413 protein-coding genes, 8 tRNA genes, 1 other RNA gene, 3 pseudogenes, 1 riboswitch and 1 other annotated feature (2 of these 427 running past the window's edge) are annotated in these 461,373 nt (G+C 54.6%); of the genes and pseudogenes, 254 read left to right on the top strand and 171 right to left on the bottom strand.

The annotated features are described in order from the left end of the window. Both uraA and AAEY27_RS06430 read left to right on the top strand, forming a co-directional pair. Positions 1-997, top strand: partial view of a uracil permease gene (gene uraA, locus AAEY27_RS06425; RefSeq protein WP_342324058.1) — the 3' portion only. Its footprint begins 293 nt before the window's first position; only the last 997 of its 1,290 coding nucleotides appear in the window; its start codon lies beyond the left edge, outside the window; its stop codon occupies positions 995-997. 99 nt (positions 998-1,096) lie between these two features. Continuing rightward, positions 1,097-1,798 carry a DnaA inactivator Hda gene (locus tag AAEY27_RS06430; protein ID WP_342325485.1) on the top strand — a complete coding sequence of 234 codons (702 nt, stop codon included), beginning with the start codon at positions 1,097-1,099 and terminating at the stop codon, positions 1,796-1,798. Between the two features lie 136 nt (positions 1,799-1,934). On the opposite strand, the gene arsC is transcribed toward AAEY27_RS06430, so the two are convergent. Continuing rightward, the gene (arsC, locus tag AAEY27_RS06435; protein ID WP_342324059.1) at positions 1,935-2,294 is read right to left on the bottom strand and encodes an arsenate reductase (glutaredoxin); all 360 of its coding nucleotides are present in this window, start codon (positions 2,292-2,294) and stop codon (positions 1,935-1,937) included. A 13-nt stretch (positions 2,295-2,307) separates the two neighbouring features. After that, complete coding sequence (gene bepA / locus AAEY27_RS06440) at positions 2,308-3,771, bottom strand: beta-barrel assembly-enhancing protease (RefSeq protein ID WP_342324060.1); 1,464 nt, start codon at positions 3,769-3,771, stop codon at positions 2,308-2,310. Positions 3,772-3,994: 223 nt separating this feature from the next. Between bepA and AAEY27_RS06445 the strand changes: the two genes are divergently transcribed. Further along, the gene (locus AAEY27_RS06445; RefSeq protein ID WP_342324061.1) at positions 3,995-5,059 is read left to right on the top strand and encodes an AI-2E family transporter; all 1,065 of its coding nucleotides are present in this window, start codon (positions 3,995-3,997) and stop codon (positions 5,057-5,059) included. A gap of 34 nt (positions 5,060-5,093) precedes the next feature. Here AAEY27_RS06445 and focA read toward each other — a convergent pair whose 3' ends face one another. The 14 genes from focA to AAEY27_RS06515 form a co-directional block, all read right to left on the bottom strand. Continuing rightward, on the bottom strand, positions 5,094-5,951 hold the full coding sequence (focA, locus tag AAEY27_RS06450) for a formate transporter FocA (RefSeq protein WP_342324062.1): 858 nt from the start codon (positions 5,949-5,951) through the stop codon (positions 5,094-5,096). A 124-nt stretch (positions 5,952-6,075) separates the two neighbouring features. Then, on the bottom strand, positions 6,076-8,016 hold the full coding sequence (locus AAEY27_RS06455) for a sigma 54-interacting transcriptional regulator (protein WP_342324063.1): 1,941 nt from the start codon (positions 8,014-8,016) through the stop codon (positions 6,076-6,078). A gap of 130 nt (positions 8,017-8,146) precedes the next feature. After that, on the bottom strand, positions 8,147-8,560 hold the full coding sequence (locus tag AAEY27_RS06460; RefSeq protein ID WP_342324064.1) for a formate hydrogenlyase maturation HycH family protein: 414 nt from the start codon (positions 8,558-8,560) through the stop codon (positions 8,147-8,149). Further along, positions 8,553-9,323 carry an NADH-quinone oxidoreductase subunit B family protein gene (locus AAEY27_RS06465; protein ID WP_342324065.1) on the bottom strand — a complete coding sequence of 257 codons (771 nt, stop codon included), beginning with the start codon at positions 9,321-9,323 and terminating at the stop codon, positions 8,553-8,555. The genes AAEY27_RS06460 and AAEY27_RS06465 overlap by 8 nt, the downstream gene beginning before the upstream one ends. Before the next feature lie 2 nt (positions 9,324-9,325). Then, positions 9,326-9,874 carry a hydrogenase 4 subunit H gene (gene hyfH / locus AAEY27_RS06470; protein WP_342324066.1) on the bottom strand — a complete coding sequence of 183 codons (549 nt, stop codon included), beginning with the start codon at positions 9,872-9,874 and terminating at the stop codon, positions 9,326-9,328. An 11-nt stretch (positions 9,875-9,885) separates the two neighbouring features. Continuing rightward, a complete protein-coding gene (locus AAEY27_RS06475; protein WP_342325486.1) occupies positions 9,886-11,595 on the bottom strand; it encodes a hydrogenase large subunit in 1,710 nt (569 codons plus the stop codon). A gap of 20 nt (positions 11,596-11,615) precedes the next feature. Continuing rightward, entirely contained in the window at positions 11,616-13,184 is a 1,569-nt protein-coding gene (hyfF, locus tag AAEY27_RS06480; RefSeq protein WP_342324067.1) for a hydrogenase 4 subunit F, read from the bottom strand. 4 nt (positions 13,185-13,188) lie between these two features. Next, positions 13,189-13,839 (bottom strand): hydrogenase 4 membrane subunit, encoded by a 651-nt coding sequence (gene hyfE / locus AAEY27_RS06485; protein ID WP_342325488.1) that lies wholly within the window; start codon positions 13,837-13,839, stop codon positions 13,189-13,191. Between the two features lie 10 nt (positions 13,840-13,849). Further along, the gene (locus AAEY27_RS06490; protein WP_342324068.1) at positions 13,850-15,289 is read right to left on the bottom strand and encodes a hydrogenase 4 subunit D; all 1,440 of its coding nucleotides are present in this window, start codon (positions 15,287-15,289) and stop codon (positions 13,850-13,852) included. Between the two features lie 16 nt (positions 15,290-15,305). Beyond that, positions 15,306-16,253, bottom strand: a complete 948-nt coding sequence (locus AAEY27_RS06495; protein WP_342324069.1) for a respiratory chain complex I subunit 1 family protein — start codon at positions 16,251-16,253, stop codon at positions 15,306-15,308. A gap of 13 nt (positions 16,254-16,266) precedes the next feature. After that, positions 16,267-18,288 carry a hydrogenase 4 subunit B gene (gene hyfB, locus AAEY27_RS06500; protein ID WP_342324070.1) on the bottom strand — a complete coding sequence of 674 codons (2,022 nt, stop codon included), beginning with the start codon at positions 18,286-18,288 and terminating at the stop codon, positions 16,267-16,269. Next, positions 18,288-18,908 (bottom strand): 4Fe-4S dicluster domain-containing protein, encoded by a 621-nt coding sequence (locus AAEY27_RS06505; protein ID WP_342324071.1) that lies wholly within the window; start codon positions 18,906-18,908, stop codon positions 18,288-18,290. Before AAEY27_RS06505 ends, hyfB begins: the two co-directional genes overlap by 1 nt. A 259-nt stretch (positions 18,909-19,167) precedes the next feature. Further along, complete coding sequence (gene bcp / locus AAEY27_RS06510) at positions 19,168-19,638, bottom strand: thioredoxin-dependent thiol peroxidase (protein WP_342324072.1); 471 nt, start codon at positions 19,636-19,638, stop codon at positions 19,168-19,170. Further along, complete coding sequence (locus AAEY27_RS06515) at positions 19,638-20,210, bottom strand: glycine cleavage system transcriptional repressor (RefSeq protein ID WP_342324073.1); 573 nt, start codon at positions 20,208-20,210, stop codon at positions 19,638-19,640. Before AAEY27_RS06515 ends, bcp begins: the two co-directional genes overlap by 1 nt. 145 nt (positions 20,211-20,355) lie before the next feature. Here AAEY27_RS06515 and dapA point away from each other — a divergent pair, with 145 nt between their 5' ends. From dapA to ypfH, 6 genes are all read left to right on the top strand, one after another. Next, positions 20,356-21,234, top strand: a complete 879-nt coding sequence (gene dapA, locus AAEY27_RS06520) for a 4-hydroxy-tetrahydrodipicolinate synthase (protein ID WP_342324074.1) — start codon at positions 20,356-20,358, stop codon at positions 21,232-21,234. 16 nt (positions 21,235-21,250) lie between these two features. Next, positions 21,251-22,285 (top strand): outer membrane protein assembly factor BamC, encoded by a 1,035-nt coding sequence (bamC, locus tag AAEY27_RS06525; protein WP_342324075.1) that lies wholly within the window; start codon positions 21,251-21,253, stop codon positions 22,283-22,285. 107 nt (positions 22,286-22,392) lie between these two features. Further along, positions 22,393-23,106, top strand: coding sequence for a phosphoribosylaminoimidazolesuccinocarboxamide synthase (purC, locus tag AAEY27_RS06530; protein WP_342324076.1), 714 nt, complete (start codon positions 22,393-22,395; stop codon positions 23,104-23,106). Positions 23,107-23,241: 135 nt separating this feature from the next. Beyond that, the gene (ypfJ, locus tag AAEY27_RS06535; protein ID WP_342324077.1) at positions 23,242-24,108 is read left to right on the top strand and encodes a KPN_02809 family neutral zinc metallopeptidase; all 867 of its coding nucleotides are present in this window, start codon (positions 23,242-23,244) and stop codon (positions 24,106-24,108) included. A gap of 9 nt (positions 24,109-24,117) precedes the next feature. Continuing rightward, complete coding sequence (locus AAEY27_RS06540; RefSeq protein WP_342324078.1) at positions 24,118-26,127, top strand: tRNA(Met) cytidine acetyltransferase TmcA; 2,010 nt, start codon at positions 24,118-24,120, stop codon at positions 26,125-26,127. A gap of 77 nt (positions 26,128-26,204) precedes the next feature. Next, the gene (ypfH, locus tag AAEY27_RS06545) at positions 26,205-26,903 is read left to right on the top strand and encodes an esterase (RefSeq protein ID WP_342324079.1); all 699 of its coding nucleotides are present in this window, start codon (positions 26,205-26,207) and stop codon (positions 26,901-26,903) included. Between the two features lie 42 nt (positions 26,904-26,945). Here the strand turns inward: ypfH and AAEY27_RS06550 are convergent, their stop codons facing one another. The 3 genes from AAEY27_RS06550 to AAEY27_RS06560 are packed head-to-tail and all read right to left on the bottom strand — an operon-like array spanning position 26,946 to position 28,651. Beyond that, positions 26,946-27,146 (bottom strand): YpfN family protein, encoded by a 201-nt coding sequence (locus tag AAEY27_RS06550; protein ID WP_342324080.1) that lies wholly within the window; start codon positions 27,144-27,146, stop codon positions 26,946-26,948. Positions 27,147-27,163: 17 nt separating this feature from the next. Next, positions 27,164-28,291, bottom strand: coding sequence for a succinyl-diaminopimelate desuccinylase (dapE, locus tag AAEY27_RS06555; RefSeq protein ID WP_342324081.1), 1,128 nt, complete (start codon positions 28,289-28,291; stop codon positions 27,164-27,166). A gap of 3 nt (positions 28,292-28,294) precedes the next feature. Beyond that, positions 28,295-28,651, bottom strand: a complete 357-nt coding sequence (locus AAEY27_RS06560; RefSeq protein ID WP_342324082.1) for an ArsC family reductase — start codon at positions 28,649-28,651, stop codon at positions 28,295-28,297. Between the two features lie 384 nt (positions 28,652-29,035). On the opposite strand from AAEY27_RS06560, the gene ypfM reads away from it, so the two are divergent. Continuing rightward, a complete protein-coding gene (ypfM, locus tag AAEY27_RS06565) occupies positions 29,036-29,095 on the top strand; it encodes a protein YpfM (protein ID WP_100181659.1) in 60 nt (19 codons plus the stop codon). 102 nt (positions 29,096-29,197) lie between these two features. On the opposite strand, the gene acrD is transcribed toward ypfM, so the two are convergent. Further along, a complete protein-coding gene (gene acrD, locus AAEY27_RS06570) occupies positions 29,198-32,311 on the bottom strand; it encodes a multidrug efflux RND transporter permease AcrD (RefSeq protein ID WP_342324083.1) in 3,114 nt (1,037 codons plus the stop codon). Positions 32,312-32,510: 199 nt separating this feature from the next. After that, complete coding sequence (gene narQ, locus AAEY27_RS06575; protein WP_342324084.1) at positions 32,511-34,205, bottom strand: nitrate/nitrite two-component system sensor histidine kinase NarQ; 1,695 nt, start codon at positions 34,203-34,205, stop codon at positions 32,511-32,513. 224 nt (positions 34,206-34,429) lie between these two features. Here narQ and aegA point away from each other — a divergent pair, with 224 nt between their 5' ends. The 4 genes from aegA to AAEY27_RS06595 all read left to right on the top strand — a co-directional run bounded on the left by aegA (position 34,430) and on the right by AAEY27_RS06595 (position 39,234). After that, the gene (gene aegA / locus AAEY27_RS06580) at positions 34,430-36,409 is read left to right on the top strand and encodes a formate-dependent uric acid utilization protein AegA (protein WP_342324085.1); all 1,980 of its coding nucleotides are present in this window, start codon (positions 34,430-34,432) and stop codon (positions 36,407-36,409) included. A 67-nt stretch (positions 36,410-36,476) separates the two neighbouring features. After that, a complete protein-coding gene (nudK, locus tag AAEY27_RS06585; protein WP_342324086.1) occupies positions 36,477-37,052 on the top strand; it encodes a GDP-mannose pyrophosphatase NudK in 576 nt (191 codons plus the stop codon). 124 nt (positions 37,053-37,176) lie between these two features. Continuing rightward, the gene (locus AAEY27_RS06590) at positions 37,177-38,220 is read left to right on the top strand and encodes a DUF1176 domain-containing protein (RefSeq protein WP_342324087.1); all 1,044 of its coding nucleotides are present in this window, start codon (positions 37,177-37,179) and stop codon (positions 38,218-38,220) included. Between the two features lie 81 nt (positions 38,221-38,301). Next, positions 38,302-39,234, top strand: coding sequence for a hypothetical protein (locus tag AAEY27_RS06595; protein ID WP_342324088.1), 933 nt, complete (start codon positions 38,302-38,304; stop codon positions 39,232-39,234). 39 nt (positions 39,235-39,273) lie between these two features. On the opposite strand, the gene tkt is transcribed toward AAEY27_RS06595, so the two are convergent. Beyond that, positions 39,274-41,268: a transketolase gene (gene tkt, locus AAEY27_RS06600; RefSeq protein ID WP_342324089.1), complete on the bottom strand. Its 1,995-nt coding sequence runs from the start codon at positions 41,266-41,268 to the stop codon at positions 39,274-39,276. Positions 41,269-41,289: 21 nt separating this feature from the next. Beyond that, complete coding sequence (gene tal / locus AAEY27_RS06605; RefSeq protein WP_342324090.1) at positions 41,290-42,240, bottom strand: transaldolase; 951 nt, start codon at positions 42,238-42,240, stop codon at positions 41,290-41,292. Between the two features lie 287 nt (positions 42,241-42,527). On the opposite strand from tal, the gene maeB reads away from it, so the two are divergent. Next, entirely contained in the window at positions 42,528-44,807 is a 2,280-nt protein-coding gene (maeB, locus tag AAEY27_RS06610) for an NADP-dependent oxaloacetate-decarboxylating malate dehydrogenase (RefSeq protein WP_342324091.1), read from the top strand. A gap of 56 nt (positions 44,808-44,863) precedes the next feature. Here the strand turns inward: maeB and hemF are convergent, their stop codons facing one another. Both hemF and amiA read right to left on the bottom strand, forming a co-directional pair. Beyond that, the gene (gene hemF, locus AAEY27_RS06615; protein ID WP_342324092.1) at positions 44,864-45,766 is read right to left on the bottom strand and encodes an oxygen-dependent coproporphyrinogen oxidase; all 903 of its coding nucleotides are present in this window, start codon (positions 45,764-45,766) and stop codon (positions 44,864-44,866) included. Next, on the bottom strand, positions 45,763-46,638 hold the full coding sequence (amiA, locus tag AAEY27_RS06620) for an N-acetylmuramoyl-L-alanine amidase AmiA (RefSeq protein ID WP_342324093.1): 876 nt from the start codon (positions 46,636-46,638) through the stop codon (positions 45,763-45,765). The genes hemF and amiA overlap by 4 nt, the downstream gene beginning before the upstream one ends. A 212-nt stretch (positions 46,639-46,850) precedes the next feature. On the opposite strand from amiA, the gene AAEY27_RS06625 reads away from it, so the two are divergent. From AAEY27_RS06625 to pdxK, 9 genes are all read left to right on the top strand, one after another. Further along, positions 46,851-47,276 carry a GNAT family acetyltransferase gene (locus AAEY27_RS06625; RefSeq protein ID WP_342324094.1) on the top strand — a complete coding sequence of 142 codons (426 nt, stop codon included), beginning with the start codon at positions 46,851-46,853 and terminating at the stop codon, positions 47,274-47,276. Between the two features lie 87 nt (positions 47,277-47,363). Further along, entirely contained in the window at positions 47,364-47,939 is a 576-nt protein-coding gene (locus AAEY27_RS06630) for an RpoE-regulated lipoprotein (protein ID WP_342324095.1), read from the top strand. 81 nt (positions 47,940-48,020) lie between these two features. Further along, a complete protein-coding gene (locus tag AAEY27_RS06635) occupies positions 48,021-48,920 on the top strand; it encodes a Dyp-type peroxidase (protein ID WP_342324097.1) in 900 nt (299 codons plus the stop codon). Positions 48,921-49,084: 164 nt separating this feature from the next. Next, positions 49,085-50,101 carry a sulfate ABC transporter substrate-binding protein gene (locus AAEY27_RS06640; protein ID WP_342324099.1) on the top strand — a complete coding sequence of 339 codons (1,017 nt, stop codon included), beginning with the start codon at positions 49,085-49,087 and terminating at the stop codon, positions 50,099-50,101. Continuing rightward, positions 50,101-50,931 carry a sulfate/thiosulfate ABC transporter permease CysT gene (gene cysT, locus AAEY27_RS06645; RefSeq protein ID WP_342324100.1) on the top strand — a complete coding sequence of 277 codons (831 nt, stop codon included), beginning with the start codon at positions 50,101-50,103 and terminating at the stop codon, positions 50,929-50,931. The genes AAEY27_RS06640 and cysT overlap by 1 nt, the downstream gene beginning before the upstream one ends. Further along, positions 50,931-51,806: a sulfate/thiosulfate ABC transporter permease CysW gene (gene cysW, locus AAEY27_RS06650; protein ID WP_342324102.1), complete on the top strand. Its 876-nt coding sequence runs from the start codon at positions 50,931-50,933 to the stop codon at positions 51,804-51,806. Before cysT ends, cysW begins: the two co-directional genes overlap by 1 nt. After that, the gene (cysA, locus tag AAEY27_RS06655) at positions 51,796-52,890 is read left to right on the top strand and encodes a sulfate/thiosulfate ABC transporter ATP-binding protein CysA (RefSeq protein WP_342324103.1); all 1,095 of its coding nucleotides are present in this window, start codon (positions 51,796-51,798) and stop codon (positions 52,888-52,890) included. The genes cysW and cysA overlap by 11 nt, the downstream gene beginning before the upstream one ends. A gap of 101 nt (positions 52,891-52,991) precedes the next feature. Then, positions 52,992-53,903, top strand: a complete 912-nt coding sequence (gene cysM, locus AAEY27_RS06660) for a cysteine synthase CysM (protein WP_342324104.1) — start codon at positions 52,992-52,994, stop codon at positions 53,901-53,903. Positions 53,904-53,920: 17 nt separating this feature from the next. Continuing rightward, positions 53,921-54,760 carry a pyridoxine/pyridoxal/pyridoxamine kinase gene (gene pdxK / locus AAEY27_RS06665; RefSeq protein ID WP_342324105.1) on the top strand — a complete coding sequence of 280 codons (840 nt, stop codon included), beginning with the start codon at positions 53,921-53,923 and terminating at the stop codon, positions 54,758-54,760. A gap of 45 nt (positions 54,761-54,805) precedes the next feature. Here the strand turns inward: pdxK and crr are convergent, their stop codons facing one another. The 5 genes from crr to cysZ all read right to left on the bottom strand — a co-directional run bounded on the left by crr (position 54,806) and on the right by cysZ (position 59,642). Further along, positions 54,806-55,315, bottom strand: a complete 510-nt coding sequence (gene crr, locus AAEY27_RS06670; RefSeq protein WP_000522253.1) for a PTS glucose transporter subunit IIA — start codon at positions 55,313-55,315, stop codon at positions 54,806-54,808. A gap of 40 nt (positions 55,316-55,355) precedes the next feature. After that, entirely contained in the window at positions 55,356-57,083 is a 1,728-nt protein-coding gene (gene ptsI, locus AAEY27_RS06675; protein WP_342324106.1) for a phosphoenolpyruvate-protein phosphotransferase PtsI, read from the bottom strand. A gap of 48 nt (positions 57,084-57,131) precedes the next feature. Next, complete coding sequence (gene ptsH, locus AAEY27_RS06680; protein ID WP_007370907.1) at positions 57,132-57,389, bottom strand: phosphocarrier protein Hpr; 258 nt, start codon at positions 57,387-57,389, stop codon at positions 57,132-57,134. A 379-nt stretch (positions 57,390-57,768) separates the two neighbouring features. Beyond that, on the bottom strand, positions 57,769-58,740 hold the full coding sequence (gene cysK, locus AAEY27_RS06685) for a cysteine synthase A (protein WP_342324107.1): 972 nt from the start codon (positions 58,738-58,740) through the stop codon (positions 57,769-57,771). Between the two features lie 140 nt (positions 58,741-58,880). Beyond that, a complete protein-coding gene (gene cysZ, locus AAEY27_RS06690; protein ID WP_342324108.1) occupies positions 58,881-59,642 on the bottom strand; it encodes a sulfate transporter CysZ in 762 nt (253 codons plus the stop codon). A 229-nt stretch (positions 59,643-59,871) separates the two neighbouring features. On the opposite strand from cysZ, the gene zipA reads away from it, so the two are divergent. The 3 genes from zipA (at position 59,872) to AAEY27_RS06705 (ending at position 63,132) form a co-directional block, all read left to right on the top strand. Then, positions 59,872-60,828 (top strand): cell division protein ZipA, encoded by a 957-nt coding sequence (zipA, locus tag AAEY27_RS06695; RefSeq protein WP_342324109.1) that lies wholly within the window; start codon positions 59,872-59,874, stop codon positions 60,826-60,828. Positions 60,829-60,897: 69 nt separating this feature from the next. Further along, a complete protein-coding gene (ligA, locus tag AAEY27_RS06700; protein ID WP_342324110.1) occupies positions 60,898-62,916 on the top strand; it encodes an NAD-dependent DNA ligase LigA in 2,019 nt (672 codons plus the stop codon). Then, positions 62,917-63,132, top strand: a complete 216-nt coding sequence (locus AAEY27_RS06705; RefSeq protein WP_342324111.1) for a DUF3820 family protein — start codon at positions 62,917-62,919, stop codon at positions 63,130-63,132. It abuts the gene before it with no gap. Here AAEY27_RS06705 and AAEY27_RS06710 read toward each other — a convergent pair. Then, positions 63,129-64,118, bottom strand: a complete 990-nt coding sequence (locus AAEY27_RS06710) for a bile acid:sodium symporter family protein (RefSeq protein ID WP_342324112.1) — start codon at positions 64,116-64,118, stop codon at positions 63,129-63,131. The two genes, AAEY27_RS06705 and AAEY27_RS06710, sit on opposite strands and share 4 nt — an antisense overlap. 89 nt (positions 64,119-64,207) lie before the next feature. Between AAEY27_RS06710 and AAEY27_RS06715 the strand changes: the two genes are divergently transcribed. Further along, positions 64,208-65,137, top strand: coding sequence for a LysR family transcriptional regulator (locus tag AAEY27_RS06715; RefSeq protein ID WP_342324114.1), 930 nt, complete (start codon positions 64,208-64,210; stop codon positions 65,135-65,137). On the opposite strand, the gene AAEY27_RS06720 is transcribed toward AAEY27_RS06715, so the two are convergent. The 6 genes from AAEY27_RS06720 to AAEY27_RS06745 all read right to left on the bottom strand — a co-directional run bounded on the left by AAEY27_RS06720 (position 65,128) and on the right by AAEY27_RS06745 (position 66,413). Then, positions 65,128-65,478 (bottom strand): FlxA-like family protein, encoded by a 351-nt coding sequence (locus AAEY27_RS06720; protein ID WP_342324115.1) that lies wholly within the window; start codon positions 65,476-65,478, stop codon positions 65,128-65,130. The genes AAEY27_RS06715 and AAEY27_RS06720 overlap by 10 nt on opposite strands. Positions 65,479-65,868: 390 nt before the next feature. Continuing rightward, positions 65,869-65,994, bottom strand: a non-coding RNA gene (locus AAEY27_RS06725) — RtT sRNA. Positions 65,995-66,024: 30 nt separating this feature from the next. After that, positions 66,025-66,100 (bottom strand) — tRNA-Lys (locus AAEY27_RS06730). Positions 66,101-66,104: 4 nt separating this feature from the next. Continuing rightward, positions 66,105-66,180, bottom strand: a tRNA-Val gene (locus tag AAEY27_RS06735). A 40-nt stretch (positions 66,181-66,220) separates the two neighbouring features. Then, positions 66,221-66,296, bottom strand: a tRNA-Val gene (locus AAEY27_RS06740). A gap of 41 nt (positions 66,297-66,337) precedes the next feature. Next, positions 66,338-66,413 (bottom strand) — tRNA-Val (locus AAEY27_RS06745). A gap of 255 nt (positions 66,414-66,668) precedes the next feature. Between AAEY27_RS06745 and gltX the strand changes: the two genes are divergently transcribed. Beyond that, on the top strand, positions 66,669-68,084 hold the full coding sequence (gene gltX, locus AAEY27_RS06750) for a glutamate--tRNA ligase (protein WP_342324117.1): 1,416 nt from the start codon (positions 66,669-66,671) through the stop codon (positions 68,082-68,084). A 63-nt stretch (positions 68,085-68,147) separates the two neighbouring features. Here gltX and AAEY27_RS06755 read toward each other — a convergent pair whose 3' ends face one another. After that, complete coding sequence (locus AAEY27_RS06755; RefSeq protein ID WP_342325490.1) at positions 68,148-70,304, bottom strand: TonB-dependent siderophore receptor; 2,157 nt, start codon at positions 70,302-70,304, stop codon at positions 68,148-68,150. A gap of 154 nt (positions 70,305-70,458) precedes the next feature. On the opposite strand from AAEY27_RS06755, the gene AAEY27_RS06760 reads away from it, so the two are divergent. Beyond that, positions 70,459-72,030, top strand: a complete 1,572-nt coding sequence (locus AAEY27_RS06760; protein WP_342324118.1) for an alpha/beta hydrolase-fold protein — start codon at positions 70,459-70,461, stop codon at positions 72,028-72,030. 84 nt (positions 72,031-72,114) lie between these two features. On the opposite strand, the gene AAEY27_RS06765 is transcribed toward AAEY27_RS06760, so the two are convergent. From AAEY27_RS06765 to AAEY27_RS06780, 4 genes are all read right to left on the bottom strand, one after another. Next, entirely contained in the window at positions 72,115-72,714 is a 600-nt protein-coding gene (locus AAEY27_RS06765; protein WP_342324119.1) for a nitroreductase family protein, read from the bottom strand. Between the two features lie 213 nt (positions 72,715-72,927). After that, complete coding sequence (locus AAEY27_RS06770) at positions 72,928-73,170, bottom strand: DUF1158 family protein (RefSeq protein ID WP_342324120.1); 243 nt, start codon at positions 73,168-73,170, stop codon at positions 72,928-72,930. 73 nt (positions 73,171-73,243) lie between these two features. Continuing rightward, positions 73,244-75,151 (bottom strand): methyl-accepting chemotaxis protein, encoded by a 1,908-nt coding sequence (locus AAEY27_RS06775; RefSeq protein ID WP_342324122.1) that lies wholly within the window; start codon positions 75,149-75,151, stop codon positions 73,244-73,246. A gap of 225 nt (positions 75,152-75,376) precedes the next feature. After that, complete coding sequence (locus AAEY27_RS06780) at positions 75,377-76,495, bottom strand: YbdK family carboxylate-amine ligase (protein WP_342324124.1); 1,119 nt, start codon at positions 76,493-76,495, stop codon at positions 75,377-75,379. Positions 76,496-76,884: 389 nt separating this feature from the next. Between AAEY27_RS06780 and AAEY27_RS06785 the strand changes: the two genes are divergently transcribed. The 7 genes from AAEY27_RS06785 to AAEY27_RS06815 are packed head-to-tail and all read left to right on the top strand — an operon-like array spanning position 76,885 to position 84,916. Continuing rightward, complete coding sequence (locus AAEY27_RS06785; RefSeq protein ID WP_342324126.1) at positions 76,885-78,543, top strand: ABC transporter substrate-binding protein; 1,659 nt, start codon at positions 76,885-76,887, stop codon at positions 78,541-78,543. A gap of 18 nt (positions 78,544-78,561) precedes the next feature. Continuing rightward, positions 78,562-79,515 carry an ABC transporter permease gene (locus AAEY27_RS06790; RefSeq protein ID WP_342324128.1) on the top strand — a complete coding sequence of 318 codons (954 nt, stop codon included), beginning with the start codon at positions 78,562-78,564 and terminating at the stop codon, positions 79,513-79,515. A gap of 2 nt (positions 79,516-79,517) precedes the next feature. Continuing rightward, positions 79,518-80,411, top strand: a complete 894-nt coding sequence (locus AAEY27_RS06795; RefSeq protein ID WP_342324130.1) for an ABC transporter permease — start codon at positions 79,518-79,520, stop codon at positions 80,409-80,411. 4 nt (positions 80,412-80,415) lie between these two features. Continuing rightward, on the top strand, positions 80,416-81,459 hold the full coding sequence (locus AAEY27_RS06800; protein ID WP_342324132.1) for an ABC transporter ATP-binding protein: 1,044 nt from the start codon (positions 80,416-80,418) through the stop codon (positions 81,457-81,459). Continuing rightward, entirely contained in the window at positions 81,449-82,459 is a 1,011-nt protein-coding gene (locus AAEY27_RS06805; protein ID WP_342324133.1) for an ABC transporter ATP-binding protein, read from the top strand. Before AAEY27_RS06800 ends, AAEY27_RS06805 begins: the two co-directional genes overlap by 11 nt. A 14-nt stretch (positions 82,460-82,473) precedes the next feature. Next, positions 82,474-83,646: an amidase gene (locus AAEY27_RS06810; RefSeq protein WP_342324134.1), complete on the top strand. Its 1,173-nt coding sequence runs from the start codon at positions 82,474-82,476 to the stop codon at positions 83,644-83,646. Position 83,647: 1 nt separating this feature from the next. Further along, entirely contained in the window at positions 83,648-84,916 is a 1,269-nt protein-coding gene (locus tag AAEY27_RS06815) for a Zn-dependent hydrolase (RefSeq protein WP_342324135.1), read from the top strand. Between the two features lie 28 nt (positions 84,917-84,944). Here AAEY27_RS06815 and AAEY27_RS06820 read toward each other — a convergent pair whose 3' ends face one another. Further along, complete coding sequence (locus tag AAEY27_RS06820) at positions 84,945-86,417, bottom strand: PLP-dependent aminotransferase family protein (RefSeq protein ID WP_342324137.1); 1,473 nt, start codon at positions 86,415-86,417, stop codon at positions 84,945-84,947. A 234-nt stretch (positions 86,418-86,651) separates the two neighbouring features. On the opposite strand from AAEY27_RS06820, the gene AAEY27_RS06825 reads away from it, so the two are divergent. The 6 genes and pseudogenes from AAEY27_RS06825 (at position 86,652) to AAEY27_RS06850 (ending at position 90,227) form a co-directional block, all read left to right on the top strand. Further along, entirely contained in the window at positions 86,652-87,500 is an 849-nt protein-coding gene (locus AAEY27_RS06825) for a transporter substrate-binding domain-containing protein (RefSeq protein WP_342324139.1), read from the top strand. 56 nt (positions 87,501-87,556) lie between these two features. Continuing rightward, positions 87,557-88,198: an amino acid ABC transporter permease gene (locus tag AAEY27_RS06830; protein ID WP_342324140.1), complete on the top strand. Its 642-nt coding sequence runs from the start codon at positions 87,557-87,559 to the stop codon at positions 88,196-88,198. 15 nt (positions 88,199-88,213) lie between these two features. Further along, the gene (locus AAEY27_RS06835) at positions 88,214-88,879 is read left to right on the top strand and encodes an amino acid ABC transporter permease (RefSeq protein WP_342324141.1); all 666 of its coding nucleotides are present in this window, start codon (positions 88,214-88,216) and stop codon (positions 88,877-88,879) included. Beyond that, positions 88,872-89,633 carry an amino acid ABC transporter ATP-binding protein gene (locus tag AAEY27_RS06840; RefSeq protein ID WP_342324142.1) on the top strand — a complete coding sequence of 254 codons (762 nt, stop codon included), beginning with the start codon at positions 88,872-88,874 and terminating at the stop codon, positions 89,631-89,633. The genes AAEY27_RS06835 and AAEY27_RS06840 overlap by 8 nt, the downstream gene beginning before the upstream one ends. A gap of 143 nt (positions 89,634-89,776) precedes the next feature. Beyond that, a pseudogene (locus AAEY27_RS06845) lies at positions 89,777-89,989 on the top strand (type II toxin-antitoxin system RelE/ParE family toxin); the annotation flags it as partial. Then, a pseudogene (locus AAEY27_RS06850) lies at positions 89,989-90,227 on the top strand (helix-turn-helix domain-containing protein). The pseudogenes AAEY27_RS06845 and AAEY27_RS06850, both read left to right, overlap by 1 nt. A gap of 166 nt (positions 90,228-90,393) precedes the next feature. Here the strand turns inward: AAEY27_RS06850 and AAEY27_RS06855 are convergent. Beyond that, positions 90,394-91,416, bottom strand: coding sequence for a malate/lactate/ureidoglycolate dehydrogenase (locus tag AAEY27_RS06855; protein WP_342324144.1), 1,023 nt, complete (start codon positions 91,414-91,416; stop codon positions 90,394-90,396). Between the two features lie 223 nt (positions 91,417-91,639). Here AAEY27_RS06855 and AAEY27_RS06860 point away from each other — a divergent pair, with 223 nt between their 5' ends. The 3 genes from AAEY27_RS06860 to AAEY27_RS06870 are packed head-to-tail and all read left to right on the top strand — an operon-like array spanning position 91,640 to position 94,342. After that, complete coding sequence (locus AAEY27_RS06860) at positions 91,640-92,647, top strand: ABC transporter substrate-binding protein (protein ID WP_342324146.1); 1,008 nt, start codon at positions 91,640-91,642, stop codon at positions 92,645-92,647. 14 nt (positions 92,648-92,661) lie between these two features. Next, positions 92,662-93,504: an ABC transporter ATP-binding protein gene (locus AAEY27_RS06865; RefSeq protein WP_342324148.1), complete on the top strand. Its 843-nt coding sequence runs from the start codon at positions 92,662-92,664 to the stop codon at positions 93,502-93,504. Beyond that, complete coding sequence (locus AAEY27_RS06870) at positions 93,476-94,342, top strand: ABC transporter permease (RefSeq protein WP_342324149.1); 867 nt, start codon at positions 93,476-93,478, stop codon at positions 94,340-94,342. The genes AAEY27_RS06865 and AAEY27_RS06870 overlap by 29 nt, the downstream gene beginning before the upstream one ends. Before the next feature lie 76 nt (positions 94,343-94,418). Here the strand turns inward: AAEY27_RS06870 and AAEY27_RS06875 are convergent, their stop codons facing one another. The 3 genes from AAEY27_RS06875 to AAEY27_RS06885 all read right to left on the bottom strand — a co-directional run bounded on the left by AAEY27_RS06875 (position 94,419) and on the right by AAEY27_RS06885 (position 97,130). Then, complete coding sequence (locus AAEY27_RS06875; protein WP_342324151.1) at positions 94,419-95,252, bottom strand: ABC transporter permease; 834 nt, start codon at positions 95,250-95,252, stop codon at positions 94,419-94,421. 8 nt (positions 95,253-95,260) lie between these two features. Then, positions 95,261-96,097 carry an ATP-binding cassette domain-containing protein gene (locus tag AAEY27_RS06880; protein WP_342324153.1) on the bottom strand — a complete coding sequence of 279 codons (837 nt, stop codon included), beginning with the start codon at positions 96,095-96,097 and terminating at the stop codon, positions 95,261-95,263. A 103-nt stretch (positions 96,098-96,200) separates the two neighbouring features. Continuing rightward, positions 96,201-97,130 (bottom strand): LysR substrate-binding domain-containing protein, encoded by a 930-nt coding sequence (locus AAEY27_RS06885; RefSeq protein WP_342324154.1) that lies wholly within the window; start codon positions 97,128-97,130, stop codon positions 96,201-96,203. 138 nt (positions 97,131-97,268) lie between these two features. On the opposite strand from AAEY27_RS06885, the gene betC reads away from it, so the two are divergent. From betC to AAEY27_RS06920, 7 genes are all read left to right on the top strand, one after another. Further along, positions 97,269-98,777, top strand: coding sequence for a choline-sulfatase (gene betC, locus AAEY27_RS06890; RefSeq protein ID WP_342325491.1), 1,509 nt, complete (start codon positions 97,269-97,271; stop codon positions 98,775-98,777). Positions 98,778-98,791: 14 nt separating this feature from the next. Continuing rightward, complete coding sequence (gene choX / locus AAEY27_RS06895) at positions 98,792-99,724, top strand: choline ABC transporter substrate-binding protein (RefSeq protein WP_342324156.1); 933 nt, start codon at positions 98,792-98,794, stop codon at positions 99,722-99,724. A 327-nt stretch (positions 99,725-100,051) separates the two neighbouring features. Beyond that, complete coding sequence (locus AAEY27_RS06900; RefSeq protein ID WP_342324158.1) at positions 100,052-101,140, top strand: YncE family protein; 1,089 nt, start codon at positions 100,052-100,054, stop codon at positions 101,138-101,140. Between the two features lie 53 nt (positions 101,141-101,193). After that, positions 101,194-103,401 carry a TonB-dependent receptor gene (locus AAEY27_RS06905; RefSeq protein ID WP_425294659.1) on the top strand — a complete coding sequence of 736 codons (2,208 nt, stop codon included), beginning with the start codon at positions 101,194-101,196 and terminating at the stop codon, positions 103,399-103,401. A 165-nt stretch (positions 103,402-103,566) separates the two neighbouring features. Further along, positions 103,567-103,827: a DUF2534 family protein gene (locus AAEY27_RS06910; protein ID WP_342324161.1), complete on the top strand. Its 261-nt coding sequence runs from the start codon at positions 103,567-103,569 to the stop codon at positions 103,825-103,827. 98 nt (positions 103,828-103,925) lie between these two features. Continuing rightward, positions 103,926-105,323, top strand: a complete 1,398-nt coding sequence (pheP, locus tag AAEY27_RS06915) for a phenylalanine transporter (RefSeq protein WP_342324162.1) — start codon at positions 103,926-103,928, stop codon at positions 105,321-105,323. 105 nt (positions 105,324-105,428) lie between these two features. Beyond that, on the top strand, positions 105,429-106,298 hold the full coding sequence (locus AAEY27_RS06920; protein ID WP_342324164.1) for a DMT family transporter: 870 nt from the start codon (positions 105,429-105,431) through the stop codon (positions 106,296-106,298). 2 nt (positions 106,299-106,300) lie between these two features. Here AAEY27_RS06920 and AAEY27_RS06925 read toward each other — a convergent pair whose 3' ends face one another. Beyond that, positions 106,301-107,725, bottom strand: coding sequence for an MFS transporter (locus tag AAEY27_RS06925; protein ID WP_342324166.1), 1,425 nt, complete (start codon positions 107,723-107,725; stop codon positions 106,301-106,303). Positions 107,726-107,832: 107 nt separating this feature from the next. Between AAEY27_RS06925 and AAEY27_RS06930 the strand changes: the two genes are divergently transcribed. Beyond that, a complete protein-coding gene (locus AAEY27_RS06930) occupies positions 107,833-108,705 on the top strand; it encodes a helix-turn-helix transcriptional regulator (protein ID WP_342324168.1) in 873 nt (290 codons plus the stop codon). Here AAEY27_RS06930 and AAEY27_RS06935 read toward each other — a convergent pair. Together AAEY27_RS06935 and AAEY27_RS06940 are read right to left on the bottom strand one after the other, a co-directional pair. After that, a complete protein-coding gene (locus AAEY27_RS06935) occupies positions 108,702-109,067 on the bottom strand; it encodes an MmcQ/YjbR family DNA-binding protein (protein WP_342324169.1) in 366 nt (121 codons plus the stop codon). The genes AAEY27_RS06930 and AAEY27_RS06935 overlap by 4 nt on opposite strands. Beyond that, on the bottom strand, positions 109,057-109,647 hold the full coding sequence (locus AAEY27_RS06940) for a TetR/AcrR family transcriptional regulator (RefSeq protein ID WP_342324171.1): 591 nt from the start codon (positions 109,645-109,647) through the stop codon (positions 109,057-109,059). The genes AAEY27_RS06935 and AAEY27_RS06940 overlap by 11 nt, the downstream gene beginning before the upstream one ends. A gap of 193 nt (positions 109,648-109,840) precedes the next feature. Between AAEY27_RS06940 and AAEY27_RS06945 the strand changes: the two genes are divergently transcribed. After that, positions 109,841-110,941, top strand: a complete 1,101-nt coding sequence (locus AAEY27_RS06945; protein WP_342324172.1) for an MBL fold metallo-hydrolase — start codon at positions 109,841-109,843, stop codon at positions 110,939-110,941. Between the two features lie 38 nt (positions 110,942-110,979). After that, on the top strand, positions 110,980-111,321 hold the full coding sequence (locus AAEY27_RS06950; RefSeq protein WP_342324173.1) for a RamA family antibiotic efflux transcriptional regulator: 342 nt from the start codon (positions 110,980-110,982) through the stop codon (positions 111,319-111,321). A gap of 29 nt (positions 111,322-111,350) precedes the next feature. On the opposite strand, the gene AAEY27_RS06955 is transcribed toward AAEY27_RS06950, so the two are convergent. Together AAEY27_RS06955 and AAEY27_RS06960 are read right to left on the bottom strand one after the other, a co-directional pair. Continuing rightward, a complete protein-coding gene (locus tag AAEY27_RS06955; protein ID WP_342324174.1) occupies positions 111,351-111,740 on the bottom strand; it encodes a YfeC-like transcriptional regulator in 390 nt (129 codons plus the stop codon). A 22-nt stretch (positions 111,741-111,762) separates the two neighbouring features. Then, positions 111,763-112,122 (bottom strand): YfeC-like transcriptional regulator, encoded by a 360-nt coding sequence (locus AAEY27_RS06960; protein ID WP_342324176.1) that lies wholly within the window; start codon positions 112,120-112,122, stop codon positions 111,763-111,765. A gap of 220 nt (positions 112,123-112,342) precedes the next feature. Here AAEY27_RS06960 and AAEY27_RS06965 point away from each other — a divergent pair. From AAEY27_RS06965 to AAEY27_RS06975, 3 genes are all read left to right on the top strand, one after another. Next, positions 112,343-112,418 (top strand) — tRNA-Ala (locus AAEY27_RS06965). Between the two features lie 41 nt (positions 112,419-112,459). Then, positions 112,460-112,535: transfer RNA gene (locus AAEY27_RS06970), tRNA-Ala, on the top strand. A gap of 213 nt (positions 112,536-112,748) precedes the next feature. Next, positions 112,749-114,935, top strand: coding sequence for an EAL domain-containing protein (locus AAEY27_RS06975; RefSeq protein ID WP_342324178.1), 2,187 nt, complete (start codon positions 112,749-112,751; stop codon positions 114,933-114,935). Positions 114,936-114,986: 51 nt separating this feature from the next. Here the strand turns inward: AAEY27_RS06975 and AAEY27_RS06980 are convergent, their stop codons facing one another. Beyond that, the gene (locus AAEY27_RS06980; RefSeq protein WP_342324179.1) at positions 114,987-116,174 is read right to left on the bottom strand and encodes a NupC/NupG family nucleoside CNT transporter; all 1,188 of its coding nucleotides are present in this window, start codon (positions 116,172-116,174) and stop codon (positions 114,987-114,989) included. A 353-nt stretch (positions 116,175-116,527) separates the two neighbouring features. On the opposite strand from AAEY27_RS06980, the gene AAEY27_RS06985 reads away from it, so the two are divergent. Further along, positions 116,528-117,766: an Nramp family divalent metal transporter gene (locus AAEY27_RS06985; RefSeq protein WP_342324180.1), complete on the top strand. Its 1,239-nt coding sequence runs from the start codon at positions 116,528-116,530 to the stop codon at positions 117,764-117,766. Between the two features lie 52 nt (positions 117,767-117,818). On the opposite strand, the gene ypeC is transcribed toward AAEY27_RS06985, so the two are convergent. Beyond that, the gene (ypeC, locus tag AAEY27_RS06990) at positions 117,819-118,151 is read right to left on the bottom strand and encodes a DUF2502 domain-containing protein YpeC (protein ID WP_342324181.1); all 333 of its coding nucleotides are present in this window, start codon (positions 118,149-118,151) and stop codon (positions 117,819-117,821) included. A 125-nt stretch (positions 118,152-118,276) separates the two neighbouring features. Further along, positions 118,277-119,275, bottom strand: a complete 999-nt coding sequence (gene mgrA / locus AAEY27_RS06995) for an L-glyceraldehyde 3-phosphate reductase (RefSeq protein WP_342324183.1) — start codon at positions 119,273-119,275, stop codon at positions 118,277-118,279. A 181-nt stretch (positions 119,276-119,456) separates the two neighbouring features. Between mgrA and glk the strand changes: the two genes are divergently transcribed. After that, positions 119,457-120,422, top strand: a complete 966-nt coding sequence (glk, locus tag AAEY27_RS07000) for a glucokinase (protein WP_342324184.1) — start codon at positions 119,457-119,459, stop codon at positions 120,420-120,422. Here glk and AAEY27_RS07005 read toward each other — a convergent pair. Both AAEY27_RS07005 and AAEY27_RS07010 read right to left on the bottom strand, forming a co-directional pair. Beyond that, on the bottom strand, positions 120,419-121,147 hold the full coding sequence (locus tag AAEY27_RS07005) for a LytR/AlgR family response regulator transcription factor (RefSeq protein WP_342324186.1): 729 nt from the start codon (positions 121,145-121,147) through the stop codon (positions 120,419-120,421). The two genes, glk and AAEY27_RS07005, sit on opposite strands and share 4 nt — an antisense overlap. A gap of 12 nt (positions 121,148-121,159) precedes the next feature. After that, positions 121,160-122,845: a sensor histidine kinase gene (locus AAEY27_RS07010; RefSeq protein WP_342324188.1), complete on the bottom strand. Its 1,686-nt coding sequence runs from the start codon at positions 122,843-122,845 to the stop codon at positions 121,160-121,162. A 389-nt stretch (positions 122,846-123,234) separates the two neighbouring features. Here AAEY27_RS07010 and alaC point away from each other — a divergent pair, with 389 nt between their 5' ends. Further along, complete coding sequence (gene alaC / locus AAEY27_RS07015; protein WP_342324189.1) at positions 123,235-124,476, top strand: alanine transaminase; 1,242 nt, start codon at positions 123,235-123,237, stop codon at positions 124,474-124,476. A 50-nt stretch (positions 124,477-124,526) separates the two neighbouring features. Here the strand turns inward: alaC and ypdK are convergent, their stop codons facing one another. Next, positions 124,527-124,598, bottom strand: coding sequence for a membrane protein YpdK (gene ypdK, locus AAEY27_RS07020; protein WP_099458783.1), 72 nt, complete (start codon positions 124,596-124,598; stop codon positions 124,527-124,529). Positions 124,599-125,059: 461 nt separating this feature from the next. Between ypdK and hutI the strand changes: the two are divergent. The 6 genes and pseudogenes from hutI (at position 125,060) to AAEY27_RS07050 (ending at position 132,168) form a co-directional block, all read left to right on the top strand. Further along, positions 125,060-126,327 (top strand): annotated as a pseudogene (gene hutI / locus AAEY27_RS07025) (imidazolonepropionase). Further along, positions 126,324-127,283 (top strand): formimidoylglutamase, encoded by a 960-nt coding sequence (gene hutG, locus AAEY27_RS07030; protein WP_342324191.1) that lies wholly within the window; start codon positions 126,324-126,326, stop codon positions 127,281-127,283. The pseudogene hutI and the gene hutG overlap by 4 nt, the downstream one beginning before the upstream one ends. Before the next feature lie 40 nt (positions 127,284-127,323). Continuing rightward, complete coding sequence (locus AAEY27_RS07035) at positions 127,324-128,061, top strand: histidine utilization repressor (RefSeq protein WP_342324193.1); 738 nt, start codon at positions 127,324-127,326, stop codon at positions 128,059-128,061. 142 nt (positions 128,062-128,203) lie between these two features. Continuing rightward, positions 128,204-129,886 (top strand): urocanate hydratase, encoded by a 1,683-nt coding sequence (hutU, locus tag AAEY27_RS07040; RefSeq protein WP_342324195.1) that lies wholly within the window; start codon positions 128,204-128,206, stop codon positions 129,884-129,886. Between the two features lie 2 nt (positions 129,887-129,888). Continuing rightward, entirely contained in the window at positions 129,889-131,427 is a 1,539-nt protein-coding gene (gene hutH, locus AAEY27_RS07045) for a histidine ammonia-lyase (protein WP_342324196.1), read from the top strand. A gap of 108 nt (positions 131,428-131,535) precedes the next feature. Beyond that, the gene (locus AAEY27_RS07050; protein WP_342324197.1) at positions 131,536-132,168 is read left to right on the top strand and encodes a DNA-binding protein; all 633 of its coding nucleotides are present in this window, start codon (positions 131,536-131,538) and stop codon (positions 132,166-132,168) included. 12 nt (positions 132,169-132,180) lie between these two features. Here the strand turns inward: AAEY27_RS07050 and AAEY27_RS07055 are convergent. From AAEY27_RS07055 to AAEY27_RS07075, 5 genes are all read right to left on the bottom strand, one after another. Then, a tRNA-Arg gene (locus tag AAEY27_RS07055) sits at positions 132,181-132,255 on the bottom strand. A gap of 189 nt (positions 132,256-132,444) precedes the next feature. After that, positions 132,445-133,983 (bottom strand): DUF6056 family protein, encoded by a 1,539-nt coding sequence (locus tag AAEY27_RS07060; protein WP_342324199.1) that lies wholly within the window; start codon positions 133,981-133,983, stop codon positions 132,445-132,447. Positions 133,984-133,988: 5 nt separating this feature from the next. Then, complete coding sequence (locus AAEY27_RS07065; RefSeq protein WP_342324200.1) at positions 133,989-134,921, bottom strand: glycosyltransferase family 2 protein; 933 nt, start codon at positions 134,919-134,921, stop codon at positions 133,989-133,991. Further along, complete coding sequence (locus AAEY27_RS07070; protein ID WP_342324202.1) at positions 134,918-135,280, bottom strand: GtrA family protein; 363 nt, start codon at positions 135,278-135,280, stop codon at positions 134,918-134,920. The genes AAEY27_RS07065 and AAEY27_RS07070 overlap by 4 nt, the downstream gene beginning before the upstream one ends. A gap of 107 nt (positions 135,281-135,387) precedes the next feature. Further along, positions 135,388-136,332, bottom strand: a complete 945-nt coding sequence (locus tag AAEY27_RS07075; protein ID WP_342324204.1) for a formate/nitrite transporter family protein — start codon at positions 136,330-136,332, stop codon at positions 135,388-135,390. 312 nt (positions 136,333-136,644) lie between these two features. Here AAEY27_RS07075 and mlaA point away from each other — a divergent pair, with 312 nt between their 5' ends. After that, positions 136,645-137,397 carry a phospholipid-binding lipoprotein MlaA gene (mlaA, locus tag AAEY27_RS07080; RefSeq protein WP_342324206.1) on the top strand — a complete coding sequence of 251 codons (753 nt, stop codon included), beginning with the start codon at positions 136,645-136,647 and terminating at the stop codon, positions 137,395-137,397. Between the two features lie 61 nt (positions 137,398-137,458). On the opposite strand, the gene fadL is transcribed toward mlaA, so the two are convergent. Further along, positions 137,459-138,820 carry a long-chain fatty acid transporter FadL gene (gene fadL / locus AAEY27_RS07085; RefSeq protein ID WP_342324207.1) on the bottom strand — a complete coding sequence of 454 codons (1,362 nt, stop codon included), beginning with the start codon at positions 138,818-138,820 and terminating at the stop codon, positions 137,459-137,461. Between the two features lie 378 nt (positions 138,821-139,198). On the opposite strand from fadL, the gene AAEY27_RS07090 reads away from it, so the two are divergent. The 4 genes from AAEY27_RS07090 (at position 139,199) to sixA (ending at position 143,793) form a co-directional block, all read left to right on the top strand. Then, positions 139,199-139,483, top strand: a complete 285-nt coding sequence (locus AAEY27_RS07090) for a YfcZ/YiiS family protein (RefSeq protein ID WP_342324209.1) — start codon at positions 139,199-139,201, stop codon at positions 139,481-139,483. 163 nt (positions 139,484-139,646) lie between these two features. Continuing rightward, a complete protein-coding gene (gene fadI, locus AAEY27_RS07095; RefSeq protein ID WP_342324211.1) occupies positions 139,647-140,957 on the top strand; it encodes an acetyl-CoA C-acyltransferase FadI in 1,311 nt (436 codons plus the stop codon). Beyond that, a complete protein-coding gene (gene fadJ, locus AAEY27_RS07100) occupies positions 140,957-143,098 on the top strand; it encodes a fatty acid oxidation complex subunit alpha FadJ (RefSeq protein WP_342324213.1) in 2,142 nt (713 codons plus the stop codon). Before fadI ends, fadJ begins: the two co-directional genes overlap by 1 nt. A 209-nt stretch (positions 143,099-143,307) precedes the next feature. After that, positions 143,308-143,793, top strand: coding sequence for a phosphohistidine phosphatase SixA (gene sixA / locus AAEY27_RS07105; RefSeq protein WP_342324215.1), 486 nt, complete (start codon positions 143,308-143,310; stop codon positions 143,791-143,793). Positions 143,794-143,849: 56 nt separating this feature from the next. On the opposite strand, the gene smrB is transcribed toward sixA, so the two are convergent. Beyond that, the gene (gene smrB, locus AAEY27_RS07110) at positions 143,850-144,401 is read right to left on the bottom strand and encodes an endonuclease SmrB (protein ID WP_342324217.1); all 552 of its coding nucleotides are present in this window, start codon (positions 144,399-144,401) and stop codon (positions 143,850-143,852) included. A gap of 164 nt (positions 144,402-144,565) precedes the next feature. On the opposite strand from smrB, the gene prmB reads away from it, so the two are divergent. From prmB to AAEY27_RS07140, 6 genes are read left to right on the top strand one after another with little or no spacing between them, the layout of a single operon-like run. Further along, positions 144,566-145,498, top strand: a complete 933-nt coding sequence (gene prmB / locus AAEY27_RS07115) for a 50S ribosomal protein L3 N(5)-glutamine methyltransferase (RefSeq protein WP_342324218.1) — start codon at positions 144,566-144,568, stop codon at positions 145,496-145,498. 38 nt (positions 145,499-145,536) lie between these two features. Next, entirely contained in the window at positions 145,537-146,622 is a 1,086-nt protein-coding gene (aroC, locus tag AAEY27_RS07120) for a chorismate synthase (protein ID WP_342324219.1), read from the top strand. 3 nt (positions 146,623-146,625) lie between these two features. After that, positions 146,626-147,450, top strand: a complete 825-nt coding sequence (gene mepA, locus AAEY27_RS07125) for a penicillin-insensitive murein endopeptidase (protein ID WP_342324221.1) — start codon at positions 146,626-146,628, stop codon at positions 147,448-147,450. Beyond that, positions 147,450-148,262: a sulfite exporter TauE/SafE family protein gene (locus AAEY27_RS07130; protein WP_342324223.1), complete on the top strand. Its 813-nt coding sequence runs from the start codon at positions 147,450-147,452 to the stop codon at positions 148,260-148,262. The genes mepA and AAEY27_RS07130 overlap by 1 nt, the downstream gene beginning before the upstream one ends. Next, a complete protein-coding gene (locus tag AAEY27_RS07135; protein ID WP_342324224.1) occupies positions 148,259-148,798 on the top strand; it encodes an elongation factor P hydroxylase in 540 nt (179 codons plus the stop codon). The genes AAEY27_RS07130 and AAEY27_RS07135 overlap by 4 nt, the downstream gene beginning before the upstream one ends. A 27-nt stretch (positions 148,799-148,825) precedes the next feature. Continuing rightward, positions 148,826-149,104 carry a YfcL family protein gene (locus AAEY27_RS07140; RefSeq protein WP_342324226.1) on the top strand — a complete coding sequence of 93 codons (279 nt, stop codon included), beginning with the start codon at positions 148,826-148,828 and terminating at the stop codon, positions 149,102-149,104. Between the two features lie 130 nt (positions 149,105-149,234). On the opposite strand, the gene mnmC is transcribed toward AAEY27_RS07140, so the two are convergent. After that, positions 149,235-151,235 carry a bifunctional tRNA (5-methylaminomethyl-2-thiouridine)(34)-methyltransferase MnmD/FAD-dependent 5-carboxymethylaminomethyl-2-thiouridine(34) oxidoreductase MnmC gene (gene mnmC, locus AAEY27_RS07145; RefSeq protein ID WP_342324228.1) on the bottom strand — a complete coding sequence of 667 codons (2,001 nt, stop codon included), beginning with the start codon at positions 151,233-151,235 and terminating at the stop codon, positions 149,235-149,237. Between the two features lie 155 nt (positions 151,236-151,390). Here mnmC and fabB point away from each other — a divergent pair, with 155 nt between their 5' ends. The 3 genes from fabB to AAEY27_RS07160 all read left to right on the top strand — a co-directional run bounded on the left by fabB (position 151,391) and on the right by AAEY27_RS07160 (position 155,662). Next, the gene (fabB, locus tag AAEY27_RS07150) at positions 151,391-152,605 is read left to right on the top strand and encodes a beta-ketoacyl-ACP synthase I (RefSeq protein ID WP_342324229.1); all 1,215 of its coding nucleotides are present in this window, start codon (positions 151,391-151,393) and stop codon (positions 152,603-152,605) included. A 334-nt stretch (positions 152,606-152,939) separates the two neighbouring features. Beyond that, positions 152,940-154,121 carry an MFS transporter gene (locus AAEY27_RS07155; RefSeq protein WP_342324231.1) on the top strand — a complete coding sequence of 394 codons (1,182 nt, stop codon included), beginning with the start codon at positions 152,940-152,942 and terminating at the stop codon, positions 154,119-154,121. 110 nt (positions 154,122-154,231) lie between these two features. Continuing rightward, positions 154,232-155,662, top strand: a complete 1,431-nt coding sequence (locus AAEY27_RS07160) for a 6-phospho-beta-glucosidase (protein ID WP_342324232.1) — start codon at positions 154,232-154,234, stop codon at positions 155,660-155,662. 78 nt (positions 155,663-155,740) lie between these two features. On the opposite strand, the gene flk is transcribed toward AAEY27_RS07160, so the two are convergent. Then, positions 155,741-156,748, bottom strand: coding sequence for a flagella biosynthesis regulator Flk (gene flk / locus AAEY27_RS07165; protein ID WP_342325494.1), 1,008 nt, complete (start codon positions 156,746-156,748; stop codon positions 155,741-155,743). Between the two features lie 113 nt (positions 156,749-156,861). On the opposite strand from flk, the gene pdxB reads away from it, so the two are divergent. The 15 genes from pdxB to hisP all read left to right on the top strand — a co-directional run bounded on the left by pdxB (position 156,862) and on the right by hisP (position 171,063). Next, positions 156,862-157,998, top strand: coding sequence for a 4-phosphoerythronate dehydrogenase PdxB (pdxB, locus tag AAEY27_RS07170; RefSeq protein WP_342324233.1), 1,137 nt, complete (start codon positions 156,862-156,864; stop codon positions 157,996-157,998). 64 nt (positions 157,999-158,062) lie between these two features. Beyond that, complete coding sequence (locus tag AAEY27_RS07175) at positions 158,063-159,076, top strand: aspartate-semialdehyde dehydrogenase (protein ID WP_342324235.1); 1,014 nt, start codon at positions 158,063-158,065, stop codon at positions 159,074-159,076. Then, entirely contained in the window at positions 159,076-159,888 is an 813-nt protein-coding gene (truA, locus tag AAEY27_RS07180) for a tRNA pseudouridine(38-40) synthase TruA (RefSeq protein ID WP_342324237.1), read from the top strand. The genes AAEY27_RS07175 and truA overlap by 1 nt, the downstream gene beginning before the upstream one ends. A gap of 25 nt (positions 159,889-159,913) precedes the next feature. Then, the gene (locus tag AAEY27_RS07185) at positions 159,914-160,573 is read left to right on the top strand and encodes a DedA family protein (RefSeq protein WP_342324238.1); all 660 of its coding nucleotides are present in this window, start codon (positions 159,914-159,916) and stop codon (positions 160,571-160,573) included. A gap of 103 nt (positions 160,574-160,676) precedes the next feature. After that, positions 160,677-161,591 (top strand): acetyl-CoA carboxylase, carboxyltransferase subunit beta, encoded by a 915-nt coding sequence (accD, locus tag AAEY27_RS07190; RefSeq protein ID WP_342324240.1) that lies wholly within the window; start codon positions 160,677-160,679, stop codon positions 161,589-161,591. 69 nt (positions 161,592-161,660) lie between these two features. Beyond that, the gene (gene folC, locus AAEY27_RS07195; RefSeq protein ID WP_342324241.1) at positions 161,661-162,929 is read left to right on the top strand and encodes a bifunctional tetrahydrofolate synthase/dihydrofolate synthase; all 1,269 of its coding nucleotides are present in this window, start codon (positions 161,661-161,663) and stop codon (positions 162,927-162,929) included. Beyond that, positions 162,919-163,608: a cell division protein DedD gene (gene dedD, locus AAEY27_RS07200; RefSeq protein ID WP_342324243.1), complete on the top strand. Its 690-nt coding sequence runs from the start codon at positions 162,919-162,921 to the stop codon at positions 163,606-163,608. Before folC ends, dedD begins: the two co-directional genes overlap by 11 nt. 221 nt (positions 163,609-163,829) lie before the next feature. Beyond that, the gene (gene cvpA, locus AAEY27_RS07205; protein WP_342324245.1) at positions 163,830-164,318 is read left to right on the top strand and encodes a colicin V production protein; all 489 of its coding nucleotides are present in this window, start codon (positions 163,830-163,832) and stop codon (positions 164,316-164,318) included. A gap of 180 nt (positions 164,319-164,498) precedes the next feature. Then, positions 164,499-166,016, top strand: coding sequence for an amidophosphoribosyltransferase (purF, locus tag AAEY27_RS07210; protein ID WP_342324246.1), 1,518 nt, complete (start codon positions 164,499-164,501; stop codon positions 166,014-166,016). 95 nt (positions 166,017-166,111) lie between these two features. After that, on the top strand, positions 166,112-166,693 hold the full coding sequence (locus tag AAEY27_RS07215) for a UbiX family flavin prenyltransferase (protein ID WP_342324248.1): 582 nt from the start codon (positions 166,112-166,114) through the stop codon (positions 166,691-166,693). Positions 166,694-166,966: 273 nt separating this feature from the next. After that, positions 166,967-167,749: a lysine/arginine/ornithine ABC transporter substrate-binding protein ArgT gene (argT, locus tag AAEY27_RS07220; RefSeq protein WP_342324249.1), complete on the top strand. Its 783-nt coding sequence runs from the start codon at positions 166,967-166,969 to the stop codon at positions 167,747-167,749. 266 nt (positions 167,750-168,015) lie between these two features. Beyond that, complete coding sequence (hisJ, locus tag AAEY27_RS07225) at positions 168,016-168,798, top strand: histidine ABC transporter substrate-binding protein HisJ (RefSeq protein WP_342325495.1); 783 nt, start codon at positions 168,016-168,018, stop codon at positions 168,796-168,798. Between the two features lie 84 nt (positions 168,799-168,882). Next, positions 168,883-169,569, top strand: coding sequence for a histidine ABC transporter permease HisQ (locus tag AAEY27_RS07230; RefSeq protein ID WP_342324251.1), 687 nt, complete (start codon positions 168,883-168,885; stop codon positions 169,567-169,569). Continuing rightward, entirely contained in the window at positions 169,566-170,282 is a 717-nt protein-coding gene (locus AAEY27_RS07235; RefSeq protein ID WP_342324252.1) for an ABC transporter permease, read from the top strand. Before AAEY27_RS07230 ends, AAEY27_RS07235 begins: the two co-directional genes overlap by 4 nt. 7 nt (positions 170,283-170,289) lie before the next feature. Next, positions 170,290-171,063, top strand: coding sequence for a histidine ABC transporter ATP-binding protein HisP (gene hisP, locus AAEY27_RS07240; protein WP_342324253.1), 774 nt, complete (start codon positions 170,290-170,292; stop codon positions 171,061-171,063). A gap of 42 nt (positions 171,064-171,105) precedes the next feature. On the opposite strand, the gene AAEY27_RS07245 is transcribed toward hisP, so the two are convergent. The 7 genes from AAEY27_RS07245 to yfcG all read right to left on the bottom strand — a co-directional run bounded on the left by AAEY27_RS07245 (position 171,106) and on the right by yfcG (position 176,212). Further along, positions 171,106-172,215: a hypothetical protein gene (locus AAEY27_RS07245; protein WP_342324254.1), complete on the bottom strand. Its 1,110-nt coding sequence runs from the start codon at positions 172,213-172,215 to the stop codon at positions 171,106-171,108. A 9-nt stretch (positions 172,216-172,224) separates the two neighbouring features. Beyond that, on the bottom strand, positions 172,225-173,175 hold the full coding sequence (locus AAEY27_RS07250) for a sugar-binding transcriptional regulator (RefSeq protein ID WP_342324255.1): 951 nt from the start codon (positions 173,173-173,175) through the stop codon (positions 172,225-172,227). A gap of 116 nt (positions 173,176-173,291) precedes the next feature. Next, a complete protein-coding gene (locus AAEY27_RS07255) occupies positions 173,292-173,849 on the bottom strand; it encodes a hypothetical protein (RefSeq protein ID WP_342324256.1) in 558 nt (185 codons plus the stop codon). Between the two features lie 34 nt (positions 173,850-173,883). Next, positions 173,884-174,378 (bottom strand): GNAT family N-acetyltransferase, encoded by a 495-nt coding sequence (locus tag AAEY27_RS07260; RefSeq protein ID WP_342324258.1) that lies wholly within the window; start codon positions 174,376-174,378, stop codon positions 173,884-173,886. 88 nt (positions 174,379-174,466) lie between these two features. After that, entirely contained in the window at positions 174,467-174,604 is a 138-nt protein-coding gene (locus AAEY27_RS07265) for a hypothetical protein (RefSeq protein WP_342324260.1), read from the bottom strand. Positions 174,605-174,653: 49 nt separating this feature from the next. Then, positions 174,654-175,550 (bottom strand): TIGR01777 family oxidoreductase, encoded by an 897-nt coding sequence (locus AAEY27_RS07270; protein WP_342324261.1) that lies wholly within the window; start codon positions 175,548-175,550, stop codon positions 174,654-174,656. Between the two features lie 32 nt (positions 175,551-175,582). Then, the gene (gene yfcG, locus AAEY27_RS07275; protein WP_342324263.1) at positions 175,583-176,212 is read right to left on the bottom strand and encodes a GSH-dependent disulfide bond oxidoreductase; all 630 of its coding nucleotides are present in this window, start codon (positions 176,210-176,212) and stop codon (positions 175,583-175,585) included. Between the two features lie 133 nt (positions 176,213-176,345). Here yfcG and yfcF point away from each other — a divergent pair, with 133 nt between their 5' ends. From yfcF to yfcD, 3 genes are read left to right on the top strand one after another with little or no spacing between them, the layout of a single operon-like run. Next, positions 176,346-176,990 carry a glutathione transferase gene (yfcF, locus tag AAEY27_RS07280; protein ID WP_342324264.1) on the top strand — a complete coding sequence of 215 codons (645 nt, stop codon included), beginning with the start codon at positions 176,346-176,348 and terminating at the stop codon, positions 176,988-176,990. Between the two features lie 55 nt (positions 176,991-177,045). Next, entirely contained in the window at positions 177,046-177,597 is a 552-nt protein-coding gene (yfcE, locus tag AAEY27_RS07285; RefSeq protein WP_342324265.1) for a phosphodiesterase, read from the top strand. A 54-nt stretch (positions 177,598-177,651) separates the two neighbouring features. Further along, positions 177,652-178,197: an NUDIX hydrolase YfcD gene (gene yfcD / locus AAEY27_RS07290; protein WP_342324266.1), complete on the top strand. Its 546-nt coding sequence runs from the start codon at positions 177,652-177,654 to the stop codon at positions 178,195-178,197. Here the strand turns inward: yfcD and AAEY27_RS07295 are convergent, their stop codons facing one another. Next, positions 178,198-179,217 carry a LacI family DNA-binding transcriptional regulator gene (locus tag AAEY27_RS07295; protein ID WP_342324268.1) on the bottom strand — a complete coding sequence of 340 codons (1,020 nt, stop codon included), beginning with the start codon at positions 179,215-179,217 and terminating at the stop codon, positions 178,198-178,200. It lies immediately after the preceding gene. A gap of 234 nt (positions 179,218-179,451) precedes the next feature. Here AAEY27_RS07295 and AAEY27_RS07300 point away from each other — a divergent pair, with 234 nt between their 5' ends. From AAEY27_RS07300 to AAEY27_RS07320, 5 genes are all read left to right on the top strand, one after another. After that, positions 179,452-179,895, top strand: coding sequence for a PTS sugar transporter subunit IIA (locus AAEY27_RS07300; protein ID WP_342324270.1), 444 nt, complete (start codon positions 179,452-179,454; stop codon positions 179,893-179,895). 82 nt (positions 179,896-179,977) lie between these two features. Further along, entirely contained in the window at positions 179,978-180,250 is a 273-nt protein-coding gene (locus AAEY27_RS07305) for a PTS sugar transporter subunit IIB (protein WP_342324271.1), read from the top strand. A 48-nt stretch (positions 180,251-180,298) separates the two neighbouring features. Continuing rightward, complete coding sequence (locus AAEY27_RS07310; RefSeq protein WP_342324273.1) at positions 180,299-181,690, top strand: PTS ascorbate transporter subunit IIC; 1,392 nt, start codon at positions 180,299-180,301, stop codon at positions 181,688-181,690. Continuing rightward, a complete protein-coding gene (locus tag AAEY27_RS07315; protein ID WP_342324274.1) occupies positions 181,687-182,520 on the top strand; it encodes a transketolase in 834 nt (277 codons plus the stop codon). The genes AAEY27_RS07310 and AAEY27_RS07315 overlap by 4 nt, the downstream gene beginning before the upstream one ends. Next, positions 182,513-183,466, top strand: a complete 954-nt coding sequence (locus AAEY27_RS07320) for a transketolase family protein (RefSeq protein WP_342324275.1) — start codon at positions 182,513-182,515, stop codon at positions 183,464-183,466. The genes AAEY27_RS07315 and AAEY27_RS07320 overlap by 8 nt, the downstream gene beginning before the upstream one ends. Before the next feature lie 144 nt (positions 183,467-183,610). Here the strand turns inward: AAEY27_RS07320 and pta are convergent, their stop codons facing one another. Together pta and ackA are read right to left on the bottom strand one after the other, a co-directional pair. Then, positions 183,611-185,752 carry a phosphate acetyltransferase gene (pta, locus tag AAEY27_RS07325; protein WP_342324276.1) on the bottom strand — a complete coding sequence of 714 codons (2,142 nt, stop codon included), beginning with the start codon at positions 185,750-185,752 and terminating at the stop codon, positions 183,611-183,613. A gap of 78 nt (positions 185,753-185,830) precedes the next feature. Then, positions 185,831-187,033: an acetate kinase gene (ackA, locus tag AAEY27_RS07330; RefSeq protein WP_342324278.1), complete on the bottom strand. Its 1,203-nt coding sequence runs from the start codon at positions 187,031-187,033 to the stop codon at positions 185,831-185,833. 337 nt (positions 187,034-187,370) lie between these two features. On the opposite strand from ackA, the gene yfbV reads away from it, so the two are divergent. The 4 genes from yfbV to AAEY27_RS07350 all read left to right on the top strand — a co-directional run bounded on the left by yfbV (position 187,371) and on the right by AAEY27_RS07350 (position 191,059). Then, on the top strand, positions 187,371-187,826 hold the full coding sequence (gene yfbV, locus AAEY27_RS07335; RefSeq protein WP_342324279.1) for a terminus macrodomain insulation protein YfbV: 456 nt from the start codon (positions 187,371-187,373) through the stop codon (positions 187,824-187,826). A 160-nt stretch (positions 187,827-187,986) separates the two neighbouring features. After that, positions 187,987-188,481 carry a YfbU family protein gene (locus AAEY27_RS07340; RefSeq protein WP_342324280.1) on the top strand — a complete coding sequence of 165 codons (495 nt, stop codon included), beginning with the start codon at positions 187,987-187,989 and terminating at the stop codon, positions 188,479-188,481. Next, positions 188,462-189,151, top strand: a complete 690-nt coding sequence (locus AAEY27_RS07345; RefSeq protein WP_342325497.1) for a sugar phosphatase — start codon at positions 188,462-188,464, stop codon at positions 189,149-189,151. The genes AAEY27_RS07340 and AAEY27_RS07345 overlap by 20 nt, the downstream gene beginning before the upstream one ends. A gap of 75 nt (positions 189,152-189,226) precedes the next feature. Next, the gene (locus tag AAEY27_RS07350; RefSeq protein WP_342324281.1) at positions 189,227-191,059 is read left to right on the top strand and encodes an SLC13 family permease; all 1,833 of its coding nucleotides are present in this window, start codon (positions 189,227-189,229) and stop codon (positions 191,057-191,059) included. Between the two features lie 44 nt (positions 191,060-191,103). On the opposite strand, the gene yfbR is transcribed toward AAEY27_RS07350, so the two are convergent. Together yfbR and AAEY27_RS07360 are read right to left on the bottom strand one after the other, a co-directional pair. Beyond that, positions 191,104-191,703, bottom strand: coding sequence for a 5'-deoxynucleotidase (gene yfbR, locus AAEY27_RS07355; protein WP_342324282.1), 600 nt, complete (start codon positions 191,701-191,703; stop codon positions 191,104-191,106). An 80-nt stretch (positions 191,704-191,783) separates the two neighbouring features. Then, complete coding sequence (locus AAEY27_RS07360; protein WP_342324284.1) at positions 191,784-192,998, bottom strand: pyridoxal phosphate-dependent aminotransferase; 1,215 nt, start codon at positions 192,996-192,998, stop codon at positions 191,784-191,786. Positions 192,999-193,952: 954 nt separating this feature from the next. On the opposite strand from AAEY27_RS07360, the gene lrhA reads away from it, so the two are divergent. From lrhA to nuoN, 14 genes are all read left to right on the top strand, one after another. Beyond that, positions 193,953-194,891 (top strand): transcriptional regulator LrhA, encoded by a 939-nt coding sequence (gene lrhA / locus AAEY27_RS07365; protein ID WP_342324286.1) that lies wholly within the window; start codon positions 193,953-193,955, stop codon positions 194,889-194,891. A gap of 626 nt (positions 194,892-195,517) precedes the next feature. After that, positions 195,518-195,961: an NADH-quinone oxidoreductase subunit NuoA gene (gene nuoA, locus AAEY27_RS07370; RefSeq protein WP_342324287.1), complete on the top strand. Its 444-nt coding sequence runs from the start codon at positions 195,518-195,520 to the stop codon at positions 195,959-195,961. Positions 195,962-195,976: 15 nt separating this feature from the next. Further along, complete coding sequence (nuoB, locus tag AAEY27_RS07375; protein ID WP_342324289.1) at positions 195,977-196,651, top strand: NADH-quinone oxidoreductase subunit NuoB; 675 nt, start codon at positions 195,977-195,979, stop codon at positions 196,649-196,651. A gap of 90 nt (positions 196,652-196,741) precedes the next feature. Beyond that, complete coding sequence (nuoC, locus tag AAEY27_RS07380; protein ID WP_342324291.1) at positions 196,742-198,544, top strand: NADH-quinone oxidoreductase subunit C/D; 1,803 nt, start codon at positions 196,742-196,744, stop codon at positions 198,542-198,544. A gap of 2 nt (positions 198,545-198,546) precedes the next feature. Further along, complete coding sequence (gene nuoE, locus AAEY27_RS07385) at positions 198,547-199,047, top strand: NADH-quinone oxidoreductase subunit NuoE (RefSeq protein ID WP_342324293.1); 501 nt, start codon at positions 198,547-198,549, stop codon at positions 199,045-199,047. Then, positions 199,044-200,381, top strand: coding sequence for an NADH-quinone oxidoreductase subunit NuoF (gene nuoF, locus AAEY27_RS07390; protein WP_342324294.1), 1,338 nt, complete (start codon positions 199,044-199,046; stop codon positions 200,379-200,381). Before nuoE ends, nuoF begins: the two co-directional genes overlap by 4 nt. A 31-nt stretch (positions 200,382-200,412) precedes the next feature. Next, a complete protein-coding gene (gene nuoG / locus AAEY27_RS07395) occupies positions 200,413-203,139 on the top strand; it encodes an NADH-quinone oxidoreductase subunit NuoG (protein WP_342324296.1) in 2,727 nt (908 codons plus the stop codon). Next, positions 203,136-204,113 carry an NADH-quinone oxidoreductase subunit NuoH gene (gene nuoH / locus AAEY27_RS07400; RefSeq protein ID WP_342324298.1) on the top strand — a complete coding sequence of 326 codons (978 nt, stop codon included), beginning with the start codon at positions 203,136-203,138 and terminating at the stop codon, positions 204,111-204,113. Before nuoG ends, nuoH begins: the two co-directional genes overlap by 4 nt. Positions 204,114-204,127: 14 nt before the next feature. Then, positions 204,128-204,670 (top strand): NADH-quinone oxidoreductase subunit NuoI, encoded by a 543-nt coding sequence (nuoI, locus tag AAEY27_RS07405; protein WP_342324299.1) that lies wholly within the window; start codon positions 204,128-204,130, stop codon positions 204,668-204,670. Positions 204,671-204,681: 11 nt separating this feature from the next. Continuing rightward, a complete protein-coding gene (gene nuoJ / locus AAEY27_RS07410; RefSeq protein ID WP_342324301.1) occupies positions 204,682-205,236 on the top strand; it encodes an NADH-quinone oxidoreductase subunit J in 555 nt (184 codons plus the stop codon). Further along, positions 205,233-205,535 (top strand): NADH-quinone oxidoreductase subunit NuoK, encoded by a 303-nt coding sequence (gene nuoK, locus AAEY27_RS07415; RefSeq protein ID WP_002463445.1) that lies wholly within the window; start codon positions 205,233-205,235, stop codon positions 205,533-205,535. Before nuoJ ends, nuoK begins: the two co-directional genes overlap by 4 nt. Next, entirely contained in the window at positions 205,532-207,373 is a 1,842-nt protein-coding gene (gene nuoL, locus AAEY27_RS07420; protein ID WP_342324303.1) for an NADH-quinone oxidoreductase subunit L, read from the top strand. Before nuoK ends, nuoL begins: the two co-directional genes overlap by 4 nt. Before the next feature lie 261 nt (positions 207,374-207,634). Further along, positions 207,635-209,164, top strand: coding sequence for an NADH-quinone oxidoreductase subunit M (nuoM, locus tag AAEY27_RS07425; RefSeq protein WP_342324305.1), 1,530 nt, complete (start codon positions 207,635-207,637; stop codon positions 209,162-209,164). Between the two features lie 6 nt (positions 209,165-209,170). Then, the gene (gene nuoN, locus AAEY27_RS07430) at positions 209,171-210,628 is read left to right on the top strand and encodes an NADH-quinone oxidoreductase subunit NuoN (protein WP_342324307.1); all 1,458 of its coding nucleotides are present in this window, start codon (positions 209,171-209,173) and stop codon (positions 210,626-210,628) included. Between the two features lie 170 nt (positions 210,629-210,798). On the opposite strand, the gene AAEY27_RS07435 is transcribed toward nuoN, so the two are convergent. Then, positions 210,799-211,824, bottom strand: coding sequence for a chemotaxis protein (locus AAEY27_RS07435; RefSeq protein ID WP_342325499.1), 1,026 nt, complete (start codon positions 211,822-211,824; stop codon positions 210,799-210,801). 78 nt (positions 211,825-211,902) lie between these two features. Further along, on the bottom strand, positions 211,903-212,820 hold the full coding sequence (gene rbn / locus AAEY27_RS07440) for a ribonuclease BN (protein ID WP_342324309.1): 918 nt from the start codon (positions 212,818-212,820) through the stop codon (positions 211,903-211,905). A 63-nt stretch (positions 212,821-212,883) separates the two neighbouring features. On the opposite strand from rbn, the gene AAEY27_RS07445 reads away from it, so the two are divergent. The 9 genes from AAEY27_RS07445 (at position 212,884) to AAEY27_RS07485 (ending at position 221,832) form a co-directional block, all read left to right on the top strand. Further along, positions 212,884-213,345, top strand: a complete 462-nt coding sequence (locus AAEY27_RS07445; protein WP_342324310.1) for a GNAT family N-acetyltransferase — start codon at positions 212,884-212,886, stop codon at positions 213,343-213,345. 53 nt (positions 213,346-213,398) lie between these two features. Then, on the top strand, positions 213,399-213,701 hold the full coding sequence (gene elaB, locus AAEY27_RS07450; RefSeq protein WP_342324312.1) for a stress response protein ElaB: 303 nt from the start codon (positions 213,399-213,401) through the stop codon (positions 213,699-213,701). Between the two features lie 102 nt (positions 213,702-213,803). Beyond that, a complete protein-coding gene (gene menF / locus AAEY27_RS07455; RefSeq protein ID WP_342324313.1) occupies positions 213,804-215,087 on the top strand; it encodes an isochorismate synthase MenF in 1,284 nt (427 codons plus the stop codon). An 83-nt stretch (positions 215,088-215,170) separates the two neighbouring features. Then, positions 215,171-216,841 carry a 2-succinyl-5-enolpyruvyl-6-hydroxy-3-cyclohexene-1-carboxylic-acid synthase gene (menD, locus tag AAEY27_RS07460; RefSeq protein ID WP_342324315.1) on the top strand — a complete coding sequence of 557 codons (1,671 nt, stop codon included), beginning with the start codon at positions 215,171-215,173 and terminating at the stop codon, positions 216,839-216,841. Continuing rightward, positions 216,838-217,614 (top strand): 2-succinyl-6-hydroxy-2,4-cyclohexadiene-1-carboxylate synthase, encoded by a 777-nt coding sequence (menH, locus tag AAEY27_RS07465; RefSeq protein WP_342324316.1) that lies wholly within the window; start codon positions 216,838-216,840, stop codon positions 217,612-217,614. The genes menD and menH overlap by 4 nt, the downstream gene beginning before the upstream one ends. Next, positions 217,611-218,468, top strand: a complete 858-nt coding sequence (gene menB / locus AAEY27_RS07470; protein WP_342324317.1) for a 1,4-dihydroxy-2-naphthoyl-CoA synthase — start codon at positions 217,611-217,613, stop codon at positions 218,466-218,468. Before menH ends, menB begins: the two co-directional genes overlap by 4 nt. Further along, a complete protein-coding gene (gene menC, locus AAEY27_RS07475) occupies positions 218,468-219,433 on the top strand; it encodes an o-succinylbenzoate synthase (RefSeq protein WP_342324319.1) in 966 nt (321 codons plus the stop codon). Before menB ends, menC begins: the two co-directional genes overlap by 1 nt. Continuing rightward, positions 219,430-220,809 (top strand): o-succinylbenzoate--CoA ligase, encoded by a 1,380-nt coding sequence (gene menE / locus AAEY27_RS07480; protein ID WP_342324320.1) that lies wholly within the window; start codon positions 219,430-219,432, stop codon positions 220,807-220,809. The genes menC and menE overlap by 4 nt, the downstream gene beginning before the upstream one ends. 102 nt (positions 220,810-220,911) lie before the next feature. Further along, positions 220,912-221,832, top strand: coding sequence for an Rpn family recombination-promoting nuclease/putative transposase (locus AAEY27_RS07485; protein WP_342324322.1), 921 nt, complete (start codon positions 220,912-220,914; stop codon positions 221,830-221,832). A gap of 4 nt (positions 221,833-221,836) precedes the next feature. Here AAEY27_RS07485 and nudI read toward each other — a convergent pair whose 3' ends face one another. Further along, complete coding sequence (gene nudI / locus AAEY27_RS07490; protein ID WP_342324323.1) at positions 221,837-222,262, bottom strand: nucleoside triphosphatase NudI; 426 nt, start codon at positions 222,260-222,262, stop codon at positions 221,837-221,839. Positions 222,263-222,433: 171 nt separating this feature from the next. On the opposite strand from nudI, the gene AAEY27_RS07495 reads away from it, so the two are divergent. Together AAEY27_RS07495 and AAEY27_RS07500 are read left to right on the top strand one after the other, a co-directional pair. Beyond that, complete coding sequence (locus tag AAEY27_RS07495; protein ID WP_342324325.1) at positions 222,434-222,976, top strand: YfaZ family outer membrane protein; 543 nt, start codon at positions 222,434-222,436, stop codon at positions 222,974-222,976. Positions 222,977-223,068: 92 nt separating this feature from the next. Beyond that, positions 223,069-224,283: a nicotinamide mononucleotide deamidase-related protein YfaY gene (locus tag AAEY27_RS07500; protein WP_342324326.1), complete on the top strand. Its 1,215-nt coding sequence runs from the start codon at positions 223,069-223,071 to the stop codon at positions 224,281-224,283. On the opposite strand, the gene glpC is transcribed toward AAEY27_RS07500, so the two are convergent. The 3 genes from glpC to glpA are packed head-to-tail and all read right to left on the bottom strand — an operon-like array spanning position 224,275 to position 228,330. Then, the gene (glpC, locus tag AAEY27_RS07505; RefSeq protein WP_342324327.1) at positions 224,275-225,465 is read right to left on the bottom strand and encodes an anaerobic glycerol-3-phosphate dehydrogenase subunit GlpC; all 1,191 of its coding nucleotides are present in this window, start codon (positions 225,463-225,465) and stop codon (positions 224,275-224,277) included. The genes AAEY27_RS07500 and glpC overlap by 9 nt on opposite strands. Next, entirely contained in the window at positions 225,465-226,718 is a 1,254-nt protein-coding gene (gene glpB / locus AAEY27_RS07510; protein ID WP_342324329.1) for a glycerol-3-phosphate dehydrogenase subunit GlpB, read from the bottom strand. Before glpB ends, glpC begins: the two co-directional genes overlap by 1 nt. After that, complete coding sequence (glpA, locus tag AAEY27_RS07515) at positions 226,708-228,330, bottom strand: anaerobic glycerol-3-phosphate dehydrogenase subunit A (RefSeq protein ID WP_342324331.1); 1,623 nt, start codon at positions 228,328-228,330, stop codon at positions 226,708-226,710. The genes glpB and glpA overlap by 11 nt, the downstream gene beginning before the upstream one ends. Before the next feature lie 277 nt (positions 228,331-228,607). Here glpA and glpT point away from each other — a divergent pair, with 277 nt between their 5' ends. Together glpT and glpQ are read left to right on the top strand one after the other, a co-directional pair. Next, entirely contained in the window at positions 228,608-229,960 is a 1,353-nt protein-coding gene (gene glpT, locus AAEY27_RS07520; RefSeq protein ID WP_342324333.1) for a glycerol-3-phosphate transporter, read from the top strand. Positions 229,961-229,971: 11 nt separating this feature from the next. Continuing rightward, a complete protein-coding gene (glpQ, locus tag AAEY27_RS07525) occupies positions 229,972-231,042 on the top strand; it encodes a glycerophosphodiester phosphodiesterase (RefSeq protein WP_342324334.1) in 1,071 nt (356 codons plus the stop codon). Positions 231,043-231,105: 63 nt separating this feature from the next. Here glpQ and yfaE read toward each other — a convergent pair whose 3' ends face one another. From yfaE to ubiG, 4 genes are all read right to left on the bottom strand, one after another. Then, a complete protein-coding gene (gene yfaE / locus AAEY27_RS07530; RefSeq protein ID WP_342324335.1) occupies positions 231,106-231,360 on the bottom strand; it encodes a class I ribonucleotide reductase maintenance protein YfaE in 255 nt (84 codons plus the stop codon). Continuing rightward, entirely contained in the window at positions 231,360-232,490 is a 1,131-nt protein-coding gene (gene nrdB, locus AAEY27_RS07535) for a class Ia ribonucleoside-diphosphate reductase subunit beta (protein ID WP_342324336.1), read from the bottom strand. The genes yfaE and nrdB overlap by 1 nt, the downstream gene beginning before the upstream one ends. A gap of 137 nt (positions 232,491-232,627) precedes the next feature. Beyond that, the gene (gene nrdA / locus AAEY27_RS07540) at positions 232,628-234,913 is read right to left on the bottom strand and encodes a class 1a ribonucleoside-diphosphate reductase subunit alpha (RefSeq protein ID WP_342324338.1); all 2,286 of its coding nucleotides are present in this window, start codon (positions 234,911-234,913) and stop codon (positions 232,628-232,630) included. 346 nt (positions 234,914-235,259) lie between these two features. Continuing rightward, positions 235,260-235,985 (bottom strand): bifunctional 2-polyprenyl-6-hydroxyphenol methylase/3-demethylubiquinol 3-O-methyltransferase UbiG, encoded by a 726-nt coding sequence (gene ubiG / locus AAEY27_RS07545; RefSeq protein WP_342324340.1) that lies wholly within the window; start codon positions 235,983-235,985, stop codon positions 235,260-235,262. A 158-nt stretch (positions 235,986-236,143) separates the two neighbouring features. Here ubiG and gyrA point away from each other — a divergent pair, with 158 nt between their 5' ends. Both gyrA and rcsC read left to right on the top strand, forming a co-directional pair. Further along, complete coding sequence (gene gyrA, locus AAEY27_RS07550; RefSeq protein WP_342324341.1) at positions 236,144-238,780, top strand: DNA topoisomerase (ATP-hydrolyzing) subunit A; 2,637 nt, start codon at positions 236,144-236,146, stop codon at positions 238,778-238,780. 114 nt (positions 238,781-238,894) lie between these two features. Further along, entirely contained in the window at positions 238,895-241,741 is a 2,847-nt protein-coding gene (gene rcsC, locus AAEY27_RS07555; protein ID WP_342324342.1) for a two-component system sensor histidine kinase RcsC, read from the top strand. Positions 241,742-241,785: 44 nt separating this feature from the next. Here the strand turns inward: rcsC and rcsB are convergent, their stop codons facing one another. Then, the gene (rcsB, locus tag AAEY27_RS07560; protein WP_342324343.1) at positions 241,786-242,436 is read right to left on the bottom strand and encodes a response regulator transcription factor RcsB; all 651 of its coding nucleotides are present in this window, start codon (positions 242,434-242,436) and stop codon (positions 241,786-241,788) included. A 16-nt stretch (positions 242,437-242,452) separates the two neighbouring features. Beyond that, entirely contained in the window at positions 242,453-245,122 is a 2,670-nt protein-coding gene (gene rcsD, locus AAEY27_RS07565) for a phosphotransferase RcsD (protein WP_342324344.1), read from the bottom strand. A gap of 839 nt (positions 245,123-245,961) precedes the next feature. Between rcsD and AAEY27_RS07570 the strand changes: the two genes are divergently transcribed. The 6 genes from AAEY27_RS07570 to mgtE all read left to right on the top strand — a co-directional run bounded on the left by AAEY27_RS07570 (position 245,962) and on the right by mgtE (position 253,312). Then, a complete protein-coding gene (locus AAEY27_RS07570; protein WP_342324345.1) occupies positions 245,962-247,098 on the top strand; it encodes a porin OmpC in 1,137 nt (378 codons plus the stop codon). A gap of 92 nt (positions 247,099-247,190) precedes the next feature. Further along, complete coding sequence (gene apbE / locus AAEY27_RS07575) at positions 247,191-248,228, top strand: FAD:protein FMN transferase ApbE (protein WP_342324346.1); 1,038 nt, start codon at positions 247,191-247,193, stop codon at positions 248,226-248,228. A 72-nt stretch (positions 248,229-248,300) separates the two neighbouring features. Further along, the gene (gene ada / locus AAEY27_RS07580) at positions 248,301-249,362 is read left to right on the top strand and encodes a bifunctional DNA-binding transcriptional regulator/O6-methylguanine-DNA methyltransferase Ada (RefSeq protein ID WP_342324348.1); all 1,062 of its coding nucleotides are present in this window, start codon (positions 248,301-248,303) and stop codon (positions 249,360-249,362) included. Next, positions 249,362-250,012 (top strand): DNA oxidative demethylase AlkB, encoded by a 651-nt coding sequence (gene alkB, locus AAEY27_RS07585; RefSeq protein ID WP_342324349.1) that lies wholly within the window; start codon positions 249,362-249,364, stop codon positions 250,010-250,012. Before ada ends, alkB begins: the two co-directional genes overlap by 1 nt. Before the next feature lie 74 nt (positions 250,013-250,086). After that, complete coding sequence (locus tag AAEY27_RS07590) at positions 250,087-251,730, top strand: multidrug ABC transporter permease/ATP-binding protein (RefSeq protein ID WP_342324350.1); 1,644 nt, start codon at positions 250,087-250,089, stop codon at positions 251,728-251,730. Between the two features lie 145 nt (positions 251,731-251,875). Continuing rightward, complete coding sequence (gene mgtE, locus AAEY27_RS07595; protein ID WP_342324351.1) at positions 251,876-253,312, top strand: magnesium transporter; 1,437 nt, start codon at positions 251,876-251,878, stop codon at positions 253,310-253,312. On the opposite strand, the gene AAEY27_RS07600 is transcribed toward mgtE, so the two are convergent. Beyond that, positions 253,275-254,510 carry a SulP family inorganic anion transporter gene (locus tag AAEY27_RS07600; RefSeq protein WP_342324353.1) on the bottom strand — a complete coding sequence of 412 codons (1,236 nt, stop codon included), beginning with the start codon at positions 254,508-254,510 and terminating at the stop codon, positions 253,275-253,277. The two genes, mgtE and AAEY27_RS07600, sit on opposite strands and share 38 nt — an antisense overlap. A gap of 276 nt (positions 254,511-254,786) precedes the next feature. On the opposite strand from AAEY27_RS07600, the gene mqo reads away from it, so the two are divergent. Then, complete coding sequence (gene mqo / locus AAEY27_RS07605; RefSeq protein ID WP_342324355.1) at positions 254,787-256,442, top strand: malate dehydrogenase (quinone); 1,656 nt, start codon at positions 254,787-254,789, stop codon at positions 256,440-256,442. A 121-nt stretch (positions 256,443-256,563) separates the two neighbouring features. Here mqo and AAEY27_RS07610 read toward each other — a convergent pair. The 3 genes from AAEY27_RS07610 to AAEY27_RS07620 form a co-directional block, all read right to left on the bottom strand. Continuing rightward, positions 256,564-256,640 (bottom strand) — tRNA-Pro (locus AAEY27_RS07610). A 76-nt stretch (positions 256,641-256,716) separates the two neighbouring features. Next, the gene (gene yejM / locus AAEY27_RS07615; RefSeq protein ID WP_342324357.1) at positions 256,717-258,477 is read right to left on the bottom strand and encodes an LPS biosynthesis-modulating metalloenzyme YejM; all 1,761 of its coding nucleotides are present in this window, start codon (positions 258,475-258,477) and stop codon (positions 256,717-256,719) included. A gap of 18 nt (positions 258,478-258,495) precedes the next feature. Next, entirely contained in the window at positions 258,496-258,723 is a 228-nt protein-coding gene (locus tag AAEY27_RS07620; RefSeq protein WP_342324359.1) for a YejL family protein, read from the bottom strand. A gap of 133 nt (positions 258,724-258,856) precedes the next feature. Between AAEY27_RS07620 and yejK the strand changes: the two genes are divergently transcribed. Next, entirely contained in the window at positions 258,857-259,864 is a 1,008-nt protein-coding gene (gene yejK, locus AAEY27_RS07625) for a nucleoid-associated protein YejK (RefSeq protein WP_342324361.1), read from the top strand. Between the two features lie 249 nt (positions 259,865-260,113). Here the strand turns inward: yejK and rplY are convergent, their stop codons facing one another. Further along, positions 260,114-260,398 (bottom strand): 50S ribosomal protein L25, encoded by a 285-nt coding sequence (gene rplY / locus AAEY27_RS07630; RefSeq protein ID WP_342324363.1) that lies wholly within the window; start codon positions 260,396-260,398, stop codon positions 260,114-260,116. A gap of 123 nt (positions 260,399-260,521) precedes the next feature. Further along, positions 260,522-262,282: a DEAD/DEAH box helicase gene (locus AAEY27_RS07635; RefSeq protein WP_342324364.1), complete on the bottom strand. Its 1,761-nt coding sequence runs from the start codon at positions 262,280-262,282 to the stop codon at positions 260,522-260,524. Positions 262,283-262,430: 148 nt separating this feature from the next. Between AAEY27_RS07635 and rsuA the strand changes: the two genes are divergently transcribed. The 3 genes from rsuA to AAEY27_RS07650 all read left to right on the top strand — a co-directional run bounded on the left by rsuA (position 262,431) and on the right by AAEY27_RS07650 (position 265,027). Then, a complete protein-coding gene (gene rsuA / locus AAEY27_RS07640) occupies positions 262,431-263,138 on the top strand; it encodes a 16S rRNA pseudouridine(516) synthase RsuA (protein WP_342324365.1) in 708 nt (235 codons plus the stop codon). Positions 263,139-263,153: 15 nt separating this feature from the next. Continuing rightward, on the top strand, positions 263,154-264,347 hold the full coding sequence (locus AAEY27_RS07645) for a Bcr/CflA family multidrug efflux MFS transporter (RefSeq protein ID WP_342324366.1): 1,194 nt from the start codon (positions 263,154-263,156) through the stop codon (positions 264,345-264,347). Positions 264,348-264,682: 335 nt separating this feature from the next. Next, the gene (locus AAEY27_RS07650) at positions 264,683-265,027 is read left to right on the top strand and encodes a YejG family protein (protein ID WP_342324367.1); all 345 of its coding nucleotides are present in this window, start codon (positions 264,683-264,685) and stop codon (positions 265,025-265,027) included. Positions 265,028-265,030: 3 nt separating this feature from the next. Here the strand turns inward: AAEY27_RS07650 and yejF are convergent, their stop codons facing one another. The 9 genes from yejF to AAEY27_RS07695 form a co-directional block, all read right to left on the bottom strand. After that, positions 265,031-266,620, bottom strand: coding sequence for a microcin C ABC transporter ATP-binding protein YejF (gene yejF, locus AAEY27_RS07655; protein ID WP_342324368.1), 1,590 nt, complete (start codon positions 266,618-266,620; stop codon positions 265,031-265,033). 1 nt (position 266,621) lies between these two features. Further along, the gene (locus AAEY27_RS07660; protein WP_342324369.1) at positions 266,622-267,647 is read right to left on the bottom strand and encodes a microcin C ABC transporter permease; all 1,026 of its coding nucleotides are present in this window, start codon (positions 267,645-267,647) and stop codon (positions 266,622-266,624) included. Then, a complete protein-coding gene (locus AAEY27_RS07665) occupies positions 267,647-268,747 on the bottom strand; it encodes a microcin C ABC transporter permease YejB (protein WP_342324370.1) in 1,101 nt (366 codons plus the stop codon). The genes AAEY27_RS07660 and AAEY27_RS07665 overlap by 1 nt, the downstream gene beginning before the upstream one ends. Before the next feature lie 9 nt (positions 268,748-268,756). Next, positions 268,757-270,568, bottom strand: a complete 1,812-nt coding sequence (locus AAEY27_RS07670) for an extracellular solute-binding protein (RefSeq protein WP_342324371.1) — start codon at positions 270,566-270,568, stop codon at positions 268,757-268,759. A 94-nt stretch (positions 270,569-270,662) separates the two neighbouring features. Next, positions 270,663-272,219, bottom strand: a complete 1,557-nt coding sequence (locus AAEY27_RS07675) for a cyclic di-GMP phosphodiesterase (protein ID WP_342324372.1) — start codon at positions 272,217-272,219, stop codon at positions 270,663-270,665. 168 nt (positions 272,220-272,387) lie between these two features. Beyond that, positions 272,388-272,951 carry a bifunctional murein DD-endopeptidase/murein LD-carboxypeptidase gene (gene mepS, locus AAEY27_RS07680; RefSeq protein ID WP_342324374.1) on the bottom strand — a complete coding sequence of 188 codons (564 nt, stop codon included), beginning with the start codon at positions 272,949-272,951 and terminating at the stop codon, positions 272,388-272,390. A 434-nt stretch (positions 272,952-273,385) separates the two neighbouring features. After that, positions 273,386-274,087 carry a phosphatase PAP2 family protein gene (locus tag AAEY27_RS07685; RefSeq protein WP_342324376.1) on the bottom strand — a complete coding sequence of 234 codons (702 nt, stop codon included), beginning with the start codon at positions 274,085-274,087 and terminating at the stop codon, positions 273,386-273,388. Between the two features lie 40 nt (positions 274,088-274,127). Then, complete coding sequence (locus AAEY27_RS07690; protein WP_342324378.1) at positions 274,128-275,108, bottom strand: CobW family GTP-binding protein; 981 nt, start codon at positions 275,106-275,108, stop codon at positions 274,128-274,130. Positions 275,109-275,225: 117 nt separating this feature from the next. Beyond that, positions 275,226-276,692 (bottom strand): mannitol dehydrogenase family protein, encoded by a 1,467-nt coding sequence (locus AAEY27_RS07695; protein WP_342324380.1) that lies wholly within the window; start codon positions 276,690-276,692, stop codon positions 275,226-275,228. A 207-nt stretch (positions 276,693-276,899) separates the two neighbouring features. Here AAEY27_RS07695 and uxuA point away from each other — a divergent pair, with 207 nt between their 5' ends. After that, positions 276,900-278,090: a mannonate dehydratase gene (gene uxuA / locus AAEY27_RS07700; protein ID WP_342324382.1), complete on the top strand. Its 1,191-nt coding sequence runs from the start codon at positions 276,900-276,902 to the stop codon at positions 278,088-278,090. 89 nt (positions 278,091-278,179) lie between these two features. On the opposite strand, the gene yeiP is transcribed toward uxuA, so the two are convergent. Continuing rightward, complete coding sequence (yeiP, locus tag AAEY27_RS07705) at positions 278,180-278,752, bottom strand: elongation factor P-like protein YeiP (protein WP_342324384.1); 573 nt, start codon at positions 278,750-278,752, stop codon at positions 278,180-278,182. A gap of 166 nt (positions 278,753-278,918) precedes the next feature. Between yeiP and AAEY27_RS07710 the strand changes: the two genes are divergently transcribed. The 4 genes from AAEY27_RS07710 (at position 278,919) to fruA (ending at position 283,231) form a co-directional block, all read left to right on the top strand. Beyond that, the gene (locus AAEY27_RS07710; protein WP_342324385.1) at positions 278,919-279,173 is read left to right on the top strand and encodes a YkgJ family cysteine cluster protein; all 255 of its coding nucleotides are present in this window, start codon (positions 278,919-278,921) and stop codon (positions 279,171-279,173) included. 280 nt (positions 279,174-279,453) lie between these two features. Further along, complete coding sequence (gene fruB, locus AAEY27_RS07715) at positions 279,454-280,584, top strand: fused PTS fructose transporter subunit IIA/HPr protein (RefSeq protein WP_342324387.1); 1,131 nt, start codon at positions 279,454-279,456, stop codon at positions 280,582-280,584. Beyond that, positions 280,585-281,523 carry a 1-phosphofructokinase gene (gene fruK / locus AAEY27_RS07720; protein ID WP_342324388.1) on the top strand — a complete coding sequence of 313 codons (939 nt, stop codon included), beginning with the start codon at positions 280,585-280,587 and terminating at the stop codon, positions 281,521-281,523. A 16-nt stretch (positions 281,524-281,539) separates the two neighbouring features. Further along, on the top strand, positions 281,540-283,231 hold the full coding sequence (gene fruA, locus AAEY27_RS07725) for a PTS fructose transporter subunit IIBC (protein ID WP_342324390.1): 1,692 nt from the start codon (positions 281,540-281,542) through the stop codon (positions 283,229-283,231). A 173-nt stretch (positions 283,232-283,404) separates the two neighbouring features. Here fruA and nfo read toward each other — a convergent pair whose 3' ends face one another. After that, positions 283,405-284,262 (bottom strand): deoxyribonuclease IV, encoded by an 858-nt coding sequence (nfo, locus tag AAEY27_RS07730; RefSeq protein ID WP_342324391.1) that lies wholly within the window; start codon positions 284,260-284,262, stop codon positions 283,405-283,407. A 72-nt stretch (positions 284,263-284,334) separates the two neighbouring features. After that, a complete protein-coding gene (locus tag AAEY27_RS07735; RefSeq protein WP_342324393.1) occupies positions 284,335-285,384 on the bottom strand; it encodes a YeiH family putative sulfate export transporter in 1,050 nt (349 codons plus the stop codon). A gap of 102 nt (positions 285,385-285,486) precedes the next feature. Here AAEY27_RS07735 and yieE point away from each other — a divergent pair, with 102 nt between their 5' ends. From yieE to cirA, 3 genes are all read left to right on the top strand, one after another. Further along, a complete protein-coding gene (gene yieE / locus AAEY27_RS07740) occupies positions 285,487-286,353 on the top strand; it encodes a DNA-binding transcriptional regulator YeiE (RefSeq protein WP_342324395.1) in 867 nt (288 codons plus the stop codon). A gap of 165 nt (positions 286,354-286,518) precedes the next feature. After that, positions 286,519-287,988 carry an amino acid permease gene (locus tag AAEY27_RS07745; RefSeq protein WP_342324397.1) on the top strand — a complete coding sequence of 490 codons (1,470 nt, stop codon included), beginning with the start codon at positions 286,519-286,521 and terminating at the stop codon, positions 287,986-287,988. 275 nt (positions 287,989-288,263) lie between these two features. Next, on the top strand, positions 288,264-290,246 hold the full coding sequence (cirA, locus tag AAEY27_RS07750; protein ID WP_342324398.1) for a catecholate siderophore receptor CirA: 1,983 nt from the start codon (positions 288,264-288,266) through the stop codon (positions 290,244-290,246). Between the two features lie 38 nt (positions 290,247-290,284). On the opposite strand, the gene fghA is transcribed toward cirA, so the two are convergent. Beyond that, on the bottom strand, positions 290,285-291,121 hold the full coding sequence (gene fghA / locus AAEY27_RS07755; protein ID WP_342324399.1) for an S-formylglutathione hydrolase: 837 nt from the start codon (positions 291,119-291,121) through the stop codon (positions 290,285-290,287). A 139-nt stretch (positions 291,122-291,260) separates the two neighbouring features. Between fghA and AAEY27_RS07760 the strand changes: the two genes are divergently transcribed. The 8 genes from AAEY27_RS07760 to AAEY27_RS07795 all read left to right on the top strand — a co-directional run bounded on the left by AAEY27_RS07760 (position 291,261) and on the right by AAEY27_RS07795 (position 300,326). Next, positions 291,261-292,388 (top strand): YbfB/YjiJ family MFS transporter, encoded by a 1,128-nt coding sequence (locus tag AAEY27_RS07760; protein WP_342324400.1) that lies wholly within the window; start codon positions 291,261-291,263, stop codon positions 292,386-292,388. Between the two features lie 125 nt (positions 292,389-292,513). Further along, positions 292,514-293,179 (top strand): GTP cyclohydrolase I FolE, encoded by a 666-nt coding sequence (gene folE / locus AAEY27_RS07765; protein ID WP_342324401.1) that lies wholly within the window; start codon positions 292,514-292,516, stop codon positions 293,177-293,179. A gap of 19 nt (positions 293,180-293,198) precedes the next feature. Next, a complete protein-coding gene (yeiB, locus tag AAEY27_RS07770) occupies positions 293,199-294,359 on the top strand; it encodes a DUF418 domain-containing protein YeiB (protein WP_342324403.1) in 1,161 nt (386 codons plus the stop codon). A gap of 155 nt (positions 294,360-294,514) precedes the next feature. Next, entirely contained in the window at positions 294,515-295,540 is a 1,026-nt protein-coding gene (galS, locus tag AAEY27_RS07775; protein WP_342324405.1) for an HTH-type transcriptional regulator GalS, read from the top strand. Positions 295,541-295,834: 294 nt separating this feature from the next. Further along, positions 295,835-296,833: a galactose/glucose ABC transporter substrate-binding protein MglB gene (gene mglB / locus AAEY27_RS07780; protein WP_342324407.1), complete on the top strand. Its 999-nt coding sequence runs from the start codon at positions 295,835-295,837 to the stop codon at positions 296,831-296,833. 84 nt (positions 296,834-296,917) lie between these two features. Continuing rightward, positions 296,918-298,438 (top strand): galactose/methyl galactoside ABC transporter ATP-binding protein MglA, encoded by a 1,521-nt coding sequence (gene mglA, locus AAEY27_RS07785; RefSeq protein WP_342324409.1) that lies wholly within the window; start codon positions 296,918-296,920, stop codon positions 298,436-298,438. A gap of 15 nt (positions 298,439-298,453) precedes the next feature. Next, the gene (gene mglC / locus AAEY27_RS07790; protein ID WP_342324410.1) at positions 298,454-299,464 is read left to right on the top strand and encodes a galactose/methyl galactoside ABC transporter permease MglC; all 1,011 of its coding nucleotides are present in this window, start codon (positions 298,454-298,456) and stop codon (positions 299,462-299,464) included. A 436-nt stretch (positions 299,465-299,900) separates the two neighbouring features. Next, positions 299,901-300,326 carry a hypothetical protein gene (locus tag AAEY27_RS07795; protein ID WP_342324412.1) on the top strand — a complete coding sequence of 142 codons (426 nt, stop codon included), beginning with the start codon at positions 299,901-299,903 and terminating at the stop codon, positions 300,324-300,326. A 10-nt stretch (positions 300,327-300,336) separates the two neighbouring features. Here AAEY27_RS07795 and sanA read toward each other — a convergent pair whose 3' ends face one another. The 5 genes from sanA to AAEY27_RS07820 all read right to left on the bottom strand — a co-directional run bounded on the left by sanA (position 300,337) and on the right by AAEY27_RS07820 (position 305,308). Beyond that, entirely contained in the window at positions 300,337-301,059 is a 723-nt protein-coding gene (gene sanA / locus AAEY27_RS07800; protein ID WP_342324413.1) for an outer membrane permeability protein SanA, read from the bottom strand. A gap of 124 nt (positions 301,060-301,183) precedes the next feature. Next, positions 301,184-302,065: a cytidine deaminase gene (gene cdd, locus AAEY27_RS07805; RefSeq protein WP_342324415.1), complete on the bottom strand. Its 882-nt coding sequence runs from the start codon at positions 302,063-302,065 to the stop codon at positions 301,184-301,186. 129 nt (positions 302,066-302,194) lie between these two features. Then, positions 302,195-302,890 carry a CidB/LrgB family autolysis modulator gene (locus AAEY27_RS07810; protein ID WP_342324416.1) on the bottom strand — a complete coding sequence of 232 codons (696 nt, stop codon included), beginning with the start codon at positions 302,888-302,890 and terminating at the stop codon, positions 302,195-302,197. Continuing rightward, entirely contained in the window at positions 302,887-303,285 is a 399-nt protein-coding gene (locus tag AAEY27_RS07815) for a CidA/LrgA family protein (protein WP_342324417.1), read from the bottom strand. Before AAEY27_RS07815 ends, AAEY27_RS07810 begins: the two co-directional genes overlap by 4 nt. A 145-nt stretch (positions 303,286-303,430) precedes the next feature. Then, entirely contained in the window at positions 303,431-305,308 is a 1,878-nt protein-coding gene (locus AAEY27_RS07820; protein ID WP_342325501.1) for a TonB-dependent copper receptor, read from the bottom strand. A 278-nt stretch (positions 305,309-305,586) separates the two neighbouring features. Between AAEY27_RS07820 and dusC the strand changes: the two genes are divergently transcribed. The 6 genes from dusC (at position 305,587) to ascB (ending at position 313,352) form a co-directional block, all read left to right on the top strand. Next, positions 305,587-306,525 carry a tRNA dihydrouridine(16) synthase DusC gene (gene dusC, locus AAEY27_RS07825; RefSeq protein ID WP_342324418.1) on the top strand — a complete coding sequence of 313 codons (939 nt, stop codon included), beginning with the start codon at positions 305,587-305,589 and terminating at the stop codon, positions 306,523-306,525. A gap of 333 nt (positions 306,526-306,858) precedes the next feature. After that, positions 306,859-308,184, top strand: coding sequence for an OprD family outer membrane porin (locus AAEY27_RS07830; RefSeq protein WP_342324419.1), 1,326 nt, complete (start codon positions 306,859-306,861; stop codon positions 308,182-308,184). Positions 308,185-308,198: 14 nt separating this feature from the next. Then, positions 308,199-309,071 (top strand): 5'/3'-nucleotidase SurE, encoded by an 873-nt coding sequence (gene surE / locus AAEY27_RS07835; protein ID WP_342324420.1) that lies wholly within the window; start codon positions 308,199-308,201, stop codon positions 309,069-309,071. A 56-nt stretch (positions 309,072-309,127) separates the two neighbouring features. Continuing rightward, complete coding sequence (gene bglG, locus AAEY27_RS07840) at positions 309,128-309,961, top strand: transcriptional antiterminator BglG (RefSeq protein WP_342325503.1); 834 nt, start codon at positions 309,128-309,130, stop codon at positions 309,959-309,961. Positions 309,962-310,088: 127 nt separating this feature from the next. Next, entirely contained in the window at positions 310,089-311,930 is a 1,842-nt protein-coding gene (gene bglF / locus AAEY27_RS07845; protein ID WP_342324422.1) for a PTS beta-glucoside transporter subunit IIABC, read from the top strand. A gap of 15 nt (positions 311,931-311,945) precedes the next feature. After that, positions 311,946-313,352: a 6-phospho-beta-glucosidase gene (gene ascB, locus AAEY27_RS07850; protein ID WP_342324424.1), complete on the top strand. Its 1,407-nt coding sequence runs from the start codon at positions 311,946-311,948 to the stop codon at positions 313,350-313,352. Positions 313,353-313,392: 40 nt separating this feature from the next. Here ascB and AAEY27_RS07855 read toward each other — a convergent pair whose 3' ends face one another. Beyond that, positions 313,393-314,301 (bottom strand): LysR family transcriptional regulator, encoded by a 909-nt coding sequence (locus AAEY27_RS07855; protein WP_342324426.1) that lies wholly within the window; start codon positions 314,299-314,301, stop codon positions 313,393-313,395. A gap of 73 nt (positions 314,302-314,374) precedes the next feature. Here AAEY27_RS07855 and AAEY27_RS07860 point away from each other — a divergent pair, with 73 nt between their 5' ends. Then, positions 314,375-315,331, top strand: a complete 957-nt coding sequence (locus tag AAEY27_RS07860) for an MBL fold metallo-hydrolase (RefSeq protein WP_342324427.1) — start codon at positions 314,375-314,377, stop codon at positions 315,329-315,331. Between the two features lie 99 nt (positions 315,332-315,430). On the opposite strand, the gene yohP is transcribed toward AAEY27_RS07860, so the two are convergent. Then, complete coding sequence (gene yohP / locus AAEY27_RS07865; protein ID WP_342324429.1) at positions 315,431-315,526, bottom strand: small membrane protein YohP; 96 nt, start codon at positions 315,524-315,526, stop codon at positions 315,431-315,433. A 97-nt stretch (positions 315,527-315,623) separates the two neighbouring features. Here yohP and AAEY27_RS07870 point away from each other — a divergent pair, with 97 nt between their 5' ends. Next, positions 315,624-316,397, top strand: coding sequence for an SDR family oxidoreductase (locus AAEY27_RS07870; protein WP_342324430.1), 774 nt, complete (start codon positions 315,624-315,626; stop codon positions 316,395-316,397). Here the strand turns inward: AAEY27_RS07870 and AAEY27_RS07875 are convergent. Further along, positions 316,394-316,978, bottom strand: coding sequence for a DedA family protein (locus tag AAEY27_RS07875; RefSeq protein ID WP_342325505.1), 585 nt, complete (start codon positions 316,976-316,978; stop codon positions 316,394-316,396). The two genes, AAEY27_RS07870 and AAEY27_RS07875, sit on opposite strands and share 4 nt — an antisense overlap. A 160-nt stretch (positions 316,979-317,138) precedes the next feature. Between AAEY27_RS07875 and AAEY27_RS07880 the strand changes: the two genes are divergently transcribed. Further along, positions 317,139-317,726 (top strand): Yip1 family protein, encoded by a 588-nt coding sequence (locus AAEY27_RS07880; RefSeq protein ID WP_342324432.1) that lies wholly within the window; start codon positions 317,139-317,141, stop codon positions 317,724-317,726. A gap of 170 nt (positions 317,727-317,896) precedes the next feature. Next, positions 317,897-318,847 carry a D-alanyl-D-alanine endopeptidase gene (pbpG, locus tag AAEY27_RS07885; protein WP_342324433.1) on the top strand — a complete coding sequence of 317 codons (951 nt, stop codon included), beginning with the start codon at positions 317,897-317,899 and terminating at the stop codon, positions 318,845-318,847. On the opposite strand, the gene AAEY27_RS07890 is transcribed toward pbpG, so the two are convergent. Together AAEY27_RS07890 and dld are read right to left on the bottom strand one after the other, a co-directional pair. Next, on the bottom strand, positions 318,848-319,402 hold the full coding sequence (locus AAEY27_RS07890) for a GNAT family N-acetyltransferase (RefSeq protein ID WP_342324434.1): 555 nt from the start codon (positions 319,400-319,402) through the stop codon (positions 318,848-318,850). A 101-nt stretch (positions 319,403-319,503) separates the two neighbouring features. Then, positions 319,504-321,240, bottom strand: a complete 1,737-nt coding sequence (gene dld / locus AAEY27_RS07895; RefSeq protein WP_342324435.1) for a D-lactate dehydrogenase — start codon at positions 321,238-321,240, stop codon at positions 319,504-319,506. Between the two features lie 190 nt (positions 321,241-321,430). On the opposite strand from dld, the gene bglX reads away from it, so the two are divergent. The 5 genes from bglX to AAEY27_RS07920 all read left to right on the top strand — a co-directional run bounded on the left by bglX (position 321,431) and on the right by AAEY27_RS07920 (position 327,611). Continuing rightward, entirely contained in the window at positions 321,431-323,728 is a 2,298-nt protein-coding gene (gene bglX / locus AAEY27_RS07900; protein ID WP_342324437.1) for a beta-glucosidase BglX, read from the top strand. Positions 323,729-323,868: 140 nt separating this feature from the next. After that, positions 323,869-324,786 carry a glycine betaine ABC transporter substrate-binding protein OsmF gene (gene osmF, locus AAEY27_RS07905; protein ID WP_342324439.1) on the top strand — a complete coding sequence of 306 codons (918 nt, stop codon included), beginning with the start codon at positions 323,869-323,871 and terminating at the stop codon, positions 324,784-324,786. An 8-nt stretch (positions 324,787-324,794) separates the two neighbouring features. Further along, the gene (locus AAEY27_RS07910; protein WP_342324441.1) at positions 324,795-325,946 is read left to right on the top strand and encodes an ABC transporter permease; all 1,152 of its coding nucleotides are present in this window, start codon (positions 324,795-324,797) and stop codon (positions 325,944-325,946) included. Continuing rightward, positions 325,943-326,890 (top strand): ABC transporter ATP-binding protein, encoded by a 948-nt coding sequence (locus tag AAEY27_RS07915; protein WP_342324443.1) that lies wholly within the window; start codon positions 325,943-325,945, stop codon positions 326,888-326,890. Before AAEY27_RS07910 ends, AAEY27_RS07915 begins: the two co-directional genes overlap by 4 nt. Then, positions 326,874-327,611, top strand: a complete 738-nt coding sequence (locus AAEY27_RS07920) for an ABC transporter permease (RefSeq protein WP_342324445.1) — start codon at positions 326,874-326,876, stop codon at positions 327,609-327,611. The genes AAEY27_RS07915 and AAEY27_RS07920 overlap by 17 nt, the downstream gene beginning before the upstream one ends. Here AAEY27_RS07920 and AAEY27_RS07925 read toward each other — a convergent pair. Continuing rightward, entirely contained in the window at positions 327,586-327,699 is a 114-nt protein-coding gene (locus AAEY27_RS07925) for a protein YohO (RefSeq protein ID WP_342324447.1), read from the bottom strand. The two genes, AAEY27_RS07920 and AAEY27_RS07925, sit on opposite strands and share 26 nt — an antisense overlap. 60 nt (positions 327,700-327,759) lie before the next feature. Then, positions 327,760-328,491, bottom strand: a complete 732-nt coding sequence (mlrA, locus tag AAEY27_RS07930) for an HTH-type transcriptional regulator MlrA (protein ID WP_342324448.1) — start codon at positions 328,489-328,491, stop codon at positions 327,760-327,762. A 207-nt stretch (positions 328,492-328,698) separates the two neighbouring features. Between mlrA and AAEY27_RS07935 the strand changes: the two genes are divergently transcribed. Genes AAEY27_RS07935 through AAEY27_RS07945 form a run of 3 tightly spaced genes read left to right on the top strand, consistent with a single transcriptional unit; the run spans position 328,699 to position 331,639 of the window. Beyond that, the gene (locus AAEY27_RS07935) at positions 328,699-330,387 is read left to right on the top strand and encodes a sensor histidine kinase (protein ID WP_342324450.1); all 1,689 of its coding nucleotides are present in this window, start codon (positions 328,699-328,701) and stop codon (positions 330,385-330,387) included. Further along, the gene (gene btsR, locus AAEY27_RS07940) at positions 330,381-331,100 is read left to right on the top strand and encodes a two-component system response regulator BtsR (protein WP_342324452.1); all 720 of its coding nucleotides are present in this window, start codon (positions 330,381-330,383) and stop codon (positions 331,098-331,100) included. The genes AAEY27_RS07935 and btsR overlap by 7 nt, the downstream gene beginning before the upstream one ends. Before the next feature lie 53 nt (positions 331,101-331,153). Continuing rightward, the gene (locus AAEY27_RS07945) at positions 331,154-331,639 is read left to right on the top strand and encodes a DUF1456 family protein (protein ID WP_342324454.1); all 486 of its coding nucleotides are present in this window, start codon (positions 331,154-331,156) and stop codon (positions 331,637-331,639) included. A 57-nt stretch (positions 331,640-331,696) separates the two neighbouring features. Here the strand turns inward: AAEY27_RS07945 and AAEY27_RS07950 are convergent, their stop codons facing one another. Then, positions 331,697-332,152 (bottom strand): YehR family lipoprotein, encoded by a 456-nt coding sequence (locus AAEY27_RS07950; RefSeq protein WP_342324455.1) that lies wholly within the window; start codon positions 332,150-332,152, stop codon positions 331,697-331,699. 89 nt (positions 332,153-332,241) lie between these two features. Then, entirely contained in the window at positions 332,242-334,275 is a 2,034-nt protein-coding gene (gene metG / locus AAEY27_RS07955) for a methionine--tRNA ligase (protein WP_342325506.1), read from the bottom strand. A gap of 164 nt (positions 334,276-334,439) precedes the next feature. On the opposite strand from metG, the gene apbC reads away from it, so the two are divergent. Further along, positions 334,440-335,549, top strand: a complete 1,110-nt coding sequence (apbC, locus tag AAEY27_RS07960; RefSeq protein WP_342324456.1) for an iron-sulfur cluster carrier protein ApbC — start codon at positions 334,440-334,442, stop codon at positions 335,547-335,549. 111 nt (positions 335,550-335,660) lie between these two features. Here the strand turns inward: apbC and AAEY27_RS07965 are convergent, their stop codons facing one another. From AAEY27_RS07965 to AAEY27_RS07975, 3 genes are all read right to left on the bottom strand, one after another. Further along, entirely contained in the window at positions 335,661-336,086 is a 426-nt protein-coding gene (locus tag AAEY27_RS07965; protein WP_342324457.1) for a GNAT family N-acetyltransferase, read from the bottom strand. A gap of 11 nt (positions 336,087-336,097) precedes the next feature. After that, positions 336,098-336,433, bottom strand: a complete 336-nt coding sequence (locus AAEY27_RS07970; protein ID WP_342324459.1) for an RcnB family protein — start codon at positions 336,431-336,433, stop codon at positions 336,098-336,100. A 198-nt stretch (positions 336,434-336,631) separates the two neighbouring features. Then, on the bottom strand, positions 336,632-337,645 hold the full coding sequence (locus tag AAEY27_RS07975; protein ID WP_342324460.1) for a zinc-binding alcohol dehydrogenase family protein: 1,014 nt from the start codon (positions 337,643-337,645) through the stop codon (positions 336,632-336,634). 248 nt (positions 337,646-337,893) lie between these two features. Between AAEY27_RS07975 and AAEY27_RS07980 the strand changes: the two genes are divergently transcribed. The 10 genes from AAEY27_RS07980 (at position 337,894) to AAEY27_RS08025 (ending at position 348,560) form a co-directional block, all read left to right on the top strand. Further along, positions 337,894-338,880: an Rpn family recombination-promoting nuclease/putative transposase gene (locus AAEY27_RS07980; RefSeq protein WP_342324461.1), complete on the top strand. Its 987-nt coding sequence runs from the start codon at positions 337,894-337,896 to the stop codon at positions 338,878-338,880. A gap of 120 nt (positions 338,881-339,000) precedes the next feature. Then, a riboswitch (TPP riboswitch) is annotated at positions 339,001-339,097 on the top strand. A 34-nt stretch (positions 339,098-339,131) separates the two neighbouring features. Further along, on the top strand, positions 339,132-339,920 hold the full coding sequence (gene thiM, locus AAEY27_RS07985; protein WP_342324463.1) for a hydroxyethylthiazole kinase: 789 nt from the start codon (positions 339,132-339,134) through the stop codon (positions 339,918-339,920). Continuing rightward, complete coding sequence (gene thiD / locus AAEY27_RS07990; RefSeq protein WP_342324465.1) at positions 339,917-340,717, top strand: bifunctional hydroxymethylpyrimidine kinase/phosphomethylpyrimidine kinase; 801 nt, start codon at positions 339,917-339,919, stop codon at positions 340,715-340,717. Before thiM ends, thiD begins: the two co-directional genes overlap by 4 nt. Positions 340,718-340,868: 151 nt before the next feature. Next, positions 340,869-341,921 (top strand): class I fructose-bisphosphate aldolase, encoded by a 1,053-nt coding sequence (gene fbaB, locus AAEY27_RS07995; protein WP_342324466.1) that lies wholly within the window; start codon positions 340,869-340,871, stop codon positions 341,919-341,921. Between the two features lie 239 nt (positions 341,922-342,160). Further along, the gene (locus tag AAEY27_RS08000; RefSeq protein ID WP_342324467.1) at positions 342,161-343,315 is read left to right on the top strand and encodes a mandelate racemase family protein; all 1,155 of its coding nucleotides are present in this window, start codon (positions 342,161-342,163) and stop codon (positions 343,313-343,315) included. A gap of 61 nt (positions 343,316-343,376) precedes the next feature. Further along, positions 343,377-345,005: an ABC transporter substrate-binding protein gene (locus tag AAEY27_RS08005; protein ID WP_342324468.1), complete on the top strand. Its 1,629-nt coding sequence runs from the start codon at positions 343,377-343,379 to the stop codon at positions 345,003-345,005. After that, positions 345,002-346,039, top strand: coding sequence for an ABC transporter permease (locus AAEY27_RS08010; RefSeq protein ID WP_342324469.1), 1,038 nt, complete (start codon positions 345,002-345,004; stop codon positions 346,037-346,039). Before AAEY27_RS08005 ends, AAEY27_RS08010 begins: the two co-directional genes overlap by 4 nt. Next, a complete protein-coding gene (locus AAEY27_RS08015; RefSeq protein WP_342324470.1) occupies positions 346,036-346,941 on the top strand; it encodes an ABC transporter permease in 906 nt (301 codons plus the stop codon). Before AAEY27_RS08010 ends, AAEY27_RS08015 begins: the two co-directional genes overlap by 4 nt. Then, on the top strand, positions 346,913-347,776 hold the full coding sequence (locus AAEY27_RS08020; RefSeq protein WP_342324471.1) for an ABC transporter ATP-binding protein: 864 nt from the start codon (positions 346,913-346,915) through the stop codon (positions 347,774-347,776). The genes AAEY27_RS08015 and AAEY27_RS08020 overlap by 29 nt, the downstream gene beginning before the upstream one ends. 10 nt (positions 347,777-347,786) lie before the next feature. Then, positions 347,787-348,560, top strand: coding sequence for an ABC transporter ATP-binding protein (locus AAEY27_RS08025; RefSeq protein ID WP_342324472.1), 774 nt, complete (start codon positions 347,787-347,789; stop codon positions 348,558-348,560). A 523-nt stretch (positions 348,561-349,083) separates the two neighbouring features. Here the strand turns inward: AAEY27_RS08025 and yegS are convergent. The 10 genes from yegS to yegD all read right to left on the bottom strand — a co-directional run bounded on the left by yegS (position 349,084) and on the right by yegD (position 365,034). After that, entirely contained in the window at positions 349,084-349,983 is a 900-nt protein-coding gene (gene yegS / locus AAEY27_RS08030) for a lipid kinase YegS (protein ID WP_342324473.1), read from the bottom strand. Positions 349,984-350,233: 250 nt separating this feature from the next. Further along, positions 350,234-351,595: a tRNA 5-hydroxyuridine modification protein YegQ gene (gene yegQ, locus AAEY27_RS08035; protein WP_342324474.1), complete on the bottom strand. Its 1,362-nt coding sequence runs from the start codon at positions 351,593-351,595 to the stop codon at positions 350,234-350,236. Between the two features lie 117 nt (positions 351,596-351,712). Then, entirely contained in the window at positions 351,713-352,441 is a 729-nt protein-coding gene (locus AAEY27_RS08040; RefSeq protein ID WP_342324475.1) for a tetratricopeptide repeat protein, read from the bottom strand. A 22-nt stretch (positions 352,442-352,463) separates the two neighbouring features. Continuing rightward, positions 352,464-353,186, bottom strand: a complete 723-nt coding sequence (baeR, locus tag AAEY27_RS08045; RefSeq protein ID WP_342324476.1) for a two-component system response regulator BaeR — start codon at positions 353,184-353,186, stop codon at positions 352,464-352,466. Continuing rightward, a complete protein-coding gene (baeS, locus tag AAEY27_RS08050) occupies positions 353,183-354,661 on the bottom strand; it encodes a two-component system sensor histidine kinase BaeS (RefSeq protein WP_342324478.1) in 1,479 nt (492 codons plus the stop codon). The genes baeR and baeS overlap by 4 nt, the downstream gene beginning before the upstream one ends. Then, on the bottom strand, positions 354,658-356,073 hold the full coding sequence (locus AAEY27_RS08055) for an MFS transporter (protein ID WP_342324480.1): 1,416 nt from the start codon (positions 356,071-356,073) through the stop codon (positions 354,658-354,660). The genes baeS and AAEY27_RS08055 overlap by 4 nt, the downstream gene beginning before the upstream one ends. Further along, positions 356,070-359,147, bottom strand: a complete 3,078-nt coding sequence (gene mdtC / locus AAEY27_RS08060; protein ID WP_342324482.1) for a multidrug efflux RND transporter permease subunit MdtC — start codon at positions 359,145-359,147, stop codon at positions 356,070-356,072. Before mdtC ends, AAEY27_RS08055 begins: the two co-directional genes overlap by 4 nt. Continuing rightward, a complete protein-coding gene (locus AAEY27_RS08065) occupies positions 359,148-362,270 on the bottom strand; it encodes an MdtB/MuxB family multidrug efflux RND transporter permease subunit (protein ID WP_342324483.1) in 3,123 nt (1,040 codons plus the stop codon). It lies immediately after the preceding gene. Further along, positions 362,270-363,505, bottom strand: coding sequence for an MdtA/MuxA family multidrug efflux RND transporter periplasmic adaptor subunit (locus AAEY27_RS08070; RefSeq protein ID WP_342324484.1), 1,236 nt, complete (start codon positions 363,503-363,505; stop codon positions 362,270-362,272). The genes AAEY27_RS08065 and AAEY27_RS08070 overlap by 1 nt, the downstream gene beginning before the upstream one ends. 176 nt (positions 363,506-363,681) lie before the next feature. After that, positions 363,682-365,034, bottom strand: coding sequence for a molecular chaperone (yegD, locus tag AAEY27_RS08075; RefSeq protein ID WP_342324486.1), 1,353 nt, complete (start codon positions 365,032-365,034; stop codon positions 363,682-363,684). 131 nt (positions 365,035-365,165) lie between these two features. On the opposite strand from yegD, the gene alkA reads away from it, so the two are divergent. Continuing rightward, positions 365,166-366,017, top strand: coding sequence for a DNA-3-methyladenine glycosylase 2 (gene alkA, locus AAEY27_RS08080; protein WP_342324488.1), 852 nt, complete (start codon positions 365,166-365,168; stop codon positions 366,015-366,017). 189 nt (positions 366,018-366,206) lie between these two features. On the opposite strand, the gene AAEY27_RS08085 is transcribed toward alkA, so the two are convergent. Next, the gene (locus AAEY27_RS08085; protein ID WP_342324489.1) at positions 366,207-369,542 is read right to left on the bottom strand and encodes a diguanylate cyclase; all 3,336 of its coding nucleotides are present in this window, start codon (positions 369,540-369,542) and stop codon (positions 366,207-366,209) included. Between the two features lie 353 nt (positions 369,543-369,895). Here AAEY27_RS08085 and udk point away from each other — a divergent pair, with 353 nt between their 5' ends. From udk to asmA, 3 genes are all read left to right on the top strand, one after another. Next, the gene (gene udk / locus AAEY27_RS08090; RefSeq protein ID WP_342324491.1) at positions 369,896-370,537 is read left to right on the top strand and encodes a uridine kinase; all 642 of its coding nucleotides are present in this window, start codon (positions 369,896-369,898) and stop codon (positions 370,535-370,537) included. A gap of 86 nt (positions 370,538-370,623) precedes the next feature. After that, a complete protein-coding gene (dcd, locus tag AAEY27_RS08095) occupies positions 370,624-371,205 on the top strand; it encodes a dCTP deaminase (protein WP_342324492.1) in 582 nt (193 codons plus the stop codon). A 25-nt stretch (positions 371,206-371,230) separates the two neighbouring features. Further along, positions 371,231-373,081: an outer membrane assembly protein AsmA gene (gene asmA, locus AAEY27_RS08100; protein ID WP_342324494.1), complete on the top strand. Its 1,851-nt coding sequence runs from the start codon at positions 371,231-371,233 to the stop codon at positions 373,079-373,081. A gap of 309 nt (positions 373,082-373,390) precedes the next feature. Here asmA and AAEY27_RS08105 read toward each other — a convergent pair whose 3' ends face one another. Beyond that, positions 373,391-374,974, bottom strand: coding sequence for a TerC family protein (locus AAEY27_RS08105; protein ID WP_342324495.1), 1,584 nt, complete (start codon positions 374,972-374,974; stop codon positions 373,391-373,393). Between the two features lie 693 nt (positions 374,975-375,667). Between AAEY27_RS08105 and AAEY27_RS08110 the strand changes: the two genes are divergently transcribed. The 45 genes from AAEY27_RS08110 (at position 375,668) to wzzB (ending at position 425,100) form a co-directional block, all read left to right on the top strand. After that, positions 375,668-376,810, top strand: a complete 1,143-nt coding sequence (locus AAEY27_RS08110) for a polysaccharide export protein (protein WP_342324497.1) — start codon at positions 375,668-375,670, stop codon at positions 376,808-376,810. 5 nt (positions 376,811-376,815) lie between these two features. After that, positions 376,816-377,259: a low molecular weight protein-tyrosine-phosphatase Wzb gene (wzb, locus tag AAEY27_RS08115; RefSeq protein ID WP_342324499.1), complete on the top strand. Its 444-nt coding sequence runs from the start codon at positions 376,816-376,818 to the stop codon at positions 377,257-377,259. Between the two features lie 2 nt (positions 377,260-377,261). After that, positions 377,262-379,430, top strand: a complete 2,169-nt coding sequence (gene wzc, locus AAEY27_RS08120; protein WP_342324500.1) for a tyrosine-protein kinase Wzc — start codon at positions 377,262-377,264, stop codon at positions 379,428-379,430. A gap of 106 nt (positions 379,431-379,536) precedes the next feature. Beyond that, complete coding sequence (gene wcaA, locus AAEY27_RS08125) at positions 379,537-380,382, top strand: colanic acid biosynthesis glycosyltransferase WcaA (protein WP_342324502.1); 846 nt, start codon at positions 379,537-379,539, stop codon at positions 380,380-380,382. Then, a complete protein-coding gene (gene wcaB / locus AAEY27_RS08130) occupies positions 380,382-380,873 on the top strand; it encodes a colanic acid biosynthesis acetyltransferase WcaB (RefSeq protein ID WP_342324504.1) in 492 nt (163 codons plus the stop codon). Before wcaA ends, wcaB begins: the two co-directional genes overlap by 1 nt. After that, the gene (gene wcaC / locus AAEY27_RS08135; RefSeq protein WP_342324506.1) at positions 380,870-382,087 is read left to right on the top strand and encodes a colanic acid biosynthesis glycosyltransferase WcaC; all 1,218 of its coding nucleotides are present in this window, start codon (positions 380,870-380,872) and stop codon (positions 382,085-382,087) included. The genes wcaB and wcaC overlap by 4 nt, the downstream gene beginning before the upstream one ends. Continuing rightward, positions 382,062-383,282 carry a colanic acid polymerase WcaD gene (gene wcaD, locus AAEY27_RS08140; protein WP_342324508.1) on the top strand — a complete coding sequence of 407 codons (1,221 nt, stop codon included), beginning with the start codon at positions 382,062-382,064 and terminating at the stop codon, positions 383,280-383,282. Before wcaC ends, wcaD begins: the two co-directional genes overlap by 26 nt. A gap of 14 nt (positions 383,283-383,296) precedes the next feature. Beyond that, positions 383,297-384,043, top strand: coding sequence for a colanic acid biosynthesis glycosyltransferase WcaE (gene wcaE / locus AAEY27_RS08145; protein WP_342325508.1), 747 nt, complete (start codon positions 383,297-383,299; stop codon positions 384,041-384,043). A 22-nt stretch (positions 384,044-384,065) separates the two neighbouring features. Further along, on the top strand, positions 384,066-384,620 hold the full coding sequence (wcaF, locus tag AAEY27_RS08150) for a colanic acid biosynthesis acetyltransferase WcaF (protein ID WP_342324510.1): 555 nt from the start codon (positions 384,066-384,068) through the stop codon (positions 384,618-384,620). Positions 384,621-384,645: 25 nt separating this feature from the next. Continuing rightward, the gene (gmd, locus tag AAEY27_RS08155) at positions 384,646-385,767 is read left to right on the top strand and encodes a GDP-mannose 4,6-dehydratase (protein WP_342324512.1); all 1,122 of its coding nucleotides are present in this window, start codon (positions 384,646-384,648) and stop codon (positions 385,765-385,767) included. A gap of 2 nt (positions 385,768-385,769) precedes the next feature. Continuing rightward, positions 385,770-386,735: a GDP-L-fucose synthase gene (fcl, locus tag AAEY27_RS08160; protein ID WP_342324514.1), complete on the top strand. Its 966-nt coding sequence runs from the start codon at positions 385,770-385,772 to the stop codon at positions 386,733-386,735. A gap of 2 nt (positions 386,736-386,737) precedes the next feature. Then, complete coding sequence (locus AAEY27_RS08165; protein ID WP_342324516.1) at positions 386,738-387,211, top strand: GDP-mannose mannosyl hydrolase; 474 nt, start codon at positions 386,738-386,740, stop codon at positions 387,209-387,211. After that, positions 387,208-388,515 (top strand): colanic acid biosynthesis fucosyltransferase WcaI, encoded by a 1,308-nt coding sequence (wcaI, locus tag AAEY27_RS08170; protein ID WP_342324518.1) that lies wholly within the window; start codon positions 387,208-387,210, stop codon positions 388,513-388,515. The genes AAEY27_RS08165 and wcaI overlap by 4 nt, the downstream gene beginning before the upstream one ends. Continuing rightward, positions 388,512-389,948, top strand: a complete 1,437-nt coding sequence (cpsB, locus tag AAEY27_RS08175; protein ID WP_342324519.1) for a mannose-1-phosphate guanyltransferase — start codon at positions 388,512-388,514, stop codon at positions 389,946-389,948. The genes wcaI and cpsB overlap by 4 nt, the downstream gene beginning before the upstream one ends. Before the next feature lie 109 nt (positions 389,949-390,057). Further along, the gene (gene cpsG, locus AAEY27_RS08180; RefSeq protein WP_342325510.1) at positions 390,058-391,428 is read left to right on the top strand and encodes a colanic acid biosynthesis phosphomannomutase CpsG; all 1,371 of its coding nucleotides are present in this window, start codon (positions 390,058-390,060) and stop codon (positions 391,426-391,428) included. A gap of 57 nt (positions 391,429-391,485) precedes the next feature. Next, positions 391,486-392,880: an undecaprenyl-phosphate glucose phosphotransferase gene (gene wcaJ, locus AAEY27_RS08185; protein ID WP_342324521.1), complete on the top strand. Its 1,395-nt coding sequence runs from the start codon at positions 391,486-391,488 to the stop codon at positions 392,878-392,880. A 9-nt stretch (positions 392,881-392,889) separates the two neighbouring features. After that, the gene (locus tag AAEY27_RS08190; RefSeq protein WP_342324523.1) at positions 392,890-394,368 is read left to right on the top strand and encodes an MOP flippase family protein; all 1,479 of its coding nucleotides are present in this window, start codon (positions 392,890-392,892) and stop codon (positions 394,366-394,368) included. 30 nt (positions 394,369-394,398) lie between these two features. Further along, positions 394,399-395,679 (top strand): colanic acid biosynthesis pyruvyl transferase WcaK, encoded by a 1,281-nt coding sequence (gene wcaK / locus AAEY27_RS08195; protein WP_342324524.1) that lies wholly within the window; start codon positions 394,399-394,401, stop codon positions 395,677-395,679. After that, positions 395,676-396,896, top strand: coding sequence for a colanic acid biosynthesis glycosyltransferase WcaL (gene wcaL, locus AAEY27_RS08200; RefSeq protein ID WP_342324526.1), 1,221 nt, complete (start codon positions 395,676-395,678; stop codon positions 396,894-396,896). The genes wcaK and wcaL overlap by 4 nt, the downstream gene beginning before the upstream one ends. Positions 396,897-396,907: 11 nt before the next feature. After that, entirely contained in the window at positions 396,908-398,323 is a 1,416-nt protein-coding gene (gene wcaM / locus AAEY27_RS08205) for a colanic acid biosynthesis protein WcaM (RefSeq protein ID WP_342324528.1), read from the top strand. Between the two features lie 169 nt (positions 398,324-398,492). After that, positions 398,493-399,386 carry a GalU regulator GalF gene (galF, locus tag AAEY27_RS08210; protein WP_342324530.1) on the top strand — a complete coding sequence of 298 codons (894 nt, stop codon included), beginning with the start codon at positions 398,493-398,495 and terminating at the stop codon, positions 399,384-399,386. Positions 399,387-399,833: 447 nt separating this feature from the next. After that, a complete protein-coding gene (locus AAEY27_RS08215; RefSeq protein ID WP_342324531.1) occupies positions 399,834-401,024 on the top strand; it encodes a UDP-N-acetylglucosamine 4,6-dehydratase in 1,191 nt (396 codons plus the stop codon). A gap of 15 nt (positions 401,025-401,039) precedes the next feature. After that, on the top strand, positions 401,040-402,191 hold the full coding sequence (locus tag AAEY27_RS08220; protein ID WP_342324533.1) for a LegC family aminotransferase: 1,152 nt from the start codon (positions 401,040-401,042) through the stop codon (positions 402,189-402,191). Positions 402,192-402,196: 5 nt separating this feature from the next. Next, positions 402,197-403,351 (top strand): UDP-N-acetylglucosamine 2-epimerase, encoded by a 1,155-nt coding sequence (gene neuC / locus AAEY27_RS08225; protein ID WP_342324535.1) that lies wholly within the window; start codon positions 402,197-402,199, stop codon positions 403,349-403,351. Positions 403,352-403,357: 6 nt separating this feature from the next. Continuing rightward, the gene (gene neuB / locus AAEY27_RS08230) at positions 403,358-404,431 is read left to right on the top strand and encodes an N-acetylneuraminate synthase (protein WP_342324536.1); all 1,074 of its coding nucleotides are present in this window, start codon (positions 403,358-403,360) and stop codon (positions 404,429-404,431) included. Then, complete coding sequence (locus AAEY27_RS08235) at positions 404,424-405,059, top strand: acetyltransferase (protein ID WP_342324538.1); 636 nt, start codon at positions 404,424-404,426, stop codon at positions 405,057-405,059. The genes neuB and AAEY27_RS08235 overlap by 8 nt, the downstream gene beginning before the upstream one ends. Before the next feature lie 23 nt (positions 405,060-405,082). Beyond that, positions 405,083-406,138, top strand: coding sequence for a nucleotidyltransferase family protein (locus AAEY27_RS08240; RefSeq protein WP_342324540.1), 1,056 nt, complete (start codon positions 405,083-405,085; stop codon positions 406,136-406,138). Then, positions 406,138-407,097, top strand: coding sequence for a Gfo/Idh/MocA family protein (locus AAEY27_RS08245; protein ID WP_342324542.1), 960 nt, complete (start codon positions 406,138-406,140; stop codon positions 407,095-407,097). The genes AAEY27_RS08240 and AAEY27_RS08245 overlap by 1 nt, the downstream gene beginning before the upstream one ends. A gap of 1 nt (position 407,098) precedes the next feature. After that, complete coding sequence (locus AAEY27_RS08250; RefSeq protein WP_342324544.1) at positions 407,099-407,812, top strand: acylneuraminate cytidylyltransferase family protein; 714 nt, start codon at positions 407,099-407,101, stop codon at positions 407,810-407,812. Beyond that, positions 407,799-408,560 carry an oxidoreductase gene (locus AAEY27_RS08255; protein WP_342324546.1) on the top strand — a complete coding sequence of 254 codons (762 nt, stop codon included), beginning with the start codon at positions 407,799-407,801 and terminating at the stop codon, positions 408,558-408,560. The genes AAEY27_RS08250 and AAEY27_RS08255 overlap by 14 nt, the downstream gene beginning before the upstream one ends. 202 nt (positions 408,561-408,762) lie before the next feature. Then, positions 408,763-409,896: a hypothetical protein gene (locus AAEY27_RS08260; protein WP_342324548.1), complete on the top strand. Its 1,134-nt coding sequence runs from the start codon at positions 408,763-408,765 to the stop codon at positions 409,894-409,896. Next, positions 409,865-410,953, top strand: coding sequence for a hypothetical protein (locus AAEY27_RS08265; RefSeq protein ID WP_342324550.1), 1,089 nt, complete (start codon positions 409,865-409,867; stop codon positions 410,951-410,953). Before AAEY27_RS08260 ends, AAEY27_RS08265 begins: the two co-directional genes overlap by 32 nt. Continuing rightward, positions 410,950-412,218 (top strand): lipopolysaccharide biosynthesis protein, encoded by a 1,269-nt coding sequence (locus AAEY27_RS08270; RefSeq protein WP_342324551.1) that lies wholly within the window; start codon positions 410,950-410,952, stop codon positions 412,216-412,218. The genes AAEY27_RS08265 and AAEY27_RS08270 overlap by 4 nt, the downstream gene beginning before the upstream one ends. A 12-nt stretch (positions 412,219-412,230) precedes the next feature. Beyond that, positions 412,231-413,265 (top strand): UDP-N-acetylglucosamine 4,6-dehydratase/5-epimerase, encoded by a 1,035-nt coding sequence (fnlA, locus tag AAEY27_RS08275; RefSeq protein WP_342324552.1) that lies wholly within the window; start codon positions 412,231-412,233, stop codon positions 413,263-413,265. A gap of 1 nt (position 413,266) precedes the next feature. After that, positions 413,267-414,373 (top strand): UDP-2-acetamido-2,6-beta-L-arabino-hexul-4-ose reductase, encoded by a 1,107-nt coding sequence (gene wbjC, locus AAEY27_RS08280; RefSeq protein WP_342324553.1) that lies wholly within the window; start codon positions 413,267-413,269, stop codon positions 414,371-414,373. Further along, positions 414,370-415,500: a non-hydrolyzing UDP-N-acetylglucosamine 2-epimerase gene (gene wecB / locus AAEY27_RS08285; RefSeq protein ID WP_342324555.1), complete on the top strand. Its 1,131-nt coding sequence runs from the start codon at positions 414,370-414,372 to the stop codon at positions 415,498-415,500. The genes wbjC and wecB overlap by 4 nt, the downstream gene beginning before the upstream one ends. Beyond that, positions 415,500-416,714, top strand: coding sequence for a glycosyltransferase family 4 protein (locus tag AAEY27_RS08290; RefSeq protein WP_342324557.1), 1,215 nt, complete (start codon positions 415,500-415,502; stop codon positions 416,712-416,714). The genes wecB and AAEY27_RS08290 overlap by 1 nt, the downstream gene beginning before the upstream one ends. Next, positions 416,701-417,108, top strand: a complete 408-nt coding sequence (locus tag AAEY27_RS08295; RefSeq protein WP_342324559.1) for a WbuC family cupin fold metalloprotein — start codon at positions 416,701-416,703, stop codon at positions 417,106-417,108. Before AAEY27_RS08290 ends, AAEY27_RS08295 begins: the two co-directional genes overlap by 14 nt. A gap of 255 nt (positions 417,109-417,363) precedes the next feature. Beyond that, positions 417,364-418,440: a dTDP-glucose 4,6-dehydratase gene (gene rfbB, locus AAEY27_RS08300; protein ID WP_342324561.1), complete on the top strand. Its 1,077-nt coding sequence runs from the start codon at positions 417,364-417,366 to the stop codon at positions 418,438-418,440. After that, positions 418,440-419,342 carry a dTDP-4-dehydrorhamnose reductase gene (rfbD, locus tag AAEY27_RS08305; protein WP_342324563.1) on the top strand — a complete coding sequence of 301 codons (903 nt, stop codon included), beginning with the start codon at positions 418,440-418,442 and terminating at the stop codon, positions 419,340-419,342. The genes rfbB and rfbD overlap by 1 nt, the downstream gene beginning before the upstream one ends. 47 nt (positions 419,343-419,389) lie before the next feature. Further along, the gene (rfbA, locus tag AAEY27_RS08310; RefSeq protein ID WP_342324565.1) at positions 419,390-420,271 is read left to right on the top strand and encodes a glucose-1-phosphate thymidylyltransferase RfbA; all 882 of its coding nucleotides are present in this window, start codon (positions 419,390-419,392) and stop codon (positions 420,269-420,271) included. Next, a complete protein-coding gene (rfbC, locus tag AAEY27_RS08315; RefSeq protein WP_342324567.1) occupies positions 420,271-420,834 on the top strand; it encodes a dTDP-4-dehydrorhamnose 3,5-epimerase in 564 nt (187 codons plus the stop codon). Before rfbA ends, rfbC begins: the two co-directional genes overlap by 1 nt. Before the next feature lie 225 nt (positions 420,835-421,059). Then, complete coding sequence (gene gndA, locus AAEY27_RS08320; protein ID WP_342324569.1) at positions 421,060-422,466, top strand: NADP-dependent phosphogluconate dehydrogenase; 1,407 nt, start codon at positions 421,060-421,062, stop codon at positions 422,464-422,466. A 266-nt stretch (positions 422,467-422,732) separates the two neighbouring features. Then, entirely contained in the window at positions 422,733-423,899 is a 1,167-nt protein-coding gene (ugd, locus tag AAEY27_RS08325; protein ID WP_342324571.1) for a UDP-glucose 6-dehydrogenase, read from the top strand. Positions 423,900-424,116: 217 nt separating this feature from the next. After that, positions 424,117-425,100 (top strand): LPS O-antigen chain length determinant protein WzzB, encoded by a 984-nt coding sequence (gene wzzB, locus AAEY27_RS08330; protein ID WP_342324572.1) that lies wholly within the window; start codon positions 424,117-424,119, stop codon positions 425,098-425,100. Positions 425,101-425,148: 48 nt separating this feature from the next. Here wzzB and hisIE read toward each other — a convergent pair whose 3' ends face one another. From hisIE to hisL, 9 genes are all read right to left on the bottom strand, one after another. Further along, positions 425,149-425,760, bottom strand: a complete 612-nt coding sequence (gene hisIE / locus AAEY27_RS08335) for a bifunctional phosphoribosyl-AMP cyclohydrolase/phosphoribosyl-ATP diphosphatase HisIE (protein WP_342324573.1) — start codon at positions 425,758-425,760, stop codon at positions 425,149-425,151. Beyond that, entirely contained in the window at positions 425,754-426,530 is a 777-nt protein-coding gene (gene hisF, locus AAEY27_RS08340) for an imidazole glycerol phosphate synthase subunit HisF (RefSeq protein ID WP_342324574.1), read from the bottom strand. Before hisF ends, hisIE begins: the two co-directional genes overlap by 7 nt. Beyond that, complete coding sequence (gene hisA / locus AAEY27_RS08345; RefSeq protein WP_342324576.1) at positions 426,512-427,249, bottom strand: 1-(5-phosphoribosyl)-5-[(5-phosphoribosylamino)methylideneamino]imidazole-4-carboxamide isomerase; 738 nt, start codon at positions 427,247-427,249, stop codon at positions 426,512-426,514. Before hisA ends, hisF begins: the two co-directional genes overlap by 19 nt. Further along, a complete protein-coding gene (hisH, locus tag AAEY27_RS08350) occupies positions 427,249-427,839 on the bottom strand; it encodes an imidazole glycerol phosphate synthase subunit HisH (RefSeq protein ID WP_342324578.1) in 591 nt (196 codons plus the stop codon). Before hisH ends, hisA begins: the two co-directional genes overlap by 1 nt. Beyond that, positions 427,839-428,906 (bottom strand): bifunctional histidinol-phosphatase/imidazoleglycerol-phosphate dehydratase HisB, encoded by a 1,068-nt coding sequence (gene hisB / locus AAEY27_RS08355; protein WP_342324580.1) that lies wholly within the window; start codon positions 428,904-428,906, stop codon positions 427,839-427,841. Before hisB ends, hisH begins: the two co-directional genes overlap by 1 nt. Next, complete coding sequence (gene hisC / locus AAEY27_RS08360; protein ID WP_342324582.1) at positions 428,903-429,964, bottom strand: histidinol-phosphate transaminase; 1,062 nt, start codon at positions 429,962-429,964, stop codon at positions 428,903-428,905. Before hisC ends, hisB begins: the two co-directional genes overlap by 4 nt. Further along, on the bottom strand, positions 429,961-431,265 hold the full coding sequence (gene hisD / locus AAEY27_RS08365; RefSeq protein WP_342324583.1) for a histidinol dehydrogenase: 1,305 nt from the start codon (positions 431,263-431,265) through the stop codon (positions 429,961-429,963). The genes hisC and hisD overlap by 4 nt, the downstream gene beginning before the upstream one ends. Before the next feature lie 84 nt (positions 431,266-431,349). Then, positions 431,350-432,249 (bottom strand): ATP phosphoribosyltransferase, encoded by a 900-nt coding sequence (gene hisG, locus AAEY27_RS08370; RefSeq protein ID WP_342324584.1) that lies wholly within the window; start codon positions 432,247-432,249, stop codon positions 431,350-431,352. A gap of 35 nt (positions 432,250-432,284) precedes the next feature. Further along, positions 432,285-432,407, bottom strand: a sequence feature (His leader region). Continuing rightward, positions 432,383-432,433, bottom strand: a complete 51-nt coding sequence (gene hisL, locus AAEY27_RS08375; protein WP_001364200.1) for a his operon leader peptide — start codon at positions 432,431-432,433, stop codon at positions 432,383-432,385. It overlaps the preceding feature by 25 nt. 174 nt (positions 432,434-432,607) lie before the next feature. Between hisL and AAEY27_RS08380 the strand changes: the two genes are divergently transcribed. The 5 genes from AAEY27_RS08380 to tsuB all read left to right on the top strand — a co-directional run bounded on the left by AAEY27_RS08380 (position 432,608) and on the right by tsuB (position 436,613). Next, complete coding sequence (locus AAEY27_RS08380; protein ID WP_342324586.1) at positions 432,608-433,432, top strand: SDR family oxidoreductase; 825 nt, start codon at positions 432,608-432,610, stop codon at positions 433,430-433,432. Between the two features lie 288 nt (positions 433,433-433,720). Next, on the top strand, positions 433,721-433,783 hold the full coding sequence (yoeI, locus tag AAEY27_RS22410) for a membrane protein YoeI (RefSeq protein ID WP_425294673.1): 63 nt from the start codon (positions 433,721-433,723) through the stop codon (positions 433,781-433,783). Beyond that, the gene (locus AAEY27_RS08385; protein ID WP_342324587.1) at positions 433,773-435,134 is read left to right on the top strand and encodes an APC family permease; all 1,362 of its coding nucleotides are present in this window, start codon (positions 433,773-433,775) and stop codon (positions 435,132-435,134) included. Before yoeI ends, AAEY27_RS08385 begins: the two co-directional genes overlap by 11 nt. A gap of 178 nt (positions 435,135-435,312) precedes the next feature. Then, positions 435,313-436,368 carry a thiosulfate utilization transporter TsuA/YeeE gene (gene tsuA / locus AAEY27_RS08390; protein ID WP_342324588.1) on the top strand — a complete coding sequence of 352 codons (1,056 nt, stop codon included), beginning with the start codon at positions 435,313-435,315 and terminating at the stop codon, positions 436,366-436,368. A 17-nt stretch (positions 436,369-436,385) separates the two neighbouring features. Continuing rightward, positions 436,386-436,613 carry a thiosulfate utilization sulfurtransferase TsuB/YeeD gene (gene tsuB / locus AAEY27_RS08395; RefSeq protein ID WP_342324589.1) on the top strand — a complete coding sequence of 76 codons (228 nt, stop codon included), beginning with the start codon at positions 436,386-436,388 and terminating at the stop codon, positions 436,611-436,613. A 33-nt stretch (positions 436,614-436,646) separates the two neighbouring features. Here the strand turns inward: tsuB and sbcB are convergent, their stop codons facing one another. Beyond that, the gene (sbcB, locus tag AAEY27_RS08400; protein ID WP_342324591.1) at positions 436,647-438,071 is read right to left on the bottom strand and encodes an exodeoxyribonuclease I; all 1,425 of its coding nucleotides are present in this window, start codon (positions 438,069-438,071) and stop codon (positions 436,647-436,649) included. A gap of 210 nt (positions 438,072-438,281) precedes the next feature. Here sbcB and dacD point away from each other — a divergent pair, with 210 nt between their 5' ends. From dacD to AAEY27_RS08420, 4 genes are all read left to right on the top strand, one after another. Further along, positions 438,282-439,442 carry a serine-type D-Ala-D-Ala carboxypeptidase DacD gene (gene dacD / locus AAEY27_RS08405; RefSeq protein WP_342324592.1) on the top strand — a complete coding sequence of 387 codons (1,161 nt, stop codon included), beginning with the start codon at positions 438,282-438,284 and terminating at the stop codon, positions 439,440-439,442. 121 nt (positions 439,443-439,563) lie between these two features. Beyond that, on the top strand, positions 439,564-440,037 hold the full coding sequence (gene sbmC, locus AAEY27_RS08410) for a DNA gyrase inhibitor SbmC (RefSeq protein WP_342324593.1): 474 nt from the start codon (positions 439,564-439,566) through the stop codon (positions 440,035-440,037). A gap of 125 nt (positions 440,038-440,162) precedes the next feature. Next, positions 440,163-441,221 carry an FUSC family protein gene (locus AAEY27_RS08415; protein WP_342324595.1) on the top strand — a complete coding sequence of 353 codons (1,059 nt, stop codon included), beginning with the start codon at positions 440,163-440,165 and terminating at the stop codon, positions 441,219-441,221. A 166-nt stretch (positions 441,222-441,387) separates the two neighbouring features. After that, positions 441,388-441,723, top strand: a complete 336-nt coding sequence (locus AAEY27_RS08420; RefSeq protein WP_342324597.1) for a DUF496 family protein — start codon at positions 441,388-441,390, stop codon at positions 441,721-441,723. Positions 441,724-441,750: 27 nt separating this feature from the next. Here the strand turns inward: AAEY27_RS08420 and AAEY27_RS08425 are convergent, their stop codons facing one another. Genes AAEY27_RS08425 through pduA form a run of 22 tightly spaced genes read right to left on the bottom strand, consistent with a single transcriptional unit; the run spans position 441,751 to position 459,225 of the window. After that, positions 441,751-442,617, bottom strand: a complete 867-nt coding sequence (locus tag AAEY27_RS08425; protein ID WP_342324598.1) for an L-threonine kinase — start codon at positions 442,615-442,617, stop codon at positions 441,751-441,753. Positions 442,618-442,669: 52 nt separating this feature from the next. Then, a complete protein-coding gene (cobA, locus tag AAEY27_RS08430) occupies positions 442,670-443,413 on the bottom strand; it encodes a uroporphyrinogen-III C-methyltransferase (protein WP_342324599.1) in 744 nt (247 codons plus the stop codon). Further along, on the bottom strand, positions 443,410-444,618 hold the full coding sequence (locus AAEY27_RS08435) for an acetate/propionate family kinase (RefSeq protein ID WP_342324601.1): 1,209 nt from the start codon (positions 444,616-444,618) through the stop codon (positions 443,410-443,412). The genes cobA and AAEY27_RS08435 overlap by 4 nt, the downstream gene beginning before the upstream one ends. Continuing rightward, positions 444,603-445,055 (bottom strand): EutP/PduV family microcompartment system protein, encoded by a 453-nt coding sequence (locus AAEY27_RS08440; protein ID WP_342324602.1) that lies wholly within the window; start codon positions 445,053-445,055, stop codon positions 444,603-444,605. The genes AAEY27_RS08435 and AAEY27_RS08440 overlap by 16 nt, the downstream gene beginning before the upstream one ends. Positions 445,056-445,059: 4 nt before the next feature. After that, complete coding sequence (pduU, locus tag AAEY27_RS08445) at positions 445,060-445,404, bottom strand: propanediol utilization microcompartment protein PduU (RefSeq protein WP_342324603.1); 345 nt, start codon at positions 445,402-445,404, stop codon at positions 445,060-445,062. Further along, on the bottom strand, positions 445,404-445,958 hold the full coding sequence (pduT, locus tag AAEY27_RS08450; protein ID WP_342324605.1) for a propanediol utilization microcompartment protein PduT: 555 nt from the start codon (positions 445,956-445,958) through the stop codon (positions 445,404-445,406). The genes pduU and pduT overlap by 1 nt, the downstream gene beginning before the upstream one ends. A gap of 2 nt (positions 445,959-445,960) precedes the next feature. Further along, positions 445,961-447,289, bottom strand: coding sequence for a 4Fe-4S dicluster domain-containing protein (locus tag AAEY27_RS08455; protein ID WP_342325512.1), 1,329 nt, complete (start codon positions 447,287-447,289; stop codon positions 445,961-445,963). Between the two features lie 38 nt (positions 447,290-447,327). Next, complete coding sequence (locus AAEY27_RS08460) at positions 447,328-448,440, bottom strand: 1-propanol dehydrogenase PduQ (RefSeq protein WP_342324606.1); 1,113 nt, start codon at positions 448,438-448,440, stop codon at positions 447,328-447,330. 11 nt (positions 448,441-448,451) lie between these two features. Further along, complete coding sequence (gene pduP / locus AAEY27_RS08465; RefSeq protein ID WP_342324607.1) at positions 448,452-449,840, bottom strand: CoA-acylating propionaldehyde dehydrogenase PduP; 1,389 nt, start codon at positions 449,838-449,840, stop codon at positions 448,452-448,454. After that, positions 449,837-450,841: a two-domain cob(I)yrinic acid a,c-diamide adenosyltransferase PduO gene (pduO, locus tag AAEY27_RS08470; RefSeq protein WP_342324609.1), complete on the bottom strand. Its 1,005-nt coding sequence runs from the start codon at positions 450,839-450,841 to the stop codon at positions 449,837-449,839. The genes pduP and pduO overlap by 4 nt, the downstream gene beginning before the upstream one ends. 9 nt (positions 450,842-450,850) lie before the next feature. Continuing rightward, entirely contained in the window at positions 450,851-451,126 is a 276-nt protein-coding gene (locus AAEY27_RS08475; RefSeq protein WP_342324610.1) for a EutN/CcmL family microcompartment protein, read from the bottom strand. Positions 451,127-451,129: 3 nt separating this feature from the next. Further along, on the bottom strand, positions 451,130-451,630 hold the full coding sequence (gene pduM, locus AAEY27_RS08480; protein ID WP_342324612.1) for a PduM family microcompartment protein: 501 nt from the start codon (positions 451,628-451,630) through the stop codon (positions 451,130-451,132). Continuing rightward, positions 451,627-452,259, bottom strand: a complete 633-nt coding sequence (locus AAEY27_RS08485) for a phosphate propanoyltransferase (RefSeq protein ID WP_342324614.1) — start codon at positions 452,257-452,259, stop codon at positions 451,627-451,629. Before AAEY27_RS08485 ends, pduM begins: the two co-directional genes overlap by 4 nt. A gap of 19 nt (positions 452,260-452,278) precedes the next feature. Beyond that, positions 452,279-452,734 (bottom strand): BMC domain-containing protein, encoded by a 456-nt coding sequence (locus tag AAEY27_RS08490; RefSeq protein WP_342324615.1) that lies wholly within the window; start codon positions 452,732-452,734, stop codon positions 452,279-452,281. A gap of 18 nt (positions 452,735-452,752) precedes the next feature. Continuing rightward, a complete protein-coding gene (gene pduJ / locus AAEY27_RS08495; RefSeq protein ID WP_058911289.1) occupies positions 452,753-453,028 on the bottom strand; it encodes a propanediol utilization microcompartment protein PduJ in 276 nt (91 codons plus the stop codon). Between the two features lie 31 nt (positions 453,029-453,059). Beyond that, positions 453,060-453,398 (bottom strand): glycerol dehydratase reactivase beta/small subunit family protein, encoded by a 339-nt coding sequence (locus AAEY27_RS08500; protein WP_342324617.1) that lies wholly within the window; start codon positions 453,396-453,398, stop codon positions 453,060-453,062. Then, positions 453,388-455,220 carry a diol dehydratase reactivase subunit alpha gene (locus AAEY27_RS08505; protein WP_342324618.1) on the bottom strand — a complete coding sequence of 611 codons (1,833 nt, stop codon included), beginning with the start codon at positions 455,218-455,220 and terminating at the stop codon, positions 453,388-453,390. The genes AAEY27_RS08500 and AAEY27_RS08505 overlap by 11 nt, the downstream gene beginning before the upstream one ends. A gap of 15 nt (positions 455,221-455,235) precedes the next feature. Then, a complete protein-coding gene (pduE, locus tag AAEY27_RS08510; RefSeq protein ID WP_342324620.1) occupies positions 455,236-455,760 on the bottom strand; it encodes a propanediol dehydratase small subunit PduE in 525 nt (174 codons plus the stop codon). A 12-nt stretch (positions 455,761-455,772) separates the two neighbouring features. Further along, positions 455,773-456,444 (bottom strand): propanediol dehydratase medium subunit PduD, encoded by a 672-nt coding sequence (pduD, locus tag AAEY27_RS08515; protein WP_342324621.1) that lies wholly within the window; start codon positions 456,442-456,444, stop codon positions 455,773-455,775. 10 nt (positions 456,445-456,454) lie between these two features. Then, the gene (gene pduC, locus AAEY27_RS08520) at positions 456,455-458,119 is read right to left on the bottom strand and encodes a propanediol dehydratase large subunit PduC (RefSeq protein WP_342324623.1); all 1,665 of its coding nucleotides are present in this window, start codon (positions 458,117-458,119) and stop codon (positions 456,455-456,457) included. Between the two features lie 18 nt (positions 458,120-458,137). Beyond that, positions 458,138-458,944 carry a propanediol utilization microcompartment protein PduB gene (pduB, locus tag AAEY27_RS08525; RefSeq protein WP_342324624.1) on the bottom strand — a complete coding sequence of 269 codons (807 nt, stop codon included), beginning with the start codon at positions 458,942-458,944 and terminating at the stop codon, positions 458,138-458,140. Then, positions 458,941-459,225 carry a propanediol utilization microcompartment protein PduA gene (gene pduA, locus AAEY27_RS08530; protein WP_342324626.1) on the bottom strand — a complete coding sequence of 95 codons (285 nt, stop codon included), beginning with the start codon at positions 459,223-459,225 and terminating at the stop codon, positions 458,941-458,943. The genes pduB and pduA overlap by 4 nt, the downstream gene beginning before the upstream one ends. Positions 459,226-459,750: 525 nt before the next feature. Between pduA and pduF the strand changes: the two genes are divergently transcribed. Together pduF and pocR are read left to right on the top strand one after the other, a co-directional pair. Next, positions 459,751-460,560 (top strand): propanediol diffusion facilitator PduF, encoded by an 810-nt coding sequence (gene pduF, locus AAEY27_RS08535; protein WP_342324628.1) that lies wholly within the window; start codon positions 459,751-459,753, stop codon positions 460,558-460,560. A 222-nt stretch (positions 460,561-460,782) separates the two neighbouring features. Then, positions 460,783-461,373, top strand: the 5' portion of a protein-coding gene (gene pocR, locus AAEY27_RS08540; RefSeq protein WP_342324630.1) for a transcriptional regulator PocR. 321 nt of this gene lie beyond the right edge of the window; only the first 591 of its 912 coding nucleotides appear in the window; its start codon is at positions 460,783-460,785; the stop codon falls past the right edge of the window.

The following is a 461,373-nucleotide window of genomic DNA, read 5'->3' on the forward strand; positions in this document are numbered from 1 at the left end:
CGTGCTGTTCTGTCTCGTCTCTTTTATCGTGAAAAAAGCCGGTACCGGCTGGCTGGATGTGATGTTCCCGCCTGCGGCAATGGGCGCAATCGTTGCCGTTATCGGCCTGGAACTGGCGGGCGTGGCGGCGAATATGGCCGGATTGCTGCCAGCCGACGGGCAGAGCGCGGATTCGCGAACCGTCATTATTTCGCTGGTGACGCTCGGCGTGACGGTGTTTGGCTCGGTGTTGTTTCGCGGTTTTTTGGCGATTATCCCGATCCTCATCGGCGTGCTGGCGGGCTACGCGCTCTCCTTCGCAATGGGCGTTGTTGATACCACGCCGATTGCCCAGGCGCACTGGTTCGCTCTGCCAACCTTCTACACGCCGCGTTTTGAGTGGTTTGCGATTTTCACCATTCTGCCGGCGGCACTGGTGGTGATTGCCGAGCACGTGGGTCATCTGGTGGTGACAGCGAATATCGTCAAAAAAGATCTGATCCGCGATCCAGGCCTGCATCGCTCAATGTTTGCTAACGGTTTGTCGACGATGATCTCCGGTTTCTTTGGTTCTACGCCGAACACCACTTACGGCGAGAATATCGGCGTGATGGCGATCACTCGCGTATACAGTACCTGGGTGATTGGCGGCGCGGCGATCATCGCCATCCTGCTCTCTTGCGTGGGTAAACTGGCGGCGGCTATCCAAATCATTCCGGTACCGGTAATGGGCGGCGTTTCGCTGCTGCTGTACGGGGTCATCGGCGCGTCCGGTATTCGCGTACTGATCGAATCGAAAGTCGATTACAGCAAAGCACAAAACTTGATCCTGACCTCCGTGATCCTGATTATCGGTGTGAGTGGCGCGAAAGTGCACATTGGCGCGGCAGAGCTGAAAGGCATGGCGCTGGCGACCATCGTGGGCGTTTGTTTGAGCTTGATCTTCAAGCTGATTAGCGTCTTGCGCCCGGAAGAAGTGGTGCTGGATGCGCCCGATAACGACAACGCAAAATCGTAAGCATCGCGCATAATTGAACCGGGCGTTGCGCCCGGTTCAACCCTCGCAAGTTTTTATGATAGACTCACTGCGTTTTTTGTAAGCCTTGTTGAGGTACCTCTGAACACGCCGGCACAGCTCTCCCTGCCATTATATTTACCCGATGATGAAACCTTCGCGAGTTTCTGGCCGGGTGATAACCCCTCTTTACTGGCGGCGTTGCAAAACGTTTTGCGCCAGGCCCATAGCGGATACATCTATTTTTGGTCGCGCGAAGGCGCAGGCCGCAGCCATTTGCTGCATGCCGCTTGTGCGGAACTTTCCCAGCGCGGCGACGCAGTGGGTTACGTGCCGCTGGATAAGCGCACCTGGTTTGTGCCGGAGGTGCTGGAAGGGATGGAGCAACTTTCGCTGGTTTGTATCGATAATATCGAATGTGTCGCGGGCGATGAGCCGTGGGAGATGGCGATTTTCAATCTCTACAACCGCATTCTGGAGCAGGGTAAAACCCGCTTATTGATCACCGGAGACCGGCCGCCGCGCCAGTTGAATCTGGGCTTACCGGATCTCGCCTCGCGCCTCGACTGGGGGCAAATCTACAAGCTGCAACCCTTGTCCGATGAGGACAAACTCCAGGCGTTGCAGTTGCGCGCGCGTATTCGGGGTTTTGAGTTACCGGAAGATGTCGGGCGTTTTCTGCTTAAGCGTCTCGATCGCGAAATGCGCACCCTGTTTGATACGCTTGATCAGCTGGATCGCGCCTCGATCACCGCGCAGCGCAAGCTCACCATTCCGTTTGTGAAAGATATTCTGAAGCTTTAAATATTCGTTGGGCGGATAACGCGAACGTTTGCTCCCGCGATGATTGCCCGGTGGCGCTGCGCTTACCGGGCCTACGACGACCTGTAGGCCGGATAAGGCGGAACGCCGCCATCCGGCGATGATCTCCGAATCGCGATTACCCCATAATTTCCAAAACTTGCTCCGGCGGGCGGCCAATTCGCGCCTGGCCGTTGGCAACCACAATCGGGCGTTCGAGCAACTTCGGGTTGTCCACCAACGCCTGCACTAACTCGGCTTCGGATAATTTGCTGTCGCCGAGGTTGAGGGATTTATATAGATCCTCTTTGGTGCGCATCAATTCCCGCGCGCTGGACATGCCAAGCATCGACAGCAATTCGCGCACCGTTGCCGCATTTGGCGGCGTTTCAAGATAGAGCACAATTTCCGGCTCAATGCCGTTCGCTTTCAGCAGGCTTAACGTATCGCGGCTCTTGGAGCAACGAGGGTTATGGTAGATTTTTACCGCGTCTGACATCTTCTCTCCTTAGTTACATCTTTTCGTACGGGCGGAAACGCTGCTGCATTTGGCGCAACTGATCAATACGCGCATCGTAACGCGCCTGTTGTAGGCTGCCGAGTTTCACCTGCGAACTGGCGCTGCTCAAAAGCGTAATCGCCTGATCCAGCCTGCCGACCAGTGCCTGGCTTTCAGCCCGCGCAGCAAGCTCCTGATCGCGGTTGCCAAGCGCGCCTTCGGCCTGCGCCAGCAAATCCCAGCCGTTGACATCATCTTTATTGGTAAATGTGTAGCGGTTGAGGATCTGTACCGCTTGCGCAGGCTGGCCGCCTTCTAAGTAAGCATTCGCCAGGTTGAGTTGCAGCACCGGGTTGGTTTTTATCTCGCTCGCCGCATTCAGGCGTTTAATGGCGTCGGCGCTTTTGTTCTGCCCTAAATCGATATCCGTCGACAGGTCGAGATACCAGGCGTTATTCGGCTCGGCGTTCAGCAATGGCTGCAACGTTTTCGCCGCGTCGCCGAACTTTTTCGCTTCCATTGCCAGTAACGCGCGGCCATATTGCGCGGCGCGTTGCTGGCGAACATTGCCCTTCGACCAGGCATCAAGCTGGTCATCGGTTAACTGATTGCGTCCGGAATTGTACATGCCCAGCGTTCTGGCCTTCGCCATGTAAAACTCTTCAGAGGATTGCACCACCACAGGACGCATCTGGTTCGCGCGGTTGCGGGCATCCGACAGGCGGCTTTCCGGCAATGGGTGGGTGAGCAAAATTTCCGGCGGACGGCTGGAGTAGCGCGACTGATCGAGCAATTTCTCAAGGAATGTCGGCATCGCCTGCGGATCAAACCCGGCGCGTTGCAGCACCTGAATGCCAATGCGATCCGCTTCCTGTTCGTTCTGCTGGGTAAAACTGATCATCCCTTGTCGCGTGCCCGCCAGCGTACCGGTCAGCGCCGCCATACCGGCTTGCGGGTTAGCCATCGCCAGCAAAATCGACCCCAGCGCTCCGGCCCAGGTCAGCGGCGCGCTGCTTTTTTGATCTTCCATCGCCCGCGCCAGATGGCGCTGAGTCACGTGGGAAATTTCGTGCGCCATCACCGAGGCGAGCTGGCTCTCGTTATCCGTATAACGGAAAAGCGCCGAGTGCAGCACCACATTGCCGCCAAAAAAGGCGAAGGCGTTGATTTCGTCATTATTGACAAGATAGAAGTGGAAAGGGGTTTTCACGGAATAGGCATGAGCAACCAATCGCATGCCCAGCGAATTGACATACTGCACTAACAGCGGATCGTTAATCAGCGGGGCGCTGCCGCGCAATTGGCGAACATAAAAATCGCCCATTTGCATCTCCTGACCGATGGAGAGCGTGCTTCCTGCCGAGGTGCCCATATCCGGCAGATTGTCTGCCGAATCCGCAAAGGCCGGAACAACCGCACCCGCAAAAAGCGTGGCAATAAGGGTTGCGACCAGCGTTCGTTTCAACTGCCTGAACATAACCTCTTTCCTGTATTGGAAGTGACAAAACTATGACCGGCTTTCGGTTGCTTCGTTCCGGTTTTCCAGCCCTGCGAGTGTAGCCGCGTTAGCGGTGGTTGAACATCCCATTCATTGGAATGTTATGTTTCCCGGAAAGATTACGAAAAGCGAAGTCTTTTTTGTGACATTTCGATACACTTCCCACTCTTAACCCAGCCTGTGAGGCTCATGAAGGAACGTTATGCTCGAAATGTTGATGCAGTGGTATCGCCGTCGCTTCAGCGACCCGGAGGCGATTGCGCTGCTGGTCATTCTGCTTGCGGGTTTCTGTATTCTCTTCTTTTTCAGCGGCCTTCTCGCGCCGCTACTGGTTGCGCTGGTTATCGCTTATCTCCTTGAGTGGCCGACGGCACGTTTGCAACGCGTTGGCTGTTCACGCACCTGGGCGGCCATCATTGTGATGGTGCTGTTCGTCGGCATCCTGATGGTGATGGCCTTCGTGGTGATGCCGGTTGCCTGGCAGCAGGGGATCTACCTGATTCGCGATATGCCCGGCATGCTCAGTAAACTCTCTGATTTCGCCGCCACGCTGCCGCGCCGTTACCCGGCATTAATGGACGCCGGGATCATCGATGCGATGGCGGAAAATATGCGCTCGCGCATGCTGACGATGGGCGATTCAGTGGTGAAATACTCCCTGGCTTCGCTGGTCGGTCTGTTAACGCTGGCGGTCTATCTGGTGCTGGTTCCGTTAATGGTCTTCTTCCTCGTTAAAGATAAAGAGCAGATGCTCAACGCCGTGCGCCGTGTGTTACCGCGCAATCGCGGTCTTGCCGGGCAAGTGTGGAAGGAGATGAACCAGCAAATCACCAACTATATTCGTGGCAAAGTGCTGGAGATGATTGTCGTCGGCGTCGCCACGTGGATTGGTTTTATCCTGTTTGGCCTCAACTATTCGCTGCTGCTGGCGGTGCTGGTGGGCTTCTCGGTGTTGATTCCTTACATCGGCGCGTTTGTGGTGACCATTCCAGTGGTCGGCGTGGCGCTGTTCCAGTTCGGCCTTGGCACCGAGTTCTGGAGCTGCTTCGCGGTGTATTTGATTATTCAGGGGCTGGACGGCAACTTGCTGGTGCCGGTGCTGTTCTCCGAAGCGGTCAATTTGCACCCGCTGGTGATTATTCTGTCGGTGATCATCTTTGGCGGGCTGTGGGGCTTCTGGGGTGTGTTCTTCGCCATCCCGCTCGCCACGCTGATTCAGGCGGTGATCCACGCCTGGCCGGATTCGCCGCCGGTGATTGAAGAGTGACGCAACCGGGCGGCAACACCGCCCGGCTTTCCCGCTAATGCCCGTTCGGGGTATTGCGCAAGTAGATAATCCAGTAAGTCACGCCGACCAATAAGCCACCGCCGATAATATTGCCAATCGTCACCGGGATCAGGTTGGCGGTAATCATGTTGCTGAACGTCAGCGCCGGGAAGTTATCTGGCGATGTGTGCACCGCCGCCCAAAAACTTTCCGGTGCGAAATAGCGAATAATGACGGCCAGCGGCAGCAGAAACATATTGGCGATACTGTGCTCAAACCCGCTGGCGACAAACATGCCGATCGGTAACAGCATCGCCATAATTTTGTCGGTTAAGGTGTGGCCGGAATAACTTATCCACACCGCCAGGCAAACCATCAAATTGCACAACGTGCCGAGGCAAACCGCCTCAATAAAGGTGTGGTGCATTTTATGATCGGCGGTTTGCAACACATTCAGCCCCCACAAACCATTGCTGCTCATCGCTTGACCGGCAAACCAAATCAGCGCGACAAAGAACAGCGCGCCGACCAAATTGCCGAGATAGACCACCAACCAGTTGACCAGCAATTGCCGCCAGCTAATCAACCCACTGGCTTTTGCCATTACCGTTAGCACGGTGGAGGTAAACAGATCCGCGCCGCACACCACCACCAGAATCAGGCCGAGAGAAAAACAGACGCCGCCCGCAAGTTTCGCCAGCTCGCTCGCCGGGGCAGGGCCAGCGGTAACGGTGATATAAAAAACAAAGGCAATAGAAATAAAGACGCCCGCCGTGACCGCGAGAAAGAACGACAACTCCTTCTTTTTTGTCACTTTGTATAAGCCTGACTGCTCGGCGACTTTTGCCATTTCCGCAGGAAGTCGCAGGTCAAACGCGTTGCCGGTATCCATTTGATTCTCCTGATGCATGCCAAAAAGCGAGTCGGCGATTGCCGCAGCAATAGCCTTACCCGCCCTTATATGCATAGGGCATACCAGCCGCAACGCGCGGAGCGTTAAGGGGTTCACATAACGATTAGAGTACTTCGCGCACCGCAATGCCGAGGCGCTGCATACGTGATAACAGCGTAGTGCGTTTCATCCCGAGTTTGGCGGCTGCACCGCGGGTTCCGGCCACGATGCCGTTGGTTTCGCGCAACACCTGAATAATGCGCTGGCGCTCCTCTTCATCGTTTTCGGGTGGTTCGGGGTGCATCATCTCTGCCACTTTCGGCAGGGGGAAAGGAAACGGATCGCGCGTTACCGGCTGAACCATGCTGCTGGCCGGTTGCGCGTGCAAGTGCAGAGTGAGGACATTATCTCTGGAGAGCAGCACCGCGCGTTCAATGACATTTTCCAGCTCGCGCACGTTGCCGGGCCACTCATAGCGCATCAGTTGATGAATAGTGTCAGCGGGAATGGTATCGATAGTGCGATTCAGGCGGCGCGCCAGTTTTTGCGTGAAGTAACGCGCCAGCAGCGGAATGTCTTCCGGGCGCTCACGCAACGGCGGCAGCACCAACGGGAAAACATTCAGGCGGTAGAAAAGATCATTGCGAAACTCGCGGTCGATCACCATTTGGCGCAGATCGCGGTTGGTGGCGGCGATCACGCGCACATTTACTGGAATGGTTTTCGTGCCGCCGATGCGCTCGATTTCGCGCTCTTGCAACACACGCAGCAGTTTCGGTTGCAGTTCGATGGGCATATCGCCAATTTCATCAAGAAACAGCGTGCCTTCATCGGCCATTTCAAAGCGCCCACGGTGGGTATTGATCGCACCCGTAAACGCGCCTTTATCATGACCAAACAGTTCGCTTTCCAGCAGGCTCGACGGAATCGCCGCGCAGTTAATTTTCACCAACGGTTTGTCTTTGCGCGGGCTCATCTGGTGCAGGGCGCGGGCGATGATCTCTTTGCCGGTGCCGGTTTCGCCGAGGATCAGCACCGTGCTGTCACTCAAGGCGACAATATTGACCTGCTGGAGCACGTCGCGCATCGCATCGCTCTGGTAAATAATGTCGCCGAAGGTCTGGCTCGACGAAATCTGCTCGTTCAGCTTGCGGTTTTCGCTGTGCAGATTCTCTTTCAAATGCGTCACCGTGCGGTACGCATCGGCATTATCGACGGCGATGCCAATTCTGTCGGCGATTTGGCGCAGCAGTCGACAGTTTTGCTCGCTGAATATGGCGTTGTTGCGGTGCGCCAGCAACAGCACGCCGGTAGACTGGCGGCTAAAGGCCAGCGGCAACACCAGCAGCGTGTTCAGCCCTTGCAGGGTGAGTTGCTGCAACAGCGGATCGCTGTACCACAAGGTTTCATCCTGCGCCTGTTGTAGCATCGCGCTTTGGTTGTCATTCAGCGCCGCCAACAGAAACGCGCTTTCACTGCGTAATGGGAAGCGCTCAGTTTCCGGCGGGCAGTGGGGGAAATGGGTGGCATGGCACACTAATTGGCGTGAATGCAGGGTATCGCGCAGCACAATGCGAATATTATCGATGCCAAAAAAACGGTGGATCTCGCGGGAAACATCGGCCACCAGATCATCAAGATCCAAATGCGACAACACCGAATTGGTGATATCCACCAGCACCCGATGGTGATCGCGCTCTTCGCGCAGCAACGCGACGGACTGGCTTAACTGCGCGCGCGTGACATTTTCTTCCAGCGCTTGCGCAGCGAGCCGCGCCAGCCAGGCAAACAGCGCGTTGTCTTTGTCGGTGAAGGTGCCATTATCGGTGCGCACAAAACGCAGCTCCGCCATCTCGCCGCCATTGAGCAATACCATATGCAGCGAACTGTCGCTGATCGTGCCGCTGTATTCGCGATCGCTTTGCGCGACGCTGCCATCATCAAAGCAGCGCCAGAAGTGCGTGTTATCAAAACGTAATTCAATGAACTGGACGGGGCTGAAAGGGGGTGGCAGGGGGATAAATGCCCGAAGCAGTGAAGCCTGAAAGTCATCTTGTAAGATCATGGATACGCCACCCTTCCAGATTTACCCGCCATCTTTCGATATGAAGGGGAAGAGTACAATATCCATGCTTTTCGTAGTGTTAAGCGCTTCACGTATAAGAACATGCCCCAGTATTTGTCTGATAAATAGCTCAAGCGACTAACCGCACCATCAGATACAGCGCAGGTTCGTGCGCCATATCCTGCAAATGTTGTAATAGCTGGCGGCTCCAGCTTCGGTACGGTTCCGCCGCCGTTTTGGACAACGCGACAAACGAAGGCGCTAGCGTATTGACGTGGCTGGCATCGATCACGATTTCCCCAAAGGTTAATAACCCCTGCATTTTGCGCCGTGCGTCGGCATCTTCAATCAGCGTGAGCCAGTGTTGATACTCGCTGAGCGGGCACTCCAGCGCCACATTGAGACAATCGATCACCCCCACGTGGTGACCAATGGCCAGCGAGTAGTACATCACCTGGCGGCTTTTCTCTTCCAGCTCGACGCTGTCATCGACAAACTTTTGCCGCAGGGTCCAGAACATCACTTTCGTCATGTACTCAGACATGGCTGCGCTCCAGTTCCGCCATTAATTGCTGCACGATCACCGTCAAGCGCGGATCGGCCGCTTGTTGCAGCCAGCCATTGACGCGCTGCGTACTCTGGCTGGCGTCGCCTTCGGTCAACAGGGCGAACAGCCGATCGGTGATTTCGCGCCCCTGACGGTAACCCGCCAGTTGCCGCGCCAGCCGCTCAATCGTGACGCGCAGCGCCAGCGGCAGCGTCGGCCAGCGCACGCTGGCGGTTTCATTCACCGCTTGCTGGTGGTCAACGGCGTGCAGTTTTTGCTCCAGCAAACCCAGCGCCACCGCAAAACCGTGAATGGTTGCCGCAGGCGTCGGCGGGCAACCGGGGATCCAGACATCAATCGGCACAATGGTGTCGCTGCCGCCCCATACGCAGTAGAGATCGTGGAAAATGCCGCCGCCGACGCCGCACGCGCCGTAAGAGATAGCGATTTTATGATCCGGCGCTGACTCCCAGGCGCGCAGGGCGGGCATGCGCATCGCGCGGGTTACCGCGCCGGTGAACAGCAAAATGTCGGCGTGGCGCGGTGAGGCCACCACTTTGATGCCAAAACGCTCGGCATCAAACAGCGGCGTAATGGCGGCGAAAATTTCGATTTCACAGCCGTTGCAGCCGCCGCAATCCACGCGGTAAACGTAGGCGGAACGCTGGATATCGCGCAGCAGAAGCTGCTTCATTTTTTGCGCCGCGTCGTCAAGCTGCACCGGCTGGCTGACATGCTGCGTGAGCACTTTCGATTCCATACTTATGCGCGCTCCTCAAAATAGTAATGAACGTTGTCGCTGCCGCGATGTTCCAGCGCCGCGCGTCGGCGGCAGGCCGGGCAGAGGTCGGCTTGCGCCCGCAAGGTGTCAGCCTGTTGCGGGGCGTTTTGGTTCAGCGTTAGCAGTTCAACCGCCAGCGCGACAGATTTTTCGGCGGCAAACGCCAGGCCACACTCGCGGCAGTGCTGCAAACGGAAAGTCGCCCGCACGTACAAATCTGCTTTGTTTGTCACTGCCAGTTCAAACTCTTCCGTTAAGTGGATCGCCCGCGTCGGGCAAACCTCTTCACAGCGCCCGCAGTAGATGCAGCGGCCAATAAACAGTTGCCAAACGCGGCTGTTGTTCGCCGTATCGGTTTCCATGGTCAACGCGTTTGCCGGGCAGGCATTGGTACAGGCGCCGCAGGCAATGCATTGCAACGGATCGAGTTCCGGCTTACCACGAAACCCCGGGCACACCTCCAGCGGCGCGAACGGATATTTCACGGTCGGCTCGCCCGCTCTGAGAATGGTTTTCAACAATTTCAGCATCGTTTCTTTCCTTACTTCAGCGGCGAATGGCGACGTTCAATGCCGTAACGTTCGATCTCTTTGTAGGGCACGGTGGTCGATTTGCGTTTACGGATATCCACCAGCGTCACGCGGTCGGTGCACGAATAACAGGGATCGAGGCTGCCGATAATCAGCGGCGCGTCGGAAACGGTATTGCCGCGCAGCATATAACGCAGCACCGGCCAGTTGGCATAAGTCGCCGCGCGACAGCGCCAGCGATAGAGCTTCTGGTTATCGCCGAGCATGCTCCAGTGCACATCTTCTCCGCGCGGCGCTTCGACATAGCCGAGGGCGAATTTGTGCGGCTGATAGCGAAAGCCTTCGGTCAGCAGCGGCGTGTCTGGCAGGTTATCGAGGGCGAATTCAATCATCGCCAGTGAATCGAACACCTCTTTCACCCGCACCATGACACGCGAAAAGACATCGCCATCGGGCCAGGTAAACAGCGTTTTCGGCAGACTGCCGTAATCGGCATACGGGTGATCGAAACGCAAATCGCGGGCAAAACCGCTGCCGCGGATCAGCGGCCCCACCGGGCTGTAATCCCGCGCGACTTGCCGGTCGAGGATGCCAACACCTTGAGTACGCTGCGCCATATTCGGCGTCGAGAGCAGCATATCCACCAGTTGCGACACCTCGGCGCGCATCTCTTTCACCAGCTGAATCGTTTTGACGCGCTGCTCTTTTAAAATGTCGCGGCGAATACCGCCAATCAGATTCAGACCGTAGGTTTTGCGCGAACCGGTCAGCAACTCCGCCATGGTCATCGACTTTTCGCGGATGCGGAAAAACTGCATAAACCCGGTGTCGAAACCGACAAAGTGGCTGGAAAGGCCAATATTCAGCAAATGGCTGTGCAGCCGTTCAACTTCCAGCAACACCGAGCGGATAGAATGCGCACGCTGCGGCACCACAATGCCGAGGGCGTTTTCCACCGAGGTGGTGTAAGCCACGCTGTGGGCGAAACCGCAAATGCCGCACACGCGATCCGACAGGAAGGTCACTTCGTTATAACCCATGCGGGTTTCCGCCAGTTTTTCCATGCCGCGATGGACATAAAACAGGCGGTAATCAGCATCGACAATCCGTTCTCCATCAACAAACAGGCGGAAATGGCCCGGTTCGTCCGAGGTGATATGCAGCGGGCCGATGGGCACAATGCGCGCCGAATTGCCGCCATCGTTGATAAACGAATAGTTCTCCGTATCGCTGGTTGGCTCCGGGCGCAGGCGGTAATCCATGGTGTCTTTGCGCAGCGGATGCAGATCGTCCGGCCAGTCGTCCGGCAGCACCAGGCGGCGTTGATCCGGCAAACCGACCGGGATCAGCCCGTACATATCGCGGATCTCACGCTCGCCCCATACCGCCGCCGGCACGCGCGGCGTGACGGACGGAAACTCGCGCGTCTCGGCATCGACCAGCGCTTTCACCACGATCCAGCACTTTTCCGCACCTTCCATCGACAGGGCGTAATAGACCGCGTAATGGCCGTTCAGAGTTCGTTCGTCATTGCCAAACAGCACCGGCAGCCAGCCGTCATGCTGGTAATAGAGGTAGTGCACAATTTCCGGCAGTTGATTGAGTTTTACCGTAATGGTGACTTGTTCGAAGGTTTGCCGCTCCTCATCCAGCACCGCGCCGGGAAACTGTTGTTTAAGCGCAGCAAGACAGGCGTTGCCGCGAGGTTGCTGAAGATTCACGCTGGCTAAATAACTCACTTTCACTCTCCCTGGAGATGCGATGCGGTGGTGTCAAAAGAGGCCCACAGCCAGCTCAGCTGCGTGGGATGTTCATCGTTGCCGGACAACACAATGCTCGACGCGCCCGCCAGCAGGCGGCTGACCGGCTGCGGAATATGCGTGCCCATCACCAGCATCATCACCAGTAACACCACCATCGGCGCGGTGGTGAGCCAGCCCAGTTCGCCGGTTGCGACTTGCTGCGGCGGCGCGGCGAACAGCACTTTCGCCACCATGCGCACCAGCCCGCCGAGCACCAGCGTCAGCAAGAGCAGCAACAGCAGCGTGACGGCCAGGTGTTCTGCCGCCAGCCCGGCGGTGACGGTCATAAATTCACTGAGGAAGATATTGAATGGCGGCATCCCGCCGAGCGCCAACGCGCCGCCGCCGAGCAACACGGCGGTGAACGGCATTACTTTCAACATGCCGCACACCACATCGATATTGCGGGTGCCGTACTTGAGCAGCACATTGCCGGAGCCGCAAAACAGCAGGGTTTTCGCGAGGCTGTGATTGAGCGTGTGCAACAGCGCCGCCAGAATCCCCAGCGGGCCGCCAATGCCGAGCGCAACGGCGACCAGCCCCATGTTTTCCACGCTGGAGTAGGCCAGCAGGCGTTTCATATCCTGCTGCACCAGAATGAAAAACGCGGCGACGCCGACCGACAGCAGGCCAAAAATCAGCAGCAGTCGGTTCGGGAAGGTGTCGCCAATGGCGTGGCAAATGATGATGTAGTAACGAATCAACACCAGCAGTGCGCAGTTAAGCAGTACCGCAGAGAGCAGGGCGCTGACCGGGCTGGGCGCTTCGCTGTGCGCATCCGGCAACCAGGCGTGCATTGGAAACAGCCCGGTTTTGGTGCCAAAGCCAATCAGCACAAACACAAACGCCAGCACCATCAGCGTCGGGTCAAGCTGGCTGCTCTCTTTCAACACTTCTGTCCAGAAGATGGCGTTTTCCGGTTGCGCCATAAAACTGGCGGCGTTGGCATACACCAGCACCGTGCCGAACAGGCCAAAGGCGACGCCAACGGTACAAATGATGATGTATTTCCACGCCGCTTCCAGCGATGAACGCTGGCCGTAAATGCCGACCAGAAACGCCGAACTCAGCGTGGTGGCTTCAATCGCCGCCCACATCACAATCAGGTTATTGCTGGTGACCACTAACAGCATGGTGAACAGGAACAGATGGAAAAAGCCGTAGTAGTAACAAAGCGTCGGGACGCTGATTTCGCCGTGATCCACTTCATGGCGCATATAGCCAATCGAATAAAGCCCGGTGAGAAAGCCGATAACGCCCAGTAACGACAGGAACAAACCGCTCAGGCTGTCGATGTGCAGCCAGCGATGCGCGGCGAAGATTTCCCCTTCGCCCACCGCTTCGGTCACTGTCCACAGGGCGATGACCAACAGCAGCGTAATTCCCAGCGTATGTATAGCCGTCACAAGCGTGCGCGCCGCGTTGCCGCGCAGGCGGCAGGCGAAACACAACGCGGAGATGACTAACGGCGTCAGCAGTAACAACGTGAACATCAATGCGTGACTCATGGTGTTATCCCTTCAGCGCCGTAAGGTTGTTAACGTCCAGCGTGCCGTGGGTGCGCCAGATTTTCCGTGCCAGCAGCACCATCACGATCACCGCGAAAATGGCGTCAGTTGCAATGCCGATTTCCACCAGCTCCGGCGCGCGCCAGGCGAGCAGCGCCAGCACCAGATGCGAGCCGTTTTCCATCAGGCAGTAGCCGAACACCTGCCGCAAAATATTGCGCTGGCTGATAATGCACAGCAGCCCGAGCAGGAAGTGGCCGAGCGCGACGGCGAGCGCGGGTTTGAGTTGCGCGATCATCGGCAACTGCACTGGGCGCACCACAAACCAGCACAGCAGCACAATGCCCGCCGCCATCAGCACTAACGTTGCCGGGCCAAACAGCCTTTCATCCGCGCCGTCTGGCGCCATTTTGCGAAACGCATAGCCCATGATCAGCGGCACCAGCAGCACCTTGGTGAAGAAGGCGCTGAACGACCACATCAGCAGTTGCTCAGCGTCCAGCAACTGCGACAGGGTGAAGAAAATAGACACCAGCACCAGCGATTGCAGGGCATACAACCAGCAAGAGACGGCGTAGCGTCTGGCGCAGGTGACCAGCAGCGAGGTGAACATCATCAGCCCCGCCAGGTTGTTAACGATCAAGGTTCCCGTCATCATCGATTCCTTATCCAAGCCACGCCGCAGCAATCACGCTTGAGCACAGCGACATCACAACAAGAATGACCAGCACCAATTTCATGGCGTAAGGCAGCGGCGCGGCCTGTGCCACCTCTTCGCTCGGTTCACCCGGCACCACGCGCCCGAACCAGTAGATAAACCAGCCGAAGCTGGCGACGGATTCCACCAGCGCCAGAATCATCACCGGCAGCAAAATCGGGTAGTGGTTAGTGAGGGCAAACCCGGCGGCGAACAGCGGGAATTTGCTGAAAAAGCCGTTAAACGGCGGCACGCCGGTAATCGCCAGCGCGGCGACGCAAAAGCCGATTCCCGCCAGCGGCAATGTCCGCATGACCCCGCGTAGACGCGGTAACATGCGCGTGCCGCAACTGAAACTGAGCGCGCCCGCCACCAGGAAGAACAGGCTTTTGGCAAACGCGTGGTTGAAGATGTAAACAATCCCGGCTTTGAAGGCTAACGGCGAGCCGAAGGTGGAGAGCGACAGCGCGAGGAAAATCCACGCCAGTTGTGAAATGGTCGACCACGCCAGCAGCCGTTTCATATCTTTTTGCGGCAGGTACATCAAAAAGCCGTACACCAGTGTCAGCGTCGCCATTGTCACGCCAACCCAGCCAATGACATGCGGGACTTCGCCGCCCGCGGCAATCGCGCGGGCAAAAATATACACCCCGACTTTCACCATCGACGCGGCATGTAAGTACGCACTCACTGGCGTTGGCGCTTCCATCGCATCCGGCAGCCAGGCCTGTAATGGCAGTTGCGCGGATTTGCCCCACGCGGCAAACAGAATGCCGCCGTAGACCAAATACGTCGCTGTTCCCTGCAACTGGCTGATGGCGCTGAGCGCAAACGTGCCGGTATTAAGAAACAAGGTTGCCGCCGCCAGGTATAAACCCAGCGAACCGACGTGGGTGATCAGCAGCGCTTTCATCGCCGAGCGCTGGGATTTTTCACTCTGGTAATAGCTGATCAGCGCCCACGAACAGCCGCCAGTGATTTCGAAAAACAGCAACTGCCCGAGCAGCGTCGAAGAGAGCACCAGCCCGGACATCGCGCCGATAAAAATCAGCAAAAACGCGTAGTAGCGGTTGCTGCCATCATGCGGATGTTCGCGGTTGGCGCGGGTCAGGTAACCGGTGGAGTAAACCACCACCAGCAGGCCGAGAAACACCACCACAAACAGAATTAACGTGCTGATGCGATCGACCAGCATGCCAAACAACGCTACCTGGCCCGCTGCCAGCAGCGGCAGATCCACCGATTCGCTGCCCGCGCGGTAAAAATGGTACGCCAGCAGCACGGTGGCAACCGTCGCCAGCAACGCGAAAACGCTGGCCAGTTGCGGGGCGGTTTGCCGGGGAGCCAACGAGACGACCAGCGCGCCGACAAAGGGCAGCAGCAACGTCGTCAGAGCAAGAGTTTCCATAATATGCCAGTGCTCCTTACAAACCGGTGAGCCAGAGAACATAAGAGAGCGCAGCCAGACTAAAGCCGAGCCAGGTAAGGTGGTGCGTCAGCAAAAAGCGCCCGCGCGCCAGCGAATTTTCCACCAGCGATGCCAGCGCAAACACCACCAGCAGCTTGAGCAGCGTGACGACCAGCGACAGCGCCATCGCGCCGGGGCTGAGTGTCGCGGCATTGCCGAAGGGGAAAAACAGCGCGAGGAACAGCGAGGCCATCACCACTTGTTTCAGGCCAATCCCCCATTTCACCAGCGCCAGACCCGCGCCGGAGTATTCGGTCAGCGGCCCTTCCTGCAACTCCTGTTCTGCTTCCGCCACATCGAAGGGGATTTTGCCCATTTCGATAAAGCAGGCGAAACCGCAGGCCAGCAGCGCCAGCAACGTGGCTACCGGCGAAATCCAGCCCGCTGCCAGCGTGTTGCTGATGGCGCTGATATTGGTGGAACCCGCCAGCAGCGCCAGCACCAGTAACGAGAGGATCAGCATTGGCTCGACCAGAATCCCCAACGTCAACTCACGGCTGGCGCCGAGGCCGGAAAAGGGGCTGCCGGTATCAAGGCCGGAAAGGGCAAAGAAAAAGCGAAACAGAGCGAAGAGATAAATCAAGGTAATCAGATCGCCCGCCCCGGCAAACGGCGAGGTGCGGATCAACAGCGGCAGCGTCATCGCCACCAGCAGCATGCTGCTCAGTAACACCCACGGCATCACGCGGAACATCAGGCCGGACGACGCCGGTGCGACCGCCTGGCGTTTCAGCAGCTTTTGCAGATCGCGGTAATCCTGCCAAATCCCCGGCCCGCGCCGGGAGTGCATGCGGGCGCGAATTTGCCGCGACACGCCGGTAAACAGCGGCGTCAGCGCCAGCAAAACAGCCGCCTGGCAGAGCGCAAACAGCCCAAGTGACCACGCCGAAATCTGTTCTGTCATTGTTGTTCCCTCCTCATAGCGCAATCGTCAGCAGCAGGACCACTAGCGCGGCAATCACATACAGGCAGTAGAGCCGGAAATCCCCGCTTTGCAGGGTCTGCACCACGCGGGCAACGCGCTGGGTAGCGCTCACCAGCGGGCGAATAATGCGCTCATCCCAAAACGGCTCTGTGCGCGTTGCCGCCTGCGTAATCCCGCCGAGGCTGCGTTGCAAACCAACCGATGGATCAAGCTGTTGGCGCAGGCGATAGAGCGGGCCAAACATCACGCGCAATGGCTGGGTAAAGCTGCCCGCCGACGGCGCCATGCCTTTTTCCCACGCGTAGCCGCATGCCCAGGCCTCACCACTGCGGCGAAAAGCCCCCCGGCTCTGGCGGTTGAGATACCAGAGCAAACCGGGCAGCAGCGGCAATGCCAGCAACAGCAGGAAAACGGTGGAAGGGGCGAGCATCGCTTGTTGCGCGTCGCCGGGGATCAGCGTTGCGCCCTGTGCGACAGCCAGTGACGTCGGCGGTATTAAGGAGAGGGCGACCTGCATCAGATGCGGTGCGATAACGCTGGCACCGACACCCGCCAACACACAAAGCAGCGCCAGCGCCGCCATGGCGATGACCATCGGCCACGGCACTTCCCGCGCCTGGTCGGCTTTTTCGCTGCGGGCATTGCCGCAAAAACTGACGCCGTAAACTTTGACAAAACACATTGCCGCCAGCGCCCCGGTGATCGCCAGCATCACAATGGCAATCGGGCCAGCAAGACGGGGAATGATCGCGTCGATGCGCGTCAGTGAAAACAGTGATTGATAGGTGTACCACTCGCTGATAAAGCCATTGAGCGGTGGCATGGCGGAAATTGCCAGGCATCCCACCAGAAACGCGCCCGCTGTCCACGGCATACGTTTGGCGAGAGCGCCCATCTTTTCCATATCCCGCGTGTGCAGGCGGTAGATAATTGCCCCGGCGCCGAGAAACAGCAGGCCTTTAAACAGCGCGTGGTTGAGCAGGTGAAACAGCGCGCCGAGCAGGCCGACGGCGGCAATCACCGGCTGATGCAACGCAATGCCCGCCATCCCAACGCCCACGCCCATCAAAATGATGCCGATGTTTTCCACCGTGTGCCACGCCAGCAGGCGTTTGATGTCGTGCTCCGCCAGTGCGTAGAGCACGCCGAGCACCGAGGAGACCGCGCCAAACGCCAGTACCACCACGCCCCACCACAGCGGAATGCCGCTATGCGCGAGCAAGTCGATGCCGACTTTGATAATGCCGAAAATGCCGATTTTCACCATCACGCCGGACATCAACGCCGACGCGTGGGACGGCGCAGCCGGGTGTGCGCGCGGCAACCAACTGTGCAGCGGCAGCATCCCCGCTTTCGCGCCAAAACCGAAAAAAGCCAGCAGGAACACCGCTGAAGCTGTGCCGGGAGAAAGCGACAGGGCGCGGAAGCTGGCGAAATCCAGGCTACCGCTTTGCCGCCACATCAGGAAGAAGGCCACCATGATCAGCACTGAACCGGCGTGGGCGATAAAAAAGTAGAGCATCCCGGCGCGGATCGACTCGTCATCCTGGTCCGTTATCACCAGGAACCACGACGCGAGGGACATCATTTCAAACAGCACGATGAACCAGAAGGCGTTATCCATCACCACCAGGCCGACCATGGAAGCGATAAACAGGTTCATAAAAAAGCCCATCGCCCCCGGCCCTTTGCCGAGATATTCGCGCACGTAAGAGAGTGAATAAAGCCCGCACAGCGTCACCAGTAGCGAAATCACCAGCAGCATAAAGGCGCTCAGGCTGTCCATGCGCACCACGAAATGGGCGAAATCAAACGGGCCAATGGCCTGCCAGCTCAGCACCTCGCCGCCGTTGAGCGCCATAATGGCACTGGCAACGCCCAGTACGCCGCCGAGCATCGCCGAGATGCCCGCGACCTGTATTGCCAACGTCTGCTGGCGGGCGAGTAACAGTGACGCCACGCCACCGGCAACGTACAGCGCGATTGACCACATCAATAATTGCAGGGCATCCATTAGCGTTGCTCCGGCGAAGGTGAAACGGGGGGGAAGGTCATGTCCGTGGAACTGAGCGCGGCCAACTCGCGGCGGGCTTTGAGCTGTTTTTGCATTGCCGCGTCCGTGACCAGGTGCAGGGCGTTGGTCGGGCAGGCTCGCACGCAGGAGGGGCCTTCCGGCAGGAAATGACAGAGATCGCATTTCACGGCTATCGCCTGCACTCCGGCATTCCAGCGCAAAAAGGGGTGATCGCCGGGCGAACTGCCGGGCACATCGCGTAGCTCTTCTTCCGCCACAAAATGGTCATAGCGAGCGGGAATATTCAGCGGACGACTGCCGGACGGGGTGATGGCGCCAAAGGGGCACACCAGGCCGCACAGCTTGCAGCCAATGCACAGGGTTTCATTGAGATAAACACTGTCACCCTGAAAGGAAATCGCATTCACCGGGCACACCTGTTTGCACGGCGCGTCGTCGCAATGGCGGCACAGGATCGGCGCGGTTTTGGTCTGCGTGCGCACCAGCGTTAGCCGGGGGTGATGCTGTAGCCCCTGCGTTTTATGCACATCCGAACACGCGGCCAGGCAGGTATTGCATCCTATACACCACTCGGGATCGGCAATCACAAAGCGGTTCATCACGGCTCCTTGAAAATGAAGGCAAAACGTTGAGCCTGCCTAAGCACAAGGTGTGCCAGAATGTGATGTATTTTAATTTCAATGGGTTAGCGAGAATGAGGAAAAAGAGGCGAACAAAAGTGATGGTCAGCGGCGTATGAAATTTAGCCAGTCGGCACAAGTGTCGAGGGGGAAGAAAGAAGTGTGATGGCGTTCAAAGAATGCAGGGCAAAGCAGAGGGCGAACCCGGACGGGCCGCCCTCAGGAGAGGGGAGTGCGATCAGGCGTTCTCTTTCAGCCAGTTCACGACGATGTCGTGGTGGTTGCTGGTTTTAAAATCATCAAACACATGTTCGACTGTGCCATCTGCATCAACCAGGAAGCTGATGCGATGGATGCCGTCGTAGGTTTTGCCCATAAAGGACTTTTCACCCCAGACGCCAAACTGCTCGCAAACCTGGTGGTCTTCATCGGACAGCAGGGTAAAGTTGAGCAGCTCTTTTTCGGCGAAACGGGAAAGTTTTTCGGGTTTGTCAGTGCTGATGCCGAGCACTTCCACGCCAACTTTTTTTAACTCATCCATGTTATCGCGCAGGCCGCAGGCCTGGACGGTACAACCCGGTGTCATGGCTTTCGGGTAGAAATAAACCAGAACACGCTGTCCCTGGAAGTCGGCCAAATTTACTTGTTCACCGTCTTGATCGGGCAAGCTAAATTTCGGTGCGGTATCACCGGCTTTCAGTGGATTCATTACTTAACTCCATCCTGTTCATCATGCTGAGAATAGTTGACGACGTTTATACTGCCTTGCGCATTCAATTCTGTACAGAGTGCCCGAAACGCCTGCTCAATATTTGACGCGTCTTGCGAGGCAGGGCTGTGTGCCGTTATCTGAATAAATAATTGCGGTGCGCCAGAGGCGTTGGCAGGCTGCGTGCGGGAAACCAATTCTGCGATATTCATCTCGTGGGCGTCAAAAAGCGCCGTAAAGCGTTCAATGAGATGGGGTGAATCAGGGACATCAACCTGCACCCAAACGGTGGCGGGCATATCAGGACGTGGGCGGGCGTCGGTGCGCTTCATCACGATCAATAAATCCAGTTCGGCGCCTTTCAGCGGCAAAGTGGATTCAATCAGCGTAATGGCGTTCCAGGACCCGGAAAGCAGCATAATAAACGTGAACTCTTCTCCCAGCATTGCCAGGCGACTGTCTTCGATATTACAGCCGCAGCTACTGACGTGGCGTGTGATCGTGTTCACAATGCCAGGCCGGTCGGCCCCCAGCGCAGTGATAACCAAAAAGTGTTGTGATGAGGTTGTCAAACCTGTGCTTCCTGTCAAACGTGAGGTAATCATAAGGAAAGCATAAAAAAAACCGGCATACAACCGCCACAGAGCCTCAGGTCTCTTGCTTTTCTTACAGCACCGCACGTACCATTGAGAATCTTGTTTGCACAGAGGATGGCCCATGTTCACGGGAAGTATTGTCGCGCTTGTCACGCCGATGGATTCGCAAGGTAAAGTCTGCCGGTCAAGCCTGAAGAAACTGATTGATTATCATGTTGCCAATGGAACGTCGGCGATTGTTTCGGTAGGGACTACCGGTGAATCCGCAACCCTTAGCCACGACGAGCATGCTGCCGTGGTGGAGCTGACGGTTGAACTGGCCGATGGGCGTATTCCTGTTATCGCCGGAACGGGCGCCAACGCGACCGCAGAAGCCATTAGCCTGACCCAGCGTTTCAACAATTCCGGCATTGTTGGCTGCCTGACCGTCGTCCCTTATTACAACCGTCCGACTCAGGAAGGGTTGTTCCAACATTTCAAAGCCATCGCCGAACATACTGACCTGCCGCAAATTCTGTATAATGTGCCGTCGCGTACCGGCTGCGATATGCTGCCGGAAACCGTGGGTCGTCTGGCGAAAATCAAAAATATTATCGGTATTAAAGAAGCGACCGGGAACTTAAGTCGTGTTCACCAGATCAAAGAGCTGGTTTCAGACGACTTTATCCTGCTGAGCGGCGACGATGCCACTGCGATGGACTTTATGCAGCTCGGCGGTCACGGTGTGATTTCCGTTACCACTAACGTGGCGGCGCGCGATATGGCCGATATGTGCAAACTGGCGGCTGAAGGGCATTTTGCGGAAGCACGCCTGATCAACCAGCGTCTGATGCCGTTACACAACAAACTATTTGTCGAACCCAATCCGATCCCGGTCAAATGGGCATGTAAGGAGTTGGGACTTGTAGCGACCGATACGCTACGTTTGCCGATGACGCCCATCACTGACCACGGTCGTGAGGTGGTTCGCGCGGCGCTCAAGCATGCCGGTCTGCTGTAAAGTTTAGGGAGATTTGATGGCTTACTCAGTACAGAAGTCGCGCCTGGCGAAGGTAGCGGGTGTTTCACTTGTGATGTTACTCGCCGCCTGTAGTTCCGATTCACGTTACAAGCGTCAGGTTAGCGGTGACGAATCCTATCTGGATGCCGCACCGCTTGCTGAACTTCACGCACCAGCCGGACTTATCCTGCCGGTACAAAACGGTGATTACAACATCCCTGTCGCGAATGGCAGCGGTGCCGTAGGTAAAGCGCTGGATATTCGCCCACCGGCACAGCCGCTGGCTCTGGTAACCGGTGCGCGCACTCAGTTTACCGGCGATACCGCGACGCTGATGGTGGAAAACGGTCGTAACAGCACGCTGTGGCCGCAAGTTGTGAGCATCATTCAGGGGAAAAATTACAGCATCGACAAACGTGACGATGCGTCGCAAACCCTGACCACCGGCTGGGTTGACTGGAACCGTCTGGATGAAGACGAACAGTACCGTGGTCGTTATCAAATCTCGGTGAAACCGCAGGGTTACCAGCAGGCGGTTGTCGTCAAGCTGGTAAATCTGGAACAAGCGGGTAAACCGGTTGCTGACGCCGCTTCATTGCAGCGTTACAGCACCGAGATGCTGAACGTGATCTCCGCCGGTCTGGATAAAACCGCGACCGACGCGCAAAATGCCGCGGAAAACCGCAGCGTGAGTTCGCTGGACGTACAGAGCGGCGCGGATGATACCGGTTTGCCAATGCTGGTGGTTCGCGGTCCGTTTAACGTCGTGTGGCAGCGTCTGCCAGGCGTGCTGGAAAAAGTGGGCATGAAAGTGACCGACAGCACGCGCTCTACCGGCAGCATTGCGGTGACCTACAAGCCGTTGTCCGACAGCAGCTGGCAGGAACTGGGCGCGCGCGATCCGGGTCTTGCTTCCGGCGACTATAAACTGCAGGTCGGTGATTTGGATAACCGCAGTAGCCTCCAGTTTATTGATCCGAAAGGGCATACGCTGACGCAATCACAGAACGACGCGTTAGTCGCTGCATTCCAGGCAGCGTTTAACCGATAATCCCCAGGGCCGGAACGCTTCCGGCCTTTTTTTATTATGGTGACGCAAACGTGTGCGTCGGCATAAAATAGTGAAATTAGCCTTGTAATCACACCTGGAGTAAGAAAATGCAAAAGCAAGCTGAGTTGTATCGCGGCAAAGCGAAGACCGTCTACAGTACGGAAAACCCGGACCTGTTGGTGCTCGAATTCCGTAACGATACGTCAGCAGGGGATGGCGCGCGCATTGAACAGTTCGATCGTAAAGGCATGGTGAACAACAAATTCAACCATTTCATTATGAGCAAACTGGAAGAAGCGGGCATCCCAACCCAGATGGAAGCGCTGCTTTCCGACACCGAATGCCTGGTGAAAAAACTGGATATGGTTCCGGTCGAGTGTGTGATCCGCAACCGCGCCGCGGGCTCGCTGGTAAAACGTCTGGGCGTCGAAGAAGGCATTGAACTGAATCCGCCGTTGTTCGATCTGTTCCTGAAAAACGATGCGATGCACGATCCGATGGTCAACGAATCCTACTGCGAGACCTTCGGCTGGGTGAACAAAGAGAACCTGGCGCGCATGAAAGAACTGAGCTACAAAGCCAACGACGTGCTGAGCAAGATGTTTGATGACGCGGGTCTGATCCTCGTTGATTTCAAACTGGAATTCGGTTTGTTCAACGGCGAAGTGGTGCTGGGCGATGAGTTCTCTCCAGACGGCAGCCGCCTGTGGGACAAAGAGACGCTGGATAAAATGGATAAAGACCGTTTCCGCCAGAGTCTCGGTGGCCTGATCGAAGCGTATGAAGCTGTCGCGCACCGTCTGGGCGTCAAATTAGACTAACTTTCCAACACCGCATTATTGCCAGAGGATGCCTGCATCCTCTGGATTTCCTCATCTTTTTTCCTGTGCTAATCCTTCCCTAAGCGCCTACGATCATATATACACAGTGTCCATCATTGGGATAGTGAGGTGGTTATGCGCTGGCAAGGGCGTCGAGAAAGTAACAACGTAGAAGACCGACGCGATGAGTCGGGCGGTCCGTCAATGCGCGGGCCAGGGTTTCGTTTGCCGGGTGGCAAAGGCGGGTTGGTGCTGTTGGCGATTGTCATGTTGGCGAGTTATTACGGCGTTGATTTGACCGGCCTTTTGACCGGGCAACCCGTCAGTCAACCCACATCGCAGCAATCCACCATCAACCCGCGCGAAGATGAAGCCGCGCGCTTTAGCAGCGTGATCTTCGCGTCGACAGAAGACACCTGGGGGGAGCTTTTCCAACACATGGGCCGCCAGTATCAGCAACCCAAACTGGTGCTGTACCGTAACCATTTCAACACCGGCTGCGGCCTGGGGCAGTCGATCATGGGGCCGTTTTACTGCCCAGCGGACAGCAAAGTCTATATCGATCTCTCTTTTTACGACGACATGAAAAACAAACTCGGGGCGGAGGGTGATTTTGCCCAGGGTTACGTTATCGCCCACGAAGTGGGACACCACGTTCAAAAACTGCTTGGCACCGAGGCGAAAGTCCGTGGCTTGCAGCAGAACGCCACGCAAAAACAGGCCAATGAACTGTCGGTGCGCCTCGAATTGCAGGCGGATTGTTACGCGGGCGTTTGGGGCCACAGCATGGAGCAGCAAGGCGTGCTGGAAGCGGGCGATCTGGAAGAAGCGCTGAATGCGGCGCAGGCGATTGGCGACGACCGCTTGCAACAGCGCAGCCAGGGCCGGGTGATTCCGGACAGCTTTACCCACGGCACATCGGCGCAGCGTTACAGCTGGTTTAAACGCGGCATGGACAGCGGTGACCCGGCGCAGTGCGATACGTTCAGCGGGCGTCTGTAAACCGCGAACATGCAACAGCTTCTTGAACTCAGTGCCCAGATGGCGCGCGAAGGTATCCGCCGCTTGCTGGTGGTGAGCGGCGCGCCAGCCTGGTGCGAGCAACAAGCCACCGCGCTTCGCGACGCCTTGCCTGGTGACTGGTTATGGGTGGGCGAGCAGCGCGGCTGGTCGCAACAGTGCTCGCCCCGTGCGGTGACCACGCTGCTCGGGCGCGAATTCAGCCATGCGGTTTTTGATGCCCGCAGTGGTTTTGACGTGGCGGCGTTTGCTGCGCTCGGCGGTACGTTGAAAGCCGGAAGCTGGCTGGTGTTGCTGACGCCGCCGCTCTGCACATGGGCGCAACAGCCGGATGCCGATAGCTGCCGCTGGAGCGACACCGCAGAGCCCATTCCAACCCCCGTTTTTGTTGACCATTTTTGCCGCACAGTGCTGGACGATGCGCAGACCCTTGTCTGGCGCGAAGATCAGCCGTTAACCGTTCCCACTTTTACTGCGCGACCCGCATGGCACCCTGCCACCGGTGCGCCGCAACAGGAGCAAGCGGACATCCTCGCGCAGCTGCGCGCCATGCCGCCCGGTGTGATGGTGGTAACGGCACCGCGCGGGCGCGGTAAATCGGCGCTGGCCGGTATGCATATCGCGAATCTTGCTGTGCCCGCCGTGGTCACGGCGCCGACGCGTGTCGCGACCGATGTGCTGAGTGAATACGCAGGCGAACGCTTTAGCTTTATCGCGCCGGACGCGCTCGCTGCGCAGATTAGCCAGCAAGGCGCGCAGCCCGGCTGGTTGATTGTCGATGAAGCCGCCGCCATTCCCGGCCCGCTGTTGCATACGCTTACTGCGGCTTTCAGCCACGTACTATTAACCACCACCGTTCAGGGCTACGAAGGCACAGGGCAGGGATTTTTACTGAAGTTCTGCGCGGGCTTCCCCGATCTGCACCATTGCTCACTCAGCACACCGCTGCGCTGGGCAAAAGGGTGCCCGCTGGAAAAAGCTATTTCGGAGCTTCTGTTGCTCGACGATGCCGCAACCCGCGATTTTCCAACGGGCGAGTTGGCAATGCAGCCGCTGTTAGCCAATATTTGGCAGGAAAAGCCTGCGCTACCGGCGGCACTTTATCGCCTGCTGGCGAGCGCCCACTATCGCACTTCGCCGCTCGATTTACGGCGCATGATGGATGCGCCAGGCCAGCATTTCTGGCTGGCGAGCAAAGGGCAAACGGTAGTCGCCGCGCTTTGGCTAGTGGAGGAGGGCGGGTTAACCCCGGCGTTGAGCCAGGCCGTCTGGGCCGGTTTTCGTCGCCCGCGCGGTAATTTGGTGGCGCAATCGCTGGCCGCACACGGGGGCAGCCCGCTTGCGGCAACCCTGCGCGGGCGGCGCGTCAGCCGTATTGCCGTGCATCCGTATTGCCAGCGCGAAGGCATTGGCAGCGCGCTTATCGCTCACGCGCAACAGGCGGACTGCGATTATTTGTCGGTCAGCTTTGGCTATACGCGCGAGTTATGGCGCTTCTGGCAACGCTGCGGCTTTAAGTTGGTGCGGCTTGGCAGCTATCGCGAGGCCAGCAGCGGCTGTTTTACCGCGATGGCGTTGCTGCCTCTGAGCGATGCCGGGCGAGCGCTGGTGGCGCGGGAGCAGCAGCGTCTGGCGCGTGACTTGCCCTGGCTTGAGGCCTGGCGGGAGGAAAAGTTGCCGCTGCCGGACGTGCAGGCGACTACCCTTAATGAAGAGGACTGGCTGGAACTGGTGGGTTTCGCTTTTGCCCATCGGCCACTTTCTGCCGCGATTGGCGCGTTATCGCGCTTGCTGAAAACCAGTCGCTTGCCGCTGGCGGCACTGCGCGGGCAGCTTTCGACGGGGGAAAGCGAACAGCAGCTGTGCCAGCGTTTATCGCTCACCGGCCGTAAAGCCTTGTTGGCGCAGCAACGTGCGGAAGCCGGGCAAGCACTGCACAATCTTGATACGAAGCGTGCGAAAACCTTGAAAGAACAGGTGCAGAAACTGCAATTTTTTTAACTAACTCATTCAGTTAAATGGCATGGTCATTATTGTTCCCCGGCGTAAACTGCACCTCATTCGTTAAGGAGACAACCATGAAACATGACCATTTTGTTGTACAAAGCCCACAAACCCCGGCGAAACAATTACTGCTGCTGTTTCATGGTGTTGGCGATAACCCCGTCTCCATGGGGCAGATTGGGCGTTGGTTCGCGCCGCAATTTCCCGATGCGCTGATCATCAGCATTGGCGGCATTGAAGCGAGCGGCGTTGCGCCGGGGCGCCAGTGGTTTTCCGTGGGGAATATCAGCGAAGAGAACCGCCAGCAGCGCGTCGATGCAGTGATGCCGCAGTTTGTTGAGGTGGTGCGTTACTGGCAGCAGCAAAGTGGTGTTAGCCCGCTCGCCACGGCGCTGATTGGTTTTTCGCAGGGGGCGATTATGGCGCTCGAAGGCATAAAAGCGCAGCCGGATCTGGCGTCGCGCGTTATCGCTTTTGCTGGTCGTTACGCCAGCCTGCCGCAACATATTTCCACCTCGAATACCATTCATCTGATCCACGGCGGCGAAGACAGGGTTATCGATCTGGCCTGGGCGGTGCAGGCGCAGGAAGCCGTTTTACGGCTCGGCGGTGATATCACGCTGGATATTGTGGACGATTTGGGGCACGCCATTGACGATCGCAGCATGACGCTGGCGCTAAACCACCTGCGTTATACCGTGCCGAAGCATTACTTTGATGAAGCATTGAGCGGCGGGAAGCCGAGTGATGACGACATTATCGAACTGCTCTGAGAAAGCGATTCACCCCCGAATGGGGGTGAATGCGTTGTGGCGTTACTTTTTCGGTTGATCCTTGTTCGGCCAGTCGTCATCGTCATCCCACTTGTCGTTGAAATCACGATGCGGCGGAAGATCGGGTTTGTTGGCGAGGAACTTTTTATGATCGACGCGTTTCAGATCTTTGATCACATTCAGTATGACGCCGAGTAAAAACACCAGCACCAACACCCACCAATATTTAGCCAGCCAATCCATGCAATCCTCCAGGCCCGTCAGGCGATGAGTTGTTCCATAATGCGTTGATACATCCGCGCCAGCATTTGCAAATCAGCCGCGTTCACGCATTCGTTGATTTTGTGAATGGTCGCATTCACCGGTCCCAGTTCAACCACTTGTGCACCCATCCGCGCGATAAAACGGCCATCGGACGTGCCGCCTGTCGTTAACAGCTGCGGTTTAATCTCATTATAGTGCTCAATCGCATTGACCACCGCATCCACCAGTTTGCCGCGCCCGGTCAGGAAAGGCTGCCCGGACACCCACCAGTCCACGGAATAACGCAACTGATGTTTATCAAGCAGTGCCTGCACCTGCGCTTTGATCATCTCGTCGGTTAGCTCGGTGCTAAAGCGGAAGTTGAACTGCACGAACAGTTCGCCAGGAATGACGTTATTGCTGCCGGTTCCGGCTTTGATATTGGCAATCTGCATGCTGGTCGGCGGGAAATATTCGTTGCCGCGATCCCACTCGATGCCCACGAGTTCGTTTAACATCGGCGCGGCGCGATGCACCGGGTTGTCCGCCAGGTGCGGATAGGCGACATGGCCCTGCACGCCGTGAATGGTCAGGTTACAGGTCATCGAACCGCGACGACCGTTTTTCACCACATCACCGACCACTTCGGTGCTTGACGGCTCACCCACCAGGCAGTAATCCAGGCGTTCATGACGTGCCATCAGGGTTTCGACGACTTTAACCGTACCGTTCGCGGCGCTGGCTTCTTCATCGGAGGTGATAAGAAATGCCAGACGACCCTGGTGCTGGGGGTGCTGGGCGACAAAGCGCTCTGCGGCGACAACCATCGCGGCCAGCGAACCTTTCATATCCGCCGCGCCGCGACCAAACAGCATACCGTCGCGAATGGTCGGTTCGAAAGGGGGATTGATCCAGCGTTCGGCATCGCCCGCCGGAACCACATCGGTATGACCGGCGAACGCCAGGGTTTCACCCTGACCGCGCCATGCCCAGAAGTTTTGCGTGTCGCCAAAATCCATCGGCTCAATGGTAAAACCGATGGCGCGCAAGCGTTCAATCATTAACGCCTGGCATCCCGCATCATTGGGGCTTAAAGAAGGGCGACGAATAAGCTGCTGTGTCAGCTCAATAACCGGGCACGACATAAACTACACCTCGTTGATAAACGTCCCATAACTGGATTCATTAAAACCCAGCAGCATAGGCTTACCGGGCGCGCAGAGCAATGGTCGTTTGATAATTGCGGGCATCTCGACCATCAACGCAATAGCGGCATCGGCATGGGTGACGGCGGCGCGCTGGGCTTCATCAAGCTTGCGCCAGGTGGTGCCGCGCGTATTGAGCAGCGCTTCCCAGCCGAGTTCATCGACAAAGGGACGCAATAATGCGGCATCAACGCCGTCTGCGCGGTAATCATGAAAGCGATACTCAACCTGCTGCGCCTCCAGCCAGCGACGGGCTTTTTTGATGGTGTCGCAATTTTTGATGCCGTACATTGTGAGCATGGTGAATCCTTTTGTCTCTATTTTGGTTATTTGCACAAGAAATTAGAATAACGGAATCTTATTTGAATATCATTCGCCGGGTAATAATAATTCAGCGAATATCGCTGGTTTACTTTAGTTAAATAAATAACATTTTTCCCACATCAACATCTTACTGATTACTTTTTTGAGATTTAGCTTACAGTGTGATCGCCATTTCATTTAGGCCTAAAGTTTTTGCGGAATATTGCCGTTAATCACATTAAGACAGCCGCTGACGGTGCATAGTTATTCCGAGCCTTATTAAATTCATCCGGTAACCAACGATTAATCCGATTGGTTATAGTATCTTCACAGCCGCCGGGTGGCTTTAGTAGAATGGCCGCGATAATAAGAGAGGTAGTTATGATTGAACATGAACTGGGGAACTGGAAAGATTTTATCGAAGGCATGCTTCGTAAATAATTTCCTGACGAATGATTAAGCAGTGACGGCTTAATAATAAAATGTGAACAATCACATAAAAAAAGGCGACCCGCAACGGTCGCCTTTTTTGTTGCCTTGCGATTACTGCGGGCGTTCTTTTAGCGGGAAGCGGCGGCGTACCAGTACAAAGAACAGCGGAACGAAGAAGATGGCTAATACGGTTGCGGAAATCATCCCGCCCATTACCCCGGTTCCCACCGCGTGTTGGCTGCTGGAGCCTGCGCCAGTGCTGGTCGCCATCGGCAGGACGCCGAAGACAAACGCCAGCGATGTCATCAGGATTGGGCGCAAACGCTGGCGACAAGCATGCAGCGTTGAAACCAGCAGATCCTCGCCTTTGGCGTTCATATCGTTGGCGAACTCGACAATCAAGATGGCGTTCTTCGCCGATAACCCGATGACGGTTAATAACCCGACCTGGAAGTACACATCGTTTTCCAGCCCGCGCATCCAGGTTGCCAGCAGCGCGCCAATCACGCCAAGTGGCACCACCAGCATCACCGAGAACGGCACCGACCAGCTTTCATACAGCGCGGCAAGGCACAGGAACACCACCAGCAGTGACACGGCATACAGCGCCGGAGCTTGCGCGCCGGAGAGCCGCTCTTGATAAGACATGGCGGTCCATTCCAGGCCAAAGCCGGTTGGTAACTGGCTGACCAGTTTTTCCATCACATCCATCGCGGTACCGGTACTGACGCCGGGCGCGGCTTCACCGACAATTTCCACCGCCGCATAGCCGTTGTAGCGCTCCAGGCGAGGCGAGCCGGTTTCCCAGCGCGAGGTGGCAAACGCGGAGAAGGGCACCATTCCACCGCTGCTGTTGCGCACGTACCACAGATTGATATCGTCCGGCAGCATGCGGAATTTCGCCGCCGCCTGTACGTAAACTTTCTTCACGCGGCCGCGATCCATAAAGTCATTGACGTAACTGGAGCCCCAGGCCGTTTGCAGCGTGTCGTTGATATCGTCAATCGACACCCCCAGCGCCTGCGCTTTGCGCTGATCGATATCGATTTGCAACTGCGCGCTGTCGTCCAGGCCGTTATGGCGAACGCGGGTCAGGGCGGGATCGCTGGCGGCCAGTTCGATCAGGCGATTACGTGCCGCCATCAGCGCATCGTGTCCGGCACCGGCGTGATCTTGCAATTCCATGTCGAAACCGGCGGAACTGCCCATGCCGCTGATCGCCGGTGGGCTGCTGGCAAACACACGTGCTTCTTTAATGTGGTTAAAGTTTTTGGTGGCGCGCTCGATAATGGCAAACGCGCTGCCTTCCGTCGGGTCGCGAGCGTCCCAGTCTTTCAGGCGGATAAACAATCGCGCGACGTTTTGCCCGTTCCCGCCAGGGCCGGAGCCAACGGTCGCGAACACCGAATCGACGTTCTCTTTTTCATGGGTGAAGAAGTAGTCTTCAACCTTTTGCACCACTTTCAGCGTTTGTTGCTGTGTGGAACCGCTAGGCAACTGCACCGAAGTGGTAAACATGCCGCGATCTTCCAGCGGCAGGAACGAAGTCGGCAGACGCATGAACATCAGCACCATGCCGCCAATCAGTAGTACATAGAGCAGGATCCAGCGCAGACTGCGGTGCAAAATCTTACCGACCGCGGTTTCGTAGCGGTCCGCATTGCGATTGAAGATGCGGTTAAACGCACCGAAGAAACCTTTCTGCCCGTGCTGCTCGCCCTTATGCAGCGGTTTAAGCAGCGTGGCGCACAGCGCCGGGGTCAAAATCATCGCCACCAGCACCGACAGCACCATCGCCGACACAATAGTGATGGAGAACTGGCGGTAAATGGCGCCGGTGGTGCCGCCGAAAAACGCCATCGGTACGAACACCGCCGACAGCACCATCGCAATCCCCACCAGCGCGCCCTGGATCTGCCCCATCGATTTTCGCGTCGCTTCCCGTGGCGAAAGGCCTTCCTCGGTCATGATGCGCTCGACGTTTTCCACCACCACAATTGCATCATCCACCAGCAGACCGATGGCCAGCACCATCGCGAACATGGTCAAAGTGTTAATGCTATAGCCAAACGCGTAGAGCACCGCGAAGGTGCCGAGCAGCACCACCGGCACCGCAATGGTGGGAATCAGCGTTGCGCGGAAGTTTTGCAGGAACAGGTACATCACCAGGAACACCAGCGCGATTGCTTCGAGCAGGGTTTTCACCACGTCAATGATGGAAGCTTTAACGAACGAGGTGGTCTCGTAAGCAACTTTGTACTCCAAACCATGCGGGAAGAACTGCGACAGCTCATCCAACCGCTGGATCACCAGCTCGGCGGTTTCCATTTCATTCGCGCCGGAAGCCAGTTTCACCCCCAGCCCGGACGCCGCTTTGCTGTTATAGCGGCTCAGGTAATCATATTTCTCTGCACCCAGTTCAACGGTGGCGACATCGCCAAGCCGCACTTCGGAACCATCCTGATTCACGCGCAGGGTGATATCGCGAAACTGCTCCGGGGTTTGTAACAGCGATTGCGCATTGATGGTGGCGTTCAGCGCCTGCCGATCGACAGAAGGCGTTCCACCGAGTTGGCCGACGGCAATTTGCGCATTTTGCGACGAAATCGCATCGGTCACATCCGAGGTGGTGAGTTGGTAGCTGGTGAGTTTGGCCGGGTCTAGCCAGATGCGCATTGAATATTGCGAACCGTACGCGTCGATATCGCCGACGCCATTCACGCGGCTCAGCGGGTCCTGAATATTACTCGCCACATAGTCCGAGATATCTTGTTTATCCATCGAACCGTCTGTCGACACGAAGGCGATGGTCAAAATATTGGTATCACCGGTTTTACGCACGGTAACGCCCTGGTTTTGCACCGTTTGCGGCAGTTTACGCATCGCGGATTGCAACTGGTTTTGCACCTGTTGCACGGCTTCATCCGGGTCGGTTCCGGCGCTAAAGTTCAGCGTGATCGTCGCCTGGCCGGTCGCGCTGCTTTGCGATGACATATACATTAAATTATCGAGCCCGGTCATATTCTGCTCGATAACTTGCGTCACAGTATTTTCCAGCGTTTGCGCCGATGCGCCAGGATAATTCGCGGTAATACGAACGTTGGGTGGTGCTAAATCCGGATATTGCTCAACGGGTAAAGAAATAATGGCAAGCGTCCCCGTAAGACAGATCAGGATCGCCAGCACCCACGCAAAAATGGGGCGATCAATAAAAAAATTCGCCATCAGAAACAAGACCTCATATCGCTGCGCATCGTTATTGTGACATTGCTTGCATCAATGTAGCGGCAATGCAGAAACCAATCGTGGATAAAAAAAGGAGAAAATGTAAATTATCATGCCCGATTGAGGCATAACTATGCATTCGGTGTTTTAAGCTAAATTTCCTCCTGCCAAAATGTATTTTACTTGAGATTCTTTACACTTATTGACGCTTGTCGCTTATTAATACCGGAAAACGAAAGCGTACTTGTGTGCCGCCCGCCGGTAATAATTCAATTTCCAGCTTACCTCCCAGACGTTCGGCGCGCTCGCGCATAATCGTTAACCCGTAATGGCCTTCCGGTTCCACCGTCGAACTAATTCCTTTGCCGTTATCGCGAATATAAACCGAATGTAGACCATCCGGGTCGGTCACGCAGCTTACGGTAATTTCCGTCGCCTCCGCATGCTTAATCGCGTTGATCACCGCTTCGCGCACGATTTGCAATACGTTCATTTGCTGCTGAGCGTCCAGCGCCTGCGTCGGCAGGCGGCAATCAAGGATCAAACGCGCCCCGGTTTGCCCTTGCAGAACGTCCATCGCTTCGCGTAAGGCGGCGGGCAGCGAGCTTTGCTGCAACGAAAGACGAAATGTAGTGAGCAGTTCGCGCAACTGCTGCCAGGCATTATTCAGCCCGCGGGAAAAGTCGTCGATGATGGTGTGCGCGGGCGCGTTATCGTCAGGCACGGCGCGTTTAAGCAGCGCCAGTTGGATGCGTAAATAAGAGAGCATTTGCGCCAGAGAATCGTGTAACTCGCGCGCAATGGTTGTGCGCTCTTCCATCAACATCAACTGTTGATAGTGCTTCTGCGCCTGGTTGATATAAAGACCGCGCCCGAGGATGGTGGCGATATTGCGCATGAGCGGCTCAGACACCTGCTGCTGCGGGCTTTGCCAGCGTAATTCACCTAACACGTTTTCCTGCATATTCACTGGCAAACGGCAAATCGGCAGCGCCGGATTTGCTTCGCCTTGCTGAAGTCGCCAGTTGTCATCCACCACCAGTTCCAGAAAACAGGCCGCTTCATGTTCATGGACAATTTGCAAAACGTGGCGCAGGCACAGCGCATCGATCTGGCTGGTGTTCAGCGCCTGTGAACATTGGTACATCACTTCTAAGCGGCGGTGGGCTTCGTGCAGATCGCGGGTTTTCTCTTCTACCGATGTTTCCAGCGAGCGGTAAAGCTTAAACAACTGGCTCGACATGCGATCGAAAGTCGACGCCAGCAAACCGAGTTCGTTATCCAGCTTGCTATTGAGCGGCAATAACGAGAACTGCCCCTGCTGGATGCGCTGGCAGGCGTTGGCCAGTTGATCGAGCGGTTTTACTACCCGCTGGCGAAAGCGTCGCAAGGTAAAGAACACCAGCGTGAAAATCCCCGCCGTGCCCAGCAGTGAGATAATAACCACCAGCATCACTTTACGTTCGGCGTAGTGTTGCAGCGCCAGCACGAATAAATCGATATTCCCGACGTAGCGCTGAATATTTTGCTGATACCACTGCTCATCGCCCTGGCTAAGACGGTTATCCATTTCCCGCCAGCTTTCGTGCAATTGCCCATAACGCTGCTGCACTTCCTGCGGGACGTACCAGCGATTGAGCGTTTGCAGTACCGGAGAATTGAGCGCTTGTTGGTATAACTGGCGGTGGGATTGCAGATCGCCAGAGGTGCGTTGCAGATCGTAACCAATGCGATAACTCTGCATGCGCAGCGATCCAGCAATATTAATGGCTTCGGCGTCGCGCAGGCTGCTGGCCAGGGTGATGATCGCCACGCCGGTTGAAAGCAGCGATAACAACACAATCGAGAAAAAAGCTCTGGCGAGACTGGCTGAAACAGGTCTTTTAACTATCACTGCAGCGGTTCCTCATCCCTGACGGTACGTAAGGTAAACATCGGCCCGGACGCCCATCGAATGAAATTATTTTTTAGAAAAGCTGAAATAAATTGATCTGCTACATGTTCGTGACAAATAGATAACCTTTCTGGGCAAATGGACATTGCCTGTGAGTTTACGCCCCGGTAAATAGATTGGTCATATAAAAAATAGGGTTTATTAAACCAGAAAAGAAGGGTGCCATGAATCGTTTTATTATGGCGAATAGCCAGCAATGTATAGGGTGTCACGCCTGCGAAGTCGCTTGCGTAATGGCGCACAACAATGAGCAACATGTGTTGAGCCAGGCGCACTTTCATCCGCGTATTACCGTGATTAAACATCAGCAGCAGCGCAGCGCGGTGACATGCCATCACTGCGAAGCTGCGCCCTGTGCCCGCAGTTGCCCGAATGGCGCGATCAGCCGTGTCGATGATGCCGTGCAGGTCAATCAGCATAAATGCATTGGCTGCAAATCCTGCGTGGTGGCGTGTCCGTTTGGCACCATGCAAGTGCTGGTCACGCCCGTTGGCGAAGGGCGGGTTGCCGCCACCGCGCACAAATGCGACCTTTGCCATGAACGACCGGAAGGCCCGGCCTGCGCGCAAAATTGCCCGGCCGATGCGCTGCAACTGGTGAACAACGACACTTTAGCGGAGCTTGCCAAAGCACGCCGTTTGCGAACCGCCAGCCAGGAAGCCCAGCCGTGGCGCAGCGTCGCGGCGCTGTCTCCGGCATTTGACGATCGCAAAGTGCGGCAGATGCATAAAACGCCGCCGCGCGGTGAGCCGGACAAACTGCCGATCGCGGCGCGCAAAACCGGGTTCGACGAAATCTACCTGCCATTTCGTGCCGATCAGGCCCAGCGCGAAGCGCAGCGCTGCCTGAAGTGCGGCGAACACAGTATCTGTGAATGGACCTGCCCGCTGCACAACCACATTCCCCAATGGGTTGAGCGGGTGAAAGAGGGCGATATTGCCGCAGCGGTTGAGCTTTCGCACCAGACCAACTGCCTGCCGGAAATCACCGGGCGCGTTTGCCCGCAGGATCGTTTATGCGAAGGCGCGTGTACCGTGCGCGATGACTATGGCGCGGTCACCATCGGTAATATTGAGCGCTATATTTCCGATCAGGCGCTGGCGCAAGGCTGGCGGCCTGACTTGCAACATGTGGCGGCGGTGAACAAACGCGTGGCGATTATCGGTGCAGGGCCAGCGGGCTTGGCCTGTGCCGATGTGCTTGCTCGCCACGGCGTCAGCGCGACGGTTTTTGACCGCCATCCGGAAATTGGCGGGTTACTGACCTTTGGCATTCCTTCCTTCAAATTGGACAAATCCCTGCTGGCGCGCCGTCGAGAAATCTTCAGCGCAATGGGTATTGGTTTCGAACTGAATTGTGAAATCGGCAAAGATATCGCCCTGGAAACGCTGCTCGATGAGTATGACGCCGTGTTTGTTGGCGTCGGCACATACCGCTCAATGAAAGCTGGCTTACCGAATGAAGATGCGCCTGGCGTATACGACGCATTGCCGTTCCTGATTGCCAACACCAAGCAGTTGATGGGGTTGCCGGACAGCGCCGATGAACCTTTCATTAACACCGAAGGGCTGAATGTAGTGGTGCTCGGCGGCGGCGACACGGCGATGGATTGTGTACGCACCGCGTTGCGTCATGGCGCGGGGAAAGTCACCTGCGCGTATCGCCGAGATGAAGCCAATATGCCCGGTTCGAAGAAAGAGGTGAAAAACGCGCGGGACGAAGGCGCGGTGTTTGAGTTCAACGTCCAGCCGGTCAACCTGGAACTGGATAATAGCGGCAAGGTATGCGGCATTCGCTTGCTGCGCACGCAACTGGGTGAACCGGACGCGAAAGGCCGCCGTCGCCCGGTGCCGATTGACGGCAGCGAGTTTGTGATGCCCGCCGACGCGGTGATCATGGCGTTTGGTTTTAATCCGCATTCGATGCCGTGGCTTGAGCGTCACGGCGTGCAGGTTGATGACTGGGGGCGTATCGCGGCGAGCGTGGATTCGTTGTATCGCTATCAGACCAGTAATCCGAAAATTTTCGCTGGCGGCGATGCGGTGCGCGGCGCGGATTTAGTGGTAACCGCCATGGCGGAAGGGCGGCACGCCGCACAAGGTATGATGGCGTGGCTGGGGGTAAAAGCGCCGGGGAAACATTAACGGTACGGCGACAAACCAGGCTCTGAAGGGTAGTATTAAGGCAATTTGTTAGCGCTTTGGAGCCTGTATGTCGCTGAAAATCGAAATTATCAAAGATAAAATCCTCTCTGAAAATTACTTTGTCCTGCGCAATATCACCTACGATCTGACCCGTCAGGACGGCGAAGTGATTCGCCATAAACGCGAAGTCTATGACCGGGGAAACGGCGCGACGATTCTGCTTTATAACCGTGAGAAAAAATCGGTGTTGCTGATCCGCCAGTTCCGCGTGGCGGCGTGGATCAACTGCAATGAGCATGGTTATCAAATTGAAACGTGCGCGGGTCTGCTGGACGATGACGAGCCGGAAGTGTGCATTCGCAAAGAAGCCATTGAAGAGACCGGTTATCAAGTTGGGGATGTGCGCAAAATCTTTGAGCTTTATATGTCGCCTGGTGGCGTAACCGAGCAGGTACACTTCTTTATCGCTGAATACAGCGATGCGCAAAAGGTCAACAATGGCGGCGGCGTGGAAGATGAAGATATTGAGGTATTGGAGTTTTCCTTTGAACAAGCTTTGTCTATGGTTGCCAGCGGGGAAATCCGCGACGGTAAGACGGTCATTTTACTGCAATATCTTCAGTTATCCGGCCTAATGAACTGAATTTAATACAAATCACACCTACCAAGTTTCGGATGAAGCTATCCGATAAATCCGATTGAGCAAGCCAACCGGGAGATAGACTATACGCACGTTCTGCGTCTATTCTTCCGGGGTTTCACCATTCATGCGCTTTCGCAACGTTTTTACTTTGCTGGTCGGGCTTTGCGCCGCGCCGCTGCTGTGGGCCGCGCCCGCGCAGCAAACTTTTTCCGACTGGCAAGTCACCTGCAATAACCAGAACTTCTGCGTTGCGCGCAATATTGGCGATCATAACGGCCTGGTGATGAGCCTGAGTCGCAGCGCGGGCGCCCGCACCGATGCGTCACTGCGTATCGATTTTGGCGGTATCGGCACGCCTTCCGCAAAAGAACCCCCGATTGCTGGCCGCTTGTTACTCGACGGCCAGCCGCTGAAAATGTCCAACGCGCAGTGGAAAATCACGCCGTGGCATTTAATGACCGACAACCCGCAAACCATCGCTGACTTGTTAGTAACCATTCAGGAAAGTCAGGCGTTGACGCTACAAGGCGGCAAAGGCGTGATTTCGTTGGTAGGGTTGAAAGCCGCGCTGCTGTTTATCGACGCGCAACAAAAACGTGTGGGCAGTGAAACGGCGTGGATCAAAAAAGGCGACAGCCCGCCGTTGAGCGTTCCGCCTGCACCCGCCTTAAAAGAGGTGGCTCAGCCCGGCGTTGCACCAACTCCGCTCACCCATCAACAACTCAACGATCTGTTGGATTACGGTAATGTGCGCATGAATAACAGCCAGTGCTCGCTGGATCCAATGCGCCGCCAGGTGCGCGTTGCCGCATTGACTGATGATACCGCCCTATTGATGATCGACTGCGAAGCCGGAGCCTACAACGTGGTTGACCTGGCCTGGCTGGTCTCGCGACAAAAACCTTTCTCGACCCGCCCGGTGCGCCTGCGTCTGCCGTTCACCCCGGATAACGGCAACGATGAGATGGAACTGATGAACGCAATGTTTGAGGATAAAAGCCGCGAGCTGACGACGCTGGCGAAAGGGCGCGGCCTGGGAGATTGCGGCGTCGCGAGCCGCTGGCGTTTCGATGGGCAACGTTTTCGCCTGGTGCGTTACGCCCAGGAGCCAACGTGCGATAGCTGGCATGGCCCCGATGCGTGGCCAACGCTGTGGGTCACAAGATAAGTGGGTTACAAGATAAGCTGATGACGAGATAACCGTTCGCTCATTATAATCCGCCCGGACATTTTTATCGGGAAGGGAATAATGAAGCACCTTTATGCTCAATGGCTTGCGCTAAGCCTGGCGCTTTTCGCCGTCCTGCCTGCACAGGCAGAATTGACCGCAGCAGACAAACAAAATATCGCCCAACAAATAGAACGCTGGAACAACCACCTCAATGGCAAGCAGGATGCGAACACGCTTTATGCCGCACAGGTGAATTGGTTTGGTCAGAACCTCGCCCGTGACGAGGTTCTGCGTAAACAGCAGGATTTCAACCGCCGCGCCCCGCAATTTTCCCAACGCATTATCACCACCCTCGATATCACCGACGATGAAACCGGCAGCGTGCAGGTGGATTTTGTGAAACAGGTCGGCATCACTACGCAACAAACGAAAAACTACCCGGCACAATTAACGTTTAGCCATCAGCCGGAGGGTTGGCTCATCAGCGGTGAAACGGATCTGCTCACGCGTTTAAATCTGAAAGATGCCGAGGTACAGGGGCGGTTGACCAAAGGCAAGTTTGATGGCGTCAACAAAGATGTCGTTTGGGTGAGCGCCCGGGATCCGCAAAACGGCGGCACCTGCAACGAAGAGGGCGATTGCCAGTGTTCGTTGTGGAGCAGCAACCCGGCGGTGCAACCGGCGATTTTGCCGCAGTGTATTGGCGGCATAGTTGAAACGCTCTCGCAACTCGACGACAGCGGTCGCGACCGGGTGGTTATTTTTCCGCAGTGGTGGACCAGCGCCTGGCAAGTGGTTTATGTCTACGATATTCAGCAGGGACAATGGGCCAAAGCGCTACCGTCATTCCCGATTAACACCAATGTGCAGGAAGGGGACAACGCCGCCACGCTGGTGCAGCGCGACCCTCAACACAGCGGGTTTGTGCTGGTGAAAAAGGCGCTGTGGGATGAGAAACAGGAAGATATTGTCACGCCCCAGGAAAGCGAAGCGTTGCAGGTGGTGAAATAAAAAAAGGGCGCGCCAGCCCGATGCCGGCGCGCCGTGTACTTATTTCTTGAGCACGGATTTCGCTTTAGCGACCACGTTTTCAACCGTGAAGCCGAAGAACGGGAACAGTTTTTCCGCCGGTGCGGATTCCCCGTAGCTGGTCATGCCGATAATCGCCCCTTTCAGGCCGACATATTTGTACCAGTAATCGGCGATGCCGGCTTCAACCGCTACACGCGCCGCCACCTCCGATGGCAGCACTGATTCGCGATACGCGTCATCCTGTGCATCGAAGATATCCGTCGACGGCAGTGAAACCACACGCACATTGACCCCTTCGCCCGCCAGTTGCTCGGCCGCTTTCACGGTGATTTCCATTTCGGAACCGGTGGCAATCAGGATCAGATCCGGTGTGCCTTTACTGTCTTTCAGAATGTAGCCGCCACGGCTGATGGCTTGTACCTGCTCGGGCGTACGTTCCATCTGCGCAAGGTTCTGGCGCGACAGAATCAGCGCCGTCGGGCCATCATGGCGCTCGACCGCCAGTTTCCAGCCGACGGCGGCTTCTACCTGATCGCACGGTCGCCAGGTGGTGAAGTTTGGCGTCAGGCGCAGGCTGGCAAGCTGTTCAACGGCCTGGTGCGTCGGGCCATCTTCCCCTAAGCCAATCGAGTCATGGGTATAGACCATGATTTGCCGTGCTTTCATCAACGCCGCCATGCGCGCCGCGTTACGGGCATACTCGACGAACATCAGGAAGGTAGCGGTGTAAGGCACAAAACCGCCGTGATGGGCGATCCCGTTGGCGATCGCCGTCATACCAAATTCGCGCACGCCGTAGTGAATATAGTTACCCGCGTGATCCTCTTTCAACGAGGTGGAACCCGACCAGATTGTCAGGTTACTGGGCGCCAAATCGGCAGAGCCGCCAAGCAGTTCCGGCAGCACGGGGCCAATGGTGTTCAGGGTGTTTTGCGACGCTTTACGGGTGGCGATTTTCGCCGGATTGGCCTGCAAATTGTTGATCCACTCAGTGGTGGTTTTCTCCCAGCTTTCCGGCAGCTCGCCGCTCATCCGGCGTTTGAACTCGGCGGCCAGATCCGGGAAGGCTTTCTCCCAGGCGGCGAGTTTTTCATTCCACGCCTGCTGTGCTTTCGCACCGCGCTCGCGCGCATCCCAGGCCTGATAAATCTCTTTCGGCACTTCGAAAGGCGGATACTTCCAGCCCAGTTTCTGGCGGGTCAGCGCCACTTCTTCTTCGCCGAGCGCCGCGCCATGCGACTCCTCTTTCCCGGCTTTATTCGGCGAACCGAAGCCAATCACCGTGCGACAGATAATCAGCGACGGTTTATCTTTCACGCTCTGCGCTTCGATAATGGCGTTTTTCACCGCTTCCGGTGAGTGCCCGTCGATATCGCCAATCACATGCCAGTTATACGCTTCGAAGCGCTTAGCGGTGTCATCGGTAAACCAGCCTTCGGTTTCCCCATCAATGGAGATACCGTTGTGATCGTAAAAACCGATTAGTTTGCCGAGCCCCAGCGTGCCCGCCAGCGAACTAACTTCATGAGAGATGCCTTCCATCAGGCAGCCATCACCCATAAACACGTAGGTATAGTGGTCAACAATGTCATGCCCCGGACGGTTAAACTGCGCCGCCAGCGTGCGTTCCGCAATCGCCAGACCGACCGCGTTCGCCAGCCCCTGGCCGAGCGGGCCGGTGGTGGTTTCCACGCCAGGCGTATAACCAATTTCCGGGTGACCCGGGGTTTTGGAGTGCAGCTGGCGGAAGTTTTTCAGCTCTTCCAGCGGCAGGTCATAGCCGCTTAAATGCAGCAGGCTGTACAGCAACATTGAGGCGTGGCCGTTAGAGAGGATAAAACGGTCGCGGTTGTACCAGGTCGGGTCCGCCGGGTTGTGGTGCAGAAAATCATTCCATAGCACTTCTGCGATATCTGCCATTCCCATTGGCGCGCCAGGGTGGCCGGAATTGGCTTTTTGCACCGCATCCATACTCAGGGCGCGAATGGCGTTAGCAAGCTCTTTACGGGACATAATTCACTCCGTGGCAAAAGGTTAAAGTTTGGCGGCGAGCAGATCTTCAAGTTTGCGTTGGTCGACGGCGAACTGGCGAATACCATCGGAAAGTTTATCGACAGCCATCGGATCCTGATTGTGCTCCCAACGGAACTCCGCTTCAGTCAGCGGCGCAGGGCGATGGAAGGTTTGTGTGGACGGCACCAGCTTGCGCTCAACCGTTCCTTCCTGCGCCTGCAACTCTTTGAGCAGCGCCGGGGAGATGGTCAAACGGTCGCAGCCTGCCAGCGCGAGGATCTGCTCGGTACGGCGGAAACTGGCTCCCATCACAATGGTTTGGTAGCGATGTTGTTTGAAGTAATCGTAGATATTGCGCACTGATTTCACGCCCGGATCTTCATCCACAACGTACGGATCAAGCGGCTTACGGTCGTTATACCAGTCGTAAATACGCCCAACGAAAGGTGAAATCAGGAACACACCGGCTTCGGCGCAGGCGCGTGCCTGGGCGAAGGAGAACAGCAGCGTCAGGTTGCATTTGATTCCCTCTTTTTCCAGCTCTTCCGCCGCGCGGATCCCTTCCCACGTTGACGCCAGTTTGATCAAAATGCGGGATTTGTCGATGCCCTGATCCTGATACAGCTCGACCAGACGGCGCGCTTTGGCGATGCTTTTTTCTTTGTCGTAGGAAAGGCGCGCATCAACCTCAGTTGAAACGCGTCCTGGAATGCTTTTCAGAATTTCCGCACCGAAATTGACTGCCAGTTTGTCACTGGCTTCAGCCACTTGTTGCTCCTGGGTTTTACCGCGCGTTTTGCCGTAGGCGATGGCGTCATCGATCAAATGCGCGAAATGCTCCAGCCCAGCGGCTTTGAGCAGCAGGGACGGGTTGGTGGTGGCATCTTCGGGCTGATAGTGTCGAATAGACTCAATATCGCCGCTGTCAGCCACCACCGTGGTGAACTGTTTGAGGCCGTCTAAATGGTTCATTGAAATAACTCCTTTAAAAGCAATGTGCTAGTGAAACGCTTCGGTTCGCGCTTTTGTGAAGATGAGAGATGCATAACAAAAAAGCATAGCAGACGAACCCCTTTAGGGTGTTTTTGAGACGAATAACAAAGATGCGATAAATTAGTAACAATCTGGTTTATGTCGTGCAGAGATTTTGGCTATGTTCAAAGTTTGCGCGCACAACAGGGACCATACTGGGCGGCGCATTGGGATAGTCATCACGCATTATCACTCTTACAGCTAAAAGCAACGTGAAGGAACCTCAAATGGACGACCAACTAAAACAAAGTGCCCTCGATTTTCATGAGTTTCCCCGTCCAGGGAAAATTCAGGTCTCGCCGACGAAACCGCTGGCAACGCAGCGCGATTTAGCGCTGGCCTACTCACCTGGCGTCGCTGCACCCTGCCTTGAAATTGAAAAAGATCCGCTGGCTGCCTACAAATACACCGCCCGCGGTAACCTGGTCGCCGTTATCTCTAACGGAACTGCCGTACTGGGTCTTGGCAATATCGGCGCGCTGGCCGGTAAACCGGTAATGGAAGGCAAAGGGGTACTGTTTAAAAAATTCGCCGGTATCGATGTGTTTGATATTGAAGTCGACGAGCAAGATCCCGACAAACTGATCGACGTTGTTGCCGCGCTGGAGCCGACGTTCGGCGGCATCAACCTGGAAGACATCAAAGCGCCGGAGTGCTTTTATATTGAAGCCAAACTGCGCGAGCGCATGAACATTCCGGTGTTTCATGACGATCAGCATGGCACGGCCATTATCAGCACCGCCGCCATTCTCAACGGCCTGCGCGTGGTGGAAAAAAATCTATCCGATGTGCGCATGGTGGTGTCCGGCGCGGGCGCGGCGGCGATTGCCTGTATGAACCTGCTGGTGGCGCTGGGCATGCAGAAACACAATATTGTGGTCTGCGACTCGAAAGGCGTTATCTATAAAGGCCGCGAGCCAAATATGGCGGAAACCAAAGCCGCGTATGCAGTCGATGACGACGGTAAACGCAGCCTGGCTGAAGTGGTGGCCGGGGCGGATATCTTCCTCGGCTGCTCCGGGCCGAAAGTGCTCACGCCGGAAATGGTTAAAGAGATGGCGCGTCAGCCGTTGATCCTCGCGCTGGCGAACCCGGAGCCGGAGATTTTGCCGGATCTGGCGAAATCAGTGCGCCCGGACGCCATAATTTGTACCGGCCGTTCTGACTATCCAAACCAGGTCAACAACGTGCTCTGTTTCCCGTTTATCTTCCGTGGCGCATTGGATGTGGGCGCCACGGCGATTAACGAAGAGATGAAACTGGCGGCGGTGCATGCGATTGCTGAACTGGCGCACGCCGAGCAGAGCGAAGTGGTCGCTTCGGCATATGGCGATCAGGATTTAAGCTTTGGCCCGGATTACCTGATCCCGAAACCGTTTGACCCGCGCCTGATCGTCAAAATCGCGCCTGCCGTGGCGAAAGCGGCGATGGATTCCGGTGTCGCGACGCGCCCGATTAACGATTTCGACGCCTATGTCGATAAGCTCACCGAGTTCGTTTATAAAACCAACCTGTTTATGAAGCCGATCTTTTCGCAGGCCCGCAATGCGCCGAAACGCGTGGTGCTGACCGAAGGGGAAGAGCCGCGCGTGCTGCATGCAACGCAGGAACTGGTAACGCTGGGGCTGGCAAAACCGATCCTCGTTGGGCGACCGAGCGTGATTGAGATGCGCATTCAGAAGCTGGGTTTGCAAATCCGCCCGGATGCCGATTTTGAAATCGTCAATAACGAGTCCGATCCGCGTTTTAAAGAGTACTGGACGGAATACTTCAACATCATGAAACGTCGGGGCGTGACGCAGGAGCAGGCTCAGCGGGCGGTGATCGCCAACAGCACGGTGATTGGCGCGATCATGGTCCATCGTGGTGAAGCGGATGCGATGATTTGCGGCACCATCGGTGAGTACCATGAGCACTTCAGCGTGGTGCGCGACATCTTCGGCTATCGCGATAATGTGCATGCGGCGGGGGCGATGAATGCGCTGCTGCTGCCAAGCGGTAACACCTTTATCGCCGACACCTATGTCAATGAAGATCCGAGCGCGGAGCAACTGGCGGAAATCACCCTGCTGGCGGCGGAAACGGTGCGGCGTTTCGGTATCGAACCGCGCGTGGCGCTGCTTTCTCACTCGCAGTACGGCTCGTCTAACGCGCCGGCGGCGGTGAAAATGCGCGACACGCTGGCGTTGGTGCGTGAGCAAGCGCCGGATTTGATGATCGATGGCGAGATGCACGGCGATGCCGCGCTGGATGAAAGTATTCGCCACGATCGGATGCCGGACAGCCCGCTTAAAGGCACGGCCAATATTCTGATTATGCCGAACGTGGAAGCTGCGCGAATCAGCTATAACTTGCTGCGCGTTTCCAGTGCGGAAGGGGTGACCGTTGGGCCGGTGCTGATGGGGGTGGCGAAACCGGTACATGTGTTGACGCCGATTGCTTCCGTGCGCCGCATCGTCAATATGGTGGCGTTGGCGGTGGTTGAGGCGCAAACAGAACCGTTGTGATATAGGCGCCGATTGTTCGCCGGATGGCGCGCAAGCGCTTATCCGGCCTACAAAAACTACACCCAATCGCGGACTTTAATAAACTCGCTGAGGGCGGCCTCCGGGCTGCCTTCGGTGGGTTGATAATTGTATTCCCATCGCACTAACGGCGGCATCGACATCAAAATGGATTCGGTGCGCCCGCCGGTTTGCAAACCAAACAGCGTTCCGCGATCCCAGACCAGATTGAACTCGACATAGCGCCCACGGCGATAGAGCTGGAAATCCCGCTCGCGCTCGCCATACGGCGTCGCTTTGCGGCGTTCGACAATCGGCAAATAGGCCTCGGTAAAGCCCTGGCCCACTGCCTGCATAAAATCAAAACAGTGCGCGAAATCCGGGGTGTTCAGATCGTCAAAAAACAGCCCGCCGATACCGCGTTGCTCATCACGATGTTTGAGGTAGAAATAGTCGTCGCACCACTTTTTATAGCGCGGGTAAACCTCTTCCCCGAAAGGCAAACAGAGATCGCGCGCGGTGCGGTGCCAGTGAATGGCATCCTCTTCAAAACCGTAGTAGGGCGTTAAATCAAAGCCGCCGCCAAACCACCACACCGGTTCCGCACCCGGTTTTTGCGCAATAAAGAACCGCACATTGGCGTGGCTGGTGGGCACATACGGGTTGCGCGGATGAACAACCAGCGAGACGCCCATCGCTTCGAAACTGCGCCCAGCCAGTTCCGGACGGTGCGCAGTGGCGGAAGCGGGCATCGCATCGCCATGCACATGGGAAAAGTTAACGCCCGCCTGTTCAAAGACATTGCCCTCGCGCAGTACGCGGCTGCGACCGCCGCCGCCCGCATCGCGCTGCCAGTTGTCTTCCATAAACCCGGCGTCGTCGATGGCGCTGAGCTTGCGGCAAATCTCATCCTGGAGGGTGAGTAAGGCGTTTTTTACCGGCTGTACTTCTGGAGTGGTCATCCGCGTCTCTTCGTATGGGCTTTATGATTATCGAACCAACTAAAATAGCTCATCACGCCGTCGGTGATTGCGTTGGCGATTTTTTGGCGAAACGCCGCCGTGCCGAGCAACTTCTCTTCCGCCGGGTTGGTGATAAATGACGTTTCCACCAACACCGAAGGGATAGACGGCGATTTTAGCACCACAAACGCGGCCTGTTCCGTATTACGGCTGTGCAGGCGATGCACCGGTTTTATCTGTTTTAAAATATGTGAACCCAGCGTCAGGCTGTTTTTGATGGTGTCGGTCTGGACCAAATCGAACAATACCTGCTGAAGCAGATGATCTTTGTCGCGGGCTTTTTTCCCGGCGAGATCGTCGGCGGCGTTCTCTTTATCGGAGAGGTATTTCGCCATCGCGCTACTGGCGCCGCGATTCGACAGCGCAAATACCGATGCGCCCGCCGCGCTCGGGTTGGTAAAGCCGTCGGCGTGGATCGACATAAACAGATCTGCGCCGTGCTGGTGGGCGATCTCCACGCGATCATAGAGCGGAATAAATGTATCGCCAGTGCGCGTCAGGCGTGCATCGATGCCTTTGGCACGCAGCTGCGCACGGACATTTTTGGCGATCGCCAGCACGACATGTTTCTCTTTCGAACCGTTATGGCCGATAGCGCCGGTATCAATCCCGCCGTGACCGGGGTCGAGCATCACAATGCGCTTCGCGCCCGCTTTTTTGGTTTTTGGCTTGCTGTGGCCGGTGGTGGTTTTTAACGGTGTCTCGTCCTTAGCGATAGCACGAGACATGCCCGACAGTGTCAGGGCGGCCAGACCTGCTTTCAGGATCTGGCGACGCGAGGTGAGTGTTTTTAAGGGTTTAAAGGTGCTCATAGCCTGAAATGGGTTATCCGTGGTGGCTGGTGTTATAGCGTATCGTGTTTGCTGTGACGACAGTCCATGAGAACTATTGTTTTACTTTTCATTTCAATACGTGACAGAGTTGCATTATGCCATTTTTCAGCGTTGCGGTTGCTGGATATTGGCTAAGGCGGTGCCAGACGCCATAATCACCGTTTACACAGCTGAAAAAGATGGGGGATACCATGGAGATACGCGTTTTTCGCCAGGAAGATTTCGAAGAAGTGATCACCTTGTGGGAGCGTTGTGAGCTATTGCGACCATGGAATGATCCTGAAATGGATATCGAACGGAAAGTGAACCACGACGTCAGCCTGTTTCTGGTGGCGGAAGTCGGGGGGGAAGTGGTCGGCACGGTCATGGGCGGCTATGACGGCCATCGCGGTTCTGCGTATTACCTGGGCGTGCATCCGGAATTTCGCGGGCGCGGCATCGCCAACGCGCTGCTCAGCCGCCTGGAGAAAAAACTGATCGCCCGCGGCTGCCCGAAAATCAATCTGATGGTGCGCGAAGACAATGAGATGGTGATTGGTATGTACGAACGTCTTGGTTATGAGCACACGGATACGGCCAATCTGGGTAAGCGTTTGATTGAAGATGAAGAGTATTAATCGCTTGCCGAACCATTCGATAGCCTTGATGGCACTTTTTTCGCTTCCGGCACTCCAACAGGCGTTGAATGAAATAAGGAATGGTGCATGAAAACCCTGCGTACGTTTATTTGCGTTCTGCCGCTGGCTTTAGGCGGCTGCTCAACGCTCTCTTCCGTTAACTGGTCTTCCGCCTATCCGTGGAACTGGTTCGGTTCATCGCTTGAAGTCAGTGAAAACGGCGTGGGCGATATTACCGCCAGTACGCCGCTGGATGAGCAGGCCATCAACGACGCGCTCGGCGGCGATTATCACCTGCGTAGCGGGATGAAAACCGACAAAGGCAATATCGTGCGCTATTTCGAAGCGCTGAAAGACAAACAACTGGCACTAGTGGTTAACGGTGAAAATGGCACGGTCAGCCGAATTGACGTGCTGGACAGCGACATCGCCACCGACAAAGGCGTCAAAATTGGTACGCCATTCAGCGAGCTGTACGACAAAGCGTTCGGCAACTGCGTGAAAGGTTCGGATGACGATATTTCCGGCGTTGAGTGTAAAGCGCCCGGCAGCCAACATATTAGTTTCCTGTTTAACGGCGAATGGAGCGGCCCGGAAGGGTTGATGCCGGCCGACGACACGCTGAAAAAGTGGAAAGTCAGCAAGGTTATTTGGCGCCGTTAATTTGATCGGAACATTCTGATGTCGCCTGAAAAACGGGTACAATGCCGCGATGATTTTGTGGTCTGTTTTTCAGGAGGAGTGATGTCCCAGGTTCAAAGCGGCATTTTGCCGGAGCATTGCCGTGCGGCGATTTGGATTGAGGCCAGCGTAAAAGGGGACATCGATGCCCTGCGTGCGGGCAGCCGTGTATTCACCGATAAGCTGGCAACGTTTCAAATGCAGTTCCCGGATGCCGCGCTTGGCGCGGTGGTCGCTTTCGGCAACCGCGTCTGGCGCGAATTAAGCGGTGACGAAGGCGCAGAAGAGCTAAAAGATTACCCGTCTTACGGCAAAGGCCTCGCACCTGCAACCCAACACGATGTGCTGATCCACATTCTTTCCCTGCGTCATGATGTGAATTTCTCCGTTGCTCAGGCGGCGCTGGCGGCGTTTGGCGATGCGCTGGACGTGAAAGAAGAGACCCATGGTTTCCGCTGGGTGGAAGATCGCGATCTCAGCGGTTTTGTCGATGGCACCGAAAATCCTGCCGGAGAAGAAAAGCGCCGTGAAGTGGCGATTATCCAGGATGGCGTGGATGCTGGCGGCAGCTATGTGATGGTGCAGCGTTGGGAGCACAACCTTAAGCAGCTAAACCGCATGAGCGTTGGCGAACAAGAGATGATGATCGGCCGCACCAAAGCCGCCAATGAAGAGATTGATGGCGATGTCCGCCCGGTAACATCGCACCTGACGCGCGTTGATCTGAAAGAAGATGGCAAAGGGCTGAAAATCGTTCGCCAAAGCCTGCCGTACGGGACTGCCAGCGGCACGCACGGCCTCTATTTTTGCAGCTACTGCGCGCGCCTTTATAACATCGAACAGCAACTGCTGAGCATGTTCGGCGACGCCGATGGTAAACGTGATGCGATGCTGCGTTTTACCCGTCCCGTCACCGGCGGTTACTACTTCGCGCCGTCGCTTGACAGGCTGCTCGCACTGTAAGAAAAGCGCGTCACCTCTGGGCCGGGGCGACCCGGCTATACTCACTTCCGCTTATATTCTTTTCTGATTCCAAATCACCAATTGGTATATAAAACCGTTACAGGTTTCACACTCGTTATAAATAAACTGAGGGTTGTCGAGTCATCAGCTTATAAGGGTGCGCAATGGCCGTTAACTTACTGAAAAAAGGATATCTGACGCTGGCAGCAATGACGCTGTGGGCCGCTCAGGCACAGGCGACGGAACTGCTCAACAGCTCTTATGATGTTTCCCGCGAGCTCTTTGCGGCGCTTAACACGCCTTTCGAACAGCAATGGGCGAAAGATAACGGCGGCGATAAGCTGACAATCAAACAATCTCACGCCGGTTCGTCAAAGCAGGCGCTGGCGATCTTGCAAGGCCTGAAGGCGGATGTGGTGACCTACAACCAGGTGACCGATGTGCAGATCCTGCACGATAAAGGCAACCTGATCCCGGCCAACTGGCAGAGCCGTTTGCCGAATAATAGTTCGCCGTTCTACTCGACAATGGCGTTCCTCGTTCGCAAAGGCAACCCGAAGAATATCCACGACTGGAACGACCTTGTGCGTTCTGATGTGAAGCTGATTTTCCCGAACCCGAAAACCTCCGGCAACGCGCGCTATACCTACCTGGCGGCCTGGGGCGCGGCGGATCAAGCGGATGGCGGCGACAAAGCCAAAACCACGCAGTTTATGACGCAGTTTTTGAAAAACGTGGAAGTGTTCGACACCGGCGGTCGCGGGGCGACCACCACGTTTGTTGAGCGCGGCCTCGGCGATGTGCTGATCTCGTTTGAATCGGAAGTGAACAACATCCGCAAACAGTACGAAGCGCAGGGCTTTGAAGTGGTGGTGCCGAAGGTGAATATCCTCGCGGAATTCCCGGTCGCCTGGGTAGATAAAAACGTCAAAGCCAACGGCACAGAGAAGGCGGCGAAAGCTTACCTCAATTGGCTTTATGGCCCGCAGGCGCAAACCATCATCACCGATTACTACTACCGCGTGAACAACCCGGAAGTGATGGCGAAGCTGAGCGATAAATTCCCGCAGACTGCGCTGTTTCGCGTGGAAGATAAATTTGGTTCCTGGCCCGACGTAATGAAAACCCATTTCGCCAGCGGCGGTGAACTGGACAAGCTGTTGGCGGCGGGGCGTAAGTAATGTTTGCAGGTTCTAAACGTGTGCTGCCAGGTTTTGGCTTAAGTCTTGGCAGTAGTCTGTTTTTTGTTTGCCTGATATTGCTGTTGCCGCTCAGCGCGTTGGTGATGCAACTGGCGCAGATGAGCTGGGTGCAATATTGGGACGTGGTCACCAACCCGCAGGTGGTGGCCGCTTATAAAGTGACGCTGCTTTCCGCGTTTGTCGCGTCCGTTTTTAACGGTGTTTTCGGCCTGTTAATGGCATGGATCCTCACCCGTTACCGTTTTCCGGGGCGCACATTACTCGATGCGCTGATGGATTTGCCTTTTGCGTTGCCAACGGCGGTGGCGGGCTTAACGCTGGCTTCGCTGTTTTCGGTCAACGGCTTTTACGGCGAGTGGCTGGCGAAATTCGATATCAAAGTGACGTACACCTGGCTTGGGATTGCGGTGGCGATGGCGTTTACCAGCATTCCGTTTGTGGTGCGAACCATTCAGCCGGTGCTCGAAGAGTTGGGACCGGAATATGAAGAAGCGGCGGAAACCCTCGGCGCAACCCGCTGGCAGAGTTTCCGCAAAGTGGTGTTGCCGGAGCTTTCCCCGGCGCTGATGGCCGGTGTCGCGCTGTCGTTCACCCGCAGCCTCGGCGAGTTTGGTGCGGTGATTTTTATCGCTGGCAACATTGCCTGGAAAACGGAAGTCACGTCGCTGATGATTTTTGTGCGCTTGCAGGAGTTTGATTACCCGGCGGCGAGCGCGATTGCGTCCGTTATCCTCGCGGCGTCGCTGTTGCTGCTCTTTTCCATCAATACTCTGCAAAGTCGCTTTGGCCAGCGAGTGGTAGGTCACTAATGGCAGAAATTACTGAAGTAAAACGCTATGCCAAATCCCAGGTGAACTGGGGTAAATGGTTTTTGATTGGCACTGGCATTGTGGTGTCGGCGTTTATCCTCGTCGTGCCGATGATTTACATCTTTGTGCAGGCGTTCAGCAAAGGGCTGGCGCCGGTGCTGCAAAACCTGGCCGATGCCGACATGCTGCATGCCATTTGGCTGACGGTGTTGATTGCGCTGATCTCCGTGCCGCTGAACCTGGTCTTCGGTACGCTGCTCGCCTGGCTGGTGACGCGCTTTAACTTTCCGGGCCGCCAATTGCTGCTGACGCTGCTCGATATTCCGTTTGCCGTATCCCCCGTGGTTGCCGGTCTGGTTTATCTGCTGTTTTACGGTTCCAACGGCCCGCTTGGCGGCTGGCTGGACGCACATAACCTGCAAATCATGTTCGCCTGGCCGGGCATGGTGCTGGTGACGGTATTCGTGACCTGCCCGTTTGTGGTGCGTGAACTGGTGCCGGTGATGTTAAGTCAGGGCAGCCAGGAAGATGAAGCGGCGATTTTGCTTGGCGCGTCCGGCTGGCAGATGTTCCGGCGCGTCACGCTGCCAAACATTCGCTGGGCGCTGCTGTATGGCGTAGTGCTGACCAACGCGCGTGCGATTGGTGAGTTTGGCGCGGTGTCGGTGGTGTCTGGTTCGATTCGCGGCGAAACCCTGTCGCTGCCGCTGCAAATTGAATTACTCGAGCAGGATTACAACACGGTCGGTTCCTTTACCGCCGCCGCCCTGCTGACATTGATGGCTATTTTGACGTTGTTTTTGAAGAGTGCGTTGCAATGGCGTCTGGAAAATCAGGCACAACGCCAGCAACAGGAGGGAAATCATGAGCATTGAGATTGCCAATATTAAGAAGTCTTTTGGTCGCACCCAGGTGCTGAATGATATCTCGCTGGATATCCCTTCCGGGCAAATGGTGGCGCTGTTGGGGCCGTCCGGTTCCGGTAAAACAACGTTGTTGCGTATTATCGCCGGCCTTGAACACCAGACCAGCGGGCGCATTCGTTTTCATGGCACCGAGGTAAGCCGCCTGCATGCGCGCGAGCGCCGCGTCGGCTTCGTATTTCAACATTACGCGCTGTTTCGCCATATGACGGTGTTCGACAACATTGCCTTTGGCCTGACGGTGCTGCCGCGTCGTGAGCGGCCAAACGCGGCGGCGATCAAAGCGAAAGTGACGCAATTGCTGGAGATGGTGCAACTGGCGCATTTGGCGGATCGTTTTCCGGCACAGCTTTCCGGCGGGCAGAAACAGCGTGTCGCCCTGGCGCGTGCGCTGGCAGTGGAACCGCAAATCCTGCTGCTGGATGAACCGTTTGGCGCCCTGGATGCGCAAGTGCGTAAAGAGCTGCGCCGTTGGCTGCGTCAACTGCATGAAGAATTGAAATTCACCAGCGTGTTCGTCACCCACGACCAGGAAGAGGCAACAGAAGTGGCCGACCGCGTGGTGGTAATGAGCCAGGGGAACATTGAACAGGCGGATGCACCGGATCAGGTATGGCGCGAACCGGCTACCCGTTTTGTGCTGGAGTTTATGGGCGAAGTTAACCGCCTGAAGGGCACGATTCGCGGCGGGCAGTTCCATGTTGGCGCGCACCGTTGGCCGCTCGGTTACACGCCTGCTTATCAGGGTGATGTTGATCTGTTCTTGCGCCCGTGGGAAGTGGATGTTAGCCGTCGTACCAGCCTCGATTCCCCGCTGCCTGTACAGGTGCTGGAAGCTAGCCCGAAAGGCCATTACACCCAACTGGTGGTGCAGCCGCTTGGCTGGAATCAGGAGCCGTTAACCGTGGTGATGCGCGATGAGCAACCTCCGCAGCGCGGTGAGCGCCTGTTTGTGGGTTTGCAGCATGCGCGCTTATATAACGGCAATGAGCGTATTGATGCCGGTACAGAACTTGCTCTGGCGGAAACGGCCTGATAGGTTAATCAGACGTGGTTTTTGCCGGGCAGCGCGTTGCTTCTCCGGCCTACAAGCCCGGTATGCGTAATGCGGACCGGGTTTTTTATTGGACAACGCTCGTGAACACACTTGAACACACCATCGGCAATACGCCGCTGGTCAAACTGCAACGCCTGACGCCGGATAACGGCAGCGAAATTTGGGTCAAGCTGGAAGGCAATAACCCTGCGGGATCGGTAAAAGATCGTGCTGCGCTCTCCATGATTGTGCAGGCAGAAAAACGCGGCGAAATTACCCCCGGCGACGTGCTGATCGAAGCGACCAGCGGTAACACGGGGATCGCACTGGCAATGATTGCCGCGCTGAAAGGCTATCGCATGAAATTGCTGATGCCGGACAACATGAGCCAGGAACGACGCGCTGCGATGCGCGCCTACGGCGCAGAGCTGATCCTGGTCAGCAAAGAGCAGGGCATGGAAGGTGCGCGCGATTTAGCGCTCGCGATGGCCGCGCGCGGTGAAGGCAAACTGCTCGACCAATTCAACAACCCGGACAATCCCTACGCGCATTACACCACCACTGGCCCGGAAATCTGGCAACAAACGAACGGGCGCATCAGCCATTTTGTCTCCAGCATGGGCACCACCGGCACCATCACCGGTGTGTCGCGTTTTCTGCGTGAGCAAGCGAAAAAAATCACCATTGTCGGCCTGCAACCGGAAGAGGGCAGCAGCATTCCCGGCATTCGCCGCTGGCCAGCGGAATACATGCCGGGCATTTATGATGCTGCGCTGGTGGATGAGGCGCTGGATATCCATCAGCGTGAGGCGGAAAATACCATGCGCGCGCTGGCCGTGCAGGAAGGTATTTTCTGCGGTGTCAGCTCTGGCGGCGCGGTAGCGGGAGCCTTACGTGTGGCGAAAGCAAACCCGGGGGCGGTGATCGTCGCCATTATCTGCGATCGCGGCGATCGCTATCTTTCTACCGGCGTGTTTGGTGAAGAGAGTTATTCGCAGGGGGCGGGGATTTAACCCGTTAAGGAGACACAGTGGAGATGATCCTGTTCAGGGATAAAACCCGGGCGCAGCAGACCGATATCGTCGCCGTGCAATCCCTGGTTGTGTATGGCAGCGTTGGTAACAGTATTGCGGTGCCAAATATCCGTCAGCACCAGTTGAACGTGCTGGCCGTGCCAACGGTGCTGTTCAGTAATACGCCGCACTATGACACTTTTTACGGTGGCGTGATCCCGGATGAATGGTTTAGCGGTTACCTGCAAGCGCTGGAAGAGCGTGATGTGCTGCGCGAACTGAAAGCGGTTACCACGGGTTATATGGGCAGCGCCAGCCAGATAAAATTGTTGGCACAGTGGCTTAATGCGCTGCGAGAAAAGCATCCGCAATTGCTGATCCTGGTGGATCCGGTGATTGGCGATATCGACAGCGGCATCTACGTAAAACCAGAAATTCCGCAGGCTTATCGTGAGCATTTATTGCCGCTGGCGCAGGGCATCACGCCGAACGTTTTCGAACTGGAAGTACTGAGCGGTAAGCCGTGCCGGGATCTGCACAGCGCGATTGATGCGGCGAAAGGGCTGTTATCCGACACGCTGCATTGGGTGGCGATTACCAGTGCGCCTGTTGAGCAAGATGACGGGCAAATTCATGTCGTGGTTGTTACCGCCGATTCGGTGATAGTGAGTCATTACCGACGTGTGGCGACGGATTTGAAAGGAACCGGTGATCTGTTTTGCTCTGAATTAGTGAGCGGCATCATTCAGGGGAAAGCACTGGACAGGGCAGTTCAGGCGGCAGGTGAGCGGGTGGTTGAGGTCATGGGGTACACGCTTGATAAAGGCTACGACGAGCTGATTTTACCGCCATGTTGAAAACAAAAATGGCACCTTTCGGTGCCATTTTCATATGCGGTGAGCTTACTTCTTGATGCGGATCACCGGGGTTTCACCCACGGTTACGCTACCAGACAGTTTGATCAGCTCTTTGATTTCGTCCATGTTGGAGATAACTACCGGAGTCAGCGTCGATTTGGCTTTCTCTTCCAGCAGCGGCAGATCGAATTCGATTACCGGATCGCCAACTTTTACACGCTGGCCTTCTTCCGCGATGCGTTTGAAACCTTCGCCTTTCAGTTCAACGGTGTCGATACCGAAGTGAACGAACAGCTCAATGCCGCTATCGGATTCGATAGAGAAGGCATGGTTGGTTTCAAAGATTTTGCCGATAGTACCATCAACTGGCGCTACCATTTTGTTGCCAGTTGGTTTGATTGCAATGCCATCACCAACGATTTTCTCTGCGAACACAACATCTGGTACATCTTCAATGTTGACGATTTCGCCGGAAAGCGGGGCAACAATCTCAATGGTTCCGGTGTCTTTTTTATCATCAGAAACCAGAGATTTCAGTTTATCGAACAAACCCATGATCTTCTCCTAAGCAGTAATTTGGGCCGCATCTCGTGGATTAGCAGATTGTTTTTTCTTCAATGAACTTGTTAACCAGCGTCATTAACTCGTCCGTTGTCGGTTGAGCAAGAGCCTGCTCTGCTAAAACCTTCGCATCTTCGAAGTTCGTATTACGAATGATCTTCTTAATGCGCGGGATAGAAATGGCACTCATACTGAATTCATCCAGACCCATCCCCAGCAACAGAAGTGTAGCACGTTCGTCGCCAGCAAGCTCACCACACATACCAGTCCATTTGCCTTCCGCATGAGAAGCATCAATAACTTGCTTGATCAGGGTGAGTACAGACGGTGACATCGGCTGGTAAAGATGTGAAATCATATCATTACCGCGGTCAACTGCCAGGGTGTACTGCGTTAAATCATTGGTACCGATACTGAAGAAGTCGACTTCTTTGGCCAGATGACGAGCAATTGTCGCGGCGGCTGGGGTTTCCACCATCACGCCAATTTCAATGGTTTCGTCAAAGGCTTTACCTTCGTCACGCAGTTCCTGTTTGTAGATCTCAATCTCTTTCTTCAGTGCACGCACTTCTTCAACAGAGATGATCATCGGGAACATAATGCGCAGTTTGCCGAAAGCGGAAGCACGCAGGATAGCGCGAACCTGATCGCGGAGGATCTCTTTGCGATCCATAGCGATACGCACTGCGCGCCAGCCCAGGAACGGGTTCTCTTCTTTCGGGAAATTCATGTACGGCAGCTCTTTGTCGCCGCCAATGTCCATAGTACGGACAATCACGGCCTGAGATCCACAGGCTTCAGCTACCGCTTTGTAGGCTTCGAACTGCTCTTCTTCGGTCGGCAGCGCGTCGCGGTCCATAAACAGGAATTCGGTACGATACAGACCAACACCTTCAGCGCCATTGCGCTCTGCGCCCGCGACATCGCGAACGGTACCGATGTTGGCACACACTTCAACCTGGTGGCCATCAAGGGTGATTGCCGGCAGGTCTTTCAATTTCGCCAGTTCAGCTTTTTCTTCAGCAACCTGAGCCTGTGCAGCGCGCAGAGTTTCGATCTCTTCGTCGCTCGGGTTAACGTACACCTTGTTGTTAACCGCATCGAGGATCAGATAGTCGCCGTTTTTCACCTGCGTGGTTACGCTGCCGGTGCCTACAATCGCTGGCAGCTCAAGAGAACGCGCCATGATGGAGGTGTGGGAGGTGCGGCCACCGATATCAGTGATAAAGCCGAGCACTTTTTTCAAGTTCAGTTGCGCGGTTTCTGAAGGAGTCAGATCCGTAGCAACCAGGATAACTTCGTCTTGAATGGCGCTCAGATCGATAATCGGCATACCCAGAATGTTGCGAAGCAGGCGTTTACCGATATCACGCACGTCAGCCGCGCGCTCTTTCAGGTATTCGTCGTCCAGCTCTTCAAGGGCTGTTGCCTGGCCTTCGATAACTTCATGCGCTGCCGCGTCGGCAGTCATGCTTTTATCTTTGATCAGGGCTATGATTTCCTGCTCCAGCTCCTCATCTTCCAGCAACATAATGTGGCCTTCGAAGATAGCTTCTTTTTCTTCACCGAAGGTTTCACCCGCTTTCGTTTTGATCGCTTCGAGCTGCGCCGATGCCTTGGCACGACCGCTCAGGAAACGTTCAACTTCCTGGTCAACCTTGTCGGCAGAAACTTTTTTCCGGTCGATGACGATCTCGTCTTCTTTCAGCAGTAGTGCTTTGCCGAAAGCGATACCCGGGGATGCTAAAATGCCTGAAATCATAACCCTACCTTTACTTGTGACTGATCTTTAAACGAACTCGTAAAAAACTTACTCGAGTTCAGCCATCAGTTTAACCAGATGTTCTACCGCTTTTTGCTCGTCTTCGCCTTCAGCGGTCAGAGTCACAACAGTACCTTGAGTCAGGCCCAGAGTTTGCAGTTTGAACAGGCTTTTCGCGCTGGCGCTTTTGCCATTGGAAGTCACAGTGATTTCAGAAGAGAAGCCTTTCGCTTCTTTGACAAATTGAGCAGCAGGGCGAGTGTGCAGACCGTTCGGAGCTGTAATGGTAACTTCTTGCTGGAACATTGTATTTCCCCAACTTATAGGTTTAGTGTTGTGGAACTAAAGTTTAGCCTGGCGGCATGACTTTAGCCTGTATAGTTAGCGTCGGCGTAACGAGCCAGGGTACAGATGGCTGCATGACAATTCAGGCAGACTTTTCTGGTCGCTGACCTTTCGCACGTCATTAAACATTATGCCGCGAAAGCCAGAATTGAACCAAATCATAAAATCGATTCAGCTTCGGTAAATCTGACTTCGATTAATTTCGCGCTTCAAAATAAATGTGATGGTTAAATACCAGACCAGACGATTTCAGGCAATGCCAGGCGGGACAAAAATTTGACGTATGCCACAAAAAAGCACCTCGACGGGTGCTTTTTTGCGCTGATTTAACAATCTGGCATCACTGTTGCAATTCTTTCTCAGTGAACAGATCGGCAAACAAAGCGGTGCTCAAATAACGCTCGCCGGAAGACGGTAGGATAACCACGATATTCTTATTGGTAAAGGTTTCGTCTTCCTGAAGTTTCAACGCTGCCGCAACGGCCGCGCCGGAAGAAATACCTGCCAGAATGCCTTCTTCGTCCATCAGGCGACGTGCGGTGCTAATGGCTTCTTCGTTGGTGATTTTGACGACTTTATCGATCAGTTTTAAATCCAGGTTGCCAGGGATAAAACCGGCGCCGATACCCTGGATTTTATGCGGGCCTGGCTTCAGTTCTTCACCCGCCAGCGCTTGAGAGATAACCGGAGAATCCGTCGGCTCAACCGCAACGGTAATCAGATCGGATTTTCCTTTGGTGTTCTTGATATAACGCGTTACACCGGTCAGCGTACCGCCCGTGCCCACGCCTGAAATAAACACATCAACCTGACCGTCGGTATCTTCCCAGATTTCTGGGCCGGTGGTTTTTTCGTGAATTTCCGGGTTTGCCGGGTTGCTGAACTGCTGGAGCAAGAGATATTTTGCTGGATCGCTGGCAACGATTTCTTCTGCTTTCTGGATGGCGCCTTTCATGCCTTTCGCGCCTTCCGTCAGCACCAGGTTCGCGCCCAGCGCTTTTAACAGTTTACGGCGTTCGATACTCATGGTTTCCGGCATGGTCAGCGTTAGCTTGTAGCCGCGTGCCGCAGCAACATAAGCCAATGCGATACCGGTGTTACCACTGGTCGGCTCGACCAGTTCCACGCCCGGCTTCAGTACTCCGCGTTTCTCGGCATCCCAAATCATATTGGCACCGATACGACATTTTACGCTGAAGCTTGGGTTGCGGGATTCGACCTTCGCCAGGATACGTCCGTTACCGATGCGGTTCAGTCGAACCAGCGGCGTATGACCAATAGTCAACGAGTTGTCTTCAAAAATCTTACTCATAGCCCGTCCTTAACTGTATGAAATTTGGGAACCACCTCAGCATACGCACTTACTGTTTATGCGGAAGTAAAGATTTCGCATATCTATATGTCGAGGTGAAATAATGGCTAGCAGTACGGAATAAGAAACGGAATAATTCCTTAACGCCATACTGCGTGCTTTTCGCGATAACAATCGACCCACATTGCCGTCGCGCCGCAAACCGCTACTGGCATCACCACCAGGTTTAGTACAGGAACCAGGGTAAACAGGCTGGTGAGCGCGCCAAATTGCATATTTATGACCTTTCGCGAGCGTAATGACACGCGCATCTCTTTAAAGGGAACTTTATGGTTGTCGAACGGATAGTCGCAGTATTGAATAGCAAGCATCCATGCGCTGAATAGAAACCACAACACCGGTGCGACGGTTTGCCCGATTCCGGGGATGAAATAGAGGATAAGCAGAATAGCTGCGCGGGGCAGGTACCACGCCAGTTTTTGCCATTCGCGCTTCATGATGCGCGGCACATCTTTGAGCACACCTAAGACGCCCACATCCGGCGGCGTAGCGCCGGTCAGGCGCGCTTCAAGTTGTTCCGCCAGCAGGCCGTTAAAAGGTGCGGCAATCCAGTTGGCAATGGTTGAAAAGAAATAGCCGAACACCAGCAGGATCGAGATGACAATAATCGGCCATAATAAATAGCTGAGCCATTGAAGCCAGCCTGGGATATGGCTCATTAATGAAGGGATCCAGCTATCGAGGCGGGTAAACAGCCACCAGAATGCGCCGCCCATCAGGACAATGTTCACCAGCAACGGCAAGATCACAAAGCGGCGAATGCCCGGCAGCGTGACCAGTTTCCAGCCCTGGGAAAAGTAAAAAAGGCCGCTGCGAGCAGCGCCTGGCGACGATGAAACCATAATCTGGCTGGACCCCTTTTTAAGACATACGAAAAAACTGAAGCTTATAATATTCGCCGGACTGGGGAAACCCGTTCGGAAATGTTCGAAAAATCAGCAAAAAGCACAATTTAATTCATCTTTATGCGGTGAATGCTTCCCATACACTTGCACTTGGCGTAATGCGCAAATACTCTTAGTGAGTAAATGTTTGCCGTGGTGGCAAGGTGTTAGAACAACAGAGAATATAATGATGCAGGATTTGCGTCTGATATTAATCATTGTTGGCGCGATCGCCATAATCGCTTTACTGGTCCACGGTTTCTGGACCAGCCGCAAAGAACGTTCGTCAATGTTCCGCGATCGCCCACTGAAACGTATGAAGTCGAGACGTGACGACGACGAGTTGGATGACGAAGATGTCGAAGACGACGAAGGCGTGGGTGAAGTTCGTGTTCACAAAGTGAACAATGCACCGAAAGCCGGTGGCGAACAAGACGCGTCACGTCAGCATCCGCAGCATCAATACCAGCCGCCTTATGCGTCGGCACAACCGCGTCCGTCTGCTCCGCCGGTTCAGCCTGCAGAGCCACCGCACCACGCGCCGCAACCCCATTCTCAGCCGCAGCAACCGGAACGCCCGCCAGTGCAAGCGCCAGCGTTTGAACAACAGCCGGTGCGGCCTGTTCATCAGCCACAACCTCAGCATCAACCGCAGGTTCATGAACCCGCACCGCAGCCGGAGCCAGAACCGGTTGTCGAAGCCCCGGTTGAAAAACCGCAGCGCAAAGAAACGGTCATTATCATGAACGTCGCGGCGCATCATGGCAGTGCGTTGAATGGCGAAGTGCTGCTCAATAGCATTTTGCAGGCCGGGTTTAAATTCGGCGATATGAACATTTTCCATCGCCACCTCAGCCCGGACGGTAGTGGTCCGGCGCTTTTCAGCCTCGCGAACATGGTCAATCCGGGAACATTCGATGTTGACACGATGGGCGAGATGGCAACGCCGGGCGTCACCATCTTTATGCAGGTTCCGTCCTATGGCGACGAGTTGCAGAACTTCAAATTGATGTTGCAGTCGGCGCAGCATATCGCTGATGAAGTTGGTGGTGTGGTGCTTGATGATCAACGCCGCATGATGACGCCGCAAAAATTACGCGAATACCAGGATCGTATACGCGAAGTCAAAGACGCCAACGCGTAACGGTTCGACAAACGCATTCCCTTCCAGAACCCCCGCCAGTCGGGGGTTTTTTATCATTGATGGTGCGATATGGAATCAATTGAACAACAACTAACTGAACTGCGAACCACACTTCGCCATCATGAACATCTGTACCATGTTTTGGACGCCCCGGAGATTCCGGACGCGGAGTACGATCGGTTAATGCGCGAGTTGCGCGAGCTGGAAACGCAGCATCCTGATCTCATCACGCCAGATTCCCCGACCCAGCGCGTCGGCGCAGCCCCGTTAACCGCCTTTAGTCAGGTACGCCATGAAGTGCCGATGCTGTCGCTGGACAACGTCTTTGATGAAGAGAGCTTCCTGGCATTTAACAAGCGCGTGCAGGACCGGCTGAAAAGCCCCGAGGCGCTGGTTTACTGCTGCGAACTGAAACTCGATGGCCTGGCGGTAAGTATCCTGTACGAAAACGGCGTGTTGATGCGCGCAGCGACGCGCGGCGATGGCACGACCGGGGAAGACATCACCACCAACGTGCGTACCATCCGCGCAATCCCTTTGAAGCTGCATGGCGACAATATTCCGGCTCGCCTTGAAGTGCGCGGCGAAGTGTTTTTGCCACAGTCCGGCTTTGAAAAAATCAATGAAGATGCCCGCCGTACTGGCGCGAAAGTGTTTGCTAATCCGCGCAACGCGGCGGCGGGTTCTTTGCGTCAGCTTGATCCACGGATTACCGCGAAGCGTCCGCTCACTTTCTTTTGCTATGGCGTTGGTATCCTTGAAGGCGGCGAGCTGCCGCGCAGCCATTTGGAACGCTTACAACAGTTCAAAGCTTGGGGTTTGCCGGTGAGTGAGCGCATACGTCTGTGCAGCACGCCGGAAGCGGTGCTGGATTTTTATCATCAGGTTGAAAACGATCGCTCGACACTGGGCTTCGATATCGACGGGGTGGTGATTAAGGTTGACTCGCTGGATCTGCAAGAGCAGCTTGGTTTTGTGGCGCGCGCGCCGCGGTGGGCGGTGGCGTTTAAATTCCCGGCGCAGGAGCAAGTGACCTTCGTGCGCGATGTGGAGTTCCAGGTGGGGCGAACCGGGGCGATTACACCGGTGGCAAGGCTCGAACCGGTGCAGGTTGCCGGTGTGCTGGTCAGCAACGCAACATTGCATAACGCCGATGAAATCGACCGTCTTGGCCTGCGCATTGGCGATAAAGTGGTGATTCGCCGCGCCGGAGATGTTATTCCGCAGGTGGTGAACGTGGTGCTTTCGGATCGCCCGGAAGAGACGCGCGAAGTGGTTTTCCCAGCGCATTGCCCGGTTTGCGGTTCTGATGTGGAACGTGTCGAAGGAGAAGCCGTTGCTCGCTGCACAGGCGGATTGATTTGTGGCGCACAGCGCAAAGAAGCGCTGAAACATTTTGTCTCTCGTCGCGCCATGGATGTCGATGGCATGGGCGATAAGATAATCGACCAACTGGTTGAAAAAGAGTATGTACACACGCCAGCAGACCTGTTTCGCCTGACCGCCGGAAAGCTAACCGGGCTGGACCGTATGGGGCCGAAATCGGCGCAAAACGTAGTGAATGCACTGGAAAACGCCAAAGAGACAACCTTTGCTCGCTTCCTCTATGCGCTCGGTATTCGCGAAGTGGGAGAAGCCACGGCGGCGGGATTGGCGGCGTATTTTGGCACGCTGGACGCCTTGATTGCGGCATCGGTTGACGATCTCCAGAAAGTGCCGGATGTCGGCGTGGTAGTGGCGAAACATGTGAGTAATTTCTTCCATGAAGAGAGCAACCGCGAGGTTATTCGCCAGCTGGTGGAAGAAGTGGGCATTCACTGGCCTGCGCCGGTCATCGTTAAAGCCGAAGAGATAGATAGTCCATTCGCCGGTAAAACGGTGGTGCTGACCGGCAGTCTTAGTCAGCTCTCACGCGATGACGCCAAAGCGCGTCTGACCGCGCTGGGCGCGAAAGTCGCTGGCAGCGTCTCAAAGAAAACCGACCTGGTGATCGCCGGAGAAGCCGCCGGTTCGAAACTCGCGAAGGCGCAAGAACTGGGGATTGAGGTGATTGATGAGGCCGAAATGATCCGTTTGCTGGGGGATTAAATGGAAAAGGAACAGCTCGTCGAGATTGCTAACACCGTTATGCCCTTTGGTAAATACCAGGGGCGTCGGCTTATTGATCTGCCGGAAGAGTATTTGCTGTGGTTTGCCCGCAAAAATGAGTTTCCCGCCGGGCGGCTGGGCGAGTTAATGCAGATTACATTACTGATCAAAACCGAGGGGCTGAGCCATCTGGTTCAGCCCCTGAAACGCGGTTAGGCTTTCGCCGCTTCCTGCGCTTGCTGCTGTTCCGCCTGGCGTTTGTAACGGCGGGCCAGCACGGCGCATACCATTAGCTGGATCTGGTGGAAGATCATCAATGGCAGCACCATCATGCCAATCACCGAGGTTGGGAACAGGATGTTGGCCATCGGAATGCCGTTGGCGAGGCTCTTTTTCGAGCCGCAGAAGACAATAGTAATCTCGTCCGCTTTGTTAAAGCCGCATTTGCGCGCCACGGTAATATTCACCGCAATCACAATTGCCAGCAGCACCAGGCTCGCCACCACGATAAACAGCAGTGAACCGATGCCGACTTTGTGCCAGATACCATTCACCACGGCTTCGCTGAAAGCAGAGTAAACCACCAGTAAAATCGAGGTTTGGTCGGTTTTCGAAATCCATTTCTTATGTTTCGCGACAAAGGCGCCGGTCCACGGGCGGGACAGATGGCCGAGCACAAACGGCAGCAACAGTTGCAGCATAATTTTGCCGACCTGCTCCAGGCTGCCTTCTGCACCGTGCAGATTCATCAGCAAGCCGACCAACAGCGGCGACAGGAAAATCCCCAACAAGCTGGATGCAGAAGCAGAGCAAACCGCCGCCGCGACATTACCGCCCGCCAGCGACGTAAAGGCAATCGCCGACTGAACCGTGGCGGGCAGAATGCACAAGTAGAGAAAACCGGTGTACAGCTCCTGGCTAATATTGACCGGCGACCACCAGACAAACAGCACGCCGAGCGCCGGGAAGAGCACAAAAGTGCTGCACATGACCCACAAATGTAAACGCCAGTGGCTGCCGCCAGCGATAATCGCTTCGCGCGACAGTTTTGCGCCATGCATAAAAAACAGTAGCGCAATTGCGGCGGTGGTCAGCCATTCGAAAAACGGCACAAAGCCGCCGCGTGCAGGTAAGAAAGATGCCAGCAAAACGGTACACACCAGCGTGAGCGTAAAAGGATCAAGGATACGAAAAATTTTCATGAGCACTCCTGAAAGTCGACGCCGCTATTGTGCTTTTTCTGCTTTGAGAAATAAAATTGATTTATTGCATCCATTCATGAATTTATCAGATGAATTATTCCTTACGTCAGTTGCGCGTTTTTGTCACGGTGGCGCAGGCCAAAAGTTTCAGCCGGGCAGGGGACATTATTGGCCTTAGCCAGTCTGCGGTCAGCCACAGTGTGAAAGAGCTGGAGTTGCAAACCGGCGTACGTTTGCTTGACCGCACGACGCGCGAAGTGGTGCTGACCGAAGCCGGGCAACAACTGGCTTTGCGTCTTGAGCGGTTGTTAGATGAGCTTAGCAGCACGTTGCGCGAAGCCGGACGAGTAGGGCAACAATTAACCGGTACGGTGCGCGTGGCTGCCAGCCAGACCATCTCCGCCCATTTGATTCCGCAGTGCATTGCCAGCAGCAACCAACGTTATCCGGAAATTGATTTTGTGCTGCATGACAGACCGCAGCAGTGGGTGCTGGAGAGTATTCGCCAGGGCGAGGTTGATTTTGGCATTGTTATCGATCCCGGCCCGGTGAGTGATTTTCAAAGCGAGGAGATCCTTGAAGAGCCGTTCTTTCTGTTGTGTCGCAATGATCATCCGTGGGCGCAACTGGCTGGCGTGCCGTGGTCGGCGTTAGACGGCGCGCGGTTGGTGGTGCAGGATTACGCATCCGGTAGCCGTCCGTTAATCGATGCGGCGCTGCAACATTTTGCCGTGCGGGCGACCATCGTGCAGGAGATTGGCCATCCGGCAACCCTGTTTCCGATGGTTGAAGCGGGGATTGGCATCAGTATTTTGCCTGCGCTGGCGCTACCTTTGCCGCAGGGAAGCCAATTGGCGGTGAAACGGTTAGTGCCGGATATGCAGCGAAAAATTATGCTGGTGCGACGCAAAAATCGCTCGCTGTCGGGCGCTGCGCAGGCGTTGTGGGAAGTGGTAAAAGAACAGGCCCGGTGTTTAAACCAGGCCCGTGAAGACGATCCGTTATTTACTCAAACGTAAATATCAATTTGGTGATCGTCGGAAGGATTATTTACACCTTCCACTTTGCCCTGCGGCTGTTGCTGCTGAGTTTGTTTCTGCTCAGCCTCTTCAGCTTGCTTGCGTTGTAACTGCTGAAGTTGAGATTGCAGGAGCTGGATCTGAGACTGGATCTGCTGTTGCTCTTTCTGCTTCTCTTCCGTGGTGCCATCGCCGTTAGCTACATCTTTCAGCTGCTGTGTCAGCTTGGTGATCTGCTGCGTGATGCGGCTGATCTGTGAAGCGACGTCGCTACTGGCTGACGATGAACTACCGGAGCTGCTGGTTTGTATTGATGCTGTGGATGTTGAAATTGTTGTCATTGAACTCTCCTTCTTGCCATAAAACATCATTATCGGCGTAATCAAGTACGACTTGAGTTGCGTTCATAGAACGACCGCAAGTTCCGCATCATAGCCAGACATTAAGGATAAATTATGGATAAAAGTAACCAGCTTACTCGTTGAAAAGCAGACAGTTTTGTTGGTTTTGTGATTGCGGATAGGTTGGATTTTCATGCTGATTTAATTGAAATTTTATTGGTGAATGCGAAAGCACCTGTTGGCACTGCGCTTAGCAGGCCTTGCGATTTTGTGTTTGTAGGCCGGATAAGGCGCAGCCGCCATCCGGCGAGAGAACTCAGGCAGGAATCGATTGCGCTCGGGCAGGAATCGCAGATAGCAAAAAAGCGCCTTTAGGGCGCTTTTTTACATTGGTGGGTCGTGCAGGATGACTCGCTTCGCTCGCCCTTTGGGCCGTCGCCGCAAGCGGCTCCGTTGTCTCACTACGTTCGACTCGAACCTGCCGCAGGTTCGAATCTTTTAGAATCGCAGATAGCAAAAAAGCGCCTTTAGGGCGCTTTTTTACATTGGTGGGTCGTGCAGGATTCGAACCTGCGACCAATTGATTAAAAGTCAACTGCTCTACCAACTGAGCTAACGACCCGAAGTGGTGGGTGATGACGGGATCGAACCGCCGACCCCCTCCTTGTAAGGGAGGTGCTCTCCCAGCTGAGCTAATCACCCACTTCGGTACTTCACAGATAAGAATTTGCTGGTGAGAAAGTGGTGGGTGATGACGGGATCGAACCGCCGACCCCCTCCTTGTAAGGGAGGTGCTCTCCCAGCTGAGCTAATCACCCACTTCTCATTCTTATCTACACTGCGGGAACCACTAAAATCGTGGTGGGTGATGACGGGATCGAACCGCCGACCCCCTCCTTGTAAGGGAGGTGCTCTCCCAGCTGAGCTAATCACCCCCGCTGTGTGGAGTCGCATTATAGGGAGAGTTGAAAATGAGTCAACGCATTTTAAAAAGAAATTGTTCGTTCGTCGTAAAATTAGACAAACCGTTGTGTAAACCATCGCGAGAGCATGATTTATAAACAAAATAACCCGATAAACCCGTCATTGCGGCAACAACATTGAGGAATCAGCCCACAGTGATAGAATATCGCCCACTTCTTTTCAGGTACTGCCGACGGTCGGCATCTTTATCAACGTAAGGCCATTTCATGAAAATCAAAACTCGCTTCGCGCCAAGCCCCACCGGCTATCTGCACGTTGGCGGCGCGCGTACTGCTCTTTACTCCTGGCTGTTTGCCCGTAATCACGGCGGTGAGTTTGTGCTGCGTATCGAAGACACCGATCTCGAACGCTCCACACCGGAAGCAATTGAAGCCATCATGGATGGCATGAACTGGCTGAGCCTGGAATGGGACGAAGGTCCGTACTTCCAGACCAAACGCTTTGATCGCTACAACGCAGTAATCGACGAGATGCTGGAAGCCGGCACTGCCTATAAATGTTACTGCTCGAAAGAGCGCCTCGAACAACTGCGCGAAACGCAGATGGCGAACAACGAAAAACCGCGTTACGACGGCCGTTGCCGCCACGATCATTCACATCACGCTGCTGATGAACCTTGCGTGGTGCGTTTCGCCAACCCGCAGGACGGTTCCGTTATTTTCGACGACCAGATCCGTGGTCCGATCGAGTTCAGCAATCTTGAGCTTGATGACCTGATCATTCGCCGTACCGACGGTTCTCCGACCTATAACTTCTGCGTTGTTGTTGATGACTGGGACATGGAAATTACACACGTGATCCGTGGCGAAGACCACATCAACAACACGCCGCGCCAGATCAACATCCTGAAAGCGCTGAATGCGCCGGTTCCGGTGTATGCCCACGTTTCTATGATCAACGGCGACGATGGCAAAAAACTCTCCAAACGCCATGGCGCGGTCAGCGTGATGCAATACCGCGACGACGGCTATCTGCCGGAAGCGCTGCTGAATTACCTGGTGCGCCTGGGCTGGTCCAGCGGCGATCAGGAAATATTCACCCGTGAAGAGATGATCAAGCTGTTCTCCCTGGGTGCGGTAAGCAAATCTGCAAGCGCCTTCAACACCGATAAGTTGCTGTGGCTGAACCACCACTACATCAACACGCTGCCGCCGGAATATGTTGCGACGCACCTGCAATGGCATATCGAGCAGGAAAAAATCGACACCCGAACCGGTCCGCAACTGTTTGAACTGGTGAAACTGCTGGGCGAGCGCTGCAAAACGCTGAAAGAGATGGCGGCAAGCTGCCGTTATTTCTACGAAGAGTTTGACGAGTTCGACGCCGATGCCGCGAAAAAACACCTGCGCCCGGTTGCGCGTCAGCCGTTGGAAGTGGTGCGTGACAAACTCGCTGCTATCACCGACTGGACCGCTGAAAACGTTCACCACGCCATTCAGGCGACCGCCGATGAGCTGGAAGTGGGCATGGGCAAAGTGGGTATGCCGCTGCGCGTTGCCGTTACCGGCGCGGGTCAGTCTCCGGCGCTTGACGTCACCGTCCACGCAATTGGCAAGTCCCGCAGCATTGAACGCATCAACAAAGCGCTGGGCTTTATTGCTGAACGCGAAAGCCAGCAGTAATTGCCTTCGGTTTTCATAATGAATAAGCCGCCTTCACTGAGGCGGCTTTTTTATGCGCTGAAATTACCAGGCGTAGCTGACTGTCGCCGTCATCGTGCGGCCAATGCCGTAGAAACAGGCCGTGCTGCCACCGCATGCCGCGACATATTTGGTATTGGCAATATTGTTGACGTTAAACTGCACGTTTGCCCCTTTCAGGCGGCTGTTCAGTTCGCCCAAGTCGTAGCCGATCATCGCGTCATACAGATCAACAGACGGCACTTTGAAGGTATTCTGTGTGTCGCCATAGCTGGTACCGATATAGCGCATCCCGACGCCCGCCGTCAGGCTTTTCAGCGGGCCAGAAGGCAGTGTGTAGCTGGTAAAGATCGACGCCATATGTTTGGGAACACGCGTCGGCGCTTTGCCTTTGGTTCCGGCAACCGTTGTGCTGACATTCTCCGCGTCGGTGTAGGTGTACGAGGCAATCAGGTTCAGGCTGTCATACAGCGTGGAATGCAGCTCCGTTTCCAACCCTCGGGAGCGGATTTCGCCCGCGTTTTCATACCAACCTTCGCTGCTGTTGTAGGTTGGCACGTTGTTTTGATGCAAATCGTACACCGCCAGCGACATCAGCGTATTTTCAACCGGCTGATACTTCACGCCCACTTCCGTTTGTTTGCCCGTCGTTGGCGCAAACGGCGCAATGCCTGGCGCGCGGTTGGTTTGTAGATTCGGCTCGAACGAGGTGCTGTAACTGATATAGGGCGATAAACCGAAATCAAACGCGTACAGCAACCCGGTGCGCCAGGTGAATTTCCTGTCGTTCTGCTGCGTGTTTCCATCCGCTGTCGTGTAATCCAGGGTGCGGACTTCCGACCAATCGTAACGCCCGGAAAGCAGCAGTTCCCAGTTGTTCCAGCTCAACTGATCTTGCAAATAAATCCCCATTTGATCGAGGTTTTGCTGCTCATCGGTCATCGTGCTGAAGGTACTTTCATCCACTTGCACGCCGTAAACCGGGTTCGTCCAGTCCAGATCGTATTGCGTACCGGACCCGCGCTTTAACGTCTGGCGATCGCGGTCCGATTTATAATCCAGGCCTGTAAGCAGCGTATGATCAATGTCGGCGGTGGCGAATCGCGCTTCAAGCTGGTTATCCAGACCGAACTCATCGGTATCGCGTGTTTCATGTTGTGCGCGGCGCGTTAACACACTGCTGTTGGCTGGGCTTGTGGCATAAACCAGATAGCGATATTTCTGCTTGATGCTGGCGTAACGAGCGTTCTGGCGCAGGGTGAACACATCGTTTAACTGATGCTCAAACTCATAACCGATCATGGCTTGTTCGCGCCAGGACTGATCATAGCTCGGGTCGCTGACGTTAAAATCGCGCGGCACATAACGGCCATTCACGCTGACCACCGTGCCGTAGTAGGGCAGGAAGTTGCGATAGCCCGCGTCCGGGTCTTTCTGGTAGCTGGTCAGCAACGTAAAGCGTGTTTGATCGTTGGGAAACCAGGTGATGGACGGCGCAATTGCCATGCGCGTCTCTTTATAATCGTCCACCTGGTTACGCTGCGTGCGGCCAATACCGTTAACGCGGTATAACACGCGCCCGTCATCGCTCAGCTTGCCGCCAAAATCAAATGCACCTTCCGCCAGATGATTATTGCCGGTGCGAAACTGCACGCTGTGGATTGGCTCGCTGGTCGGGCGTTTGCTGGTCATGCTGACGAGTCCGCCGGGGTTAACCTGGCCGAACAGCACTGACGCCGGGCCTCGCACCACTTCCACGCGCTCCAGCAGCCACGTATCAAGCGAACCGGTTTGCGACGAAGCCGTTGCGCCATAGCTCAGGCCATCAAGGAATTTCGGCACATAGCTGAAGCCGCGTACATACAATTCGTCGTTGCGGTTGGAGGATCCCCGGTATTCAGTAAACACGCCCGCACTGTAGCGCAGCGCCTGGGAAACGGATGTCACATCCAGCGCTTTCATTTGATCGCGGGTGACCACTGAAACCGATTGCGGCGTTTTCACCAAATCCGCCGAGGTTTTGGTTGCCGACAAGGTTTTGGTCGCGACAATTCCCTTCAGCGGCCCGGTAGGATCTTCTGCCGCGCCGGGCGTGACAACCAGCGTTTCTTCATTGGTGCTTTCCGCCAACACCGACGTGCTGACGCTGCTTGCCGCCAGGCTAAGCAGCCAGAGTTGCATTATCTTGTTGTTGTTAAAAATCATTCAAAACGTCCCGTTTTTGTCAGTGCCATTTAAAGCCCGCCATTCAGCATGTGAATGTGAGGGCAAAGATCATCACCGAAACAGATGGTATTGCAAATGGTAACCATTTGCATTAGCGTTGTTTCCAATTGTATAGGGGGATGTTTTTGCAATGAAAATGGCGTTAAGCGGCTTACTGATTGGATTGAGCGCGGTTCCGGCGATGGCTGAAAATTGTCAACCCACCACAGTTCAGGGGGAGCAACAAGGAAAGTTTGACGCCAGTGGCGAAGTCTGTTTTCAACTTCCTGCGCTGAGCGAAAATTATGTGTCGGCGAGCGTTTCTGGTGTGACCGATGCGTATTTGCTTGATGGACAAAACCGCCGTTTGCGCGAACTGCTGGCAGGCGGCCCGGCGGATGGCGAGCAATCCCTGCTGTTTTCATTACCCGTTAGACAACCCTCATCGCTGGTGCTGCACGGCAATGAAGGTGTGCGCTGGCGTTTTTCCTGGCATATGAAAGAAACCACGCCGCTGTCGCGCCCGCAAACCCTGACGCCGGTTAGCCCGCGCTTGCAGCAACTGGCAAGCGAAATTGCCGCTGGCGGCACGACGGACGCTTTCTGGCAAGAGATAAAGCAGACAGGGACGCCACTTGTTGAACCGGTTGATAGCAGCCATAAGCGCGTCACCTTTTTGTGGCGTGGCGCACGCGGCAATGTCTTTATCCTCGGTTCGCCGGCTGGCGATCACGATCCGCTATTTCGCCTTGCCCATTCAGATGTCTGGTTTCGCAGTTACGTCGTGCCTGCCGACACGCGCATGCAGTACAAACTGGCGCCGGATGTGCCCAACGTCGACGGTAGCCCGCGCGATCAACGTCGTGCGATCCTCGTCACCGCGCAGGCCGATCCGCTCAATCCGCACACCCTGGCCCAGGGCATGAACGATCGCTGGAACCGCGCTTCGCTGCTGGATTTAAAACCGTCGCGTTATTTTTCCACTCAGGCGATGGCAGAACCGGTGCGCCATGGCGTGTTATCACGCCAGCCGTTTTACAGCGAACGTCTGGGCAACAGCCGGGAAATCATCATTTACCGTCCCCGCGCTTCTCAGCCTGCGCGCTGGACGCTGATCCTGTTTGACGGGCAAACCTGGCAGGACGAATACCACGCCGCCAATGTGCTGGATGGCCTGATTGCCCGCCATGCATTGCCGCCCATCAACATTGTGTTTATCGACAGCCTCGACCACCGGCGGCGCGGCAAAGAACTGCCGCCGAATGCCAACTTTGCTGACTTTATGGGGCAAGAACTAATCCCCTGGCTACGCAAGCGAGGCATGGCGTTAACGCGCAATAAAACGGTGCTGGCGGGAGCGAGTTACGGCGGGCTGGCCTCTTCGTGGGTGGCTCTACGCTACCCGCGCTTATTTGGCAATGTGCTCAGCTTGTCAGGTTCTTACTGGTGGGCGCCAAAAGGCGAAGCGCCAGGCTGGCTGACGCGTCAGTATCAACAATCACCGCGCTATCCGCTGCGTTTTTGGCTGCAGGCCGGGCGTTTTGAAGCGCAAGGGCAGGACGGCGGTATCTTTAAAAACAGCATTGAGTTTGAACAGGTGCTACGAGAAAAAGGTTATGCGGCCAGTTTCCACCCGTGGTCTAGCGGCCATGATTACGCGGCCTGGGTCGAAGCACTGGTGGCCGGAATGCGGGATTTTACCGGCCAGAGATCGTCGTTATAGGCCTGATGAGCGAAGCGCCATCAGGCATTAAGCGTGATGGCGCTTTAATTGCCTGGTGGCACCAACGCTCACCGGGCCTACGAATTACCTTGCAACCACAAAGCGTTTTTCGTCTTCCATAAAGGCTTTGTCGCCTGCCGGCGCGGCAATCGAACCGAAGTTCATATGCGCGCGAAGTTTCCAGCTCGCCGGAATATTCCAGGTACGCTGAACATCTTCATCCACCAGCGGGTTGTAGTGCTGCAAGTTTGCACCAATGCCTTTCTCTGCCAACGCCAGCCATACGGCGTATTGCGCGATACCAGAACTGTGTTCTGACCACACCGGGAAGTTGTCGGCGTAAGCGGCAAACTGCTCCTGCAAGCGGGTGACCACATCCTGATCTTCAAAGAACAGCACCGAACCCGCGGCAGCCGCGAAACCGTCTAATTTCTGCGACGTGGCGTGGAAATTCTCTTCCGGCACGATTTTCTTCAGCTGTGCGCGGGTCAATTCCCAGAACTGCTCATGCTCTTTACCCAGCAGGATCAGGGCGCGGGAGCTTTGCGAGTTAAACGCCGACGGTGCCTGGCGAATCGCTTCTTTGATGGTCTCAATGACAACATCGTCAGCCAACGGCAAATCTTTCCCGAGGGCATAAATGGTGCGGCGTTGTGTTGCTAAAGCGAGAAAATTGTCTGACATGATTCCTCCTGAAGTTAACTGCACTTCCGCTGTGCTGTTGCCAGCGGTTTGCGGAAAGAGAGCGCGAAAAAGTTTCTGCAATGCGTTCATGATTCGTCGTATCTAATGTCTTGTTGCTAAAAAGCATAGGCCGACGAAGCGATAAGGAAAAGCTGAACTATTTGCCGTTAACGTTCAAAAAATTAGAATGAACCTGGAATCATCTGTGCTTTGTCAGACCGCGAGCCAGCGCTTCCATACAAACCGCAAAACGAAAAATTCAATGGTGCCCAGCAGCAAAAACCACAGGCAGTAGAGCAGGGTATAAAGTTGATTCAAATCCAGTAGATGGAAACGCTGCATCAGCGTTTGCGCCAGTTGCAGGCCAAGAGACGGCGCGGGAAGCAGCAGTACGGAGATAAAGGCCATCAGTAGAATACCGGCCAGGGTGACCAGCGTTTCGAGGGGGTGTTTCATAAGTGTTAATCGCTAATGAAAAACCGCATTGTCGGGGAAAGCGCGCCAGAGCGCAACGTTCCCCGACCGTCAATCAGGCAACAACAAATTGGTCGACCAGTTTGCTCATGGTTTCGGATTGTTGATCCAGTAATTGACTGGCAGTGGCGGCGCTCGCCACCAGCCCGGCGTTTTGCTGGGTTACCTGCTCCAGTTGATTCAGCGCTTCATGCACTTGCGCCACCCCTAACGACTGCTCGCTGGCGGCTTGCGCAATGTCGCTAACAAATGCCAGCATTTGCCCGGTGTTGGCTTTTGCCGATTGCAACGTCCGGTCAGAGTCTTGTACCAACGTTACACCCTGCTCGATTTGCTCCATATTTTTATTCACCAGCGCACGGATTTGCTGCGCTTCGTTGGCACAGCGCTGCGAGAGTTTACGTACTTCCGTAGCGACAACGGCAAAGCCTCTACCGAGTTCACCGGCACGAGCGGCCTCTACCGCGGCGTTGAGCGCCAGCAAATTGGTCTGGAACGAGATCTCATCAATAGAACCCACAATGCTGGAGATATGCTCGCTGGAACCACGAATGGCCGTCATGCTGAGGCTCGCTTCACCCGCCACGCGGCTGGCTTCCTGCACCTGTTTCTCCATCTCTTCAGTCAGGCGTTTCGCTTCAATGGCGTTATCGGCGGTCTGGTTCACAGCGGCCGAAATCTGCCTCATGCTTGCTGCCGTTTCAACCAGCGAAGCGGCTTGCTCATCGGTTCGCGACGCCAGATCCTGGTTACCGTCGGCAATTTCGGCACTTGCTTTACGTAGTACTCCAGCACCGTGTTTGATCTCGCTCACGATATGCTCAATGCTTTCGATCGCCTGGTTATAGGCGCGGTTAAGCAGTGAGAGTTCGTCGCTGCCGGGTACATCCAGACGCTGTGTCAGGTCGCCCTCCATCTCTTCAATGGTCGCCAGCGAGTGGTGCAACTGGCGGTGAATGCTTCTCGCCACCAGCACGGCGGAAACGAGCGCCACAATCAGCGCGGCAAGGCTTATCACCGCAAAAATAATCATTTCGTGGCGATTTTCACTGGCAAGCTGTTGCGCGGTAGATATCAGCGTATCTTCTGCCGCTTCTTCCACAACTCTAAGGCCATTAATCCGCTTTGTCTGAGCGTTGAACCAGTCTGCTGGCACCACGCCAAAACCGCCCATTTCCTCGTGGTCGATTGCCAACTGGCGCAGTTTAAGCGCTTGCGTCGCTTGTGGGGATTGAAGTTGCGCGGTGAGGTTATCGTTGACCGCCGGCGTATTGAAGGCGTGCGCTGCTGCGAGCCAGGCGTGTTGTTTGCCGACGACTTCATGAAGTTGATGGAGTTGCTTGTCGGTAAAGCGATCGGCGGAGAAGACATTCGACATCAGCGCGAGCTCAACGCCTGCCTGTTCTTTGGCGTTTAGCATGCTGTAATAAGCCGCCTGTTGATTCACAATGTCACCGTTTTCGGTTAGTTGGCTAATGCCGCCGACAACATTCAGCAAATCATTGATGATGGTGCTATACCACTCCAGGTATTCCGCTCTGCTGACACTTTGGGCGCGGATTTGCTGATGAAATATTTCCATTTTTTGTTGATGCTCGCGAAATTTTTCGAGAGCAAAGCGAATATCGCTATTCGCATCCTGTACATGAAATTGATTTAATTCGGCGGTAAATTTATCAATAGTGTTCATTGAAGTAAAATATTGCTCTGATAACTCCTCGCTAAATTTTTGGCCATTACTTCCTAAATAACCCGCGCTTAATCCGCGCTCTCTTTGTAATGCATGAATAACGTTACTGGCACCTTTCGTTAGCTTCGTTAAGTTCATGATAGCTTGCATCTGCTGGCCTGTTTCAACACGCTCCACAATACCCTCGGTCGTTAACCCGACAAGTGCAAATAATAAAGGGGTTAGTGCCAATGATAATTTCGACTTCATTGATAAACGGTAAATCCATTTCATATATATTTTCCTCTATTCCATGTTTTCTTTTGTTTATTACCGGAGAAGAGGTTGTTTGATCTATTTCTAATGCAGGTCTTGTTGATATTCGTCAATTATATTGAGTGCGGTCGGTACTTTGTGGTGATAAAGATGAGAAATATCGTTGCTTACCGAGAAATAGATAACAACGCCCCCAGTGAAAATAATTTTGGGGCGTTATAAACCGGATGGGCAAATAAACACTCAGCCCGCAGCCCAAATCTCGGCATGCTTTTTCACCAACCCAATCAGCGATCCGCCATCGGCGACAAAATCACGCATCAGTTGGGCTTCGCTTTTACCGCGTTTTACCACATTGGTCAGTTCATCCAGCGCGCTGCTGGCGTTGAGCTTGTCCGCCGATGGCGCAATCTTCTCCAGCAGCCGCGATAAATCTTCCGCGATAGTACACTGCTCGCCGGTATGAACATCCGTGATGATGCCGTCCAGCCCGAAGCGACAGGCCTGAAACCGGTTGAATTTATACAACAAATAATCCCGCTCCTGATGTTTGAATGGCCGCTCAGCCAGCAACCAGTGCGACAGCGCCTGAATAAACCCGGCGACACTGATGGCGTGCGACAGCGTCAGCGGCGTATCCATTACCCGCACTTCGACGGTGCCAAAATGCGGGCTGGGTCGAATGTCCCAGTGCAAATCTTTGATGCTTTCAATCATTGAGGTGTAGCTCAAACGGCGAAACAGCCCTTCAAACTCCTGCCAGTTCGCCACCCACGGCATCGGGCCATTATCCGGAAACGACGAGAAAATATTGAGGCGCGACGAGGCGTAGCGGGTGTCGGTGCCCTGGATATACGGCGAGGCGGCGCTAAGGGCGATAAAGTGCGGCACAAAACGGGAAAGACCGTGCAATAAATAGATAGCGTCGTCACCGTTGGTGCAGCCAACATGCACATGTTGACCAAACACTGTCGCCTGCTGCATCAAATAGCCGAACATCTCCAGCGTGCGGGCATAACGCTCATCTTCACACACCTGCTGGCGCTGCCATATCTGGAAAGGGTGCGTACCGCCGCCGCAAATCTGCACATGGTTTTCCGACGCTGCTTGCAGAATAACGTGCTGCATGGCTGAAAACTGGTGCGCCGCCTGGCCGATATCGCGACAAACGCCGGTGGCAATCTCCAGCATGCTTTCGGTGATATCGTGTTTAACCTCTCCGGCGCTAACCTGGTGTTTTACCGCCTCGATCAGCCGCGACGAGTCCTGGCTCAAATCATAGCCGGGTGGGTTAACAACCTGTAATTCCAGTTCAATGCCAAGGGTAAACGGGTCCGAAACATGAAAATCAGGCAGTGGCATAATCATCCCTTACTCATCGGTTTTGTTTGAGTATGGAAGTGAAAAGCCAAACTTGCCTGCCGCAAACGCGGGGTTTTTTCTCCTTCGCACCTGCTGCTAATAATGGCGGCATGATCATGAAAAGATTTAATAATCAGACGTCGGGGAAAATAATATCGGTTCGAAACCAATTAACGGACGATTTAATGGTGCATTTTTGCAACATTTTTCCCAAACCCGGTGCGAAATATCGCCAAACTATACACATCTATTATTTGTAAAAGCGCATAACGCGCTGAGTGATAACCCTTTCTGATAATAACCCCACCCAAATGACAGTTATTCGCGTTTAGCCAGCTGGTATGTATCTTGCCTGTTAAATCTCTCAATTATTTAACAGGGACAACGTGATGCTTAATCAATCTTTTTGGCGTAAACACCGTCTGGCTGTCGCGATAAGCATGCTGGCGCTGGCGGGCGTCACTCAAGCGCAGGCTTCCACTTTGCGTATTGCAATGACGGCGGCGGATATCCCGTTAACCTTAGGCCAGCCGGACCAGGGCTATGAAGGTAATCGCTTTACCGGCATTCCTTTATATGACGCGCTCGTTGAGTGGGATTTGTCGCAAGGCGAAAAACCGAGCGGGCTGGTGCCGGGGCTGGCGACCGAATGGCACGTTGACCCGCAAAACCAGAGCCGCTGGATTTTCACCCTGCGACCGGGCGTGAAATTCCACGATGGCAGTGAAGTCAATGCCGATGCCGTTGTCTGGAACGTTGGCAAAGTGCTGGATAAAGCCGCGCCGCAATACGCGCCAGGGCAAATCGGCAACACCTTATCGCGCATGCCGACGCTGACCGGTGCCGAAAAAATTGATGATCACACCGTCGCGCTCACCACCTCCGAGCCGGACGCGCTGTTGCCGTACAACATCACCAACTTGTTCATTGTCTCGCCAACGGCGTGGCAGAAAATCTACGACGCGGTGCCCGCTTCCGCAGGCGATACCGCCGCGCGCAGCAAACAAGCGTGGACCACGTTCGCTTCACAGGCGGTCGGCAGTGGGCCGTTCAAACTGGAAAAACTGGTGCCGCGCCAGCAACTGATCCTCGCCAAAAACCCGGATTACTGGGACAAAAATCGCATTCCGCGCGTCGACAAAGTGGTGCTGATTCCGCTGCCGGAAGCCAACGCTCGCACGGCGGCGTTATTGTCAAAACAGGTCGACTGGATTGAAGCGCCCGCGCCGGATGCCGTCGATCAGATCAAAGCTCAAGGCTTTAAAATCTATTCCAACACTCAGCCGCACGTCTGGCCGTGGCAATTTTCCTTTCTGGAAGGTTCGCCGTGGCGCGACATCCGCGTGCGTAAAGCCGCCAACCTCTGTCTCAACCGTTCGGAGTTAAAAAGCTATCTCGGCGGCTATATGTCGGAAGCGACGGGCATTTATGAAGAGGGCAACCCGTGGCGCGGCAAACCGACATTCCAGATCAAATACGACCCTGATGCCGCACGGAAATTAATGACCGAAGCGGGCTACAGCGAAAGCAAACCGCTGCACGTTACCGTGGCGACGTCGGCTTCCGGTTCCGGGCAGATGCAGCCGTTGCCGATGAACGAATACATCCAACAGAGCTTAAAAAGCTGCTTCTTCAATGTGGATATCAAAGTCAACGAGTGGAACACGCTGTTCACCAACTGGCGTCTTGGCGCGAAAGATCCTTCCGCGCAAGGCGTCAACGCGATCAACGTCAGCGCCGCCGTCACCGACCCGTACTTCGGCATGATCCGCTTCGCCACCGAAAAAGCCTTCCCGCCGACCGCCACCAACTGGGGTTACTTCACCTCGCCGGAGACGGAAAAACTCGCCGTTGCCGTCAAACACGCCTTCACCCCGGCTGAAATGGACAAAGCCGCCGGTGAATTGCATGCCGCGCTGGTGGATCAAGTGCCGTTCCTGTTTGTCGCCCACGATGTTGGCCCGCGCGCCATCTCCCCGGCGGTCACCGGCGTGGTGCAGCCGCAGAGCTGGTTCATCGATTTAAGTCTGGTGAGCAAGAAAGAGTAACCGTTGTAAGGAGAGGCCATGATCAGCACACTTTTTTACCGCGTTTTGCTGGCTATCCCCACCATGTTGGGGGTAGCGGTGATCTGTTTTTTGCTGGTGCAAATCGCGCCGGGCGACCCGCTGGTGTCGGTGATGCCGCCGGACGCCTCGGAAGCGATGCGCCAGACGCTGATGCAGGCCTACGGGTTTGACAAACCGCTGCCGGTGCAATTTGCGCACTGGCTGTGGCGGGCGCTGCACGGTGATTTGGGGATGTCGGTGGCGACCGGGCGTCCGGTCATGAGCGAAGTGATGAACGCCGTCACTTACTCATTACGCCTCGCGCTGCTGGCCACACTGATTGGCTTTGTGCTCGGCAGCCTGTTTGGTTTTGTCGCGGGCTATTTTCGCAACAGCATTATCGACCGGCTGGCGTCGCTGCTCTCGGTGTTCGGCGTCAGCGTGCCGCACTACTGGCTCGGCATGCTGCTGGTGATCATTTGCTGCGTGAAGTTCGCGCTGCTGCCCGCCACCGGCGGCGGGCCGATTGGCGAAGTCGGCTGGCAGTGGGACTGGGAACATCTGCAATTTATGGTGCTGCCCGCCATTACGCTGTCGGTCATTCCTACCGGCATTATCGCCCGCACCGTGCGCTCGCAGGTGGCGGATATCCTCAGCCAGGAGTTTATTGTCGGCCTGCGCGCCCGTGGGCTGAACGAATCGCGCATCTTTTTGCATGTCGTGAAAAACGCCGCGCCCACTGCGCTGGCGGTGATGGGGCTGCAAGTCGGTTACCTGATGGGCGGCTCGATTCTGGTGGAAACGGTCTTTTCCTGGCCGGGCACCGGATTACTGCTTAACTCGGCCATCTTCCAGCGCGATTTGCCGTTATTGCAAGGGACGATTTGGGTGCTGGCGTTGTTCTTCGTGTTGCTCAATCTGCTGGTGGATGTGCTGCAAACCGCCCTCGACCCGCGCATTAAAAGGAGCTGAAGATGGTGGATAGCGTAACCCCAAAAATCAACGTTGCCATCACACCGGTTGCGGCCTCGCAAGGCTACTGGCGCGGTGTTGGCGCCCGGTTGCTGCGCGATCCCACCGGCGTGGTGGTCGGCACAATCATTCTGCTGCTGTTAATGCTGGCGCTGTTCGGTCCGTGGCTGATAACTAAAGATCCCTACCAGACGTCGATGTTTCTGCGCCTGAAACCGATCGGCACGGACAACTTCCCGCTCGGCTCCGATGAGTTAGGCCGCGATATGCTCTCGCGGCTGATCCTTGGCACCCGTTTGTCGCTGTTTATGGGCATTGTGCCGGTGGTATTCGCCTTTTTTATCGGCGGCGCAATCGGCGTGATCGCGGGCTATGCCGGGGGCAAAACCAACACGCTTATCATGCGTACCATTGATATTTTCTACGCCTTTCCTTCGGTACTGCTGGCCATTGCGCTTTCGGGCGCCATGGGCGCCGGGATTGGTAACGCGCTGCTTTCGTTGACGCTGGTGTTTGTGCCGCAGGTGGCGCGCATCGCCGAAAGCGTCACCGCCCAGGTGAGGCATATGGATTATATCGATGCCGCCCGCGCGACCGGCGCGAGCAGTTTCACCATTATTCGCGTGCAGGTGCTGGGCAATGTGCTGGGGCCGATTTTCGTCTTCTCCACTGGCCTGATTTCCGTGTGCATGATCCTCGCCTCCGGCCTCTCTTTCCTCGGCCTGGGCGTGCGCCCACCCGAACCGGAGTGGGGCTTGATGCTCAACACCTTGCGCACCGCCATTTATACCCAACCGTGGGTGGCCGCGCTGCCGGGGATGATGATTTTTATCACCTCGATTTCGTTCAATATTCTGGCGGATCGCCTGCGCGCCGCGATGGCGATCAAGGAGTAACGCGATGCAACCTTTTATCAATGTCGATATCGGCGGCCCGGCGCAACCGTTGCTGCGCGTCAATAACCTACTGAAACATTTCCACCTCGGCGCGCGTAAAGGGCGCGAAGTGGTGCAGGCGGTGGATAACGTCAGTTTCGAAGTGCATAAAGGCGAAACGCTTGGCGTGGTCGGCGAATCCGGCTGCGGCAAATCCACCACCGCGCGGCTGCTGATGCAACTGCTCAACCAGGACAGCGGCGAACTGGTGTTCGACGGTGAAGCGGTCGGTTCCTCACGGCTGCCGCTGAAAGCTTATCGCCGCCAGGTGCAGATGGTGTTTCAGGACAGTTATGCCTCGTTGAACCCGCGCATGACCATGGAAGAGAGCATCGCATTTGGTCAGCAGGTGCACGGCATCAGCCGCAAAGAAGCGAACGAATACGCCCGTTACCTGCTGGCGCATGTTGGACTGGAATCGGCGCGTTTCGCCCATCGCTACCCGCATGCGTTATCTGGCGGTCAGCGCCAGCGCGTCAATATTGCCCGCGCACTGGCGATGAAACCCCGGTTGGTTATCCTCGACGAAGCGGTGTCGGCGCTGGACAAATCCGTTGAAGCGCAGGTGCTGCAACTGCTGCTGGAACTCAAACGCACGCTCGATCTTACCTATGTGTTTATCAGCCACGACCTGCACGTGGTGCGCTGGTTGTCGGATAGGATTTTAGTGATGTATCTCGGCGAAGTGGTGGAAATCGGCCCCTCGGAAGCGCTGTTTACCGGCTCCGCGCACCCGTACACCCGCGCGCTGCTCAGTTCGATGCCGTCGATGGATCCGAACAATCGCACACTGGTTTCGCCGCTGTCCGGCGATCCGCCAAGCCCGATTTCACCGCCTTCCGGCTGCCGTTTTCACACCCGTTGCCCGCATGCCAAAGCGGTCTGCTCGCAGGTAAAACCCAAACTGGAAACAGTGGGGGAAGGGCATCAAAGCGCTTGTCTGATGGCGCAGCCGGATTCGCCGTATCACCGTGATATTCCTGTCGAGGAGGTCAGCCATGTCGCCTGAAGCCTATGTGCACATTCGCGATTTACAGGTCGAGTTTCGCCGTGACGGGCAAACCATCAACGCGGTCAACGGCGTGTCGTTTGAGGTGCGCAAAGGCGAGGTGATGGCGCTGATCGGTGAATCCGGTTCCGGCAAAAGCGTGACGTTGCGCGCGTTGATGCGCCTGCATCCGCCGAAAAGCAGTTTTCTCAGCGGCACCATGAACGTGGGCGGTGAAGCGGTATTGGCAATGAACGCTCGCCAGTTGCGCCATTATCGCGGCAAAACCTGCGCGATGATTTTCCAGGAGCCGTTGCTGGCGTTTGACCCGGTTTACACCGTCGGCCAGCAAATTATGGAAGGGTTGCAACGGCATGAAGGCTTATCGCGCAGTGAGGCGAAAGCCCGTGCGCTCGACGCGCTGCGCCAGGTACGCATCCCCAGCCCTGAACGTCGGCTGGAGGCTTACCCGCATGAAATGTCCGGCGGTATGCGCCAGCGCGCGATGATTGCGCTGGCACTCTCGTGTAACCCGCAATTGTTGCTGGCGGATGAACCGACCACCGCGCTGGATGCCACGGTACAAATCCAGATTTTGATCCTGTTGCGCGAACAGCAAAAGCTGCGCGATCTGTCGATTATCTTTGTCACCCACGACATTGGCGCGGCGGTGGAAATTGCCGATCGTGTCGCGGTGATGTACGCCGGGCGCATTGTTGAAGAAGCGCCGATCGGCGAAATTCTCGCCCGCCCGCGTCACCCTTACACCCGCGTGTTGCTGGGCAGCCGCCCGAAAGAGGGGCTGAAAAAAGGCGATGCGCTGCACTGTATTCCCGGTTCGCCGCCGGATCTCGCCGCGCTGCCGCCAGGCTGTGCGTTCGCCGCCCGCTGCCCGCACGCGCAACCGGACTGCACGCAGCAACAACCCATTACCGAACAGGTCGCCGAGCGCCATGTGGTCAGTTGCTACCGCTGGCGTGAATTGTCGGCCGACATCACACCGCAACAGGCTTATGCCTGACCCGAGGAGGTCATATGCAGGACTCTGCCCGCGCTTTTATGCCTTATCCCATTACCGCCGTACCTCAGGCGGAAAGTGGCCCACTTTGTGGGTTAACCTTTGCCGCTAAAGATCTGTTTGATGTCGCCGGGTATCCCACCGGCGGCGGCAATCCCCATATTCTCGCCGCATCCGGCATCAAAACCACCACCGCACCGGCGGTGCAGAAGCTGCTTGATGGCGGCGCACGGTTTATTGGCAAAACCCACACCAGCGAACTGGCCTACTCGATGAGCGGCCTGAATATCCATTACGGCACACCGCGCAACGGCGCCGCACCGCTGCGTATTCCTGGCGGTTCGTCGTCCGGTTCGGCGTCGGCGGTTTCCAATGGCCTGTGCGATATCGCGCTTGGCACCGACACCGGCGGTTCCGTGCGCACGCCTGCCAGCTATTGCGGCCTGTTTGGTCTGCGCCCGACCCACGGGCGGATTTCGTTGGCCGGTTGCCAGCCGCTGTGCGCCACCATGGACACCTGCGGTTTCTTCGCCCGCACGCCAGAAGCCTTCCGCGCGGCGGCAAGTTGCCTACTGGGCGCCGACAGCAATGCACCGGACACCATCGAACTGGCCTGCCATGAAAGTTTATTCGCCAGTTTGCCCGATCACAGCCAGCAAGCGTTGTTGCCGGTACGGGAACAACTCGCCGGGCGCTTTGGTGCCATCACTACGCTGGATGCGCCGCTGCCGGAGCGCGAAGCCGCGTATATGGCGTTTCGCCAAATTCAGGGTTATGAAGCCTGGCAAGCGCAGGGCAAAAATATCGAAGAACTGGGTATGCAACTGGGGCCGGATGTCGCCGAGCGTTTCGCCTGGGGCAGCGCAGTGACCGACGCGCAGTTCGAAGCGGCGTGCCGCGTGCGCGAAGAATTCACCGCCTGGTGGCAGGAACAGCTTGGCAACCGCATCCTGGTGCTACCGACAGTACCGGATATCGCGCCGCTGTTAAGCGCCACCCCGGAAGAGATCGAAGTGACGCGCCGTATCTCCCACGATCTGCTGTTGATTGCCGTGCTGACGCGCCGCCCGCAGATCAACATTCCGGTCACCAGCCTCAACGGCGCGCCGCTCGGCATTTCACTGCTTGGCCCGTGCGGCAGCGACGCTTTACTGGTCGAGATGGCCACCACTTTTATGCAGGGAGAATAAGATGACCAGCGATGTTCTCAACAGCGATGCACAAACACTGGCTGACTGCCGTATCAACGGCGAGCGGCTGTGGGATTCCTTAATGGAACTGGCCAAAATTGGCGCCACGCCGAAAGGCGGCTGCTGTCGCCTGACCTTAACGGATCTCGACCGCCAGGGGCGCGATCTGGTGATCGGCTGGGGCAAAGCCGCCGGGCTGAGTATCACCATCGATAAAATCGGCAATGTCTTTATGCGCCGCGAAGGGCGCAACCCGAACCTGCCGCCGGTAGTAGCGGGCAGCCATATCGATACCCAACCGACCGGCGGTAAATTTGACGGCAACTTCGGTGTGCTCGCCGCGTTGGAAGTGGTGCGCACGCTCAATGATTTGCAAATTGAGACCGAAGCGCCCGTCGAAGTGGTGTTCTGGACCAACGAAGAAGGCTCGCGCTTTGTGCCGGTGATGATGGGGTCAGGCGTTTTCGCCGGGGTGTTCCCGCTGGAGAAAACCTACGCCGCGACCGACACCGATGGCAAAACCGTGTTGCAGGAACTGGAAAAGATTGGTTACGTTGGCCCGCAAACGCCGGGCGATCATCCGATTGCGGCCTATTTTGAAGCGCATATCGAACAGGGGCCGATTCTGGAAGAAGAGGAAAAAGTGATTGGCGTGGTACAGGGCGTGCTCGGTATCCGCTGGTATGACTGCACCGTTACGGGGATGGAATCCCACGCCGGACCAACGCCGATGCACTTGCGTCAGGACGCGTTGCAGGTCGCCACGCGCATTATGCAAGAAGTGGTGGCGATTGCCGGGCGCAGCGAGCAAGGGCGCGGCACGGTTGGCATGGTGCAGGTGCACCCGAATAGCCGCAACGTGGTGCCGGGCGAAGTGAAATTCTCGGTTGATATGCGCAATATCAGCGATGCGGCGGTGGATTTGATGGACGCACAATTACAGGCTTTCATTGAAACGGTTGTGCAGGAGAGCGGGCTTAGCGTGAAACTGGAGCAGGTCAGCCATTTTTCAGCCGTGCCGTTTGACACAGATTGCCAGCGCGCTATTGCCCGCGCCGCGCAGCAACTGGGTTACCCGTCGCGCCCGATTGTTTCCGGTGCCGGGCATGACGCGGTGTACATGAGCTATCTCGCGCCGACCGGGATGATCTTTATTCCTTGCAAAGACGGCATCAGCCATAACGAGATTGAATATTCCTCCCCCGAACACGTCACCGCCGGCGCCAATGTGCTGTTACAAGTGGTGATGGAATACGCGAAAGTAGGCTAAACCACCCTCTCCCGCAGGGGAGAGGCTGTTAACAAAGCTGCGCCAGTTGTCCGCGCAGCACTTCGACACCCGGTGCAATCGCTTCCGGGTTGATGGCGTGAAAACCCATGCGAAAGAAGTTTTCCGGCGGCGCGGCGTCAAGAAAATGCCGCGCGCCCGGCTCAATCAACACACCTGCATGGGCGGCGCGCCAGGTCAGTTGCTGGGTGCTGATGTGCTCCGGCGTGCGCAGCCAGAACGCGTTGGCATGTTCGCTGCCCGCCATGGTTTGGCACTCCGGCAAATAGGTGCGTAACGCGTTGTGCAGGCAATCCCAGCGGCGGGCGGAATCGTCGTGGTAGCGGCGCAAATGGGTTTCGTAGTGGCCCTGGGCGAGAAAGTGCGCCATTTGGTATTGAATATTGGTTGGCGGATGGCGATAGACCAGGCGGCGCAGGGCGCGCGCTTCATCAATGATTTCCGGTGCGGCGACCATAAACCCAAGCCGCAAGCCGGGCGACAGCGCTTTTGACAGGCTGCTGACATAAATCACCCGCCCACTGCGATCGTTGGCTTTCAACGCCGGAAGCGGGTTTTGCATAAAGTTACTTTCCGAGTCGTAATCATCCTCAATCACCACCGCGTCGTGGCGCGCGGCATAATCCAGCAACTGCGTGCGGCGCGCTTTGCTCATCGTCACGCCCGTCGGCACCTGGTGACCCGGCGTCACATAGTAGTAATCGCACGGTGTTTCATTCAGCACCAAACCTTCGTCATCCACCGCGTGCGGCACAATTTGCGTGTCGCTCAATAAAAAGGTGTTAATGGCTTCGCGAAAACCGGGGTTCTCGACCGCCACACGCGTCGTGCGTGACATCAACAGGCGCGTCAGCAAATAGAGCGCGTTTTGCGAACCGAGGGTTATCAAAATCTCGTCGGGCGCGGCGACAATCCCGCGTTTGGGCAGCACGCGCGTGCGGATCTGCTCAATCAACATCGGCACATCCTGATCGATATGATCGACCACCCAGGCCGGGTCGCGCACGCCGCCGTGCAACCAGTTAGCCGCTGCGCGCCAGGTGACCAGCGGGAATTGCTGCGTGTTGGGCTGGCCGTAAATAAACGGGTAGCGATAGTGCATCCAGCCGGCGGGTTTAAGGATCGACTCCTGCTGGCTGGGGGTGATTTTCAGGCGGTTGCCCCACTGTGGTGCAAGGCTTTCGCTTTCAGGTGCAGGCGCGGCGTTTTGCCCGCCGCTAAAACCGGTCGAATAATAATCCGGGTGCAGGTAATAACCGCTGCGCGGGCGGCTCAGCAGGTAGCCTTCGTTGACCAGGCTTTCGAATACCAGCGCGGTGGTATTGCGCGAGACATTGAGCTGGCTGGCGAGCTGTCGACACGAGGGCAGGGGAGTGTCGGCGGGGAAAATACCGCTCAGAATGGCGTTGATTAGCGATTCACGCACTTGCTCTTGCAACCCGCGCTGACCATCAAAATTCACATTCAGTAGATGACGAATCATGCTGCACTCCTCTGGATATATCGCTCTTTTAAATGGAGCAAATTCCATACCAGCTTCCTGGCAACTGACACAAAGATTAGCAAAATCTGGCTCTATTCAGAAAAGCGCAAGGCTCCCTATTGTAAAAACGCAGTCACAAAAACCGAACGACTTAGCGTTTCGGCATATATCTTGCAAAGCTTCCAGCACACCTGGGATATTCCGGTCTGGCACATTAAATAAGGGTGGAGAGAGATGAAAAAAGTATTCGGCAAATATTGTCTTGCGGCCATGATCTCTTTGGCATTTTCCTTACACGCAGTAGCAGCGGATTTACCTGAAATCGAAAAAACCGGCACGATGAAAGTCGCGACCGAAGATGACTACGCACCGTTTAACTTTATGAACAACGGCCAGACGGATGGTTTCAATAAGGACATGCTCGAAGAATTGCGCAAATATGCGAAATTCAACATCAACCAAAGTATTTTGCCGTGGACCGGCTTACTCGCCGCGGTTTCAACTGGTCAATATGATATGGCGCTGACCGGCGCGGTGATTACCGATGAACGTCTCAACGTATTTAATTTCACGCCACCATGGGCCTCCGCGCAGCATTATTTCGTGAAGCGCGCCGATGAGAAGGGATTAAATACCATTGCCGAACTCAGCGGTAAAAAAGTCGGCGTGCAGGCGGGCAGCGCATTGCTGGCACGTTTGCCGGAATTAAAAGCGATGCTCGAAAAAGAGGGCGGCAAACTTGGCCCGGTGGTGGAATATCAATCCTACCCGGAAGCCTATGCTGATCTTGCCAACAAACGCGTCGATTACGTGATTAACGTGGTTATCTCGGTTAACGATCTGGTGAAAGCCAAACCGAAAGTGTTTGCCAAAGGGCTGGCGGTTTCTGGTCCAGGTTACATGGCGTGGCCGATCCCGAAAAACTCGCCGGAACTGCTGAAGTTCATGACCGGGTTTATGAATCACCTGACCGAAACCGGCAAGCTGGCGGAGTTGCAGAAAAAATGGTTTGGCGAAACCTACACGCTGCCGAAAGAGCCGATCACCAGCGCCGATCAGTTCCACAAATTGGCCGGTATTTAACTGGTTTATAAGCAAAACGCGGCGGGCAACCGCCGCCCGTGTTAACAGGAGGGCACATGGACTTAATCTCATGGCAGTTACTGATTGAAGGCGCATGGACGACCCTCTGGATCTCCGGCGTGGCCATTGCCTTCGGGGTGGTCATCGGCCTGGTTATCGCGTTTATCCGCATGATGAAGATCCCCTTTGTCGACCAGGTGCTGGTGGTCTATATCAGCCTCGCGCGGGCCACGCCGCTGGTGACGCTGGTGCTGTTTCTGTTTTTATCCCTGCCGACGCTCGGCATCAATCTGGATAAAACCCTGGCGGCGATTGTCGCCCTGACGCTGAACACCTCGGCGTTTAACGCGGAAATCTGGCGCAACGCGTTTCGCAATTTCCCGCGTGAACAGCGGGAAGCGGCGGAATCGGTCGGCATGCGGCGCTGGACCTATTTCCGGCACATCATGCTGCCGCAAATGTGGATTGAAAGCCTGCCTGCGCTGGTCAACGAAATGTCGTTTTTGATTAAAGGCAGCCCGGCGATTGCGGTGATTGGCGTGGTGGATTTAACGCGTGTCACCAACCGTATTTCCTCGGTGACCTATGAACCGTTATCACCGATCCTCGCCGCCGCGTTGTTGTACGTCATTATTATCGGCCTGTTGTTGAAGTTGCAGGGCGTGGCGGAACGTAAAGCGAAGCGCCTGGCGCGATAAAAAGGCGGAGGAATTATGAGTCAATGGGGAATTATCTGGGCGGCGCGCGAGAGCTTTTTTAACGGCTTTATCGCGACGCTTGAGCTGTTTATTATCGCCGCCGTGGTGGGGTTATTGATTGGCGTGGTTCTGTGCTACGTCATGGAATATCAAAACCGCTTTGTTAACCGGGTGATTATTGCCTTCGTTAGCCTGATGCGCGCGGTGCCGTTTTTAATTCTGGCGTACCTGCTTTATTACGGCTTGCCGCAAATTGGCATTAGCATGGAAGCATGGACAGCAGGTTTATTGTCGCTGGTGATATATCACGGTGCCTACTTCTTTGAAATATTGCGCAGCCAGCGGCGTATATTTTCCGCCGGTTATATTGAGGCTGCGGTATCGCAAGGGTTTTCGCGCTATAAAATTTTCCTGCGGATTATTCTGCCCAATATCGTTTCATCAGCGCTGCCGCTGATGGGTAACCAGTTGATTATTTGCCTGAAGGACACCGCGTTTCTGTGCATTATTACCGTGCAGGAGATCACCGCCGCCGCCAATAGTGTGCAATCGACCTACTTTATTCCGTTTAACGCCTTTATTGTCGCTATTGCGCTGTACTGGGGCGTCAGCATTCTGCTGGAGTTGCTGATTAAGCGGTTGAGCCATTACGGTACGAAAAGAGGAATGACCCATGCCTGAAGCAAGCGCGGTAAGTATCAAAAATCTGTCCAAGCAGTTCGATAACGTCGAAGTGCTGCGCGACATCAATTTGACGGTGGAAAAGGGCACGGTGGTCAGCATTCTCGGTTCGTCCGGTTCCGGTAAATCGACATTGTTGCGTTGCATGAACTGGCTGGAGCAACCGGATCGCGGCGAAGTGCGCATCAGCGGGCAGCGCATCGGCGTGGATGAAAAAACCGGCAAGGCGATGTCGCACAAAGATCTTTCGCACATTCGTGAGCGCGTGGGCATGGTGTTTCAGAGCTTCAACCTGTGGCCGCATTTAACGGTGCAGCAAAACGTCAGCGAAGCGCTGGTGCATGTCAAAGGCATGAAGCGTGAACTGGCGAATGAAACGGCGCGTCGGCAACTGGAAAAAGTCGGCATGGGCCATAAAGCGGATGTCTACCCGATTACGCTTTCCGGCGGGCAGAAACAGCGTGTGGCGATTGCCCGTTCGCTGGCGATGTCGCCGGAAGTGATCCTGTTCGATGAACCGACCTCGGCGCTCGATCCAGAACTGGTGAACGAAGTGCTCGGCGTAATGAAAGATCTGGCCGCCGAAGGCTACACAATGGTGGTGGTCACCCACGAAATGGAGTTTGCCCGCCAGGTTTCCGATCAGGTGGTGTTTCTGGAAAAGGGGTTGCTGATTGAGCAAGCATCCCCGGAAAAGTTCTTCACCAACCCGGACTCAGATCGGGTGCGCAAGTTTTTGCAGTCCAGCCGCTAAATTTCCTCTTTTTCGGCACAGGAAGAGAGGGCATCAGCGCGACAACATCGTGGCGCTGTTGTGTTTCATCTGCGGGCGAAAGAAATCGTCATGCAGCGCCACCTGGTTTCGCCCGCCTCTTTTCGCGTTATACAGCGCGGTATGGCTTGTTCGAAATCAGAACGATGGGAACGGACATCGCTCGCGGGCTTTACATTTATCAAAAAGGGAAAAATATCTACCTGCTGAGAGTTTTTATCAAGCAAACGCAGAAAACTCCGTCCGGTGAGATAACGCTCGCTTTTGCAAGATTAAAGGAGATGCTCAATGAAAAAACACGAAAGGTGTCGCATGGGAAAGCGTTCGGGCTGAATTGATGTCCGACCCTGAAGTTCAGGCCGCTTATGGGCACAGGAGCGCAAGGAACGCCTTCAGGAAATGCTTGCAGAGTGGCGTCGTCATGCCGGTCTCACCAGAGCGCAAGTTGCTGAACGCATCGGCGTAACGCCACCGACGGTTTCCCGCATGGAAGCGAATGTCATCAAAGCCAGCCTGGAAACATTGGCGCGATATGCGCGAGCATGTGGCATAAAGCATCCGCAAATCACGCTGTAAATCTGGTCGAAAAACAAAAAAAAGCCCGCACTAAAGGCGGGCAAATTAATACTGGAAGCAATGTGAGCAATGTCGTACCGAATACCTGAGTGATTGACTCAACTATTCGGTAATGAGAAAGATAATCTTTATCATCTTTACGATCAACCCCAAATTTTGTGCGACTTCACTGACTTAATGCGTCCAGCGCCAAAAACTCATTCCACGACACATCATCAATAGAAATGCCTTCCTGTTCACGGCGGGTATAAGCCCGCCTTTCCGGCTCGCCGGGGATCTGCACGTCACGGCCTTCTTGCGCGTGGCGCACCCAATCTACCTGCGCCAGTAATTCTTGCTGATAGCTTTCGCCTGCGCCCAGCCGTGCCGGGTCGAAAAGAATCGACAACATATTATTGATAACGCCCGCGCGCGGCGGGATTTGATGGCTTTCGGTTTCGCCACCGGTCAACGCCGCGCCAAGCAGGCTGCAAATCAGCGACAGCCCCGCGCCTTTGTGGCCGCCGAAGGGCAATAACGCGCCGCGCGGTTCGCGCATCAAAACGCCCGGATCGGTAGTCGGGTGCCCGTTGGCATCCACCGCGCAGCCTTCTGGAATAGGGCGGCTTTCATTCCATGCGATACGCGCTTTGTTCCCGGCGATCGCGCTGGTGGCGAAATCCAGCACCACCGGCGGCCTGCCCTGTAATGGAATGCCGACGCAAAACGGGTTAGTGCCAAGCCGGGCGCGTAACCCCTCGAACGGCAACACCGCCGACGGCGCGGCAACATTGGCAAAATGAATCGACACCAGTCCGGCATCGGCAACCTGTTCCGCCCATGCGCCAATGCGCCCCAAATGGTGGGAATTCGACAACCCGACAATCGCCACGCCAAACGCCTGCACGCGTGCGATCCCAGCGGCCATTGCCTGCTCGCCAAGCAACTGGCCAAAGCCGTGATCGCCATCAAACGAAATGACCGCGGCCCCGTCACGCACGGTGCGAAGCTGGGCATTCGGTTTTAGATCGCCCGCCAGAATGGCGCGAATGTAACGGGGCAGCAGCGTCACGCCGTGGGAATCGTGCCCTTTCAATGACGCTTCGACCAGATTGTCGGCAACTTTTTGCGCAATTTCTGGCGCGGTGTTAACCCGCACCAGATGCTGTTGCAGCAGCGAACGCAATTTCTGATGTGAAAATAGCGGCATAGGCCTTGTACTCATAAGGATAATAAAGAGGAGTTTTCGACTATAACGAGGATGTTTTTGTTACATAAGCATTAAAAATAACTATCCTTTCCCGCCCGTTAAATAATACCGGCGACAAAAGTCTTAAGTTAATTATTCACTAAGCATTGCAGATTAAATCATTTCTTTTTTTATCCCCGCCAGCCAATGATTTTCATTTGAAAATTAAAAACGGGGGACAGGCATGAACAGAATAAACCGAACGCTCGCCGGTGCGCTGGCACTCTTTGCCTTAAATGGCGTTACGCATTCGGCGTTTGCCGAAGGCAAAATTAGCATAGCGCAGCAATTTGGTATTGGTTACTTGATTCTTGATGTGGTGCGTGATCAGCAGCTTATTGAGAAAGAAGGTAAAAAAGAGGGGCTGGATATTACCGTCGACTGGCGCACCATTTCCGGCGCGACCGGGATGAATGAAGCACTGCTCTCTGGCGCGCTGGATGTCGCAGCCGCAGGCGTGCCGCCAATGTTGACGCTGTGGGATCGCACCAAAGGCCGCCAGAATGTGAAAGCCATCGCCTCGCTCGGATCGATGCCCAACTATTTACTGAGCAATAATCCTGCGGTGAAAACAGTGAAAGATCTGACCGACAAAGACAGAATTGCGGTTCCGGCGGCGGGGGTCGGTTTTCAATCGCGTACATTACAAATTGAAACCGCCAAATTATATGGCGATGCCGATTTTAAACGCTTCGATAATATCAGTGTCAGCCTGCCGCATCCGGATGCCAGCGCGGCGTTAATTGCCGGTGGCTCAGAAATTACCACCCATTTTTCCAGCCCGCCATTTCAGTACCAGGCCCTGGAACATAAAAACGTGCATAAAATTCTGAGCTCTTATGATGTATTAGGCGGACAAGCCACTTTTAATGTTCTCTACACCACGCAGAAATTCCACGACGAGAATCCGAAAACCTATAAAGCGTTTTATCGCGCGTTGAGCGAAGCGGCGAAATTAATCAATGCCGATAAGAACACCGCAGCGGAAACCTATATTCGCATCGAAAAATCCCGTTTGCCCTTACCGCTGGTACAAAAAATCGTCAACGATCCGGAAATCAGCTTTACCGTTTCCCCGCAGCGCACCGGCGTCTATGCCGAAAAACTCCATGCGCTTGGCGTGCTGAAAAACAAAGCCGGTTCCTGGAAGGACTACTTCTTCAACGAAGCGTGGGAAAACCCAGGCAGCTAAACCAGGAGGTAAAAATGGCAACGCATCAGAACGACGGGCCGCTGTTGCAGGTCAGCCACGTTGACATTGAATACCGCACCCGCGAGCGCCAGGTGCGCGCCACCCATGATGTCAGTTTTGATGTCTGGCCCGGCGACCGTTTTATTCTGCTCGGGCCGTCCGGCTGCGGGAAATCCAGCCTGCTGAAAGCGGCGGGCGGTTTTCTCACGCCGCACAGCGGAGAAATCACCTTGCAAGGCGAAGTGATCACCGCCCCAGGCCCGGAACGGATGATGGTGTTTCAGGAATTCGATCAGTTGCCGCCGTGGAAAACGGTGCTGGAAAACGTCATGTTTCCGCTGCTGGCGAGTCGCAAAGCCCGTCGTGCCGAGGCAAAAGAGACGGCGCTGCATTTTCTCAATAAAGTCGGGCTGGCGGAGTTTGCCGATGTGATGCCGCATATGCTCTCCGGCGGCATGAAACAGCGCGTGGCGATTGCCCGCGCGCTGGCGATGAAACCGCGCATTTTGCTGATGGATGAACCTTTCGCCGCGCTAGATGCGCTGACCCGGCGCACCATGCAGGAGGAGTTGCTGGCGCTGTGGGAAGAGGAGCGCTTTACGTTGCTGTTTGTTACGCACTCGATTGAAGAAGCGCTGGTGGTCGGTAGCCGCATTTTGGTGCTGTCGCCGCATCCTGGGCGGGTGAGGGCGGAGCTGAATTGTCACCCGTTCACGCTGAATGATTTTGGCGGCGAAGCTTTCCAGCATGCCGCACAGCATATCCACGATTTGTTATTCCCGGCGAGCGGGAATGACGTCTCCTCAACTTCTGACCAGGAGCCTGCGTATGTCGCAGCCACCGTACATTCGTCCTGAATTTGAACGCGAACTGCCGCCGCTGCGTAATGTGGCGGTTGAAACGCCGCTGCCGTGGAGCCAGCGGATATGGAACCTGGCCTGGCTGCGCAAGTCGCTGATTGTGCTGCTGGTGTTGGCGCTGTGGGAAGTGGCGTCGCGGGTGCAGCAAAACGATTTGATGCTGCCCGGTGTGCTGCAAACCTGGCATGCATTTAGCGAAGATATGCAAAACGGCGAGTTGCCGGAGAAAATCGTTAACTCGCTGAGTATTTTGCTGAAAGGGTATCTGATTGGCAGTGTGCTGGCGCTGGTTGCCAGTGCACTCGCGGTGACCACACAGTTTGGCCGCGATTTGCTCAGCACGCTGACCGCCATGCTCAACCCGCTGCCCGCTATTGCGCTGTTGCCGCTGGCGCTGCTGTGGTTTGGTCTGGGTAATGCGAGCCTGATCTTTGTGCTGGTGCATTCGGTGATGTGGCCGATCGCCCTTAATACCTGGTCGGGTTTTAGTGGCGTGCCGGAAACGCTGCGGATGGCCGGGCGAAATTATGGCCTGAGCGGGCCGCGTTATGTGGTGACGATTTTGATCCCGGCGTCGCTTCCGGCGATCCTCTCCGGGTTGAAAATCGGTTGGGCGTTCGCCTGGCGCACCTTGATCGCGGCAGAGTTGGTTTTTGGCGCCTCAAGCGGCGAGGGTGGGCTGGGTTGGTATATTTTCCAGAACCGCAATGAGCTGTTTACCGACCGCGTGTTTGCCGGGCTGGTGACGGTGATCGCCATCGGTTTATTGGTGGAAGGCGTGGTGTTTTCAAGCCTTGAACGAGTAACCATTAAGCGCTGGGGAATGCAGCGCTGATTTGGGATGGTTTTGCCGGATGGCGGCCAACGCCTTATCCGGCCTACAGCTTACCGGGTGTTCTGTAACAATACCTCTATCGATGCGCGGGGCGCCGCGCGAAACTCGCTGACAAACGATCCAGCAAAATCGCCATCAACACCACCACAATACCGCTTTGCAAACCGAGCCCGATTTCCAGTTGCTGGATGCTGCTCAGAATATCGTTTCCCAACCCACCTGCGCCGACCATCGAAGCGATGATCACCATCGACATCGCCATCATGATGGTCTGATTCACCCCCGCCATAATTGACGGCTGTGCTGCCGGAAGCTGCACCTTCCACAGCAATTGCCACGGCGTACAACCAAAGGCGATGCCCGCTTCCAGCCGCGATTGATTAACCTGGCGAATGCCTAAATCGGTCAAACGTACCACTGGCGGCATGGAGAACAAAATAGTGGCGAAAATCCCCGGCGGGCGGCCGAGGCCAAACAAAATGGTGGCCGGGATCAGGTAAACAAACGCCGGCATGGTCTGCATAAAATCAAGCAGGGTGCGCACCACGCTGCCAACCGCCGCACGCCGCGCGCTCCAGATGCCCAGCGGGATGCCGAACAGCAGGCTGAAAAAGGTGGAAGAGAGCGTTAATGCCAGCGTGATCGCCGCATGTTCGCTGTAACCGCTATAAATGATGTACAGCGTGGCGAGCAGCGCAAACAGCGCGAAACCCTTGCCGATACGCCAGGCGCCCAGCACGACTGCCAGCACGACTAATCCCCAGGGCGACAGCGCGCTAATCACCGCTTCAAGCCCACCGGCGAACAGGTCAATCCCCCTTGCGATACCGTCAAACAGGCCGCCAGCGTGGGTCAGCAGCGCATGCACGGCATCGTCAATTTGCCGACTAAAATCTAATGGATAAGCCATGGTGTTCCTTAACGAGTCGGCCAGATATCGGCGTAGTTTTCTGCCAGTTGCCAGCGTGAAACATCCACCCCGGAGAAGAAGTGGCGCACATAGGGGGTAGCGGGGGCGTTAATCAGCGCTTCCGGTTTGCCCACCTGCACCAGTTTGCCCTTTTCCATAATGGCGATGCGCGAACCGAGGCGCAGCGCCTCTTCCATATCGTGGGTGACAAAAACAATGGTGCGCTGCGAGTCGGCCTGCAACATCAGCAGCAACGACTGCATTTCGCGGCGAATAATCGGATCCAGCGCGGAAAATGCTTCATCCATCAGCAAAACGGACGGGTCGACAACCAGCGCGCGCGCCAGCCCGACACGCTGCTGCATGCCGCCGGAAAGCTGGTGCGGATATTGTGTTGCCACATTTCCCAGCCCGACTTTTTCCAGCATCGTTAATGCCCTGGCTTCCCGCGCTTCACGCGGGATACCGGCCACTTCCAGGCCAAAGGCGACGTTTTCCAGCACGGTGCGTTCATCAAACAGGGCAAAAGATTGAAACACCATGCTCATATGCTCGCGACGCAGGCCGATCAGCTCCTTGTCGGACAATGCCGCCAGCGGACGACCCTGAAAGGCGACATCGCCAGAGCTGGCGGGGATCAGGTGATTAAGCGTGCGCAGCAGGGTGGATTTACCTGAACCAGATAAACCGACAATGACAAAAATTTCACCGGCAAAGATCTGCAAATTAATATCTTGCAGCGCGTTTACCGTTGCGCTGTTTTCCCGGCGGGAAAAAAAGTGTTTTTGGCGTGCGGAATAATAATGTTTATTTACCGCGCGTAATTCGAATAATGGCTGAGACATAATCACAACTTTATTTATAAGGGGCCATCACACACTAACGTAAAAGTAGCAGGCGGAATAATAATTTTAAGTTTACGAATATGCTTTTTCTGCATTAGCTTATTTAAATTCCAGCAATCAATGCGCTTTGTTCATGAAATCCCCAGGCTTCGTCTAATAACCAGGCTTTAATTTTATCCTGCTGGGCGGAAATCGGTTTATGGCTGGCGGAAATAAGGTAATAACCCCGTTCCGTTCGCAGTGAGGGGCCGCACTGCACCAGTTGCTGGCTGGCGATAAAAGGGGCGATCAGCGGCTGCCAGCCGAGTGCGATCCCCTGGCCTTCCAGCGCCGCCTGAATCACCAATGAGTAAGCATTAAAGGTACGCGAGGCGCTGTGGCTTTGGCCAAAAATCGGGTGCTGACGAAACCAGTCCTCCCAGGTTAACCAACGCTGCGGGCGGGTTTCTGGCAGTTTCAATAGTGGGTAACTGAGCAGGTTTTCTGCGCGATTATCAGTGTCGATTTTCTGTTTGATTTCTTGATTGCACACCGGAAAGACGATCTCCGGGAACAGGCGCTGGGTCTGGGTTCCCGGCCAGTTTCCCTGCCCAAAGTAGATCGCTAAATCGGCGTTACTGTCGCGAAAATTGTAGTCATTGGGCGAGGTGGTCACCTGCACTTCGACGCCGGGGATCAGCGCCTGCAATCGCTCCATGCGCGGCAGCAGCCAGTAGCTGGCAAAGCCCATATCGGTATCGATGCGCAGCACGTTGCGCTTACGCCGCGTGCGCTCCAGTTGCTCGCTGATATCGTTCAAACTGCTGCGCACAATCAAGTACAGGCTGTGGCCGGATTCGGTTAATTGCACCCCGCGATGGCGGCGCTCAAATAACGGCGCATCCAGCCGACTTTCAAGGGCTTGAATGCGCTGGCTGACAGCCGGTTGCGAAAGCCCGAGTTCATTTCCAGCGGCGGTGAAATTACCCAAACGCGCCGCCGCCTCAAATACCACCAGCGCCTGTAGCGGAGGAAGCTGTAATTTATCTGCCATAACTCCACCTTATTTCATGATAAAGAAATAACCCCTTCACAGGGTTAAATAAGCGTGAGATAAACCTAACACGTTTTAATCGATTATTTTATTTTTGGATGGCGCATGCTTATAAATAAACCGAATATCGTTATTCTTATGGCCGATCAATTAACGGCCAGCGCCTTAAAAACATATGGTAATAAGGTTAGTCTGACACCGAATATTGATAAATTAGCCAACGAAGGGGTGGTATTTGAATCCGCCTATTGCAACAGCCCGTTATGCGCACCGTCGCGGGCATCATTAATGACTGGGCAATTTATCTCCAACAACGCCGTGTATGACAATGCGGCGGAGTTTCATGCTGACTCGCCCACCTTTTGCCATTACTTACGCGAACAGGGCTACCACACCTGGCTCTCTGGCAAAATGCATTTCTGCGGCCCGGATCAACTGCACGGTTTCGACGAGCGGTTGACCACGGATATTTACCCGGCGGATTTTGGCTGGACGCCGGACTGGGAACAGCCGGAGCGCCGCCTCGACTGGTATCACAACATGAGTTCGGTGCTCGATGCCGGGGAGTGCGTGCGCACTAACCAACTGGATTTTGACGATGAAGCGCTGTTTCTGGCACGTCAGCGGCTGTATGACGCCGCGCGTCGCCCGGCGGATCAACCCTTTATGTTGCTGCTGTCGCTGACCCACCCGCACGATCCGTTTGCCATTCCGCGCCGTTACCTCGATCGTTTTCGCGAAGAGGATATTGATATGCCGCACACGCGAAAAGAAGAGGTGGAAGACGATGCGCATTCCGCACGTTTGCGGGCGATGTATCAACTGGAAGATGGGCTAATTAGCGATGAACACGTGCGTCGCGCCCGCCATGCCTATTACGGCGCGATGGCCTACGTTGATGATTGCTTTGGCGAAGTGGTCAAAACTCTGGAAGAGACCGGCCTTGCCGAAAATACGGTGGTGCTGGTGGTGGCCGATCACGGTGAAATGCTCGGCGAGCGCGGGCTGTGGTACAAAATGACCTTCTTCGAAAACGCCGTGCGCATTCCTTTTATTGTGCACAACCCGGCGCGTTTTGCGCCTAAGCGCATTACGCAGAGCGTTTCGCTGGTGGATTTATTGCCCACGTTAGTGGAACTGGCGAGCGGTGAAGATCGTAAACCACAGGCCATTTCTCCCCTTGATGGCAACAGCCTGGTGCCGCATTTGCGCGGTGAAGTCGGGCCGGACGGCGCTTTCAGTGAATACCTCGCTGAAGGCGCATTAGGCCCAATGCTGATGATTCGCCGTGGCCCGTGGAAATACATCCACTCCTTTAGCGAAGCGCCGCAGCTTTTCGACCTTGCAAACGATCCCCATGAACGCCAAAACCTCGCCACGGAGGCGGAACATCAATTGGTTGCCGATGCATTCTCGGCGGAAGTAGCGAGCCATTGGGATCTTCCGGCACTGCGCGAGCAGGTGCTGGCAAGCCAGAAACGCCGCAGCTTTTTAACACGTATTGCCGGGCGCGACGCGATCCCGAAATGGGATTTTCAGCCGCATCTGGACGCCTCACAGCGCTATATCCGTAACCATCAAACGCTGGATGAACAGGAAGCTTTTGCCCGTTATCCGCAACCTTCAAAACACTCCGCTGGGAAATAACGATGAAAATAAATGTGAGCAAACTCTTACTGCTGGCGGTTGCCAGCGGGTTTTCACTCAGCAGTTTTGCTGCCGACGATGCCCGTTGTGCAACTGTTATCCAGTCCGATCCGGGCTGGACGGATATCGCCGCCACTAACGCGCTTTCCGGCGTGGTGCTGAATGCGCTGGGTTATCAGCAAAAAGTGCAAAACCTTTCCGTGGCGCTGGCTTTTCAGGGGCTGAAAACCGGGCAAGTCGATGTGTTCCTCGGTAACTGGATGCCGGCGCAGGAACCGGTTATCAGCAAATTTACTACCGATGGCTCGATTAACGTGGTCGGCGCTAACCTGCCTGCCGCGCGTTTTACGCTGGCGGTGCCGGATTATGTCGCGGCGGCGGGCGTGAAAGATTTCGCCGATTTGCAGAAATACGCCGAGAAATTCCACAACAAGATTTACGGCATCGCGCCCGGTGCGCCCGCTAATCAGAACTTGAAGAAGATGCTCGATAAACACGATTTCGGGCTGCAAAACTGGCAATTGGTGGAATCGAGCGAAAGCGGCATGTTGGCGCAGGTAACGCGCGCGGTGGATCGCAAGGAGTGGATCGTCTTTTTAGGCTGGGAGCCGCACGCCATGAACACGCGCTTTAAACTCACGTACCTGAGCGGCGGTGATGCGTATTTCGGTGCCAATTACGGCAGCGCAACGGTGAATACGGTTACACGCAAAGATTTTTCGACGAATTGCCCGAATATCAACCGCTTTTTTACCCAGCTGAAATTTGATGTGCCGCTCGAAAACGCGGTGATTACCCGCGTGCTGGATAAACAAGAAGATGTGCAATCCGCCGCCAAAGCGGAACTGGCAAAACGCCCGGAATTGCTGAAAGGGTGGCTTGCTGGCGTGACAACGCGAGAAGGTCAACCCGCGCAGCCAGCGGTGGAAAAAGCGCTCGGCCTGTAATCTTCTGCGACAAAAAGCCGGAAAAACTTCCCTTTTCCGGCTTCGTTTCCCCTTCCTTAACGTCCATCTTCTCCCGCGACAGCAGAATGAAACAATAGTTCTTGATCGAATAAGAAGAATGAGTATAGTTCTCATTCTCTTTAGTGTTTGTGGGCGCAGCACGGATTTTTTCCCGCAATAACAGTAAGCGTAAGCGCTTACACGGAACACTGAATAGCCGTGACGAGCTGCGCCGGGCTTTACGCCCTCATCAAAACTATCTCGCGCCTGATGTATGACGCGCCAGCTTGTCAGACTTGATGACATTAACGGTAAAGGATCCTCCCGATGAAAATGAAAACCTCCGCGCTGGCGTTGCTGGCGGCGATGACGCTGGCCGGTTGCAGCGCGCACAGCACAACGTCAGCACAATCTGCTGTTCAGGCACAAACCCCTGCCGCTGCGCAACTGCCAGCCAATGTGCAAAAACGCGAGCTGGCAAGCGGGCTGTATGAAATGGCACTCAGCCCGCAGGGCGACGCACTGTATGTTTCCAGCGCTGAAGGCTTCAAAGATGTGCAGGGCGGGGTGGTCTACAAACTGGATCCGGCAACGCTGAAAACCCTCGGCGCGACGCATACCGATCTGAAAAACTTCGGCATGGCGATCTCCCCGGATGGCAAAACAGTGTATGTCACCAATTCCCTCGACGGTGGCGTGAGCGCTATCGACACCAGTAACGGCAAAGTGTTGTCCCGCACTCTGTTCACTGAACGCAACGAAAAAGGATTACCGTACGGCGCGCGCGAAATCCTGCTGCACAACGGCACGCTGTATGTCGGCGCGGTTGCCGATCCGGCGCTGGTCTGGGTGGTTGACGCGAAAACCATGAAGGTGAAAGCGCGCATTAAAAACGCGGGCAAATGGGTGACCGGCCTGCACTGGTCTGAGCAAACTCAACGCCTGTACGTCGCCAACGGCGGCGGTGAAATCCTCGTGGTGAACCCGCGCAACAACCGTATTGAACAGCGCTGGAAACCGCTCGGCGACAAACCTGCGCTGCTGCTGAATATTGCTGAAGATAACGATACCGGCCGCCTGTTTGTGACCGATAACTCCAAAGCTAAAACCACGCTGGTGCTGGATATCCACAGCGGCAAAGTACTGAAACAACTGGATGTCGGCGATTCGCTGGCGGTGAAATTCAACCCGAAACGCCACGAAATTTACATCACACAGCGTGAAGCCGGCAAAGTGCTGAGCCTTGATGCGACCAGCTACGCGGTGAAACAGCGCTGGGATCTGCCGCCGAACCCGAACAGCCTACTGCTCTCTGCTGACGGCCAGACGCTGTATGTCACCGTGAAACAGGCGTTCAACAAAGATCACTCCACCAACGGACCGGACAGCGTTGTTCGCATCGGTCTGAATAAGTGACCAACCCGGCCCGGTAACGGGCCGTTTTTCCACACACTTCGATACATGAGTCGATGATGAATAACAGCAAAAATAACGCTTCACCTTTGCGCAAGACCTTGCTTGCGCTGGCTATTGGCGCTGCCGCCCATTCTGCACACGCAGCGACGACGGATACCAACACCAGCCAGACCAAAGAAGATACCATCGTTGTGCAGTCCACCGCGGGCAGCGATTTCAAACCCGGCGGCGACGCGCTGGTGCCGGCTTATCTTGATGGACAAGTTGCCTATGGCGGCCGTCTTGGCATGCTTGGCGAACAAAAAGCGATGGATGTCCCGTTTAACGTCATCGGTTATACGTCGAAGATGGTGCAGGATCAGCAGGCGAAAACCATTGCCGATGTGGTCAGCAATGATGCCGGCGTCCAGGTGGGACAGGGTTACGGCAACATGGCGGAAACGTACCGTATTCGTGGCTTCAAATTGGATGGCGACGATATGCTGATGGGCGGCCTGGCCGGTATTGTGCCGCGCCAGGTTGTCGACACCCAAATGCTCGATCGCGTGGAAATCTTCAAAGGGGCGAACTCCCTGATGAACGGCGCGGCCTCCTCCGGCGTTGGCGGCATGATTAACCTCGAACCCAAACACGCGGAAGATACGCCGCTTACCCGTGTCGGTGTGGATTACTCCTCCCGTTCGCAAGTGGGCGGTTCGCTGGATGTCGGCCGTCGTTTTGGCGATAACAACCAGTTCGGCGTGCGCGTGAACCTGCTGGATCGTGAAGGGGAATCGACGGTAAAAGACGACAAGCGTCGTACCACCGCGGCCTCGATTGGCCTGGATTATCGCGGCGATCGCTTACGCAGCTCGCTGGATCTCGGCTACCAGAAGAAAACCTTCCATGGCGGCTCCATGGGCGTGAATGTCAGCGCCATTGATTTCATTCCTGACGTGCCGAGTAACAGCAAGAACTACAGCCAGAAATGGGCTTACAGCAATATTGAAAACGAATTCGGGCTGGCGCGTGCCGAGTACGATTTGACCGATATCTGGACCGCCTATGCGGCCTTCGGTGGCCAACACTCTCATGAAGAGGGGGTTTATGGTGCGCCGAAAGTGACGGACGCCGACGGTAACGCGACCATCGGCCGCCTTGATACCAACCGTATCAGCGATTCCTGGAGCGGTATGGCCGGGATGCGCGGTAACTTCAATACCGGTTTTGTGTCCCATAAAGTGAACGTCGGTTATTCCGCCAGCGTCAAGCAGGACAAAATAGCCTGGCGGATGTCGTCCAATAATCCAAGCGTCAACATCTATAACAACTCGGCTGTCGCAATGCCGGACACCACCTATTTTGGCGGTAATTACACCGACCCACTGACCACCGGGCGCAACCGCGCTCAGGGCTGGTTGCTGAGCGATACGCTGGGCGTGCTGGATGACACGCTGCTGTTCACGGCGGGCGCGCGTTACCAGAAAGTGTGGGTTCACAGCTACAGCAACTCCACCGGCGAGGAAGACAGGACTTCCCGCTTTATTGAAGATCGCTGGATGCCAACCTACGGCGTGGTTTACAAACCGTGGGAAGTGGTTTCGTTCTACGCGAACCACACCGAAGCGCTGCAACCGGGTAGCACCGCGCCAGAAGGGGCGGCTAACCAGTATCAGACCACCGGTATCGCGCACTCTAAACAGAATGAAGTGGGCGTGAAAACCGACTTTGGTCGCGTTGGCGGTACGTTGTCGCTGTTTGAAATTAAGAAACCGTCCGCCATTCAAAACAGCGATACCAACATTTACGAACTCAGTGGCGAGCAGCGTAACCGCGGTATTGAACTGGGTCTCTTTGGCGAACCGATGCTTGGCCTGCGTCTGAACGGCAGTGCGACCTGGATCGATGCCGAGATGACCAAAACCGAAGATGGCGTCAACCAGGGTAAAAAACCGATCGGTGTGGCGAATTTCTACTCGGTACTGGGCGCAGAATATGACATCAAACCGATTGATGGCCTGACGGCGACGGCGAAGATCAACCACACCGGCTCGCAGTATGCGAACTCTGCCAACACCAAGAAACTCAGCAGTTACACCACGCTGGATTTGGGCGTGCGTTACCGTACGCACCTGAATGCCGGGGAGAACGAAATGGTGTGGCGTGTCGGTGTTGATAACGTCACCAATAAAAGATATTGGGCCAGCGTTGAAGACAACGGCACCTATATTTACCAGGGTGATGGTCGTGAGCTGAAAGTGTCGATGAATTACGACTTCTAAGGTCTGTGCCAGGGATGGCGTATGGATGTTTGATTGCCGGATAAGGCGTTAGCCGCCATCCGGCGATGGGGCACGGCATTTCGTTTCTATACAATTACGCTCAACAAATACGCAGCGGATCGGTTACACTTCCGGCACAGAAAATCCACATGACAGGAGGTTTATATGCTGGAAAAACTGCGCACTCGCGAAGGCAAAAAATTCATTATCGCGGTCATTATCGTTTTTCTGATCGCCGTTAGCGTTATCTCGAAAGTGACTTTCGAAGGGGTTGAAGATCAATACAACCTGCCGATGGAATCATGGACGACATCAATGTTCATTATGCAAGGCGCCTGGGTCGCCATTTATAGCCTGATGTTTACCATCATCGGTTCGTTGCCCTTTGCGTTCTACTTCCTCGGCCCGAAAGACGATCGCGGTTAATACACGTTCAAGTTGCTACCTGCCGTTTCGTTTCTTGCCAGCCCTCACCTGAGATGTTAAAAGGTGCCCCTTTGATTGAAACCACAAAGGGGAAGGACGTGAAAAACGCGTCACAGGCCGCGGGTAGCATCACCGAGGCCGCGTCGGGAGCAGCGCCGACATTACAACGGGGATTGAAAAACCGTCATATCCAATTGATTGCCTTGGGCGGTGCGATTGGCACAGGGCTTTTCCTTGGCATCGGGCCAGCGATTCAGATGGCCGGACCTGCTGTATTACTCGGCTACGGCATTGCCGGGATTATCGCGTTTCTAATTATGCGCCAGCTTGGCGAAATGGTCGTTGAAGAGCCGGTATCCGGTTCGTTTTCCCATTTTGCCTATAAATACTGGGGGCCGTTTGCGGGTTTCCTCTCCGGCTGGAATTACTGGGCCATGTTTGTGCTGGTAGGCATGGCGGAACTGACCGCCGCTGGCATCTACATGCAGTACTGGTTCCCGGAAGTCCCTACGTGGATCTGGGCTGCCGCTTTCTTTGTCATCATCAACGCCATCAACCTTGTTAACGTGCGCCTGTATGGCGAAACTGAGTTCTGGTTTGCGCTGATCAAAGTGCTGGCGATTATCGGCATGATCGGCTTTGGCCTGTGGATGTTGTTTACCGACCACGGCGGCGAACGCGCCAGCTTCGATAACCTTTGGCGCTACAACGGTTTCTTCGCCACCGGCTGGCATGGGTTGATCCTGTCGCTGGCGGTGATCATGTTCTCTTTCGGCGGCCTGGAATTGATTGGCATCACCGCGGCGGAAGCCAGCGAGCCGCAAACCACCATTCCAAAAGCGGTTAACCAGGTGGTCTATCGCATTCTGCTGTTTTACATCGGTTCATTAGTGGTGCTGCTGGCGCTCTATCCGTGGATCGATGTCAAAGCCAACAGTAGCCCATTTGTGATGATTTTCCACGAACTGGACAGCAACCTGGTGGCTTCTGCACTGAACTTTGTGATTCTTGTCGCGTCGCTGTCGGTGTATAACAGCGGAGTCTATTCCAACAGCCGCATGCTGTTTGGCCTGTCAGTGCAGGGGAATGCGCCGGCGTTTCTGACGCGCGTTAGCCGCCGTGGCGTGCCGGTCAATTCTCTGTTCCTTTCCGCCGCAATCACGTCGCTGGTGGTACTGGTGAACTACCTGCTACCGCAGAAAGCATTCGGCATGCTGATGGCTTTGGTCGTCGCGACGCTGCTGCTGAACTGGATCATGATCTCCCTGGCACACCTCAAATTCCGTGCGGCGATGCGCCGTAAAGGGCGCGATCCGCAGTTCAAAGCGCTGATTTTTCCGGTGGGCAACTACTTGTGCATCGGCTTTATGATGTTGATTTTGGTGTTGATGTGCACGATGGAAGATATGCGTCTGTCGGCGGTGCTGCTGCCGGTGTGGATTGTGTTCCTCTTCATAGCGTTCAAGCTGCTGCGCCGCAAACCGCGACGCGCATAACGGCAACACATTTTCCGCGCGAATGCTTTAACTTTCAGGCATCATGTCACATTCAATTACGCCAGCCGTCCGCGCTGGCGTTTTTATTGTTCTGGGAGCCTTGCTATGACCCGGCAACGACAAGCCGATTTACTTCTGGTTCTGACCACGCTTATTGCCGCCTGCGGCTGGATTTTCTCGCGCGAAGCGATTGCCGGAATGCCAGTATTTGCCTTTCTCGGGCTGCGCTTTTTTGGCGCCGCGCTGGTGTTGCTGCCTTTTTGCCGTGGGCAGCGCATACCGCTGGAAAAAATCCGCCAGGTGATCATCAGCGGCCTGTGGATGGCGCTCAATCTCTGTCTGTGGATTTGGTCGGTCTCTACCACGCCGTCGCTGGGCGAAGGCGCGTTTATCATGAGTTTGTCGATGTTGTTTGTGCCGCTGGTGGCCTGGGGCATGATGAACGTGCGCCCGGCGCGCGCTTACTGGGAGTGTTTGCCGGTGGCGATTGTCGGGCTGGCGCTGCTGAGCCTGCACACGCCGATTACCTTTCATGCCAGCCAGGGTTGGTTTTTGCTGACCGCGTTTGTCCAGTCGATCAATTTCTGTTACACCAGCCGCGTAGCCCGGGAAGTGCCGTTGCTGCCGCTGACCACGGTGCAATTGGCCATCACCGGTATCGCCGGGCTGGCGATTTCCGCGCTGTTTGAAAGCTGGACGCAGCCGTTTACCTCTTCGACCCTGATGTGGCTGGTGGCGAGTATTTTCATCGCCACCAGTTTGCGTTTTGCCCTGCAATTGCAGGGACAAAAGTATGCCGCCGTCGCCAGCGCCGCCATCATTATGGTGCTTGAACCCTTGCTGACGGTGATCGCTGCCTCCATCTGGTACGGCGAACGGCTGCCGCTGCAAAAAATCCTCGGCGGCGTGTTGATTTTGCTGGCGCAAATTTGGTTCCGCTGGCGCATGATCGTGCGCTTGCCGTTAAAGCCATAGCGTCAGGAATTCGCTGTGCAACGGGGCGCCAACTGTTGGCGGGCGCAAATCGCCGCGGCGGCAAGGGCCAGCATCATCAGCACTTCGGTTGCCAGAAAACCGCTGAGTGCCGCGCTGTAGTCGCCTTGCGATTGGCCGACAAGATGCAAGAACAAGCCGCCGAGCACCGCCGGGCCAAGGCCGAGCGTCGCCTGTTGCAATGTGCTCAGCAGCGCGCTGCCTGCGCCCGCATCTTGCGTTGTGATATCGCGCATCCCGATACGGTAGAAACTGTTGACTATCAACGCCTGGCCATAGCCGATCAGCGCGGTCGACGGCGCTAATGCCAGCGCACCGACCGTTTGCCCGGAGAGCTGCAGCGTGACGATTAACGCCAGCAACCCCGCGACCTGGATCGCCAGCCCGCTCAGCAAAATTGTGCGCGTGCTGTAGCGACCAATCAATTTTGGCGCGTACCACGCCGAGACAAAATAGGCGACGCCGAGGGCGACAAAACTGTTCCCGGACTGGTACGGTGTCATGCCCATTCCCGCCTGTAATGTCAGCGCCATACAGAACATGAAGCCGGACCAGGCGCTAAAAAACAGCAATGCAATCAACAAACCAAAACGGATGCTGTGCAGCTTGAGCAGCCGCGGTGGCAAGAGCGGCATCAAACCGGCACGTTGTTGCTTGACGGCGCTGCGGCGCATCCACAACGCCAGCGGGAACAGCGCCAGCAGCGCGGCTTGTGTTTCCCACGGCCAGTGTAATTCCGGGCCAAGCGCCAGCGGAAACAGCAGGCAGCAAAGAATCAGCGCCAGCGCGACTGTGCCTTGCCAGTCAATGCGTGTGCGGGTTTCACTGCGCGTTTCCGGCACATAGCGGCGGCTAAGTCCGAGCACCAGCAGGCAAATTGGCACGTTGATAAAAAAGGCGTTACGCCAGCCTAACCCGGCGATATCCGCCGACACCAGCCAGCCGCCGCCCATCTGACCAATGATAAACGCCACGCCGCCAATGCCGCCGTACAGGCTGATGGCGCGGGCGTGCGCGGTGCCTTTTAGCGTGACATGCAGAGTGGCGAGGATTTGTGGCACGATCAGCGCCGCGCCCATGCCTTGCAGCGTTCGCGCGGCAAGCAGGGCGGATACCGAATTTGCCAGCCCGCAGAGCAGGGACGCGATGCCAAACAGCGCGACGCCCCAGAGAAAAACGCGTCTGCGCCCGAGGTTATCGCCCAGCTTGCTGCCCATCGCCAGGCAGACGGCAAAGGCTACGCCGTACAGCGCGACAATCAGCGCTAATTGGGTAGCGGAAGTGTGTAAAGAAAGCGTGATGGAATCGAGCGCCACATTGGTAATGGAGGTGTCGATCAGCGGCAGCATCTGCCCGGTAAGCAGAAGTATCAGGCCTGCCCGGCCCGGAGAAACAGCAGACGTATTCATGGTAACTCCATTGCGTCATTCATCAGATGGACGTAGCATCGCTTAACGGAAAAACGGGTACCAGTTCTTGCCTATACTGGTACTGGCACTACCATGCTGGGGGTTTTATGACGTTGATGACCGAAAAGCCGCCTGAACTGGCGATCCTCGATGAGAACCGCAAACAGCTCGGCGCATTTTTGCGCGCGCGGCGGGAAAGCCTCGATCCGCAGCGTCTGGGATTACCGCGTAGCGGACGGCGACGTACACCGGGACTCAGACGCGAAGAAGTCGCGCTGCTGGCGGATGTCGGCGTCACCTGGTACACCTGGCTTGAACAGGGCAGGGATGTGAACCCTTCCGCCAACGTTTTGCAGGCAATTGCCAACGCTTTGCAATGCTCGCCTACCGAAACGCGTCACCTGTTTTTGCTCGCCGGGTTAACGCCCGCCGAAGCGCTGAATATTCCGCAATGTGAAGGGATCAGCGAAGGGACGCGACGCCTGCTGGATAGCCTGGTGCCGCACCCGGCCAGCATCCAGAAATCGAATTTCGATATTGTGGCGTGGAACGTGGCATTTGAGCGCCTGATGGGTGTGAAATTTGCCGAGATCCCCGAAGAAGAGCGCAATTGTATTTATCTCTATCTGACGCATCCGCAATGGCGTATCCGCCTTGGGCATGACGAGTCCGTGCTCTACACGTTTGTGGCTTATTTCCGCGCGGCGATGGCGGAGCACCGGGGCGATACGAAGTGGGAAGCGAAGCTGGCGCGCTTTTGTGCCGCCTCAGCAGAGTTTGAAACGTTGTGGCACAAGCACTATGACGTGCGCGGCGTGGAAAATAAGGTGAAGTTTTTTACCCATCCGCAAATTGGCGAGCTTTCACTCCAGCAGATGTACTGGTTCTCCGCACCGCGCAACGGCTCGCGGCTCGTGGTGTATATGCCGATCGATGAGCAGGGCGAGCAGGCGTTGAGCTGGCTGGCGGAAAACGCTTAAGGGCGCAGGCGCTTTTGATCTTTGCGCGGCAGGCCGTCCACCACGCGATCCCAGGACTCCTGAATCAGGAAAGCGAGCAGCGATTCGTCAATTTCATTGCCCGCAAAAACCGAAATCCAGTGCTTTTTGTTCATGTGATACCCCGGCTCAATGCTGGGGTAGATTTGCTGATTAAGCAGAGATTTTTGCGGTTCGGCTTTTATCGTCACCATCGGCCTGCCGTGCGCGGTGGTGGTCATCATAAAAATCTTACCGCAGACTTTGAACACGTCATGTTCCGGACCGAAAGGCCAGCAGTGCTCGGTAAACGGTAGCGTTAGCGCGATGCGGTGCGCGCTGGCCTGCAAGGTTTTACTGTCCATCTTTTTCCGCATCCGCCAGTGCGCGCCACATGGCCTCAAAACCGAGGCGCTTAATGTCTTTGGTGCGGGCAGGTTCGCGGCCAGCGAACGTGATGGTGGTATCCGCCAGCGTCAGGAAAATCGCGTCGCCAAAGGGCGCAAATTCACCGGAGAGAAAAATCGGCAGCACCGAGCGGTGGCACAGTTCATGCAGCTCAGGAAAAATGTCGTTAACTTGTTGTTTGGTTTCAGCGGTCAGTTTTTCACTAACGGCAATCTGGCGCACCGCGTGGTGGCCGTTGGGGTGGCGAATGCCCCAGTCGATATAGCTGTCCCAAATCGAATGGGTATGCTCTTTCGGATCGGTATTGGAACGATCGAGATTCTCCAGCATGGTGCCGCAGAGATCGGTCTTTAAATGCAGGTAAAGCGCGTTTAGCAGATCGTCTTTGGTGGCGAAGTAACGAAACAGCGTCCCTTCCGCAACACCCGCATTGCGGGCAATTAACGCGGTGGAGGCGGCGATCCCCGATTGGGCGATAGCTTCAGTTGCCGCTTCCAGTAACGCCAGTTTTTTATCTTCACTCTTTGGACGAGCCACTACACTTTTCCTCTCGCTGCGTAAAAACCACGATTGAATCATGCCCTCTCAGGCGCTGCAACGTCGAATGTCAAAGAACGAAAAATCATCTTGACGGTTTGGCGTTCGTTTCTATAATGAGTGCTTACTCACTCATAATCAAGATCAATGAGTATCGTCTCCACGGAAGGGATCGATTTTATCGGGTCAGGATATGAAACCTCTTATTCTCAGCGTGGTTCTTGTTATGCTCGTTGCGTCTGCCGCAAGCTTCCCCTTTGTTTTAAATGCCGGATTCGGCCAGCTCCCGCAGGGCGAGCAACTTAACGAAGTTGAAAAATCACCGCATTACCGTGATGGCAAGTTTCATAACGCCTTGCCGACGCCTGGCTTTACCGGCAAGAAAAATATGCTGGCGGCGTGGTGGAATTTCCTGTTCACCAAACGTGAAAACACGCGCCCACAGCAGCCGTTACCGATGGTGCAGACCGATCTCGCCAGCTTGCCGGTCGAGCAGGATACGCTGGTGTGGATGGGGCATTCATCGTGGTATTTGCACCTGGCGGGTAAACGCATTTTGATTGATCCGGTGCTCAGTAATTACGCCGCACCGTTCTCATTTCTCAATAAAGCGTTTGCCGGTAACGAGGCCTGGACGGCTGAAAGCATGCCGGAAATCGACCTGCTGATTATTTCTCATGATCATTACGATCACCTGGATCACGCCACCATCAAGGCGTTAATGCCAAAAATCAAACGCGTTATTACGCCGCTTGGCGTCGGTTCACACCTGCGTTATTGGGGGATGGATCCGGCGATTATCGACGAAGCTGACTGGCAGCAAAAGGTGCCGGTGAGCGATGACTTGATGGTGCATGTTTTGCCTGCGCGTCACTTTTCCGGGCGCGGTTTGAAGCGTAACCAAACGCTGTGGGCCAGTTTTATGTTTGTCTCCGGCCATCGCAAGATTTACTACAGCGGCGATACCGGTTACGGCCCGCATTTCAAAGCGATCGGCGAGCAGTTTGGCGCCGTCGATCTCGCCATTATGGAGAATGGACAGTACGACGAGGACTGGAAATACATTCATATGATGCCGGAGCAGTCTGCTCAGGCGGCGCAGGAACTTAACGCACGCGCGGTACTGCCGGGCCACGCTGGGCGATTTGTGTTGGCAAAACACACCTGGGACGATCCGTACAAACGGCTGGCGGCAGCAAGCCGTGACAAGTCATTCCGATTACTGACACCGAGACTGGGCGAACCCGTTTTTGCGGCTGACAATGCGCAAGAATTCAGCGCTTGGTGGGAATAAACCCGTTTAACAATCGAAGAGCAGAGGGGGATCGCAGTATGAATATTTCCGCTCAGGTTATCGACACTATCGTCGAGTGGATCGACGACAATCTCCATCAACCATTGCGTATTGATGACATTGCAGCGCATGCGGGCTATTCCAAATGGCACCTGCAACGGCTTTTTCTGCATTACAAAGGGGAGAGCCTTGGCCGTTATATTCGCGAGCGTAAGTTGTCGCTCGCCGCGCGGGATCTACGTAATACTGACCAGAAGGTTTACGACATCTGCCTGAAATATGGCTTTGATTCGCAACAAACCTTTACGCGCATTTTTACCCGCACGTTTAATCAGCCGCCGGGAGCCTATCGGCGAGAAAATCATCAGACCACACATTGAAGTAGGTCATATAAAAAAACCGGCTACAATTAGCCGGTTTTTTCTTCATTAAGGGTTGTTTTTTGCTTGATGCCTAAACGGCTGAGAAAACCGTACAAGCCAACGCGCGCCAAATATACATCAAACTGATGCATTTCATCTGCGGTCATCAGTTGCAGGGTTTTGATGACCCGATGCATTCCGCCGTAGCTAGCGAGATAGGCCGCGGCAGGTTCGGTCAGCGAAGAATAGGAATATTGCTCATGCATCGCGGGCATTTTCATGACGAAGTTCAGTACATCATCCGTCATTAAAATATATCTGGCGCGACCGCCTTTTACGCCGGGCTGGTTTTCCGTTTGCCAGGCATATTTCTTGATCCAACGATTAACAGTCTGCCTGGTCATGCCGGTAAGATTGGCTAACTCTTCGGTCGTCATTTTATCAGGTAGTTTCATAATTTTATTTCTGTTCGCGGATCCCTAAACGTTGCAACAAGCCGGTGATGCCGTCGCGTAATAACAATGAAGAGAGCAGAGTTTGCTCCGTGTCTGTCATCTCTTTCACCAGCCTGACAAGCAGCGGCTCAAGCGAGGAGTCGCTGGTAGAAAAGGTGGCTACCGGATGGTCTTCTGTACGTTGTGCACTGCGGATGAATGCACGAACTTGCTCATTCACATGAACCAGGCGGGCTTTTCCTCCCTGTACGCCAGGTCTGGGGGAGGTTACCCAGCCCTCTTTTCGCACCCATTTGTTAATCGTCTGTCGGCTGTATCCTGTAAGAGTTGCTAACTCTTCTGGCGTCATTCGTTCCTTGAGCATGTAATTTCCCGACTGGTTGTAAGGGTAATTAGTGGCTTATGTTATAGCACCATTTTACGAGAAAATGTGACGTGTTTAACTACTGACTGCGACGATGTTCGCAAGGCGATTCAATTGCATGCTTTTTCAGCGATTGATAATTCCGGGGTAATTTTGCCGTTGACACCTGGCAAGGGAATTCATATTATGCCGCCCGTCAACACGACACGCTTTATGCAATGGGGCTATAGCTCAGCTGGGAGAGCGCTTGCATGGCATGCAAGAGGTCAGCGGTTCGATCCCGCTTAGCTCCACCAAATTCCGAACCCAACGGCGTTGGTGCGTAAAGTAAAATTGTGGGGCTATAGCTCAGCTGGGAGAGCGCTTGCATGGCATGCAAGAGGTCAGCGGTTCGATCCCGCTTAGCTCCACCAACTTTCAAACCCTCGCGTTTACGCGGGGGTTTTTTGTTTCTGCGTTATTTATCCCTTCTGTAAGAATATTCATATTTTTCATTACAAAGTATTCGCCAGGTAAAGGCACAGTAATGAAAGGTGCTTGCCGTTCCGATAACTTGATTCGCCCGGAAAATAAACCTATTATTTATGGTACTTATTTTCACATGCCAGGATGCCATAATTTTTTTGATGAAAGACAGAAAATACAGTTACGTGAGGAAGTTTGTGCTTGCGTTAATTCTGTGCCTGGTGGCGATTCCTGTTTCACGATTTATTTCACCGAGTACTATTGTTGATGCCAGCAATGTTTACCTCGCCTGGTTACCATTAAGCGTAACGCTGGCAATTATTTTATTATTTGGCCGACATGGAATCCTGCCGGTTATCATTGGCTTTGCCTTGATTAACGAGAGTTTTTTACGTTTACCCGCTGCCGAAGCGGCAGTGTTATTATTCTGCCAGTTGTTTTCGGTATTGCTGATGTGCGCCATCGTGCGCTGGCGGCTTGGCTCGCGCTGGCGCCACGGGATTCCCAACAAAGATATGGGCGTGCGCATCCTGTGGTTGGCATTTATTGCCCCAGTGGGAATTAAAGTGTCAATGTATATCGCCGGAGCGTGGCTAAACTACCCAATACATTTATCAAGTTTCTTTGGTAATGGAACAATAATATATTCCATTATCGATATTCAGAGTTTGATTTGTGCCGCATTGATTTTTACCATGATTATCTATTATCCATTACGGATGATTCTTAATCCTCGTTTTGCCAGGACATTCTGGCGGCGCAGCGTTACACCTTGTTTAACCAGAAAAAAACGTTTATTTACCCTTGTTTGGATGGCGACATTAATTGCCACGGTTATTATTTTATGCGCACCTTTTAAATCCGATATTGTTGCAGGTTATCTGGTTCCGGTTATTTTTGTTATCTTCACTTTTGGTATCAGCAAGTTGACACCTTCGCTGATTACATTAAGTTGGCCTATATCCGCTTTTATGCTGCTGGCCTATAACAACAATTTTTTCCATGGCGTACGTTCTGATTACTCGCTGGCGTTCGTGATGTCGGTGCTGATCTGCTTCACCATTAACATGCTGTATATGACGCGCGTTTTTAGCCGCAGCCAGTGGCTGAAACAGCGCTGGCAGGCGCAGGCAATGAGCGACCCGCTAACCGGTTTGCCGAATTTGCGTGCGTTGGAAAAACAAATCGAGCAGCAACCGGATTGCGTGGTGTGTTGCTTGCACATGAAAAACCTTGAGTTCCTTAGCCGACATTTCGGCATGATGATGCGCGTGCATGTGAAGCGCAGCGTCACTCAGGCATTACAGCCGCTATTGCATGATGGCGAGCGCTTTTTCCAGTTGCCAGGCAGCGAGTTACTGTTGGTGCTGACCGGGCCGGAAACGCTGGCGCGCTTGCACAATATGTTGGATTACCTGAACAGTCGCCGCATTTACTGGAACAATACCGGGCTGGAAATTGAGTTTGGCGCTTCGTGGGGTGAGTTGCACGGTAGCGGGGAAGCATTGCACCAAACGCTGGGGCAACTAAGTTGGCTTTCGGAACAAGCCTGCGCCGAAAATCAGGTATTGGCGTTAACGAACAGTCTGCAAGTAGTAAACGACCAAACCACCGAGCGCGTATTACTGCTTAATAAAGTCAAAAGGGCGCTGGATGAGGGCGGCATCGTGCTGTATGCGCAGCCCATTGTCGATGCCAACGGCCAGGGTTACCACGAGATCCTGACGCGGCTGGTCAGCGATGGCAACATCATGACGCCTGACCAGTTTATTCCGGTGATTGCGCAGTTTAACCTCGGCGCGCGTTTCGATATGCAAGTGGTTGAAAGCTTATTGCAATGGATGCAGGCGCATCCGCAAGAGGGTAATCGCGCGCGTTACTCGCTAAACCTAATGCCGCTAACGTTGATGCAAAAGCAGTTCTCCGCGCAATTTCTGGCACTTTTTGAACGCTATTCAGTTCCAGCCCACGAAGTGATTATTGAGATCACCGAAGAGCAGGCCTTTTCGAATTCGGAAATCAGCATTCTTAACATCATGCAGTTACGTCAGGCGGGGTTCAAAATCGCTATCGACGACTTTGGTACCGGCTATGCCAACTTTGAACGTCTGAAACGCGTGCAGGCGGACATCATCAAAATCGATGGCTGTTTCGTGCGGGATATTTTGCAGGACAAGCAAGATGCGATGATCGTGAAGGCGATTTGCGAGCTGGCGAAGGCGAAATCCCTGACCGTGGTGGCTGAATTCGTTGAAAACGAGGCGCAGCGAGAAATATTACTCAATGCGGGAGTGGATTATCTACAAGGTTATTTACTCGGGAAGCCGCAGCCATTGGCGGACGCATAAAAAAACCGGGGAAATCCCCGGTTTTGCTTTTTACAGGCTGGGAAAATGGAATCAAATAACCAGCGCTGCTATGGCCGCAGACAGCACGCTGACCAGCGTTGAGCCATAAACCAGTTTCAGACCAAAGCGGGAAACCACGTTACCTTGCTCTTCGTTCAGGCCTTTAATCGCGCCCGCGATAATGCCAATTGAGGAGAAGTTAGCAAAGGACACCAGGAACACCGACAGGATACCTTCTGAACGCGGGGAGAGAGTGGATGCGATCTTTTGCAGATCCATCATCGCCACGAATTCATTCGATACCAGTTTGGTTGCCATGATACTGGCGACTTGCAGCGCTTCGTGAGCCGGCACACCCAGCACCCATGCAATCGGGTAGAAGATGTAACCCAGAATGCCCTGGAAGGAGATGCCCAACACGGCAGCGAACAGGGCGTTCAGGCCAGAAATCAGCGCGATAAAGCCGATCAGCATCGCCGCAACGATAATCGCCACTTTGAAACCAGCCAGAATGTATTCGCCCAGCATTTCAAAGAAGCTCTGGCCTTCATGCAGTTTCGCCATTTGCAGGTTTTCTTCGCTCTCATCCACGCGATACGGGTTGAGCAGCGACAGCACGATAAAAGTACTGAACATGTTCAGCACCAGTGCCGCAACAACATATTTCGGTTGCAGCATGGTCATGTACGCGCCAACGATAGACATCGAAACCGTCGACATTGCGGTGGCGGCCATGGTGTACATGCGATTTTTGGACATCTTGCCGAGGATATCTTTATAAGCAATAAAGTTCTCGGATTGACCCAGAATCAGGGAGCTAACGGCGTTGAATGATTCCAGTTTGCCCATACCGTTGACTTTAGACAGCACGGTACCTATAGCGCGAATGATGATCGGCAACACACGAATGTGTTGCAGAATACCAATCAGAGCAGAGATGAAGACGATCGGACACAGCACTTTCAGGAAGAAGAATGCCAAACCTTCGTCATTCATTTTACCGAAGACAAAGTTAGTCCCTTCGTTGGCAAAGCCGAGCAGCTTTTCAAACATCTCTGAAAAGCCTTTCACAAAGCCCAGGCCGATATCTGAGTTCAGGAAGAACCAGGCCAGTAAAACTTCAATAACCAGCAGTTGAATAACAAAGCGAATGCGGATTTTTTTACGATCGCTGCTTACGAGCAAGGCAAGCAGCGCCACAACAGCAAGCGCCAGTACAAAGTGAAGAACGCGGGACATATTTGCTCCAAATATGAGACGGGTAGAAATTTCGTGCACATTCTATGCAACAAGGAAAAAGAAAACGAGATCAAAGACACACTATATTAATGTCCTGTGACCAGACTCAAAATTAGTGATCAAATATACATTTCTGTTATGTTACGTAAAGACGTGAAAAGTTGCGTTACACTGCTAGACTCTTAACACAACGCTGCGGCTAATCCTATTGCCGTTGTCACCATCCTTGTCATTCAGCCCTTCTATCGTTTCTGGCTATCAGAGAAATCAGGCAAACCTATTTAAATGATCTTGATAATCATTCTCATTTTGATAGCATCAAACATAGCAAAGGCTATATTTAGGGGCAATAAATGAACAATAGTCGCGTTGAGAGTAGTACCGGTCGAGCAGCGCGCAAGCTTAAGTTTGCTTTAATGGGACCTGCGTTCATTGCCGCGATTGGTTATATCGATCCGGGTAACTTTGCCACCAACATTCAGGCGGGGGCGACGTTTGGTTACCAGTTGCTATGGGTCGTCGTCTGGGCAAACCTTATGGCGATGCTGATCCAGCTTTTATCCGCTAAGCTCGGCATCGCGACCGGAAAAAATCTCGCCGAACAGATTCGCGATCACTACCCGCGCCCGCTGGTGTGGTTTTATTGGGTACAGGCGGAAATCATCGCCATGGCGACCGATCTGGCGGAATTCATTGGCGCGGCGATTGGTTTTAAGCTGATCCTCGGCGTGTCACTGTTGCAAGGCGCGGTGCTTACCGGGATTGCGACCTTCCTCATTTTGATGTTGCAACGGCGCGGGCAGAAACCGCTGGAAAAAGTGATCGGTGGCCTGCTGCTGTTTGTCGCGGCGGCGTATATCGTCGAGCTGGCCTTTTCGCAGCCGAAACTGGCGCAACTGGCAAAAGGCGTGGTTATTCCATCACTACCGGGAACGGACGCCGTGTTTCTTGCCGCAGGTGTGCTGGGCGCGACCATCATGCCGCATGTCATCTATCTTCACTCTTCCCTGACACAGTATTTGCATCAGGGCACGCAACGTGAACGTTATTCAGCAACCAAATGGGATGTCGGCATCGCAATGACCATTGCCGGGTTTGTTAACCTGGCGATGATGGCAACCGCGGCGGCGGCGTTCCATTTCAATGGTCATACCGGTGTTGCCGATCTCGATCAGGCGTATCTGACGCTGGAGCCGCTGTTAAGCCACGCGGCCGCCACGATTTTCGGCCTGAGTCTGGTCGCGGCAGGTCTCTCTTCAACCGTGGTGGGAACGCTGGCCGGGCAAGTGGTGATGCAGGGTTTCGTGCGGTTTCATATCCCGCTGTGGGTGCGTCGCAGCATCACCATGATGCCGTCGTTTATTGTTATCTGGCTGGGGCTGGATCCGACGCGCATTCTGGTGATGAGCCAGGTATTGCTGAGCTTCGGGATTGCGCTGGCGCTGGTGCCGCTGCTGTTTTTCACCAGTAATCAAAAACTGATGGGCGAGTTGGTGAATACCACCTTGGTTAAACGCGCGGGCTGGGTGATTGTTGTGCTGGTGGTGAGTTTGAATAGCTGGCTGCTGGTGGGGTCAATCGCGGATCTGTAATTAGTAGGCCGGATAAGCGCAGCGCCATCCGGCAATCAGAGTATAAAACGCCTTAATGATGGTGCCCGCGGCCGTGGCCACGTCCCGGTCCGCGATGGTCGTCACGGTCGCGCCAGCCTTCCTGGTAACCGCGCTCGTAAGATTTGCGTTTGTCCCAACCGCGATGCAATCCACGGTCATGTTTATGCCAGCGGTTGCCGCGCCATTCATAGTGACGGCCCCAGTAATTACGGTCGCGCCAGTGCCCGCCGTCCCAGTAGTTACCATAATTATCGCGATCGCCAATTTGTAATTTAATAGACGGCAACAGGGTGATTTCGCCAGCATTAGCGACCAGTGGCGCTGTAGCCATTAACACTGCTGCCAGAATCAGTGACCTGAACATAATTCTTCTCCTTCACGATCGGGCCGAGGCGGCCAGTGGCAGCAATATTACGGGGCGTTACACCCCGTAATAATGGCCAAACTCCTAAATAAAAAATGGCAGCACTTTTTGCTAAAGGCGTGGTGCTATTTCGCACCGCTGAGGATGGCGTCGATCTCTTTGCACTCTTGCGCGCTGAAATGGCGGTTCGCCAGCATACCCACCGCATCGTCCAGTTGGCTGGTTTTGCTTGCACCAATCAACACCGACGTGACTTTGCCACCGCGCAAAACCCATGCCAGCGCCATTTGCGACAGTTTCTGACCGCGCCGCTCTGCCACATTATTCAGCGCCCGCACGGTCGCGAGTTTTTCTTCGGTAAGTTGATCGGGATTGAGGAAGCGGCTGCCGCTCGCCGCGCGGGAATCCGCCGGAATGCCATGCAGATAACGGTCGGTGAGTTGCCCGCCAGCCAGCGGTGAAAAGGCAATGCTGCCGACGCCATTTTCCTGCAACACATCCAATAATTCCGCTTCAACCCAGCGCTCAAACATGGAGTATTTCGGTTGATGAATCAGGCATGGCGTACCGAGATCATTCAGGATTTCAATCGCTTCGCGCGCCTGCGCTGCCGGGTAGTTGGAAAGCCCGACATACAGCGCTTTACCCTGACGCACAAGCTGATCCAGCGCGCGCATGGTCTCTTTTAGCGGCGTTTCCGGATCCGGGCGGTGATGGTAGAAAATATCGACATACTCAATGCCCATGCGCCGCAGGCTTTGATCGAGGCTGGCAATCAAATATTTGCGCGAGCCCCAGTCACCATAAGGCCCGTCCCACATGGTGTAACCGGCTTTGCTGGAGATAATCATCTCATCCCGATAAGGCCGAAAATCCTCCTGCAAAATGCGCCCAAAGTTACTTTCGGCAGAGCCAGGCGGCGGCCCGTAATTATTTGCTAAATCGAAATGCGTAATCCCCAAATCGAAGGCGTGGCGCAGCAACTGCCGGCTATTTTCCAGCAACGTCGCGTCGCCAAAGTTGTGCCATAGCCCGAGCGATACCGCCGGTAATTTCAGCCCGCTGTCACCGCAGCGTTGATAAACCATCTTTTGATAACGTTCTGGATCTGCCGCATAAACCATAAAAAGTTCCTTTATATCGAGGAAACGCGAAGAGTATCGACAAACTCGCTGTCGGCCGGAGGGCAATCTGTGACAAAGATCGATAATAATGGGGCTCTCGTGATATGGTCGTTGTCGTTACAGCGCCTTGAATTTACAGTGTGCCAAAGATTTGTTCTGACTTTAGCGGAGCCGTAAAAGAATGACAAAATATGCTTTAGTGGGGGACGTGGGCGGCACTAACGCGCGCTTAGCGTTGTGTGATGTTGATAGCGGTGACATCTCCCGGGCCAAAACCTACTCCGGCCTCGACTATCCCAGCCTGGAAGCCGTTGTGCGTGTTTACCTTGAAGAACACGATGTCAGTGTTGAAGCCGGTTGTATCGCAATTGCCTGCCCAATTACCGGTGACTGGGTCGCGATGACCAACCATACCTGGGCTTTCTCCATTGCCGAAATGAAGAAAAACCTCGGCTTCTCCCATCTGGAAATTATTAACGACTTTACCGCTGTATCAATGGCGATCCCAATGTTGAAACCCGAGCACCTGATTCAGTTTGGCGGCTCTGCGCCTGTGGAGGGTAAACCGATTGCCGTGTATGGCGCAGGCACCGGGCTTGGCGTCGCGCATCTGGTGCATGTCGATAAACGCTGGGTAAGCCTGCCAGGCGAAGGCGGTCATGTGGATTTCGCGCCGAACAGTGAAGAAGAGGGGATTATCCTCGAAGAATTACGCGCCGAAATCGGCCACGTTTCCGCCGAACGCGTCCTTTCCGGCCCTGGCCTGGTCAATCTGTACCATGCGATTGTGAAATCCGACGGTCGTCTGCCGGAAAACCTGCAACCGAAAGACGTCACCGAGCGCGCGCTGGAAGATAGCTGCATCGACTGTCGCCGTGCGCTGTCGTTGTTCTGCGTAATTATGGGGCGTTTTGGCGGCAACCTGGCGCTGAATCTCGGCACCTTTGGTGGCGTCTATATTGCGGGGGGGATCGTGCCGCGCTTCCTCGATTTCTTCACTGCTTCCGGTTTTCGCGGCGGGTTTGAAGATAAAGGGCGTTTCAAATCCTATGTGCAGGATATTCCGGTCTATCTGATCGTGCACGATAACCCAGGCCTAATCGGTTCTGGCGCGCATTTGCGCCAGGCGCTGGGTTACTTCCTCTAAAGATTCATTAACTGCCTGAATTCTTTTACCTTACTACGGCTGACGGGAACCTGAAAATCCAGGTCCCGCAGCCGTAAAATATAGGTGTTGTTAAACCACGGTTCGATCTCGCGGATTTTATCCAGATTCACGCAGTACGAGCGGTGGCAGCGAAAGAAATGCGCCGCAGGCAGTTTGCTGCAAAACTCGGTGATGTTCATCGGCATCACATAAGATTCCCGCTTCGTGTAGACGAACGTCATCTTCTCATGCGCTTCCGCATAATAAATATCGTGAATGCTGGTCACGATAATGCGCTCATCTTTGATCAGATTGATAGTCGCATTTTCCCGCGCTTGCGGGCTGTTAGCTGCGCCGGATTGCTGCTGCCAGGCGGTTTCCAGCTTTTGCAGCATATTGATGATGCGCGACTCCTGATACGGTTTCAGAATGTAGTCAAACGCTTCCAGCTCAAAGGCTTCCACCGCATGCTCTTTCCAGGCGGTAATAAACACGATAAACGGCTTATGGGCGAACTGGCTGATGTTTTGCGCCAGCAGTACGCCGTCCAATGACGGGATATTGATATCGAGAAAAATGACGTCAACTTTGTTGTGCTGTAAATATTTCAGCACGTCGAGACCGTCATCAAACGTGCCGACAATCTCCATTTGGCTGTGCGCTTTAATCAGCCAGCTCAGTTCCTGTTGCGCCAGGATTTCATCTTCAACAATGATGACTTTCATCGGTTTCTCCTGTCACGGCAACACGGTCGCAAGCGACGGCTGGTGAGGAACATAAAACGCAATTTCCGTGCCCGGCGTGAGGCGGCGAATATGCAACCCTTCGCCATAAAGCAACTTCACGCGCTGGTGGACATTCAGCAAACCAATCTTATTACCCGGCATTTCGTCCGCTTCAACTCGGGCGATCATCTCTGGATCGATGCCGTTACCGGTGTCGCGCACCGCGATGCGCACGCGGTTGCCGCACTCTTCGACACTGATATTCACCACGCCTTTACCCTTACACGGCTGAATACCGTGCACAATGGCGTTTTCCACCAGCGGCTGGATTAGCAAGCTAGGAATGACGCAACTGACCTCTTCATCAATGTCATAAATGACCGTCAATTTATCGCCGAACCGCGCCTGTTCAATGGCGATGTAATCCTTGATTTGATAGAGCTCTTTTTTGATATCGATCTGCTCATCGTCTTTTAATTCAATGTTATAGCGCAGGTAGCGCGACAAATTAAAAATGAGCTGCCGCGCGGTATCCGGGTTCAGACGGATGGACGACGAAATAGCGTTCAGCGCGTTAAACAGAAAATGCGGGTTGATTTTGCTTTGCAGCGCGCGCAGCTCGGCTTTGTTTGCCATTTCCCGCAGTTGCTCAGCGCGAGAAACTTCCAGTTGCGTTGAGATAATCTGCGATAAGCCGACCGCCATCTCCTGTAACGAGGAGGTAATTTGGTGCGCATGGCAGTAGTAAATTTTTAGTGTGCCGGTGACGATGCCTTGCTCGCGCAGCGGGATCACCAGCATCGAATGGATTTCCGGCGTTCGGTGCGCTTCATCATTGTTTTTAATGATGATTTCGCCGGTGTTGATTGCCTGGTAAGTGGTCGGGCTAATAATATCGTCACTGTCGAGGTAGTTGCTTTCACCGACGCCAACATAGGCCAATACATGGTCAACATTGGTGATGGCCACCGCATCGGCGTCAATATCCCGGCGGATGATGTCACAAACCTGGCGCAAGGATTCGCTGTTGACGTTACGGAACAAGGGCAGGGTTTTATTGGCAATATCCAGCGCCAGCTTCGCCTGGCGACCGGCGATAGCCTCTTTTTCCCCTTCGACGCTTTGCACCAGCAGGACGATAAAACCGATACAAACGGTGCCGAGGATCATTGGCGCGCCGATTTTCGACACAATATCAAACCCCAGCGCCGCCGACGGTGCCCACAGCACCACCAGCGTCATGGTCAGGGTTTCGCAAATCATCCCGCCGATAATGCCCACCCGCCAGTGCTGCGCTTTTGGCACTTTTCGGTTAATCACGCCGGACATCACCCCGGCAATGATGCTGGTGATAAAGCAGGGGATCGCAGTCACGCCGCCGATATCAATCAAATAACGATGCGTCCCGGCAATGATTCCCGTGATGATTCCGACCCACGGGCCGAACAAAATACCGCCGGACATCACCGCAATAATGCGCACGTTAACCAAGGAACCTTCAACCGGAACGCCAGACCAGGTACTGAACAGCGCAAACAGGGAAAAGATGGCCGTTACGCCCAGCAACTCTTTCGGTGAGTGGGCTGTTTTGTGCAGCAACTCGCGGAATAGGCGGATGCGAATCAAGAAAAACAGGCAGATCAGCATTAATGCCGCACGGTCGAAAACCGCCAACAGCATATCGAATATTTCGTGCACGGGAGGCTCATGTGATGGACGTCAAACTTCTATGATAAAAAACCCTGGGACATATGACCAGACATCCTATTGATTAGATGAATGAGGAAAGACCACTTTTCCAAAAGGGGATTTAAAGGCGTCAAAAGAATCTACGCGAGCTCCAGCAAATAGCGGTTTATCAAGGTAATTTTATTTTTATCATATTGTTAAATTTAATGAGCAATTTGGCGATAAGGGGAAAATATAAAGTTCCCTTTCCTAAATCATGCTTCCGCTTTTATGCCAGTGCATTATTTTTCCTAATCCCTCTCGACAGCAGGAAATTTTTCGGGCTATGTTCTAAACACGCTGCACGTGCAGCGACGTCGCTCGGACGGTCCGGGCGCTAACGTTACTCCGAGGAATCTATGGCTGACTTCAGTCCTGAACGTCGTTTTACGCGCATCGATCGTCTTCCCCCCTATGTATTTAATATCACTGCTGAACTGAAAATGGCTGCGCGACGTCGCGGCGAAGATATTATCGATTTCAGTATGGGCAACCCCGATGGCGCAACCCCGCCGCATATCGTTGAGAAACTGTGCACTGTGGCACAACGCCCGGATACCCATGGTTACTCGACCTCGCGCGGTATTCCGCGTCTGCGTCGGGCCATTTCCCGCTGGTACCAGGATCGTTATCAGGTGGATATCGACCCGGAAACCGAAGCCATCGTCACCATTGGTTCAAAAGAGGGGCTGGCGCATTTGATGCTGGCAACGCTGGATCATGGCGATACGGTGCTGGTGCCAAACCCGAGCTATCCGATCCATATTTATGGTGCAGTGATCGCCGGGGCGCAGGTGCGATCCGTGCCGCTGGTTGAAGGCGTCGATTTCTTTAATGAGTTGGAACGCGCGATCCGCGAAAGTTATCCGAAGCCGAAAATGATGATTTTGGGCTTCCCGTCGAACCCGACCGCGCAGTGCGTGGAATTGGAGTTCTTCGAGAAAGTGGTGGTGCTGGCGAAGCGCTACGATGTGCTGGTGGTTCACGATCTCGCCTATGCCGATATTGTTTATGATGGCTGGAAAGCGCCGTCGATCATGCAGGTGCCGGGCGCGCGCGATGTCGCGGTTGAATTCTTCACCCTGTCGAAAAGTTACAACATGGCGGGCTGGCGCATTGGGTTTATGGTCGGTAATTCGGTGCTGGTTAACGCGCTGGCGCGCATCAAAAGTTACCACGATTACGGAACATTCACGCCGTTGCAGGTGGCGGCCATCGCCGCGCTGGAAGGCGATCAGCAATGCGTACGCGATATCGCCGCGCAGTACAAACGCCGCCGCGATGTGCTGGTGAAAGGCCTGCACGAAGCGGGCTGGATGGTTGAAATGCCGAAAGCGTCGATGTATGTGTGGGCGAAAATTCCCGGGCCTTATGCGGCGATGGGTTCGCTGGAGTTTGCCAAAAAGCTCCTGAAAGAGGCCAAAGTGTGCGTTTCGCCCGGCATCGGGTTTGGTGATTATGGCGACACGCATGTGCGTTTCGCGTTAATCGAGAACCGCGATCGTATCCGCCAGGCGGTGCGCGGCATCAAAACCATGTTTCGCGCCGATGGACTACTTCCGGTCACGCAGAAGGGTACGACGGAAGACTTGGAATCATAAAAAAAGGAGCCGAAAGGCTCCTTATTTTTTTCTTGCAGTAATCGCTCAGGTCAGATCATCAGGGCGAAGGTACCGGCCCAAACAATGACCATCACCGAAATGCCCATAAAGAAATATTTCACGTTCATCGCTCCGCATACAAAGTATGCATTCATGACCTATCAGGACTGAGTATAGAGAGGTGAAACTACGCCAAAGTGAAAATGAGAGTTTTCTCCCTTTCGGCCACAGCTCCATCTCAGAATTTCGGGTGAATTCATCACCAAACGGGGGCTAATGTACGCTTAATTTTTAGGCCTTACAAGAGCCTTTTTTCTATTTAATTTTAGTAACTTACAATGTGTCGGGCTTTGGCGACACAATACTTTCGCTGCTAAATAAATCAGCGTTGAGCGACGAAATAATGCTGGTGCTGAAACGCTTCATTTCCGCTTGAATTATAAGGCTAATTTTTTGAGCTAACTCACATTCTGTACAAATCCGGAATTGGACGGCAGCAGAAAAGTGGGCGCACGGCAGACAAAAAAATAATTGGCTGTGCAGTTTTGACGACTAACTATGCGCAGTTGACAACGCAATCATTATGCAAATAAATGTCTATACAACCTATGACAAGGGAAACGTATGATTGAGCTGACCTCTGACGATCGCATCTGGCGCAACGCGACGCTGGCAACCATGGATCCCACGCTTTCACACGCTTATGGCCTGCTTGAAAAACATGCCCTTGTGGTGCGTAACGGCAAGATTCGTGCCGTTGTGCCAGACGTGGAGCTTCCGGCAAACCCGCCGCATAGCGTGGATGTTGAAGGCCGCCTGGTGACGCCCGGTTTGATCGACTGCCACACGCACCTGATTTTTGGCGGTAACCGCGCACAGGAGTGGGAACAACGGCTCAATGGCGTTTCCTATCAGCAGATCAGCGCGGCGGGCGGTGGGATTAATGCCACCGTGCGGGCGACTCGCCAGAGCAGCGAAGCGGAACTGACCGCACTGGCGCAGCAGCGGTTGGTAAGGCTTATGCGTGAAGGCGTCACCCTGCTTGAAATCAAATCTGGCTACGGTCTTGACCTTGAAAGCGAAGAGAAAATGCTGCGCGTGGCTGGCTTGCTGGCGCAGAATAATGCGGTTGAAATCAGCCGTACTTTGCTCGCTGCGCATGCAACGCCGCCCGAATATCAAGACGATGCGGATGGCTATATCCAGCTTGTTTGCGAAACCATCCTGCCTGGGCTGTGGCAAAAAGGCTTGTTCGAGGCCGTTGATGCATTTTGCGAAAACGTGGGTTTCACCCCGGCGCAAACCGAACGTGTGTTTCACGCCGCGCGTGCGCTGGGCATTCCGGTAAAAGGCCATGTTGAGCAACTCTCACCGCTGGGCGGCGCGCAACTGGTCAGCCGCTTTCAGGGCTTATCCGCCGACCATATTGAGTACCTTAGCGAAGCAGGCGTGATGGCGATGCGCGCCAGCGGCACCGTAGCCGTGCTGCTGCCTGGCGCGTTCTACTTCCTCAACGAAACGCAAAAACCGCCGGTAGAACTGTTGCGCCAGCAACAGGTGCCGATCGCGGTTGCCACAGATTACAACCCCGGCACCAGCCCGTTTGCCAGCCTGCATCTGGCGATGAATATGGCCTGCGTGAAATTCGGTCTGACGCCGGAAGAAACGTGGGCGGGCGTCACGCGAAACGCCGCACAGGCGCTTGGCCGCCAGCATACGCACGGTCAGTTAGCCGCAGGTTTTGTCGCAGATTTTGTGGTGTGGGATGCCGCGCATCCGGTGGAGATGGTGTACGAACCGGGCCGTAACCCGCTCTATCAGCGCATTTTTCGCGGCGAGGTGAGCGCATGAATTTGTGGCATCCGGTTGAGCAATCGGTCTGGCAGGGTCGGGACGACAGCGGCGAAGCGGCGAACGCGCTTCGCGTTTTTCAGACGCTGACAAATACGGGCGAATTCGCGCCACAACAGCATCGCGGCAAGGTCGCATTGCTCGGTTTTGAATGCGATGAAGGCGTTAAACGCAACCTGGGTCGCGCCGGTGCCGCGCAGGGGCCGGATGTGCTGCGTAAAGCGCTGGCGAATATGGCCAGCCATGCCGGGCACGAACAGTTAGTGGAGATGGGTAATCTCCGCGCGCAGCAGGAGCAACTGGAGCGCGCGCAACAGGCGCTGCATGATGCGGCGCTGGCCTGCCAGCATGCGCAGATGCGGACGTTGGTGTTCGGCGGCGGGCATGAAACCGCGTTTGGTCATGGTTCTGCGGTTCTCGACGCCTTCCCGCATGAGCGGGTTGGCATCATCAATCTGGATGCGCATCTTGATTTACGCCATGCGCCTTATGCAAGTTCAGGCACACCATTTCGCCAGTTGGCGCTGCATTGCGAGGCGCAGCAGCGTGATTTTCATTATTGCTGCATCGGTGCCAGCCGGGCGGCGAATACACAAGCATTGTGGGATGAAGCCGCGCGTCGAGAAGTGACGGTAATTGAAGATTTGTCCGTGCTGAATGCGTTTGATGCCCATGTATTGCCGGAAATCGAACGCAATATCGTAAGCTACGACAGGCTTTATTTGACCATCGATCTCGACGTGCTTCCCGGCGGGGAAATGCCCGCGGTTTCAGCGCCTGCCGCGCTCGGCATCCCGCTCTGCTTGCTGTTGCGTATTGTTGAGCCGCTGTGTCGCAGCGGTAAATTGCAGGCGGTCGATCTGGTGGAGTTTAACCCCGCGTTTGACAACGCCGGGCAGGGTGCCAGAGCCGCGGCGCGGCTGGCATGGCAAATCGCCCACTGGTGGCAGCAATAACGGTATATTCGCCCGATAACTGAGATAAGGAATAGCGCGCATGTTTTCGCCCCGCCCCCGACTTGCACCCGCCAGTGCGCCGGTGCCTTTTTATGAAAAAGTGAAGCAGGCTATCAGCGAGAAGATTTACGACGGCACATGGCACCCACATGACCGCATTCCGTCTGAAGCCGAGTTGGTGGCGCAATTTGGTTTTAGCCGCATGACCATCAACCGCGCGGTGCGCGAGCTAACGGACGAAGGCTTGCTGGTGCGTTTGCAGGGCGTCGGCACCTTTGTCGCCGAGCCTAAAGGCCAGTCCGCGCTGTTCGAAGTGCGCAGCATCGCCGATGAAATCGCCGCTCGCCACCATCAACATCGCTGCGAAGTGTTGCTGCTCGAAGAGACGCGTGCCGACCTGACGCAGGCCGCCGCGCTAAATGTGGAAGAGGGGACGCGGATTTTCCACTCAAAGATGGTGCATTTCGAAAACGAGATACCGGTACAGATTGAGGATCGCACCGTCAATGCCGCAGTCGCGCCCGACTATTTGCAACAGGATTACACGCAAACCACCGCGCATGCCTATTTGTCGCTGGTCGCGCCATTGACCGAAGGGGAACATATTGTCGAAGCGGTACAGGCAACCGCAGAAGAGTGCCGCTTGTTGCAGATCAAAGAGCACGATCCCTGCTTGCTGATTCGCCGCCGAACCTGGTCGACCTCACATATTGTTTCTCACGCCCGCCTGCTTTTCCCCGGCGCACGCTACCGTTTGCAGGGCCATTTTAGTTCCTGATCCCTTCGCGCCTGCAAAAGCGTGATTGCTGGCGCACTATCATAAAATTGTATCTTTATTGTTAAATCCTGCCTTGCGCGGTTCAATTGTATAGACAAGTATAGGTGTTTAGACACCCAACGCCTGATTCAGGAGAACAACGATGCCGCACACCCTTTCTCGCCAGCAGGTAATCCGCGCGCCACGAGGCACGACGCTGAACGCAAAAAGCTGGCTTACCGAAGCGCCGTTGCGCATGTTAATGAATAATCTCGATCCGGATGTGGCTGAAAATCCCAATGAACTGGTGGTTTATGGCGGCATCGGGCGCGCGGCACGTAATTGGGAATGTTATGACGCCATCGTTGAAGCGCTAAAAAAACTGGAGCACGACGAAACATTGCTGGTGCAGTCCGGCAAGCCGGTTGGCGTGTTTAAAACCCACGACAACGCGCCGCGCGTGCTGATTGCCAACTCGAACCTCGTACCGCATTGGGCGACCTGGGAGCACTTCAACGAACTGGATGCGAAAGGGTTGGCGATGTACGGCCAGATGACCGCCGGAAGTTGGATCTATATCGGCAGTCAGGGAATCATCCAGGGAACGTATGAGACCTTTGTTGAAGCCGGGCGTCAGCATTATCACGGCAATTTACAAGGGCGCTGGGTGTTAACGGCGGGGCTTGGCGGAATGGGCGGGGCGCAACCGCTGGCGGCAACGCTTGCCGGCGCCTGTTCGCTGATTATTGAGTGCCAGCAGAGCCGCATCGATTTCCGTCTGCGCACGCGTTATGTCGATGAGCAAGCCACTTCTCTGGATGACGCGCTGGCGCGAATTAAGGACTACACGGCGCAAGGTAAAGCTGTCTCCATTGCGCTGTGCGCCAACGCGGCAGAGATTTTACCGGAGCTGGTCAAACGCGGCGTGTGCCCGGATATGGTGACCGACCAGACCAGCGCGCACGATCCGCTGCATGGTTACCTGCCGCAAGGCTGGACGTGGGACGAATATCAACGCCGGGGCGAGTCCGATCCGCAGGGCACGGTGCAGGCTGCGAAACGCAGCATGGCGCAACACGTTAACGCCATGCTGGCGTTCAGCCAGATGGGCATTCCGACCTTCGATTACGGCAACAATATCCGCCAGATGGCCAAAGAGATGGGGGTGGCAAACGCCTTTGATTTCCCCGGTTTCGTTCCGGCCTATATTCGCCCGCTGTTCTGCCGGGGCATTGGCCCGTTTCGTTGGGTGGCGCTCTCCGGTGATGCGCAGGATATCTACAAAACCGATGCCAAAGTGAAAGCGATGATTGACGATCAGCACCTGCACCGCTGGCTGGATATGGCGCGCGAGCGCATCAGTTTTCAGGGCTTACCGGCGCGGATCTGTTGGGTGGGGCTGGAGTGGCGGCAAAAACTGGGGCTGGCCTTCAACGAAATGGTGCGTAGTGGCGAAGTCTCCGCGCCGATTGTGATTGGCCGCGATCATCTGGATTCCGGCTCGGTCGCCAGCCCGAACCGAGAAACCGAAGCGATGCGCGATGGCTCCGACGCGGTGTCAGACTGGCCGCTGCTTAACGCCATGCTCAACACCGCCAGCGGCGCAACTTGGGTGTCACTGCATCACGGCGGCGGCGTTGGCATGGGCTTTTCTCAGCATGCCGGGATGGTGATTGTCTGCGATGGCACCGATGAAGCGGCGGAACGCATTGCTCGCGTGTTACATAACGATCCGGCAACCGGCGTGATGCGCCACGCCGATGCGGGTTATGACAGTGCGATTGCATGCGCCGCAGAGCAGGGGCTTAATCTTCCGATGATCGCCGCAACGCAGGGGCACCGCTAATCATGAACAATCTCAACCTTATTCCCGGTCAACTGACTCTGGCGCAGTTGCGCGCTGTTTACCATCAGCCGCTGCACCTGACGCTTGATGACAGCGCATTTGCCGCCATTAATGACAGCGTGGCGTGTGTGAATGCCATCATGGCGGAAGGGCGCACGGCATACGGCATCAACACCGGTTTCGGCCTGCTGGCGCAAACCCGTATCGCCACCGACGATCTCGAAAACCTGCAACGCTCGCTGGTGCTTTCCCACGCTGCGGGCGTTGGCGAACCGCTGGACGATGCGATGGTGCGTCTGATGATGCTGCTGAAAGTGAACAGCCTGGCGCGCGGGTTTTCCGGCATCCGCTTGCAGGTGATTCAGCTGTTGGTAGGTATGATCAACGCGGGCGTTACGCCGTGGATCCCCGCAAAAGGCTCGGTTGGTGCTTCCGGTGATCTTGCGCCGCTGGCGCATATGTCACTCACTTTGCTTGGCGAGGGCAAAGCCCGCTGGCAGGGGAAATGGCTGCCGTCCACCGAAGCGCTGAAAAACGCCGGGCTGGAACCGCTGACGTTAGCGGCGAAAGAGGGGCTGGCGCTGCTTAATGGCACGCAAACCTCTACCGCGTTTGCGCTACGTGGCTTGTTTGAAGCCGAAGATCTGTTTGCTTCGGCAGTGGTTTGCGGTGCGTTGACCACCGAAGCGGCGCTGGGCTCTCGTCGCCCCTTTGATGCGCGAATTCATGAAGTGCGCGGTCAGCGTGGGCAAATTGATGCGGCGGCGTTATATCGCCATCTTCTGACCGATGACAGCGCGATTGCGCAATCTCACCACAACTGCAACAAGGTGCAGGATCCCTATTCATTGCGCTGCCAGCCGCAGGTGATGGGCGCGTGTTTGACACAACTGCGTTTCGCTGCCGACGTGTTGCTCACCGAGGCTAATGCGGTATCGGATAACCCGCTGGTTTTCGCCGCTGAAAACGAGGTGATCTCTGGCGGCAATTTCCACGCGGAGCCGGTGGCGATGGCGGCAGACAACCTCGCGCTGGCGATCGCCGAAATCGGTGCGCTGTCGGAGCGGCGCATCGCGTTGTTGATGGATAGCCATATGTCGCAACTGCCGCCATTTCTCGTGAAAAATGGCGGTGTAAACTCCGGCTTTATGATTGCCCAGGTCACCGCGGCGGCGCTGGCAAGCGAAAATAAAGCGCTGGCGCACCCACACAGTGTCGATAGCCTGCCGACATCGGCAAACCAGGAAGATCACGTTTCGATGGCGCCTGCCGCCGGTCGTCGCTTATGGGAGATGGCGGCGAACACGCGCGGCGTCATTGCCGTGGAGTGGCTCGCCGCCTGCCAGGGGTTGGATATGCGCGAAGGGCTCGCCACCAGCCCATTGCTGGAACAAGCCCGCCATCTGCTGCGTGAGCAGGTTCCTCATTACGATAAAGACCGCTACTTCGCACCGGATATCGACACGGCGATGCAGTTATTGCGCGAGCGGCAACTGACGCGGCTACTGCCGGAGGGTTGTTTGGCCACATTTGATGGCTGATTTCAAAAAACGATAAGGAGATATGATGGATTCAGTGACTTCCGGTTATGTCAGCGAGTTGGTAAATTGAGCGACTGAACCTAAAACTCGACCAGAAGGGAATTCAGGGTGACCGGAAAAATTGACTATCAAATTGAAAAGTACAGCTTTACGGAGATCGCCGAGTCAGCACGTCTCGCGCAACAGTGGCGAGACGTGCTGGAGGAGTGCCGACAATTGCAAGCCGGAGCAGAAGAGCGGCTGCGAATCGCGCTGCTGAATGTTGATTACGTCACCAGTTTTGAGCTTCCTTTCCGATTGTTGCTCACCCGCGCGCCGCAGCTTATTGCCGGGGTGCGTGAAGAATTCCAGCTTGGTCAGAAAAACGTCCTCTTCAATGGTAAGCGTTTTGGCTGCGTCTATAGCGTGAAAACCGATTTGAGTGAGATCCCCGACGAGTTTCAGTATCGCCTTGCAACCCGCATCCGACGGGCGGATTCAACCGGCACAACGGCTGCGCCTTACCAGCAAATCGCCAAAGAGGTGAAGGCTCCGCGTGAGCGGCTTAAGCTGGCGTTTGAGTCAGGTTTAGAGGTCACTGCACTCGACGGGTTATTTTGGTTTGGCAGCCAACGCATTGCCGCGGATATTCAAAGGTTGAGAAAAACGGGCATGGTGATAGCAACAGCGGAAACGGAAGTGTTTGATAACGTTACCGGTACGACAAGGCTGATTCCGGTTTATCGCAGTAACAATCATTAAGAGGATAGATACTGGTGTCCCCTGCAGGAATCGAACCTGCAACTAGCCCTTAGGAGGGGCTCGTTATATCCATTTAACTAAGGGGACTTTATCAAGGTAATTTTGCTTTAATCCTTGAGCGCCCGCATGGTACCGCAAGTGTGCGCCCTGACTCAATATTTTCGTTCGCGGTTGCTCGCTTTGTGCACGCTTGCTGCGCTTTTCGCAGAAACCTCACTCAGCATAAAGCGCATTGGCAATAAACGTCCCCGCGATGATTTGCGGGGAAGGAGGAAACTAGAGTGACACGTTTGAAACCGTACCCGCAGGGATATGACTGTAATACCAATACTCATTATTGATTTCGACAGATTTCATCTTGTCTGCATCAAGTGTTTTTTCAGTGTCATTAACCTTAATGGTGATCGGTTGGGTAATCGGCTGCTGGCTGGTGATAATAAAATCCCCCGTTGCATTACTGTAGGCGGTTTTCCCTTCGGGAAGGTTTAGCACGTTGCCATTCGCCATCACTGAATAATCAAAACCCACTGTTTTTCTATAAATGTTACGAACATTATAGTATTCACCGTAAACCGCCGGGTCATGGAAGAATCCGAACTGACCACCGCTATTTTGCAGTTTAATGAAGTGATAATCAGGGATCATAAAGTTCGCATTTCCTTGCGAAACTTCTTTATTAATAATACTCAGCCGGACAACTTCCTGCTGTGCCACGCGCGCATAACTTTTGTATGTCAATATATAAGACCATATAAATGTTCCGGCACACAAAAGCGTTATTACTATCGTTCCAATGACGGCTTTTCTCACTCCGCTAACTAAAATGCTGTAGGCAATAAAAGAAATGGCGATCAGGAAAAACATAAATGTTCCGTTCACCACCCTGTCCGGATATGACGGTGATGCAAACATGATCAGTACTGTTCCGATACCAACACAGATCATGAGAATTGCCGGTGCAATATATTTCTTATCGATTTTAGAACGGATGTCTTTATTAAAAATAGCTAATAGTACGAGCAGGAACAGGACAACATAGCAAATCCAAATCAGCGCCAGATGATTATGTACACGCTCTGTTAAGTGAATGGAGATGCGCTCAAACAGTGATTTTCCGTACCAAAACGTTTTGTCACCGGCACGTACAAAATTCCCCGGGGACAAGATAAGGGTGCAGGAGCCAATTAACGTGAAAAGAGTATAGATGACTTTGTTTTTAGAGACGGATTTCGTCATCCAATATTCATAGGCCATTGTCAGAGCAGAAAGCATAACGACAAAGGGTGAAACGCTTTCATTCGAACAACCGGCCATAAAACTCAGAAGGATGATTAATGGGCTGACCTTTTTAACGTTGTCTGTCGTAATTTTATAAATAAAGAAAACCCAGGCGGCAACAAACAAATTTGTCCATAAATAATTCGCCGCACCGACAATCCAAAATGTTGTCTGCCCTAAATTAGGGTTCGCTATCCAATAAGTGAAAAAGATTAAGGGTACGAGAATATAGTCACTCTTTTCCCAGCGCAGGGTCTTACTGGGGGTTTTTGCAATAAAATAACAAAATGCTAAAGCGGCAGCCGCTGTAGTAAACGAATAAACAAATTGTGATTCAGTATAAAGAATCAAGGAACTTGCATAATCCGCAATGATCCTGCCACTCCATGTGAGGTAATGATGAATATGGGTTTCAGGCGAAATACCTAAAAGAAAATAGCGGTAATCATCAGAGTGAATCGGCGTAAGCCATTCAATGGCAAAAATAGCCATAAAGGCTACCAGCAGAATTATTGCTTTGGGTAATTTCTCTAACATAATAATCAATTTTCCAGAGTGCTTTTTTTGTTTTTAACGATATAACGAGGTCGTTTTTTAACTTCTGTATAAACCCGCCCCATATACTCGCCAAGGATTCCAATTCCAATAAGCTGAATGCCGCCTAAAAACAATACTGCTGTCATTAATGATGGATAGCCTGGAACAGGATTACCCCAAAACATTTTATCTATTACCATCCAAATGGCATAAAAAAATGACAATAAAGAAACACCCAGTCCGATATAGGTCCAAATACGTAACGGAAAGGTGGAGAAACTGGTTATTCCATCAAGAGCAAGATTCCAGAGTTTCCAGCCGTTGAATTTTGATTTTCCGGCAACCCGATCGGCGCGTATATATTCGACAACGTCAATATCACCGCCTACCCATGAAAGAATACCTTTCATAAAGAGGTTACGTTCAGACAGTAATTTGATGTTCTCTACGACCTCGCGCGACATCAGACGAAAATCGCCGACATTTTCCTCTATCTGCGGATTGCTGATTTTATTATGCAGCTTATAGAACCACTCGGCGGATTTACGCTTCAGTCTGCCATCCGTTGAACGATCGGATCGTTTAGCCAACACCATGTCAGCGCCCGCTTGCCATTTTTCTATCAGATGGGGGATCACTTCTATCGGATCCTGCAAATCAACATCAATAGGGATGACAGCATCACCCGTTGCATGTTCAAGACCGGCAAAAAGCGCCGATTCTTTACCAAAATTGCGGGTGAATGACAAAGGCATGACAAGCGGGTCCGGGAGCGCGAGCGTATTAATGATAGATTCGGTTTTGTCCTTGCTCCCATCATTAATGAAAACGATCTCAACGGCGTAATTCTTAAGGGCTTCAAATTCACGCACAGTTTTGTAGAAAATCGGTATGGCTTCCTCTTCATTGAAGACGGGTACGACCAGAGAAATCTTCATTTCACATCCCTGAATACGATGAATTTTGAGTAGGTAAAACCACACACCAGGCTGATAGTGGAGAAAATAACGAGCGTAGCAATCGGCGGCATCCCAGACCTGTCGGCAGCCCAGCCAACAAGTGCGCTCAGTACTCCCATAAAACCGACATACATGATGTAACGCCGGGTACTTGCCGATGTTTTGAATGTGTACCTGGCATTCGCAAAGAAGCTGAAACTCACAGCCGCGACAAACCCGGCAAAGTTCGCTAGCGCCTGGCTTGTGTCTAAGCCATAAACACACAGGGAAAAGATGACCCAATGCAAGGCCGTATTAAGCAGACCGATAGATGCGTACGTTGTGAATAGTCTTAACATCACTAAAATCAATGAGTCCGTGGATAGACGAGTCTATCAGACATCTCTTATGAGATCATTAAAGCTGTGTCCTGCACGTACTTCGTCAGCGCGTGCAGGAGGGGGGATTATGTTTCTTTATCTGTGGTGCGTTGGCGTACCTGCTTCTGCTCCTTCGATTTCGCTTTTGCCTCAGCCTTGCGGGCATTGATCATGTCGTTACGGATCTGCGCATGGCTGAGCAGGGCGAAGATAAAGGTGCCGCCGCAAATATTCCCGGCGAGGGTTGGCAGGGCGAACGGCCAGATAAACTCACTCCAGTGCAGCGTGCCGTTAAACACCAGATAAAAAATCTCTACCGCGCCCACCACAATATGCGTGGTATCCGCCAGCGCGATAAGCCAGGTCATCAGAATAATCACCACGATTTTTGCCGCGCCCGCCGCCGGGAACATCCACACCATGGTGGCGATGATCCAGCCGGAAATAATGGCGTTGGAAAACATTTCTAACGGTGTATTTTTCATTACATCCATGCCGATTTTGACAAACGCATCGCGCGTCGCTTCATCAAAAATCGGCATATACTCAAACGCCCAAGCCGCGACCGCTGTACCGACCAGGTTACCCAACAACACTACGCCCCATAACCGCCCGAGCAGGCCGATATTCACCCAGCTCGGTTTTTGCATCACCGGCAAGACGGCGGTCACGGTGTTTTCCGTAAACAGTTGCTGGCGCGCCATGATGACGATAATAAAGCCAAAGGTATAACCGAGGTTCTCCAGCAGAAAACCGCCGGGAATGCCATCAAGCTGGACGTGAAAAATGCCTTTTGCCAGCAACGACGCGCCCATTGATAAACCCGCGGCAATCGCAGACCAGAACAGCGCCATTGCGTCGCGTTCCAGCTCTTTTTCGCCATCCTGGCGAATATGCTCATGAATCGCCATTGCCCGCGAGGGCAGGCGCTCCTCGTCAAGCTCTATCTTTTCCCCACGCTTTTTCTCGTCGCTCTCCACTTTGATGTCATCGCTGTGCGGGTCGATTTTCTCATCTTCTAATTGATCCACGATGGCCTCACTTTTTAAGGTATGGATGAAATAAGCGTAGCGGTTTTCTGCCGAATTCCGTGACGGCATCGTCCGAAAGTGGTGGGAAAAGCAACAATGGCAATACGTTACCAGGAAAGTTTGTATAGAATTGTTAACGCGCCGCATCGGTTGTTAATGCGGCTATGCTGAACTAAGCACCCACGCTGCGACATAGACATCATAAGATGCGCTGTTACAATGCGTTGCATCTTGCTTACGCAAATTGGCATATCCGCGTTGCGTTATGATGGATGGCATTCAGCAATGGCCATTTTCTTCAGGGAGACACCTATGAAATTCCGCCTGTCGGCGCTTGCGCTGGCAACCACTGTGCTGGTCGGCTGCGCCAGTTCTAATGAGTCGCAGGGACGTTCGGACCCGTTAGAAGGGTTCAACCGCACCATGTACAACTTCAACTTCAATGTGCTGGATCCTTATATTGTCAGACCGGTCGCCGTTGCATGGCGCGATTATGTGCCGCAACCGGCGCGAAATGGTCTGAGCAATTTCACCAGCAACCTTGAAGAACCGGCGATCATGGCGAACTTCTTCCTGCAGGGCGATCCCTACCAGGGCATGGTTCACTTCACGCGCTTCTTCCTGAACACCTTGCTGGGGATGGGCGGTCTGATGGATGTCGCGGGCATGTCGAACCCGAAACTGCAACGCGTTGAACCGCATCGCTTTGGTAGCACGTTGGGGCATTACGGCATGGGTTACGGCCCGTATATGCAGTTGCCGTTCTACGGCAGTTTCACGCTGCGTGAAGATGGTGGTGATATGGCGGATACGCTCTATCCGGTGCTTTCGTGGCTGACCTGGCCGCTGTCCGTTGGGAAATGGACGGTGGAGGGGATTGAATCGCGCGCACAATTGCTCGATTCCGATGGCCTGCTGCGCCAATCTTCCGACCCATATATTCTGGTGCGCGAAGCTTACTTCCAGCGCCACGACTTTATCGCCAACGGCGGCAAGTTGAAGCCAGAAGAGAACCCGAACGCGCAGGCGATTCAGGGCGATTTGAAAGATATCGACTCCGAGTAAATTGCGGAGCCAACAAAAAAGGTGAGCCTGAAGCTCACCTTTTTTTATCCCTACGGCTTTCTTAGAACGCGTAGTTAAAGTTCGCGCCATACAGGAACGCACGACCTTCAGATTTGAAGGTGTACGGGCCTTCGGTGAACTTCACTTTCTGACCATGCATATAAGAGAAGCCGACATCGACGGACGCGTCTTTGTTAAACGCGTAAGTCGCACCGGTGCTTAGCCACAGACGATCCTGGTCCGGAATGGAGATGGAGCGTTTGTCGGCAGGAACCGGGCTATCATCAAAGGCGACACCGGCGCGGAACGTCCAGTTATCATCCATGTAATAGGTGGTACCGAGCGCGATGCGATAAGCATCTTTGAAGCCTTCATCTTTATAGAACAGCTGCTGACCCTGGTTGCCGGTGGCTTTCAACTGCTGGAACTGGCTCCAGCTGGTGTAAGTCAGGCTGTAGTGGATCGCCCATTGCGGATCAACACGGTTATAACCTGAGACTTCCCACATTTCCGGCAGGTTAAGCGTCAACGAGCCATCGGTAGTCGCGCCGTTCGTGCCATACGGTAAACCCAGCCCCAACGCGGCATTAATCGGGTTAAGCGTCGCAGGTAAGCTACTCTTATAATCGCCATCGAAGTCGATTTTCACTTCGGAACGGTAGGTCAGGCCCCAACGGTTATTTTTGTCCAGTTCGTACAGGATACCGGCGTTCCAGCCGAAGCCCCACTCATCACCTTTGAGGTGTGCGATTTGGGTATCACGACCGATGCCACCGGCTTGCGCGCCAATTGCCGCCGCTTGTTGCGCGGTCAATTGACCAGACTGTACCAGTGACGGCAGGTTGGCGCCGATGATTTGCGGCAGATCGCCCGCGTAACGCTCAATCTTCGCCCGCGCATACACCGCATCGAAACCGAGGCCGAAGCTCCAGCTGTTATTCAGGCGATACGCGCCGCTGAGGTTAAGGTTCAGTGTTTCAAGGTCAGTTTTGCCGCCCATTGAGCCAGCCGCGTAATTATTGTTGAACTCGGTCGCCAGGCCATAGTTAGAGGTAACGGACGCGCCCCAACCAAACTGGTCATTGATCGGCGCAACAAAGTGCAGGTTTGGCACCCACGCCGTCGGCGCGATGTTGTCCTGGCTGGCGTTGTTGCCAATCGCAGAACTTCCGGTCACGTCAACATCGGGGTCAACGAATACCGCACCGCCGGAAAAGGTCGGGCGATCAAACATCGTGATCAGTGCCGGGTTACGGCTAACGTTGCCCGCATCATCCGCAATCGCACCTTCACCGGAATAAGCACGGCCAAGGCCCGAGGCTGAAAATTCGTTAAGTTGAAAGCCTGCAGACCAGGCCTGGGTGGAGACGATTGCCACTGCGACTGCCAGAGCAGACTTGGTAAAACGGGTTTTCAGGCTCATGACCATAACCTCATTCGAAATCGATTTATTTTTATACAAACATTGTTACGCGTTGTAACAGGAGCGCGAAGTGTAGGGTCTGAGCTACCACAGAGAAATCAGACCAGTGGCGGAAGTATAGGTCTGACCAGCTTGAATGTTGCAAGTTTGTAGCTGAAGTTTTTCAATTGTGATCTTCGAAACGAGATCTGGTTGGCAAAAATGGCGAAATTCCGAATTACGCGATCGGCTGATTTTTGTTTTAGATCATTTTTGAGTGTGATTTCGCTCACTTATCGGCGTCAGGGAAATTAACGACTGGAGACCCACTTCGGCGGGGCGTAAAATAGGCACAACTTTTGTCTGGCACCCAGGGTGCGAATTTAGAGGAAATCTTCTATGAGTAAATGCAGTGCTGATGAAACCCCGGTTTGCTGCTGTATGGATGTCGGTACCATTATGGATAATTCCGACTGCACCGCGTCTTACAGCCGTGTGTTCACTAACCGCGCCGACGCTGAAGAAACGCTGGCGGCGTTGAGCGCAAAAGCGCGCAGCGTGGAATCCGAACCTTGCCAAATCACCCCTAAGTTCACTGAAGTGGCTGACGGCGTACAACTCGATATCGACTTTGTTTTCGCTTGCGAAGCGGAAACCCTGATTTTCCAGCTCGGTCTGCGTTAATCATTCCTTCAACGCTCCCCATCCGCGGGAGCGTTTTATTTATGTTTCTCTGTGCCTTAGCTCGCATTTTTTTCTCGCTCTGATTGGCTAAATGTAAAAGATTGGTTAAGACTGTTATCAGGTCAGACCACTTTATGCATTACGCTGTTAACAGGGGAGTGTTATGAGTCAGGCATTACCGCTTGTCACCCGCCAGGGCGACCGCATTGCCATTGTCAGTGGATTACGAACCCCATTTGCCCGTCAGGCGACCGTTTTTCACGGCGTACCGGCGATCGATCTGGGCAAAATGGTGGTGGGAGAGATGCTGGCGCGCAGCGAAATTCCGCCCGAGGTGATTGAACAACTGGTGTTTGGCCAGGTGGTACAAATGCCGGAAGCGCCAAACATTGCCCGCGAAATCGTGCTCGGCACGGGCATGAATGTGCATACCGATGCTTACAGTGTCAGCCGTGCCTGCGCCACCAGTTTCCAGGCAGTGGCGAATGTCACCGAAAGCCTGCTGGCGGGCACTATCCGCGCCGGGATTGCTGGCGGCGCCGACTCTTCTTCCGTGTTACCCATTGGCGTCAGTAAAACCCTGGCGCGCACGCTGGTGGACGCCAACAAAGCGCGTACCGTCGGGCAAAAACTGAAACTCTTCTCACGCCTGCGTCTTCGCGATCTGCTGCCTGTGCCGCCTGCCGTCGCGGAATATTCGACCGGCCTGCGCATGGGGGATACCGCCGAACAGATGGCGAAAACTTACAATATCAGCCGTGAACAGCAGGATGCGCTGGCGCATCGTTCGCACCAGTTAGCTGCTCAAGCCTGGGCGGAGGGCAAACTGGCCGACGAAGTGATGACCGCTTACGCGCCGCCGTTCCGCGATCCGGTAGAGCAAGACAATAATGTGCGTCGCAACTCCAGCCTGGCGGATTACGCCAAACTGCGCCCGGCATTTGACCGAAAACATGGCACCGTGACGGCGGCAAACAGTACGCCGCTCACCGACGGCGCGGCAGCGGTCATTTTAATGACCGAATCCCGCGCCAGAGAGCTTGGCCTGGTACCGCTTGGCTATCTGCGCAGTTACGCGTTTACCGCAATTGATGTGCGCCAGGACATGCTGCTTGGCCCGGCCTGGGCAACGCCGTTGGCGCTGGAAAGAGCCGGGCTGACGATGGCGGATCTTACGCTGCTCGACATGCATGAAGCGTTTGCCGCGCAGACCCTCAGCAACTTGAAATTGATGGCAAGCGACCGCTTTGCCCGAGAAGTGTTGGGCCGCTCGCAGGCGACAGGCGAAGTGGATGACAGCAAATTTAACGTGCTCGGCGGCTCTATCGCCTATGGACACCCCTTCGCCGCAACTGGCGCGCGCATGATCACCCAAACGCTGAATGAGTTACGCCGTCGCGGCGGCGGCTTTGGTTTGGTTACCGCCTGTGCGGCAGGCGGTTTGGGTGCAGCAATGGTTCTGGAGGCCGAATAATGACAATGCCCGCATTTACGCTCAGCGTGCGTCCCGACAATGTAGCGGTCGTGAGCATTGATGTGCCGAATGAAAAAATGAACACCTTGAAAGCGGAGTTTGGCACTGAAGTTCGCGCGATCTTAAAACAGATCCGCGAAAACAAAACCTTGCGCGGCGTGGTGTTTATTTCGGCGAAGCCGGACAATTTTATCGCCGGGGCGGACATCAATATGATTGCCCGCTGCCAGACAGCCAAAGAAGCGGAAGAGCTGGCCCGCCAGGGGCAGAAAATGATGGCGGAAATCCATGCGCTGCCGATCCCGGTCGTGGCGGCGATCCACGGCCCTTGCCTCGGCGGTGGGCTGGAACTGGCGCTGGCGTGCCATCGCCGCATCTGTACCGATGATCCCAAAACGATACTTGGCCTGCCGGAAGTGCAGCTTGGGTTGCTGCCGGGGTCGGGCGGAACGCAGCGCCTGCCGCGCCTGATTGGCGTTAGCACGGCGCTAGAGATGATCCTTACCGGCAAACAGTTGCGCCCACGGCAGGCTTTAAAAGCAGGCCTGGTCGACGATGTTGTGCCGCAGCCCATTCTGCTCGAAACGGCGGTGAAACTGGCGCAGCAAGAGCGCCCGAGCCGCCATTTGCCAATGCGCGAGCGTGTGCTCGCCGGGCCGCTGGGCCGCACGCTGCTGTTTCGCATGGTGGCGAAGAAAACCGAGCAAAAAACGCAGGGTAATTATCCCGCCGCGCCGCGCATTTTGTCGGTCATTGAAACCGGCCTGACGCAGGGGCGCAGCAGCGGTTACGAGGCGGAAGCGCGCGCCTTCGGGCAACTGGCGATGACGCCGCAATCGGCGGCATTGCGCCATATTTTCTTTGCCAGCACGGAGATCAAAAAAGATCCCGGCAGCGCGGTTGCGCCTGGCCCGTTAAATACTGTCGGCGTTTTAGGCGGCGGTCTGATGGGCGGCGGTATCGCGTTTGTTACTGCCAGCAAAGGCGGATTGCCGGTTCGCATTAAAGATATTAATGCGAAAGGCATCAACCACGCGCTGAAATACAGCTGGCAAGAACTGGATAAAAAGGTGCGCCGGCGGTTTATAAAACCCGCCGAGCGCGATGCCCAGATGGCGAAGATTACCGGTTCGCTGGATTATCGGGGTTTTGCCCATCGCGACCTGGTGATTGAAGCGGTATTCGAAGACCTCACACTGAAGCAGAAAATGGTCAGCGAAGTCGAAGCGAATTGCGCGCCGCACACCGTTTTTGCCTCCAATACATCTTCGCTACCGATCGCTGATATCGCCGCTAGCGCCGCACGCCCGGAAAAAGTTATCGGATTACATTTTTTCAGCCCGGTAGAGAAAATGCCGCTGGTGGAAGTGATCCCGCATGCCGGCACCGATGAGCAAACCATCGCCACCACCGTCAAACTGGCGAAGAAGCAGGGCAAAACGCCCATTGTGGTGGTCGACAAAGCCGGGTTTTACGTCAACCGCATCCTTGTGCCTTACATCAGTGAAGCGATGCGCCTGCTCAATGAAGGTGAACGCATTGAAATCATCGACCAGGCTTTGGTGAAGTTCGGTTTCCCGGTTGGCCCGATTCAGCTTCTGGATGAAGTCGGCATCGACACCGGTACCAAAATCATTCCGGTGCTGGAAACCGCCTATGGTGAGCGTTTTAGCCCACCTGCAAGTATTCTCACCGCAATCTTGAATGACGATCGCAAAGGCAGAAAAAATGGGCGCGGTTTCTATCTTTACCCCACGAAAGGGCGTAAAAGCAAAAAACAGCCTGACCCGTCGATCTACCGTTTAATCGGTGTTTCTGACAGCGGCCAGTTGTCGGCGCAACAGATAGCGGAACGTTGCGTGTTGATGATGCTCAATGAGGCGGCGCGCTGTTTTGATGAGCAGGTGATCCGCAGCGCGCGTGATGGTGATATCGGCGCGGTGTTCGGTATTGGTTTCCCCCCTTTTTTAGGGGGGCCGTTTCATTATATGGATTCGTTAGGCGCCGCGGCGATTGTCACGTCGCTACAGCAACTGGAAGCGCGATACGGTGCGCGTTTTGCCCCGTGCGAGGCGTTATTACGCATGGTGGAACTGGGGGCGACTTTCGGGTCGGCGCAAGAAACTGAACGTGTCAGTTAAGGTCTAAAAAAGTAATTCTGTTATTCCTCATGGCCTTCACGGTTATTTCGTAAACAGTGATTGACTATACTTACGCCATTGAGGTAAAAAACAGCGTTTCATTCAACGAATGGATCAGGCAAAATGCCCGACCATCATTATTTCCCGTCGTTGTGAAATGATTTCGCAGTGGAAGTTTTGATGATTCTGGTTAACAAAAGCGGTGCAATATGCAAGTTTTTATCATGCGTCACGGCGACGCTGCCCTCGATGCAGCCAGTGACTCGGTTCGTCCCTTAACCCCTTGTGGCTGCGACGAATCCCGTCAAATGGCAACATGGTTGAAAGGCCAAAAAGTGGATATTGAACGTGTTCTGGTCAGCCCTTTTTTACGCGCTGAACAGACGCTGGATAAGGTAGGGGAGTGCATGAACCTGCCTGACAACGTGGATGTCCTGCCGGAATTGACGCCCTGTGGCGATATCGGCCTTGTTAGCGCATATCTGCAGGCGCTGGCGAATGAAGGGGTTTCCACCGTGTTGGTGATTTCTCACCTCCCGCTGGTCGGTTACCTGGTGTCCGAGCTGTGCCCGGGTGAAACACCGCCGATGTTTACCACCTCCGCCATCGCCAGTGTCACGCTGAACGAAGACGGCAAAGGTGTCTTTAACTGGCAAATGAGTCCCTGCAACCTGAAGATGCCAAAAGCTATCTGATTCCCCGGACCATGAAAATTAAGAGCCGCATAAAGCGGCTCTTGTCGTTTCTGGCGTCAGGGTAATTCCGGCGGCTGCCACTCTTCCACTTCAATCAGCACCAGCACTGCGGCATCACCACCATATTCTTTCGGCGCCTGGTGAAACGCCATCACATGCGGATGTTGCGCCAGCCACAACGGTGTTTGCTGTTTAAGAATGTGTTTTCCGTGGCCGTGCATCACGCAGGCGCAAAACACATGCTCGCGGCGACAGGCGGCAATTAATGCGCCCAGTTCCTGCTTGGCCTGCAACTGCGTCAAACCGTGCAGATCGAGAAACAACTCCGGCGCATAATCGCCCCGGCGGATTTTCTTCAACTCAAAATGGCTAACATCTTCCCGCACATACTTTACCGGGCCGTCGGTGTTCAACAGCGGCTGGAATTCATCGGAAAAGTAGTGGCTGTTGTCCGCTTGTTCCTGTAACAGGCGTTTTACCGGCACCTCGGACACTTTTTTTCGTGCTGGGCGATGAACCACGGTGTCCTGCTTGATTTGGCGCGTGCCGGTCATCAGTTGCCGGAACAGCGCCTGTTCCTCCTCGCTAAGCGATGGTTTCTTTTTCATCTACGCATCCCATTTTAACTTTGCGCCAGTGTACCCGACTCCCGGGGCAGCGGGGCAGCAAAATGCATTTTTACGCCCGGCAGGCGTGTGTGGATGCTGATTTATCGCCGTCTTCATGGCAAACTAGCCGCCGAATTTATTGCGAGCATGGCCTGGGGGATACTATGGATAAAATTTTCGTCGATGAAGCAGTGAACGAGCTGCACACCATTCAGGACATGTTGCGCTGGTCGGTCAGCCGATTTAGCGCCGCCAACATCTGGTACGGTCACGGCACCGATAACCCCTGGGACGAAGCAGTGCAACTGGTGCTGCCAACCCTCTACCTGCCGCTGGATATCCCCGAAGATATGCGCACCGCGCGTCTGACCTCCAGCGAACGTCATCGCATCGTTGAGCGTGTCATCCGCCGCGTCAACGAGCGCATCCCGGTGGCGTATCTCACCAACAAAGCCTGGTTCTGCGGTTATGAATTTTATGTCGATGAGCGCGTGCTGGTACCGCGTTCGCCAATTGGCGAGCTTATCAACAACCATTTCGCCGGGCTGATTGATCACCAACCGCAGCACATTCTTGATATGTGTACCGGCAGCGGCTGCATCGCCATCGCCTGTGCTTACGCCTTCCCGGAAGCGGAAGTGGACGCGGTCGATATCTCCGCCGATGCGCTAGCTGTGACCGAGCATAATATTGAAGAGCACGGTCTTATCCATCACGTGACGCCGATCCGCTCCGATCTGTTCCGTGACTTGCCGAAAGTGCAGTACGACCTGATTGTGACTAATCCGCCGTATGTTGATGAAGAAGATATGGACGATCTGCCGTCGGAATACCGTCATGAGCCGGAACTGGGGCTGGCGTCCGGTAGCGATGGTCTGAAACTGACGCGCCGCATTCTGGCCTGTGCGCCAGACTACCTCTCTGACAACGGCATCCTGATTTGTGAAGTCGGCAACAGCATGGTACATCTGATTGACCAATACCCGGATGTGCCGTTCACCTGGCTGGAGTTCGACAACGGCGGGGACGGCGTCTTTATGCTGACCAAAGCGCAACTGATTGCGGCACAAGAGTATTTCAGCATTTACAAAGACTAATCGACGCTCAACAACACAACAATGACAACGGAGCCGTGATGGCAGGAAACACTATTGGACAACTCTTTCGCGTAACCACCTTCGGCGAATCTCACGGTCTGGCGCTCGGCTGCATTGTCGATGGCGTGCCGCCCGGCATTCCGCTGAGCGAAGCGGACCTGCAACATGATTTGGACCGCCGCCGCCCAGGTACCTCGCGCTATACCACCCAGCGCCGCGAACCGGATCAGGTGAAAATTCTCTCCGGCGTGTTTGAAGGCGTGACCACCGGAACCAGCATCGGCCTGTTGATTGAAAACACCGACCAGCGCTCGCAGGACTACGGTGCGATTAAAGACTTGTTCCGTCCGGGGCATGCGGATTATACCTACGAACAAAAATATGGCGTGCGCGATTATCGCGGCGGCGGACGCTCTTCCGCCCGTGAAACTGCGATGCGTGTGGCGGCAGGGGCGATTGCCAAAAAATACCTGGCGCAGAAGTTTGGCATCGTGATTCGCGGTTGCCTGAGCCAGATGGGCGATATTCCGTTGGAGATTAAAGACTGGGATCAGGTTGAACAGAACCCATTCTTCTGCCCGGATCCGGACAAAATCGACGCGCTGGACGAACTGATGCGCGGCCTCAAAAAAGAGGGCGACTCCATCGGCGCGAAAGTGACGGTACTGGCGGACAACGTTCCGGCAGGCCTCGGCGAACCGGTGTTCGACCGTCTTGATGCCGATATCGCCCACGCGCTGATGAGCATTAACGCCGTGAAGGGCGTGGAAATTGGCGACGGTTTTGAGGTGGTGAAACTGCGCGGCAGCGAAAACCGCGACGAAATCACCAAACAGGGTTTCCAGAGTAACCATGCGGGCGGCATTCTCGGCGGGATCAGCAGCGGGCAGCAGATCATTGCCAATATCGCGCTGAAACCGACTTCGAGCATCACCGTACCGGGGCGCACGATCAACCGCTTTGGCGACGAAGTGGAGATGATCACCAAAGGCCGCCACGATCCCTGCGTCGGCATTCGCGCCGTACCGATCGCTGAAGCAATGCTGGCGATTGTGCTAATGGATCATTTTCTGCGTCAGCGCGCGCAAAACGCTGATGTCACCATCGATATTCCACGCTGGTAAACCATGAAGAAAACGGCACTCGCGCTGTTTGCGCTGCTGCTGAGCGCCGCCGCAACGGCGGCGACACCGTGGCAAAAATTGACTCATCCCGTTCCCGGCAGCGCGCAATCTATTGGCGCGTTTGCCAACGGTTGCATTGTAGGCGCCCATGAATTGCCGCTGCAATCGGATACCTACCAGGTTATGCGCACCGATCAGCGGCGTTATTTCGGCCACCCGGATTTGGTGCTGTTCATCCAGCGTCTGAGTACGCAGGTGCATAATCTCGGTCTTGGCACCGTGCTGATTGGCGATATGGGAATGCCCGCGGGCGGGCGTTTTAATGGCGGCCACGCCAGCCATCAATCCGGCCTTGATGTTGATATCTTCCTGCAATTACCGAAAACCCGCTGGAGCAGCGCGCAGCTGCTAAAACCGCAGGCGCTGGATCTGGTGTCGCGCGACGGCAAACAGGTAGTGCCCGCGCTGTGGAAGCCGGAAATCAGCAGCATGATCAAGCTGGCCGCGCAGGATAATGATGTGACGCGCATTTTCGTGAACCCGGCGATCAAACAACAGCTCTGCCTGGATGCCGGGACCGATCGCGATTGGCTGCGCAAAGTGCGACCGTGGTTCCAGCATCGCGCGCATATGCACGTGCGTCTGCGTTGCCCGGCTGACAGCCTCGAATGCCAGGATCAACCGTTGCCGCCGCCTGGCGATGGTTGCGGCGCGGAATTGCAAAGTTGGTTCGAACCGGCGAAACCCGGCAGCACAACCCCTGAGAAAAAGACGCCGCCGCCGTTGCCGCCGTCCTGTCAGGCTTTATTGGATGAACACGCACTCTAATGGAAACCTTTCAACAATTGTTTATGGTGTCACCGCTGCTGCTGGTGGCGCTTTTTTTTGTCTCCCTGCTGGCCGGTTTTATCGATGCGCTGGCGGGCGGTGGTGGTCTGCTGACCGTGCCCGCGCTGCTGGCGGCGGGCATGTCTCCGGCGCAGGCGCTGGCGACCAATAAACTGCAAGCCTGCGGCGGTTCACTCTCCGCATCGCTCTACTTTATTCGCCGCAAAGTGGTGAATATCGCCGATCAGAAACTCAATATTCTGATGACGTTTATTGGTTCCACGACCGGCGCGCTGCTGGTGCAATATGTGCAGTCGGATGTACTGCGCCAGATTTTGCCCATCCTGGTTATCTGTATCGGCCTTTATTTCCTGCTGATGCCGAGACTGGGTGAAGAGGATCGCCAGCGCCGTTTGTATGGTTTCCCTTTTGCGCTGGTGGCAGGTGGTTGCGTCGGTTTTTACGACGGCTTCTTTGGCCCTGGTGCTGGGTCGTTTTACGCGCTGGCGTTTGTCACCCTTTGCGGTTACAACCTGGCGAAATCCACCGCGCACGCCAAAGTGTTGAACGCCACCTCCAATGTGGGCGGGCTGCTGCTATTTATTATTGGTGGCAAAGTAATCTGGGGCACCGGTTTCGTGATGCTCGCCGGGCAGTTTCTCGGCGCGCGTATGGGATCGCGGCTGGTGCTCAGTAAAGGGCAAAAGCTCATTCGTCCGATGATTGTGATTGTCTCGGCAGTGATGAGCGCGAAACTTCTTTATGACAGTCACGGCCAGGAGATCCTCCAGTTTCTGGGGGTGAACGTATGACGCACCACTACCAACAATTGATTGATATTTTTGACGGCTGTTTTGCCGACGATTTTAATACCCGTCTGATTAAAGGCGACGACGAACCGATCTATCTTCCTGCTGACGCAGACGCGCCGTATAACCGCATCGTCTTTGCGCACGGTTTTTATGCCAGTGCGTTACATGAGATTTCACACTGGTGTATCGCCGGTGCCGAGCGGCGCAAGCTGGTGGACTTTGGCTACTGGTACTGCCCGGACGGGCGCGATGCCGCGACACAAGGGCAGTTCGAAGATGTTGAAGTGAAGCCGCAGGCGTTTGACTGGCTGTTTTGCGTGGCGGCGGGTTTTCCGTTTAACGTCAGTTGCGACAACCTGGAAGGGGATGTTGAGCCGGACCGCATTGTGTTCCAGCGCCGCGTTCACGCCCAGGTGATGGCGTATCTGGAGCAGGGGATCCCGGCGCGTCCGGCGCGTTTTATCAAAGCATTACAAGATTATTACCAGACGCCGCCTTTAGCGGCAGCACAGTTCCCGTGGCCGGAAGATCTGTAAGGCCATATTTTCAAAAGAGGAAGAAAGATGATCGCGGAGTTTGAATCACGCATTCTGGCGTTAATTGACAACATGGTGGACCACGCCAGTGATGATGAACTGTTTGCTGGCGGTTATCTGCGCGGGCACCTGACACTGGCGGTGGCAGAGTTGGAAAGCGGCGATGATCATGCGCCGGAAACGCTGTACGGAAAAGTCACCACCAGCGTGCAAACCGCCATTCAGGCCGGTGAGCTGTCGCCACGCGATCAGGCGCTGGTGCTCGGCATGTGGGAAAACCTGTATCAGCAGGCGCAAGCGCATTAAGGCTGTTTATGGCGGAGTTGCCGGATGGCGCTGACGCTTATCCGGCCTACATCCAGGCTTATGGTTTTGTAGGCCGGATAAGGCGAAAGCCGCCATCCGGCAACGTCAACAACGCTAACTCCGACAACCTTCACTTCACCGCTTTGCCCTTCAATAATTTTCTGACCCACAAACGGTTCGGGTTCATCGCCGCCAGCGTTTCACCGTCCAGGGGTATCGGCTCGTCGCTCATTTGCGACGCGAGGATTTCCGCCGCCAGCGGCGCGCTGCACAGCCCGCGTGAACCGAGCGCACCCAGCATAAATAAGTTTTCATACACCGGCGCGCTCACCGCCGTTTCCGGGTTATCGGCCAACTGCGCATACGCCGTTAATGTGCTGTCGTAATCCGCGACATTGCCGACCATCGGCAGATGATCGCGCGTGGCGCAGCGTACACCGCAGCGAGCGTCTCCTGCGCTGACATCCACCTCTTTCGCCCATTCCGCTTGCGGGAAACAGTCGATCAAGCGCTGGCGGTTTTGCTGCTGATCCTCGCCACTGTAAGTCGCTGCTTGCTGCCCGCGATGATAACTGGCACCGATGCAGTGCTGCTGATTGTTGGGGTTTTGCGGCGTTAAATACCCGTCGTAGCACAGCACCTGGCGCAGTTCGCCGAGCTGCGTAGATGTAGGGATATGGCTGACCTGGCCTGCCACCGGGTAAACCGGTAATTTTTCCGTTTGCGAAAACTGATGAATGCGATGGCCGTTCGCCAGCACCACGGCGGCATGCCGACGTTGCTCTCCGTGGGCGAAGTGCAACTGCCACTGCTCATCGTGGCGCGTCAGTTGCTGCACGTCATGCTGATAATGCACCTGCAAACCTTGCGCGCAGGCCAGCGCGATTGCCGCCGACGTCAATTGCGACGGGCACAGCCAGCCGCCCAGCGGGTAGGTTATCCCGCCGCAGCCTGTTTCAACGCCCGCATTTGCATTAACTTCCTGCGCATTGATTTCGTGAGCCAGCGCGGCAGGCAGTTCCAGCGTCAACATTTGCTCGATTTTGTGCTGGCTTTTCTCATCCCAACCGAGCTGCGTGACGCCGCACCATTGATGATCAAACGCCACCGGCAGCGCATCGTACAAACGGCGGGCAAAGGTAAAGGCGGCGGAAAAAAAGCGAGCCAGCGCCGGATCGTGCGCGCTCAGTAAGGGGTAAAGCGCGCCCTGGCGGTTGCCGGACGCACCTGTCGCCGGGGCTTCATCGGCGCAGTAAAGCGTCACCTGCCAGCCACGGCGCAACAGCGCCAGCGATAACAGCGCGCTGGCCACACCGCCGCCAATCAGCGCCACTTCTCGCTGCGTCGTGCCGCTGCGGGCAAACCACGGCGCGCGTGGAGCAGGGGAGAGTGCGTTTTCCATCACACCGGTGAGCATTTCGCGCTTGCGACCAAAGCCTTTGCTTTTCTGCACAGTGAAACCGGCTTCCTGCAAGCCTCGGCGCACAAACCCGGCGGAGGTAAATGTGGCCAGCGTGCCGCCAGGTCTGGCGAGCCGCGCCATCGACTGGAAGAGATTTGGTGTCCACATATCCGGGTTTTTGGACGGCGCAAAGCCATCGAGGAACCAGGCATCGACGCGCTGGTTTAATGAATCATCCAGCTTATCGGTGAGCTGATTAATATCGCCGAACCATAAATCGAGGGTGATGCGACCTTCGTCGAGCAACAAGCGATGGCAACCGGCGAAAGCCAGCGGCCACTGCGCCTGAAGTTGTTCGGCCCAGGGGGCCAGTTCCGGCCAGTGTGCGTGCGCTTTTCGCAGATCGTCCTGGGTAAGAGGAAATTTTTCAAAACTGATGAAATGTAATCTTTCCAGGATAGCGTCGGGATGTGCTGCGCGGAATGCGCTGAATGCTTGCCATAGCGTAATAAAGTTCAGGCCAGTGCCGAAGCCACTTTCCGCCACAATGAAAATGTTTCTGGAATGTTCCGGAAATCGCTCTTTGAGATGGTTGCCGCCGAGAAAAACGTAACGTGTTTCTTCGAGCCCGTTATCATTAGAGAAATAGACGTCGTCGAAATCTCGGGAAACAGGTGTACCCTCAGCGTTGAATTCAAGGTTGGCGGTTTGTATGGCGGTGTGTTTCACGTAAGTTACTCGTCCATCAGGCAGTGTCTCGATCTTAACGAGGGTCAAAGAAAGGCGCAAATTTACCTGTGAAATGTCTGATCGGACTTGTTCGGCGTACAAGTGTACGCTATCTTGCGACACGAAACTTAATTAGTGCGACTTAGGGGTATTGAATGAAACGTGCAGTGATTACTGGCCTGGGCATCGTTTCCAGCATTGGTAGCAACCAGCAGGAAGTCCTGGCATCTCTGCGTGAAGGACGCTCAGGGATCACATTCTCTCAGGAATTCAAAGATTCCGGCATGCGCAGCCACGTATGGGGTAACGTTAAACTGGACACCACAGGTTTGATCGACCGTAAAGTGGTCCGTTTCATGAACGATGCCTCTATCTATTCCTATCTTTCCATGCAGCAGGCGATTGAAGATGCTGGTCTGAAAGAGGAAGTTTATCAGAACAATCCGCGCGTGGGCCTGATTGCAGGTTCTGGCGGTTCGTCTAAATCTCAGGTTTTCGGCGCTGACGCAATGCGCAGCCCGCGTGGTCTGAAAGCGGTGGGCCCTTATGTGGTGACCAAAGCGATGGCGTCTGCGGTATCCGCTTGCCTCGCAACACCATTCAAAATCCACGGCGTTAACTACTCAATCAGTTCCGCGTGTGCAACTTCCGCACACTGCATCGGTAACGCGGTAGAACAAATTCAACTGGGCAAACAGGACATCGTTTTTGCTGGCGGCGGCGAGGAGCTGTGCTGGGAAATGGCCTGTGAGTTCGATGCCATGGGCGCGCTGTCCACCAAATACAACGAAACCCCAGAAAAAGCCTCCCGTACTTATGATACAAACCGCGATGGTTTTGTTATCGCAGGCGGCGGCGGTATGGTCGTTGTTGAAGAACTTGAACACGCCCTGGCGCGCGGTGCGCACATCTATGCTGAAATCGTGGGCTATGGCGCAACTTCCGATGGTGCCGATATGGTTGCGCCGTCAGGTGAAGGTGCGGTGCGCTGCATGAAGATGGCGATGGCCGATCTGGATGCGCCGATTGACTACCTGAACTCCCACGGGACTTCCACACCGGTTGGCGACGTGAAAGAGCTGGGCGCAATCCGTGAAGTGTTTGGCGACAACACGCCGGCTATTTCCGCGACCAAAGCCATGACCGGTCACTCCCTGGGCGCAGCGGGCGTGCAGGAAGCCATCTACTCTCTGCTGATGCTGGAACACGGCTTTATCGCGCCGAGCATCAACATTGAAGAGCTGGACGAGCAAGCGGCGGGCATGAATATTGTGACTAAACCGACCGAGCAAGCGCTGACCACGGTAATGTCCAATAGCTTCGGTTTCGGTGGCACCAATGCCACTTTAGTCATGCGCAAGCTGAAATAATTAGACACGTCATCTTTCACGCTGCCTCTTTGTTGGCTGCGTCTGCAAACCCCGGTCACTGACTTGAGTAAGCTCCTGGGGACTCACAGACTTGCCGCCGCGATGCATCACATCATGAATGATTTTGTGTCTGGATTTTTATGAAGGGAGCCAATGGCTCCCTTTTTAGCGCATTGACAACTTGCGGCTGCGACAGGCAAACTCCCATCCCAACATTGTCGTTACGATAATGCGTAAGCGTTTAACGTTAACCAACGCACCCTTAATCCTGAGACTCAGGTGGAGGGGGCGTGGTTATTTCCGATCTCGCCTTACTCTGCTTTTGGAGTAACGCATGTCTTTAGAAACACAATCTCTACATTCCTCATCAGCGACTTTCTCGCTGTTTCGCACGTCTTTCGCGGTGTTTCTCACCTACATTACCGTTGGTTTGCCGCTGCCTGTAATCCCGTTGTTTGTGCATCAAGAGCTGGGCTATGGCAACACGATGGTCGGTATTGCCGTGGGTATTCAATTTCTCGCCACCGTGTTAACGCGCGGCTACGCCGGTCGGCTGGCGGACCAGTTCGGCGCGAAACGTTCGGCATTGCAGGGCCTTTTTGCCTGCTCTCTCGCGGGCGTCGCCTGGCTGCTGGCGGCCGTATTGCCGGTTGAACCGCTGGCGAAATTCGGTTTGCTGATCGTCGGGCGCTTGATCCTCGGTTTTGGCGAAAGCCAGCTTCTCACCGGTACGCTCATTTGGGGCATGGGGCTGGTGGGGCCTGCGCGATCCGGGAAAGTGATGTCATGGAACGGTATGGCGATTTACGGCGCCCTGGCTGTCGGTGCGCCGCTGGGTTTGTTGATCCTTAACCACTTTGGTTTTGCTGCGCTGGCGGTCGTCTCGATCGCGCTGCCGCTGGTCGCCTGGGCGGTGAATGGCAGCGTACGCAAAGTCCCGGCACATCCCGGCGAACGGCCGTCGTTATGGAGCGTGGTGGGGCTTATCTGGAAGCCGGGTTTAGGCCTGGCGTTGCAGGGTGTGGGTTTTGCGGTGATCGGCACCTTTGTTTCGCTCTATTTCGCCAGCCACGGCTGGGCGATGGCGGGCTTTGCGCTGTCTGCGTTTGGCGGAGCGTTTGTGCTGATGCGCATCCTGTTCGGTTGGATGCCGGACCGCTTTGGCGGCGTGCGGGTGGCGATTACCTCTTTGGTGATTGAAACGCTGGGCCTGGTGCTGCTGTGGCAGGCGCACGATGCATGGATGGCGCTGCTCGGCGCGGCATTAACCGGCAGCGGTTGTTCGCTGGTCTTCCCGGCGCTTGGCGTCGAAGTGGTGAAACGGGTGCCGCCGCAAGTGCGCGGCACGGCGCTGGGCGGTTATGCGGCGTTTCAGGATATCTCTTATGCGGTGAGCGGCCCGTTGACCGGCGTACTGGCGACCTCATTTGGTTATCCGTCGGTGTTTCTTGCGGGAGCCGTTGCGGCAGTCACCGGCATTTTGGTGACGCTTATCGCCTTCCGCACGCGTAATTAACCCTGCGTCAGAAATTCTTGCAACCGGTTTCACAGAATCAGCCAGCGGTCATGTCATATCCCCGCTGGCTTGTTTATTCTTTTTGCATCATTAAGCGAAAGGAGAGAGATATGTCCGGGTTTAAAGCGGATTTTCTGTGGGGCGGAGCGGTTGCCGCGCATCAACTGGAAGGTGGCTGGCAGGAAGGCGGCAAAGGCGTTAGCGTGGCGGATGTGATGACCGCCGGAGCGCACGGCGTGCCGCGCGAAATTACCGATGGCGTACTGCCCGGGAAAAACTACCCCAACCATGACGCCATCGACTTTTATCACCGCTATAAAGACGACATCAAACTGTTTGCCGAACTGGGTTTTAAATGTTTTCGCACCTCGATTGCCTGGACGCGTATCTTCCCGAAAGGCGACGAGCTGGAGCCAAACGAAGCCGGGCTACAGTTTTATGACGATCTCTTCGATGAATGCCTGAAATACAATATCGAGCCGGTCATCACCCTCTCTCATTTCGAAATGCCATATCACCTAGTCACCGAATATGGCGGCTGGCGTAACCGTAAACTGATCGATTTCTTCGTGCGCTTTGCCAACGCGGTATTCACCCGCTATCGCGGCAAGGTGAAATATTGGATGACGTTTAACGAAATCAATAATCAGGCCAATTACCACGAAGATTTCGCGCCGTTCACCAACTCTGGAGTGAAATATCAGCCAGGTGAAGACCGGGAAGTGATTATGTATCAGGCCGCACACTATGAGTTGGTGGCAAGCGCGCTGGCGGTGGAAGCCGGGCATAAAATCGATCCCGACTTTAAAATCGGCTGCATGATCGCCATGTGTCCGATCTACCCGCTGACCTGCGATCCGAACGACATGATGATGTCCGTCGTTGCGATGCACCGCCGCTACTGGTTCACCGATGTGCACGTTCGCGGTTATTACCCGCAGCATCTGCTTAATTATTTTGCCCGCCGGGAATTCAAACTCGATATCACGGACGAGGACTTGCAGATCCTGACGCGCGGCTGCGTCGATTACATTGGCTTTAGCTATTACATGTCGTTCGTGACTAAGGCGACGGAAGATAATCCGCAGCTGGATTACGACGAAACCAAAAGTCTGGTGAAAAATCCGTATGTGAAAGCGTCGGACTGGGGCTGGCAAATCGACCCGGTTGGTCTGCGTTATTCCCTGAACTACTTCTACGATCACTACCAGTTGCCGCTGTTTGTGGTGGAAAACGGCTTCGGCGCAATTGATCAGCCGGAAAGCGACGGTGTGGTGAACGATCAGTACCGCATCGACTATATGCAAAACCACATCCGCGAAATGAAAAAAGCGGTGGTGGAAGATGGCGTGGATTTGATGGGTTATACGCCGTGGGGCTGTATTGATTTGGTTTCTGCCGGTACCGGCGAGATGAAAAAACGTTATGGCTTAATCTATGTCGATAAAGACAATGAAGGGAATGGAACCCTGGCACGTAGCCGCAAAAAATCGTTCTGGTGGTATCAGGATGTGATTAAGCAAAACGGTGACAATATTTAAATCAGGTTCGTTTGTTCGCCGGATGGCGCTGACGCTTATCCGGCCTACAAAACCCTCAAATCCGCCATCCGGCAATAGTCAAATAACCAGCCAAATAAGCGCGAATGCCACCAGCAGCGCAATAAAGAACAACCCCGGACGCACAGAGATGGCTTTAACAGCATCCACGAGCGGTGCGACGAAGGGGCTGTAAATCGGCTGAATATCACGCACTTCAATCATGCCCGATGCCCGCTCGGTGCGGCGCAAGAAGATCTGATTGAGAAGATCCTGCACCTGCGCGGTGGTCAGCACCGTCTGCGGCGTCACCTGCCATGTCTGCTGGGCATACTCGGTCATCCCTCGCCATTCGCCATCATCCAGCGGCTGTTTCAGCGCGGCTTGCACGGTGTGCAGCGTCGGCGCGGTATGCGTGCTCACCGTTTGGCGCGCCTGTAGCCAGGTCATCAGCGGCGTAAAATGCTTCGCCGGGATCAGATCGCCGGTTTTCACGCCGGAAAGCTCCATCATCGATTGCCAGATAAGCTTGCTGGACTCGCCCGTGGCTGCTGCCAGCTTGGTGACCGCCTGGTTCAGCGAGCTATGTTCCGCAGGCAGCAATGGGCGCTCGGTTGCCGGGCGCTGCTGCGGCTGCGGAATAGTAATTTGGTTGTTCTGCAACATCGTCAGCACAGTTTTCATTTGCTGCGGCGTAAGCTGGCTGAGCGCCGTCTGGCCGAACTGCTGACGAATAAAATCACTCACCGCCTGGCGGTTATTCCCCTGGCTCAACAGCTCCGTCAGCTGTGTCACCACCTGGCGCGAAGTCTGGTTTTGCGATGCCGTTTCCATGCGCTGATTGAGATTTTGCTCCGCCGCCGGAAAGTGGCGCGACAGCAGCGGCGCATCGTTCTTCAGCCCTAAATCATGTTTCACGCCCGCCCACACCTCAGCGCTTTGCTGCTGAGTCAGGGCGATCAGGCGAATGACCAGCCGCTCCAGCACAGTGCGCTGCATGGTGGACAATGGTTGCTCACCGACGGGATTGGCGGCTTGTGTTGGCTCTTGCCCGGGAGGGCGCGCAGGCGCACCCTGAATGGGTTGGATCATCGGTTTCCTCTTACTCTCGCATGGCGGTGGTCGGCATTGCGGGTATGCCTGGCGGCGAGATTATGGCACACTTGCGCGCTCAACTCCCGTTCTCAAACAGGTACTGTAGCGTGAAAATCCTTGTTGATGAAAATATGCCTTACGCCCGCGATCTTTTTAGCCGCCTGGGCGACGTTAAAGCGGTTCCTGGGCGCCCGATCCCGGTAGCGGAACTGGCTGATGCGGATGCATTAATGGTGCGATCCGTCACAAAGGTTAATGACGGATTATTACAAGGCACGGGTATCAAATTTGTCGGTACCGCAACGGCGGGCACCGATCATGTCGATGAGGAATTTCTGAAACAGGCGGGCATCGCCTTTTCTGCGGCACCGGGGTGTAACGCGATTGCTGTGGTCGAATACGTTTTCTCCTCGCTGCTGATGCTGGCGGAGCGCGACGGCTTTGCTTTACAGGATCGCACCGTCGGGATCGTCGGTGTGGGCAATGTCGGTGGTCGTTTGCAGGCGCGCCTGGAAGCGCTGGGCATTCGCACTTTGCTGTGCGATCCGCCGCGTGCCGATCGCGGTGATGCGGGCGATTTCCGCTCCCTCGATGAACTGGTCCGCGAAGCCGATGTGCTCACCTTCCATACCCCGCTGTTCAAAGACGGCCCTTATAAAACCCTGCATTTAGCGGACGACGCGCTACTGTCACGCCTGAAGCCTGGCACTGTTCTGATTAACGCCTGTCGTGGCCCGGTGGTGGATAACGCCGCACTGTTGCAGCGTTTGCAGGCAGGACAGGATCTCAGCGTGGTGCTGGATGTCTGGGAACTGGAGCCGGATCTCAATGTTGAGTTATTAAACCGCGTTGATATTGGTACCGCGCACATTGCCGGTTACACGCTGGAAGGCAAAGCCCGTGGCACCACGCAGGTGTTTGAAGCTTATAGCGAATTTATCGGCCAGCGCCAACAAGTCGCGCTGGACACCTTACTGCCGGTGCCGGAGTTTGGCCGTATTACGCTGCATGGTCCGCTTGAGCAGGCAACGCTAAAAAGGCTGGTGCATTTGGTGTATGATGTGCGCCGCGACGATGCTCAGCTGCGAAATGTGGCGGGCACTCCGGGTGAGTTCGATAAATTGCGTAAACATTATCTTGAGCGCCGCGAGTGGTCATCACTGTATGTGCAGTGCGATGACGCGGCTGCCGCGGCGTTGCTGCAAAAGCTGGGCTTCAACGCCGTACACAACCCGGTACGTTAATGTCATCTTAATGCTCCCTGTTGGCGACGCCGACAGGGACGCTTTTTTCCTGGAGTAAATCACCATGTCTGAAGGCTGGAATATTGCCATTCTCGGTGCCACCGGCGCTGTCGGGGAAGCCTTGCTCGAAACGCTGGCAGAACGCCAGTTCCCGGTTGGCGAATTGTACGCGCTGGCGAGCCAAGAAAGCGCGGGTGAAAACCTGCGTTTTGCCGGTAAAACCGTGCGTGTTGAAGACGCTAAAGAATTCGACTGGGTACAGGCGCAACTGGCGTTTTTCGTCGCGGGCGCACAAGCCACGGCCGAGCATATTGAAGAAGCCACCAACGCCGGTTGCCTGGTCATCGATGCCAGCGGTTTGTTTGCACTTGAGCCGGATGTGCCGCTGGTGATGCCGGATGTGAACCCATTCGTGCTGGCCGATTACCGCAACCGTAACATTGTTGCCGTACCGGACAGCCTGACCAGCCAACTGCTGGCCGCGTTGAAACCGCTGATCGACGAAGGTGGTTTGTCGCGCATTGCCGTGACCAGCATGCTCTCTGTTTCCCGCAACGGTAAACAAGCCGTCGATGCGCTGGCAGGGCAAAGCGCCAAGCTGCTCAGCGGTGTCCCGGTTGATGAAGACGACTACTTTGGCCGCCAACTGGCATTCAACATGTTGCCATTGCTGCCAGACAGCGAAGGCAGCGTGCGCGAAGAGCGCGTGATCATCGACCAAATGCGCAAAATCTTGCAGGACGATGGTTTAATGGTTTCTGCGAATTGTGTGCAATCACCGGTGTTTTATGGCCATGCGCAGATGGTGAACTTCGAAGCGCTGCGCCCGCTGGCGGCAGAAGAAGCCCGCGATGCGTTTGCCCGTTTTGAGGATATCGCGCTTTCCGAAGCGAACGATTTCCCAACACAGGTTGGCGATGCGTCTGGTCAGGCGCACCTTTCCGTTGGCTGCGTGCGGAATGATTACGGTATGCCGGAGCAGATTCAGTTCTGGTCGGTTGCCGATAACGTGCGTTTTGGCGGCGCGCTGATGTCAGTGAAAATTGCCGAAAAATTAGTGCAGGAGTATCTGTACTGATGCAGGACGAAGCAAAAGCGCCGGTCTACAAAATTGCGCTTGGCATTGAGTATGACGGCAGCAAATATTATGGCTGGCAGCGCCAGCAAGAAGTGCGCAGCGTGCAGGAAAAGCTGGAAAAAGCGCTCTCGCAGGTCGCCAATGAGCCGATTTCCGTGTTTTGCGCCGGACGTACCGATGCCGGCGTGCATGCGACCGGACAGGTGGTGCATTTTGAAACCACCGCGCTGCGTAAAGGCGCGGCCTGGACATTGGGCGTAAATGCGAATTTACCTGGAGACATCGCGGTTCGTTGGGTCAAAGATGTCCCGGATGATTTTCATGCACGCTTTAGTGCCACGGCTCGCCGTTACCGCTACGTCATTTACAATCATCGGTTACGCCCGGCGGTGCTTGGCCACGGCGTAACGCATTATCATCAACCGCTCGACGCAGAGCGGATGCACCGCGCGGCGCAGTGTCTGATCGGCGAAAACGACTTTACCTCGTTTCGTGCGGTGCAGTGCCAGTCGCGCACCCCATGGCGTAACCTGATGCACATCAACGTCAGCCGCTATGGCGCTTATATTGTGGTCGATATCAAAGCCAATGCCTTTGTACATCATATGGTCAGGAATATTGTCGGCAGCCTGATGGAAGTGGGTGCCCACAACCAGCCGGAGAGCTGGATAGCAGAGTTGCTGGCGGTAAAGGACAGAACGCTGGCGGCAGCAACGGCGAAAGCGGAAGGGCTGTATCTGGTGTCGGTGGATTACCCATCACATTTTGACCTTCCCTCAGCGCCTATGGGCCCGCTGTTCCTGGCGGACTAGTCGCAACTGAAAAAGGCATAAGTACATGGACTTAATACGCTTCCTTATTGATTTCATCCTGCACATTGACGTTCACCTGGCGGAGCTGGTCGCGCAATACGGCATCTGGGTTTACGCGATCCTGTTTCTCATACTGTTTTGCGAAACCGGGCTGGTCGTCACGCCATTTTTGCCGGGTGATTCTCTGCTGTTTGTCGCGGGTGCGCTGGCCTCGCTCGGCACCAACGATCTGAATGTGCATATGATGGTGGTACTGATGCTGATTGCCGCGATTGCGGGCGATGCGGTGAACTACACCATCGGGCGGTTATTTGGTGAGCGGCTTTTCAGTAATCCCAATTCAAAGATTTTCCGCCGTAGCTATCTCGATAAAACCCATCAGTTTTATGAGAAACACGGGGGTAAAACCATTATCCTGGCGCGTTTTGTGCCGATCGTGCGTACTTTTGCGCCTTTTGTCGCAGGCATGGGGCACATGTCCTATCGCCATTTTGCCCTGTTCAACGTGGCTGGCGCGGTGCTTTGGGTGTTACTGTTTACCTACGCTGGGTACTTCTTTGGCACCATCCCGATGATTCAGGAGAATCTTAAGCTGCTGATTGTCGGAATTATCGTGGTGTCTATACTTCCCGGAGTGTTTGAGATTATTCGCCACCGCCGCGCAGCATCACGGCAGGCAAAATAAGACCTCATCGGCGGTTCGACCACTTTTTTATCCCAAGTTGCGAACCGTTATGTTTTAATGTGCCCCATTTATGGGCTACCAGGTTCATGTATAAAGGTTATCAATGAGCTGGATTGAAAGAATTAAGAGCAATATTACCCCCACCCGTAAGGCGAGCATTCCTGAAGGCGTGTGGACAAAATGCGATAGCTGCGGTCAGGTGCTGTATCGCGCCGAACTGGAGCGTAACCTTGAGGTCTGCCCGAAATGTGACCACCACATGCGGATGTCAGCGCGTAATCGCCTGCATAGCCTGTTGGATGAAGGTTCAATGGTGGAACTGGGTAGCGAGCTTGAGCCAAAAGATGTGCTGAAGTTCCGCGACTCCAAAAAATACAAAGACCGTCTGGCGTCAGCCCAGAAAGAGACCGGCGAGAAAGATGCGCTGGTGGTGATGAAAGGCACACTGCACGGCATGCCGGTAGTCGCGGCGGCATTTGAGTTCGCCTTTATGGGCGGTTCAATGGGTTCCGTTGTTGGCGCGCGCTTTGTGCGTGCGGTCGAGCAGGCGCTGGAAGATAACTGCCCAATGATCTGCTTCTCCGCTTCCGGCGGCGCGCGTATGCAAGAAGCGTTGATGTCGCTGATGCAGATGGCGAAAACCTCTGCGGCGCTGGCAAAAATGCAGGAACGCGGTCTGCCGTACATTTCTGTATTGACCGACCCGACCATGGGCGGTGTTTCCGCCAGTTTCGCCATGCTGGGTGATTTGAACATCGCCGAGCCGAAAGCACTGATTGGCTTTGCTGGCCCGCGCGTTATCGAGCAGACGGTGCGTGAAAAACTGCCAGCTGGCTTCCAGCGCAGTGAGTTCCTGATTGAAAAAGGCGCTATCGATATGATCATCCGCCGCCCGGAACTGCGTCTCAAACTGGCGCGTATCCTGGCGAAGCTAATGAATCTGCCGGCGCCGGATCCAGAAGAAACGCATGTTGGCACGGTGATTCCTGCTGTGCCAGATCAGGAAGGCGAAGCCTGATAATACTGAAGGGCAGAGCCACAGGCGCTGCCCTTTTGCTTTTCAAAACGCACATTCTCAACGGGCATCATGGAAACAAAACGTATTCCGCAAGCCACGTCGCCCCTGGCCGCGTGGCTTTCTTATTTGGAAAACCTGCACAGTAAAACCATCGATCTGGGTCTTGAGCGCGTAAGCCAGGTTGCGGCGCGTCTTGATGTACTGCGTCCCGCGCCTTTTGTCTTTACTGTCGCCGGGACCAATGGCAAAGGCACAACCTGCCGCACACTTGAAGCTGTTCTTTTGGCGGCGGGTTATCGCGTTGGCGTTTACAGCTCTCCGCATCTGGTGCGTTACACCGAGCGCGTGCGCGTGCAGGGGGGCGAACTGGCGGAAAGTGCGCACACGCAATCTTTCGCCGAGATTGAAGCCGTGCGCGGTGAAATTTCTCTGAGCTATTTTGAATTCGGCACGCTGTCAGCGCTGTGGCTGTTTAAACAGGCGCAGCTGGACGTGGTGATCCTCGAAGTCGGGCTGGGTGGTCGTTTAGACGCAACCAATATGGTCGATGCCGATGTCGCCGTGGTGACCAGTATCGCCCTGGATCATACCGACTGGCTGGGGCCGGATCGCGAAAGCATCGGGCGCGAAAAAGCCGGTATCTTCCGCGCGGGCAAGCCTGCGGTGGTGGGCGAGCCGGATATGCCGCACACCATTGCCGATGTGGCGCAGGAAACAGGCGCGCAGCTGTTGCGCCGTGGCGTTGACTGGCGTTACGAAGTCGACGCAAATGGCTGGCACTTTAGCGATGCGCAGGGTGAACTGCGTGATTTGCCGTTGCCGCAGGTGCCGCAACCGAATGCCGCGACCGCGCTTGCCGCGCTTCGCGCCAGCAAACTGGATGTGAGCGAGCAGGCGATTCGCGACGGTATCGCTAACGCGATTTTACCGGGACGTTTTCAGATTGTGAGCGAGTCGCCGCGTTTGATCCTCGATGTCGCGCATAATCCGCATGCCGCGGGCTATCTTGCCGGGCGTCTGGCTGCGCTGCCGAAAACCGGGCGCGTGCTGGCGGTGGTCGGCATGCTGCATGATAAAGACATCAAAGGAACACTTGCCTGTCTGGAGCCGGTGGTCGATAGCTGGTATTGTGCCCCTCTGGAAGGGCCGCGCGGTGCAACGGCAGAGCAACTGCTGGCGCATCTGAAATCGGGCCAATCATGGCCGGATGTTGCACAGGCCTGGCAGGCGGCAATGGCAGACGCTAACGCCTGCGATACCGTGTTAGTGTGTGGATCGTTCCACACGGTGGCGCATGTCATGGAAGCGATGGACGCGGGGAGAACCGGTGGCAAGTAAGTTTCAGAACCGTTTGATGGGCACCATTGTGCTGGTCGCGCTCGGGGTCATTATTCTTCCCGGGCTGCTCGACGGGCAGAAAAAGCATTACCAGGATGAGTTCGCGGCGATCCCGCTGGTGCCAAAACCAGGCGATCGCGATGAGCCGGATATGATGCCAGCGGCAACTCAGGCGCTCCCGGCCCAGCCGCCGGAAGGTGCGGCTGAAGAGGTGCGGGCCGGAGATGCGGAATCGCCATCGTTGGATGCGTCCAGACTGGTGGCAAACAGCGATCCCGATCCGGAAGTTGCCAGTTCGCCGGTTGTGACGCCGAAGCCGAAACCGGCCGAGAAGCCGCAGCCAAAACCTCAGCCACAGCAGCAGACTGCGCCGCGCGAGCAGCAGCAGGCAGCGAACGAGACGCCAAAAGTGCAGGATGATAAATCCGCCCCGACTGGCAAAGCGTATGTGGTGCAACTGGGTGCGCTGAAGAACGCGGATAAAGTGAATGAAGTGGTGAGCAAATTGCGCGGCGCGGGTTATCGCGTTTACACGTCGCCGACAACGCCCGTTCAGGGTAAAATCACCCGCATTCTGGTGGGACCCGATGCCTCACGGGATAAGTTAAAAGATTCACTTGGCGAGCTTAAACAGTTGTCAGGTTTAAGCGGCGTGGTGATGGGTTACAGCGCTAATTAACAGGTCAACCTCGCTTCGTTTTACAGGCAAAAAGCCGTGAAACAGGGCGGGGGAAACCGATAAAACCTACGCCCGAAGAGGCCAAAGTTGCGATGGCGTTGAATATTTTTTCAGCGCCATTTTTATTTCCGCGCGGGAAGGAAATCCCTACGCAAACGTTTTCTTTTTCTGTTAGAATTCGCCCCGAACTGGACGACAGGGCGTAAAATCGTGGGACATATATGGTCTGGATTGATTACGCCATCATTGCGGTGATTGGTTTTTCTTGTCTTGTAAGCTTGATCCGCGGCTTTGTTCGTGAAGCGTTATCGCTGGTAACCTGGGGCTGTGCCTTCTTTGTTGCCAGTCATTACTACACTTACCTGTCAGTTTGGTTCACGGGCTTTGACGACGAACTGGTACGTAATGGCATTGCCATCGCTGTACTGTTTATCGCGACGTTGATTGTGGGCGCTATCGTTAACTATGTCATCGGTACGCTGGTGGAGAAAACCGGCCTGTCGGGTACAGACAGGGTGTTGGGGATCTGTTTTGGCGCGCTACGCGGCGTGCTGATCGTCGCCGCCATTCTGTTCTTCCTTGATACCTTTACAGGCTTGTCTAAAAGCGAAGACTGGCAAAAGTCGCAGCTTATCCCGCAATTCAGCTTCATCATCAGATGGTTTTTTGACTATCTGCAAAGCTCGTCGAGTTTCTTGCCCAGGGTCTAAGCCCTGAGATGTAGCTTAGAGTTTGGTTTATTAGGCTATTTTACTTGCCATTTTGAACCTGGGCAGTGCTCACAATCCTCGCGTACTACGTGTACGCTCCGGTTGTTGCGCGCTGTCCGTGTTCAAACTGTCTTCGACAATTACGCCTACTAAACCAAACTCTTAACGAGGAAAAGACGTATGTGCGGTATTGTCGGTATCGCCGGTTTTATGCCGGTAAACCAGTCGATTTATGACGCGTTGACGGTGCTCCAGCACCGTGGGCAGGATGCTGCGGGCATCATCACCATTGATGCCAATAACTGTTTCCGTCTGCGTAAAGCGAACGGCATGGTCAGTGATGTGTTCGAAGCCCGCCATATGCAGCGTATGCAAGGCAATATGGGGATTGGTCACGTACGTTATCCAACCGCTGGCAGTTCCAGCGCTTCCGAAGCGCAACCGTTTTACGTTAACTCCCCCTATGGCATCACGCTGGCGCATAACGGCAATCTGACCAATGCGCACGAACTGCGTAAAAAGCTGTTCGAAGAGAAGCGTCGCCACATTAACACCACTTCTGATTCTGAAATCCTGCTCAATATTTTCGCCAGCGAGCTGGATAACTTCCGCCACTATCCGCTGGAAGCAGACAACATTTTTGCTGCCATTGCTGCGACGAATCGCCAGATTCGCGGCGCTTACGCCTGCGTAGCGATGATTATCGGCCACGGCATGGTCGCTTTCCGCGATCCGAACGGCATTCGCCCGCTGGTGCTCGGCAAGCGCGATCTCGGCGACGGTCGCACCGAATACATGGTGGCCTCTGAAAGCGTGGCGCTTGATACGCTGGGCTTTGAGTTCCTGCGTGATGTCGCGCCGGGTGAAGCGGTGTACATCACCGAAAAAGGCCAACTGTTCAGCCGCCAGTGCGCGGAAAACCCGGTCAGCAACCCGTGCCTGTTTGAGTACGTTTACTTTGCACGCCCGGACTCGTTCATCGACAAAATTTCCGTTTACAGCGCCCGTGTGAATATGGGCACCAAGCTTGGCGAGAAAATTGCCCGCGAGTGGGAAGATCTGGATATTGATGTGGTCATCCCAATCCCGGAAACATCCTGCGATATCGCACTGGAAATCGCCCGCATTCTTGGCAAACCCTACCGGCAGGGCTTTGTGAAAAACCGTTATGTTGGCCGTACGTTTATCATGCCAGGCCAGCAACTGCGCCGTAAGTCAGTGCGTCGCAAACTGAACGCCAACCGCGCAGAGTTCCGCGATAAAAACGTGCTGCTGGTGGATGACTCCATCGTGCGCGGCACCACGTCCGAGCAGATCATCGAAATGGCGCGTGAAGCCGGTGCGAAGAAAGTGTATCTCGCCTCTGCGGCACCGGAAATTCGTTTCCCGAATGTGTACGGCATTGATATGCCGACCGCCAATGAATTGATCGCGCACGGTCGCGAAGTGGATGAAATCCGCCAGATCATCGGCGCTGACGGCCTGATTTTCCAGGATCTCAACGATCTGATTGACGCAGTACGCGCCGAGAATCCAGACATTCAGCAGTTCGAATGTTCGGTGTTTAATGGTATCTACGTCACGAAAGATGTTGATCAGCAATACCTTGATTATCTCGACTCCCTGCGTAATGACGATGCCAAAGCGGTACAGCGTCAGAACGAAGTGGAAAGTTTAGAGATGCATAACGAAGGTTAATCCTGCCGCGCCCCTCGCCACGAGGGGCGCAATCAGTTGCAACGCCCTCTATAATCAGGCAAAGTTTGCCCTTACTTATGCGGGTGGATTATCAAATGAAACGACTCATAGTGGGGATCTCAGGTGCCAGCGGCGCGATTTACGGCGTGCGTTTGTTACAAGTGCTGCGCGACGTAGCCGAGGTCGAAACCCATCTGGTGATGAGTCAGGCCGCTCGCCAAACACTCTCCCTGGAAACGGATTTATCCCTGCGTGACATTCAGTCACTGGCGGATGTGGTGCATGACGCCCGCGATATCGCCGCCAGCATCTCCTCCGGTTCCTTCAAAACCGCCGGCATGGTCATCCTGCCATGCTCGATCAAAACCCTTTCCGGTATTGTTAACAGTTACACCGACAGCCTGCTGACCCGCGCGGCGGATGTCGTGCTGAAAGAGCGCAGGCCGCTGGTGTTGTGTGTGCGTGAAACGCCGTTGCATCTTGGTCACCTGCGTTTGATGACCCAGGCGGCCGAATTAGGTGCCATGATTATGCCGCCGGTTCCGGCGTTTTATCACCGCCCGCAGAGCTTACAAGATGTGATTGATCAAACGGTTAACCGTGTGCTGGATCAGTTTGATATCGAACTGCCGCAAGATTTATTTACACGCTGGCAGGGGGGTGATGCCACAAAATAGTGCGTCTCCAGGTGTAGTGCGCTTTTTTGGGGCAATTTTGTAAGCGCGATCATATCCTCGACATTTAATCCTCTTTTCCGCTTGTTACAGTTCCGGTTCGTTCGGCAGACCTGCTATCTTTCATCACTAAGGTGAATGCGCAACGTTTTATTAACAAATTTAACGCGAAGTTTTTTGATAATCAGGAAACTGGCATAAGACGTGCAAGGTAACTGGCAGCAACACACAACACAACGCAATACAAAATAAAAACAGAACACTTGAGGGTAATGTATGAAGAAGACGGTTCTCGCTCTGTCTTTACTGCTCGGCCTGTCCGCGACAGCCAGCGTTTATGCAGCGCTTCCCCAGACGGTGCGTATCGGTACTGATGCGACATACGCGCCATTCTCATCGAAAGATGCGAAAGGGGACTTCGTGGGTTTTGATATCGATCTTGGCAATGAAATGTGCAAACGCGTACAGGTGAAATGCACCTGGGTCGGTAGCGATTTCGATGCGCTGATCCCGTCGCTGAAAGCGAAGAAAATCGATGCCATCATCTCCTCTTTATCAATTACGGAAAAACGTCAGCAAGAGATTGCCTTCTCTGACAAGCTCTACGCCGCGGATTCCCGCTTGATTGCCGCCAAAGGCTCACCGATTCAGCCAACGCTGGACTCGCTGAAAGGCAAACACGTTGGCGTGCTGCAAGGCTCAACGCAGGAAGGTTATGCCAACGACAACTGGCGTAGCAAAGGCATTGATGTCGTGGCCTACCAGAACCAGGATCTGATTTACTCTGACCTCGCAGCCGGTCGTCTCGACGCCGCGTTCCAGGATGAAGTTGCCGCCAGCGAAGGCTTTCTGAAACAACCTGCGGGCAAAGAGTTTGCTTTCGCGGGCCCAGCCGTGAAAGACAAAAAATACTTCGGCGACGGCACCGGTATTGGTCTGCGCAAAGACGATACCGAGCTGAAAGCCGCCTTCGACAAAGCGTTTGCCGAGCTACGTAAAGACGGCACCTACGACAAACTCGCCAAGAAATACTTCGACTTTAACGTCTACGGCGATTAAGGCTGCACGGCCCGGTTCGCCGGGCCTGAAGGGAAACGGTGCACCCTGCGCTGAAAATGGCATGGTGCATTGATACGGTGAATGTTCCACGGTGGTGCATTGGATGCATCATGACAGTGCACTGATGCATATTTACGCATTCAGAATGCAAAAAAAGCCAGCTCGCGGGCATAATCTTTTGCCTTGCCAGGGCAGTTGATGGCACGATAACGGCACCGTATTGTTCTGATAATTCCCTTAGAAAAGACAGTCTGTTGAGGATAATGATGAAAAAACTGGTGTTATCTCTTTCTCTGGTGCTCACGCTTTCCAGCGTTTCCAATGTATTCGCAGCCATTCCCCAAAAATTACGCATCGGTACCGATCCGACTTATGCTCCCTTTGAATCAAAGAATTCACAGGGTGAATTGGTTGGTTTTGATATCGATCTGGCGAAAGAACTCTGCAAACGCATTAATACGCAGTGCGTGTTTATGGAAAGCCCGTTGGACGCGCTGATCCCGTCCCTGAAAGCCAAGAAAATTGACGTCATTATGTCGTCCCTGTCGATTACCGAAAAACGCCAGCAGGAAATCGACTTTACCGACAAGCTCTATGCGGCGGATTCCCGCCTGGTGGTAGCGAAAAATTCTGATGTCCAGCCAGCGCTGGATAAGCTGAAAGGCAAACGCATCGGCGTGCTGCAAGGCACCACGCAAGAAACCTACGGCAATGTGCACTGGGCGCCAAAAGGCGTTGAAATTGTCTCTTATCAGGGCCAGGACAACATCTACGCCGACCTGACCGCAGGCCGTATTGACGCCGCGTTCCAGGATGAAGTCGCCGCCAGCGAAGGTTTCCTGAAGACACCGATGGGTAAAGACTACAAATTCGGTGGCCCGTCCATTAAAGACGAGAAGCTGTTTGGTGTAGGTACCGGCATGGGCTTGCGTAAAGGCGATGACGAACTGCGCGAAGCGCTGAACAAAGCCTTTGCTGAAATGCGTGCTGACGGTACTTACGAAAAACTCGCGAAAAAATACTTTGATTTTGATGTTTACGGTGGTTAATCCCACCCGTGCTTAACGTGCGGCCCCTTCTGAAACGGAAGGGGAAGAGACGCGGCAAACACCACACACGACAGGACAGGCTGCATGCTGTACGGGTTTTCTCAAGTGATATTACAAGGTGCCCTTGTCACCCTGGAACTGGCGCTCAGCTCCGTGGTGTTGGCGGTACTGATTGGCCTGGCAGGCGCGGGCGCGAAGCTCTCCAAAAATCGGGCGCTGGCACTGATCTTTGAAGGCTACACCACGCTGATTCGCGGTGTGCCGGATCTGGTTCTGATGCTGCTGATTTTCTACGGCCTGCAAATTGCCCTCAACGGCATTACCGATTTTCTCGGTATGGATCAGTTGGATATCGATCCAATGGTGGCGGGGATTATTACCCTCGGGTTTATTTACGGCGCCTATTTCACGGAAACCTTTCGCGGCGCTTATATGGCGGTGCCGAAAGGGCATATCGAAGCGGCAACAGCGTTTGGTTTTACCGGCCGCCAGACTTTCCGCCGTATTCTGTTTCCGGCCATGATGCGCTACGCGTTGCCGGGCATTGGCAATAACTGGCAGGTAATCCTGAAAGCGACCGCGTTGGTCTCCTTGCTGGGGCTGGAAGATGTGGTGAAAGCGACGCAACTCGCCGGGAAAAGTACCTGGGAGCCGTTCTACTTCGCCATTGTCTGCGGCCTGATTTATCTGGTTTTTACAACGGCTTCCAATGGCGTACTGCTTCTTCTCGAACGTCGCTACTCGGTAGGTGTGAAGAGGGCTGACCTGTGATCGAGATTATTCAGGAGTACTGGAAATCCCTGTTGTGGAGCGATGGCTATCGCCTGACCGGCGTGGCCATTACGTTATGGCTGCTGATTTCTTCGGTAGTGATGGGCGGCGTGATGGCGGTGTTCCTGGCTATCGGGCGCGTCTCCAGCAATAAATTTATCCGCTTTCCCATTTGGCTTTTCACTTACGTTTTTCGCGGCACGCCGCTGTATGTGCAACTGCTGGTGTTTTATTCCGGCATGTACACGCTGGAAGTGGTGAAAGGCACTGAACTGCTGAATGCGTTTTTCCGCAGCGGGCTGAACTGCACGGTGCTGGCGTTAACGCTGAATACCTGCGCCTACACGACCGAGATTTTCGCGGGGGCGATCCGCTCGGTACCGCACGGTGAAATCGAAGCGGCGCGTGCGTATGGTTTCTCCTCGTTCAAAATGTATCGCAGCATTATTCTGCCGTCGGCCCTGCGCATCGCGCTGCCGGCGTACAGTAACGAGGTGATTTTGATGCTGCACTCGACGGCGCTGGCGTTTACCGCAACGGTGCCGGATCTGCTGAAAATTGCCCGTGATATTAACTCTGCCACTTACCAGCCCTTCACAGCGTTTGGGATTGCGGCGGTGCTGTATTTAATGATTTCTTATGTGCTGATTAGCCTGTTCCGCAAGGCGGAAAAGCGCTGGTTGCAGCATATGAAGCCTTCTTCGACGCATTGAGAGCACGATGTCTGAGAATAAATTAAACGTTATCGATTTACACAAGCGCTACGGCGAGCATGAAGTGCTGAAGGGCGTGTCTTTGCAGGCAAATGCGGGCGATGTGATCAGCATCATCGGTTCGTCCGGTTCCGGCAAAAGTACGTTCCTGCGCTGCATTAACTTCCTCGAAAAACCGAGCGAAGGCTCGATCGTGGTGAGCGGACAGAATATTAATCTGGTGCGTGATAAAGACGGTCAATTGAAAGTGGCCGACAAGCATCAACTGCGCCTGTTGCGTACCCGCCTGACGATGGTGTTCCAGCATTTCAATTTGTGGAGCCATATGACCGTGCTGGAAAACGTGATGGAAGCGCCGATTCAGGTTCTGGGCTTAAGCAAGCAGGAAGCGCGCGACCGTGCGGTGAAATACCTGGCGAAAGTCGGTATCGACGATATGCAGCAGCAGAAATACCCGGTGCACCTTTCTGGCGGCCAGCAGCAGCGTGTGTCGATTGCCCGTGCGCTGGCGATGGAGCCGGAAGTGCTGCTGTTTGATGAACCGACTTCCGCGCTCGATCCCGAACTGGTCGGCGAAGTGCTACGCATCATGCAGCAACTGGCAGAAGAGGGGAAAACGATGGTGGTGGTGACCCATGAAATGGGCTTTGCCCGCCATGTTTCCACCCACGTGATCTTTTTGCATCAGGGCAAGATTGAGGAAGAAGGCGCGCCGGATGAGCTGTTCGGCAACCCGAAAAGCCCGCGTTTGCAGCAGTTCCTCAAAGGCTCGTTGAAGTAAGCGAAGTTGTGGGGCACCCGGTGGCGCTAACGCTTACCGGGCCTACAAACCGGGTTCGGTATCTGTTGGCCCGGCGTCGCCGCGCAATTTCTCTTCGCTGATATCCCGCAACCGCTGTACATCAAACAACGGAAAACCATACAAGAAACTCGCTGACCGCTTATCGCCTTTGCGATCAGGGCGCGAGTGCTCATGGTGTGGCGGATAGGGAAGCTCCGGGTGATCATTTGCTGAATCGCCGCGCCAGGCGGCTTTGCGCTCGCCGTGCTTAAACAGCATATAGCTGTAATCCGTCAGGCTTTTCAGCCGTAACTTCCAGCACCACTGCGCGTTAAGCGCGATCTCCAGATGCCAGCCGCGTCGGCGTTTTTCCCGAACTCCGGCGGTGCCGTTCAATAACCCGGCAAGGTAGTCATGGATTTCAGGAATAAATTCATCGGGAATCGCGCTCCAGCCGCGGGTTTCCGGCAGATCCAGCTCCAGGCTGAACAGCCCGGCGAAAAAGGTCATCACATTGGGAGAAGCCTGCGCCAGCGCAAAATGGTGCGGGCAAACCGGGATTTGAATAAGCGTCGCCTGCTGAGGGTTGACCGCCACCGTGGTGTTGGCATAGGCCGTCGCGGCTTGATTGCAGGCGATACAGCCATTTTCGCCGGAGAAAATCAGCGAGCGCTGCACACCTGTGTTGCTCATGCGGCCTTCGGCTAAGCCTGTTGCATGCGCGGTTTGCCGGGCGGTCGCCTCCGTCCAGTATTGCCAGACGGCGCGGTTCGCCGGGGTATCCAGCATGTTATACAGCACGGCTTCGCTGGCAACCTGCGTCCAGCCTTGTCGTGGAGAATCCGTCAATGAAGGTTGGCGGATTCGGTAGGTGCGCAGGCAACCGCACAGGGGAGTGGCATCAAACAGCAACAGGCTTTCGCGTGTCGCTTTCACCCAGTAACGTCGGTTTGCTGCATCACAGAGCTTTTCCCACAGCAGCGGATCATCCGTTACGCAGTCGAGAATAAACGGCTTGCGCCGGGGAAAGCAGTCAAAATTGCGAAAGGCCAGCGAAGCGATAGCGAGATCGGCAATTTGCGCATCTCGCTTTTCGGCAGGTAACCCTTCGATAAAAGAATCGACGTTAATTAAGCGCCATGGCTCCGTCACGCATCCTCCCTAACGTTGTGCCAGTAATTTCACCGCCGTATCTTCATCCGTCACCAGGCCGTTAACCCATTGGCCGGTTAACGCAGCGCGGATCGCGTGGTACTTCTTCTCGCCCCCGGCAAAACCGTAGACTTTACGCGGCGTGTGGCTGCACAGCGGCACGCTGGTCAGCAGCGTATCCAGTTCACCTTTCAGCCGCTCGCCCTGGTGGTTAAAGAAATGCCCAAGCATTTCACCGGCGACATGCTCTTTTTCCAGCGCCTGCACTTGCTCGTTGGTGATAAACCCTTCGGCATTGAGCGGGCAGCCGAGACCGACTTCGCCAATGCCGAGAAACGTGATGTCGGCATTCAGCGCCCGTTCGGCGACGCGCTGGTAAACCTGGTGCTGACACCACATGGTTTTATCTTCCAGGCTGTCGGCATACAGCGGCGCGGGAATAAAGAAATATTTGCCTTGCATCTTCTCCGCCATTTTTAGCGGCACATCGTAACGCGTACCGGAATCATCGCGTGCAATCGCGCCAATCATCGACACGCATTGGTGCTGCGGGCGTTCAAGTTTCGGCAGCGCGTCGATAATCGCGCGTAGCGTTTTCCCGGAACCGATGCCAAAAACCTGCGGTTTATCTTCGGCGATAAATTGCGCCATCACTTCTGCGCCTTCCACCGCCAGCATCTGCTGAATAGCATCATTTTCCAGCCCGGCGGAAGGCACCACGCGGCACAGAGAGAGGGAATATTTTGCCTGTAATTCACTGGCGAGCTTCATGCAATGGGTGACCGGGTGGCTAATGTTCACGGTGACCATGCCCATTTCGCGCGCGCTGGAGATGAGCCGCTGCGCCACCTGGCGCGATAAACCCAACGCGGTGGCGATATCTTGCTGTGTCAGCCCCGCGACGTAATACATCCACGCTGCGCGGGCGGCGAGCTCCTGCTTTTTCTCTTCTTTGTTCATCAACGCGTTCCCGAAATAGTCCGTCGGCAGTATAGCGCTGAACCGCGTCAATACGAAAATGGGCAAAAGCTATTCTATGGGGCAAATGATATTTTCGCGAATTGCCTCACAGAACGTTAACGCGAAGGGCGAACCACGGGCCACCAACCTTGCGGGTAGCCAGTGGCGGACATAAAGCGATAGTGAGTAAAAATGGCGCCCCGGCTGGAAACGCGTTTTTCCAGCTGTACGCTGCGCGCGCCCGGCGGCACAAGCGCGTCGCGGGTGCACAATTCAATGGAACGTTTTAAGAACTCATCATAAAAACGCAGACCGGCTTCGCAGTGTTTATAGCGGGCATAGGGCGGGCCGGGGTGCCCTATGGTAAAGGCGGCTTCGCTGTGTACGATCTCGCTTGCGCGCATGCGCACCCAGACTTCCGGCGCATTCCACAATGTGGCGATCAGATAAAAAAACACACCGCAGAAAACCAAGAACCGGGTACGAATCCTTCGCAGCACTTTATATCTGGCTGCCATAAGACCACCCAGCGCAGCGACAGCCAGCATTACCAGTTTGTCGGGCGCGCCATCGTGTAAATAGACCCGATAGCTGAGACCGGTGGCAAAAAGCAGCCAGATAACCCACAGCGCCATGGCTGAAAAGAAGAGAACGACGAACGTTCTTGTCGACATACGCAATTCCATTTCCCTGTCTGTTGAGGTGCGCTTATTTTTCCAGCCGATAAACCCAGTCGTCGTGATATTCGCCGTTGAGCAGGTAGGCTTTTTCCAGCACTTGCACCCGCGCGAAACCACTCTTTTCCAGCACGCGCACCGACCCGTGATTTTGCGCCAGCACCCAGGCATTTAGCGCCTGGATATCGCGCTGCGAAAATGCGAAATCACACAGCGTGCGCAGCGCTTCTGAAGCGATCCCCCGGCCTTGTGCAGCAGGGACGATGGAGTAACCGACATCCGCTTCCTGCGGGTTGTGCTGGCTCAGGCGCAAGCCGATATCGCCAAGCGAGCTGTGTTGCTCATCGCGGATCACAAAAGCGTTATCATCGTTCAGGCGGTTATCAAATAACGTGCGGATTTGCCCCTCGGAGGCAATTTCAGCCATAAAGCGCATGATGCTGCTGTCCTGGCGTAAACGCAGAAAAAATGGCCAGTCGGATTCCTTAAATGGAGAGAGGGTAAAGCGGGGTGTCTGCAACGTCATTAAATCGCCCTTCTGGTAATAAAGCGATTTAGCTTAGCATCACCGGCGCGCGACGGATGCCACGAAAATTAGGGGGGATCGCGCGTAATTACAGCGATTGCCACGGGTAGGTAACGCCACTCTCGGAGACAAAACGGTAGCGGGTAAATTGCGCGCCTCGTGCCGCAATGCGCTTTTCGATTTGCACGGTGCTGGCATCGTGCAGGACTTTTTCCCTTCCAGTCATAAAGCGCGTTAGCTTAGCACTGGAACCGGAAGAGGGATGCCACAAAAAATCAGGAGGTCACCACATCGCCCAGCGCTTCTTCCAGGTCAAACCAGCGAAACGCGAACCCGGCGGCTTCAAGGCGCTTGGGCAAGGCGCGTTGCCCGCCGAGCACCAGCACGGAAGATTCACCCATCATCAGACGTATCGCCATGGCGGGCACGCGCAAAAACGCCGGACGGTGCAGCACATGGCCGAGGGTGTGGGAGAACTGTTCATTGCGTACCGGGTAGGGTGAAACCATATTAAACGGCCCGCGCAGGTCGTTATCCAGCAGCCAGAGAATGCCGTTTACCATATCGTCGATATGGATCCACGCCAGGTATTGGCGGCCATTGCCGAGTGGGCCGCCAAGCCCGAGACGAAACAGCGGCAACAATTTTCCGAGCATACCGCCTTTGGGCGCCAGCACTGCGCCGGTGCGCAGCAGGCACACGCGCGTGCGATCGCTTTGCGCTTCACAGGCAATCTGCTCCCAGCGAGAGCACAATTTATGGGTAAATTCGTTGTGCGGCGGCTCCTCTTCGGTGACCACCACCTCGCCGAGATCGCCGTAATAGCCCACCGCTGAACCGGAAATCAGCACCTGTGGCGGCGTTTCGCTGGCGTTAAAAAGATCCGCCAGGCGTTGGGTGAGTTGCCAGCGGCTATTGCATAAGCGCTGTTTTTGCTCCTCGGTCCAGCGTTTATCCGCGATGGGTTCGCCCGCCAGATTGATTACCGCATCGAAATCGTTGAGATGCGTTTGCTCGTTAAGCCCTTTTAACAGGCTGACGCGAGCATCCAGCGTCTGCTGGGCTTTGGCCGGGTTGCGGGTCACCACCGTTACGCTGTGCCGAAGCTCCAGCAAACGGGGGATAAGATGACGACCAATCAGGCCAGTACCGCCGGTAATCAGTATCTTCATGCTCCCTCCTTGCTCCCTCGCTGACATTAAATTCAGAGTTGCTGTGCCTTCGCCAATGCTCGCTCGGTCGCCGGGCGTGTACGCACGCGCTCGAACCAGTTAAAGACCGCCGGGTACTCATCAAGCGTGATGCGCTGGCGCTGGTGGGCATTTATCCACGGCCAGGCGGCGATATCCGCGATGCTGTAATGCTCGCCCGCGAGCCACGGCACAAGCTCGAGGCGTTTATTCAGCACTTGATACAAACGCTGCGTTTCCACCTGGTAGCGCTCAATGGCATAAGGCACTTGCTGCGGCGCAAAGTGGTTAAAGTGATGATTTTGCCCAAGCATCGGTCCAAGACCGCCCACCTGCCAAAATAACCATTGCAGCGTGGTATGGCGTTCGCGCAGCTCACCGCTGAGTAATTTACCTGATTTTTCCGCCAGATAGAGCAGGATCGCGCCGGATTCAAACAGGCTAATGGGCGCGCCGCCATCGGCAGGCAGGTGATCGACAATAGCCGGGATTTTGTTGTTGGGCGAGATAGTCAAAAAATCCGGGCGAAATTGATCGCCTTTGCCGATATCCACGTTGATCAGGCGGTACTCCAGCCCGGCTTCCTCAAGAAATAGCGTTATCTTATGTCCGTTTGGCGTCGGCGCGAAATAGAGGTCTATCATCAAAACTCCTGTTAATCGAATGAGCTCGCTCATTGAGTATAGGTGTTCCCTCTGATGCCTGAGTTTTCATCAAGTGACAGGACGCACAAGACGCTATATTTTGAGTAAAACCTAACCGTTACACGAGGATGTTATGAGCGAACCGGCAATAACGTTGTGGTCTGACGCAGACTATTTCTCCCCGTATGTGTTGTCGGCGTATGTTGCGCTGCATGAAAAAGGATTGCCTTTCACCCTGAAAACCGTCGATCTCGATAGCGGTGCGCAGCATTCGGCAAGCTGGCCGGGTTTTCACCTGACACAGCGTGTACCCGCACTGGAAATTGACGGTTTCACGCTCAGCGAATCCTCGGCGATTGCCGAATATCTGGATGAGCGCTTCGCGCCGCCAGAGTGGGAACGCCTGTATCCCCATGACATGAACAATCGCGCCCGCGCCCGGCAAATCCAGGCCTGGTTGCGCAGCGATTTTTTGCCGATTCGCGAGGAGCGTTCCACCACGGTGGTGTTTGCCGGCGCGAAAAAATCGCCGCTCAGCGCCGCCGGGCAAGAGAGCGCGGAAAAGCTGTTTGCTCTTGCTAATGAACAGGTGAAAGAAGGTAAACCCAATCTGTTTGGTGAATGGTGCATTGCCGATGTGGATCTCGCGCTGATGCTTAACCGGCTGGTGATGCATGGCGATGCTGTGCCGGAGCGGCTGGCAGATTACGCCACCTTCCAGTGGCAGCGCTCATCGGTCCAGCGTTACGTTGCACTTTCCGCTAAGAGGTTGGGCTGATAAGCCCGGTGACTTCCGTTATCATAGGGGCGTTTTTTTCACATGAGGTGCAGTGATGAAACTGATGTTTGCATCGGATATTCACGGGTCGTTGCCCGCGACGGAACGCGTACTGGAACTGTTCGCGCAAAGCGATGCGCGCTGGCTGGTTATTCTTGGTGATGTGCTTAATCACGGCCCGCGCAACGCGCTCCCGGAAGGTTATGCGCCCTCGAAGGTTGCGGATCGGCTGAACGAGCACGCCAGCAAAATCATTGCCGTGCGCGGTAACTGCGACAGCGAAGTGGATCAGATGCTGCTGCATTTCCCGATTACCGCCCCCTGGCAGCAGGTTTTGCTGGCGGAACGCCGCCTGTTTCTGACGCACGGTCATCTGCTTGGCCCGGACGATGTGCCGCCGCTGGATGCGGGCGATGTGCTGGCTTACGGCCACACGCATATCCCCGTCGCCGAGAAGCGCGGTGATATTTTTCATTTCAATCCCGGCTCGGTCAGTATCCCGAAAGGTGGGTTTGAAGCCAGTTACGGCATGCTCGAAGAAAACGTGTTACGCGTTATCGCACTTAATGCTCAGCGGGTTATTGCACAGGTCGCGATTAATCCGTAACTTACCCGTCAACCGAAACGCGCCGAAAGAGCGCCATAAAGAGAAGATGTCCCGATGGTGGAACAGAGTCATTTTGCAGGCATGGAGTGGGTGGATATTGTCAACGAAGACAATGAGGTGATTGCACAGGCGAGCCGCCAGCAAATGCGCGCGCAGTGTCTGCGCCATCGCGCAACCTACATTGTGGTGCATGATGGGATGGGTAAAATTCTGGTGCAGCGTCGCACCGAAATTAAAGATTTTATGCCCGGTATGCTGGATGCCACCGCCGGTGGTGTGGTGCAGGCGGGTGAAAACTTACTCGAATCCGCGCGTCGCGAAGCGGAAGAAGAGTTAGGTATTGCCGGTGTGCCGTTTGCCGAACACGGCCAGTTCTACTTCGAAGATGAGCATTGCCGGGTTTGGGGCGGGCTGTTTAGCTGCGTTTCCCACGGCCCATTCGCCTTGCAAGAAGAAGAGGTGGATGAAGTTTTCTGGATGACACCGGAAGAGATCACCGCCCGCTGCGATGAGTTCACCGATGATTCCTTAAAAGCACTGGCGCTGTGGATGAGCCGCAATGCCAGCAACGACGCGGAAAAAGTGCAGGAAGCCGAGTAACTAGCAACTATCCCGCAGGCAAAACGTCGGCATAATCGGCGTTTTGCTTTCCCACTTCTCATCATTCAGACGCGCCAGCAGCGCACGTCCTGCTTCAACCCCAATCTTGCGATGCGGCACTGACATTGTGGTCAGCGGCGGTTGGCAGACCCGGCTGACATCGCTATCACCAAAACCGACAATCGCTAAATCATCCGGCACTTTGATGCGCCGACGTTGGCACTCATACAGCGCGCCGCAGGCCAATTCATCAGAAACACAGACCAGCGCATCCAGCTCCGGCCACGCCAATAAAAACTCCGGCAACTGCGCCGCACCGGTGGAGAACACCGGTGGCGCCGCCGCATTAATCACCCGGTTCGGTGACATATGATGGCGCAGCATCGCTTTGTACCAGCCTTGCAGATGTTGCTGGAAAATCCACTGCTCCTGGTTCGCACACAGCAAGCCGATGTTCTGATAGCCGCGCTGCACCAGCATTTGCGTCAGTTCAAACATGGCCGCGACATTATCAATGCCAATATTCATATCAATAGGATCGGCGCGCACGGCACCAATTTCCATCACCGGAATCGATGTGTTTTTCAGCCAGTGGCGCACCATATCGCTGTGTTCGACGCTGAGTAAAATCGCTGCCGCCAGGTTCGACGCCAACAATGTTTCCAGCAGCTTCTCTTCCTGTTCCAGCCGATGTTGCGATTCCGCCAGCATGATTTGGTAGCCCGCAGGCTGCAATACCTGTTGCAGCCCGGCGAACATTTCCGAACAGCCGGACTCGGCAAGGCTTGGCACCACCATGGCAATCGTCCATGACGACGCCGAAGCCAGCGCACTGGCGGCAAGGTTGGGCATGTAACCCAGCTCCTGCACGGCCGCTTCGATTTTCTCGCGTAACTTATCCGACACTTGCTCCGGGGTGCGCAGGGCGCGTGAGACGGTCATGGTGCCGACGCCCGCCAGCAGCGCCACATCGGCCAGCGTGACTTTTCCGGTACTGCGCCGTTTTCGGGTAATAGACATTCCGTTTCCTGGCTGGCCCGAGCACATCTCAGGCGCTGGTTGTTCATCTACAGCGCAGTATACGCTGGAACTCCCTGCTTTTTTTGCGAATTCCTCGGCGTTTTCAGATTTGATAGCGCTATCACATTTTCAACATCTCCTCGTTGGTAGCGCTATCTTTGCGACTATCATCACGGTTAAGCCTGGTTGACTTGCTTAAAGTTTGCTCACCTTATCCCACAGAAGGAGCGCGAAGTGTTAAACCAATGGCTTAACGATAAGACGATCCAGGTGCTTGATGCCGTTGAAAATTGGCCGCAAGCGCTGGAGGTTTGCGCCAGGCCGTTGCTGGCATCCGGCACCATTACGCCGGATTACGTGACCGCCATTGTGGCGCAGCATCAACAACTCGGGCCGTATTATGTGCTGGCTCCCGGCCTGGCGATGCCGCATGCCCGTCCAGAAGAGGGGGCAAAAGGGTTGGGGTTGTCGTTATTAAAACTGCGCCAGGGCGTGGCATTTGGCGCAGCGGAGTTCGATCCGGTCGATACGATTATTATGTTGGCAGCACCGGATAAACACAGTCATATCGACATGATTGCCGCGCTGGCCGAATTATTTTCCAGCGACGACGATATGCAGCAATTACATCGCGCAGACCATCTCAAGGAGATTCAAAACATCATCCAACGCTTCTGACTTTTTATCTTAATCACCATTTTTAACACATTGCCTTTCTCAGGCGATGCGGTCGTACTCTACACAAAAAAAGGTAATGACAATGAAAATAATGGCAATTTGCGGCTCCGGCCTCGGTAGCAGTTTTATGGTTGAAATGAATATTAAGAAAGTACTGAAGAAGTTAAATATTGAGGCTGAGGTTGAACACTCCGATTTATCGTCAGCTACACCGGGCGCTGCCGATGTGTTTGTGATGGCGAAAGATATTGCCGCCAGCGCCAGCGTGCCGGAAAACCAGTTAGTCGTACTGAATAACATCATTGATATCAATGAACTGGAAGCGAAAATCAGCGCTTTCTTCGCCGCTCACTAACATCAACGGTACGCCGCGCCGGGCGCGGGTATAAAAAGCGAGGTGGATATGTTTATCCTTGAAACGCTCAATTTTGTTGTTGATATATTAAAAGTGCCCTCGGTGCTGGTGGGCTTAATTGCCTTAATTGGCCTCGTGGCACAAAAGAAATCATTTTCCGATGTGGTTAAAGGCACGGTAAAAACCATCCTGGGGTTTATCGTATTAGGCGGTGGTGCGACAGTATTAGTCGGCTCACTTAATCCGCTGGGCGGCATGTTTGAGCATGCATTTAATATTCAGGGGATTATTCCCAATAACGAAGCCATTGTTTCTATCGCGCTGGAAAAGTACGGCGCATCGACGGCGTTAATTATGGCGTTCGGCATGGTGGCGAATATTATTGTCGCCCGCTTTACGCGCCTGAAATACATCTTCTTGACCGGCCACCACACGTTTTATATGGCCTGCATGATCGGTGTGATCCTCACCGTTGCCGGGTTTGAAGGCATTGGCCTGGTGTTCACCGGTTCGTTGATCCTCGGGCTTATCATGGCGTTTTTCCCGGCTATCGCGCAGCGCTACATGAAGCGAATCACCGGTAATGACGATATCGCGTTCGGCCATTTCGGCACGCTCGGCTATGTGCTGTCAGGCTGGATCGGCAGCAAATGCGGCAAAGGCTCGCGCTCAACGGAAGAGATGAACCTGCCGAAAAACCTCAGTTTCCTGCGCGACAGTTCCATCTCCATCTCGCTGACGATGATCATCATCTACCTGATCCTCGCGGTCTGCGCCGGGCGCGAGTACGTCGAAAGCCAACTGAGCGGCGGGCAGAACTTCCTGGTCTACGCCATTATCCAGGCCATCACCTTTGCGGCAGGCGTGTTTATTATCCTGCAAGGCGTGCGCTTGATCCTCGCGGAAATCGTTCCGGCATTTACTGGTTTTTCGGAAAAACTGGTGCCGAACGCCCGTCCGGCGCTGGATTGCCCGGTGGTTTACCCGTATGCACCTAACGCGGTGCTGGTTGGTTTCTTGTTCAGCTTCCTCGGCGGACTGGTCGGCCTGTTCCTGCTTGGGCAGATGAAACTGGTATTGATTCTACCAGGCGTGGTGCCGCACTTCTTTACCGGCGCAACGGCAGGCGTGTTTGGTAACGCTACCGGAGGCCGTCGTGGCGCGATGCTTGGCGCATTTGCCAACGGTTTGTTGATCACCTTCCTGCCCGTGTTACTGCTGCCGGTTCTCGGCGCACTGGGCTTCGCCAATACCACCTTCTCTGACGCCGACTTCGGTTTTGTCGGCATTGTCCTCGGTAACCTTGCGCGTTACCTCTCCCCGCTGGCGATTACTGGCGTCGTCGTGGCGCTGTTCGCTGCGCTAGTTGTCTGGAACCTGATGGCAAAAGGGAAACCTGCCGGCAATGGCACTGAAGAAAATACCGGAGCGAAACCATGAGCAATATTGATGAAGTGAAGCAGTTTGCGCGGGACATTCGCGTAGCAACGTTGAAGTCGCTGACCCATTTAGGCTTCGGTCATTACGGTGGCAGCATGTCGGTGGTGGAAACGTTGGCGGTGCTGTATGGCGAAGTGATGCGTATCGATCCCGCCGATCCTGACTGGCCAGAGCGCGACTACTTTGTGCTGTCAAAAGGCCATGCTGGCCCGGCGCTTTACAGCACGCTGGCGCTGAAAGGCTACTTTCCGCAAGAGGAGCTGCAGACGCTCAATGTCAACGGTACGCGCTTGCCGAGCCATCCGGATCGCCTGAAAACGCGCGGCGTGGATGCGACCACCGGTTCACTGGGCCAGGGCATTTCCATTGCGGGCGGCATCGCGCTGGGGCACAAGCTGGCAGGCAGGGCGAACCGGGTGTTTTGCATTGTCGGCGATGGGGAACTGAACGAGGGGCAGTGCTGGGAAGCGTTCCAGTTTATCGCCCATCATCGGTTGAATAACCTGACGGTGTTTGTCGACTGGAACAAGCAGCAACTGGATGGCGAGCTGGATGAGATCATCTGCGCGTTCGATTTGGAAGGGAAATTCCGCGCCTTCGGTTTTGATGTCTGCACCGTGAAAGGCGATGACATTGCCGGGTTGCTGGCGGCAGTAAAACCCGTTCCCGCGGCGGATGCGCGACCGAGGTTGGTTATTCTCGACAGCATCAAAGGGCAGGGGGTGCCGTATCTCGAAAATCTGGGTAATTCACACCATCTGCGTCTGACCGATGAGATGAAACAGGCACTTAACGAGACAATCGAAAAACTGGAGGCCACGCATGATTAAGGTTGCCGCTGTGGGTGAAAAAGACAGTATCGAGATGCGTAAAGTCTACGCCGGGTTTATCAGCGCGCAGATTGAAGCGGGCAGTGAAATCATCGCGCTGGAAGCGGATTTGATGAGTTCGATGGCGATGGATGGCGTCCACAAAAAATACCCGCAGCAAGTGATCAACTGCGGAATCATGGAGGCGAATGTCATCGGCACGGCGGCGGGACTCGCGCTGACCGGTCGCAAGCCGTTTGTGCACACCTTCACCGCGTTCGCCAGCCGCCGCTGCTTTGACCAGCTCTTTATGTCGCTCGATTACCAACGTAATAACGTCAAAGTGATTGCCTCCGATGCGGGCGTGACGGCCTGCCACAATGGCGGCACGCATATGTCGTTTGAAGATATGGGGATTGTGCGCGGGTTGGCGCATTCGGTGGTGCTGGAAGTCACCGATGCGGTAATGTTCGGAGACATTCTCAATCAACTGGCGGAACTTGAGGGTTTTTACTGGGTGCGCACCATTCGTAAACAAGCGCCAACGGTGTATCAGCCGGGTTCCCGCTTTACTATCGGCAAAGGCAATGTGCTGCGCGAGGGCGGCGATATTACCTTAATCGCCAATGGCATTATGGTGGCGGAAGCGCTGGCTGCCGCGCAACAGTTGGAACGCGAAGGGGTCAGCGCGGCGGTGATTGATATGTTTACCCTGAAGCCTATCGATCGCATGTTGGTGAAAAATTACGCCGAGAAAACCGGGCGTATTGTGACCTGCGAGAACCACAGCATTCATAACGGGCTGGGATCGGCGGTCGCTGAAGTGCTGGTGGAAACGTGTCCGGTGCCGATGCGGCGAGTTGGCGTAAAAGAGCGTTACGGCCAGGTGGGAACGCAGGATTTTCTGCAAAAAGAGTATGGCCTGACGGCGCACGATATTGTCTCTGCGGCGCGCGAACTGCTGTAAATAGAAAAGGCGACCCGAAGGTCGCCTTTTCTTGCCGGATGGCGGCTATGCCTTATCCAACCTACAAAACCGTCGATGTGTTATTGGACATCTCGGCCCATAAACCGTAGGCCCGGTAAGCGCGAGCGCCACCGGGCTATTGGCTTACTTCTGCTGAGACGCCTGAATCGCGGTCAAGGCGATGGTGTAGACGATATCGTCAACCAGCGCGCCACGGGACAGGTCGTTGACCGGCTTGCGCATACCTTGCAGCATCGGCCCGATGGAGATCAGGTCGGCAGAACGCTGTACCGCTTTGTAGGTGGTGTTACCGGTGTTCAGATCCGGGAAGATGAACACGGTAGCGCGACCTGCAACCGGCGAGTTCGGCGCTTTGGATTTCGCAACGTCAGCCATTACTGCGGCGTCGTACTGCAACGGACCGTCGATCACCAGGTCAGGACGTTTTTCCTGCGCCAGGCGAGTCGCTTCGCGTACTTTCTCTACATCGCTACCCGCGCCGGAGTTACCGGTGGAGTAGGAGAGCATGGCAACGCGCGGCTCGATACCGAAAGCGATAGCGGAATCAGCAGACTGAATCGCGATTTCGGCCAGTTGCTCAGCGGTCGGATCCGGGTTGATTGCGCAGTCACCGTAAACATAAACCTGTTCCGGCAGCAGCATAAAGAACACGGAAGAAACCAGTGAACTGCCCGGCGCAGTTTTGATCAGCTGCAGCGGCGGACGAATGGTGTTCGCTGTGGTGTGCACCGCACCGGAAACCAGACCGTCAACTTCATCTTGCTCCAGCATCAGCGTGCCGAGAACCACGTTGTCTTCCAGCTGTTCGCGGGCGACGGCTTCGGTCATGCCTTTGCTCTTACGCAGCTCAACCAGTCGAGCAACATAGCTTTCACGTACCACGTCCGGATCGACGATTTCGATACCGGTGCCCAGCTCAACGCCTTGTGCTGCGGCGACGCGATTGATCTCATCCGGGTTACCCAGCAGGATACAGGTCGCGATACCACGTTCCGCACAGATAGCGGCCGCTTTCACGGTGCGCGGTTCGTCGCCTTCCGGCAGAACCACACGTTTACCCGCTTTACGCGCCAGCTCGGTCAACTGATAACGGAAGGCTGGCGGAGAGAGACGACGGCTGCGTTCAGACGTAGCGGTCAGGGAGTCAATCCACTGCGCATTGATGTAGCTGGCAACGTATTCCTGAACGTTTTCGATACGCTCGTTATCGTCAACCGGCACTTCCAGGTTGAAGCTTTGCAGGCTCAGCGAGGTCTGCCAGGTGTTGGTGTTCACCATAAATACCGGCAGGCCGGTGGCGAAAGCACGTTCACACAGTTTGCGAACGCTGGCGTCCATTTCGTAGCCGCCGGTCAGCAGCAACGCGCCGATTTCCACGCCGTTCATCGCCGCCAGGCACGCTGCAACCAGCACGTCCGGACGATCGGCGGAAGTCACCAGCAGAGAACCCGGGCGGAAGTGTTCCAGCATATGCGGAATGCTACGCGCGCAGAAGGTAACGGATTTCACGCGGCGAGTTTTGATGTCGCCTTCGTTAACAATGGTCGCGTTCAGGTGGTGCGCCATATCGATAGCGCGCGTGGCGATCAGATCGAAGCTCCACGGCACCGCGCCCAGCACCGGCAGCGAGCTGGTGTCTTGCAGTTTGGCCGGATCGATATGCACAACTTTCGCTTTGGAAGAGTCATCAAAGATCTCGGACAGGTCAGGGCGAGTACGACCTTGCTCATCAACCGGGGCGTTCAGTTTGTTAACGATAACACCGGTGATATTGGTGTTTTTCACGCCGCCAAAGCTGTTGCGCGTCAGTTCGATACGCTCTTTCAGCTGTTCTTGCGTATCGGTGCCCTGAGACATGACGAACACGATTTCAGCGTTCAGCGTTTTCGCGATTTCAAAGTTCAGAGACTGGGCGAACTGGTGTTTGCGGGTCGGGACCAGGCCTTCAACCAGCACCACTTCAGCATCTTTGCTGCTTTCGTGGTAACGGGCGATGATCTCTTCCATCAGCACGTCTTTCTGGTTGCTGGAGAGCAGCGATTCAACGTGGCTCATTTTCAGCGGTTCAGCCGCTGGCAGACCAGAGTTGGCACGCACAATAGTGGTGGTTTGGTCCGGAGCATCGCCGCCAGCGCGCGGCTGGGCGATCGGTTTAAAGACGCTCAGACGAACGCCTTTGCGTTCCATAGCGCGGATAACACCAAGGCTGACGCTGGTCAGGCCGACGCTGGTTCCGGTAGGGATCAGCATAATAATACGGGACACGGTTAATCCTCTTTCGTTACCGTCAAGGCAGACGGGTTACAAAACAGCACCGCCAGCGTTGGCTGGCGGTGTGGGTTATCAGGCAGTCAGGCGGCTTGCGTCTTGCGCAATGACCAGCTCTTCGTTTGTCGGGATAACGACAGCCGGGCGGGTGCCTTCTTTGTTGATAAAGCCGGCGTTGCCGAAACGAGCCGCCAGGTTACGTTCGTGGTCAACTTCAAAGCCCAGAACGCCTAGTTTGCCCAGAGACAGTTCACGCACCATCGCCGCGTTTTCACCGATACCACCGGTGAAGACGACCGCGTCCAGTCGACCCTCCATCAGCGCAGTGTAAGAACCGATGTATTTCGCCAGGCGGTGGCAGTAAACGTCCATCGCGCGTTTCGCATCTTCTTTATCTTTGTAGTTGTCTTCTACATAACGGCAGTCGCTGGTGACTTCGGTCAGACCCAGCAGGCCAGACTCTTTGGTCAGCATTTTGTTGATCGCTTCAACGCTCATGCCCAGCGTGTCATGCAGGTGGAAAATGATTGCCGGGTCGATATCACCAGAACGGGTACCCATGACCAGGCCTTCCAGCGGGGTCAGACCCATGGAAGTATCAACACATTTACCGTTGCGAATAGCGGAAACAGAACCACCGTTGCCCAGGTGGCAAGTGATGATGTTCAGTTCTTCAACTGGTTTGTTCAGCACTTTTGCCGCTTCTTGAGTCACGTAGAAGTGGCTGGTACCGTGCGCGCCATAGCGACGAACGCCGTGCTCTTTATACAGTTTGTACGGCAGCGCATACAGGTAGGATTCTTCCGGCATGGTGGTGTGGAACGCGGTGTCGAAAACGGCAACGTTCTTGTCTTTCAGGTTCGGGAAGGATTTCAGCGCTTCGGCGATACCGATCAGGTGAGCCGGGTTGTGCAGCGGTGCGAAAGAAGCCGCATCTTTGATGCCCTGGATAACAGATTCGTCGATAACCACAGAGCTGGTGTATTTTTCGCCACCGTGTACGATGCGGTGACCGATCGCGGTCAGCTGTGCTGACAGTTCTGGTTTTTGTGCCAAAATAGTGTTAACGATAAAGTTCAGCGCTTCACTGTGAGCGGCACCTGCACCTAAAGCCGCTTCTTGTTTACCGCCATCAATTTTCCACTTGATGCGTGCTTCGGGAAGATGGAAACATTCGGCTAAACCAGAAAGGTACTCGTCACCATTAACAGCATCGATGATTGCGAATTTCAGTGAGGAGCTACCGCAGTTCAGAACCAGTACTAACTTACTCGACATGGAAGTACCTATTTATGATACGTGGCTAAAAAAGGTCAGTGAGTCGCACAGCGTAGCGCAGGTTGACGCTGACATTTATGATTAACATCATGCCGTGAATACTTTCTGACATGATGGAAGAATACATAAGATTTTAAGCTATTTTGCGCAAATTTCAGACAGTGGCATAATGAGCTTGATATTTGACGACTTTATCTTATTCGTCTAACGAGCCTTGTGAGGCTGCGACAGGATACCCGATACTCGTCAGGATTGACAAAAAATTTTAACGTTGTCATCCACAGTTGTTGTTTTGCACAATTTTTTTAATTTTTATATGTGAAGTTGAGGTAAAGCCATGTCCAACTCTGAAAATCGATCCGTTAATTTTTTCAGTTTGTTTCGTCGGGGTCAGCATTATGCAAAGACTTGGCCCATGGAAAAACGCCTCGCTCCGATGTTTGTTGAAAATCGTGCGATCCGCACGACGCGCTACGCCATTCGCTTTATGCCGCCGCTGGCGGTGTTCACCCTTTGCTGGCAAATCGCCCTTGGCGGCCAACTTGGCCCAGCCGTTGCGACCGCGTTATTTGCCCTTAGCCTGCCGATGCAAGGGTTATGGTGGTTAGGAAAACGTTCCGTGACGCCGTTACCGCCGTCGATTTTGCATTGGTTTTATGAAGTGCGTGGAAAGTTACAAGAAGCAGGGCAGGCGCTGGCGCCCGTTGAAGGGAAACCGGATTACCAGGCGTTGGCTGACACGCTTAAGCGTGCTTTCAAACAATTGGATAAAACCTTTCTTGATGATCTGTGATGACGACGCGCGCGTTATATAAGAAGAAGGCATCTCAAGATGCTTTCTTTTTTTGTTTGATGCGCGCAACACCCCCGGCAAATCAAGAAAGCCCTCGTTTTCAGCATGTAAACTCTCTACATCTTTTCTTAATACGCCGATGTGCCACAGGAGTCGAAAGATGGAAATGACCAATGCCCAACGTCTGATCTTATCCAATCAATATAAAATGATGACCATGATGGATCCGGCGAACGCGGAACGTTATCGTCGTTTGCAAACCATTATTGAGCGTGGATACGGTTTGCAAATGCGTGAGCTGGATCGTGAATTTGGCGAGCTGAAAGAAGAAACCTGTCGCATCGTTATCGACATTATGGAGATGTACCACGCGCTGCATGTCTCCTGGACCAACCTGAAAGATAACAGCACCATTGATGAGCGTCGCGTCACGTTCCTCGGTTTTGACGCCGCCACCGAAGCGCGATATCTCGGCTATGTCCGTTTCATGGTCAATATCGAAGGCCGCTATACCCATTTCGACGCCGGCACGCATGGTTTCAACGCACAAACGCCCATGTGGGAAAAATATCAACGCATGCTGAGCGCCTGGCACGCGTGCCCGCGTCAGTATCACCTGAGCAGCAACGAAATTAATCAAATTATCAACGCCTGAGGAGGTGGATGTGCAGTGCAAAGGATTTCTGTTTGATCTGGATGGAACCCTGGTGAATTCGCTGCCGGCCGTTGAACGGGCATGGTGTAACTGGGCTGACAAATTCGGTATCGCGCATGATGAAGTGCTGAATTTTATCCACGGCAAACAGGCCATTACCTCGCTGCGCCACTTTATGGCGGGGGCGTCGGAAGAGGCGATTGCGGCTGAATTTACCCATCTGGAAGCGATTGAAGCGCAGGACACCCACGGTATTACCCCATTGCCTGGCGCGATTGAACTTCTTCATCATCTTGATGAATCCGGGATTCCGTGGGCGATTGTTACGTCCGGTTCTGTGCCTGTTGCCCATGCGCGCCATCGCGCAACGGGTTTGCCAACACCGAAGGTGTTTATTACCGCCGAACAGGTGAAGCATGGGAAACCCGAACCGGACGCCTACCTGCTCGGTGCGGAGCGTTTGGGGCTGGCACCGCAAGATTGCGTGGTTGTGGAAGATGCCCCAGCCGGTGTGCTTTCCGGCCTGGCTGCCGGCTGCCATGTGATCGCAGTAAATGTTCCGGCTGACGCGCCCCGGCTCGATGAGGTGGACTTTTCGCTACAAAGCCTTGCCGCGCTCAATGTCACAAAACAGCCCAACGGCACAGTGCTGGTCAACCTGAAGGCCTGATTAATGATTTAACCCCACATCTGTGGGGTTTTTTTATGGCACTCTTTTACCACTTTCAATTAACAAGGACGCGTTGTGAACGGTGAACTGATCTGGGTTCTGTGTCTGCTGGCGATTGCCGTTGTGCTTTTCGCGACGGGCAAAGTGCGTATGGATGCAGTGGCGCTGTTTGTGATTGTCGCCTTTGTGCTAAGCGGCACGCTGACATTGCCCGAGGCCTTTTCCGGTTTTAGCGATCCGAACGTTATCTTGATTGCCGCGCTGTTTATCATTGGTGATGGGTTAGTGCGCACCGGGGTGGCAACCAACATGGGCACCTGGCTGGTGAAAATGGCGGGCAGCAGCGAAATCAAAATGTTGGCGCTGCTGATGGTCACCGTGGCGGGGCTCGGCGCATTCATGAGTTCCACCGGCGTGGTGGCGATCTTTATTCCGGTTGTGTTGAGTGTGTCAATGCGTATGCAAATCTCGCCGTCACGCTTGATGATGCCGCTCAGTTTTGCCGGGCTTATCAGCGGCATGATGACGCTGGTGGCGACGCCGCCGAACCTGGTGGTCAACAGCGAACTGTTGCGTGAAGGGCTGCGAGGTTTTGGTTTTTTCAGCGTGACGCCGCTGGGGTTGGTGATTTTACTGCTCGGCATCCTTTATATGCTGCTGATGCGTTTCATGCTGAAAGGCGAAGGAGATGAAGCGCAGCGCGACGGTTGGAAGCGCCGTTCTTTTCGCGATCTGATCAAAGAGTATCACCTGGCAGGACGCGCGCGTCGGTTAGCGATTCGCCCCGGTTCGCCAATGATCGGTCAGCGCCTCGATGACCTGCAACTGCGTGAGCGTTACGGTGCAAACATTATCGGTGTTGAACGTTGGCGACGCTTTCGCCGCGTCATTGTTAATGTCAACGGGGTGTCGGAATTCCGCGCCCGTGATGTGCTGCTGATTGATATGTCAGCCGCCGACGTCGATTTACGCGAGTTTTGCGCCGAACAGTTGCTCGAACCCATGATCCTGCGCGGTGAATATTTCTCGGATCAGGCGCTGGATGTCGGCATGGCGGAAGTGTCGCTGATCCCGGATTCGGAATTAATCGGCAAGACCGTGCGAGAGATGGGCTTTCGTACCCGTTTTGGTTTGAATGTCGTCGGCTTGAAGCGCAATGGCGAAGCGCTGAAAGGCGCGGTGGCCGATGAAACACTGCAATTGGGTGATATCTTTTTGGTGGTCGGCAACTGGAAATTAATTAGCCAGCTCGCTTCGCATGGCCGCGACTTTGTAGTGTTGAATCTGCCGGTTGAAGAGAGCGCTGCTTCTCCCGCACATAGCCAGGCGCCGCATGCCATTTTCTGCCTGATGCTGATGGTTGCGCTGATGCTGACGGACGAAATTCCCAATCCGGTTGCGGCCATTATTGCCTGCATGCTGATGGGAAAATTCCGCTGCATCGATGCCGAAAGCGCCTACAAAGCGATTCACTGGCCGAGCATTATTTTGATCGTCGGCATGATGCCGTTCGCACTGGCGTTGCAAAAAACCGGCGGTGTGGATCTGGTGGTGAAAGGGCTGATGGAGTTGGGTGGCGGCTACGGCCCGCATTTGATGCTGGTGTGCTTGTTTGTGATGTGCGCCACCATCGGGCTTTTCATTTCCAATACCGCGACGGCGGTATTAATGGCGCCGATTGCGCTGGCGGCGGCGAAATCAATGGGCGTTTCGCCTTATCCGTTCGCCATGATGGTGGCGATGGCAGCTTCAGCCGCCTTTATGACGCCGGTTTCGTCCCCGGTAAACACGCTGGTGTTAGGCCCAGGGAATTACCAGTTCAGCGACTTTATCAAAATCGGCGTGCCGTTTACGCTGCTGGTGATGGTTGTCTGCGCGGTGCTGATCCCGGTGTTGTTTCCGTTTTAAGTTAACGCCGGGCGGAGCGGCCCGGCATGCGGAAAACAATATGGTTACAACGGCGAATCCTGGCTGATTTCATCCAACGATAACTGGAAACTCGGCACAAAGACCTGCATGAAATAATCCATCTCCGGGCTGCGACGCGCGTCGAGTGTTTTTTCCAGGCGTGATTTGGCAAGCAGAAATTCGTTGTTGCCCGCGGAAAGCTCTTCCAGGCATTTCAAATATGCGCACAGCGCATCTGCCTGTTTGACAATCGATTTCTCTTCGTCGCTGTAGTGATGCTCATCGATCAACGGCGCAAAAATATCCCTCAGTTCTTCCGGTACCATATCGACCAGCTTTTGTTGGGCGATTTTCTCAATGGCCTTATATTCCTGCGCAATCTGCGAGTTGAAATATTTCACTGGCGTCGGTAAATCCCCGGTTAATACTTCCGATGCATCGTGGTACATCGCCAGCAGCGCAATGCGTTCCGCATTGACCTGGCCCGCGAACTTGCGGTTTTTGATTGCCGCCAGTGCATGGGCGACCATCGCTACTTGCAGGCTGTGTTCGGACACATTTTCGGTGCGCACATTGCGCATCAACGGCCAGCGATTGATGAGTTTAAGGCGGGAAAGATGGGCGAAGAAATGACTCTGACTCATAGTTAACCTTGTCTGTGACGGCGACCTGAGCCATTTTGCGCAGAGAGTGGGGGAAGATGCAAATCCTCCCCCGACAGCGATTACTGGTGATAACCGGAAAGGAAACGACCAAAACGGGTAATGGCCATTTCCAGATCGTCTTCGCGCGGCAGCGTCACAATGCGCACGTGATCCGGCCACGGCCAGTTAAACGCAGACCCCTGAACCAGCAGCACTTTTTCCTGTAACAGGAAATCGAGCACCATTTTCTGATCGTCAAAAATATTGAAACGCTTGGCGTCGATCTTCGGGAACATATACAACGCGCCGCTTGGCTTCACGCAGGAAACGCCCGGAATATCATTGATCAGTTCCCACGCGCGATTGCGCTGCTCGTACAGGCGACCGCCCGGCACGATAAATTCGCTGATGCTCTGGTAACCACCCAGTGCGGTTTGAATGGCGTGCTGCGCTGGAACGTTCGCGCAAAGGCGCATCGACGCCAGCATTTCCAGCCCTTCGATATAGCCTTTGGCGTGCTTTTTCGGCCCGCTCAGCACCATCCAACCCTGGCGGAAACCGGCGACACGGTAGGTTTTTGACAGACCATTAAAGGTAATGGTGAAAAGATCCGGTGCCAGCGCGGCAATAGAGTGATGTTGCGCCTCGTCGTAGAGGATCTTGTCGTAGATCTCATCGGCGAAAATAATCAGGTTGTGCTGACGTGCAAGCTCAACAATCTCCAGCAGCAGCTCTTTCGAGTAAACCGCGCCGGTCGGGTTGTTGGGGTTGATAATCACGATGCCGCGCGTGCGCGGGGTGATTTTGGCGCGGATATCGTCGAGATCCGGGAACCAGCCTGCCGATTCATCGCACAGATAATGCACAGCTTTACCGCCGGAGAGCGACACTGCCGCAGTCCACAGCGGGTAATCTGGCGCGGGTACCAGCATTTCATCGCCACTATTCAGCAATGCCTGCATGGATTGCACGATCAATTCCGAAACGCCGTTGCCAATGTAAATATCTTCAACGGTCACTTCGCGCATACCACGTGCCTGGTAGTGCTGCATGATAGCTTTGCGGGCGGAGTAAAGCCCTTTGGAATCGCAATAGCCTTGCGCGCCGGGGAGGTTACGAATCACATCGACGAGGATTTCATCCGGTGCTTCGAAGCCGAATGGGGCAGGGTTGCCGATGTTGAGTTTGAGAACTTTGTTGCCTTCTTCTTCCAGACGCTTTGCTTCTTTAAGAACCGGGCCGCGGATGTCGTAACAGACGTTATCTAATTTGCTGGATTTTTCGATGGAGGACATTAACCTTTGACCTTTTAGCTAGAATAGCCACTGCCTGCCGTGGAAGTGAGCACGGAACAATGTACTCCCACGCCCGCCGGTTTTGAAGGGTTAACAGGAGAAGATTTTGCTTAACTCTTGCGCTTCTTTAACGTTATTTTAACTATTTATCCTGTCTTTTGTTTCTTTCTTACGCTGCATTTTCGTTTATTTACAGTATTTAAAACCAATAAAAGATTCATTGTTGTAATTTTTCGCCGAAAAAGCCCGCTTGTTTAGTGCGTGTTTTTGCGAATATTGAGAGTGATTAAGATGTTTCTTCTGCAAAATCTGAATGATGGCATAAAGTAATCAATATAGGCGGTTGAACAACAATGCTTATGCTGTAAACACAATGTTAAGCTTTATTAATAGTTAGATTTTTTGTCTATTAATCGCTATTTAATATTGAGAATGTAAACGATGACCATCTCTAATATTAATAAGATTTGACTTTGCCAGTTGGCATTTTTTTAGCTTAAGATAATTCGTAATAGCACTTATAAATATAAAGGTTTTAGGTTAAACTCAGACGGCCAGAAATGGCCTGATTATGAAAAACACACATCTTTCATAAGGGCTATTTCCTATTTTTAGTTGATTGTTATTACTAGGTTTTACTCCCGATCCGTCATATGGATTCTGTCTATATGGCACTGTGCTATGTATAGCCAATGTTTGTTGCGTAAACATGTATTTTTTCTTTAAAGGATGACACGTTTTGGCATTGTTTATATATCCAGAAGGAAGGGAGTGTGCGAAATAAAGCCATTGAGTTCAGCTTGCATCAGACAGCGAACTATAAACACCAGAACTTACTGTCGGGTTTAACCCGCCAGACACTGCTGGATGCACTTTTTAAAGGGAATTACTTAATCTTACGAGCACAGCATAAACCCGGGTCTCTCCACGCGAGCAGCCCGTAAGTGATAAAATATGATAAATGCAAATCGTCCGATACTGAATCTCGACCTCGATCTGCTGAGAACGTTCGTTGCGGTCGCTGATCTGAACACCTTTGCTGCGGCCGCCGCTGCAGTTTGTCGCACCCAGTCTGCTGTAAGTCAGCAAATGCAGCGACTGGAACAGTTAGTTGGAAAAGAACTTTTTGCCCGTCATGGTCGTAATAAACTGTTGACGGAGCACGGCATTCAATTGCTGGGCTATGCGCGAAAGATCTTACGATTCAATGATGAAGCATGTACGTCGCTAATGTTTAGTAATTTACAGGGCGTATTAACTATCGGTGCTTCTGATGAATCGGCCGATACTATTTTGCCGTTCTTGCTTAATCGTATTAGCTCGGTCTATCCGAAACTTGCACTGGATGTGCGGGTTAAGCGCAACCCATTCTCCGGCGATCGCCAACAGGATCAGGACGTCGATTTGGTGGTAACGACCACGCGTTCACCACAATTCGATTGCCTGACGCTGCGCACTTCACCCACGCACTGGTATTGTTCAGCGGAGTTTGTGCTGCAACAAGGCGAGGCGATCCCGCTGGTCTTGCTGGATGAACCGAGCCCGTTCCGCGATATGGTCATCACCGCACTGAATAACGCAGATATTCCCTGGCGCCTGGCGTACGTCGCCTCCACGCTCTCTGCGGTAAAAGCGGCGGTTAAAGCGGGCTTGGGTGTGACGGCGCGCCCGGTGGAAATGATGAGCCCCGATCTGCGCGTGCTTGGGCGAGCCGACGGCTTACCTTTGTTACCCGATACGGAATATCTGCTTTGCTATAATCCGGACAGCCAGAATGAGCTGGCGCAGGTGATTTTCCAGGCAATGGAGCATTACCAGAACCCCTGGCATTACAACAGCAGTACTCCCGAGGGGGGAGGCGACTCGCTCATCGTGGAAGGGGATTTTAGCTAATATTCCCTTCCAAAACTGGTAACAAGATGTAAGTGTAAAAATGGACCGCTGGCGGCAAAAAAGCAGTTATCGGTTCATTTTTCGCACGAATAATGCACAACTGAATTATCGACATTTGAAATTATTATTTCTTTCAAGATGTTAACCTCCCTCACAGCAAAATCTCCCTTTTTCATCTATAGTCTTTCATGCCTTACGGTCATGTTAAAAATCACGCCTGATTGTTGCTGTTTCATTGTATGAATTAACAAAAGCGTGTCGCAGATCAAGAAAATACTCCCGTAGAGGGGGAGGAATCCAGGCAAAATCCTGTCAAAATGAGAGGGTAATTTTTGTGAATCCTCACAACGGACACGATTCAACACCTGATTCTTCCGCAGGAAAGTTTGAAACCGGTCAATAAAACGGCACTAAATGTTAATGGAATGCTGCCGATGTAAACTAATGTGAGGAAACCTTTGTTAAAGTTGACAAAAGGTTATAGAAAGGAGTAAAAACCCACATCATTTAGCTGATTTCAGCTTTTTGCACAGTAAATGTGTGGTTTTTTATTCCTCCCCGTGAATCGATGTGGCGTCATCTGCCAGCAAGAGCAGAGGTATTAACGCTACCTTTTGAGTTAAGCAATGCGTATGTCAACATCCACTGAAATCATCGCTCATCACTGGGCATTCGCTATCTTTCTTATTGTCGCCATTGGCCTGTGCTGCTTCATGCTTATTGGCGGACGTTTTTTGGGCGGACGCGCGCGCGCAAGGCACAAAAACGTTCCTTTCGAATCAGGTATCGACTCCGTCGGTTCCGCCCGCTTACGTCTATCCGCCAAGTTCTACCTGGTGGCCATGTTCTTCGTTATCTTCGACGTTGAAGCGCTCTATCTGTACGCATGGTCAACCTCCATTCGCGAGAGTGGTTGGGTCGGATTTGTCGAAGCCGCAATTTTTATATTAGTGCTGCTGGCTGGTCTGGTTTATCTGGTGCGTATTGGCGCGCTGGATTGGACACCGGTGCGTTCGCGCCGTGAGCAAATCAACCCAGAGACTAACCGCTACACTGACAGTCAACGCTAACCGCGAGGCAATAAGATGGATTATACGCTCACCCGCATAGATCCTAACGGTGAGAACGACCGTTACCCCCTGCAAAAACAGGAGATCGTAACCGACCCCCTGGAACAAGAAATCAACCGTAGCGTTTACATGGGCAAGCTCGAACATGCCATGCACGATATGGTGAACTGGGGTCGTAAAAACTCAATTTGGCCCTATAACTTTGGCCTTTCGTGCTGCTACGTAGAGATGGTGACATCGTTTACTGCGGTGCACGACGTTGCGCGTTTTGGTGCTGAAGTTCTGCGTGCCTCTCCTCGTCAGGCGGACCTGATGGTGGTCGCGGGCACCTGCTTTACCAAAATGGCACCGGTCATTCAGCGCCTTTACGACCAGATGCTGGAACCTAAATGGGTTATCTCCATGGGGGCCTGCGCAAACTCTGGCGGTATGTACGACATCTATTCCGTTGTGCAGGGCGTCGACAAATTTATCCCGGTGGATGTTTACATCCCTGGCTGCCCGCCGCGCCCTGAAGCGTATATGCAAGCGCTGATGCTGTTGCAGGAATCGATTGGCAAAGAACGCCGTCCGCTCTCGTGGGTGGTTGGCGATCAAGGCGTTTATCGCGCCAATATGCAGTCGGAACGCGACCGCAAACGTGGTGAACGTATTGCTGTCACTAACCTGCGTACGCCGGACGAGATTTAATTTGCGCCTGTGGGCAATGGTAAAAAACTTCGCATTTCAATAATCCAATAACGCGAAGCATTGCCCGACAGTCACCACGGACCCTTTGCAATGGTGAAAAATATGACCGATTTAACTGCGCAAGAAGCCGCATGGCAGACCCGGGATCATCTGGATGATCCGGTCATTGGCGAATTGCGCAACCGTTTTGGGCCGGATGCCTTTACCGTTCAGGCGACCCGCACCGGGGTACCCGTTGTTTGGGTGAAGCGTGAGCAATTACTGGAAGCAGTCGATTTCTTAAAGAAATTGCCAAAACCGTACGTCATGCTGTTCGATCTCCACGGCATGGACGAGCGTCTACGCACACACCGCGCCGGTCTGCCCGCCGCGGATTTTTCCGTTTTCTACCACTTCATTTCCATCGATCGCAACCGCGACATCATGCTGAAAGTGGCGCTGTCTGAAAACGATCTGCATGTGCCGACAATTACCAAACTTTTCCCGAACGCCAACTGGTACGAGCGTGAAACCTGGGAAATGTTTGGCATCACTTTTGATGGTCACCCGCACCTGACGCGCATCATGATGCCGCACACCTGGACGGGCCACCCGCTGCGCAAAGACTACCCGGCGCGCGCCACCGAATTCGATCCGTTTGAGCTGACCAAAGCCAAGCAGGATCTGGAAATGGAAGCGCTGACCTTCAAGCCGGAAGACTGGGGTATGAAACGCGGCACCGACAACGAGGACTTTATGTTCCTCAACCTCGGTCCGAACCACCCATCCGCGCACGGTGCGTTCCGTATTATCCTGCAACTGGACGGCGAAGAGATCGTCGACTGCGTGCCGGATATCGGTTACCACCACCGCGGCGCGGAAAAAATGGGCGAGCGCCAGTCCTGGCACAGCTACATTCCTTACACTGACCGTATCGAGTACCTCGGCGGTTGCGTGAACGAAATGCCATACGTACTGGCCGTGGAAAAACTGGCGGGTATCACCGTGCCGGAGCGCGTGGATGTTATCCGCGTGATGCTCTCCGAACTGTTCCGCATCAACAGCCACTTGCTGTATATCTCCACCTTTATTCAGGACGTCGGCGCGATGACGCCGGTGTTCTTCGCCTTTACCGATCGTCAGAAAATCTACGATCTGGTGGAAGCGATTACCGGTTTCCGTATGCACCCGGCCTGGTTCCGCATTGGCGGCGTGGCGCACGATCTGCCGCGCGGTTGGGATCGTCTGCTGCGTGAGTTCCTCGACTGGATGCCGAAACGTCTGGCTTCCTATGAGAAAGCCGCGCTGCGTAACACCATTTTGAAAGGCCGTTCGCAGGGCGTTGCCGCTTACAACGCGAAAGAAGCGCTGGAGTGGGGCACCACAGGGGCGGGTCTGCGTGCCACCGGTATCGACTTCGACGTGCGCAAAGCGCGCCCGTACTCCGGTTATGAAAACTTCGACTTTGAAGTCCCGGTCGGCGGTGGCGTTAGCGACTGCTACACCCGTGTGATGCTGAAAGTGGAAGAGCTGCGCCAGAGCCTGCGCATCCTTGAGCAGTGCCTCAACAATATGCCGGAAGGCCCGTTCAAAGCGGATCACCCGCTGACGACGCCGCCGCCAAAAGAGCGCACGCTGCAACATATCGAAACCTTGATTACTCACTTCCTGCAAGTGTCGTGGGGCCCGGTGATGCCGGCCAACGAATCCTTCCAGATGATTGAAGCAACCAAGGGTATCAACAGTTACTACCTGACCAGCGACGGCAGCACCATGAGCTACCGCACCCGCGTTCGTACGCCAAGCTTTGCGCACTTGCAGCAAATCCCGGCGGCGATCCGTGGCAGCCTGGTATCAGACTTGATTGTCTATCTGGGTAGTATCGATTTTGTTATGTCAGATGTGGACCGCTAATTATGCACGAGAATCAACAACCACAAACCGAGGCTTTTGAGCTGAGTGCGGCAGAGCGTGAGGCAATTGAGCACGAGAAGCACCACTACGAAGACCCGCGTGCGGCGTCCATTGAAGCGCTGAAGATCGTTCAGAAACAGCGTGGCTGGGTGCCGGACGGCGCAATTTACGCCATCGCTGACGTTCTGGGCATCCCGGCGAGCGACGTCGAAGGCGTGGCGACATTCTACAGCCAGATCTTCCGTCAGCCGGTGGGGCGTCACGTTATTCGCTACTGCGACAGCGTGGTGTGCCATATCACCGGTTATCAGGGTATTCAGTCGGCGATCGAAAGCCATCTGAAAATCAAACCGGGCCAGACCACTTTTGATGGTCGTTTCACGCTGCTGCCGACTTGCTGTCTGGGCAACTGCGATAAAGGCCCGACCATGATGATCGATGAGGATACCCACAGCTCCCTGACGCCGGATACGATCCCTGACTTGCTGGAGCGGTATAAATGAAAAACATTATCCGTACTCCCGAAACGCATCCGCTGACCTGGCGTCTGCGCGATGACAAACAGCCGGTCTGGCTCGACGAATACCAGAGCAAAAACGGCTATGCCGGGGCGCGCAAAGCCCTGACTGGCCTGGCGCCGGACGAAATCGTCAACCAGGTCAAAGACGCCGGGCTGAAAGGCCGTGGCGGCGCGGGCTTCTCCACCGGTTTGAAGTGGAGCCTGATGCCGAAAGACGAATCCATGAATATCCGTTACCTGCTGTGTAACGCTGATGAAATGGAGCCGGGCACCTATAAAGACCGTCTGCTGATGGAGCAACTGCCGCACCTGCTGGTGGAAGGCATGCTGATCTCCGCGTTCGCGCTGAAAGCCTACCGTGGCTACATCTTCCTGCGCGGCGAATACATCGAAGCGGCGGTTAACTTGCGCCGCGCGATTGCCGAAGCCACCGAAGCCGGTTTCCTCGGCAAAAACATTCTCGGTAGCGGCTTCGATTTCGAGCTTATCGTGCACACCGGTGCCGGCCGTTATATCTGTGGTGAAGAAACCGCGCTGATTAACTCGCTGGAAGGCCGCCGCGCTAACCCGCGCTCCAAACCGCCGTTCCCGGCGAGTTCCGGCGCGTGGGGTAAGCCGACCTGTGTGAACAACGTTGAAACCCTGTGTAACGTGCCGGCGATCCTCGCAAACGGCGTGGAGTGGTATCAGAACATTTCGTCCAGCAAAGATGCGGGCACCAAGCTGATGGGTTTCTCCGGTCGCGTGAAAAACCCAGGTCTGTGGGAGCTGCCGTTTGGTACCACCGCGCGTGAAATCCTCGAAGATTACGCAGGTGGCATGCGCGATGGCCTGAAATTCAAAGCCTGGCAGCCGGGCGGGGCGGGAACCGACTTCCTGACCGAAGCGCACCTCGATTTGCCGATGGAGTTCGAAAGCATCGGTAAAGCGGGCAGCCGTCTTGGTACAGCGCTGGCGATGGCCGTCGACCATGAAATTGGCATGGTGCCGCTGGTGCGTAACCTGGAAGAGTTCTTCGCCCGTGAGTCCTGCGGCTGGTGTACGCCATGCCGCGACGGTCTGCCGTGGAGCGTGAAAATCCTGCGTGCGCTGGAGCGCGGCGAAGGCCAGCCTGGAGATATCGAAACACTTGAGCAACTGTGTCGACAACTCGGGCCGGGTAAAACCTTCTGTGCGCATGCGCCAGGCGCGGTCGAACCGTTACAGAGCGCGATTAAATATTTCCGCGAAGAGTTCGAAGCGGGTATCAAACAGCAGTTCAGCAATACCCATGCAATTGGTGGTATTCAGCCTAACTTGCTGAAAGCGCGCTGGTAATCAAAGAATTTTTTAATTTGGAAGCATGCTAATGGCTACTATTCATGTAGACGGCAAAGAATACGAGGTAAATGGAGCAGACAACCTTCTTGAAGCGTGTCTCTCTTTAGGCCTTGATATTCCTTATTTTTGCTGGCATCCGGCGCTCGGGAGCGTCGGTGCGTGCCGCCAGTGTGCGGTGAAGCAATATCAAAACGCGGAAGACACGCGTGGCCGCCTGGTGATGTCCTGTATGACACCGGCATCCGACGGTACTTTTATCTCGATTGATGACGGCGAAGCGAAAGAGTTTCGCGAGAGCGTTGTCGAGTGGTTGATGACCAACCACCCGCACGACTGCCCGGTCTGCGAAGAGGGCGGCAACTGCCACCTGCAAGATATGACGGTCATGACCGGTCATAGCTTCCGTCGCTATCGTTTCACCAAACGTACACACCGCAATCAGGATCTCGGCCCGTTCATCTCGCACGAAATGAACCGCTGTATCGCCTGCTACCGCTGCGTGCGTTACTACAAAGACTATGCGGACGGCACGGATCTTGGTGTGTATGGCGCCCATGACAACGTCTACTTCGGTCGCCCGGAAGATGGCACGCTGGAAAGCGAATTCTCCGGTAACCTGGTAGAAATCTGCCCGACCGGCGTCTTCACCGATAAAACCCACTCCGAGCGTTATAACCGTAAGTGGGACATGCAGTTTGCACCGAGCATCTGCCAGCAGTGCTCACTGGGTTGTAACACCAGCCCTGGCGAACGTTACGGTGAACTGCGTCGTATCGAAAACCGCTACAACGGTACCGTTAACCACTACTTCTTGTGCGACCGTGGCCGTTTCGGCTATGGCTACGTCAACCTGAAAGACCGCCCACGCCAGCCGGTTCAACGCCGTGGCGACGATCTGATCACCCTCAACGCTGAACAAGCGATGCAGGGCGCGGCGGATATTCTGCGTCAGTCGAAGAAAGTGATTGGTATCGGTTCTCCGCGCGCCAGCGTCGAGAGCAACTTCGCGCTGCGTGAACTGGTCGGCGCGGACAACTTCTATACCGGCATCGCCAAAGGTGAGCAGGAACGTCTGGCGCTGGCGCTGAAAGTGCTGCGTGAAGGCGGCGTCCGCACACCGGCACTGCGTGAAATCGAATCTTACGACGCGGTGCTGATCCTCGGCGAAGACATCACCCAGACCGGCGCGCGCGTCTCGCTGGCGGTGCGTCAGGCGGTGAAAGGCAAAGCCCGTGAAATGGCGGCGGCGCAGAAAGTCGCCGACTGGCAAATCGCGGCAATTATGAACATTGGTCAGCGCGCCAAACATCCGCTGTTTGTCACCAACGTCGACAACACCCGTCTGGACGACATCGCGGCGTGGACTTACCGCGCACCGGTTGAAGATCAGGCGCGTTTAGGTTTCGCCATCGCCCATGCGCTGGATGACGCCGCACCGGCGGTTGACGGTCTGAGCAACGACCTGAAAAGCAAAGTGGATGTGATTGTCCAGGCATTAGCCGGGGCGAAAAAACCGCTGATTATTTCCGGCACCAACGCCGGTAGCGCGGATGTTATCCAGGCGGCGGCCAACGTCGCGAAAGCGCTGAAAGGGCGCGGAGCCGATGTCGGCATCACCATGATTGCTCGTTCGGTGAACAGCATGGGCCTCGGCCTTATCGGTGGCGGTAGCCTCGATGACGCGCTGGCTGAACTGGAAAGCGGCAGCGCAGACGCCGTGGTGGTGCTGGAAAACGATCTGCATCGCCACGCGTCTGCCGCGCGCGTTGACGCCGCACTGGCGAAAGCGCCGCTGGTCCTGGTGATTGATCACCAGCGCACCGCCATTATGGATAGCGCCCACCTGGTGCTCTCGGCGGCGAGTTTTGCCGAAAGCGACGGAACGGTTATTAACAACGAAGGCCGCGCGCAGCGCTTCTTCCAGGTTTACGATCCGAGCTATTACGACAGCAAAACCATAATGCTGGAAAGCTGGCGCTGGCTGCACTCGCTGCACAGCACCGTGCAAAACCGCGAAGTGGACTGGACGCAGCTTGACCACGTGATCGACGCGGCGGTTGTCGCGCTGCCGCAACTGGCCGGCATTAAAGACGCCGCGCCGGACGCGAGCTTCCGTATTCGCGGGCAGAAACTGGCGCGTGAACCGCACCGTTACAGCGGACGTACCGCCATGCGCGCCAATATCAGCGTGCACGAACCGCGTCAGCCGCAGGACCAGGACACCATGTTCGCCTTCTCAATGGAAGGGAACAACCAGCCGTCCGCACCGCGTTCGCAAATTCCATTTGCGTGGGCACCGGGCTGGAACTCCCCGCAGGCATGGAACAAATTCCAGGCCGAAGTGGGTGGTCAACTGCGTCATGGCGATCCGGGCGTACGCTTGATTGAAGCGTCGGAAAGCGGGCTGGAGTACTTCACCACCGTGCCGGGCGCGTTCGAAGCGCAGGATGGAAAATGGCGTATCGCGCCTTACTATCACCTGTTCGGCAGCGATGAAATGTCGCAGCGTTCACCGGTGTTCCAGAGCCGTATGCCGCAACCGTACATCAAGCTGAACCCAGCAGACGCCGCGAAGCTTGGCGTGAACGCGGGCGCGCGCATTTCCTTCACTTACGAAGGGCAGACCATCAGCCTGCCGTTGCAGGTATCCGAAGGTCTGGCGGCAGGGCAGGTCGGTTTGCCGATGGGCATGCCGGGTATTGCGCCGGTACTGGCCGGAGCACGTCTTGAAAATCTGCAGGAGGCGCAAGCATGAGCTGGTTAACACCGGATGTTATCGACATTCTGTTAAGCATTCTGAAAGCGGTCGTCATCCTGCTGGTGGTGGTCACCTGCGGCGCGTTCATGAGCTTTGGCGAACGTCGTCTGCTCGGCCTGTTCCAGAACCGTTACGGGCCGAACCGTGTTGGCTGGGGTGGTTCACTCCAGTTGGTCGCGGACATGATCAAGATGTTCTTTAAAGAGGACTGGATCCCGCGTTTCTCGGATCGCGTGATTTTCACCCTCGCGCCGATGATTGCCTTCACCTCGCTGCTGTTAGCGTTCGCCATTGTGCCGGTTAGCCCCTCCTGGGTGGTGGCCGACCTGAATATCGGGATCCTGTTCTTCCTGATGATGGCGGGTCTGGCGGTTTACGCGGTGCTGTTCGCGGGCTGGTCCAGTAACAACAAATACTCCTTACTCGGTGCGATGCGTGCGTCCGCGCAGACCCTGAGCTACGAAGTGTTCCTCGGGCTTTCCCTGATGGGCGTCGTCGCGCAGGCTGGTTCGTTCAATATGACCGACATCGTGAACAACCAGGCAGGTTTGTGGAACGTTATCCCGCAGTTCTTCGGCTTTATTACTTTCGCTATCGCGGGCGTGGCGGTGTGTCACCGTCACCCGTTTGACCAGCCGGAAGCCGAGCAGGAACTGGCGGATGGTTACCACATCGAATATTCCGGTATGAAGTTTGGTCTGTTCTTCGTCGGGGAATATATCGGTATCGTCACCATTTCCGCGCTGATGGTCACCCTGTTCTTCGGTGGCTGGCACGGGCCGCTGTTACCGCCTTTCATTTGGTTCGCGCTGAAAACCGCGTTCTTTATGATGATGTTCATTTTGATCCGCGCCGCTCTGCCGCGTCCTCGCTATGACCAGGTGATGTCCTTCGGCTGGAAAATCTGTCTGCCGTTGACGCTACTCAACTTGCTGGGCACGGCGGCTGTCATTCTCTGGCAGGCGCAATAAGGGGTGATGAAACCATGACTTTAAAAGAATTACTCGTGGGCTTCGGCACCCAGGTCCGTAGTATCTGGATGATTGGCCTGCACGCGTTCGCCAAACGCGAAACGCGGATGTACCCGGAAGAGCCGGTTTACCTGCCGCCGCGCTACCGTGGTCGTATCGTGCTGACGCGCGATCCGGACGGTTCCGAGCGCTGCGTTGCCTGTAACCTGTGCGCGGTAGCCTGTCCTGTCGGGTGTATCTCGCTGCAAAAAGCCGAGACCAAAGATGGCCGCTGGTATCCGGAATTTTTCCGTATCAACTTCTCACGCTGCATCTTCTGCGGCCTGTGCGAAGAGGCCTGCCCGACAACGGCTATTCAGCTCACGCCGGATTTCGAAATGGGCGAATACAAGCGTCAGGATCTGGTGTACGAAAAAGAGGATCTGCTGATCTCCGGTCCGGGCAAATACCCGGAATATAACTTCTACCGGATGGCAGGTATGGCAATCGACGGCAAAGATAAGGGCGAAGCGGAAAACGAAGCCAAGCCTATCGACGTCAAGGGCCTGTTACCGTAAGGAGAGGGGCAATGGAGTTCGCTTTTTATATCTGTGGCCTGGTCGCCATCCTGACGACGGTACGCGTAATAACGCATACCAACCCGGTGCACGCCTTGTTGTATTTAATTATCTCCCTGTTGGCGATTGCCGGGGTCTTCTTCTCGCTCGGCGCCTATTTCGCCGGTGCGCTGGAGATCATCGTCTACGCCGGGGCCATTATGGTGCTGTTCGTGTTCGTGGTGATGATGCTAAACCTCGGCAATTCCGTGGTCGAGCAGGAGCGCAACTGGCTCTCGCCGCAAATCTGGATCGGCCCGGCGCTGCTTTCCGCGGTGCTGCTGGTGGTGATGATTTACGCCATTCTCGGCGTTAACGATCAGGGTATCGACGGTACGGCGATCAGCGCGAAAGCGGTCGGTATCACCTTGTTCGGCCCATACGTGCTGGCGGTGGAACTGGCGTCAATGCTGCTGCTGGCGGGCCTGGTTGTCGCCTTCCATCTGGGACGCGAAGACCGCGCCGGCGAAGTGCTGAGCAACCGCTCGGATGACCGCGCGAAAAGAAAAACGGAGGAGCACGCATGATCCCCTTACAACATGGATTGATCCTCGCTGCGATTTTGTTTGTTTTGGGTTTAACCGGTCTGGTTATCCGCCGTAATTTGCTGTTTATGCTGATTGGGCTGGAAATCATGATTAACGCCGCCGCGTTGGCCTTTGTGGTCGCCGGCAGTTATTGGGGCCAGACCGACGGACAGGTGATGTATATCCTCGCCATTAGCCTCGCGGCTGCGGAAGCGAGCATTGGCCTGGCGTTGCTGCTGCAACTCCATCGTCGCCGCCAGAATCTGAATATCGATTCAGTAAGTGAGATGCGTGGATGAACATGCTCGCCTTAACCATTATTTTGCCGTTTATTGGCTTTGTATTACTGGCCTTCTCGCGCGGACGCTGGTCGGAAAACGTCTCTGCGACCGTGGGCGTTGGCTCCATTGGTCTGGCGGCTGTCGTCACTGCGATGGTTGGCGTTGATTTCTTCAACAATGGTCAGCAACCCTTCACACAACCGCTGTGGACATGGATGGCGGTCGGTGATTTCAACATCGGTTTCAACCTCGTGCTGGACGGCCTGTCGCTGACCATGCTTTCGGTGGTAACCGGTGTGGGTTTCCTGATCCACATGTTCGCCTCCTGGTATATGCGCGGTGAAGAGGGCTACTCCCGCTTCTTCGCCTACACCAACCTGTTTATCGCGAGCATGGTGGTTCTGGTGCTCGGCGATAACCTGCTGCTGATGTACCTCGGTTGGGAAGGCGTGGGCCTGTGCTCTTATCTGCTGATCGGTTTCTACTACACCGATCCGAAGAATGGCGCCGCGGCGATGAAAGCGTTTGTCGTGACCCGCGTGGGTGACGTGTTCCTCGCGTTCGCGCTGTTCATTCTTTACAACGAACTGGGCACGCTGAACTTCCGTGAAATGGTTGAGCTGGCGCCGCAGCACTTCGCCGACGGCAATAACATGCTGATGTGGGCGACGCTGATGCTGCTGGGCGGCGCGGTCGGTAAATCTGCGCAGTTGCCGTTGCAGACCTGGCTGGCGGACGCGATGGCTGGCCCGACGCCGGTTTCCGCGTTGATTCACGCCGCGACAATGGTCACCGCCGGTGTCTACCTGATCGCGCGTACCCATGGCCTGTTCCTGATGACGCCGGAAGTGCTGCATCTGGTGGGCATTGTAGGTGCCGTGACGCTGCTGATGGCCGGTTTCGCCGCGCTGGTGCAAACCGATATCAAACGTGTACTCGCATACTCGACGATGAGCCAGATTGGTTACATGTTCCTGGCGCTCGGCGTGCAGGCGTGGGACGCGGCGATTTTCCACCTGATGACGCACGCGTTCTTTAAAGCGCTGTTGTTCCTGTCGTCCGGTTCGGTGATCCTCGCCTGCCACCACGAACAGAACATCTTCAAAATGGGTGGCCTGCGTAAGTCGATTCCGCTAGTGTACGCCTGCTTCCTGGTCGGTGGCGCGGCGCTGTCTGCCTTGCCAATGATCACCGCGGGCTTCTTCAGTAAGGACGAAATCCTTGCCGGTGCGGTCGCGAACGGCCATGTCAATCTGATGATTGCCGGGCTGGTCGGCGCGTTTATGACGTCGCTATACACCTTCCGTCTGATTTTCATTGTCTTTCACGGCAAAGAGCAAATTCACGCCCATGCAGGGAAGGGGATTACCCATCATCTGCCGCTGATTGTGCTGCTGGTGCTCTCCACCTTTATTGGCGCGATGATTGTGCCGCCGCTGCGAGGCGTCTTGCCGGAAACCACCGAGCTTGCGCACAGCAGCGTGGTGATGCTGGAAGTGGCCTCCGGTGCGGTGGCGATTATCGGTATCCTGCTGGCTGCCTGGCTGTGGCTGGGTAAACGCACGCTGGTTACTTCGATTGCCAATAGCGCGGCGGGCCGTTTCTTCGGCACCTGGTGGTTCAATGCCTGGGGCTTCGACTGGCTCTACGATCGCGTCTTTGTGAAGCCGTATCTCGGTATTGCGTGGCTGCTGAAAAGCGATCCGCTGAATGCGCTGATGAACATTCCGGCGATCCTTTCCCGCTTCGCAGGCAAAGGTCTGCTGTTTAGCGAGAACGGTTATCTGCGCTGGTATGTGGCTTCCATGAGCATCGGTGCCGTTGTGGTGCTGGCGCTGTTGATGGTCTTGCGCTGAGTTTGTTGGCTGGTTGATGTGATGCCGGATGGCGCTGCGCTTATCCGGCCTACGCGACAGCAGGCACCAAAGTGAATTTTTAGAAAATCCGTTGAAAATCAGGTCCGAAAGGACAGGCGTTATCGGCGAAGTCAGAGTGAACACCGCCTGCGCAGAGCAACCGGAGCGTACTAAAGTACGTGAGGATTGCGAGCACAGCCGGGGTTCACTATGACGAGTAAGATAGCCTGAGGCGGACTCAAACAAGGAACAAATATCGCCATGTTATTACCCTGGCTAATACTGATTCCCTTTATCGGTGGCTTCCTTTGCTGGCAAACCGAACGCTTCGGCGTCAAGGTGCCGCGCTGGATCGCGCTGATCACCATGGGACTGACGCTGGCGCTTTCTCTGCAACTTTGGTTGCAGGGTGGCTATTCACTGACGCAGGTCACCGGTTTCCCGCAATGGCAGGAAGAGTTCAAGCTTGACTGGATCCCGCGTTTTGGCATCAGCATCCATCTTGGTATGGATGGCCTGTCGCTGCTGATGGTAACCCTGACCGGTTTCCTCGGCGTGCTGGCGGTGCTCTGCTCCTGGCGTGAAATCGAAAAATATCAGGGCTTCTTCCACCTGAACCTGATGTGGATCCTGGGCGGCGTTATCGGCGTGTTCCTTGCCATCGACATGTTCCTGTTCTTCTTCTTCTGGGAAATGATGCTGGTGCCGATGTACTTCCTGATTGCGCTGTGGGGCCACAAAGCCTCCGACGGGAAGACGCGTATTACCGCGGCCACCAAGTTCTTCATTTACACCCAGGCGAGCGGTCTGGTGATGTTGATTGCCATCCTGGCGCTGGTGCTGGTGCACTACAACGCGACCGGCGTGTGGACTTTCGATTACGCTGACCTGCTGAAAACGCCGATGTCCGACAACGTCGAATATCTGCTGATGCTCGGTTTCTTCATCGCCTTCGCGGTGAAAATGCCGGTGGTTCCGCTGCATGGCTGGCTGCCGGATGCGCACTCGCAGGCACCGACCGCCGGTTCTGTTGACCTCGCGGGGATCTTGCTGAAAACCGCAGCCTACGGTCTGCTGCGTTTCTCTCTGCCGCTGTTCCCGAACGCGTCGGCGGAATTTGCGCCCATCGCGATGTGGCTTGGCGTCATCGGTATTTTCTACGGCGCGTGGATGGCCTTTAACCAGACCGATATCAAACGTCTGATCGCCTACACCTCTGTTTCGCACATGGGCTTCGTGCTGATTGCTATCTACACCGGCAGCCAACTGGCGTACCAGGGCGCGGTCATCCAGATGATTGCGCACGGTCTTTCTGCGGCCGGTCTGTTCATCCTGTGTGGTCAGCTTTACGAGCGTCTGCATACTCGCGACATGCGCATGATGGGCGGCTTGTGGAGCAAAATTAAGTGGTTGCCTGCGCTGTCGATGTTCTTCGCGGTGGCCACGCTCGGCATGCCGGGTACCGGTAACTTCGTCGGTGAATTCATGATCCTGTTCGGCAGCTACCAAGTTGTGCCGGCCATTACCGTGATTTCTACCTTCGGTCTGGTCTTCGCCTCGGTTTACTCGCTGGCGATGCTGCACCGGGCTTACTTCGGTAAAGCGAAAAGCGAACTCGCTAACCAGACGCTGCCGGGACTGTCACTGCGCGAGCTGTTTATGATCCTGGTGCTGGTTGTGCTTTTGGTACTGCTTGGCTTCTATCCGCAGCCGATTCTGGATACATCGCACTCTGCGATGGGCAATATCCAGCAGTGGTTTGTTAATTCTGTTACTACTACAAGGCCGTAAATCGCCATGACAATAACTCCACAACACCTGATTGCGCTGCTGCCGCTGCTGATCGTCGGATTGACGGTGGTGGTTGTGATGCTCTCCATTGCGTGGCGACGCAACCATTTTTTCAATGCCACGCTGTCGGTCATTGGTCTTAACGTCGCGCTGCTCTCTTTGTGGTTCGTCGGCCAGGCTGGCGCAATGGATGTCACGCCGTTGATGCGTGTCGACGGTTACGCCATGCTTTACACCGGGCTGGTGCTGCTGGCGAGCCTCGCCACTTGTACCTTTGCCTACCCGTGGCTTGAGGGCTATACCGATAACAAAGAAGAGTTCTATCTGCTGGTATTGATTGCCGCGCTGGGTGGAATTCTGCTGGCGAACGCCAACCATATGGCGGCGCTGTTCCTCGGTATTGAACTGATTTCGCTGCCGTTATTCGGGCTGGTGGGCTACGCCTTCCGCCAGAAAAACTCGTTAGAAGCCAGTATCAAATACACCATTCTTTCCGCGGCGGCCTCGTCATTCCTGCTGTTCGGTATCGCGCTGGTGTACGCCCAAACCGGGAACCTGTCGTTTGCCGCCATCGGTAAGAGCCTTGGTGAAGGCATGCTGCACGAACCGTTGCTGTTGGCGGGCTTGGGTATGATGATTGTTGGCCTCGGCTTTAAACTCTCTCTGGTGCCGTTCCACTTATGGACACCGGATGTTTACCAGGGCGCGCCTGCGCCGGTCTCCACATTCCTGGCGACCGCCAGCAAAATCGCCATCTTTGGTGTGCTGATGCGTCTGTTCCTCTACGCGCCAGTAGGGGAAAGTGAAGCCGTGCGTGTGGTGCTGGGTATTATCGCCTTCGCCTCGATCCTGTTCGGTAACCTGATGGCGCTGAGCCAGACCAACATCAAACGTCTGCTCGGTTTCTCCTCTATCGCGCATCTGGGTTATCTGCTGGTGGCGCTGATTGCGCTGCAAAGCGGCCAAATGTCGATGGAAAGCGTCGGGGTTTATCTGGCCGGTTACCTGTTCAGCAGCCTCGGCGCGTTCGGTGTCGTGAGCCTGATGTCCAGCCCGTATCGCGGCCCGGACGCCGAGTCGCTCTACTCCTACCGTGGCCTGTTCTGGCATCGCCCGATTCTGTCGGCGGTGATGACCGTGATGATGCTGTCGCTGGCGGGTATCCCGATGACGTTAGGCTTTATCGGTAAGTTCTACATTCTGGCTGTCGGTGTGCAGGCGCACCTGTGGTGGCTGACCGCCGCCGTGGTGCTCGGTTCGGCAATCGGTTTGTATTACTACCTGCGTGTGGCGGTGAGCCTCTATCTGAACGCGCCGCAACAGTTGAACCGCGATGCGCCGTCCAACTGGGCTTACAGCGCAGGCGGGATCGTGGTGCTGATCTCCGCATTGCTGGTGCTGCTGCTCGGTATCTACCCGCAGCCGCTGATCAGCATTGTGCAACTGGCGATGCCGATGATGTAAATGCGCATAGTGCACAAATAAAAACCGCCGGGCGACAAACCCGGCGGTTTTTTTTGTGGCGGCAATTTAAGTTCGCGTATTGGTTTTGTAGGTCGGATAAGGCGAAGCCGCCATCCGACGGCTTTGCTGCGTATACATAGCCCCATAGCTTCTATAGGGCTATAGCAGAATTACTTCGCCAGCAGCGGAGTTGACGTCATCTGGTGGTGGCTAATCAGCGGGCCGCGCACATTATTGGCTGCGCGATCCAGCACTTCCTGAATCACGGCGGAAAGTTCGTTGATCTCGAACTTCGCAACATAGCCGTCGGCCTGCACTTTACGCACGTGATCTTCGTTGGCGCTACCGGAGAGCGATGAGTGGATCACCACCGGAATATTTTTCAGGCGCGGATCGGTTTTGATCAAACGCGTTAAGGTGAAGCCGTCCATTTCCGGCATTTCGAGGTCGGTCAGCACCATCGAAATCTTATCGCTGACCGGCACGCCTTCTTTTTCAGCCTGTTGGGTGAGAAGCTGGATTTTCTCCCACGCATCTTTGCCGGTGATGTGCATTGCGTTGGGGATTTCCATTGCGTTGAGGCCTTTTTCCAGCATGGCGCGCGCCACTTTGGAGTCTTCTGCCACAATCGCCACGGAACCCGGCTTCAGATTGAATTTCTTGTCCGGCACATGCTCGCCGTGAACATCATGATCCGCCGGAACGATGTCATACAGGATCTGCTCTACGTCCAGCACCATCGCCAGGTTGTTGGTGTCCTTGTCGTCATCGAGGCAAGCGATGCTGGTGATATAGCGACCGTTAATCGCTTTCTCCGCCGTGTGCACCTGTTTCCAGTCCAGGCGCGTAATGTTTTCCACGGACTCGACGGCAAACGCCTGAACGCTACGGGCATATTCCGTAATCAGCAAAATGTTAAGGCCGGTAGTCGGTTTACAACCCGCTACGGCGGCCAGGTCAATCACCGGGATCACCTGATCGCGAATGTTGACCATGCCCAGTAATGGCGGCTTCATTCCCGCAGGGCGTGTAAAGGTGGGCATCGGAACGATTTCGCGCAATTTAAAAACGTTAATGCCAAACAGCTCTGATTTAGTGGCTTCTAACGATGTGCCAAGGCGAAACAGCAACAGCTCAAACCGGTTCGACAGAGTAAGATTCGCCCTGTCATCGATGTCTTTCTGGAAATTATCCATCATGCCCTCAAAGAAGAAATGCCTGCGTATAACTTATTATCGGCATGACGGGAAAAAAATAGAGTGCCTAAATTAAAATCAGATACGAACAACGGCAAAATCTTCCGCCAGCCGCGTTTGTGCAAACAACGCACGACACTCTTCCAGCAGTAAAACGCTGCCGCGCGCGTCATAGCGCGAACTGATGTGCGTGATAATCAGCTTGCCCGCACCCGCGTCCACCGCCAGCTGCGCCGCCTGACGCGCCGAACTGTGCCCACGGCTGTTGGCTTTTTCTTCCATTGCGTTTTCAAGCGTGGCTTCGTGCACCATGACGTCAACATTTCGTGCCAGTTCCAGCGACGCCGGACAGGGTGAAGTATCGCCAAAAATTGCCAGCTTTTTGCCGGGTTCAGCGGGCGCGAGATAATCTGCGCCATGAATCACGCGACCGTCCTCGAGCGTGACTGAACCCCCGGCTTTCAGCGTCTGAAATAGCGGGCCGGCAGGCACACCGTCTGCCGCCAGCGCAGCGGCGTTCAGCGCGCCGGGTTTATCGTGTTCTTCGATGCGATAGCCATAACACTCCACCGGATGCGCCAGCGGGAATGCGGTGACTTTGCGCAGCCCGTCATCCACCACCAGGCCTGGCGTGACCTCTTCAATCGTCAGCGGATAATCCGTCCACGAACCGCTCAGGCGCAGCGCGGTTTCCACAAATTCACGAATGCCTTTCGGGCCATAAATATGCAGCGGCTGGACATTGCCCGCCATCGAACGGCTGCACAGCAATCCCGGCAGGCCGAAAAGATGATCGCCATGCAGATGGGTGATAAAAATGTTGTCCAGCTTGCCGGGATGAAATGCGGTGCGCAGCATCTGATGCTGAGTGCCTTCACCACAATCGAACAGCCACAGCCCCGCGCGGGTCGGATGCTGTAAATTCAGCAGTATCGCGGTGACATTACGTGCCCGCGTCGGTACGCCAGCGGAGGTGCCTAAGAAAATCAATTCCACAGTCTTTGCCTGAATGTAAAAGAATCAAGTATAACCATACGATTATGAATTAAGGAGCACACCATGATCCGCTGGCAAGACCTGCACCACGCCGAACTCACCGTCCCTGAGTTGTATGCCCTGTTAAAACTGCGCTGCGAAGTGTTTGTTGTTGAACAGACCTGTCCCTATCTTGATGTCGATGGCGATGATCTGGTCGGCGAGAACCGCCATCTGCTTGGCTGGCAGGATGATCGGCTGGTGGCTTATGCGAGGATTCTGAAAAGTGACGATAATTTCTCCCCCGTCGCGATTGGTCGCGTGATTGTCAGCGCGCAGGTTCGCGGCGAAAAATTAGGTTATCAACTGATGCAACGCGCCGTGGCCTCATGCGAGCAGCACTGGCCGCAGCACGCGCTGTACCTGAGCGCGCAGGCGCATTTGCAAAGGTTTTACGGCCAATTTGGTTTCCTGCCCGTCACCGATGTGTACGACGAAGATGGCATTCCTCACATTGGTATGGCGCGCGAGGTCAGCCAGGCGTAAACGGTAGCTATTGTCTATAGTTAGCGGACAGGTGCATAACATGGAGACAAGAGATGTCATATCAATTCAATTCAAATATTGACGACGACCTGACCCTGCTGAGCGAAACGCTGGAAGAAGTACTCCGCTCCTCAGGCGACCCCGCTGACCAGAAGTATATCGAACTGAAAGCCCGCGCCGAACAGGCGCTGCATGATGTGAAAAACCGCGTCAGCAGTGCATCGGATACCTATTACTACCGTGCGAAACAAGCGGTGTACCGCGCCGACGACTATGTGCATGAAAAACCGTGGCAAGGTATTGGCGCCGGTGCTGCTGTTGGGCTGGTGCTCGGTCTGCTGTTAGCCCGCCGCTAACGTTTCACTGCCCCTCCCTGGAAGGGGGTACTGCTATTACGCTAAGTACCTCGTATACTGTGTGGTTTTTATAACTGTGTGGTTTTTCAGGGAGGGGTTCGCGTGTTTTCCATTTCCTCTGCGCTTGGCTATCTGCATAGCCGCCTGGCTGCTGCGTTTCCCCGAACGCCCGGTTTCTGCTTCTTTGATGCTCCTTTCCCGCTCAATGACACGTTTGATCCCCTGACATGGCTGGCCTGCCAAAACGCATATCCACAGTTTTACTGGCAACAGCGCAGCGGTGCTGAAGAAGCGGCCGCGCTTGGCGCGCTCATTCCTTTCTCCTCTTTGCCACAGGCTCAACAATTTTTACACCTACACCCGGACGATGTGCGGATCTGGGGGCTGAATGCGTTTGATCCTGATTCAGGCGCGCTGTTTTTACCGCGTCTGGAGTGGCGGCGAGAACGCGGGCGCGCCATGCTGCGTTTATACCTCTATAGCGACAGTTCGCTGCATGACGATGCCCAATGCGCAGCGGATTTTCTGGCCACGCTGGTGGGCTCCACACCGTTAGAAAACGTGCAGCAACCGTGCCTTGAGCAGCATCATTTTCCGGAGCGTGAAGGCTGGGAAACGTTGATCAACCAGGCGCTGTTAACGCTCAGTAGCGGCGAACTGGATAAAGTCGTGCTCGCCCGCGCCACCGATTACCACTTCGCCCACGCCGTTCAGGCCGCCTCGCTGATGGCCGCCAGCCGTCGCCTCAACCACCGCTGTTTTCACTTTATGTACGTCTTCGATGCGCAAACCGCTTTTTTAGGCTCGACGCCGGAACGGTTGTGGCGGCGTCGCGGAATGGCTCTGCGTACCGAAGCGCTCGCCGGAACGGTCGCCAATCATGACGATGACGCACAGGCGCAACAGCTTGCGGGCTGGCTGATGAATGACGATAAAAACCAGCGCGAAAATATGTTGGTGGTCGAAGATATCTGCCAGCGCCTGCAACACCAGACCGGGGCGCTGGAAATATTGCCGCCGCAGGTGCTGAGGCTGCGCAAAGTGCAGCATTTACGCCGTTGCATCTGGGGGGATCTGCAAACAGCGGATGATGCCCTGTGTTTACAGTTGCTCCAGCCGACCGCGGCGGTTGCCGGTTTGCCGAGGCGTGAAGCGTGGGCGTTTATCGAACACCATGAGCCGTTTGAACGGGAATGGTACGCCGGTTCGGCGGGGTATCTGTCGCGCGGGCAGAGTGAATTCTGCGTAGCGCTGCGTTCGGCGAAAATCAGCGGCAATACGGTCCGCCTCTATGCCGGGGCGGGGATTGTGCCGGGATCGGACGCGCAACAAGAGTGGCAGGAAATCGAGAATAAAGCGGCGGGGCTGCGATCATTGTTGCTGTAGACGCACGTATAAACGACCTATATCAAAAACACATAGTTCACGAATATTTATACTTAGACGTAATGTTGATACCGGACAAATTCATGTCAATAAGTTCATTTAACCGACGCTGGGCGGCGGTGATCCTCGAAGCCTTAACCCGCCACGGCGTCAGGCATGTCTGCATTGCGCCGGGATCACGTTCCACCCCTTTAACGTTGGCCGCAGCGGAAAACCGCGCGCTGATTCATCACACCCATTTTGATGAGCGCGGGCTGGGTCACCTCGCGCTGGGGTTAGCAAAAGCCAGCAATGAGCCCGTGGCGGTGATTGTGACGTCCGGTACGGCGGTTGCGAATCTCTATCCCGCGCTGATTGAAGCGGGCCTGACCGGTGAAAAACTGGTGCTGCTGACCGCCGATCGCCCGCCAGAACTGATTGATTGCGGCGCTAACCAGGCCATCCGCCAGCCGGGCATGTTCGCCTCGCACCCGGCAGAATCCATTGCGTTACCGCGCCCCTCGCAGGATATCCCGGCGCGCTGGCTGGTTTCCGCCATTGATAACCTGCTCGGCACGTTACACGGCGGGGCGGTGCATATTAACTGCCCGTTCGCCGAACCGCTGTACGGTGAAATGGACGATACCGGCCTCGCCTGGCTGCAGGCATTGGGCGGCTGGTGGCAGGATGATAAACCCTGGCTGCAAGCCTCAACGCGACTCAGCAGCGAGAAACAGCGCGACTGGTTTTTCTGGCGTCAAAAACGCGGCGTCGTGGTGGCGGGGCGCATGAGCGCCGCCGAAGGCCGCCAACTGGCTGAATGGGCGAAAACCCTCGGCTGGCCGCTGATTGGCGATGTGCTTTCGCAAACCGGGCAACCTTTGCCGTGCGCCGATCTCTGGCTGGGCAACAGCCTGGCGATTGAAGAACTGAACCAGGCGCAAATCGTCTTGCAATTTGGCAGTAGCCTGACCGGGAAACGGCTGTTGCAGTGGCAGGCCACTTGCCGGCCTGAAGAGTACTGGCTGATTGATCGTCTTTCGGGACGGCTTGATCCCGCACACCATCGCGGTCGCCGCTTGGTTTCGGATGTTGCCAGTTGGCTGGCGCAACATCCCGCAGAGCCGCGCGCGCCGTGGTGTGAAGTCATTCCTTTCCTTTCCGAACAGGCGTGGGAAAAAGTCTGTGCCCGGCGCGACACCTTCGGCGAGGCGCAACTGGCGCACCGCATCGCGGACTATTTGCCCGAACAGGGGCAACTGTTTCTTGGCAACAGCCTGGTGGTGCGGCTGGTCGATGCGCTGGGCCAATTGCCGGTGGGTTACCCGGTTTATAGCAATCGCGGCGCGAGCGGTATTGATGGCCTGCTTTCCACGGCGGCAGGCGTGCAGCGGGCCACGGCGCGCCCGACACTGGTCATCGTCGGCGATCTCTCCGCGCTTTACGATCTCAACGCGCTGGCGCTGCTGCGGCAGGTTTCCGCGCCGTTTGTCCTGCTGGTGGTCAATAACAACGGTGGGCAAATCTTCTCGCTGTTACCCACGCCGCCCGCCGAGCGCGAACAATTTTATTTGATGCCGCAACATGTGCATTTCGATCATGCCGCTGCCATGTTCGGCCTGCATTATCATCGTCCGGAAAATTGGGACGCACTGGAACAGGCACTTAACGGTGCCTGGCACAAACCGGGGGCGACGGTGATTGAATTGGTGGTGAACGACACTGATGGTGCGCAAACATTGCAAAGCCTGCTCGCACAGGTGAGCCAGTTATGATCCTGCACGGGCACGCCATGGCAGGGCGTCAGCCGCAACCGTGGCTGGTGTTTCTGCACGGCTTTTCCGGCGATAACCGCGAATGGCAGCCGGTTGGCGCCACGCTGGAGAATTTCCCGCGTTTGTACCTCGACCTGCCCGGTCATGGCGGTTCGGCGGCGCTTTCTATCGCCTCTTTTGCTGAAATGGACGCATTGCTGCGCGCGACCCTTGTTCGTTACAACATCCTTAACTACTGGCTGGTGGGTTACTCCCTCGGCGGGCGCATTGCCCTGTACCACGCCAGCCAGAAACCGGCCGGTTTAAACGGTGTGATTGTCGAAGGCGGTCACCCCGGCCTGATTGACGACAATGTCCGCGCGGCGCGGCTGATTGCCGACCGACAGTGGTGCGAACGCCTGCGCCAGCAACCGCTCGCCGAGGTGTTTGACGCCTGGTACCGGCAGCCGGTTTTCGCCACATTGCACGAACCGCAGCGCGCGGCGCTGGTGGCACTGCGCAGCAAAAACAACGGCACGACGTTGGCGGCAATGCTGGAGGCAACGTCGCTGGCGCAGCAGCCGGATCTGCACAGCGCCTTGCGGGCGGTACCTTTCCCAATTCATTATTTGTACGGTGAACATGACAGTAAATTCCAGGCGTTGGCGACCCACGTCACCCGCCACTGTCACGCCATTCCTGCCGCCGGGCACAACGCGCACCGGGACAATCCCGCCGCCGTTGCCTCTGCCCTGGCGCGAATTCTGCGTCTTGAGATAAAGGACACACTATGATCTACCCCGATGAAAACATGCTCTACGCGCCGGTTGAATGGCGTGACTGCTCCGAAGGTTTCTCCGATATTCGTTATCAGAAATCTGCCGACGGCATCGCCAAAATCACTATCAACCGCCCGGCAGTGCGCAACGCGTTCCGCCCGCTGACGGTGAAAGAGATGATTCAGGCGCTGGCCGATGCGCGTTATGACGACAATGTGGGCGTGATCATTTTGACGGGCGAAGGGGAGAAAGCTTTCTGTGCCGGTGGCGATCAGAAAGTGCGTGGCGATTACGGCGGCTACCAGGATGACTCTGGCGTGCATCACCTCAACGTTCTTGATTTCCAGCGCCAAATTCGCACCTGCCCGAAACCTGTCGTGGCGATGGTGGCTGGTTACTCCATCGGCGGTGGCCACGTGCTGCACATGATGTGTGATCTGACCATCGCGGCGGAAAACGCTATTTTCGGCCAGACCGGCCCGAAAGTCGGCTCCTTCGACGGCGGTTGGGGCGCGTCCTACATGGCGCGTATTGTCGGGCAGAAAAAAGCCCGCGAAATCTGGTTCCTCTGTCGCCAGTACGATGCAAAACAAGCGCTGGATATGGGGCTGGTCAATACCGTTGTGCCGCTCGCCGAACTGGAAAAAGAGACCGTACGCTGGTGTCGTGAAATGCTGCAAAACAGCCCGATGGCGCTGCGCTGCCTGAAAGCGGCGCTCAATGCCGACTGCGATGGTCAGGCGGGTCTGCAAGAGCTGGCGGGCAATGCCACCATGCTGTTCTACATGACCGAAGAAGGGCAGGAAGGCCGCAACGCCTTTAACCAGAAACGCCAGCCTGACTTCAGCAAATTTAAACGGAATCCGTAATGCGCCAGGCGCAGGTTTACCGCTGGCAAATCCCCCTCGACGCGGGCGTGGTGCTGCGTGAGCGACGCCTAAAAACCCGTGACGGGCTGTTTGTCCATCTGCAAGAAAATGGGCGCGAAGGCTGGGGCGAAATTGCTCCCTTGCCGGGGTTCAGCCTCGAAACGCTGGATGAGGTTCAGCCATTGGTCGTTGCGTGGGCGCGCGGCTGGCGCAGCGGTGCTTCGTTGCCGCTGCCTGCGCCGTCTTCTGCGGCGTTTGGTCTCAGTTGCGCACTGGCTGAGTTGCATGACGAATTGCCCGCATCTGCCGATTACCGCGCGGCGATGTTATGCACAGGCGACCCGGACGAACTTTTCGCCGCGCTTGCCGCCTTGCCCGGCGAGAAGCTGGCGAAAGTCAAAGTCGGGCTGTACGAAGCCGTGCGCGACGGAATGGTGGTCAACCTGCTGCTGGAATCGATTCCTGATTTACAGCTGCGTCTGGATGCTAACCGTGCCTGGACGCCACTGAAAGCCCAGCAATTCGCCAAATACGTAAACCCGCACTTTCGCTCGCGCATCGCGTTTCTCGAAGAACCCTGCAAACAACGCGCAGACTCGCTGGCGTTCGCCCTGCAAACCGGCATCACCATCGCCTGGGATGAAAGCCTGCGCGATGCCGACTTTACATTTGAACCGCAGCCGGGCGTTGGCGCGGTGATTATTAAACCGACGCTCACCGGCAGCCTGCAAAAGGTGCAACAGCAGGTTGCGGCGGCGAAAGCGCTGGGTCTGACGGTGGTTATCAGTTCCTCCATTGAGTCGAGCCTCGGCCTGACGCAACTGGCACGGATTGCCGCCTGGCTGACGCCGGGCACGGTTCCGGGGCTGGATACATTGCAACTGATGAAATGCCAGCTGATCCGCCGTTGGCCAGAGAGTGATTTACCCTGCTTGCAGTCGGATAGACTGGAACCACTCCTATGATGTTTTCTGACTGGCCCTGGCGTCACTGGCGGCAAGTGCGCGGTGAACAGACGGCGATTCGCCTTGATCAACACACGTTGAACTGGCGGCAACTTTGCGTACGTGTTGATCGCCTGGCTGCGGGCTTTGCCCGTCAGGGCGTGCGCGAAGGCGACGGTGTGATGTTGCGGGCGCGCAATCAGCCAGAAACGGTGCTGGCCTGGCTGGCGTTATTGCAATGCGGGGCGCGGATATTACCGGTGAACCCGCAATTACCCGCGTTGTTGCTGGATGCGTTACTGCCACAATTAACGCTGTGTTTTGCCCTCGATCTCGATTCATCGGCTTATGACGGCGAGTTAACCGCGCTGGTGCTGCAAGATGCCGAGGGCGATTATGCCGTGGACTGGCAGGCGCGGCGGCTGGCGTCGATGACATTAACCTCCGGCTCCACCGGTTTACCGAAAGCCGCTGTGCATACCTGTGCGGCGCATCTCGCGAGCGCGCAGGGCGTGCTGGCATTGATCCCGTTTGCCTCGCAGGACGACTGGTTACTCTCATTGCCATTGTTCCATGTTTCCGGACAAGGGATTTTATGGCGCTGGCTGTTCGCCGGGGCTCGCATCACCGTGCATCATGGCGTGCCGCTGGAACAGGCGCTGTCTGGCTGTAGCCATGCCTCGCTGGTTCCCACGCAGTTATGGCGTTTGCTCAATGATAATGTGCCCGTTTCGTTAAACGCGGTGCTGCTTGGCGGCGCGGCAATCCCGGTTGAACTCACGCAGCAGGCAAGCGCGCGCGGCATCCGTAGCTGGTGCGGCTATGGCCTGACGGAATTCGCCTCGACGGTGTGCGCCAAAGAAGCCGATGGCGCGCCGGATGTGGGTTATGCGCTGCCGGGCCGCGAGGTCAAAATTGTCGATGAAGAGGTTTGGCTGCGCGCCGCCAGCATGGCGTCCGGCTACTGGTGCAACGGGGAATTATTGCCGCTGGGCAATGATGAAGGCTGGTTTCCGACTCGCGATCGCGGCGTATTGAATGAGGGGTGTCTGACGATTCGCGGGCGGCTGGACAATCTTTTTTTCAGCGGCGGCGAAGGCATTCAGCCCGAAGAAGTTGAGCGCGTGATTGCCCGTCATCCGCACGTGCGGCAAGTGCTGGTGGTGCCCATAGATGATGAAGAGTTCGGTCAGCGCCCGGTCGCGGTGGTGGAATGCGACGCCGAAATAGATATTGCGGCGTTAAGCGCATGGGTTGCAGATAAACTGGCGCGTTTCCAGCAGCCCGTCCGCTGGCTGGCACTGCCCGCAGAACTCAAAAACGGCGGTATCAAAATCGCCCGCCGCGCCGTACAGCAGTGGGTGAATTCACCTGCCGCGAAAGTTGAGAAGGCGTGATCTGCGTTTTTTTGCGCGCTTTCACGAGGAAGTGAACAGCGAAAAACAGTCAGCGAAAAGGGTGTGGTAGTTTGCGTGCAGGATACTGGCGCAGGGATAGCTATGCACGCTTCATCATCTTCTACACCGCATGATGCGGTGTTTCGCAAATTGTTGTCACACGCGGAGACGGCCCGCGATTTCTTCGAAATCCATTTGCCGGAGCGCCTGCTCGCGCTCTGCGATTTCACGACACTACATCTGGAATCGGGCAGCTTCGTTGAAGACGACCTGCGCTATTGCTATTCCGATGTCCTCTACTCGCTAAAAACGACCTCCGGCGACGGGTATATTTATGCGCTGATTGAGCACCAAAGTTCGCCGGACCGCAATATGGCCTTTCGCCTGATGCGTTATGCCATTGCGGCGATGCAGCGCCACCTTGATAAAGGGCATAGCGTGCTGCCGTTAGTGATCCCGGTGCTCTTTTATCATGGTCGGGTAACGCCCTATCCATGGTCGCTACGCTGGCTGGATACTTTTCAATTGCCGCAGCAGGCCGAAGGCCTTTATACCGATGCCTTCCCGCTGGTGGATATCACACAAATTCCCGATGCCGAAATTGCCCGGCATCGCCGAATCGCGATGCTCGAACTGCTGCAAAAACATGTGCGGCAGCGGGATATGCTGGAGTTTCAGGAGCAACTGGTCAGCCTGCTGGCGCTGGGATACACTGGCGGCGTTCAGTTGAAAGCGTTGCTGCATTACTTGGTACTGGCCGGGTTCACTGCCGATCCGGCAACGTTTCTGGACGCGATTGCCAACAGAACGACGGACCATCAGCAAAAGGAGGTGTTAATGAACATTGCACAATATCTTCGTGAAGAAGGCCTGACTAAGGGCCTGGCGCAGGGGCGAGCCGAGGGGGTTCAGCAGGAAGCATTACGCATCGCGAAAGTGATGTTGGAAAAGGGCATGGAGCCGGACATCGTGGCGACACTGACCGGGCTCCCTGCGGATGTGGTGGAAAAAGCGCGCCACTAGTCTCTTAAAGTAAACCTTTCAGCGTCAGCGTATGGCGGGTCGCATCGTTTAAGTCATAGCGATGCAGATCCGCTGGTTCGACCCACGCGTATTCCTGAAACTCTTCGTTAATGCACACTTCGCGATTGGCGCTGACACAGTCAAAAATCAGGTAAATCATATAGATCTGCTCTTTGCTGCCGTCGGCATAGCTTTTCACCCGCACATCATCGCGAAAGGTCCAGGGTGTCACCTGGCGTAGTTCCAGTTTATCGCCCAGTTCTTCGCGGATTTCCCGGCGCAGCGCCTCTTCAATCCGTTCTCCTGGCTCGACGCCACCGCCTGATAACGCCCACTGGCCGGGAAAAACGCCCCGATCATCGGCCATTTTGCACAGCAGATACGCGCCGTTGTTTTCAATCAATGGGCAAACAATCGTCCGTTGTCGCATGGTTTTTTCCTTAACGCTGGTGAACAGAAGGGGCAATCTTATACCACGCGGCGACGCTGAAATATTGACCCCATCACTCATTGCTGGCCTTTTTATTCATTCTTCTGTCAGAAAAATAAGCGTACAATCAGAGGCTTTTGGGCATTGGCCCGTTATGTGCGGAAATCAAAAATGAAAAAAGTGGCTTTATTAAGTTTTGCTGGCTTGTTGCTGGCCTCTACCGGGGCGCAGGCCGTAAGTGTAAACGGACAAATTGGGAAAGATTACACCAGTCTGGGTTTCGGCCTGGGAACCGAAACAAGTGGTATCGCCGTGAGCGGTAACTGGGCGCACAGCGAAGACGATGGCGACATCGCGGGTCTGGGCTTGGGTTACAACTTACCGCTCGGCCCGTTCCTCGCAACCGTCGGTGGTAAAGGCATTTATCTGAATCCAGACGTCGGCAGCGAAGGTTACGCTGTGGCGGTTGGCGGTGGTTTGCAGTGGCAAATCGCCAGCAGCTTCAGCCTGTTTGGCGAATATTACTACTCGCCTGACTCGCTCTCCAGCGGCATCAAAGAGTACCAGGAAGCGAATGCCGGTGCGCGTTACACCATTATGCGTCCGTTCACCATCGAAGCAGGCTACCGTTATATCGATATGGCGGGCAAAGATGGCAATCGCGACAACGTCGTCGCCGACGGCCCGTATATCGGCGCCAGCGCAAGCTTCTAATCCCCCGGCGCGGTGTTCAGCCGCGCCAGTTTCCCCCGTTTTTACTCTGCGCATACGCTATAGTGTTTCAACCCCGATTGCAGGAGCTAACGATGTTAAATGTGGAGATGTTATCGACCGGCGATGAAGTACTGCATGGTCAAATTATTGATACCAATGCGGCCTGGCTGGCTGACTTTTTCTTTAACCAGGGGCTGCCGTTAACGCGCCGCAATACCGTCGGCGACAATCTCGACGATCTAGTGACCATTTTGCGTGAGCGCAGCGAACAGGCGGATGTGCTGATTGTTAATGGTGGGCTGGGGCCAACCAGCGACGACCTGAGCGCAATGGCCGCGGCGACGGCGAAAGGCGAGGGCTTGGTGTTGCACGAAGCCTGGCTGGCGCAGATGGAACGTTTTTTCACCGAGCGCGGTCGCGTGATGGCGCCGAGCAACCGCAAACAGGCGGAAATTCCGGCCAGCGCAGAGCTGGTGGATAACCCGGTCGGCACCGCTTGCGGTTTCGCTATCCAGTTGAATCGCTGCCTGATGTTTTTCACTCCCGGCGTGCCGTCGGAATTCAAAGTGATGGTCGAGCGCGAAATCCTGCCGCGTCTGCGCGAGCGCTTTACCTTACCGCAACCGCCGGTTTGCCTGCGCCTTACCACGTTTGGCCGCTCGGAAAGCGACCTGGCGCAGAGCCTTCAACACCTCGACCTGCCGCCAGGCGTGGTGATGGGCTACCGTTCATCGATGCCGATTATTGAATTGAAACTGACCGGCCCGGCAGAGCAGCGCACGGCGATGGAAGCCCTGTGGCCGGAAGTGAAACGCGTGGCGGGCGAGAGCCTGATTTTCGAAGGAACCGACGGGTTACCCACTGCGTTGGCCGCTGCCCTGCGCGAGCGCCAGTTAAGCCTGACTCTGAGCGAGCAGTTCACCGGCGGGTTAGTGGCCCTGCAACTCTCCCGCGCGGGTGCGCCGCTACTGGCCAGCGAAGTCTTGCCTTCGCAGGCGGAAGCGCTGGCGCAAACCGCTCGCTGGACCACCGAACTGCGCGACCGGCATCTTGCCGGGCTGGCATTAACCGTGACCGGCCTTGAAGACGATTGCCTGAACTTCGCGCTGGCAACGCCGGAAGGCACGCGCGCATTGCGGGTGAAATTCAACACCAACCGCCACGGTCTGGTGGTGCGCCAGGAAGTATGCGCGATGATGGCGTTGAATATCCTGCGCCGCTGGCTGGCGGGCAAAGACATTGCCAGCGACCACGGCTGGATCAATGTCGTCGAAACCCTGTCGGTGGAGCAAACGCCGCTAGCCTAATGCGCGCGCCAGCAAAGTAATGGGATGTTCGCAGCGTTTGCTGGTGGACATCTCAATCTGCCATTTACAGGTTTCGCAATCTGTTATCACCAGATCCGCGCCGCTGGCTTCAATCTGCGCAAACAGCGGTGCGCCAATCGCCTGCGAGGTCGGGTAGTTTTCACTTTTGAAACCATACGTCCCGGCAATCCCGCAGCAGCGCGAATCCAGCACTGTGAGTTCCAGCCCCGGAATGCGTCGCAACAGCTCCAGCGTGTAGTGCGTCCAGCCCATTTTTTCCATATGACACGGCGTGTGATAAACCACTTTCAGCGGCGTCTCGCGAAGCGTCAGGCTGCGCCCTTCGTCGAGCATGCGCCAAATCCAGCGCGTGGCTAAATCGATATGTGCACGCACATGGCTGTTATCTACTTCCAATAGGTGCGGGTACTCATCGCGCAAGGTAAATGTGCAGGTGGAGGAGGTGGCAATCACCGGCAGGCCATCCATGCCAATTGCCTGCTCCAACGATTGCACATTACACTGCGCCTGCTTTTTCGCTTTGTCGAAAAATCCGTTGGCAATCAGTGGCACGCCGCAGCACTTCTCCCGTTGTAATAACTGCACGCCGATGCCCATATGATTCAGTACCTGAATCAGATCCTTGCCCAGTTGCGGGTGGTTGTAATTGACATAGCAACCGTGGAAAAACGCCACCTGCTGCGCGAACGTCTGCTGTTTGGCCGCGACGCTGCGATACCAACGGCGAAATGTGCCGTTGGAATATTTTGGCAACGTGCGGTGATGATCAATTTTTAAAGCTTTATCCAATAACTGACGCACCGGTTTTAAAGACGTTGCGGCATTAACCAGCGGGGCTACCGGTGTAGAAAGTGTGCCCATCAAATCGGTGTGGCTGAGGATCGCGTTACGCACGGAAAACGGTTTTGTTGCGTACTGCGCCCGGGCGCGCTGAATAATATCGCCGATTTTTACCCCCGACGGGCAGGCGGTTTCGCACCGTTTGCAGTTTGTGCAGTACTTCAACGCCTCGTCATACAGCGCGGCATCTTTCAGGCGAAGCCGCTCGCCATCCGGGCCGGCCTGTTTCGGGCCGGGATACGCCGGGTTAACGCGGCTGACCGGGCACGCGGTGGTGCAGACGGTACATTTGATACAGCTTTCAAATGGGCTGCTGTTCATTATTCGCCTCCCTGAGCTAGGATCTGTTGCGCCGCGTGCAGCGCGGTCACGGCGCAAACACCTGCGCCACAGCCCTGCGCGATGGCATCAAACCCGCCCAACACAGAGCCGATAACAAAGAGATTGTCCAGCGCCTCGCCGTGTCGCAGGCCGTGCAGATGTTCATCGGTTCGCACGCCGAATTGTTGCCATGGCTGCGTATCAAACACATCGTCGCGATACCAGTCGCGCCGTTCTGCGCTTTGCAACACATCCAGATCAAACACCGCTTCGCGTACGCGATCGCGCCCGGCGATTAATCCGTTACTGAAAAAACTGCCGCTGGCGAGCACCACATGGCGCGCGCGCAGCGGGATATCTTCATGCTTGCGCGTCCATAACTGCGTGACGCGCGCGTTGTTAGTATCGGCGCGCAGCACGTCATCGCCGGGCATCCAGTTTCCGCCGCTGCGGGTAAAGCGCTGTTGCAGCAAATGTTGCATGCGCATGCCCGGCACAGACGGCGGCAGCGTCGGCAACAGGCGCAGCGGGCAGGCGAGTTGTTGGTTCAGGCGATCAAACACAACACTGTCCGTCAGGCCAAAACAGGCGGGCAGGTAGAGCATTTCATACTGCTCGCTCAGCGGGCGCAGCGCTGCATACAGTGCCTCAAAGTGTTCCGGCAAATCCAGTTGGCGGGCGATATTGACGGCGCGGAACTCACTGGCGTTATCGCGTAGCCGGTCAAGCAGCGGTAGCTCGATCTCTTCGGCCTGGGCGTCAATGCCGCGTTTACGCAGTGCGCCAGCGGCGAGTTGTGGCTGAAAATCGAGAAAACCACTGATGCCAACCACGCCGGTGTGTAGCCGGGTCTGCGTTTTTAACGGTACTTCCTGCGGGCTAAGCCACGCCTGGCGGAAGGTTCCGAGCGGAGTGACGCGCTGGTGCGGCGTATCCACATCGCCCTGTAACGCCAGACCGCAATCGGCGAGCAGGGTTTGCGTTTGCTGCGCATACTGGCGCACGCGCTGTGCGCCAAGCCGGGCATAGGGATGTTCGCTATGCTGTTGCTGAAGCTGGGCGATTGCGCTTTCCAGGTTGTCGACCGGCTGGCCGTCCGGCAGATACGACAGTAAATCTAACGAACCGGAGGAGAAGCTCAGCGCACTCTGGCCCCGGCTGACAATGGCGCAGCGCTGGCCGCTTTCGCTTAGGCGAATCCCGCACAGCAACCCCGCCAGCCCGCCGCCAATGATCACCGTATCAAATCTCATCTTCCGTCTCCTTTTCCAGCCCGCACAAACCTTGATAAACCCAGCGTGTAAACTCGCTTTCGCGTAACGCATCGCCCCAGGCGACAGGTTTAATGCCTTTCCAACGCTCGTTGAGAAAATCCACCAGTTGGCTGAGGGATTCGTTTTCGTTGGTGACATGCAGCCGGTTGAGTAACCCGGCGGCGCGACAGGCGCAGAGTTCGCCCTGGCAAGTTCCCATGCCGACGCGCGTGCGGCGGCGCAAATCCAGCAGCGAGTGGACGTTGAGGTTCTCCACTGCATATTGCACTTCGCCCGCCGTGACCGCTTCGCACTCGCACACCAGGCTGCGATTATGCCGATCGCCGCCCAGCCAGCCCGGCGTGCGATCGCCATGGCGATAAACCGCAGAGCCGCGTAGCGGCGTGGGCAGCGAGATGATTTTTTTCAGCGCCTGTTCGGTGGATTCGCGCGAACCGGGCAGCGCCGTGGTGGCGGTGGTGCAGGTGGCGCTGTGGTTCAGTTTGCGGCACACCGCATCTGTCGCCCATTCCGCCATCAGGCGGTAGGTCATTAACTTGCCGCCGGTGATGGTGATAAAACCCTCCAGCCCGTCGCGTTTGGCGTGATCCAGCAGCACAATGCCCCGGCTGACGTTGCGCCCGCTGGGATCATCATCGCTGGCGACCAGCGGGCGAACCCCGGCGTAAGCACGCAAAATGCGCGTGCGTGCCATGATTGGCGCCAGTTTTTCGCCTTCGCGCAGCAAAATATCCACTTCATCGGGCGTCACGCGCAGGTTATCGATATCGGCATAATCGATGTGTGTCGAGGTGGTGCCAATCAGGGAAATGGTGTCGCCAGGCACCAGAATGTCGGCGTCGGCCGGTTTGCGGCAGCGGTTGATCACATGTTGGTTGATGCGGTGATCGAGGATCAGCAGCGCGCCTTTCGCCGGGAACATGTGAATGCGCAGGTCGGCATATTCGGTGATGCGCTGGCCCCAAATTCCGGCGGCATTCACCACGATGGGAGCGTAGATCTCCTGCGTTTCGCCGCTGGCCGCGTGTCGCAAACGCACGCCGCGCACCGTATCGCCCTCGCGAATCAACCCGCAGACTTCATGCCCGGTGAGGATTTTCGCGCCGTGTTCGCGGGCATCCAGCATATTGCTGGCAGTCAGGCGGAAGGGATCGACGGTGCCGTCCGGCACGCGCACGGCGCCAATCAAGGCCGGGTTCGCGGCAGGCTCTATGCGCAAGGCATCCTGCGGCGAAATCGCCTGCGCCGGAATACCGGCTTGCAAACAGGCGTCGATAAACAGTTTCTGATAGCCAAGGTCATCTTCGGGCAGGGTGATAAACAGGCCATCGGTCGGTTCAATACAGTGGCGGGCAATGCGTTTGAGGATTTGGTTTTCAGCGATACATTCGCGCGCGGATTCATTATCCGTCACCGCATAACGCGCGCCGCTGTGCAGTAACCCGTGGTTACGCCCGGTCGCGCCGGTGGCGATATCGTGGCGTTCGAGCAGCACCGCGCGCAGGCCGCGCAGGGCGCAATCGCGGGCAATGCCAGCGCCCGTTGCGCCGCCGCCGATAATGATCACATCGTAGTCACTGGAGTTAGGCATGGTGGTGTCCTGGCTAGTCGACGTTCTTTGCCGGCCATTTAGCCATACTCTTGCTGTGGTTTGTTTGATATCGCGCATAAACGAACAAAAAACGAAAATAACAGACACCTTTGAGCACGAAGTTAGATGTTTGTCATATTTCTGTAACATTATCTACGACATTTTGTTTTATCTGGTCAAAACTATCTCTACACTTCGCCGCGATTAACTCAAATTATGTTCGTTTTCACTCATGATGATTAATGTCATGAGCCTTACCGCGCCACGGAGGCCGCTTATGCTGAGCATTTTCAAACCTGCCCCTCACCAATCGCGTTTGCCGGACGCACAGGTTGACCCGTTATATCGCCGTTTACGCTGGCAAATCTTTCTTGGCATCTTCTTCGGTTACGCCGCGTATTACCTGGTGCGCAAAAACTTCGCGTTGGCGATGCCGTATTTGGTTGAGCAGGGTTTTTCCCGTGGCGATCTGGGCTTTGCGTTGTCGGGCATTTCCATTGCGTACGGTTTTTCGAAATTCATTATGGGCTCGGTCTCGGACCGCTCGAACCCGCGCGTCTTCTTGCCTGCCGGGTTGATTCTGGCGGCAGCGGTGATGCTGTTTATGGGCTTTGTGCCGTGGGCCACCTCCAGCATCATGATTATGTTTGTGCTGTTGTTTCTCTGCGGCTGGTTCCAGGGTATGGGCTGGCCGCCGTGCGGTCGTACGATGGTGCACTGGTGGTCGCAAAAAGAGCGCGGCGGCATTGTTTCGGTATGGAACTGCGCGCATAACGTCGGCGGCGGCATTCCGCCGTTGCTGTTCCTGTTAGGGATGGCGTGGTTTAACGACTGGCATGCGGCGCTGTATATGCCCGCTTTCGGCGCGATTCTGGTGGCGATTATCGCCTTCGCCCTGATGCGCGATACCCCGCAGTCCTGCGGTTTACCGCCGATTGAAGAGTACAAAAACGACTACCCGGACGATTACAGCGACAAGCACGAAGAAGAACTGTCGGCGAAGCAGATCTTTATGCAGTACATCTTGCCGAACAAATTGCTGTGGTATATCGCGGTGGCGAACGTATTTGTCTACCTGCTGCGTTACGGCATTCTCGACTGGTCACCGACCTACCTGAAAGAGGTGAAGCACTTCGCGCTGGATAAATCCTCGTGGGCGTACTTCCTGTATGAATACGCGGGCATTCCCGGCACGCTGCTGTGTGGCTGGATGTCGGACAAAGTGTTCCGCGGCAACCGTGGCGCGACCGGCGTGTTCTTTATGACGCTGGTGACCATCGCGACGGTCGTTTACTGGCTGAACCCGCCGGGCAACCCGAGCGTGGACATGGCCTGCATGATCATCATTGGCTTCTTGATTTACGGCCCGGTGATGCTGATTGGTTTGCATGCGCTGGAGCTGGCACCGAAAAAGGCCGCCGGTACCGCAGCGGGCTTTACCGGCTTGTTTGGTTATCTCGGCGGTTCCGTCGCTGCCAGCGCCATTGTCGGTTATACCGTGGATTTCTTCGGTTGGGACGGCGGCTTTATGGTGATGATTGGCGGTAGCATTCTGGCGGTATTGTTGCTGATTGTTGTGATGATCGGCGAAAAACGCCACCACGCCGACGTGCTTGCGCGCCGTCAATAAAAGGAGCCGTAATGAAAACCACTTTTACGCGTATTACCTCAGGTCTGCTGCTGGCAGGCCTGATGGCAAGCCAGGCGCTGGCTGCCGATAAACTGGTTATCGCCCATCGTGGCGCCAGCGGTTATTTGCCGGAGCACACGCTGCCCGCCAAAGCGATGGCCTACGCGCAGGGCGCGGATTATCTGGAGCAGGATTTGGTGATGACCAAAGACGACCGCTTGGTTGTCTTGCACGATCATTATCTGGATCGCGTGACGGATGTCGCCGAGCGTTTCCCGGAACGAGCCCGTAAAGATGGACGTTTTTACGCCATCGATTTCACGCTGGATGAGATCCGCTCGCTGAAATTCACCGAAGGCTTTGAGCTGGAAAACGGCAAAAAAGAGCAGGTGTTTCCGGGGCGTTTCCCGATGGGCAAATCCGATTTCCGGATTCATACCTTTGAAGAGGAAATTGAGTTTGTGCAGGGGCTGAACCACTCCACCGGCAAAAACATTGGTATCTACCCGGAAATTAAAGCGCCGTGGTTCCATCATCAGGAAGGCAAAGACATTGCGACGGCGACGCTGGACGTGCTGAAAAAGTACGGTTACACCCGCAAGCAGGACAAAGTTTATTTGCAGTGTTTTGACGCCGATGAACTGAAGCGTATTAAGAACGAACTGGAACCGAAGATGGGGATGGATCTCAATCTGGTACAGTTGATTGCCTACACCAAATGGCAAGAAACCCAGCAGAAACAGCCGGATGGGAAATGGGTTAATTACAACTATGATTGGATGCTGAAACCGGGCGCGATGAAAGAGATTGCCAAATACGCTGACGGAATTGGTCCGGATTACCATATGTTGGTGGCGGATGGTTCAACGCCAAATAGCGTGAAACTGACCGCGATGGCGAAAGAGGCGCATGCCAGCCATTTGCAGGTGCACCCGTTTACCGTGCGCGCCGATCAGTTGCCGGAGTACGCCAGCGATGTGAATCAGCTTTACGATGTGTTGTACAACCAGGCCGGGGTAGATGGGTTATTTACCGATTTCCCGGACAAAGCGGTGCAGTTTTTAAAAGATAAGCCGTTGTAGGTTGCAAACCGTAGGTCGGATAAGGCGGAGCCGCCATCCGACATTTTTATCAGGCCTGCGGGTTTACATCTCGATTTCGATATCGCCTTTTGCCCGGCAGCAGCAGGGCAAAATTTCCCCTTCGTTGATAAAGGCCAGCGGCTCGGTAATCCAGTCAACCTGGCCTGCCACCAGGCGACAGCGGCAGGAGCCGCAGTAGCCCGAGCGGCACTGGTATTCAACTTCCACTTGTTGCGACTCAAGCGCCACCAGCAGAGAAGGGTGCTCATCCCGGCACTGCACTTGCGTGCCGGAAAGGCGAAGCGTTATGCGGCTCATCAGAGCTGGAAGTTACTCAGATCGTCGGTATTGACTTCCGAGTCGATCTGGCCGACCAGATAGGAGCTGACTTCCACTTCCTGCGGCGCAACCTGCACGTTATCGGACACCAGCCAGGTGTTGATCCACGGAATCGGGTTGGAGCGGGTCTGGAACGGCAAATCGAGGCCGACCGCCTGCATACGGATATTGGTGATGTACTCCACGTACTGGCAGAGAATATCTTTGTTCAGGCCAATCATAGAACCGCCCTGGAACAGGTATTCCGCCCACTCTTTTTCCTGCACCGCCGCCTGAACGAACAGGTCGTAGCACTCCTGCTTGCACGCTTCGGCAATCTCCGCCATTTCCGGATCATCGACGCCAGAACGCAGCAGGTTCAGCATATGTTGCGTCCCGGTCAGGTGCAGCGCTTCATCGCGGGCAATCAGACGGATAATTTTGGCGTTGCCTTCCATCAGTTCGCGCTCGGCGAAAGCGAAAGAGCACGCGAAGCTGACATAGAAGCGAATCGCTTCCAGCGCGTTCACGCTCATCAGGCACAGGTAGAGTTTCTTTTTCAACTCGCGCAGGTTCACGGTCACGGTTTTGCCGTTCACCGTGTGTGTGCCTTCGCCGAGCAGATGCCAGTAGCTCGTCATCTCGATCAAATCATCGTAGAAGTGCGAAATGCCTTCCGCGCGCTTGAGGATCTGATCGTTGGTCACGATGTCGTCAAACACCACCGCCGGATCGTTAACGATATTGCGGATAATGTGGGTGTATGAGCGCGAGTGGATAGTTTCTGAAAACGCCCAGGTTTCGACCCAGGTTTCCAGTTCCGGAATGGAGATCAGCGGCAGCAGCGCGACGTTCGGGCTACGACCCTGAATGGAATCCAGCAGCGTCTGGTATTTCAGGTTGCTGATAAAAATGTGCTTTTCGTGTTCCGGCAGCGCCTGGAAATCGATGCGGTCGCGGGAAACATCAACTTCTTCCGGACGCCAGAAAAAGGAGAGTTGTTTTTCAATCAGTTTTTCGAAGATGTCATATTTTTGCTGATCAAAGCGCGCCACGTTCACCGGCTGACCAAAGAACATCGGTTCCAGTAGCTGGTTGTTTTTCTTCTGTGAAAAGGTGGTGTAAGCCATGAATGTAATGTGTCCTGTCTGAAATGAAATGCAGGATGGTGCTTCGAATGCCGGAAGGCGCTGCGCTTATCCGGCCTACAATATCGCGTGATCATGTGTAGGCCGGATGAGGCGTTACGCCGCCATCCGGCACGAGATTAAATCTTACAAGCGCCGCTTTCGCAGCCATCGTCCTGGATGGATGGCACCAGATCATCCTGGGCATCTTCCGCGCCATCGCGGGTGTTTTGATAGTACAGCGTCTTCACACCAAATTTGTAGGCGGTGAGCAAGTCTTTCAACAATTGCTGCATTGGCACTTTACCCGACGGGAAGCGAGACGGATCGTAGTTGGTGTTCGCTGAAATCGACTGATCGATGAACTTCTGCATAATGCCGACCAGTTGCAGGTAGCCGTCGTTATTCGGCATTTCCCACAGCAGTTCGTAGGCATTTTTCAGTTGCTCATAATCCGGCACAACCTGGCGCAGGATCCCGTCTTTCGACGCTTTGATGCTTACATGGCCGCGCGGCGGCTCAATGCCGTTGGTGGCATTGGAGATCTGCGACGAGGTTTCAGACGGCATCAACGCGGAAAGCGTGGAGTTACGCAGACCGTGGGTTTTGATGGATTCGCGCAGCGCTTCCCAATCGTAATGCAGCGGCTCGTTGGTAATACCGTCAAGATCTTTCTTGTACGTATCGATCGGCAAAATACCCTGCGAGTAAGTGGTTTCGTTGAACCACGGGCACGCGCCTTGCTCTTTCGCCAGCTCGTTAGAGGCTTTCAGCAGCCAGTACTGAATCGCTTCGAAGGTCTGGTGCGTCAGGTTGTTGGCGCTGCCATCGGAGTAACGCTTGCCGTTTTTCGCCAGCCAGTAAGCGAAGTTGATCACGCCAATACCCAGCGTGCGGCGACCCATTGCACCGCGTTTTGCGGCGAGGATCGGGTAATCCTGGTAGTCGAGCAGGGCGTCGAGCGCGCGAACCGCAAGCGTTGCCAGCTCTTCCAACTCGTCGAGATTTTTAATCGCGCCCAGGTTGAACGCAGACAGCGTACAAAGCGCAATCTCGCCGTTTTCGTCGTTGACATCATCCAGCGGCTTGGTCGGCAGCGCGATTTCCAGGCACAGGTTGGACTGGCGCACCGGCGCGATCGCCGGATCGAACGGGCTGTGGGTGTTGCAGTGGTCGACGTTCTGAATGTAGATACGGCCAGTCGATGCGCGTTCCTGCATCATCAGCGAGAACAGCTCAACGGCTTTAATGCGCTGTTTGCGGATGCTGTCGTCTTTTTCGTATTGGGTGTACAGGCGTTCGAACTCGTCTTGATCGGCGAAGAATGCGTCGTACAGGCCAGGCACGTCGGACGGGCTGAACAGGGTGATCTCTTCCCCTTTCAGCAGGCGGGTGTACATCAGCTTGTTGATCTGTACGCCGTAGTCCATGTGACGCACGCGGTTGCCTTCCACGCCACGGTTGTTTTTCAGTACCAGCAGGCTTTCCACTTCCAGGTGCCACATCGGGTAGAACAGCGTGGCCGCGCCACCGCGCACGCCGCCCTGGGAACAGGATTTCACGGCGGTTTGGAAATGTTTGTAGAACGGAATACAGCCGGTGTGGAACGCTTCACCGCCGCGGATCGGGCTACCCAGCGCACGGATGCGACCGGCGTTGATACCGATCCCGGCGCGCTGGGAAACGTATTTCACGATCGCGCTGGAGGTGGCGTTGATGGAGTCCAGGCTGTCGCCGCACTCGATCAGCACACAGGAACTGAACTGGCGAGTCGGGGTGCGCACGCCGGACATGATGGGCGTCGGCAGGGAAATCTTGAACGTCGATACCGCGTCATAAAAGCGCTTCACGTAATCCAGACGGGTTTCACGCGGGTAGTTGGAGAACAGGCACGCGGCAACCAGCATATACAGGAACTGCGCGCTCTCGTAGATCTCACCGGTGACGCGGTTCTGTACCAGATATTTGCCTTCCAACTGCTTAACCGCCGCGTAGGAGAAGTTCATATCGCGCCAGTGGTCGATAAAACCGTCCATCTGCTGGAACTCTTCTTCCGTGTAGTCTTCCAGCAGATGATGATCGTATTTGCCCAGTTCAATCATTTTCTTCACATGATCAAACAGCGCAGGCGGTTCGAACTGACCGTAGGCTTTTTTACGCAGGTGGAAAATGGCCAGGCGCGCGGCCAGGTACTGGTAGTCCGGCGCGTCGCGGGAGATCAAGTCCGCAGCGGCTTTGATAATGGTCTCGTGGATATCGGAGGTTTTGATACCGTCGTAGAACTGAATATGGGAACGCAGTTCAACCTGGGAGATGGAAACGTTGCTCAGGCCTTCTGCCGCCCAATCCAGTACTCGATGAATTTTGTCGAGATTGATGCGCTCAGTGCCACCATCACGCTTTGTCACCAGCAGACTCTGATTCATGTGATTACCTGTCCGTGAAATAAAAATATCCCCCGTTTATCCACAAAACGCCGCTGTGACTAACTCTGTGGATAAATACTATATGTAGGGGGTATGCGATAAGAGAAACGCTATATGGTGAGTATTCTAGTAAGGATTCTTTTCAGTACAAGAGTTGATTTTGAGGTTAAATTGAGGTTGCGAAAGCGTAATAAACGCTAAGTCCTCGTCGCGTAAGGCTTGCAGGGCATGTCAATAATCTTAAAAAAAAAATGAAAATTTGATCGAGTGCTGATTTCTTCATCGGCGAAGGCGATTGCGCAGATTGAGACCGCGCAATCTTTATAAGATTAAGTGATGACGTTAGTTATTTTTTGGCTGTTGTATGCAACATGTAATTCACATCAACACCCGGCCCAAGCTTAAATTGGTTCAGCAGTGGGTTGTAGTGTAAGCCGGTCATGTGACGCTCCTGTAACACGGTGTCATCGACCCAACTTAACAGTTCAGCGGGTTTAATGAATTTCTTCACATCGTGCGTACCTTTCGGCACCATGCGCAGCACATATTCCGCACCGACGACCGCCATTAGCCAGGATTTGCCATTGCGGTTGATGGTCGAGAAAAAGACGTGACCGCCGGGTTTAACCAACTGCGCGCAGGCTTTTACAACGGATTGCGGGTCGGGTACGTGTTCCAGCATCTCCATGCAGGTCACGACATCATAAAGTTGTGCGTGCTTTGCCGCGTGCTCTTCAACGGTTTCCTGCACGTATTCAACTTGCACGCCAGACTCCAGCGCATGCAGACGGGCAACCTGCAATGGCTCAAAACCCATATCCAGCCCGGTCACCACCGCGCCTTCTTGCGCCATGCTTTCCGCCAGGATGCCGCCGCCGCAGCCGACATCCAGCACTTTCTTACCGAATAAGCCGCCGGCGTGTTCGCCAATGTAGCCCAAACGCAGCGGGTTAATGCGATGCAGGGGTTTAAACTCGCCTTCTTTATCCCACCAGCGTGAAGCGACGGCTTCAAATTTGGCGATTTCAGCGTGATCAACGTTCTGAGCGACCGACGATTTTTCGGCATTCATGGGCGCATTTACTCCTCTCTCAATAAGACGGGTGAGTATATCAGGCCAACGGGATGAATAAACCTTTGCGAGGGTGTTATAGGTTTACCTGTATTAAAGCGGTTGTGTTATAATTTGCGACCTTTGAATCCGGGATACAGTAGAGGGATAGCGGTTAGATGAGCGACCTTGCGAGAGAAATTACACCGGTCAACATTGAGGAAGAGCTGAAAAGCTCCTATCTGGATTATGCGATGTCGGTCATTGTTGGCCGTGCACTTCCGGATGTCCGAGATGGCCTGAAACCGGTTCACCGTCGCGTACTTTACGCCATGAACGTATTGGGCAACGACTGGAATAAAGCCTACAAAAAATCTGCCCGTGTCGTTGGTGACGTAATCGGTAAATACCATCCCCATGGTGATTCCGCGGTGTATGACACCATTGTCCGTATGGCACAGCCGTTTTCGCTGCGTTACATGCTGGTTGATGGTCAGGGGAACTTCGGTTCCATCGATGGCGACTCTGCGGCGGCGATGCGTTATACGGAAATCCGCCTGGCGAAGATTGCCCATGAGTTGATGGCCGATCTCGAAAAAGAAACCGTCGATTACGTTGATAACTACGACGGCACTGAAAAAATTCCTGATGTGATGCCCACCAAGATCCCGAACCTGCTGGTTAACGGGTCTTCCGGTATCGCGGTTGGTATGGCAACCAACATTCCGCCACACAACCTGACGGAAGTGATCAACGGCTGCCTGGCCTACATTGATAATGAAGACATCAGCGTTGAAGGGCTGATGGAGCACATTCCGGGGCCGGACTTCCCGACCGCGGCGATCATCAACGGTCGTCGTGGTATCGAAGAAGCCTACCGCACCGGTCGCGGCAAGATCTACATTCGCGCCCGCGCGGAAGTGGAAACCGACGCGAAAAACGGCCGCGAAACCATCATCGTGCATGAAATTCCGTACCAGGTGAACAAAGCGCGCCTGATCGAGAAAATCGCCGAGTTGGTGAAAGATAAACGCGTTGAAGGCATCAGCGCACTGCGCGACGAGTCTGATAAAGACGGTATGCGCATTGTGATTGAAGTGAAGCGCGATGCCGTGGGTGAAGTGGTTCTCAACAACCTTTACTCGCAGACGCAGCTGCAAGTCTCTTTCGGGATCAACATGGTGGCATTGCACCATGGTCAGCCGAAGATCATGACGCTGAAAGAAATTCTCGCCGCGTTTGTTCGCCACCGCCGTGAAGTGGTGACCCGCCGCACGATTTTCGAACTGCGTAAAGCCCGTGACCGCGCGCATATCCTTGAAGCGCTGGCGGTTGCTCTGGCAAACATCGACCCCATTATTGAACTGATTCGTCGCGCGCCGACGCCGGCAGAAGCGAAAGCGGGCCTGGTCGCACAGCCGTGGGATCTGGGCAACGTTGCTTCCATGCTGGAACGTGCTGGCGATGACGCGGCGCGTCCGGAGTGGCTGGAGCCAGAGTTTGGTATTCGCGATGGCAAATACTACCTGACCGAACAGCAGGCACAGGCGATTCTGGATCTGCGTTTGCAGAAACTGACCGGCCTTGAGCACGAAAAACTGCTCGAAGAGTACAAAGAGCTACTGGGTCAAATCGCTGAATTGCTGTACATCCTCGGTAGCGCAGAGCGCCTGATGGAAGTGATTCGCGAAGAGCTTGAGCTGGTTCGCGAGCAATTTGGCGACGAGCGTCGTACCGAAATTACCGCTAACACCGCTGATATCAATATCGAAGACCTGATCAACCAGGAAGACGTGGTTGTGACGCTGTCGCATCAGGGCTATGTGAAGTATCAGCCGCTGACCGATTACGAAGCTCAGCGTCGCGGTGGTAAAGGTAAATCGGCTGCACGTATTAAAGAAGAAGACTTTATTGACCGCCTGCTGGTGGCCAACACCCACGACACGATCCTCTGCTTCTCCAGCCGTGGACGTCTCTACTGGATGAAGGTTTACCAGTTGCCGGAAGCGAGCCGTGGCGCGCGTGGTCGTCCGATCGTCAACCTGCTGCCGCTGGAGCAGGATGAACGTATCACCGCGATCCTGCCGGTGCGTGAATACGCTGAAGGCGTGAACGTCTTTATGGCGACCGCCAGCGGTACTGTGAAGAAAACCGCGCTGACCGAGTTCAGCCGTCCGCGTTCTGCCGGCATTATTGCCGTCAACCTGAACGAAGGCGATGAGCTGATTGGCGTCGATCTGACTTCCGGTAGCGACGAAGTGATGCTGTTCTCTGCCGCCGGTAAAGTGGTGCGCTTTAAAGAGAGCGCAGTGCGTGCGATGGGCCGTACGGCAACGGGCGTGCGCGGTATCCGCCTGGCGGGTAGCGACAGCGTGGTTTCGCTGATCGTGCCGCGCGGCGAAGGTGCAATCCTGACGGTAACGCAAAACGGTTACGGTAAACGTACCGCAGAAACCGAGTACCCGACCAAATCGCGCGGTACGCAGGGTGTTATCTCCATCAAGGTCACCGAGCGTAACGGTTCTGTGGTCGGTGCAGTGCAGGTTGATGATTGCGACCAGATCATGATGATCACTGATGCCGGTACGCTGGTGCGTACTCGCGTTTCGGAAATCAGCGTGGTCGGTCGTAACACCCAGGGCGTAATTCTGATCCGTACGGCGGAAGATGAAAACGTGGTGGGTCTGCAACGTGTGGCTGAACCGGTGGATGACGAAGAGCTCGACTCCATCGACGGCAGCGTGGCGGAAGGCGATGATGATATCGCGCCGGAAGTCGACACCGATGACGATGCGGCGGATGACGACGCCGAATAACGCGCTATAAAGGGCCGGTTTCCGGCCCTTTTTCATTGCCATTGCGACCTTTGCGATTTATCGCTACTTTAACCACACTCTTTTTTAACTTCCTTGTGGCGGAGTTTCCCCAGGTTGAAATACCTCGTCTCTTTTCGCAGTACCCTGAAAGTCTCCCGCTATTTGTTCAGGGCGCTGGCGCTATTGCTTTGGCTGTTGATTGCCTTTTTCTCTGTCTTTTACATCGTTAATGCCTTGCATGATAAAGAGTCGGAAATTCGCCAGGAATTCAACCTAAGTTCCGATCAGGCGCAGCGCTACATTCAGCGTACCTCTGATGTGATGAAGGAGCTGAAGTACATTGCTGAAAACCGCCTGACGGCGGAAAACGGCATTCTCACGTCGCGCACCCGCGGCGACAAAACCGAAGTGCCCGCATTTTTACCGCTGTTCCCGGATTCTGACTGTTCCGCCATGGGTAACTCCTGGCGTGGTTCGCTGGAATCGCTGGCGTGGTTTATGCGCTACTGGCGCGATAATTTCTCTGCCGCTTACGATCTGAACCGTGTTTTTTTGATTGGCAGCGACAATCTCTGTATGGCCGATTTTGGCCTGCGCGATATGCCGGTCGAGCGTGACGACACCCTGAAAAGCCTGCATGAACGTATTGTGAAATACCGCAATGCGCCGCAGGACGAGCGCAGCAACAACGTCTATTGGATGAGCCAGGGGCCGCGTCCGGGCATCGGGTATTTTTACGCGCTGACGCCGGTTTATCTCGGCAATCGCCTGCAAGCATTGCTCGGCACCGAGCAGTCGATCCGTATGGAAAACTTCTACACACCTGGCAGCTTACCGATCGGCGTGACCATTATTGATGACAATGGTCATACACTGATTTCCCTGAACGGGCAGGATAGCGGCATTACCGCCGATCCGCACTGGTTGCAGGAGCGCTCGTGGTTTGGCTACACCTCCGGTTTCCGCGAATTAATCCTGAAAAAGAGCCTGCCACCATCTTCGTTAAGCGTGGTCTATTCAGTGCCGGTGGATCTGGTGCTGGAACGCATTCGCATGCTGATCCTTAACGCCGTGTTGCTCAATGTGCTGGTTGGCGTTGCGCTGTTTACCCTGGCGCGCATGTATGAACGACGCATCTTTATTCCGGCGGAAAATGATGCGCAGCGCCTTGAAGAACATGAACAGTTCAACCGCAAAATCGTTGCTTCCGCGCCGGTCGGCATCTGCATCCTGCGCACGCAGGACGGCACCAATATTCTGAGTAACGAGCTGGCGCATAACTACCTCAATATGCTGACGCACGAAGACCGCCAGCGGCTGACGCAAATCATTTGCGGTCAGCAGGTCAATTTTGTCGATGTGCTGACCAGCAACAATACCAATCTGCAAATCAGCTTTGTGCATTCGCGCTATCGCAATGAAAACGTGGCGATTTGCGTGCTGGTGGATGTCTCTGCACGCGTCAAAATGGAAGAGTCGTTGCAGGAGATGGCGCAAGCGGCAGAGCAGGCGAGCCAGTCGAAATCGATGTTCCTGGCGACCGTCAGCCACGAATTGCGCACGCCTTTGTACGGCATTATCGGTAATCTTGATCTGCTGCAAACCAAAGAGCTGCCAAAAGGCGTCGACAGGCTGGTCACGGCGATGAATAACTCGTCCAGCCTGTTGCTGAAAATCATCAGCGATATTCTCGACTTCTCGAAAATTGAATCTGAGCAGTTAAAAATCGAGCCACGCGAGTTTTCACCGCGCGAAGTGATGAGCCATATTACCGCCAACTATTTGCCGCTGGTGGTGCGTAAACAATTGGGGCTGTACTGCTTTATTGAGCCGGATGTGCCGGTGTCATTAAATGGCGACCCGATGCGTTTACAGCAGGTGATTTCTAACCTGCTCAGCAACTCAATTAAATTTACCGATATTGGCTGTATCGTCCTGCACGTGCAGCGTGATGCGGATTATCTCAGCATTCGCGTGCGAGATACCGGCGTGGGGATCCCTGGCAAAGAAGTGGTGCGCTTGTTCGACCCGTTCTTCCAGGTGGGAACGGGCGTGCAGCGTAACTTCCAGGGCACCGGGTTGGGGCTGGCGATTTGCGAAAAGCTGATCAACATGATGGACGGCGATATCGCGGTGGATACCGAACCGGGTATGGGCAGCCAGTTCACGATCCGCATTCCGCTCTATAACACAGTGCCGTCGGTGCGCGCGGATGTCGACGGGCTGGCGGATACCTGTTGCTGGCTGGCGGTGCGTAACGCGTCGTTGTCGCAATATCTGCAAACGCTGCTTAGCTGGAACGGCATTCAGGTGAAACAGTACGATGGGCGCGAGTTAGGAAATCAAGACACATTGATTTCCGATGATGAACTGGCGCAGCCGTGGACCGGGCGTGCCGCGGTTATTTTCTGCCGTCGCCATATTGGTATTCCGCTGGAACGCGCACCGGGCGAATGGCTGCACAGCGTCGCGTCACCGCACGACCTGCTGGCTTTGCTGGGACGTATTTATCGCGTGCAGGTGGTTGAGCCGCAAACGACCACTGCGTTGCCGGCTGAAACAGCTGATGTGTCGCATAACGACGATATGATGATTCTGGTGGTCGACGATCATCCTATCAACCGCCGTTTACTGGCCGATCAACTGGGTTCACTGGGTTACCAGTGTAAGACCGCGAATGACGGCGTGGATGCGTTGAACGTACTGAGTAAGAACCCGATCGATATCGTGCTCAGCGATGTCAACATGCCGAATATGGACGGTTATCGCCTGACGCAGCGTATTCGCCAGTTGGGCCTGACGCTACCGGTTATCGGCGTCACCGCCAATGCGCTGGCGGAAGAGAAACAGCGTTGTCTGGAGTCGGGCATGGATAGTTGCCTGTCGAAACCGGTGACGCTGGATGTGCTGAAGCAAACGCTGGCTGCTTATGCAGCGCGGGTACGAAACGGCAGGAAATAAATAGCGGAAAAAAAGAACCCCGGCGGGTGCCGGGGTTGCGGGAATTACTCTTTTTCCGTCTGGGTTAAGGTGACGGAGGAGAGATAGTTCAGCAGTGCGATATCGTTATCCACACCCAGTTTCATCATGGCTGATTTCTTCTGGCTACTGATGGTCTTAATACTGCGGTTCAGCTTCTTGGCAATTTCCGTTACCAGGAAACCTTCTGCGAACAGGCGCAATACTTCGCTCTCTTTCGGTGACAGACGTTTGTCGCCGTAACCGCCAGCGCTGATTTTTTCCAGCAGGCGGGAAACGCTTTCCGGGGTAAATTTCTTACCCTTTTGCAGTGCTGCCAGTGCTTTCGGCAGATCTGTCGGCGCGCCCTGTTTCAGCACAATACCTTCAATGTCCAGATCCAGCACGGCACTCAGGATGGCCGGGTTATTGTTCATGGTAAGCACAATAATCGACAGCGCCGGGAAGTGGCGCTTGATGTATTTGATCAACGTGATGCCATCGCCGTATTTGTCGCCCGGCATTGACAGATCGGTGATCAATACATGTGCCTCAAGTTTCGGCAGGTTGTTAATGAGCGCTGTAGAGTCTTCAAATTCACCGACTACGTTGACCCATTCGATTTGTTCGAGTGACTTACGAATACCGAACAGTACAATCGGATGGTCATCGGCAATAATTACGTTCATATTGTTCATGTATTAGGCTACCTTGCTACAGCAAGCTCTTGACGTAAGCGTCAATGTCGCTGATGTAATTTTCTATGCCTGGAGCGTCACTCTCACGAATTAACTGCTCCAGCGTTTCACACAACTGCTTACCAGGTACCAGATTAAGCATGGCAAACACCCCTTTCAGGCGGTGTGCCGTTTGTGCCAGCGCAGCGAAATCGCGCGACGCCGACTCAGTATACAACCTCTTAACATCATCGGGTACTGTGTCAACAAACAGCGCGTAATAGCCGCTGGCGTGGAGTTCGGCGTTTTCATCGCCCCCCAAAGGCGATTCCGGTACATCCCCCTGCGCCAGTTGCTCTTCTATAAGCTGCAATATTGCTCCTTGCATCGCATTGCTCATATTAAAGTTGACGCGCAATTGGCCAGGACCAATTTTCCGCACGCCAGCTTCATCATCGCTTAAAAGCAAGCCGGAGGCAGTAAGATTAGACGGATTATCTGTCAAAAAGAGGTCATATTCTTGACTGGATAGCCGCTCATCCGGGGAAATGCAGCTTGCTCCCCAGTTTTCCAACTGGCGTACTACGATATTACGGATTTCGTTGGACGTAATATCGATCATCGCCACAACGTCATCGAGTAATTTTTCTTCACTTTCTGCTTGCTGTGATCGGGCTGCCATTTTCACATGTAATGAATAACGGGTACCGAGATCTTCGCGCGCTTTGATATTTAAATGGCCGCCCAATTTGCGCGCCAGTTGATCGCACAGCCAGAAGGTGAGGGCGTTGGCTTTGCCATACTGATCGCTCTGCGTATCGTTGAGGAACGGGAAGTGCAGGTTGTCGATCTCGCTGGCGTTCACGCCGATGCCGGTATCAAGAATGCGGAATGTCAGGCGATCCTCCGCCGACTCATCCATATTCACCTCAAGGGTGATTTTGCCCATTTGCGTGGTAGTCACCGCGTACTGAATCAGCAGCAGCAAAATACGGCGCAGCGCATCGCGATCGCCGTGCCGCTCTTCATTGGCCGGCAGATGGTTGTTGATCAATAGCTGCAAGCCTTTGCGCTTGATAACTGGCAGAACTTCCGGCACTACTTCATCGATCAAATCCTGAATCGAGAACAGAGAAGGGGAGCCTTTCCAACTGTCGCTTTCCAGCATATTCGCCAGTTGAATTTCATCCACCAGTTGCACCAGCCTGTCGGCATGACTCGCCAACTGGTTCGCTTCCTCACTTTGCAACGCCGCTGCTTCGCTGGCCAACGCTTTCACCGGCTGTTTCAGCGAGTCCGCGAGGTTGCTCATAAAGGTGGCACGACCCTGCTGGTTTTTCTCGTACAACCGCTGGGCCTGCTTGAGCTTTTTATTCACCAGCACTTCGCGATCCTGGTCGCGAATAATAAAGATCTGCGTGCGCGAGGCGACCTGGCTGCGAAACTGGCGGATTTCATACAATTCATTATTGATGGTCGCCTGGATCACACCCTGGTGCTGATCGGCCATCGCGGTGATATTTTGCAGATTAAGGTGCGGTAGCAGATGGTCGGCGATTTTGTTGCTTAGCACCGTGCGGTTCGCTTCCTGATCGTGCACCAGCAGCCCGAGCGGCAGCAGCGAGACAATCTCTTCATTAAACGCGCGCAGCACGCGTAACTCATTATTCGCACCGGGAGCGGCCAGGTTGTCGGTTTTGCGCCCCGGCTGTTGGCGGAACGTGGTGTAACCGAACAGCGCTAACGCCAGCAAACCAATGTTTAGCAGCAGCGGCAGCAAAACGTTCTGCAATGTATCGAGCATCAGCGTGCCAAACGGCACCTGCCAGACCAGCCGTAAACCGGTTCCGCTCAGTGAAGAGGAGATCTCAATTCGTGAACTGTTGAAATTGACGGAAACGCTGTCGTTCGCTTCTTTATCCTGCCCGCGCGCATTAACGGGTGCGGTATCCGGATCGAGGCGGAAGCTGTCCAGCGTCATGCCCGGCGGAATCAGATCGTTAATCGGCAGATCAAAAGCAACCACGGTCGCTAAATGACCTGGTTGATTGAAGGTGGTACGCAACGTAAAGTAGTGGCCGTTTTGCCAGGCCAGGCGGCGCAGAGAAGAGAAACTTTCGCGCTCATCAAGGGCGTTGGCCTGCTGCAACATCTCTGCGCGGCGCGTATCGACAATATTGCTGATGGTCGAGTCTTTAAAGCCGGAGGTGAGATCTTTGAGCGGCAGCGTCGAGACCAGAATCATGCTGTTATCCTGGCCGTTGAGATAATACATCGACCACGGCACCGTTTCCGCGCCCCACAACGTATCCAGATAGGTCGAAATGCGCTGAGTCATCTCCAGCGTCGAGCTGTCATGCGAGCCGAAAATCAGCGCTTCAGTTTTGCGTCGTGGTTTTTCCAGGTAGTAAACATCCTGCTTCAAACGCGTTTCCTGCAAACCGTCACCGGGTGTGGCGGGAGGCGCTGCGGCGATATTGTCGTAGATTTGCCAGGTGGCATAGCGCCACATATCAATGCGTTTATGGATGGCGTGTGTGGTATCGACGATTTGATAGCTTTTGTCTTTTAGCCAGGCATTGACCGCACTTTGGATCATCACCCCCATCGTTACCAGCAGGACAATAATCAATAAAAGAAAGTAACGGGTAATGTTGCCCGGTATAAGGGAAAATTTGCCAGGGATCATTGTGTCAGATTGACTCATTCGTGTGTGTAACCCGTTATGACAACACTGCTGATGAACCTCAGCATGCGCTGAGACAATATTGCTGCCATGCCGTAAGCGCCGTTTTACTGCACGGCGAGCTTATAGATGTTGTGCTGCAGAGTAGTGTACAGCAGGCAGTATATCGGTAAATGGGTGAATTTCCAGACTCTCTTTGCAGGAAAGGCCTGAATAATGCATGAATATGCATATTTGTGAATCGCAGCGGTCAAAACGTACAGGCGTTAAGGAATTGTACAAATATCTACCGTTTCGTTTGAAACAGATCGCACAAAATAACAAGAGATTAATCACACTATTATGCAAGCAGAAAAAAACTGGCATGTTTGTTGATTAATTAATAGTCATTACAAATTCGCGTAATATGTATTTTTAACGCACTTCTACGTAAAGAAAGGTAAAAAAAAACCGAATGCGAAGCATCCGGTCATAAGAGGGGTAAACAGACATTCAGAATCGAATGACGGTAATAAATAAAGTTAATGATGATAGCGTTGGGTATTTTAGTAGCGAATTTCTTTTTGGGTTTTGCATTCAGTGCTATCAAAATTTCATGCGTAACTTGCTGAATATTATGTATATTTAATATTTATTTGATTATTGATGCTATATTCTTTAGCTATCCGTGCGGAAAAAAGTTCCCTGAAAATTACAAAATGAAACATCTATCATTAAATATGAAACATCTTCAAAGTTTTCGTATCATATTAACGTTGGATTAATCTGGATTTTTGAGCACAATGAATTCGCCAGCTGATTAGAAGGTTGGTCAGCAAGCAGTGGCAATAAAAAAATGCATATAACAGAGGGTTAATAAAATGAAAGTTAAAGTACTGTCCCTCCTGGTACCGGCTCTGCTGGTAGCGGGCGCAGCGAATGCGGCTGAAGTTTATAACAAAGATGGCAATAAATTAGACCTGTATGGCAAAGTTGATGGTCTGCATTACTTTTCTGATGACGACGGTTCTGATGGTGACCAGTCTTATGTTCGTTTCGGCTTCAAAGGCGAAACACAGGTCAATGATCAAGTAACCGGCTACGGTCAGTGGGAATACAACGTCCAGGCTAACAATACCGAGTCCTCAAGCGATCAGGCATGGACCCGTCTGGCATTCGCCGGTATTCGCGTTGCTGACGCTGGCTCTTTCGACTACGGTCGTAACTACGGCGTTATTTATGACGTCACTTCCTGGACCGACGTTCTGCCGGAATTCGGCGGCGACACCTACGGTGCAGACAACTTCCTGCAATCCCGTGCTAACGGCGTTGCAACCTACCGCAACACTGACTTCTTCGGTCTGGTTGATGGCCTGAACTTTGCTCTGCAGTATCAGGGCAAAAATGGCAGTGCAAGCGGCGAGAACGACACTGGTCGTAGCACGCTGAAACAGAATGGCGACGGCTACGGCGCGTCCCTGACCTGGGATCTGGGTGAAGGCTTCAGTATTGGTGGCGCAGTGTCTTCTTCCAAACGTTCTGCTGACCAAAACGCGCTCGGCAATGACGCGCTGTATGGCCAAGGCGATCGCGCTGAAGTGTACAGCGGCGGCCTGAAATACGATGCCAACAATATCTACCTGGCTGCCCAGTACTCTCAGACCTATAACGCAACGCGCTTTGGTAATTCTCAGAGCACCAGCGACATCTACGGTTTTGCCAACAAAGCGCAGAACTTCGAAGTGGTTGCTCAGTACCAGTTCGACTTCGGTCTGCGTCCGTCTATCGCTTACCTGCAATCTAAAGGTAAGGACATCACCAACAACACCGGCACGGCTAACTTCGGTGATCAGGATATCCTGAAATATGTTGATGTTGGCGCGACTTACTACTTCAACAAAAACATGTCCACCTACGTTGATTACAAAATCAACCTGCTGGACGACAACACCTTTACTCGTCAGGCTGGCATCAGCACCGACGACATCGTTGCACTGGGCCTGGTTTACCAGTTCTAAGTTCATAACGAACAGTGCGAAGGGGCCGAAAGGCCCCTTTTTTATTGCCCGATTTTTGATGTACGCTTGCCGCCAACAAGGAGATAACAAAAATGGCGATGACTTTTCTTCGCGCCGGTGTGGTTGCGGTGCTCTTCGTTTTAACTGGTTGCGACAGCGATAACCCGGCAAAGCCAACCGTGCTGGAAGGCAAAACCATGGGCACATTCTGGCGTGTCAGCGTCGTCAATGTTGAGCGCCAGCAAGCGCAGGCACTCCAGCAAAAAATTCAGACGCAACTGGATGCCGACGACCACTTACTGTCGACGTGGAAAAATGACTCGTCATTAATGCGCTTCAACCACGCGTCCAGCACCGTGCCGTGGCCGGTGAGCGCCGCGATGGCGGACATTGTCACCACCGCGTTGCGGGTAGGGGATAAAACCGATGGCGCAATGGATATTACCGTCGGCCCGCTGGTGAATTTATGGGGATTCGGCCCGGATAAGCAGCCGGTGAAAACGCCGGATCAGGCGCAGATCGCGGCGGCGAAAGCCCGAACGGGCCTGCAACATTTAGCCGTGATCAATCGCGCGGGCGAGCAGTTTTTGCAAAAAGATCTGCCGGATCTGTTTGTTGATTTATCCACCGTCGGTGAAGGTTACGCAGCGGATCATTTGGCACAACTAATGGAACGGGAAGGCATCGCGCGCTATTTGGTCTCCGTTGGCGGCGCGCTCGCCAGCCGCGGCATGAATGCGCAAGGGCAACCGTGGCGCGTGGCGATCCAGAAGCCAACCGATCGGGAAAACGCCGCGCAAGCGGTGGTCGATATTAATGGTCACGGCATCAGCACTTCCGGCAGTTATCGCAACTATTACGAACTCGATGGCAAGCGCATCTCGCACATTATCGACCCGCGCACCGGTCGCCCCATTGAACACGCACTGGTGTCGGTGACGGTGATTGCGCCAACCGCGCTGGAAGCCGATGCCTGGGATACCGGCTTAATGGTGCTCGGCACCGAGCAGGCGAAAGACGTGGTGAAAAGGGAAGGGCTGGCGGTGTTTATGATTATCAAACAAGGCGAGGGCTTTACCACCTGGATGTCGCCGCAGTTTTCCGCATTCCTCGTCAGCGAAAAAAATTAAACCGCAAGATTGCGGGTGTCTGAAAGCGTGCTTACGGGCACAGTGGGGCTAAGCTTAACTGAGGAGCCTGACATGAACGATACCACTTTATTAGATGATCAACGCTGGCAGGACGTGCTGGCGCGTAACCCGCAAGCGGACGGTCAGTTCGTGTTTGCCGTGCTGACCACCGGTATCTTTTGCCGTCCTTCCTGTACGGCGCGCCACGCCCTGCGCCAGAACGTCCGTTTTTATCCGGATGTGCAAAGCGCCATTGCCGCAGGTTTTCGCCCGTGCAAACGCTGCCAGCCAGATAAAGCCCACCCGCAACAACAGCGGCTTGATAAAGTCGCCAAAGCTTGTCGCCTGCTGGAGCAAGATTCGCCGATAACGCTCGAACAATTGGCTGAGGCGGTCGCGATGAGCCCGTACCACTTTCACCGTTTATTCAAATCCGTTACCGGGATGACGCCGAAAGCCTGGCAACTGGCGTTTCGCGCCAGGCGTTTGCGCACCACCCTCGGCGAAAACAACACCATTACCGACGCGGTGCTGGCGGCCGGTTTTCCCGACAGCAGCAGTTATTATCGCCAGGCGGATGCTGCGCTGGGCATGACCGCCGGACAGTTTCGGCGTGGCGGCGAAGCGTCGGATGTCTGGTTCACTTGTAGCCGCTGTACGCTGGGGCATTGCCTGGTGGCGGAAAGCGAGCGCGGCATCTGTGCGATTTTGCTGGCAGACAGTGATGAACAATTGCTTGAAGAGCTGCGCAATCTGTTTCCGCATGCCCGCCGGGCGGAGGGAAACGCGGCGTTCAGCGAACGCGTCGCGCAAGTGATTCGCCGTCTTGATCATGCCGATTCGCCTTTTACCCTGCCGTTAGATTTGCGCGGTACTGCTTTTCAGATGCGGGTGTGGCAAGCGCTGCGAGAAATCCCCGCTGGCGAAACCGTCAGCTATCAGGCGTTGGCGATGAAAATAGGCAAACCCGGCGCGGTCAGAGCGGTAGCCAGTGCTTGCGCCGCCAACAAGTTGGCGATTGTCATTCCCTGCCACCGCGTGGTGCGCCAGAACGGCGCGCTTTCTGGTTACCGCTGGGGAACGGCGCGCAAAGCGCAACTATTGCAGCGCGAAGCAAATGAAGAGGAGACCTGATGCTTGATCTGTTTGCCGATGAACAACCCTGGCAGGAGCCATTGGCACCCGGCGCGGTGGTATTGCGCCGCTTTGCGCTGGCGCATGTCGATGCCCTGCTGCGCGGCATTGCGGATGTGGTCAGCCAGTCGCCGCTGCGCCATATGGTGACGCCCGGCGGTTATACCATGTCGGTGGCGATGACCAATTGCGGCCGGCTTGGCTGGACCACCGATCAGAACGGCTACCTTTACGCGCCGCAAGACCCTGAAACCCAACGACCGTGGCCAGAGATGCCGCAAGCATTTGTCCGTCTTTGCCATGCGGCGAGTACCGCAGCCGGTTACCCGGATTTTCGCCCGGATGCGTGCCTGATCAACCGTTATGCGCCGGGCGCAAAACTGTCGCTGCATCAGGATAAAGATGAGCCGGATCTGCGCGCGCCCATTGTCTCTGTCTCACTTGGCTTACCGGCCATTTTCCAGTTTGGCGGCCTCAAGCGAAACGCTCCTTTGCAACGGCTGATGCTGGAACATGGCGATATTGTGGTGTGGGGCGGCGAATCACGCCTCTTCTATCACGGCATTGCGCCGCTGAAACCTGGCTATCATCCGGTGACCGGCGAGTGCCGATACAACCTGACTTTCCGCCAGGCGAGCAAGGGCGAATAAAAATAAGAATTATTCTTGATGTAAATGATTAGCCGTTTAAACTGCTGGCTGTTTTTGTTGACCGGGTTGTCATTATGGAACTTCTCCTGCTTGTCTGGCGGCAGTACCGCTGGCCGTTCGTGGCCGTGCTGGCGCTCACCCTTGCCAGCGCCGCGTTTGGTATCGGGCTGATTGCCTTTATTAACCAACGATTGATTGAAACCGTGGATATGTCGTTGACCGTGCTGCCGGAATTCCTCGGACTGCTGCTGTTATTAATGGCGGTTACGCTCGGTTCACAATTGGCGCTCACCACCCTCGGCCACCATTTCGTTTACCGTCTGCGTAGCGAATTTATTAAACGTATTCTCGACACACCGGTTGAACGCATTGAGCAACTGGGCAGTGCTTCGCTGCTGGCGGGTTTAACCAGCGATGTGCGCAATATCACCATCGCCTTTGTTCGCCTGCCGGAACTGGTGCAGGGCATTATTCTGACGGTGGGTTCCTGTATTTACCTCGCGACGCTCTCCGGCAAAATGCTGGTGATCACCGCGCTGTGGATGGCGTTAACCATCTGGGGCGGCTTTGTGCTGGTTTCACGCGTCTACAAACATATGGCGACGCTGCGCGAGACGGAAGACAAGTTGTACAACGATTTCCAGACCGTGCTCGAAGGGCGCAAAGAGCTGAATCTCAACCGCGAGCGCGCTGAACATGTGTTCGAGCAGATGTATCTGCCGGATGCCCGCGAATATCGCCACCATATTATTCGCGCCGATACCTTCCATCTAAGCGCCGTGAACTGGTCGAACATTATGATGCTCGGCGCGATTGGCCTGGTGTTCTGGATGGCGAACAGCCTCGGCTGGGCGGATACTAACGTCGCGGCAACCTACTCGCTGACGCTGCTGTTTTTGCGCACGCCGCTGCTCTCGGCTGTTGGCGCGCTGCCAACGTTATTAAGTGCGCAGGTAGCGTTCAAAAAACTCAAACAGTTTTCATTGGCACCGTATAAAGAAGCGTTCCCGCGCCCACAGGCATTCCCCAATTGGCAAACGCTGGAACTGCGCGATGTCACGTTCAAATATCAGGACAACGATTTCGCCATTGGTCCGGTCAACATGACTCTGAACCGCGGCGAACTGGTATTCCTGATTGGCGGCAACGGTAGCGGGAAATCGACGTTGGCGATGCTGCTCACTGGCCTGTATCAGCCGGTGTCCGGCGAAATCCTGCTGGACGGTAAACCGATGGCGCAGGATAAGCCGGAAGATTACCGCAAGCTGTTCTCGGCGGTGTTCACCGATGTCTGGCTGTTTGACGATCTTCTCGGGCCTGATGGCAAACAGGCCGATCCGGCGTTGGTGGAGAAGTGGCTTGAGCAGTTAAAGATGTCGCACAAGCTGGAACTCAAAGACGGCAAAATCCTCAATCTGAAGCTGTCGAAAGGGCAGAAAAAGCGCGTTGCGCTGCTGCTGGCGCTGGCGGAAGAGCGCGATATTCTGTTGCTGGACGAATGGGCCGCCGATCAGGATCCGCATTTCCGCCGCGACTTCTACCAGGTATTGCTGCCACTCATGCAGCAAATGGGCAAAACCATTTTTGCCATCAGCCATGACGATCACTACTTCATTCACGCCGATCGCCTGCTGGAGATGCGTAACGGCCAGCTTAGCGAGCTGGTCGGTGAAGAGCGCGCGCTGGCGTCCCGCGACGCCGTTTCCCGCACTGCCTGATGTTTTTCTTCCCCCTTCTTCGGAAGGGGGGCTTTTGCCGCTTTTTTATCCAATCACCCGCGTTGTTTATTATTTTTTACAAAGCTGCCGCTATGCTTAAGGCTGTTCCGCCCTTAACTCAGGGCGCTGTCTATTCAGGATCTCAATGTCAGTTATCAAAAAAAACAGCGTAAAACTGCGCGACGAAGAACGAGCGCGGCTGATTTGGCTGCTCACCACGCATAAAACACTGACCGCGACGCTGCTCGGCGAAATCACCCTCGTTGAACCAATTGATGGCGAAGCGCTCGAACAGGATTTGACCGAAGTGCGGGCGCTGGTGTCGCATTTGCCACCGCCGGATCTGGCGGACACCCTCGAAGCGCTGCCGGTGGATGCGCGCCACGCGCTGTGGCGGCTGGTGGAAGATGATAAACGCGGCAAAGTGCTGCTCGAAGCGTCGGAAAATGTCTGGGACGATTTGATCGACGAAATGAGCGACAGGGCGTTGCTCGACGCGCTGGAAACGCTCGATATCGACGAACAGATCTACCTGGTGCAGCATCTTCCGCGCAACCTCACCGGACGGTTGATGGCGACATTGCCGCCCGCAGAGCGCGCGCGCGTGCGACAAGTGATGCGTTACGGCAAAAACTGCGTCGGCGCGATCATGGAGTTCGAGGTCATTACAGTGCGCCCTGAAGTGTCGCTGGCGGCGGTTCAACGCTATCTTCGACGGCTTGGCAAGATGCCGGAAAACACCGACAAACTGTTTGTCATTGGGCGCGATAACCAGCTGGTGGGCGAACTGGCGCTGCAAACCATTTTGCTCAATGCTGCCGGGCGGCGGGTGAGCGAAGTGATGAACGCCGATCCGGTGACCTTTTCCCCGGAAGAAGAGGCGGAAAAAGTGGCGCGCACCTTTGAACGTGACAACTTAATCAGCGCCGCGGTCGTGGACGAAAAAGGCATGCTGATGGGGCGATTGACCATCGATGAGATTGTTGACGTGGTGTACGAAGAGACTGACAACGACATGCGCCAGATGGGTGGCCTGAGTACCGAAGAAGATGTTTTTGCGCCCGTGACCAAAGCGGTGAAAACCCGTTGGGTGTGGCTGGCAACCAACCTGTGTACCGCGTTTATCGCTTCACGGGTGATTGATGGTTTTGAACACACGATTTCACAACTGGTGGCGCTGGCTTCATTGATGCCGATTGTCGCCGGGATTGGCGGTAATACGGGCAACCAGACCATCACGATGATTGTCCGCGCGCTGGCACTACAGAACATTCAACCGGGGAACTTTACCTTTCTCATTTTGCGCGAGATGGGTGTGGCATTGATCAACGGTCTGGTGTGGGGCGGAATTATGGGCTGCGTCACCTGGTGGCTTTATGGCGACCTGGCATTGGGCGCGGTGATGACGTTAGCGATGGTACTAAATTTGCTTACCGCCGCGCTGATGGGGGTATTAATCCCGATGATCATGACCCGGCTGGGGCGCGACCCGGCGGTCGGCTCCAGCGTGATGATTACCGCCATTACGGATACTGGCGGCTTCTTTATTTTCCTTGGGCTGGCGACGATTTTTTTGCTGTAACCAACACTTTTTCGCGCCATTTTGCGGGCGTCACGACCAGCATCACCATCCCGGCGACAACGCCGATCGCCAGGTTGCCGGTGCTGACGGTGGCGGCAACCGTCACCAGCATCACCAGCGTTTCCACGACCGGCGCGTGTTTCAGCGTCGCCGGTTGCAGGCTACCCCAGTTGAACGTTTTAAAGGCAACAATCGCCATAATGCCCGCCAGCACCACCATCGGGATTTTCGCCATCACCTGGCTTAACGCGGTGACCAGCAGCAATAACACCAACCCGGCTGCAATCGTCGAAACGCGCGTGCGGCCTTTGCCCATCTCAACGTTGACAATGGTTTGACCAATCATCGCGCAACCGGCAATTCCGCCGTAGAAACCGGCCATAATATTGGCGATCCCCAAGCCGGTGCTTTCGCGAGCTTTGTTGGACGGCGTATGGGTCAGATCGTCAACCAATTTGGCGGTGAGCAGTGATTCCATCAAACCGACAAACGCGATGCTCAGCGCGCAAGGCCAGATAATACTAAGCGTTTGAAGATTGAACGGTACCAGCCATTGCGTAAAGCCCGGCAGACCGCCGTGCATGGGGCCTTCATCCCCAACGGTGGGTAAAAGCTGGCCGCTGAACACCGTAAATGTGGTCAATACCACAATCGCGACCAGCGGCGCGGGAATGCTTTTTACCCAACGCGGCAGCCACAGCACAATCAGCAGCGTGAGCGCGAACAGCGCCAGAATCAGCGGGTCTTTGCTCCAGAAATGCGGTACCTGAGCAAAGAAAATCAGGATGCCCAGTGCGTTAACAAAACCGGTCATCACCGCGTGAGGAATAAAGCGCATCAGCCGCGCCATGCCGCTCAAACCGAAGATAATCTGAATAACACCGGCCAGTAAAACCGCCGGCAAAATGTATTCCACACCGTGTTGATGAACCATAGGTCCGATAACCAACGCGACTGACCCCGCTGCTGCGGTGACCATCGCCGGGCGACCGCCCAAAAAAGACATGCCAAGGCAGAGCACGACTGAGGCTATCAGGCTAACAGTCGGGTCGACACCCGCAATCACCGAAAAGGAGATGACTTCCGGAATCAACGCCAGTGCGGTAATGATGCCCGCCAGCACTTCTCGGGTGAACAGTTGTGGCGAGCGCAGAACGTGGCTTACCAAATGGGTAGAAGGGATTGATTTTTCGGTCATAAGATTTCGCAGGTGAGTGTGCCACAGGCAGCAAAGGCAAACGGCATCCGTGCGTTTGGCAAAACGCAGGATGATAGCAGATTTTTACCGCGAGCGACCAGCCATTAGTGTTAAATCTTATAGTGAAATTAAACTTATTAGTAACATTTATATAATTAATATTTAATGTTTAAACATTATTTAAATCTAACTTTTTAAGTGCTACGTTAGGGGTGCTAACTACTTTACCCTCAATAAATGCGAATAAAGCAGCACTAAAAGTAAGGCAATATCATCATGAAAAAAATGACTGCCAGGCTGTTTTCGATGGCTGTCGGGCTTAATGCTGTCTCAAAAGCAGCAGGATCGTCCGCATCGAAAGAGCAGGAAACAGATGTGCTTTTAATCGGTGGTGGGATCATGAGTGCCACGTTGGGAACCTGGCTTTCGGATCTCGAACCCACCTGGTCGATTACGATGGTGGAACGGCTGGATGCCCTGGCGGAAGAGAGTTCGAACGGCTGGAATAATGCCGGCACCGGGCATGCCGCCTTAATGGAACTGAATTACACCCCACGCAGCGCGGACGGCTCTGTCAGCATCAAAAAAGCGATTGAAATCAACGAAGCATTTCGTATTTCTCGTCAGTTCTGGGCGCACCAGGTCAAAACCGGTGTGCTAAAAGAACCGCGCTCATTTATTAATACCGTGCCGCATATGAGCCTCGTCTGGGGCGATGACAACGTGAATTTTCTGCGCGCACGCTACAAAGCATTGCAGCAGTGCTCGTTGTTTCGCGGCATGCGCTATTCCGAAGATGCCGAGCAAATCAAGCAGTGGGCGCCGCTGGTAATGGAAGGGCGCGATGCCAATCAGAAGATTGCCGCGACTCGCACAGAGATCGGCACCGATGTGAACTTTGGCGAACTGACTCGCCAGATGATTGGCTCCTTGCAGAAAAAAGAGACCTTCTCCCTGCAACTGGGCACCGAAGTGCGCAGCATCAAACGTAACGCTGACAACAGCTGGAATGTCACCTTAAACCACCTGAAAGGCGGTGGTGAGCAGGTGGTAAAAGCGAAGTTTATCTTTATTGGCGCAGGCGGTGCGGCGCTGAAGCTGTTGCAGGAGTCCGGCATTCCGGAAGCGGCGGATTACGCGGGTTTCCCGGTGGGCGGCCAATTCTTGGTGGCGGAAAACCCGGAAGTGGTGAATCACCATCTGGCAAAAGTGTATGGTCAGGCGACCGTTGGCGCACCGCCAATGTCGGTACCGCATATCGATACCCGTATTATTGATGGCAAACGCGTGCTGTTGTTCGGGCCGTTCGCGACCTTCTCAACCCGTTTTTTGAAAAACGGCTCGCTGTGGGATCTGCTGCGCTCGACCAACTCGTCGAACATTCTGCCGATGTTGACGGTCGGAATGACCAATTTCAGCCTGGTGAAATATTTGGTAAACCAGGTGCTGCAAAATGAGGACGATCGCTTCGATGCGCTGCGTGAATATTATCCACTGGCGCAAAAAGAGGATTGGCGTTTGTGGCAGGCGGGTCAACGTGTGCAGATCATCAAGCGCGAAGCAGGAAAGGGTGGTGTGTTGCGCCTGGGCACCGAAGTGGTGAGTGATAAAGAAGGGACGATTGCCGCACTGCTTGGCGCATCGCCGGGCGCATCGACAGCCGCACCGATCATGCTTGAGCTGATGGAAAAAGTGTTTACCGAACGCTTCGCCTCCGAAGCCTGGCAGATGAAGCTGAAAGAGATCATTCCTTCTTTCGGCACCGAACTGAACGGCAATATTGAAGCCGCCGATCAGGAACTGCGTTACACCAGCGAGATCCTCGGCCTGAAATGCGACGAGTCGTTGGTGGCCGACGTCACGCCGCCGGTGCAAAAACCCACGACACAGCCGCATAACGACGGCGAGCCAGTGGCAGACATCGCGCTGTAATATGGCTTTTGAAATAAGAATCCCGGCTAAATAGCTGGGATTTTTTTATGCGTGCGAAACTGGCTATGGCAAATTACAGGCATAAAAAAACCAGCCGTTAAGGCTGGTTTTCCGGGATTTTTGGTCGGCACGAGAGGATTTGAACCTCCGACCCCTGACACCCCATGACAGTGCGCTACCAGGCTGCGCTACGTGCCGACATGTGGCGCTAATAGTACCCTTTTCCGGGCTGATTGCAAGGGAAGGGTAGCCTGAGTGATTCATAATTAATCAATCAGTTAGCGATAAAACGTTTTTCATCCGTCAGGACTTGCAGCAGCAAACTCAACTGCGGTTTCTGATCGTGGATCTTCTCACCCTGCGCATTCCAGGTTTGATAATTACCGTTCTGATTCAGCACCAGCGTCATCTGCGGCGTTGTGATTGCCAGCGTATTGCTGTTGGCTGCGGTCACCCAGTTGTGGCGACGCGCGGCGGTAAACAGGTCCTGACCTTGCGAATACTCATTTGCCGGCGTGCTGACGTGCAGCAGTCGCTGCATCAGCGTGGTCATCACATCCTGATGATCCGTCAACTTCGCGATGCGTTGCGCAGGCGTCCCCGGCCAGTGCACTACCAGCGGAACATGCAACCTGCTGCGCGACCAGTCAAAAGACGCATCATCTTTGTTCTGTGGAATACCGCGGCCTGCGGTGATGATAACCACCGTGTTATCCATTTTGCCGGAAGCGCGAAGGGCATCCAGCACGCGAGCAATTTGCTCGTCAACATCCGCTGCCGCACGGCTGTACTTGCGGGCGAAACCTGGCTGGTCGATATCCGGCTCTGCGGTGCCGTTTAACGAAACCCACGAGAACCAGCGGTTATCTTCTTGCGCATCATGCCCCAGCCAGTTGATCCACTGATCGGCGGTCTGCTTATCGCTCTGCGCACTTGCAGCAGGCAGGGAGAAATCAGACAGCAACGCCTGGCGATAGAGCGGGCTGCTAAAGCCGTCGGAAGAGAACAGCCCCAGCTGGTAACCCTGTTGGTTTAACGCGGTAATCAGCGCCGCCGGGATACGCGCCGACAACACGCCATCCATATAGCTTGGCGAAATGCCATAGAACAGGCCGAAATAGCCGTTATCCGCGTTATTCCCGGCGCTCATATGCTGCGTAAAGTTGACGTTTTGCTCGGCGAAACTCGCCAGCTTCGGCATCTGTTTTTCGTAACGCGAATAGTTAAGACCGTCGACGGTAATCAGCAGCACATTCTGGCCAGAACCCATATCGACATAGCGTAAATCGCTTAAAGGATACTGAACCGACACCGCTTCCGGGTTGCCTTGCTCCACTAGGCGGCGCTGATAATCCTGCGCATCCAACAGACCGTGTTTTTCCAGAAAACGGCGCGCGGTCATCGGGTAGGAGAGCGGCAGGTTGGCCCGCTGCATGGTAATCGGTCGATAGAAATTGGCGTCCGCCCAAATATACATCACATGGTTGGCAATAAAGGCGACGCAGAAAAAGGTGGCCAGCGGTTTGGCGAAGTGGCGACGGCGAGTGAGGCTGCGCAGTTTTTGCCAGCTCCAGGTCGCAAACAGCATCTCAATCAGCAAAATCACCGGCACGCTGATAAACATCAACTGCCAGTCGCGCGCCATTTCGTTCTGGTCCGGGTTAATAACCAGTTCCCAGACGATAGGGTTGAGGTGCAGGTGAAAACGGGTGAAAACTTCGCTATCGATAAGCAGCAGCGTCATACCGGCGGTGGCGAGGATCGCGGATAACACGCGCATGAGCCGCTGCGACATCACAATAAATGTCAGCGGGAACAGAATCAGCAAATAGGTGGCGAACACCAAAAAGCTGAAATGCCCGACCACGCTCAGGTAGGAGTAGATCCGCCCGGAGAGGGTGGTCGGCCAGTCGGCAACAAACAGATAACGGCTACCGAGAACGATGGACAACAAGATGTTGAACAACGCGAACCAGTGCCCCCAGCTAACCATCTGGGAGACTTTTTCACGGTAGCGCTGACGATTGGTCACCATAAACTGTCGATATTTCCCTTAATGCGCTTTGTCGTCGCCAATGGACGATTGTAACGCCTGAGCGAACGACTTCGCGATGGCCTGACGTTGAGCGGGTGCGACGCTGGTGTTAATCAGGTTCGTCACCATATTGCCCAGTACCATCAGGGAGAGGTCGGTCGGCGTCTGGTGTTTTTCCAGCACGTTGGCCAGCTCACTGAGCAGTTGTTCAACGTGTTCATCACTGTAGCGGGAGATTTGTGGCATAAATCGGAATCAGTCTGTTCATGAAAGGGCAACATATTACCGTAGCAACAGCTTTTTTTCTGCTTTTTTATCAGCAGTTGCACAGTCGCGTTGGTGGTGGTTGAATACCGCCGGTCTAAAAGGAGAGTTTATCATGAGTCTGGATATCAACCAGATTGCCCTGCACCAGCTTATCAAGCGTGATGAGCAGACCCTTGAACTGGTGCTGCGCGATTCTTTGCTGGAACCCACCGCGCCTGTTGAAGAGATGGTGGCAGAGCTGCACCGTGTATATAGCGCGAAAAATAAAGCCTACGGTCTGTTTAACGATGAGAGTGAGCTGGCGCAGGCGCTACGCCTTCAGCGCCAGGGTGAAGAAGAGTTTCTTGCCTTCAGCCGTGCGGCAACTGGGCGCTTACGTGATGAACTGGCGAAATATCCCTTTGCCGATGGCGGCATTGTGCTGTTTTGCCACTACCGTTATCTGGCGGTCGAATACCTGCTGGTTGCGGTGCTGAACAACTTAAGCAGCATGCGTGTCAACGAACATCTGGATATCAGCTCGACTCATTATCTGGATATTAACCATGCCGATATCGTCGCGCGTATCGATCTCACCGAATGGGAAACCAACCCGGAATCCACGCGTTACCTTACGTTCCTGAAAGGGCGGGTAGGGCGCAAAGTGGCGGATTTCTTTATGGATTTCCTCGGTGCCAGCGAAGGGCTGAACGCCAAAGCACAAAACCGCGGTCTGCTACAGGCGGTGGATGATTTTACCGCTCAGGCGGAGCTGGATAAATCAGAGCGCCAGACGGTTCGCCAACAGGTTTATACCTATTGCAACGAGCAATTGCAGGCGGGTGAAGAGATTGAGCTGGCCTCGCTCTCCAAAGAGCTGGCGGGCGTGAGCGAAGTGAGTTTCGAAGAGTTCACAGCGGGCCAGGGCTACGAGCTGGAAGAGAGCTTCCCGGCGGATCGCAGTACGCTGCGTCAACTCACCAAATACGCCGGGAGCGGCGGCGGGTTGACGATCAATTTCGATGCCTTACTGCTCGGCGAACGTATTTTCTGGGATCCGGCAACGGATACGCTGACCATCAAAGGCACGCCGCCGAACCTGCGCGATCAGTTGCAGCGTCGTTTTAATGGCGGCAAGTAACCTTGTGAAACCTGCTTTCGGGCAGGTTTTCTTTTTCCTGCGATCCGCGAGAAGGTAATGGATTTATCTCAACGCCCGGGTGCCCTGGCAGTCGTCCAACGCGATAATTCGCCAGCGGGCACTGCGCCATCAACTCAAGCGTGAAAAAACGGTGAAAGATGACGCTCCGCGCATTAGTAAGCTGCTGATGGATTTTGATGAGATATAAAAAACCCCGCCGGAGCGGGGTTTTCTTCAACTTGTTAGCGATTAAGCGCGAACGAAGTCGATGTGGTTCAGTTTGGCTTTGAACGGGTGACGCTGGATAGCCTGAACTTTTACCTTAACTTCTTTGCCATCAACTGCGATGGTCAGAACTTCGCTATAGAACTCAGCTTTCGCCTGCATGTTCCACAGTTTGTCGTGATCCAGTTCGATAGCGATTGGCGCTTCAGTTCCACCGTAAACGATAGCCGGGAACTTGTTCGCGATGCGCAGGCGGCGGCTCGCACCCTTACCCTGCTCTTTACGTACTTCTGCGTTAATAGTAAACATTTGAATCTCTCTTAATAAATCCTGTTACAGGCGACCCAGCAACAGGCAGATGATCGGCTTTGCGGATGCAAAAGCGGGCGGTATTCTATCCCCGAATGTGCGATACATCAATCAAAAGCGCGTTTATCCGCGTAATTCATGTGCCCGGCGAAACCTTCCCTCATAATCGAACACTTTCTCGCGCACCTGCCAGTATTGGCCTTTCATTCGTGCGACGACAAAGTCGGGATGCCGCAATAACGCCTGCTGGGTAAGGATGTCCGCCGCGACAATCCAGCGTAACGGTACGCCAGGTATTCGCGTGTGCGGGCGAATAAACAGTTGTTCGAACGCGGTGCGTTGTGCCGGGGTTTGCAAGCGAAAACGCTCGCTTACCTCCGCGCCATCTTCATCGTAGTACGTGATTTTCAGCCATTCGCCTTTCTCATCCGCGCCGTGCTGTAGCGTCATTCCGCTACAGCGCAACACCAGTGCATCTTTCAGTTTCAGCGCAGCTTTCAGCATATCGTCCGGATCGACCAACACCGCGTCGCAACTGCGGCAGCGGCGGGCGGCAATATCATTTTCCGCATTACATTGTGGGCAGTTTTTAAAGCGGAAGCGGTAATCGCACTGTCCGCGGTGGCCTTCATCGTCTTCCAGCCAGCCCTGACAGCGACGGCCAAAATGTTCAATCAACGTGCCGTCTGCGGTGGTTTTTCCCCAAAACGTATTGGCAAAACCGCAACCAGGGCAGAAGACCTGAACCGGAACGTTATCGCTTTTGCCTTTCGGCGCACCGATTTCCGGGGCATAGAGATCGTGTGGATTGCCCGCGTAATCCAGGATCAAACAATCGGTTTTGCCCGGCGAGAGGCGCAGGCCACGGCCAACGATTTGCTGATACAGGCTGACGGATTCGGTCGGGCGTAAAATCGCAATTAGATCGACGTGCGGCGCATCGAATCCGGTGGTCAGCACCGCAACGTTCACCAGGTAGCGGAACTGTTGATTTTTGAAGGCTTCGATCAACGCATCGCGCTGCGGGCCGGGCGTTTCGCCGGTGATCAGCGCCGCGTCATCGGCGGGCAGCAGGCCGGTAATCTCTCTGGCGTGCTCAACGGTGGCGGCAAAAATCATCACCCCTTTGCGCGTCTGCGCAAACTCGACAATCTGGCTGATGATATGCGGGGTAATGCGCTTTTGCTTTTTCAGCTCGCGGTTCATGTCAGCTTCGCTGAACAAGCCATTACTTTGTGCCTGCAAGCGGCTGAAATCATATTGCACCACCGGCATATCCAGCCGCTCCGGCGGCGTAAGATAACCGTGCTTAATCATGTAGCGCAGCGGCAGTTCATAAATGCAGTCGCGAAATAGCGCTTTTTCATCACCGCGCACTATACCGTGGTAATGAAAGCGATAAATCCAGCCTTTGCCGAGCCGAAAAGGCGTGGCGGTCAGCCCAAGTAAACGTACGTGAGGGTTCACTTCGCGCAGATGCGTCAGGATTTGTTGATACTGGCTGTCATCGTCATCGCTGATACGGTGGCATTCATCCACCACCAGCAGGGAAAATTCGCTTTGAAACTGCTCAAGATTGCGCGCCACGGACTGCACGCTGCCAAACACCACTTTGCCGTGGCTCTGTTTGCGCTTTAACCCGGCGGCGAAAATATCGGCTTCCAGCCCCAACGCGACATACTTCGCATGGTTCTGCGCGACCAACTCTTTGACGTGCGCCAGCACCAGTACGCGGCCGCGCGCCAGCCGTGCCAGCTCAGCAATCACCAGGCTTTTTCCGGCACCGGTCGGCAGCACAATGACCGCAGGTTCAGCATGTTGGCGAAAATGGGCGAGGGTGGCATCCACCGCTTCGCGTTGATAAGGACGTAGCGTAAAAGTCATTGTCTCGGCGGTATTACAAATTGGCGGTGCTCAGTATGCCACGAATCTTTCCTTTTAGCGGTTTCGGATGCTCGCTATACTGTCAGGGCATTCATCTCTTTTTGCGGGGTTTTGCCCGCATCCAGCACCATACAGGCTAAAAAATTTCATGCGACTTGATAAGTTTATCGCTCAGCAACTCGGCGTAAGCCGTGCCATTGCCGGGCGTGAAATCCGCGGCAGCCGTGTTACGGTCGACGGCGACATCGTCAGAGATACCGCGTTTAAATTGCAACCTGAGCACGAGGTTGAATACGACGGTAACACCCTCGTTCAGCAAAATGGCCCGCGCTATTTTATGCTGCATAAACCGGAAGGCTACGTCTGTTCGACGGACGATCCGGATCATCCCACGGTGCTCTATTTTCTTGATGAGCCCGTTGCGCACAAGCTGCATGCCGCCGGACGCCTGGATATCGACACCACCGGGCTGGTGCTGATGACTGACGATGGTCAATGGTCGCACCGTATCACTTCGCCGCGCCATCACTGCGAGAAAACCTATCTTGTGACCCTCGAATCGCCGGTCGCGGAAGACACCGCCGCGCAGTTCGCCCACGGCGTACAACTGCATAATGAAAAAGATCTCACCAAGCCCGCAGTGCTTGAAATCATCACCCCAACGCAGGTGCGCCTGACCATTAGTGAAGGCCGCTACCACCAGGTTAAACGTATGTTTGCCGCTGTGGGAAACCATGTCGTCGCGCTGCACCGCGAGCGCATTGGCGCGATTGCGCTTGATGAAGATCTCGCGCCGGGTGAATACCGGGCGCTCACCGAAGAAGAAATCGCCAGCGTTGGCATGCCCGCTCGTTAAATTCAGGAGAATTTCGTGACCACCAGGCCACACTCATCATTGAGCATTGTGTTTATTCTTGGCCTGCTGGCCATGCTAATGCCGCTCTCCATTGATATGTATTTGCCCGCGCTGCCAGTGATTGCCGAGCAGTTTGGCGTTCCGGCAGGCAGCGCGCAGATGACGCTCAGCACCTATATTCTGGGCTTCGCGCTGGGGCAATTGCTCTATGGGCCAATGGCAGACAGCATCGGTCGTAAACCGGTTATCCTTGGCGGCACGTTGATTTTCGCCGCGGCGGCCGTGGCCTGCGCGCTGGCGCAGAGTATTGAGCAACTGATCACCATGCGCTTTTTCCATGGCCTCGCCGCAGCGGCGGCAAGCGTGGTGATCAACGCCCTGATGCGCGATATCTACCCGCGCGAAGAGTTCTCGCGCATGATGTCGTTCGTGATGCTGGTGACCACCATAGCGCCGCTGCTGGCGCCAATGGTCGGCGGTGCGGTACTGATTTGGTTTAGTTGGCATGCGATTTTCTGGATCCTGGCGATTGCCGCGCTGCTGGCGTCATTGATGATTGCCTTTTTCATCCGCGAAACGCTGCCGGTGGAAAAACGCCACAAGTTCCACTTCCGCACAACGCTGGGCAACTTTGCCTCACTGTTTCGCCATAAACGCGTGCTCAGCTATATGCTGGCGAGCGGTTTCAGCTTCGCCGGCATGTTCTCATTCCTGAGCGCCGGGCCGTTTGTCTATATCGAAATTAACCACGTCTCGCCGCAGGATTTCGGTTACTACTTCGCGCTGAATATTGTGTTCCTGTTTGTCATGACCATTATTAACGGCCGCTTCGTGCGCCGGATTGGTGCGCTGAACATGTTCCGCAGCGGGCTGTGGATCCAGTTTGCGATGGCGCTGTGGATGGTGGTGACCGCTTTGCTGGATGTCGGCTTCTGGTCGATGGTGATCGGCGTGGCGGCATTCGTTGGCTGTGTTTCGCTGGTGGCGTCTAACGCGATGGCCGTGATTTTGGATGAGTTTCCGCATATGGCCGGGACAGCCTCTTCGCTTGCGGGCACGTTCCGTTTTGGTATCGGTGCGATTGTTGGCGCGCTGCTGTCGATGGCGACCTTCAACTCGGCGTGGCCGATGATTTGGTCCATCACTTTCTGCGCAACCAGTTCCATTCTCTTCTATCTGTACGCCAGCCGGTCGAAAAAACCGGCATAACCTACCAGAACAGGGAGCGAAAACGCTCCCTTTTTTGAGCCATGTCAATCACAAGCAACTTCTGTTCGAACATGTTTGTTTATTTTTTGTAAAATCAGTTGGTGTAAAAAGTCACATCATTGTAGTGAAAAAGGTTGAGTTAGATCGCAGAAACGGGTACATATACCCCGAAAGTTGGCTCTCCGCCTATCCAATAAGACCTTGATAAATGAGCGGCAAGCCCACACGCTGCGCGGGATGCGACCTTTTCTGCGCGACCGGCAGGATGCTTTGTCAATCATGTGTTAATATAAGTGTGAAATATTTGTGAAGTGAATGTGCTTCTGGGGAAAAAAGTGAATACATTACAGCTCTCAATCGTCCACCGTTTGCCCCAGTGTTATCGCTGGCTGGATGGTTTTGCAGGGGCAAAAGTTGAACCGATTCCGCAGAACGGACTCGCGGCTGATGATGCGCTTGTCGGGTTGAAACTGTTAAGCCCAGACGGCGACAAAGCCTGGCCAGTGATGCAGAAACTCAGCCAGGCGCTCAGCGATATCGAAGTGAATTGTTCCGTACTGGAATGCGAAGGGGAACCGTGCCTGTTCGTTAACTGCCAGGATGAGTTTGCCGCGACGTGCCGTCTGAAAAATTTCGGCGTGGCCATTGCGGAACCCTTCTCAAATTACAACCCTTTCTGACCCTCAGCTTAGCGCCAGAAGCTGGCGTGTATACGCTTGCTGAGGCTCGTCAAACACGCGCCGACACTCTCCCTGCTCAATCACTTCGCCCTGTTTCAGCACAATCACCTGATGGCACAACGTGCGCACCACGTGTAAATCGTGGCTGATAAAGATGTACGCCAGCCGGTGCGTTTGCTGAAGGGACTTCAACAGCGCGAGGATTTGCGATTGCACGGTGCGATCCAGCGATGAGGTTGGCTCGTCGAGAATGATCAGTTCAGGTTTGAGGATCAGCGCGCGGGCGATAGCAATACGCTGGCGTTGACCACCGGAAAACTCACCCGGAAAACGCCGCCGCGTTTCGGCATCCAGCCCCACTTCCTGCATGACTTCAATCACCCGCTGTTCGCGATCCTCGCGCGACAACTCAGGGTGGTGCACTCGCAACCCTTCTTCGATGATTTGCTGCACATTCAGCCGTGGGTTTAACGCCGAGTTCGGATCCTGGAACACCACCTGAATGCGATGGCGCACCGGCAACATCTGCTTACGGTTCCATAAATGCAGCGGTTTGCCGTCAAACAAAATCGTGCCTTGTGAATGTATCAGGCGCAGCAGAGCCAGCCCGGTGGTGCTTTTACCGGAACCGGATTCGCCCACCAATCCTAGCGTTTCCCCTGGGCGCAGCGTAAAGCTGATGCTTTTTACCACCGGATTATGCTCGACGACGCGTTTGAAAATCCCTTTACGCACCGGGAAGCTGATGCCGAGGTTTTCCACCTGCAACAGTGGCTTCGCATCGGCTGGCAGCGAAACGGGTTCGCCGTGCGGTTCGCTGTTAAGCAGCTTTTGCGTGTAAGGATGAGTCGGCGCGCAAAACAGCGCCTGAGCACTGTTTTGCTCCACGCACAGGCCGTTTTGCATCACCGCCACATTGTCGGCCAGCTTGCGCACGATGCTCAAATCATGGGTGATAAACAGCAACCCCATATTCAGCTCATCGCGTAATTCACGCAGCAGGGTGAGGATTTGCGCCTGCACCGAAACATCCAGCGCGGTCGTGGGTTCGTCCGCAATCAGCAGCTCCGGGCGCGTCAGCAAGGCCATCGCAATCATTACGCGCTGGCGTTCGCCGCCGGAAAGCTGATGCGGGAAATCCGCCAGCCGGTTGCGGGCGTTACGAATACCCACACGGTCAAGGCAATTGAGAATTTCCGCTCGCGCTGCTTCCCTACGCATGCCACGGTGCAGCGAGAGCACTTCATAAAGTTGTTTTTCCAGCGTATGCAGCGGGTTTAGGGAGATCATCGGCTCCTGAAAAATCATGGCGATTTTATTGCCGCGCACGCCGCGCAGGGTTCTTTCATTGGCATGCAGCAAGGATTCGCCGTGAAACAGAATATCACCCGACGGATACTCCACCGGCGGCGAGGGCAGCAAACGCAGAATAGATAGCGCGCTGACGCTTTTGCCGGAGCCGGATTCACCGACCAGCGCCAGGGTTTCACCGGCTTCCACGCGCAGCGATAAATCCTTGACCACTGTGCGCACGGTGTTTTGCTGGCGAAACGCGATGGTTAATGAATCAACGGTAAGCAGGGGAGAAGTCATCTTACACCGCCTTATTAGGGTCAAACGCGTCGCGCACGGCTTCGCCGATAAAAATCAGCAACGAGAGCAGCAGGGCGGTGGAGAGAAACGCAGCGATACCCAGCCACGGCGCCTGGAGATTGTTTTTCCCTTGCAATAGCAATTCGCCAAGGGAAGGGGAGCCAAGCGGCAAACCGAAGCCGAGAAAATCCAGTGAGGTCAATGTGCCCACCGAACCGCTAAGAATAAAAGGCAAAAACGTCAGCGTTGCCACCATGGCGTTCGGCAACATATGGCGCAGCATAATGCCGCGATCGCTAACGCCCATTGCCTGAGCGGCGCGGATATAGTCGAAATTTCGCGTGCGTAGAAACTCAGCGCGCACCACGCTGACCAGCGTCATCCAGCCAAAGAGCACGGTAATGCCCAACAGCCACCAGAAATCAGGTTGAATTACGCTGGAAAGCAGGATTATCAAAAACAACGTCGGTAAGCCGGACCAGACTTCAATGAAGCGCTGCCCCAGCAGATCGATTTTCCCGCCGTAATAACCTTGTATCGCCCCCGCCAGAATGCCAATCACGCTGGATAAAATCGTCAGCATCAGGCCGAACAGCAAAGAGATGCGTGTGCCATAAAGAATCCGCGCCAGCACATCGCCGCCGTTGGCATCGGTGCCGAGCCAGTTTTGCGCCGAAGGCGGGGAGGGGAAAGGTTGTGTGGTGGCGTAATTAATACTGCGCGCGCCGAAACGCACCGGCGCCCACAATGCCCAACCATGTTCGCTAAGCTGTTTTTGCAGCCATGGGTCCTGGTAATCAGCAGGCGTGGCGAGCGGCCCGCCGAAGTCGCTTTCGCTGTAATCCTTGAAAACCGGTGCATACCACTCGCCCTGGTAACGCACCAGCAGGGGCTTATCATTGGCGACCAGCTCCGCAAACAGGCTAACAATAAAAATCAGCAAAAAAATCCACAAAGACCAGTAACCCCGACGGTTATGGCGAAAACGCGCCCAGCGGGCCTGGTTGACGTAGCTTAGTTGAAACATCAGCGCCCCTCGAAATCGATACGCGGATCCACCAGCGTATAGCTGACATCACTGAGGATATTCAGCAGCAGGCCGATCAGAGAGAAAATATAGAGCGTGCCAAACATCACCGGGTAATCGCGCGAAACGGTAGATTCATAGCCCAACAGGCCGAGGCCATTAAGGGAGAAAATCACTTCAATCAGCAGCGAGCCGGTGAAAAACATGCTGATAAATGTCGCCGGAAACCCGGCAATCACCAGTAACATGGCGTTACGGAACACATGCTTGCGCATAATATTGCGCTCGCTCACCCCTTTGGCGCGGGCGGTGACCACGTATTGTTTGCGGATCTCATCCAGAAACGAGTTTTTGGTCAGCATGGTCAGCGCCGCAAAGCCGCCAATCACCGTCGCCAGCACCGGTAGCGCGATATGCCACAAATAATCGGTGATTTGTTTGTACCACGGTAGCGTGTCGAAATTAGTCGACACCAGCCCACGCAGCGGGAAGAAGTCGTAATAACTGCCGCCCGCGAAAAAGATAATCAGCAGAATGGCGAACAAAAACGGCGGAATGGCGTAGCCGACAATAATCAGCGCGCTACTCCAGACATCAAAACGACTGCCGTTATAAACCGCTTTACGAATACCGAGCGGGATCGATACCAGATAGATAATCAGCGTGCCCCACAGGCCGATGGTGATGGATACCGGCAGGCTGTCTTTGATGAGCTGCAATACCGAGGCGCTGCGAAACAGGCTGTCGCCAAAGTCAAAGCGCACATAGTCCCACAGCATGGTGAAATAGCGCTGATACATCGGTTTATCAAAACCATAGCGCTGTTTAATCTCTTCAATGACTTGCGGATCGAGCCCACGCCCGCCGCGATAATGGCTTTGATTGCTCAGCGCGTCACCGACGCCAGTGCGCGCATGCGTCGCGCCCATTCCGCCCCCGCCGCTGCCGGGAAGGTTGCTTTGATCGCCGAACTCAATCGCGGCGATAGCCTGATCGACCGGGCCGCCGGGGGCGATTTGCACAATAAAAAAGTTGATGGTGATGATTGCCCAGATCGTAGGAATGATCAGCAATAACCGGCGAATAAGATACGCGCCCATCTCGTCTCCTTAACGTCTGTCGGCGGGCAGTTTTGCCGCCTTGTTTACGTCATACCACCAGGTATCAAACCCAAGCGAGTAGACAGGGCGAATGCCGGGCATGGAAAACTTATCCCAATAAGCGACGCGATCGGCGGCCATAAACCACATTGGCAGCATGTAATAGTTCCATGTCAGCACGCGGTCCAGCGCGCGCCCGAGCGGCAATAATTTCTCTTTATTTCCCTGCCAGCGGTTAATTTGCTCAATCAGGTTATCAATCGCCGGGTTTTGCACGCCGGGGGAATTATATGAAGAGTCGATATACTGCGAACTCCAGGCGATTTGCAAATCCCCGCTCGGCCACGGCTGCGCCCGCCACAGGCGCGGCATCATATCGTAATCGCGGCTGCGCATGCGGTTCGTCGCCTGCGAATTATCAACCTGGCGAATCTCCATGCTGATGCCTAAACGGGCGAGATTGTGCTGAAACGGCAGCACCCATTGCGTGTTGCCGCCTGATGGCAGCAGCAGTTCAAACATGAAAGGTTTGCCAGTTTTGGCATTGACGCGCTGTTGGTTCTTCAGCACCCAGGCGGCTTCTGTCAGCAATTTATCGGCCCGCAAAAGGTTATCGCGGTCATAACCGTCGCCTTTTGATTTGGCTGGGGAATAAATGGAGGTGAACACTTCCGGCGGCACTTGCGATTTTAGCGGGGCCAGCAGCGTCAGTTCATCGGCATCGGGATAATTGCGCGCCGCGTATTCGGTATTCTGGAAATAGCTGTTCGCCCGGCTGTACGCCCCGTAAAACAGGGCTTTGTTCATCCACTCAAAATCGAACGCCAGCGAGACGGCTTCACGGACGCGGCGATCGCTAAACACCGGGCGCTGAATGTTGAATGCCAGCCAGCGGGTGTCCTGCGCTGAGGTATTCGGTTGCTCGTCTTTCACGATATACCCCTTGCTGAAGTTGGTGCCGATATACCGTGTCGCCCAGTTTTTCGCATCGCCTTCGCTGCGCATATCGTAAGCGCCCGCTTTGAACGCTTCGAACGCCACATTGTCGTCGAGGTAGTAGTCGTAGCGAATGTTGTCGAAGTTCCAGCGGCCACGATTGACCGGCAGGTTGGCGGCCCAGTAATTACGCACGCGGGTATAGGCAACATATTGCCCCATCCGCCAGGTGCTGATGCGATACGGCCCGCTGCTGAGCGGCGGTCGCCCAAGCGGATCGCTGAGCTTGTGATCCTTCCAGAACTTCTCTGGCATGACCGGCAGCGTAAGCAGGCTGAGCATATTTTCTTTGCCGGGCGTCGCCAAATCGATGCGCACAGTTAACGGTGAAATCGCTTTAACCGTCGAGCCTTTATAATAAAGGCGAAATTGCGGCACGCCTTCGGTCATAAACTTGTGAAAGGTGAAGGCGACATCGCTGGCGCGGATCGGGGAACCGTCATGAAACACCGCACGGGGATTGATTGAGATCTCCATCCACGAATAATCATCGGCATAGCGCGCCATTTCCGCGACCAGCGGGTAATAGCTGCCGGGTTCATCGTCGGACGTGGTAAACAGGGAGTCATAGAGTGCATCGGTGCGTACTGCGGCATTACCGCGCATCGCGAAGCGGTTAAAGCTGTCGAAGGTGCCGATCATCGAAAGTGTGACGTTTCCACCTTTCGGTGCGGCGGGGTTTACGTAATCGAAATGGGTAAAATTGACGGCGTATTTAGGATCGCCAATCACGGAAAATGAGTCGCTTTCTTTGATGGTCGGTGCTGCATGGCAAAGCAGGCTGGTAAAAGCCAGTAATAGAGCTGAAATACGCGCAAACTTCATTCGCTGTGTCCCTTTGACCCGCAACGCGACAGGCGCGTTAACCTCTTAACGTTGAATAATAAGGGAGGCCTGGCCGGTTGTGAAATTTTTCAGCCTAAAGCTGGCTGGCAAAAGGCGGCGGTTGCCAGACGACGAACTGTTCCAGCGTCATTGGGCGGCTAAAATAATAGCCCTGCAAATAGTGCACACCATGTTCCCGCAGCCATCTGGCTTGTTCCGGTGTTTCAACGCCTTCCGCCACCGTGAGCATATTCAGCCGTTTCGCCAGCGTCAGCACCGCGTCAAGCACCGGCGAGGTCACCGTTTCGGTGCCAATGGCATTGACAAAGCCACGATCGATTTTCAGGTAATCGAATGTAAAACGCTCAAGGTAGATAAGCGCGCTGTGCCCGGTGCCAAAATCGTCAATAGCGACTTCATACCCTTCGTCATGCAAACACTGGAAGACTTCGCTGACTTCTTTATAACGCAGCATGTCCCGTTCGGTTATCTCAAAAACGAGGCTGAAATGGTGCGGCGGCAAGGACTGGGAGAACTGGCGGATATCGTCCATAAAGTTTGGCGCATGTAAATGCCCCGGCGCGATATTCACACCCATCTTCGTGCCTGCCGGTAATAGCGTTTGCAAGACGGGCGCATCGCGGGCAATCAGTTCAAACAGATGCAGCGTCAACGGCACAATCAGTTGCTGGGCTTCGGCAAAGTGAATAAACGCATCGGGCGGAATTTCCCCGGCGGTAGGGTGTTTCCAGCGCATCAGCACTTCGAGGCCGGTCACTTTTAATTCGGCTGCATCAACCACGGGCTGATACACCACATAAAATTGTTCACGCTTGATGCCGGTCAGGATCTCTTTGCCGGGGCGCAAATGGGTATACAGCATCCAGGTCGTCAACAAACCGACCAGCATGCCGAATGTCGCACCCAGCAGCACGGCAAATTGAATATCTTCCGGCAGCCATTTTTGCGCGTAGAGATAAAGAGTGACCGGCGTGCCTTCAATATGCGCGGTGAGAAAAGGGGGTTGTGCAAGATTGCTCAGCACAATGGTGCCCGTGGCGAACGTGGCAAGCGCCCGATCGCCAATACCCAGCGCAATGCCGGTCAGGTCGGGTTGTTGAGAAGCGCTGAACATGTAAGGTGTGAGATTGATATTCAGCGTGGCGAATACGCCACGTTTGTCCAGCAAAGGGCTACGAAACCACAGCGCAATCACGGGATTATCCGGCATCATCGGCGTGCCCGGTAAAATCACCATGTCGGTGGTTTTATTTAAATCGATATCCGCCACCAGATCTTTCATTGGCTCATTCATATCGCCGGTGGCCGAAGAACAAAATGCATTTTGATCTTTAACCAGCAAAAATGCGCGCACGTTCATGCTGAACGCGGCTTTCGACGTGAGTTCACTGGCGACATCGCGACACGGGTTTAACGTCAGCGGCTGCAAGGATTCGGCGGTCGCGCGAATATCGTTAAAGTAGCTGGAAAAAGAAGCCTGGATATTGCTGAGCAGCGCATCGTATTTGGCTTCACGACTTTTCTGCTCAAACCAGAGTTGCACACCGCCAACCATCAATGCTGAAAGCAAAGCCGCAATAAGGCTTATCAGCAAAATCTTTCGGTTAAAGGAAACGGTGCGGGTGAACATGTTGCAGGGCCCATTTCAGATGTTCATGGAGGAGCGCATGGGAAGCGGTCAGATACCTGAGGACTATAACCCGGAAAGCTTCGTATAGCATATTGAAGGCATAAAAAAACACTGCCAGAGCAGTGTTTTTAAACTTAATGCCCGCCAAGGGTAACCGGCATCAAGTGATTAGCTGCGTGTCAGGATGCGTCGTGCTTCATTGTAGCGCTTCTTCCAGTAGGGCTCGTCCAGGTTTGAAATCATCACACCACTGCTGGTGGAGGCATGAACGAATTGGTTATTACCAATATAAATGCCGACATGTCGTCCGGTAGAACCCGCTTTAAAGAGTACCAGGTCGCCCGTACGCAAACTGGTGCGCGAGATGGACTTGCCGGTTTCTTGCTGTTCCCATGTGGAACGCGGCAGTTCTAAACCAAACTGTTCACGGAAAGTGCGCTGCACAAAGCCGGAACAATCGATGCCTTTTTTGGTGTCGCCGCCGAGGCGGTAACGCACGCCTTTCCAGTCGGCATACTGATCCATAATTCGGTTTTTAACATCGAGATTACGAACCAGATTTTCAAATTCATCCTGAGAAGCTTGCAGTGAAGAAGTCTCTTCGCCCACAGCATGCGTCTCAGGATGCATATTCTTTGCGGTATTCGTTGAACAAGCTGAAAGCAGTACCGCTACTGCGATCGCGGGAATCGCCCGCACGATATATCTCAAAATCGGCTGAGACGTGACCATGTTGCTTATTTTCCCTTGAAGTCCTTAACGATAATATCGTTATAAAAAATGCCAACGCAGCGAGATTAATTATCTGTATGCATCAAGACAAATACTCGGGCCTGAATTTGTGGAGGAACCCACAAATTAATGCACTGTGTAACGCGCAATGAGAATAAAAGCACTCTTTGCGACAAGACGAACCGAGGTTACCTGAACATCTAATGCATGGCGAGTGCTTTTATTCAATTTTTTATAAGAAATTGTGATACAGAAATCGAATTTATGGATTTGATCAAAAAATAAACAATTTAAGTAAAATAGCGCGTAAAGTGCTCTTTTTTAGACCGATTGCGATGGCGGGAAAATGACAAAATTAGGCAAACGCCGGGAATTTTCATTAGGGATCGAAAATAATCCCTAATGAATATTGTTAATTGATGTTCGAAAGTTGTTCAAATTTTGTTTTTTTGAGGCAGGTGACGATCAAAAAGTCCGATAATTTTATCGCTTAACGGCGTCATCAGGCACCACGGCATACCGATCAGCACCACAGATAACGAACCCACTGCAATGTCCGTAAACCAATGTGCGCCAATCATCACACGCGGAAAGGCGAAGACCACAAAAATAAGCAGGGCAATGCTAAACGCTTTTTTACCGAAATAACGTAGCATCACCGTCGCAAAAATAAGCAACATCATGCCGTGATCGCCCGGAAAACTGTCTTTGGACGCGTCTTTCGTCGGGAAGTTAAGCAGGTCGCTCACGCGATAAATATCCGTAAAGAAGAGTGACGGGCTGGCGCGCTTCACCGGGATGAGAAGCTGGCCGAGCTGGTTCAGCACCACCGCCAGCAACAGCATGGTCAGGCCAATCACCACCACACGGCGGCGGCCGCTTTGATCCGCCGGGATCCAAAATGTCAACATCAAACAGCCCATGGCCAACAGCGAACAGGCGTCGAACGCACGGTTATTGGTCAGCGCCACAAACCACAGGTACACGCGGCTTTCAACCAGCCCGTGGTTGAAAAAGTGGAAAATAGACGAATCCAGCGGGAACCAAAAACCATGGTTCACGGGCAAGTACCAGGACATAAACAGAGCTAGTCCCAGCGCATTAAAAAGCAAAATAAGCGGTAATCGAGTTTTCATCACGAAGGTATTTTAAATTTACACAAACGCAACGTTAGTCTTACTCACTTAAACGAAGCTTCAACAAAGCCGACTGAAGTGTGTTCCAGTCCGCTTCCGAAGCGGTGATTAGCTCGATTCGACTATCCGGCGGCGCAACGTTTTGCGTTTCGATATGCAAATCCTGCCCCTGGCGATTAACGCGCAGCAAACCTTCCGGAATCCGCATCACCCCTTTCACGCGCTCGACCGGCGCAAGTCGCGCCCACTCCAGCAAACCCACAGTGTCAAAAACCGTATCGGCATCAAAAATCCAACCGCACGCTTGATGGCCTTGCCCGCTGTTCAGGTTACGACGCCAGCGTTGGTGCGCCGGTAAACTTAATGCAGCCAGCCCTTTTTTCTCACCGTGCGCATGAGAATGTTCGGCGCTGGCGGGCAGTTCGCGCATGTTACGGCGCGGAAGGTCGAGCAGGTCGCCATCAATTACGCCCTGCGTGGCGGTCACTTGCAGGCGATCGCCGCCAAACTCGGCCCACCATTTCTCCAGCGCCTGCTGGCTTTGCGCCGTTGCGCGGTCCTGCTTGTTGGCGACAATGATGTCTGCTGCCGCCAGCTGGTCGCGAAAATTTTCATTGGTAAGGGCTTTTTCATCTAATAGCTGGCGTGGATCGAGCAGGCAGAGCGTCGCGCGCAGATCAATCCACGGTTCGTACACCGCGGCGTTAAGCATATCGAGGATCTGTTTGGGATGGCCCAGCCCGGTCGGTTCAATCAACAGGCGGTCAGGTTTGCCCTTGCGCAGCAACGTATTCAGGCCGACCTGCATCGGCAGGCCATTCACGCAGCACATGCAGCCACCGGGAATCTCTTTGAGCAGCGCGCCGCTGTCGGCCAGCAAGGCGCCATCAATCCCGATTTCACCAAACTCATTGACCAGCACCGCCCATTTTTCCTGCGGATCTTTATTGGCCAGCAAATGCAAAATGGAGGTGGTTTTGCCGCTTCCGAGAAAGCCAGTGATGAGGTTGGTTTTGGTCACAAGGACTCCAGGCGTCTTAATAATGAGAATAACGCACAATCCTGGCTAAAAAAGGTGAAAAAGAGAAGGGGGCGGACGGTGCATAGCATTTACCGCCCGCGTTAAGCGCAGCAATTGTTAATTGTTCAGCGCACTTTTTACAGCACCGTGCGCGCCGTTGGCCTCAATGCTTTGCCATGCCGCGCTGACGGCATCAACAAATGCCGGGTTGAGCGGCAAGTCGTTGCCGAAAATTTCCTTCAGCGCCAGCAGGGCGGTAACGCGCTCTTCACTGCTGCTGGTTTCAACAATGGCGTGGATTTTATCCGCCAGCGGATCGCGGATATCAATCGGCTGGCCAGCATCGTCGACGCCGCTGACATAACGCATCCAGCCGGCAATGCCCAGCGCCAGCAGCGGCCAGTGGCTTTCCCGCGCTAAATGCACGCGAATCCCTTCCAACATGCGCTGCGGAAGCTTCTGGCTGCCATCCATGGCGATTTGCCATGTCCGGTGTTTCAGCGCCGGATTCGCGAAACGCTCAATCAGGCTATCGGCATAGGCGGTGAGATCGACTCCGGTGATGCGCAGTGTAGGCGCTTGCTCGTCGAGCATCAGGCGGCGCGCGGCTTCGCGAAACGCGTCGTCTTGCATGCAGTCGTTGATATGCGCAAAACCAGCCAGATACCCTAAATACGCCAGAAACGAGTGGCTGCCGTTGAGCATGCGTAATTTCATCTGCTCCCAGGGCTGCACATCCTGCACCAGTTGCGCGCCTGCGGCTTCCCACTCCGGGCGCCCGGCGACAAAATTGTCTTCAATTACCCACTGAATAAACGGCTCACAGCTGATGGCACACGGGTCAGAGACACCAAGTACCTCACCAATTTCCTCAAGGGATTCTTGCGTCGCCGCAGGCACTATGCGATCCACCATCGTTGCCGGGAAGCTGACGTGTTTTTCTATCCACTGCGCCAATTCCGGGGAGCTCGTTTGCGCCATGCCCAGCACGGCGTTTTTCACCACGTGACCGTTGTCCGGAATGTTATCGCAGGAGAGCACGGTAAAGGGAGGCAACCCGCGTTCACGGCGGCGATGCAGCGCTTCCACCAAAATGCCCGGCGCAGAGTGGGGTTCTTGCGGGTGCTGAAGATCGTGGGCAATGCGCGGCTGGTTCAGATCGAGTTTGCCACTGGCAGGATCAATGCAATAACCCTTTTCGGTGATGGTCAGCGAAACGATCGCCACTTGCGGTTCGCAGAACTTTTCAATTATTGCGGGCAATGAATCGAGTTTGGCGTTCAAACATTCGTTGACTGCGCCAATAATGATGGGTTGGTTACCGTTCGCGCCTTTTTCCAACACGGTATACAGGTGATTTTGCTCGCGTAATTGCGACATCAGCACATCGCCGCTGAACAGGCTGATTTCACAAATACCCCAGTCACCGCCTTTCGCGTTCAGCACCCGATCGGTCAACAGCGCCTGATGCGCGCGATGGAATGCGCCAAAGCCGAAGTGCACAATTCGCGAACGCAGAAGGGCGCGATCATACTGAGGTTGTTGCACCGTTGCCGGAAGCGTTACGGAGGCAATTGTTTTCATCTCTATACACCTGATTAACCAATAATTAACAACATGCAGTGTAAAGTTATATGACAGCAAAAAGAATTGGTATGCCGTAAATATCCGGGGAATGTGAGCTGGATCAATCATTGTTGCGGCAGGATTTGACCATCAATAATTAGCATGTATGGTAGTCGTCAATGTATTATCTGTATTGGTATAACAACTTTTTTTGAGGAAAAAGCGATGGAACAAACCTGGCGTTGGTATGGACCGAATGATCCGGTATCTCTTGATGATGTACGTCAGGCAGGCGCGACAGGCGTCGTGACCGCACTGCACCACATTCCGAACGGTCAGGTTTGGCCGGTTGAGGAGATCAAAGCACGCCAGGCGCTGCTGGCAGAAAAAGGGCTCACCTGGTCAGTGGTGGAAAGCATCCCGGTTCATGAAGAGATTAAAACCCACTCCGGGCAGTATGAAACGTGGATTGCCAACTACCAGCAAAGCATTCGCAACCTGGCGACCTGCGGCATCGACACCGTCTGCTACAACTTTATGCCGATCCTCGACTGGACGCGTACCGACCTTGAATATGAACTGCCGGATGGCTCGAAAGCGCTGCGTTTTGACCAGATCGCTTTCGCGGCGTTCGAGCTGCATATCCTGAAACGCAAAGGCGCACAAGCCGATTACAGCGAAGAAGAGCAGCGTCAAGCGCAGGCGTATTTTAATGCCATGAGCGCGGCTGAAATTGAAAAGCTAACGCGCAATATCATCGCTGGCCTGCCGGGTGCGGAAGAGGGCTACACGCTGGATCAGTTCCGTGCGCGTCTGGCGGAGTATGATGGCATCGACAAAGCGCAACTGCGCGAGAACATGGCCTATTTCCTGCGCGCCATTGTGGCGGTTGCCGAAGAAGTGGGCGTGCGCCTGGCGGTACACCCGGATGATCCACCGCGTCCAATCCTTGGCCTGCCACGTATCGTTTCTACCCTTGAAGATATGCAGTGGCTGAAAGAGGCGGTGGACAGCGTTAATAACGGTTTCACCATGTGCACCGGTTCTTATGGCGTGCGTGCCGATAACGATTTGGTGCGCATGATTGAGACTTTCGGCGACCGTATTCACTTTACGCACCTGCGTTCAACGTGCCGCGAAGATAACCCGAAAACTTTCCACGAAGCCGCGCATCTGCAAGGCGATGTCGATATGGTTTCTGTGGTTGCCGCCATCCTGACCGAAGAGCAGCGCCGTAAGAAAGCGGGCGATTTGCGTCCGATTCCATTCCGCCCGGATCACGGTCACCAAATGTTGGACGATCTGCGTAAGAAAACGAACCCAGGGTATTCGGCGATTGGCCGCCTGAAAGGGATGGCAGAAGTGCGCGGTGTTGAGCTGGCGCTGAAGAAAACGTTGTTTCGCGACCTACTATAACCGTATATCAGATCCGCGAACCTCGTAGCTCTGATAAGCGAAGCGCCATCAGGCAAAAAAAAGCCTCCACATCTGGAGGCTTTTTTCTATCAATCCGCGCGGCCCATATAGCGGCGCTCTTCGATATGAATGCGGATTTTCTCACCCGTCGTCAGGTATTCAGGCACCTGCACCACCAGACCGGTGTTCAATGTCGCTGGCTTGGTACGGGAGCTGGCAGAGGCGCCTTTAATTCCCGGAGCCGTTTCCACAATTTCCAGGTCAACAGTTTGCGGCAGTTCCAGCGCTAGCAACTGGCCATCCCACAGCAGAACCTGCATATCCGGCATGCCACCTTCCGGAATAAACTGCAACTCTTCTTCAATCTGGTCTTTGGTGAAGGTATACGGCGTGTAATCTTCTTTATCCATAAACACGTATTCGTTGCCATCCACATAAGAGAAGTCAACAAAACGGCGGTTCAGAGATACGGTATCAACGATATCGTCGCCTTTAAAACGCTCTTCCACTTTCAGCCCGGTACGGACATCGGAAAAACGCATTTTGTAGAGAGTTGCTGCGCCGCGGGCGCTCGGTGACTGAATATCAATATCTTTAACAATCAGCAGTTTGCCGTTGAAATTCAGCACCATACCTTTTTTAATTTCATTCGCTCTTGGCATTGCAAGGGTCCTGTAAATTGAAAATAACGAAAATATCGCGACAAACTACTCGCGAGGGCCTTTCCAGGCAAGTGGAATTGATGCGTTTTGCGTTCATCAGGTAAAAGATGTTAGCTTGCCCGCAAGCGCGCTATTCCGGCGCGTTGTGCAATAAAAGAGAGCCACTATGCAATGCCGCCCGGACTGTGGAGCATGCTGTACCGCCCCGTCCATCAGTAGCCCGATTCCCGGCATGCCCAACGGTAAACCGGCCAATACGCCCTGCGTACAACTTGATGCGCAGCAACGTTGTAAAATCTTCGCTTCGCCACTGCGCCCGAAGGTCTGCGCCGGGCTGCAACCCAGCCGCGATATGTGTGGCGCAAACCGCGAACAAGCCATGGTGTACTTGCTCGATCTTGAAAACCAGACTGCGCCTTAATCCCACCACAAACTCCTTATATTCCTTTTTATGCTGACGCTGCTGAACATTCTTTGCTGACCGTAAAAATCACGTCAGCAAATTTGCGCTAACCGCATGTGAAATGTGCAGTACCTCAAAAATCTGAAATGCAGATTAAGAGATTTCTTGATCGCTGGAAGAAAAAAGTGAAGACTCCTTGAAACGTTTCAGCGTCATCATGCCGACTTAAATCAACGGCGGTGACGCGCCATTTCTCAAGTTAGCTGAAACGATTCAATTTCAGTGGGAGAGGAGTTACATGTTCCAGTTATCCGTTCAGGACATCCATCCTGGCCAGCAGGCCGGTAATAAAGAAGACGCTATTCGCCAGATCGCTGCGGCGCTGGTCGACGCCGGCAACGTCGCCGACGGCTACGTTAACGGCATGCTTGCGCGCGAGCAGCAGACATCAACCTATCTGGGTAATGGCATTGCCATTCCGCACGGTACTACCGACACACGCGACCAGGTGCTGAAAACCGGCGTGAAAGTTTTCCAGTTCCCGCAGGGCATCCTGTGGAGTGAAGGCCAGGTGGCCTATGTCGCTATCGGTATCGCTGCCAGTTCTGATGAGCACCTCGGTTTGCTGCGTCAGCTGACGCACGTGCTGAGCGACGATTCCGTTGCCGCACAACTGCAATCTGCGACGACCGCAGAAGAGTTGCGCGCCCTGCTGATGGGTGAAAAACAGAGCGCTGCGCTGAAGCTGGACAACGAAACCCTGTCCCTTGACGTTAACGCTAACTCGCTTGTGACCTTACAAGCGCTGAACGCGGCGCGCCTGAAAGAAGCGGGCGCGGTAGATGCCGCTTATGTTACCCGCGCTATCAACGATCAACCCCTGAATCTCGGTCAAGGTATCTGGCTGAACGACAGTGCTGAAGGCAACTTGCTGAGCGCTATTGCGGTAAGCCGCGCCGCTGCGCCTTTTGAAGTCGACGGGGAAAGCGCCGCGCTGCTGGTGAGCGTATCCATGGCTGATGAACAGCCGGTTGCCGTGCTGAAGCGCCTGAGCGACTTGCTGCTGAGCAATAAAGCTGACCGCTTGCTGAATGCCGACGCGGCAACGCTACTGGCGTTGCTGACCAGCGACGATGCCATTGCTGAGGATCTGCTGACGGCAGAATTCGTGGTGCGCAACGAACACGGCCTGCACGCCCGTCCGGGCACCATGCTGGTGAACACCATCAAACAGTTCAGCAGTGAAATCACCGTCACCAACCTTGATGGTTCCGGTAAACCGGCCAATGGACGCAGCCTGATGAAAGTGGTTGCGCTTGGTGTTAAGAAAGGTCACCACCTGCGTTTCACCGCGCAAGGCGATGACGCTGAACAGGCGCTGAAAGCGATTGGCGATGCCATCGCCGCAGGTCTGGGAGAGGGCGTATAAATGAGCAGACGTGTCGCCACAATTACTCTTAATCCGGCCTATGATCTGGTCGGTTTCACCCCGGAAGTTGAACGCGGTGAAGTGAACCTGGTTCGCACCACTGGCCTGCACGCTGCGGGCAAAGGTATCAACGTTGCGAAAGTGCTGAAAGATCTCGGCATCGATGTCACCGTTGGCGGTTTCCTCGGTAAAGACAACCAGGACGGTTTCCAGCAGTTGTTCAGCGAACTGGGCATTGCTAATCGCTTCCAGGTTGTACAGGGGCGTACTCGCATTAACGTCAAGCTGACAGAGAAAGACGGCGAAGTGACCGACTTTAATTTCTCCGGCTTCGAAGTGACGCCAGCCGACTGGGAACGTTTCGTGACCGATTCACTGACCTGGCTTGGTCAGTTCGATATGGTCTGCGTCAGCGGTAGTCTGCCGTCCGGCGTAACCCCGGAAGCCTTCACCGACTGGATGACGCGCCTGCGTAGCCAGTGTCCGTGCATTATTTTCGACAGCAGCCGTGACGCGCTGGTGGCGGGGCTGAAAGCCGCGCCGTGGCTGGTGAAACCGAACCGTCGCGAGCTGGAAATCTGGGCCGGTCGCAAATTACCTGAATTAAAGGACGTTATTGAAGCGGCTCACGCACTTCGCGAGCAGGGAATTGCCCATGTGGTGATTTCGCTGGGCGCAGAAGGGGCGTTGTGGGTCAACGCTTCGGGTGAATGGATCGCCAAACCGCCGTCAATGGAAGTGGTAAGCACCGTTGGCGCAGGGGACTCAATGGTTGGCGGCCTGATTTATGGTCTGCTGATGCGTGAGTCCAGTGAACATACTTTACGCCTGGCCACCGCTGTCGCTGCACTGGCGGTCAGTCAGAGTAACGTAGGCATTACCGACCGTACCCAGTTAGCCGCGATGATGGCGCGAGTTGACTTAAAACCCTTTAACTAACAGCAGGAGAGGCATAATGAAAACGCTGCTGATTATTGACGCCGAACTCGGGCAGGCCCGCGCCTATATGGCGAAGACCCTGCTTGGCGCGGCGGCGCAGAAAGCTAATTTGCAATTTATCGATAACCCAGGCGAAGCAGAACTGGTTATCGTTCTGGGCAGCCAGTTGCCAAATGACAGCGCACTGAGCGGGAAAAAGGTCTGGCTGGGCGATATCAATCGCGCGGTCGCACACCCGGAGTTGTTCCTGAGCGAAGCGAAAAACCATGCCGCGCCGTACACCGCACCGGCCGCTGCGCCAGCGGCTGTTACGTCTAACGGTCCGAAACGTATCGTGGCAGTGACTGCATGCCCGACCGGCGTTGCGCACACCTTTATGGCGGCGGAAGCAATCGAAACCGAAGCGAAAAAACGCGGCTGGTGGGTGAAAGTGGAAACCCGTGGTTCCGTGGGCGCTGGCAATGCCATCACCCCGGAAGAAGTGGCACAAGCGGATTTAGTGATTGTTGCCGCGGATATCGAAGTGGACCTGGCAAAATTCGCCGGCAAACCGATGTATCGCACCACCACGGGCCTGGCGCTGAAGAAAACCGCGCAGGAGCTGGATAAAGCCGTGGCTGAAGCGAAGCTTTTCCAGCCGTCTGGTAAAGCGCAGTCTGATGCGTCTGAAGGTAAGAAAGAGAGCGTTGGCGCCTATCGTCACCTACTGACGGGTGTTTCTTATATGCTGCCGATGGTGGTGGCGGGCGGTCTGCTGATCGCGCTGTCCTTTGCTTTTGGCATCACCGCATTTAAAGAACAAGGCACGCTGGCGGCTGCGCTGATGAATATCGGTGGTGGTTCAGCCTTTGCGTTGATGGTGCCTGTGCTGGCGGGCTTTATCGCCTTCTCCATCGCCGACCGTCCGGGTCTGACGCCGGGTCTTATCGGCGGGATGCTCGCGGTGAGCACCGGTTCTGGTTTTATCGGCGGTATCATTGCCGGTTTCCTCGCGGGTTACATTGCGAAAGGGATCAGTAAAGGCCTGAAGCTGCCGCCGAGTATGGAAGCGCTGAAACCGATCCTGATCATTCCGCTGGTGTCCAGCCTGATCGTTGGTCTGGCGATGATCTACCTGATCGGTACGCCGGTAGCGAAAATTCTCGCGGGTCTGACATCCTGGCTGCAAACCATGGGTACGGCTAACGCGGTTCTGCTGGGCGCAATCCTCGGCGGTATGATGTGTACCGACATGGGCGGGCCGGTGAACAAAGCGGCTTACGCGTTTGGCGTGGGTCTGCTGAGTACGCAAACGTACGCACCAATGGCAGCGATCATGGCGGCCGGTATGGTTCCACCGCTGGCGATGGGCCTGGCGACGATTGTTGCGCGCAACAAGTTCGACAAAGGTCAGCGTGAAGGCGGTAAAGCGGCGCTGGTGCTGGGTCTGTGCTTTATCTCTGAAGGCGCGATTCCGTTCGCCGCGCGCGATCCGATGCGTGTTCTGCCATGCTGTATCGCCGGTGGCGCACTGACTGGTGCTATCTCGATGGCGATTGGCGCGAAACTGATGGCGCCGCACGGTGGTCTGTTTGTCCTGCTGATCCCAGGCGCTATCACGCCGGTGCTGGGCTACTTGCTCGCTATCGTTGCGGGTACGCTGCTGGCGGGTCTGCTGTATGCGCTGCTGAAACGTCCGGAAACGGAAGTGGTTGCGAAAGTCGCATAACGTTCCAATAAATGAAAAAGGCCGCTCAGCGGCCTTTTTTTATGGTGTTGCCGAATGGCGGCTAACGCCTTATCCGGTCTACGGTTTGGGCCGTTCCGCACAGGGGGATTTATGCGGCTGTAGACCTGATAAGCGAAGCGCCATCAGGCAGTTTAACGCCTATTCAATCACGCTTACGCGGCGTCTTCGGCTTTTTGCTGCGCTTTCAACCACGCAATCTCTTCGGCCCAAATATCCGGATTTACGGTTTCCAGAATCATCGGAATGCCGTCGAAACGCGCATCGCGCATGATCCAACGAAACGCGTCATGCCCGATATTGCCTTCACCCAGGCTGTGATGGCGGTCAACCCGGCTGCCGAAGGCGCTTTTGGCGTCATTTAGGTGCATGCCGCGCAAATAGTTAAAACCTACCACTCGGTCAAATTCCGCGAAGGTTTCTGCGGTCGCTTTTTCACTGCGTAAATCGTAACCGGCGGCGAACGCGTGGCAGGTATCAATACACACTCCAACGCGAGATTTATCTTCCACGCCGTCAATGATCGCCGCCAGGTGCTCAAACTTGAATCCCAGGTTGCTGCCCTGGCCGGCAGTGTTTTCAATCACGGCGGTAACGCCTTCGGTCTGCGCCAGCGCAATATTGATGGACTCGGCGATGCGTGCCAGGCAATCCTCTTCGGCGATCTGCATCAAATGGCTGCCGGGGTGGAAGTTCAGCAGCGTCAGTCCGAGTTGTTGGCAGCGAGTCAGCTCATCAATAAAGGCTTCGCGGGATTTCTCCAGCGCTTCGGTAACCGGGTGGCCGAGGTTAATCAAATAGCTGTCATGCGGCAGGATCTGGCCTGGGGAGTAATGGTATTTTTCGCAGGCGGCTTTGAACTCGTCGATGGTTTCCGTGGTCAGCGGCGCGGCACGCCACTGACGCTGGTTCTTGGTAAAGAGCGCAAACGCCGTTGCCTCAATTTCAGCGGCGCGGATGGCTGCATTCGCCACACCGCCGGAGGCGCTCACGTGCGCACCAATGTATTTCATAAAAACTCCTGTTAAAGCCCGCCAGGGGAAAGCGTTAATCATAGCGGGTCTGAAGGAGAGGGAAGTAGTGGTTTATGCCATCAGGTAATGCGCGGCCAGATTAATTGCGCCGCCGCCGACAATCAGCCAGATAAACAGCAGCAGCCCCATCACCAGCGGTTTTGCACCGGCATTTTTCAGCGCGCTGATATGGGTGGTCAAACCGAGCGCCGCCATGGCCATCGCCAGCAGCAGCGTATCCAGCGTGTTCAGCGCATTCACCAGCGTTGCGGGCAGCAGATGAAACGAGTTAAGCACTGCCACCGCAACAAACCCCAGCGCGAACCACGGAATGGTCAGCGGGCTTTGCTCTGTGCCTTCTCGCGGGCTTAACTGTTTAATACGCGCCGCCAGTAGCAGCAGGAACGGTGCCAGCATCATTACGCGCAGCATTTTTGCGATCACCGCCGCGTTTTCCGCGTCCGGGCCGATCGCATGCCCAGCGGCGACAACCTGCGCCACTTCATGCACGGTGGAGCCAATCCAGATGCCGTACGTTTGCGGGCTAAACCAGTGTGCAAGCAGCGGCCACAGCGCCGGATAGATAAAGATCGCCAGCGTACCGAAGATAACCACAGTGGCAACGGCGACGGTCACTTTGCTGGCTTCCGCTTTTACTACCGGTTCGGTCGCCAGCACCGCCGCCGCACCGCAAATACTGCTGCCCGCACCAATCAGCCAACTGGTCTTTTTATCCAATCCGAACACCTTTTGCCCAAGAAAGCAGGCGAGCAAAAAGGTGCTTGAGAGCGTCAGCACATCAATCACAATTCCGCTGACGCCTACATCCGCAATTTGCGCAAACGTCAGACGAAAGCCATAAAGAATGATACCCAGCCTGAGCAGGTGTTGTTTGGCGAACAACACGCCGTTGTCGCAATGGCGGTGCAGCGAGGGATAAAGCGTGTTACCGAGCAGCATGCCGAAAAGGATCGCCAGCGTTAACGCGCTCAGCCCCACGCCCGCTACCGCCGGAATAGTGCCGAGCCACAGCGCCGCGGCGGTAATCAGCCCGCTCAACAGCAGGCCAGGTATAAAACGCCAGGCGTGATGTTGATAAGTCTGTTGGGTCATTTCGGTCATAGCCTTCTCCTCTTGTGTGAGAAAAAGGGTACGGCGCGCTGGCTTAAAGGTAAAATTGATTATATATTTATAATTAATCTTTATAAGTGGTAAGCAACCTCTATGCATATAACATTGCGTCAGCTCGAAGTGTTTGCTGAAGTGCTGAAAAGCGGCTCCACCACCCAGGCCTCGCAACGGCTGGCGTTATCACAATCCGCCGTCAGCGCGGCGCTCACGGATCTTGAAGGCCAGCTTGGTGTGCAGTTGTTTGACCGGGTTGGCAAACGCCTGGTGGTTAATGAACACGGGCGGCTGCTTTACCCCCGTGCGCTGGCCGCTCTTGAGCAGGCCAGCGAAATCGAACAGTTGTTCCGTGAAGATAACGGCGCGATCCGCGTCTTCGCCAGTAGCACTATTGGCAATTACATCCTGCCGGAAGTGATTGCCCATTACCGGCGCGATTTCCCCGATCTGCCGCTGGAGCTAAGCGTTGGCAATAGCCAGGATGTGATTAATGCGGTGGCCGATTTCCGCGTGGATATCGGTTTGATTGAAGGGCCGTGCCACACCGCGGAAATCATTGCTGAACCCTGGCTGGAAGATGAGCTGGTGGTGTTCGCGCCGCCATCCTCACCGTTTTTGCAAGGGCAGGTGACGCTGGAGCAACTCGCCGCCGCGCCGTGGATCCTGCGCGAGCGCGGTTCCGGTACCCGCGAAATCGTCGACTATTTATTGCTTTCCCATTTGCCGCAGTTTCATCTCGGTATGGAACTGGGCAATTCGGAAGCCATTAAACACGCAGTGCGTCATGGGCTGGGGATCAGTTGCCTGTCGCGGCGAGTGATTGCTGAGCAGCTGGAAACCGGCACGCTGGTGGAAGTGCCGATTCCGTTGCCGCGCCTGGTGCGCACATTGTGGCGCATTCATCACCGCCAGAAACACCTCTCCAGCGCGTTGAACCGCTTTATCCGCTACTGCGATATCTGATGACTGTGCGGGCCGCTTGCCGGTTCGCAACATCCCCCATTCACTGCTTTACTTATAATTCTCGACCTATCATGAAGGTCTCTAATAAGAGGCGTTTTATGCCGGAATGGCCGCGTTTCGTTTGCTACAATCGCGCCTCATTTTTTGGATGGATAGCTTTTTCTTATGGTTTCCGAAACTAAAACCACAGAAGCGCCCACGCTTCGTCGTGAACTGAAAGCGCGTCATTTAACGATGATCGCGATTGGCGGTTCCATCGGTACAGGATTGTTTGTCGCATCAGGGGCGACCATCTCTTCAGCAGGCCCGGGCGGGGCGCTGCTCTCTTATATGCTGATTGGCCTGATGGTCTATTTCCTGATGACCAGCCTGGGCGAGCTTGCCGCGTTTATGCCGGTTTCCGGCTCGTTTTCGACTTACGGCCAGAAGTATGTAGAAGAAGGCTTCGGCTTCGCGCTGGGCTGGAACTACTGGTACAACTGGGCGGTGACCATCGCCGTGGATCTGGTGGCATCACAGCTGGTGATGACCTGGTGGTTCCCGGACACGCCGGGCTGGATCTGGAGCGCGCTGTTCCTGGTGGTGATTTTCCTGCTTAACTACATCTCGGTGAAAGGCTTCGGCGAAGCGGAATACTGGTTCTCGCTCATCAAAGTAGCGACCGTGATTATCTTTATCGTCGTCGGCGTGATGATGATTGTCGGCATTTTCCAGGGTGAAAAACCGGCGGGCTGGAGCAACTGGTCGATTGGCGACGCGCCATTTGCCGGCGGTTTCTCCGCCATGATTGGTGTGGCGATGATTGTCGGCTTCTCTTTCCAGGGCACCGAACTTATTGGTATCGCGGCGGGTGAATCTGAAGATCCGGAGAAAAACATTCCGCGCGCGGTGCGCCAGGTTTTCTGGCGTATCCTGCTGTTCTATGTGTTCGCGATCCTGATTATCAGCCTGATCATTCCGTACACCGACCCGAGCCTGCTGCGTAATGATGTGAAAGACATCAGCGTTAGCCCGTTCACGCTGGTGTTCCAGCATGCCGGTCTGCTCTCTGCGGCGGCGGTAATGAACGCGGTGATCCTGACGGCGGTCTTGTCGGCGGGTAACTCCGGGATGTATGCATCAACCCGTATGCTTTACACGCTGGCGTGCGATGGCAAAGCGCCGCGCATTTTCGCCAAACTGTCGAAAGGCGGTGTGCCGCGTAACGCGCTGTATGCCACCACCGTCATCGCTGCGCTGTGCTTCCTGACGTCAATGTTCGGTAACCAGACTGTTTACCTGTGGCTGCTGAATACGTCCGGGATGACGGGCTTTATCGCCTGGCTGGGCATTGCGATCAGCCATTATCGTTTCCGTCGCGGCTATGTGGCACAGGGCCATTCATTAGAAAACCTGCCGTACCGCTCTGGTTTCTTCCCGATTGGGCCGATCTTCGCCTTTGTGCTCTGTTTGGTTATCACTCTCGGGCAGAATTATCAGGCTTTCCTGGAAGACAGCATTGACTGGGGCGCGGTCACCGCGACCTATATCGGCATTCCGTTGTTCCTGGTTATCTGGCTGGGTTACAAATTCTCCAGGGGAACCCGCTTCGTGCGTTACAGCGAGATGGAGTTCCCGGAACGCTTCACCAAGTAGAGTCACTCTTTTAGCCCTCTGTTCAGAGGGCTTTTTTTTGCCCGCCAACGTTCCCGCCAGTGTTCACAATTTACATAACTTTAGATTTACGAAATTGATAATAATTATCGTTTACATTAAGGTAACCGTCTGAAAAAAAAGGGAAGTTGGGCCAGGTTTTCTCGCGCCACAGCTTCCGCGATCATTTAGTGGCAGCGTCAAAGTAACGGTGCCGCGCTTAGCAATGTGTGAGCAGTATTTTTCTTTATTTTGTTTATACCTCATGGAGTTACGGAATGTTTACCTTGAATCCCATTGTCCGGGGAGGCCTTTGTGCGTCTGCATTAACGCTGGCGTTTCCTGCACTGGCAGCCGTAGAGGATGGCGAAACGCTGGTGGTGACCGCGTCTGGCACCGAACAAAACCTCAAAGATGCGCCCGCCAGTATTAGCGTGATCACACAGCAAGATTTGCAGCGCAAACCGGTGCAAAACCTGAAAGATGTGCTGAAAGAAGTGCCCGGTGTGCAGCTCACCAACGAAGGCGATAACCGCAAAGGCGTCAGTCTGCGCGGCCTCGACAGCAGCTACACGCTGATTCTGATTGACGGTAAGCGCGTCAATTCCCGCAATGCGGTGTTCCGTCATAACGATTTTGACCTCAACTGGATCCCGGTGGACGCCATCGAACGTATCGAAGTGGTGCGCGGCCCGATGTCCTCCCTGTACGGTTCCGATGCGTTAGGCGGCGTGGTGAACATCATAACCAAAAAAGTTGGCCAGCGCTGGACCGGCAGTTTCACCGCCGACAGTACCATTCAGGAGCACCGCGATCGCGGCGACACCTGGAATGGCCAGTTCTACACCAGCGGCCCGCTGATTGACGGCGTGCTGGGGTTAAAAGCCTTTGGCAGCGTGGCGAAGCGTGAAAAAGATAAACAGCAAGCCTCGCAAACCGCCGCCACCGGTGAATCACCGCGCATTGAAGGCTTCACCAGCCGCGACGGCAATGTTGAATTCGCCTGGACGCCAACCCAAGATCACGATTTCACCGCCGGATACGGTTACGACCGACAGGATCGTAGTTCCGACTCGTTGGATAAAAACCGTCTCGATCGACAAAACTACTCGCTGGCGCACAATGGCCGCTGGGGTGTGGCGAACAGTGAATTGCGCTTTTACGGTGAGAAAATCGATAACAAAAACCCCGGCAATAGCAGCGCGATAAGCTCAGAAAGCAACACTATCGACGGCAAATTGGTATTGCCGCTGGGGGAAATCAACCAGCTTATTACGCTGGGCGGCGAATGGCGGCACGACAAGCTGAAAGACCCTGTCAACCTGACCGGAGGCACCAGTAGCGAAACGTCAACCAGCCAGTACGCGCTATTTGTGGAAGATGAGTGGCGTATTTTCGAACCGCTGGCGTTGACCACCGGCGTGCGTATGGACGATCACGACACCTACGGCGATCACTGGAGCCCGCGCGCCTATCTGGTTTATAACGCCACCGATACGCTGACCGTAAAAGGCGGCTGGGCGACGGCATTCAAAGCACCTTCGTTGCTGCAATTAAGCCCGGACTGGACCACCAATTCCTGCCGTGGCGGTTGCCGCATTGTCGGCAGCCCGGAACTGAAACCGGAAACCAGTGAAAGCTTCGAGCTGGGGCTGTATTACAGCGGCGAAGAGGGCTGGCTGGAAGGCGTGCAGGGCAGCGTGACCGCGTTCCAGAACAACATTGAGGATATGATCAATATCAACCGCACCTCGAGCTTGGCCGATGCGCCGGGGTATTCCAACTTTGTAGGCTTCGAGCGTAATGCGAATGGCGCACTGGTGCCGGTGTTCCGCTATTACAACGTCAACAAAGCGCGGATTCAGGGTGTGGAAACCGAGCTGAAAGTGCCGTTTGGCGAAGAATGGAAATTGACGCTGAACTACACCTATAACGATGGGCGCGATCTCAGCGGTGGCGGCAATAAACCGTTGCAGGAACTGCCGTTCCATACCGCGAACGGTACGCTGGACTGGCAGGCAACGCAGGACTGGTCGTTCTACGTCTCGGCGAACTACACCGGCGAAAAACGTTCCGTATCCCAGGGCGCGACGCCGGGCGGTTACGTCATCTGGAACACCGGTGGCGCATGGCAGGCGACGAAAAACGTCAAGCTGCGCGCGGGCGTGCTGAACCTGGCGGACAAAGATCTGAGCCGCGATGATTACAGCTACAACGAAGATGGTCGTCGTTACTTTATGGCGGTGGATTACCGCTTCTGATGCGAAAACCCGGCGGCAATGCGCCACCGGGATTCAAGTTACTTCAGCAGATGCTGCGCATGGAAGCGCAGATGATCTTCAATAAATGAGGCAATAAAGAAGTAACTGTGGTCGTAACCCGGCTGGATACGCAGGGTCAGCGGCCAGGATTTCTGCCGCGCCACTTCCGCCAGACGCGCAGGTTGCAGTTGATCGGCGAGGAACTGATCGCTATCGCCCTGATCGATAAGCGTTGGGAGCGCGCTATTTTCCGCACTCTCCAGCATTAACGCGCAACTGTCCCACTCGCGCCACTGTTCGGCATTCTCACCCAGATAGGCGTTAAACGCTTTTTTGCCCCACGGCACTTGCAGCGGGTTAACAATCGGCGCAAACGCCGAAACGCTGGTGTAACGGCCTGGGTTTTTCAGCGCCATGATCAGCGCGCCGTGGCCGCCCATTGAATGACCGCTGATTGCCATGCGCGGGCTGACGTTGAATTCAGACTGGATAAGCGCCGGTAACTCATCGCGCAGGTAATCATACATACGGTAATGCGCCGCCCACGGCTGTTGCGTCGCGTTTAAATAAAAACCGGCGCCTTTGCCCAGATCGTAGCTATCTTCATCGGCGACATCCTCGCCGCGCGGGCTGGTGTCCGGCATCACCAGCACAATGCCCAGCTCAGCGGCGACGCGCTGCGCCCCGGCTTTGGTGGTGAAGTTCTCATCATTGCAGGTCAGGCCAGAAAGCCAATAAAGCACCGGCGGCAGCGTTTCACTGTGCTGCGGCGGTAAAAAGATGCTGAATGTCATCGCGCAATTCAGCACGGCGGAGTCGTGACGCCAGCGCTGTTGCCAGCCTTCAAAACAGCGGTGCTCTTCGAGCAGTTCCATGCGGGGCTCCTCAGGGTATTCACAGTGAGAAAGAGCCATAATACAGATAATTCCCTGCACTGTGAGCAACTTTCACTTCCTCATAAAGATGACATACTGCATCATAAGTATAACTTTTTATTAACATTTGGGGGCATCCATGGCGCTGCGTGTCGCGCTTTGTGGTTTTATTGTGCTGGTGGTGGCGATGGGAATCGGGCGTTTTGCCTTCACGCCGCAAGTACCTTTAATGATTCGTGATGGTCAACTTACTCTCACCAGCGCCGGGCTGGTGGCGGCCATTAACTACCTGGGTTATCTGCTTGGCGCGTGGGATGCGATGCGCGCGCAGCGGCATATCGAAGTGCGTCTTTATCTCGGCATTGGTGGCGCGGTCGCGCTGACCTTTTTATCCTCCGTTGCGGATAACGCCTTTTTGCATGGCGCAATAAGACTGCTGATTGGCGCGATGAGCGGCTGGGCGATGGTGCTGATTGCCGCGTGGACAAACGAACGGCTGGCGCACGCCGGGAAACCGGGACTGAGCGCCGCGGTGTTCGCCGGGCCGGGTGCCGGGATCGCGCTCAGCGGTTTGCTGGCGGTGGCGATTCAGGCAAAAGGGCTAAGTGCCGACGGCGCCTGGCAGGTGTATGGCGTGCTGGCGCTGTTGCTGGTGGTGATTATCGCCCGCTATTTACCCAGGCCAGGCGAATGGCACCGACCCGGCGAAAAGCCGCAGCCGCTGCATTTAACGCCGGATTTGAAGCGTCTGGTCTGGAGCTACAGTCTGGCGGGATTTGGCTACATTCTTCCCGCGACATTCCTGTCGCAAATGGCGGCGCTGCGTTTTCCCGGCAGTCTGTTTGCGCAGTTTGTCTGGCCGGTATTTGGTGCCGCGGCGGTGGTCGGCATCGCGTTGAGCATTATGCTGCGCCATGTCGGGCACAGCCATCAACGGCTGGCGATTGTTTTATGGTTGCAGGGCGCGGGCGTACTGGCGGCCTGGTTATTGCCTGGGATGAGCGGGCTGGTGTGCGGCGCGTTGCTGGTTGGCGGCGGTTTTCTCTGTGCGGTGCAGCTTTCGCTGTTGTACGGTCGCGAACTTGCGCCGAATCACACTCGCTATATGGCCGGGCTGTTAACCACCGGCTATGCGGTGGGGCAATTGGTTGGCCCGATGACCTCCGCGGTTTCCACCTGGCTGACCCAGCGCCTTGAACCGGCGCTCGGCGTGGCGGCAATCGCGCTGCTGATTGGCGGCATATTGGTGTGGAAACGCCATGCCTGAAAGGCGACGGCGATTTCAATAATTATCCTTATCGGGGCTGGATTATGTGCGTGACCTCACGCACAATGTTCGCTCACTTCGCCGTGATACGCGAAGCTCGCCACACCTGCAGGAGAATAAAAAACATGTCATCACTCAGTAAAGAAGCGGCGCTCGTTCACGAGGCGTTGGTTGCCCGTGGTTTAGAAACCCCGCTGCGCCCACCGGTGCAAATGGATAATGAATCCCGTAAACGTCTTATCGCCGGGCATATGACCGAGATTATGCAACTGCTGAATCTCGATCTGAATGATGACAGCCTGATGGAAACGCCGCACCGCATCGCCAAAATGTATGTCGATGAGATCTTCTCCGGCCTCGATTACGCCAACTTCCCGAAGATCACCGTCATCGAAAATAAAATGAAAGTCGATGAGATGGTGACCGTGCGTGATATCACGCTGACCAGCACTTGCGAACACCATTTCGTTACCATCGACGGCAAAGCCACTGTGGCGTATATCCCGAAAGAGTCGGTGATTGGGCTGTCGAAAATTAACCGTATCGTGCAGTTCTTTGCGCAACGCCCGCAGGTTCAGGAGCGTTTAACGCAGCAGATCCTGACTGCGCTGCAAACCCTGCTTGGCACCAATAATGTCGCGGTATCGATTGATGCAGTGCATTATTGCGTGAAAGCGCGCGGTATCCGTGACGCGACAAGTGCCACGACGACGACCTCGCTCGGCGGTCTGTTTAAGTCGAGTCAGAATACACGCCAGGAATTTTTGCGCGCCGTCCGTCACCACAATTAATCGACCGGGAGCCGACGACATGGAAAGAAATGTCACGCTGGATTTTATTCGTGGCATCGCCATTCTCGGCATCCTGCTGCTCAATATCACCGCCTTTGGCCTGCCGAAGGCGGCGTATCTCAACCCCGCCTGGTCTGGTGCCATTTCAAACAGTGATGCCTGGACCTGGGCGCTGCTCGATCTCTTCGCACAGGTAAAATTCCTTTCACTGTTCGCCATTCTGTTCGGTGCGGGTCTGCAAATGTTGCTGCCGCGCGGTAAGCGCTGGATCCAGTCGCGCCTGACGCTACTGGTGTTGCTCGGTTTTATTCACGGTCTCTTTTTCTGGGATGGCGATATTCTGCTGGCTTATGGGCTGGTGGGGTTGATCGCCTGGCGCATGATCCGCGACGCGCAAAATGTGAAGACGATGTTTAACACTGGCGTGGTGCTGTACCTCATCGGCATTGCCGTGCTGCTGCTGTTGGGCGGCATTTCCGGTTCTGCGCCAAACCGCTCGTGGCTGCCGGATGCGGCAAATATTCAGTATGAAACCTGGTGGAAAACCAGTGGCGGCATGATGGAAGCGCTGAGCAACCGCGCCGATATGCTATCGAACGCGCTGCTGGCGCTGGGCGCGCAATACGGCTGGCAACTGGCGGGCATGATGCTGCTCGGCGCCGCGCTGATGCGCAGCGGCTGGCTGAAAGGGCAGTTCAGTCTTCGCCATTACCGCCGCACGGGCGCGCTGCTGATTGGCCTCGGGATGCTGATCAATATTCCGGCGATTATTGCGCAGTGGCAGCTGGGTTGGTCCTATCGCTGGTGCGCGTTTATCTTGCAAGCCCCGCGCGAATTGAGCGCGCCGATGCAGGCCATCGGCTATGCCGCGCTGGCGTGGGGATTCTGGCCGCAGATCTGCGGTTTCAAACTGGTCAACGCCATTGCTTGCGTCGGGCGTATGGCGCTCAGTAACTATCTGCTGCAAACGCTGATTTGCACCACGCTGTTTAACCACCTCGGTTTATTTATGAAGTTCGATCGCCTGCAACTGCTGGCGATGGTGCCCGCTGTCTGGGCTGTCAACATTCTCTTCTCTGTATTGTGGTTGAAGCGTTTTCGTCAAGGGCCGATGGAGTGGCTGTGGCGGCAATTCACCTCGCGTGCTGCGGGGACATCATTACAACGCACATCCAGATAACGATCTGGATCACAATCGTTAACAAATTGGATGTAACCGTTTCCATTCATGTGATGTCACTCACGCAGCAATCCTCCCCCGACTGCCAGAATAGCCTCCTTACTTAACACAGGGGGTGACTGTGAACTGCCGCAATCCAGAAAAGGTGAGTAAAAATGATCACCATTCGTGACGTTGCCCGTCATGCGGGCGTCTCTGTCGCGACGGTTTCCCGCGTGCTCAATAACAGCGCATTGGTTAGCCAGGAAACGCGTGAAACGGTGATGAAAGCGGTCGCTCAGCTGGGTTATCGCCCAAATGCCAACGCCCAGGCGCTGGCAACGCAGGTCAGCGACACCATTGGTGTGGTGGTGATGGACGTCTCCGATGCCTTCTTCGGCGCACTGGTCAAAGCGGTGGATACCGTTGCTCAGCAGCACCAGAAATATGTGCTGATTGGCAACAGTTACCATGAAGCGGAAAAAGAGCGCCACGCCATTGAAGTGCTGATTCGCCAACGCTGTAACGCCCTGATTGTTCACTCAAAAGCCTTAAGCGATGAAGAGCTTGCAGGCTTTATGGAGCAGATCCCCGGCATGGTGCTGATTAACCGCCTGGTGCCGGGCTACGCGCACCGCTGCGTCTGCCTTGATAACGTCAGCGGAGCGGTCATGGCGACGCGAATGTTGCTCAACAATGGCCATCAACGCGTTGGCTATTTGGCGTCCAGTCACCACATTGAAGATAACGATATGCGCCGCAATGGCTGGTTCCGCGCGCTGGAAGAGCAGGGGATTACCGCGCCCGATAGTTGGGTTGGCACCGGCTCGCCGGATATGCAAGGCGGGGAAGCTGCCATGGTTGAGCTACTGGGGCGCAACCTACATCTGACGGCGGTATTTGCCTATAACGACAGTATGGCGGCGGGCGCGCTTACCGCGTTGAAAGATAACGGCATTGCGGTGCCGCAGCATTTGTCATTGATTGGTTTCGATGATATCCCAATTGCCCGTTACACCGACCCGCAACTGACAACGGTGCGTTATCCGGTGGCGTCCATGGCGCGGCTGGCGACCGAGCTTGCGCTGCAAGGGGCCGCAGGCAAGCTGGATCCCACGGCGTCACACTGTTTTATGCCTACCCTCGTGCGTCGCCATTCTGTCACCGCGCGGCAAACTGTGGCACCGATCACTAACTTATAACGCACAGTGATGTAACCGTTTTCAATCTGTGAGTAAATTCACAGTATCTTAACAAGGCGCTGACTATGATGTCAGCGTTTTGGAAGCTGAAACACGATGTAACGGTGATTATTCACTTTTACTCGCAGTAATTACCTGGAAACATCGGATAAAGCGAACTTCTGGAGCGTTACCGAACACGGACGAATGGATTTTTAGAGTGAACTTCGGTCGTCAGTAACGTCTTCGTAACATACTGGCCCGCCGAGCATTTTTCACAAGAACTACCCTGCATATAAAAATATCGGAGATACCATGAATAAGAAGGTGTTGACTCTGTCTGCTGTCATGGCAAGCATGCTTTTTGGCGCAGCTGCACACGCAGCGGATACCCGCATTGGTGTGACCATCTATAAATACGATGACAACTTCATGTCCGTTGTTCGCAAAGCTATCGAAAAAGACGCCAAAGCAGCGCCGGATGTTCAGCTGCTGATGAATGATTCCCAAAATGACCAATCCAAACAGAACGACCAGATCGACGTGCTGCTGGCGAAAGGCGTAAAAGCACTGGCGATCAACCTGGTTGACCCGGCTGCGGCGGGGACTGTTATTGAGAAAGCGCGTGGTCAGAGCGTTCCGGTTGTTTTCTTTAACAAAGAACCTTCCCGTAAAGCGCTGGATAGCTATGACAAAGCGTATTACGTCGGTACTGATTCCAAAGAATCGGGTGTGATTCAGGGCGACCTGATTGCCAAGCACTGGGCAGCAAACCAGGGCTGGGATCTGAACAAAGACGGTCAAATCCAGTTCGTGCTGCTGAAAGGCGAGCCGGGCCACCCGGATGCGGAAGCCCGTACTACCTACGTCATCAAAGAGCTGAACGAAAAAGGCATCAAAACGCAGCAACTGGCGTTAGATACCGCGATGTGGGATACCGCGCAGGCGAAAGATAAGATGGACGCCTGGCTCTCTGGCCCGAACGCGAACAAAATCGAAGTGGTTATCGCTAACAACGACGCGATGGCAATGGGCGCGGTTGAAGCGCTGAAAGCGCACAACAAATCGTCCATTCCGGTCTTCGGCGTGGATGCGCTGCCAGAAGCGCTGGCACTGGTTAAATCCGGTGCGATGGCGGGTACCGTGCTGAACGATGCCAACAACCAGGCGAAAGCGAGCTTCGATCTGGCGAAAAACCTCGCCGACGGTAAAGGCGCAGCTGACGGCACTGACTGGAAAATTGAGAACAAAATTGTTCGCATTCCTTACGTCGGTGTTGATAAAGACAACTTGGCACAGTTCTCTAGTAAATAATTTCTTGTAAGACTGTTCTCACTGGGCGTATTGAAAAATACGCCCATTTATAAAAATGATATGCCAGGCCAACAAGGTAGAATTATGGTCAGCAATAATACTCAGTCGTCAGGTGAATTCTTGTTGGAAATGAGCAATATCAACAAGTCTTTTCCAGGCGTAAAGGCACTCGATAATGTCAATTTGAAAGTTCGTCCACACTCGATCCATGCATTAATGGGTGAGAACGGTGCGGGTAAATCAACATTATTAAAATGTCTTTTTGGGATCTATCAAAAAGATTCCGGCAGCATTCTTTTTCAGGGCAAAGAGATCGATTTCCACTCCGCTAAAGAAGCGCTGGAAAATGGTATTTCGATGGTTCACCAGGAATTAAACCTGGTGCTGCAACGCTCCGTGATGGATAACATGTGGTTGGGGCGTTACCCAACTAAAGGCATGTTTGTCGATCAGGACAAAATGTACCGTGATACCAAAGACATTTTCGATGAACTGGATATTGATATCGATCCACGCGCCCGCGTAGGGACATTATCCGTTTCACAGATGCAGATGATTGAAATAGCGAAAGCGTTCTCCTATGACGCCAAGATCGTTATTATGGACGAGCCTACTTCTTCGCTGACCGAAAAAGAGGTCAATCATCTGTTCAAAATTATCCGCAAGCTGAAAGAACGCGGCTGCGGCATTGTTTATATCTCCCATAAAATGGAAGAAATATTCCAGCTGTGTGATGAAATCACTATCCTGCGCGACGGCCAGTGGATTGCCACTCAGCCGCTGGAAGGGCTGGATATGGACAAGATCATCGCCATGATGGTGGGACGTTCCCTGAACCAGCGCTTCCCGGACAAGCAGAACACGCCGGGGGAAACCATTCTTGAAGTGCGTAATTTGACCTCGTTGCGCCAGCCGTCAATTCGTGATGTGAGCTTTGATCTGCATAAAGGCGAAATTCTCGGGATCGCCGGTCTGGTCGGCGCGAAACGTACCGATATTGTTGAAACCTTATTTGGCATTCGTGAGAAATCAGCAGGCACTATCAAACTGCATGGCAAGCAGATTAATAACCATAGTGCGAATGAAGCGATTAATAATGGCTTCGCGCTGGTGACTGAAGAACGCCGTTCTACCGGTATCTATGCGTATTTGGATATCGGATTTAACTCATTGATCTCAAATATTCAAAATTACAAAAACAAAGTCGGTTTGCTGGATAACAGCCGCATGAAGAGCGATACCCAATGGGTTATTGATTCAATGCGCGTTAAAACACCCGGACACCGTACGCAAATAGGTTCGTTGTCTGGTGGTAACCAGCAGAAAGTCGTTATTGGCCGCTGGTTGTTAACGCAGCCGGAAATTTTAATGCTCGATGAACCGACGCGCGGTATTGACGTTGGTGCGAAGTTTGAAATTTATCAGCTGATTGCTGAACTGGCGAAAAAGAATAAGGGGATCATTATTATTTCCTCTGAAATGCCTGAGTTGTTAGGCATCACTGACCGTATTCTGGTAATGAGCAATGGCCTCGTTTCCGGGATTGTTGATACTAAAACGACAACGCAAAACGAAATTCTCCGTCTTGCGTCTTTGCACCTTTAAGATCAGGGGCTCCTCATGAGTGCGTTAAATAAAAAAACTTTTCTCACTTATCTGAAAGACGGCGGTATTTACGTTGTTCTTTTAGTGTTACTGGCCATTATTATTTTTCAGGATCCCACGTTCTTAAGTTTGCTGAACTTAAGCAATATTCTGACCCAATCTTCCGTGCGCATTATTATCGCGCTGGGTGTCGCAGGGCTGATCGTGACGCAGGGGACGGATCTCTCCGCTGGTCGCCAGGTGGGTCTGGCAGCGGTGGTGGCGGCAACGCTGCTGCAATCGATGGAAAACGCCAACAAAGTCTTCCCGGATCTGGCCACTATGCCGATTCCGGTGGTTATCCTGATCGTTTGCGCCGTGGGCGCCGTCATTGGCCTGGTCAACGGTATTGTCATTGCTTACCTGAATGTGACACCGTTTATCACCACGCTGGGTACGATGATCATCGTTTACGGTATCAACTCCCTGTATTACGACTTTGTTGGCGCGTCGCCGATTTCCGGCTTCGACAGTGGCTTCTCGACCTTTACGCAGGGCTTTATCGCGATGGGCAGTTTCCGCTTGTCGTACATCACCTTCTACGCGTTGATCGCCGTCGCTTTTGTCTGGGTGCTGTGGAATAAAACGCGCTTCGGCAAAAACATTTTCGCCATCGGGGGTAACCCGGAAGCGGCAAAAGTGTCTGGCGTGAACGTTGCGCTGAACCTGCTGATGATTTATGCGCTGTCCGGTGTGTTCTATGCGTTCGGCGGGATGCTGGAAGCGGGCCGTATCGGTTCAGCGACCAACAACCTCGGCTTTATGTATGAACTGGATGCCATCGCCGCGTGCGTGGTGGGCGGCGTCTCCTTCAGCGGCGGCGTGGGTACCGTTCTTGGCGTGGTGACCGGTGTTATCATCTTCACTGTGATCAACTACGGCCTGACGTATATCGGTATCAACCCGTACTGGCAGTACATCATCAAGGGCGGGATCATTATTTTCGCCGTGGCGCTGGACTCCCTGAAATACGCACGTAAGAAATAATTCAGAACGGCTAATCAAGCCCGCTTATCAAAGCGGGCTTTTTTTTGCTCTTATTTCATTGATATGCAGAAAAACGCGTAGCCAACTTCGGCGGCCACTAATAAAAAAACTTCATCTTTTCTGAGTTGTTAAATTTTCACTTCAATGCCAGGCTCATTTAATCGTTGTGATTATTAAGGAGCCAGAATGCATCGTGTATTCACACTAAACTAAGAAGACCGCACCGTTTCGCTGTACCCCAACTTGTCAAACATTCATCGGCAGCATTTGCTGGGCTGTTGTGTGCCTGCTTTTTGAGCTGAGGAGGACATAGGCAAACGCATCTCTTTGAACATTCTGTCAATTTTAAGTGAATTCTGAATGCCTTCATCAAAATGGCTATTTACGCTTGAAAGAATGAATCTGTGAAAGTTGTAACCGCAGCTCAGGGGCGCTTATGAATTTTGTGTATTTTGTTGTTGATCACCCACCGCATGAAAAAAACAGTCAGGTCAGTTTCTATTTAAGAGGTGTCGAATTACTTCGTGATGGCGAAATTATCGCCTCACTGGGTGATATCAAGATCACCTCTTTGCCCTATTACTATTTTTGTACCGTGCAGACCGGGTTTCGCAAAATAGAATTCAGAATGAAAAATAACCCGCCAGCGCGCATCATCTGTAGCGCCGGTTATTTAAAGACCGGGGATTACCTGGTGAATACCCCGGAAGGGGAGATTATTCTGCCATTTAATGCGCTGAATGGAATGTGGACGTTGGATAAAAATTCGTCAGTGTTAATTGACCATCAGGGTTTTATCGCGCGGGCGTTTACGCTTATTCGTCCGGTCAAAAGCAACAGCCGCAATGTGCCCATGAATTAGCGGCGCGCCGTCAGTTTTTCCCTTTCTTCTGTATTTCGCTCAGTTGCTCGGCGGTCACCGCCGGGTAGCCTTGCGCGTCGTCCGGCACTTCTTCTTGCATCGAAGGAATCGGCACCGGCGGCCCAAGGAAACGCGGTTCGCGTTTGAACATGTACAAATCGGCGATGGTGCCTAACCGCGCACCAAACTCACGCACCCGCACACTCCACATATCTTTTGGTGACGGCACCGCGTAACACTGCGCCTGGATGCCCAAATGCTGGGCGATAAACAGCGCGCGTTCGCAGTGGAAACGCTGCGTGATGATGATGAAATCGTTGGTATCGAACACTTTGCGGGTGCGGACAATCGAGTCCAGCGTGCGGAACCCGGCGTAATCCAGCACGATATCGGCGGGATCAACACCTGCGGCAATCAAATCTTTGCGCATGGTGACCGGCTCATTATAACTTTGCAGCGCATTGTCGCCGCTCAGTAGCAGGTAATTGACCTTGCCACTGTTATAGGCGTTTAGCGCGCCCTGAATGCGATAGCGATAATATTGGTTGATAACGCCGGTGCGGTAATATTTGGCGGTGCCGAGCACCACACCCACCTGACGCCAGGGGAGATCCTGTAAATCGTCGTAGATATAGGGGGCGGTTTTCCAGCTCATCCAGCGGTCAAGACCAAGCGCAGTCAACAGCAGCAGGCCGATCAGGACTAACAGGCTGTAGAAAAAACGCTTTAGCATGAAACGGGCTCGGTACAGGAGTGAAATTTCACTCAGGCTACTTTACCCGCACGGCAAGCGCAAGAAACGCAGGCTCAATTGCGGGCTTTTTCATCACTACGGGCCGTAACCCGTAGTGAATGCATTAGAGCTGCACGCGCTCGACGTTCTCGCAGCCCAACGCCCGCAGCGTCGCGACCGTGGCATCCCACTGCGTTAACGGCGCATCAGCACGCTCGGCCAGCGTCGCACGTTCAATATCCGCATAATCAAAACCATTCAGATTCAGCAAGTTCAGTGCGCCTTGCAGCGGTGGGAGCGTTGGGTTAAAGGCGGCGTTTTCCGCATAGCTGCCGATGAAAATCCGCCCATCGCGGCAAACAATGGCAACCCCGGAAGGGGAGTGAGTATACGGCGAGTGGCTCTTATTGGCGGCGGTAATCGCCGCTTGCGCCAGCGCATCGCCGCGAAGTGGGAAACCGTGGTCCTGCTCATCCATCAGCAGCGTTTTGATTTCCAGATCTTTCGGGCCAAAGGCATCCGGCAGGTAATCACCCAATGTATGCGGCGCGCGGCCTGGTAGGTTGATGCCGAGGCTCAGGCCGCTGTTCAGTTCGTTCATAAACTGGCGGCAGTGCCCGCAAGGCGTGTAGTTGACGGTGACCGAGGCCAGCGCTTTTTCACCGCGCAGCCAGGCGTGGCTCACCGCGCTCTGTTCCGCATGCACGGTTTGCTGCATGGTTGCGCCGAGGAATTCCATATTGGCGCCGAAGTACCAGCTACCGCTGACGCCTCGTGCAATCGCGCCGACATTAAAATGGGACAGGTCGGTGCGCGCGCAAGCGGCGGCGAGGGGCAGCAGGGCGAATGCCAGTGCGTCTGCGTCCAGTTGCGTTGCGCTTTGCAACGTTGCCACCTGCTCTGCGCTCAGCATGGCGGGGAAGTGCGTATCCGCCAGCATAGGAGCGAGTGCGGCCTGTAAATTCTCCGCAAGCCCGGGAAAAGCAGTGTGAAAACGTGAATGCATAGCAGTGCCTCATAGCAGTGTATTGGAATCGTAGTTTACGGGCCTGAATGGTCCTTATGTGTGATTCATTTCACACTCTATGTGCAACTAATGAAACTCGGATGAAAATTGCGCGACGTATCGCAACTTTTAACCCCAGATCAACAGGATCAGCGGGAATAAAAACGGGGCCAACAGCGAAGTGATGATCCCGCAAATCACCAGCGCCAGCGAACTGAACGCGCCTTCCTGATAATCCAGCTCGGCACAACGCGCCGTGCCCAGCGCATGGGATGCGGTGCCCATTGCCAGCCCACGCGCTGATTTGGTGCGAATACGCATCAGATTCAGCAAGGTATGGCCAAATACCGCGCCCAGCACACCCACGAAAATCACGCACACGGCGCTGATCGCCGGGATGCCGCCAATGCTGCCGCCAACCGCCATCGCAATTGGCGTCGTGACCGATTTCGGCAATATCGAAGCGGCAATTTGCGGCGTCGCGCCCATCATCAGCGCAATCAGCGTGCCGGTGATCATCGCCACCAGGCTGCCAATAAAACAAATGGTGATGATGGATTTCCAGCGCGCGCGAATCTGATGCAACTGTTCATAAAGTGGGAAAGCGAGCGCTACAACGGCGGGTTGCAGCAAATCGTTGAGAATTTTGCTGCCCTGAAAATAGTGGTCATACGGCGTGCCGGTCACCAGCAGGATCGGGATAATCACCACCATCGCCACCAGCAGTGGGTTTAACAGCGGTGATTTGAACCGCGCGGCAAGTTTGCGGGCGCCAAAAAAGACCGCCAGCGTTAACGGCAGCGACCACCAGATATACGTCATCATTCTTTACGACCTTTTTGTCCGGCCACTTTACGCTCGCCGTGCACCAGGTGCGTGCTCCAGCTCACCACTAAAAAGACAATCGCGGTGCTGACCGCGCAGGAAACCACGATCGGTCCGAACTGCGCGCGCAACACGTCGTAATACTGCATAACCCCCACGCCGATCGGCACAAACAACAGCACCATGTAGCGAATAAAGAAGAAGCAGCCCGGATTAACCCATTTGGCAGGCAAGATTTGCAGCGCCAGCAGCACGAACATAATCAGCATGCCAATAATGCTGCCCGGAATAGCGAAGGGCAGCAGGGAGGCGATAAAAATACCGGCGTATAAACACGCGTAGATAAGCACAAAAGCACGAAGATACTGCCAGATGATATTCAATGATTTAGTCATGGTGAAAGCCCTTGCCGAAACGCATTCATCATACAATTAAAGCGAAAAACGTGCTACTGATCACATCATGAATTCTGAGAATACCAAACATTCCATTCAGGAACGTTATGCATTTCACCTGAATCTCCGGCCCTTGTGCCGTGCATCAGAACGTGACGCTAAGCTTGCCCCACCAGGTTCTGCCGGGTTCATCAATCGGTGTGTTTGCCGAATAGCCAAAACTGCCGTTCCCGGCCAGGTTCAAATGTTCGCTGTAGGTCTTATTAAAGAGATTATCGACTCCAGCGCTGATGTTGACATGTTCATTTACGTTGTACGCGGCATTGGCCGAGAGCACCGCAAACCCCGCACTGGCGGCAAAATCTTTGCCGACAACATTGCCTTCGTTAATCGCCACGCGATGCTGGCTGCTGACAAGGCGCAGCAGGCCGCTGCTGCTCCAGTTGCCACGCGTCCATGTCAGCCCCAAATGGGCTTCAAGTGGGGGGATTTGCGCTAATGCCCGGTGTTCATCGTCATTTTTCCCCCATGAATACGCCACGCTGGCCTCGCTTTTCCAGTTTTCGGTCAACGCGTAACTGACACCCGCTTCGCCGCCCATAATGGTGGCATCAATGTTATCCACCTGGCGTGTTTTGGCGGGCGCCGAATCATAGCGAAACAGGATGTAATCATTAATCCGGCCAATATACGCGGACACCCAGCTATTCAGGCGCGCGCCGGCATAGTGCGCGCCAATATCCAATTGGGTGGTTTTCTCGGTTTTCACACTGTTGATGTCAAAGCCGCGACGCGGCGAAAAGAGTTCCCAGTAGTCGGGGAAACGTTCGGTATAACCGATTCCCGCATACATCATTACCGGAATATCCGCCAAATGATGTTCCAGACGCGTAAACCCGGCAGGTAATGTCGCTTTACGCTGTGAGGCAAAATGTGTGACTTTTACGCGATCGAAACGCGCGCCGCTAATCACGTGGCTCTGCTCAGTGGCATGCCAGGTTAACTCGCTGAACAGGCCAGCATCATCGAAACGGGCATCTTTGACCCAACGGTGATGATGAAGGCGACGATGTGTGTTGCGTTGTGCATCCGTTCCGCTGCGCAGTTCAACAGCCGACCATAACCAGGTTCCCATCACTCTTGCGCCAGTAGTGCGGCGGTCAACGCGCTTCGCCATTGGTTTCATGGGCGGCGAACGTAACGAGAAGTTATCCATAATGTGGTCGGCATAGTTGCTGTAAATGTTGGCTTCAAATTTATCGAATACGTCGCCAATGTGGGATTTCTCCACCTGCGCACCGACACTTTCGCGCTTAAATTGCGACCCGTCCATGCCACGCCCGGCGTAGCGGGCTTCCCCGTCGCCTTTGCCCGCCGTTAACTCGAACAGCGTCTCTTTATCCGGTGTCCAACCGAGCGCCATATCGCCATTCCATTTTTGCCATTTCGATGGCACGCGCTCACCGTTACCGGCTTTGTAATCGCCCGCGCGGGAAGTGTTGCCGGTCAGGCGCAAATACCCCGTTTCGCTGCCGAGGCTGAGATCGGCAGTTTTATCCAGGCGTTGGTTAGAAGCCGCAAGCATGCTGGCAATTCCTTGAACGCCGGGCTTATTGAAACGCGGTGGCTCGCGATCAAAACGTACCGTCCCGGCGGAGTTACCCGGCCCCCAAAGCACCGTTTCTGGCCCTTTGATAAGGGTAAGAAGGTCAAAATTTTCAGGCGCGAGATACGACGTGGGGGAATCCATTCTGCCGCCGCAGGCACCGAGTATTTCGCCGTTATTGGTCAAAATACGCAAACGGGAACCGAACATGCCGCGAAAAAGCGGATCGCCATTGGTGCCGCCATTACGGATTTGCGAAAAACCGGGGAGGGTTTGCAGGTATTGCGCGCCATCGCTGGCGGAAAGGGGCTGGTGGGACCTTTTGGGTGAGGTGACGACTTCAAGGGGAGATGAAACCGGTGTTGTGACGATCATTACGGAATCATGCGGCAATGCGCTACGCGCGGCGGGAATCATCAGGATAAAGGCAGATAAAAACAGATGTTTTTTCATAAGCTTCCTTACTGTTTTATGCATAACGCCGTTCACCTGTCAGCGGTGAGCGTCGCGTTATGCGGGATTCGTCCGTGTAAATCCGTTTGGCGGAGTGTAACCGAATAAAATTCGTCCTGTTACAAATTCGTGAATTGCTGGCGGCAGAGTGTGAAGCGGATCTTTTGCCGGAGGGTGATAAAGGCGCTTTCCACGCCCGGAGAGAGTCGCTACTATGTCGCCTCATTTTTCCGGGGTGATTTATGCGTGTATTACTGGCTCCAATGGAAGGCGTACTCGATTCGCTGGTGCGTGAGCTGCTGACCGAGGTTAACGATTACGATCTGTGCATCACCGAGTTTTTGCGCGTGGTCGATCAACTGCTGCCGGTCAAATCCTTCCATAAAATTTGCCCCGAGTTACAGCGGCAAAGCCGCACCCCCTCTGGCACGCTGGTGCGCATTCAACTGCTTGGTCAATACCCGCAGTGGCTGGCGGAAAACGCGGCGCGCGCCGTCGAGCTGGGTTCGTGGGGCGTAGATCTCAATTGCGGTTGCCCGTCGAAGTTGGTTAACGGTAGCGGCGGCGGCGCGACACTGCTCAAAGATCCGGAACTGATTTATCGCGGCGCGAAAGCGATGCGTGAAGCGGTGCCGTCGCATCTTCCGGTGACGGTAAAAGTGCGTCTCGGCTGGGACAGTTCGGCGCGGCAGTTTGAGATTGCCGATGCCGTGCAACAGGCGGGCGCCAGCGAGCTTGCGGTGCACGGGCGCACAAAAGAAGAGGGTTACAAAGCCGAGTGCATTAACTGGCAGGCCATCGGTGAAATCCGCCAGCGTTTATCGATCCCGGTTATCGCGAATGGTGAAATTTGGGACTGGCAAAGCGCGCAGCAGTGCATGACTGCCACCGGTTGCGATGCAGTGATGATTGGCCGGGGCGCGCTGAATGTGCCAAACCTCAGCCGCGTGGTGAAATACAACGAGCCGCGCATGCCGTGGCCGGATGTGGTCGCGCTGCTGGCAAAATACACCCGCCTGGAGAAACAGGGCGATACCGGGCTTTATCATGTCGCGCGCATTAAACAATGGCTGGGGTATTTACGCAAAGAATATAATGAAGCCAGCGATCTGTTTGCTGAAATACGGACTTATAAAACATCTGCGGAAATTTCCGTGGCCATCGAGCGCGTTAAAATATAATCAACGGAAATAATCGGGGAATATACTTAAAATAATCGTAGCGTTAGCTGAGTCACATTTTTAACACTTGGTAAAATTGCGCGTAGATTATTTTTGATTGAGATGGTATTTATCTTCTCACGACATGTCAGGGTTGTTACTGTTTGACAGGCAAAACCTAAACTTTCTGAATTCTCAGTGAGAGGATTCAAGGTTTGGGTTTTTTTGTTTTAACGGTATTTGTAACTTAGAGAAGTTACTCGAAATAATTAAAAGGAATTGTCTGGGACGCTAATTTAGGAATTATTACAAAAGTATTTTGGTGACCAGCGATTAAAAACGGAATTAACCATCATGGATGCAATAAAATTTGCTTTACCTTTGGTATTCATTTCTGGTTTAAGTGCCACCAGCGCTTTTGCCAGTGATGAGCCGTTCAACACACAGGGATTTATTGAAAATAGCCAATTTTCGGTCACGCTGAAAAATGTCTGGATGCTGAATACCAGTAATCAGAACGAGGCGGCAGGTATTGGCGATCAGAAAGCCTGGGCACAAGGCGCGCTGCTGGATTACCAGAGCGGCTGGTTCGGGGATGTTATCGGGGTTGACGCGTCCTGGTACAGCGTTGCGAAGCTGTATGCCAATGACGATTTCGCCGGGCGTGACCTGCTGCGCGATAACAACGGGCATGCGGAAGGCTTCAACAAAATTGGCCAGATCTACGGGAAGCTGAAATGGGGGGATGACGCGGCCTATGCCAGGCTGTACGCGGGCTGGAAGCAGCTTTACAAATTCGGCGTACTCAGCGTGACGCACAGCCGCGCAGCACCGAGCACCTGGCAAGGCGTCAGCATGGAAAGCGGCCTGGGGAATATCTCCGCCCGCGCCGCCTGGGTCACCCGTTTTTCTGAACGCGATGAACCTGAAAAGCGCCACTTTTATACGTTAAAAAGCAATAAACGCATCGATCATATTGTGACGGGGGACGTAAGCTGGCGCCCGGCAAATAATATGCAAATCACCTGGCTTGCGGGCGAAAGCGATAATTACCTTTTACGTCAGGGATTGGAAGCACAATTCTCGCATCCTGTCACGGAAGGGGAGAGTCTCTTATTTCGCAGTGCCTGGTATTACAATCGTGGGCTCAGTGAATGGGAAGGCGCGCGAGGATTTACGCACAGCGCACAACATATTTTCGCCCTGGCAGGATATCAATATCACGATATTGAATCTGGAATCGGCTGGTCAAAAACAAAAGCGAAACTGGATGGCGGGTTAGGTCAATTTTATTGGCATATGGGCAAGAATACCCGAGGCGCATTTAATAGCCCGGCCGATGGCGAAGGTAATGATTATGTCAATGACGGCGAGCAGATGCTTTATTGGTACGGGAAATATTCACTGTCACCAGAATTAACTCTCGGCCTTTTTAGTCATTATGGTTTCGGTGCGCGATATCAGGATGTTTCATTAACCCAATGGGAATATGGCGGGTTTGTGGCGTGGGCGCCCAAAGACGTGGCGGGTTTATCCTTTTTTGCCGGGTTCGGCCCAAGTTACAGCTGGAAGTTAGTGAACGGCAAACCATCGCTTACGGAGGATAAGCGCGGGTTCCACCGCTCGAAAGGCGTCGGTGGCGGGGTGACGATGGAATACAAATTCGGTCTGCTTAAATAACAAGGAGTTTCATCATGAAGAAAACGTTACTGGCACTTTTGATAACGACACTTGCGACGACCGGCGCACAGGCGGCCGAACGCGCAATGCGCATTTTACTGGTCAATGACGACGGCTGTGATTCGGTCGGCACACTCTCCTTGCAAGAAAAACTGGCGGCCAAAGGTTTTGATGTCTGGATGGTCGCGCCAGCCACCAATCAAAGCGGGATTGGCTCGGCGATCACCTTCAAACCCAATAAGATTTTCGACGTCAAAAAAATCGGCGATAAACGCTACTGCTTCCCCGGCACGCCTGCGGATGCGTTGGATTTCGGCCTGCTTGGCGTGCTGAAAGAGAACCCGCCCGACCTGGTCATTTCAGGTGTTAACGATGGACCAAACACCGGCGTCACCCAGATCAACTCCGGCACGGTTGGCGCCGCGGCGCGCGCCATCCGTTATGGCTACCCGGCCATTGCCGCCAGCATCGGTTATTTGCTGACGGTCGAGGAACAAAAAGCCGGCTGGCCGAGCACGCACAAATACTGGCCGGATTCCGTCGATTATGTGGTGTCGCTGGTGGACAAACTCCATGACAAATGGCAGCCAGGTCAGGCATTGCTACCGGTCGGTTCGGGGCTGAGCATCAATTACCCACCGCTTTCGAAAAGCGCGATTAAAGGTGAGAAATACATCGGCAACGAGCAGTTCCCGCAGCCGCAGCACAGCTACACCCTGCTTGAAGATGGGCGCGCACAGCAGGTGCTGAGCGAGAAAATACTGACGCCGAGCGAGGCGGACACCGATAGCGGCTGGTTAAACAAGGGCTATATCACCCTGACCGTCTTTGATGGTCAATGGAATGCGCCGCAATACGAAGCGCAATACCAGGCGTTGCTTCGCTAATGGCTCCGCAAGTTGACGATCGCCCCCCCGTTTCCGGCGTGTTGCCCGACGGCGCAATGCGGATCGCCAAAATATTAAACAATAACGTCGCGGTGGTGCTCGATGAGAATCAACGTGAACAGGTGGTGATGGGGAGGGGCATCGCGTTTCAAAAACGCGCCGGTGATCGGATAGAGGCAGGCAGCATCGAAAAAATTTTTGCCCTGCAAAGTGATGAACTGGTGCGCCGCCTGGGGGAACTGCTCAAGCAAATCCCGCTGGAGGTGATCACCGCCTGCGATCGCATTATTGAGCTGGCGCAAAGTCGCCTGGGGAAGTTGCAAGAGAGCCTTTACATCACGCTGACCGACCACTGCTACTTTGCCATTGAGCGGCAGAAAAAAGGGGTGGTGATCCGTAATGTGCTGATGTGGGAAATCAAACGCCTTTATCCCAAAGAGTTTGAACTGGGCCAACAAGCGCGGGCAATCCTTGCCAAACGCTTAGCGGTTGAGCTGCCGGAAGATGAAGCGGGGTTTATCGCGCTGCATCTGGTCACGGCGCAGTTGAAAAGTGAAATGCCGGAAGTGATGCATATCACCAAAGTGATGCAAGAGATTCTGCATATCGTGCAGTACCAGTTGAAGTTGGAATATGACCAGGAATCCCTGAGCTACCACCGCTTTGTGACGCATCTGAAGTTTTTTGCCCAGCGCATGCTGAATCGCACGGTGGTGGAAAATGACGATGCCTCAGTGCACCAGGTGGTGAAAGAGAATTATCCGCTGGCATGGAAGTGCGCCGAAAAAGTGGCCGGGCATCTGGTTTGTACTTATCAGCGCCAACTGACCACCGAAGAGATTATGTTTCTCGCTTTTCACATTGAGCGAGTGAGAAAAGAACGGCGCTAAGCGCGCCACCAGGATTGTTACTGCACTTTTTTCTTTGCAGGCAAAACCTGAGTCCGCTCCCGCAAGGGGCGGTCTCAGGTTTTTTTTATACAGGCACTGCCTACGGGCATGAAGTAAGGAACTCAACATGGAATATCAAACGCTGGCGAAAGCGATCCTCAGCCACGTTGGTGGTAAGGAAAACATTGGCAGCCTGGTGCATTGCGCCACGCGGTTACGCTTCAAACTTAAAGAGATGAAAAAAGCTGATGCCACAGGCTTAAAAAACCAGCCCGGCGTGATCATGGTGGTGGAAAGCGGCGGCCAGTTTCAGGTCGTTATTGGCAACCACGTGAATGATGTCTGGAAAGCGGTCTGCAAAGAAGCAGGTTTTACAGACGACACGCCGCAGGCGGCAAGCGATGACAAGAGCACGCTGCTCAGTCGTATCATCGATATTATTTCCGGCATTTTCACCCCGTTTATCGGCATTCTCGCTGCGTCGGGGATCCTGAAAGGCATTCTGGCGCTGGCGGCGGTGTGTGGCTGGCTGGCAACCGACAGCGGAACGTACAAAATCTGGTTCGCCGCCAGCGATGCGTTGTTCTTCTTCTTCCCACTGGTGCTTGGCTACACCGCCGGGAAAAAGTTTGGCGGCAACCCGTTTATCACCATGGCGATTGGCGGCGCATTAACGCATCCGTTGATGATTGGCGCGTTCGAAGCCAGCCAGGCCAGCGGCGCGGTGAGTGAAACGTTCCTCGGCATTCCTGTCACTTTCCTCAATTACAGCGGTTCGGTGATCCCGATTATTCTTGCCGCGTGGGTCAGTTGTTGGGTGGAAAAACAGGGCAACCGGTTCCTGCATTCCTCACTGAAAAACTTCTTCTCGCCGTTGTTGTGCATTGCCATCACCGTACCGCTGACCTTTTTGGTAATCGGGCCGGTCGCCACCTGGCTGAGCCAAATGCTGGCGCACGGTTATCAGACCATTTACACCCTCTCTCCGTGGCTGGCGGGTGGCGCGCTGGGCGCGGTGTGGCAGATCTGCGTTATTTTTGGTCTGCACTGGGGGCTGGTGCCGCTGATGATCAACAACATGTCGGTATTGGGTCAGGACACCATGCTGCCGATTCTGCTGCCAGCGGTACTGGGGCAGGTGGGCGCAACGCTGGGTATCTTCCTGCGTACCCGTGACGGGCAACAAAAAGTGCTGGCGGGTTCATCCCTTGCGGCCGGGATTTTCGGCATCACCGAACCGGCGGTGTATGGCTTAACGTTACCGTTGCGGCGTCCTTTCATTTTCGGCTGTGTGGCGGGCGCTGTCGGCGGCGCGATTGTCGGCTTTAGCGGCACACAGGCTTACTCGTTCGGTATGGCGAATATCTTTACTCTCGCGCAGATGATTCCGCCGGGCGGCATTGATTCAACGCTGTGGGGCGGCGCACTGGGTGCGGGTATCGCGCTGGTGCTCTCTTTCGTACTGACTTTTATTGCCGGGCTGCCAGGCGCGTCGACAGGCGGCGGTACCTCAGGGAAAAAAGTGCTTCTCGCACCGATGAGCGGCAGCGTTTTGGCGCTGAACCAGGTCACGGACCCCACTTTTGCCAGCGGCATCCTGGGTGAAGGGGTAGCAATTATTCCGGTGGACTGCCGCGTCGTCGCGCCGTTTGCCGGGCAAGTCTCCTCCCTGTTTGAAACCAAACACGCCATTGGCTTACTGAGCGACAACGGCATGGAAGTGCTGATCCACGTGGGGATCGACACCGTGAAGCTGGAAGGTAAACCGTTTACCGCCCATGTCTCTGTGGGTGACCGAGTGAAACCGGGCGACCTGCTGCTGGAATTCGATCGCTCGGCGATCCTCGACGCCGGGTACGATCTCGCCACCCCGGTGATTATCAGTAATAGCGACAGTTTCGCGAGCGTTAACAAAGTCGCATCCACTTCAGTTCGCGTCGGCAAACCGTTGCTGGCGGTAGCGGGCTAATCAAAGGAGAAAGAGATGAAATCATTTCCGAAAGCGTTCTTATGGGGCGGTGCCATTGCCGCGAATCAGGTTGAAGGCGCGTATTTGAAGCACGGCAAAGGGCTTTCCACGTCGGATATGCAACCACACGGCGTGTTCGGCGAGGTGGTGGAACGCGTGGCGGATGACAACATTCTCCAGGACCAGGCGCTGAAAGATGTCGCGATCGATTTTTATCACCGTTTTCCGCAGGACATTGCCCTGTTTGCTGAGATGGGATTTACCTGCCTGCGCGTATCCATCGCCTGGACGCGTATTTTCCCGAATGGCGATGAAACCACGCCGAACGAAGAAGGGCTGGCATTTTACGACAGATTGTTTGACGAGTTAGCCGCGCACAACATCACACCGCTGGTGACGTTATCGCATTATGAAATGCCGTGGGGACTGGTGAAACAGTATGGCGGCTGGGGCAATCGCCAGACCATCGACTTCTTCGAGCGCTATGCGCGCACGGTGTTTACCCGCTATCAGGCGAAGGTCAAGCTGTGGCTGACCTTCAATGAGATCAATATGTCGCTGCACGCGCCGCTGACTGGCGTCGGTTTGCCGCACGACAGCAGCAAAGCGGAAGTGTATCAGGCCATTCATCATCAACTGGTGGCGAGTGCGCGGGTGGTGAAAGCCTGCCATGAAATCATCCCGGAGAGCAAAATCGGCAACATGCTGCTCGGTGGCCTTATGTACCCGCTAAGCTGCAAACCGGCCGATGTGTTCGAAGCGTTGCAGGAAAACCGTAGCTGGCAGTTCTTCGGCGATGTGCAGTGTCGTGGCGCGTATCCGGGCTATATGCTGCGCTATTTCCGTGACAACGGTATTGAGCTTGAGATAACCGACACCGACCGCGATGCGCTCAAATCGACCGTCGATTTTATCTCCTTTAGCTACTACATGAGCGGCTGCGTTACCGCGGATAAAGAACTGAACGAACAACTGCGCGGCAATATCCTCAGCATGGTGCCTAACCCGCATCTGGTCAGCTCGGAGTGGGGCTGGCAGATTGACCCGCTCGGCCTGCGTACGCTGATGAATATGCTGTGGGATCGCTGGGAAAAGCCATTGTTTATCGTCGAAAATGGCCTGGGCGCGAAGGATAAAGTCGAAGAAGATGGCAGCATCAATGATGACTACCGTATCGATTATCTTAACGATCACCTGGTGCAGGTGCGCGAAGCCATTGACGATGGCGTTGAGGTGATGGGCTACACAAGTTGGGGGCCGATTGACCTGGTCAGTGCGTCAAAGGCGGAGATTTCCAAACGTTACGGTTTTATCTATGTCGACCGTGATGACAAGGGTAACGGCACGCTGGCGCGTAGCCGTAAAAAGAGCTTCTTCTGGTATCGCGAAACTATCGCCAACAACGGCGCGAACCTGAAGTAGTCTGTACTCTGCCCGGTTCGTCCGGGCAGAGCTCTCAGACTCACAATTTAGCGATAAATTCTTTCAACCACATAACCGCAGCATCGCTGCTGTGGCGTTGATGCCACAGCAGTGCCACCTCAACCGGTTCCGCCTCTAGCGGCACCGGGCTGCACAGTAACCCGCGCGACCGTTGCCACTCATTGGCAAGCCCGGCTGGCACCGTTGCCAGCGCGGGCATTTTTTCCAGTAAACCCGGTAGTGCTGCGAAGTGCGGTGTAGTGTAGTGAATTCGCCGTTGATGGCCGCTTTTTGCCAGCAAGGTATCAAAATGACTTCCTGTCGCTTCCCGGTAACTCACCATCAAATGTGGTTGGGCGGCAAACGTATCAAGATCCAGCGGCGCGTTTAGCGTTAATTGCTGCGGATGCCAGAGCGTGACAAACGGCATATGCGTCAAGACTTCCCGCTCCAGCCAGCGCGGCCCGCCAGCGGCGACGCTGATTGCCATGTCCATTTCACCGCCTTCCAGACGTGCGGCATCACTGAATGGATCGCTCGCCACCACATTCAACCGCACGCCAGGCGCCTCGCGCAGCAACGCCGGAATCAATTTCGGCATCAGCCACATTTCCACCCAATCCGCCATGCCCAGCGTCAACGTCACCGTGGCGGTTTTGGCATCGAACGCCGTTTGCTGGAATAGCGCACTTTGCAACTGTTCAAGCAGCGGCAGCAACTCGGTATGCAGTTCTGCCGCGCGGGCGGTTGGCTGCATTTTGTGGCCGCTGCGAATAAACAGCGGGTCGTCGAATAACGTGCGCAGGCGCGACAGCACACCGCTCACCGCCGGTTGACCCAGGTGCAGCTTATCGGCGGCGGCAGAAACACTCTGTTCGCGATACAGCACGGCAAAAGCGATCAGCAGGTTCAGATCGATTTTGCGGAAATCATTCTCTTTGATAGTCATTATCGCTCCAATCAATTGGAGTGATAGTAGCCGCGCAGCGATACTGGTGCAATCAAAACGACCGGAGAAGAGCATGAAAAAATATCCCCTGTTACTGGCCCTGACCACGGTCGGGCTAAGCGTTAGCGCGATGGCTGCCATGCCGCTTTCCACCCATCAGCCGCAAGCGCCGGGTTACTACCGCATGGCGATGGGCGACTGGCAAATTACTGCCGTTTCCGATGGCACCGTCGCGGTGCCGTTTGGCAAGCTGCTGACCAATATCACGCCCGAAAAATTGCAGGCGCGCATGGCGCAGGCGAATTTACCGGTCAACGCCGAGACATCGATCAACGCTTTTGTCATTAACACGGGCAAACAGCTGATTCTGGTGGATGCAGGCGCCGGCGCGCTGTTTGGCGATGCGGGCGGTCATCTGCCTGAAAACTTGCGTGCAGCGGGTATCGATCCGGCGGCTATTGATACGGTATTACTGACCCATATTCACGCCGATCACTCCGGCGGTGTGCAGCGCGACGGCAAACCGGTGTTTGCCAATGCCACCGTGCGCGTTGACCAGCGCGATGTCGATTTCTGGCTTAACCCGGCGCATGCGAAAGATGTCGAAGAGGGGCAGCGCCACACGTTCGCCGAATCCGAACGCTCGCTGCGCCCGGTGATCGACGCCGGTAAGCTCAGCGCTTTTCGCGCGCCCGTGCAGATCATGCCCGGTATTGACGCAGTGCCTGCGCCAGGACATACGCCGGGCAGCGTGATTTACCGCGTCACCCACGGCGGGAAAACGCTGATGTTGTGGGGCGATATTATTCACGCGCACCCGGTGCAGCTTCCGCAGCCGAAGGTGGCCATTCATTTTGATGTCAACCGTCAGCAGGCCGTTGCCACGCGTGAGAAAGTGCTGGCGCAGGTTGCGCGCGAAGGGGATTGGATCGCCGCGGCGCATATCGCGTTTCCGGGCATCGGTAAGGTGATGAAAGCGGGGCAAGGGTACCGCTGGGCGCCGATTAATTACAGTGCCAAGGGCGAATGACCAGCCGGAGAATTGCCCGGCGCTAACGCTTACCGGGCCTACAAACACGGTTCGGGATTCGTAGGCCGGATAAGGCGCTAGCCGCCATCCGGCGCTCGTTTAGAAGATCATTTTAAACACGCCGGTGACCACCAGCAGACCAATCAGGAAAATAATCAGGATCGCCCAAAGTAAAATCTTCATCATTTTCGTCATCCTTATCATGGGTTGTTTCAGCAAAGCTTAGGCAATCTCTCACCATCCTGCCTTTTTTCTATACTTAACTGCTTATTAAATAACCGGAGGGCGAAGCATGGCTGAAACGAAAGTCGCAATAGTGACCGCTGCGGATTCCGGCATCGGCAGGCAAAGTGCGCTGATGCTGGCACAACGGGGTTTTGATGTGGGCATTACCTGGCATTCCGACCACGACGGCGCAGACGAAACGGCACGGCAGGTGCAAGCGCTCGGGCGGCGGGCGGAGGTAATCCAACTTGATCTCAGTCATTTACCGGATGGCGCGCAGGCCATTCAGACACTGATTTCACGCTTCGGGCGCATCGACGCGCTGGTCAATAACGCCGGGGCGATGACCAAAGCGCCTTTCCTGGATGTGACGTTTGAGGACTGGCGCGCCATTTTCACCATTGATGTCGATGGCGCGTTTCTTTGCTCGCAAATCGCCGCGCGACAAATGGTGAAACAGGGGCAGGGCGGGCGCATCGTCAATATCACTTCGGTGCATGAACATACGCCGTTGCCAGAGGCCAGTGCCTATACTGCCGCCAAACACGCGTTGGGTGGCTTAACCCAGTCGATGGCGCTGGAGTTGGTGGAACACAACATTCTGGTGAACGCCGTGGCACCCGGCGCGATTGCTACGCCGATGAACGATATGGACGATGCCGACGCGAAACCCGGTTCAATGCCGATAATCCCGCTCGCGCGACCCGGCACCACCAAAGAGATCGCCAGCATGGTGGCCTGGCTCTGCTCTGAAGAAGCCAGCTACGCCACCGGGCAGTCGTTTATCATCGACGGCGGTTTTATGCTGGCGAACCCGCAGTTCAAACCCCAAAAAGCTTAATCCTCCGAGGCGTTGCGCTGGCGTTTTTTCCGGCGGTGGCGAAACCACCACCGCAGGCAGAACACCAGCGCGATGGCGAGGATCAGCCAAATCCAGCGTTTCACATGCTGGTCGAATTGATGCAGCCACGGGCCAATCACTTCACCGCCCACATAACCGAGCGTGGTAAACAACAGCGCCCAAACGATGGCGCCGATAATATTCAGCGGCAGAAAGATTTTTGGTCGCAAACGGCTGGTGCCAATCAATAGCGGGCCAATAATGCGAAAACCGTACATAAAGCGCGAACCGATAACAAACAGGTAGGGATGACGGCGGATAAGCGTCTGTGCCTGATGAATCTTCTCCCGGTGGCGGGAAAATCGACGCAGGATCTTCGTTCCGTAGCGTCTGCCCACCAGATAAAGCAACTGGTCGCCAATCATGCCGCCCAGCGCCACAGCCAGCACGACCAGCGGAAAGCGCAGCAACCCCTGATGCGCGGCAACACCGCCCAACAGTGTGATGGTTTCCCCTTCCGCAACGCTGCCAATAACCAGCGCGGCGTAGCCATATTCGCTAATCAGATGATTGATATCCAATGTCATTACCTCCTCCTGGCAAAACGCTAATAAGCATATACGCTCACAGCCGTTCTCGCAGGGCCGGAGATTGCACGCTTTTTGGCGCTGTACAAAAAATAATCTCCAGAGTGACGTATACTTACAGGGTCGATGTTCGGGCTTTCAGCGAGGGGGCGTTATGAACCATGTCTGGGGACTCTTTTCCCATCCCGATCGTGAAATGCAGGTTATCAAAAGCGAAGACGAGACCGTTTCGCATCACTACACCCACCATGTTCTTGTCATGGCGGCCATTCCGGTTATCTGTGCATTTATCGGTACTACGCAAATCGGCTGGAACTTTGGTGAAAACAACGTTGTGATGTTGTCCTGGTTCACCGGTTTGTCTCTGGCGGTTTTATTCTATGCCTTGATGCTGGCGGGGGTGGCCGTAATGGGCCGCGTCATCTGGTGGATGGCACGAAATTACCCGCAGCGGCCATCACTGACGCGCTGTATGGTGTTTGCCGGTTACGTGGCAACGCCGCTGTTTTTAAGCGGTATTGTGGCGCTTTACCCACTGGTGTGGCTGTGCGCGTTGATCGGTACAGTGGCGCTGTTTTATACCGGGTATCTGCTCTATGTCGGCATTCCAACCTTCCTGAATATCAACAAGGAAGAGGGGCTGAGCTTCTCCAGCTCGACGCTGGCGATTGGTGTACTGGTGCTGGAAGTTCTGCTGGCGCTGACGGTAATCCTGTGGGGTTACGGTTATCGATTGTTCTAATCACCCTGCGTTGCTGGCAGAAATGCTGGCAACGCAAACTCTCGCAACGATTATCCTCTGGCGACAACCCTGCGTGGCGGCTATTATGCCAAAGCCAGCCCTGTTATTGCTTCGGCGAACAGAAGCGGTGTGCGTAATAACGTGCGTGAATAATTTTCAGAAGCCTCACCATGCAGAAATTTCGAGTTTCCTTATTAAGCCTGGCTTTATTGCTGAGTGCGCCCATAGCGCCGATTGCGCTAGCGAAAACCCCAGTTGCGACAACGGCCGCGCAACCTGAAATCGCGTCGGGCAGCGCGATGATTGTCGATCTGCAAACCAACAACGTTATCTATTCCAGCCACCCGGATCTGGTGCGCCCCATCGCGTCGATCACCAAATTGATGACCGCGATGGTGGTGCTGGATGCCCGCCTGCCGCTGGATGAAAAACTCTCTGTTGATATCAGCCAAACGCCGGAAATGAAGGGGATTTACTCCCGCGTGCGTTTGAACAGCGAAATCAGCCGCAAAGATATGCTGCTGCTGGCGCTGATGTCCTCGGAAAACCGTGCCGCTGCGAGCCTCGCGCATCACTATCCGGGCGGTTATCAGGCCTTTATCGCGGCGATGAATGCCAAAGCCAAAGCGCTTGGCATGAGCAATACCCGTTATGTTGAACCGACCGGGCTGTCGATTCATAACGTTTCAACCGCCCGCGATCTCAGCAAGCTGCTGATTGCCACCAAACAGTACCCGCTGATTGGGCAACTGAGCACCACGCGCGAAGAGATGGCGACGTTCGCCAACCCGGCGTATACGCTGCCGTTTCGCAATACCAACCACCTGGTCTACCGCGATAACTGGAACATTCAGTTGACGAAAACCGGCTTTACCAATGCGGCAGGCCACTGCCTGGTGATGCGCACCGTGATCAACAATAAACCGGTGGCGCTGGTGGTGATGGATGCGTTCGGCAAATTTACACACTTTGCCGATGCCAGCCGTTTACGCACGTGGATTGAAACCGGGAAAGTGCAGCCGGTTCCGGCGGCGGCACTGAGCTATAAGCGCCAGAAAGCGGCGCAAATGGCGCAAAACCCGGCGCTGAATGCCGGGGAACTCACCGCGCAAAACGATTAATTATTCCGGCAGCGTCCAGTCACCATCATTGAGTGGACGCTGCATAATCAACGTATCCCGCCAGTCGCCTTGCTTATACCCCACGCTTCGCAGTTGCCCGACAACCTCGAAACCATGCTTTTTATGTACGCGCAGCGAACCAGCGTTGTTATTCCCATCGCCAATCACCGCGATCATCTGCCGCCACGGCCCCTCTTCACAGCGGGCGATTAAGGCACTCAGTAATGCCGAACCAATCCCGCGGCCAGTCATGCTCGCATCGACATAAATCGACTCTTCCAGCGTGTAACGGTAAGCCGGGCGCGGGCGATAAAAACCGGCGTAGCAGTAACCGACAACAATGCCGTGATAAAGGGCGACCAGCCACGGCAAACCGTCGTTGGCGATTTTGTTCATGCGGCTGCGCATTTCTTCAATGGCGGGCGGCACTTCTTCGAAGGAGGCACGGCCATTGAGCACGTGCCAGGCGTAAAGGGATGAAATGGCGTGAACATCGTCAGGGCTGGCGTCGCGCACGACCACCGCAGGACCCGAAATGATATCGACAGCTGACATGAGAGAGGCGCTCCTTTCAAAGCAGAGAGCCAAAGAAACGTTTCTCTGGCGTTTTCGCTACTCTATTACGAAAGGCGCGCCCAATTCAAAACGGCAGTTGGCTATTTAACCGTCGTTTGATCGTGATGCTCTGTTTGCGCAGCGTCTTGCCAGAATTTCCGCTTGCTCGTCTTGCCAATGCCGGGGTTCATGCTGTTGGTCGGATCATTTTCCCGATAAAAACGTTTAAGCGGTTCGGCGGCTTCATACAGATGCCCGACGTTGTGCTCGGCAGGATATTGCGCTCCGCGCTGGCGTAACAATTCCAACATTTGTTCTTTCAGGGCATGCACATCGACGCCTTTTTTGACGATGTAATCCTGGTGGAAAACGTGGCACATAAAGTGGCCGTAATAGAGTTTATGCACCAGTTGGCTGTCGATTTCCGGCGGCAGATGCTCAAACCAGTCAATGTCATTGCGGCGCAGGGCGATATCGAGCGCCAGAATATCTTCCACTTCATCGGCGTGTACTGCCTGGTAGCGGATCGCCGCACCGGCGGCGGCAAACCGATGCAGAAACGCTTTGCTGCCCTCTTGCGGCGTACAGACAAAGAAATCCCCTTCGGCGCTGGTGAAGAATTCTTCCAGCCACTTTTGCGCTTCGGCAATGCCGTCACCGGACATTTTCAACAGCAGATGGTGTTCATATTTATCGCGCCACTCTTTCATGCGCGGCGGCAGGTGCGACGGGAACAGGCCGCTGATTTTTTGCAGTGAGCGGTCAACAAAATGCGGTTTGAACACCGCCGCTTTGTCGAGCAGCGCGTCGGTGCGCCCTTTCATGGTGAAGAAAAACGGCATTTTGTCGGTGCCGAGTTTATCGATCATCAGGAATGTGTCTTTGCCGTAACGCTCGGCGATATCGTAAATATCGCGGTGCATATACTCTCCGGCGATCGGCAGATGGGTAAATTTCGCCAGAATATGGCGGCGGATCTCGGTTAAGGCGGCGGTTTCATTGGTGCCGATATAGAACACTTGCTGGCGCGCTTCCGCCGGGAAGGTGTCGAGGCGCACGGCGAAGACCGCCAGTTTGCCCGCGCAGCCGGAGGACTCAAACAACCGCTCAGGGTCAGCGTTGTAACGCGCGGGCGTATCGGCTTGCACATCGCGCACGCGGGTTACGTAATCATGATCGTGGCCGTGACGCTGGTCGTGCAGCACATCGCCCGCCTGAATGCGATCGTCATCGAGCTTGCTGAGGATCTGTTCCGGCGTTTCGCCCAACTGAATGCCCAGGTGATTCACCAACTGCAATCGGCCTTGTTCGTCGATACGCGCAAACAGCGACATTTCGGTATAGGCCGGGCCGCGCTGCACCAGCGAGCCACCGGAGTTATTGCAAATCCCGCCAATCACCGAGGCGCCAATACAGGAGGAACCGATCACCGAATGGGGTTCACGTCCCAGCGGTTTCAACGCTTTTTCCAGCGAATAGAGCGTGGTGCCGGGGTAGGCCAGCACCTGCTCGCCGTTATCCAGCAGGTGCAGTTTGTCGAGGCGCAGGGTGCTGATAATCACAATGTCGCGGTCGTAATCATTGCCGTTGGGCGTCGAGCCTTCGGTCAGGCCGGTGTTCGCCGCTTGCATCAGAATGATTTTGTCGGCAGTGACGCAGGCTTGCAGCACGCGCCACAACTCCACCAACGTACCAGGGAAAACGACCGCCAGCGCGTCACCCTGGCCGGAGCGAAAACCTTTGCGGTAACGGGCGGTTTTTGCCGGGTCGGTAAGTAGATGAGAAGCGCCAACTACGCGTTTGAGTTCATTAATGAAAGGGTTATTTGGCTGTGTCATTATCCACTCCTTGTGACAAAGCATAATTTTTATGCCTATTGATAGTAGCCCCGGAAAACCAGGCGGGGGGAGAGAATCGGCATAAAAATCAGAGTCCAACTCTGCAAGACGTGCCAGGATTATGGCACACTGCGTTTTTTTCGCGGCCCGTTACCGCGGTTTTTGATGAAAATACAAGAGAGTAAACGACATGAAATGGCTATGTTCTGTAGGTGTCGCTGTTAGCCTTGCGCTGCAACCTGCGTTGGCGGAAGAGATGTTCGGCAACCATCCACTGACGCCGGAAGCAAGGGATGCCTTTGTCACGGATCTGCTCAAAAAAATGACGGTCGATGAAAAAATCGGCCAACTGCGGTTAATCAGCGTCGGGCCGGATAACCCGAAAGAAGCCATTCGCGACATGATCAAAGAGAGCCAGGTCGGCGCCATTTTTAACACCGTCACCCGGTCTGATATCCGCGCCATGCAAGACCAGGCTATGCAGTTAAGCCGCCTGAAAATTCCTCTCTTTTTCGCCTATGACGTCGTGCACGGTCAACGTACCGTTTTCCCCATTAGCCTCGGACTGGCCTCCAGTTTTAACCTTGACGCCGTCAAAACCGTTGGGCGTATTTCCGCGTATGAAGCCGCCGATGACGGCCTGAACATGACCTGGGCGCCGATGGTGGACGTCTCGCGCGATCCGCGCTGGGGCCGCGCATCGGAAGGTTTCGGCGAAGATACCTTCCTGACGTCTGAAATGGGCAGAACCATGGTGGAAGCGATGCAGGGCAAAAGCCCGGCGGATCGCTACTCGGTGATGACCAGCGTGAAACACTACGCCGCTTATGGCGCGGTGGAAGGCGGGAAAGAGTACAACACCGTCGATATGAGCCCGCAGCGTCTGTTCAACGACTATATGCCGCCGTACAAAGCCGCGCTCGACGCCGGTAGCGGTGGGGTGATGGTGGCGCTCAACTCGCTGAACGGCACCCCCGCGTCGTCTGATTCCTGGCTGCTTAAAGATCTGCTGCGTGATGAGTGGCACTTTAAAGGCATCACCATTTCTGACCACGGCGCCATCAAAGAGCTGATCAAACACGGCACGGCTGCCGACCCGGAAGACGCGGTGCGCGTGGCGCTGAAGTCCGGCATCAACATGAGCATGAGCGACGAGTACTACAGCAAATACCTGCCGGGGCTTATCAGGTCTGGCAAGGTGACAATGGCGGAACTGGACGACGCCGCGCGCCACGTGCTGAACGTGAAATACGATATGGGTCTGTTTAACGATCCGTACAGCCATCTCGGCGCGAAAGAGACCGATCCGCAAGACACCAATGCCGAAAGCCGCCTGCATCGCAAAGAAGCGCGGGAAGTGGCGCGCGAAAGCCTGGTGCTGTTGAAAAACCGCCTCGAAACGCTGCCGCTGAAAAAATCCGGTACTGTGGCCGTTGTTGGGCCGCTGGCGGACAGCAAACGCGATTCGATGGGGAGTTGGTCTGCGGCGGGCGTTGCCGATCAATCCGTGACCGTGCTGACCGGTATCCGCGAGGCGCTGGCCGGGAAAGGCGAGGTGGTGTACGCCAAAGGGGCGAATGTCACCAACGACAAAGATATCGTCAACTTCCTGAACCTGTACGAACCGGCGGTGGTGGTCGATCCGCGTACGCCGAAAGCGATGATTGATGAGGCGGTCGCGGCGGCGAACAAATCGGATGTTGTTGTCGCGGTGGTGGGCGAAGCGCAGGGCATGGCTCATGAAGCGTCGAGCCGTACCGATATCACCATTCCGCAAAGCCAGCGCGATCTGATTACCGCGCTGAAAGCGACCGGCAAACCGCTGGTGTTGGTGCTGATGAACGGTCGTCCGCTGGCGCTGGTGAAAGAAGATCAGCAAGCCGATGCGATTCTGGAAACCTGGTTCGCCGGTACTGAAGGCGGCAACGCCATTGCCGATGTGCTGTTCGGCGATTACAACCCGTCCGGTAAACTGCCGATGTCCTTCCCGCGCTCTGTCGGGCAAATCCCGGTTTACTACAGCCATCTCAACACAGGCCGCCCGTACAATGCGGATAAGCCGAACAAATACACCTCGCGTTACTTCGACGAAGCCAACGGGCCGCTGTATCCGTTTGGTTATGGCCTGAGTTACACCACGTTCAAGGTGTCCGACGTGAAAATGTCCGCTCCGACGATGACGCGCACCGGCAAAGTGACCGCCAGCGTGGACGTCACCAACACCGGCAAGCGCGAAGGCGACACGGTCATCCAGATGTATGTGCAGGATGTCACTGCGTCGATGAGCCGTCCGGTCAAACAGTTGCGCGGCTTTGACAAGGTGAACCTGAAACCGGGTGAAACCAAAACCGTCAGCTTTCCGATCGACGTGAACGCGTTGAAGTTCTGGAACCAGCAGATGAAATACGATGCGGAACCTGGCAAATTCAATGTCTTTATTGGTGTCGATTCCGCTCGCGTTAATCAAGGCGAGTTCGAATTGCGCTAACCTTCCAACAGGCCGGGAAACCGGCCTGTTTTCTCGTCTTCTTTTGCCCTTTCGGGCGAGCTTGCAACAATTCCTCACTTTTTCGTCTACGCTTTTTTCTCAAGCTGCTGAAAAAGGCAGTAAAAAATGAGGATACAACAATGACAATCACCAAGAAGATTGCCTGCTCAGTGGCATTGATGGCCGCCGTGAGCTTACCGTTGCAGGCGGCGGAGCCGATTAAAGTGGGTTCCAAAATTGATACCGAAGGGGCGCTGCTCGGCAATATCATTTTGCAAGTACTGGAAAGTCATGGCGTAAAAACAGTCAATAAAGTTCAGCTTGGCACCACGCCGGTGGTACGCGGCGCAATCACCTCTGGCGAGCTGGATATCTACCCGGAATACACCGGCAATGGCGCGTTCTTCTTTAAAGACGAAAATGACGCGGCATGGAAAAACGCGCAGCAGGGCTACGAGAAAGTGAAAAAACTCGACGCCGAAAAGAACAAGCTGGTCTGGCTGACGCCGGCCCCGGCGAATAATACCTGGACCATCGCGGTTCGTCAGGACCTGGCGCAGAAAAATAAACTCAACTCATTAGAGGATCTCAGCCGTTACCTGAAAGAGGGCGGTGAATTCAAACTCGCCGCGTCGGCGGAATTCATTGAGCGCACCGATGCGCTGCCCGCCTTCCAGAAAGCGTATGGTTTTACGCTTAAACAGGATCAATTGCTGTCGCTGGCCGGTGGCGATACGGCGGTGACCATCAAAGCCGCCGCGCAGCAAACCTCCGGCGTGAATGCCGCGATGGCTTATGGCACCGACGGCCCGGTCGCGGCGCTGGGCTTACAAACCCTCAGCGATCCGAAAGGCGTACAGCCGATTTATGCGCCAACGCCGGTGGTGCGCGAAGCCGTGCTGAAAGCCTACCCGGAACTGGACGCGTGGCTGAAACCGGTCTTCGCCAGCCTGGATGAAAAAACGCTGCAAAAACTCAATGCCAGCATTGCCGTTGAAGGGCTGGATGCGAAGAAAGTGGCAGCGGATTACCTGAAAGAAAAAGGTCTGGTGAAATAAGTACAACTATGGGTGTGTCGATACGCTGCCATAACCGCGTGCTGTTATTGCTGGTTGTGCTGGGAGGGTTGGCAGCGTGGCTGCCGTTTATCAACTACGCGCCAAACCGACTGGTTTCCGGTGAAAGCCGTGCGCTGTGGCAGCTTTTTTCTGTGCTGTGGTTGCTTGCGCCGGGCCTGTTGCTGGTCATCTGCTTTATTCCCGGACGCGGCGCGCAGGTGGCGACATTGCTGCTGGCCGAAGCGCTGTTCTGCCTGCTGGTCTGGAGCGCGGGCAGGGCGGCGACGGATCTTGCGCAAACCGGCAGCGCGTTGGCGCGTACCTCGCCGGGCAGCGGCTTATGGCTCTGGCTGGCGTTAACGCTGCTGGCCTGTAGCGACGCCATTCGGCGTTTTGCCAGCCACCCGGTCTGGCGCTGGCTGCTGCATGTGCAAATCTGGTGCCTGCCGCTCTTTTTGCTGCTCAGCGGCGAGCTGGATAATCTCTCGCTGCTGCACGAATACACCAATCGGCAGGACGTGTTTAATGACGCGCTGGCGCAGCATTTGACGCTGCTGTTCGGCACGTTATTCCCGGCGCTGGTGATCGGCTTTGCCGTCGGGTTGTGGTGCTACCGCCATCCGGCACGGCAGGGGCCGGTGTTCGCGGTGCTGAATGTTATCCAGACCATTCCTTCCGTGGCGCTGTTCGGCTTGTTGATTGCGCCGCTTGCCGGGCTGGTGCTGCAATTCCCGTGGCTCGCGCATCTTGGCATTGCCGGAACCGGCATGACGCCAGCGCTGATCGCCTTAATTCTTTACGCGCTGCTCCCGCTGGTGCGCGGCGTGGTCGCCGGGCTTAATCAAGTGCCGCAAGATGTGCTGGAAAGCGCCGAAGCGATGGGCATGAGCGCGCGTCAGCGTTTCTGGCAGGTGCGTGTGCCGCTGGCGTTGCCGCTGTTGCTGCGTAGCCTGCGGGTGGTGGCGGTGCAAACGGTCGGTATGGCCGTGATAGCCGCGCTGATTGGCGCGGGTGGTTTTGGCGCGCTGGTTTTCCAGGGGCTGCTCAGCAGCGCGTTGGATCTGGTGCTGCTCGGCGTTATCCCGGTGATCGGCATGGCTGTCATCATTGATGCCTTATTTGGCTTAAGCCTGGCGCTGTTGAAGGTAAAACAACCATGATTGAATTTAACAATGTCAGCAAAACGTTTGCCGGGCAGCAGGCGGTCAGCCACCTCGATTTAGAGGTCAAAAGCGGGGCGTTTTCCGTGCTGATTGGTACGTCCGGCTCCGGTAAATCCACCACCCTGAAGATGATTAACCGGCTGGTGGAACACGACGAAGGAACAATCCTGTTTGCCGGTGAAGACATTCGCCAGTTACCGGTGCTGGAATTGCGTCGCCGCATGGGGTACGCCATTCAGTCGATTGGCCTGTTTCCGCACTGGACGGTGGCGCAGAACATTGCCACCGTGCTGCAACTGCAAAAATGGTCGCGGGCTAAACGTGACGCGCGCATTGATGAACTGATGGCACTGCTTGGGCTGGAGTCGTCGTTGCGCGATCGTTTTCCGCATCAACTGTCCGGCGGGCAACAGCAGCGAGTTGGCGTGGCGAGAGCGCTGGCCGCCGACCCGGAAGTGTTACTGATGGATGAACCCTTCGGTGCGCTCGATCCGGTGACGCGCAGCGCATTGCAACAGGAGATGGTGCGCATTCACCGCCTGCTCGGGCGCACCATTGTGCTGGTCACCCACGATATTGATGAGGCGCTGCAACTGGCCGATCACCTGGTGTTGATGGATGGCGGCAACGTCGTTCAGCAGGGCACACCGCTGGAGATGCTGACCACACCGCAAAACGACTTTGTGCGTGAATTCTTCGGGCGTAGCGAACTGGGTGTGCGTTTGCTGTCGCTGCGCCAGGTCAGCGGCTATCTGCGCAACGAACAGGTTAACGACGGCGAACCGTTGCAGTCTGAAATGACGCTGCGCGAAGCGCTCTCGTCGTTTGTCGCCCAGCAGTGCGAAGTGCTGCCAGTGAACAACGCCAGCGGGCTGCCCTGCGGCAGCCTGCATTTTCGTGATCTACTGCGCGTCGAGGTCGGTAATGAAGATCGTGCGTGATCCATTGCTGTGGCTGATTGCGCTGTTTGTCGCGCTGCTGTTGTGGTTGCCGCACAGCGCGGCGCTGTTCAGCGCGCTGTTTCCGCAACTGCCGCGCCCGGTCTATTTGCAGGAGAGTTTTATCACCCTGACGGTGGCGCATTTCGCGCTGGTCGCTATTTCCAGCGTGATTGCGGTGGTGATTGGCGTCGGCGTGGCGATTGCGGTGACGCGCCCTGGCGGGCGGGAGTTTCGTCCATTGGCGGAAACCATTGCCGCCGTCGGGCAGACCTTTCCGCCGGTGGCGGTGCTGGCGATTGCTGTGCCGGTCATGGGGTTTGGTGAACAACCGGCGGTTATCGCGCTGGTGCTGTATGGCGTGTTGCCGATTTTACAAGGAACGCTGGCGGGCATTGCTGCCGTGCCGCAAAGCGTGCAGAGCGTGGCGCAGGGCATGGGCATGAGCGGATGGCAACGGCTGGTCAAAGTGGAGTTACCGCTGGCGGCGCCCGTGATTATTGCCGGGGTGCGCACCTCGGTGATCATTAATATCGGCACCGCGACCATTGCGTCAACGGTGGGAGCCAGTACGCTGGGGACGCCGATCATCATCGGGCTAAGCGGTTTTAATACCGCCTATATCGTGCAGGGCGCGGTGTTGGTGGCACTGGCGGCAATCATTGTCGACCGGGGTTTTGAACGCCTGGCGGTGCTGCTTAACCGGCACCGCCACGCACAATAAACGAATATCCGGCGAGCATCACGCCGCTGATCCCGCCGATCGCCATCAGCAGAAATACGGTGATGACGAGAATTTTACCAGGCTTCATGTTGAGCTCCTTTTAAGTCAGGCCGGCATTATAAAGGCATTGCCAGTTGTTAATGAAACATTAAATGCCGATAAGAGAGACGTTATGCCCTGTCTCCTGCCACGCCAACAGTTGTTGTTGCTGCGCGATGGTGGGCGTTTCGCCGCACCACACCAGCAGTGTCTGGCCGTCGAACATCTCCGGGCGAAACTGGCTTAACGAGTGCGCCAGAATACCGACCCGCCAACCTTGCTGGCTTGCCATCCACCCTTCCAGCCATAAACGGGTGGTGTCCTGCACATTCCAGCCAACCACCAGCGCGTCCTGGCCGCTCTTTTTGCGTGCCGTCACCAGACAGCCGGAAATGTGGCTTATCAGCACGCCATCCAACAAGCTCAGCATCGCCAACAAGGCGGGCTGCGGGTTTTGCAGCCGGTGGCGCAACGGGTTGAGCAAATAGGTTGCCAGCGTGCGAGCCGGGTAGTCGCGCCCGCAGGTTTTGATCCACTGTTGTAACTGGTGTTGGTTTCCCTGCTGCAAATAGTGCAGCACGGTTTCCTGATGTTTGTACCAGCAGTCATGGTGGGTTTCAGGATCGTTTGCCAACAGCGATTGCACTTTGCTGACCTGCACGCCGGTGTCGATCCAGCGTTGAATTTCACGGATGCGGTCAATATCCGCCTCGGTAAATAACCGGTGGCCGCCATCCGTGCGTTGGGGTTTCAATAATCCGTAACGACGCTGCCAGGCCCGCAGCGTCACGGGATTGATGTCGCATAACAATGCCACTTCACCAATTGTGTAAAGCGCCATGATTTCACCTTTGCTGCCCACACCCGCTTTAACTGTAGCCGCTAGCGGCCCGCAGGCGGTGATTTGCGCAAGATGTGCGCGAAAGGTTAATGACTCTGGCTGACTTTGTGACACAGAGCACGATTTTGTGTTTTTTTGCAGCACTTCAAAGAAACGCGCGGCGACTCCCTGTATGTTACGCGCTTTGGTTGAGGTGGTGTCGCGGGTATGTACGAATTCAATCTGGTGTTGTTGTTACTTCAGCAAATGTGCGTGTTCCTGGTGATCGCGTGGTTGATGAGCAAAACGCGCCTGTTTATCCCGCTGATGCAGGTCACCGTGCGCCTGCCGCACAAGCTGTTGTGCTACGTCACGTTCTCCATTTTCTGCATTCTTGGCACCTATTTCGGGCTGCATATCGAAGATTCCATTGCCAACACTCGCGCGATTGGCGCCGTGATGGGCGGCTTGCTCGGCGGTCCGCTGGTTGGCGGCCTGGTCGGTCTGACCGGAGGTTTGCACCGTTATTCGATGGGCGGCATGACCGCGCTTAGCTGCATGATGTCGACCTTTGTTGAAGGGCTGCTCGGCGGGCTGGTACACAGCTTTTTGATTAAGCGTGGGCGCACCGACCGGGTGTTTAACCCGTTTACCGCCGGCGCGGTAACCTGCGTCGCCGAACTGATTCAAATGCTGATCATCCTGATGATTGCGCGTCCTTATGAAAGCGCGCTGCACCTGGTGCAAAGCATCGCGGCACCCATGATGGTCACCAATACCGTTGGCGCGGCGCTGTTTATGCGCATCCTGCTCGATAAACGCGCAATGTTTGAGAAATACACCTCGGCGTTTTCCGCCACCGCGCTGAAAGTCGCGGCCTCCACCGAAGGTTTCCTGCGTCAGGGCTTTAACGAAGAGAACAGCATGAAGGTGGCGCAGGTGCTGTACAAAGAGCTGGATATCGGCGCGGTGGCGATAACCGATCGCGAAAAGCTGTTGGCCTTTACCGGCACCGGCGACGATCACCATTTGCCGGGGCGGCCCATTTCCTCAGTCTGGACGCAGCGCGCCATTGAAACCGGGGAGGTGGTGTATGCCGATGGCAACGAAGTGCCATACCGCTGCTCACTGCATCCGCAGTGCAAATTAGGCTCGACGCTGGTGATCCCGCTGCGCGGCGAAAACCAGCGCGTGGTCGGCACTATCAAACTCTACGAAGCGAAAAACCGCCTGTTCAGTTCGATCAATCGCACGCTGGGCGAGGGGATCGCGCAACTGCTGTCGGCGCAAATTCTCGCCGGGCAATATGAACGCCAGAAAGCGCTGCTCACCCAGTCGGAAATCAAGCTGCTGCATGCGCAGGTTAACCCGCATTTCCTGTTTAACGCGCTCAATACCCTAAAAGCGGTGATCCGCCGCGACAGCGATCAGGCCGGGCTGCTGGTGCAATATCTCTCAACGTTCTTTCGCAAAAATTTAAAACGCCCGTCGGAAGTGGTCACGCTGGCGGATGAGATCGAACATGTAAATGCCTACCTGCAAATCGAACAGGCGCGTTTTCAGTCGCGCTTGCAGGTGCAACTGCACGTGCCGGATGCGCTGGCGCATCTGCGGTTGCCCGCCTTTACCTTGCAGCCCATTGTTGAGAACGCCATTAAACATGGGACCTCGCAACTGCTCGGCGTGGGTGAAATCACCCTGCATGCCAGCCAGCAGGGCAGGCACCTGGTGTTGGATATTGAAGACAATGCCGGGCTGTATCAGCCGAAAAGCGATGCCAGCGGGCTGGGCATGAGCCTGGTGGATAAACGCCTGCGCGCGCGTTTCGGTGATGAGTGCGGCATTACCATTGCTTGCGAGCCTGACCAATTCACCCGCATTACCTTACGACTCCCGTTGGAGGAAAACGCATGTTAAAAGTGCTGATTGTTGATGATGAACCGCTGGCCCGGGAAAACCTGCGTATCCTGCTTCAGGAAGAGAGCGATATTGAGATTGTCGGCGAGTGCGGCAATGCGGTGGAAGCGATTGGCGCGGTGCATAAACTGCGCCCGGACGTGCTGTTTCTCGATATTCAAATGCCGCGCATCAGCGGGCTGGAGATGGTCGGCATGCTCGATCCGGGCAACCGGCCGTATGTGGTGTTTCTCACCGCGTTTGATGAATATGCAGTGCAGGCCTTCGAGGAGCACGCGTTCGATTATCTGCTCAAGCCGATAGAAGCGCCGCGTCTGGAGAAAACCCTGGCCCGCCTGCGCCAGGAGCGCGGCGTGCAGGATGTGTCGGTGCTGCCGGAAAACCAGGACGCGCTGAAGTTCATTCCCTGCACCGGGCATAGCCGCATTTGGCTGTTGCAGATGGACGAAGTGGCGTTTGTCAGCAGCCGGTTGAGCGGGGTGTATGTCACCAGTCATGAAGGCAAAGAGGGTTTTACCGAATTGACGCTGCGCACGCTGGAGAGCCGCACGCCGCTGGTGCGCTGCCATCGTCAGTATTTGGTCAATATGGCGCATCTCAAAGAGATCCGCCTTGAAGACAACGGCCAGGCCGAATTGCTGCTGCGCGATGGGCTGACCGTGCCGGTGAGCCGACGTTATCTGAAGAATTTAAAAGAGACGTTGGGGTTGTAAATTCCTGCGCGATGCCTACACTGCGCGCTGGTTCCTCACTTCCTGGAAGAAAAATGCTGAATAACGATATCCTGCGCAGCCTGCGCTTCACCTTGCAGGCTGACAACAACGCGCTGGTGCGCATTCTCGCGCTGGCGGACACCCCGGTCACCGTGGAGCAGCTTGCGCCCTGGCTGCGTAAAGAGGATGAGGCGGGTTATCAGCCGTGTCCGGATATTGTGTTATCCGCTTTCCTCAATGGCCTGATTTACGAGAAGCGCGGTAAAGATGAGAGCGCGCCGCCGCTGGTGGCCGAGCGCAAATTGAATAACAACATTGTGCTGAAGAAATTGCGTATCGCGTTTTCGTTAAAGACCGACGATATTCTGGCGATCCTCACCGAGCAGCAGTTCCGCATTTCAATGCCGGAAATCACCGCCATGATGCGCGCGCCGGAGCATAAAAATTTCCGTGAGTGCGGCGACCAGGTGATGCGTTATTTCCTGCGTGGGTTAGCGGTGCGCGGGCAGAAGCCGCAGAGCAAATCAGAAGATAAATAAACAAGCCATACACAAAATTTGTAGGCCCGGTAAGCGTCGCGCCACCGGGCATTTTGATTAATTCACTTCTTTAAAACCGCGCGCTTTTAACAACTCTTCCGACTGCTTCATACTGATTTGGCCATTCACCGTGCCGGTAAACTCCGAACCCTGCAAACTGTTCAGCTTGGCGAAATCCACTTCGGTGTAATCCACATCCAGCGTCTCTTGCGCGTAGGTTTCTTCGTAATCCACGCTCTCTTTAATCCCTTTCACGCTCTGGTATTTTTTGCTGATCGGATCCAGAACCTTCATCGCCTCGTCTTTGGTTTTCGCACCAATCGCCGAGTATTCGATTTTGTTTTTCGCGGTCTGGCGCAGCACTTTGTCATCTTTGTAGTAATAGGTCAGCGTCACTTCCGTGCCCGCTTGCGACCAGCTAAAAGTTTTGCTCTGCTCTTTTTCGCCACAGCCGACCAGGCCAACGAGTAAAGCGACAGAAAAAATGGCTGCGATGAGTTTACTGAATTTCACGATAATCCCCTGTTTTCCATGTGAAGTATTGTTTTGGGTAACACCGAATTGAGTATAGAAAAAGGCGCTGAATTCAGCGCCTTATTTTTTTATTTAACTTGCTGGCCCGCTTTCGCACCGGAATCCGGGCTTAACAGGAAGATATCTTTCCCACCAGGACCGGCGGCCATCACCATCCCTTCGGAGATGCCAAAGCGCATTTTGCGCGGCGCGAGGTTGGCGACCATCACCGTCAGACGGCCAATCAGCGCGCTCGGATCCGGGTAAGCAGAACGAATGCCGGAGAAGACATTGCGTTTTTCGCCGTCCAGATCCAACGTCAGGCGCAGCAGTTTGTCGGAGCCTTCAACGAATTCAGCGTTTTCAATCAGCGCCACGCGCAGATCGACTTTCGCGAAATCATCAAAGCTGATGGTTTCCTGAATCGGGTTATCCGCCAGCTCGCCGGTTGCCGGGGCAGCAGCGGCTTTCACTTCCTCTTTGGAGGCTTCCACCAGCGCTTCTACCTGTTTCATCTCGATACGGTTGTACAACGCTTTGAACGCGCTAACTTTGTGGCCGAGCAGCGGCTGGTTGATGGCAGCCCATTCAAGCTGGGTATTGAGGAACGCTTCGGCGCGTTCCGCCAGCGATGGCAGCACCGGTTTCAGGTAGGTCAACAACACGCGGAACAGGTTGATGCCCATTGAGCAAATCGCTTGCAGGTCGGCGTCGCGGCCTTCCTGTTTGGCGACAACCCACGGCGCCTGCTCATCAACATAGCGGTTTGCCACATCGGCCAGCGCCATGATTTCGCGTACCGCTTTACCAAACTCGCGGCTTTCCCACGCTTCGCCAATGGTTGCCGCCGCGTCGGTAAAGGTTTTGTACAACGCCGGATCGGCCAGTTCATCGGCCAGTACGCCGTCGAAACGCTTGGCGATAAACCCGGCATTACGGGACGCGAGGTTCACCACTTTGTTCACGATATCGGCGTTCACGCGCTGGATGAAATCTTCCAGATTCAGGTCGATATCATCAATGCGCGAAGAGAGTTTCGCCGCGTAGTAGTAACGCAGGCTGTCGGCATCGAAATGGTTCAGCCAGGTGCTGGCTTTGATAAAGGTGCCGCGCGATTTGGACATTTTCGCGCCGTTGACCGTCACATAACCGTGTACGAACAGGTTGGTCGGCTTGCGAAAGCCGCTGCCTTCCAGCATCGCCGGCCAGAACAGGCTGTGGAAATAGACGATATCTTTACCGATAAAGTGATACAGCTCGGCGTCGGACTCTTTTTTCCAGTATTCGTCGAAGCTGGTCGTGTCGCCGCGTTTGTCGCACAGGTTTTTAAAGGAACCCATGTAGCCAATCGGCGCGTCCAGCCAGACGTAGAAATATTTGCCCGGCGCGCCTGGAATTTCGAAACCGAAGTACGGCGCGTCACGGGAGATATCCCACTGCTGCAAACCGGATTCGAACCACTCCTGCATTTTGTTGGCAACTTGTTCCTGCAATGCGCCGCTGCGCGTCCACGCTTGCAGCATTTCGCTGAAAGAGGGCAGGTCGAAGAAGAAGTGTCCGGAATCACGCATCACCGGCGTCGCACCGGAAACCACGGATTTCGGCTCGATAAGCTCGGTCGGGCTGTAGGTCGCGCCGCACACTTCGCAGTTATCGCCGTATTGATCCGGTGATTTACATTTCGGGCAGGTGCCTTTTACAAAACGGTCCGGCAGGAACATGCCTTTTTCCGGGTCGTAAAGCTGGGAGATGGTGCGGTTTTTAATAAAACCGTTCTCTTTCAGACGGGTGTAGATCAGCTCCGACAGCTCGCGGTTTTCGTCGCTGTGCGTGGAGTGGTAGTTATCGTAGCTGATGTTAAAGCCAGCAAAATCCGTCTGATGTTCCTGACTCATCTCGCCAATCATCTGCTCTGGGGTGATCCCCAGTTGCTGCGCTTTCAGCATAATCGGCGTGCCGTGAGCATCATCCGCGCAGATGAAATTGACCTGATGGCCGCGCATTCGCTGGTAACGGACCCAGACATCAGCCTGGATGTGCTCCAGCATATGGCCGAGGTGGATGGAGCCGTTGGCGTACGGCAATGCGCACGTTACCAGTATTTTCTTCGCGACTTGAGTCATAGTTGGCATTACATCTTCTTGAGAAAAAGGGGTATCGATAGTACCAAAAGGGGAATTAATGCGCCAAGCGATTAGGGCATTAATCCATAAATGGATAATTATTACCTGTGCGGTAAACTGGGCCGCTACAATGTCGTTATTCGAACAACTACAAAGGAGTCGGGATGAGTTCGCAATCCCAGGCCAAATCCCCGGAAGCACTACGTGCAATTGTCACCGGGACGCTGGCCGATTTTCAGCACCCAACCCTCAAGCACAATCTCACGGCGTTAAAAGCTGTGCACCACGTCGCGTGGTTGGATGACACCCTGCATATTGAGCTGCTGATGCCGTTTGTCTGGCGCAGTGCGTTCGAAGAGTTAAAAGCGCAGTGCAGCGCTGAGCTGTTGCGCTTGACCGGTGCCAGCGCCATCGACTGGAAGCTGTCTCACACTATCGCCACCCTGAAACGCGTGAAAAATCAGCCGGGCATTAACGGCGTGAAAAACATTATCGCCGTCAGTTCCGGCAAGGGCGGGGTAGGGAAATCCTCCACCGCGGTTAACCTCGCGCTGGCGCTGGCCGCCGAAGGGGCGAAAGTCGGTATTCTGGATGCCGATATTTATGGCCCGTCGATCCCGCTGATGCTCGGCGCGGAAAACGAGCGCCCGACCTCGCCGGATGGCACGCACATGGCGCCGATTATGGCGCATGGTCTGGCGACCAACTCGATTGGTTATCTGGTGACCGATGAGAACGCGATGGTGTGGCGCGGCCCGATGGCCAGCAAAGCGCTGCTGCAACTGTTGCAGGAATCCATGTGGCCAGATCTTGATTATCTGGTGCTTGATATGCCGCCAGGCACCGGTGATATTCAGCTGACGCTGGCGCAGAACATTCCGGTTACCGGCGCGCTGGTGGTTACCACGCCGCAGGATATCGCGCTGATTGACGCCAAAAAAGGCATCGTCATGTTCGAGAAAGTCGAAGTGCCGGTGCTCGGTATTGTCGAAAACATGAGTATGCATATTTGCAGCAATTGCGGTCACCACGAGCCGATTTTCGGCACAGGCGGCGCAGAGAAGCTGGCGGCGCAGTATCACACGCAATTATTGGGTCAAATGCCGTTGCATATTTCGCTGCGTGAAGATCTCGATAATGGCACGCCGACGGTGGTTAGCCGCCCGGATAGCGAATTCACCGCGATTTATCGCAGCCTGGCCGGACGCGTTGCCGCGCAGCTTTATTGGCAGGGTGAAATCATTCCCGGCGACATCGCGTTTCGCGCGGTGTAATTGAACGTGCCGGAGGGCGCTAAACGCTTATCCGGCCTACGCGGTTTATGTACCTTGTAGGCCGGATAAGGCAAACGCCGCCCTCCGGCAAAATTAACACTTCAACAATTCTCACTTCAGCACATAGTGCATCAGCAAATAATCCCCCTGCGGCGACACGCCTTGCGCTTCAACCTTCCAGCCGTGGTGTTGATAAAACGTCAACGCGTCTTTGTTAAGCAGCAAACATTTCAGCGCCCCGGTGTGGGTAAACGTAGACTGCGCATGCTTGAGTAACGCGCTGCCTACGCCTTTGCCCTGAAAATCCGGGTCGATAAATAAGTTATGCAGGAAATTGTCGTTTACAGATACCGAAGCGAAGCCCATACGATGCCCATCTTCTTCCGCCACCCAAACGGTTTCACCGAGCGTGGCGGTATCGAAATCTTCCAGACGCCAGTCGCTGCTATCCAGCCAGCGCCAGGCGCTTTTACGGGCGCGCAAATAGAGGGTACGCAAAAACGGCCTGTCACTTTCCTGCCAGCGGCGGATAATCACAGGCGCTCCTCTTAACGGTGATAGAAAATGTCGCCATTGTAGGCTTTGAGAATTTTGCCGTCGGCATCGGTGATCAGCACGTAATTGCCGCCCATGTAGGTCCAGTGGCTACCGGCATCCGGCGCGGGCAGATTGCGCAATTTCCACTGTTTGATGTTGTAGTCTTCGCTGCGATACATCTCTGGCACCGTGTCGCCAATGGTGAATTTGGTGAAGTCGGCGACGAATTCGTTTATTTCGTAAGATTGATCTCCGGTCGCGTTCGGTGTTGCTGTCTGCGGTGCGGCAAAAGCAGATGAAGCTGTCGCCAACAGCGCGCCCAGAAGCATCATTTTTGTTTTACTCATACTCTCTCCAGGTTGTTCTTATACATTTCACGCAGTTGCATAAATAGCACGCCATCATTGCCGTTAACGGACAGGGGAGCAACCACCAAAAAATAACGCTTTGGTAAAAAGTGTAAGCAAACCCAGGGAAAAGCAGGACAAGCGGATAACGATTTTCGCTATCCGCTTGTAACGTTTGGGAGTAATCCTGGCAACGAATCAGCCAGCGAAGCCTTCCAGCACGATTTTCCCCACCGCGCGATGACTTTCGAGAAGCGCATGCGCTTTACGCAGATTGGCGGCGTTGATCGCACCAAAATGTTCGCCAAGGGTGGTTTTCAGCACGCCTTTATCGATCAACTGCGCCACGCGTGACAACAAATGGTGTTGCTCAATCATATCGGCGGTCGAAAACAGTGAGCGGGTGAACATCAATTCCCAGTGCAGGGAAATGCTTTTTGTTTTCAGCGGCACAGCGTCCAGGCTTTCCGGGTCGTCAATGAGCGCCAGTTTGCCCTGCGGTTGCAGCGCGTTAATCAACTGCTGATAGTGCTGTTCGGTGTTATTGAGGCTGGCGACGTGCGTCACCTGGTTGATACCAATGCGCGCTAACTCTTCGGTTAACGGTTTGCTGTGATCAATCACGTGGTGCGCGCCCAACTCTTTTATCCACTGCTGGCTGGCGGGACGGGAGGCGGTGGCGACAATTGTCAGGCGGGTAAGCTGGCGTGCCAGTTGGGTCAGGATCGACCCCACACCGCCCGCCGCGCCGACAATCAGTAGCACATCGCCATCATTGCCATTTTCCGCAATGCCCAGGCGGTCAAACAACAACTCCCACGCGGTGATGGCGGTCAAGGGCAGGGCGGCAGCGGCGGCGTTATCCAACGTTGTCGGTTTCAACGCCACAATGCGTTCATCCACCAACTGGAATTCGCTGTTGCTGCCCGGACGCGTCAGCGCGCCGGCGTACCAGACTTCATCCCCCGGCTGGAACAGTGTGACGGCATCGCCCACCGCTTTCACCACGCCAACGGCATCCCAACCCAGTACGCGTGGCGCATCGGCGTTAAAACCGGCGCGCACTTTGGTGTCCACGGGGTTAACGGAAATGGCTTTCACTTCCACCAGCAGATCGTGGCCGCTGGCTTGCGGTTGTGGCAGGTCGATATCCGAGAGGTATTCCAGATTGCTACTGCCTGCGGCAGCACGGGTAATGGCGATCGCTTTCATCTTTGCTCCGTTAATGCGTTGTGTGTTCGCTAAGGGTAGTCAACACAACGCTTATGAAAAACCCGCGAAACGGAGCAGCACTTATCCTTGAGGAGTGAAAATAGTGGATGGGCAGCACCTGAACGTATTCTGATAATGGTCCACTATGTCGCTGTAACTACTTGTTCGCGTATTGTCCGGCAGTGGCCTCGTACGTAATCTCTGGGCGCATTTAGTGATTCGAACCATTAATGAGCAGGAAGAGAGCGATGTCTAAAAAGAAAGGAAGTGGCGTCACTTCAATGCCGCATGATGCCGTGTTCAAACAATTTCTGACGCACCCGGATATCGCCCGTGATTTCCTGGGGCTGCATCTACCGGAAAGGCTGCTTGCCATTTGCGATTTAAATACGCTGCAACTGGCACCGGGAAGCTTTGTCGATGAAAGCTTGCGCGCGCTTTACAGTGATGTGCTTTATAGCCTGAAAACAACGCGTGGTGACGGGTATATTCAAGTACTGATTGAGCATCAGTCGACGCCAGACAGCGAAATGGCTTTTCGTTTGATTCGTTATGCACTAGCCGCGATGCAGCGGCATCTGGATGCAGGGCATGAAAAGCTGCCGCTGGTCATTCCGGTATTGTTTTATACCGGTAAACGTAGCCCTTATCCCTATTCAACTAATTGGCTTGATATGTTTCATGATCCTTCCACCGCGCAAACGCTTTACAGCAGCCATTTTCCGTTAGTTGATGTAACAATGATTCCTGATGATGAAATCATGAACCACCGTAGTATGGCGGCACTGACCCTGCTGCAAAAACACATTCAACAGCGGGATGTTGACGAATTATTGGACAGGTTGACTGAAATTCTGTTGGCTGAGTACATAACGGGACAGCAATTGGTTTCGTTGATAAACTACCTGGTGTATGTCGGTGAAACGCCCGATGCCGAAGGTTTTATACGTCAACTGGCGCAGCGGGTGCCGCAATATAAGGACGAACTGATGACCATCGCGCAACAGCTTGAACAAAAAGGTATTAGCCAAGGACTCAAACAAGGCCTCAAACAGGGCCTCGAGCAAGGTCTTGAACAAGGTCTCGAGCAAGGTCTTGAACAAGGTCTCGAACAAGGCCGACAGCAGGAGGCACTGAAAATTGCCCGCACCATGCTGCAAAACGGGCTTGATAGCCAGACCGTTATGAAAATGACCGGGCTTTCTGAGGCTGAAGTGACGCAACTCTGCCATTAATTTCACGTGTTGATAACGGGGTTTATTGCGCCGGGGCGTGAGAAAAGCCCGTTTACAACGCTTCTGACCGGCATTATCCTGATTGCCGGTCAATAAAATGTTAATGACAACTTATTGATTTTAAATGACTCGGGGTGCCCTTCTTTGTGAAGGCTGAGAAATACCCGTACCACCTGATCTGGATAATGCCAGCGTAGGGAAGTCAGATGCCCGCCCGGCATCCCTTCTTCACGCCGGGCAGGAGCGACATCATGCAACCTGACCTGCTTGATCGTGTGCAAACCGCACACGCGTTACAGCAATTTCGCCATCTTTCCCCCCTCGTACACTGTATGACGAACGACGTCGTACAAACCTTTACCGCCAACGTATTGCTGGCGCTCGGCGCTTCGCCTGCGATGGTGATTGAGCGTGACGAAGCCCGGCAATTCAGCGCCATCGCAGATGCGCTATTGATCAATGTCGGCACGCTCACCCGCGAACGCGCGGATGCCATGCAGGCGGCGGTCGACAGCGCGAATGCGGTGCATAAACCCTGGACACTCGATCCCGTCGCCGTTGGCGCGCTGACCTTCCGTTCGGAATTCTGCCAGCAGCTTCTGGCGCGGCACCCTGCCGCCATTCGCGCTAACGCCTCTGAAATCCTCGCCCTTGCCGGAATGCCTGCCGGTGGGCGCGGCGTTGACACCACCGATACCGCCAGTACTGCGCTGCCAGCCGCGCAAAAACTGGCGCGGCAAACCGGGGCGGTTGTCGCGGTCACCGGAGAAGTGGATTACATCACTGACGGTTCGCGGACATTGATGGTCACCGGCGGGCATGTGCTGATGACGCGCGTGGTCGGCACCGGCTGCGCGCTCTCTGCCGTCGTTGCCGCAAGCTGTGCATTGCCTGGCGACAGGCTGGTCAATGTCGCTGCGGCCTGTGCATTTATGGCGCAAGCGGGCAGCCTGGCGGTGGCGCAAAGCCAGGGGCCGGGCAGTTTTGTCCCGGCGTTTCTCGACGCGTTGTATGCATTGGGTGGGGAGGTTCGCGTATGAAACGGATCAACGCATTAACCATTGCTGGCACCGATCCCAGCGGCGGCGCGGGTATTCAGGCGGATCTAAAAACGTTTTCAGCCCTCGGCGCGTATGGCTGTTCGGTGATCACCGCGCTGGTGGCGCAAAACACGCGCGGTGTGCAGTCGGTTTACCGCATTGAGCCGGATTTTGTCGCCGCCCAGCTTGATTCCGTGCTGAGCGATGTGCGCATCGACACCACCAAAATCGGCATGCTGGCGGAAACGGATATTGTGGAAGCCGTCGCCGAGCGGTTGCGTCGCTACCAGGTGCGCAATGTGGTGCTGGACACGGTGATGCTCGCCAAAAGCGGTGACCCGCTGTTATCGCCGTCCGCGGTCGTGGCGCTGCGCCAGCATTTACTGCCGCAAGTTTCACTTATTACGCCTAACTTGCCGGAAGCCGCCGCGCTGCTCGATGCGCCTCACGCCCATAATGAACACGAAATGCATGCCCAGGGCAAAGCGCTGCTGGCGCTCGGTTGCGAAGCGGTGTTGATGAAAGGCGGTCATTTAGACGATGCCGAAAGCCCGGACTGGCTGTTCACCCGTGACGGCGCGCAGCGCTTCACCGCCCCACGGATAAATACGAAAAATACCCACGGAACCGGCTGCACACTCTCTGCCGCGCTGGCGGCGCTGCGACCGCGTCATGCCGACTGGAATTCAACCATTGTGGAGGCGAAAAACTGGCTGACCGCCGCGCTGGCACAGGCCGATTCGCTGGAAGTGGGGCACGGCATCGGCCCGGTTCACCACTTCCATCAATGGTGGTAAATCAGGATCCGAAACGTGCCAGCAGATAATGCTGAAAAAAAGGGCGGCGGTGGAAAATCTCGCGTCACGGTACCAGGCTTATTTTTGCCCATCGCAAGGATGGGTAAGGATAATCCAATTCGCCTCGCGCGAAGCTTACGGGAGCATAGCTATGACTGATATTGTGCAGTTGCTTGGCAAAGACGCCGAAAGCCTACTACAACACCGTTGCATGACCCTTCCCGCCGATCAGCTTTATCTGCCTGGCCACGATTATGTCGACCGCGTGATGATCGACAATAACCGTCCGCCTGCGGTACTGCGAAATATGCAGACGCTGTATAACCATGGGCGGCTGGCGGGGACCGGTTATCTGTCGATTCTGCCGGTAGACCAGGGCATTGAGCACTCGGCAGGCGCGTCGTTTGCTGCTAATCCGCTCTATTTCGATCCGAAGAATATCGTTGAGTTGGCCATTGAAGCGGGCTGTAACTGTGTGGCTTCCACCTACGGCGTGCTGGCGTCGGTTTCCCGCCGTTACGCGCACCGCATTCCGTTCCTGGTGAAATTGAATCACAACGAAACCCTCAGCTATCCCACCGAATATGACCAGACGCTGTACGCCAGCGTAGAGCAGGCCTTCAATATGGGCGCTGTCGCGGTTGGCGCGACCATCTATTTTGGCTCGATTGAATCCCGCCGCCAGATTGAAGAGATTTCCGCTGCGTTCGAACGCGCTCATGAACTGGGCATGGTCACGGTGCTGTGGGCGTATCTGCGTAACTCGGCGTTCAAGAAAGACGGCGTGGATTACCATGCTTCCGCCGATCTCACCGGCCAGGCGAACCATATCGCCGCCACCATTGGCGCGGATATCGTGAAGCAGAAAATGGCGGAAAATAACGGCGGTTATAAAGCGGTGAACTTCGGCTACACCGACGATCGCGTTTACAGCAAGCTGACCAGCGATAACCCCATCGACCTGGTGCGTTACCAACTGGCGAACTGCTATATGGGCCGCGCCGGGCTGATCAACTCCGGTGGTGCGTCAGGCGGTGACACGGATCTCGGCGATGCTGTGCGCACGGCGGTGATTAACAAACGCGCGGGCGGCATGGGCTTGATCCTCGGTCGTAAAGCGTTTAAGAAAACGATGGCCGACGGCGTGAAACTGATTAACGCCGTGCAGGACGTCTACCTTGATGAGAAAGTGACCATCGCCTGATGGTGGCTTTTACCCTCTTCCTGCGGGAGGAGGGTAAAACAAAAACCCTGTTTCAAACCTCGTGCATTCCCTCGCCGATCTTGATCACATTTCCGTAACCTTTTGTGAAAAATGTCACGCATCCTCGTGTGCATGCCCAAAAAATGGCCGCTGCTTAGCGCTATTTGTCCGAGGAAGCGGCCAGATTTTGTGCATATATTTTATTCTGAAACGGCTTTTCAAAAACTCAAGGACACGCAATGAAAATTGAATCTGTAAACGTCACCGTCTTCCAGCACCCGACGCGCCGGGTTTCCGACAGCGCCGGGCATTCGCATCCGGGGCCGGAAACCCAGGCGAAGATGGCGATGTTAACGATTACCGCCGACGATGGCACAACGGGCTATTCGTTCGCGCCGCCGGAAGTGGTGCGCCCGTTCGTGCTGAACGCCTTTTTCCGCAAAGTGATGGTCGGCCAGGACCCCTTTAATCGCGAGCGCATCTGGCAAGATTTAGTCCACTGGCAGCGCGGCAGCGCCCATCAGCTTACCGAGCGCGCTCTGTCATTTGTCGAACAAGCTTTGTGGGATCTGATTGGCCGCAAGCTGAATATGCCGGTCTACAAATTGCTTGGCGGCTACCGCGATAAAGTCCCGGCTTACGGCAGCACCATGTGCGGCGACGAGCTGGAAGGCGGCCTTTCCACGCCGGACGAATATGCGACGTTTGCCGAAAAACTGGTGGCGCGCGGCTATAAAGCCATCAAGTTACACACCTGGATGCCGCCGGTGAAGTTCGCCCCGAACCCGAAAATGGATGTCAAAGCCTGTGCCGCCGTGCGTGAAGCGGTCGGCCCGGATATCGATCTGATGATCGACGGCTACCACTGGTACAGCCGCACTGACGCGTTGTACATCGGCAAGGAACTGGAAAAACTCGATTTCGCCTGGTTCGAAGAGCCGATGGAAGAAGAGAGCATGTCTTCTTACGTCTGGTTGGCGGAAAACTTATCGATCCCGATTATCGGCCCGGAAAGCCTGGGTGGGAAACATCACAGCCGTGCGGATTGGGTGAAAGCGGGTGCTTGCGACATCCTGCGCGCCGGTGCCAATGGCGTGGGCGGTATTTCACCGACCCTGAAAGTGGCGAACCTGGCCGAATCGTTCGGTATGGATTGCGAAGTGCACGGAAACGGCGCGGCGAGCCTGGCGGTGATCGGCGCGATTCGCAACTGCCGCTGGTACGAGCGTGGCTTGCTGCATCCGTTCCTCGATTACGATCAACCGGCGGCGTATCTCAACAGTATCGTCGACCCGATGGACGAAGACGGTTTTGTCCATCTGCCGCAGCGTCCGGGGCTCGGCGAAGACATCAATTTTGCGTATATCGAAGCCAATACCGTCAGCCACGACTGACACATAAAAAATGCCCGAAAGCACGGACTTTCGGGACACGTACCCTACAGGCGATATATACATGAAACGAATCCCTTTGCCGGGGGCGTGCTTGCTCGCGCTCTCGCTGATGATGGGCAATGGCGCGGTGCAAGCCGCCACGCCGCCCGATCAGCTCATCATCGGCATGAATATGAACAACCTGCTGACCCTCGATCCGGCGGCGATGACCGGTAACGAAGTGGTCGGCATTGTGGTTAACCTCTACGACTCGCTGGTGGAACTGGATGCGAATGAACTGACCAACGTGAAACCGGCGCTGGCAGAGTCCTGGGCGATCAGCCCGGACGGGAAAATGCTGACTTTCCACCTGCGCGATAACGTCAAATTTCACTCCGGTAATCCGCTGACCGCCGACGATGTGGTGTGGTCGATGCGCCGAATATTGCACCTGAACCTCGCGCAGGCGTCGGTGTGGAAATCCTACGGTTTCAGCAAAAAGAATATCGACCAGCAGGTCAGCGCGCCGGATGCGTACACCGTGCAAATCACCTTGCCGAAAGCCAACGATCCGCAACTGGTGATTTACTCGCTCGGCGCGCTCGGCAACCTTGGCGTGCTCGACAGCAAAACGGTGCAACGCCACGCGGTGAATAACGACTGGGGTAACCGCTGGCTGACCACCAACGAAGCCGGTTCCGGGCCGTTTATGCTGGAAACCTGGCAGGCGAAAGAGGTGCTGCGCATGCAGCGCAACCCGCATTACTGGCGCGAAGAGCCGAAACTGAGCCGCGTGGTGCTGCGCCATTTTCAGGAGTCGCAAACCCTGCGCCTGATGCTGGCGAAAGGCGATCTGGATGTGGCCAATAATATGGCGGTCTCCGATATTAACGCGCTGCGTAAAGACCCCAATGTCACCGTTGAAGCGGTGCAGAAGGGCACTGTTTATTACGTGGCGATGAGCATGAAAGAGGCGCACTTCGCCAACCCGAAAGTGCGTGAAGCGGTGCGCTACCTGATTGATTATCAAGGCATTAACAAAGCGCTGATGCCGGGCTATGGCGTGCTGCACCAGCGGCCGATCAAAGCGGGCATGCCCTCGACATTGCCCGATCCCGGTTACCGGCTGGATATTCCCCGCGCGAAAAAACTGCTGGCGGAAGCGGGTTACCCGGACGGCTTTGATACCACGCTGCGCGTCCTTGCCGATCAACCGTTCCTCAATATCGCGATTGCTGTGCAATCCACACTGATGCAGGCGGGGATCAACGCCAAAATCATCACCGGCACCGGCAACCAGATTTACGGCGCGATGCGCGAACGTCAGTTCGACATGCTGGTCGGGCGTGGCGGCAGCGGTGTGGAACCGCACCCGCACTCCAGCCTGCGCGCGCTGGTCTATAACCCGGACAACAGCGATGAAGCGCGGCTGACCAACTTCCAGGGCTGGCGCACCAGTTTTTACGACAAGCCGCTGAACGAGATGATCGACAAAGCGCTGCTTGAGCGCGACCCGGCCAAACAGAAAACCGACTATCAGCAAATCCAGGTGCGTTATGACCAACTGATTCCGGCGCTGATCCCGCTGTCGCAAATGGTCGATTCCGTAGTCGTGCGTAACGACGTGAAAAATTTCCAGTCGCACCCGTCGGCCACCACGTTCCTGCGCGAAGTGTATAAAAGCGCCGCCACCGGAGGAGATAAAGGATGAGTTCGCTACTGCTTGCACCTGGCTCGCGGGCCAGACGGCTGTCGAAACGGCTCACGCAGGTGGCGGTGACCCTGTTCGGGTTGCTGCTGCTGACCTTCTTTATTGGCCGCGTGATGCCGATCGATCCGGTGCTGGCGATTGTCGGCCCGGATGCGGATCACAGCACTTATCAGCAGGTTTATCAGCAACTGGGGTTTGACCAATCGCTGCTGACCCAGTTTGGGATTTACCTGAATAACTTGCTGCACGGCAATTTGGGCAACGCGCTGCTGACCGGCAAACCGGTGCTTGATGACATTGTGCGCGTCTTCCCGGCGACGCTGGAACTGGCAACGGTCGCCATTATCGTTGGCGCGGGGCTGGGCATTCCGCTCGGCGTACTGGCCGCTGCGCGGCGCAACAGCGTTTCCGATTATGTGGTGCGTATTATCAGCCTCGCCGGGTATTCAACGCCGATTTTCTGGGTCGGCATGATGGGGCTGCTGCTGTTTTATGCCTGGCTTGGCTGGGTGGGTGGCGCCGGAAGGCTGGATTTGGGGCTGGATGGCATTGTGCCGCGCCGCACCGGGTTGATCACCGTGGATGCGTTGTTGGCGGGAAACGGCGCGGTGTTCTGGAACGCGCTCAATCACCTGGTGCTGCCCGCGTCGCTGCTCGGTTTCCACTCGCTGGCCTACATCAGCCGCATGACCCGCAGCTTTATGCTGGCGCAACTGTCGCAGGAGTTCATCATCACCGCGCGGGTAAAAGGGCTGACCGAACGCCAGGTCATCTGGAACCACGCGTTTCGCAATATCCTTGTGCAACTGCTGACGGTGGTGGCGCTCGCTTACGGTTCGCTGCTGGAAGGCGCGGTGTTGATTGAAACCGTGTTCTCGTGGCCGGGTTTTGGTTCGTACCTGACCGGCAGCTTGCTGCTTGGCGATATGAATGCGGTGATGGGCTGCGTGCTGTTGGTGGGGGTGATTTTCGTGATGCTCAACCTGCTCTCCGACATGCTGTATCAACTCTTTGATCCGAGGACGAAATCATGACGGTCTCTCTTGATTCGCCGGTCGCCACTGCCCGTCGCGAACGCAGCCAGCGGCTGAAACGCAGCGCGGGGCGCGCGGCGGCGTTTGTCGGCAAAATGGCGCGCAACCCGCTCACCGCGATTGGCGGCAGCATTATTTTGCTGCTGCTGATTGTGGCGATCTTCGCGCCGCTTATCGCGCCGTATAACCCGCTGGTGCAGGATTTAGACAGCGCGCTGAGTGCGCCGAATGCCGCGCACTGGTTCGGGACTGACGAATTCGGGCGCGATATCTTCAGCCGCCTGGTCTACGGCTCGCGCATCACGCTCTATATTGTGCTGCTGGTTTCCGTCACCGTGGGGCCGCTCGGCCTGTTGCTCGGTGTGAGCGCCGGTTATTTCGGCGGCAAAGTCGACATGGTGTTGATGCGTGTCACCGATATTTTTATCTCTTTCCCAAGCCTCGTGTTGGCGCTGGCGTTCGTTGCCGCACTTGGCCCAGGTCTTGAACATGTGGTTATCGCCATTACGCTCACCGCCTGGCCGCCAATTGCCCGTCTGGCGCGTGCGGAAACGCTCTCGCTGCGCCAGGCCGATTTTATCTCGGCGGTGCGTTTGCAGGGCGCCTCATCCGCGCGCGTACTGTGGCGTCACATTGTGCCGCTGTGCCTGCCGTCGGTGATCATTCGCATCACCATGAATATGGCGGGCATCATTCTGACCGCCGCCGGTCTGGGCTTTTTAGGCCTTGGCGCACAACCGCCGGAGCCAGAGTGGGGGGCGATGATCTCCAGCGGACGTACCTACATGATGGAGTGCTGGTGGGTAGTGACCATTCCGGGGCTGGCGATTTTGATTAACAGCCTGGCGTTCAACTTCTTGGGAGACGGCTTACGTGACATCCTCGATCCTCGCAGCGAATAATTCGCCGCTTCTCGATGTGCGCAATCTGCATGTCGATTTTGTCAACGGACGCGCGGTCACCCAGGCGGTGCGCGGCGTCTCCTTTACGCTCGGTCAGGAAAAGCTGGCGATTGTCGGCGAATCCGGTTCCGGTAAATCCACCGTCGGGCGCGCGCTGCTGCGTTTGCATCCGGCGAAAGCACGTATTCAGGCTGACCGCATGCAGTTTGGCGATATCGACTTGCTGAACGTCGATGAAGCGCAGATGCGCCAGGTGCGCGGCAAGCGTATCTCGATGATTATGCAGGACCCAAAATACTCGCTGAACCCGGTGGTGTGCGTTGGCGATCAGATTGCCGAAGCCTGGCTCACGCATCACCCCGGTAAAAAAGCCGAGGCGAAAGCGAAAGTGCTGGAGATGCTGGATGTGGTGCGCATTCGCCAGCCGGAGCGGGTTTATCAACTCTATCCGCATGAGATCTCCGGCGGGCAGGGGCAGCGCATTATGATCGCCATGATGCTGATCACCGACCCGGAACTGGTGATTGCCGATGAGCCGACTTCCGCGCTGGACGTGTCGGTGCGTTTACAGGTGCTCGGTTTGCTCGATGATTTAGTGAAATCCCGCGGGCTGGGGCTGATTTTTATCAGTCACGATATCAACCTGGTGCGCAGCTTCTGCGATCGCGTGCTGGTGATGTACGCCGGGCGCGTGGTGGAGTCAATCGCCGCGAAAGATCTGGATAACGCGCAGCATCCTTACACGCAGGGGCTGATTCACTCCCTGCCGGAAATCCACAACCGCCGTCCAGTGTTGCCGGTGTTGCAGCGCCAGGCCAGCTGGCTTGGCGAATAAGGAGCGCGAAATGATTAACGTGAAAAAACTCAACCTTGCCTTTGGCGAAGGGGAGAAGCGCAATCAGGTGCTGAGCGATGTCAGTTTCGCGGTGCAACCGGGCGAGATTTACGGCCTGGTGGGCGAATCCGGTTCCGGCAAAACCACGGTGCTGAAGTGCCTGGCGGGGTTGTTTACCCACTGGGAAGGGGAACTGGCTATCAATGATCAGCCGCTGGAAAAACGCCTCAGCCAACCGCGCTGTCGGTTGGTGCAAATGGTGTTTCAGGATCCGTACGGTTCGCTGCATCCGCGCCATACCATCGGCGATATTCTCGAAGAGCCGTTGCAGATCCACGGCATTAACGACCGCGATCGGCGCGTCAATACGCTGCTGGATAAAGTCGGTTTAAGCCGCGCCTTTCGCGAGCGCTACCCGCACCAGCTTTCCGGCGGCCAGCGCCAGCGCGTGGCAATTGCCAGAGCGTTGATCCTTGAACCGCGCGTGTTGTTGCTGGATGAACCGACCTCGGCGCTGGATGTGTCCGTGCAGGCGGAGATCCTCAATCTGCTGGCGGCATTGCACCAGGAGTCGCAGTTAACCTATTTGATGGTGACGCATGATTTGGGCGTTATCGCCCATTTGTGCCAGAAGGTGGCGGTGATGCAGTACGGCAAAATCCTCGAGACATTAACCGTTGATGCGTTGGTTAGCGGCGCGGCGCAAACGGATTACACGCGGATGTTGGTGAATGCCAGCCAGCAATACAGCCGGGAGATGGCGCGGGAAGTCGCGGCGTATTGAGGTCTGCGGGATTATAAATCGTGGGATCGTAGGCCGGATAAGGCGTTAGCCGCCATCCGGCAAAGAATGCCTGCTGGCGCTTCGCTTATCAGGCCTACGGGGTTTTCCGCTACAGATAACTTTTTTGTCAGCGCAAATCTCACCGCGAAGGTGTTGAGTCCCCGCCGAAATCGGCGAACCGAAGAGTGAATGACAAGGTCTGGACGCCATGGATGGCGGCCAGAGGCGAACCGAGACAGGATGTCGAGTCGAGCCGACCGCAGGAAGACACTCGGGAGGTGAGCGAAGTGGGAAGCACCGATTTCCCCGCGGGGTCGCGGGGATTGATAAGGGGAGCGCGATAGCTCCCCTTATCCCGTTCACGTTCGGTGAAGTTAAGGCGTCTACCGCTCGTAGGGTGAACGGAACTGTACCACTGTGGCGGGAGTGGCCATCCGGCAAACAATGCCCGGTGGCGCTGATTGCCGGATGGCGCTTCGCTTATCCGGCCTACAAAACCCATTTACAAAACCGGCCTGCGGTCTTAACGCAATAACGGGCAATCCGGCGGTAGCCGGCATTGCAGGGCGTTAGGCACCACTTCGATGCGAAAACGCTCGCCGCGCAGCGGTTCGCCGTCGAGGTTAAAGGTGATTTCGTGAGGGGCGCGGACTTCAAACCACGCGGATTTGCCATCGACAATATGCGGGTTTTCCTCCGGCTGCGTCAGCGTGGTGAACAGCGCGGGCAAAATCTCATCGCCGGTGAAAATACGCAAATGCAGCAAACCGTCATTGATCAGTGCCTGCGGGCAGAGTTGCTGACCACCGCCGGCCTGGCGGCCATTACCGATGCCAATCACCAGCGCGTCGCCCTGCCAGCGGAAATCGTCGCCGGTGATTTCGCAGCGATCCGCTTTCAACATATCCATGCGCATCAGCCCATGAATCAAATAAGAGACACCGCCAAGCGCGGCTTTCAGTTTTTCCGGCGTTTCGCTGGTGATGCGCGTTCCGAAACCGCCCGTCGCCATATTGATAAAACAGGTTTTGTCGTTCACCCGCGCAATATCAATCGGCACCGCTTTACCGACAATCGCCAACTGAAGCGCTTTATCGAGCGGTTCTGGAATGGCCGCGCTGGTGGCGAAATCATTGGCCGTGCCGAGCGGCAAAATACCCAGCGCCGGAACATTCTCGCCTTCGCAACTCACCAGCGCCGTCGCCACTTCATTAATGGTGCCGTCGCCGCCACCGGCAATCACCGTCGACACACCAAGCTGCAACGCTTCCTGGACATAACGCCCGGCGTCGCCTTTCTCCCAGGTGACGCGCACCTGAATATCCATGCCTTCGTCGCGCAGCAGTTTCACTGCTTCGCGAAGCGGGTCGTCTCCGGCATTTTTGCCATTGAGAATCAATAAACTTGTGGGAAATGCACTCATTCTTTTCATCCTGACAGAATTTGATGTGCAAAGTGTAATTCAGGAAAAAGCAGGGCGGGAGAAAAGCAGCGAAATGCTGAAAAAAAATCAGCCTGCGTAAGGGAGATTACGCAGGCTAAGGAGGTGGTTCCTGGTACAGCTAGCATTTATGGGTTATGTTTTTCAGCGAGATGCATAATACCCGCATTAACCGGGGCGGTATGTGATCCGATTCTAAGAATCTTCGCACAGTAAAAATAACCCTGCTAAATTAGTTGCCGTGCGGGTTTCGCGTTGTCTGACCAGTGAAATTGCGCATTAACAGCGCATATTCCAGTGTCATATCCTGTGGAACCGGCAGCCAAACGGTGTAACCATCGCCCGGCGCGACCGCCATCGCTTCCCCTTTGGCGTTTTCCATATGTTCCAGCGTGAAATTGACATTGCCCTGTGGCGTCATCAACTCCAGGCTATCGCCGACGGAGAACTTGTTTTTAACCGTCACCGCCGCGAAATCGCCTTTGCGCTCACCGGTGAATTCGCCGACAAACTGCTGGCGCTCAGAAACCGAATAACCGTATTCGTAGTTCTGATAATCATCGTGAGTGTGGCGGCGCAAAAAGCCTTCGGTGTAACCCCGGTGCGCCAGCCCTTCCAGCGTTTCCAGTAGCGATGTGTCGAACGGCTTGCCCGCAGCGGCGTCATCAATCGCTTTGCGATAAACCTGTGCGGTGCGGGCGCAATAGTAAAACGATTTGGTGCGGCCTTCGATTTTCAGCGAATGCACACCCATTTGCGTCAGGCGCTCAACATGCGCAATCGCGCGCAAATCTTTTGAGTTCATGATGTAAGTGCCATGTTCGTCTTCGAAGGCGGTCATGTACTCGCCCGGACGCTGCGCTTCCTCAATCATAAACACTTTATCGGTTGGCGCGCCGACACCCAGCGTTGGTTCGATGTTCTGCACTGGAATCGGCTCGTGAACGTGTACGATATTACCGACAGCGTCTTCTTTGCCTTCCTGCACGTTGTATTCCCAGCGGCAGGCATTGGTGCAGGTGCCCTGGTTCGGGTCACGTTTGTTGATATAGCCAGAAAGTAAGCAACGGCCGGAGTAGGCCATGCACAGCGCGCCGTGAACGAAGATTTCGATTTCCATTTCCGGCACTTGCGCGCGGATTTCGGCAATCTCTTCCAGCGACAGTTCACGTGAGAGGATCACGCGCGAGAGACCCATTTGCTGCCAGAATTTCACCGTTGCCCAGTTCACGGCGTTTGCCTGAACAGAGAGGTGAATTGGCATGTCAGGGAAGTTTTCGCGCACCATCATGATAAGCCCCGGATCGGACATAATCAGCGCATCCGGCCCCATATCCACCACCGGCTTTAAATCGCGGATAAACGTTTTCAACTTGGCGTTGTGCGGCGCGATATTCACTACCACGTAAAACTGTTTGCCCAGCGCATGGGCTTCGTTAATACCGATTTGCAGATTTTCGTGATTGAATTCGTTATTGCGCACGCGCAGTGAGTAACGTGGCTGCCCGGCGTAGACGGCGTCTGCGCCATAAGCGAAAGCGTAACGCATATTTTTCAGCGTTCCCGCCGGGGAAAGGAGTTCCGGTTTAAACATGATGGTCTCATTCTGATGACAGGTCAGATCGCCCCACGTGAATGGGGCGGCAGGGGAGTTCCCCTGAATTTAGGGCGGGAATTGTAGCGCCGCGTGCGGGGGGAGTAAACCTGCGCGTTAGTTCACGCGCAGATAGGTGCCGTCGGCGCTGACGTTATGACCAAAACCGCAGTTTTCGGCATTATCGGTCTTCGCGTTGAGCGTGTGCCCATCCGCTGAAAGCGCCATAGAAATGGTGCACTGCATACCAAAGTCTTTGATAACAATCGCGCCTTTCCCCGCTTTCAGCGTCACTTTTTCGCTGAATCCGCCGATGTTCGGCCCGGAATAAAGCCCCATTAAACCAAAGTACGCGCCTTCCCAGTCCGCTTGATAAGTCTCTTTATCCTGCGGTTTGAGAATGAGCGTTTCAAAAATGCCGCGCCCGGCATATTGCCAGTACTCCCCGGCAGGCGAGGTGGGTTTTGGTAGTGCGTCCAGCTTGTCCTGAATGCGCGACAGGTTATATTTCGACTTTTTGTCATCCGGCAAAATGGAAAGCCAGGCCTGCGCTTTGCGGTATTCCCCTTCGCGAATGTACGTCAGCGCCACGTTGTTGTAGGCCGTGGCCTGCAACGCATCGTGGGAATCCTGCACGTTGGCATCGCACTGCTCCTGCCATGCCGCCTGCTGTTCAAAAGCTTCCCGCGCTTTCGGGTAATTTTTCGCTTTGTAGAACTGTTCGCCTTGTTTCGCATACGTGGGGATTTTCGCGCAGTCCGCGTCCATCTGCGCTTCGGTTATCTCTGCCTGACAACCAAAAGCCGCCAACATCAGCGTCAGCGCGCCGTAAGTGTATTTCCTCACCGTCCCTTTCCTTTTTTTAGAATTATGCCAATTTGCAGGCGTCCGCCTCCCAGCGATACCCGACGCCGTACACCGCGCGAATAAAGGATTGCTCCTCGTCCAGCGCTTCCAGTTTTCGACGTAAGTTTTTGATATGGCTATCGATAGTACGGTCGGTCACCACGCGGTAGTCATCATACAGATGATTCAGCAGTTGTTCACGGGAGAAGACTTTGCCCGGCTCGCTGGAAAGCGTTTTCAGCAGGCGGAACTCCGCCGGGGTGAGATCCAGCAGTTTGTTGTGCCAGCTTGCCTGGAAGCGGCCTTCATCAACAATCAGCGGGCTTTCGGCATCAAGCCGCTCCAACTCACGCTGCGGTTTGCAGCGGCGCAGAATGGTTTTTACGCGAGCAACGACTTCGCGCGGGCTGTACGGCTTGCAGATATAGTCATCGGCGCCAATTTCCAGCCCCAGCAGGCGGTCGATCTCTTCAATTTTGGCCGTCACCATAATGATCGGCACATTGGAGAAGCGACGGATTTCCCGGCATAACGTTAAGCCATCGGTACCCGGCAGCATCAAATCCAGCAGGATCATATCCGGCGGCGTCTGGCGCACAAAAGAGAGCACTTGATCGCCGTGATTAATCAGCGTCGGTGCGTAGCTTGCCGCGCGCAGATAGTCGATCAGCAACTGCCCAAGCTTGGGTTCATCTTCGACGATCAGGATGCGTGGCGTGTTTTCATCAATCGGTAACTCAGTCATACATCTCTCGTTTTTTCGCGTTCAAGCGGTAGTTCAACTGTAATGCTAACCCCGCCAAATGGCGAGTGCGCCGCGTGGATAGCGCCACCGTGCGCTTCCACAATATTCAAACAGATAGCCAGTCCTAAGCCCGATCCGCCACTGGCGCGGTTGCGCGACCCTTCTGTGCGGTAGAAGCGCTCAAACAGGCGTTGCAATTGCTCATCAGTCACGCCTGGCGTGCTGTCGGAAAAACGCAGAATCAGCGTCTTGTCGCGAGTCATCAACTGCACTCGCGTTTGCCCGCCGCTGTCGGTGTAGCGCAGGCTGTTTTCCAGCAGATTATTAAAAAGCTGCATCAGACGATCCGGATCGCCAAATACCGTGGCGCTCTCCGGGACGTCAAGTGATAACGTCAGGTTGCGGCTGGCGAAACGTTCGCGGAACGCGCCAGCGGCAATCTCCACCAGCGTGACTACATCAACGGAGGTTTTCTGGTACGCCAGCGCGCCTTCATCGGACATTGAAAGCTGGTGCAAATCGTCCACCAGTTTGGTCAGCGTCCCCACTTCAGCCTGCAACGAGGTGACCGATTCCGGGGTAAATTGCCGTACGCCGTCCTGAATCGCTTCCAGCTCGCCGCGCAGCACCGCCAGCGGTGTGCGCAGCTCATGGGAAATATCCGCCATAAAATCGCGGCGCATTTGCTGGTTTTTTTCCAGCGTGCTGGCGAGTTGGTTAAAGTCGCGCGCCAGCCTGCCGAGTTCATCCTGGCTGCCCGGTTTAACGCGGGTGGAGAAATCCCCGGAGGCAAGTTTGTGCGTGCCGTCGACCAGCCGTTTGACCGGTGCCAGCAAACCGCGCGCCAGCGGGAAGGTCGCCAGCGCCGCCAGCAGGGTGGCCAGGCCGACAATTACCCAACTGGTGCGCCGCTGTTGGCGGTCGAAGTTGATATCGGTATTGCGCGTCAGTTTTTCCACCGGCGAAGCAATCACCCACCCAACAGGCGCGTTGTTCACGGTAATTGCCCGGCGAGCGCCGTCAGCCGGAACAGGGCTGCGCGGGCCAACCAGCACCTTATTATTCTGATCCACCACCCAGAATCGTGTGCGCCAGCCGTGCGGCGGCATGTCCGGGCGATCTGGCGGGCCGGCTTCGTCGTCCGGCCCTGGTCCCATATCGCGCTCCGGACCGCCGGGGCGGGGGCCTGGCCGGTTTTCATCATGCTCGTTTTCACGATCAAACGAGCGGAGGATCTGGAATATCACCCGGTCGTTATGCCGTAAAAATTGCCAGTCACCGTGCTGGGTGTATTGATCAGCCAGCGTGTCCGTTAACATCTGCAAGCGCAGCTCGTTACCACGCTTGATGTAGTTCATAAAGTCGTGTTCAAAGCTGATGCGCACCGCCCAGTGGGTAGCGAACAGCAGCATGATGCAGGTGGTTAAGATGGCTAAAAAGAGTTTGGCCGTAATGCCCGGCCGCCAGAACTTCATGATTTTCTCCTGTTGCGACGGGCAATCACGACGTTTTGGCTGGCGTCATTGGGGACGCGGGCGAAAATGAACGCCGGTAGTGAAATAATCACCGCCATACTGAGGTAAGCGTAAAGGAAAACATGGTGCGCAACACCGCTGTCCGCCGACAAATGTAGCTGGCCGAACGCGCCGAGCAGCAGCCCGGCGACGGTGACACCAATACTCATCGATAATTGCATTATCATCGACAGCAAGCTGTTGCCGCTGCTCGCCAGGTCGTCCGGCAGGTCTTTCAGCGTCAGCGTATTCATTGATGAGAAACGCATCGAGTTAACCATCCCCTGGCAGAACAGCACCACCGGCAGCAGGTAATACCAGCCAAGCAGGGCGGTCGCCATGAACAGCAGGCTAATCAGCGCCAGCCCCAGCGTAGAGCAGACCAGCGCCCGGCGGTAACCAAAGCGGTTCACCACCTGCACGACAATGCGCTTCATGCCCATGCTCCCGAGCACCATCGGGATCATCATTAAACCTGCATGAAATGGCGAAAAGCCCAGGCCAATTTGCAAGAACACCGGCGTCATAAACGGCAACATGCCGCTGCCGACGCGTCCGGCGAAACTGCCCGCCAGACCGAGTGAAAACGAAGGTGTGCGAAACAAGTTCAGGTTAAACAGTGCGCCGTCATTACCTTTGGCATGCAGCAGATAACAGACAATCGCTGCTGTACCGACAGCGACCAGCCCGCCGAGTTGCCAGCTCGCCAGCCCCAGCCCGTGGCTACCGTCGAGCGCCAGCGTCAGCGTCGCCATGCCGCAGGCTAACAGCACAAAACCCGCCATATCGAAACGGCGGGTTTGCAGCTTGTAATTGGGCATCAGGGTCAGGGTGGCAATCGCGCCGATAATGCCGACCGGCAGGTTAATCAGGAAGATCCAGTGCCAGGATGCGTATTCCACCAGTACCCCGCCGAGCGCCGGGCCAAGCAGCGGGCCGACTTGTCCCGGTAACGTAACGAAGGTCATCGCCGCCATATATTGGTCGCGCGGGACGATTTTCATCACCGTCAATCTGCCGACCGGCACCATCATCGCGCCGCCGACGCCTTGCAACACGCGCGCCATCACCAGTTGATCGAGCGTGGCGGCCTGCGCGCAAAACAGCGAACCGGTGGTGAACAGCACAATGGCGACAAAAAAGATATTGCGCACGCCAACGCGGTCCGCCAGCCAGCCGCTGGCGGGCAACATCACCGCCACCGTTAGCACATAGGAAACCACCACCATATGCATGTGCAGCGGGCTTTCCCCGAGGCTTTTCGCCATCGAGGGCAGGGCGGTGTTAACAATCGTCGTATCCAACGACTGCATAAAGAAACCAAAGGCGACAATCCATAGCTGCCAGCGGATATGTTTAGGTAGTTCACTCATTCACTAACGGGTTCTCTTGCGTTGCGGCTAAAACGGGTACGCAGGCGGTCAAAAAAGAGGTAGACCACCGGCGTGGTGTACAACGTCAGAAGTTGGCTCATTACTAGCCCGCCGACAATGGTTATGCCCAGCGGCTGGCGCAGTTCAGACCCGTCGCCACCGGAGATAACCAGCGGCAGCGCGCCAAACAGTGCCGCCAATGTGGTCATCATGATCGGGCGAAAACGCAGCAGGCAGGCCTGGAAAATGGCTTCTTCGGCGCTCAGATTACCCTGGCGCTGCGCGTCGAGGGCGAAATCGACCATCATAATGGCATTTTTCTTCACAATGCCGATCAGCAACATAATGCCGATGAGCGCTATCAAGCTAAACGGCGCGCCGAACAATTCCAGCGCCAGCAGCGCGCCGACGCCCGCCGATGGCAATGTTGAGAGAATGGTCAGCGGATGAACGTAGCTCTCATACAAAATCCCCAGCACGATATAGACCGTGGCAATCGCCGCCAGGATCAGGATCACCTGTGAATTCATGGTTTCCTGGAAGACTTGCGCCGTACCGGCAAAACTGCCGCGCACGCTGGACGGCACGCCCAACTGCGTCATCGCGCGGTTGATCGCATCACTGGCTTCGGACAACGACGTGCCGGTCGGCAAGTTAAAAGCGATGGTCGATGCCGCCGACAGCCCCTGGTGGTTCACCGACAGCGGCGCGTTGGCCGGTTGCCAGTGCGCAAACCACGAAAGCGGAATCGGCTTGCCGTCACTGTTGATGATGTACATTTTATCCAGTGCGCTGACATCCTGGGTGTAACGCGGATCGACTTCCATCACCACTTTGTACTGGTTCAGCGGCTGGTAAATGGTGGAAATCTGCCGCTGCCCGAAGGCGTTATTCAGCAAGTTGTTCGCGTCATCAACGCTAATGCCGAGGCGCATCATGCTTTCGCGGTCGTAAATCAGGTTCATCTCTGCGCCGTTGTCCTGCTGATCGGAGTTCACATCCGCCAGCTCGGGCAGCGCGGCGAGGGCTTTGCGGATCTTCGGCTCCCACTCGCGCAACGCGCTGAGATCGTCCGATAACAGTGCAAACTGGTAGCTGGCGTTGGCCTGTCGCCCGCCGACGCGAATATCCTGAACGGCCATCAAAAACAGGCTTGCCCCCGGCTCTTTCGCCAGCTTGCCGCGCAGCCGGTCGATCACCTGCTGCGCGGTTTCATGACGCACATCACGGGATTTCAAGGTGATAAACATCATGCCGCTGTTGACCCGCGAACCGCCGGTAAAGCCGGTGACATTATCCACCGCCGGGTCGTCGCGGATGATTTTCATAAAGTCCTGCAACTTGCCGCGCATCGCCTGGAACGAGATGCTCTGATCCGCCTGAATACCGCCCATCAGCACGCCGGTATCTTGCTCCGGGAAGAAGGTTTTCGGGATGGAAATATAGAGCCAGATATTGAGCGCGATAGTGCCGAGCAACACCAGCCCGACCAGCCGCGCGTGGTTCAGTACCCATTTTAGCGAGCGGGCATATTGCTGCTGCAATCTCACCAGCAGGCGACCAATGCCTTTTTCGCGGTTGCGCGCGCGCGGTTTTTGCGCCTTCAACAGCCAGCCGCACATCATTGGTGTGAGCGTCAGGGAGATCGCCAGGGATATACCAATCGCCACCGACAACGTGACGGCGAACTCGCGCAGCAAACGCCCCGGCAGCCCGCCCATCAACAACAGCGGCAGGAACACCGCCACCAGCGACAGGCTCATCGACAACACGGTGAACCCCACTTCCCGCGTGCCTTGCAGCGCCGCCTGCAACGGTTTCATCCCCGCTTCAAGGTGGCGGGAGATATTCTCCAGCACCACAATCGCGTCATCGACCACAAACCCGGTGGCGATAGTCAGCGCCATCAACGACAAGTTATTAAGGCTAAAACCGCACAGGTACATGGCGGCAAATGTGCCGACCAGCGAAACCGGCACCGCGACCGCCGGAATCAGCGTTGCGCGACCGGATCGCAAAAACAGGAACACCACCAGGATCACCAGCGCGACCGAAATAATTAACGTCTGTTCTACCTCTTCCAGCGAGGCGCGAATGGTTGGCGAACGATCCTGGGCGATTTGCAAATCAATGGCGGCGGGAATGGTTTGCTGCAATTCGGGCAGGCGTGCGCGAATGCTGTCCACCGTCTGGATAATATTGGCTTCCGGCAGTTTGCGGATCATCAACAAAATCGCTGGCTTGGCGTTGGTCATCCCGGCGTTGCGCACATCCTGCACCGAGTCGCTGATGGTCGCGACATCGCTTAAACGCACCGCCGCGCCGTTGTTGTAATGAATAATCAACGGCTGGTATTCGGCGGCGGTTTTCAGTTCATCATTGGTCTGCACCTGCCAGCGGTGCGCGCCGTCTTCCAGCGCACCCTGCGGCTTACGCACGTTGGCATTGCTGATTGCCGTGCGCACCGTATCCAGTGAAACGCCCTGGTTAAACAGCGCCTGCGGGTTGAGATCCACACGCACGGCGGGCAGGGAACTGCCGCCGACATCCACATCCCCGACGCCTTCGATTTGCGCGATGCTTTGCGCCAGTTGCGTTGAGGCGAAGTCATACAACTCACCTTGCGAATAGGTATCCGAGGTGAGCGTGAGGATCATGATCGGCGCATCGGACGGGTTAGCTTTGCGATAGGTCGGGCGGCTCGGCATGCCGCTGGGCAACAGGCTCTGCGCGGCGTTAATGGCCGCCTGCACATCGCGTGCGGCGCCGTTGATATCGCGGTCGAAATTAAACTCAAGGATGATGCGCGTGCTGCCGAGCGAACTGGACGAGGTCATTTCACTGACCCCGGCAATGCGTCCAAGCGAGCGCTCAAGCGGGGTAGCAACCGATGAAGCCATCGTTTCCGGCGACGCGCCAGGCAGCGAGGCGCTGATCATGATCACCGGGAAATCCACCTGCGGCAGCGGGGCAACCGGCAGCAGCCGGAAGCCGAGCACGCCGCACAGCGTAATTGCCAGCGAAATTAAAATCGTCGCCACCGGGCGGTAAATGAAGAGGGCGAAAAACTTCATTTACGCCTCCTCATCCCGGCGTGGGAACCGCTTTTTGGTCGCCAGCGCCAGGCGGTCGAACAGCAGGTAAATCACCGGTGTGGTAAACAGCGTTAGCACTTGGCTCACCAGCAAACCGCCGACCATGCCAATGCCCAGCGGGCGGCGCAACTCCGCGCCGACGCCAGTGCTCAGCATCAAGGGCAGCGCGCCAAGCAGCGCCGCTAACGTGGTCATCAGGATCGGGCGAAAACGCAGCAAACAGGCCTGGAAAATCGCATCGCGCGATGACAGCCCGCCTTCGCGTTCGGCGGCGAGGGCGAAGTCGATCATCATGATGGCGTTTTTCTTGACGATACCGATAAGCAAAATAATGCCGATAATGGCGATCACATCCAGTTCACTGCCGGACACCATCAATGCCAGCAACGCGCCGACGCCCGCTGTCGGCAGCGTCGAGAGAATCGTGATTGGGTGGATAAAGCTTTCGTACAGCACGCCGAGCACGATATACATCGCCGCTACTGCCGCGACAATCAGCCAGACGGTGCTACCGAGCGCCACCTGAAACGCCAGCGTGCTCCCCTGGAATTGGGTAGTAATCGTGGTCGGGAAGTTGAGGGTTTTCTCGCTATCCAGCACCGCCTGCACCGCATCGCCCAGCGAGTAACCGTCGGCCACGTTGAACGAGATAGTGGTGGATGGGAACTGGTCGAGATGGTTAATGCTCAGCGGCGCATAACGCTGCTCGACTTTGGCAATCGATGACAGCGGCACGATGCCACCATCGGTGCTGGTCAGGCGAATATTATCCAGCGCCGTCAGGCCCGGCGTTTGCGCCGTGTCGTGCTCCAGTACCACGCGATATTGGTTCGCCTGGGTGTAAATGGTGGAAATCAGCCGCTGACCGAAAGCGTTATACAGCGCGTTATCGACATCCGCCATGCTGATGCCAAGGCGGCTGGCGCTATCGCGATCGACATTGACATACGCCACCAGCCCTTTGTCCTGCCAGTCGCTGCTGACATCCGACAACTGTGGCAGCGCCTGCAATTTGCTCACCAGTTGCGGTACCCAGGTGCTGAGCGCATCCAGTGAGTTAGCCTGCAAGGTGAACTGGTATTGCGTGCGGCTGACCGTGGTATCGATGGTCAAATCCTGCGTCGGTTGCAGGTAGAGCGAAATGCCCGGTATTTTCGCTGCCGCCTGCTGCAAACGTTCGATCACCGGCTGGACACGATCGTCACGGTCATCCAGTGGTTTCAGGTTGATTTGCAGCCGCGCGCTGTTTAATGACGGGTTGGTGCCATCGACGCCGACAAACGAGGTCAGGCTCTCTACCGCCGGGTCGCGCAAGATGATATCCGCCACCTGGCGCTGGCGTTCCGCCATGCTGGCAAACGACGCGGATTGCGGCGCCTGAAGCGTGCCCTGAATAATGCCGTTGTCCTGCACCGGGAAGAACCCCTTCGGGATAAACACCCACAACATCACCGACAGCAGTAACGTCCCGATGGCGACGCTCAGCGTCAGCCACGGATGGTTCAGCACTTTGCTTAACAGGCGCCCGTAACCGGCGATCACGCGTTCAAAAAAACGCTCCGAAGCGCGAGAAAAACGGTTTTGCTTACGCAGGGATTCGGCGCTCAGCATGCGCGCGCACATCATCGGCGTCAGCGTCAGCGACACCACAGCGGAAATAAGGATCGCGATCGCAAGGGTAACGGCGAACTCGCGGAACAAGCGCCCGACGATATCGCCCATAAACAGCAGCGGGATCAGCACCGCAATCAGCGAGAAGGTGAGAGAAATAATGGTAAAGCCGATTTCGCCCGCACCTTTTAGCGCGGCGGTGAGCGGTTTTTCGCCTTTTTCGATATAGCGCGAGATGTTCTCAATCACCACGATCGCGTCATCAACCACAAAACCGGTGGCGATGGTCAGCGCCATCAACGTCAGGTTATTAATGGAAAAATCGAGAAACACCATTGCGGCAAAGGTGCCGACCAGCGACAGCGGCACCGCCACGCCGGGAATAATTGTCGCCGGAATATTGCGCAAAAACAGGTAGATGATCATCACCACCAGCGCAATGGCCAGCATCAGCTCAAACTGCGTATCGCTAACCGACGCGCGGATATTGTTGGTGCGGTCCGACAACACTTTGACACTCACCGATTTCGGCAAACTTTCTGTTAACTGCGGCAGTAGCGTGCGGATGCTGTCGGCGGTATCAATAATGTTCGCGCCCGGCTGGCGTTGGACGTTCATGACAATCGCTTGCTGCTTATTCGCCCATGCGCCAAGCCAGCTATTTTCCGCGCCTTGCTCAACGGTGGCGATATCGCCGAGGCGAATCGGTGCGCCATTCTGGTAGGCGATAATCAGCCGACGATACTCTTCGGCGGACTCCATCTGGTCGTTGGCGGATAACGTCACGGCGCGGGTCGGGCCATCGAGACTGCCTTTTGCCGAGTTCACGTTGGCGTTGCTGATGGCGGTGCGAATGGTTTCGCTGGTCAGCCCCAGCCCGGCAATCGCCTGGGCATTCAGCTTGACGCGCACGGCAGGGCGTTGCCCGCCGGAAAGCGTGACCAGGCCGACGCCGGAAACCTGCGAGATTTTCTGCGCGACGCGGGTTTCCACCATATCTTCCACCTGCGTCATTGGCATGGCGGAAGAGGTCACCGCCAGCGTCATGATCGGCGGATCGGCAGGGTTTACTTTGCTGTAAACCGGTGGATTGGGGAGATCGGAAGGTAACAGGCTGTTGGCGGCGTTCATCGCGGCCTGCACTTCCTGCTCGGCGACGTCCAGCGGCAGGCTAAGCTGGAACTGAAGTGTCACCACAGACGCGCCGCCGGAGCTTTGCGAAGACATCTGTTTTAAGCCTGACATCTGACCGAACTGGCGCTCCAGCGGCGCGGTAATCGCCGAGGTCACCACGTCCGGGCTGGCCCCCGGATAGAGCGTCACCACCTGAATGGTTGGGTAATCCACTTCCGGCAACGCGGAAACGGGCAGAAAGCGGTAGCCGATAATCCCGGCCAGCAGGATCGCCACCATTAACAAGGTGGTGGCGACCGGACGCAGGATAAACAGACGGGAAGGGCCGCCCGTTCGGCCCGGCGGTAGCAGCTGCATCAGGACTGCGCTCCTTTTGCCGGATGTTCACGCCTGGCGGGCATAGCCTCGCTGTTGTTCGCATCCACCACTTCCACTTTCGCCCCTTCGGTCAGACGGTCGATACCGTCGGTCACCACGCGATCGCCCGCCGACAACCCGGCGCTGATCACCACTTTCTGGCTGTCCTGAATCCCTGGCGTCACGATGTGTTTGCTGACCTGATTGTTCTCGTTCACCACCCAGACGAAGTTACCGTCATTGCCCATTTGCAGGGCGGCGGCGGGGATCACGACCGCATCTTGCTGGGTGGCGACCAGCATACGGGCGTTGACAAATTGGTTCGGGAACAGCGCGTCGTCCTGGTTGTCGAAACGCGCTTTTAGCTTGATGGTGCCGGTGGTGGCGTCAATCTGGTTATCGAGGCTCAACAGCGTGCCGCTGCTCAACTTCTGTTTGTTAGTACGATCCCAGGCTTCCACCACCAGTTGTTGACCGGCTTTTTGCGCCTGCACCACGGTGGCGATATCGCTTTCTGGCAGGGTAAACACCAGATCTATCGGATGGGTTTGCGTCAACACGACGATACCGGTGGTGTCACTGCTGGAGATCTGGTTGCCGATATCAACTTGTTTTAAGCCAACGCGCCCGGAGATCGGTGCGGTGATGCGGCTCCAGTCCAGCTCTAATTGTGCGCTGGCGACCGAGGCTTCATCGGCTTTTACCGTCCCTTCGGATTCGCTGACCAGCGCCTGCTGGGCGTCCAGATCCTGGCGGGAGACAAGGCTGGTTTTCGCCAGTTGTTGATAGCGGGCAAGGTCGCGGCGCGCATTGGCCAGCGTCGCTTTATCTTTTGCCAACTGGCCCTGGGCTTGCGCCAATGCCACGTTAAATTGGCTTGGGTCGATTTCCGCCAGCAGATCGCCGGCTTTCACCTGTTGACCTTCCTGGAAATGAATCGCTTTTAATTGACCGGAGACGCGGCTGCGCACGGTGACGGTATTGGCGGCGGTAATGGTGCCAAGACCGGAGAGATAACGCGGCACGGATTCACGGGTTGCCGTGGCCGCTTGCACGGGCGGCAGCGCGCCGCCGCGCATACCATGACGACCGCCGCTTGGCGCGCCCTTGCGTTCTGTTTGACCGGCCGTCGTAGACGAAGACTCTTTATGACCGAATTGATACCAGGCGACACCCGCCACCGCGATAACTACAACCGCGACAACTGTGCGGCGAAACGTAACACTGCCTTTCATCGTTATGCGTTCTCATAAAAATCCATTGCCGGAATAATACTAGTTTAGTAAGGCTATGCCGTAGAAAAATGGAGGAAAAATGAAACACTGTCTGGAAACGTATGGCAGGAAAGAAATTTGCGTTAGGGCGATTTAAAAGAAGAAAATAATGCCGGGTGCCGCCACCCGGCAAATAATCATCGGAACATGACCTGCGCCCAACGGGCAAGCCCGGCGGTAACAGAACCAAAGTCATCACCCCCGGCAATCGGGATGCCTGGCAGCGTTTCCGCCAGCGCTTTTTTAATGATCGGTGAGCGGGCGCTACCGCCGGTCAGGTAGATGATTTCTGGCGTTTGCTGGCTGTTTTCCAGCGCCAGTTGAACCTGTTCGATAATGCGCTGTAATGGCTGGGCGAGGGCGCTTTCCAAACCGTCCTGATGAATGGCCGTCGCCAGATCTTCGCTGATAAACGGCAACGGCGTGTTGACTTGCTGGGTATCAGAAAGGGCGATTTTGCTCTCTTCGGCGCTGCGCACCAGCCGGTAACTCAGGCGCTGCCGCCAGACTTTCAGCAGCAGGGCCACTTTGTCCGCGTCACACGCATCGCGCAATAAATCATTCAGCAGACGCCCGTTGGCGGCGCTGTAAAACTCGGTTTGCGCCGGGACATCGTTAATCGCCACCGCGTTCCACCACGGCAGAATCGGCAGCGCAATGCCTTTTTCGGTCTGACCGCCCAAGCCGAGCAGCGGCATCAGGCTTTTGAACGCCAGCGCGATATCTAAATCGTTCCCGCCAACACGACAACCACTGTGTCCGAGTAAGCTGCCGCTGCGTTCCTGTTTTTCGCGCCACTGCGGGCCCATCAGGATCAGCGAGCAGTCGGTGGTACCGCCGCCGATATCGACAACCAGAACCCGTTTTTCCTCACTCAGCGTGGCTTCAAAATCCAGCCCCGCCGCAACCGGTTCGTACTGGAACACCACATCCTGAAAACCGGCGCGTTTTGCCGCACGTTCAAGAATACCCTGCGCCTGGGCGTTGGCGTCATCGCCGCCGAGCCCCTGGAAGTTGATCGGGCGGCCAATCACCGCCTGGTTGATGCTTTCAGGCAACTGGGTTTCCGCCTGTTTGCGGATATGCAGCATCATTGCGCAAACCAAATCTTCGAACAGCGCGATTTGCTGCGGTTTTAAGCCGCTCGCGCCGAGAAACGATTTCGGGGATTTTACGAAGTAGACCTCTTCCGGGTCGCTCACATATTGACGTAATGAGGCCAGGCCAAATTGCACGCTGGCGGCGTTGACGTCGATATCTTCTTCGCGGTTAAAGCTCATTGCGCGGCGCAACAGCGCCTGGGTTTCGCTGCCCGTCGCCGGAACCTGATGATGGCGAAACAGCCATTCGCTGACCGCTTCACGCGTCGGCGCGCAGAGCATCGACGGCAATAAGGTACTGTTATTTTCCATGGTCAATAGCTGTGGCGCACCGTCGCGCATCACCGCTACCGAGCAGTTCGCTGTACCGTAGTCAAAACCAACAAACACGTGTTTATCCCCATGCCAGTGAGAAGGGGGGCGACTTTAGCCCAATGCGTGGCAGGCGACAACCGGAATATGAAAGCAAGGCGGAAATTTCCTAAGTTGTTATGCTGTGAGCGTAAATATCAGGAGAAACTATGTACACACTGCGCTGGCAGCCGCCCTACGACTGGGCCTGGATGTTGGGATTTTTACGGGCGCGTGCCGTGACGGGCGTGGAAGAGATTAGCGAAACGCGGTATGTGCGTTCGTACTCATTTGCGGGGCATCGCGGGTTGATCACCGCCGAGCCGGATGACGCGAGTGCGACGATGAAGGTCACACTGAGTAAAGGGTTGGAACCGATCGCCGATCACTGCCTGCAACGACTCGCGTGCCTGTTTGATTTGGATTGCGATCCGCGGCTTATCAGCGAGGCGCTCGGTGATTTGGGCGCGGCGCGGCCGGGTTTGCGCTTGCCTGGCTGCGTTGATCCGTTTGAACAGGCGGTGCGGGCCATATTGGGCCAACTGGTGAGTGTGGCGATGGCGGCAAAACTGACCGCGAAAGTGGCGCAGCGTTATGGCGAGCCGTTGGAAAGCGCGGACGGGTTTCTCTGTTTCCCGACGCCGCAACAGTTAGCTGCCGCGAGCGCCGAGGATCTTAAAGCCCTGGGCATGCCGCTTAAGCGCGCGCAGTCGCTGATTGCTGTCGCCCTGGCCGCCTGTGACGGCGCGTTTCCGTTAACCCTGCCAGCGGATGTGGAGCAGGGGGTGAAAGATCTACAAACTTTTGCTGGGATCGGACGCTGGACCGCCAATTATTTCGCCCTGCGCGGCTGGCAGGCAAAGGACATTTTTTTGCCCGACGATTATTTAATTAAGCAGCGTTTTTCCGGGATGACGCCCGCGCAGACGCGGCGTTACGCCGAGCGTTGGCAGCCGTGGCGGTCGTATGCGTTGTTGCATGTTTGGTATACGGAGGGTTGGATTCCGGACGCTGGAAGATAAATAAGGCTATTTTTCTTGCCATTTTGCTCCCGGGCAGTGCTCAAAATCCTCACGTACTACGTGTACGCTTCGGTTTTTCCGCGCTGGCCGTGAGCAAACTGCCTGCGACAATGACGCCTTATTTACCTTCCTGGATTTAGCTCGTAGGCCGGATAAGGCGCAGCCGCCATCCGGCAATCAGCCATCCGGCTAGTTGATGGCGAAATAACTGGTGTTAAGCATCAAATCTAATGGCTGCGACTGGGAAATAATATCGCCGTAAATCATATCGATACCGATGCCAGAGAGGGTATCCATCATCATTGGCTGATTCGTCGGCCCGGCGATGCTCTTCAGGCCGAGGCGCTGGGCGTGCCCCTGAATAATGGTCACCATCATCTCATCCATTAAATTGCCGTGGACGTTGGTCACCAGCTCCGGTTCCAGCAGCAAGTAATCGGCCATATGCGGCGCAAGATGGTCGAACACATCCAGATCGTGACCAATATGGCTGAGAATAATGCGGCAACCGGCGTGGCGCAGACGTTTGAGATTCTCAACGATGGTATTGCCTTCGCGCATCAGCGCATCGGCTTGTACCACCAGATGCAGCAAACGCCCCGGCATTGGCCCGCTTTCCAGCATATCCAGCAGTTCATCCACCAGCTTATTACTTGCCAGCCCGGCAACAGAAAGGGGGAGGGCGACGCCAAGCCCTTTACCCGTGACGGCGGCGGCATGCTTACGGAAAAAATCGTGGAACACGCGGCGGTCGAGCGCGCGAAGCAACTCTGGCTCATTCAGATTTGCGCGGAAGGCATGCTCTTCCATCACGTCCCCTTCACTGGTCCACAAACGCAGGGAGAGCAACCAGAAGTTGCACGCTTCCGGCACGCGCGGCGAGGCGACACCGCGCGCAATCAGCAGCAGATGATTGTCTTTAATCATGTGCCACTGCTCGTCCAACGAAATCTTATTGCGCTCATGCAGCATCAAACCTTGCTGCGGCTCGTACACCGTCACCATGCCGCGTCCGTTATTCTTCGACGCGTAACAGGCGATATCCGCCTGCGACATCACTTCCGACGGCTGATGATTATTCTCATCAATCAGCGTGATCCCAGCGCTGGCGCCGATGCGATGCAAACGGCCTTCCCACATAAAGTGGTAATCATTGATCGCTTCGACAATGCGACCGGAAATATAACGCGCGCTTTCGACGTTACAGTCCGGCAGCAGCAAACCGAATTCATCGCCGCCGAGGCGGGCCAGAATATCTGTCGAACGCAGCATGCTGAGCATCAATGCGGAGATTTCGCGCAGCAACGTGTCACCGGCTGCGTGCCCGGCGGTGTCGTTCACTGCTTTGAAACGATCGAGATCGATAAACACCAGTGCGTGACGCTGGTGGAATTCCTGCACCGTTAACAGCAGACGCTTGAGGTGATTTTCAAAACTGACGCGGTTCGCCAGGTGGGTAAGGGCATCGTGCGAGGCGCTATAGCTGAGCTGGCGCAGCATTTTGCGCGATTCAGTGACATCCTGAATAACCAATACCGAACCAATGTTCTGCCCATCCAGCGTGCTTAACGGCGTGATGGTGTAATGAATATCAAAACTGCCGCCGGTGCGGCAATGCAGTACCACATCCTGCTCAATCGCCGTGCGCGACATATCGCCGCTGTGAATATTTTCCATCGCCGGGCCGTTGTCGCCGAAAGTGATGCGCAGCACCGTCATCAGCGGTTGCCCAATGGCGTTTTCCTGTGGCCAGCCGCTCATTTTCTCCGCCACCGGGTTCATAAAGGTGACGTTCATGTCGATATCGGTACAGAGCACCGCTTCGCCGATGGAATCGAGCGTAATGTGCAAACGCTCTTTTTCCTGGAACAGCGCGTCGTTCAGCTGCTTCACTTCGGTCATGTCCATATTGACGCCAAGCAGCCGCTCGACTTCGCCGTTTTTGTTCAGCACGCGGTTTGCCAGCGAGCGGATATGACGAATGCCGTCTTTCACGGCGATGCGGAACTCCAGCTTAAACGGTTTGCGCGCGGCCAGCGCGTCGCGGATCACCCGCTCGGTTTCTGGGCGGTCTTCCGGCAAAATGCGCTCATTCCACAATTGCCAGGTGGGTTTCATGTGCGCAGGGATTTCATACATCTCGAACATGCGTTTATCCCAACTGATAATGTCCGGCTCCAGTTCCCACTCCCAGATGCCAATCCCACCCGCTTCGTTAGCGAGCGTGATGCGCTCCATCAAGCGTTTGTTGACCCACTCGGTCTGTTTCAGATCGTTGATGTCTTCGACTTGAGCAATAAAGTACAGCGGTGTGCCGTCGGCGTGGCGCACCACCGAAACGGCGAGCAGCGCCCAGACCAAATCACCGTTGCGCGTGTAATAGCGTTTTTCCATGGAGTAGCTGGCGATTTCGCCGCGTACCAGTTGTGCAAGCTGCTCAAGATCGGTGTTCAAATCTTCCGGCCAGGTGAGCTGCTGGAACGTCATCAAGCGCAACTCTTCCTGGCTGTAGCCGAGGAACCTGCACAGGGCTTTGTTCACTTGCAACCACTGGCCTTCGGTACCGACCAGCGCCATGCCGATGGCGGAATATTCCATGGCGTTACGAAAACGCTCTTCACTTTCAGTGATGTGCTTGCGCTCGGCGCGAAACGCGTACATCACCATCGTCATCACATTCACCGGCAGCAACATCATCAGGAACGGCAGCCAAGGCGCGTTCATCATTATTCCGTTTCTTGGCGCGCTGATATTGACCACGTTCGGATCGATGGCAATAACCAGCGACACCATCATCACCGTCGCCAGGAAAACCAAAAATGCTTCGAGGCGCGGCAGGCGCACGGCGCTCCACATCAACAGCACAACCACGGCGGTAAACGGCCACGGCAAATAGTGCAGCGCCAGCCAGCTAAGCACCAGCGTCAGCGCGAGCGTGGCGAGGGTTTCCAGCAACAGTTGTGGTTTGCGGTGGCGTAACAGGTAATGCGGTTTATACAGCAGGCCAATCGGCACCAGCGCCAGCGCGCCGATGGCTTCGGAGAGCACCCAAACCACAAAGGTGCGCAGCATGTTGTCTGTCGGCACCAACAGGCAGATAAGTACGCCTCCGACCAAAGGAGGAATCAGCGCGCTGCCGATGGCGAGGCGCACCCAATCGGCCAGATTTTGCAGCGGGTTGTACCAGGGCAGTAGCTTACGTAGCAGTATGGCGCCGACCACGGCTTCAACAATATTGACCGCCGTGTAACGCAAATCGATAAAGGAAACAGAGAACAGCAAGACCGTCGCCGCGACATTGCCCAGCGCGCAGGCCAGCGCAATGCCCGGCCACATCTTTCCAGCATGGCGATAAAACGCCACGGTCATGATCGCGGTGGGAAACCACAGGGGCGCAATGAGGGTGCCAAAACGAAGCAGTTCCAGCGAGAACAGGGTAAAGATGAAAGAAAGCAGCCCTAAACTGATCAGCCGCAGTCCAGGATGTGGTGTGGTAACCAAAACGCGCTGGTATTGTTTTTTCATTACCGCTTAGTCCGCGACCCTGTGCTGTTCGGAACAGAGTCCGACGAATGAAATTTGAATTTTGGATTATGCTAGTACAAACAATTTACAATTCCTATGCCGTGCGCTCATAAATTGACATCATCGTGTTATTAATTACTTAGTCGATGTGCAAAACGCGCGCCGCGCTCCATTTTCGAGCAGATTAATGTGCGAATAGTCACAAGAGATAGCAAAAAACGGCGGCGTTTTATCCCTCCTTGCGGCCAAGCCCTATTCGACTGGTATCACGCACGCGAAATCCCTATAATTGCCGCGTTTGACGCTTTGGCGTCTCCCTTCCTTTACATCCAGGTTATCAGGTCGCTAAATTTATGACTGATCAGTCTCATCAGTGCGTCATTATCGGCATCGCCGGCGCATCCGCTTCAGGCAAAAGTCTTATTGCGAGTACGCTTTATCGCGAATTGCGCGAGCAGGTAGGTGATGAACATATTGGCGTTATTCCAGAAGACAGCTACTACAAAGATCAAAGCCATCTGTCGATGGAAGAACGTGTAAAAACGAACTATGACCATCCAAGCGCGATGGATCACAGCCTGTTATTTGAGCATTTAGAGTCGCTTAAGCGCGGCGAAGCCATTGAGTTACCGGTGTACAGCTATGTTGAACATACCCGTACCCAGGAAACGATTCGTATCGAAGCAAAAAAAGTCATCATTCTGGAAGGGATCCTGCTGCTGACCGATTCACGCCTGCGCAATGCGATGAACTTCTCCATTTTCGTTGATACCCCGCTGGATATCTGCCTGATGCGCCGTATCAAACGCGACGTTAACGAGCGCGGTCGTTCGATGGATTCGGTGATGGCGCAGTATCAAAAAACCGTGCGTCCGATGTTCCTGCAATTTATTGAACCCTCCAAGCAGTACGCCGACATTATCGTGCCGCGCGGCGGTAAGAACCGTATCGCCATTGATATTCTGAAGGCCAAAATCAGCCAATTTTTTGAGTAATACATGTTAGGCTGTCAAACTCAGTGTTAATTAGCCCGGCCCCTGAGGCATTTTCAGGGGCGTGTTGCACCAAAGGAGAATGTGCCATGCGTCTTTGTGACCGAGATATTGAAGCCTGGATGAACGAGGGCCGACTCTCAATTACCCCGCGCCCGCCCGTTGAACGTATTAATGGCGCGACGGTGGATGTCCGTCTTGGCAACAAATTCCGCACATTCAGTGGACATACCGCAGCGTTTATCGATCTCAGCGGCCCTAAACACGAAGTCAGCGCCGCGCTCGACCGCGTAATGAGTGATGAAATCGTGCTGGCCGACGGCGAAGCCTTTTTCCTGCACCCCGGCGAACTGGCCTTGGCGGTTACGTTTGAATCCGTTACGCTGCCGGCGGATCTGGTGGGCTGGCTGGATGGACGTTCTTCGCTGGCGCGCTTAGGGCTGATGGTGCACGTCACCGCGCACCGCATCGATCCCGGCTGGTCAGGCTGCATCGTGCTGGAGTTCTACAATTCCGGCAAACTGCCGCTGGCATTGCGCCCAGGCATGCTGATTGGCGCATTGAGCTTCGAGCCGCTGTCCGGCCCGGCAGAACGCCCTTATAACCGCCGTGAAGACGCGAAATATCGCGATCAGCAAGGCGCGGTTGCCAGCCGCATCGATAAAGACTGAGTGATTCACACCCACTGAGGACGCCATGAGAAGAGTGTTAACCACGCTGATGATCCTGCTGGTCGTGCTGGTCGCTGGCCTGTCAGCGTTGGTGTTGCTGGTAAACCCCAACGATTTTCGTGCTTACATGGTGCGCCAGGTCGAGGCACGTAGTGGCTACGAATTACAGCTTGATGGCCCGTTGCGCTGGCATGTCTGGCCGCAACTTAGCATTCTTTCCGGGCGCATGACGTTAACCGCGCCCGGTGCGCAAACGCCGGTGGTGAAAGCCGACAATATGCGCCTCGACGTCAATCTTTGGCCGTTGCTTTCGCATCAACTGCACGTGAAACAGGTGATGTTGAAAGGGGCGGTTATCCAACTTACACCCGAGAGCAAACCCGCCCCGCAGCAAGACGCGCCTGTCGTCCCCCATGAAAATACCCTGCCGCAAGCGGAAGAAGATCGTGGCTGGTCGTGGGATATCGCAAACCTTCAGGTTGCTGACAGCGTGCTGGTTTTCCAGCATGAAAATGATGACCCGCTAACGGTGCGCGATATTCATCTGCAAATGGAGCAGGACGATCGGCACCAGGCCGCACTTGAGTTTTCCGGGCGCATTAACCGCAATCAACGTGATTTGTCGCTCTCGCTGAATGCGAAAGTGGATGCCCGCGACTACCCGCGCAACCTCAGCGCGGTTATCGAAAAGTTGCAATGGCAACTGCGCGGCGGCGATCTGCCGACACAGGGAATTGAAGGCGAAGGCGAACTTCAGGCGCAGTGGCAAAGCGCTCAGCAACGCCTGACCCTCGACGTCATGAAGCTGCGCGCTAATGACAGTGCGTTGACCGGAAGCGGCAGCGTGACGTTTGGCAGCCTGCCGGTGTGGGCGCTCGATCTGCAATTCGACACGCTCAATCTTGACAAATTATTGCCCCCGGAACCTACCGCCGCAGACAGCGGTAGCCCGATTCAGCAAAGCCAGGTGCAAAACCGCCTGCCGCGCCCGGTGATTGCCAGCGGCGCGGATATACCGCAGTTTAATGGGCTGCGCAGTTTTACCGCGCAGGTCGGCATTACCGCGAAAGAGGTGCGCTGGCGCGGTATGCAGTTTGCCGACGTGAGCGGCCAGTTCAACAACAATGCCGGCATGCTCACCATTCCAACGTTGCAGGGCAAGTTGGGCGATGGGCAGATTTCCCTGCCCGGCGAGCTGGATGTGCGGACCGAGCAATCCCGCGCGGTTTTCCAGCCTCGTCTGGACAATGTTGAAATCGGCAGCATTTTAAAAGCCTTCAATTATCCGATTGCCTTGACCGGCAGCCTGACGATGGCGGGGGATTTTTCCGGCCCGAATATTGATGCCGAAAATTTCCGCCGACACTGGCAGGGCGAGGCGCATGTTGATCTGAAAAATAGCCGTATGGAAGGGCTTAACTTCCAGCAACTGATTCAGCAAGCCGTGGCGCGCAGCAGCGATGTGCAGACGCAGGAAAAATATGACAACGCCACGCGTCTCGACAGCTTCAGCGCGGAATTGTCGCTCAATGATGGGCAAATGACGCTGAGCGACATGCAGGGCACTTCTGCGCTGATTACGCTGACCGGCGAAGGGCAGATGGATCTTGTGAAAGAGCAGGCCGATACGCACTTTAACATTCAGGTGCTGGGTGGCTGGAAAGGGGAGGGCGAGCTTGTCGACTTCCTGAAAAATACGCCGATCCCGTTGCGTGTTTACGGCCAGTGGCAGTCGCTGAATTACAGTTTGCAGGTCGATCAGCTGTTGCGTAAGCATTTGCAGGATGAAGCTAAACGCAAGTTGAACAACTGGGCCGATCGCAATAAAGAGAAGCAGAGCAGCAAGGATGTGAAGAAGCTGCTCGAAAAAATGTGATGGTGGCTGGTGGGGCAATGACGCCTGATGGCGGCTTCGCCTTATCAGGCCTACGCGGGTTTTGTAGGTCGGGTAAGCGTTAGCGCCACCCGACAAATGCCTGATGCGCCTGATCAGGCCTGGGCAGGGTTTGTAGGTCGGTTAAGCGTTAGCGCTACCCGACAAATGCCTGATGGCGGCTTCGCCTTATCAGGCCTACGCGGGTTTTGTAGGTCGGGTAAGCATTAGCGCCACCCGACAAATGCCTGATGGCGGCTGCGCCTTATCAGGCCTACGGATCGACAAGGTGTTATCGGGTTGAATGTTGATTTACACCTCGTAATCGGGTTCGTCGTCGTTTTGCACCGGAATCAACTGTACTTTCTGTACCCGGTGGCTTTCCACTTCCAACGTTTTCAACCGGTAATTGCCCACCTGCACCTCTTCGCCGGGCGTTGGTACCCGCTGCAAATACTCCATCAACAACCCGGCAATGGTGTGATACTCGCGCTTATCATCCAGCGGTAGCGGCACATATTGCACCAAATCCTCCAGCGGCATATGGCCGTTCGCCGTCCAACTACCATCGCTGTTTTTCTGAATATCATGGCGGGCGTCGATCTCTTCCACTTCGTTAGGCAGATTCCCGGCGATGGTTTCCATCACATCGCTCAACGTTACCACCCCTTCCACAGAACCAAACTCATCTACCACAAAGGCAAAGTGCGTGCGGGCGTTACGGAACTGCTCCAGCGCTTGCAGCAGTGGCAAACCTTCCGGGAACACCAGCGGCTGGCGCACCAGCACGCGTAAATCCAGCGGATCACCATGCAGCGATTGCTGCAACAAATCGAGAATATGCACCACGCCCAGCAGTTGCTCTTCATCTTCTCCGCCGGTGACCACCACGCGCGTGTGCTGATTTTTATCCAGCAGCGCGCGAATTTCCTCTTCCGGCGCGCTGAGATCAATATGTTCAATGTCATGGCGAGACGTCATGATGCTGCTCACCGTGCGCTGATTGAGATTCAGCACGCGCTCGATCATCCGCCGCTCTTGCGGGTTGAACAGCTGGCTATCATCGCTATCGCGCAGCATCGACGCCGTGTCGGCATCCAGTTCCGCATCCTCTTTGCGCCCGCTTAACAGGCGCATCACTGTTTCGGTGGTGCGCTGGCGCAATGTCTGATTGGCAAACAGAAAACGTCGACGGTTAAAGATAGCCAACTGGTTCAGGGCTTCAATCATCACCGAGAAGCCAATCGCGGCGTACAAATACCCCTTCGGAATATGGAAGCCAAAGCCATCGGCGACGAGACTAAAGCCAATCATCAGCAGGAAGCTCAGGCAAAGAATCACGATTGTTGGGTGATTATTGACAAAGCGGGTCAGGGATTTGCTGGCCAGCAGCATCAACGAAATCGCGATCACGACCGCCGCCATCATCACCGCCAGGTGGTCAACCATACCGACGGCGGTGATCACCGAGTCGAGAGAGAAAACGGCGTCCAGCACCACAATTTGCGTGACCACCGCCCAGAACTTCGCGCCGCGCCGCTGCGTGGGGTTGTCACTGTCTTTCCCTTCGAGGCGCTCATTGAGCTCCACGGTGGCTTTGAAGAGCAGGAACAAGCCGCCGACCAGCATAATCAGGTCGCGGGCGCTAAAACTTAAACCGCGGACGGTAAAGAGAGGTTGAGTCAGGGTGACCAGCCAGGAAATCGACGCCAGAAGTAACAGACGCATCAACATGGCGAGTATCAGACCGGTTACTCGCGCGCGATCGCGCTGTGAAGGCGGCAATTTTTCAGCAAGAATCGCAATAAAGACCAGGTTATCAATGCCGAGCACTAACTCGATCACCACCAGCGTGACCAGCCCTGCCCAGATTGACGGATCGGCAATCCATTCCATCGTTAACGTAATACCCTCTGTAATATGATAATTCTCACGAATTGATCATGGATAAAGCTGCCGCAAAATGCAATGCCACCCTACGATTATTCTTATTTAATATGACAAATAGAATATATTTAAATCTCATTTCCTTATTATCGCGGGGGTTAATTATAGGTATTTAAACCCGCTAATTAGGAAATGTCGTATAGGTAAGTTCATGTAAATCTGCTGTCAATATGCGTTTATTCCTAAAACTTAAAAAATTTGCTCTTAATATTATTCTTAAAAAAGGCATTATCGCAGGATGTTACCTTGCCTGCTATTCGCTTAGCTGCAACAATTCTTGCAGCATCATTCAAATATACCAGCGATGTTATTTTCAGCATTGTTATTCAATGCGGAAACCGATACCCGCCGTATTCTGTTTGACCCGCGAGCCATTGCGGGCGGACGAGGATGTAAAGGATGACTATCAATGACTTATCGATGAACAGTAGATTGGTAACTGTAAGCCAGGGGCGGTAGCGTGCCTGTCGGCATGACAATCAGCCTGGATTATTCTGTAATCGTATGTGGTTGAATAAATGCTTTTTAGGATTGATGCTAGTTATATTTCTTCGCAATTAACTGCATTCTGATTCTGTGTACAGCTTGAGCGCTTATTTAAATCGCACAGGATAATTACTCTGTTAAAGTGATAAATAATCAATGATGAAATCTAAAACGAAATTGATGCCATTATTGGTGTCCATAAGCTTGATGAGTGGCTGCACCATTTTCCCCGGTAGCAATATGTCTACGATGGGAAAGGATGTGATTAAACAGCAGGATGCAGACTTTGATTTAGACAGCATGGTGAACGTTTATCCATTGACTCCGCGTCTGATTGAACAATTGCGCCCGCGTGTCAATGTTGCTCAACCAAATATGTCTTTGGATCAGGAAATTTCTTCTTATGAATACCGTGTTGGTCCTGGTGACGTACTCAATGTCACTGTTTGGGATCACCCGGAATTGACCACGCCAGCCGGTCAGTATCGTAGTTCAAGCGATACCGGCAACTGGGTTCAACCGGATGGCACCATGTTTTACCCGTACGTCGGCAAAGTGCGCGTCGTCGGTAAAACCCTTGCTGAGATCCGTAGTGATATTACCGGCCGCTTAGCGACATACATTGCTGATCCGCAGGTGGACGTTAATATCGCCGCGTTCCGCTCGCAAAAAGCCTATATCTCCGGTCAAGTAAACAAATCAGGCCAACAGGCCATCACCAACGTCCCGCTGACTGTTCTTGATGCCATCAACGCCGCTGGCGGGCTCACCGACAACGCCGACTGGCGTAATGTTGTGTTGACGCACAAAGGCCAGGAACAGCGCATCTCCTTGCAGGCGCTGATGCAAAACGGCGACCTGAGCCAGAACCGTCTGCTCTACCCTGGCGACATTCTGTTCGTGCCGCGTAATGACGATCTGAAAGTGTTCGTCATGGGCGAAGTGAAAAAACAGAGCACGCTCAAAATGGACTTCAGCGGCATGACGCTGACCGAAGCACTTGGCCAGGCGGAAGGTATCGATCTGACCACTTCCAACGCCAGCGGCATCTTTGTGATTCGCCCACTTAAAGGCAGCGAGGGTGGCCGTGGTAACAAGATTGCCAATATTTACCAGCTCGATATGTCGGATGCTACCTCACTGGTAATGGCGACCAATTTCCGACTCCAGCCGTATGACGTGGTTTACGTGACAACCGCACCGGTGGCGCGTTGGAACCGTCTTATCAATCAGTTGCTGCCGACAATCAGTGGTGTTCGCTACATGACAGATACGGCCAGCGACGTTCATAACTGGTAATGCGCATGTTCAACAAAATTCTGGTGGTATGTGTGGGGAACATTTGTCGTTCCCCGACAGCAGAACGGCTGCTGAAAAAATACCAACCCGCGTTAACGGTGGCGTCAGCCGGGCTGGGCGCGCTGGTTGGGCACAGTGCCGATTCCAGTGCCATGAATGTCGCGGCGGATCACCAACTTTCTCTGGATGGGCATACCGCGCGGCAAGTCTCCGGGAAAATGTGTCGTGATTACGATCTGATTCTGGTCATGGAAAAACGACACATTTCCAGGTTGTGTGAGATAGCCCCCGAGATGCGTGGCAAGGTCATGTTGTTTGGCCACTGGGATAACGAGCGGGAGATTCCCGATCCGTATCGCAAAAGTCGTGAAGCTTTTGAAGCTGTTTACACCTTACTTGACCAGTCTGCCCGCCATTGGGCGCAGGCGTTGCAAGCTCAGCAGGGATAATAATGACAGAGAAAACACACCATTCGCATTCTGCTGCCCCGGTGGTGGGCAATGACGAAATCGATATTGGCCGATTGCTCGGCACAATCATTGAGGCTCGCTGGTGGGTACTGGGCATCACTTCGGTGTTTGCACTGGTCGCGCTCGTGTACTGCCTGTTCGCGACGCCCATCTACAGTGCTGATGCACTGGTGCAGATCGAACAAAACACCGGCAGCTCGCTGGTTCAGGATCTGAACAGCGCATTGACCAACAAACCGCCGGCGTCCGACGCTGAAATCCAACTTATCCAGTCACGTCTGGTGCTGGGCAAAACCGTTGACGATCTTGATCTCGACATCTCCGTGGTAAAAAACACTTTTCCACTGTTTGGTGCGGGTTGGGATCGTTTGATGGGTCGCCAGAACGAAACCGTGAAAGTCACTACGTTCACGCTGGCGAAAGGCATGGCGGAACAAACCTTTACGGTGAAAGTGCTGAGCCCGAAACAGTATCTGTTAAGCAGTGACGGCGGTTTTGAAGCACGCGGCGAAGTCGGCAAACTGTTGAGTAAAGACGGCGTCACCATGATGGTGGGCGCGATTCAGGCCTCGAACGACAGCGAATTCACCGTGACCAAATTCTCGACGCTTGGCATGATCAACAATCTGCAAAACAACCTGACGGTAATGGAAAACGGTAAAGATACCGGGGTGCTGAGCCTGAGCTACACCGGCGAAGATCGCGACCAGATCCGCGCCATTCTTAACAGCATCACCCGTAACTACCTCGAGCAGAACATTGCGCGCAAGTCAGAAGAAGCAGAAAAGAGCCTGATCTTCCTTGATAAGCAACTGCCGGAAGTGCGTCAGAACCTGGACGTAGCGGAAGACAAGCTCAATACCTACCGCCAGACGAAAGATTCCGTTGACCTGCCGCTGGAAGCGAAATCGGTACTCGACTCGATGGTTAACATCGACTCGCAGTTAAACGAATTGACCTTTAAAGAAGCGGAAATCTCCAAGCTTTATACCAAAGTGCACCCGGCGTACCGCACGCTGCTGGAAAAACGCCAGGCACTGGAAGATGAGAAAGCGAAACTGAATAACCGCATTACCGCGATGCCGCAAACGCAACAGGAAATTGTTCGCCTGACGCGTGACGTGGAATCCGGTCAGCAGGTGTACATGCAGTTGCTGAACAAACAGCAAGAACTGCGCATTACACAGGCCAGTACCGTGGGGGATGTGCGTATCGTCGACCCGGCCATTACCCAGCCTGGCGTACTGAAACCGAAGAAAGCGCTGATCATTCTCGGCAGCATTATTTTGGGTCTGATTATCTCGGTGGTTGGTGTGCTGTTGCGCGCGCTGTTCAACCGTGGAGTCGAAAGCCCGCAGGTTCTGGAAGAGCATGGCATCAGCGTTTACGCCAGCATCCCGCTGTCCGAGTGGCAAAAAGCGCGGGATAGCGTCAAAACCATCAAAGGCGCGAAGCGTTACAAGCAGAGCCAGTTGCTGGCGGTCGGTAACCCAACCGATCTGGCGATTGAAGCGGTACGTAGCCTGCGCACCAGCTTGCACTTCGCCATGATGCAGGCCAACAACAACGTATTGATGATGACCGGGGTCAGCCCGTCAATCGGTAAAACCTTTGTCTGCGCCAACCTGGCGGCAGTGATTAGCCAGACCAACAAACGTGTGCTGCTGATCGACTGCGATATGCGTAAAGGCTACACCCACGAACTGTTGGGCACGGACAACATTAACGGTCTGTCGGATGTGCTGGCAGGGAAAGGCTCGGTAGAAAACTGTGCGAAACCAACCTCGATCAGCAATTTCGACCTGGTTCCACGTGGTCAGGTGCCGCCGAACCCGTCTGAACTGTTGATGAGCGAGCGCTTCTCGCAATTGGTGAAATGGGCCAGCAGCCAGTATGACCTGGTGCTGATCGATACCCCACCAATCCTCGCGGTAACGGATGCCGCCGTCGTCGGTCGCCATGCAGGCACCACGCTGATGGTCGCGCGTTACGCCGTGAACACGCTGAAAGAGATCCAGACCAGCCTGAGCCGCTTCGAGCAGAACGGTATTCAGGTGAAAGGGGTGATCCTGAACTCGATTTTCCGTCGCGCCAGTGGTTATCAGGATTACGGTTACTACGAATACGAATACAAGTCCGATTCGAAATAACAAGACCCACACCTCTACCCTCCGCGCGCTCCGCCTTCTCCCTTTATAAGGGGGAGGGACGGAGTGAGGGCAAAAGCGGCATGTTGAACGCATTAGGGATCGCATCATGAGCACAACAGCAAACCCATTAATTTCAATTTATATGCCAACCTGGAACCGGCAGCAGCTGGCAATCCGCGCCATTAAATCGGTGCTGCGCCAGGATTACCCGCATTGGGAAATGATCATCGTCGATGACTGCTCCGCGTCGTTCGAACAGCTACAACAGTTTGTTGAGGAATTGGGTGACGCGCGCGTGAGCTACACGCGCAACGCTATCAACTCCGGCGCCTGCGCAGTGCGCAACCAGGCTATTTTGCAGGCCACCGGCCAGTACATCACCGGGATTGATGACGATGATGAATGGACGCCGAACCGCCTGTCGGTATTCCTGGCGAATAAACATCTCCTCACTACGCGCGCGTTTCTCTACGCCAATGACTATGTCTGCCAGGGCGAAGTGTACGCGCAACCGGCCAGTTTGCCGCTGTATCCCAAATCGCCGTTCTCCCGCAAGTTGTTCTATAAGCGCAACATTGTGGGTAACCAGGTGTTTACCTGGGGCTGGCGCTTCAAAGAGTGTCTGTTCGATACCCAGCTAAAAGCCGCTCAGGATTACGACATTTTCCTGCGGATGGTGGAAGAGTACGGAGAGCCGTGGAAAATCGAAGAGGCCACGCAAATCCTGCACATCAACCACGGTGAAATGCAGATCACCTCTTCGCCGAAGAAATTTTCCGGCTACTTCCATTTTTATCGCAAGCACAAAGACAAGTTCGACCGTGCCAGCAAAAAATATCAGCTCTTTACGTTGTACCAGATCCGTAATAAGCGGATGAACTGGCGCACGCTGCTAACGCTGTTTTCGCTGCGTAACGGCAAACGTCTGGCTGATGGCCTGCGGGGGAAATAATGCGACTGGAAGATTTTCGCGCGAACCACTGGAACCTGCGCCCGTGCTGCATGGTTGCGGCCTATCGCATTGCACACTTTTGTTCGGTATGGCGTAAAAAGCATGTCATCAACAACCTATGGGCGGCGCCGGTCATTCTGTTGTACCGCTTTATCACCGAATGCCTGTTTGGTTACGAGATTCAGGCCGCTGCGACCATCGGTCGCCGTTTCACCATTCATCATGGCTATGCGGTGGTGATCAACAAAAACGTCGTTGCCGGGGATGATTTCGTGATTCGTCACGGCGTGACCATCGGTAATCGCGGCGCGGATAACATGGCCTGCCCGGTCATTGGCAACAGCGTTGAGCTGGGCGCGAACGTGGTCATGATCGGCGAAATTACGATCGGAAATAATGTCACCGTCGGCGCGGGCAGTGTGGTGCTCGACAGTGTGCCGGATAACGCGTTGGTGGTGGGTGAGAAAGCGCGTGTGAAGGTGATCAAATGAATATTTTGCAATTTAATGTTCGCCTCGCTGAAGGAGGCGCTGCGGGCGTCGCGCTGGATTTACACCAGCGCGCGCTGCAACAGGGTATCCAGTCGCGTTTTATTTACGGCTATGGCAAAGGCGGCAAAAAAAGCGTCAGCCACGACAATTATCAACACGTCTACAAGCAGACTCCGCGTCTGACCTCTATCGCGAACCTGGCGCTGTTCCGCCTGTTTAACCGCGATGTTTTCGGCAATCTGAACAATCTTTATCGCACGGTGACCCGCACTGAAGGGCCGGTGGTTATCCATTTCCACGTGATGCACAGCTACTGGCTGAACCTGCAAGATGTTGTCGAATTTTGCCAGAAAGTGAAGGCGCACAAGCCGGATGTCACTTTCGTCTGGACGCTGCATGACCACTGGAGCGTGACCGGGCGTTGCGCCTTTACCGATGGCTGTGAAGGCTGGAAAAGCAACTGCCAGAAATGCCCGACGCTGGCGAACTATCCGCCGGTGAAAGTCGATCGCGCACATCAATTAGTGGCCGGTAAACGCCAGTTATTCAACGATATGCTGGCGCTGGGCTGCCAGTTTATCTCCCCGAGCCAGCACGTGGCGGACGCCTTTAACAGCCTGTACGGCGCCGGGCGTTGCCGCATTATCAATAACGGTATTGATGTCGCGACAGAAGCGATTCTCGCGGAGCTGGCGCCAGTCAAAGTGACGCAAGGGAAACCGAAAATCGCCGTGGTCGCCCACGATTTGCGCTACGACGGCAAAACCAATCAACAATTGGTACGCGACATTATGGCGATGGAAGACCGCGTTGAGCTGCATACTTTCGGCAAGTTCTCGCCGTTTGAAGCGCCGAACGTGGTTAACCATGGCTTTCTGACCGATAAGCGCAAATTGATGAGTGAACTCAACGAGATGGATGCGCTGGTATTTACCTCAAGAGTCGATAACTATCCGCTGATTTTGTGCGAAGCGCTGTCGATCGGTGTGCCGGTGATTGCCACCCACAGCGATGCGGCGCGGGAAGTGTTGCAGAAATCAGGCGGCAAAACGTTCAGCGAACAGGAGGTGCTGCCGCTGGTGCAGTGCCATAAAGCAGAAATCGCGCAGGCAGTGTTTGGTGAAAGCCTTGACGCGTTTCGCGCGCGTAGCCGTCAGGCTTACAGCGGTCAACAGATGCTGGAGGAATATGTCTCGTTCTATCAGAATCTGTAGCTATTTGCTGCTGCCGCTCATTTACCTGCTGGTTAACGTCAAAATCTTGCAGTTAGGTGAAAGTTTCCCGATAACCATCGTCACCTTTTTACCCGTGTTGTTGCTGCTCTATGTTGAGCGCATCAGCCTGAAGAAGTTGATGATAGCCCTGGGAATGGGCGCCGGATTAACCCTGTTCAACTTCCTTTTCGGTAAATCGTTGGATGCCAGCAAATACGTCACATCGACAATGCTGTTTGTCTACATCGTGATCATTATTGGCATGGTGTGGAGTATTCGCTTCAAAACGATATCGCCGCATAACTATCGTAAGATTTTGCGCTTTTTTTATGCTGTAGTGGCGATGATCGTCGCGCTGGCGGCAATGGAAATGGCACAGATAATTCTTACTGGCGGCAGTAGTTTAATGGAAGCAATTTCGAAATATCTTATTTACAGTAACAGTTACGTGCTGAATTTTATCAAGTTCGGCGGTAAACGAACCACTGCGCTCTATTTCGAACCGGCATTCTTCGCTCTGGCGTTAATCTCAATTTGGCTCAGCATCAAACAGTTTGGTATCAAAACTCCGAAAACCGATGCTATGATTTTGGCAGGGATAGTGCTTTCGGGATCGTTTTCTGGGGTAATGACATTTATCCTGTTTTACTTGCTGGAATGGGCTTTCCAGTATCTGAACAAAGACGCGATCCGCAAAAAGTTACCGTTGGCAATTATTTCACTGGCGGTGTTTATTGTCGGCATAGTATTTGCTTTTCCATACATCGCTACACGCCTCGGCGATTTAGGAACGGAAGGCTCTTCCTCTTATTACCGTATTATCGGTCCGCTTGTGATGGTGGGATATTCACTGACCAATATTGATGGTGTAGTAAGATTCGGCTCACTTTATGAATATGTCGCATCATTCGGAATCTTTAACGGTGCAGACGTCGGAAAAACAATAGACAATGGGTTGTATCTGCTGATCATTTATTTTTCATGGTTTGCGATATTACTGAGCGGATGGTACTTGTTTAAAGTGGCTAAAATGACGATGAATGCCTTTGGCAATAATCAGAATTTTCGCGTTCAACTTTACTTGTTTACTCCGATATCGTTGTTTTTTACGGGGTCTATCTTTAGCCCGGAATATGCGTTTTTAATTGTATGTCCGTTTATTCTGCGTAAAGCGTTGAATATCGTGAATTCATGAAAGAGGTGGGTCACATGCTGCTAAGTGTTATTACTGTCGCGTTTCGCAATTATGAAGGTGTGATGAAGACCTGGCAGTCGCTGGCTCACCTGGCGAAAGCGCAGAATATCGAATTCGAATGGATTGTCGTAGACGGCGGCTCGCAAGATGGCACTGAGGAATTTCTGAAAAGCCTCAACGGGCAATATAATTTACGTTACATCAGCGAACGCGATAAAGGCATATACGACGCCATGAATAAAGGTATCGATATGGCCGCGGGACGCTTTGCGTTGTTTCTGAATTCTGGCGATATATTCCATGAAGAAATTGTGGATGTTGTTCGCCAGTTGGACGAAGAATCAGAAAACGCGATGTATATTGGCGACGCGATGCTGGATTTCGGCGACGGCACCAAATTACGTCGTGGCGCTAAACATGGCTGGTATATTTATCACAGCTTACCGGCCAGCCATCAGGCAATATTTTTCCCAGTTAATGGTTTGAAAACTTACCCCTACGATCTGCAATTTAAAGTCTCTTCCGATTACGCGTTAGCAGCCAGAATGTTTAAAGCGGGCTTTCCCTTTAAGCGTTTGAAAGGGCTGGTATCTGAATTTTCCATGGGCGGCGTATCCACTTCCAATAACCTTGAATTATGTCAGGACGCCCGAAAGGTCCAACGCACAATATTGCACGTGCCGGGTTTTTGGGCGCAGTTGTCTTATATGTTGCGTTTAAGAACGACGGGTAAAGCAAAGGCCTTATATAACAAAGCATAACGCCCAGATATAAGGAAAGAATATGCAGGATTTACAAGGATTCTCCGTGCCGCAAGGCTTTCGGGGCGGCAACGCTATTAAGGTTCAACTATGGTGGGCGGTTCAGGCGACATTATTCGCATGGTCCCCGCAGGTGCTGTATCGCTGGCGCGCATTCTTATTGCGTTTATTTGGCGCAAAAATTGGTAAAGGCGTGGTTATTCGTCCATCGGTAAAAATTACCTACCCGTGGAAATTAACCTTAGGCGATTACAGCTGGGTAGGAGATGACGCAGTGTTATATACGCTGGGTGATATTTCTATCGGCGCGAACTCTGTGATTTCACAGAAATGTTATTTGTGCACCGGCAGTCACGATTATATGAGCGCGCATTTTGATATTAACGCGACGCCAATCGTGATTGGTGACAAGTGCTGGCTGGCGACGGATGTGTTTGTCGCCCCTGGCGTCACCATCGGCGACGGGACGGTAGTCGGTGCGCGCAGCAGTGTTTTTAAATCGCTTGCGGCAAACGTGATTTGCCGTGGCAATCCCGCAGTGGTAACGCGCGAACGCGTTGAAAAGGTAACTCCCTAACAGGGAACATTGAGGAAAATAAATTATGTCTAAAGTCGCTCTCATCACCGGCGTTACCGGGCAAGATGGCTCTTATCTGGCAGAACTGCTTCTGGAAAAGGGTTACGAAGTTCACGGCATTAAACGCCGCGCTTCCTCATTCAATACTGAGCGTGTTGATCATATTTACCAGGATCCGCACACCACCAATCCGAAGTTCCACCTGCATTACGGCGACCTGACCGATTCGTCAAACCTGACCCGTATCCTGCAGGAAGTTCAGCCGGATGAAGTCTACAACTTGGGTGCGATGAGCCATGTTGCGGTTTCTTTCGAATCCCCGGAATACACCGCTGACGTTGACGCCATGGGTACATTGCGTCTGCTGGAAGCGATTCGTTTCCTCGGCCTTGAGAAGAAAACCCGTTTCTACCAGGCCTCCACGTCTGAACTGTATGGTCTGGTGCAGGAAATCCCGCAGAAAGAGACCACGCCGTTCTACCCGCGCTCTCCGTATGCCGTCGCCAAACTGTACGCTTACTGGATCACCGTCAACTACCGTGAATCCTATGGCATGTACGCCTGTAACGGCATCCTGTTCAACCACGAATCTCCGCGTCGCGGCGAAACCTTCGTGACCCGCAAAATCACCCGCGCTATCGCCAACATCGCCCAGGGCCTGGAATCTTGCCTGTACCTCGGCAACATGGACTCCCTGCGTGACTGGGGCCATGCGAAAGATTACGTGAAAATGCAGTGGATGATGCTGCAACAGGACAAACCGGAAGATTTCGTTATCGCCACCGGCGTGCAGTACTCCGTGCGTCAATTCGTCGAATTCGCGGCGGCACAACTCGGTATCAAACTGCGCTTTGAAGGCACTGGCGTGGAAGAGAAAGGTATCGTCGTTTCTGTGACCGGTCACGACGCGCCGGGCGTGAAACCGGGTGATGTGATTATCGCCGTTGACCCGCGTTACTTCCGTCCTGCTGAAGTGGAAACCCTGCTGGGCGACCCGACCAAAGCACACGAGCGTCTGGGCTGGAAACCGGAAACCACGCTGCAAGAAATGGTCTCTGAAATGGTGGCAAAAGATCTGGAAGCAGCGAAAAAACACTCACTGCTTAAGGCCCACGGTTACGAGGTTGCCATCGCGCTGGAGTCCTGAGCATGACCACACAACGTGTTTTTGTGGCTGGCCATCGCGGGATGGTGGGGTCAGCTATCGTAAGGCAGCTCGAACAGCGTGCGGATATCGAACTGGTGTTGCGTTCCCGCGAGGAACTGAACCTGCTGGATTCCGCCTCTGTGGACGCGTTTTTCGCGGCGGAGCGTATCGATCAGGTTTACCTGGCGGCGGCGAAAGTGGGCGGTATTGTGGCAAACAATACCTACCCGGCGGACTTCATCTACGAAAATATGATGATTGAGAGCAACATCATTCACGCCGCGCATAAGCATGACGTGAACAAGCTGTTGTTCCTCGGTTCGTCCTGCATCTACCCGAAACTGGCGAATCAACCGATCGCGGAAAGTGAGCTGTTACAGGGGACGCTGGAACCGACTAACGAGCCTTACGCGATTGCGAAAATTGCCGGTATCAAGCTGTGCGAGTCTTACAACCGCCAGTACGACCGTGATTATCGTTCGGTGATGCCGACCAACCTGTACGGGCCGCACGATAACTTCCACCCGAGCAACTCGCACGTGATCCCTGCGCTGCTGCGACGCTTCCACGAAGCGACCCAGGAAAACACGCCGGATGTGGTGGTGTGGGGTAGCGGTACGCCGATGCGTGAATTCCTGCATGTGGATGATATGGCCGCGGCCAGCATTCATGTTCAGGAACTGGCGCGCGAAGTGTGGCAAGAAAACACCGAACCGATGCTGTCCCATATCAATGTCGGTACCGGCGTGGACTGCACCATTCGCGAGCTGGCGCAAACCGTGGCGAGCGTGGTGGGCTACAAAGGTCGCGTGGTGTTTGACGCCACTAAACCAGACGGCACGCCGCGCAAACTGCTGGATGTGACACGCCTGCATCAGCTTGGCTGGTATCACGAGATCTCACTGGAAGCGGGGCTTGCGAGCACCTATCAGTGGTTCCTTGAAAACCAGCACCGGTTCCGGGGGTAGGCATGTTTTTAAGTCATGAAGATTTTGCCACGGTGGTGCGTTCAACCCCGCTGATTTCCATCGATTTGATCGTGGAAAATTCGCGCGGCGAGTTTTTACTCGGCAAACGTACTAACCGTCCGGCCCAGGGATACTGGTTTGTGCCGGGCGGACGCGTGCAAAAGGATGAGCCGCTGGCCGCCGCTTTCGAGCGGCTGACCCAGGCTGAGCTGGGACTGCGCCTGCCGATGTCGGCAGGTGAGTTTTACGGCGTCTGGCAGCACTTCTATGACGATAACTTCTCCGGCCCGGATTTCACCACCCACTACATTGTGCTGGGTTTTCGCCTGCGCGTGGACGAGCAAGCGCTTGCCCTGCAGCCGGATCAGCACGATGACTATCGCTGGGTGTCGCCGGAGACGTTAGTTGCCGACCCGCTGGTGCATGACAACAGCCGTGCCTATTTCCTCGACGCGCAGGGAGTGCCGGGCTTATGAAAATCCTGGTTTATGGCATCAACTATTCGCCGGAACTGACTGGGATCGGTAAGTACACCGGCGAGATGGTGGAATGGATGGCCCGTCAGGGCCATGACGTCCGCGTGATCACCGCACCGCCGTACTACCCGGAATGGAAAGTAGGTGAACACTACAGCGCCTGGCGCTGGCGGAAAGAGCAGGGGGCGGCCACGGTGTGGCGCTGCCCGCTGTATGTACCGAAGCAGCCGTCAACATTAAAACGTTTACTGCACCTTGGCAGCTTTGCCCTCAGCAGTTTTTTCCCGCTGATGGCGCAGCGCAGTTGGAAACCGGATCGCATTATCGGTGTGGTGCCAACACTGTTTTGCACACCGGGCATGCGCCTGCTGGCAAAACTGAGCGGCGCGAAAACGCTGCTGCACATTCAGGATTATGAAGTCGACGCGATGCTCGGTTTGGGCATGGCGGGCAAAGGCAAAAGCGGTCGCGTGGCAAAACTGGCGACCGCGTTTGAACGCAGCAACCTGCATAACGTCGACAATGTGTCGACCATCTCCCGCTCAATGATGAACAAAGCCCGGGAGAAAGGGGTTGCGGCAGACAACATTATCTTCTTCCCGAACTGGTCCGAAGTGGCGCGTTTCCGCGATGTCGATGACGAAAGCGTCGCGCAGTTACGTCAAAACCTTGGCCTGCCTGATGACAAAAAAATCATTCTTTATTCCGGCAACATCGGTGAGAAGCAGGGGCTTGAAAATGTGATTGAAGCCGCCGCGCGACTGCAAAGCCATCCCTGGCTGTTTGTGATCGTCGGGCAGGGCGGCGGTAAAGCGCGGCTGGAAAAAATGGTCAGCGAACGCGGCCTCGACAACGTGAAATTCTTCCCGTTGCAGCCTTACGAATCGCTGCCCGCTTTGCTGAAAGTCGGCGATTGCCATTTGGTCATCCAGAAGCGCGGCGCGGCGGATGCGGTGCTGCCTTCCAAGCTGACCAACATTCTGGCGGTGGGCGGCAATGCGGTCATCACCGCCGAAGAGAGTACTGAGCTTGGTCAGCTATGTCTGACCGAGCCGGGCATTGCGGTTTGCGTCGAACCGGAATCGGTTGAGGCGCTGACCTCGGGCATTGAACGCGCGCTTGCGCTGCCCACAAACAACACGGTGGCACGTGAATATGCCGAACGCACGCTCGAAAAAGAGAACGTGTTAAGCCAGTTTATTGCAGATATCAGCCCAGAGAATTCCGCGAAGCCGGTGCGCCCCCGCGAGAGCGCGCAACCCGAAGCACGCCTGAATTTCGATGGGAATGGGGATAAATCATGAGTCAAACACAACTTTATCCGGTCGTGATGGCCGGGGGCTCGGGCAGCCGTCTGTGGCCACTGTCTCGCGTGCTTTACCCTAAACAGTTTCTCTGCCTGAAGGGCGAGCTCACCATGCTGCAAACCACGGTTTGCCGCCTGAACGGTGTCGAGTGTGAAAGCCCGGTGGTGATTTGTAATGAACAGCACCGTTTTATCGTCGCAGAACAACTGCGCCAGCTGAATAAGCTGACTGAAAACATCATTCTTGAACCGGCGGGGCGTAACACCGCGCCGGCGATTGCGCTGGCGGCACTGGCCGTTAAACGCCACAACCCGGACAGCGATCCGCTGATGTTGGTGCTGGCGGCGGACCACGTTATCCAGAACGAAGACGCTTTCCGCGCCTCTGTGCGTGATGCCATGCCGTACGCGGAAGCGGGCAAATTGGTGACTTTCGGCATTGTGCCGGATCTGCCGGAAACCGGTTATGGCTATATCCGCCGTGGCGAAGTGACGGCCGGCCAGGTCGACGCGGTCGCCTTCGAAGTGGCGCAGTTCGTGGAAAAACCGAACCTGGAAACCGCGCAAGGTTATGTAGCGAGCGGTGAATATTACTGGAACAGCGGCATGTTCCTGTTCAGCGCAGGTCGCTACCTGGAAGAGTTGCAGAAATACCGTCCGGACATTCTTGAAGCCTGCGAAAAAGCGATGGAAGCCACCGACCCGGATATGGACTTTATCCGCGTTGATGAAGAAGCCTTCCTCGCCTGCCCGGAAGAGTCCATTGACTATGCCGTCATGGAAAGAACCGCCGATGCGGTCGTGGTGCCGATGGACGCAGGCTGGAGCGATGTCGGTTCCTGGTCTTCGCTGTGGGAAATCAGCCAGCACACGCCGGAGGGAAACGTCCATCACGGCGACGTTATCAGCCATAAAACCGAGAACAGCTATGTTTATGCGGAATCCGGGCTGGTGACGACGGTCGGCGTGAAAGATTTAGTGGTCGTGCAGACCAAAGATGCCGTGCTGATTGCCGATCGCAATTCGGTGCAGGACGTGAAGAAAGTGGTGGAGCAGATCAAAGCCGACGGGCGCCATGAGCACCATATTCACCGCGAAGTGTACCGTCCGTGGGGCAAATATGACTCCATCGACGCGGGCGACCGTTACCAGGTGAAACGCATCACCGTGAAACCGGGCGAAGGGCTGTCCGTGCAGATGCATCATCACCGTGCAGAACATTGGGTTGTTGTGGCGGGGACCGCGAAGGTCACCATCGACGATGACGTCAAGCTGCTCGGTGAAAACGAATCTATCTATATTCCGCTTGGCGCGCGCCACTGCCTGGAAAACCCAGGAAAAATTCCGCTCGACTTGATCGAGGTGCGCTCCGGCTCGTACCTGGAAGAGGACGACATTGTGCGGTTTGCGGATCGTTACGGGCGTATTTGACGCCCGTTGCCGAACAGCAGTGGCGGGTTCGGCCAGAAAAAATTTAACCCTAACAACAAAAATGGCCATATGCGGTCAAGGCTGACTGTTGCCTGAAGAAGAGGTAATGATGGAAAAATTAACCTGTTTTAAAGCTTACGATATTCGCGGAAAGCTGGGCGAAGAACTGAATGAAGATATAGCCTGGCGTATTGGCCGCGCCTACGGGGAATACCTGAAGCCGCAGACCATTGTGCTCGGCGGCGATGTGCGCCAGACCAGCGAATCGTTGAAGCTGGCGCTGGCAAAAGGCTTGCAGGACGCGGGCGTGAATGTGCTGGATATTGGGCTTTCCGGCACCGAAGAGATCTATTTCGCCACCTTCCATTTGGGCGTTGATGGCGGCATCGAAGTGACCGCCAGCCACAACCCGATGGACTACAACGGCATGAAACTGGTGCGCAAAGGCGCGCGCCCGATCAGCGGCGATACCGGCCTGCGCGATGTGCAGCGCCTGGCAGAAGCGAACGACTTCCCGCCGGTCAACCCGGAAAAACGCGGCAGCTATGAGCAAATCAACCTGCGCGATGCCTATATCGACCATCTGCTGGGCTACATCAAGCCGGGCAATTTGAAACCGCTGAAGCTGGTGATCAACTCCGGTAACGGTGCGGCAGGCCCGGTTGTGGATGCGATTGAAGCGCGCTTTAAAGCGCTGAATGTCCCTGTAACTTTCATCAAAGTGCATAACGAACCGGACGGCACTTTCCCGCACGGGATCCCTAACCCGCTGCTGCCAGAGTGCCGCGCGGACACCCGCAACGCCGTCATCGAGCACCAGGCGGATATGGGCATTGCCTTTGATGGCGACTTTGACCGCTGCTTCTTGTTCGATGGCGAAGGCCAGTTTATCGAAGGCTATTACATCGTCGGGCTGCTGGCGGAAGCGTTTTTGGAAAAACACCCAGGCGCGAAAATCATCCACGATCCGCGTCTCTCCTGGAATACGGTTGACGTCGTGGGCCGCGCTGGCGGCACGCCGGTGATGTCGAAAACCGGACACGCGTTTATTAAAGAGCGTATGCGCGAAGAAGACGCCATTTACGGCGGCGAGATGAGTGCGCATCACTACTTTCGTGATTTCGCCTATTGCGACAGCGGCATGATCCCGTGGCTGTTGGTCACTGAGCTGCTGTGTCTGAAAGGCAAAACCCTTTCTGAGCTGGTAAGCGACCGCATGGTGGCCTTCCCGGCGAGCGGGGAAATCAACAGCAAGCTGGCCGATCCGGCAACCGCCATTCAACGTGTTGAGCAACATTTCACGCCCGGCGCGCTGGCCATTGATCGCACCGACGGCATCAGCATTGCTTTCGCTGACTGGCGCTTCAATTTGCGCTCATCCAACACCGAACCGGTGGTGCGCCTGAACGTGGAGTCCCGGCGCGATGTCGCGTTAATGGAGGCACGAACGCAGGAAATTCTGGCGCTGTTGAATCAGTAATTACGAGGCGTTCTCCTCCTCCTCGGCGGGGAGGGGAGCATACAGGCAGGTACAACGATGACTCATCTAAAAAAGCGCGATCGAGCCAGAACGAATGCATCGTTAATCTCTATCGTGCAGCGATTCTCAGACATCACCATCATGTTTGGTGGGCTGTGGTTAGTGTGTAAAGTCAATGCGTTGCCGTTTCTCTACATGCATCTCATGATGGCGCTGATAACCCTGGTCGTCTTCCAGATGATCGGCGGAATGACGGATTTTTATCGGTCGTGGCGGGGCGTCAAAATCATGACTGAATTGACGTTGCTGTTACAGAACTGGACATTGAGTCTCATTTTTAGCGCCGGTTTGCTGGCGTTTAATACTGACTTTGACAACACCTTCGCTATTTATTTGGCCTGGTATTTCTTAACCAGCATGGGCTTAATGCTGTGTCGTGCGGTGATCCGCTTCGGCGCGGGCTGGCTGCGCAACCTGGGCTACAACACCCGGCGCGTGGCGGTAGCAGGCAATATGCCGATGGGGCAAGAGCTGCTGGAAGGTTTTCGCAATGAACCGTGGCTCGGTTTTGATGTGGTCGGGGTTTACCACGATCCACAGCCGGGCGGTATCACCACAGGTTGGGCGGGCAATCTCGACCAACTGGTTGATGATGCGAAAGCGGGCAAAATCCATAACGTCTACATCGCGATGTCGATGAACGACGCCGCCTGTATCAAAAAATTGGTGCGCCAACTGGCGGATACCACTTGTTCAGTGATCCTGATCCCGGATGTCTTTACCTTCAATATTCTGCACTCGCGTATCGAAGAGGTGAACGGCGTGCCGGTTGTGCCGCTTTATGACACGCCGCTCTCCGGCGTGAACCGCATTCTGAAACGCCTGGAAGATATTGTCCTTTCTTCGCTGATTCTGCTGTTGATCTCCCCGGTGCTGCTGGCGATTTCGGTGGCGGTGAAGCTCAATTCACCCGGCCCGGTTATCTTCCGCCAGACGCGTTACGGCATGGATGGCAAACCGATCAAAGTGTGGAAATTCCGCTCGATGAAGGTGATGGAAAACGACAGCGTGGTGACGCAGGCGACCCAGAACGACCCACGTGTTACCAGCATTGGCAGTTTCTTACGCCGCACGTCTCTTGATGAGTTGCCGCAGTTCATTAATGTGCTGACCGGTGGCATGTCCATTGTCGGGCCGCGCCCGCATGCGGTGGCGCATAACGAGCAGTATCGCTCACTGATTGAAGGCTACATGCTGCGCCATAAAGTGAAACCCGGCATTACCGGCTGGGCGCAAATTAATGGCTGGCGCGGTGAAACTGACACGCTGGAAAAAATGGAAAAACGTATTGAGTTCGATCTGGAGTACATCCGTGAATGGAGCCTGTGGTTCGATATCAAAATCGTTTTTCTGACCATCTTTAAAGGCTTTATCAACAAAGCGGCGTATTAAGGAAAGGTCATGAGCCTGAGAGAAAAAACCATCAGCGGCGCGAAGTGGTCAGCCATGGCCACGCTGACCATTATCGGTCTGGGGCTGGTACAGATGACGGTGCTGGCGCGTGTTATCGATAACCACCAGTTCGGTCTGCTGACTGTGTCGCTGGTGATTATCGCGCTGGCGGATACGCTGTCGGATTTTGGTATCGCTAACTCGATTATCCAGCGCAAAGAGATTAGCCACCTTGAACTCACCACGCTTTACTGGCTCAACGTTGGGTTGGGGATCGTGGTGTGTCTGGCGGTTTTCTTCCTGAGCGGGTTTATTGCCAACGTACTGAATAACCCGGATCTCGAACCGCTGATCAAAACCTTGTCGCTGGCGTTTGTCGTCATTCCACACGGGCAGCAATTCCGCGCGCTGATGCAAAAAGAGCTGGAGTTCAACAAGATCGGCGCGATTGAAACCGTGTCGGTAATGGCGGGCTTTAGCTTCACGGTGATCAGCGCCTTTTTCTGGCCGCTGGCGATGACCGCGATCCTCGGTTACCTGGTCAACAGCGCCGTGCGTACGCTGCTGTTTGGTTACTTTGGCCGCAAAATCTACCGTCCTGGGCTGCATTTTTCGTTGGCCTCGGTCAGCTCGAACCTGCGTTTCGGCGCATGGCTGACGGCAGACAGCATCATCAACTACGTGAACACCAACCTGTCGACGCTGGTGCTGGCGCGTATTCTCGGCGCCAGCGTCGCCGGGGGATACAACCTGGCGTACAACGTGGCCGTCGTGCCGCCGATGAAGCTCAACCCGATCATTACCCGCGTGCTGTTCCCGGCATTTGCCAAAATCCAGGACGACACCGAGAAGCTGCGCGTTAACTTCTACAAACTGCTGTCGGTGGTGGGGATCATTAACTTCCCGATCCTGCTGGGGCTGATGGTGGTGTCGAATAACTTTGTGCCACTGGTCTTCGGGGACAAATGGAGCAACATCGTTCCGATCCTGCAACTGCTGTGCATCGTCGGCCTGCTGCGCGCGGTCGGTAACCCGATTGGTTCGTTACTGATGGCGAAAGCGCGGGTGGATATCAGCTTCAAATTCAATGTCTTTAAAACGTTTCTCTTTATCCCTGCCATTATCATCGGTGGGCATCTGGCGGGCGCGCTGGGCGTGACGCTCGGCTTCCTGCTGGTGCAAATCATCAACACCGTTCTGAGCTACTTCGTGATGATCAAACCGGTGCTCGGATCCAGTTACCGTCAGTACATCTTAAGCCTGTGGCTGCCGTTCTACCTGTCATTGCCGACGTTGGTCGTCAGCTATGGCCTGGGGTTGGCGCTGGACGGGCATATGCCGCTTGCCGCCATGTTAGCGATTCAGGTTGCCGGGGGGGTTATTGCCTTCGTGGGGATGCTGATTGTCTCGCGTAATGCGCTGGTGGTGGAGATGAAGCGCCAGTTTTGCCGCAACGAGAAATTGAAAACGCTGCTTCGCGCAGGATAAGAAACGTTAGAACCCCTTTATGAGGTCGTTATGAAATTATTGATTCTTGGCAATCACACATGCGGCAACCGTGGTGACAGTGCAATTTTACGTGGATTGTTGGACGCTATTGCCAACCTTGAGCCTGATGCAGAAGTGGATGTGATGAGCCGCTACCCGGTGAGCTCATCGTGGTTGTTAAACCGCCCGGTAATGGGCGACCCGTTGTATAGCCAGATGAAAGAGCACAACAACGCTGCGGGACTGATGGGGCGAGTGAAGAAAGTCCTGCGCCGCCGTTACCAGCACCAGGTGCTGCTGTCACGCGTGACGGATACCGGCAAGCTGCGCAATATCGCTATCGCACAAGGGTTTACCGATTTTGTCCGCCGTCTGGCCGATTATGACGCCATTATCCAGGTGGGCGGCTCGTTCTTCGTCGATCTGTATGGTGTGCCGCAATTCGAGCATGCGCTCTGTACGTTTATGGCGAAAAAACCGCTGTATATGATTGGCCACAGCGTTGGGCCATTCCAGAACGAAGCCTTTAATCAACTGGCCAATTACGTCTTTGGCCACTGCGATGCGCTGATCCTGCGTGAGAACGTCAGCCTGAACTTGATGAAGCAGAGCGGGATTTCAACTGACAAAGTCGAGCAGGGCGTCGATACGGCCTGGCTGGTGGATCACCATCAGCATGATTTCACCGCCAGCTATGCGGTGCAGTACTGGCTGGATTTGGCGGCAAAAGAGAAAACCGTCGCCATCACGCTGCGCGAACTGGCGCCGTTTGATAAACGCCTCGGCACCACGCAGCAAGCGTACGAGCAAGCTTTCGCGGATGTGGTGAATCGTGTCATTGACGCGGGTTATCAGGTGATTGCGCTCTCCACCTGTACCGGTATTGATAGCTATAACAAAGATGACCGCATGGTGGCGCTGAATTTACGCCAGTACATTACCGATCCATCGCGCTACCACGTGGTGATGGATGAACTGAACGACCTGGAGATGGGGAAAATCCTGGCGGCCTGCGAGTTAACCGTCGGAACGCGTCTGCACTCTGCGATCATCTCCATGAACTTTGGCACACCGGCAATTGCCATTAACTACGAGCACAAATCCGCGGGCATCATGCAGCAACTGGGGATGCCGGAAATGGCGGTGGATATTCGCCACTTGCTTGACGGTTCGCTGGCATCTATGGCTGCTGACACGCTGGGCCAGCTACCGGCAATCAATGCACGGCTGGCAACGGCAGTGGCAAGCGAACGAGAAAACGGCATCAGCATGGTGAAATCGGTGCTCGATCGTGTGCAGGGGGTGAAATGAAAGTCAGCTTCTTTTTGCTGAAGTTTCCTTTAGCCTCTGAAACCTTTGTGCTCAACCAGATTGTCGCCTTTATCAATATGGGATTTGAGGTTGAGATTGTCGCCCTGCATAAGGGCGATATGAACAACACCCACGCCGCGTACACCGAGTACAAACTGGCCGAGAAGACACACTGGTTGCTGGCGGAACCGGAAGGAAAACTGGCGAAACTGAGCTACCGTGCGCAGGCCATTGCGCGCGGGTGCTGGAAATCGTCTACCTGGAAAGCGTTGAATATGTCGCGCTACGGTGATGAAGCGCGCAACCTGATTCTGTCGGCGATTTGCGGCCTTGCGCCGCGCACTTTCCGCGCCGATGTCTTTATCGCCCATTTTGGCCCTGCGGGTGTAACGGCGTCGAAATTGCGGGAACTCGGCGTGCTGCAAGGCAAAATTGCCACCGTGTTCCACGGCATTGATATCTCTCATCGCGACGTGCTGAACCACTACACGCCGGAATACCAGCAACTCTTCCAGCGTGGCGATTTGATGCTGCCCATCAGCGATTTATGGGCAGGCCGCCTGAAAAATATGGGCTGCCCGGAGCAGAAAATCGCTGTTTCCCGCATGGGTGTGGACATGGCTCGCTTCAGCCTGCGCTCTGTTAAATCGCCTGGCCGTCCGCTGCAAATTATCTCCGTCGCCCGTCTGACGGAGAAAAAAGGTTTACACGTTGCCATCGAAGCGTGCCGCTTATTGAAAGCGCGCGGGGTGGATTTCAAATACCGCATCCTCGGCATTGGCCCGTGGGAGCGGCGTTTGCGCACGCTTATCGAGCAGTTTCAACTGGAAGATGTGATTGAGATGCCTGGTTTCAAACCAAGCCATGAGGTGAAAGCCCTGTTGGATGAAGCGGATGTCTTTTTACTGCCCTCCATTACCGGTACCGATGGCGATATGGAAGGTATTCCGGTGGCGCTGATGGAAGCGATGGCGGTGGGTATTCCGGTGGTTTCAACCGTACACAGTGGCATTCCCGAACTGATTGAGGCCGGGCAATCAGGCTGGTTGGTACCCGAGAATGACGCGGAAGCGCTGGCCCAGCGGCTGGCCTCTTTCGGGGGCATGGCTAGCGACGATTTAACGCCAGTGGTGACCCGTGCGCGGGAAAAAGTCGAGTCCGACTTCAATCAGAAAATCATTAATCAGCAACTCGCCAGCCTGCTGCAAACGCTTTGATGAGAGGTTTTATGACCGCAAAGAAAACATCAACAGCGCTGTCACGACGTTCCTTTCTTACCGCCAGTTCCGCGCTGGCGGCGTTACCCCTATTGCATATGCCGGCCGCACGTGCGCTGACGGGGAAAGATACGGTAAAGATCAGCGATTACGACCATAACGACTGGCCGGCCTCGCTCAAAAAAGCCTTTACCGAAGCGCAAACTGTCGAGATCCCGGCCGGGCTAGTCTGTGAAAATATCAACACCGGGATTTTTATCCCGGCGGGAAAAACACTGCTGGTGCGCGGTGCGCTAAAAGGCAGCGGGCGCGGACGGTTTGTGTTGCAGGACGGTAGCCGGGTGGTGGGTGAAAAGGGTGGCAGCCTGTACAACATCACACTGGATGTGCGCGGTTCCGATTGCGTCATCCAGGGCGTGAACATGAGCGGCTATGGCCCGGTGATGCAGATCTACATCGGCGGGAAAGAGAAGCGTGTGATGCGTAATCTGCTGATCGACAATATCACGGTGACCAAAGCCAACTATGCGATTCTGCGCCAGGGGTTTCACAACCAACTGGATGGCGCGCGCATCACCAACAGCCGCTTTAGCGATCTACAAGGTGACGCCATCGAATGGAACGTGGCGATCAACGACCGTAATATCCTGATTTCTGACCACGTTATCGACAATATCGATTGCACCAACGGCAAGATTAACTGGGGAATTGGTATTGGGCTGGCGGGCAGCACCTACGACAATAATTACCCGGAAGACCAGGCGGTAAAAAACTTTGTCGTGGCGAATATCACCGGCAGCAATTGCCGCCAGTTAGTGCATGTGGAAAACGGCAAGCATTTTATTATTCGCAATATTAAAGCGAAAAATATCACCCCGGATTTCAGTAAAAAAGCGGGCATTGATAACGCGACGGTAGCGATTTATGGCTGCGATAATTTTGTGATTGATCATGTTGAGATGGTCAATAGTGCAGGCATGCTCATTGGCTATGGCGTGATCAAAGGCGATTATTTATCCATTCCGCAAAATTTCAAACTCAACGATATTCAGCAGGATAACCGCAACAGCAAATATAAACTGCGCGGTATTCAGGTGTCGTCCGGTAATGCTACGTCGTTTGTGTCCATCACCAACCTGAAAATGCAGCGCGCAACGTTGCAACTGCATAACAAGCCGCAGCATCTTTTCTTGCGCAATATTAATGTGATGCAGGATGCGGCTGACGGCCCGGCGCTGAAGCTAAACTTTGATTTACGCAAAGATGTGCGCGGGCGCTTTATGGCTAAACAAGACACCTTGCTCTCGCTGGCGAATATTCATGCAGTCAATGAAAAAGGGCAGAGCTCGGTGGACATTGACCGCGTCGATCAGCATGTGGTGAATGTCGAAAATTTGAACTTCCAAATGCCAGCGAAACGGCCATAAGCCCGCTAAATGCGCTTTTACGACGAATCCTGGTGATTTGGGGCAGCAGTTAGGATTACATCTACTGCCTTACAGGGGGCTTTAGGTGTAACATCTTTCACTACTACTCGCTGGCGAAAACGGGTTAAAGGTTTATAATTCATCCAATTATTTATAGGTGGAAGAAATAATGGTTAATTTGAAGGCAGTTATTCCGGTAGCAGGTTTGGGAATGCACATGCTTCCCGCCACCAAAGCTATTCCAAAAGAGATGCTACCGATCGTCGACAAACCGATGATTCAATATATCGTCGACGAAGTTGTTGCTGCAGGGATCAAAGAAATCGTTCTGGTGACTCACTCGTCTAAAAACGCTGTGGAAAACCACTTCGACACCTCCTACGAGCTTGAAGCGCTGCTTGAGCAGCGTGTTAAGCGCCAGTTGCTGGCGGAAGTTCAGTCAATTTGTCCGCCGGGCGTAACTATAATGAACGTGCGCCAGGCGCAGCCGCTGGGGCTGGGTCACTCTATTCTTTGTGCGCGTCCGGTTGTTGGCGACAACCCGTTTATCGTGGTGCTGCCGGATATTATCCTCGATACGGCAACGGCCGATCCGCTGCGTTATAATCTCGCCGCCATGGTGGCGCGCTTTAGCGAAACCGGTCGCAGCCAGGTACTGGCAAAACGCATGAGAGGCGATCTCTCTGAATACTCTGTGATTCAGACCAAAGAACCGCTGGACAGCGAAGGTAAAGTTAGCCGTATCGTGCAATTTATTGAAAAACCGGATCAACCGCAGACGCTGGATTCCGACCTGATGGCGGTAGGGCGCTATGTGCTTTCGGCGGACATCTGGGCTGAGCTTGAGAAAACCGAGCCGGGTGCCTGGGATCGTATTCAATTGACCGATGCCATCGCGCAACTGGCTGAAAAGCAGTCCGTCGATGCGATGTTGATGACCGGTGACAGTTACGACTGCGGTAAGAAAATGGGATATATGCAGGCATTTGTGAACTATGGCCTGCGTAACCTGAAAGAAGGGCAGAAATTCCGCGAAAGCATTCAGAAATTGCTGGCGCAATGAACAAATAAAAATATTGGGTAATTGCGTTTCTGGTCGAGGGGCAGTCAAGCATAACTATTAAGTGTTTCAGCTTAAGGTTATTCTTACTGCCCTTTATTATTTTCATCGTAAAATCAATAGTTAAAAACAGTAGGTAAGGCGAAATTTTGCATTTTTAGTTCAAAGATTTTTCCTTGTTTCCGGCTCTGTTTCAGCGGAGAATAGGTAATTAGCATTTTGTGCCTGGCAACAAAGACTAAGATTAAACCGATGTCCGGCAATCGCGCACAGTGAAAACGTAAGCAGTGGCACAGTATACTGGTAGCTGTAGAGCCTGGGGCGGTAGCATGTCTGTAATTTAATCATGCTGTTTGCATCGGCGATGAATGGTCGAAAATTGTTCCCAATGCGACTGAAGATGTTCGCTGCCGTTTATCGGTGAAATATTAAAAATAGGGTGGATTTCAAATGGATAAAATTTTACCGTTAATTGGCCGAAGTGAAAAACTGTTCAGCCGTGATATATCGAAAAATGAATTCGAATTACAAAAGATCGTTTCTGAATCACGTTTTCTTGTTCTCGGCGGAGCAGGTTCAATTGGCCAGGCGGTCACCAAAGAAATATTCAAACGTAATCCGCAAAAATTACATGTTGTGGATATTAGCGAAAATAATATGGTTGAACTAGTCCGCGATATTCGAAGTTCATTCGGTTATATTAATGGCGACTTTCAAACCTTCGCTCTCGATATCGGTTCAATAGAATATGATGCGTTCATTAAAGCTGACGGAAAATATGATTACGTACTGAACTTATCAGCGTTGAAACATGTTCGCAGTGAGAAAGATGCATTTACGCTGATGCGTATGATTGAGGTAAATATCCTCAATACGAATAAGACCATTGAACAATCTATTGCCTCCGGTGTTAAAAAGTTTTTCTGCGTATCGACCGATAAAGCAGCTAACCCCGTTAATATGATGGGGGCTTCAAAGCGTATTATGGAAATGTTTTTAATGCGCAAAAGTGAAGATATTAAAATTTCAACTGCCCGCTTTGCTAATGTTGCCTTTTCAGATGGTTCTCTTTTGCACGGGTTCGATCAACGGCTGCTTAAGCAGCAACCTTTAGTCGCGCCAAACGATATCAAACGTTATTTTGTGACACCGCAAGAGTCTGGTGAATTATGTTTGATGTCCTGCATTTTTGGTGATAATCGCGATATCTTTTTCCCAAAATTAAGTGAAAATCTTCATCTCATCTCGTTTGCAGATATTGCAGTTCTTTACCTTCAGCAACGGGGTTATCAGCCTTATCTTTGCCAGACTGAAGATGAAGCCCGCGAGCTTGCAAAAACGTTACCTTCTCAAGGTAAATGGCCATGTATTTTCACCCCCAGTGACACTACAGGTGAAAAGGATTTCGAAGAGTTCTTTACCGACAAAGAAATACTTAATATGGATCGCTTTGAGAATCTTGGGATCATAAAAAATGAACCATTATACGATCCGGCGTTACTTGAACAATTCGAACAAGAAATAACGAAAATGAAAGATGCTCTGCAGTGGTCAAAAGACGATATTGTGAAATTGTTTTTTAAAATGATTCCGGATTTCGCCCATAAAGAAACGGGCAAATATCTGGATAGCAAAATGTGATTAAGGCTCTTTGGGATGAAAATCAATTCAATCATTGAATTTGTACGCGATGTATATAATACGAGTGAGTTTATTCCATTACATGCTCCGACTTTTCTGGGAAATGAGAAGTCATATGTGCTCGACACGCTGAATAGTACTTTTGTGTCCAGTGTCGGTAAGTTTGTTGATGATTTTGAGCACAAAATGGAAGCTTACACAGGCACAGCCCGTGCGGTTGCAACAGTGAATGGTACAGCGGCGTTAAACGCGGCGCTTTACTTGGCTGGTGTGAAACGTGGCGACTTGGTAATAACTCAGGCGCTTACTTTCGTCGCTACTTGTAATGCGCTCTATCACTTAGGCGCGGAGCCTGTGTTTCTTGATGTTTCGCGCGTAAGCCTGGGTTTAAGTCCTGTAGCGATGGAAAACTGGTTGGCTGAAAACGCGGAACTGACAGAACAAGGTGCAATTCATAGAATAACGCAGCAGGTTATTCGGGCTGCTGTTCCTATGCATACCTTCGGCCATCCTGTTGAACTGGATGAGCTGATTGCGGTGTGTAATAAATGGAATATTGCTCTGGTTGAAGATGCGGCTGAAAGCCTTGGATCCTTCTATAACGGGCAGCACACCGGCACATTGGGAGAATATGGAGCGCTAAGCTTCAATGGCAACAAAATTATTACCACAGGTGGTGGTGGTATGGTGTTATGCAAAACGGCAGAACTGGGGGTACGGGCAAAGCATGTCACCACGACAGCAAAAGTGCCGCATCCTTATGAGTTTTATCACGATGAACCTGGTTTCAATTACCGGATGCCGAACCTGAATGCAGCCCTTGGCTGTGGGCAGATGGAGATGCTGGAAGCATTCTTGCAGCAGAAGCGCAACCTGGCTGAACGTTATGACATCTTTTTTGCTGGGTCCGAATATCATTTCGTTAAAGAACCAGCGTACGCAAAATCCAATTATTGGTTGAACGCTGTGATTTGTGCCGATGGCGATTCTCGCGATGAGTTGCTTTTACAAATGAACAACGCGAAGGTTATGGCTCGTCCTATCTGGAAACTGATGCACCGCTTGCCAATGTTCGCCCAAGCGATGCGTGATGATTTGGAGCAATCTGAGTACATTGAGGCACGCTTGGTGAATTTACCCAGCTCACCATCTGAGCGACTGTCATAAAAGCCATGAAACAGAAGATTGCGGTTTTTACAGGTACACGAGCCGAATACGGTCTTATGTACTGGCTGATGAAAGATATCCAGAGCGATCCCGAATTGCATTTGCAATTAATCGTGAGCGGCATGCATCTGTCTCCGGAATTCGGCTTGACCTGGCAGCAAATTGAGAAAGATGGATTTCCGATTGACGAAAAAATTGAAATTCTTCTTTCCTCTGATTCGGCTGTTGGGACGGCGAAAAGTATGGGGCTCGGCGTTCTGGGATTTGCCGATGCTTTGGCGAGACAGCAACCCGACTTACTTGTTATTTTAGGCGATCGCTTTGAAGCGCTGGCCGCGGCGCAAACAGCAATGATTCTGCGCATCCCTGTTTTCCATCTGCATGGCGGAGAAATTACGGAAGGTGCCTATGATGACGCGATCCGTCATGCTATTAGTAAATTAAGCTATCTGCATGGAACCTCTACTGAAGAGTATCGAAATCGCGTTATTCAATTGGGAGAAGACCCTTCACGCGTGGAGAATGTCGGTGCGATAGGGCTTGATCATCTCAAGCGTGGGACGTTTATGACACGCGAAGCGCTTTCTACATCATTAAATTTTGCTCTCGATGGTCCTTATTTTCTTGTGACTTATCATCCTGTGACATTAAGTGATGAACCACCTGCAAATAGTTTCAAAAACTTGCTTGCTGCTTTGGACGAGTTTCCAGACTTCAAAATTATATTAACTTATCCTAATGCGGATGATGGCGGCCGCCAGATTATTCCTCTGCTCGATGATTATGCCCGTCAGCAGCCTGATAGGGTTCTCGCTATTCCGTCACTTGGACAAATTCGCTATTTAAGCGCGGTAAAATATGCTGCGGCTGTTATTGGTAATTCTTCGAGTGGAATTATTGAAGTGCCGGCATTTGACGTGCCCACCGTGAATATTGGCGAACGACAAAAAGGGCGGCTCGCCGCTAAAAGTGTGCTGAACTGTTCAGTGAAAAAGTCGGATATCGTGAAAACGATAGAACAGGCTATTGATCGTACCTATAAAACCCCGGATGAGATTATTCACAACCCCTATGGGCAAGGTGATGCAAGCGGGCGAATTATTAAGATGATCAAAACATTGCAGTTCGTGCCTGGTAAAAAATTCTATGATTTAAAGTGATTGCTCATGACTCTAATTATTGCTGAAGCCGGTGTAAACCATAATGGTGATGAGAAACTGGCGTTTGAACTTGTTGATGCGGCCTACAAAGCAGGTGCGGATATTGTCAAATTCCAGACGTTTAAAGCCAGTAATCTTGTGACAGAACAGGCCAAACAGGCTGAATATCAAGTCAAGAACACCAAAAAACAAGAATCTCAGCTTGAAATGCTACGCAGGCTGGAACTGTCCTGGGACGCTCATCACGCATTAATCAAACATTGCAATTCGCTGGGTATTGAATTTTTATCGACGGCATTTGATTCGGAAAGCCTTGAGTTTCTGGTCAATGATTTAGGCCTTAAGCGGCTCAAACTGCCTTCTGGCGAGTTAACGAATGCGCCTTTGGTGCTGGAACATGCCCGAACAGGCTGTGACATCATCGTTTCGACCGGCATGGCAACATTATCAGAGATTGAAGCCGCTTTAGGTGTGATCGCATTTGGTTATACAACTTCGAAAGATGCTAAACCTTGTACTGAAGCATTTCAAAGCGCGTACGCGTCAGATGAGGGACAAAAAGCGCTGAAAGAAAAAGTCGTGATTTTACATTGCACTACAGAATATCCTGCACCGATGAATGAAATTAATCTACGCGCGATGGATACGTTGAGAAGTGCATTTGATTTACCCGCGGGTTATTCAGACCACAGTGAGGGTATTACTATTCCAGTGGCAGCGGTTGCACGAGGTGCCATAGTAATTGAAAAGCATTTTACGCTCGATAAAACAATGGAAGGCCCCGATCACAAAGCTTCTCTTGAGCCTGATGAACTACAAGCGATGGTTACTGCTATCCGTCAGGTAGAATTGGCGCTTGGCAAGCCAGTAAAAACGCCCACGGTTTCTGAAATCAAAAATAAATCAGTCGCCCGTAAAAGTCTGGTCGCAGCTATGGATATTTGCGAAGGCGAGGAATTTTCTGCAGAAAACCTTTCAGTCAAACGTCCTGGTAAAGGAATGTCACCTTATGGATATTGGGATTTGTTAGGAAAAAAATCTGGCAAATCATACATGGCTGGAGATTTGATCATTGAATAATAAACCGGTTGTTATTATCGGAGGAGGAGGGCATGCAAGTGTGCTCATTGATATTCTCCTACGGCAAAAAAGGGATGTTATCGCTATAATCAGCCCCGATGATATCAACGGTCGAAAAATATTTTCTGGAGTACGACATCTGCGATCCGATAATGACATTTTGCAATTCTCTCCTATGCAGGTTGAATTGGTAAATGCTGTAGGTGTTGCACCCCGCTCGAAATTAAGACAACGTATTAACGAAAATTATCTCAGCTGGGGTTATCACTTTGCCACTGTTATTGCCGATAATGCGATCGTCTCCGACTATGCGGAGATAATGCCTGGCGCTCAAATTCTTACTCGCGCAGTTATTCATCCCGGAACCATTATTGGTAGTCACTCTATAATCAATACCGGGGTGATTATTGAACATGATTGCAAAATCGGTGCATATAATTTTATTGCGCCGGGAGCAACATTGTGCGGTCAAGTTGTTACGGGCGAGAATGTTTTTGTTGGCGCCGGTGCAACGGTAATTCCAAATTTGAATATAGGTGATAGTGGCATCGTTACTGCTGGGGCAGTGCTGGTGGGTTCTCTTGACCCAGGAAAAATTTGTTACCACAGCCGAATGGTAATTAGATAGTTTCACGTAGGAAGGTGTAGAAGATGACGCAGCAATGGAAGAATGTACTCATAAAACCAGACAACACCATCCGGGATGCGCTTGAAATAATCAATCGCGAAGCATTGCGAATTGCATTGGTTGTCAATGATGCGCAAGAGTTGCTTGGTGTCGTTACAGATGGTGATATTCGTAGAGGGCTGCTGAATAATCTTGAGTTAGCATCACATGTTGCTTTGGTCATGAATGATAAACCAATTACTGTCGGTACGGGTGTATCTTCTAATAAGCTCAATGCCTTGATGTCTTCCCACGGTATTTTATCAATACCAGTTATCGAAAATGGTAAAGTGATTGGCCTTGAGACAATTCAGACCGTTGAAAAACGCAGTTATGAAAACCCAGTCTTTATTATGGCAGGAGGATTTGGGACGCGTCTCAAACCACTGACTGATAGCTGTCCAAAGCCAATGCTGAAAATAGGCAATAAGCCCATTTTGGAAACGGTTATTCGTAGCTTTGTCAGGTCAGGATTCAAGAATCTCTATATCTCCACGCATTATATGCCGACGGTCATCATGGATTATTTCGGCAATGGCGAAGCATTTGATGCCAATATTCATTACGTTCATGAGGATAATCCACTAGGAACAGGTGGAGCATTAGGTTTGCTACCTAATACACTTTCAGACGATTTGCCATTAATTATGATGAATGGTGATGTTCTCACAAACGTGGATTTCGAACGAGTACTTCAATACCATTGTGATAATAGTGCTGATGCCACAATTTGTGTTCGTGAATATGACTATCAGATACCATATGGTGTTATCACGGGAGATGGGAATAAAATCATATCAATGCAAGAAAAACCTGTGCATCACTTTTTTGTAAATGCGGGTATATATGTTGTTTCTCCTGGCATATTCAAAAGTGTGCCGAAAAATCACCATATTGATATGCCTTCTTTGCTTGAAGGCCGCATGCAGCAAAAAGATAATGTATTGATGTTTCCCATTCATGAGTATTGGCTGGATATCGGTAGAATGGATGATTTCAAACGCGCGCAAATTGATATTTATTCATTGGGACTTGATTGATGAAAAATATTGCTGTCATAGGTTTAGGAAATATAGCAAACCGACATCGAAGGAATATCAGACTGCTTTTTCCACAAGCCAAAATATATGCCGTTCCTTCATCGGGACGGCAGGTGGCGGAAACGGTTAGTGATTGTGATGAGGTTGTTAGTAATATCGCGTATGTGATTGACCAACTTGATATGGCCATTGTGGCTTCGCCAGCGCCTTTCCATGCTAGTCACGCGTTGAGTTTCATTGAAGCAGGTATTCCTGTACTAATCGAAAAACCCGTGACGGCCTCTTTAGATGATGGCATGCAATTACTCGGCGCGTACCAAAAAAATAAAACGCCCGTTGCAGTGGGTTACTGCTTACGTTATATGCCATCTGCTCAAGCGCTGTGGCAGGAATTAAATAACGGGATTATTGGTAAATTACTGAATGCAGATATTGCCGTTGGACAATATCTTCCCGACTGGCGGGTGAAAAATTATAAAAATTGTGTATCAGCCCAAAAAAAACTGGGTGGCGGAGCATTGCTTGAGCTTAGTCATGAATTAGATTATACCCGCTGGCTTTTAGGTGAATTGCATGTTCAATATGCGGTTATTAGAAATTCTGGAACGCTCGAAATAGATGTAGAAGATCTGGTTGACGTTATGGCCGTTGCAAAAAAGAACACGGTTGTGAATATTCATCTAGATTTTCTACAACGCAAAGCATATCGAAAATGCTCTTTTATAGGTACTAACGGTCGGCTGGAATGGGATCTCATCGCAAACTGTTTAGTTTTGCATGATGCTTCAGGTACAAAAACTATTTATGAAGATCAGGATTATGACCGCAATCTGTTATACATGGATATGTTAATGGATTTTGTAAAATTAATTGCAGGTGAAAATAATAATTGCATCCTTCTCGAGGATGCGGTTGCTACCGTTAAGTTGATTGAACAAATTAATAATATAGCGAACTAATATGAAAAATATTGCCTTTATTTTCGCTCGCGGTGGTTCAAAAGGGTTGCCGGGTAAAAATATAAAACCCCTCGCAGGTAAACCTTTATTGCATTACTCAATTGAGATTGCGAAAGCGACAAGCTCTATTAGTGAAGTGTTTGTCTCAACTGATGATGAAGCGATCAAGCAATGCGCGCGCGAAAAGGATGCAATTGTTATCGACAGACCTGCTGATTTGGCCAGCGACACAAGTCCTGAGTGGCTAGCCTGGCGGCATGCTATTGAATGGGTCACAGCTAATTATGGTTCCTTTGATAATTTCGTGAGTCTTCCTGCGACAAGCCCACTGCGCGCTGTGCAAGATGTTGAGCAGGCAATACAGAAGAAAGCGGAAATGAACGCTGATATTTGTATTGGCGTTACACCAGCGGGTAGAAGTCCTTATTTTAATATGGTGAAGATGGATCAAGCTGGCTGTGTTGAGTTGGTTATTCAACCCACAGGTACAGTTTCCCGTCGTCAGGATAGCCCTGATGTTTTTGATATTACGACTGTTGTGTATGTAGCCAGCCCTGATTTCATTATGAATAATTACGGGCTTTTCTCCGGCAAAGTAACATCGGTGCTTATTCCCAAGGAGCGAGCTGTGGATATCGATGACATTTATGATTTTCACATGGCCGAGATATTGATCAACTTGAAAAACGAAGAATCCAAAAATGTTGAAAAATAAAATCATTCTAATTCTGGGGGCCGGTGGCCTGCTGGGTTCACGCCTCGTTCAGGAGTGTTTGAAGCATCATGCTGCTGTTATCGCTGCAGACATCAATATTGATGCGATGCAGAGCAGATTAGGGACGTTGGGTGTTGATATTACAAATGAGAAAATCGATTTCAGACAAGTCAATATTACTGATGAAAGCCAGCTGAAAGACTTTTTTTCGAATCTCACGGATATCGATGGTGCAGTCAACGCAACTTATCCTCGTAATAAAGAATACGGTAAGCATTTCTTTGATGTCTCAATGGCAAGCTTCAATGAAAACTTATCTCTACATCTGGGCAGTGCATTTTTATTTACTCAGCAATGTGCTGCGTTGTTTAAAAGTAAACAAAAACCACTCTCCGTGATTAATATTTCATCTATCTATGGCGTAATAGCACCTCGATTTGAGGTTTATAACAATACGCCAATGACCATGCCTGTTGAGTATGCCGCGATTAAATCGGCTCTCCTGCATCTCAATAAATATATTATTGCTTATGTGAACGATAGCCGTTTCCGCATCAATGCTGTCAGCCCGGGTGGCATTTTTGATAATCAACCTGAAGCATTTTGCAACGCATACCGGTCATTTACGCATGGCGCAGGAATGTTGGATGTTGGCGAAATTATTGGCTCGATTCTTTTCCTTCTCTCAGACCACTCGCGTTATGTCACTGGGCAGAACATTGTGGTTGATGATGGTTTCAGCTTATAAATATTCCCCCTAACATATGTGAAAAAATATGCTTAATATTAGGTGTGATATTTCTATCGTGCACAAAACATTCCTAACGATGTTTTGTTATTTGTCTTTTTTGATGGGCATGAATGTCTTTCCCCAAAGCTGGCTGTTTATTATTTTTGCTGCATGCGTATACTCTATTAACAAACCGCGTTTTCTATTGTCACCGAGAAATATGATTTTCTTGTATTATTTCTTATGGTTTGGGCTCGCACCTATTTTCGCAAGGCGATATCAGGAAACTGCATTTGACAGCGACATCGTTTACCAGGCTTATCTCTATTTAGCCAGTAGTTATACGGTATTAATGCTCGTTGCCATGATGGTGGAGTATACCTCTGAAACGCGCTCTAATTTTCACCTGTCTTCTTTTTCCAATATCCAGGTTGCACAGTCGAAATTACTTTTGATGGCTTGTGTCATCATTATCTCTTTCGTTTTATATATACAAATGACGGGAGGGGTAACGCATTGGCAACAAAATCTTGATCGTGCTTTTTTGACAAGGCAAGGTGCTGGGACATGGTATTTGATTTTTTCTCTGATCCTTCCACTGTTTGTTTTCTTTATACGTCTGAAGTATAGGGGGATATTCGTTCTTCTAAGTTTGATGATAGTAGTGTTGGCGCTAAGTCCTTTTATTGGCAGTAAACAAAAGATAATTCATTACTTTTTGCTAATTTTTGCAACCTGGATATTTTGTCGTAAATTTAATATCCGGATAGCGCTCAGCGTTTTCATGCCAGCGGCGTTGCTATTTGTTTTGGGTAACTATTTTCGTAATGCTTCCTGGATGACACTCAATGATGTATTGGGTTATTCACTAAACTATTTTGATACTCTGGACTCATTGCTTCTTGTTATTAAAGAGAAACATTATCCGCTTGAGGTTTTCTCTTTCTTCTTACCTTTTAACAAATTTGCTAATTTATTTACTGGGCAAGATGCTTTTTTTGATATTAGTGCATATTTAACGAATATGTATTTCCCGACGGCATGGAATATCAGGGCAACCGTTCAGTTTCCTGTTGAGGTAGATTTGTTCTTCAGCTTCGGTTATTGGCTCGGGTTGATTCCATTGGCTGTTTTTATTTTTGTGTACTCAAAGATATACGTGCGGATGCTCTATAGTAATAAGGTCATCTATCTTTTTATCTGGTTTAATTTATTCATATATTTAATGAGTCATTTGCGAGGCGGTTTAATATTGTGGACTGATTTCTACATGTACCCGTACCTTATCATTGTTTATTTTATGTTTAAAGAGGTTAAATATAATGTGGTTCCATGGACGACGAAGCCGATATAATCTCATAAAGAGTTCACTCGAAAATGAATCTCGGGTTGATGATTATTTAGTAAAGAAATTCGGTCTGGAATCATCTGGCATCGCATTATTTAAAGTTGCCCGCTTCAAAGGACGGCTTAAAGTATGGCGCTCTTTGTTTTTTATACCTGCAATCCCCGTTTATTACGTGTTTCAGCTTATCCTGAGCCTTTTAGAAAAAAAGGACATTAAATTCGCGCAAACAGATTCATTATTTCTTTCTTTTACAGCATCACCCAAAATTGTTGAGTTGCATCGAGAGTATGCTAATGATTTGCCGTACTTACATTGCGTCAAAGGCACAAAACTATACTTTGTCAGTACGCTGTCTCCACTGTGTATTTTGCTTTGCTACTTCATCTCTCTTTATTATTCGGTGCGATTTTTACTTGGTAGTCGAGTGAATTATTATCTACATACTGCCAATGTGTTTGAGTTGGTTCTATTCTCTTTTTATCTGGAAAAATTATCACGCTGTGGTGTTAAAAGTATAACACTGACAAATCATTACGATCGTTGGATTACATTAATCGCGGGTACAGCACTCTTCGATGTGAATGTTATTCAGCATGGCCTGATAGATAATGAATATTACCCCGCTCACAAACTTGATAATATAAATTCCCTTAGAGCGTTTAGTGACAAACAAATCGATATATTTAATAATAATATTTATACACATCCCGTTAGCAATTTAAATTATCTCAAAGCTAATTTGCAAATAGATCAGGATGACAAATGCGATTGCCTGATAGTCAGTAACCCCTTCTTCATTGAAGCGGAGTTGCAAATTTACCAACAGCTAAAAAATGGTAAAGTAGATGTAAAGTTCAGACCGCACCCATTATTTACTACTCAAGCTGTTCTCAATGAAATTGATGAAAATGACTTATGTCTGAATAAGCGCTTTCCGTCGCCCAAAGTCTGTATTTATAGAAGTTCAACGTTAGGGAATGAATATGAGATGATGGGATATAAAACAATTGAATGGAGTGAAGAGACAACAACTGACGATATCATTGCAGCGGTGCGAGGATGAGAAATCTAGTCTTATATGGCTTAGCATCTGGTTTCAGTCGGGGAGGGATGTTCCTGATACTTCCTGTACTGGCATCCTTTATGTCAATTGCTGATTATGGCCAGTTTTCGCTCTACATTATTATCGTACAATTACTTATTCCATTTATTAGCATAAATATTTCTTCAATTATCGGTCGGGAAGTTTATGAGCGATTTCGAACTGCGCTTTTCTTCACTGCTTTTTTCAACAGAATAGCATTTGTCATTAGTTTAGGATGTATCCTTGTTTACTGTTGGGTTCCACAATACTTTTTGCTAATAATTATTTACGCTTTTTGGGAAGCTATCTTTTTACTAGTAACGACCACCGTCAGATTTAGAAGCTCAGCTTATAATTACTTCATTTTATGTATGAGTAAAATGGTTCTGCTGATAGCGTTATTAGCTCTCTTGTATTTCTACCACGCTGATTTACTCGCACGCGTTGACGTTTTATTAATTGTCTTTGCAGTTTCCAACACAGTAGTGATTATACCGTATATAAAAATAACCTTCGGGATCAAAGTTAGCACCTGCGCAATGTTCAGGAAAATCAGCGCACAAAAGGCTATCATTTTGTTTGCGTTAGGCATTTTGCCACATACTGTTGCGCAATGGGTGACATCAGGTTCCGATCGGTTTTTTGTTAAATATTTCGGCGGAAATGAAATGCTGGGATATTATTCTTTTTCATATGCAGTTGCTGCAATTTATATGATCATAAACAGTAGTTTGGCGCTAGGTATTCCGCAAATATGTGTTAAGAGTTTTCATTTTTTTTCTACCAGAAAATTTTATTTATCATTCTTTAGCGCGGTTACCGTGCTGTGGTTTGGCACTGTTTTAACAATTAATATCGTGCTTTACTATCTTAAGCTTAAATATAATCTTGGCGATATTTTTTGGGTTATCTATTCCATTCTGACTGGTCTTTATTTCCTGTCTTTCTATTATTATTATTCATCTTATCTGTTTTATGACAGGCAAGCCAGACAGCTTTCAGGAATTACAATAATGACTGCTATTGTGAACATCGGATTAGTCGTTATTTTAACACCGCTGTTGGGTATGCTGGGTACAGCGCTCAGTACGACGATATCGTATTTCGTCTACAGTTTTGTGACTTATCAAAAAGTAATCCGACAGCATCCTAATGTATTAGGGTTGTTATACCCAACGTTATTTGTTTTTTTTCTGACAGTTATAATTATGTTGCTCATCAAGCTCACCGATTTTCTTAACTAGAATGGTATGATTATGTTTAAAGATAAAGTCCTGTTGATTACAGGTGGAACAGGTTCTTTTGGTAACGCAGTGCTTAATCGCTTCCTGGATACGGACATTAAAGAGATCCGAATTTTCTCTCGTGATGAGAAAAAACAAGATGACATGCGGAAAAAATACAGTAATAGCAAACTCAAGTTCTATATAGGCGATGTACGCGATTACTCAAGCATTCTCAATGCCAGTCGCGGTGTTGATTTTATTTATCACGCCGCTGCGTTAAAACAAGTCCCGTCATGCGAATTCCATCCGATGGAGGCCGTGAAGACCAATGTCCTGGGTACGGAAAACGTGCTTGAGGCTGCAATCGCCAACGAAGTTAAGCGCGTTGTATGCCTGAGCACTGATAAAGCTGTTTATCCGATCAATGCCATGGGTATTTCCAAAGCAATGATGGAAAAAGTGATGGTCGCCAAGTCGCGCAATGTTGACAGTACCAAGACTGTTATTTGTGGTACGCGCTACGGGAATGTCATGGCATCACGTGGTTCGGTGATCCCGCTGTTCGTTGACCTTATCAAGCAAGGTAAATCCCTCACCATCACGGATCCGAACATGACCCGGTTCATGATGACGCTTGAAGATGCTGTCGATCTGGTTTTGTATGCGTTCGAGCACGGCAACAGCGGTGATATTTTCGTACAAAAAGCCCCTGCAGCAACAATCGAGACTTTGGCACTGGCGCTGAAAGATGTTCTGAATACGCCGGATCACCCGGTAGAAGTTATCGGTACCCGCCACGGTGAAAAACTCTATGAAGCGCTGTTAAGTCGTGAAGAAATGATCGCGGCCATTGATATGGGTGATTACTACCGCGTACCACCGGATCTGCGCGATTTGAACTACGGAAAATATGTTGAGCAGGGTGACAAACGTATTTCGGAAGTACAGGATTATAACTCCCATAACACGCAGCGGCTTGATGTGGAAGGAATGAAAAAGCTGTTATTAAAGCTTTCATTTATTAATGCATTACGCGCGGGTGAAGAGTACGAGCTGGATGCATGATATGAAAATTCTCGTCACAGGTTCCGAAGGCTTTATTGGCCGTAATTTGTGCTTGCGGCTGGAAGAAATGGGTTATCACGATCTGATCAAAATTGATCGTTCTTCTTCAGTTGATGAATTCAATACCGCCGTTAAAACCGCTGATTTCATTTTTCATCTTGCCGGGACGAACCGGCCAAAAGATGAAAATGAATTCTTCGCGGGTAACTCTGGGCTTACGCAGAAAATCATCGATACCTTGCTGGCTGCTAAGCTGAAAACGCCCGTTATGCTCAGTTCGTCTATTCAGGCCGAATACGACAATGCGTATGGTAAAAGCAAGGCGGACGCTGAGCATGCTCTGCGCGCTTATGCTGAAAAAAGCGGTGCCAGTTACTATATTTACCGCTTCCCAAACGTTTTTGGTAAATGGTGCAAACCTAATTACAACTCCTTTGTTGCTACCTTTTGCCATAACATTGCGACGGACAAAGATGTTGAGATCCATAATCCTGATGCTGAAGTGACATTGGTTTATGTCGATGACGTATGTTCCGCGCTCGTTAAGCTGCTGCAAGAAAACACCCAAAGCGGCTATTGTTTCGTCGAGCCTCAATATCCCACCACCGTGGGTAAGGTTGCGAACCTTCTCTATACTTTTAAAGAGAGTCGCCAAACGTTGATCACAGAAGCCGTTGGCACTGGTTTTGAGCGGGCGCTCTATTCAACCTGGCTAAGTTATCTTTCTCCCGCACAGTTTAGCTACCAGGTACCCTCCTACGGTGATCAGCGGGGCGTGTTCTGTGAAATGCTGAAAACACGTGATGCCGGCCAATTCTCATTTTTTACTGCCCATCCAGGCATTACGCGTGGTGGGCATTACCACCATTCCAAAAATGAAAAATTCCTTGTTATTCAGGGTGCTGCGCTATTTAAATTTGAGCATGTGATTACGGGTGAAAAGTATCAATTGGAAGTAACGTCTGACCAATACACCATTGTTGAAACGGTTCCCGGCTGGACTCATGATATTACTAACACCGGCTCGAATGAGCTCATCGTGATGTTGTGGGCGAATGAAATTTTCGACAGAAATGCACCAGATACTATAACGAGAGCTTTATCATGAAAAAATTGAAAGTCATGTCGATTGTGGGTACGCGCCCTGAGATTATTCGTCTGTCGCGCGTTCTGGCAAAGCTGGATGAATTCTGTGACCACACGCTGGTTCATACGGGGCAGAATTATGACTACGAACTCAATGAAGTTTTCTTTAACGATCTGGGTGTTAGAAAACCTGATTATTTTCTCAGTGCTGCGGGCAAAAATGCGGCCACTACGATTGGTCAAGTCATCATAAAAGTCGATGAAGTACTTGAAGAGATCCAGCCAGAAGCGCTATTAGTGCTTGGCGATACCAATTCCTGTATGTCCGTACTCCCGGCAAAACGCCGCCGTATTCCGGTTTTCCATATGGAAGCGGGTAATCGTTGCTTTGATCAACGTGTACCGGAAGAGATTAATCGCCGTATCGTGGATCACTCTGCGGATATCAACTTAACCTACAGCGATATTGCACGAGATTATTTGCTCAGCGAAGGCTTACCGCCGGATCGTGTCATTAAGACCGGTAGCCCAATGTTTGAAGTTCTCAATCATTACATGCAGCAAATTGATGGTTCGGACATATTGGCTCGCCTGGAGCTGACAAAACACCAGTACTTTGTGGTGAGTGCGCACCGCGAGGAGAATGTAGACTCGCCGAAACAACTTTCTGGTCTGGCAACCACACTGAATACGATTGCTGAGAAATATGATCTTCCGGTTATTATTTCCACCCATCCGCGTACACGCAATCGCATCGAAGCCGCAGGCATTGTATTCCACAAGAATATTCAGTTGCTGAAGCCGATGGGGTTCCATGACTACAACCATCTGCAAAAGCATGCCAAAGCCGTGTTGTCTGACAGTGGAACGATTACGGAAGAATCATCTATTATGAATTTTCCTGCCCTGAATATTCGGGAAGCTCATGAGCGCCCGGAAGGTTTTGAAGAAGCATCAGTCATGATGGCTGGGCTTAGCGTAGAGCGCGTATTGCAGGCACTGGCTATTCTGGAAACACAACCTCGCGGTGAAGAGCGTCTGCTTCGTCCGGTCTACGACTACAGTATGCCAAACGTTTCTGATAAGGTTGTCAGAATCATCCATTCATATACTGACTATGTTAAGCGAGTGGTCTGGAAAGAGTATTAATGAAACTTGCACTCATCATCGATGATTATTTGCCTAACAGTACTCGCGTTGGTGCAAAGATGTTTCATGAGCTGGCGGTTGAGTTAGTCACTCATGGGCATCAGGTCACTGTCATCACCCCTGACCCGACGATCGCTCAGCGCCTCATTTGCGATGAGCTCGATGGTGTAAACATCTGGCGCTTTAGAAGCGGGCCGATAAAAGATGTGAATAAAATTCTGCGGGCTGTCAATGAGACACTACTCTCATGTCGCGCCTGGCTCGCAATAAAAGATAACGTCCAGCCTTCGACTTTTGATGGCATCATCTATTATTCACCGTCTATTTTCTGGGGCCGCCTGGTTTACCACCTTAAACGACGCTGCTCTTGCAAGGCTTATCTGGTCTTGCGCGACCTGTTTCCTCAATGGGTCATCGATGCTGGCTTATTACGTGCCGGAACATTATTTGAAAAATACTTTCGTCTTTTCGAACGTTACTCGTATAAACAGGCGGACAGCATCGGGCTGATGTCGGAAAAAAATCTCCAGGTGTTCAAAGAACAACACGGGCATTATCCTGGAGAAGTTTTGCGCAATTGGGCGAGTATCTCTGCGGTTGGACATCCCGATGATAACTACGTTTCTATCCGTGAAAAATTAGGGCTGCAGGATAAAGTCATTTATTTTTACGGCGGAAACATCGGCCATGCGCAGGATATGGCTAACCTCATGCGATTAGCCAGAAATATGCAACATCACGTCTCAGCCCATTTCCTGTTTGTCGGGCAGGGCGATGAAGTGGAGTTGATCAATAAGCTGGCAAAAGAATGGGGTTTGACCAACTTCAGCTATTTGCCATCGGTGAACCAGTCTGAGTTCAAATGTATTCTCAATGAGATCGATGTCGGTCTCTTTTCACTTTCCGCACAACATACAGCACATAATTTCCCGGGGAAATTATTAGGTTACATGGTTCATTCCCTTCCCATATTGGGCAGTGTGAATCGTGGAAATGATCTGCTTGAGATAATCAACGTCAACAAAGCTGGTTTCATTCATGTTAATGGCGAAGATGACGCGCTACTGCAGTCTGCGGAACGGTTGTGTCTGGAAAAAGACCTTCGTCAGTGCCTGGGGCGCAATGCGCAGGAATTATTGAAACAGCAATTTTCCGTATGCGCAGCAGCACAGACAATTGAAACTCAGTTAGAGGCGAAAAATGCATTTAATTGAAGAGCAAATTATGCAGCGCTTATTCACTGAGGCCGCGGCATCTGAGCGCAAGCGCGCGCATTATCTTATGCACAACAGCCATCAGGATAAGGTCCAACGGCTGATTATTGCGATGGTGAAGGGAAGCTATGTTGATCCTCATTACCACGAGCTGCCTCATCAGTGGGAAATGTTCATCGTGATGCAGGGCAGTTTTGAGGTGAAGCTCTACAATCCGGATGGTTCGGTTCGCCACGCTTTTACCGCCGGACCGCAGCATGGCGTCTCTGTCATTGAATTTGCGCCCGGTGATATCCACAGCGTTGAATGTTTGTCTGAGTATGCTTCCATGATGGAAGTGAAAGAAGGGCCATTCGACGTGAACTACGCCAAAGCACCTCCTCCCTGGCTCTAAGTCTGCTGCAAACACAATGGCGGCAAGCAGGTTTAGCCGCCATTGTTTTATTTAGCAAAACAATAGCTTGAAAAAAGGCTATTTTCCCCTTTGTAATCCACTCATTGAACTATGCCTTTCCTTGCTTCAATTGCATCAGGCTAAGAAATTGTGTATCCGCTTATAATTCCTGAATCGCGTTGTAGGCTCTTGATGTCGCGAGACAGGCCTGACGGACAAAATCTTATCTCTTCATTCATAGACGGAATTGATAGCGTGAAAATTCTTGTTACAGGCGGCGCCGGTTTTATCGGTTCTGCGGTTATCCGACATATCATTCAACATACCCGCGACGCCGTGGTAAACGTTGATAAATTAACCTATGCCGGCAATCTGGAGTCTCTCGCTGAGGTTTCAGAGAGCGACCGTTATGCTTTTGAGCATGCCGATATCTGTGATGCCGTCCAAATGGCGCGTATTTTCGCTGAACATAAACCGGATGCTGTCATGCATCTTGCCGCAGAGAGCCATGTTGATCGTTCTATCTCTGGTCCGGCGGCCTTTATTGAAACCAATATCGTCGGTACTTACGTCTTACTTGAAGCGGCTCGCAATTACTGGTTAACCTTGCGCGATGAGTCGAAAAAAGCTTTTCGTTTTCACCATATTTCGACGGATGAAGTCTACGGCGATTTGCCGCATCCGGACGAACATCCCCAGGTGCTGCCACTGTTTACTGAAACAACGGCTTACGCGCCAAGCAGTCCATACTCCGCATCGAAAGCGTCCAGCGATCACCTTGTTCGCGCCTGGCTGCGAACATACGGTCTGCCAACCATCGTGACCAATTGCTCCAACAATTACGGCCCTTATCATTTCCCGGAAAAACTAATCCCGCTGATTATTCTCAATGCGCTTGAAGGCAAGGCGTTGCCGGTTTATGGCAAAGGCGATCAAATACGCGATTGGCTTTATGTCGAAGATCACGCCCGCGCGCTGTACACCGTGGTGACAGAAGGCGTGGCTGGTGAGACCTACAACATTGGCGGCTATAACGAAAAACAGAACCTTGATGTTGTGTACACCATCTGCGATCTGCTTGATGAAATGGTGCCGAAAGCTGTTTCCTACCGCGCCCAAATTACGTTTGTCGCCGATCGCCCCGGACACGACAGGCGCTATGCGATTGACGCCAGCAAAATCGGCCGGGAACTGGGCTGGAAGCCGCAAGAAACATTCGAATCCGGCATCCGTAAAACCGTGCAGTGGTTTCTGGATAACGCTCGCTGGGTCGAAAATGTAAAAAGTGGCGCGTATAAAACCTGGATTGAAGAGAATTACGAGAAACGCTGATGAACATTCTGTTATTCGGTAAGACAGGTCAGGTTGGTTGGGAGCTACAACGCTCTCTGGCTCCGCTGGGCAATCTGATCGCCGTCGATGTCCACTCCACCGATTACTGTGGTGATTTCAGTCATCCTGAGGGTGTGGCAGAGACCGTACGCCGTGTACGCCCGGACGTGATCGTCAACGCGGCTGCCCACACGGCTGTCGATAAGGCCGAATCTGAACGTGAGTTTGCGCAATTACTTAATGCGACCAGTGTCGAAGCGATTGCGAGGGAAGCTGCCGCGCTGAACACATGGGTTGTCCACTATTCAACAGACTATGTTTTTCCTGGAACTGGCGATCGCCCCTGGCGGGAAAGCGATGAAACCGGGCCGTTAAACATCTATGGCGAAACTAAACTGGCCGGCGAAAGAACCCTTCAGCAGCATTGCCCGAAGCATCTGATCTTCCGTACCAGTTGGGTCTACGCAGGCAAAGGGAATAACTTTGCAAAGACGATGCTTCGGCTGGCGCAGGAGCGGGCTGAACTTTCTGTTATTAATGATCAGGTGGGTGCTCCGACGGGCGCTGAATTACTGGCTGATTGCACGGCTCATGCCATCCGACTTGCGCTGCAAAAACCGGAGGTGGCGGGGTTGTATCATCTGGTGGCTGCGGGAACTACAACCTGGTATGACTACGCTGCGTTGGTGTTTGCCGAAGCGGAAAAAGCCGGTATATCGTTGGCCATTAAGTCGTTAAATGCTGTTGCCACGCATAATTATCCCACTCCGGCCCGACGTCCGCTGAATTCAACGCTGGATACAACGAAATTCCGGACGACATTCGATCTGGTTCTGCCGCAGTGGGAAACAGGTGTGAAACGTATGCTCAATGAGTGGCTTAGTGCCACGACTGCCAAATAAAAAATTGCTAAAGCCAGAATGCTGCGCCTTCTGCATGCGGAGAACAAATGACAACACGTAAAGGTATTATTCTTGCGGGCGGATCCGGGACCCGTCTTTATCCCGTGACGATGGCGGTGAGCAAGCAATTGTTGCCGATCTACGACAAACCGATGATCTACTATCCGCTCTCAGTACTGATGCTTGCGGGTATCCGTGACATCCTGATTATTAGCACACCGCAGGATACGCCGCGTTTTGAACAACTCCTGGGCGACGGTAGCCAGTGGGGGTTGAACCTGCACTACAAAGTTCAGCAAAGCCCGGATGGGCTGGCACAGGCGTTCATTATTGGCGAAGAGTTTATTGGCAACGACAGTTGTGCCCTGGTATTGGGCGACAATATTTTTTACGGCCACGATCTGCCGAGACAGTTGGAACAAGCAATCCATCAGGAGAGCGGTGCGACCGTCTTTGCCTACCATGTAAACGACCCAGAACGCTATGGTGTCGTGGAGTTTGACAGCAACGGCACGGCAATCTCCCTTGAAGAAAAACCGCGTGAACCGAAAAGTAATTATGCGGTTACCGGGCTCTACTTCTATGATAACCGTGTTGTCGGGATGGCAAAAAGCCTCAAGCCCTCTGCACGCGGTGAGCTGGAAATTACCGATATCAACAGCCTCTATTTGCAGAAGGGAGAGCTCTCTGTCGCCATGATGGGCCGTGGTTATGCCTGGCTTGATACCGGCACGCACCAGAGCATGATCGAAGCCAGCAACTTTATTGCCACCATTGAACAGCGTCAGGGGTTAAAAGTCTCTTGCCCGGAAGAAATTGCCTATCGTAAAGGTTTCATTGACGCAAAACAGATCCGAAGACTCGCCGAACCGCTGTCGAAAAACGCGTACGGTCAGTACCTGCTTAAGATGATAAAAGACGCGCAGTAATGAACATTATCAAAACTGATATTGCCGATGTATTACTCTTTGAACCCAAGGTTTTTAGCGATGATCGCGGCTTTTTCTTCGAAAGTTTTAATCGAAAATTATTCGAAGATGTGACTGGTGTGACCGGTGAGTTTGTTCAGGACAATCATTCAAAGTCCAAAAAAAATGTGCTAAGAGGGCTGCATCTTCAGCAGGAACCTTTCGCGCAGGGCAAATTAGTTCGATGTGTTCAGGGGAGCGTGTTTGATGTCGCGGTCGATCTTCGACCCGGATCCGCGTCCTTTGGTCAATGGGTTGGTTCTGAACTCACTGCCGAAAATAAACACCAGTTATGGATTCCAAAAGGCTTCGCGCATGGGTTCTATGTGTTGAGCGACTCAGCCGAGGTGATTTATAAATGTGTGGGTTATTATGCCCCGCAATCAGAACTGTCTCTGCGCTGGGATGATAAAGATGTGGATATTGCATGGCCGATTCCGGCCGCACAAGTCCCGCTTCTTTCCGCCAAAGACGCCAACGCTCTCGGTCTTAAAGATATTATTAAAAATCAACTCATTAAGTAATTCTAATCGCTTGAAATGTCCTTCGGCATCGCCCTGGCTTTATGTTAAAAAGCCAGCGTGCCGGGGGATAAATGCCCTGGGGGACGTGTTTATTGCGCGCACGATTCAGGCATTCATTTCCCTTAGCGCATCAAACGCTATCCTCTTTTGACTATCCTGAGTTAACATCTCTGGCACATTTCAAGCCGCGTATGCCGCGGTGACCACACCTGACAGGAGTATGTAATGTCCAAGCAACAAATCGGCGTTGTTGGTATGGCGGTAATGGGGCGCAACCTGGCGCTGAACATCGAAAGCCGTGGCTATACCGTTTCCGTCTTCAACCGCTCCCGCGAAAAAACTGAAGAAGTGATTGCCGAAAACCCGGGCAAAAAGCTGGTTCCTTACTACACCGTGCAAGAATTTGTCGAATCCCTGGAAACTCCGCGCCGCATTCTGCTGATGGTGAAAGCCGGCGAGGGGACTGACAAAGCAATCGAATCCCTGAAACCATATCTGGAAAAAGGCGACATCATTATTGATGGTGGCAATACCTTCTTCCAGGACACCATCCGTCGTAACCGCGAACTTTCCGCTGAAGGCTTCAACTTTATCGGCACCGGCGTTTCCGGTGGTGAAGAAGGCGCGCTGAAAGGCCCTTCCATCATGCCTGGCGGCCAGAAAGACGCTTACGAACTGGTTGCGCCCATCCTCACTAAAATCGCTGCGGTTGCAGAAGATGGCGAACCGTGCGTGACCTATATCGGTCCGGACGGTGCGGGTCACTATGTGAAAATGGTGCACAACGGCATCGAATACGGTGATATGCAGCTGATCGCAGAAGCCTATGCATTGCTGAAAGGCGGCCTGAACCTCTCCAACGAAGAGCTGGCGAAAACTTTCAGCGAGTGGAACGCTGGCGAGCTGAGCAGCTACCTGATCGACATCACCAAAGATATCTTCACCAAGAAAGATGAAGAGGGTAAATACCTGGTTGATGTGATCCTTGATGAAGCGGCGAACAAAGGCACCGGTAAATGGACCAGCCAGAGCTCGCTGGATCTCGGCGAACCACTGTCGCTGATCACCGAATCCGTATTCGCACGCTATATCTCTTCTCTGAAAGAGCAGCGCGTTGCTGCCTCGAAAGTGCTGTCTGGCCCGCAGGCGACTCTGGCTACCGACAAAGCCGAATTTATTGAGAAAGTACGCCGCGCGCTATACCTCGGTAAAATCGTTTCCTACGCGCAGGGCTTCTCTCAACTGCGTGCGGCGTCCGATGAGCACAACTGGGATCTGAACTACGGCGAAATCGCGAAGATCTTCCGTGCGGGTTGCATTATCCGTGCGCAGTTCCTGCAGAAAATCACCGACGCGTATGCTGAAACTCCCGCTATCGCAAACTTGTTGCTGGCACCGTACTTCAAGAAAATCGCTGACGATTACCAGCAAGCGCTGCGTGACGTTGTGGCTTACGCGGTACAAAACGGTATTCCGGTGCCGACGTTCTCCGCTGCGGTGGCGTACTACGACAGCTACCGTTCTGCAGTACTGCCGGCAAACCTGATTCAGGCACAGCGTGACTATTTCGGTGCGCACACTTACAAGCGTACTGACAAAGACGGCGTATTCCATACCGAGTGGCTGGATTAATCTGATAATCATTCGTTTGGTTTATGCAAGCCCGGTTACCGTAACCGGGCTTTTTTTGCGCTTAACCGCGATGATAGCGGGCACATTTGGCCAATTTTTAAGAAAAATGCCAGCGAAGTTCAGCAAAGACGCCGTTCTTAAGCGCAACTTGTCTTATTGACACTCTCTCAACAGAAGAGGTAAAAACCCCAACAGTTATTGATATAAAGCGATGGCGGCGGAGTCGTCATCTTCGGTTTCATACACTCACAAAAGTTGCTTATCGAATGAAAATAACAATCTCCGGAACAGGTTACGTTGGGCTTTCAAACGGGATTCTGATCGCGCAGAACCATGAAGTCGTGGCGCTCGATATTGTGCAATCCAAAGTTGATATGCTTAATCAAAAGATTTCTCCAATCGTTGATAAGGAAATCCAGGAGTATTTGCAGAATAAGCCGCTGAACTTTCGTGCGACAACGGACAAGCAGGACGCCTACCGTGGTGCTGATTACGTCATCATCGCCACGCCGACTGACTATGATCCGAAAACCAACTACTTCAACACCAGCACCGTAGAAGCCGTTATTCGTGATGTTCACGAAATTAACCCGCAGGCGGTGATGATCATCAAATCCACCATTCCGGTGGGATTCACCCAGTCAATTAAAGAACGCTTTGGCATTGATAATGTCATCTTCTCACCGGAGTTTTTACGTGAAGGTAAAGCGCTTTATGACAACCTGTACCCGTCGCGTATTGTGATCGGTGAGCGCTCAGCGCGTGCAGAGCGTTTCGCGGCGCTGCTGCAAGAAGGTGCAATCAAACAAGATATTCGTGTGCTGTTTACCGACTCCACCGAAGCCGAAGCCATCAAACTGTTCGCCAATACTTATCTGGCAATGCGCGTCGCTTACTTCAATGAACTGGACAGCTACGCTGAAAGCCTGGGGCTAAACAGCCGCCAGATTATCGAAGGCGTCTGTCTCGACCCGCGCATCGGCAATCACTATAACAACCCATCATTCGGTTACGGTGGTTACTGCCTGCCGAAAGACACCAAACAGCTGCTGGCTAACTATCAGTCGGTACCGAACAACATTATCTCGGCGATTGTTGACGCAAACCGCACCCGCAAAGACTTTATTGCGGATTCAATTCTCGCCCGCAAACCGAAGGTCGTGGGGGTGTATCGTCTGGTGATGAAGAGCGGGTCTGATAACTTCCGCGCTTCATCGATTCAGGGGATCATGAAGCGTATTAAAGCGAAAGGCGTGCAAGTTATCGTCTATGAGCCAGTAATGCAGGAAGATGAGTTCTTCCACTCGCGCGTTGTGCGGGATCTAGAGGCGTTTAAGAAAGAAGCCGATGTCATTATTTCAAACCGCATGGCCAAAGAGCTGGCAGACGTTGAAGACAAAGTTTATACCCGCGATTTATTTAATAACGACTAATCATAAATAACATTGCATGGCGGCCCGCACGGGCCGTTTTTATCGGTTTTGTCTCTTATTCAATGACTGCGTTACAAAGGTCATGCATTTTTAGGTACGTGGATGGTTAAATAATGTTCGTTGAACTTTATTTACACGTAATCCTATAGAAAAAAAAAAGCGAGCCGCTAAACTCGCGCTCTATAATTCTATTTTGCGCTTCTCATTTAGGGTAGCTATGACACACGAAAAAAATAACCTGAATTTCAGGCAGAGCAATGATGCTGAACAGATTGATTTAATTGAGGTTTTGTTGCAAATCTGGCGTGCTAAATGGATCGTAGCCTTTTTTATTGCATTTACGCTCGTTATTGCTGGTGTCTATCTGACTTTCGCCAAAGAAAAATGGACCTCCGTCGCTGTGATCAGCTCACCGGATGCCGGGCAGATTGCCAACTACACCAGTGCAATGAGTGTGCTCAGCAATGACGATAATTTTGATATCGGCGATATTCAGCAACGGGTTATCGGACGTTTTAATTCTGCTTTTTCCGCCCTTGCTGAAACGCTGAGTAACCAGGCAATTCCTGAGAATTTAACAATTAATACAGCGGTGCAGGGACAACCGTTGCCACTGAAAGTCACCTACCAGGCCACTACAGCAAAAGAAGCTCAGCGCAAACTCGCAGAATATATTGAGCGAATTGATCAACTCATCGCAAAGGAACTGGTTGATGATTTAAAAATCAACACCAAATCCCGTACCGAAAATTTAGTTGAGTCATTGTCGACGCAGGAAAAAGTGGCTCAAGAGCAAAAAGATCTGCGCATCAAACAGATTGAACAGGCGCTTGCCGTAGCGAAAGAAGCGGAAGTGCACTCTCCGCAAGTGCAGCAGACGGAAAATGTGTCGCAGGATACCCTGTTCCTGCTTGGCAGTGCGGCGCTGCAGTCGATGATCAAAAACGAATCCTCTCGCCCGCTGGTCTTCTCTGACGATTATTATAAAACCCGTCAAAATCTTCTTGATTTACAGACGATTGTCGTGCAACCGAAGAGCATCCATAGCTACCGCTATGTGATGAAGCCATCATTGCCTATCCATCGCGATAGCCCTCGCAAAGCGCTGACACTTGCACTGGCTCTCATTTTGGGGGCGATTATCGGTTCGGGTTTTGTACTGATGCGTAATGCGTTGCGAAACTACCAGCCGAAAGCATAAAAAGCATAAATACGAAAAACCGGGCAGCGCCCGGTTTTTTTACGTCTGTTATTTATGCCGCTTACGAAGGTTCTCAATCACCGTCGTCAGATCCAGTTGCTGGTCCTGCAATAGCACCAGCAGGTGATACATCAGGTCAGACGCTTCATTAGTCAACTCTTCGCGGTCATTCACCGTGGCTGCCAACGCGGTTTCCACACCTTCTTCACCCACTTTCTGCGCAATGCGTTTGGTGCCGCTGGCATACAATTTTGCGGTATAGGAGCTTGCCGGGTCCGCGGTTTTGCGCGCGGCCAGCAGTTCTTCAAGCTGATACAAGAACAGCCACTGGTGACTGGTCTCGCCAAAGCAGCTGGACGTCCCTTTATGGCAGGTTGGCCCAATCGGGTTAACCAGCACCAGCAGCGTATCGTTATCGCAATCCGGCGCAATATTCACCACATTGAGGAAGTGACCGGAGGTTTCCCCTTTAGTCCACAGGCGGCCTTTTGTGCGGGAGAAAAAGGTCACTTTGCCGCTTTCCAGCGTTTTCGCCAGCGCCTCTTTGTTCATATAACCCAGCATCAGCACTTCGCCGGAAACCGCATGTTGCACCACGGCGGGCAGCAGTCCGTCGGTTTTTTCCCAGTCCAGTTGGGCCAGTTGTTGCTCTGTTAACATACCCTGATCTCCACGCCCTGGCCTGCCAGGTACGCTTTTAATTCGCCAATATTAATAATCTGTTTGTGGAATACCGATGCGGCCAGTGCGCCATCGACATCCGCATCGCGGAATGCTTCAAGAAAATGTTCCATGGTGCCTGCGCCGCCCGAAGCGATCAGCGGCACATGGCAGACCGCGCGCACCTTTTTCAATTGCTCCAGGTCGTAACCGTTACGCACGCCATCCTGATTCATCATGTTTAACACGATCTCCCCGGCACCGCGTTTTTGCACTTCCTGCACCCAGTCCAGCGTTTCCCACTGTGTGACACGGGTGCGGCTCTCGTCGCCGGTATATTGATTGACGTGATATTTGCCGCTCGCCGCATCGAACCAGGTATCAATCCCCACCACAATGCACTGCACACCAAAGCGATCCGCCAGCCGGGTGATCAGTTCCGGCTCGGCCAGCGCCGGGGAGTTGATGGAGATTTTGTCCGCGCCGAACGAGAGAATTTTTGCGGCGTCTTCCGCAGACTTAATGCCGCCTGCCACGCAGAAGGGGATATCAATCACTTCCGCCACGCGCGAAACCCAGCTCTTATCCACCACGCGGCCATCGCTGGAAGCGGTGATATCGTAGAACACCAGCTCATCCGCGCCTTCTTCGGCGTAACGTTTTGCCAGCGGCACAATATCGCCAATGATTTCGTGATTGCGAAACTGCACGCCTTTCACCACCTGACCATCACGCACATCAAGACAAGGGATTATCCGTTTTGCCAGCATTGAATGGCCTCCTTCACAGTGAATTTACCTTCCAGCAGCGCGCGCCCGACAATCACACCGCGTACGCCTGTACCGCGCAGGGCGGCAATATCGTGCAAATCGCCAATGCCGCCAGAAGACTGGAACGCCACCTGCGGCCAGCGCGCGCAAACTTCTTCATAAAGTGACACATTGGAACCCGCCAGCGTGCCGTCGCGGGAAATATCCGTGCACAACACGTGTTGCAGCCCGACGGTGAGATAGGTTTCAACCAACGCTTCCAGCGTCACACCGGAGTTCTCCTGCCAGCCGCTTATCGCCACCTGCCTGGTGCCCTGTTCATCAATACGCACATCCAGCGCCAGCACTAATTTGTCTGCGCCAAAGCGGGTAAACCAGCCTTTTACCACTTCGGGGGATTTTACTGCGGTTGAACCGATCACCACACGCGCGACGCCCGCCTTGAGCAGGGCAGCAACATCTTCTTCAGTACGCACGCCACCGCCGACTTGCACCGGGACATTCACGCCAGCGACCAGCGTTTTCAGCAGCGGGATCTGGCGACGCGCCGGGTCTTTCGCGCCGGTTAAATCCACCAGATGCAACACTTCTGCGCCCTGGGCGGCGTAATCCTGCAAACGCGGCAGCGGATCGTTGCCGTAATCCCGTTGTTGCGCGTAATCGCCCTGGTGCAGACGCACCACAGTGCCGTCAATCAAATCTAAAGCCGGAATAATCATTACATCTCCAGAAAGTTTTTCAGCAACTGCGCGCCCGCGCGACCGGAGCGTTCAGGGTGGAATTGCACACCATAGAAGTTGTCTTTTTGCACGGCGGCGGTAAACGGCTCGCCGTAATCGCAACGCGCGATGGTGTTGCCATTCACCGGCATCGCGTAGCTGTGCACAAAGTAGAAATAGGCGCCATCATCAATACCCTGAAACAGGCGGTTACCCGCTTTTGGATAAACCTGGTTCCAGCCCATGTGTGGCAAGGGCAGGCCGACATCTTTCATCTTCGGTACCGCTTCATCAATAATGCCCAGCAGGTCCACGCCGCGGTTCTCTTCGCTAAAGCGGCCGAGCAGTTGCATACCGAGGCATATACCGAGTACTGGTTGGGTGCAGGCTTTGACCAATTCGATCAGCTCACGTTCGCGCAGTTGATCCATCGCCGCTTGCGCAGTGCCAACGCCCGGCAGAAACAGTTTGTCGGCGCGCAACACCACATCCGGGTCGCGGCTGACCAGCGGTTCATAGCCGTGGCGCGCAATGGCGGATTTCACCGAATTGAGGTTGGCGCAGCCGGTATCCAGGATCACCACATTCATCACAGCACTCCTTTTGAGGAGGGAAGGGTGTCGCCTTCCACGCGGATCGCCTGACGCAGCGTGCGGCCAAAGGCTTTGAATAAACTCTCCACGCGGTGGTGATCGTTTTTGCCTTTGGTTTTCAGGTGCAGCGTCAGCGCCATGGTGTAGGAGAGCGAGCGGAAGAAATGCTCGACCATTTCGGTGCTCAGATCGCCCACGCGCTGGTAAGTAAACTCGGCTTTATATTCAAGGTGCGGGCGACCGGAAATATCCATCGCGCAACGCGCCAGGCATTCATCCATCGGTAGCACAAAGCCAAAGCGGTTAATGCCGCGCTTATCGCCAAGCGCCAGTTTCAGCGCTTCACCCAACGCCAGGCCGGTATCTTCTACGGTGTGGTGATCATCAATATAGAGATCGCCTTTCACCGCGATCTCCATGCGAAAACCGCCATGAGTCGCGATTTGATCGAGCATATGGTCAAAGAAACCGATGCCGGTGTTGATCTTGCTGCCGCCTTCGCGATCCAGCCACACTTTGACGTCAATCTGCGTCTCTTTGGTGTTACGTTCGACGTGCGCATAGCGGTCGCGGCGCGTCAGTTGCTCGCCAATCATCGACCAGTTCAGCGTCTCGCGGTTGTAGCGCAGGCCGCCGATGGCCATGTTATTCGCCAGTTCAATGTCGGTAGCGCGATCGCCAATCACATAGCTATTGGCGCGATCCAGCGCACCGTCTGCCAGCCAGCGTTCGACCATTTTGACTTTCGGCTTGCGGCAATCGCACTCATCAGCCGGAAGGTGCGGGCAAATCAGCACCTCTTCAAACTCAACACCTTGCGAACTGAACACCTGCATCATCAGGTCGTGTGGGCCATCAAAGTCCGCCTGCGGAAAACTGCGGGTGCCCAGACCGTCCTGATTGGTGATCATCACCAATTTGTAGCCCGCTTTTTGCAGTTTCAGCAGTTCCGGGATCACCGCCGGTTCAAACGCCAGCTTGTCGAATTTATCCACCTGAAAATCAGTTGGCGGCTCGGAAATCAGTGTTCCGTCACGGTCAATAAACAGGTACTTCTGGCTCATACTTGCTCCGCACGTAAAGCGTCGATGACGCGCTGGCTCTCTTCGCGGGTACCGATTGTGATGCGCAGGCAGCCGCTTAAAGAAGGTTGTTTGTTCTGGTCCCGAAGAATAATGCCTTGATCCCACAGCGATTTAAACACCGCGCTGGAAGCGGTCAGGCGCACGAGAATATAGTTGGTTTCCGAGTCGAACACCTGTTCAACGCACGGAATATCGCGTAACGCGCTAACCAGATGTTGGCGTTCAACCAGGATCTGCGCCACGCGCTCGCGCATCGCCACAATGCCCTGCGGGCTGAGCGCCTGCGCGGCGATATCCGCCACCGGCGTAGAAAGTGGATAAGGGGCGATCACTTTCAGCAGCAGGGTGATGACTTCCGCATTGGCGAGGGTAAAACCGCAACGTAAACCGGCCAACGCAAAGGCTTTCGACAAGGTGCGCAACACCACCAAATGCGGATATTCGCTCAGCCAGCCTGCCAGCGTCGCCTGTGGGCAAAACTCAATATAGGCTTCATCGGCGACCACAATCGCCTTGCCGCGCGTCATCTCCAGCAGCACCCGCATATCTTGCGGATTGATGATTTGCCCGGTCGGGTTGTTAGGGCTGCAAACATAAATCAGCTTTACGCCGTCCAGTTGATCAGCGATGCCCTGCAAATCCAGTTGCCAGTCGGCGCGCGCGGGCACAGTGCGGTATTCAACGCCCAGCGTTTCGGCGCTGACGCTGTACATGCCATAGGTCGGCGGGCAAAACAGCACCGCATCCTGGCCGGGTTCGCAAAACGCGCGAATCAGCAACTCGATGCCTTCATCCGCGCCACGGCTGACCAGCACTTGTTCCGGTTTCAGGCCGGCGTACTGGGCGTAATTTTCAATCACCGCTTTCGGCTGGCACTCCGGGTAGCGGTTTAAGGACTGCTGTGTCAGGTCAAACGCTACCGCCGTCGGGAATTCATTGGCGTTTAGCCACACATCACCCTTGCCGCCGAGGCGGCGGGCGGACTGGTAAGGCGTCAATTCGCGCACATTTTTACGCGCCAGTTCTTCAATGCTCATGCTTGCTCCTTCAGCGCGTTAACACGCAACGTGACGGCATTTTTGTGGGCGGTCAGGCGTTCAGCCGCCGCCAGCGTTTCAATGGTGCTGGCAAGCCGCGCAAAACCGTCGCGCGACAGCTCCTGCACGGTCATGCGTTTCTGGAAATCGGCCAGGCCCAGGCTTGAGCAGGTAGCCGTGTAACCGTAAGTTGGTAAAACGTGGTTCGTGCCGGAGGCGTAATCGCCTGCGGATTCCGGCGACCAGTCACCAAGGAACACCGAACCGGCGCTGGTGATGCTCTCGACCAGCGAACGGGCGTCGCGGGTTTGAATGATTAAGTGTTCCGGACCGTACTGATTGGAAATGGCAACGCACTGCGCCAAATCGCGCGCCACAATCAGGCGGCTGGCAGAAAGCGCCTGACGGGCGGTTTCCGCGCGGGGCAAATCGGCCAGTTGACGCTCAACGGCTTCCGCCACGCGGGTTGCCATGGTGGCATCCGGCGTCAGTAAAATGACCTGCGAATCGGGACCGTGTTCCGCCTGCGACAACAAATCAGAGGCGACAAAATCCGGGGTTGCGCCGCTGTCGGCAATCACCAGTACTTCAGACGGGCCAGCAGGCATATCGATTGCCGCGCCGTCCAAACGCTGGCTAACCTGGCGTTTCGCTTCGGTCACAAAGGCGTTGCCCGGCCCAAAGATTTTGTCGACTTTCGGTACGGACTCGGTACCAAAAGCCAGCGCGGCAATCGCTTGTGCACCGCCAACTTTGAAGATCTCCTGAACACCACACAGTTTCGCCGCGTAGAGAATCTCATCGGCAATCGGCGGCGGCGAGCAGAGCACCACTTTCTGGCAACCGGCGATACGCGCGGGGGTCGCTAACATTAATACGGTAGAGAAAAGCGGTGCGGAGCCGCCAGGGATATAAAGGCCAACCGAGGCGATAGGGCGAGTCACTTGCTGGCAGCGCACGCCGGGCACGGTTTCCACATCAACGGTTTGCAGTTTTTGCGCCATGTGGAAAGTGTCGATGTTCTTCACCGCCACGGCCATGGCTTGTTTGAGTTCATCACTCAGGCGGGCGCTGGCTGCGTCAATTTCCTGCGCGGAGACTTTCAGCGCGTCGACTTGAGTTTTATCGAATTTCGCGCTGTATTCACGCAGGGCGTCATCGCCGCGCGCGTTAACATTGTCGAGGATTTCAACCACCGTGCGGGTGATGCTGTCCGAAGCGGAGATTGCCGGGCGCATCAGCAGAGCGCGTTGTTGTTCTTCGCTACAACTGTTCCAGTCGATGATGGTGTTAAAGCTCATAATCGTGTTCCTTCTTACCGAATGGTTTCGTCGGGGCCGGTAGGCCGGATAAGCGTTAGCGCCATCCGGCGCAAACACGTCGCTTTACTCCATCATCTTCTCAATCGGCAGCACCAGGATTGAGCTCGCGCCCAGCGCTTTCAATTTTTCCATGGTTTCCCAGAACAGGGTTTCGCTGCTAACCATGTGCATCGCCACGCGCTGCTGATCGCCTGCCAGTGGCAGAATGGTTGGACGCTCCGCGCCCGGCAGCAGGGCAATGACGTCTTCCAGACGCTCGCTCGGCGCGTGCATCATGATGTATTTCGATTCCCGCGCCTGAATCACGCCCTGAATACGGGTCAGCAGTTTGTCGATCAGTTGCTGTTTGGCGTCGGTCATTTCGCCATCGCGCTGAATCAGGCACGCTTTGGAGCGATAAATCACTTCCACTTCGCGCAGGCCGTTCGCTTCAAGGGTGGCGCCGGTGGACACCAGGTCGCAAATCGCATCCGCCAGGCCAGCACGCGGCGCGACTTCAACAGAACCATTTAGCAGACAGGATTTAAAGGCGACGCCTTTCTGATCAAGATAGCGTTTCAGCAGGTGCGGGTAAGAGGTGGCGATGCGTTTGCCGTCCAGCGCAGCCGGGCCGTCCCAGGCTTCATCGACCGGCGTTGCCAGCGACAGGCGGCAACCGCCAAAATCGAGGCGACGCAGCGTGAAGTAACGCGGGTCTTCGCCTTGGGCGCGGCGGGTCAGTAACTCTTCTTCCAGTACGTTTTCGCCAATAATGCCCAGATCGACCACGCCATCCATCACCAGTCCCGGAATGTCGTCATCGCGTACGCGCAGAATATCAATCGGCATATTTTCCGCCAGGGCGATCAAACGCTGGGTGTGCAGGTTGATCTTAATGCCGCAGCGGGCAAGCAGTTCGCGTGAATCATCGCTCAGGCGGCCGGATTTCTGAATAGCTATGCGTAAGCGCGAGTTGTCTAACATTCTGTTTTCCTCTTTTATCCTGCTGAATTTTGTCCAAAAAAAAGCCCCCGGAAGGCGATCTTCCGGGGGCTCTCTCTGCGTTCATGCACCACTGGAAGATCCAAATGTCTTCCAGCACACATCGCCTGAAAGACTAGTCAGGATGATGGTGATGATGGTGGTGTTTAAATTGAACGCGGGTCATAAAATTCTCGATGAATGCTTATTCATATGTTGGCAATTAACGTAAACCAGTTTGGTCGTTGAAGGCAAGGGCTTTTTTTTATGATTAAATCATTTCATATTCATTCTATGAATTGTCAGTTATCCGGGGCTGGCGTAGCCTTAAACAGTCGGAGTCATATTGCAGGGGAGAGGCATGAAAAAGGTCGCGATTGTCGGGTTAGGTTGGTTGGGCATGCCGCTGGCGCTGTCTTTAACAGCGCGGGGCTGGCAAGTCACCGGCAGTAAAACCAGCCAGGATGGCGTCGAAGCGGCGCGCATGTGCGGTATCGAAAGCTATTTGCTGAACCTTGAACCGGAACTGGTGTGTGAAACAGACGATCTGGACGCGTTGATGAATGTCGATGCGCTGGTGATAACGCTTCCGGCCCGGCGCAGTGGCCCCGATGAAGAGTTTTACCTGCAAGCGATGCAGGAGATTGTCGACAGCGCCCTGGCGTACCGCATTCCGCGCATTATTTTCACCAGCTCAACTTCGGTGTATGGCAATGCCAGCGGCGTGGTAAAAGAGACGACACCGCGCGAGCCTGTCACCGCCAGCGGTCGCGTATTAAAGGAGCTGGAAGATTGGCTGCATAATCTGCCCGGTACTTCGGTCGATATTTTGCGCCTTGCAGGATTAGTCGGGCCAGCACGTCATCCGGGGCGTTTTCTCGCCGGGAAAACCGCGCCGAACGGCCAGCATGGCGTTAACCTGGTGCATCTGGAAGATGTGATTTCCGCCATTACGCTGTTATTGCAGGCACCAAAAGGCGGGCACATTTATAACCTCTGCGCGCCCGGACACCCTTTGCGCGAAAGCTTCTATCCGCAGATGGCGCGCCAGCTTGGCCTGGTTGAGCCGAATTTCGTCCAATCCTCGAATCAGGATAAAGGTAAAACTATTGACGGCAGCCGCATTTGTAATGAATTGGGCTTTGAATATCTTTATCCCGATCCGTTACAGATGCCGCTGGAGTAATTATTTTTGACAAAAAATGCTATTAAAATGATTAATAATCCAGTGATGGCCTAAAAATCAATCAGTTGGGCGCATTAATTCAATGAGCCAAAGCTCATCGTATTGTCATCGCGCTTCATTCTGTTGCAGAATATGCCGCTGCAAAAAATGAGAAGAGTAACCGACGTCAACGCGTCGGTTATTTTTTTATTGCAAGCAAAACGTCATTCAATAAAAGAGGCCGGGCTTAGTACCGGATAGATACACATTTAAAAACCGACAGTCGTTGTCGCTGAGGAAAGAACACAAATGGGGCAATTATTTGCTTTTGCGACGGCATTCGCCGTACTGGGGGATAGCCATGTCGCATAACGTTACTCCAAAAACCTCTCGCGTGGAATTACGTAAGACCCTTACGCTGATTCCGGTTGTAATGATGGGCCTTGCCTATATGCAGCCGATGACGATGTTCGATACGTTTGGTATCGTCTCCGGCCTGACCGATGGTCATGTGGCAACCGCATACGCGTTTGCGCTGGTCGCCATTCTCTTTACTGCGCTGAGCTACGGTAAACTGGTTCGCCGTTTCCCGTCTGCTGGCTCCGCGTACACCTACGCACAGAAATCCATCTCTCCGGCCGTTGGCTTTATGGTGGGTTGGTCATCCCTGCTGGACTATCTGTTCATGCCGATGATCAACATCCTGCTGGCGAAAATTTACTTTGAAGCGCTGGTACCTTCCGTACCGTCGTGGCTGTTCGTGGTGGCGCTGGTGGCCTTTATGACCATCTCCAACCTGCGCAGCATCAAGACCGTGGCGAACTTCAACACCCTGATCGTTATCCTGCAAATGGGCATCGTTGCCGTTATCGTTGGGCTTATCATCTATGGTGTATCTCACGGTGAAGGTGCAGGTACGCTGGTGAGTTCCCGTCCGTTCTGGTCTGAAGGCGCACACGTCGTGCCGATGATCACCGGTGCGACGATCCTCTGCTTCTCGTTCCTCGGCTTCGATGGCATCTCTTCTCTGTCTGAAGAGACCAAAGACGCAGAACGTGTCATTCCGCGCGCTATCTTCCTGACGGCGCTTATCGGCGGGGTGGTATTTATCGCGGCGTCTTACTTCCTGCAACTGTACTTCCCGGATATCTCTCGCTTTAAAGATCCGGACGCGTCACAGCCAGAAATCATGCTCTACGTCGCAGGGAAAACCTTCCAGTGGGGCGTGCTGATTTTCTCCAGCGTGACCGTGCTGGCATCCGGCATGGCCGCGCACGCAGGCGTTTCCCGTCTGATGTATGTCATGGGGCGTGACGGCGTGTTCCCGACCCGTTTCTTCGGTTACGTACATCCGAAATGGCGTACGCCGGCATGGAACGTTCTGCTGGTTGGCGCTATCGCGCTGCTGGCGATCAACTTCGACCTGGTGACCGCAACGGCGCTGATTAATTTCGGTGCGCTGGTGGCGTTCACCTTCGTCAACCTGTCGGTGATTTCCCAGTTCTGGATCCGCGAAAAGCGCAACAAAACGCTGAAAGATCACTTTAACTACCTGGTTCTGCCGGTGTGCGGCGCGCTGACCGTTGGCGCGCTGTGGGTGAACCTGGAAGAGAGTTCGATGGTTCTGGGTCTGATCTGGGGCGGTATTGGTCTGGTTTACCTGGCTTGCGTCACCCGCAGCTTCCGTAACCCGGTGCCGCAGTACGAAGACATCGCGCAGTAATCCCTGCTTCCTGCTGCAAATACAAACCGGGGGTTTCACCTCCGGTTTTTTTTCGCCTTTATTTCGCAATCGGCATGTTAATAACCAAAAAACCTATATTAGATAATTTAGTTATTGGTTACGGCTAGTTAGCTTGTGAATAATTTGCGATCTGATTTTTTCTGATGTAGTCACGGTTATGTTCTCAATGATTGTAAGTGGATTAATTTGCGGCGCGCTGCTGGGGTTTGTTATGCAGCGCGGGCGCTTCTGCCTGACCGGTGGGTTTCGCGATATGTATATCGCGAAAAACAACCGCATGTTTTATGCCCTGCTGGTAGCCATCGCCATTCAAAGCGTCGGCGTCTTTGCCTTAATTCAGACCGGGGCGCTGCAATACGATGCCGGTACGTTTCCGTGGCTTGGCACCGTGGTGGGCGGCTACATTTTTGGCCTCGGCATTGTCTATGCGGGTGGCTGTGCGACCGGCACATGGTATCGCGCCGGTGAAGGCTTGATCGGCAGTTGGATTGCGCTGTTTACCTATATGGTGATGAGCGCAGTGATGCGCTCGCCGCACGCGGACGGCCTCAATCACGTGTTGAAAACCTACAGCACGGCGCACAACTCCATTGCCGAGACCTTTGGTTTCTCCGTTTGGCCGCTGATCGCGCTGCTGGTCGTCGTCACGTTGTGGTTTGTCGCCAAAGAGTTGCGTAAACCGAAGCTGAAAGTGGCCTCGCTACCACCGCGCCGTACTGGCCTTGCGCATCTTCTGTTTGAAAAACGCTGGCATCCGTTCGTCACCGCGGTGTTGATTGGCCTGATCGCACTGCTGGCCTGGCCGCTCAGCGAAGCCACCGGCCGTATGTTTGGTCTGGGTATCACCTCGCCGACGGCGAATATTTTGCAGTTCCTGGTGGCGGGGCAGAGCAAGTTCCTTAACTGGGGCGTTTTCCTGGTGCTGGGTATCTTCCTCGGTTCGTTTATCGCCGCGAAAGCCAGCCGCGAGTTCCGCGTGCGTGCGGCGGATGCGCAAACCACCTTGCGTAGCGGTTTTGGCGGCTTGCTAATGGGCGTTGGCGCCAGTATGGCCGGCGGCTGTTCCATCGGTAACGGCCTTGTGATGACGGCGATGATGACCTGGCAGGGCTGGGTCGGTCTGGTATTTATGATCCTTGGCGTATGGACTGCGTCATGGTTTTTATATGTTCGCCCACAGCGCAAAGCGAAGCTTGCCGCGGCTGTGGCTTAAAACTTACAGGAGCTGTTATGGCTGTGAAAAAACTCGACGTGGTAACGCAGGTTTGCCCGTTTCCACTGATTGAAGCAAAAGCGGCGCTGGCGGGAATGGCCAGCGGCGATGAACTGGTTATCGAATTCGACTGCACGCAGGCGACCGAAGCCATTCCGCAGTGGGCCGCAGAAGAGGGCCACACGATCACGGATTACCAGCAGGTTGGCGACGCCGCCTGGAGCATCACCGTTCAGAAGGCGTAAGCCGCATGCCCTCCCATTGATGGGAGGGCACTCTTAGACGATTTCCTCGGCGTACTGCCAGAGCGCTTTCAACAGCGCCTGCTTTTCACTGTCCCCTTCATACTGTTGGAACAGCGCTTGTAGCGCTTCAGCATACTTTTGCAAAAACTCTGGGGTTAAGACGTTGCGGCGATGCTGTAGCCAGCGCTGCTGCTCGTTTTCATCCAGCGTGCCGGGGAAGTTACGCGCCCGGTAGTTAAACAGCAGTTTCTCGATGCGCCCGTCAGCAAAGGTGATATCCAGCGCGGGCAGGTTGCGCGGTTCGGTTTCCAGCAGGATTTTCATGGCGGTGCGGTCAGCATCGCTGAAAAAGCCGTTATAGATTTGCGCATCAACATTGTCCGATGGCACAAACGGTTCCGCTTCGGTAAAGATCGCCAGCACTTTTTCGCGCACTTGCGGGTTGTCACGTAGGATCTGCAAATTATCAAGGCACTGCTGGCGGTCGATGCCCAGCCGCTCGGCATCCTGCGGGCGCAATGTATTGGCCTGCGCCAGTACCGGGCATTTGTTCAAATGCACCAGCTTGACCGGCACCGCCGCGTTATCACCCAGTTCCGCTTTCGGCGTATACAGCCTTGCACGCAGCGCATCGGCGTCCAGTTCCAGCAACGGCGACATATCCCCGGCAAGATCCACCATAATCACCGCGTTGCGGTTTTCCGGGTGCCAGGCCAGCGGCGCAACCCAACTGGTGTTGCCGCACCACGCGCCGAACATACCGGACACATGCACCAGCGGCTTCATTTGCGGCACATCAATCAATGCCGCCAGCTTCTGTTTACTGCGGTGGCTGTAGAGATACTCAAACAGCTTCGGTTGTTTCGTCTTCACCAGTTGCGCCATGGCAATGGTGGCGTACACATCCGCCATCGCATCGTGGGCATTGCTGTGTTCAATACCGTTGGCTTTGGTCAGGTGTTCCAGGCGAAAACTCGGCAGGCCATCTTCGTTTTCCGGCCAGTTGATGCCGTCCGGGCGCAGGGCGTAGCAGGCGCGCATCACATCCAGCAAATCCCAGCGGGAGTTATGGTTTTGCCAGCTCCAGGCGTAGGGATCGTAAAAGTTGCGGTAGAAGATATTGCGCGTCACTTCGTCGTCAAAACGCACATTGTTGTAACCAAGCACGCAGGTGTTGGGCACGGTAAACAGGTCGTGAATGCGCTTTGCGAAGGCCGCTTCATTCTCGCCTTTGGCGCGGGCGACTTGCGGCGTAATACCGGTAATCAGCACCGCTTCAGGCTGGGGGAGATAGTCATCCGCCGGTTTGCAATAGAACACTTCCGGCTCGCCAATAACATTGAAATCCGCGTCGGTACGCAGCGCGGCGAACTGCGCAGGGCGGTCCAGCGCCGGGCTGGTGCCGAAAGTTTCATAATCGTGGAAAAGAAAAGTGGGCGTTGCAGCGGAATCAGACACCAGTGGCTCATCCTGTCAGAAAATATGGCGACCATGGTAAACCATCGCAGCGATTGTGCCGAAGAAAAACCGCGGGCTCTTTCGTGGAACCTCGCAAAAACAGGCTGTTAAAAGCGATGCGTGTCACATTTTTTTGCAATTTAACCAGGTATCGACACAGGAAGTTCCGTAAAAAGAACGACGATTTTGGATGCTATTGAGGATATTTCATTGAAACGCCGTTTGTTTGCTGCTCCTTTGCTGGCGGTTTGCGTGAATCACGCGCTGGCCGACGACTTACCTTTTGCCCCACAACCTCCGGCAGTCCAGGCCGGCTCCTGGGTTTTAATGGACTACACCACCGGGCAAATCTTAACTGCGGGTAATGAGCATCAGCAGCGTAATCCGGCGAGTCTGACCAAACTGATGACCGGTTATGTCGTCGATCGCGCCATCGACAGCCACCGAATCAGCGCCGATGACGTGGTCACGGTCGGGAAAGATGCCTGGGCGAAGGGGAATCCGGTGTTTGACGGATCGTCGCTGATGTTCCTGAAACCGGGCGATCGCCTGACGGTGCGCGATTTGAGCCGTGGCTTGATTGTCGATTCCGGCAACGATGCCTGCGTAGCGCTGGCGGATCATGTCGCGGGCGGGCAGCCGCAATTTGTGGCGATGATGAATGATTACGTGCAGCAGTTGAACCTGCGCGACAGCCACTTCGAAACAGTGCACGGGCTGGATGCGCCAGGACAACACAGTTCGGCCTATGATTTGGCGGTGCTGTCGCGCGCCATCATTCACGGTGAGCCGGATTTCTACCATATGTACAGCGAAAAAAGCCTGACGTGGAACGGCATCACGCAGCAAAACCGCAACGGCTTGCTGTGGGATAAAAAGCTGAATGTCGACGGGCTGAAAACCGGCCATACCTCCGGCGCGGGCTTCAACCTGATTGCGTCCAGTGTCGACGGGCAGCGCCGTCTGATTGCGGTGATCATGGGCGCGGATAGCCCGAAAGGCCGCGAAGAGCAGGCGCGTAAACTGCTGCACTGGGGACAGCAAAACTTCGATACCGTGCAGATTCTGCGTAACGGCAAAAAAGTGGGCAGCGAGCGCGTCTGGTACGGCGATAAAGAGAAAGTGGATGTCGGTACCGATCAGGATTACTGGATGGTGATGCCGAAAGCGGAAATGCAAAATATCAAAGCCAAATATGTACTGGATAAAAAAGAGCTGGACGCGCCGCTGGCGGCGCATCAGCGGGTGGGTGAAATCGAGCTTTACGATCGCGACAAAGTGATTGCCCACTGGCCACTGGTGACACTGGAAAGCGTTGGCAAAGGCGGGTGGTTCTCACGTTTGAGCGACTATATCCACCACAAAGCCTGATACTCCAATGAGCAGACTGGCGAGCCTGCGAGTCTGCTCGCATAATTGACGGGTGCGGCAAGTCTGATGGCCGCCGGGCAGTTATACTGTATGCACAAACAGTAACGGAAAGGAGGTCAGCATGGGCTATAACGTCAAGCAACTTGCAAAACGCCGTATCGCCGGGTTTCATCTGGTCGGGCCGTGGGATGTGAAAGTCAAACAGGGCTTCGAACAGTTGTCGATGTGGGTACAAAGTAACCAAATCCAGCCGCTGGAGTGGGTGTGTGTCTACTACGATAACCCTGACGACGTGCCGCCGGAAAAACTGCGTTGCGATGTGGCGATTACCGTCGATAGCGCGTTTCAGATCCCCGCCAATAGCGAAGGGGTGCTCACTACCGAAATACCGGGTGGTCAGTACGCGGTGGCGATGGCGCGGGTTTACAACGAGGAGTTTGAAGCCTGCTGGGATCTCTTTTTCGACGAGTTGCTAAGCGATCAATCCTCGCAAATCGCCGCTGGCCCCTGTTTTGAGGTTTACCACAATGACGGGCAAAGCGACGGCTACTGGGAAATCGAAATGCATATTCCCGTCGAGCCGAAAGTGCTTTAAGGGCTGAACCGGTAAAAAGAGGCCGCAGAAACGGTCTGTTGGCCTCTTTTTTTGTCCTGGACACGGGGTTGTGCCAGAAAATATCGCTACAATTGCGCCTTTCGTTTTTAACCTGGAGAGCAGGTGTGCGTCGCGACAAGTCACTCAGTCCTTTCGAAATTCGTCTTTACCGGCATTACCGCATTGTGCATGGCGTGCGCATTGCACTGGCGTTTGTGCTGACCTTTTTGCTTATTCGCCTGCTGGATGTGCCAGAAGGAACCTGGCCGTTGATCACGCTGGTGGTGTTGATGGGGCCTATCTCTTTTTGGGGAAACGTTGTACCACGTGCCTTTGAGCGCATTGGCGGCACGATTTTCGGGGCCGCGTTGGGGCTGGTGGCGCTACGAATCGAACTGATTTCATTGCCTGTTATGCTGTTGTGGTGTGCGGCGGCCATGTTTATGTGTGGCTGGCTGGCATTGGGTAAAAAGCCGTATCAGGCGCTGATTATCGGTGTGACGCTCTGCGTGGTGGTTGGCGCGCCCACCGGTGATATGCACACCGCGCTGTGGCGAAGCGGCGATGTGATCATCGGTTCACTGCTGGCGATGCTGTTCACCGGCATCTGGCCGCAACGCGCGTTTCTGCACTGGCGTATTCAAATGGCTAATTACGTCACCGCTTTCAATCGCGTTTACCAGGCGGGGTTCTCGCGCAATCTGGTGGAGCGGCCGCATTTGGAAAAGCATCTGCAAAAAATGCTCACTGATGTGGTGAAGATGCGTCCGCTCATTACACCCGTCTGCAAAGAGACGCATGTTCAGCGCGCGATTTTTGAGGCCATCCAGACCGTGAGCCGCAATATGGTGTGCATGTTGGAACTGCAAATCAACGCGCACTGGAGCTCACGCGCCAGCCATTTTGTGATGATCAACGCCAATACGTTGCGGGAGACGCAGCAGATGACCCAGCAAACGTTATTGACCATCGCCCATGCGCTGTACGAAGGTAACCCGCAGCCGATACTGGCGAACACGGAAAAGCTGAACGACATCATGGCGGAACTGCGCCAGTTGATTAGCGAGCACAAAGGGGATCCACTGACGGAAACGCCGATCCACGGTTATGTCTGGTTAAGTATGGAGCTGGCGCGCCAGCTTGAGTTGCTGTCGCATTTGATCTGCCGGGCGCTGCGCAAATAAACAACGGATAACCGCATGCTACTGTCGGGTTGTTTCGATTCAGCCGCGTTTGCGGTTATGATAGCCAGCAGGAAAACTTATTGTCATATGCAATTGCTTTGGGTAGGTTTGCCACTCAGGTAGTTGCGTTAACGAATCCGTATCTCAAATAATCAGGGGTGTGAAAATGGAAACAACCAAGCCTTCATTCCAGGACGTTCTGGAATTTGTGCGTCTGTTTCGCCGTAAAAACAAATTGCAGCGCGAAATTCAGGACGTTGAGAAAAAGATCCGTGATAACCAGAAACGCGTTCTGTTGCTGGACAACCTGAGCGACTACATCAAACCGGGCATGAGCGTTGAAGCTATTCAGGGCATCATCGCCAGCATGAAAACCGATTACGAAGACCGCGTGGATGATTACATCATCAAAAACGCTGAGATTTCAAAAGAGCGCCGTGAAATCTCCAAAAAACTCAAAGCAATGGGCGAACTGAAGTCTGTTGAGCCCAAAGCAGAATAAGTGCTTGTGCGGTGAGAGGTGCGCCTCTCACCGTTCTCTTACGCCGCCCGCGACCATCTTCAGCAAGTAATCCTTAGGCCAGTGCGCCAGTAATCCCTTCTCTTTTAAGCACCAACGGATCTCCGCGACATCATGCCGGGAGGAGTCCAGCAACAATCCCACCACGCTACCGCTGTGCGCCACATTCAGGCCATACAAACCACACCGTTCCACCAGCCCAAGCAGGGTATTGAATTCCGGTTTTGGCAACAGCGCCTGGCTGGCAATGGCGCTGATGGTTGCCGCTTCGCCGAGCAGCGCCGCATCGTTTTCCTGGCATGCCCGTTGCAATTTCTGCCAGGCCTTATCAAGCGCGTGAGCGTTTTCCAGCAAAGCCTGCTGGCGTGCCATGCGGTGATAATCCGCCGTGGTCAGGGTTAGCGGGCTTTCAAGCAATAACACGTCAACATGCGGTAAACCGCCGCAGGGAATGTGCGTTTCACCCGTGTTGTGGTCAAAAAGCGTCAGTTGCGAAAAGAGCGTGCTGTCGGTCGGTTCCAGCGTCACGCAAAGCTGTGCCAGCGTCTTTTCATCCAAAGGAAGTTGCAGATGGTGCGCGGTAGCAACGGCGGTAGCGGCGATATCCGCCGTGCTGCTCGCCATCCCTTTGGCAACAGGAATGGTTGAGCGGCAATCAATACGGATGTTTTGCGAAAGCCGGGCGGGCAACTGCCAGTGTGCCAGCAGTTGACGGACTATCGCGCGTGTCTGAGGGCGTTCGTCAGCCCGTGGTGCGCCAAACGTGACTTCAACGCTGCTGTACCAGTCCACCGGGCAGGAGACCAGTTTTTCACTGCCAAGGATCCAGCCCTGGATGATTTCGCCGCAGGATGCGGGACAAGCTGCCTGCGCCACAGCGCCACTCCTTTAAAAACGAAACGTCTTAAATTCAACGCCCTGGATAGTGTCACTTCGGCCCGTCGAACGCCAGCACTTCGCGCAGCGACACCACTTTGCCCACCACAATCAGCGCCGGAGCGTGGAAACCCGCCGCTTCGCTGGCATCGGCCAGGCGCGCTAATGGCGCGCTGACCACCTGTTGCAACGGCGTGCTGGCATGCATTACCACCGCTGAAGGCGTGAGTGCTGGTTTGCCGCCATCAATCAGCGCGGCGCAAATCTCGCGCAGTTGTGCCATGCCCATCAATACCACCAGCGTGCCCGGCAACGCCGCCAGTTTATGCCACTCTTGCGGCTGGTTACCGGCGCGTAAATGGCCGGTGACCACATGAAAGCTGGAGGCATGATCCCGGTGCGTCACCGGAATGCCTGCCGCGGCCAGGCCACCAATGGCGGACGTAATGCCGGGAATGACTTCACAGGCAATACCCGCTTCGCGCAGCGCCTGCGCCTCTTCGCTGCCGCGCCCGAAAACAAACGGATCACCGCCTTTTAGCCGCACCACGCGCAAGCCGCGCCGGGCACAATCGATCAATATCTGATTAATCTGCGGCTGGGGAATAGGGTGGCAGTTGGCCTCTTTGCCCACATCGTGGAATTCACACGCCGGCGGCGCTTCTTCGAGCAACACCGGGTTTACCAGGCGGTCGTAGACCACAGCCTGCGCGTTACGCAAACAGGCCAATCCTTTTACCGTCATCAACCCCGGATCGCCAGGGCCTGCGCCTACCAGCCAGACTTTGCCGTTCATGCTGACATCTCCACCGGTTCGGCCAGGCCAATGCGCATCACATCGCGGGCAATCATCAACTCTTCGTTGGTGTTAATCACCGCGATTTTGACCATCGACTGTTCGGACTGGATAAAGCTGGCGTTGCGCTGGTTTTTATCCGCATCCAGTTCCAGCCCGAGGAAATACAGATCGCGGCAAATGGCATGCCTGGCGCGCGCAGAGTTTTCGCCAATGCCACCGGTAAACAGCAGGGCGTCAATTCCGCCGAGTTGCATAATGTAACTGCCAATCGTCGCGCGAATGCGTTCGGCAAACAGCGTGAGCGCCAGACTCGCGCGGGCGTTGCCCTCCTGCGCGGCTTTTTCCACATCGCGGTAATCATGCGACACGCCAGAAACGCCGAGCAGCCCGGATTCATTGTTGAGCAGCGTATTGAGTTGCTGCGGCGTTTTACCTTCGCGCAATGCCACCCACGGTAAAATTGACGGATCGATATCGCCGCTGCGGGTACCCATCATTACGCCGGACTGCGGAGTAAAGCCCATCGACGTATTCACCGAGCGGCCACCTTTAATGGCGCACAGGCTACTGCCATTGCCAAGATGACACGAGACGACCCGCAGGGCGCTCAGCGGCACGCCGAGTTTTTCCGCCAGCAATTGGCTGACATATTTGTGGCTGGTGCCGTGAAAACCATAGCGGCGGATACCCAACTCATCGTAGTAGCGCCACGGCAACGGGTAGATAAACGCGCTCTGCTCCAGCGTCTGATGAAACGAGGTGTCAAACACCGCCACGGCGGGCGCGTGCGGCAGCGCCTGGCGGAAAATACGGATCCCGGCGGCATTTACCGGGTTATGCAACGGCGCCAGTTCGGCTAAGCGTTCAATCTCGGCCAGTGCGGCGTCGGTCACCAGCGCGGAATCTTTAAACGCTTCGCCGCCGTGCGCCACGCGATGGCCGACACCATCAATGGCTTCCAGCGACGGGATAATGTGCAGCGTCAGCAGTTTTTCCAGCAGCAGCGTGGCAGCGGCGTGATGATCGGCAATAGTGAGGGTTTCCTGCCATTTTTGCTCGCCCTGTTTAAGGGTAAAAACCGCATCCGCAAGGCCGATGCGTTCAATCAGCCCCTGGCATAATACGCGGCCCTCGGGCAGCGCCAGCAACTGAAATTTAAGGGAAGAACTGCCGGCGTTAATCGCCATTATTGTGCGTGACATGAGGACTCCTGGTGTTGAAGAAATGCGACCACCTCGTCAATACCGCGTGCGGTTTTTGCGCTGGTGATAAAAAGCCGTCCCGCGCCGGATTGCTGCAACCAACGCCCGGCCTGGGCGATTTGCGCCGCGCTTGCCACATCGGCTTTGGTCACAATGCCGATGGTCGGGCGGTTCATCGGCAACGTGAAACCCGGTGAAAAGGGACACAGGTAAGCGTCGGCGTTGAGGGTGAGCGCAATGACATCGGCCTCGCAGGCGCTGGCGAGCAGCGCGCTGTACAGGCAACGGTTTTCCAGATATTCACCGGGGGTATCAATCGCCTCCGGTAGCCAGACCATCGCCTGCGTTTTTCGATACGCCAACGCCTCCCCGCGCAACCGCTGGGTGAGGGACGTTTTTCCGCACTGGCTGGGGCCAATCAGCATGATCCGTTTCATGGCGTCAGGTCCGCGTTACCGGGCAGGCGGTGAAATGCAGCATTTCACCGAGTGTGCGCGTTACCTGGCGCAGCGCGTATTCGACGGCAGACACATCGCCAATCAGCACCACTGCGCCGGTAAAGCGGTCGATAAAACCAATTTCCACCGCGCCGGATTTGGTGGCGATATCGCAAGCGATGATCGAGGCTTCGCTGGGCGTAATGGTCAAAATGCCTATTGCGGACGCGGCCTCGCTCAAGCCCAATTTCTGGTACAACCCTTTGCCTGGGTTGGCGATAAGGTGTGCCAGCGTCACTTGCTTACCGGGCACATACTCCTGAATCATGCGTTCGGTTGTCTGCTCCATTACCCCTCCACAATCTGTCGCCACATCGCTTCATGTGGGCGCGGGATCACCGTGCGATAAACCAACAAGCCTTTTTCTCCGGCACTTTCACTGGCGACGGAAACGGCGTTTTCCACATCAGAGATATCGCCGCTCACCACCATGTAGCATTTCCCGCCGATGCCGAAGGCCATATGCACGCGCACCAAAGTGACATTCGACGCTTTCACCGCGCGATCGGCGGCGCTAATACAGGCCGCCACGCTCCAGGTTTCCACCACGCCGACGGCCTGGCGCTGTTCAACGGCATTCAGGCCGCTGATGGCGGGCAACACGCTGGCGTGGATATTCGGCAGCACCAGGCTGTCCACGAGCATCTCGCCCGCCAGGCTGTCGCCGGTGGCAATTGCCTGTTGCACCGCGCCGACATCGCCGCCAATCATCAGCAAAAATTTGCCGGGGCAGAGCGTCTTGCTGACCAACAGCGTGACATTGGCGCTTTTGAGCATCACATCGCCCAGTTCCATGCCCTTCGCAATGCTGGTCAGTTCTAAAATTCCAATCGCCTGAGACATGGTTATCCTCTTACGACCGTGATGGTCTGTTCTGTTACGGCGCTGACCGTGCCGTCGATACTGGCGTGAATCGGTGCGCCGAGCGCGCCATCCGGGATCGTGGCAATGCACTGGCCGCGCGTGACCACGTCGCCTTCATACACACAAGGGACTGCGGCCGCGCCGATGTGCTGGCGCAGCGGCAGGCAAACCTGCGCAGGTTCAACGTTAAGTTCGGTTAATGGGGCGTCCTGATACCAGTCACTGAGCGCCAGCTTGCTGATCAGGCGCTTGACCGGGATTAGGCGGTAACGTGCCATTTCGTCGGCCTCGCGAAGCGGGCCTTCATAACGCGCGCCGTGCTGGCGCAGTTCGCTTTTCAACAAGCGGTTGACGCGCATCGGTGAGATCCCCACCGGGCAGGCGACGCTTTCGCAGACGTTGCACTCCGAGCAGGTGAGGGCGCTCAGGATAGTTTGCGGCGAGGCGACCTCTTTATAGTTCACCGCGCGCACCAGCAGATGTGGCGAAAGCTCATGGCCTATCAAATGGCGCGGGCACAAATCCGTACACAAGCGGCACTGCTCGCAGACGGTGCGGGCGATGGACAACACGGTGCGATCATCCTGCTGCCTTCGCTGAATTAACGGATGCGATTTCGGCAGCACCAGCAACCCGCCAGTGGTTTTGGTCACCGGCACATCGAGCGAGGGCAGCAGGGCGCCCATCATCGGCCCGCCGTTGATAAAACCCGGTTCGTCGACGGTCGCGCCGCCCGCCAGCGCCAGCACGTCGTGAAGCGCCATGCCCAGCGGCACCGTGACCGTCAGCGGCTGGCGCACCGCACCGTTCACCGTCAATGTCCGGCGGGTCACCGGATATTGCTGTTCAACGGCGCGGGCAATGTTCAGTACCGTCTGCACATTGTTGACCACCACGCCGACGCTGAGCGGCAGCGCAGCGGGCGGTACACGCCGCCCGGTCGCTAGCCAGATGGTGATCACCTCGTCTCCCGAGGGGTAAACATCCGGCAGAATATGCAGCCGGATGTTCGCGGGCAGCTGGGGCGTCAGGGCCGCGATGGCGGCGTGATATTTCTCTTTCAGGGCGATAATGCCTTCGCGCGCGCCGGTGGCCTGCATGCCATACAGCACGCCGCGTACCAGACGCGCCGGTTGTTGCGGCATCAGTTGCTGGTCGACTTTTAACATCGGTTCGCATTCGGCGGCATTGACCAGGAAGATCTCCACTTGCGCCTGCAATTTCACATGGGTTGGGAAACCCGCGCCGCCCGCGCCAACGACGCCTGCGTCGCGCACGCGTTGGCGAATGATTTCCGGCGTGGCGGGCATAACTTCACCCCACGGGCTGGCAACAAGGGCGGTTTCGCTCACAGTAACGCCTCCAGCAGTTCGCGTACGTCATCTGCCGTTGCCGCACGCGGGTTGGTTTTGAGGGTGATGTCGGCAAGCGCTGCCTGCACCATCGACGGGATCCGTTCACGCCAGCGCGGCTTGGCCTCGTTCAGCGCTTGCGCAAGCCCCGGCAGCCCGCATTGTTGTTTGAGCAACTCAATCTGGCGGATCAGGGCATTCACCGCCACGACCTCGTTCGCGGCTGGCGGGCAGAAATGGCACGCCCTGGCCAACCGGGCATAGCGCTTCGCCGCTCGCGCATCGGCAGCGTTAAAGCGGATCACCGCCGTCATCAGCAGCGCATTCGCCAGCCCGTGCGGCAGGTGAAACTGGCCGCCAATCTGGTGGGCGATAGCATGGTTGATGCCTAAACCCGCCTGGCTGAACGCCATTCCGGCGAGGGTCGCGGCGTTGTGCATTTTGCCTCGCGTGGCAAGGCAGTCGCCTTTGCGCACGGCAACGGGCAGGTACTGAAACACCAACTGCGCCGCTTTTTCCGCCAGCGCGTCGGTGAAGTCGCTGGCAAGGGGCGAAACATAAGCTTCCAGCGCATGGGTCAGCACATCCATTCCGGTGTTGGCGGTAATGGCGGGCGGCACGCTGACCACCAGCGCCGGGTCAAGAATCGCGATATCGGGATACATCGCATTATCAAACAGCGGGTACTTGATGCCTTTCTCCGGGTCGCTGATCACGCAGGCGCTGGTGACTTCGGAACCTGTGCCGCTGGTAGTCGGGATGGCGATACAGGTTTCGAGCGTGATATCGGACTTTTTGCTGAACCAGACAATCGCTTTGGCGGCATCCAGTGCGGAACCGCCGCCAAAACCAATCACCACCTGCGGTTTCAGGGCGTGCATCTGCGCGATCCCGGCGACGACCGTCGCAATGGTCGGATCCGGCGTGATCTCACTGAATACGCTGATGCGGTTATCCTGCGGGATCGCCTCGCGCAGCATGTCGATAAGCGGCGAGTGCGCCAGAAAACCGTCGCATACCACCCAGATATGCTTTTTGTGAAAACGCGCCAGTACTTGCAAGCTGCCCGCACCGCTGTAAAGCCGCGTCTGTAGCGAAAATGTGTTCATCGCGGCCTCGGTCAGCGAATCGAAAAACCGTTGGTCAGCACGCAGCGGCGCGAGCGCGCGAAACTTTTCGCTGACGTGGTGCCTTCCCCGGTGGGCGTGGCGATGGTGAAGGTGGTAAACCCTTCACCGCCAACGCCAATCCCGGCGTAAGACGGGCCGTTTTTCACAAAGATGGAGGTTTGCAGGCTGCGGGCGGCGAGATTGAGCCGCGAGACATTTTGCGAATGCATCACTGCGGTGTGGTGTAAACCTTCTTCCACCACCAGCGCCAACGCCAGCGCGGCCTCGAAATCGGCAACCCGCACCACCGGCAACACCGGCATTAACTGTTCGGCGGTGACCAGCGGATCGTTACCCGCCACGTCGGCAATCAGCAGGCGCGGTGCTTTCGGCGGCACGCTTAACCCGGCGGCTTGCAGGATGGCGGACGGGCTTTTTCCCACCAGCTTTTTATTCGCTACGCCGTCAATAATGCAGACCGCGCGCAGCTTATCGATATCGCCGCCGGTGATGCGCAACGCGCCAAATGCTTGCATCTGTTGCAGCAGCCGGTCGGCAACGCTTTCCACCACGATCAGGCTTTTTTCGGCAATGCACGGCAGGTTGTAGTCAAACGACGCGCCATTGATGATGTCTTCCGCGGCTTTCACCACATCGGCGGTTTCATCGACGATGCACGGCGGGTTCCCGGCGCCGGCGCCAATCACTTTTTTGCCGCTTTTTAAGCCCATCATCACAATGCCTGGCCCGCCGGTGATCGCCAGCAGGGCAATCTTCGGGTGCGCCATCATTTGCTGGGTGGCTTCGAAAGTCGGTTCCGCCACCGTCACCACAAGGTTGCGGATGCCGGTACTGCGAAACGCGATGTCTTCAATCATGCGGATCAGCTTCAGGGAGACGTTTTTCGCCCCCGGATGCGGGCTAAAGTAGATGGTGTTGCCCGCCGCCAGCATGCTGATGCTGTTATTGATAATGGTTTCTGTCGGGTTGGTGCTTGGCGCCACGGAGCCGACAACGCCAAACGGCGAATACTCGAACAGCACCATGCCGCCATCGCCGGTTAAGGCGGTGGTGGTGAGATCCTCAATGCCCGGCGTGTTTTCCAGCGCCGCTTTGTTTTTCAGTAGCTTATCGTCTTTGTTGCCCATCCCGGTTTCACTGGCGCTCTCTTCGGAAAGCTGCGCCAGGTGCGGCGCCAGTTCATCACGCAGGCTGCTAATAATGGCGCTGCGAGTTTTCAACGGGCATTGCTGATAACGCAAAAAGGCCTGGTGCGCTGCTTCAATTGCCTGGGCGGGCGTGGCGAAAACGCCTTTGTCAGCCGAGCTTTTCTCCTGCGCGGGGGTCAGCTGCTCGCTCAGAATGGTGCGAATAAGGGTTTCCAGTTCTGACGTATTCATTGATTGTTTCCCATTTTGACTGCCGCAATGGCGGCCTGAGCAATGTCCATGTCCTGTTCAACGGAGCCGCCGCTGATACCAAGACCACCAATAATGTTGCCGTCGCGCCACAGCGGAAAACCGCCGCCAAAGGTCACGACTTTGCCCGCCATTTGCGCCTCCAGCCCATACAGCGGGCTGCCCGGCTGCACAGCAGTGGAGAGTTGATGCGTGGCGGATTTCATGGCTACCGCAGTCCAGGCTTTTTTCGGCGCCAGCTCGCTACTGACCAGCAACGCGTCCGGCATCCGCCAAGTCAGCATGCCGATGCCGCTGGCATCTACCACGCTTATCACCACGGGCACGCCAAGTGCTTCGGCGCGTTCACTTGCCGCTCTGACAAGCTGATGCAGTTCATGAAAGGAGAGTGACATGGGGCTGCGCTCCGAAGGGTGTCCGGCGGCGGCGCGGTAACGTGTCGCCACCTCATTAATAATGTGTTGCTGGTGGGTGAGGTGATCCTCAAGCCGCGCCAGCGCATATAAACAGTCGGAAAGGCGGTTGATATAGCGCAGCAGTACCTGGCGCACCTTGACCTGTTCACTCAACTCCACCAGCCGACGTTCGGCGCGGCGGGCGAGTGTGCGGGCAAAGTGCAACCGGCTGGCGGGTTCGCCGCGCCCGGGCAAAATAAAGCTGTGCACGTCATCTACCTGCGCCATCGCACGGTCGATAGCCTGCTCCAGCGCGTCAATCTCTTCGGTGCTGATGTAGCGCTGCCCGGCGGTCGGGGCGTCGTTTTCGCTGGCCAGTTCGGCGCTGAACCAAAAAATCTGTAGCTGCACGGCATCGAGAAACGCCTTTACCCCGTCAGCTTGCACCGCGCAGGCGCACAGACTGAGTGACGCGTTCAGTTCATCCAGCGTGCCGTAGGTCTCCACGCGCGGGTGGGTTTTGCTGACCCGTTGGCCGCTAAACAGCGCGGTCGTTCCGGCGTCGCCTGTTCGGGTATAAATGGCCATGTGCGCTCCTTAACGCGCCAGCGTGTCGACAATGCCGACCACTGCTAAATCGATGGCTTCATTCGGCACGCTGAAAACATGCCGCGCACTGGAACCACTGCTCAGCAGCACCAGTTCACCGACGCCAGCGCCTACCGAATCCACCGCCACTTCATCACCCCGTAAAGGGTTGACCGGGAGTTCTCCTTCGAGCGTGACGCGGCGCACCAGCAGCAGCTTTTTCCCGACCAGCGACGGCGATTTTTGTGTCGATACCACTGAACCTGTTACGCGTGCGAGATGCATGATTCACTCCTGCTTGACCAGTTGAATGTGTTGAGCTTGCGCCGCCTCGCGGGCCAGGGCGGTAATAACCGTCTTGCGGGAGGTGACCAGCCACCCGCCGCGCCGCCCGCTGATATCCCGGTAGCTAAGGACATTTTTCAGATGCAGCGCCACCGTTGCGCCCTCGGCATCGCGCCACTGGCACGGCACGCGGGCGAGATCGCGAAGCGGCAGGTGGGCGAGGCTGCGCCCAGGCAACGTGACGCAGACCGGCATACCGAGCGACAACGCTTCAAACAGGTTCGCCACCGCCGTGTTATCGCGATCGCCCTCCGCCAGTTGGCAGATAAACGGCAAATCCGTGCGTGTTATCGACAGGCTGTCATGCGTCAGAAACAGCTTCAGCACCGAGGCATGGCGTAGCTGCTCCTGGCTTAACGTCGCCGGGTTACCGCTGCGTGCCTGCAAGCGGGCGACAATCAGCTCTACGATGTGGCGAATCTGCTCATCGGTCATCACGGTCATAAATGTTTCACCAGCCGCGCGAAGGCATTCGGATCGTCCGCTCCGGAGGCGTTGGCTTCATCGGTATCAATATGCATTTCAAGGCGCATATCGGGCGAAACCCGCACCGCCACATCGTCAAAAAGGGTGCGGCGACCGCTGCCTTCAATGGCGACACTTACCGCATCACCATGCGAAACGCGCAGCACCAGCGCATCCAGCGGCGACATGTGAATATGGCGCTGGGCGACGATCACACCGCTTTCCAGTTCAATTTCTGCCCACGGGCTGATGAGCTTCACGCCGGGCGTACCGCTGAGATTGCCGGACATACGCAGCGGTGCCGGGATGCCGAGCGTTCGCGCGTCGGTTCGTGATATTTCCACCTGGCTTCTGCCACGCAGCGGGCCGAGTAAGCGGACGTTTTTTATCTGGCCTTTTGGCCCTGCCAGCGTCACGGTTTGCTCGGCGGCAAACTGCCCCGGCTGTAACAGCGCTTTCTTTTCTGTTACCGGCATCTCCGGGAACAACCGGTCATAATCCTGCTGCGAAAGATGGATATGTCGGTTCGAAATACCCAGCGGGATGGGGCGTAAGCGCATCTCATCCAGCACCTGAGTGACAACATGTTCGACTAACTGCTTATCCATAGTGATTTACCCTGGATTGTTATTCGCCTCGTTGGCCGTTATGCAGGCATAACGAGCGTGGTTCCCCTTTTTGACGCGGACACGCCGGGTCGAGACAGAGGTTGCAGGTGACTTGCCGCTGTTCAGACGTTGCTTCGTGCAACGTTTGCGTTACGGCATCGTTCGCCTGCACAACCTCTTGGGGTGCCTTATCCACCACCGCAGGCTGCGGGACGGCCGGGAAAATCCCGTCGCCGGGGCGCGCAATAACTTTTTGCGCCACCAGCCCGTCCTGCGCCTGGGCCACGCTTGCGCCGTTGATAATGGCCGACTGCACAGACGCCACATCCCCGGCGATTTTGATCACCGTCCAGCCTGAGCCATTGGTTTTTTCCAGACCCAGCAGCGTGATGGACGCGGCTTTCGCCATGGCATCCGCGCAATTGATGGCCAGCGCCAGACCGCTAACTTCCAGTAAACCCAGTGATTGCTTCACGCTGTACTCCTCCAGCCGTCAGGCGGATTTCGGTAAAATGGCTTCGACGTCGCTGTGCGGGCGCGGGATCACGTGGCAAGACTTCACTTCGCCGACCACGCTGGCGGCAGCGGCACCGGCATCAACCGCGGCTTTCACCGCGCCAACGTCGCCGCGCACCATTACGGTGACCAGCCCCGAGCCGATTTTTTCGTAGCCCACCAGTTGCACGTTGGCCGACTTCACCATGGCGTCGGCGGCTTCAATGGCACCCACCAACCCTTTTGTTTCAACCAGTCCCAATGCGTTGTTCATACTGCGATTCTCCTGTGGATGGATAAGCGGGTTACCGGAACGGTATCCCTTTCACCAGACGGGCGGCATTGCTGCCAGCGATGCGCCGCGACTGACTTTCGGCATGCTGCATCAGCGTAAAAAGCGGCGCGGATGCGGGTAAATTTCGATAGTGAATAACCAGTTGTTGGCTGTCGCAGGCGATGCCCACCAGCAATGCAGACTGGTTTGCCGCCTGCCAGGCGCTGGAGACCACTTCCTGCCCGGCGATTTGCTGCCAGCGCCATGGAATACCTTCTTCTTCAATGCCCCACAGCACCTCCTGCCACAGCGGCTGGCAGTCGCCATGCGCGTGAATCACAATCGCCGGACGTTCCTGATTAGTGCTCATCGGCAGACTCCTTACGCCAGGAGAGGATCAGGCCGGTGGCGACAGCGTTGCGCGGGCCTTCAACGCCGCGAATATTGCCGCGACCAGCCACCAACCGGTAATGGGCGAGAGCGTCTGTGACCAGTTGCGGCACTTCAAAATCCAGCGATGAACCGCCGACCAGCACCACAAACGGGATGTCGCGGATATTGCCGGTGGGGCTGACCTGGCGCAGCGCGCGCAGGGCATTGGTGACAAACACGCGCTCTTTCGCGCTACGGCGAATCAGGCGGATTTTTTCCAGCGACAAATCGCCGGGCAGCGGCACCAGTTCATCGGGTTTCACCACGCACACACGCGCGAACACCTCCGGCGGCAGCGCAGTGGGGAAGAATTGCACGTTGCCGTCTTCATGGCGCAAGTGGAACAGGCTTTCGACCTTGGCGAGGGGATACTTTTTGATCTCTTCTGCCAGGTAGCGATCGGTCAGCCCCAGTTCGCGGGCGATGATCATGGTGACCATATCGCCAGCACCGGCCAGATGGGTGGCGATGATCTCGCCCTGCGCATTGATGATTGACGCATCGGTTGAACCCGCGCCGAGATCCAGGATCGCCAGCGGGCGGGTCGTGCCGGGCGTGGTCAACGCGCCAAGAATGGCGGCTTCGGCTTCCGCGCCGCCAACCTGCACGTCGATATGCAGTTTTTGTTCGATTTCGTGGGCGATCATCGCCATCTGCAAACGGTCAGACTTGACCATCGAGGCAATACCAACCGCCTGCTCCAGCGAGAACTCACCGGCTAATCCGCCTGTCACGCTGACCGGCACGGCGGTATCCACCGCCAGCAGATCCTGGATGTAGACTTCGCTGCTCGGCTTGTTAGTCAACTCCGCCATGGTCTGGCGCACATGCTCCAGCATGCCGCCGATATTGGTGCCCGCCTCGCCGGTAACGTTATCCAGCCGGGGGCAGGCTTCGACGGCTTTCATGATCGCTTCCGCGCCTGCGGCCACGTCCACTTTGACGCTGCGCCCGGCGCTCATCAGCTCAATATTGCCTGCCGGAATCGAACGCGCTTTCACATCACCGGACGGGGTTTTCACCACCACGGCGGAACGGTTGCCGATCAGCGCGCGCGCGACGGGGACAATGTTTTTTGTCTCTTCGGCATTGAGCGAAAAAACCGTGGCGATGCCGTAAGGATTGGAGAGGCTTTCGATCACTTTGCCCGGCAGCGCCACTTCGATAGCTGCCAACATGCCGAGCGGAATGCGGTCGATGTACAGCACTTCATCGACGATGGGCAGCGGCCGGTTAAGGCGGTTGTTCACCAGCACGCCGTCGTCGCGCTGCAAAATCACGCCGTTTATCTGGTAACCGGCCTGAGTGGCGGCGTTGACCATTTGCGCGACATCGGCGAAATCAAACGCGCTGGAGACCACCAAAATGTAGGGCTGTTCCGCCGGGCGAGACAGCAACTCCTGTGGCGTGATGGTGACGCCAACGCCCAGCCCGACGCCGCCGGGGGTTTTCGGGTTGTGACCAATCATGGTCGATTCGGTGATGATGGTTTCGGTGATGGTTTCCATCGCCACATCACCGATCACCGGTGTCGCTTCGTTAATGCGGATAAGCGAAATATCGCTGACAGAGATACCGGCGCGCGCCACCGCGCTGTTCAGCGCTTCCTGAATACCGAACACATTGCGCAGCGTCCCTTTAATGCCGGTGGTGTCCGCCAGCGCACTGCTCACAATGGCCAGCGCGCCGCGGTTATCCAGCGCGGCGAGCGCCACTTCGGTGGAGGCGTTGCCAATATCAATGCCAGCTATATAACGCATACATCATCCTTGCGGTTAGTCATCGCCTTTGAGTTTTTTACGCTCGACGTACAGGGCTGCGGCCTCGCGAACAAAGGCCGCGCAGATCTTCGCGTGGTAACGGCTTTCCAGATCCTCGGCGATCTCCAGCAGTTCTTGTTGACTGGAGCGGTACGGACGCAGGGCGTTATAAATTTCGAGGATGCGATCGTCCGGTACGGCGGTCAGTTCGGCGGCGCGTTCGAAGTTCATTGCCAACCTGTCGCGCCCGGCATCGCGGGCGATCGCCGCCTGGATACGCAGGGTTTCCGGGGTGATACGCATATCCTGGGCGGTGATCTTGCCGCTCAACACGTTGGCGAGGGTCAGTTCTTCCAGCGTCTTGTTGGTGGCGGTTTTCACCCATTCCGGGTGCTTACTCGCCAGTGGGTAATCGTGCACTTTGGCCTGGTGCTGAGTTGTGCCTGGCGCGGGAGCTGCCGTTGTCGGCGTCGCGCCTTGCAGGCTGTTCATCCGGCTAAGCACATCACGAACCATTGATTCAATGGCATCTGCATTCATGGTGTTGTCCTTTTAAAGCGCAACGCGCAGCTCTTGCGGGTTTTTGCCCGTCACGACGTATTTGGTTTCTTTGATGTGCAAAATGGCCGACTTCGCCTGGTACTTCGGCCGTGCCATCTGATCGTTGAGCGTCGGGACCGGCTGCGGCGACTCACGCTTGGCGTAGCGCGCGGCGTTTTTGCCAATCTGCCGGTAGGTTTCCAGCGTCAACAACGGCGCCTGTGGGAACAGTTCAAGGTTCGACAGCGGCGGCAGCCCTTGCTGGTGGATAACCGTGGTGCCTTTCGACTGGATACCCACCGAAATGCCCGAACCGCTCAGGCGGTTACCTTCGACGGCGACAAACGCCACGTCGGAGGATTTAAAGCAGCGAATGACCCGCGCTTTAACGCCTTCTTCTTCGATCCCGGCGATCACTTCACGCAGGATGCTTTTGTGCGGTAAACCGACGATATTGACGGTCTGCGACAAGCCAAAGGCCGGGCCGACGGCAATGATCACTTCATCCTGCTGGGTGCCCGGTTTGGCTTCGCCAATCTCTGTCAGAAAACCACCTTCTGCCGACGTCGCCGCGGAAGATGCGCGGTTAGCAGGGGCGCTGAACGAGACCGTTTTGTCACTGGTTTTCATCTCTGCCAGCACGTCTTCGACGATTTGACGCAGCAGCTTTTCATTGATTTCCATGCTTCACCCCTTAGCCCAGTTCGTTCGGATCGATGGCGGCCGGGATGTTTTTGATCTCTTCCCAGCGTTCGCCTTGCAGGCGATAGCCTGTTGCCGGACCCGCGTAATCGTTGACGTCATTTACTGCCGACAGCACCTGGCCGTCGCCAACGATGATGGCGGAGGTGTGCAGGTAATCCCCGGTGAGTTTGGCTTTCTGGATATTGAGCATGTCCTGGGCGACATCGTTAAAGCCGCCTTGCGCCAGCGCTTTCACCACTTCCAGCCCGTTGCGGTTTTTGTTGATGATCTCCTGGGCGAATTTGATGTCTTCGACGATGTTGCGCTCCGGCATATCTTTTGAACCGTGCGCATAGGTCGCCGCTTCTACCTCTTCGTCAGTGATCGGCGGTAGCCCCATTCCCGCGAAAACGGCTTGTAATGCGCGCGCCGCTTTGTTGCGGATCGCAATCACGTCTTCTTCACGTACCGGGCGCAGGCCGCCATCGACTTTCAGGTCGCGCTGCAACACGTTGTAGTCGTCGAAATCTTCCGCATCTTCATTGGAACCGGCGAACATGTTGTCGTAGTTCGGCACCGCCGAATAACCGGAGGAGATAAAGTCAGTACCAGGCAGGAACTGCATCAGCAGACGCGCGGTACGGCGCATATCCGAGTGGGTAAAGGTCTGGTCGTTACTGGAGGCGCATTCGAGATCCAACGCCGAGCAAATCAGGTTTTCCGCCAGTACGGCGCGAATCCCCGACGGCACGGCGGAAGGTACGCCGATGCAGCTTACCGAGCCGTTTTGCAGCCCCTGAACGCCCGCCGCTTTGGTGATGTAAATGCAGCGCGCTTCGAGATAAAGCATCGATTTCCCTTCGGCGTAACCCATTTGCACTTCGGAGCCAGAACCGGAGGTAAAGCGCATTTTCAAGCCACGTGAAGCATAAGACGAGGCGAGAAAGCCTTTCGACCACGGCGTATCGTCCCCGTCGGTAAACACCGGTTCGGTGCCGTAAACCGAGATGGTTTCCGCATAGCAGGTGTGGCCGAGCATGCCGAGTTTCAGCTCGGTGGCTTCTTCCAGCGAACACTGCGTTAATACGCCGGGGCGACCAACCTGCGAACCGACCAGCAGGGCGATGGCGTTAAACGGTGCGTAACGCGCCACCGCGACGGTGGTTTCTTGTTCGTCAAAACCGCGCCATGCGCCTTCTGCGGCGTCGGCGGCGATCTGCACCGGGTTGTCTTTGACGTTGGTGACGTGCGCTTGCTGTGACGGCGTGCGGCGGGCGCGCATTTTCTGCATCGCCATCATCATCTCCACGACGTTCATCTGCGACATCACTTCAACAATCTTCGCCGGGGTCATTGCAGTGGTCAGCGGCACAATGTCGCTGCGTTTGACGTTCGGATCGCACAGCATATTGGCGAGCTTCACCGAATCCATCGCCATCACTTCTTCGGCGCGCGCAAGGTTGATGCCGTAACGGGCAATAAAGTGGTCAATCAGGTCAAACTCTTTGGCGGATTTTCCGTCAAGCTCAGTGACCATGCCGTTGACGATGCGAATGGACGGTTTCGGATCGTTCGGGCTTTCCATTGCAATAAAGCCTTCTTCGATCCACTCCTTCACAAAGCCGTCCTGGTTAACAGGGCGTTTCGCCAGCGCTTCAAATCGTTTCGATCTCATGAAACAGCCTCTCTGTTATCAGATGTAGGACGGGCGATCGTTTTTCGGCTCCGCGCCCAGCGTGCCAAGCACGGTTTTGCCGATTTCGCGGGCGGAAATCACCGCCTGGCGTACCGCGCCGGAGTCCCCGGAGATGATCAGAATCGCTTCGTTCGAGAAGCTAGTGCCTTTGGCCGGTGAGCTGTAGGCCACCACTTCTACATTGGCGGATTTCAGGGCGGTATCAGCCATCAGCACGCCCACCGACGCCGGGGCGCCAACAATCACCCCGCAGGAGCGACCCACCGGCGCGCCAAACGCTTTTTCCAGCGCGTAGCTGGCGCGGGCGGTGTATTGCAGCTCGATATGACCAGCGTCATTGGCGTACACATCGCCGAAGGTGCGATCCAACTCTTTAAGCGCCACTTCCACCGCGCGTTTGACGTCGGAAACATCATTCCCGCCGAACAGGATCAGCGAGCCGTGACCAGCGCCGCCTTTGGTATCGCGCGGCAATTCAATGCTCACCACTTCGGTGTTGGTGGCTTTCACCGCCTCGTCCGCCGCCATAATGTGCGGGCCTGCGCCGGTACGTGCGCCGAGAATGCCTATCGAACGAAAACGTTTTTCCAGCTTCATTGCGTCAAGCAGTGCGCTATCTACGTTGGCAATCACCAGACCGACGGTGTCGCCGATAGCGGTGCCGACAAACTCCGTTAAACTGCAGCTTTTTTCTGCCATAGCCGTCTCTCGTTTTATGTGGGTGACATCAGGGGAGGCCTGGGGTGCCGATACGCGCGCGACCACCTGAGCCATGATCTGTTCCACCAGCTCATTGCTGCTCATTGGCTAATTCCCTTCGGTAAGAGTTTTTCAACATCGGTATGCGGGCGTGGGATGACGTGTACGGCTTTCACTTCTCCCACCTGCGCAGCGGCTGCTGCTCCGGCATCGGTTGCCGCTTTCACCGCCCCGACATCGCCGCGAACAATAACGGTGACCAGGCCAGAACCTATTTTTTCGTAGCCCACTAACATCACATTGGCTGATTTCACCATCGCGTCGGCGGCTTCAATCGCGGCAGTTAAGCCTTTGGTTTCCACCATTCCTAATGCTTCTTGTTGCATAAAGACCTCGATAAGGTTGTCCTGATTTTTGGACTATACAAATAAGCGAGGAAAAAGAATGGCTCTCTTGAACTTATGTGAAAAACTTCCTGGTGTGATTAAAAGAATAAATTGCTGATGTATATTTTAAACTGATGATTTTTATGTGTATTTGTTGTGTTGTTTGATAGCAAATTATTGTTATTACAATATCAAATTTACATTTTTCGGCGTGACAAAATAAATATGAAGGAGTAATTGCGCGTGCGGAAAGATTTTGTGAGCAAGGCCGGAAAACCGAATAACAAAAATAACAAGAATCTGTTATCGGTCGCTGTTAAATAAGAGCGAAATAAGTCGTGATGGCTAAAGGAAATAGTTATTCGGCATAACAAAATAGTGTTATTGCCTGACGACTTTTTAGGTCTTTTTGCCCGGAGGTTGCCAACACTTTTCCCCTACGCATTCCTATAGTGTGCGGCGTTGTACTCTGCCACCAGCTTCAGGGGTGCTGGTGAGGTCTGACTCTACCTGGAAGGTGACACAATGAATGATTCACTAAGGGCGCAATGTATCGCCGAATTTTTAGGCACCGGTCTGTTTCTGTTTTTTGGTATCGGCTGCCTGTGCGCCATGAAAGTGGCGGGTGCGACGCTTGGGCTGTGGGAAATTTGCATTATTTGGGGGTTGGGTATTTCGCTGGCGGTTTACCTGACGGCGGGCATTTCAGGCGCGCATCTGAACCCGGCGATTACCGTTGCGCTGTGGCTGTTTGCCCGTTTTCCCGGTCGCAAAGTGCTGCCGTATAGCCTGGCGCAAATCGCCGGAGGGTTTGGCGGCGCGGCATTGGCTTATCTGCTGTACCGCAATCTGTTTCTGGAATACGAGGCCGCGCATCACCTGGTGCGGGGCAGTCTGGAGAGTCTGCAACTGGCGGCGCTGTTTACTACCTATCCCGCAGCGGCGCTGAATGTCTGGCAGGCGGCGCTGGTGGAAGTGGTCATCACCTCGATTCTGATGGGGGTGATCATGGCGCTGACCGATGACGGTAACGGCGTGCCGCGCGGGCCGCTGGCACCGCTGTTGATTGGCCTTCTGGTGGCGGTGATCGGCGCGTCGATGGGGCCGCTGACCGGGTTCGCGATGAACCCCGCGCGTGATTTTGGGCCGAAGCTGTTTATCTTCTTTGCCGGTTGGGGCGAAACAGCAATGACCGGCGGGCGCGAAATTCCTTACTTTATTGTGCCGATCGTCGCTCCTATTATCGGTGCCTGCGCCGGTGCGGCCTGTTACCGCTATCTGATTGGCAAAAATCTACCGGGAAATACGGGCGAGCTAAAAGAAAAACAGAGCTGATGGCTGATCAACCAATTAAGAAACAGCTTGCAGTGGAATGAATATATTTCGTGATCTGCTTTCCTGAACGCATTAAATCGCCTCCCAGGGATGGGAGACTTTTGTTATCTTGATTTTTGTTTAGTGCTCGGGATTATTAAGTTTCGTTGTAAGAAGATCCTGAACTGTAAACAAATCACGTTGTTTATAACAATAAATTAAAATTCACTGAGAGGTTTTATCATGATTTCTGCGAGTACACTAAACTCCGAACTCATTAATAAAATCGCCCAGGATTTTGCACAAGCCACCGGTCTGGCCGTTGTTGTGGTGAATATCCACGGCGAAGAGATTTCCGAGCTGTTCAATTTCACCCCGTTTTGCCAGCGTATGCGACAGCATCCGCAGCACAGCATTCGTTGTCGCATGAGCGATCGCTGTGGCGGTTTTGAAGCCTCCAAATCGAACCAGCCCTGCATTTATCGCTGTCATGCCGGGCTCACTGATTTTTCGATCCCACTGGTGATTGCCGGGCATCTGGTGGGGTTTGTGCTGTGCGGACAGGTGCGTCTGCGTGATAAAGACGGCGTGGAGCTGGTGGATATTCTCAATATTGACGACCGCTGGCAGGCCGACCCGACGCTGGTCGACGCGTTTCACTGCGTGCCGGAAATGGACTATTCGCGCGTGATTGCCTCGGCGGATTTGTTGCAGCTTATTGTCGAAAATTGTCTGAAAAAACAGCTTAATTTCGTGGTCATCAAAGACCAACAGCAGCAGTCGGATTCGGCTCGCGCTGCTCGTAATCAGGGGCCGCACGACAGCAAAATGAAG

Source organism: Kosakonia sp. BYX6 (assembly GCF_038449125.1).
GTDB classification, from domain to species: Bacteria; Pseudomonadota; Gammaproteobacteria; order Enterobacterales; family Enterobacteriaceae; genus Kosakonia; species Kosakonia calanthes.

What these genes read in the sequence shown, in the direction of transcription:
- AAEY27_RS07710 (WP_342324385.1), top strand. Translation starts at nt 278,919, where the DNA reads ATGCAATGCCGCCCGGACTGTGGAGCATGCTGTACCGCCCCGTCCATC.
- AAEY27_RS08220 (WP_342324533.1), top strand. Translation starts at nt 401,040, where the DNA reads ATGAAAATCAATTCAATCATTGAATTTGTACGCGATGTATATAATACG.
- nudI (WP_342324323.1), bottom strand. Translation starts at nt 222,262, where the DNA reads ATGCGACAACGGACGATTGTTTGCCCATTGATTGAAAACAACGGCGCG.
- udk (WP_342324491.1), top strand. Translation starts at nt 369,896, where the DNA reads ATGACTGATCAGTCTCATCAGTGCGTCATTATCGGCATCGCCGGCGCA.
- AAEY27_RS06490 (WP_342324068.1), bottom strand. Translation starts at nt 15,289, where the DNA reads ATGGAAACTCTTGCTCTGACGACGTTGCTGCTGCCCTTTGTCGGCGCG.
- neuC (WP_342324535.1), top strand. Translation starts at nt 402,197, where the DNA reads ATGAAACAGAAGATTGCGGTTTTTACAGGTACACGAGCCGAATACGGT.
- fadJ (WP_342324213.1), top strand. Translation starts at nt 140,957, where the DNA reads ATGACAATGCCCGCATTTACGCTCAGCGTGCGTCCCGACAATGTAGCG.
- AAEY27_RS06980 (WP_342324179.1), bottom strand. Translation starts at nt 116,174, where the DNA reads ATGTCCCGCGTTCTTCACTTTGTACTGGCGCTTGCTGTTGTGGCGCTG.
- ascB (WP_342324424.1), top strand. Translation starts at nt 311,946, where the DNA reads ATGAAATCATTTCCGAAAGCGTTCTTATGGGGCGGTGCCATTGCCGCG.
- pduJ (WP_058911289.1), bottom strand. Translation starts at nt 453,028, where the DNA reads ATGAACAACGCATTGGGACTGGTTGAAACAAAAGGGTTGGTGGGTGCC.
- AAEY27_RS07570 (WP_342324345.1), top strand. Translation starts at nt 245,962, where the DNA reads ATGAAAGTTAAAGTACTGTCCCTCCTGGTACCGGCTCTGCTGGTAGCG.
- AAEY27_RS06905 (WP_425294659.1), top strand. Translation starts at nt 101,194, where the DNA reads ATGATGAATAACAGCAAAAATAACGCTTCACCTTTGCGCAAGACCTTG.
- apbE (WP_342324346.1), top strand. Translation starts at nt 247,191, where the DNA reads ATGGCGATGACTTTTCTTCGCGCCGGTGTGGTTGCGGTGCTCTTCGTT.
- AAEY27_RS06815 (WP_342324135.1), top strand. Translation starts at nt 83,648, where the DNA reads ATGACCAGCGATGTTCTCAACAGCGATGCACAAACACTGGCTGACTGC.
- nfo (WP_342324391.1), bottom strand. Translation starts at nt 284,262, where the DNA reads ATGAAATACATTGGTGCGCACGTGAGCGCCTCCGGCGGTGTGGCGAAT.
- tal (WP_342324090.1), bottom strand. Translation starts at nt 42,240, where the DNA reads ATGAACCATTTAGACGGCCTCAAACAGTTCACCACGGTGGTGGCTGAC.
- rfbC (WP_342324567.1), top strand. Translation starts at nt 420,271, where the DNA reads ATGAACATTATCAAAACTGATATTGCCGATGTATTACTCTTTGAACCC.
- AAEY27_RS07185 (WP_342324238.1), top strand. Translation starts at nt 159,914, where the DNA reads ATGGACTTAATACGCTTCCTTATTGATTTCATCCTGCACATTGACGTT.
- fadL (WP_342324207.1), bottom strand. Translation starts at nt 138,820, where the DNA reads ATGAGCCTGAAAACCCGTTTTACCAAGTCTGCTCTGGCAGTCGCAGTG.
- AAEY27_RS08455 (WP_342325512.1), bottom strand. Translation starts at nt 447,289, where the DNA reads ATGCCCGCCACGCCGGAAATCATTCGCCAACGCGTGCGCGACGCAGGC.
- AAEY27_RS06540 (WP_342324078.1), top strand. Translation starts at nt 24,118, where the DNA reads ATGCAACAGCTTCTTGAACTCAGTGCCCAGATGGCGCGCGAAGGTATC.
- AAEY27_RS07925 (WP_342324447.1), bottom strand. Translation starts at nt 327,699, where the DNA reads ATGAAGCCTGGTAAAATTCTCGTCATCACCGTATTTCTGCTGATGGCG.
- AAEY27_RS07620 (WP_342324359.1), bottom strand. Translation starts at nt 258,723, where the DNA reads ATGCCACAAATCTCCCGCTACAGTGATGAACACGTTGAACAACTGCTC.
- aroC (WP_342324219.1), top strand. Translation starts at nt 145,537, where the DNA reads ATGGCAGGAAACACTATTGGACAACTCTTTCGCGTAACCACCTTCGGC.
- wcaC (WP_342324506.1), top strand. Translation starts at nt 380,870, where the DNA reads ATGAATATTTTGCAATTTAATGTTCGCCTCGCTGAAGGAGGCGCTGCG.
- lrhA (WP_342324286.1), top strand. Translation starts at nt 193,953, where the DNA reads ATGATAAATGCAAATCGTCCGATACTGAATCTCGACCTCGATCTGCTG.
- AAEY27_RS07590 (WP_342324350.1), top strand. Translation starts at nt 250,087, where the DNA reads ATGGAACTTCTCCTGCTTGTCTGGCGGCAGTACCGCTGGCCGTTCGTG.
- AAEY27_RS06775 (WP_342324122.1), bottom strand. Translation starts at nt 75,151, where the DNA reads ATGAAATGGATTTACCGTTTATCAATGAAGTCGAAATTATCATTGGCA.
- yieE (WP_342324395.1), top strand. Translation starts at nt 285,487, where the DNA reads ATGCATATAACATTGCGTCAGCTCGAAGTGTTTGCTGAAGTGCTGAAA.
- hisP (WP_342324253.1), top strand. Translation starts at nt 170,290, where the DNA reads ATGTCTGAGAATAAATTAAACGTTATCGATTTACACAAGCGCTACGGC.
- yfcD (WP_342324266.1), top strand. Translation starts at nt 177,652, where the DNA reads ATGGTGGAACAGAGTCATTTTGCAGGCATGGAGTGGGTGGATATTGTC.
- mglA (WP_342324409.1), top strand. Translation starts at nt 296,918, where the DNA reads ATGGTCAGCAATAATACTCAGTCGTCAGGTGAATTCTTGTTGGAAATG.
- AAEY27_RS07160 (WP_342324232.1), top strand. Translation starts at nt 154,232, where the DNA reads ATGTCCGGGTTTAAAGCGGATTTTCTGTGGGGCGGAGCGGTTGCCGCG.
- alkA (WP_342324488.1), top strand. Translation starts at nt 365,166, where the DNA reads ATGTACACACTGCGCTGGCAGCCGCCCTACGACTGGGCCTGGATGTTG.
- AAEY27_RS07890 (WP_342324434.1), bottom strand. Translation starts at nt 319,402, where the DNA reads ATGTCAGCTGTCGATATCATTTCGGGTCCTGCGGTGGTCGTGCGCGAC.
- fruB (WP_342324387.1), top strand. Translation starts at nt 279,454, where the DNA reads ATGTTCCAGTTATCCGTTCAGGACATCCATCCTGGCCAGCAGGCCGGT.
- AAEY27_RS07970 (WP_342324459.1), bottom strand. Translation starts at nt 336,433, where the DNA reads ATGAGTAAAACAAAAATGATGCTTCTGGGCGCGCTGTTGGCGACAGCT.
- ackA (WP_342324278.1), bottom strand. Translation starts at nt 187,033, where the DNA reads ATGTCGAGTAAGTTAGTACTGGTTCTGAACTGCGGTAGCTCCTCACTG.
- AAEY27_RS06460 (WP_342324064.1), bottom strand. Translation starts at nt 8,560, where the DNA reads ATGTCTGAGTACATGACGAAAGTGATGTTCTGGACCCTGCGGCAAAAG.
- thiM (WP_342324463.1), top strand. Translation starts at nt 339,132, where the DNA reads ATGCAACCTGACCTGCTTGATCGTGTGCAAACCGCACACGCGTTACAG.
- AAEY27_RS06805 (WP_342324133.1), top strand. Translation starts at nt 81,449, where the DNA reads ATGTCGCCTGAAGCCTATGTGCACATTCGCGATTTACAGGTCGAGTTT.
- AAEY27_RS08245 (WP_342324542.1), top strand. Translation starts at nt 406,138, where the DNA reads ATGAAAAATATTGCTGTCATAGGTTTAGGAAATATAGCAAACCGACAT.
- AAEY27_RS06975 (WP_342324178.1), top strand. Translation starts at nt 112,749, where the DNA reads ATGAAAGACAGAAAATACAGTTACGTGAGGAAGTTTGTGCTTGCGTTA.
- AAEY27_RS07320 (WP_342324275.1), top strand. Translation starts at nt 182,513, where the DNA reads ATGATTAAGGTTGCCGCTGTGGGTGAAAAAGACAGTATCGAGATGCGT.
- bcp (WP_342324072.1), bottom strand. Translation starts at nt 19,638, where the DNA reads ATGAATCCACTGAAAGCCGGTGATACCGCACCGAAATTTAGCTTGCCC.
- galS (WP_342324405.1), top strand. Translation starts at nt 294,515, where the DNA reads ATGATCACCATTCGTGACGTTGCCCGTCATGCGGGCGTCTCTGTCGCG.
- tsuB (WP_342324589.1), top strand. Translation starts at nt 436,386, where the DNA reads ATGGCTGTGAAAAAACTCGACGTGGTAACGCAGGTTTGCCCGTTTCCA.
- mglC (WP_342324410.1), top strand. Translation starts at nt 298,454, where the DNA reads ATGAGTGCGTTAAATAAAAAAACTTTTCTCACTTATCTGAAAGACGGC.
- nuoG (WP_342324296.1), top strand. Translation starts at nt 200,413, where the DNA reads ATGGCTACTATTCATGTAGACGGCAAAGAATACGAGGTAAATGGAGCA.
- galF (WP_342324530.1), top strand. Translation starts at nt 398,493, where the DNA reads ATGGTTAATTTGAAGGCAGTTATTCCGGTAGCAGGTTTGGGAATGCAC.
- nuoA (WP_342324287.1), top strand. Translation starts at nt 195,518, where the DNA reads ATGCGTATGTCAACATCCACTGAAATCATCGCTCATCACTGGGCATTC.
- wzb (WP_342324499.1), top strand. Translation starts at nt 376,816, where the DNA reads ATGTTCAACAAAATTCTGGTGGTATGTGTGGGGAACATTTGTCGTTCC.
- acrD (WP_342324083.1), bottom strand. Translation starts at nt 32,311, where the DNA reads ATGGCGAATTTTTTTATTGATCGCCCCATTTTTGCGTGGGTGCTGGCG.
- AAEY27_RS07340 (WP_342324280.1), top strand. Translation starts at nt 187,987, where the DNA reads ATGGAAATGACCAATGCCCAACGTCTGATCTTATCCAATCAATATAAA.
- rfbD (WP_342324563.1), top strand. Translation starts at nt 418,440, where the DNA reads ATGAACATTCTGTTATTCGGTAAGACAGGTCAGGTTGGTTGGGAGCTA.
- ptsI (WP_342324106.1), bottom strand. Translation starts at nt 57,083, where the DNA reads ATGATTTCAGGCATTTTAGCATCCCCGGGTATCGCTTTCGGCAAAGCA.
- nuoN (WP_342324307.1), top strand. Translation starts at nt 209,171, where the DNA reads ATGACAATAACTCCACAACACCTGATTGCGCTGCTGCCGCTGCTGATC.
- nuoM (WP_342324305.1), top strand. Translation starts at nt 207,635, where the DNA reads ATGTTATTACCCTGGCTAATACTGATTCCCTTTATCGGTGGCTTCCTT.
- bglG (WP_342325503.1), top strand. Translation starts at nt 309,128, where the DNA reads ATGCGGATCGCCAAAATATTAAACAATAACGTCGCGGTGGTGCTCGAT.
- AAEY27_RS06910 (WP_342324161.1), top strand. Translation starts at nt 103,567, where the DNA reads ATGCTGGAAAAACTGCGCACTCGCGAAGGCAAAAAATTCATTATCGCG.
- AAEY27_RS07295 (WP_342324268.1), bottom strand. Translation starts at nt 179,217, where the DNA reads ATGTCTATTACCCGAAAACGGCGCAGTACCGGAAAAGTCACGCTGGCC.
- AAEY27_RS07980 (WP_342324461.1), top strand. Translation starts at nt 337,894, where the DNA reads ATGTCTAAAAAGAAAGGAAGTGGCGTCACTTCAATGCCGCATGATGCC.
- zipA (WP_342324109.1), top strand. Translation starts at nt 59,872, where the DNA reads ATGATGCAGGATTTGCGTCTGATATTAATCATTGTTGGCGCGATCGCC.
- hisB (WP_342324580.1), bottom strand. Translation starts at nt 428,906, where the DNA reads ATGAGCCAGAAGTACCTGTTTATTGACCGTGACGGAACACTGATTTCC.
- AAEY27_RS06855 (WP_342324144.1), bottom strand. Translation starts at nt 91,416, where the DNA reads ATGCCGCTATTTTCACATCAGAAATTGCGTTCGCTGCTGCAACAGCAT.
- ypfH (WP_342324079.1), top strand. Translation starts at nt 26,205, where the DNA reads ATGAAACATGACCATTTTGTTGTACAAAGCCCACAAACCCCGGCGAAA.
- wcaB (WP_342324504.1), top strand. Translation starts at nt 380,382, where the DNA reads ATGCGACTGGAAGATTTTCGCGCGAACCACTGGAACCTGCGCCCGTGC.
- glpQ (WP_342324334.1), top strand. Translation starts at nt 229,972, where the DNA reads ATGAAAACCACTTTTACGCGTATTACCTCAGGTCTGCTGCTGGCAGGC.
- wcaJ (WP_342324521.1), top strand. Translation starts at nt 391,486, where the DNA reads ATGACTCATCTAAAAAAGCGCGATCGAGCCAGAACGAATGCATCGTTA.
- mdtC (WP_342324482.1), bottom strand. Translation starts at nt 359,147, where the DNA reads ATGAAGTTTTTCGCCCTCTTCATTTACCGCCCGGTGGCGACGATTTTA.
- AAEY27_RS06830 (WP_342324140.1), top strand. Translation starts at nt 87,557, where the DNA reads ATGGACTTAATCTCATGGCAGTTACTGATTGAAGGCGCATGGACGACC.
- cvpA (WP_342324245.1), top strand. Translation starts at nt 163,830, where the DNA reads ATGGTCTGGATTGATTACGCCATCATTGCGGTGATTGGTTTTTCTTGT.
- fruK (WP_342324388.1), top strand. Translation starts at nt 280,585, where the DNA reads ATGAGCAGACGTGTCGCCACAATTACTCTTAATCCGGCCTATGATCTG.
- rfbA (WP_342324565.1), top strand. Translation starts at nt 419,390, where the DNA reads ATGACAACACGTAAAGGTATTATTCTTGCGGGCGGATCCGGGACCCGT.
- AAEY27_RS07795 (WP_342324412.1), top strand. Translation starts at nt 299,901, where the DNA reads ATGAATTTTGTGTATTTTGTTGTTGATCACCCACCGCATGAAAAAAAC.
- cirA (WP_342324398.1), top strand. Translation starts at nt 288,264, where the DNA reads ATGTTTACCTTGAATCCCATTGTCCGGGGAGGCCTTTGTGCGTCTGCA.
- AAEY27_RS07310 (WP_342324273.1), top strand. Translation starts at nt 180,299, where the DNA reads ATGTTTATCCTTGAAACGCTCAATTTTGTTGTTGATATATTAAAAGTG.
- AAEY27_RS07830 (WP_342324419.1), top strand. Translation starts at nt 306,859, where the DNA reads ATGGATGCAATAAAATTTGCTTTACCTTTGGTATTCATTTCTGGTTTA.
- AAEY27_RS07880 (WP_342324432.1), top strand. Translation starts at nt 317,139, where the DNA reads ATGAACCATGTCTGGGGACTCTTTTCCCATCCCGATCGTGAAATGCAG.
- dapA (WP_342324074.1), top strand. Translation starts at nt 20,356, where the DNA reads ATGTTCACGGGAAGTATTGTCGCGCTTGTCACGCCGATGGATTCGCAA.
- hisIE (WP_342324573.1), bottom strand. Translation starts at nt 425,760, where the DNA reads ATGTTAACAGAGCAACAACTGGCCCAACTGGACTGGGAAAAAACCGAC.
- AAEY27_RS06770 (WP_342324120.1), bottom strand. Translation starts at nt 73,170, where the DNA reads ATGAAACACCCCCTCGAAACGCTGGTCACCCTGGCCGGTATTCTACTG.
- nuoB (WP_342324289.1), top strand. Translation starts at nt 195,977, where the DNA reads ATGGATTATACGCTCACCCGCATAGATCCTAACGGTGAGAACGACCGT.
- alaC (WP_342324189.1), top strand. Translation starts at nt 123,235, where the DNA reads ATGGCTGACTTCAGTCCTGAACGTCGTTTTACGCGCATCGATCGTCTT.
- hisC (WP_342324582.1), bottom strand. Translation starts at nt 429,964, where the DNA reads ATGAGCATTGAAGAACTGGCGCGTAAAAATGTGCGCGAATTGACGCCT.
- AAEY27_RS07855 (WP_342324426.1), bottom strand. Translation starts at nt 314,301, where the DNA reads ATGACTATCAAAGAGAATGATTTCCGCAAAATCGATCTGAACCTGCTG.
- thiD (WP_342324465.1), top strand. Translation starts at nt 339,917, where the DNA reads ATGAAACGGATCAACGCATTAACCATTGCTGGCACCGATCCCAGCGGC.
- yegQ (WP_342324474.1), bottom strand. Translation starts at nt 351,595, where the DNA reads ATGTTTAAACCGGAACTCCTTTCCCCGGCGGGAACGCTGAAAAATATG.
- cysW (WP_342324102.1), top strand. Translation starts at nt 50,931, where the DNA reads ATGGCAGAAATTACTGAAGTAAAACGCTATGCCAAATCCCAGGTGAAC.
- AAEY27_RS07670 (WP_342324371.1), bottom strand. Translation starts at nt 270,568, where the DNA reads ATGAAGTTTGCGCGTATTTCAGCTCTATTACTGGCTTTTACCAGCCTG.
- AAEY27_RS08295 (WP_342324559.1), top strand. Translation starts at nt 416,701, where the DNA reads ATGCATTTAATTGAAGAGCAAATTATGCAGCGCTTATTCACTGAGGCC.
- AAEY27_RS07485 (WP_342324322.1), top strand. Translation starts at nt 220,912, where the DNA reads ATGCACGCTTCATCATCTTCTACACCGCATGATGCGGTGTTTCGCAAA.
- pduA (WP_342324626.1), bottom strand. Translation starts at nt 459,225, where the DNA reads ATGCAACAAGAAGCATTAGGAATGGTGGAAACCAAAGGCTTAACTGCC.
- AAEY27_RS08065 (WP_342324483.1), bottom strand. Translation starts at nt 362,270, where the DNA reads ATGCAGCTGCTACCGCCGGGCCGAACGGGCGGCCCTTCCCGTCTGTTT.
- AAEY27_RS08485 (WP_342324614.1), bottom strand. Translation starts at nt 452,259, where the DNA reads ATGGATAAGCAGTTAGTCGAACATGTTGTCACTCAGGTGCTGGATGAG.
- fcl (WP_342324514.1), top strand. Translation starts at nt 385,770, where the DNA reads ATGACCACACAACGTGTTTTTGTGGCTGGCCATCGCGGGATGGTGGGG.
- mepA (WP_342324221.1), top strand. Translation starts at nt 146,626, where the DNA reads ATGAAGAAAACGGCACTCGCGCTGTTTGCGCTGCTGCTGAGCGCCGCC.
- rplY (WP_342324363.1), bottom strand. Translation starts at nt 260,398, where the DNA reads ATGTTTACTATTAACGCAGAAGTACGTAAAGAGCAGGGTAAGGGTGCG.
- pduT (WP_342324605.1), bottom strand. Translation starts at nt 445,958, where the DNA reads ATGTCTCAGGCGATTGGAATTTTAGAACTGACCAGCATTGCGAAGGGC.
- argT (WP_342324249.1), top strand. Translation starts at nt 166,967, where the DNA reads ATGAAGAAGACGGTTCTCGCTCTGTCTTTACTGCTCGGCCTGTCCGCG.
- AAEY27_RS07130 (WP_342324223.1), top strand. Translation starts at nt 147,450, where the DNA reads ATGGAAACCTTTCAACAATTGTTTATGGTGTCACCGCTGCTGCTGGTG.
- AAEY27_RS07500 (WP_342324326.1), top strand. Translation starts at nt 223,069, where the DNA reads ATGTTAAATGTGGAGATGTTATCGACCGGCGATGAAGTACTGCATGGT.
- cysA (WP_342324103.1), top strand. Translation starts at nt 51,796, where the DNA reads ATGAGCATTGAGATTGCCAATATTAAGAAGTCTTTTGGTCGCACCCAG.
- hutH (WP_342324196.1), top strand. Translation starts at nt 129,889, where the DNA reads ATGAACAATCTCAACCTTATTCCCGGTCAACTGACTCTGGCGCAGTTG.
- sbmC (WP_342324593.1), top strand. Translation starts at nt 439,564, where the DNA reads ATGGGCTATAACGTCAAGCAACTTGCAAAACGCCGTATCGCCGGGTTT.
- wcaD (WP_342324508.1), top strand. Translation starts at nt 382,062, where the DNA reads ATGTCTCGTTCTATCAGAATCTGTAGCTATTTGCTGCTGCCGCTCATT.
- hutG (WP_342324191.1), top strand. Translation starts at nt 126,324, where the DNA reads ATGAATTTGTGGCATCCGGTTGAGCAATCGGTCTGGCAGGGTCGGGAC.
- AAEY27_RS07920 (WP_342324445.1), top strand. Translation starts at nt 326,874, where the DNA reads ATGAAGATCGTGCGTGATCCATTGCTGTGGCTGATTGCGCTGTTTGTC.
- arsC (WP_342324059.1), bottom strand. Translation starts at nt 2,294, where the DNA reads ATGTCAGACGCGGTAAAAATCTACCATAACCCTCGTTGCTCCAAGAGC.
- AAEY27_RS08385 (WP_342324587.1), top strand. Translation starts at nt 433,773, where the DNA reads ATGTCGCATAACGTTACTCCAAAAACCTCTCGCGTGGAATTACGTAAG.
- btsR (WP_342324452.1), top strand. Translation starts at nt 330,381, where the DNA reads ATGTTAAAAGTGCTGATTGTTGATGATGAACCGCTGGCCCGGGAAAAC.
- mepS (WP_342324374.1), bottom strand. Translation starts at nt 272,951, where the DNA reads ATGGTCACGTCTCAGCCGATTTTGAGATATATCGTGCGGGCGATTCCC.
- AAEY27_RS08380 (WP_342324586.1), top strand. Translation starts at nt 432,608, where the DNA reads ATGAAAAAGGTCGCGATTGTCGGGTTAGGTTGGTTGGGCATGCCGCTG.
- mlaA (WP_342324206.1), top strand. Translation starts at nt 136,645, where the DNA reads ATGAAATTCCGCCTGTCGGCGCTTGCGCTGGCAACCACTGTGCTGGTC.
- yfcE (WP_342324265.1), top strand. Translation starts at nt 177,046, where the DNA reads ATGAAACTGATGTTTGCATCGGATATTCACGGGTCGTTGCCCGCGACG.
- hyfH (WP_342324066.1), bottom strand. Translation starts at nt 9,874, where the DNA reads ATGCTGAAATTGTTGAAAACCATTCTCAGAGCGGGCGAGCCGACCGTG.
- AAEY27_RS06960 (WP_342324176.1), bottom strand. Translation starts at nt 112,122, where the DNA reads ATGCTCAAGGAACGAATGACGCCAGAAGAGTTAGCAACTCTTACAGGA.
- yejM (WP_342324357.1), bottom strand. Translation starts at nt 258,477, where the DNA reads ATGGTGACCAATCGTCAGCGCTACCGTGAAAAAGTCTCCCAGATGGTT.
- AAEY27_RS08105 (WP_342324495.1), bottom strand. Translation starts at nt 374,974, where the DNA reads ATGGAATGGATTGCCGATCCGTCAATCTGGGCAGGGCTGGTCACGCTG.
- AAEY27_RS07600 (WP_342324353.1), bottom strand. Translation starts at nt 254,510, where the DNA reads ATGACCGAAAAATCAATCCCTTCTACCCATTTGGTAAGCCACGTTCTG.
- maeB (WP_342324091.1), top strand. Translation starts at nt 42,528, where the DNA reads ATGGACGACCAACTAAAACAAAGTGCCCTCGATTTTCATGAGTTTCCC.
- elaB (WP_342324312.1), top strand. Translation starts at nt 213,399, where the DNA reads ATGTCATATCAATTCAATTCAAATATTGACGACGACCTGACCCTGCTG.
- nudK (WP_342324086.1), top strand. Translation starts at nt 36,477, where the DNA reads ATGTCGCTGAAAATCGAAATTATCAAAGATAAAATCCTCTCTGAAAAT.
- menB (WP_342324317.1), top strand. Translation starts at nt 217,611, where the DNA reads ATGATCTACCCCGATGAAAACATGCTCTACGCGCCGGTTGAATGGCGT.
- amiA (WP_342324093.1), bottom strand. Translation starts at nt 46,638, where the DNA reads ATGAGCACCTTTAAACCCTTAAAAACACTCACCTCGCGTCGCCAGATC.
- hyfE (WP_342325488.1), bottom strand. Translation starts at nt 13,839, where the DNA reads ATGACGGGAACCTTGATCGTTAACAACCTGGCGGGGCTGATGATGTTC.
- AAEY27_RS07685 (WP_342324376.1), bottom strand. Translation starts at nt 274,087, where the DNA reads ATGAAAACTCGATTACCGCTTATTTTGCTTTTTAATGCGCTGGGACTA.
- AAEY27_RS06985 (WP_342324180.1), top strand. Translation starts at nt 116,528, where the DNA reads ATGAACAATAGTCGCGTTGAGAGTAGTACCGGTCGAGCAGCGCGCAAG.
- AAEY27_RS08265 (WP_342324550.1), top strand. Translation starts at nt 409,865, where the DNA reads ATGTGGTTCCATGGACGACGAAGCCGATATAATCTCATAAAGAGTTCA.
- cpsG (WP_342325510.1), top strand. Translation starts at nt 390,058, where the DNA reads ATGGAAAAATTAACCTGTTTTAAAGCTTACGATATTCGCGGAAAGCTG.
- folE (WP_342324401.1), top strand. Translation starts at nt 292,514, where the DNA reads ATGTCATCACTCAGTAAAGAAGCGGCGCTCGTTCACGAGGCGTTGGTT.
- pduD (WP_342324621.1), bottom strand. Translation starts at nt 456,444, where the DNA reads ATGGAAATCAATGAAAAGCTGCTGCGTCAAATCGTCGAAGACGTGCTG.
- wbjC (WP_342324553.1), top strand. Translation starts at nt 413,267, where the DNA reads ATGAAAATTCTCGTCACAGGTTCCGAAGGCTTTATTGGCCGTAATTTG.
- glk (WP_342324184.1), top strand. Translation starts at nt 119,457, where the DNA reads ATGACAAAATATGCTTTAGTGGGGGACGTGGGCGGCACTAACGCGCGC.
- AAEY27_RS07815 (WP_342324417.1), bottom strand. Translation starts at nt 303,285, where the DNA reads ATGACTAAATCATTGAATATCATCTGGCAGTATCTTCGTGCTTTTGTG.
- AAEY27_RS07665 (WP_342324370.1), bottom strand. Translation starts at nt 268,747, where the DNA reads ATGGGCGCGTATCTTATTCGCCGGTTATTGCTGATCATTCCTACGATC.
- ypeC (WP_342324181.1), bottom strand. Translation starts at nt 118,151, where the DNA reads ATGTTCAGGTCACTGATTCTGGCAGCAGTGTTAATGGCTACAGCGCCA.
- AAEY27_RS06765 (WP_342324119.1), bottom strand. Translation starts at nt 72,714, where the DNA reads ATGTCAGACAATTTTCTCGCTTTAGCAACACAACGCCGCACCATTTAT.
- AAEY27_RS06925 (WP_342324166.1), bottom strand. Translation starts at nt 107,725, where the DNA reads ATGAATACGTCTGCTGTTTCTCCGGGCCGGGCAGGCCTGATACTTCTG.
- AAEY27_RS07060 (WP_342324199.1), bottom strand. Translation starts at nt 133,983, where the DNA reads ATGTTAGAGAAATTACCCAAAGCAATAATTCTGCTGGTAGCCTTTATG.
- baeR (WP_342324476.1), bottom strand. Translation starts at nt 353,186, where the DNA reads ATGACTGAGTTACCGATTGATGAAAACACGCCACGCATCCTGATCGTC.
- truA (WP_342324237.1), top strand. Translation starts at nt 159,076, where the DNA reads ATGCAGGACGAAGCAAAAGCGCCGGTCTACAAAATTGCGCTTGGCATT.
- wcaK (WP_342324524.1), top strand. Translation starts at nt 394,399, where the DNA reads ATGAAATTATTGATTCTTGGCAATCACACATGCGGCAACCGTGGTGAC.
- AAEY27_RS07230 (WP_342324251.1), top strand. Translation starts at nt 168,883, where the DNA reads ATGCTGTACGGGTTTTCTCAAGTGATATTACAAGGTGCCCTTGTCACC.
- AAEY27_RS06935 (WP_342324169.1), bottom strand. Translation starts at nt 109,067, where the DNA reads ATGGACAGTAAAACCTTGCAGGCCAGCGCGCACCGCATCGCGCTAACG.
- AAEY27_RS08290 (WP_342324557.1), top strand. Translation starts at nt 415,500, where the DNA reads ATGAAACTTGCACTCATCATCGATGATTATTTGCCTAACAGTACTCGC.
- AAEY27_RS07695 (WP_342324380.1), bottom strand. Translation starts at nt 276,692, where the DNA reads ATGAAAACAATTGCCTCCGTAACGCTTCCGGCAACGGTGCAACAACCT.
- AAEY27_RS06920 (WP_342324164.1), top strand. Translation starts at nt 105,429, where the DNA reads ATGACCCGGCAACGACAAGCCGATTTACTTCTGGTTCTGACCACGCTT.
- cpsB (WP_342324519.1), top strand. Translation starts at nt 388,512, where the DNA reads ATGAGTCAAACACAACTTTATCCGGTCGTGATGGCCGGGGGCTCGGGC.
- nrdB (WP_342324336.1), bottom strand. Translation starts at nt 232,490, where the DNA reads ATGGCTTACACCACCTTTTCACAGAAGAAAAACAACCAGCTACTGGAA.
- AAEY27_RS07065 (WP_342324200.1), bottom strand. Translation starts at nt 134,921, where the DNA reads ATGAAGATTTCTCTGGTCGTACCCGTCTTCAATGAAGAGGAAGCCATA.
- hemF (WP_342324092.1), bottom strand. Translation starts at nt 45,766, where the DNA reads ATGACCACTCCAGAAGTACAGCCGGTAAAAAACGCCTTACTCACCCTC.
- AAEY27_RS07910 (WP_342324441.1), top strand. Translation starts at nt 324,795, where the DNA reads ATGGGTGTGTCGATACGCTGCCATAACCGCGTGCTGTTATTGCTGGTT.
- AAEY27_RS07820 (WP_342325501.1), bottom strand. Translation starts at nt 305,308, where the DNA reads ATGATTCCCGCCGCGCGTAGCGCATTGCCGCATGATTCCGTAATGATC.
- AAEY27_RS06590 (WP_342324087.1), top strand. Translation starts at nt 37,177, where the DNA reads ATGCGCTTTCGCAACGTTTTTACTTTGCTGGTCGGGCTTTGCGCCGCG.
- dusC (WP_342324418.1), top strand. Translation starts at nt 305,587, where the DNA reads ATGCGTGTATTACTGGCTCCAATGGAAGGCGTACTCGATTCGCTGGTG.
- AAEY27_RS07935 (WP_342324450.1), top strand. Translation starts at nt 328,699, where the DNA reads ATGTACGAATTCAATCTGGTGTTGTTGTTACTTCAGCAAATGTGCGTG.
- wcaM (WP_342324528.1), top strand. Translation starts at nt 396,908, where the DNA reads ATGACCGCAAAGAAAACATCAACAGCGCTGTCACGACGTTCCTTTCTT.
- AAEY27_RS06840 (WP_342324142.1), top strand. Translation starts at nt 88,872, where the DNA reads ATGCCTGAAGCAAGCGCGGTAAGTATCAAAAATCTGTCCAAGCAGTTC.
- crr (WP_000522253.1), bottom strand. Translation starts at nt 55,315, where the DNA reads ATGGGTTTGTTCGATAAACTGAAATCTCTGGTTTCTGATGATAAAAAA.
- AAEY27_RS08215 (WP_342324531.1), top strand. Translation starts at nt 399,834, where the DNA reads ATGGATAAAATTTTACCGTTAATTGGCCGAAGTGAAAAACTGTTCAGC.
- AAEY27_RS07760 (WP_342324400.1), top strand. Translation starts at nt 291,261, where the DNA reads ATGGCGCTGCGTGTCGCGCTTTGTGGTTTTATTGTGCTGGTGGTGGCG.
- cysT (WP_342324100.1), top strand. Translation starts at nt 50,101, where the DNA reads ATGTTTGCAGGTTCTAAACGTGTGCTGCCAGGTTTTGGCTTAAGTCTT.
- AAEY27_RS08000 (WP_342324467.1), top strand. Translation starts at nt 342,161, where the DNA reads ATGAAAATTGAATCTGTAAACGTCACCGTCTTCCAGCACCCGACGCGC.
- ugd (WP_342324571.1), top strand. Translation starts at nt 422,733, where the DNA reads ATGAAAATAACAATCTCCGGAACAGGTTACGTTGGGCTTTCAAACGGG.
- ptsH (WP_007370907.1), bottom strand. Translation starts at nt 57,389, where the DNA reads ATGTTCCAGCAAGAAGTTACCATTACAGCTCCGAACGGTCTGCACACT.
- AAEY27_RS06720 (WP_342324115.1), bottom strand. Translation starts at nt 65,478, where the DNA reads ATGACAACAATTTCAACATCCACAGCATCAATACAAACCAGCAGCTCC.
- rcsD (WP_342324344.1), bottom strand. Translation starts at nt 245,122, where the DNA reads ATGAGTCAATCTGACACAATGATCCCTGGCAAATTTTCCCTTATACCG.
- dapE (WP_342324081.1), bottom strand. Translation starts at nt 28,291, where the DNA reads ATGTCGTGCCCGGTTATTGAGCTGACACAGCAGCTTATTCGTCGCCCT.
- AAEY27_RS08420 (WP_342324597.1), top strand. Translation starts at nt 441,388, where the DNA reads ATGGAAACAACCAAGCCTTCATTCCAGGACGTTCTGGAATTTGTGCGT.
- wcaE (WP_342325508.1), top strand. Translation starts at nt 383,297, where the DNA reads ATGCTGCTAAGTGTTATTACTGTCGCGTTTCGCAATTATGAAGGTGTG.
- AAEY27_RS06715 (WP_342324114.1), top strand. Translation starts at nt 64,208, where the DNA reads ATGAATTATTCCTTACGTCAGTTGCGCGTTTTTGTCACGGTGGCGCAG.
- AAEY27_RS07975 (WP_342324460.1), bottom strand. Translation starts at nt 337,645, where the DNA reads ATGAAAGCGATCGCCATTACCCGTGCTGCCGCAGGCAGTAGCAATCTG.
- hisG (WP_342324584.1), bottom strand. Translation starts at nt 432,249, where the DNA reads ATGTTAGACAACTCGCGCTTACGCATAGCTATTCAGAAATCCGGCCGC.
- fghA (WP_342324399.1), bottom strand. Translation starts at nt 291,121, where the DNA reads ATGGAACTGCTCGAAGAGCACCGCTGTTTTGAAGGCTGGCAACAGCGC.
- AAEY27_RS07675 (WP_342324372.1), bottom strand. Translation starts at nt 272,219, where the DNA reads ATGTTCACCCGCACCGTTTCCTTTAACCGAAAGATTTTGCTGATAAGC.
- AAEY27_RS07315 (WP_342324274.1), top strand. Translation starts at nt 181,687, where the DNA reads ATGAGCAATATTGATGAAGTGAAGCAGTTTGCGCGGGACATTCGCGTA.
- nuoI (WP_342324299.1), top strand. Translation starts at nt 204,128, where the DNA reads ATGACTTTAAAAGAATTACTCGTGGGCTTCGGCACCCAGGTCCGTAGT.
- yejK (WP_342324361.1), top strand. Translation starts at nt 258,857, where the DNA reads ATGAGTCTGGATATCAACCAGATTGCCCTGCACCAGCTTATCAAGCGT.
- AAEY27_RS07255 (WP_342324256.1), bottom strand. Translation starts at nt 173,849, where the DNA reads ATGTCGACAAGAACGTTCGTCGTTCTCTTCTTTTCAGCCATGGCGCTG.
- nuoH (WP_342324298.1), top strand. Translation starts at nt 203,136, where the DNA reads ATGAGCTGGTTAACACCGGATGTTATCGACATTCTGTTAAGCATTCTG.
- AAEY27_RS08190 (WP_342324523.1), top strand. Translation starts at nt 392,890, where the DNA reads ATGAGCCTGAGAGAAAAAACCATCAGCGGCGCGAAGTGGTCAGCCATG.
- betC (WP_342325491.1), top strand. Translation starts at nt 97,269, where the DNA reads ATGGCCGATCAATTAACGGCCAGCGCCTTAAAAACATATGGTAATAAG.
- gltX (WP_342324117.1), top strand. Translation starts at nt 66,669, where the DNA reads ATGAAAATCAAAACTCGCTTCGCGCCAAGCCCCACCGGCTATCTGCAC.
- wzzB (WP_342324572.1), top strand. Translation starts at nt 424,117, where the DNA reads ATGACACACGAAAAAAATAACCTGAATTTCAGGCAGAGCAATGATGCT.
- AAEY27_RS06825 (WP_342324139.1), top strand. Translation starts at nt 86,652, where the DNA reads ATGAAAAAAGTATTCGGCAAATATTGTCTTGCGGCCATGATCTCTTTG.
- AAEY27_RS07635 (WP_342324364.1), bottom strand. Translation starts at nt 262,282, where the DNA reads ATGACTTTTACGCTACGTCCTTATCAACGCGAAGCGGTGGATGCCACC.
- mgtE (WP_342324351.1), top strand. Translation starts at nt 251,876, where the DNA reads ATGTCAGTTATCAAAAAAAACAGCGTAAAACTGCGCGACGAAGAACGA.
- glpA (WP_342324331.1), bottom strand. Translation starts at nt 228,330, where the DNA reads ATGCCTAACTCCAGTGACTACGATGTGATCATTATCGGCGGCGGCGCA.
- metG (WP_342325506.1), bottom strand. Translation starts at nt 334,275, where the DNA reads ATGACTCAAGTCGCGAAGAAAATACTGGTAACGTGCGCATTGCCGTAC.
- AAEY27_RS06860 (WP_342324146.1), top strand. Translation starts at nt 91,640, where the DNA reads ATGAACAGAATAAACCGAACGCTCGCCGGTGCGCTGGCACTCTTTGCC.
- AAEY27_RS08505 (WP_342324618.1), bottom strand. Translation starts at nt 455,220, where the DNA reads ATGCGTTATATAGCTGGCATTGATATTGGCAACGCCTCCACCGAAGTG.
- yegS (WP_342324473.1), bottom strand. Translation starts at nt 349,983, where the DNA reads ATGAGTGCATTTCCCACAAGTTTATTGATTCTCAATGGCAAAAATGCC.
- mlrA (WP_342324448.1), bottom strand. Translation starts at nt 328,491, where the DNA reads ATGGCGCTTTACACAATTGGTGAAGTGGCATTGTTATGCGACATCAAT.
- yeiP (WP_342324384.1), bottom strand. Translation starts at nt 278,752, where the DNA reads ATGCCAAGAGCGAATGAAATTAAAAAAGGTATGGTGCTGAATTTCAAC.
- surE (WP_342324420.1), top strand. Translation starts at nt 308,199, where the DNA reads ATGAAGAAAACGTTACTGGCACTTTTGATAACGACACTTGCGACGACC.
- AAEY27_RS06945 (WP_342324172.1), top strand. Translation starts at nt 109,841, where the DNA reads ATGAAACCTCTTATTCTCAGCGTGGTTCTTGTTATGCTCGTTGCGTCT.
- AAEY27_RS06885 (WP_342324154.1), bottom strand. Translation starts at nt 97,130, where the DNA reads ATGGCAGATAAATTACAGCTTCCTCCGCTACAGGCGCTGGTGGTATTT.
- AAEY27_RS07435 (WP_342325499.1), bottom strand. Translation starts at nt 211,824, where the DNA reads ATGGATAATTTCCAGAAAGACATCGATGACAGGGCGAATCTTACTCTG.
- AAEY27_RS06780 (WP_342324124.1), bottom strand. Translation starts at nt 76,495, where the DNA reads ATGCCACTGCCTGATTTTCATGTTTCGGACCCGTTTACCCTTGGCATT.
- AAEY27_RS08085 (WP_342324489.1), bottom strand. Translation starts at nt 369,542, where the DNA reads ATGAAAAAACAATACCAGCGCGTTTTGGTTACCACACCACATCCTGGA.
- tsuA (WP_342324588.1), top strand. Translation starts at nt 435,313, where the DNA reads ATGTTCTCAATGATTGTAAGTGGATTAATTTGCGGCGCGCTGCTGGGG.
- wecB (WP_342324555.1), top strand. Translation starts at nt 414,370, where the DNA reads ATGAAAAAATTGAAAGTCATGTCGATTGTGGGTACGCGCCCTGAGATT.
- AAEY27_RS06820 (WP_342324137.1), bottom strand. Translation starts at nt 86,417, where the DNA reads ATGATTCGTCATCTACTGAATGTGAATTTTGATGGTCAGCGCGGGTTG.
- AAEY27_RS07260 (WP_342324258.1), bottom strand. Translation starts at nt 174,378, where the DNA reads ATGACGTTGCAGACACCCCGCTTTACCCTCTCTCCATTTAAGGAATCC.
- AAEY27_RS08460 (WP_342324606.1), bottom strand. Translation starts at nt 448,440, where the DNA reads ATGAACACATTTTCGCTACAGACGCGGCTTTACAGCGGTGCGGGCAGC.
- AAEY27_RS06790 (WP_342324128.1), top strand. Translation starts at nt 78,562, where the DNA reads ATGATCAGCACACTTTTTTACCGCGTTTTGCTGGCTATCCCCACCATG.
- AAEY27_RS06640 (WP_342324099.1), top strand. Translation starts at nt 49,085, where the DNA reads ATGGCCGTTAACTTACTGAAAAAAGGATATCTGACGCTGGCAGCAATG.
- yeiB (WP_342324403.1), top strand. Translation starts at nt 293,199, where the DNA reads ATGGAAAGAAATGTCACGCTGGATTTTATTCGTGGCATCGCCATTCTC.
- AAEY27_RS06630 (WP_342324095.1), top strand. Translation starts at nt 47,364, where the DNA reads ATGAAAACCCTGCGTACGTTTATTTGCGTTCTGCCGCTGGCTTTAGGC.
- AAEY27_RS06705 (WP_342324111.1), top strand. Translation starts at nt 62,917, where the DNA reads ATGGAAAAGGAACAGCTCGTCGAGATTGCTAACACCGTTATGCCCTTT.
- neuB (WP_342324536.1), top strand. Translation starts at nt 403,358, where the DNA reads ATGACTCTAATTATTGCTGAAGCCGGTGTAAACCATAATGGTGATGAG.
- nuoJ (WP_342324301.1), top strand. Translation starts at nt 204,682, where the DNA reads ATGGAGTTCGCTTTTTATATCTGTGGCCTGGTCGCCATCCTGACGACG.
- AAEY27_RS06950 (WP_342324173.1), top strand. Translation starts at nt 110,980, where the DNA reads ATGAATATTTCCGCTCAGGTTATCGACACTATCGTCGAGTGGATCGAC.
- nrdA (WP_342324338.1), bottom strand. Translation starts at nt 234,913, where the DNA reads ATGAATCAGAGTCTGCTGGTGACAAAGCGTGATGGTGGCACTGAGCGC.
- cobA (WP_342324599.1), bottom strand. Translation starts at nt 443,413, where the DNA reads ATGAACGGCAAAGTCTGGCTGGTAGGCGCAGGCCCTGGCGATCCGGGG.
- AAEY27_RS06455 (WP_342324063.1), bottom strand. Translation starts at nt 8,016, where the DNA reads ATGATCTTACAAGATGACTTTCAGGCTTCACTGCTTCGGGCATTTATC.
- AAEY27_RS07155 (WP_342324231.1), top strand. Translation starts at nt 152,940, where the DNA reads ATGTCTTTAGAAACACAATCTCTACATTCCTCATCAGCGACTTTCTCG.
- wcaA (WP_342324502.1), top strand. Translation starts at nt 379,537, where the DNA reads ATGAGCACAACAGCAAACCCATTAATTTCAATTTATATGCCAACCTGG.
- yfcG (WP_342324263.1), bottom strand. Translation starts at nt 176,212, where the DNA reads ATGATAGACCTCTATTTCGCGCCGACGCCAAACGGACATAAGATAACG.
- menH (WP_342324316.1), top strand. Translation starts at nt 216,838, where the DNA reads ATGATCCTGCACGGGCACGCCATGGCAGGGCGTCAGCCGCAACCGTGG.
- accD (WP_342324240.1), top strand. Translation starts at nt 160,677, where the DNA reads ATGAGCTGGATTGAAAGAATTAAGAGCAATATTACCCCCACCCGTAAG.
- dld (WP_342324435.1), bottom strand. Translation starts at nt 321,240, where the DNA reads ATGACACAGCCAAATAACCCTTTCATTAATGAACTCAAACGCGTAGTT.
- AAEY27_RS06835 (WP_342324141.1), top strand. Translation starts at nt 88,214, where the DNA reads ATGAGTCAATGGGGAATTATCTGGGCGGCGCGCGAGAGCTTTTTTAAC.
- gndA (WP_342324569.1), top strand. Translation starts at nt 421,060, where the DNA reads ATGTCCAAGCAACAAATCGGCGTTGTTGGTATGGCGGTAATGGGGCGC.
- smrB (WP_342324217.1), bottom strand. Translation starts at nt 144,401, where the DNA reads ATGAAAAAGAAACCATCGCTTAGCGAGGAGGAACAGGCGCTGTTCCGG.
- AAEY27_RS08240 (WP_342324540.1), top strand. Translation starts at nt 405,083, where the DNA reads ATGACGCAGCAATGGAAGAATGTACTCATAAAACCAGACAACACCATC.
- AAEY27_RS06880 (WP_342324153.1), bottom strand. Translation starts at nt 96,097, where the DNA reads ATGTCTCAGCCATTATTCGAATTACGCGCGGTAAATAAACATTATTAT.
- hisA (WP_342324576.1), bottom strand. Translation starts at nt 427,249, where the DNA reads ATGATTATTCCGGCTTTAGATTTGATTGACGGCACTGTGGTGCGTCTG.
- AAEY27_RS07140 (WP_342324226.1), top strand. Translation starts at nt 148,826, where the DNA reads ATGATCGCGGAGTTTGAATCACGCATTCTGGCGTTAATTGACAACATG.
- hutU (WP_342324195.1), top strand. Translation starts at nt 128,204, where the DNA reads ATGCCGCACACCCTTTCTCGCCAGCAGGTAATCCGCGCGCCACGAGGC.
- AAEY27_RS06865 (WP_342324148.1), top strand. Translation starts at nt 92,662, where the DNA reads ATGGCAACGCATCAGAACGACGGGCCGCTGTTGCAGGTCAGCCACGTT.
- AAEY27_RS07495 (WP_342324325.1), top strand. Translation starts at nt 222,434, where the DNA reads ATGAAAAAAGTGGCTTTATTAAGTTTTGCTGGCTTGTTGCTGGCCTCT.
- fruA (WP_342324390.1), top strand. Translation starts at nt 281,540, where the DNA reads ATGAAAACGCTGCTGATTATTGACGCCGAACTCGGGCAGGCCCGCGCC.
- AAEY27_RS07035 (WP_342324193.1), top strand. Translation starts at nt 127,324, where the DNA reads ATGTTTTCGCCCCGCCCCCGACTTGCACCCGCCAGTGCGCCGGTGCCT.
- glpT (WP_342324333.1), top strand. Translation starts at nt 228,608, where the DNA reads ATGCTGAGCATTTTCAAACCTGCCCCTCACCAATCGCGTTTGCCGGAC.
- AAEY27_RS06955 (WP_342324174.1), bottom strand. Translation starts at nt 111,740, where the DNA reads ATGACGACCGAAGAGTTAGCCAATCTTACCGGCATGACCAGGCAGACT.
- dcd (WP_342324492.1), top strand. Translation starts at nt 370,624, where the DNA reads ATGCGTCTTTGTGACCGAGATATTGAAGCCTGGATGAACGAGGGCCGA.
- tkt (WP_342324089.1), bottom strand. Translation starts at nt 41,268, where the DNA reads ATGTCCCGTAAAGAGCTTGCTAACGCCATTCGCGCCCTGAGTATGGAT.
- alkB (WP_342324349.1), top strand. Translation starts at nt 249,362, where the DNA reads ATGCTTGATCTGTTTGCCGATGAACAACCCTGGCAGGAGCCATTGGCA.
- ligA (WP_342324110.1), top strand. Translation starts at nt 60,898, where the DNA reads ATGGAATCAATTGAACAACAACTAACTGAACTGCGAACCACACTTCGC.
- yejF (WP_342324368.1), bottom strand. Translation starts at nt 266,620, where the DNA reads ATGACTTCTCCCCTGCTTACCGTTGATTCATTAACCATCGCGTTTCGC.
- pbpG (WP_342324433.1), top strand. Translation starts at nt 317,897, where the DNA reads ATGCAGAAATTTCGAGTTTCCTTATTAAGCCTGGCTTTATTGCTGAGT.
- cdd (WP_342324415.1), bottom strand. Translation starts at nt 302,065, where the DNA reads ATGCATTCACGTTTTCACACTGCTTTTCCCGGGCTTGCGGAGAATTTA.
- AAEY27_RS06560 (WP_342324082.1), bottom strand. Translation starts at nt 28,651, where the DNA reads ATGCTCACAATGTACGGCATCAAAAATTGCGACACCATCAAAAAAGCC.
- AAEY27_RS06795 (WP_342324130.1), top strand. Translation starts at nt 79,518, where the DNA reads ATGGTGGATAGCGTAACCCCAAAAATCAACGTTGCCATCACACCGGTT.
- mglB (WP_342324407.1), top strand. Translation starts at nt 295,835, where the DNA reads ATGAATAAGAAGGTGTTGACTCTGTCTGCTGTCATGGCAAGCATGCTT.
- rcsB (WP_342324343.1), bottom strand. Translation starts at nt 242,436, where the DNA reads ATGAACAATATGAACGTAATTATTGCCGATGACCATCCGATTGTACTG.
- AAEY27_RS07250 (WP_342324255.1), bottom strand. Translation starts at nt 173,175, where the DNA reads ATGAACAAAGAAGAGAAAAAGCAGGAGCTCGCCGCCCGCGCAGCGTGG.
- AAEY27_RS06495 (WP_342324069.1), bottom strand. Translation starts at nt 16,253, where the DNA reads ATGACAGAACAGATTTCGGCGTGGTCACTTGGGCTGTTTGCGCTCTGC.
- fnlA (WP_342324552.1), top strand. Translation starts at nt 412,231, where the DNA reads ATGTTTAAAGATAAAGTCCTGTTGATTACAGGTGGAACAGGTTCTTTT.
- sixA (WP_342324215.1), top strand. Translation starts at nt 143,308, where the DNA reads ATGCAAGTTTTTATCATGCGTCACGGCGACGCTGCCCTCGATGCAGCC.
- AAEY27_RS07860 (WP_342324427.1), top strand. Translation starts at nt 314,375, where the DNA reads ATGAAAAAATATCCCCTGTTACTGGCCCTGACCACGGTCGGGCTAAGC.
- AAEY27_RS07870 (WP_342324430.1), top strand. Translation starts at nt 315,624, where the DNA reads ATGGCTGAAACGAAAGTCGCAATAGTGACCGCTGCGGATTCCGGCATC.
- AAEY27_RS08260 (WP_342324548.1), top strand. Translation starts at nt 408,763, where the DNA reads ATGATTTTCTTGTATTATTTCTTATGGTTTGGGCTCGCACCTATTTTC.
- cysZ (WP_342324108.1), bottom strand. Translation starts at nt 59,642, where the DNA reads ATGGTTTCATCGTCGCCAGGCGCTGCTCGCAGCGGCCTTTTTTACTTT.
- gmd (WP_342324512.1), top strand. Translation starts at nt 384,646, where the DNA reads ATGTCTAAAGTCGCTCTCATCACCGGCGTTACCGGGCAAGATGGCTCT.
- AAEY27_RS06900 (WP_342324158.1), top strand. Translation starts at nt 100,052, where the DNA reads ATGAAAATGAAAACCTCCGCGCTGGCGTTGCTGGCGGCGATGACGCTG.
- nuoK (WP_002463445.1), top strand. Translation starts at nt 205,233, where the DNA reads ATGATCCCCTTACAACATGGATTGATCCTCGCTGCGATTTTGTTTGTT.
- gyrA (WP_342324341.1), top strand. Translation starts at nt 236,144, where the DNA reads ATGAGCGACCTTGCGAGAGAAATTACACCGGTCAACATTGAGGAAGAG.
- AAEY27_RS07660 (WP_342324369.1), bottom strand. Translation starts at nt 267,647, where the DNA reads ATGTTTCAACTAAGCTACGTCAACCAGGCCCGCTGGGCGCGTTTTCGC.
- menD (WP_342324315.1), top strand. Translation starts at nt 215,171, where the DNA reads ATGTCAATAAGTTCATTTAACCGACGCTGGGCGGCGGTGATCCTCGAA.
- purC (WP_342324076.1), top strand. Translation starts at nt 22,393, where the DNA reads ATGCAAAAGCAAGCTGAGTTGTATCGCGGCAAAGCGAAGACCGTCTAC.
- hisH (WP_342324578.1), bottom strand. Translation starts at nt 427,839, where the DNA reads ATGAATGTGGTGATCCTGGATACCGGCTGCGCCAACCTCAATTCGGTG.
- fabB (WP_342324229.1), top strand. Translation starts at nt 151,391, where the DNA reads ATGAAACGTGCAGTGATTACTGGCCTGGGCATCGTTTCCAGCATTGGT.
- mqo (WP_342324355.1), top strand. Translation starts at nt 254,787, where the DNA reads ATGAAAAAAATGACTGCCAGGCTGTTTTCGATGGCTGTCGGGCTTAAT.
- AAEY27_RS08250 (WP_342324544.1), top strand. Translation starts at nt 407,099, where the DNA reads ATGAAAAATATTGCCTTTATTTTCGCTCGCGGTGGTTCAAAAGGGTTG.
- pduU (WP_342324603.1), bottom strand. Translation starts at nt 445,404, where the DNA reads ATGGAGCAGACAACCGAACGCATGATTCAGGAGTATGTGCCCGGTAAG.
- yohP (WP_342324429.1), bottom strand. Translation starts at nt 315,526, where the DNA reads ATGACGAAAATGATGAAGATTTTACTTTGGGCGATCCTGATTATTTTC.
- AAEY27_RS06445 (WP_342324061.1), top strand. Translation starts at nt 3,995, where the DNA reads ATGCTCGAAATGTTGATGCAGTGGTATCGCCGTCGCTTCAGCGACCCG.
- prmB (WP_342324218.1), top strand. Translation starts at nt 144,566, where the DNA reads ATGGATAAAATTTTCGTCGATGAAGCAGTGAACGAGCTGCACACCATT.
- hisF (WP_342324574.1), bottom strand. Translation starts at nt 426,530, where the DNA reads ATGCTGGCAAAACGGATAATCCCTTGTCTTGATGTGCGTGATGGTCAG.
- pduM (WP_342324612.1), bottom strand. Translation starts at nt 451,630, where the DNA reads ATGACCGTGATGACCGATGAGCAGATTCGCCACATCGTAGAGCTGATT.
- AAEY27_RS08070 (WP_342324484.1), bottom strand. Translation starts at nt 363,505, where the DNA reads ATGAAAGGCAGTGTTACGTTTCGCCGCACAGTTGTCGCGGTTGTAGTT.
- AAEY27_RS06800 (WP_342324132.1), top strand. Translation starts at nt 80,416, where the DNA reads ATGCAACCTTTTATCAATGTCGATATCGGCGGCCCGGCGCAACCGTTG.
- nuoC (WP_342324291.1), top strand. Translation starts at nt 196,742, where the DNA reads ATGGTGAAAAATATGACCGATTTAACTGCGCAAGAAGCCGCATGGCAG.
- AAEY27_RS08055 (WP_342324480.1), bottom strand. Translation starts at nt 356,073, where the DNA reads ATGAGTGAACTACCTAAACATATCCGCTGGCAGCTATGGATTGTCGCC.
- hisD (WP_342324583.1), bottom strand. Translation starts at nt 431,265, where the DNA reads ATGAGCTTTAACACCATCATCGACTGGAACAGTTGTAGCGAAGAACAA.
- AAEY27_RS08165 (WP_342324516.1), top strand. Translation starts at nt 386,738, where the DNA reads ATGTTTTTAAGTCATGAAGATTTTGCCACGGTGGTGCGTTCAACCCCG.
- glpC (WP_342324327.1), bottom strand. Translation starts at nt 225,465, where the DNA reads ATGAACAGCAGCCCATTTGAAAGCTGTATCAAATGTACCGTCTGCACC.
- AAEY27_RS08270 (WP_342324551.1), top strand. Translation starts at nt 410,950, where the DNA reads ATGAGAAATCTAGTCTTATATGGCTTAGCATCTGGTTTCAGTCGGGGA.
- AAEY27_RS07090 (WP_342324209.1), top strand. Translation starts at nt 139,199, where the DNA reads ATGAGTAAATGCAGTGCTGATGAAACCCCGGTTTGCTGCTGTATGGAT.
- AAEY27_RS06785 (WP_342324126.1), top strand. Translation starts at nt 76,885, where the DNA reads ATGCTTAATCAATCTTTTTGGCGTAAACACCGTCTGGCTGTCGCGATA.
- AAEY27_RS08110 (WP_342324497.1), top strand. Translation starts at nt 375,668, where the DNA reads ATGATGAAATCTAAAACGAAATTGATGCCATTATTGGTGTCCATAAGC.
- AAEY27_RS08010 (WP_342324469.1), top strand. Translation starts at nt 345,002, where the DNA reads ATGAGTTCGCTACTGCTTGCACCTGGCTCGCGGGCCAGACGGCTGTCG.
- wcaI (WP_342324518.1), top strand. Translation starts at nt 387,208, where the DNA reads ATGAAAATCCTGGTTTATGGCATCAACTATTCGCCGGAACTGACTGGG.
- pduF (WP_342324628.1), top strand. Translation starts at nt 459,751, where the DNA reads ATGAATGATTCACTAAGGGCGCAATGTATCGCCGAATTTTTAGGCACC.
- AAEY27_RS06760 (WP_342324118.1), top strand. Translation starts at nt 70,459, where the DNA reads ATGAAAATGGCGTTAAGCGGCTTACTGATTGGATTGAGCGCGGTTCCG.
- aegA (WP_342324085.1), top strand. Translation starts at nt 34,430, where the DNA reads ATGAATCGTTTTATTATGGCGAATAGCCAGCAATGTATAGGGTGTCAC.
- AAEY27_RS07265 (WP_342324260.1), bottom strand. Translation starts at nt 174,604, where the DNA reads ATGACTGGAAGGGAAAAAGTCCTGCACGATGCCAGCACCGTGCAAATC.
- AAEY27_RS07175 (WP_342324235.1), top strand. Translation starts at nt 158,063, where the DNA reads ATGTCTGAAGGCTGGAATATTGCCATTCTCGGTGCCACCGGCGCTGTC.
- bglF (WP_342324422.1), top strand. Translation starts at nt 310,089, where the DNA reads ATGGAATATCAAACGCTGGCGAAAGCGATCCTCAGCCACGTTGGTGGT.
- nuoF (WP_342324294.1), top strand. Translation starts at nt 199,044, where the DNA reads ATGAAAAACATTATCCGTACTCCCGAAACGCATCCGCTGACCTGGCGT.
- sanA (WP_342324413.1), bottom strand. Translation starts at nt 301,059, where the DNA reads ATGCTAAAGCGTTTTTTCTACAGCCTGTTAGTCCTGATCGGCCTGCTG.
- menC (WP_342324319.1), top strand. Translation starts at nt 218,468, where the DNA reads ATGCGCCAGGCGCAGGTTTACCGCTGGCAAATCCCCCTCGACGCGGGC.
- pduE (WP_342324620.1), bottom strand. Translation starts at nt 455,760, where the DNA reads ATGAATGCAGATGCCATTGAATCAATGGTTCGTGATGTGCTTAGCCGG.
- AAEY27_RS06595 (WP_342324088.1), top strand. Translation starts at nt 38,302, where the DNA reads ATGAAGCACCTTTATGCTCAATGGCTTGCGCTAAGCCTGGCGCTTTTC.
- AAEY27_RS08025 (WP_342324472.1), top strand. Translation starts at nt 347,787, where the DNA reads ATGATTAACGTGAAAAAACTCAACCTTGCCTTTGGCGAAGGGGAGAAG.
- AAEY27_RS07135 (WP_342324224.1), top strand. Translation starts at nt 148,259, where the DNA reads ATGACGCACCACTACCAACAATTGATTGATATTTTTGACGGCTGTTTT.
- AAEY27_RS08435 (WP_342324601.1), bottom strand. Translation starts at nt 444,618, where the DNA reads ATGTCACGCACAATAATGGCGATTAACGCCGGCAGTTCTTCCCTTAAA.
- nuoL (WP_342324303.1), top strand. Translation starts at nt 205,532, where the DNA reads ATGAACATGCTCGCCTTAACCATTATTTTGCCGTTTATTGGCTTTGTA.
- hyfF (WP_342324067.1), bottom strand. Translation starts at nt 13,184, where the DNA reads ATGAGTCACGCATTGATGTTCACGTTGTTACTGCTGACGCCGTTAGTC.
- AAEY27_RS07915 (WP_342324443.1), top strand. Translation starts at nt 325,943, where the DNA reads ATGATTGAATTTAACAATGTCAGCAAAACGTTTGCCGGGCAGCAGGCG.
- hisJ (WP_342325495.1), top strand. Translation starts at nt 168,016, where the DNA reads ATGAAAAAACTGGTGTTATCTCTTTCTCTGGTGCTCACGCTTTCCAGC.
- apbC (WP_342324456.1), top strand. Translation starts at nt 334,440, where the DNA reads ATGAGTTCGCAATCCCAGGCCAAATCCCCGGAAGCACTACGTGCAATT.
- AAEY27_RS06465 (WP_342324065.1), bottom strand. Translation starts at nt 9,323, where the DNA reads ATGGAATCGAAAGTGCTCACGCAGCATGTCAGCCAGCCGGTGCAGCTT.
- AAEY27_RS08005 (WP_342324468.1), top strand. Translation starts at nt 343,377, where the DNA reads ATGAAACGAATCCCTTTGCCGGGGGCGTGCTTGCTCGCGCTCTCGCTG.
- AAEY27_RS06930 (WP_342324168.1), top strand. Translation starts at nt 107,833, where the DNA reads ATGACGTTGATGACCGAAAAGCCGCCTGAACTGGCGATCCTCGATGAG.
- AAEY27_RS07945 (WP_342324454.1), top strand. Translation starts at nt 331,154, where the DNA reads ATGCTGAATAACGATATCCTGCGCAGCCTGCGCTTCACCTTGCAGGCT.
- AAEY27_RS06875 (WP_342324151.1), bottom strand. Translation starts at nt 95,252, where the DNA reads ATGGCTTATCCATTAGATTTTAGTCGGCAAATTGACGATGCCGTGCAT.
- AAEY27_RS06550 (WP_342324080.1), bottom strand. Translation starts at nt 27,146, where the DNA reads ATGGATTGGCTGGCTAAATATTGGTGGGTGTTGGTGCTGGTGTTTTTA.
- AAEY27_RS06710 (WP_342324112.1), bottom strand. Translation starts at nt 64,118, where the DNA reads ATGAAAATTTTTCGTATCCTTGATCCTTTTACGCTCACGCTGGTGTGT.
- wzc (WP_342324500.1), top strand. Translation starts at nt 377,262, where the DNA reads ATGACAGAGAAAACACACCATTCGCATTCTGCTGCCCCGGTGGTGGGC.
- menE (WP_342324320.1), top strand. Translation starts at nt 219,430, where the DNA reads ATGATGTTTTCTGACTGGCCCTGGCGTCACTGGCGGCAAGTGCGCGGT.
- yfcF (WP_342324264.1), top strand. Translation starts at nt 176,346, where the DNA reads ATGAGCGAACCGGCAATAACGTTGTGGTCTGACGCAGACTATTTCTCC.
- baeS (WP_342324478.1), bottom strand. Translation starts at nt 354,661, where the DNA reads ATGAAGTTCTGGCGGCCGGGCATTACGGCCAAACTCTTTTTAGCCATC.
- AAEY27_RS07305 (WP_342324271.1), top strand. Translation starts at nt 179,978, where the DNA reads ATGAAAATAATGGCAATTTGCGGCTCCGGCCTCGGTAGCAGTTTTATG.
- pduC (WP_342324623.1), bottom strand. Translation starts at nt 458,119, where the DNA reads ATGAGATCGAAACGATTTGAAGCGCTGGCGAAACGCCCTGTTAACCAG.
- AAEY27_RS07735 (WP_342324393.1), bottom strand. Translation starts at nt 285,384, where the DNA reads ATGACCGAAATGACCCAACAGACTTATCAACATCACGCCTGGCGTTTT.
- AAEY27_RS07745 (WP_342324397.1), top strand. Translation starts at nt 286,519, where the DNA reads ATGGTTTCCGAAACTAAAACCACAGAAGCGCCCACGCTTCGTCGTGAA.
- AAEY27_RS06635 (WP_342324097.1), top strand. Translation starts at nt 48,021, where the DNA reads ATGTCCCAGGTTCAAAGCGGCATTTTGCCGGAGCATTGCCGTGCGGCG.
- AAEY27_RS07810 (WP_342324416.1), bottom strand. Translation starts at nt 302,890, where the DNA reads ATGATGACGTATATCTGGTGGTCGCTGCCGTTAACGCTGGCGGTCTTT.
- wcaF (WP_342324510.1), top strand. Translation starts at nt 384,066, where the DNA reads ATGCAGGATTTACAAGGATTCTCCGTGCCGCAAGGCTTTCGGGGCGGC.
- AAEY27_RS08255 (WP_342324546.1), top strand. Translation starts at nt 407,799, where the DNA reads ATGTTGAAAAATAAAATCATTCTAATTCTGGGGGCCGGTGGCCTGCTG.
- AAEY27_RS08500 (WP_342324617.1), bottom strand. Translation starts at nt 453,398, where the DNA reads ATGAGCACTAATCAGGAACGTCCGGCGATTGTGATTCACGCGCATGGC.
- fadI (WP_342324211.1), top strand. Translation starts at nt 139,647, where the DNA reads ATGAGTCAGGCATTACCGCTTGTCACCCGCCAGGGCGACCGCATTGCC.
- AAEY27_RS08475 (WP_342324610.1), bottom strand. Translation starts at nt 451,126, where the DNA reads ATGCATCTCGCACGCGTAACAGGTTCAGTGGTATCGACACAAAAATCG.
- focA (WP_342324062.1), bottom strand. Translation starts at nt 5,951, where the DNA reads ATGGATACCGGCAACGCGTTTGACCTGCGACTTCCTGCGGAAATGGCA.
- AAEY27_RS06870 (WP_342324149.1), top strand. Translation starts at nt 93,476, where the DNA reads ATGTCGCAGCCACCGTACATTCGTCCTGAATTTGAACGCGAACTGCCG.
- rsuA (WP_342324365.1), top strand. Translation starts at nt 262,431, where the DNA reads ATGCGACTTGATAAGTTTATCGCTCAGCAACTCGGCGTAAGCCGTGCC.
- AAEY27_RS07005 (WP_342324186.1), bottom strand. Translation starts at nt 121,147, where the DNA reads ATGAAAGTCATCATTGTTGAAGATGAAATCCTGGCGCAACAGGAACTG.
- osmF (WP_342324439.1), top strand. Translation starts at nt 323,869, where the DNA reads ATGACAATCACCAAGAAGATTGCCTGCTCAGTGGCATTGATGGCCGCC.
- ypfJ (WP_342324077.1), top strand. Translation starts at nt 23,242, where the DNA reads ATGCGCTGGCAAGGGCGTCGAGAAAGTAACAACGTAGAAGACCGACGC.
- ubiG (WP_342324340.1), bottom strand. Translation starts at nt 235,985, where the DNA reads ATGAATGCCGAAAAATCGTCGGTCGCTCAGAACGTTGATCACGCTGAA.
- cysK (WP_342324107.1), bottom strand. Translation starts at nt 58,740, where the DNA reads ATGAGTAAGATTTTTGAAGACAACTCGTTGACTATTGGTCATACGCCG.
- AAEY27_RS06810 (WP_342324134.1), top strand. Translation starts at nt 82,474, where the DNA reads ATGCAGGACTCTGCCCGCGCTTTTATGCCTTATCCCATTACCGCCGTA.
- uxuA (WP_342324382.1), top strand. Translation starts at nt 276,900, where the DNA reads ATGGAACAAACCTGGCGTTGGTATGGACCGAATGATCCGGTATCTCTT.
- bglX (WP_342324437.1), top strand. Translation starts at nt 321,431, where the DNA reads ATGAAATGGCTATGTTCTGTAGGTGTCGCTGTTAGCCTTGCGCTGCAA.
- ada (WP_342324348.1), top strand. Translation starts at nt 248,301, where the DNA reads ATGAACGATACCACTTTATTAGATGATCAACGCTGGCAGGACGTGCTG.
- asmA (WP_342324494.1), top strand. Translation starts at nt 371,231, where the DNA reads ATGAGAAGAGTGTTAACCACGCTGATGATCCTGCTGGTCGTGCTGGTC.
- bamC (WP_342324075.1), top strand. Translation starts at nt 21,251, where the DNA reads ATGGCTTACTCAGTACAGAAGTCGCGCCTGGCGAAGGTAGCGGGTGTT.
- bepA (WP_342324060.1), bottom strand. Translation starts at nt 3,771, where the DNA reads ATGTTCAGGCAGTTGAAACGAACGCTGGTCGCAACCCTTATTGCCACG.
- AAEY27_RS07445 (WP_342324310.1), top strand. Translation starts at nt 212,884, where the DNA reads ATGATCCGCTGGCAAGACCTGCACCACGCCGAACTCACCGTCCCTGAG.
- folC (WP_342324241.1), top strand. Translation starts at nt 161,661, where the DNA reads ATGGAAACAAAACGTATTCCGCAAGCCACGTCGCCCCTGGCCGCGTGG.
- AAEY27_RS07360 (WP_342324284.1), bottom strand. Translation starts at nt 192,998, where the DNA reads ATGTCCTCCATCGAAAAATCCAGCAAATTAGATAACGTCTGTTACGAC.
- yfaE (WP_342324335.1), bottom strand. Translation starts at nt 231,360, where the DNA reads ATGAGCCGCATAACGCTTCGCCTTTCCGGCACGCAAGTGCAGTGCCGG.
- yfbR (WP_342324282.1), bottom strand. Translation starts at nt 191,703, where the DNA reads ATGAGTCAGAGTCATTTCTTCGCCCATCTTTCCCGCCTTAAACTCATC.
- nuoE (WP_342324293.1), top strand. Translation starts at nt 198,547, where the DNA reads ATGCACGAGAATCAACAACCACAAACCGAGGCTTTTGAGCTGAGTGCG.
- mgrA (WP_342324183.1), bottom strand. Translation starts at nt 119,275, where the DNA reads ATGGTTTATGCGGCAGATCCAGAACGTTATCAAAAGATGGTTTATCAA.
- hyfB (WP_342324070.1), bottom strand. Translation starts at nt 18,288, where the DNA reads ATGGATGCCCTGCAATTATTGATGTGGTCAATCGCGCTGTACGTTGCC.
- AAEY27_RS07070 (WP_342324202.1), bottom strand. Translation starts at nt 135,280, where the DNA reads ATGTTAAGACTATTCACAACGTACGCATCTATCGGTCTGCTTAATACG.
- glpB (WP_342324329.1), bottom strand. Translation starts at nt 226,718, where the DNA reads ATGAGATTTGATACGGTGATCATTGGCGGCGGGCTGGCGGGGTTGCTG.
- pduO (WP_342324609.1), bottom strand. Translation starts at nt 450,841, where the DNA reads ATGGCCATTTATACCCGAACAGGCGACGCCGGAACGACCGCGCTGTTT.
- pduP (WP_342324607.1), bottom strand. Translation starts at nt 449,840, where the DNA reads ATGAATACGTCAGAACTGGAAACCCTTATTCGCACCATTCTGAGCGAG.
- AAEY27_RS08440 (WP_342324602.1), bottom strand. Translation starts at nt 445,055, where the DNA reads ATGAAACGGATCATGCTGATTGGCCCCAGCCAGTGCGGAAAAACGTCC.
- pduB (WP_342324624.1), bottom strand. Translation starts at nt 458,944, where the DNA reads ATGAGCAGCAATGAGCTGGTGGAACAGATCATGGCTCAGGTGGTCGCG.
- AAEY27_RS07215 (WP_342324248.1), top strand. Translation starts at nt 166,112, where the DNA reads ATGAAACGACTCATAGTGGGGATCTCAGGTGCCAGCGGCGCGATTTAC.
- AAEY27_RS08015 (WP_342324470.1), top strand. Translation starts at nt 346,036, where the DNA reads ATGACGGTCTCTCTTGATTCGCCGGTCGCCACTGCCCGTCGCGAACGC.
- wcaL (WP_342324526.1), top strand. Translation starts at nt 395,676, where the DNA reads ATGAAAGTCAGCTTCTTTTTGCTGAAGTTTCCTTTAGCCTCTGAAACC.
- AAEY27_RS07270 (WP_342324261.1), bottom strand. Translation starts at nt 175,550, where the DNA reads ATGAAGATACTGATTACCGGCGGTACTGGCCTGATTGGTCGTCATCTT.
- purF (WP_342324246.1), top strand. Translation starts at nt 164,499, where the DNA reads ATGTGCGGTATTGTCGGTATCGCCGGTTTTATGCCGGTAAACCAGTCG.
- AAEY27_RS06505 (WP_342324071.1), bottom strand. Translation starts at nt 18,908, where the DNA reads ATGAACCGCTTTGTGATTGCCGATCCCGAGTGGTGTATAGGATGCAAT.
- yfbV (WP_342324279.1), top strand. Translation starts at nt 187,371, where the DNA reads ATGTCCAACTCTGAAAATCGATCCGTTAATTTTTTCAGTTTGTTTCGT.
- AAEY27_RS06625 (WP_342324094.1), top strand. Translation starts at nt 46,851, where the DNA reads ATGGAGATACGCGTTTTTCGCCAGGAAGATTTCGAAGAAGTGATCACC.
- fbaB (WP_342324466.1), top strand. Translation starts at nt 340,869, where the DNA reads ATGACTGATATTGTGCAGTTGCTTGGCAAAGACGCCGAAAGCCTACTA.